Source organism: Bacillus altaicus (assembly GCF_042136375.2).
Lineage (GTDB): Bacteria > Bacillota > Bacilli > Bacillales > Bacillaceae_G > Bacillus_A > Bacillus_A cereus_U.
The window spans coordinates 2646104-3107476 of record NZ_CM143394.1 but is presented as its reverse complement, the minus strand read 5'-3'; the positions used below and the strand labels follow the sequence as shown (position 1 = coordinate 3107476).

Genomic DNA, 461373 nt, shown 5'->3' with positions numbered 1-461373 from the left:
ACAACTTTCCATATATACGCCTCCTTTCTAGTGATCTACTACAGTATATGAACGAAACTGTAATACGCTATAGTCGGATTTATGAATTTTGTAAAAATAATAGATTTACCCTATGTTTACGAAACAAATGGAGTTTCATAGTGTTAATAATTTAATTGTTAGACAAGGAAGCATCTATAATAAGATGTTTTTTATTATATTTACGTTTCAGCGTGACAATAAATAAAGTTAATCAATGACGAATTGAGAGGGAAATATATTGATAAATATTTGTATGAGGTAAACTAAGAAGGTTTTAGAAAAACGAAAAGGAATTTTTATACTTGTAACATAAAAATTCTAGGGGGATGTTAATATGGAAAAAACTATGATGGTAGAAACAACAAACATGATGATGTCTATGGAAAAAATGATGTGTGAAATGAAGTGTATGAAAATGATGATGAATAACATGATGCAAATGGATGTAGAAATGGATAAGGCAATGATGGTGAAAATGAATGAATGTGATGAAATGATGAAGACTACTATGTCTATGATGAAAGCGATGAAAGAGAAATGTTGTTGAAGTAGCAAAGTATAGCGTAAAATGATGATGATCTTGTAAATTTAAATTAGTAAAGAGCCTGTTTTAGTTGGTAAATTAAAATAGGCTCTTTACTATTGTTCAAAAATAAATTGATTTGACAAAAAAGAACTAAAAGATTATTTTAGTTCTTTTTTCTGTAGTAACACTGTTCAAATCATTTGTTTAATAGCTATAGATGATGGTTAGGCAGTGAGCAAAGACAAGTAAGAGTCTATCTTTCTTCGTTAAATGTGTGCTGAAGTAAATAATGACTCCATTTTTATTTTACTCTTTTCTCTAATTTCAGCATCAGCATGTCGCATAACATATTTATGCGCCACAGCGATTGCTAAAACATCATCTAATAAGCCAATCCCAATAATAGCAGCTATATCTGGAATGAAATCGATTGTTAATACGTAATAGGATAAAGCGGCTAATATAATGAGTTTCGCTTTAGTAGGTAACTCTTTCTTTTTCATTGTGTAAAATAAAATAATACTTTCATATACGCTGGATTTACCGAGGTTTACTGAGCTTTTTTTGAATTTTTTCCAAAGTGTCTGTTTCTCCATATAAACACTCCTTTTACAAAAACATAGATTTTTTAAAAGGATGGACAAAGAAGCGAAAGAATAATCAATTTTATTGTTTTTTCTTATTGTATATTTCGATATTTATAAGCGAATACCTGTTCAAAATAAAACAATGCTTGTTAAGCGGATACGATTATGGAGATGGATGAAGAGAAAATCTGTTTTGGAAAGCAAATAAGTTTCCGATAGAGGTTTCAATGAATTATTTGCGTTCTGCAACGAAGGCAGAAAAAACTTTTGATTTCTTAATACCAGCTATCTTGACAATAATTATTAGATTGTTTATAGCGTATATGAATCCGAATACAACAATAATATTGAAAGGAATTAAGGATATAAATAATCAATCACTTACATTCATTCTAATTTTAGCTGGTTTTAATAGAGCTAATTACCTCGTTCCTTATGATTCTAGTACTTGCTGGTTCATTTGCTACAAGTATTTTTGCTGATAGAACGTTTTTTATCCCTAATTTACCAAAACAATCATATCGTTTTGGCGTAGGTGTTTATGAGGGCGTAGTAGCTCATAGTACAGCGACTTCTGAAATATTCAAAAGTATGAATCTCGTACATGAAGAAACGCATTTGTTCAATATGCTGTTGATTGAGATGAAACAATCCAAATCGCTAATATAAAATACATTGCATATGGCGGTGGACCTGCTGCTAATAAACGATTTGTACATGTAGAGTTATGTGAAACAGCAGACCATACAAAGCTCGAGCGTTCATATGAAAAATACGTAAAACTTTTAGCGGAAATCTTAAAAGATAACAAGTTATCTGTAGGAAAAGGATTGTGGATTCACTACGATGTGATTAAATATCTTGGCGGTACAGATCATGAAGATCAACTTGATTATTTAAAATCTCATGGGCGATCAGGAGCTCAATCCCGTGCTGATGTACAACGCGCATACAATAATTCTAGTGTGGATGTTTCTGTACCTGAAAGCCACCTAAACCAACAGAAGTACCAACAGCTGTAACCGATGGTATAGCTTATATTGAAGGCTACAACGTTAATTTACGTAAAGGACCAGACACAAGCTATTCTAAGATTCGTCAACTAAATAAATCAGAAGCTTATGTTGAATGGGGCGAAAAGCCTGGTTGGTTAAACCTTGGTGGAGAGCAATGGATTAAGAACAATCCATCCTATGTGAAGTTTAGTAAGAAAAGTACAGTAGATTCTTCTATTGTAGGAAAGCGTGTTGTTTCTAAAGTTAACATTCTACGTTTCTATGATGCTCGATCTTGGCAGGATAAAGACGTGGATGGTTTTGTAGATGTAGGTGAGGTATTTACAATTTTTTAGGAAGTTAAATATGGAAGGTTCAGTACAATTTAAGGTGCACAATAGTATAGGGAAAACATATTATATTACGATCAATGAAGTTTATGTATATGTAACTGTATTACTACAGTATAGTACACTCATAGGAGGTAGTTATGTGTTTGATAAAAATGAAATACAAAAGATAAATGGGATACTTCAAGCTAATGCATTAAATCCAAATTTAATTGGCCCTACACTTCCCCCAATCCCACCATTTACTTTACCCACAGGTCCAACAGGAGGGACAGGCCCAACGGGAGTAACGGGTCCAACAGGAGTAACGGGTCCAACAGGAGTAACGGGTCCAACAGGAGTAACGGGTCCAACAGGAGTAACGGGTCCAACGGGGGGAACGGGTCCAACAGGAGTAACGGGTCCAACAGGAGAGACAGGCCCAACAGGAGGAACTGAAGGTTGTCTTTGTGATTGCTGTGTTTTACCTATGCAAAGCGTTTTACAACAACTTATTGGAGAAACTGTTATTCTTGGCACTATTGCAGACACACCCAACACGCCCCCGCTTTTCTTTCTATTTACTATCACTTCTGTGAATGATTTTTTAGTTACAGTTACAGATGGCACCACAACCTTTGTGGTCAATATATCTGATGTAACAGGGGTAGGTTTTTTACCACCAGGACCACCTATTACATTACTTCCACCTACCGATGTAGGATGCGAGTGTGAATGTCGTGAACGACCAATTAGACAATTACTGGATGCGTTTATCGGATCTACAGTAAGTCTTTTAGCAAGTAATGGTTCTATTGCAGCAGATTTTAGCGTGGAACAAACAGGACTTGGGATAGTACTAGGGACATTACCTATAAATCCAACTACAACCGTTAGGTTTGCAATTTCAACTTGTAAAATTACAGCTGTGAATATAACCCCTATTACGATGTAGTCTATTTCTTTCAGAAGTATCTGTTGCTACTCGATAAGAAAAGCACAGTTTATTTGTCCACCTTGAAAACGTATTGTTTTCAAAGTGGACAATCTACGTTTCTAGGATGCTCCATCTTGGAAATATAAAGATGGAGCTGGTTCTGTAGATGCAGGGATTTATGATTGATGCAAAAGTGAGTGTCAATGGTTCGCCACAGTACAAAGCACACAGCAGTAAAGGGAAAACATACTATGTTATTGCAAATGAAGCCTATTTATTCATCTAACGCACTATACCTTCATGAGTAATTAACCATGCCCCCTTACTCTTTCTATATCCTTCATTTGTAAATTTCTTACTACTATATTATTGGCGTACAATATATGGCTAAATGTATCTAAATGGTTTTCTAAACGCACAAAATCCCCAAATTGATATGGTAAGGCTATAAAAATTATAATGAAAAATAATAAATATCTCTAATGCACTATTAGGATTTTTCCATTTTATATTGCAAACCATCTTTCTGAAAGATAAGCTCATATGATAAATCAAAATGAAGGTTATATAATGCTTTCGTATTACATATTAAATTGTAGAACTTAGTTCCTTGATGTACATATTGGTGTGATTTATTTTGAATTGGTGAAACAATGATTTTTAAAATTACGTTAATATCTTCATTAAAGAAGTTATAGGAGGGAATAACTTGGGCTCATTATTTGATGTAATAGCAGATGTTATTTTATTTTATCCTCGAAATGACATGAAATTAAAACATTATATCGCAAAATTAAGTGAATTAGAGTGGTTTCGAAATCTACATGAAGATCCGAAGTATACAAGTTTAATTTGGAGTAATAGAAAAATTAAAAAGTATATTTTGACTTCTGTAAATATGGAAGCATTAATAAAATCCGAGAAAAAACAAAAAGAATTTGTTCATCTAGTACAGGATGAATATAAAAAAAGAAGATAAGAATTTTTTTATTTTTCATATTTGGCGAAACAAATGGTACAATGAAAGCTAATGTGAAAAATAAGGAAAAGAAGTGGTCTATTTGAAAAACTTTTTAGAATTAGGAATTAGTGAAACTTTTAATCATACATTACGTGAAAATGGAATCACAGAAGCAACACCAATTCAAGAGAAAGCAATTCCTGTTATTATGTCAGGAAAAGATGTTATTGGACAGGCGAAAACAGGAACGGGTAAAACGTTAGCATTCGTGTTACCGATTTTAGAAAAAATCGATCCAGAGTCTAGTGATGTTCAGGCTTTAATTGTTGCACCAACAAGGGAACTAGCACTGCAAATTACAACTGAAATTAAAAAAATGCTTGTTCAAAGAGAAGATATTAATGTACTAGCGATATATGGCGGACAAGATGTAGCACAACAATTAAGAAAATTAAAAGGTAATACACATATTGTTGTTGCGACCCCAGGACGATTATTAGATCATATACGACGTGAAACAATTGATTTAAGTAATCTTTCAACGATTGTACTAGATGAAGCAGATCAAATGCTTTATTTCGGATTCTTATATGATATTGAAGATATTTTAGATGAGACACCTGATAGTAAACAAACGATGTTATTCTCAGCAACGATGCCAAAAGATATTAAAAAATTGGCGAAACGTTATATGGAAGAGCCGCAAATGATTCAAGTACAAAGTGAAGAAGTAACGGTAGATACAATTGAGCAGCGTGTCATTGAGACGACAGATCGTGCAAAGCCAGATGCACTTCGTTTTGTTATGGATCGTGATCAGCCATTTTTAGCAGTTATTTTCTGTCGTACAAAGGTTAGAGTAAGTAAGCTGTATGATAATTTAAAAGGACTAGGTTATAATTGTGCTGAACTTCATGGTGATATACCTCAAGCGAAACGTGAAAGAGTCATGAAGAGTTTCCGCGAAGCTAAAATTCAGTACTTAATTGCGACTGATGTAGCAGCTCGTGGACTTGATGTAGATGGTGTAACGCACGTATTTAACTTTGATATCCCTGAAGATGTAGAAAGTTATATTCACCGCATTGGCCGAACAGGACGTGCAGGTGGATCAGGTCTTGCAATTACGTTCGTTGCAGCGAAAGATGAAAAACATTTAGAAGAAATTGAAAAAACGCTTGGTGCACCAATACAAAGACAAATAATCGAACAACCGATGATAAAAAATGTAGATGAAAATGGAAAACCGGTACAAAAGCCGGCTCCAAAGAAATCAGGACAATATCGTCAAAGAGATAGCCGTGAAGGTTCAAGAAATAGTTCGAGAAATGATAACAACCGATCATTTAATAAGCCAAGTAATAAGAACAATAGTGCAAAGCAAGGTCAACAAAGACGTGGCCGTTAAAGTCTAAAATAGTAATCGGGATAAAGAGGGTTGTTATTATTTGTCGATAAGTTGATAAATAATAACAATCACCGATAAAATTTCAGATATGATTGTAAATCATTTTATTTATTAGATAGACAAAAAAGAGTCGCAAAAAAATTGCGGCTCTTTTTTGTTCTTTATTTTGAAATGAGTATATACACGATAAGTTCGATTTATCCCGCTATTTGAGGGCTGCCCGTAAACGTCCCACTGATTAAAGTTTCACTCTATGAAGCAGTATAATTTCATTCACCGTAATAAAAATAATTTTAAACATTGATTAAGAAAATAAAAAATGTTTGCGGAGCACCTTTATTAATGGGGAGCTTTTCTTTTGTTTAAACTCTCTGATGTGTTATTGTAAAATTATTCCAAATTTTTAACAGGAGGCGTTTTGATGAAAAGTGAAACGTTATATACACAAGAAGATATTTTGAAGATGATGGATTCTTTATTAAGACCCGCAGTATCATTTTGGAATGAATTTTACACGAATAGAGAAAAGGATGTTCCTTTTTTTGCAAATGTTCCAGATGAGAATTTAGTTTCATATATACAAAAAGAATGGATTTCAAAAGGGAAAGTGTTAGAGCTTGGATGTGGTCCAGGAAGAAATGCAATTTATTTAGCGAAACAAGGGTTTGATGTAACAGCCGTAGATTTGTCTATAGAAGGAATTAATTGGGCTAAAGAGAGGGCATTAGAAAACGGAATAGACATACAATTTGTTTGTGAATCGATTTTTAATTTGGATTTGCAAGATGAATATGATTTTGTATATGATTCCGGTTGCTTGCATCACATTCCACCACATAGAAGAATGAATTATGTGGATATAATTAAAAACTCATTAAAATCGGGTGGTTATTTCGGATTAACATGTTTTGCAGCAGGTGATTTGAATGAGCGAAATGGATCGGAAATAACGGACTGGGATGTGTATAGAGGATGGAGTTTGCAAGGTGGTCTTGCATATTCAGAAGAAAAGTTAAGAGAGATATTTAAAGAATTTGAAGTAATTGAAATTAGAAAAATGAAGCAAATTGAACAACCAAATAATATGTTTGGAGAATCATTTCTTTGGACAGCATTATTTAAGAAGAAATAAAACATAGATAATTGACAAACTCATCGTTTTTATAGACAATACACTTATAAGAATGTACGTTCGGTTTTATTGTCCGATGTATGTTTTGCATAAATACATAACAAGGGGATGTCTCTAAATGGGTAACACAAATCAAAAAATCACTACGTTTTTAATGTTTGAGGGCAAAGCTGAGGAAGCGATGAATTTTTACACATCGCTATTTAATCAATCAGAAATTGTAAGTATCTCTCGTTATGATGAGAATGGACCAGGTAAAGAGGGAACTGTAATTCATGCAACTTTTACGCTAAATGGACAAGAGTTCATGTGTATTGATAGTTATGTAAAGCATGATTTTACATTCACTCCAGCTATGTCTCTTTATGTAACTTGTGATACGGAAGAGGAAATCGAAACAGTTTTTAATAAACTAGCACAAGATGGAAAAGTTCTTATGCCTTTAGGTTCATATCCGTTTAGTAAAAAGTTTGGCTGGTTAAATGATAAGTATGGTGTGTCTTGGCAGTTAACTCTTGCTGGAGATGAATAATTAAAATAATATGGTGATATTAATGTTATAAAAAATAAAAGGGATGATACAAGATAAATATGTATCATCCCTTTTATTTTTTGTTTTACAACCGTCATCGGTTGTATTTATAACGACTTTAGGGGTGCTTTTTAAGTTTTTTATATAATATAAAACTGCTAATTTAATTTTTCAGCTTATCTAGTAATTGAATTCATTAACTGGAAGAAGTATTCAGGCTTATAAGTCTTATTTAGGTTATACCATGAATGTAACGTATCTGGTGCAAATACATCAATTTTTTTCAATACTTCCATTGCAAATTCCAGAGGAGCTACTCCTGATGCAGTAATCAAATTTTCATCACATACTGCAGGTTCCATCTTATAAAGTTGTTCTCCTTTATAATTAGGACAAACCATTTTAATATATTCTAAATCATTGCTTGTATGTTTTCTAGAATCTAGGTATCCAAAATTCGCTAACCCCTCAGTTGCACCACAAATGGCAGCAACAATAGTGCCGAGTTTTAACGCTTCACCAATTTTTTTTAAGATAGGGTGATGAATGCTTTCCTCCCAAGTAGTCCCTCCAGGTAAAACTAAAAGATCGTTACTCTCAAGAGTACATTCATCCAGGGAAATATCTGGCTTTATGCTCAGTCCTCCCATCGTAGTAATAATTTCATTATTAGCTCCTACTGTAACTACCTTTAAAGGGGCTAACTCTTTTTTGAAATATCTTCCTGAGTTTAGTTCTGCAATTAAATGTCCATATTCCCAGTCTGACATCGTATTAAATACATAAAGATAAACTTTTTTTGTTTGCATAAAATAACACTCCAATCACAATTGATTTTTTTAAAAAATATTAATAAGTAAATTTTACAATATTTATCATTTGAATTTAACCTATTTCCTTAAGAAGTTTTTAAAAAGTAATTTGGAAACTTTATTTGAATGTATAGTTTGCGAATTAAACAACCTTCAAAAAATACAATAGTTGAAATTTGTTGGTTTTAGAATGAAGAAATTAGGCTCAATATCCCAACTAAATTATTCATAAGTGAACTGTGGTATAATTTACATGTAGGGGGAAAGTAGATGACACAACATAAAGAAGAACAAATGAATGAGGCATTAGCATTATTTTACTTTGCATATAAAACTTTTACAGAAAAACCAGATGAAATTATAAAAGAGTACGGTATACAGCGTGTACATCATAGAATTCTGTTTTTTATTGCTCGTTTTCCAGGGCTTAGTGTAAATGCGCTGCTATCACTTTTAGAAATAAGTAAACAAGCTCTTCACGGACCGTTGCGCCAACTGTTAGATAAAGGACTTATTGAGAGTAATGAAGCTGCACATGATCGTCGTGTGAAACAGCTGTCTTTAACAGAAGAAGGAACAGACTTAGAGAAAAAACTGAGCGATGTTCAAAGAGAACAAATGGGAGCTATTTTCTCACAGTTTGGCGAATCATGTGAAGAAAATTGGCATCAAGTTATGAATGAAATGGCAAATAGCCGTTCAGGATTTGATGCATGGACGTCTAAGCGTGAAATACCAGTAGAATAAAAGATAGAAACAGTATCTTGTTTTGTAGTTTGAAAAATCATAAATTTTTATCTGTATATTTGGCAACTATGGATAAAAAATTCACATTGCCAAAAACTTTATATGTGTACGTATTGAAATTTTAAAATTCATATTTCCGAGAGGGGAATTATAATGATAAAACTTGTACTCATTCGTCACGGACAAAGTTTGTGGAATCTTGAAAATCGATTTACAGGATGGACAGATGTGGATTTATCAAAGAATGGATTAAGTGAAGCGAGAGAAGCAGGAACAATATTAAAAAAGAATGGATATACATTTGATGTTGCGTATACCTCGGTACTAAAACGAGCAATTCGTACATTATGGATTGTACTGCATGAAATGGATCTCACTTGGGTCCCTATACATAACTCATGGAAGTTGAATGAACGCCATTATGGTGCACTACAAGGATTGAATAAAGACGAAACTGCAAAAAAATATGGAGATGAACAAGTTCATATTTGGAGAAGAAGTATAGATGTGAGACCGCCTGCACTTACTGAAGATGATCCTCGATATGAGGCGAACAATCCAAGATATAAAACGTTAAAAAAAGATGAATTCCCATTGACTGAATGTTTAGAGGATACGGAGAAAAGAGTAGTTGATTATTGGCATTCAGAAATTGCACCGTCATTAAAAAGTGGTGAGAAAGTAATTATTTCATCGCACGGTAATACAATTCGTTCGCTAGTGAAATACTTAGACAACCTTTCAAGTGATGGTGTGGTTTCATTAAATATTCCAACTAGCATTCCGCTTGTTTATGAGTTAGATGAAAAATTACGTCCGATTCGTCATTATTACTTAAGTATGGACGGAGAAGTACCTGAAGGGGAAATTCCGAAACATATTTCTTTTTAACATGAAAATTTGAAACGCATGCTTGTCTACATATACAATGTAGATTCATGATAAAGTGAAACTTTAATCAGTGGAGGGTGTTCATCCCGCACTGATTATTAGTTGAACCAATCGGGCTTTTATGGGCAGTTGATCCCTCACCTAACGTCTTTGCTTTCGCTGAATTTTGAGGTGGGGGGGTCTTACTGCCCGTTAATGCGGGATAAAAGACGTGGCCTGCTTCTAATGTATATGCGATGTTGCTAACTTTAGAAGGTTGTCCACGTCTTTTGTCATAAAGAGAGCTGTTTGTGCATGTAATGATATCGTGAAGAGTTTTTGAATGGAGGGTGATGTGATTGACGATCTCTAACATTCGAATCGGTTTATTTATTCTAGCAATGGCCTTTGTAGTTCTTGTTTTCTTTTATTGGAGAAATGAAGAGTTGTACGAGGAGAAGAAACAACGAATTCGAAAAACTTGGTATGGTTTGTTTATAATATCAGTCGCAGTTTATTTCATGATAAAAGGAATAGATTTAACCCTCTGGAAAAATCTTTTAATGTTCACTGCGATGGTAATTTTCGTTGATATTGCATTTATTTTGACACCTAATATTTCAGAAATATGGGGCGCAAAATTCAGCGATATTGGAAAGACGGTCCAATCAATTAAAAGGTCATTAATTGCTTCAAAAGCAAGAGGAGAAATGTATACGACAATTATTCAAAATGTGAATCCAGCAGCCTTTGGGACAATGGAATGGCATATGGAAGAGGAGTATACAAAAAGCTTAAACGCATTTTTAGATTCATATGGGGAAAAGATTGGTGCGAAAATTGTTGTATTTGAAGCGGTGAAGGAATTAAATACAAACTTTCGTGGTATCCGCTCTCAATTTAGTATTATTGTTCCATTAGAACACATCGAGCAATTGAATGAGCAGAAAGCGGTGCAAGTAGAAAATGTCGGAATTATACCAGCGAAAATAGTTAGTGATGTTTTCATTGTTATTGATGGGAAGAAAAATAACCTTCAAGATCGAGATTTTGAAAATGTATATAATTTAACAATTCATCATAGTTATTTTAGTAAATAAGGACAGAATCTTTTTCTGTCCTTTTCACCTATACATAAAGGGAGAACAAATTCAGACAAGCTTGTATAAAATTGGACAATCATTCCTACACTAGCACGTAGAGGTGATTGTAGTGATAAAAGATTATGACAATGATTTTTTTAAAGAAGATAATGAAGATACAACAGATTTCTCTTTAATAAAAGGAGATACTTTGCAGCAAGTAGAAGAGTTAGAAGAAGAATTAAAAAGAAAATGATACGTGTACACTCTGTCTGCATTTGCTATATAATATAAATAAAAGGTTGTATCTTTTTGAAAAGGGGGAGAAGAGATGGCTGAAATAAATGTACAAAATTCTTCGTTTTTTAAAGAAAAAAAAGAAGAAGAAGCAAATACAGATTTCTCTCTTGTGAAGGGTGCATTAACGGAAAATATAAATCGTTTAGAAAAGCTTATGAATAGTAATAGTCCGAAATATATACAGGTGAAAAAAATAAAAGAAAATGCATAGAGCATTTTCTTTTATTTTTTTTGTTATTTGTGGATTAATAAGTAGTAGAGTATGAAAAGACTTGTTAATTAAAATAACAAATTTTAAAAATGTTAAAAGAAAGGTAAAATAATGAATCATGGTATAATGATAAAGGACTTACATATTATTTCGTCATTTTGAGAGGAGCTTGAAAAATGTATTCTACTTTAGAACAATTAACAAAGCACCCTGTATTTTATCATTTTGCAGAAATTTCAAAGATTCCTAGAGGATCAGGTAATGAAAAAGAAATTAGTGATTACTTAGTGAGTTTCGCAAAGGAACGTAATTTAGAAGTTATTCAAGATGAAGCGTTAAATGTCATTATAAAAAAAGAAGCTACTTCTGGTTATGATAATGTTCCAACTATTATTATTCAGGGACATTCTGATATGGTTTGTGAAAAGAATCAAGCGACAGTTCATGATTTTGAGAAAGATCCAATTGAACTTAGAGTTATCGGAGATATGTTATATGCAAATGAAACAACTTTAGGTGCGGATAATGGTATTGCCGTTGCATATGCATTAGCATTATTAGATTCAACAGACATCCCGCATCCAGCTTTAGAAGTTGTTATTACAACTGAAGAAGAAACGACAATGGGCGGTGCATTCGCTGTTGATTCAAATCATTTTGACGGAAAAATATTTATTAATATTGATTCTGAAGAAGATCATAAATTACTAGTGAGTAGCGCAGGTGGTGCGAAAGCAGTTGAAACGATTTCAGTGATTTGGGATGAAGCGCCAGTAGATATGGACACATACCGACTATATGTTGGTGGACTTAAAGGTGGACATTCTGGTTTGGAAATTGATAAACAACGCGGTAATGCGAATAAAGTATTAGGACGAGTTTTACGTGATTTATCAATTCACATTCAATTTAATATGAGTGAAGTTCATGGCGGCTTAAAAACAAATGCAATTCCGCGTGAAAGTGTAGCTACAATTTTATTACGTGCAGAAGATGTACAGCAAGTAGAAGAAAAACTAAAATCATGGACACGTATTTTACAAGAAGAGCTGCGTGCTGTTGATCCGGATGTTCATGTTTCACTTACAAAAATAGAAGAAAAGGCGGGAAAAGTCTTTTCTAAAGAAACACAAAAACAGCTTATTTCTTCATTATTCTTAATTCCAAATGGTATACAAAGTATGAGCATGGATATTAAAGGTCTTGTAGAAAGCTCAACTAATTTAGGAGTTATTCAAACACTGCAAGATGAGATTAAATTACGAAGCGAAGTGAGAAGTTCTGTAAGTAGCTTAAAACAACATATTGTAGATGAAATTAAGTATATTGCGGAATTAGTAGGGGCAACATTTGAAAAAGAGTCTGAATATCCAGAGTGGCCATATAATCCTAATTCGCCTATCCGTAATTTATTCGAAAAAGTGCACCAAGAAAAATACAGCAAAGATGCTGAAATCTTCGCTGTACATGCAGGAATTGAGTGCAGTGTATTTGTTCAAAAAATGCCTGAGTTAGATGCTATTTCATTCGGTCCAGATATCTTTAATGTTCACACTCCAGATGAACATATTAGTATTTCTTCTGTTGTGAATAACTGGGGATTTTTCGTTGATGTAATGCAGGGAACGAAAGAATTAGCTAAGTAATAATGATGAAATGAAAAGTAGCCTATAAAAATTTATAGGCTACTTTTTTTGTATAGAGTTTTATTAGAAATTCATTTTTATGTTAGTATTTAATTTTTGCTCTTATGTCTAGAGGAGATTGTACCAAAGATTGCTCCAGATATTGCCCCGATTAAAGTCATAAAAATCGCACTCCATGCTGCAAATGACATAATTACACCTCCAAATAATAAATTGTTATAACTATTTATTATTATTGTTTCTTAGCCCTTTGAATAGAAATGATAATCGCAACAACTATTAAGAAAATAAGAGGAGACCAAGAAAAGAAAGACATTTAGTATTCTCCTTTCAATATTAATTTTAAATCCTTATATAAACAAATTATCGCATGTTTAAAAATTGAAAATATGGAATATGCAATATTGCATATCGAATTGGAGAACATAAAAAAGTGAAAACGGTTATTGAATAAAAATGCTAATTTATAAAGAAAGCAAGGATTTCTCCTAGCCTTAAAAAGGGGCAACGGTAAAAAAAGCCCCTCTTATATAAGATAGAGGAGCTTTAAAATGGTTTTTGTCTAATAAAAATAGTATCCAATATTTATTTACTGGTGAGATTAATGTTAATTATTTTGAGATTTTAAAGCTGCCCCCATAATAATAATTTTCTCCAATTTTCATAACAGCCACATATGTTCCCGGATTATAAACCTTAGTAATAGACGTTACAAATCTACCATAATTATGTGATATACCTGAGTCGTAAATGGTTTTATATCTATGCAAGTTTATTTCATCATTTTCATTTTCACTCAATCGATATATTTTTACAATGCCAGTATCTTTACCACCAGTGTATATATTAACATCGAATGTATCTCCATGCTTCAAGTCACCAATTGCTAACTCTTCTAAAAAATCTGCATTATGATGTAATAAAAAATAGTTTTGCCACTGCCAAGCATCTAAAAATGGTGATTCTTTTTGTGTAAGTTGCGATTCAGCAGACACAGGTGTGATTGTACTAATTGTATCCGAAAATAAAAATCCTCCAACAGTCAATGCTCCAATAATTGCTGATTGCCTTAAAAGTTTCATCTTCTAAACCTCCTAATTAATAAAGGATTCAGAAATCATTTCTGTGAAAAACTAGCTGTGCGGCGAAATGGATGATGATATCTCCTTTAATTATATTAACATTTATTAATTTGTCAGACAAATTAATAAATAATAAAATTATATCGAGGAAGTTAAGACTAATATAAGAAAGAAGTTAGATGTATAGCTAAGAAATCTTTATTATATGTAATTGAGATCTATTATTTGAAAACTCGATTATTTTAACGCTAAAAGTTCAGTTCACACCATTAGTTTGAGTACATAATTTTACAATTTGACTTATTTAATTTATCACGTTATGATTTTTTATTATAACTGAAAGGCTTGAAGATAATGATTCGTCGTTTGAAAAAGTTTAAAAATGTCGCTGTCGTATTAAGCTTCTAAGTAAGTTGCAAAAATCTACAATACTTAGAAGCGAGGAATATAGTTATGAAGCATCCATTATTTAATCATTGGTCTGAAACAAAGTATTTAAAAGATATAGTAACAAATCCACTCATTGAAGTAGGAGAGTACTCCTATTATTCAGGGTATTATGGAAATCAAAATTTTGAAGATGGTTGTGTAAGGTATTTATGGGGCGATGCTAAGTCCCAAGCACTTTTCAATCCAATTGAACAGATGGGTTGGCATCTTGATAAACTTATTATTGGAAATTATGTTTGTATTGCAAGTGGCGTTATCATTTTAATGGGTGGTAATCATAATCATCACTCAGAATGGATTACAGTGTATCCATTCGCTGAGCAAATCGGACAATCTTATGAACCGAAGGGTGATACAGTCATTAAAAGTGATGCCTGGATTGGTATGAATGCTACAATAATGCCTGGCGTTACAATCGGTGAAGGTGCAATCGTTGCGGCAGGATCTGTCGTATGTAAAGATGTTCCGCCATATACAATAGTGGGCGGTAATCCTGCTAAGGAAATAAAAAAACGGTTCACTGATACAGAAATTAATATGCTAATGGAAATGCGTTGGTTTGATTGGGATAGAGAATTGATTGAGAAGGCAATTCCTCTTTTATCTAGTCCAGCCATTGAACCATTATTTACTTTTTATAAAAATGAAGTGAAAAATAAATAAATCAGCTAGAAAAACTACATTCTATATGGGATGTAGTTTTTTTACTACAAAAAAACTAATAGTTTAGATGAAGAAGAATTCATATTTGGTATGAGTCTAGCAAATAGTTGGATTTAATAATTGAAATTCTTAATATCCAATAAACTAACGCTAGTAGTAAAGTCTGTATAAAATAGTTGGCAATTTTAATATCTGATTAATATAGCACTTACAATATATTTTTTGTGAAATTGAAATGAAGTAGCAAGTTATGTTAAATTAAACATTATTCCAAAGTCACGAAGATAAAAGTCATTAAAATATTGTGTTATGGTTTCTTATATCAACGCACTAAGTATTAAAATTTTTTGAAAAAAACAACAAATATATGCTTTGTTTTATATTAATTGCATGTAAGGATGCATGTAATATATCAACTCTATTAAATAAATTAAATATAAAAAGCCAAACGAACTTTAAAAATCACACTGCCATTAGAGGAGAGAAAGATATGAATACAATCATGATTGTAGAAGATGATATAAAAATCGCTGAATTACTGGGAACGCATATTGAAAAATATGGATACCAAAGTGTTATGATAGAGGATTTTGAAAATGTTTTAGATACATTTCAAAAGATTAAACCAGATTTAGTGCTATTAGATGTAAATTTACCCAATTTTGACGGTTATTATTGGTGTCGCCAAATACGAGCTATTTCTACTTGTCCAATTGTATTTCTATCTGCAAGGAGTGGAGAGATGGATCAAGTTATGGCTTTAGAAAATGGTGGTGATGACTATATTACGAAACCTTTTTATTATGAAGTTGTAATGTCTAAAATCCGTAGTCAACTCAGAAGAGCATACGGTGAATATGCTCCTAAAGTAAAAGAACGAATAGTTGAGCAATCAGGACTATTCCTGTTCCCAGAAAGAATGGAACTTCAACTAGAAGATAAGACAATTATACTTACTAAAAAAGAAACAACTTTATTGGAAATATTGATAACAAAGTCTCCACTACTTGTAAAACGTGAAGTGATTTTGGAACAACTATGGGATAGTTCATATATAGACGAGAATACATTGAGTGTAAATATAGGGAGAATTAGAAGGAAGTTGCAAGATTTAGGTATTGAAAACGCACTGGAGACAGTTCGTGGTGCTGGATATCGTTTGCATGCTACTTGGGAGAAGGAAGGAAAGGAATAATGAAATTATTTTTACAAGAACATATTCCACTCATTTGTTATACATTTGCTCAATTGCTTATCATTCTTTTTATATATTGGTTTGATGGTTATCCACATATTTTGACAGCAGTATATTCTGTATTTTTGGGTGTTTTTTTATTAATGGGTTATCTAATATATCGTTATTATAGTCATCGTTCATTCTACAAGCGTCTATCAACACCAATAGAAACTTTAAATGAGTCAATAAAAGATAGTGATTTGACTCCATTATCAATGGCCTTAGATAAATTACTACAAACTCAATATCAATATTATCAAAACCAATTAAAAAAATGGGAACGAAAACAACAAGAACAAATGATTTTTATGAATCAATGGGTTCATCAAATGAAAACACCTCTTTCTGTTATTGAGTTAATTACACAAGATGCAGATGACTCTCGATTTGACAGTATTAATGAAGAAACGGAAAGAATAAAAAAAGGATTAGAAATGGTCTTATATGTTGCTCGTTTAGAAACATTTGAACAAGATTTTCATGTAGATAGATTGCAATTATTGGGAATGATTGATTCTGTTATTCATGAAAATAAATGTCTGTTTATACGTAGTTATGTGTATCCACAGGTAAAAGTAGATCCGAGTCTTATTGTAGAAACAGATAAGAAGTGGTTTCGATTTATACTCAATCAAGTGCTGTCAAATGCAATTAAATATTCATCAAGTAAGAAAGAGAAAGTAATAGTATCGGCGTATTCCAAAGGACGAGCAATTATTTTGGAAGTAAGAGATTATGGAGTGGGTATCCCTACTGCGGATTTACCACGTGTTTTCCATCCATTTTATACTGGAGAAAACGGTAGAAAATTTAAAGAGTCTACTGGCATGGGATTATATCTTGTTAAAGAAGTATGTGGAAAATTAAATCATAAGATTGAGCTAGAATCTGAGGTAGATAAGGGAACAATAGTTAGAATAATATTCCCGTATGCATCTCGTTAACCGATGAAAGGTAAACTTTTCATCGGTTTTTTCTTTTGAATCTTACAAACTTGTTAGATAAATGTTAGGGAAATCGATATGAGACATACTATATATAGGTTACACTTCATGTATCGAAAAGAGAAATGGAAGGTGAAATACTTGTGGAGATACTACATGTTTCAGATTTAGGGAAAGTTTATCCTGGGAAAATTTCATATACAGCATTATCCCATATTGATTTAAAAATAAACAAAGGTGAATTTGTAGGAATTATGGGGCCATCTGGGAGTGGTAAAACAACGCTATTAAATATGGTGTCTACTATAGATGCTCCAACATCAGGAGAAGTAATAATTCATGGAGAAAATCCATATCTGTTATCTCCAGATCAGTTGTCTTTATTTCGGAGACGTGAATTAGGGTTTGTTTTTCAATCATTTAATCTCCTTAATACATTGACAGTGAAAGAAAATATTGTTCTTCCACTTACGCTTGATGGTGTAAATCCTAGAGAAATGGAAAGGAAAGTGGAAGCTATTGCTGAAAAACTTGGGATAACTGAAATATTAGATAAACGTACGTATGAAATTTCTGGGGGACAAGCACAAAGAACCGCAATCGCGCGTGCTACTATTCATAATCCAAAATTATTACTTGCAGATGAACCTACAGGAAATCTGGATTCAAAATCAGCGCGTGATGTGATGGAACTATTGACAAGGCTTAATAAAGAAAATAGCACAACGATGATGTTAGTGACACATGATGCAATGGCTGCAAGTTATTGTGATCGAATTGTGTTTATCAAAGATGGACAGTTATACAATGAGATTTATTGTGGAGATAATCGCAAAGTATTCTATCAAAAAATTCTAGAGGTTTTAGCATTGTTAGGAGGAAATGCAAATGACTTTTCGACAGTTCGCGTTTAATAACGTCATTCGAAGTAAACGAACATATTTGGCTCATTTTTTAAGTAGTACGTTTGCTATTATGATTTTCTTTACTTATGCATTACTTGCATTTCATCCTAATTTACAAGGCGATCTTGCTACCAGTGTAACAATCAATACAGTTGCAAAGTCAGGACTACAGATATCGCAGGGGTTAATATTTTTCTTCTCATTCTTCTTTATCCTATATTCTGTAAGTGCATTTTTAAAAACAAGAAAAAAAGATTTTGGAATTCTAATGCTACATGGGATGTCACGTTCACAGTTGAATAAATTAGTATTTATTGAAAATATAATAATTGGTATCGCTTCTATTTTAACAGGAATTACAATTGGAATGGCGTTCTCTAAGTTTATCTTAATTATGAGCAACAATCTGTTAATAATTGATAAAGGACTCCCATTTTACATGCCCTTTAAAGCAATTGGAATAACATTTGGAGCTTTCTTCTTACTATTTTTATTTATTTCACTTTTCACTACTCGACTAGTAAATGTAGAGCAATTAGTAGAATTAATAAAAGCAGAGGAAAAGCCAAAGCCTGAACCAAAAGCATCCTTTTGGCTATCTTTATTCGCACTTATTTGTATGGGATTAGGATATACGGCTGTTTTCCATAGTATTAACGCAATTCAGTACAAGGGTTCGAATTATGTATTATTCATGATGGGGGCAGGGGTGAGCTTTGTTGTACTTGGAACGTACTTCTTATTTACCCAGCTCAGTGTGTATGTGTTACGTGCATTAAAGAAAAGGGAAAATATTTTCTTTAAGAAAACAAACATACTAACCATCTCAGATTTAGTGTATCAATTAAAAGATAATGCAAAAATGTTTTTTATGGTCACTATTATTTCTACCGTTGCCTTCACTGCAGTGGGGACTTGTATGGGATTAGGCAACTCATCCATGGCTGAATCGGAAAGTCCTTTTGCATTTTCTTATCAGTCTTATAATAATAACCATTTAGAAAAAGAACATTTAAAAAAAATAGAAAGCGAACTCCATGATGGTGAGTTTAATTTCAAACAGGTGACTTATTCAATAAAACAAATTCGAGATACTCTCTATAACAGTAATTTATTATCAACCGTTATAAAATTAAGTGATTATAATAAGTTAGCTAAGGCATTTGGTTTTGAAAAAGAAAGCTTAAAAGATGAAAATGATAGTGTTGTCATACCTTCAAGAAAAGTTGCTAATACAAAATCTAATCAAAATAACTTTCAATTGTTGTATAGAGATATAAAAAAAGATATGCATGTAAATAAAATACTTACTCCGAAAGAATTACAAGATACAAGAGTAACGATAATTATTGTACCAGACGCTGTATATAATCAAATGATACCGGATCCAGAGAATTACTATTTCGAAAACACTATTAATGGTTTTATTGTGAAAGATTGGGAGAAAACAAAAAAAGTTGCGGAAAATATTGTAGCTGCTTTTCAGAAGGATAATAAAGGTATAAATGAGCATATAGTAGACAGCGAAAAATATACATTTTCGGCTTTAATTCTTACATGGATAGAGATGAGGCAAGGGTTTGGACTTGCATCTATCATGAGTGTATTAATAGGCATTGTTTTCTTTACGTTTGCCGCAAGCTTTTTATATTTCCGGTTATACACAGACTTAGAACGAAATCAGCAGCAATATAAAATGATAGCAAAGGTCGGTTTAAGCAAACCGGAATTAAAGAAAGTTGTGTCACGTCAACTTACATTGTTATTCTTTTTACCAATTTCAATAGCGATTACACATAGTACGGTTGCTTTTATGGCCTTACAAAAGTTAGCCAATTTTTCAGTCTTGGGTAGTTCAGTTATGGTATTAATTTGTTTCTTAGTTTTGCAAATTATATACTTTTACTTTGTTCGTTCTCAATACTTGAAAAAAATGTATAAAACGATTTTTTAATTCAAAAATAATTAAAAGAAGGAGAATATAGGTTGAAAAAAAGACTAAGATTATTAATAGTAGCAGGTATTTCTATTACCATGTTAGGAGCATGTTCATTATTTGGTGCAAAAGATTCTCCAGCAAATGGACTTGCAATAGAGGTTGGCGAGATAGACGAACAAACTAGAAATTCTATAATAGATTTATACAAAGATATAACTATATCAAAAGACTTATATGCAATAAAAAAAGGGACCATAGAAAATAAAAAACACAACATAAAGCTCCCAGCGGATTTTGGGGATTCTAATAATAGTGAAGTGCTATTTATAAGTAAAACAACTGCTGAAAAAATGAATAAAAAAGGGCTTATACGTGAGAGAGATAATAATAGTGGACTCACATCTTCAATTCCCCTGGATTCTTTACACAAAATAAAAAAAGATGAAATTATTTTATTTGCAAATAAAGAATATAAAGACTTGAAAGAACTAACATTTGATGAGAAAAAAATGAATGTTCAATATAAAGGGGATGTATGGCTATCTCCATATCGTGGTGGATCCAACGTGATCCTATTAATTGTAGATGATACATTATTTAAAGAAATAAATGGGAAAGAAAAAACAAGACAATTTCTATCTTTTAATAAATCTTTTGGGAATCTTAATTTAGTCAATCAAGGGAAAGCACCCGAATTAAGAAAGGAAATAGATAAAGTGAATACGGCTTTAGGCACTGAGGACAAGAGAGCCGTCAATTTTGTAAATATTACAGAAAAGTAAAAAATTACGTCTATATGGATAGAACCAGCACCTTCTATATTTATTGATATTTTGTAATATTGAAAAATATAGAAGGTGCTTATTTACCTTGGAGCTGAAATGAAATTCGTTTTACTTAATTTTAAATTTTGCAATAGAATTATTCTAGCAAATAACTTTTTATGATTTACTACTTTATACGGAATTACATCGTTAAGATGTATCTCACAAATAATTTTTCCAACAGATCATGGATGTGGTGTTTAATATTTCTGTTGGTATAACAAATAATATTATTTAATATTGTTCATCGGAATATAAAACGAAATTTTAAAGAGTATCTAAATATATCAAAATAGAACGAATTCAAAATTTTATACTCAATCAAAAAAATTTATAATACACGATATTCGAAACGCTCAATGGATACGGATTTAATTTGGGGACAAGCGAGATACGTGTAAAAATATGTTATAGACTTACTTTTATTATGAATTAGATTTTATACTTTTAGAGAGCGCCATATATGCTCACTTAATGAAAATATCCTTTGTAAACTACGTATTTCCCTCTATTCCTGCAATATGTTTTTTTATTACACCTTCTATATTGCAATTTAAAAAGCAGAATGTATGTCTCGATCTACATATCAGGTGATTGGCATGGAATAACTGCTTTAGAGTTGATTCCAATAGAAATCAATATCTAATTTTGTTTTTTATTATTTGTACTAGAATCAATTATGAAATAATCTCCCCATTATGGTTTGGTTTTTATAGATTATCTTAAGAAAAATTAAGAAATATAATCAGTAGTTCTTAATATGTTTTATTTATAATTCAAATGATTACACAAAATTGTTTCTTCATTCTAAAACCGTAAATTTCTAAGTGTACAAGGGTGTTTTTAGCTTATGGGACTAAAATAATTTGAATAATATTTTATATTCTAACATGGAGGAGACCCAGGAAATTGATTTTAATGTAAAAGTTCACTTTATTACATAAGGTAAATGCAAAGTAATTAAATAGCAGTTTATTTTAAAGAAATGTAAAACGGATAATGAAAAAACAAACGTAGGAGGATATATATGATAAAACCAGTTGTAGATGTAAAAAACATTCAAAAAGTGTACGGTAAATAAGGTGAGAATCAATCACATGTGTTAAAAGTTGTATCATTCTCAATTCAAGAGGGCGAGTTTGTAAGAATTATGGGGCCATCTGGTTCTGGTAAAACAACAATATTAAATGTAATTTCGACACTTGATAAAGCAGCGTTATTAAAATTGGAGGAACGGATATTACGAAAATGAAGCAAGGTGAGCTTTCAGATTTCCGTACGTAAAAGTTAGGATTCATTTTCTAAGACTTTAGAGAATTTATCTATTTACGAAAACATTGTACTTCCACTTTCCCTTAAAGGTGTTCCATCACGAAATATTGGGCTGAAAGTAGAAAAGGTAGCTGATATGTTAGGAATTTTAGCAATACTCCAAAAGTATCCACCTGAAGTATCTAGTGGGCAGCAACATGTATACTTGTGCATGAGCCGGCCATTATACAGTTTATAAAATCTGCAGCAATGATTCTTTTTTTGAGATAGCGAAAATGGATTTTTTTATGCAATTCATTTTGTTTTCTTAACAAAACACCTAGTGCTTTCTTATCTTAACGGGGAACAAATTTATTACTTAGATGGTCTATTACGTGTATTCCTAAAAATGGATGTCCAAATTGAATACAATATATCCCGTTTGATATCTATTTTTATGTATTGCAAAAATATGAAAGGACTTATTATTTTGAAAAATAAAAGGATATATATTGGTGGGGTACAAGTTTAATACTTTTACAGATGAGGCATTGCAAGTGGAAACGAAAAAGAAACAACTCAAACAGTAGCTTATCAATCATACAAACGTAGGAGGATATATATGATAAAACCAGTTGTAGACGTAAAAAACATTCAAAAAGTGTACGGTAAAAAAGGTGAGAATCAATCACACGCATTAAAAGGTGTTTCATTCTCGATTCAAGAGGGGGAGTTTGTAGGAATTATGGGGCCATCTGGTTCTGGCAAAACAACATTATTAAATGTAATTTCGACTCTTGATAAAGCGACGGGTGGCGTTATTGAAATTGCAGGAACGGATATTACGAAAATGAAGCAAGGTGAGCTTTCTGATTTCCGTTCGCAAAAGTTAGGATTCATTTTCCAAGACTTTAATTTATTAGAGAATTTATCTATTTACGAAAACATTGCACTTCCATTATCCCTTCAAGGTGTCCCATCACGAAAAATTGGGCCGAAAGTAGAAAAGGTAGCTGATATGTTAGGGATTGTAACAATACTTCAAAAGTACCCATCTGAAGTATCTGGTGGACAGAAACAGCGTTCAGCAGCAGCACGTGCGTTAGTGCATGAGCCTGCAATTATTTTAGGGGACGAGCCAACAGGAGCTCTTGATTCTAAAAATGCAACTAGTTTACTTAATGCGATGACAAATTTAAATAAAGAACAAGGCGTATCGATTATGATGGTTACGCATGATCCATACAGTGCAAGTTACTGTCAGCGTATTTTATTCATTCAAGATGGTGAGTTATATAAAGAAATTCACCGTAATGGTACACGTGAAGAGTTTTACAAAGAAATTTTAGACGTACTTGCAGATTTAGGCACACAAAAAGCGTAAGAAAAGGGGTTTGGGCATGTTATTTAAACTTTCCATGTCAGGGTTAAAAAGTAAGTTACAAGATTATATTGTCTTACTTGTTGGTCTTATTGTATCTATTTCAATTTTCTATATGTTTCAAACGCTAGCACTAAATAAAGGGTTCCTTGAATCTAATGCACATGTGGGTCCTATTGTATATATATTCCACATTGGTTCCTTTTTATTAGCAATTGTAACATTTTTTTATATTTTATATGCAAACTCTTTCTTATTATCTCTTCGCCAAAAAGAGTTTGGCATGTACATGATGTTAGGAGCAAAAAAGCATAAAGTTACCTTACTTATGTTTATCGAAACAATCGTATTAGGTGCCGCATCTCTTGTAATCGGAATTGTAGTTGGTGTAGGACTTGCAGAGGGTATCGGTCGGTTATTAATGAAACAATTGGAGTTAACTGGAGAAGGTTACAAAGCTTTGTACATTCCATCTATGGTTGTTACTTGCATCTTCTTCTTTGCATTATTTGTACTATCAGCAAGTATGAATAGTATTAAATTATCACGTATTTCTGTATTACAACTTGTACATGCAGATGCACAAACAGAGCATGTCGCGGTAAAAGGAAAAATGGCAGCTGTAGTTGCATTCCTTGGTCTGATTTTGCTAGGTATTGGTTATGCATCACTGATCTATATACCACATGAAAAAGATCTAGGAACCGTTCCTAAATTAATGGCTCTTGGATTAATCACAGCAACAGTTAGTACTTACATGTTATTTGGATCACTTCTCCCAGTTATGATTAGAAAGTTAAAGAGTAATAAAAAACGTAGTGAAAAAGGGCTTAATGCTTTTACTTTTGCTCAATTAAACTTCCGTATTAATGGCCTAACAAATGTGCTTGCAACGGTAGCAATTCTAGTGGCTCTTGGCGCTGGTGGAATTGCGTGTGGTCTGGCATTTAAAAACGACGTTCTAAAGCAGACTGATAAAGGAACAATTTACGATTCGGTAGTTCATAATCCAACAGCGGAAGAAAAGGACATTTTGAGTGGTATCTTATTCCAAGAGAATCTTGAATATCGCTACAAAGTAGATGATAAGTATGTTTATTATATAAAAGAAGATTTAGAGAAAAATCGTCCTTTAGTAAAAGATAGAAAAAATGGGAAGACGCTGAAAGTTTCAGAGAAAATTCCCATGGATGCATTTGCATTGTCAAGACAATGGGGTAAAGATGATGGGAAACCAAAACAATGGAGCGACGCTTTCCAAACAATCCAGCCAATGTATATGTATCCTGATCATGAAGTGAAAATTGTCGATCAAAACATATACGATAGTATGAAAGGTACAAAAAATACGGTGTTTATTGGGAAGACAGATGATTTTGGATCATACATAAAAGAATGGAAAAAACTTGATGAATTACAGGTAGCGAAATATAAAAATGTGAAAGCGGAAGAACTGGATAGTAAGTATCAAACATATAATATGAATCATGGTTTTGCCAGCGGACTAATGTTTATGGGTTTCTTCGTTGGAATTGCGTTCTTAGCAATGATGGCGAGTTGCTTAATGTTTAAAATTCTATCTGGTGCATCCAAAGATAATACACGTTATCAAATGCTTCGTAAAATCGGTGTTCGCCGGGAGTTATTAATACAATCGATTTATAAGGAGTTATTCTTCGTATTCTTAGTCCCAGAAATTGTGGGTATTGTTCACATATTAGTTGGTATGAACATGTTTGGCCCTCTTTTAATTGATCCGTATTTTCGGATTTGGTTACCAATTGTTATTTTCATAGTGATTTACTCGATTTACTACTTGATTACAGTTCAATTGTATAAAAGAATTGTACTTCCGAAAGAAGATTAATGTAATAATATTATGTATACTAAGTATTGACAGAATGGGCCCCCGTTATGTTGAAATGAAAAAATACTATGTAAGCAAAATAGAAAGTGAATTTGAGATACAAATATGCAGCAATGAGCGGCAGAAAGTGTTAGAAGAAAAGTAAATACAAGTAGGGGTCGCATTTCATGTATAACTTATAAGAAGTTATGTATGAGCAATTAAAAGAGAAAAATACTATTCTTTCTATATCTTAATAATGAAGGGAAATGAAGAGGCAAGATAGCATCGTTCCTACATTGAGTACTACTTTAACCTCATTTGTAGGAACTCTTGCACTATCCCATTACAATAAAATTGAATAATCATCCAATATTAATTGTTAACTATAATCAAAATTTTACAATTATTTTTTTATTAAAAGCTAAATTTAATGAAGAAGAAAACTTATTAATTGTAAATGGATCTAAAGAAAATTTCGAACAATATTTAAGACATTATCTTTTATACCGATTATGTTATTTTGGCGCTTTTAATTGCAAGTATATACTAAAGAGAGGATAGAAATGTACCACCTGCTTTTGCCTTTAGTTGTTCAATACGAGAAAAATGTGGAGGAATATGATGGAGTCAAAAATTCTTATTGTTGATGATGATAAAGAGATTAGAAATCTTATCTCTGTTTATTTGGAAAATGAAGGTCTGAAAACTCAAAAGGCAGAAGATGCTATTGAAGCTTTAAAATTGTTAGAAGAAAAGAAGTTCGATCTTATTATTTTGGATATTATGATGCCTAATATGGATGGTATTGAAGCATGTATGAAAATTAGGGAAGAACGAAATATGCCTATTATCATGCTATCTGCAAAATCAGAGGATATAGACAAAATTCAGGGGCTAGCGTCTGGTGCCGATGATTATTTATCAAAACCGTTTAACCCGTTGGAGTTAATCGCTAGAGTAAAATCCCAATTAAGAAGGTTTAAAAAATACAATACGCATACAGATAATAATAAAAGCATCTTAGAAATTGGTGATTTAACCGTGAATACAGATACACGTCAAGTATGGGTAAGAGGAACGGAAGTAAGGCTAACTCCAAAAGAGTTCGATATACTCAAACTACTTGCTCGTAACAAAGGAATTGTTCTCAGTGTTGCAAAAATATATGAAGCAGTTTGGAAAGATGCTTTTTATAAATCGGATAATACTGTCATGGTGCATATTACAAAAATAAGAGACAAAATTGAAGAGGATTCTAAACATCCAATTTATATTAAAACTGTTTGGGGAATTGGGTACAAAATATGAAGAAGGTTAGTTTTAGAAATAAGATAATTATAAAACTTCTTGGTGCTGTTGCAGTTAGTTTTTTTATTTCGTTTGGTTTAACAATCCTCACTTTTCTATATGTCATAATACCATTAAATCTAAATCACTATCTTGATGATCTTAGTACATTTGAAAATAATATGCTTACATTTCTTATATTCGCGTTAGCAATCTTTACTTTTATAATCATTTTTTTGATATTGGTTCGAAAGAAAATAATATATTTAAAGCTCATTTCTGATAGTGTTAATGATATTGCCAATGGAAAGCTGGGTTTGACAATTGGGATTGAGGGAAAGGATGAATTGACTCATCTTGCTCAAAATATTAATTATATGTCCAAGGAATTGGAGAATACATTTGAACAGGAAAGACAATTGGAACGTACAAAAAATGAACTCATAACCAACGTATCTCATGACTTACGCACACCGTTGACATCTATTATCGGCTATGTAGATTTATTAAAAAGAGGGCAATACGACAGTAAAGCACAATTACAGGAGTATCTCGAAACCACTTATTTAAAATCACAGAGATTGAAATATCTAATTGATGAACTATTTGAGTACACCCGTTTATCAGACATCGATGCTAAGTTAAACATTAACGAAGTTGATTTATCAGGCTTGTTGGAGCAAATAGTTGGAGAATATATTCCTATATTTGAAAAGGCAGGTTTAAGTGTTCAAAAATCAATAACGGAAGAAACAATACCTATTTTCATGGATGTAGAAAAAATGGTACGTGTTTATGAAAATCTGTTTATGAATGCGATAAAGTACAGCATGAAACCATCCGAATTATCAATATGTCTTGAACTAATAGGTAACAAAGCAATTTTGAAAGTATCAAATAAAGTCGAGAAGCCGCCTGTTAGCGATCCTAATAAATTATTTGAAAGGTTTTTCAGGGGTGATAAGGCAAGAAAAGATGATCAAGGAAATGGGCTGGGACTCGCTATCTCAAAAAGAATTGTTGAACTTCATAATGGTAATATACATGCAGAATATAAAGTAGGCTGGATGTCCTTTATTGTTGAACATCCAATTAAATAGAATGGCTTATGGAATGAAAGGTTCCATAAGCTTTTTTTTAAACTTAAGAAACTTCTTAAGTTAATAATTCAAGTAGGCCATTCATAGTAGACATGATACTGATAAGTTAATTTGATTTATCATTATAAAGTGATTAATCGAATAAAGGGGAAGTTCATTGATATGAATAATGTAAGAGACGATAGTAAATTTAGCAACCAGTGTGTTTTGGTATTCAACCGGGGCACACTGGTTTTATTTTTTTATAAATGTGGAACAAATGTATTACTTAGATTGTCTATTAAGTGTAATCCTAAAAGATATGAAAGTACAGATCATTTCGAAAAATACAAAGGTATTAAAAAGAGGGATATGTGTGGGAACACTAAGTGTCAGTGTGCCTAAAAGGGTGGGATGAGATGGTCTATATGAAAGTGGTTCTAATGTCTTATATGTATATAGAATTTGATAACGCTGTCTATTTTTTGGAGGATTATGTTAAAATAACGTTTTTTTGAGTACAAAGATATTGGAGGTAACAGAAGTGAAAAGTATGTTTTGCAAGAGATTTATTACAATAGTAACAGTGCTTACACTATTTTGTAGCATGGCCGTTACATTTGGAAGAGCATCAGCGGAAACAGTTCCTGCTATAGACGTAGAAGCAGGATCAGCAATTTTAGTAGAAGCAAATTCCGGGAAAATTTTATATCAAAAAAATGCAGATGAATCATTAGCAATTGCTAGTATGACAAAAATGATGAGTGAATACTTAGTTCATGAAGCGGTGGATAAAGGAAAACTTAAATGGGATCAAAAAGTTAAAATTTCTGAATATGCATATAAGATTTCGCAAGATCGCTCATTATCAAACGTTCCATTAGAAAATGGTGGCTCTTATACGGTCAAAGAGTTATATGAGGCAATGGTAATCTACTCTGCAAACGGTGCAACAATTGCTTTAGCTGAAGAGATTGCTGGAAAAGAAGTCAATTTCGTGAAAATGATGAACGATAAATCAAAAGAGTTTGGAATGAAAAATTATAAATTTGTAAACTCTACAGGTTTAACAAACCATGATTTAAAAGGACATCACCCAGAAGGGACAACTCCAGACGAGAAAAATAAAATGTCCGCAAGAGATTGTGCGATTTTAGCACAACGTCTTATTCAAGATTTCCCGAAAATATTAGATACAGCAAAAATCCCTAAAAAAACATTCCAAAAGGGTGGCAAGTATCCGATTGATATGACGAACTTTAACTGGATGTTAAAAGGCTTAATTAAGCAATACGAAGGTGTAGATGGGTTAAAAACAGGAACTACTCCAGAAGCCGGAGATTGTTTTACTGGTACAGTAGAAAAAAACGGTATGCGTCTAATCTCTGTAGTTATAAAAGCAAACTCTCATACAGCACGTTTTGATGAAACAAAGAAATTATATGATTATGGATTTGCAAATTTTGAAGTGAAGAAGGTCTATGGAAAAGATTCAGTAGTAAAAGGTCATGAAACAGTGCGAGTAGCAAATGCAAAGGACAAAGATATAGTTGTTCAAACGAAGCAAGCTGTTTCACTTCCAATGCCAAAGGGCAACAAAGACGTTTATAAAAAAGAATTTAAAGTATCGAATAAAGAACAAGAAGCGCCTATTAAAAAAGGTGTAACAATTAGTCAAATGATTATATCGCCTAAAGATATTACAGATCCTGGGTTCTTATCAGGTAAATCATTACAAGTAGACCTTGTAACAAAATCTGAAGTAGAACAAGCAAATTGGTTTACACGTTTTATGCGCGAAATAGGATCTTTCTTTAGCGGTATGTGGAATAGTGCGGTTGATATAGTAAAAGGCTAACTTTGTAGGATAAAACTAAATATTAGCCTGAAATAAAAGGTTTCAAAGTATTATAGATTCTTATGTGGATGGCTTGGAATGGAAGATTGCATTAATTCTCAAATCTGGTTCTTCGGAACTTTCGGTATTGAAGCTAAGATAAATTTGTATCCATATAATCAAAAAACGCTATTCTTTTTGTAGAAATATACAGAAAGGATGGCGTTTATTATGAATTGTTCGATTCAAAGGGTTCTGGTGCAAGGCTAGTTTAATAAAGTTACATGATGAAAACACATTCATTATTCCATCAAGTTACAATAAAAATAAATACCTGGTACTTATTCCTGTTATTAAATTTTATAAAAATTTAATAAAATCTTTTCTTTCTATTAAATATTTTGTTTTAAATTATTTATATAAAGAAATGGAGGCCAGAAAATGAGTTTTTTAAAGAAATTTAAGTATCTCTTTATAGCGTGTATCCCTATGTATATAGTTATTCTTTAATTTCAATCGAATAAAAAAGCAAGGTATTCGAGAAAAAAGTACGGTACCATACAGAGAAAACGCTCTCCCATACAAAAGTAAATTGTACCGAAAGTGATAAAAGCGAATGTTATATGGAGGGAACCCCCTAATAATTTCACCTGAAAATCGGTAATTAATGAAACAAACAATAACAAAATGATACATGATTACGAGTTAATATCCCCAAAAGATAGGATTACTAGTGACAATCTTTGATACTGACAAGTGAGGTGACGTCGATGAGAGGGACATTAATAAAAAGTGGAGTATTTATTTTAGTTTTAACAGGAGGGCTATATCTTACAAAATACGCATATGACCATCATACTAACCGAGTTAAAGTAAGAGACACGATTCAACAAATATCAATAGAGCATGGTATACCACCATGGATTCCTTTATCTATTGCATTCCATGAAAGTAAGTTTGATCAAAATGCAGTCGGAGATCAGGGCACATCATTTGGACTGTTTCAGCTCCATCGAGGTGGACTAGCACCTAAAGATTTAACGAACGAAGATTTGAAAAATGCAGAAACCAATACTCGAATAGCAATATCTAATATGATAAATGCATATAACCGTGGTTTACAACAAAATTTAAAAGGACCAGAGCTATTAAAATATGTTGCTAATACCTCAGGGTGGCCTGGGAATAAGGGTGTTCAATGGACAAATAAGCAGACAGACTATAACGAGGGTTTAGAAAACAGTTTTAAAATGTTTTCTAAACGACAATACGATTTTATAGAATGAAATTTCTTTTTTCTTTCTATTATTATATAACTTATGCCTAAATACGAAAGTTCCCTAAAACAGATACATAGATTGACTTTGTATTGCTTATATTAGGAATTTAAAGAAACAATATGTATAATTCTCCCACTACAATAGTATAGTGGCCTTTATTAACAGCAAAATCTACAATTTACAAGGAGAACATTTTATGAGTAAGAGAATAAAAGAATTAGATTCCATACGAGGGTTAGCGGCACTTACAGTGGTATTTGGACATTTTTGTTTAATGCTACCATCGTTTCCTAATTCTATTAAATTTTCCCCGCTTAGGTTTTTATGGGCGGGTGGAGAAGCTGTAATCGTTTTTTATGTACTCAGTGGTTTTGTGTTATCTATGGCACTTTATCATTCAAAAACAAATTATTGGGGATATTTAATTAAGCGATTTGTACGAATCTATATCCCTTATTATTTTTGGATAATCATTACCTTTGCTTTATTTATTTTGTTCTCGCCGTATGAAGTGGCTGGACTACGGGATTGGTTCTATGATAGGTGGCAAGGGTCTATAACAAAAATAGATATTATAAACCACTTTGTGCTTCTTAATAACTTTTTTACGGAAAATTATAATCCAGTTATCTGGTCATTGGCTCAAGAAATGCGTATATCTATTGTGTTTCCTTTGTTATTCCTTCTTTTTTATAAACTGAGTTGGAAGAAAACGATACTATTTGCTTTGAGCTTTTCTTTAATTAGTGTTTTCCTTAATATGTTGCATATAGGGAAAGCAGAGGGATTTTATAATGGTTATGCCGATACACTGCATTTCACATCGATGTTTATGGTTGGAATGTTACTTTTTAAGCATCAGGAAAAGCTTATCTACTTATATAGGAATATGAAAAAATTTAATAAAGGATTTCTTATTGCATTAGGGGTTATTCTATATTTATATTCCATTTTAATTTATGGTTTTTCCCGTAATGATACTACTTTCTTATTAAAAGATTGGGGTGTCGTAATCGGTGTTAGTATATTTATAATAATAGCCATGAGTAACCTAAAAGTGAAAGCATTTTTAAATAAGAGTGTATTTGTATACTTAGGAGAAATTTCATACAGTATCTATTTGTGTCATTTTCCAATCATGATGGTACTATTTAAACTTTTGTATACAAAGATACCTATCTTTTTCCTTCTTGCTTTGTGTATTTCAATGACAATACTTTTTTCTATAGTTTCGTATCATTTAATTGAAAAGAAATGTATCAACTGGGCAAAACAAAGAACAACAAATTCCCCCAAAAAGGTGTAATATTTAAAGGGATATTATTTCTTTATTAAATATACGAATATTACAGATTCCTAAGTATATTAGGAATCGGTAAATTATGGATTCTATATAAATATACTAAAATTGAACAAATTTTTAATTTTATACTTAACTCCAAAAACCCTCTTACTAAAGAGAATCTTCGTAACGTTTATCCAAACATAGCCGAAAGTACAATTAGTAAAACGCTAGTTTCCTTGTAGCTGCTTGGTCAAATAAAGTTGGTTTCAAGAGGAAGAAATGCTCAATGGATACAGGTTTAATTCTATATTGATAATTATTAGGGGTAACAACACATCGCTATCTATATCTAGAAAGTTATATAAAATTATTGAATATTTTATTCGTAAAAACAGAGGTGTAAAATGAATTTTATTTCCGAACTACTCGTTACCGTTGCAATTCCTACAATACAACTCACATTCTTGTTACTACTCATTTTTGTTTTTAGCTACTTCATTTGGTCGTCCAGATGATATAACTTTTGCAAGAACAATTGACTTTGATATACTTAGTGTTTATAAAAAAGCATGGAATACCTTTTCATTTTCTTCTTTTTTCCATATCATTGTGAATATAGGTATGCTTTTTCCGTTAGGAATTTTATTACCTTTATTTAGTAATGTTTTTCAAAAAACAAAATGGATGTTAATCAGCTCAATTATAGCAAGTTTATTGATTGAAATCCTTGAATTTATAATGCAACGTGGAAGTATGGAACTAGCCGATTTACTTCATAATACTTTAGGAATGATGCTAGGATATTCTATGTTAAATATAGTTCTTATATTGTTGAAGAAAAAAGAAACAGATACACAAATGACCAAATATTTATTTCTTCCGATTACAGTAAGTTTTGTTGCACTTGGAATAATGATTTCGTATCAAATGAAGGAATTTGGGAATATGCCTTTAGATCCCATTACAAAAACAGACATGACTGATGTCACTATAAAAACATCAATAGAGTTAAAAGACGAAGGTAATAAAATGCCTGTTTACAAAGAGGAAATTACAAAAATGCCTAATGACAATGAGCCAGTTACAAAAAAATCACATATTCGAGATGTCGAAATTCTGTCTCCCAAAGAAGTATTTCAAAAACTAAAACAAGGAGACTTTGATCCTATAATATCTTTCAAAGCAGGTGATACATTAGTCATTACAGATTATAATATAGATTACTACGCTGATACACAAGACTTTTCTCAACCTATATATGTTTTTCAAGTACGCTTAAATGATAATGGGAAAGATAGTTGGTCTCAACCTATTTCTGCGAGAAGATAACGTAGATTTTCATGTTTTTGGTCATGTGAAATAGTTTAATCGAGTTGTCTTGCTCATTTGAAAAATCTCCTATGGAATTTAATTGAAATTGAAAAACATTTAAGAAGAACAATTACGCTGTGGGCTATTGTATAGTGTAGATATGAATAACAAAAAAGGGGGACTATATATGTGGAAGCGATTTGTAGCGATTGGTGATAGTTTTACAGAGGGGATAGGGGATGAAGTTGAGGGAATAGCATTAAAAAGCTGGGTAGATCATTTTGTTCAACTGTGTGTAGATGATTTAAAATATGCTAATTTTGCAAAGCGTGGGTTAGTAACTAAAGAAATTCGCTCGCAGCAATTGGAAAAGGCATTAACTTTTAATCCAGATTTGGTTAGTCTAATTGCAGGTGCAAACGATGTTTTAAAAGGACGTTGGAATCATCATACATATAAGAACGATATGGAATTTATGATAGATACATTAAGTAAAACAGATGCTGATATTATTATAGCAAACCTTCCAGATTTTACAGTTCGGCTTCCTTTTTCTTCTGAAAAAAAACAAGTATTAAAAGAACAATTATTAGAGGCAAATGAAGTTATACTTTCGCTGAGTAGAGAGTATGAGCTTCATCATGTTGACTTTTGGAATCATCATTTAGTTAATGACAATACGCTTTGGTCTACAGATTTAATTCATCCAAACTCAAAAGGATATGTAAAAGTTGCTGAATTGATTTTTAGTAGTTTGCCTGTACAAAAGTCAGAATAATAGTTCACGATTTAACAAATATGATATAATTTGTATTAAGAGATGTTTTTTAAGGAATTCCATCAAGTTCTATATTGGTATCTTTTAGACAAGAAATCGAAAAAAACCTCAAGTATATAATTCATGCTTGAGGTTTTTTATAATAAACAAGAAAAGACACCCTAGGGTGCCTTCCTCTGACTTGAACCATCTTAATTTTAATAATATTGGGCTCCCATCCAATATTATTTTATCACGTTAAATAATATTGTTCATTGAGAAATATGATTCAAATCTATATTTTGTTGTAATCCAAAGTAGACTTCTGAATCTTAAGCATCATTGCTACGTCTTTGCCAATTTATACGGATTGAGAGCTGTCGGTTTTATATGTCATAACATGATTTTTTGATTTCAGTAAACTCTTGTATTCCCACCTTTTTTGGGTAGTTGTCTAGAATCTATATTATAAAATTGAGCACATTAATTAAGGATTGTAAAAAAGAGGTCATCCATCCTATGCCTAAATTGCGGTTAATACCTTCTGATTTGAAACATATTTCTAGAAGAGAATATGAAATCCCTGAAGGTGTAAAAATGATTAAGGCGCCAAATATTTGGGAGCATGGGAGTGAAGTTAGAGCAAATTTGAACTTTGTACAAAGGTGGGAAAGAAGAATCTCACTAATTGATGTTAAAAGAGAAGAGCTAAATGGCATATAAAAACGGGCCATAACCTAGATTTATCATCCATAAAATGTCCCGTTTAACTGTTTGTCCAAATAGTTAGTTAAGAATTAAGGTTCTGGTGCAAAGATAAAATAATAGAGAATATAGCGCATATATTTCGAGCGGAATTGTATTTTATGCTGTTAGCCCAAACACTTGAATAGGTTTTGCTTTTCCATACTGATCACGTCCTTTTTTAGAGTACTAGTATTAGTATGTCCAAGTTTCAGAGATTAGTTACAAATGAATAGCATAGTTAAAACATTCTAGTACAAAAAAGGTTGAGGAATATTGGATATAAAATATGATAAATACGAGTTATTAGAAATATTCGAGAATGAACCAGAAGATAATTATATTCCAGGTGCGGGTGCGTATAGATATAGTAAAATCGATAAACTTGGATTTGAATTGGTAATGATTATGTTCTATTATGATGCAACTGTTGAATTAAAAATGCTTTATGAAGACAAACGTATCATTGAAACCAAGATGGAGTCGGTGAAACAAATTTATACGCGTAATGACTCGCTATACATTCAAGGGGCAGAAGCAAAGAAAAGAATCGAAGTGAAATTCAAGCCACATTTTACAGTTGAAATAGAAGAATTCTAAAAGCTGAAATATAAGAAAACACCTTATACAAAAAGCGCCTACATGGGCGCCTTTTGTATTTCTTAAAATGACTTAAGATGCGTTTACTTGAGTTCATTAGGTAGTTAGAGCTTGATAGACTAACTTAAACGAAAAATGTTGAGCAGTTCAATTTCATTATACATCAATATATTTAAATGAAATATGAAATTGTGCATCTCAATTTCTGTATCATGATTTCCAAACTTGACTCACGAATAGAAAAACAGTGAGCATAATAATAATGATGCTTATCCGATACATCCATGGATGTTCTTCTTTTTTCCCGTTTCTTTTCTTTCTTCGTTTTGCTAATAGCCATAGTCATTGAGATAGAGGAAAAACAACCAGTTATTGAAGAGCAGCCAATAAGTATACTAAATCAAGAAATCCTAAATAGTATTGAGTTTTATATTCAAAAGATGAACACCTATAAAGAGAAGAATAATAAAAGTATAAGTGAGTTAGCAAAAGAAATAGAGATTTCATATTCAACACTTTCAAGGATGTTATGTGGTAAAAGAAAACGATTAAATGATGATATCAAGATTAAACTCGATAAGTGGATAGAGAGACAAGAGGTAGTGAATTTATTATAAATTTACTACCTCTTGTAACATCATATATTTTCACCATATCTTGATATAATTACGTGAGAAAGAAATATACTTTTGTTATGTTAACAAGGAATACTAATAGAAAAGCGTGTTCCTTTTCCTTCTTTACTCTCTATGTCTATATCTCCGTTTAATTCTTTAATAGTACTGTAGGCAATCACGGTACCAAGTCCAGTGCCTTTTTCAGTTGTTGAATAAAATGGTAAGGCAATTCGTTTTAGTTGTTCGGAGGACATTCCAATTCCTGAATCAATAATATCAATAACAACATTCCCTTTAATTTTTTGTATATTAATTTGCAATACTCCACCATCTATCATAGCCTCGATACCGTTTTGTATGATGTTAGTTAAACACAGTTTTAATTTTTCAGGATCAGCATTTATAAAAAGGGAGTCTGTAATATTCAGTTTTAATTTAACATTGTACGATAGAGCGATTGGTGAAATAGCATCTTTCACCTGATTTAAAATGTGATTAATATCTAGTTTCTCTTTTATAATGTTTTGTGGTTTGGTTAAAGATAAATAGTTATTTATAGTAGATTGTATTTGTTGCATTTCAAGTAACATAATTTCTAAGTACTTATCTTGAGACATCTTAGTGTTCTCATTTTCATTTAATAATTGAGTGAATCCATGTACCGTGGTCAGTGGATTATGAATTTCATGCGCAATAGATGCAGCTAGTTCACTAGCTATATAAAATTTTTCTGCTCTTTGCATTCTTTCTTTCATTTTAAATTTCTCAATCATTCCCTCTATTAAATAAACGGATAATAATACTGTAAAAATATTAATGACTATATAATTTAATAAAAATTCAATGAGAGTAGAGCCAATTTTACCACCTGTGTTTATTTGAGTTATAATACCAAAGATAGAAAGTGAAGTTGTACATATCAAAACAAGTAGTATGCTTAATAATATCTTTTTTTCCTTGAAATAAATGGGTAACAAGTAACGAAACATTATTGTAATACCAGTAATAATAGTAAAGATAATAAATGATGGGAAAACTCCGCTTCCGCCTAAGTAAAATCTATAAGAAAGATATAAAATTCCTATAGAAATAACGCTCTTTGTATTTCCATATAGAAAAACTAATATTATTGGAATAAAACGTAAATCATAAATAAACCCAGCATGTAAATGAAAAGGAAAAGTCATACAAAAAATAATTGCAATGGAGGAAAGAACAGAAATTAATATATTATTACATGCTATTTTTTCTTTATGTTCTAGCCAAAATACTTGATAGCTAAGGATACAAATAATAATAATAATAATAAAGGTATTTAATAATAGTGTAGAAATTCCCATAGTTTATGCCTCTCTGTTAGTTTGTATGTAGTATTATGAATGAATTTAATTTAGATTTTCTATCTTTAAAAAGAAAGGGAAGGGTATTTGAAAAGTGATCTTTTACTATGTATATTAGAACCGATGAGGAAGATAGAAAAATTATCTATTAAAAAAGCTATTTTTAGTTATGTGCATTACAAATTGAAAGTAGCCCTTGTATAGGTAACAGATGATGTAATTTTTAGAATAACCTTTCTTTTGAAGGAGTGAATATTCTGGAAAATAAGTATGGATGGCGACAGATATTTCATAGCCTTCGCTATATTAACATGAAAATTATCGAATTACAAAGTGAAAATTAAAAATTTTTATTAGTTTATTTTATTTAAAAACGAAAAAGTATTCAACAGAATGTCACGATTTCATTGTAATATTGCTTTCTTACTTTAGTTTCCATAACTATGATCAGTGCTATGACTTACATAATAGGAAATGAATAACAGCTGATGAAAATCCCTTAAGGAAGTTCATATTTTTTCAAAATGTATTATGCTACAAGACAGATTAGTTTTAACGATTAAAAAACTGTTGGGGTATTCCAGCAGTTTTTTGTTTTTGTGAAAGAATTGGATCCGTTATATTAGAAAGTTGTAGTATGCAAGATTGTATGAGAAAGATGGTTGATATTTTATTAACAAAACTTGGAGAGTCACTACGTCCAATTATCCTATTAGTGAAGGAATGGGCGACTAATAATATGGAGAAGGTTTTGGAAAACAGAAATAACACTCAATAATATTTTAAACCTGTAATTGGTCATTACAAACAGCCTAAAAAGAAAAAACGATTGCCTCTTAGGATCCAAGCAATCGTTTTTTTTATTTTTTTCGGAGATGAAATTTGTATTTTTGTACCCTTTCTCCATCAAGTTAAAAAAATGTTTGTTCCCCAGTAATGAAAAAAATGAATTTAATTCTCATAAATAACTGTAAAGTGGTAAAAATTTCGTTTTGGGGGTAATTCAAAATCTTAAGTTAATGGGCATGGGTTGGAACCCTTTCTTTGTTTAGACCGGATATCCGCCTGTTGGCGGTGGCCAAGCACTAAATAATCTGCGAATCAGCACAATTTCTCCTAAATGGTAGGAGTTGTGAGATGCAATATTGCGTAGAACACCGCCCGGGGTTTCACCAGGCCATTCCTCCAATGTTTTGTCCAATTGAACGGTTTGGGCAATCGCGCATGCCTGTTCAATCCCCTGAAGAAAATACTGAATAATCTGTTGCCACTCTTCCTCACTGCCAGGACATTTTTCTTCAGGCCAGCTCTCTTTTACATGGGCAGGCAATGCAGGCTTCTTCCCCTGAGCGGATAATAAGAGAAAATCTTGCCAGTAGGTCATGTGTTTCACTAATTGATAAATAGAATAAGGCAGTTCCTCTCTGCGTTTTCCCGCAAGCGCCACGTCTATATCCGACAAAGCATTCTTGATGGGAAGATGTCCTCGTTCTCCTCTTAACGATTTTACTAATGCCTCGCTAAACGCTTTATTTGATTGTTCCATAATAACTGACTCCCATCCTGTTTTATTTTCTAATTTGCCGATTTTATGGTTCCGTCTCTTTTATATGCACTAAATATATTATAGAAGATTTATGACTATTAAGAGAAAACAAAATAAGGAAAAAATAACAAGAATTACTGACTTCTTAACGTACAATTGTAGTAACAGATAAATCGAAAGTTCGAATAACAACATCCAGGTCTGCGTTAATGTCAGCCACTTTTGATTTTAGCTTTTCCGATCCCTCCTGAATTTTATCCAATTGATTTTATCGTGAATGAACTATGAGTCGATTATAATGGTTAGAGTGAACTCTAAGTCAAGAAAAAAATAATAAAAGGATAGTTAGTCCATTATGAGGGCTAACTATCCTTTTCATTTACTAAAGCAAACCTTGATGAATGAAATAAATCTCGATGTAAACTATTAAATATCAGTTCACATTTGAAACCTTTATATTATTGAATTTATCGCAATTTACCCATTTTCTTCGAAAGCTTAAATTGTACCGCAGGTACCATCTTACTGTTAATAAGATTAGTCCAGGCTGATAATGTACTTGATTACGTCCTTTTTTAGAGTACTAGTATCAGTATGTCCAAGTTTAGAAGGTTACTTACAAACGTTGTGGAGTGTTTGTACCAGAACCCTTTTTTCTGTGAAAATACTTTGGATGAGATCGAACCATTACCATTATGATCAAAAATACTATCTCTTTCAACTAAAGAAGTAGTAATAGTAACTGAAATAAAATTGTCAAAACAACACTAATAATGATAACGATTGCTAAATATATTTGCTTCTTTTGTTTTGTAAGAATCTTAAAATTCTCCCTCTTCGAATGCCATTTAATCATAAATTTAATTTTTTTTGTAAATGTGGAACTATTTCATTACTTACACTGTCTATTAAGCGTTAAAACATTTTTTATTAAATACATTAAGAAAGGAATAATCATTTTTAACTAAGGGAGAAGATTGAATTGAAAAAATTATGGATGCTGTTTTTCTTTTGTTTTGGAGTTATGTTGGTAGGATGTAATAAAAACGAACCGCCAAAACAAGCATTTGAAGAATATATCAATTTATGGAATGATCAAAAATTTGCAGATATGTATGATCATTTATCAGAACATGCAAAAAAAACGATTTCTAAAAACGATTTCACAGAGAAATATCAAAAAATCTATGAGGGTATAGGAGTTAAGAATTTAAAAATTAAAACAAAAGGAGAGAATACTAAAGATAAAGAACGTTTTCTTTTTGAAGTTAAAATGGATACGGATGGAGGAACAGTTTCATTCATCCATGAAGCAAAACTCGTGAAAGATAAGGAATCTTGGAAAATAGATTGGACACCAGACTTCATTTTCCCAGGTATGAAAAAAGATTACAAAGTACGTATGCAAACAGAGCAAGGAAAACGTGGAGAAATATATGATCGAAATGGAAAAGGGCTTGCAACGAATGGTAAAGCGACTGAGGTTGGAATTATTCCAGAGAAACTAGGTGAAACGGCAGCGCAAACGAAAGAAACAGTAGCACAACTACTTGATATGTCTACAGAAGAGGTCGATCAGAAGCTCGCAGCGAAATGGATAAAACCAGATTCCCTTGTACCAATTGGTATTTTAAAAGAGGGAACCAGACAGAATGATTATATTGAATTAGAAGGAGTTTCATCTCGCCCAGTAAATATTCGTACGTATCCATTAGGAGAAGCAGCGGCACACTTAACGGGATATATAGGAAAGGTAAATGCAGAGGAGTTAAAATCGCTTCAAAAAAAAGGTTATCAAGCAGATGATTTAGTAGGTAAGACAGGTTTAGAGAAAGTATTAGAGAATAAATTGCGTGGTGAAAAGGGTGGACGCGTATTTATGGAAGATGAGAACGGGAAAGAGATTAAAAACGTAGCAAAAAAAGAAGCAAAAGAAGGGGAAGATGTTACGTTAACAATTGATGCCGCAATTCAAGAAAAAATCTTTAATGAGATGAAAAATGAAGCAGGATCTAGTGCAGCGGTCAACCCTAAAACGGGTGAAACAATCGCACTTGTAAGTAGCCCTGCTTATAATCCAAATACAATAGTTAGAGGAGCATCAAAAGCTCAACGAGAAGCATGGAATAACGACTCGAAAATGCCAATGATGAATCGCTTCACAAAAGCATTTGTACCAGGTTCTGTATTTAAAACGATTACAGGTGCAATTGGTTTGGAAACAAAAACAATAAATCCTAAGGAAGAATTTAAAATCCAAGGATTAAAGTGGACAAAAGATTCATCGTGGGGAAATTATTATGTAACACGTGTGAAGGATGCTAGTCCAATTGATTTTGATAAGGCAATGAAGTACTCTGATAATATTTATTTTGCTCAACAAGCTTTGAAAATGGGGAAAGATCAGTATGTAAGTGAATTTAAGAAGTACGGGTTTGATGAAAAATTACCAATCGAATACGAATTTCCTATTTCAATAATTGCAAAAGATGGGATAAAAAATGATATTCAACTAGCAGACACAGGATATGGACAAGGACAAGTATTAATGACACCACTTCATTTAGCATTAACATATGCACCGATTGTAAATGAAGGGAATATTCCGTCGCCTCATCTTTTAAAAGAAGCCAAAGTAGCGGGGAATTGGAAAGAAAATGTGGTTTCTAAAAAGAATCAAGAGATATTAAAGAGTGCATTAATAAAAGTCATTAATGACCCTGATGGAGCGGGGAGAATTGCTAAGGTTGATGGTGTAACTCTTGCTGGTAAAACTGGTACAGCAGAGCTGAAAGAGTCGAAAGAAGCAGACGGAAAAGAACTTGGATGGTTTGCAGCTTTTGATGCAAATGCGCCAGACATGATTGTTACCATGATGATCGAAGATGTAAAAGGAAGAGGGGGGAGCAATGTTCCAGGCGAAAAAGTAAAACATGTTTTTCAGAAACAACACTAAATTATAAGGTGAAATCTTTTACTAAATTTATTATATGTATGCTTAACTCAATGGTATAAATTGGGCAAAAAAAAGAACAATTAAGTTTTAAAAAAGCATTCTCCCTAATTGAGAATGCTTTTTCTATGTTATTGTGGCTCTAGAAAGTTGATATGGCATCATTTTCATTATTTAAATCAAATTCTATGGTTTCGAATGTAATTTTCGAAATAGTATTTGCAAGTACGGGCTGATTAGTAGTTTGAATAGTCCTAAATGCTGATTTAAAACCAGAGAGTTCAGTCGGAAGTGTAGAACTGATTGGGCCAGGGGCTAATGCAGCTGATGATAAAAAACTTGTTCATATTTATTTCCATATCTGAAATCTTGGCATTTCTAATAGTAAAAATAAGAGTAGAACAAATTGAAATGAATAAGTGAGGGTAATTTTAAACTTTAACAAAACAGCTATTTAGTAAAAAATAAATAGAGCACACAAATAAGTATGCTCTTAGAAAAAATAGGTGATATAAGTGGAGTGTTTCATGAAATCCAAAAAATCGTAATCAGATTTTTATGAGTAAATTTTTAATATTGTATGCTTTACTTGTTTTTTAGGAGCCTGTCACTGAAGAGAATGTATAGATGAAATATCTAACAACATTTATTTCCCACCTTTACATTTTTAAAGAAGGAGTCTTCTATCGAAAAAAAAGATAAACAATGGAACAAATGAAACTTGTATCATGTCTATATATTGAAACCATATTAAAAGTGAGGGCAGTTTTATGTTTATTCAAATAAGTTTGAGGTGTGGAAATGGAACAGAAGTTTATTGAAAAATGTAATCATGATGAGCTTGACTATGTTATTAAAGACTATTGGCAAGATGTATGGAATTATTCATTTATTATTACGAAAGATCCGCACTTATCAGATGACATCACACAAGATGTATTTATTAAGGTTTTTAAACATTGGAATTCGTTTCGAAAGGAGTCATCTATTAAAACGTGGATATTAAAAATTACAAGAAATACGGCAATAAACTATTTGAAATCCTCTTATTTTAAAAGGATATCTTTAGTGGGATTTTTTAGTGACGATAAGCAATCTCCATCGGCAGAACAAGAATTTTTTAAGCAAGAGGAAATGAATGATGTATGGGATGTTGTATTAAAACTACCTAAAAAACACCGCGAAATACTAATATTGGACGCGAAATATGAATTGTCTTATGAAGAAATGGCTGAAACATTAGATGTATCAATTGGAACAGTCAAATCTAGATTAAGCCGAGCGAGAAGTAAGGTTTCAAAACTAATAGGGGAGGGTAGAAGTGATGAACAGTAAAAAAAATCCTGACTGGTATAGCAAATTAAAAAATGGACCAATGGAGCGTCGTAAAGATGAAGAAGCATTTATTTATAAAATAAAGCAATCGATATACCAAAATAGTGAGATAGATTCTCCAAAACATAAAAGACCATTTCGTAAAAAAGCATTGCCTATTGTAGTTGTTTTGGTTTGTACAATATTATTTTTTATTGTTCAACAACCTTGGCTTGATGATAATAAATCACCGGTACAAAGTAGTACTCAAATTAAGCCTAAAACAAAAGATGAGTCTGCTCAAGATCCATCATTAAAACAATTTATGAATGAGTTATATCGAAGTACAAATTCAAAAAATGAAAATGACTTGTATAGAGCGTTAAATGATGAAGTTCTATTTAAAGGGGAATTTTATAGGAAGGATGAATTGAAGTTTGATGAGGATATTTTTCATGAGTTGCAAGTCGCTCTTACAATGGGGGGGGAATTTGCAGATGACACAAAGAAAGTATACAAAGTACCAAGTGGATTGACAGAAAGTAACCAACCAAAGCAATCGCATTTTATATATGCAACTGTTACTGGAAATAAAACGAAAATTTTAGCTGAACCAAAACGAGAATCACAAGTTTTATATGAAGTATCTAATGAAATGGTAAAAGCTTGGATTCCAGAAAAAGTACAGAATGATGGATATATAAAAATATCGACAATTAACGGTAATACTGGATATGTACAAAAAGAGTATGTTTTAACTGATATTAAGTATTCATTTATGTTCGAAAAGAATGATGAAGGTGAATGGAACATAATAAATATAGATTCTATATGGTAAAAGAGGAAGGTTCACTTTAATGAACCTTCCTCTTTGTTTTTATTTTCTTTTTGAAGTGTATTCCAGGACTCTAAAATTTCTGATGTAACGAGAGCAGCGATGTTTTTTTCTGAATTACTACCAGGAATAACGACAGAAATGGCGATTTGTGGATCTTCGGTAGGAGCATATGCAATGAAAAGAGAATGATTTATCATTCTTTCTTGCTCGTTCGGAGAACCAGTAATACCCGTTTTACCTGCGACATCAAAAGGTAAGTTTTTAATCTCCTGTATATTTTGACTCATCCCACCTTGCACGACACTCCAAAATTTCACAGGATAACGATTTGAACTTTCTAAGATTGATTTAAACTTGTTTATTTCTTTACCGTTTTGACCAATAATAGCACTTAAGATTTGAGGTTTATATTTATCACCTTTGCTTGCCAAAGTTGCTGCATATTGAGCAAGTTGAAGAGGGGTGTGTACTTCATTTCCTCCCCAAGATGCATTTAATAAAGCAGAGATTCCATTTTCAAACTTATTAGATGGATGAAATTCATATTCTCCGTCTTCTTCAAAGGGTAAATCAATACCAGTTTTAGAGCGGAGGCCAAATTGCTTTAAATAATCTGTCCATATATTTGCTACTTTTTCTATATTCCCATTATTTCGGTTGAATAAGGGGAGAGCTACTTTTGCTGTCATAAATGTATTTGATGAATTAATGATAGCTTGACTCGGTGTAATTTCACCTGTTGGTGTTCCAGGAGCATTGGTGATGTTATTTTGATTATCATACTGAAAACTACCATTATCCAAATATGTATCCTCAGGTTGAAAAAGCTTTTCGTTTAATCCGATTAAAATAGTAAGTGGCTTTATAGTAGAGGCCATATTTACATAAGATTCACCATACTTTAATTTTTGAATTGCTTTATTTTGCGAAAGGGATTTAATGTTTTCTTTTTTAGATGATACATGTGTATTTAATATATTTGGATCAAAAACTGCCGAATTGGCCATAGTTAAAATTGCACCAGTTTTCACATCGGTTACTACTGCATAACCAGCATTAGCATCACGTATTTTCTTAATTTGAGATCGTAATGCTTCCTCTGTTTTTTGCTGCAACTTAGAGTCTAAAGCTAGCCTGACATCTTTTCCTTTTTGTACTTTTTGAATGTTCCATAAGAACTTTTTATTATTCATTTTAAAAATAAGAGTTTTTCCTGGTTTTCCTTTTAAATCATTTTCATATTGAAGCTCAATCCCACTTTTTCCAACAGGTCCATACTTAGAATTACGGTCATTTTCTACATACCCAATTACCTGTGAACCAATTTCGTGTTTGGGATAATATCGAATCAATTCATCTTTAATTATTACATTATTGGGTTTGTTCTTGTTTATGAATGTAAGTTCATTCTCATTTATGTCAGAGTATAACGGTATATCATTCATAGTCTGCTTTTTACAAGATTGTTGTAATTGCGATTTTATGCCCTCTGCAGAAATGTCATGTTGAAACTCGCTTGAAAATTGATTGAAAAAAGCTAATGTGTTTGATGTATCTTGATTCGATAGCTTTTCATCATTAGAAGTACAATATAGAGACTCAACTTTCTTATTTGTAGCTAGTATTATACCATTTTGATCAAAAATTTCTCCTCTTTCAGCTGAAGAAGTTGCGATAGTAATTGAAATGAAGTTGATTTTTAATAAAATTATTAAAATCAAACCTACAATAGAAAGAACCGCAAAAAATCTCCATCTTTTTGTATGTAACATATAACCCTCCCTTATGTAGCCTATTTCATCTTATAGTTAATTATTTTTTTTGTAAATGTGGAACAACTTTATTACTTAGGTTGTCTATTAAGTATTACAGCATGAAGAAAGGAACAATCAGTATGAAAAGTTACTAGCAAGTCTATGTGTAAGTTTAATATGAGTCAGTATACAGTTTAGCATTTCTAATGCAAGTGACAAAAAAATAGAGAGAAAAACAGGAAGGGAGATTTATCAATTACGTGGCTAAACCAAAAGGAATTGGTGCTTACAAGGATTTAGAAAAAAGATAAGACCCTATTTATAACTGAATGGTGGTTTCTAATATATAGGGAACGTATTTAGTATATTTCTTTACTAAGTATTAGTGAGGAGTTCCGGAAGAATTATATGGAGGATTTATGAAAAAACAAAAAGGAAAGAAGCAACAGACATATATATCTATTCGATTAAATATAATGTTCCTTTGCATATTTTTACTATTTTCAGCAATTATTATTCAACTAGGAAAAGTACAAATCGTTGAGGGAGAGGCTTATAAAAACCAAGTGGAAAGTGGTCAAAATGCAACAACTAGTATTCCAGTTCCACGTGGACAAATTTTAGATCGAGAAGGGAAAATGGTTGTTAATAATCGATCTCTTCGTACGATTACGTATACAAGGGTGAAGGGCATAACTGGTGAAGCTATTTTAAAAACAGCAAAAGACTTGGCGAAAGTACTTGAAATGCCTGAGCAAGATATAAATAAGTTAACCGATATCGATAAAAAAGATTTCTGGATGCAATTGAATACGAAACGTGCGGAATCAAAGATTACTAAAAAAGACATAGGAAAGTTTAAAGAAAAGGGAATAGAGGGAAAAGAACTAGACAAAAAAATTCAAGACTTAAGACGAAGTCGCGTTACAGAAGTAGAATTGGCAGAATTAACAGCACAAGATCTAAAGGTGTTAGCTATTAAAAGTAAAATGAGTTCAGGTTATCAACTGACACCACAAATTATTAAAAAAGATGTGGCAGATCAAGAATATGCGCGGATAAGTGAAAACCTTGCGGAGTTTCCAGGAGTAGATACAACAGTTGATTGGGAACGTAATTATGTAAATGGTAATTTATTTCGTTCCGTGTTAGGTAATATTACAAGTAGTGAAGAAGGATTACCGAAAGAAAACTTAGATTCTTATTTGGTACGTGGATATAACCGTAATGATCGTGTAGGAAAAAGTTATATTGAACAACGATATGAAGATGTATTACACGGCACAAAAGAAGAAGTGAAAAACATTACTGATAAATCAGGAAACATTATAAACACAGAAATAATCTCTAAAGGAAAAAGTGGTAGTAGTTTAACATTAACGATTGATATGGAATTACAAAAGAAAGTGGAAGAAAGTATAGAGAAAAATTTGAGAGCTTTTAAGAGTTCAGAGCCATTGTTGGACCGAGCGTTTGTCGTCATGACAAATCCAAATAACGGACAGATTTTATCTATGGCAGGCAAAAAGATTGTAGAAAAAGAAGGGAAAATAGAGATTGAGGATTTGGCATTAGGTAACATGACAACTTCGTATGAGCTAGGATCCGCTGTAAAAGGCGCAACGTTATTAACTGGATATGAGACAGGGGCAATACAGCCAGGAGATCAATTTTATGATGCACCGATGAAATTTAAAGGTACACAAGCCAAGAAATCATGGAATGTATCCGGATTTGGTAATATTAATGATTTACGAGCTTTACAAGTATCTTCGAATGTATACATGTTCCAGACAGCTTTAAAAATTGCGGGAGTTAATTACGTACCGAATGGTTCATTGGATATTAAACAAGAAGCATTTGATAAAATGCGTTATTATTTTAAACAATTTGGTTTAGGGGTACCAACAGGTATTGATTTACCGAATGAAATAATTGGGCAAACGAGAAAAGTAGATAGTCAACCTGGGTTTTTACTAGATTTTTCTATCGGTCAGTATGATACGTATACGCCATTGCAATTGGCACAATATATTTCAACTATTGCAAATGGTGGATATAGAATGCAACCCCAAATTGTACAAGAAATACGAGAGCAATCAATAAAAGAAGAAGAGGTCGGTAAAGTTATACGCTCTATAGAGCCTGTCGTATTAAATCGAGTTGATATGAAGAAAGAACATATTGATCGGATAAAAGAAGGCTTTAGATGGGTATTCCAAGAAGGTGATGGAACTGGCGTGAAGTATTTCAAAAATGCGCCATATAAACCAGCAGGAAAGACAGGGACAGCTCAAACTGTATATGGTGGAGATGATCCAATTGGTAGAAATGCAAAAGGAGAACGTATGGAATGTTATAACTTAACATTAGTTGGATATGCTCCATATGATAATCCAGAAGTAGCATTTTCTGTAGTAGTCCCATGGCTTCATGATGATAAAAATGGTATTAATTCTATAATTGGAAGGGAAGTTTTAGATGTATACTTTGATTTAAAAAAGCAACGTATACAAGGTGAAGCTGCTAGTACAGATAGTTCGAATCAAAATTAGTAAAATTTGTGTGATTTTCTTAAGGAAAGAACCTGTTTATATAAAAGATTTTTTAAGTTAAAGAAATAGTTAGATTTGAAAAGAGAAATAGCAACTATCATAGTTGCTATTTCTCTTTTTGTTAATACCTCTGTTACTAGTTAAAAAGTTTTTTAAGTTTATGGAACAAACTTGTTTCGTTGATTGTCTGTTATGTGTACGTATAAAAACAAGTGTTCAAATAGGATACAGTGTATTGAATTTACTACTTGTTTTCAGTATTGAAAATTTGAAAGGAATGATGATTTTGAAAAACAAGAGGATGCTAAAATTAGGAATATGCGTTGGTATATTAGGCTTAAGTTTTACAATCCTAGAAATTTTCACAGAAGGGTCACTGCAAGTTGAAGCGAAAGAAAAGACCGGGCCAGTTAAACATAAAAATCATGCGATGTATAAAGAATTCTCTCAACTTGAGAAAAAATTTGATGCTCGATTAGGTGTATATGCTATTGATACTGGTACAAATCGAACAATTGCTTATCGACCTAACGAAAGATTTGCCTTTGCATCAACCTACAAGGCATTAGCGGCAGGAGTATTGCTACAGCAAAACTCAATTGAGAAATTAAATGAAGTTATCACTTATACGAAAGACGACTTAGTGGAATATTCACCTGTTACTGAGAAACATGTAGATACCGGAATGGCACTAGGAGAAATTGCTGAGGCTGCTGTTCGTTCCAGTGATAATACTGCAGGGAACCTTTTGTTTAATAAAATAGGCGGACCTAAAGGATATGAAAAAGCGCTTAGACAGATGGGTGATCGGGTTACTATGGCTGATCGCTTTGAGACAGATTTAAACGAAGCTATTCCAGGAGACATTCGTGATACTAGTACAGCAAAAGCAATTGCTACGAATCTTAAGGCTTTTACGGTCGGAAAAGCACTTCCAGCTGATAAACGTAAAATTCTTACAGAGTGGATGAAAGGAAATGCTACAGGAGACAAACTTATTCGTGCAGGTGTACCAACTGACTGGGTAGTTGGAGATAAATCAGGAGCTGGAAGTTATGGGACACGAAATGATATTGCTATCGTTTGGCCGCCTAATAGAGCACCCATTATCATCGCAATTTTATCTAGTAAAGATGAGAAAGAGGCTACCTATGATAATCAACTAATTGCAGAGGCAGCTGAAGTTATAGTTAAGGCTCTTAGGTGATAATTTCTCAATTCTTTATGTAATGTAATTGAAAATAGGAACCTAGAAAGCGATTCTTTTTACTGTGAAAAGAATCGCTTTTTTGTATTCCTATAATAATAGTAAGTATATAAGCAAAAATTATTATTTCATGGATAATTTATCCTCTAAAGTGCATGAGGGGAGTTTTCTCCTGTGGTGTTCGTAGTAACATGATTATTATATATACGATAATAATATTTTGGCGTATGTATGCTAGTTACTCCTATATGGATATGTAATTTTACATATCCATATAAAAGACACATATGCGTCAATCACTATTAAATTATATTGAAATCATTTTTAGGTAAGGGATTCATATAGATTTAAGGGAATCAAAGAATTTTTATGCTTAATTATCATAGTATAATTATTTCACTTTATGAAATGAAATTTGTATTTAACTTAAAGATTTTTCTTTGAGTTAGCATCTTTTACATAATAATTATTGAGGAGGGAAAATTTTACTGAGAAATGCTATCAAATACAAGAATAGGCTAGTCTAATTTCTAATGGTCCCAGTATCTTTTATTTTGACGTGTGTCTTTACATTTATTTTAGCCTCTGCTAACGCTTGCAACCAATTTCCTTTTAGTTTTTTCCACTCTTTATATTGAAAAGCTCTAGCATATAGGGATAATCCGATTGGATCAATTTTATTCTGCTGTATTTCATCCAACATGTTTTGTAATTTCTTATTAATTTCTTTTTGGATAGCGCTTTCTAAATTATTTATGTTTTTTTTATTATCATAATGCTCCTTAAGCAAATTCACATTGGTTTTTTCTACTAAGGCTACATTAGCGTTTATATCGAAATTAAATACAAACTTTCCGTTTTGAAAATTAACATCTACCTTCCTTGTCGCATTCTGTACCAAGATAGAAGTGTTTGGTTTTTTATTGGATTTTTTAGGAGGCAGCGCAAGGTGTAGTATCATCCGACCTTTATTTTTGGGCTTATTTATAAGATTGAAGAATTTAACATCTTTTTTAGGGATACGAGTTAAAAATTTTCCTTGTTGATCTAAAAGTGCAATTCCTATCGTGTCAATTTCATTTTTTGTTTTTTTGATAACTGGAACAGCTTGTGTCATTCCTTCTTCATTTTTTTCTCTCATTAATTGTTGAATAGTGGAAGAAACGGATTGATTATTTTGAATGGAGGATTCGATTACACTACTTATATAAGATGGTAGTGATGGTTTATCGGGCTTATTAATTGTGAAAATTTCTTCTACAGGTCCATCAACAAGTACTACTTTAGCATTAATGGTAGCGTAAGGATCACGGTAAGAAGAATCAAGCTCCTGCATCCAATTTGCTTCTTGTGCTAATTTTTTTCCAATTAAAATGATTTCGGCTTTTGAGGCTGTCATATAACCCGTTAACTTCGTATCTATCTTACTGAATCCATTATATACAGTTGATGCCTGCGTCCAATGCTCTATAGTACTTTTTTGCTGTTTATGATGAAAGAGTGGTATGCTTGTGCCCACTTTTATGTCTCCATTAGAAGTTCTATCTAAGGCGATTAACAGGATTAATGAAACCTTCTCAAGAGGAATTCTCTGACTACAACCAATTAAACATACACAACAGATTACAATCCATATCCATTTTCGAATCAAAGCTGTTTCCTCCTAGTAAACCAAGTAAAAAGAATGCTGTAAGCGAAAAAGAAGATTGGTAATAGAATAAAGAAAATGATATTTAAGATATCCATAAGAGAATATATAAATAAATATTGATCCACATCGGGATTTAGAAAAACGAATAAGCCGACTATTAATAGCATAAAACCAACTAGCACCCAATTGTGAACGGTTTTTTGAAATAAAATGGTCACAGATTCGAAACTGAAAAATAAATACGGATATATTGTAGTGGAAAATACAATCAAATAGTAAGCGATATATATAATTTCTAATCGTTCTACGAAAGAAAAACGAACCCCTTTTAACAGATGAAATACTGGCCAAATTACGTCTTTTATCCCCTCCGGACTAAAGTATATATAAGAAAGAATAGTCACATATATATAGAAAAACATGGTTCCAGTATTCGCTATTAGTATTCCTTTTATGGCTTTTTGTTTTTTTTGTAAGAACGGATAAATAAAATATGCAATTTCTAAGCCTGCATAAGGAGTAATGGTTTCTTTTGTTGCCTTTACAATAGGGTATATGCCATCTTTAAAAATAGGTAGTAGATGTAAAGGATTGTAGTTACTTTTTAATGAAAAAAGAAGAAATAGTGGCATCCAAGTAGTGAAGAAGAAAACAAGCATAGAATAACTAGTAAGAGCCCTTAACCCACTCAGGGCTAAAATGATAAAAGGCAATAGTAATAATATGGCGATTTGATAAGTAGGAGTGGAAGGGAATATCCACACTTTTACAATATCAGTTGCCTTTAATAAAGTATTAAAACCAGCAAAAAATAGATAAAAGGCATATAAAAGAAGAAAAATTGTCCCTAGCCATTTACCAAAGTATGTATTTAAGATCTGAGAGAAATTTTTGTTAGGATTTTTTTGTAACATTAATATAATAATTACGCCAATTATAGAAGTAATTATCCATCCCAGAATGATAGAAATCCAGCCGTCTGTACCAGCAGTAGTGGCAAGAGGGCTTGGCATAATTAACATACCTGATGCAAGTTGCAGTGAATGAATGAAAACAATATATTCGAATAAAGTTATGTTTTGGAATTTAAGATTCACCATGTGAGCCACCTTCTTTTTTCTTTCTTTGTTTCGGCTGTCCTGTACTCGAGCGGGTGGTGATCATAGAAATAGGAAATCTTACAAAAGAATCTTTTAACTCTTGGAGACGAAATGGTGCTATTGGCAATCCATATGGTGAACCATAGGAAGTTAGTGAAACAAAATGAGCAAATAAGAGCATTAATCCACTAACAATACCTACAATCCCATAAAAATATGCCAATAACATCATTGGAAAACGAATAAGCCGAATACAACTTGATAAATCATAATTAGAAACAATAAATGATGCAATGGCGGTAATAGATACGATAATAACCATAACGTTACTCACAAGACCAGCTTGAACAGCCGCCTGCCCAATTACAATCCCTCCAACAATTCCAATTGTTTGTCCAATTGGCTGTGGTAAGCGAATACCAGCTTCACGTAGCATTTCTAGTGTGATTTCCATTATAAAAGCTTCCAATAAAGGAGAGAAAGGGACTTTGACTCTTGACGTTGCAATAGAAGTGTATAGATCTAAAGGAATGATTTCAAAGTGAAAAGAGACTATAGCAATATAAATTGCGGGTAAAAAAATAGCTATAATAAATCCTGCAAATCGTAATAAGCGAAAAAATGATGCAATGAGCCAATGTATATTATAATCATCTGGAGTCTGAAAAAATCCAATTAAATTCATTGGGACAATCATCGCACCAGGAGATCTATCAATTAACACTGCTACTTTTCCATCAAGTATATGATTAGAAATGGCATCTGGGCGTTCACTTAAATAAGCCTGTGGAAAAGGAGTCCAATTTTGATCCTTTGTAAAATTAGATAGTTCTCCAATGCTCAATATCGCATCCGTTTTAATTTTACAGATTCTAGTTTCTATTTCTTGGACCACATCTGCGTTTGCTACATCCCCTAAGTAAATTAAATAGACTAAAGAAGTGGCGCGTTCTCCAATTGTCATTTTTTTAATTTTCAATTCAGTAGAAGGAATATATCGACGAATTAAGCCTATGTTTTTTGTGGCATTCTCAATAAACCCATCATGTGAGCCTTTAATAGTAACTTCTGAAATGGGTTCTTGAATTGCTCTTTCTGCCCAGCCTTTTGTATTTATTAGAAGGGACCTCTTTTCTCCTTCCATAAACAGTACACATTGTCCCTCAAGTAATCCTTCTTTAATTTCATTCCACGTATATACTATTTTGGTATGAGTAGCAATAATATTAGAATTAAATATTTGACTGTCTTCATTCACTTCTTGTAATAATGGTGTAACAACATTTCCTTTTAATGCAACACCATCTGTAAGGCCTTCAAAATAATATAGTAAAATATTCGTGTTTGTTTTTAATTGCAAAGGATGTTCAATCAAATCTGCACTAATATCAAAGATGTTATCTAATGTATTTTTAAGTTCTTTTAAGTTACTTGTTTGGATTTTTTCAATGGTTTTATCTGTCTTTGTTTCTAGGGTCTTTTCATTTAAGGACAAAATTGACACCTCTTTAATATATAACGATTAGTTGTAGTTATTATTTTTATATGTTTGAATTTTATTCATTAATTTAAACGGATTGAGATCAAGAATAACTAAAATTGAAGTACTATATTATAAATTCAATAATTGAGAGTAAAAAAGTAGATGTAATTTGTGTAGAAATCTAAGTATCAAGATAGAAGTGAAATTTGAATGATTATAATAAAAAAGAACCCTTGATAGGTTCTTTTTAATAGTTGGTAAATATGTTGTCAGCAATAGATGGCGATAAAGGTAGTAATTTAGATGTCTTTATGTTACTCAGCTGAATTTTGTAGGAAGAATTATTTTTTCATACCTCAATGCTCAATAAAAAAGGACATTTCATTTATTTGGGTGTTTTAGTGTATTTGAATTTTGCACGCTAACAAATTTTGTTTAGGGACAAAATGTGAAGTTTTATTCTGAAATAACAGAAAGTTAATGCGGCAAAATTCCTATTGGTAATTTGGATAGGTATCAAATATTTCTTTGGCCTTATTTTCTTGATATGACCGTACGTTTATATGTTTCTAAGGGAAAGAAATATTTTCATTTTTATTACCATCTATTGTTTGATTAAGATGGTAACACGAAAATGAAACGTTTACAACCAGAAAATAAAGAAAAAATATTAAAATGCGACTTTTTTCGACAAACATTTCTATAAAACGTTTTGTAGGAATTAGAAATAACTAAATTAGTAATAATAGCTTAATATATTAAAGTGAAATTCAATGAATAAGAGTCCAAAGGCATGAATTTAAATGATAAAGTTATAATTTTCTTTTTTGAACTGTAAGTGTTTTACAAGTATAGTTAAACTTTAATCCAACTAGCATTTCTTCCTTTTGTCACTAGCTTAATATGGCCAAACAATTGCAAGGAATTTAAAGCCTTACTGATTGTACTCTCTGCTATGTCTGGATATGTGTTACGAATACACTCCTTAGTAAAGGGTTGTTTTTGTTTAAGGATAAAATCCTGAATTCTCTCCACTTTAGTATGCTTACATATAGAATCTAGAACTGTATTATGAAGATCTTTGTACGCCTCTAATATAATAGTTAAAAACGTTTTTAACCAAAAGCTACTATTATGTTCCTCGCAGTACCAATTTACCGAAGATTTATAAATCGAATTGTAATATTCAGATTCATTTTTCTTAATGTATTTATCCAGACATACATATTTTACAAATGTATTTCCACTCTTAATTAATAGCAATTGCATTAACATAAGTGCCAATCTGCCGTTACCCTGATTAAAAGGGACTATGCAATAAAAATTAAATATAAAACGAGCTATTAATAAAAGTGAATGATGGCCCTTACTAGAATTTAATGAGTTATATTGATCACATAATTGTTCCATTACTTGTGGAATAAGCTCATGTGGAAGAATGCGGTAACTATTTAAGTGCATTCCGTTTTCAGGAATACCTGGAATAGTAAACGGTTTTTCGCGCCATTTGGCACTGTCAGAGGTAATGTAATGTATTAATTGAAAATGTAATTCCTGTATAGTCTCTGGATTGATTAATAAATCACAGGAATTCTTATGTACAAAAGTAAGTGTTTGATAAAAACAAAAGATAGCATCTTCCGAAATATTTTGAGGTACTATATCATCTAAAATAAGTTCTTTTAATCTTTTATTTGGGACTTTTATATCTTCATAGGTAGTAGTAAAGTTTTTTATGTAATGAAGTGGTATGGTTTTTTCTAAGCTAGTAAATATATCAGGATTTTGTTCCTGATAAGCAGCTAATTTTCCTTTTAATTCACTAATTTCACTGATTATATTTAATAGTCTCCTTTTTAATTCAATATTTTTATACTTGTCATCGAAAAAATTTCTCATTTTTATTCCCCCTGTAACCCCTTAACATGCTGTTACATAAATCTTTCCATTCTAAAGATAGTTTACAACATTATTTTGAAATAACAATATATTTATTTTGATTTTGAACTTATTTTAGAATCAAAATTGTTATTTAAATTTGATTAACGAGTTAGAACTTATGATTAATCATGTTTGAATAAAGAATGAATATACACAGATAGAAAATATAGTTTGACTTAAATTCCTTTTTATGAATTTACGAGATGAAAATATAATTTTAGAATTATTATTAGTGTAGTTTGCTGTATTATTGCTGGGAATTTACTAGAAAGTAACTAATTTTCACAAATAAAATAAAGAAATCTTAAAGAGGAATCAATAGGATCTAATTTGAATAGGCATAATCCTAACATTAAATGTGCAAATGTACAATAATTAAATGAAAAAAATATGAAAATATCGACTTTTTTCGACAAAATAAATTAAATAGAAAAACAATCTAATGTAAGAAAATTGTTGCTTTAGATGGTCTCTACATTTCATAAATTAATATTGAAGGAATTATCAAATGATTTTTACGAGTAATAAAAGAGTAGATATATATATTAAATTGTGACAATTATAAAGTTAGTATTCTCCATTTTCATTATTTAATTTAACAAATTTAATAATAGTAAGGTGACTTTTCTATATTTAATATAAGTATTTGATGGGGTATGGTGATAAAAAGTGTCATTTTCTATATATCCATGTAGCATTTAGCACTTGTATTGCGAAATATTTTGACATAAGTTAATTTAAATATTAGGTACAGAAACATTTTAAGGAAAAGAGTCAGTATAAAAGTACCCTGGAAAACGTTTCACCCTAAAAATGTTTTTCCTCAAGAGATTTTCTCAGGAGCACTAAAGTTTTTTAATTTGTTTCTGTGCCTTATTAGATAAAAATAATATAATAAGTTGTTTAGAAAGGGTGAAAATTTCCCCCATTATAAAATGAACTCATATCACTTAACGTCCGTATGGTCTAGTTAAAGTAGGAATTTAAAGAAAAGGAAAGGGCTAGCTCTAGTTATAATTAGTGCAATAAATAGGGGGCTACTCAAATTTTTTTGTTAGATTTGGTAGGAGTAATATTTACGTTTGTTGGACTAGGTGTATTAAAGTGCATACCCTTTTTGATTCAACCGATGAGGCGCTAATCAAGGATTTAATCATCTAGAATTTAGAAAGGTTAAATATAAAACTGAATTTTCTGCTAAATTAGTAGAGACTAAAACAATCCCCTTAAATTGAACTATTCACTACTTAACGTCCTGATAGATTGTTTGAATTGTTAGTAGGAAAATATAAAAATAAAAAAGGATATTCTACTCTTCTTTTATGTATATAAAACAAAGTGTAAGGTAAGTTCCAGATCCAAAGTGTTTTATTTAATATTCATTCAATCTCATGCGTACTACTTTTATTTTCTTAAGAGCATGTATTTGCGTGGATGCTCTTAAGAGAATAAAATGCCTAAAAAAATAAGTATAAGCATACATTTTAAAAATTGATATATCGTATATTATAAAAAACTCCTTGTTCTTCAAATAACGAACAATACAATGTGAATGAAACTCTCAGAAGAATTTACATATAGAATTCACCTTAACTCAAAAACCCACATTTTATGCAAAATTATATTTGCTGCTATAGAAGGGTGGGGGTTAACATGACCAAAACTTGGTGTAGGTTCGTATTCCTTGTAAAATAAGTGATTCTTTACTGTTTTCTCTAGTTGTATCTATTAATGATTCATCAGGTTTCCTTCCAGTGGAAGGGACATAAGTTGTTACTACCCTTGGAAATATATTAATAAACACCCATTCAAATTTGTCGATATTTCTATTTCCAAATTCTAATGTTTCAATTGGCTTAATTGTATTTTCTCTATCAAAAAATTTTATTATGTAAAACCTTTTTGAGAGGTCACTACTATGTTCAATAGTCCAAATTAAATTTTCCATTTTCTTGATTTGCAACAAGTCCATTTCCAAAAATCCTTTCATACATAAATATAGCGAATGTTCCTATTCTATACTATATATTTTGAAATTTAAATAGTTATCTTATACGATAGGATAAAAAGAAGTTAATACTCTAAAATTTATCTTAGAAAAGGACACACCTACGCATACATATGCTATAGGTGTGTCCTTTTTTAGTTGTTTATAAGTTTCCTACAGAGTTATTGAAGTAAAGTTTCAACAGTGTTTCCATAGTGAAGTGAGATTCATTATATAAGATTCATTTAAACCGTATATTAAGTCCATATGAATCGCATATTGGAATTGTACAATATGAGTGTAAGGCGTTTCTGGAATTATATTATTTTAAAAATATAAACTTCAATATACCAAAAAATAAGAATATTAAACCGTAATAATTTTAGAATATACTTCTAATTAAAAGACGTGCGGAAATGCACGGATAATAAAGGAGAATTTCTTATGACAATGTATAAAAATGAAATGAAAAAGAGTGTAATAACTGAAGAGGATGTAGATATGTTAAAAATAATGGCACATCCAATTCGATTGCAAATTATAAACGAGTTAATTCAGTATAAAAAATGTAATGTTACACAATTGACGAAGCTTTTAAAAATTCCACAATCCACTGTTTCCCAACATTTATCGAAAATGAGGGGTAAGGTGCTAAAGGCTGAAAAAAAGGGTTTAGAGATGTACTATTATATTACTAATCTAAAGGCGAGTCAGATTGTTGGAATTTTAAGTTTGTAAATAAACAAAACTTCATACATTTCATTATAAGTAAAACGCAGAATAATCCCCCACAAATACGTGGGGGATTTCTTTTATGAAAATAATATCAGTCTTTTTGAGGAGTGACACGATGGTCACTATGAACACTATAAGAAGGGCAAGAGTGTCACCATGTTCTAATGTGCTAATAAAAGAAAAATTTTGAAAGTGCTAAAACGCTTCATATTTCTCAATATAATTCATGTCGCAAAAATCTTTTAATTTCATCAAAAGCTAAGTGACGATGACCAGCCTGACAATGTTGTTCACCACCAGTTTTCTTAGTGAAAACTACAGAAGTGATGGAGGCTGCATTACATAGCTCCGATTCGATTTGCGGTAATCGGCCAATTGGAACGTACTGATCGTCTTCACCAGCCAGGAGCAATACTTCTTGATTTATGAACTGACCGATTCCTGCCATCGTATGTTTTTCAAAGTTTTTAAGTAAGTTAAATGGCGTTTTTTCACCTGTATTTTCCATACCTTTTTTAACTTTCCAGTTCAGGTCGATGCTGGTGGCCATCATTTGTTTAAACATGGTATTAATTTTGTCAGCTTCATTAGTAGCCAGAAGCGTGGTCAATTTATTCCAGATATTATCCGGCATGCGCATCTTGAGTGCATCAAGGCCACTATAAAAAATATTAAAGGCGATGACTTTGTCGATTCGTTTTTCAAAAGCGGCGGCACGCATTGCCAAGTAGCCGCCCCAAGAAGCTCCGAGAATACTAACACGGTCAAGTTTGAAATAGTCAATGACTGTGGAAACGGGATTCTCCCAGTTGTGGATGAATTTTAAGCCGTTTTTCAGTGCTGTTCCTTGTCCAGGTCCATCAAAAACTATAATATTATAATTGATTCCTATGAGGTAGTTCATCATCTTCATCATTTCCTCCATGTAGGAATCGTAGCCTCCAAAGAAAAGTAGTGTATTACATGCGCCTGGTGTCATGAATTTGATTGCAGGAAGATAGGAATCTTCATAAGGAATTTGATAGGTTTCATACTCAAAGTCATGAAAGCCCTTATAAAAAGTTTCACGGTATTTTTGGTACACTTTTTCTTTTTTTGGATCGGATGATTCCATATAAAACTCGGCAGCCTGATAATAAACCGAAGCCAGATCGAAGTCTTTCTGATGCTCCCGCATTGCTGCATATTCTATCCAAGTGTTATACCAGCTGTCCGTGTCTGTAAGTCTTGGGATGATGGCTTGCAAATCCTGATTTGCCCGCTCATCGTCTTGATAGAAATCGTTGAAAAAACGGTTAATTTGCAAATTGAACTGTTCGTTGTTTACATACTGTTTAAACATAAAATCCCTCCTTATATTTGACTACAAGGTAAGGATAAGAGAAGTATATTAAAGAAACAACAAGCAGGAAAGGGTAAGAAGTACGAAATCGAACCATAAGGATATAAATGGTTTGATAAGCAACTTTGGGAAGGAGATTGATTATTAATGGGAGAGGATGTTCGCGTTTATAAAACGAAGAAAAATATTTCTAATACACTTATTACCCTCTTGAACGAAAAAGAGTTTGGGCGAATTACAACTAAAGATATTTGCATACATGCTATGGTGAGTAAGTCCACATTTTACAGCCATTTTGCAGATAAATATGATCTTTTGGAAAAATTAGTGCAAAATTATGTCTGCTGGTTCAAGGAAGAAATTGAATTTCGTTTCGCATTAATAGAGAATGGAAATGTGGCTCAAGCTATTAATATGATAACCGATAAGATCTCAGCGCGAAAAAAAGAGGTTGCAACTTTACTCCATGTACGTGTTCCCTCAGCGGATTTACGTTTAGAATTAGAATCCATTTTATATAATGCCTGCTATTCCTATTTGAAAGAGCAGCAGGTTGAAGTAAGTGTGCCGATTGACTTTGTAGCTCAGTTGTATACAGCAAACGCAATGGTGTCAATCAATTGGTCGCTGAGCAACGATAAAAATCCAGATGTGGTTGAACTAATCGATAATATGCAGGGATATGTTTTTGATCTGATTTTGTCAGGTGGCGAGAGAATGTAATAAATCATGAAACCTGCTTAATAATGTAGTTATCGTGTGGGGTGTGGTTGTAAAAAATTAAGTAATCGATATTTGGATTTTTTGTGAATCTTTATTGGTTTTTTATAAACTCTTTACTACATAATGTTACAAAATAGAATTAATTTGCTTAATTTAGCCCCATATCAGGTTAATAAATAAACTAAATGTGTTTATGTTATTGAACTATTAATATATTAGTAGGTGATTTGTTCGTTTATCCCTATATTGCTATTATATTAGCATAAACAATATATTGGGGGGACAAGTATGAATTTGAAATTAACATCTAAGTTAGAAAGATTAAGAAAAAGTAAAAAAGGAATTGGTGCTTGTGTTTTAGCTGCAGGGGTGACGGCAATTACAATGATTCCTCAAAGTGCATATGCACATGGGTTTGTTGAAAAGCCGAGTAGTCGTGCTGCTTTATGTAGTCAGAATTATGGAGCATTAAATTTAAATTGTGGAAATGTAATGTACGAACCTCAAAGTCTAGAAGCACCTAAAGGATTCCCAGATGGTGGACCGATTGATGGGAAAATCGCTTCGGCAGGAGGACTGTTTGGAGGGATTCTTGACCAACAAACATCAAATCGCTGGTTCAAAAATACAATAAAGGGGGGAGCAAATACATTTACATGGAAATACACAGCGGCACATTCTACAAGTAAATGGCATTATTACATTACCAAAAAGGGATGGGATCCTAATAAACCATTAACACGTGCTGAATTAGAACCAATTGGAACTGTGAAACATGACGGTTCGGCAGCATCAAATAATTTAACACATACAATTAATGTACCAACTGATCGCAATGGTTATCATGTTATTTTAGCTGTATGGGATGTAGCAGATACGTCAAATGCGTTTTATAATGTAATTGATGTAAATCTAGTAAATAATGAAGCTCCCGATACAGTAGCTCCAAGTCAACCAACTGGATTAAATGCGTCTAAAGTTTCTGCCAATAGTGTTGAACTAACATGGAAGGCCTCAAATGATAATATAGGCGTAAAAGAATATCAAGTGTTACGTAATGGAGAAGTAATTGGTACGGTACCAGGTACAACTTTTACTGATAAAAAACTAAAAGCAAATACGGAATATACCTATACAATAAAGGCATTAGACGCTGCTGGAAACATATCAAAAGAAAGTGAAAAACTAAAGGTTAAGACAACAAATGAAACTCCAGATAAAGAGGCTCCGACTCAACCAAAAGGATTACATAGTATGGGTACAACAGCGACAACTGTTGATTTGATGTGGAGTGCGTCTGAAGATAATGTAGGTGTTGATCATTATGTTGTATATAGAGAAAGCACTGGGGTTATGAATAAAATTGGGACAGCGGATAATACATCCTTTATGGATAAAGATTTAAAAACTAATACATCGTATAAATATGTAGTGACGGCGGTTGATTTAGCTGGAAATGAGTCTAGTAGAAGTGATGTTTTAACTGTAGCAACAAAACTAGAGGACTCTACTTATGAAAAATGGGATGCAAGAAAAGCATACAATAAAGGTGATAAAGTAGTACATGAGGGAAAAGTGTATGAAGCGGTTCAAAGTTATCAAGGGAACGGCGATCCAAATTGGATTTTTGCACTATCGCTTTGGAAGCCAGTTTTAAATAAATGATAAGTGGAAAAGGGTAGTTATCACTTATTCTATGTGCAATACCGGAACAGGGGTGCAATTTTTACTCTTCATCCCAATATATACGAAATGAAATTATTAAAGAACCCCAGTGGTATTCCATCAAAAAGGAATTCCATTGGGATTCTTTATTTTTTAATTTGTAATAGCGTATATTTTCACTGTAAATTTGTTAGTGGCACCAAGTGGGCTTGCAATATAATATTTAGTATTCGTATAAGCTTCAGTCCTAGATCCATGTGAAATATTTTTCCAACGAGTAGAATCTGTACCTAGGGAAACGTCAATCATTACATTGAAAGAGATAGAAGAAGGATGATCTTTTTCTGAAGGCTCAATAATCCATTTTAATTCCTTAGTACCTACAGGTAAACTATCAATTTTAAAGTTTTGACTGGATCGATTTTGTTGTCCGGATAAAGGGCTAGATTCGGATGGAATTTGCGAAATTAATATTTCTTTTTCATTCGAATGTATACCATTTAATTTAATGATACTATCAATTAAACCTGGACCAGGAAAATCAGCTGCGATAATACCAGAATGTTTAATTCCACCTTGTTGCAAGAGTTCGGTCACAAGTGTATTCATACCACCATAATATACTTGCCCATTTCTATCGCGGGGGAAATCACTCCACGCATTAGTGAAATTCGTTTGAATCAACTTAGGACTACTATCAGTATTTCTGTTCTCTTTTCCACTTGCAACAAACCAAGGATATACATTATTTAAAAATGCGGCTGCACCACCTGTACCGCTAAAATGGTTGAGATATATTTTTCCATTATTAAAGTTAGTATTTGCATTTTGCAGATGGGTTTTTACCGCATTCCATTTTCCATATATTTCGTCTGGACCGCTTCCGATTTCAAATTTATCTTGTATATTCAAACTTTCGTAATCAATACCGTACAATTGAGAGGATGTAAAGTTTTGTAAGATTACAATTTTCCCCCGGATATCTCCTAAAGTAGGGTTGTTTCTATCTGAAGTTGGTACGGAATTAGGATTCCAAAAATATGAAGCATTAACTTTTTTATATTTTAAAAATATCTCCTCAAATGATAGTGATCCACTTTCAGGAGTAGTTTCTTCTTTTAAGCGCATTAAAATTGTTTCTGTCGGATAATCTTTTAAAAATTGAATTGCCTCTTTTAATACATCTTCAAACATTGCTTTTTGATTTGCAATACCATGGTACATTGCAAAAGAATCTTTTACACGTTTAACACGCATATCTACATATCGAATTCCAGAATTTAATTGTTGGGGTAGACTCATAGTTTGATTTCTTGTCAAATTTTCATCAAGAAAACTTGCTCCATGTAAAGCCATTGTACCGTGAGTCCCTGGAATAGATAATTCACTTAATTTTATTGAATCTGCTACTTTCGACATCCAAGCTGGATTTTGATAGCCTATATTGGATTCATAGGAATAACCGGGATGACTATCAGCAAAAATAGTAGATGGTGTACTTAAACTTACTAGTGTAAAACAAGTGAGGATGCTAATTTTTAATAACATTCTCATTTTTATTTTGTGCATTTTATCTCTCCTGACTTTTAAACAATAGATATAATAAAATAAAGTGATTTTTAACTATATCTATTGTTTTTATTCTTAAAGTAATGAATGTTTGTGTTTGAAAATAATATAAAATAGGGGTGGTAAGTTACTTGAGATTTTAATAGATTGTTGTAATAAATTTTATCTAATAGCCAAACGGATTCTTAAAGAATGGAAGCATAGATAAGTAAAAAAACAAACTTTTCGCTGTACTGTATACAAACAAAATAGAAGTCTTAAAAAAGACTTCTATTTTGTGACATATAATGAATGATAAGGTGGTTAACAAATCAAGATAATGTGACTGAGTGGTATAAATCTATTTATAGCTGTTTCAGAATTTCTTATAATAAGGTTACCTACGAAAAACGGGCCGATGCAAGGCTTATAAAAATCAAAAAATTCTACTCATTAAAACTTAAACTAACTACAGTTGCGATAGATTGGGCTGCGTGTTCCCAGCTTCCATCTATAACTTTCCCAATTTGTTGACCAAGTGCATTTAAATCATTTGGATTAACTGGAATCCCATTATACGCAGCAAGAATTGATAAAAGTGGAGCGGCAAAAGGTGTCCAACCACCTCTATCAATATTAAATACAGGCTTATCTATTACCTTTCCATCTTGCACTGTAAACTCATAATAAAATTGATCATCTGGACGAAAACTTAAATGATGAGAAATTTGTCCCTTAACATATGTTTTACCGCCACCTAAATTTACTACTTCAATTGGTTTTACATTAAATTCATGCTCAAATACTTTAATTTTTTTAACTTCTGGACCATTTAAGGCAGCTTTAACTGCTGTTTCCAAATTATTTTGTGCAAATGGTTGAATACTCATCTGTGTCTCTTCTTGTTGGATAGGAGCCTCTTTTTCAGCAGCAAACACCGATGTACTTGGTAGTGCACCTGTAGCCAATGTAGCTGCAAGTGCTGTCGTCATCATGATTTTTCTTTTCATCTTCATAGTTTTCTTCCTCCCTTAAAGTTATGATATATAATTTTTTAAAGACTGACATGGGGCAATATTTTATTTCATAATGCACGCAAAAAACTAGTTTAAGAATTATGTGAAATTATGTCAGAAAATTAAAGTTAATTATATATGCACTTACAATGATAGCTATCTACACATGTTTTTTCAATTTTCTAACAAATAATACAGTAATACCTTTTCATAAGGCAATTTAGTGTTTCAATTCTCTCTTTGTACGTTTTAAACAAATTAAAATCGTAGTGGTAATAATATATTTGTAATCAAATGTCGTATATACTTCGAGAAAAGTACACAATATTTTTATAAAAAACTATAGGAATTATCATGATATAGTTATCAAACTAAGTAAGATAAATGTTAATATTATGAAGAGATTCCAGTAATGTGCTATAAAATTACTTAAAAATGAGCATGACATCATACACGCATGCGATTGAAAAATTTTATAAGTGGCGTATAAAACTATAACAAATACTACAAATCAATTAAAAAATTTCAGTTATTCTGAATGCGAAGGGCACGTAATATTTATTGTGAACTGTAGTAATGATCAAGATTTTAGGAGGAAATATGAACAAGAAGACTAAAAGAATCATATTAATTATTGGTATATTAGTAGGCATTAGTATCTTTTTATATTTACAAAACAATTTAATAAGTATAACTGAGGTTAAAATAACCTCTAGTAAAATTCCCTCTTCTTTTAAAGGATATAAAATACTACAAATTTCAGATTTACATAATAAAAAATTTGGTGATAATCAAGACGTTTTAATTCAAAAAGTAAAAAGCATAAATCCAGATATTATTGCTATTACGGGTGATTTAATAGACAGTAAATCGTACGATGCAGAAATTAGTATGCAAGTAATACGAGAACTTGTAAAGGAATATCCGGTATATTTTGTGACAGGAAATCATGAAAAATGGTCAGGAAAATATAACAGTTTAGAAAAAAAATTAAAGAAACAGCATGTCACTGTTTTAAGAAATGAACATGTAATAATACAAAAGGGAGGACACGAAATAAACTTGTTAGGAATTGATGATCCGGAATTTAATACTGGAGATATTGATGAAGGAAGTATTGTAAAAGATGCAATTGTAAAAGCAAAAATTGAAACGCAGCCAGATAGGTATAATGTATTATTATCCCATAGGCCTGAATTTCTAGAAGAGTATGCTGAGGAGAAAGTAGATTTAGTTTTATCGGGTCATGCACATGGGGGACAAGTTCGGTTACCTTTTATCGGGGGATTAGTTGCTCCTAATCAAGGAATACTGCCCAAATATACAGCGGGTTTATATGAACAACAAAATACGTCTATGATAGTTAGTAGAGGATTAGGCAATAGTATCATTCCGCAAAGAGTTTTTAATAGACCTGAGATTGTAGTCGTGCAGTTAAATTAATCTGTACGGCTTTTTTGTTCAGGGGAATAATTTAAAGGTAGTTTTTTTTCAGTACAAGTTTCCATTACAATTTTGTTAAAATTTTTCAACGTTACATAAAGTAACAAAATTTGACCTATTGAGTTTGTTATAGTGTAAATAATCAAAAAACTTAAAAATTAGTCGAGTTAAAATAGTTATTATTAAACGATATTAAAAATATAAAGGGGTGTACAAATGCATAAAGAATTTGAAATTGAAGAATATACGGCGATCGAGGAACAAATTCATTATTATAGTACGTCTTTATTAGTAAGTCATCCTGAGCAAATTGTAAAGTATTTAGAACAACGGTTGGAAAAGTATGCAGAAACGTTACAATATGCACATTTATATCCGGAAACGGTTATATTACCAATACAGCAAATAGTTATCGAATATTCTTTAGATATTGCTAGAATTAGAAGGTATTTAAATTTAAAAACATAACAAAAATCGAATAATTTACAATGAAACAGAGTCGACTTTAAGAAAAAATATTCTAATGTCGACTCTGTTTCATTGTTTTAGTAAATAACAGAAAAAATATTTATTTGTAAAGTTTGACATATAATAATTCGAGAGTAAAAAAAGTGAGTACTCACTCATTTTAAAGAAAAGGGGGATTTTTAGTGCAACAATCTTCAATTATTTTACGAGATGTATCAAAAAAATTTGGAAAAAAAGAAGTTTTGCATAACCTTTCGTTGCAAATAGAAAAAGCAGAAATTTTTGGATTGGTTGGACCTTCCGGGTCAGGGAAAACAACACTCATTAAAATGATTGCAGGTATTAATGAGTCAACTACAGGGGATGTAATTGTTTTTAATACAAACATGCCTAATCTAAATGAAATGAAAAGAATTGGTTATATGGCTCAGGCTGATGCATTATACGAAGAACTATCAGCATATGAAAATGCAGATTTTATTGCAACGATGTATGGGTTAAAAGGTAAGCGTAAGAAAGAGAGAATTGAAGAAGTTTTTGAACTTGTACAATTATCAGAGCATATGAAAAAGCAAGTACAGCACTTTTCAGGTGGAATGAAAAAACGTTTATCATTAGCGATAGCACTCCTTCATGAACCAGAAATATTAATTTTAGATGAGCCAACAGTTGGGATAGATCCTCTTCTTCGAAAATCGATTTGGGAGAAGTTTTATGATCTTAAAAAGAAAGGTACTACTATTATTGTAACAACGCACATTATGGATGAAGCTGAGTTTTGCGAACGTCTAGGGCTAATTAGAGAAGGAAATTTAGTTGCGATTGGCACACCAGAGGAATTGAAAAAACAAACGTCATCCGGACGAATTGAAGATGTCTTTATGTTAGAAGGAGTGATTGAATCATGAGAGTTAATGGTGTAGTTATCCGTATCATTCGTCAATTTTTTCGAGATAAGCGTTCTTTAGCAATGATGTTTGGGGCACCAATGTTATTACTTTGGTTATTGTCGCTAGTATTTACACAAAAAGACTATATACCGCATATTGCTGTAGTCGATGTGCCTGCTCCTATAGTAAAAGCAATGAAAAATCAAGAAGCATCAATTTATGAATATAGTAAAGACAAAGCAATTTCGGAGTTAGAAAAGCAAAAGGTAGATGCAGTAATTCATTTAGAAAATGGAAAAATGAATCTTCTATTAGAAGGCAGTGATTCATCAAAAAACCGTGCGGTACTTCAAGTATTGCAAAAGAGTACAGAGAAGAATAATGTATCAATGATGAAGCCTGAAGTGGATTATTTACATGGCTCTAAAGACATTACGATGTTTGATGGGCTTGGTCCCGTATTAATTGGTTTCTTTACATTTTTCTTTGTATTTATATTGTCCGGAGTATCTTTTGTAAGAGAACGTTTAAGTGGTACATTAGAGAGATTATTGTCCACACCAGTGAGAAGATGGGAAATAGTTGTAGGATATATTATTGGTTTTGGAATCTTTGCATTTATACAATCTATTATAATTGTAAGTTTTTCAGTTTATATTTTAGATTTATATGTAGCTGGCTCAATATGGCTAACGCTACTTATAACATGTATGCTTTCTTTAACTGCACTAACATTAGGCACATTTTTATCGGCATACGCAAATAATGAATTTCAAATGATTCAGTTTATACCGCTTGTTATCGTACCACAAGTTTTCTTTTCTGGGTTGTTTCCAATGGAATCCATGAATACATGGTTACAAATGTTAGGTAAATTATTTCCACTCACATATGGTGCTGACGCTATGAGACAAGTAATGATTCGGAATCAAGGGTTTGCAGAAATTGCTTTAGATCTTACTGTATTACTACTTTTTTCACTATTATTTGCAGTAGGAAATGTATTTGCATTAAAGAAACATCGCAAAATATAATGATGATAAAAAGGAGCACAATAAATGAAGAAGGATTGGCTGGAAGAATTAGTTGCCGCAACGAATACTGATAAACGTAATGAACGTCAAATGCGTATATTAGAGGCAGCTGTTGATATGTTTGGAGAAAAAGGGTACGCCTCAACTTCAACGAGTGAAATTGCAAAGCGAGCTGGTGTAGCGGAAGGAACAATCTTCCGCTACTATAAAACGAAAAAAGATTTATTGTTTGCAGTCGTGATGCCGACCTTAACAAAGTTTGCTGCACCATTTTTCGTACAAGCCTTTGCAAAAGAAATATTTAAAACAGAGTATGAATCGTATGAAGTGCTTTTAAGAGTAATAATTCAAAATAGATTTGAATTTGCTAAAAAGCACTTTCCAATGATAAAAATATTAATTCAAGAAGTACCATTTCAGCCGGAACTAAAAAGTGAAATACAACAATTAATAGAAACAGAACTGCTTGTACATTTTAAAAAGCTGATTGCAAAGTTTCAAGAAGAAGGGGAAATTATTGAACTTCCACCATCTTCCGTATTACGTCTTACTTTATCAGCTGTACTAGGGTTACTCTTAACGAGGTTTTTATTATTGCCAGAAGAGAAATGGGACGATGAAGTGGAAATTGAAAATACGATTCAATTTATATTGTATGGACTAACGCCACGGAGGTAATGTGATGCGAAAATTTGCTAAACCGATAATTGTTGTAAGTAAATGTTTAGAATTTGATGCCTGTCGTTACAATGGAGAGATGGTTCCAGATATAACAATTCGAAACTTGCAGCCATTTGTTACATTTATACCTGTATGTCCTGAAGTAGAAATTGGTTTAGGGACTCCTCGTGAAACGATACGTATTGTAGAAAAAAATGGTGCGAATAGGCTTGTACAACCGTCAATACGAGAAGATGTAACTGGAAAAATGGAGCAATTTTCAAATGCGTTTTTACAAACATTACCTGAAGTTGACGGTTTTATTTTGAAGAATCGTTCGCCAAGTTGCGGAACTCGTGATGTGAAAATCTATTCTGGTTTTGAAAAAGGATCAGTAAAAGGAAAAGGAACTGGATTATTTGGCGGAGCAGTAATAAAAAAATTTTCGCATCTTCCAATTGAAGAAGAAGGTAGATTGTCGAATTTTATTATTAGAGAGCATTTCTTTACAAGAGTGTTTACAATCGCGCATTACAAAATGATTAAACATACTAAAAACATAAAAGAACTCGTAGCGTTTCAATCAGATTATAAATATTTATTAATGGCATATAATCAGATGAAACAAAAAGAATTAGGGCGTATTATTGCAAATCAAAAAAATGAAACGATTGAAGTAGTATTTGATAACTATGAGAAGAATTTATATGAATTATTTATGCGCGCGCCCCGCTATACATCGAATGTAAATGTATGTGAGCACATTTTCGGATATTTTAAAACAAAGCTAAAAAAACAAGAAAAAGCTCATTTTTTAGAGCTGCTACAGAAGTATTCTGAAAAGAAAATCCCACTTAGTAGTTTACTTGTAATTTTAAAAACATGGGCCATTCGATTTGATGAAAAGTATTTATTAAGACAAACATATTTCGAACCATACCCTGAAGCTTTAGTAGAAATTTCTGATTCGGGAAAAGGTAGAGATTATTAAACGATAAATTACATAATTCGACACAAAACCTCCTATGTTGTTGTAGAACAATGTAGGAATTTTTTTGTGCATTGGTACAGAATCTGTTTTAAAATTAAGTTATGACAGAATTATAGCAATTGTCTAACTAATATTCGTGTCTTTTAAGAAGTAATGTTTGTAGTAGAAACTCGCACGCTGTCGAAACTCAATATTCGATAAGGGGTGTGTAGCGGAATGGAATTTACTCTAACTCGCGAAAAACAAATGATTAAAGAAATGGTACGTGACTTTGCTGAAAAGGAAATCGCACCGAAAGCTGTGTATTATGACAAAACTGCAGAGTTTCCATATGAAACATTTCAAAAAATGGGCGAACTAGGATTATTAGGCATCCCATTCCCAGAAGAGTATGGAGGTTCAGGTGGCGATACATTATCGTACGCGTTAGCAGTTGAAGAAATTGGTCGTGCTTGTGGTGGTACTGGTTTAAGCTATGCTGCAACAATTTCATTAGGTGCTTCTCCAATTTATTATTTCGGTACAGAAGAACAAAAACAAAAGTATTTAGTTCCAATGGCGTCAGGTAAAACATTAGGTGCCTTCGGATTAACAGAGCCGAACGCTGGATCTGATGCAGGGGGCACACAAACGAAAGCTATTTTAGATGGCGATGAATATGTAATTAGTGGCGAAAAGTGTTGGATCACAAATGCAGAGTATGCAAATACAATTATTGTAACCGCTATCAACGGTTTTGAAGACAATGGTAAGAAACGTATTTCTGCATTTATCGTACCGACTACTAGTGAAGGGTTAACGATTTCAAGCCCTTACGATAAGATGGGTGTTCGTGCTTCTAACACTTGTGAAATCGTACTTGATGGTGTACGTGTACCGAAAGAAAATATTCTTGGTGATGTAAATAAAGGATTTAAACAATTCTTATATACACTTGATGGAGGACGTATTTCAATCGCAGCATTAGCAGTAGGTATTGCACAATCTGCATTTGAACGTGCATTGCAATATGCGAAAGAACGTCAACAATTTGGAAAAACGATTTCTAATTTCCAAGCGATTCAATTTAAATTGGCTGATATGGCGACTGAAGTGGAATTAGCTCGTAATTTAGTACATAAAGCAGCTTGGTTAAAAGATAACGATAAACCTTTCGGTAAAGAAGCAGCTATGGCAAAATTATTTGCATCTGAAGCAGCTAGTCGTATTGCGAATCATGCAGTACAAATTCATGGTGGATATGGCTATATGCGTGAATATGAAGTTGAACGATATATTCGTGATGCAAAACTTTTAGAAATTGGTGAAGGAACTTCTGAAATTCAACGTCTCGTAATTGCAAGACATTTAGGATGTAGATAAAAAGGAGGAGTCACTATGTTTCAAAAAATATTAATTGCTAATCGCGGGGAAATCGCAGTTCGCATTATGAAAACTTGTCAAAAACTTGGCATTCGTACCGTTGCTATTTATTCTGAGGCTGATGAAAATGCCCTTCATGTAAAATTGGCAAATGAAGCTTACTTAGTAGGCGGCCCACGTGTCCAAGAAAGCTATTTAAACCTTGAAAAAATTATAGAAATAGCTAAGAAGACAAATGCTGAAGCAATTCATCCAGGGTACGGATTATTATCAGAGAATCCATCTTTTCCGATTCGCTGTAAAGAAGAAGGAATCGTATTTATTGGTCCTTCAGAAGAAATCATTACTAAGATGGGAAGTAAAATTGAATCACGTATAGCAATGCAAGCAGCAGATGTACCAGTAGTTCCAGGCATTACTACAAATATAGAAACTGCTGAAGAAGCAATTGAAATTGCAAAACAAATTGGTTATCCATTAATGCTTAAGGCATCCGCGGGCGGCGGAGGCATTGGAATGCAGTTGATGGAAACTGAGCAAACGCTCACCAAAGCATTTGAAAGTAATAAAACAAGAGCGCAAAATTTCTTTGGTAACGGAGAAATGTACTTAGAACGCTATATAGCAGATGCACATCATATTGAAATTCAACTTTTAGCAGATACACATGGTAACACAGTGTATTTATGGGAACGCGAATGTTCAGTGCAGCGCCGAAACCAAAAAGTGATTGAAGAAGCGCCTTCACCATTTTTAGATGAAGGTACACGAAAGGCTATGGGAGAAGTTGCTGTACAAGCTGCTAAAGCTCTTGGTTATACAAATGCTGGCACAGTGGAGTTTCTTGTAGATGATCAAAAGAACTTTTATTTCTTAGAGATGAATACGAGATTACAAGTAGAACATCCAGTTACAGAAGAAATTACTGGGTTAGATCTAGTTGAACAACAACTACTTATCGCATATGGTGAGAAGCTATCATTTACACAAGATGATGTAAAACGTAGTGGTCATGCCATCGAGGCTCGTATTTATGCAGAAGATCCGAAAACTTTCTTCCCCTCACCTGGGAAAATTACAGATTTAACGTTACCGACAAATGTACGTATTGATCACTTTTTGGAGAATCAAGTAACGATTACACCTTTCTATGATCCAATGATTGCGAAAGTAATCGCTCATGGTGAAACTCGTGAAGAAGCGATTTCAAAATTACAGGCTGCGCTGCAAGAGTTAAAAGTAGAAGGTATTAAAACGAATACACCAATGCTACTACAAGTATTGGAAGACGATGTGTTCAAAAGTGGTATTTATACAACAGGTTTTGTAACGAAACAACTTGTTAAAAAATAAGATTTATGAATATTAAGGGGGAAAAAATGATGACGAAAGTATATGCATCGATGGCAGGAAATGTTTGGAAGATTGTTGTAGGAGTAGGGGACACAGTAGAGGAAGAGCAGGATGTCGTCATTTTGGAATCTATGAAAATGGAAATTCCAATCGTTTCAGAAGAAGCCGGAACTGTTATGAAAATTAACGTACAAGAAGGCGATTTTGTAAATGAAGGAGATGTATTACTAGAAATTGAATAGGGAGATATAGGGGGAAGCGAATTGAAACTACCTAATTTTGCTGTCATTAAAGAAGTCGGGCCACGTGATGGCTTACAGAATGAAAAAAAGATTGTTGGCACAAAAGATAAAGTAAAATGGATTCAACTACTTACAGAAGCGGGATTGTCGTACGTTGAAGTTTCCTCATTCGTTCACCCTAAATGGGTTCCTGCATTAGCAGATGCAAGTGATGTATTTTCTCAGCTAAAAAGGGATCCAAATGTTACATATGCAGCGCTTGTTCCAAATCAAAATGGTTTGGAACGAGCTTTTTTGCAAAATGTAGATGAGGTGAATGTTTTTTTATCAGCAAGTGAATCTCATAATAAAAGTAATATTAATAAATCAATTAAAGAAGCATTAGCTGTAATTGAAGATATAACAAAACAAGCAACGTTCGAAGGGAAAAAGGTAAGGGGGTATGTTTCTACTGTATTTGGATGTCCTTATGAAGGAGATATAAGTGCTCTGGCGGTTGACGAAATATGTAATCAACTATTTTCATACGGCATTTATGAAATCTCACTTGGTGACACGATTGGTGTAGCGAATCCGTTACAAGTAGAGCAAGTATTAGAACATTTATTAAAGAAGTATGATGCTTCGCAGTTTGCGATGCATTTTCATAATACGTATGGAATGGCACTGGCAAATGTAGTTAAGTCTTTAGAACATGGTATTACAACGTTTGATAGTTCTTGTGGTGGACTGGGAGGATGTCCTTATGCACCAGGAGCATCGGGTAATATTGCTACCGATGACTTAGTACATATGCTCCATAAGTTGGGTGTCCAAACAAATATAGACGAAGAAAAGTTATTGAGAGCTAGTCAATTTATTCAAAGTAAGTTAAATATCCAATTACCGAGTCATGTGTATAGAGCGCTTCAACATAAAACGATAAGTAGGTGAGAAGATGCTACAATTACAAAACATTTCCGTTGACTATGTTACACCGCACGTTGTAAAGATTTCATTAAATCGTGAAAGGCAAGCAAACTCATTATCTTTGGCATTATTAGAAGAATTACAAACTATATTAACTCAAATAAACGAAGAATCAAATACGCGCGTTGTTATATTAACAGGTGCTGGCGAAAAAGCGTTTTGCGCTGGTGCTGATTTAAAAGAACGTGCAAACATGAATGAAGAACAAGTTCGTCATGCTGTGGGTATGATTCGTTCTACTATGGAGATGGTTGAACAATTACCACAACCAGTTATTGCTGCTATTAACGGAATCGCACTTGGTGGAGGTACTGAATTAAGCTTAGCTTGTGATTTTAGAATTGCTTCTGACACTGCAAGTCTAGGTCTCACTGAAACTTCCCTTGCAATTATACCTGGAGCGGGTGGTACTCAGCGCTTACCTAGATTAATTGGAGTTGGTAGAGCGAAAGAATTAATTTATACAGGAAGACGTATTTCGGCGCAAGAAGCGAAAGAGTATGGTTTAGTAGAATTCGTAGTACCAGCTGATTTACTAGAAGAGAAAGCGATTGAAATTGCAGATCGAATTGCTAATAATGGTCCAATTGCCGTTCGATTAACAAAAGAAGCAATTTCAAATGGCATTCAAGTAGATTTACATACCGGCTTACAAATGGAAAAACAGGCGTATGAGGGCGTAATCCATACGAAAGATAGATTAGAAGGATTACAGGCATTCAAGGAAAAACGCAAACCAATGTATAAGGGGGAGTAAATATGTTAGATCAAAAACAACAATCTAATTCATTTGAAGAACGAGTTGAAACAATTAAGCAAGGCGGGGCACCGAAATATCATGAACAAAACAAAGCAAAAGGAAAACTTTTTGTTCGAGATCGTTTAGCTCTTTTATTCGATAATGGTGAATATGTGGAAGATGCATTATTTGCAAATTGTGAACAAACTGGATTACCAGCTGATGGTGTTGTAACTGCAACTGGTAAAATACATGGTCGTACTGCTTGTGTAATGGCAAATGATTCAACAGTTAAGGCTGGATCCTGGGGAGCACGTACAGTTGAAAAGATTTTACGTATTCAAGAAACGGCTGAGAAATTACGTGTACCGTTATTTTATTTAGTTGACTCTGCTGGGGCACGTATTACAGATCAAGTTGAAATGTTCCCTGGACGCCGCGGTGCAGGAAGGATCTTTTATAACCAAGTGAAATTATCTGGTAAAGTGCCACAAATTTGTTTATTATTTGGACCTTCAGCGGCTGGTGGTGCGTATATTCCAGCATTTTGTGACGTTGTTATGATGGTTGAAGGAAATGCTTCTATGTATTTAGGGTCTCCGCGTATGGCTGAAATGGTTATCGGTGAGAAGGTAACTTTAGAAGAAATGGGCGGAGCACGTATGCATTGCTCAGTATCAGGATGCGGAGATGTTTTATGTAAAACAGAAGAAGATGCAATTACGCAAGCAAGACAATATATTTCTTATTTTCCAAGTAACTATTTAGAAAAGACTCCTTTGATTACACCTCAAGAACCGAAACAGTTCGATAAAACGTTAGAAGAAATCATTCCAGAAAATCAAAATGCTCCTTTCAATATGAAAGATCTCATTAACAGAATTATTGATGAAGGTTCTTTCTTTGAAGTGAAAAAATTATTTGCTCAAGAACTAATTACAGGTTTAGCGCGTATTGATGGTAAGCCAATTGGCATTATTGCAAATCAGCCGCGTATGAAGGGCGGCGTTTTATTCCACGATTCAGCTGATAAAGCAGCGAAGTTTATAAATTTATGCGATGCATACCATATCCCATTATTATTCCTTGCAGATGTACCTGGATTTATGATTGGTACAAAAGTAGAACGTGCCGGAATTATTCGTCACGGTGCAAAAATGATCTCTGCAATGAGTGAAGCAACTGTACCGAAAATTTCTATCGTCGTTCGAAAAGCATATGGAGCTGGCTTATATGCAATGGCAGGTCCAGCGTTTGAACCAGATTGCTGCTTAGCATTACCAACAGCTTCTATTGCGGTAATGGGTCCAGAAGCAGCGGTTAATGCTGTATATGCAAATAAGATTGCAGCTTTACCAGAAGAAGAGCGTGCAAGCTTTATTGCTGAAAAACGAGAAGAGTATAAGAAAGATATTGATATTTACCGTTTAGCATCAGAGATGGTGATTGATGGTATTGTTCATCCAAATAATTTACGTGAAGAGTTAAAAGGACGATTCGAAATGTATATGAGCAAATATCAAGTATTCACGGATCGTAAACATCCTGTATATCCAGTTTAAAAGCCCTATTTAGGGCTTTCTTGCTCAAAAAGTCAAGGAGGGGAAAACATTGAAACAAGCAGTTTGGTTTCCAACAGAAGAATATAAAGAAAAAACGCGTTTATTTGGTTGGATGAAATCATTAGGCTATGAAGATTACGAAGCTTTTTATAATAAGTCAATTGAAGAAACAGCATGGTTTTGGGGAGAAGCTGAGAGAGCAGTTGGCTATCAGTGGATGAAACCATATACAGAAGTGTTAGATTTAGAAAATGGTACACCGTTTGCACAGTGGTATACTGAGGGAACTTGTAACGTTGTAGAATCTGCTTTATCTCGCTGGCTTGCAGACGATAAAATGAAAACACAAGCAGCACTTATGTATGAAGGGGAAAACGGAACTTCAAAATCATTTACATATGAAGAGCTTGACAGCTGGGTAAGCCGTGTTGCCAACGGTTTGAAACATGCTGGTATTGAAAAAGGTGATCGTGTAACAATTTACATGCCAATGATTCCTGAAACAGTTGTTGCTATGTTAGCGGTAATGAAAATTGGAGCGATTATTTCACCAATATTCTCAGGTTTTGCTGCTGATGCAGTAATGACACGTGTACAAGCAGCTGGTTCAAAAATGGTTATTACCGCAGATGGCTTTTCACGCCGTGGGAAAATTGTTTCATTAAAAGATGAAGTCGATAAAGCTTGTGAACATTGTCCAACTGTTGAAAAGGTGGTAATTGTTCGTCATGCAGGAAATGATTTTACACCGCATAATTATGATTTTTCATGGAGTACGTTAGAAAAAGAAAAACCATTTATACATGCTGAAGAAATGAACAGTGATGATCCATTAATGCTTATATATACATCAGGAACGACTGGTAAGCCGAAGGGGACAGTACACACACATGCTGGTTTCCCGCTAAAATCTGCATTTGATGCAGGGTTTGGAATGAATATAAAACAAGGCGACCGCGTATTATGGGTAACTGATATGGGCTGGATGATGGGACCATTTTTACTATTCGGCTCTTTAATTAATGGCGCAACAATGGTTATGTACGAAGGTGTCCCAGACTTTCCAGAAGCAGACCGCTTATGGGAGACAGTCGATAAATATGAAATTACTCATCTCGGTATTTCACCAACATTAATCCGTGCATTAATGGCAAAAGGTGATGAATATGTAAATAAACACTCGTTAAAGAGTTTAGAAGTATTCGCATCAACAGGAGAACCTTGGAATCCAGACCCATGGATGTGGTTATTTAATACAGTTGGTAAAGGTAAAGTACCAATTTGTAACTATTCAGGTGGAACTGAAATTTCAGGTGGGATTTTCGGGAATGTCCTAATTAAGCCGATCGCACCGATTAGTTTTAACGCATCTTTACCAGGAATGGCAGCGGTTGTACTCGATGACAAAGGTAAGCCAATCCGAGATGAAGTTGGAGAGTTATGCTTAGAGAAACCTTGGGTTGGAATGACGAAAAGTTTCTGGGAAGACGATGAGCGTTATGTAAACACTTACTGGTCACGTTTTGAAAATAAGTGGGTTCATGGTGACTGGGTCATTTATGACGGTGAACAATATATCATTACAGGCCGTTCAGATGATACGTTAAACATTGCTGGAAAACGTATTGGACCTGCTGAATATGAATCTATTCTTGTGAAACATAATAATGTAATAGAAGCAGCGGCGGTTGGTGTACCGGATGATGTAAAAGGAGAAGTTTGTCATTGTTTTGTTGTATTACGAGACGGTGTAATATTCTCTGGAGAGTTAAAGAAAGAATTAATGAGTTTAGTAAACTCTCATATTGGTAAAGCTTTATGTCCAAAAGACATCCACGTTGTAGAAGATTTACCAAAAACACGAAATTCTAAAGTAATGCGACGTGTTATTAAAGCAGCTTACTTAGGAAAAGAGTTAGGAGATTTATCGTCACTTGTAAATCCTGAAGTAGTTCCGTTTATTCAGGGGTTACAGTCTAGCAAACTATAAAATTACGAATGAGCTCTATGTAAATAGAGCTCATTTTTAATGTTTACAAAAAGATAAGAGAGAAAAAGTAAATTTGAAGTTAAAAAATCCACTATTAGTGTTAAGTATGTCTGTTTGTTTTTAGTTTTTATCAAAATAGGATACTGTGGCTGTCTATTCAATGGAGTGATTGAATTTTGTTAAGAATGAAAATTTAGTGAAGAAAAAAGTAATGAATAAAAGGAGAAATCCCTGGGGGACAGGGATTCAATAAGGGAGATATCATTGTCGTTCAATGTCGAAATTTGGCGTATTCGACAAATTAATATTATCACGAATTTTCAGGAGATTGCGATAGTGAATGTGTCAAAAATGTGTACGGATTTCATATTAAAGTGTTATTTAGATAGGAAAAGGGGGAAAATTACGTTCACTCGTTCTTAAGATTTTCCCCCTTAATATTTACTATTTGTTCGTTGTCCTATATACGTCTTAATTTGGTAAATCTTCAACATGTAAAGATTGGGTACTGTCCTTTTTGTTTGAATTATGTGCCTCCTGAGATGTTTCTTGCAGTTGTTCTTGGGCCTTACTAGGAGTATTCAGCGCATCTAATGACACAGGATCAAGTTGTTGACTTAATAAATCTTTTTTATCCATGTTATGTAGCTCCTTTTTGAACTTAGATATAAAAACGAAGTGCTTTTAAATAGTTACGTGGGTATTATGTATCTTTGAATGGAATTATATACACAAACTATATTGAGAATTTAACTAATTATAAAAATTACTTGTGATGACAAGCTTAAGAAATATAAAGATCATTAGTTCTTAATAAAAGCGTTATTTTAGTAGGGTGTTACGAAATTTCATTTAAAAGGAACATCCCAATGATAAAAAAGAGCACTGTAAATCAGTGCTCATCTTATTAGATATTGCTTAGTCCTTAAAAATAAAACCATTACGGACAATTCACAATGGTAATAGTGACGCTAGCCATTGTTCCAGGAGAATCAAGAAGTGAAGCAGTAACGGTTACTGTTCCAGGCCCATTAGCGGCTAGAAATACAGCGGTAAAGTTACCTGAAGCATTGGTAATGACCGCAAGAGGAACCATGAAAGCAAGAGAAGGGTTACTAAATGAAAAACTGACCACTACTCCTGGAGTAGGACTACCGTTTACTAATACTTGACCCGAAAAAAATAAAGTATTATTTCCTTGAGTGGATACACATGCTGTGGTTTCGTTAGAAGTCAAGGTAATAGATGCAGGCCCAGCAGGAAGATTAAATCCAGTTGGTCCGGTTGGTCCGGTTGGTCCGGTTGGTCCGGTTGGTCCGGTTGGTCCGGTTGGTCCGGTTGGTCCGGTTGGTCCAGTTGGTCCAGTTGGTCCGGTTGGTCCGGTTGGTCCGGTTGGTCCGGTTGGTCCGGTTGGTCCGGTTGGTCCAGTTGGTCCAGTTGGTCCGGTTGGTCCGGTTGGTCCGGTTGGTCCGGTTGGTCCGGTTGGTCCAGTTGGTCCAGTTGGTCCGGTTGGTCCGGTTGGTCCGGTTGGTCCGGTAGCACCAGTAGCTCCTGTAGAACCGGTGGGACCAGTAGGGAATTGAAAGGGTTGAACAGGTGGAAGTGTAGGTCCAATAGAACCCGGATTAAGTGCAACAAAAGATAAAAACTCGTCCATTATTTATCACCTCTAAAAATCGTATTAATAATAGTAAATGTAATGACAGAGCAAAGTGAAATGGACAAGCGGTTGTATTTTAACAAATTAAATAAAATAGTTATATGATAGAAAGAGAGATTAGTATGATTTCTTTAGAAATTAAATATAAAAAGGCGATTATCTTCAAATCGCCTTTTGGGTAATGCAGTGTAATTTTATTCAGTTATTTGAAATATAGTTTCATTCGGTTTAGAAAATCCATACAGTTTCCTTGCGAATTTTAAAATTTCTTCTTCACTACCTGTTAAAACTTTAACATCATTCTTAAGGGAATGACCATCCTTCTTTACAGAAGATAATTTTTGTTGCTCCGTATTCAGCGTGATTTGTTTTTCTTTAATCATTTCTTGTTGGTTATTCAGAGAATATTGAAGGACAAAAATTATAGGTAATATAATAGCCAAAGTAGTTATAATACGGCGTCTTGTTTTTTTAATATTACCTTGTTGGGTATTAGGGTTCACTTGCTGTGAGGGTATATTAGGATTTGATTGGTGTGATGATACTTTTGGGATGTTTCCCATTAAAATGCCTCCATTACTAATTGTAGAATTTAAACCGTTTAAAAGTATTATAAATGTTCAATGGGAATTTTAGAAGATATTTTAATATAGGTGAGTTTTGTAAAGTTTAAACAAAATCCTTATTTAAATAAAAGGAACCCCGATTGTCTGCGGGGCTCCTAAGGGTAATCGTCAAGTAATGACGTACTCGACTAGTTAACGATATCATGAATTTTTTGGTAAATATACTGGTAAATGCGTCCAAATTAATGAGAGCATTATTTGAAACAAAAACGCTATTTTAATAGGGAGGGGAATAATGATGATTCCATGGGACAAGCGAGTATACATTGTATCAAGGTGATCATTTTATTACAGAGGGGAGAATTTTAGAGGTTAGTGAAAAGGCGAATAAATCATTATATTGGCTTTGGTGCATGTTAGCTCCAAGCTATGAAAAAGTGTGCGGTAATAGTACAAAGCGACGTCGGTTGATTCGGATAGATGATGATGAAGAATGATATAAAAATTTCATTTTGTAGAGAAATGAGGTGATTAAGGATGGGCATAGAATATGCCATGTTTGTATTAAAAAAGAGCAGAATTTAGCCTATATATAAAGATGTTGGAATTGTTCTAAAGGGGGGAATATCTGAAATATAAATAATTGAGGGGAGTGAACTAATAATGGAAACTAGTACTTTTTTAGGATTGTTTTGGGGATGGATAACGGTTATCGTATCGGGAATACTTTTCTTACGTCCATCGGTACTACGTGAATTGAAAAAATTAGTGGTTGAAGACAGAGGATTTGGTATTATGTATGGTTTTCTATCGATTTTCCTAGGGTTAGGTAGTGTAATCCTACATAATGTATGGGTATTCAACTGGCAGGGGTTCCTAACGGTTATTGCATGGCTTGCATTATTAAAGGGAATCTACATAATTGCATATCCTGAACCCTCCAAGAAAACAGACTTTGAATTAAGGGTACTATCTACACGTATAGCGCTCGCTATCATTGGCGCCTTGGCTTTATGGATGCTTATAGTAATCTATATAAAATAATCCTTTTCTAATAAGAACTATATTAAAATAAATCTCTACGTGTTCATTGACAAAAAGCTGACTATACTTAGTCAGCTTTTTGTATATTACATTCTAGTATTTATCGGTCACAAAAGATATGTTCTCTCTTTTAAGTCGATATTGAAAATATTACCAATTTTTTCTTTTACAATGACAACAAATAAAGAAACATTTACAACGACACTTATTTCTTTTAGAACTCCAATCATTATCACAATGATTCTTTTCTTTAGATTTCCACCAATCATCATTACAATGCTTTTCCTTAGAACTCCAATCATCATCACAATGATTCTTTTCTTTAGATTTCCACCAGTCATCACAACAATGCTTTTTCTTAGAACTCCAGCAATCATTTTTCCAGGACATTCTTTTATACCTCCCTTCAATAGGATTCATACTATTCTATGTTTTAGTAAAAGAATGGCTTGTTTATTAACCTATTATTTTACCTTTATATGATAGAGTGCTTTCTACTAGATATAGAATTCATACAAACTATGCTAATTTTCAAGAGATAGTTGAGAGAACTACTGGTTATGATATTAATCAACAAACACTTGTTGAAGGAAGCGTTAAGATTTTAAATAATATCTTATTTTGGAGTAAGCTTTTCTGAATGTATATTTCACAATGGTAAAGGAAAAATACACCATATCACTGCAAACAAAGCCTATGTATATGTGAAGTAATAGGAAAAGGTGGTCCCTATTCAAGGAGCCGGCTTATTAAAAGTATAAATAAGAAGGTTTAGTACAAGTGTTTGTTTTTTTGTTTCTATGCTTTTGTCTCGTACACTTTTAAGCTATTGGACATACTTTACTAGTAGAAAGGATTAGGGGGTGAGGTTTTGGGTTCTCGATTTAATAATTGTAGAAAGAAATGTACGTGTAAGCATAATGATTGTTGGGACATTTTTGAAGAGTGTAAAAAGGAAAAGAATGAGAAATGTGACAGCTCTTGTGTACAAGGAATTAGAGATGAGCTTAAAAAATTAATTAATAAAACAGTGCGAATTAACACTGAAGGACGTACTTATATAGGTACTGTTTCTTCGGTAACTTGCGATGTTGTTAAGCTAGCTGCTATTCCTGGTTCAGTTGCAGCAATTATATCTCTTTGTAAAATTGAAGCAATTTTACCACCTGCTACAACTGTTACTGATGAGTTTGATTTTAACGGTGTTGACGTAGCAAATAAAGATTAATTATGCTTTATTGATGCTAAGCCATTCTTATGAATGGCTTTTTATTTTGTTTAAAAGGGAATATATTTTTCATATAGAAATAAATTTGAAGGTGTATAAAAGGTTGTGTGAAAGGAGAATGAGAGTGATCAAGCTGAAACAATTTACAAGAACTGATTTCAAACAATTAATTAATTGGGTCGATTCCGAAGGATTTTTAATACAATGGTCAGGAAATGCATTTACATATCCTTTAAATGAACAGCAATTAGAGAAATATATAGAAAGTGCAAATACACTCGCTTTCAAAGTAATAGATGAAGAGACTGAAGCAGTTATTGGTCATATTTCGCTTGGACAAATAGATAATATAAATAAATCTGCAAGAATTGGAAAAGTGCTAGTTGGTGATACGGAAATGAGAGGACATTCAATAGGGAAATATATGATGAAAGCAGTACTTCAGGTTGCTTTTGAAGAATTGAAACTGCATAGAGTTACTCTTGGTGTTTATGATTTTAATACGTCAGCCATTTCATGTTACGAAAAAATAGGATTTGTAAAAGAAGGATTATTAAGAGAGTCAAGAAAAGTAGGAGCTAAGTATTGGAACTTATGGGAAATGAGCATGTTAGAATATGAATGGAAACAATAAAGAGTATAAATATTTTTTAAGATGCCAAGCGTTCCTTTTTTTACGATTACAAAATACAGAGAAAAGAAACTGGAGGACTTAGCAGCAAAGTACGATGTATTTATGAAGGTGTATGTAATAGAAGCAATATAAAAAGTACTAACACCTATACGGAATAGATATAAAATATCGCTGATATGCCATTCATAAAAATAGACTTTTTTTAGCAGAAATCACTAATTATAAATACTTATAAAATTAGCTCTGATATAGCAGATATTGAAGCGAAGAAAAATAAAGATGGGAGTGCATATTGGAAATACGAAGATGACCAAACAAAATTATGGAATATACGACTATAGAACTAGAAAATGATGACATAAATCTAAATGTTATTGTTTAAATTCATATTTTATAATTTCCATTTATAAAAATGAGCCCATAGTAAAAATAACCTAAAAATAGGCATATGAACAAGGTGCATCATCTAGTGATAGGTCATATTTTGTTGGTGTACGTATTGAACCTAGTTTATAGCGCTATTTCTACTTAGATTTAACGAACAGAAATATAGGAAAGCATCGATGGGGTTGTAGTTTATAAACGGAGGTCATGAAGATGAATAAGTTTCAACAAGAACTACAAGCGTTAAGCCTTAATGATTATCAGTCTGGAAATATTGTGTATTGGGACCAGCAAAACCAATATCCATATTACTATATTAAAGATGATGCTCGTCGCTGTGGCGGTTGCGGTCGTTGTGGCGGTTGCGGTGGTGGTCGTTGTGGCGGTTGTGGCGGTGGTGGTCGTTGTGGTGGATTTCGTTGTTTTGGTTGCTTCGGTTGCTTTAGTTGTTTTGGTTGTGGTGGTTGCTCTAATTGTTTTGATGGTTTTAATGGTTTTAATGGTACTACTGTAACATTTGAATATTGATAAGAGACAAAAGGAATCCATTTTGAAAAAAGATTGATCAAAACGGATTCCTACTTTGTAAAGCATTATACAATTTTTATAAAAAAGTGCTAACAAGTTTGCAAACGAACTTGCTAACACCTATACGGAATAGACATAAAATATCGCTGATATGTCATCTTTAAAAATAGCGGTAATCAATTAAATCCAACTAATACGGAATACCTATAAAAATAATTATGATATAGACTATATTCTTGTAGATTATCCGTTTGCTTACTTAAATAGTAGCATGCGGGATTTAATTGATGTATCTATTTATGTTGACACTCCTTTAGATATTGCGATGGCTAGACGGATTATAAGGGATTTTAAAGATAAATCAATTATTGAACTGCATAAAGATTTGAATCATTATATAACACCTGCGAGAAAAGCTTATGTAGAGGCAAGTAAGAGATGATTGGTTTAAGTGGTGTGAACAGCTTACAGAGGAAGAATTGCTTCGCAAACGTGTTGGCGGGGAGTTGGGAGTATTTTAGAACCACTCTTCCATATTGTAGATGTAGAGTACAGCTGGATTAGTGCGCTTCAAGAAAAAGAAGATAATGAACCACATTTTAAAGATTATCAATCAATCAAAAAAGTGAAAGCGTTATCTGATTTATATAGGCGAGAATTAGAAAGTTTTTTACAATTATGGTCTGACGGACTTCGAATCAAAAATATTAAAGGCTTCATGGACAGATAAAACATATAAATACGGTGAAGTTTTAAGGCATGTAATTGCATATGAAATTCATCATATTGGTCAGATAGCTATATGGGCGAGAGAGTTAAATCTTCAGCCCGTTTCAGCGAATTTAATTGGAAGGGGATTATAGATTTAGAAACCGACTTGCATTTAGCAAGTCGGCTTTTTATATAAAAGAGAACTTTTAGTTAAAATCCTCTGATTTTTTCTGACGTATATGTAAAAACATTAAGGTGGTAATGATTAAAAAGATCATAATCGTTTGTATAATTAAATTTTTAAACTGAAGTAAAATGGTCCAAGATGTAATAGCGTCTTTGAAAGCTTGGAGTGCAGAATATGAGGTAGGTTCAAAACCGTATTGAAGTAACTTTTTTGTTTCAACAAAAGCCGTGTTTTCTTCATTGGCGTCTAACACTACAGAAATAAACCTTGTATCTCCTTGTTTTGCTGTACCAACAAAACTATAATTACCGTTAGTTGACAAACTAGTTTGCAAGCCATCAACACCTTTTAGCTTAATGTTTTTATCAAGAGAATAAATCATTTTATTTGTGTTGAGAACTTGAAAATCTTTGAAGGTAAATGGGTAAGAGGTTAGTTTAGTTATATTTAATACATCTGGATAGTCTTTTATTAATTGTGCAGCTATTTCGGCTGCGTCTATTGCTGTTGTAATCGATTGTTTATTCTTCTCACTATTTATTCCAGTGGAATTCAAAAATAGAGATTGTTGTGATAACTTTAGTTGTTTTGCTTTTTCATTCATTAACGATGTGAAATTATCTTCATTTCCAGCAATGTGTTCTGCTAGTTCAAGTGCAGAACGATTATTTCCGGTTAAAAGCAATGTATTTAGTAAATCACGAACGGTTGTTTTATCATTCGATGTTACATGTATAGGACTCGTTTCGGTTTGAAAAACGTCGTTACTTATTTGTACAGATTCATCTAATTGTATTTTGCCATCATGAAGTTGTTCCATCACAATATACTCAGTCATTAATTTAGATAAAGTGGCCGACTGAATGGGAGTACTTTCATTTTTTTTATAAACAATCTCACCAGAATTAGTATCTATTAAAATAGCTGATTTAGCTTGAATAATTGGACCATTCACATAAAGGTAAAAATATAAAACGATAAGTGCAGTAATGAGAAAAGATAATAATAAAACTGTTATTTTTTTCAAGAATTGCATAAGCGATCCTCCTACTATTACATCAATAATATTATTGTAAAAAGGAATGCTTAATTAGAAAGAAAGAAAAGGTAAAGAATTTCTAAAGAATTATAAAGGATTATTAAATTTTGGATATTGATGGAATATAAAAGGTTCAATTTCTTATATGATAAAAAATTGAACCTATAAATATGTGGTATTAAGCTTTATAAGGGAGTAGTTTTACAGTGAAAGTTGTTTTTTTATCATCGCTATATACTTCAATTGTTCCTTTATGCAATTCAACAATACTTTTTGCAATTGCTAATCCGAGCCCAGATCCACCAGTGTTTGTTGAACGTGATTTTTCAACACGATAAAAACGTTCAAAAATATGAGGTAAATCAGTACTAGGGATAGGTTGTCCGTAATTTGTTATATCAATTGTAATCATGTTATTGCTTTCGTAAGCGGTAATATCAATATGATCTCCATCATTTCCATAAGTAATAGCGTTTATGATTAGATTTTCAAACACACGTACTAATTTATCCCCATCAGCTAGTACCATTAGCTTTTGAGATGGGAAAGAAGGGCGACATTCAATATTAGCTTCTTGAAGCTGTATCCGAAATTGGACAGTTAATTGTCCAATCAATTCTACAATATCAATGGGAGCAGAATATAAACTTAACTCTTTATTTTGAACGCGTGTATATTCAAACAAGTCATTCATTAATGCATTAAGACGAGTTACTTTATCGTAAATGACTTGAATATAGTATCGTAATTCTACTTCATCTCTATAATTATCATGATGGATTAAATTTACGTATCCAACTATAGATGTAAGAGGGGTTCGTAAGTCATGTGATACATTTGTAATAAGTTCGCTTTTTGCTTGTTCTGCCTGTCTTTCTTCATCAATCGAAACTTTTAATTGCTCAATAATTTGATTGACCCCAGTTGCCAGTTCTTCTAAATAATTATGGTGTACGATGGAAACTTTATGATTAAAGTTTCCACTTGCAATATACCGAATCTCTTCAATCATTTTTTTTATACAAGTTTCATAGTAAACCTTTCTTTCATGACGATAAAAAATGTATAAATAGGATGAGAAAATAGAAAATAAAAACAAATAAGATACAATCATCATCCATAAAGACTCTTTTAATCCAATATATTTTTCATGGCCAAAAATTCTAATGAATTCTTTTCCTAGTTCGCTTAAAGTAAGTGAACTCTCAATTACACTAGTAACGAGGCGATAAATAATTAATTCAGTAATAGGGGTTAGTGTGATAGCTAATAAGAGCCAAAAAATAATTTTCCATTTTGGGATATCTTTTAATATGTCAAAAGCTTCATTTCTCAATTTTATAGCCTACTCCCCAAACAGTATGAATAAACTTTTCTCCATTCATTACTGTTTCAAGTTTATCCCGCAAATTACTAATATGAACCATCACAGTTTTATTTGAACCATAACCATCTTCATTCCAAACGCGTTCAAAAATTTCTTCGGAACTAAAAACTCTTCCTGTATTACTCGCAAGTAAATATAAAATATCAAATTCAATAGATGTGAGTTTAATATATTCTCCATTTACTTTAACAGTATGATTATGTTTATGTATTTCAACAGAACGAATACGAATAATACCATCTTCATTCTTTTGGGAAGTAGCATTTTGGAAAGAGGATCTTCGTAATAAAGCTTTCACTCTAGCAACTAATTCTAGTGGATTAAACGGTTTAATCATATAATCATCTGCGCCTGTCATAAGTCCTAAAATTTTATCCATATCTTCAGCCTTTGCACTAAGCATAAGGATAGGTACAGTATTATTTTCACGCACTTCTTGACAAACTTCTAATCCGTTTCGTTTGGGCATCATAATATCCAAAATCATAAGGTCAACTTCATATGTAGATATCATTTGTAATGCTTCATCACCATCATAAGCTTTATAAATGTTATAGCCTTCATTTCGTAAATAAACAGCGAGTAATTCTACAATATCTTTATCATCATCAATAATTAATATGTTTTTATTCATTATATAGTTAGTTCCTTTCCTTACAATTAATCAACATTACTATAATATCAAATATTTATGTATTTTGTAGTAATGTTTCTACATAAAATTTCATGTATCGTATTAAAAAGGAATTAAAACATTCATAACGAATACAAAATAATAAGGATATTTTAACTCCACATTATACTGAAAGATAGTTATAAGGGGGACTTGCTATGTTATATAATGATATATATTCATTTACTACAACTGGAAAAATAGAAAATGATATTAAAGCTTTTCTATTAAAATACAATAAAGAAGTTACATATAAACATTCAATTCGTGTGGCAAATGAGGCGAGAAAAATTGCGGAAATATTTTATGAAGATGAAGAAAAAGCAGCGATTGCAGGATGTTTACATGATATTAGTGCGATCTTTCCGAACGAGGAGCGGATTGCAGTTGCTGAAAAATTCGGAATAGAAATATTACAAGAAGAACGAGAGTTTCCAATGATTATTCATCAAAAATTATCGAGTGTAATTGCAAAAGAGATATTTAAAATAGAAGACGAAGAAGTTTTAAATGCAATCAGTTGCCACACTACTTTGCGTAAACATGCAACGAAGATGGATTTAGTATTATTTATTGCTGATAAATTAGAATGGGATCAAATAGGGACACCATCATATTTAATTGAGGTAAAAAAAGGATTGGAAAAATCTTTGGAACATGCTGCTTTTGTATATATTTCATATTTGTGGGAAAGAAAAGATACATTAAAAGTCATACATCCGTGGCTAGAAGAAGCATATTGGCATTTAAAAGAAATTGTAGAGTAGGAAGGGTATAAAAATGCAATTAAAAGAATATATGAATCAAACATTTCCAGGAGTTACGTTAGTACCGTACATATACTTTCAGTGGGAAAACCATCTACATTTTGATTTTGGTAAAGATAAATATCAAAATGTAGAAGGAACCGACGATTTAAACATGGAATACTTCTCTCAAATATATACATGTAATAAATACTTATTTGAAGATATATTTTCAAAAGAAGATACCGTCTTTTTAGTCACAAATGTTTATCGATTTAAACAGGAAAATATAAAAAATCCGCAGAAAATAAATGTATATAATAGATTTATTAAAAAGAGGGATTTAAAGTTTCATATAAGACAAGAAACATTACCTTTTCTATTTGAAGATGAAGAAGCTGATTTATATTGTACATATCAATTTTCCTTAAAATGTTTTGTGGAAGATATTAAATATGAACCGCTTATTCAAGCAGCTAATCATGAAGATTTCCCTGACCTACGTCCACGTCTAGGACGAAAAAAGAAATTTCATATCCAGATGTATTTTTTATAAATGTAACAAAGGATATTATCATGTTTATTTATGATGATAGAGGATGTGAAGTAATCGCGAAGAATAAAGGAATGATACGGAATTTATATGAGAAGTATAAAGAGTGGATACCAGATTATGAACGGAAAAGTATAGATGACTTATTTAAATAAAAATAGGAGGAAGTGAAGTGTGTAATGAAAAGGATTGCAATTGTATCTGCATGGGAACCAGAGCTTACGTATTTGCATCAACATTATCCAAGTGAGCGTGTAGAAAAAAGAGCAGCTTGGGAATTTCATTTTCATTCTATTAATGAATTAGAAGTTATTTCAGTCGTAACTGGTGTCGGTAAAGTAAGTTCTGCTAGTTGTGTACAACTATTAATAAGTGAATTCCAACCAGACCAGTTATTTATGACAGGAATTTGCGGGAGCCTATCAGATAAAGTGAAAAATGGACACATCGTTGTAGCTCTTAATACTTTACAGCATGATGTTACAGCGGCTGGCTCAGGAGAAAATAGTTTTAATCTATATGATGGTAGAACAGCACCCATTGAAACAACTAAATCACTTGTAAAACGGATGAAGAAATTGCGTTCGTATGACCCGGTCCATTTTGGTACATTTCTATCTGGAGATCAACGTATTCGAAGTTCAGAAATGAGATATTTACTGCATACTGTATATGGTGCTTTAGCCGTTGATCAAGAAGTGGCAGCATTCGCTTACGTGTGTCATGTAAATAAAAAGCCCTTTTTATGTTTAAAAGCTGCTTCAGATCAAGCGAATGATAAAACGAAAGAAGAACAAAAGATTTTTAAAATGTTAGCATGTGAACGAGCATGTGAGCATTTAATTACTTTTTTACGTGTTTATGAGATTACTGTAGTTAACAATAGATAACAAGAGGGGGAATATCCCACTCATTTCAAATTAAGAGGTGAATTACAATTGCATACGTATTATGGAGAACTTTGTACAAAGATGTATGAAAGTGATAAATCAATTGCAGCCGGAAAAGAATTGGATTTTTATCTTTCTTTTGCAAAAGATAAAAATATACAAGTGCTAGAACCAATGTGTGGAAATGGTAGAATGTTAATTCCCTTTATGCAAAATGGTGTGAATATAGAAGGGTTCGATATTTCGAAAGATATGCTTAAAGTTTGTAAAGATAAAGCAGAAAAATTAAACTTAAAACCGCTTGTGTCACAAGGAAGAATAGAAAAATACTATAGTGATAAAAAATACGATCTTATTATGATTCCTATAGGTTCATTTTCACTTTTACCAAATAATTTAGTAGACACTAGTCTTAAAAATATGAAAAACAACTTAAAGGAAAATGGAAAATTACTTCTTACTGTTGTACAAGGCGGAAGTGAAACAGAACAAATTCTAGATTGGATAGAGACAAATAGAAAAGAAATTAACAATGAATTAATTGTTGAGTATAAAAAAGTATCATCTGATGAGGCGCAAAAGCTTTTAAATATTAAATTAAAATATGAAATCATTCATGATGAAAAAATAGTAGAAACTGAGATTATGGATTTTCCTATAAGACTATATAATTTAAAAGAATTTGAAAATATACTTATTGCTAATGGATTTAGTCAAATTGTTGTTCATGAAATAAAAGATGGATATGGTGGAGGGAATTCATTTCATGTGTTTGAATGTAGTATATAACAAGTTATAGCGGAGGAGTATACTTATATGATTCAATACAAAAGATGTAGTGAACTAAGTATAGATTTAGTGTATGAAGCGTTTAAGGATGGATTTTCAGATTACATTATTAAAATGGAAGTTTCAAAAGAAGATTTTATTAAAAGATTTTTTGGACCAGAAGGGAATATGCTAGAACACTCCTTTCTTGCTTTAGATGGCAATCAATCTGTTGGTGTAATACTTGGTGGTATAAAGGTCTATGAAAGTATAAAAACAATGCGCTGTGGAACTTTAGCTGTTCATCCGGATTATCGCGGCATTGGTGTAAGTCAAAAGTTATTTGGGCTGCATAAAGAAGAGGCGATTCAAAATGGATGCAAGCAACTCTTTCTTGAAGTAATTGTAGGTAATGACCGAGCGATTCATTTTTATAATAAATTTGGTTATGAAAAAGTATATGAACTTTCTTATTATAATTTAAATGATTTAACTAAAATAATTAATAAGGATATAAAAGGTATTGAAGTAAAACAAATAGAATTTCAATCATTTAAATTCGAAATTCAGAAATGGCTTAACTTCCATATAAATTGGCAAAATGATATGGATTATATCGAAAAAACAAATAATACAGTTTACGGTGCATATGTTGATAATGATTTAAAAGGCTCTATATGTGTAAATGAACAAGGTAAAATTAGCTTTATTTTCATAGACAAAGACTATAGAAATATTGGTGTTGCGTCGCAATTATTACAAGTAGTAAGTAAAGAATTGAAATTATCAAGATTATCAATTGGGTTTCCTAATAATAGTTTACTTGAGGGATTTTTAAAGAAATCTGGGTTTGAAAAGAATGCATTAGAACAATATGAAATGTACATTTTATTATAAAAGCAGAAGATATCATTCTTCCTGCTTTTTATTTTTGTAATGAAAATAAGGAGGAAATAATTAGTTTGTGCATAAAATGGGGGCTAAATAGTCAATATTCCCCCGTCGTACAACACCCGAAAATTGCCATTTTCTTTTTGTCCTTGGCAAGAACCCACCGCATTTTAGCGATTATGATTGTCTTATCCATACTAACGTCAAGGCTTGGTTTTCGCTCTTTTAGTATGTTGGCGAGTGATTGAAGATTTTACGGAACGAATCTTTTCTCGTACCAACCTCATATCTTCAGTTTTCAAAGAACAATCTGTATGAAATAATCATAGCGAATATTTAGATAATAACAAAGCCCTTTATTGTAAAAACACCGTAAAAATTATGTAATTGAGATTTATTTTTTTTGTAAAATCAAGTAAAATAATAAAAGAGAACATATATTCTATTTAAGGTAGAAGGAGGGTTATGAATAATGATAGCTATAATAGAGAAGCAAAATAATGAATACTTAGTACAATTTGATCGTCATCTTCCATTTACGATAGAAGAAGTTTGGTCTGTGTTAACAGATAATAACAAACTAAAAAAGTGGATGTCTAACTTACAAATAGAAGACCTTAAGACAGGTGGAATTATAAAGTTTGATATGATGGATGGTACATTTATAAGTATTGATATTTTAGAATGTCAAATGAATTCAGTTTTAGAATTCACATGGGATAAAGATCGTGTCCGATTTGAAATACATAAAAAAGAAAATGGATCCCTATTATTACTTAAAGAATTCATTCATGAATTCACAGATCATACTCCGAAAGATATAGCAGGTTGGCATATTTGTTTAGATCTTTTTTCTTCAGTTTTAGAAGGAGAAGAGAAAGAATTTTCAAAAGATGAGTGGGAGTATTGGTTTGACAAATATAAGGTTAAGATAAGACCGATGAGTTGAAAGGATATTAATTATATAATTGATATTCATTGTGTAATTATTATCTTATAAAAACGTTTTTTAAAAACAATAAGAATAGAGGTTACTATGAAAGTAAATCAATTAATTGCGAACAATATAAATAAATTAGACAAAGAAATACCGGTAAATCAATCATTTGGAATTGCTGGATTGTCTGGATCTGGTAAAACAACTTTTTGTCAAACAATTGGTGAAGAATCCAAGAAGCGCATTGTTTCCTTATTACCAAAGGCTGAGTATCAGTATTTATTTCCTAATATTATGGAAACTAATTTCAGTGCTATTAAGATGGAAGAAATGCCTTTAGTACTTTTTCTAGGGAAATCGTCTATTTCTTCTAATCCACGTTCAACGATTGGTACTCATACAGGTGTTTTTAAAGAGATACGTGAAAAGCTTGCTGAAAAATATAATCTTTCTCCTGAGGTCTTTTCATTTAATAACCAGTTAGGTTGGTGTCCTGGTTGTAAAGGACGCGGCACTACTAAAAATATTGAGTGTAAAAAATGCGAAGGAAGAAGATATAGTAAAGAAATTGAACAATATACAATTGAATTATTTGATAAACCACATACAATTTCAGATATTAATGATTTAAGTGTAGAATCTATTCTTTCGTTAGCCGCAGTTTTGAATATTAGTGAAGCGAAACAACATATTCTTCAAAACATTGTTAATATGAATATTGGTTATTTAACATTAAATCGGATCATGGGTACATTGTCAGGTGGAGAAATCACACGACTGTACTTGGCAGAATTTATGGCAGTAAGTGAAAATACTGTAATTATTATTGATGAAATTTCAGTAGGGCTTGATCATAAAACACTATTGAAAATTTTGGAAGAGATTAAACAATTAGGGTGTAAGAATCAAATTTGGCTTATTGATCATTCAGACACAGTACTTGATACAACTGATGAGCAATTGTTCTTTGGGCCAGGTAGCGGGAAATATGGCGGAACAATTGTTGAAGAATCACCAAGGCCAGAGCCAATAATTTGGGAAATAAATCATGAAATACCAACAGAATATTATGCATTCCATGATTTATATTGCCGTAACATCCAAATGATTGAATTTCAGATTCCTAAGAATAGACTTGTAACTGTTACAGGTGAATCTGGATGTGGTAAATCAACACTTGTTAATGAATGCATATCCAAATATTTCCTGAAACGATATCCAAAAGATAAACTAGTTATGGTAGGACAAGATCGAAATCAATCAATTACAAGTCGTTCAACCGTTGCGACTTTTCTTGATATTAAAAAGAAACTTACAAAATATAGTGAAGATATAGATGATATTTTTGAACGTTCGATTGAGGATATCATTGATGAACTTCCTAATGAAGATATCGCTTATAAACGTTTGAGTCTATTAATCAAACTTGGACTTGGTTATTTGACATTAGAACGAAAAACACAAACATTATCAACTGGTGAGTTTCAATGTGTTCATTTAGTTTCGGAGCTATTTGCAAAATCAAGAAACCCACATACACTATTTATTTTTGACGAGCCTTCAAAAGGTTTATCACAAAATATATTAAATCAATTTATCGATAGTGTCAGGGGGATTTTACAAGATGAATCAGTCTCTATCGTAATGATTGAACATAATGCCTATATGTTAGAAAGCTCTGATTTTATCGTTGATTTTGGTAAAAGACAACATGCATCTGTAGAACATCTTGATGTTGTGAGTCATGATGAGTATTATCGTCAAAAAAATGATATAGATAAAGTTACTCCATTACAAATCTCTTCAACACTGAATCAACAAAATGGAATTAACTACTTAGAAGAAAATCATATTTCTTATTTTAAAAATGCAGAAAACATCTACAAGGGTGGCATATTAAAAAGCTTATCATCAATGGCTCGTTTAATTTACGGTGAATATGAATCTGATACAATAGCACCTGTTGTTGCTATTGATCTCGAAAGACATTTGTATAGTCAATATAGTTTCTTATATGAAATTGGTGGATTGATCAATCATATTGTAGCTGCTCATCCGACTAATAAAGATACGAGAAGTTTCGATTTTTATTCTCAGGATAATCATTGCCCATCATGTTCAGGACGTCTTAAGATAGAAATCTTTGATAAGGAAATTGTAATTCAAGATAAAAACATTCCATTTTGGGATGGTCTATTCTATCCGGAAATCATGAAAATATTAAAGTTTTATCAATATGAGAAAATAGAATTTCTATTTGAAGAAATTAAAAATGAGCTAGGTCACGATTTGACGAAGAGCTATGATGATATGTCTGAGGAAGAGAAACATACATTTTGGTACGGCTATTTTGATAAGTCCTTTTATGATAAGAAAGGAAAGACACGTAGAACATGGGTAGGATTTAATACGATTATTGGCGGGTATATTGTTATTTCAAAAGCAGCTATTAAAGAAGATATTAAGGCTTCTAAAGAAATGATGACATGTCCAATTTGTGAGGGGACTGTATTAAATCACCATAAATCGCTTAAGTTCGGAGATACAGATATTCGTGATATTATTAACCAGCCACTAAACGAAGTATTAAAAATTGTAGGAGATTTACCTGTACTCATCAAATTGAAATCTATCGTAGGTGACGATATGATTATGACAGAAGATCTCTCTTTGCTGTCTAGGAAAACACAAGTCGCACTGAAAATGTTTGAATTAGAACAAGTAAGCTTTTCAAACTATGAAATGGTTTTCCAAAATGTATTACCATTCTGGGGCGAAATTAAAGGTAATATTGAATCCATCAGCAATAATAATAAGGTGACTATTTGTGATTTCCAAAATGTCAATGAAACAAGAGAAACTATCATAGATAAGTATTTCACAAATGGAAAATATAAAAAACTAACATATGTGTATGAAGCATTTGGTTACAAAAAGTTAGTTACCCAAATTAATAAAATTAAAAAAAGCAATCCATGTCCATTCTGTAACGGAAAGAAAGTAATAACAGAAGATAACCTGCATGACGGTGTGTTTAAATTAACAATTCCGTGTGTAACTTGTAATGCAAGTGGTATTAACGATGAAGGACGTAAAGAAATCGTCGATGACATAAACGTAGAAACATGGTTAACTGGAAAAGTTAGTAATGTTGTAGATGAAAGCTTACGAACTGAGGATGTTGCAGACATTCTAATATTTAATCGAATTCGTGAGTTGAATAAGCGAGAAATGATGGCAGTTTATGAATGTCTTGAGAAAAATAATTAAACTAAGAAGAATAAAAAATATTGGTCAGTTAGGGATTAAAAACTCATTTGCAATAATTTGCAAGTGAGTTTTTGTTTGGAGAAGAACTTGTTGGTTTTAAAATTTAAATTTAGTTTGACAAAAGATTTAAAAAAAGTCACTTGTAATACTTAAATAATTTATTTGTAAATTATAAGTTGAAAGATATAGCAGGTGGGCAAACATGATTAAATATGTTTTTACTAAGTTTTAGTAGGAACTACATCGGTGAGATGGAGTGTTAACGCTTTAATAATAATAATTTATTATATAATTATTATTGTATAAAAATTATTTTTTCAGGATGATAAATAAAACTCTGGATTCTATATCGGATTAGATGAAAAGAATCTGAGGTTTTTCTGATTTTTTAAATTTAACAGAAATATATACTTGAATGAAGTATATATTTCTGTTAAATTTATCCTATGGATAGAACAAGTTTAATTAAAGGGAATTTAGAAATGTGTGTATTGTCTATTTTGTCTACAAAGAAAAGTTATGGTTATGAAATTATGAAAGAACTCGAAGTACATAATTTAAAATTGAAAGGAGTAGGAAGTATTTATCCCATTTTAACTAAACTGAAAAATCAAGAGTGGGTTAATACTTATCAAGAGGTGACGGATAGTGGTAAAGTTAGGATTTATTACGAAATTAATGAAAATGGAAAATTACGTCTTGAGAAGAAAGTTAATGAATGGTTAGAGTTGCAATCTGATATTAAAATATTATTAAAGAGTGGTTTGAAAGGAGACCTTCTGAAATGAGGAATGAATTAAAAGATAAAGAACAGCAATTTTTAACTGGCGTACTTAAGGAATTAAAGCAATACGATATAAGTTTAGAAGAAAGGGAAAATATTAAACAACAAATTTTAGAGCATATCCAAGAATGTCGTGAACATGGTGAGGAAAGTATAAATGACCTAGGAACGCCTCAATTATTTGTTCAAGACTTTTTGGAGATAAATGAAATTGATCTGCGAGTGAAAATGAAACAACTTCAAAATGTAAATAAAAAATCTAATACATTAATCATAATTGGCATATTCGTCGCATTTATTACGTACCTCATTTCACAAACTACACTTTCAATATTTTTAACTGAATCCCTTAATCCAACCAACAGTGAAAATAACTTTAATTTTAATCTTTTATATCGAATAGCAGAAAATCAATGGTGGAACTCTATATTAATAATGATTAGTTTTACGTTCTCTGTAGTAGTATTTATTAGCTTAGTAAGTTATAAAAAAAGAAAGTTATCTAAAGTATAATGAAGAAAACTATCTATAAAGTATTTCTAATTTGCATACTTTGTAATGTATTAATGTTATGTATTGTACATTCAAAAGTTTACGCTCAGCAAAATATTAGAGTTACTTTAGATATTTATATTGAAAAATTTTTAAAGGAACATAAAATCCCAGGAGCTTCAGTAGCTATTGTACATAATAGAGATGTATTTTACACAAAATTATGGGGGGTTACTGGAGAATCTGAAAAAAAGATAACTAGTAAAACACCATTTGCAATTGGATCAATAAGTAAATCTTTAACTGGTCTAGCTATAGTGAAGTTAATAGAAAATAAAAAAATAAATTTAGAGGATTCAGTTCAACAACATCTTCCTTGGTTTAAAGTAAAAGATAATCAATCGGCCTCAAATATAACAATCCAACATCTACTAACACATTCAAGTGGAATGAGTACCTATGAAGGTTTAGCATTATCAGATAAGCAATCAAAGACTACTACGGCTATAAAAGAAAATGTAATGAAACTGTCGAATGTAACATTAACTGCTCCCCCAGGACAAAAATATCAATATAGTAATGCAAATTATCTCGTTCTTGGTGCACTTATTGAGGAAGTTTCAAAAGAGACATACTCTACTTATATGGAGAAGCAAATTTTCCAGCCATTAAGAATGAATGGTGCAGCAGCAAATAGTGAAGATTCTTATAAAAAGGGTTATTTAACAGGTTATCAATCATGGTTTGGAATACCAAGAAAAAGTGCGGTGTCGTATGATAATGGTGGGTCACCATATGGCTATATTACAGCAAATCTAGAAGATATGATTCAATTCATTAAGTTTTTGAATCACCAAGAGCATACACAATTTTTAAATAAAGATAGTATGGATCTTTATTTATCTTCATTATACAAAATAGATTCAGCGAAATATTATGGTTTTGGACTGAGGACAACAAATGTAAATGGAAACGAAAAGATGGTTTGGCATTCAGGCTCAACTCCTGATTCACATGCAGAAATATTTATTTTAAATGAAACTGGCTGGGGTGTTGTGATTTTAACGAATAAAAATCATGTTTTAGAAGAAGCATCACTACCAGAATTTAAAAAAGGGATTATTAATATTTTGAATGGTGAAGAACCGGTTGATATACCAAAAAATATACCAATAGTTCAAATTGTTATGTCAATATTAATATTCGCACTTTTCATTACAGCAATTATGCTAATAATAAAGTATAAACGTAAGAAAATCCGTAAAAAAATGATCTGGTTTTTTCTAGGGAGTTTGTTTCTAATATTATCTATTATTTTAATTCCACTTCTTATTTATAGTACAAATTCACCGTGGCAGACAATTAAAATGTTTGCTGCAGATGTAGCTTTACTCACTAGTATTATAGTTATGTTATTGACCGTAAATGGATTAATATCAATATGTATTGCATTGAAAAGTAAATTGGTAAATGAATCATAAGGGTTTTTAATTATGTAAATATAATATATTAAATAATCACTTAAACCGTTATAAATAGTTGACTCTCACACTATGTCATTGTTTAAGCTTAAGTTGAGCTTCGAATAATTGTAATAAATAGGAGGAGCTAATGTTCAAAATAGGGGATTTTTCAAAACTTTCTTTCATTAGCATACGTATGTTGAGACATTACGATAAAGTGGAATTATTGCAGCCAGAAAAAGTAGATGAACAAAATGGCTATCGCTATTATTCCGCTGCACAATTAAAGAAAGTAAATCAAATTCAAACGTTAAAAGATATGGGATTTAATATTGCTGCTATTAAAGAAATAGTAGAGAGTGAAAATATTGAAGTAATAAAATCGCAATTTGTAAATCGTAGTGCTCAAATAAAGGAAGACATGCACAATCTCCAAAAACAATTACGTTTCCTCGAAGACTTACTGAAAACGATGAGAGAGGATTTTGTTGAGATGAACTATCATGTTTCGTTAAAAGAAATTCCAGAAAGAAAAGTAGCAAGCGTTAGAAAGGTTATTCCATCTTATAATTGCGAAGGAGATTTATGGAGTATTTTAATGCAAGAAATTAATGTTAAAAATATTAGTATAGCTAATCCAAGTTATAGTATTGCTGTCTTCCATGATCAAGAATACAAGGGAAATGATGTAGATGTAGAAATACAGCTAAATATTTTAGGGAAGTACGAAAATACAAAAGATGTTCATTTTAAAAAGATAGAGCCAATCAAGGTAGCATCTATAATAGTAAACGGAAGTTATGAACAAATGACAGACGTAAATGAAGCAGCGGCAAAATGGATTGAAGCGGAAGGTTATGAATTAACGGGATCGATGTTTAATATTTATCATGTTAGCCCCGCGATGGAATCGAATCCTAATAAGTGGGTTACTGAGGTTTGTTATCCAATTAAATAATGATAAAGAAAAATGGCATTATTGATATGCCTTTTTTCTTTAGGCTCTTTTCGTAAATAATGTTGCTTTATTGCGTAAGAATTTTATCCTTATTGATTTCATGAGATTTTTACGCATAATTATAACTAAGGGAGATGATTCCAAGTTGAGTAAACAGAATATCAGCACAACAGTTTCAGGAGATTTAATTGTTACCCATCTAATTGGCAAGATTAAAACAGATGATGTTTATGAATGGTTTAATGGCTTCGAGCAGGTTTGTCAGCAATTTATTTCTGAGGGTCGGAAATTCAAATTGTTGGTGGATAGAAAAGGATACACACCAGATCATTTTTCTGTTCAAAAAGTATGGAAAGATAAGTTCTTCAATGAAACCATTTTGAATCACAGTAAGGCAATTGCGTTTCTCCTTGAAGAAGGGGAGATAATGAATTATTTACAACAATCCAATACAAAAGAATCTGTGAAATTCTTTGATGATTATGAACAAGCATTAATTTGGTTGAATGAATATCCAATATAAAACCTTTATTGAACCAGTTGCTCTCAATCAATTGGTTTTTTATGCCCGTAATGTTGCCGTTGTCATAAAATTCACTTGCTTACAAGCTTCCAACACTATTGTTTTTCTTCGCAGATTGAAGATCCTACATTATTAGATCACTTTCTAAATTAATAATACTAGCCTCCTCAATACTAGTTAATCTAAGGAGGCGTTAAATTTTTACAAATTAATGATATGTGTATCCTCCATCAGGAAACAATACGTTTCCAGTAGTAAAACTATTTTGCATTAAATACAGGACGGTATGTGCAATTTCGTCATTATATCCAGCTCGCTGTACAAGAGAAAGAGATTTATAATCTTGGCTAGTCTTTTTTCGTTTTGTTCATTCTCTCTTCGTATCGTTCCAGGAGAAACAACATTAACTCTAATTGGAGCTAATTCAACAGCTAAAGCTTTCCCTAAACTTTCAATAGCGCCATTACAAGCTCCGTAAGCAGGCGCTCCTTTAAGTGGCCTTTGACTAAATGCACCGGACATTAATACTATAGATCCAGAGTTTGAGAGAAAAGGAATTGCATATTTTACGGCATAATATTGTGGCCAAAACTTTCCGTTAAAGCTGCTTTCGGGGATATCATCCGTAGCAGTTATTGACCCAAGTGTATAAGAGGCACCTGGTGTGAACAAATGATCAAAATTACCAACTTTCTTGAAAAAATCTTGTAACTGTTTCTTATTTTGATTATCCACTATATAAGTTTGAAGGTTGTTGTTATTTATTAATTCTCGAGCAGCCTTTAACTTTACTTCTGAGCGCCCTGCAATAATAACATGTGCTCCTTGTTCAATTGCTTGTTTCGCCGTAGCTAATCCAATACCAGAACTCCCACCAATGATAACGATATGTTTATCTTTTAATACAGTAATGGACATGATTAAACATCTCCCTTAATATAAGATTTAAAATGAAATTGTGTTGTTTTTATTATTCGTTAAAAAATGACTATTGAAAAGTACGCACTTTATATGTAATTAGTCGCAACTTTCGTACTAATCGCTTGTTATACGGATACATAATATAAAAAATTACTCATTATAATTTATGATTTGAGGGGAGTGGTGAGGAAAATGAATTTAGAGGAACCGAAATTAAAAGGAGTAATAGCGACATTACAAATAATCGGGGGGAAATGGAAACCACTTATTTTATTTATATTATTAACAGATGGAACAAAACGGTTTGGTGAATTAAAGCGATTAATACCAGACATATCTCAAGGAACATTAGCGAAGCAGCTTCGTGAATTAGAGCAAGATCAACTAATAAAACGTGAAATTTATCAAGAAATACCACCTAAAGTTGAATATAGCTTATCTGAACATGGAAAAACAGTCAGTATTGTTTTAGATAGTATGTGTGGTTGGGGAAGGGCACATTTAAAATATATCGATAAAAACAAACTGTAATATTATTATGTAAACTGAATGCGATGTGTGGATATATATATTATCTTAATAATTCGTATTTTATAATATATAATTAAATAATGTTACAAGTTATTATACATATAATCTTCCAAATGAGGTGGGATAGATGGAATGGCGTATTGTTCGAAGTAACTAGTTGTTTGGGGCTGAAAAAATGCGTAGCAGATATAAAAGAAGACGTAAGCCCTTTCACGATAATATCAACTATGATTCTATTTCGAGAATCATCTAAACAGTTAATGCATTTTTACAAAGGGGAAATAATAAAATGAATGAATTAGAGTATAAAAGTTTTTATGATAAAGTGGGACGATTAAATGGGTGGGACTTTAGTAAGCTAAAGTGTGAAACTGTAGGTGACACTTGGGACTTTTATGGCGAAGTGCAAGAAAGATGTAAACCATCAGATATTCTACTTGATGTTGGCACAGGTGGAGGAGAGAATATATTAAAAATAGCATCTTCAGCTGCATTACTGATTGGAATAGATAATTCTAATGGAATGATCAAAACAGCACATTCCAACTTGAAAAAATCAGGTATAGAAAACGTTGAGTTTCTTCAAATGGATTCTGAATCTTTAACGTTTCCGCATGATCATTTTGATATTGCTTCAAGTTGTCATGCACCGTTTGTAGCATCTGAATTAGCAAAAGTAATGAAAAAAGGTGCTTTTTTCTTAACACAACAAGTTAGTGAGCATGATAAATTAAATTTAAAAGAAGCATTTGGAAGAGGGCAATGTTTAGGTGAAAGAGATGGTACGTTAAAAGATAAATATATGGGTGAACTCATTAGTGCAGGATTTGAACTCGTACAAGTACGTGAATATGATGTTACTGATTATTATAGTACGCCTGAAGATCTCATTTTTTTATTAAAACATACGCCTATTATTCCTAGATTTGGAGAAGTGGAAGAGGATTTTAATATTTTACAAAAGTTCATTGACACTAATAGTTCTGAAAAAGGTATTCGTACGAATTCAAAAAGGTTTATGATTATTGCTGTTAAATCATAGTGTATTATTGTATTACTTCGAGCTACAGTTCCGCATATATGGGATGAATATAGAGATGCAACAGTGAAAATTTTCAAATTAAAAACTGGCGCGAAAGTAAAATTAATCCCTGACACTACACATTTGTTGCATTGGGATAAACCAGAAGTTGTTATAGCGGAAATAAAAAGTAATTGGAGCTAACATATTCATACTAAAGTTGTAGTTTTTATATAAAAAATCCATCCTTCGGTTTGATTTTATCTATTTATAAGTGTAATACAATAAGAATAGATAATAAGAAACAAGGGGGAATGTAAAGTGATTACAGATATAAAACTACAAACGGTTTCTATAGAAGGGGTAAAACAAGTTTATAAAGACATATTATCTTTTCCAATAAAAAAAGAAACCGCATCATTTATTCAATTTGAAGTAACACCGTATACAACAATTAGTTTTCAAGAAGTATATGAACCAATTGCACCTGCGCATTTCGCCTTTGAGATTCCATATTCAAAATTTCATGAAACAGTAAGATGGCTTGAAGGTTCTGGATTACTCATTGTGAAATGGAAAGATGGAAATACAATTGGTGAGGAGAGCGGTCTATTCAATTTATACTTTAAAGATAGTGATGGAAATCTTCTCGAAATTATCGCACATAGTTATGTTAAAGAAGAGGTATTAGTCCCGAATTCACCGTTAAACATTTTATACGTAAGGGAAATTGGTCTTCCGGTTAAAAGTGTGCCTGTATTTACGGAATGGTTGAAATCAAATCTAGACATGAAAACGAAGGAAGATGGGGATATTTTCAACTTTGTTATAGGTGGCACTGCATATATCGTTGCAACCTGGTGGCAGCGACCGTGGATTCCCATTGCGATGAAAGCTTTACCACCGAAAGTACATGTTTCATTCGGAACACCGGATCATGCATTTTTACAAAAAATCCAAAATAAATTTAAGAAAAATAATGTTCCATTTGAAAGTAAACAAAATGAAATATCATTTATTCAGCAAGGGTATTCATTTTCTATTTTGCATACACAGGAGTTTCATTCCGATATTCCTAGAAAATTAAACTTACCCCTTTCTATATAATTATAGGAAGGGGTAAGTTTAATTTGTTTTAAGGAATAAGCTTAGTTATTATGCTGATTTAACATTTGAGCTATTCCTTGACCAAATGACCAAATCTCTATAGGTGTCTCATGTAAAGTAATGAAAACATCAGCAGTAGAGATATGTAAAATATTAGCCGTACTAGCGGCTATAGCTTTATACAAATCTTTTTTTTGATTAATTGTTCTTCCTGGTCCACATGTAATAGAAACATAAATCATATTATGGGATCTTTTTGTTGGATCTTCTAATAGATAAGATGAATCATAAAAAAGCTGATGAGGCGGATAAGGTAAAAACATTTGGAAATAATCATTTTCAGGGATATTAAAATGTTTAATTAACGAATGATGAATTTGAATACTTACATTTTTTAATAACTTATTATCGGATAATTTTTCAGGGTGATAAACGGTTACAAATGGCATATTAGAGCACTTCCTTTCTTGTGGTTTTAGTTTACTTCCAATACTTCCATTTGTATAATTGAAAATATATTAAATTATTATCAATTAAACCGATGAAGATGGTGTATCAAATGGAAATGAAAGAATTACTTACCTTTAAAAAAATTATTGAAGAAGGAACATTTTCACAAGCGGCTAAACAATTAAACTATGCACAATCAACAGTAACAACACATATAAAAAAGCTGGAAAATGAAATTGGTTTTCTTTTGTTTGAAAGAGGATGGGATGCAAGATTAACAGAAGAGGGCAAACTTTTTGCAGAGGAGGTAGAAAACTTATTAACACACTGGGAGTATTCCATATCTCAAGCACAACGTATTAGTAATGAAGAGAGAGGGAGTTTAAGAATTGGCCTATTAGAATCTGTTGCTAAAAGGTTAATGCCGATAATTTTAAAGTTTTTAAACGCTGAAAAACCATATATACATTGTGATTTTGTAGTGGGAAATACAGCGCTTTTATCAGAAATGATAAAACATAATAAGATTGATTTTGCGGTGTGCGGAAATAATAAAAATATATCAAATGTAAAATTCACTCCAATATGTGATGAACAGATTGAATTTATAGTAAATCATCCGAAGCATCCTTTATTACAAAAAGAATTTGTTGAAGTATTTGATATTATAGATTACCCCATAATTGTAGGTGAAAATAGTTGTTATTCCTATCAATCTGTAAGTTCTTTCTTAGCGGAAAATAATTTATCTTTTAAAAGAGTATACAATTGTAGTGCGTTAAACCTTATTCCGCAAATGCTCTTTGGGAATGCCATAGGAATTATCCCGAAAGGTACAATTTTAAATGAAGAAGTTCTATCCTTTAAGATTAAAAATTTTAATTCTAAAATTCCGATTGGTATATTAATTTCTACTAAAAATAAAAATTATTTAAGTCAAACGAAACGAAAAATTGTTAATCTCATTAAAGAATCTTTATAACTGTGTAAAAAATAAAATATATGTTATTTCCGATACGTATATAATCTTTGTAATTTCAAAGATTGTTGCAATAACAGCATTTATATGAGCAGAAGGATTTCCTACCGTATATAGTGAATTTAAAACAAGGGTGTCAGGAATAATACTATGTGTTTTAAGGAGGGAAAACTTGAATTTAGGTGAGCCGATAGCTAAAGGAAATAACTCGAAGATATATCTTTATGAAAATAAAATCATTAAATTATTTGAGGAATATCTTCCGGATACAGAGTCTATTAATGAAGCAAAAAAACAAAAATACGCATATTCATGTGGACTACCAGTTCCAAATGTATTTGATGTGACAAAGGTGCAAGATAGACAAGCTATTATTATGGAATATGTAAAAGGGGACAATATTGGTGATCTCCTGCTTAATAATCTAAATGAGGCAGAGCATTACATCAGTATTTGTGTTAATGAACAAAAAAAGATTCATGCTATATGTGTGAATACAGATGAAATGGAATCAATGAGAGAAAGGTTAGAGCGTCAAATTAAATCTGTACATAAATTGGATGAAAACCAAAAGGAAAATATATTAAAAAAGTTAAATTCGATTGTATTTGATTCTAGACTATGCCACGGAGATTTCCATCCGTTTAATTTAATTTTGGGTATTGAGAACGTGAAAATAATAGATTGGGTAGATGCTAGTTCAGGTGATATTCAGGCAGATGTGTTTCGAACATACTTATTATACTCACAATCTTCAATAGAGTTAGCTGAAATGTATTTACATATATATTGCAGAAATACTGGCTTATCAAGAGATGAGATTTTTCAATGGGCTCCTATTATTATTGCAGCTAGATTGTCTGAGAAAGTATCTCCGCAAAACGCAGTATATTTAAATAGATTACTAGATCAGTATGTTTAATTAAAAAAATAAATACGATCTAGTAAGCAATTAACTTACTTATATAGGATGTTGTTCAACTATAGTTATAATGTAGTTAAACAATATCTGCTTTACATATTGATTAAGGAATTTTCATTAGATGAATTATCTCGTTATATGGGGTATTCTCCTTACTATTGTTCTTTTAAGTTTCATCAAGTAACAGGTATAAGTATTAGGCGTTATATTCTTCTTAGAAGGCTGTATTTATCTACTGAGGATTTAAAGAAACATAGAAAAATAATTGATGTTGTTTTTGACTACGAATATTCTTCGCAAGAAGCATATAGCCGAGCTTTCAAGAATGTTTTTGGAATTAACCCAAGAGAATTTCAACTTAACAAAATGCCTATTCAATCATTTGTTAAACTCAATATAAATATAGAAGGAGAGTTTAAAATGAATATTTCTAGAAAAATACAGGTTGATCAGTTACGAAATGCGAAGAGTGAGCTATTTGATAAAGATGTACTAAACATATTAAATGGTCAATTTATGTATGAAGAATTTAAAAGTGAAAAACTAATGGGAGAGTCTGATTACGTTCCATTTAATGAAGCCATGTGTGTAAATGCGACTACTACACAGGTTTTTGATGATGAGTTTATTAAAACAAGAGCAGAAGGACACCAAGGTACTGTAGAAAATTATATGAAAAAGGTTATTCATCCTTTAGAGAATCTTTTTAAGAAAGAGTATAAATGTATCGTTTTATGGTTTGGTGAAGATATGTTTTGCCAAATGAATCTACTTACCGTACTTTTTTACCTTGAACAGTCTGGTTATAAAGGCAAAGTATACTTAAATAGCTTCAGAGAGGATGAATTTAAAGTAAGTCAAATTGAACTTGAATTAGGGAACTATTTTTCAGTTTATAATGAAGTTCTAGTAAATCATAAAAAGCCATCTCATGAGATACTACCTGTAATGCATCAGGCGATAGATTTATATTTAGAGATGCTAAAAGAAAATAATGTAGTAGTAAAGTATATCTCCAAAAATAAAGATTTACCAACACAAGAGTTATTAAAAAGGTTGTTTAATCTTTTTCCAACAATAGGATATGGGGACCTGCAATATATAGAGCTTATTAATAAAGCGAGATAAAGATTCAATTTGATGTGAATAAAAAAACAATAAAAAATGCACCTATAAGGATAGATGCATTTTTTTATTTATATTTGTTCAAGTAATTCCAATTCCTCCTCTACAAATGCCATTAATTCTTTTATTGTCTCACTAGAGAAATCAAAACGAATTCCAGCTGCTTCATATACTTCTTTTAAGGATTTAGAGCTACCTAGAGATAATGCTTTTTTGTAATTTTGTAGTGCTTGTTTAGGATTCTCTTTATATTGTTTATACATTTGCAATGCACCAAGTTGCGCGATTGCATATTCGATATAATAGAATGGTATTTCGAATATGTGTAGTACAGGTAACCAGCCAGTTGCTATCCAGTTTTCATAACCTTCAATATTTACCACATTCGATTGGTAAGTGTTATGTAATTCTAAATATTTTTCATTTCTTTCTTTAGCAGTATGATTTGGATTTTCATACATCCAATGTTGGAATTGATCAACGATAAGCATTTGTGGTAAATACTTAACAATATCTTTAAAGAAATCTAATTTTGCTTTTATAAATTCTTCTGTATTCTCATAAAATGTATCCCAATACTCCATCGAAAACAATTCCATTGTCATGCTGGCTAGCTCAGCTGATTCTGAAGGGATTTCTAAATATTTTTGTAGCTCTAGCTGCTTCATACATTCATTATGAATACTATGGCCCATTTCATGGAGGAAAGTAGTAACATCATAATGTGTATGATTGAGATTCATAAAAATAAAAGATAATTGAGAAGCAGGTAAGTGTTCGCAAAATCCTCCAGGTGCTTTTCCTTTACGACTTTCTAAATCTAAGCAATCATTTTTATGCATACGACTCAATAATGCAGAAAATTCAGGGTCTAGTTTTTGTAAAATATGAGAACTTTTTTCGATTAAATCACTCTCGTCTTCAATAGGTTTTAACACTTTTTGATTTGGTGCGGCTGCTTTTAGATCCCACGGACGAAGTGTATCTACTTGAAGTTCAGCTTTTTTCTCATTAAATATATTATCAATAAGTGGCACAACGTATTTACGAACGGATTCTGCAAGTTCATAGCAATCATCAGCCGTATAATCAAAACGCTCATATTTTTTAAACATATAATCACGATAATTATTTAATTGAATGTTTTTTGCCTTTTGGTGACGGATTGTGATTAATTCATTTAAAATGGTTTGTAGTTCCTTTTCAACAGATAAGTACTGTTCAGAGATAAGTGTTTTTGCTTTTTTTCGTATATCACGATTCGGATCTTGTAAGTAAGATTGTAGTTCAGTAATTGTTTTTTCTTGGCCATCCCAAAGTGCAGTCAAACTGCCTGTAATTTCGAAGTACTCGGTTACTAATCTGTCTTCTTTTACTTCTAAATCAATGTTCTGTTCACAAAATAATGTTTGTGCATTCTTTATTTTTTTATCTAGTATGCTATAAGTTTTTGGATCAAGTAGCATTCGAAATGGTGATTCTAAATATTTATTATCAAATGAATTTTGATAACGTTTTAAAAGTGGTCTTACATATTGTTGATCAAATTCAAACGTATCTTTTATTTCTTTGTTATCTGTATTACATTGAAAAGCAATATGGTGTAATCTTAATTGTTCTTCGATTTTAAATATTAATTTTGACTGAGCTTTTAGCCAGTTCTCTAAATCTTCTCCAGAAGAAATAGGCTTACTTAATAAAGTGGACAATTCTTTTTCAAGCTCATGTAGATTGCGAATATCAATCGTATTAGAGTTCTGCAACATTTACCCCTCACTTTCTATTTACTCAAGGAGGTATTCTTCTTTTTCGCTATAATTCCTTTTTTGCCCAAAAAGTTTGTACCTATTACACCAAGAACAATCATAAGTGTACCGATAATATGATAATAGGCAATTTGCTCGTGTAAGAATACAACGCCTGCAATTATAGTAATAAGTGTAGATAAGTTACTAAAAACACTTATTTTAGCTGCTTCAATATAAGATAATGAATAGTTTAATAACAATGCTGTCAGTAAGGATGATAGTAATCCTAAATATAAAATGGCGATAAGAAATGTGCTGTTCGTAAATGGCTTAAAGTATACAGTTATTGTGCCTTTGTTTATATGGCTGGCGATAGCGATTAAATTAAAACTAATAAAACCAATCGCTGTCATTGTGTAGGTTAAATCCATTAACTTGAATTTCTTTGTCATTTTTCGGGCTAATACATTGTAGCAAGCAGATGATAATGCCGATAATAAAATGAGAATAACGCCGATGAAGTTCGTTTCATGAGCCCCTATACCATTCATGATAAATATATATATGACACCGACGACAGAAATAAATACAGACGTTTTTTGCCATGTATTCGTATACTCTTTTAAAAAATAGGAAGCGAGTATCATTGTAAATATAGGGATAGCAGCCTGTATAATTCCAGCTTCAGATGAACTTGTATATACTAGACCAAATGCTTGGAAAGCAAAAAACAGTGCTGGATAAAATATTGCAAGTGGTAAAAGTGCAAGTATGTTTTTGAATGATATATTTAACTTTACGAAACCGAAAATAACCGGAATGTTTGCTGCTATGAAAGCAACTGTAAAACGGTGAGCAAGAGTATCAAGAGGGCTTGTAATGGTTAGTGCTAGTTTCACAAACATAAATGAAAATCCAATAATAAATGAATAGAGTAATGCTGATATATATGCTTTTGTTGTATTTTTCATAATTTCACCTCATAGTAGTTGATTTCTTACTGGCCAGTATACGTATATAGTAATCTTTCTGATCTAGTGCTACAATGTGAACAAATGCAAACTGTGCCGGTACAAATTAAATGTTGGGGTGGTAATGATGTATAAGTATTTACATGTTTTAAACGATTTAGAAAGTATGATTCAAAATGGAGAGATAAAAGAAGGAAAGAAATTACCGTCTATACGGTCACTCGTCACGCAATATGAATGTAATAAGGCCACAGTGATACGAGCGCTGCATGAATTAGAAAAGCGCCATATTATTTATTCTGTACCTCAAAGTGGATACTATGTTGTTAAAAAATCTGGGAGTTACATAGAAAATAACGAGATGATTGATTTTGCTTCCTCAGCACCAGATCCAGATGTTTTTCCGTACTTAGATTTTCAACACTGTATTAATAAGGCAATTGATACATATAAAAATGATTTGTTTGTATACGGAACACCGAAAGGTTTACCATCATTAATTCCAGTCATTCAAAAACAACTGGCAAACTATCAAGTCTTTACAAAAGAAGAAAATATCTTTATTACGTCAGGCGTGCAGCAAGCACTTGTTATATTGACTTCTATACCGTTTCCGAATGGACATAGCACGATTCTAATTGAACAGCCAAGTTACCATTTATATATTGAATATGTAGAAACAAATAACATTCCTGTAATCGGAATTAAGCGTACGCATGAAGGGATAGATTTAAATGAACTAGAGAGGATATTCAGAACAGAAAAAATTAAATTCTTTTATACAACTCCAAGATTTCATCATCCACTTGGAACTTCGTATTCTAAAGAAAAGAGAGAAAAGATTATTCAACTTGCGAAGAAATATAATGTGTTTATAGTGGAAGACGACTATTTAGCAGATTTAGAAACTGATTCAAAAGTGGATCCGTTTTACAGCCAAGATAATTGTAATCATGTTATATATTTAAAAAGCTATTCGAAGATCATCTTTCCTGGTTTGCGAGTCGGTGTTGCAGTCATCCCGCAATCCATTGCAGATGCCTTTTATAAGTATAAGAAAATATTAGATATCGATAGTCCTATGATTTCGCAAGCTGCTTTAGAAATTTACATAAAGAGCGGAATGTTTGATCGGCATAAACATAAAATAAAAGCATCTTACTACAATAGGTCAAAAAAACTAGCGGAAGTAGTAGAAGGTGTTCAAAATGAAAATCCCCATTTGTTTACTTATAGAGCAGTAGATCCAATTGGGATACACACATGTTTACAGTTGAAAAGAAATATAGTCACGGATACATTTATTAAAAATTTAAGCAAGAGTCAAATAAGCATAGATTCTATTGATAAAAATTATTTAAGTAACTTTCATAAAGAGAGATTGTTAAAGTTAAATGTATCTAATGTAAAAGAAGAAAGGATTGAAGAAGGGGTGGGCAAAGTAATTGAGGAAATAGAACGAGTGAACCGTGTGGATTTTCAGTTTAAAAAAGAATGATACTTATGAGGGGGCTTGTTTTGAATAGAATAGCCTTGTTTGTATGTACCGCTCTTGTTGATTCACAATATTATTGTTTAATTACAAAAAATCGTTACGTTCATGATATGCCATTAAAAGGGTATTTCTTGAATATGAATAAGAGAATGGGTTATTTATATGTGAATTAAAGGTAATTCAGAAGGTGTTATTTCGTTTAGTATGTGGAAGTATTACTCAACATTATGGAGGAGATCGATTATGAGCAATACACAGACATTACGAGGGCTAACCACAGTTAGCTTTTGGACAGATAATCTAGCAGCTGCGAAGAAATGGTACGCTGACCTATTAGGAAGCGAACCATACTTTGAACGTCCAGGATATGCCGAATTTCGCATTGGCGACTACCAACACGAGCTAGGTTTAATCGATAGCCGTTATGCGCCAGCTGGTTCAGTGACCGGCCCAGCTGGCTCTATAGTGTACTGGCATGTTGATGATGTAACAGCAACTTTCAATAAGCTACTGTCTATGGGAGCAAAAGAGTATGAGGCACCTACAGAGCGCGGCGTGGGATTCAGCACAGCTTCCGTAGTTGATCCCTTCGGAAACATATTAGGCATTATGTACAATCAGCACTATTTAGATGTGCTGATTTCGAACAAAAAAGCGTGAACATCGCTGTTGCACAACGAGGCATAGGGTGCAATACTAATCAAATTTAATTAATATTATTTTAACCCCTTCTTAAAATCAGAACGGGGTACCGAAAATAATTATACTTGATTATAAAGAGTAAGGAGAATCACATGAAACCATTACAAGGTAAAGTAGCAGTTGTGGCCGGAGCAACACGAGGCGCCGGAAGAGGTATTGCGATGATGCTTGGTGAAGCCGGTGCAACTGTATATGTAACAGGAAGAAGTACAAAAGGGAATTTATCCTGTATGGGAAGAACTGAAACGATTGAAGAAACGGCAGAGCTTGTTACAAAGCAAGGCGGAAAAGGAATCGCAGTTCGTGTTGATCATACGGTAGAAGAAGATATTAAAGCATTATTTACAAAGATTCAAGACGAACAAAATGGACAGCTTGATATTTTAGTAAACGATGTTTGGGGCGGCGATCCTTTAACGGAATGGGAGAAACCTTTCTGGGAACACAATCTACATAACGGACTACTTATGCAACAAAGAGCTGTTCATTCTCATATAATGACAAGCCATTACGGTGTACCATTAATGGTGAAAAATAAAATGGGACTTGTTATTGAAATTACAGATGGAGTCGATTATCAATATCGAGGTAATTTGTACTATAGTTTAGCAAAAATCTCAACAATTCATTTAGCAGAAGCTATGGCGAAAGATTTAGAACAACACAATATTACAGCTGTCGCAGTTAGTCCAGGATTCCTTCGTTCAGAAGCGATGTTAGATATATTTGGTGTAACAGAGGAGAATTGGCGAGAAGGAGCTAAACAAGACCCTCATTTTATCGCATCAGAAACTCCTTTCTTTGTTGGAAGAGCAGTAGCAGCTTTAGCAAGTGATCCAAATGTTCATGAAAAAATGGGACGAGCGTTAAGTTCATGGGAATTAGGAAGAGAGTATGGATTTACAGATATGGATGGAAGACGACCAGACTGGGGGAAATATTTTGAGGAGAATGTTTTGAATCAAAATTAATGTTTTTAGAGCACTCAATAGCTGAGTGCTCTTTTTCTTTATACTGTACATAAATAATAAAGTCCTCTTAAAAATAAAGTGAAACTTTAATCAGTGTGGAGGTGTCCATTCTCCACTGATTATTAGCCTTCACCAATTGGGCGTTTACTGCCCACAAATAGAGGGATAAAATAGTTATTTAAAAAGCATTGGTACAAATGAAATACAGTCAAAAATAAAGTGACAAATCCAACTTACCCAAATACTTTTTGAATTTTTCCATATATAATTTAGTGCTAATCTAATTGGGATTATAGTTATTAATAACTGCATTGGCACAAAACCATAAGCTGGAATATGCCACAAAGCGAACAACAAACTACATATTAATGATGCCGTGCCAAATTTTAATCCTAATTTTTGTAATGCGATAATTATATTAGTGCAAATCAACTCTTCACCCATTAACATAAAGGGTACACGGAATAAAATCATAGAAATACTTATTACTTCAGCAACGGAATTTTTAGTTGCAGGTTCAAAAATGTAACTGAATATTAAGTTGGAAGCCATACCTACGATAATTGTTAAAGGCAAACCCCAAAGTAATGTCTTAATATTAAAATGTTTAAATTGCTCTAATGATATTTTCCCTAAAAAATAGTATCCTATAATTCCACATAATACAAGATTCCATAAAGCTTCAAGAATCATTCCCAATACTTCAGGTATATTATCTCCTAACACTGCGAAAAGTTGATATACAATCCCGGAAATAATTAATAATCCCAAAGCCAAAAGGGATTTTGAATCAATTTTCTTCTCTGTTTCTATAATCTTTGTTTCCACAACAACCCCTTCTTTCTTATTATTTCATTGATTACGAATATATAATAGCACATTTTTCTCCAAAATAATGGTAATTGAGATGATCATAATAATTTTATTTTTCCAAATCAGTAAGTCCAAGATTAGGAGATTCCTTGCAAGAATCATTTAGACCAAAACCTATTATTAATGTCGTGATTGAAATAAAGCATATTGCAAATGGTGTGAAATAAAGCAATTATTAAACAAAAATAATAATCGCCCATCAAATTTATGAGTAGGCGATTAATGTATTTCTAAGAACAAAATTAAACAACTTTATTATCTTTACACATATATCGCATAAAACATTTTTTAACTTCATTAAATATATAGGGAATCATTACCAAAAAAATGATATCCTTAAAAGTATAGTCTATATTTTGTATAGGAGGGTGATGGAGTCTATGGCGGTACGTATAGTCGATGATTTACAACAATTCTCTTTATTACTTATGTTTTTGAGTACATTAATATTTTACAGATACTTAAAGAAAATTAAACGAGAGAGAAAACTGACTTCTTTTGAATGGACAATGTATTTTGTCACTCAATTCGCGACTTCCATTTGGGCAATTACTTATTTTATTAAATTCTTGTCTGAATCGTAAGTTACATTAAACCATTTTAGTTTACTGGGTTATTGTTATCTATTAGGGATATAAATATAGTCCGTATCTAAGTCAATGACGACATCACTCTTAATGTCTTCTTGTAATGACTTTGGAATGTTTTCAAAATGATAACGTACACAAAATAAATTTATAAGCTCCTCATTAGATAACTCTTCATTTTTTACGTTAAAATACATTTTTTTTAACTTACTGATAGAACAGCTATGACCAATAACATACTCATTAATTCCATATCCATCAAATTCAATTATCATGTTATCACTATTGGTTGCTAGCCAACATTATAGCTTTAATTTTGGATGAATCTTTCATATTGATTATTATACATAGCTTATATATGTCTCGTCTCAATTATGATATTCAAAATAAGAAGAAACACATTTGGAAATTTTTGTAGCAGGTGCAACAGCACGTTCTTTAATACCAATGCTAATAAAAGAAGGTCATACTGTGTATGCAATGATTCGTAACGAATCACAAGTAGAAGCAATGAAGAAAGTTGATGCTTTACCAGTACTAGCTGGGAGAGAGGTGCTTCAAAGAATAAGGCACGTAAAGAGAATGGATACTTTAAAACATCATAAAAATCCTTTAATGGGAATACTAGTAACATTCACTATTAAAGGATTGGGCTGTAATGAATATACTTTTTGAAAGCATTATTTTAATCCTCACTGGAATTATTTTTTTGAAATTGACAGGTAGTAAATCTGTTAGCCAAATGACTAGAGCTGAAATTATTATTGTTGTTTCTATAGGTCGTATTATTGTAGAACCTGTATTAAGTAGGAAAGTAGTCCCATCTATTTTTGCTGCGTTTATTTTTGCGGGTGTTTTACTTATCATTCATTTTTTTGAATTGAAATCACGAAAAGTAGAAAAGTTTCTAAATGGAAATAGCATTATTGTTATAGAAAACGGAGAAGTTTTAAAAAAGAATTTATTACGTGCAAAAATGTCAGAACAACAATTATTTATGCATCTGAGAGAAAAAGGTATACATGAAATCAAGAATTTACAACAAGCAACTGTAGAAACGAACGGACGTATTGGGTATCAACTAACTACCACGGCACAGCCAGTTACTTTAGAAATGTTTGAAAAGCTATTAGAGCAATACAATCTTAAAAAATAGTTGTAGATTGAAAAACGCTTCTTGTACATGAAGACATTTTTCACAAATATGTAAAAGTCCCTTCAGTAATCCTGAAGGGACTTTCGTGTTATTTAATGTATCTATCAATTTAATTTGTGTCTATTAAGATTGGAAGGTATGATTTTTAACGGTCTCATCATATCATGGTCTTCATGCTCTAAACGATGACAGTGCCATACATAATCTCCAGAATAGGGCTCAAACTTCATTATGATTCGGACGGTCTGTTCACCTGCTACAAGCACGGTATCTTTTAAACCGAAATCAGCTGGGAGAGGATCTAATAAGTTTCCATTCAAATCATGACGATCAAGAACTTGAAAATTAACTAGATGTATATGAATTGGATGAATCCCAACGGTCAAATTTACTAACTCCCATATTTCAAAAGAATTTAATAAAGGTGTTTCTGTCACTGGATCGTCCCATTCTTTATCATCTAATAAAAGCATTAGTCGTCCAAATTCATCCTCTGAGTCATTTAATGTTAATCGTCGTACTTTCTTTACTTTTTCTACGGGGATAAAGTCAATGTTACTTAATTTGCATGGGATTTTACTTTTATCTGGGCAGGGTAATCTTTTCGTTATTTGGAACTCCATTATCTCACCAGTTGGATTATCTAAATCAATTCCATTTTGTAAAACTACTTTTTTCCCTTCAAACCTTGAAAAATCAATAATAATGTCAATACGCTCTGCTGGTGAAACATCTAAACTTTGTACTTTAATCGGCCGTTTAAGAAGGCCTCCATCAGTCCCTATTAAAAAGAATGAGCTAAGGTCACTTAATTGGAACTTGTATGTGCGAGTATTAGAAGCGTTTAATAAACGAAATCTATATTTGCGGGGCTCCACTTTTAAAAATGGCCATACTTTCCCGTTGACTGCAATTGTATTTCCTAAAAATAGAGGAACAATAGAAGGGTATGGTAAACCTGGTGATGGATCTTCAGGTTGAGCAGGATAAAATAGGGAACCGTCCGGATTAAAAGATTTATCTTGAACGATAAGTGGTATCTCGTATTTCCCTTTAGGTAGGGGTAGTGATTTTTCTTCTTTATCACGAATCAAGTAAAGTCCTGCGAGACCCGCATATACATTTAAACGAGTAATCCCAAGTGCATGATCATGATACCAAAGGGCAGTTGCTCGTTCTCGATTCGAATAATGATAAATCTCTTTTACGAAACTAGGTCCTGTTTGTTGAAAGTTTTTCGTAAACCATGCTTCAGGATGACCATCGCTATCTGGTTCACTGGGGCTTCCATGTAAATGTACAACAGTTCGTACTTCTGGGTTATCATGCGCCCCGTGAACAGTTGTATCAACAGGTAAGAAGTGTTTTTTAGGTAAATCGTTTGACCATCTCACATATACAGGATGATCTTTTTTTACCTCAAACGTTGGACCAGGTACCATTCCATTATAACCCCATACTTTCGTCTTTGGTAAATCACTATGAAACTTGTGTAGCGTTTCAATCATACGTACATCATAAAACGGCTTACCTTTATATGTTCCTATAGGTTTTATTGCAGAGGGAATCGGAAGGGGATCAATAAATTTTTTTAATTCCAAATATCGCTATCTCCTTTCGTGTAATATAGTATATTCTATTACGTGAATGTTATATTGTTTGTATACTTGACCAACAAAATCATTGTTATATCGCTTGCACATGTGTAGCTAATATAACTTGAAATAATATACATAAAAATTTAGTGATTTAACTGAATATTAAATGCGAATATTGTATGTTTTTAGGAAATATAGAAGGTGTTTATTGAAAAGAATGTGGAGATACTTAATAAAAATAGAGTGTATATGAAAAATATTACGGTTCAGTCAATTGGTGTATTAAAAAATGCACAAATAAAAAGGACAAGGATATACTATTGATATCCAATTAACTATTTTAACGTGAATTTTCGTTAGTAGAGAACCTCAAAATTCATAAAATTCTAGTTTGTCCAATCCTTTCTAAATCGAAATAATATTATATATTATTACATTTATTTAGAAAGGGAGATTTCATTGTATTATTACTGCAAATATTGCGATAGCTATGAAGAGAAAAATCACAAGTGCTGTAAAGGAAAAAGTAAGTATTATAATGGAAACAAAAAAGATGAAGGATGCAATACTGATTGTGATAGTAACAAGAAAAAAAGCAGACTAGTAGGATTCGCTTATGATACATCTTCTTCAATCATCAACTTACCATTAAGTAATAATATTGTCGTTTCAGAAGAATTAACTACAGTTGCAGAAGTAAATTTACAACATGTTAAATCTGGGGATTTAGTGTGGTTGAATGGTCTCTTCCACATAAATAATAATAGTTTAACACCAAGTGATCTTATAACTGCAATTTATCGTGTAAGTGGTTTCAATAGAAAGCTTATATATCAATCTATTATTGAAATTGATGCCGAATTTCATGATGACGTAACACAAGTAGTGGCACAACACGTTGATCAAATCGGCTCTTCACAAGATGAAGTATCATATATTTTAACAGTGCGCACTAACTCTCCAACTGCAGAACTTTTTGTAAATGGCCCAATTACTTTCACAGCAGCAGAAATTAGTTTGTAAATAAATAAAAAACCAACACTTTTGAAAGTGTTGGTTTTTATTGTGTGAATAAGAAGTTATTCGTTGTTGTTTTGAAGTTTAAATCATTGATTTAAACTTGGCAATTGTATCATGTAATCTTTCTAATCCAATCAACATATCTTTTTCATTTAACATTGAATAACTAATTCGCAAATGATTATATTGATTTTCATGGTTTATCAGACAAGCTGTGCCGGGTAAAAAAGAAACATCTACTTCATTCGCTTTTTGTAATAATGTAAAAGGATCGATTGACTGAGGGAGTGTAACCCATAAGTTAAATCCTCCATTAGGTATTTCAAATTCTAATTCTTTTAATGGAGATAATATATCAATTGTTAAATCGCGTCTAATTTGTAAAGCAGTCCGTAATTTTTCTAAATGATTTTTCATTCGTTCCGCTCGTAAAAAAGGAAGTAGTGCTTTTTGTGTCAATAAGGGACTACCAATATCCATCGAAGCCTTCACGGCGTATAACCATTCAAAGATAGGACCTTCAGCTGCAAGTGCCGCGATGCGAAGACCTGGTGCTAACGTTTTACTAAATCCTTTTAAATATATAACATGACCATTTGTATCAAAGCTTTTTATTGGAGGGGGAATTTTAAAATCCTCAAAATATATCTCTCCGAAAGAATCATCCTCTAAAATGAAAAATTGATAAAGCTCTGCTAGTTCTACAAGTTCCATTCTTCTTTCTTTACTCATTACTGTGCCCGTTGGATTTTGAAAAGTAGGATTCACATATAACAAAACAGGATTCTTTCTTTGACAAATATCATCGATTAAATCTGAGCGAATGCCGTTGTTATCAAGACTAACAGGGATAATTTGAACTCCTTTATTAACAAATACATCAAGCGCCGCTCCATAACACGGACTTTCTACTAACACTATGTCTCCAGGCTTTAATAATGTTTGGGCGATTAAATCGATTCCTTGCTGGGCACCACTTGTAATTAATAATTGAGATGGATCTGTAACTACTTGTTGGTGTTCTTTTAAGTAGTTTGTTATTTCCACTCTAAGTTCTTTGTCACCTTGAACAGGTCCGTATGTTGCCAGTATCATTTGATCCTTATTAAGTAATTTGTGCATTTCATCTGAAAGAAACGGATTTGGTAATAAACGTGGATAAAGGACAGCCTGTGAAAAATCAAAATATTTACGATGTTGGTTCATTACATATTGAGAACGCATAACATTAATGGATTTCGTTTGTTGCCATTGATATGGAATTGGTTTGAAATCTTTGTTCACACGTTTATGTATATAGGCACCTTTTCCTTGTTCAATTCGTATATAACCTTTCGTTTCTAACTGTTTATAAGCTTTACGAACAGTTAATAAACTAATTTGCAAATCATCGGCCATAGAACGTAAAGAAGGGAGGTAATCGCCATGTGAAAGCATCCCGCTTTGAATTCTCTCAACAATTTGCATATATATTTGTTGGTAATATGGTATGTTGGATTCTTTACGTAGTACTATCTTCATAGAATCACCTGTTTTTCTTTTTAATTTAATTAAAGCGAAAAATAGTCTGACAATCAACTATATTTTTATTCAACTGTTATATGCTCGGATACACTGTTATACACCATATCCTCTATACTCATTTCAAGAGTAAAAAGGAGGAAGGAAAATGGTCATTTTAAATTATATTTTAGTATGTATCATCTTTGGAACAACATTTTTAACGATAAAAATCGGAATTGAGGCAGGTGCACCGCCGTTATTTTCAGCTGGAATTCGCTTCTTTTTGGCCGGTCTTATTCTCATTACTATTTTTAAGTTAAAGAAAAAGCGTGTTATGCCTTATTTATTATCAAAGCGTATTATGTGCGCTGGCTTTTGTTTAACATTTATGACATTCGCAACGTTATATTGGGCAGAACAGCACATTTCCTCTGGATTAGCAGCAGTGCTTTCTGCAACAGCCCCAATGATGATTTTATTGCTACAATCAAAGAGAAATAAAATAAAATTGCAACGAGAACAGTTTTTGGCTTTATTCATAGCACTTACAGGAGTTTTATTTATATCTTTACCTGGCATGCATCAAGAACTTACTTTCATATGGAGTATTGCATGCCTTGTCATAATAGTTGGGCAACTATTTTACGGAATAGGTTCTATTTATTCAAAAGAAATACTTTCAAATTCGCCTGACGTATCACCTTTTCTGATTAACGGTATTCAAATGTTTTATGGAGGAATCTTGTTATTAATTGTATCTATTGTAATGGAACAGCCTAATCTAACAGTCTTAACATCTTGGAATGTACAATGGCCAATTTTATATCTCATATTTGTAGGATCAATCGGTGGGCACGGTTTATATTATTGGCTCTTATCAAAAACAAATCCAATATTTCCATCAACATGGTTGTATGTATCCCCATTAATCGCTGTTATTGTAGGTTATTTTGTATTAGGAGAACCATTAAATCCTGCAATGGGAATTGGAGCTTGTTTAATCTTGATTGGTGTATTTTTAGCGAATCGTTCTACACTTGGAGTTTATTTTAAGCAAGGAAGGTTGTTAAAAAAAGAGAGGTAGTTAAAGTTTAATGATGTAGAAAACAGCGAAAAACGTATTCAAACTTTAGAAGGAAAAATAGTTAATTTAGAGAAAGTGATTAACACATTAGAATATAGATTAGGGATAGTAGAATCAAAAACACAGTTGGAGAAATAACCAACTGTGTTTTTATATAGGGTGTATTTTATTTTACACTTAACTAAATCGGTCGCATATTGTTTGGTGGATAAGTGTTATTTTTTTATTACGGTATTGCCCATTGCGATAGAAATTCGATTCCAATTGTTTATTTGATTAATGATTAACACAAGGTCAACATATTGTTTTTCGTCAAAGTGTTCACGTACTCGGTTATATAGATTTTCAGGAACTCTTTTAGTAGGAATGAGAGTAATATGCTCCGATAGTTCCAGAGCAACTTTTTCTTCAGGAGTATAAAAATCACAATCATCCCAAGCGCTTAAGCAGTAAATTCTTTGCTCGGCTTCACCCAATTTTCGGGCGTCAGAAGTATGCATATCGATACAATAAGCACAGCCGTTAATTTGAGAGACTCTAATTTTTATAAGCTCTCTAACAGCACGATTAATTGAGGATTTCTTCGTGTATTTCTCCATATCCATCATAATTTTCATACCATCAGGCGAAATATCATAATAAGACATTCTTTGACTCATAAGACAAAACCTCCGTTATTATAAGTTTTTATAATAAAAACACACTAGGTCGCTATTGTGACTTCTAGTGTGTTTTTGTAATTAATTCACTTTTTTTATAAAACCTTTATAATGACGCTTCACAAGTTGACTTTCTAACGTCTTCATCGTTTCTAATGCAACACCTACGATGATTAGTAAACTTGTACCACCGATTTGAGCAGATGGTGGTAATGTAGCGATTTTTGTAAATACAAGTGGTAATATTGAAATTGCTCCTAAGAAAATCGCACCGATAAATGTTAAACGGTATAAAATTTTTGTTACATACTGTTCTGTAGATTTACCTGGGCGAATACCCGGGACATATCCGTTTTGCTTTTTCAAATTCTCAGCCATTTGTTCAGGATTTACTTGAATAAACGCGTAGAAATATGTGAAGGCAACGATAAGACCCACATATAGTGTCATTCCAAATGGATGTGCAAAATCAAGATTCGCAATTATCCATTTAGATACGCTTGAATCAGGGAAGAGCTGCGCAATTGTACGCGGCGTCATTAAAAAGGCTGAAGCAAAGATAACAGGAATTACACCTGCACTATTTACTTTAAGAGGTAAATGAGTATTTTTTGCTCCTTGATATTGATTGTTTCCTGAAACAGCTTTTGCATATTGAATCGGTATTTTTCGAACAGCTTGTTGAATGTAAATAACACCAACAACTATCGCTAAAATTACGAGTCCAATTAAAACCATTTTTATTATGTGCATAAATAACTGATCGCCTGCGTTTTGGAATTGTTGTAAATAAATTTGATTAGCGACATTCGGAATCGCCGCAACAAGTCCTGCGAAGATAATCATTGAGATTCCATTACCAACGCCATTAGCGGTAATTTGTTCACCTAACCAAAGTAAAAATGCAGTACCAGCAGTTAAAACTGTCGCAATAAATAAGTATGTAGTCCAGCTTTGATCTGTAATTAATTGTCCACCTGCTATATTATTAAAACCATAAGACATCCCAATGGATTGTATGAATGCGAGAATGATTGTAAAGTAGCGAGTAAATTGAGCTGATTTCTTACGGCCCATTTCTCCTTGCTTTGCCCATTCTGTAAATTTAGGTACAACGTCCATTTGTAGTAATTGTACAATGATAGAAGCTGTAATATATGGTGTGATACCTACAGCAAAGATTGAGAAGTGTTGCAGTGCTCCTCCGCCAAATACGTTTAGCATACCTAAAACGTTGGCTTGATCTTGTACTTTTAATACCTCTGCGTTAGTATGAGGAACTGGAATAAACGTGCCAATTCGAAAAACAATTAGCATCGCTAGTGTAAAAAGAATTTTGTTTCTTATCTCAGCTACTCTCATGAAATTTGAAATCGTACGAAACATTATGTCGCCTCCTATATTTTTATCAGTTCAAAACTGATTATTATATCCCGATGAAGTAACCACAAACCTCCTTCCGCATTAAATTCATTTGACAAATGGAATTTTATACATTTTGTAGTTTTCACGGATATAAAAAAATATAAGGTGTTATACAAGCGATTTATTAACTTTTCGTAATCATTCAATACCCATAATATAACTAATAAATTAACAAATGTACATACATAAGCATTAAAAATGAATGAATAGAGTGATTTTTTACATATATTTAATGCTAGATTGATAATTAGGAACGTTTTATGTAGTTATATTGAAAGGATTCCGTTGAAAGTATTATGATGTAGCTGTAGCGCATAATAACCTCAAGGAAATCTTCAAGGATGTTGAGAGAACTCATACATTTCAGCATGAATTAGAGAACCTACTAAAGAAAGAAAAGATTGGATTGGAATAATAGTGAAGGAAAATCTTTTTTCCATAGAGAATATTTCTAGCGTAGGAATTTAAGTATGTAGGTTCTAGCGAAAGGAGAATTCACATGAATACATTTGTAAATGACAAGTTTTATGAAACTAGAAATCAATTATTTGAGGAAATTACTTTGTTAAGTGATGCTCAATTTAATAGGAAACCAGATAAGGATAAATGGAGTATAGCACAAGTTTGTCATCACTTAGTTTTATTAGATGAGAGAGTTATAACAGTTATTTCATCGGGATTAAAAAAGATGGATAGTATCTTAAATGAGCGTAAAGAAATTCACACTATTTTATTAGATAGATCGATAAAATTTATAGCCCCAGAAATGATTGAACCAAGTATAGAACCATTTGAAGTGCAGCAAATGGTTGATTTGTTAAACGACTCTAGAAAAGAATTGATGCGTTTCCTGAGTACAATAGAAGATGAATCTATATTAGCGAAAAAATCAGTGACGCATCCAGTTCTTGGAGAATTACTTCTTGATCAGTGGATAGAACTGATCTATTTGCATGAACAGCGTCATATAGAACAAATTAAAGAGATAAAATTGCTTTGTGGAGTTGAAAAGTAAAAATCATTATCTATTTATTGAGCGATTTGGGATAGCATCAAGGTTTCGAGTGATAAAATAGAAATCCTGATTAAAATTATGATGAATTTAGTTGAAAGCAACCAATAAGCAGAAAAAAATACGAAACTAGCAGATTTTACTCCTGAAGAGGAAACGAACATTTGAAAAAAATCTGAATCCGATTTGCTGTATAAGTGTAACCCCGTCTTAAATGAAGAGCGGGGTTATTATTTTTGGAAGTGATCTCAGTATTTTCATATAGAAGGAAAAAATTAGAAATAAAATCCAAAAATGAGTTGTATGTCCAAAATTTTGAAAGTACGTATACATCTACCGTGGGTTTAGCGCTCTTCACACGTTGGAGGAAGAAGTATTTTATTAGAAAACGATAAAATACTATTCTGTTAGGGGATATATGCATTTTATTCTCTATATTTTCACAGCAAAACCACCTCCAAAATTATCTTTTGTAGTTGAATTTCTTTGAATAATAAGTTACATTTTTAAAGTTCAAGCAACTTTATGACAGTACAAAAAGGGGAGAAATATTGTTATTATGCAAAAAATGAAATGGAAGAACTATGTATGCAATTTTATTATTCTTATGCTTCTTGTAACAGCAGTAACAGTCAAACCAGCTATTTCTAAGGCTGAGGAATCTAATGTTAATATTACATTGTTAGGTACTGCAGATATTCATGGTAGATTTATGCCTTGGGATTATGCGCTTGATGGAGCAAATATGAGTGGAAGTTTGACGCAGCTTTATACGGTTATAAAGAAGGTACGTCAAGAAAATCCAAATACCATATTAGTAGATACCGGGGATACAATTCAAGGAAACTCAGTAGAATTATTCAACGATAAGCCACAATCGCCAATGATGGTAGCAATGAATACAATGGGATATGACGCCTGGGCATTTGGAAATCATGAATTCAACTTTGGATTAGATACATTGAAAAAAGTTAGTGAGCAATACAAGGGAAAGACGTTAGCAGGAAATATTTATAAGGAAAATGGAGAGCGTTTTCTTCCTGCATATACGATTGTTGAAAAAGGTGGAATTAAAGTCGGGATTATTGGTATGAATACACCAATGATTAGTGATTTTGAAAAAGGGACAGATCATTTGGATGGTTTAGTAGTGAAAAATCCAGTAGAAGAGACAAAAAAGGCTATTAAAGAATTAGAAGATAAAGTAGATGTAATGGTAGGGGTTATGCATATGGGACTAGAAAATGAGAATGGAATCCCAGGTACTGGTGTTCAAGATATTGCGAATGCTTGTCCGGAACTAAGCGCTATTTTTGCGGCTCATATGCATAAACTTGTAAAAAAAGAAGTTGTAAATGGCGTAATTATTACAGAACCAGATAAATACGGAACGCATATTTCACGTATTGACCTTACTTTTACAAAGCAAGATGGGAAGCTTGTTTTAAAAGATAAAACAGCTACCGCTATACCTGTAAAAAATGCTGATGGAACTACAGTATTATCTGATTCTACACTTGAAGAAACACTAACACCTTTTCATGAGTATGCGAGAGGAGATGCAAATGTTGTAGTCGCCCGATTAAAGGGTAGAAACCTTGTTCCTGAAAATGAAATAAAGGGTATTCCAAGTGTGCAGATTCAAGAGACACCTTTATCAGATTTCTTTCATGAAGTCATGCTCCATTACAGTAAGGCGGATGTAGTAGCCCATCAAATTGATAATGATTATGCCCGTTTGGATATAGGTCCTATAAAGAAGAAAGATATTGCTTATAATTATCAATATGCTTTGGGAGAAATTACAGTATATAAGATAACTGGAAAAGATTTAAAAGACTATATGGAATGGGCAGCAGGATATTTTAACTCATCTCGTGCCGGAGATGTAACAGTTAGCTTTGATAAAAACCGTCGTGCGTCTAAATACAGTACGAACGATTTCTTTGGAGGCGTAAAATACGAAATTGACTTAACAAAACCATATGGTAGTAGAATTACAAATTTACGCTCTATTCGTACAAATAAACCAATCAAAATGAGCGATGTTATGACGCTAGGAATGAATGCGTATAGAATGGAGGCTCTTCAGGCAAAAGGGGGAGCTTTAGAGGGACGTAAATTTGAACAAACTTGGTCATCTAAACAAGAGAATGCATTCGGAGAAACAGGTGGAACCATTCGTAACCTTGCTATTACATATTTAAAAGAGGTAAAGAACGGTGTATACACGCCAAAAGTTATGCATAATTGGAAAATTACTGGTGTAGATACACATTCTTCAGAGCATAAGGCTGTAGTTGATCTTGTAAATAAAGGGGTTTTAGAAATCCCAAAAACAGAAGATGGAAAATATACAAATATAGCATCTATAAATACTAAAGATTCAATTACAAAAGAAGAGATTGTAGCACTCTCACAAAAAGCTAATATTAATCCAAATCAGTTTAATCATGTAAAAAGAAAAGGTGAATTTTACAAAAAACTTAGTAGGATAATTAAATAAATATAAAAAAGATGGCTCTCGTGCAAAAAACTATTAAACTTGGACATACCATTATCCTAAAAAAGTTTGTGATCGGTATGGAAATATAGAGAATCATCGGTAAAAAATCCCCTGAATCGCTTTAAAAATTTAGGGGATTTTTCATTTGAATAATTATTGTTTCATTTCTCACTATGTATATTTATAATATGCTTTAAAAGAACATACCTTAAGTTAATAACATGCAATAGATATGTCCTTTTCTATATTTAAATGGGGAGACAAATTTATTTTTGAAAGATATTTTTGACAAGATAAAAAAGCCTGAAACTCATATAAGACTTCAGCAGTCTCAAAACGTTACAATCCATGCAGATATAGACATAAATAACAAAATTATATTGAAAAATCTAACTTGTATATGCGTTGCCTCACTAAAGTATTTATCTACTATTCTTAAAATAGTAAAGAGTGGTTTTTTATGTTGTTAATAAGATATAAGTGTACTTTGATTAGAATGAATATAGATAATTAACGACTAACCAATTGGATGAGCACCTAAAAGGGCTCATTTTTTATTTTATCGACCACATATATGTAATTTTGCATAATATTACATAAATTTTGTATTTTCTCTTTTTTTCGACATAAATAGACAGTATACTTTGTACAAGCTTTCTATTTCAAAATTATACGAGGTGAAAAAATGAAAAACACAAAGACATTAACTAAAGTAGCATTAACAACAGGATTAGCTTTAACAGCTGTGGCACCATACGGAATAGGTCATGCAGAGGAAACAGATCAACTTCAAGTTCAAATTCAGGAGGACTCATTCCGTTCAGGTGAACTTACACAACCGTCACAAAAAACACCAGAGAATGTAGTAAAAGATGCTCTTAAGGAGAAAACAGAACAAGCTCTTTCTTCAAAGCAAGTCAATGGAGAAACAGGAGTAGATTATAAAGTTCTTCAAAAACGTGGTTCGTATGATGGAACAACACTTGTGCGTATGCAGCAAACATACGAAGGAAAAGAAGTATATGGCCATCAATTAACTGCACACGTAGATAATAAGGGTGTTATTAAAAGTGTTTCAGGCGATAGCGCGCAAAATTTAAAACAAGAAGAATTGAAAAAGCCTATTAATCTATCAAAAGATGAAGCGAAACAATATATTTATACGAAATACGGGAACGATATCAAGTTTATTTCTGAGCCAGAAGTTAAGGAAGTTATTTTTGTTGATGAAAATAATGGACAAGCTTCAAATGCATATCAAGTTACATTTGAAGCGGCAACACCAAACTATGTTTCTGGAACTTATTTAGTAAATGCACAAAATGGTGATATGTTAAAAAATATGGTACAAGAATCTAACTTAAAAGCAAGTGAAAAACTAGTTGGAGCTTTAAAGGAAAGTAAAAAAAGTAGTCTTACATCATTAACTGGAACAGGAAATGATGATTTAGGTATATCTCGTTCATTTGGTATTTCTAAACAAAGTAATGGCAAATATGCACTTGCTGATTATACAAGAGGGCAAGGAATTGAAACATATGATGTGAATTACAGAGATATTACTAAAGAAGAAAGCTATTATCCTGGTACACTAGCAACCAGCACTTCAACAACATTTAACAATCCAAAAGCAGTAAGTGCTCATTATTTAGCAACAAAGGTATTTGATTTTTATAAAGATAAATATAAGCGTAATAGTTTTGATAATAAGGGACAAAAGGTAGTTTCAGTTGTACATGCTTGGGATTCTGAAGATACGAACGATCCGAAAAATTGGCAAAATGCATTAAGTGCTAATAATGGAAGTATGCTTGTATATGGCGATCCTATTGTCAAGGCATATGACGTAGCTGGACATGAATTTACACATGCTGTTACTTCTAGCGAATCTAATCTTGAATATTACGGTGAATCTGGTGCGATTAATGAGGCGCTATCTGATATTATGGGAACATCTATTGAGAAATACGTAAATAATGGAAGCTTTAACTGGACAATGGGCGAACAAACTGGATCTGTTTTCCGTGATATGGAAAACCCAGCTTCTGTTCCATCTTCACTTGGAGTACCGTATCCAGATGATTACAGTGAATTTAACGATTTTAATGGATGGGATCAAGGTGGCGTTCATTTTAATTCAAGTATTATTAATAAAGTTGCGTATCTCATTGCAAAAGGCGGAACTCATAACGGAGTAACTGTTAAAGGAATTGGTGAAGATAAAATGTTTGATATTTTCTATTATGCAAATACAGATGAGTTAAACATGACATCTAATTTCAAAGAATTGAAATCAGCATGTATTCGAGTGGCAACTAATAAATATGGGGCGAATACAGCTGAAGTTCAAGCAGTGCAAAAAGCATTTGATGCAGCAAAAATTAAGTAAGTTAGAAATATAGTTTCCATTCATATATTAATACATTATGAAAATCAGCTAATGTCATTTTAAGTATATTAGCTGATTTTTTACGTAGCAATGTATTAGTGAAAATAAAATTACTAAGCAATAATCAGGCATCTATCTTCAATAAGTTACGACAAATATATAAGATTTCAAGGATATAAAAACAGAAAATTAATAATATATTGACCTCTTAATAGTAAGTGCTATAAAATGAAAGCGATAACAAACGATTGCTTTAAAATGATTTCCCTGATCTTTTAGTATTTACAACTATATGAAGGCAAAAAAAATCTATTTTTTTAAGCATTAATGCAAACGTTTTCGTACTAAAAGATCATTGAAATACATACGTGAAAATAGTCAATATGGGGGTGAAGTAAAAGAGATTTCTACATTAATTTAAGCAGTGTAATTTAGTATGAGCATAATAAATAGCTCGTACTATATAAAGAAAGGGTGTATGTGGTGCAAATGACAAAAAGATTAATTAACAAATCATTTTTATTACTTGCCATAATCGTTATGTTATCATCTGTTTTCTCTTTTCAGAGTGTGAAGGCAGTTTCAAATTCGAAAACAACTGAAGTTATCATTCATTACAAAGAGAAATCTGGAAATACAAAAGACTGGAATCTTTGGGTATGGGGAGAAAATGCAAACGGTAAATCTTATGAATTTACTGGTGAAGATGAATTTGGAAAATACGCTAAGATAAAAATAGATGGTGACTATAATCGTGTAGGATTTATAGTTCGTACCAATGAATGGGAAAAAGATGGAGGTGATCACTGGGTTGAAAATATAAGGGATGGTCGTGCTGAAGTATGGATCCTTTCAGGTGACGAAAAAGTATATAACTCTAAGCCTTCTTCTGATCTCTCTATTCAAAAAGCGACTATTGATAGTTTCAATGAAATTACTGTAACGACTAATGTCCCGTTTAATAGTAAGGAACAGAAAATTGAAATTGAGGGCATTAAAATTAAGGAAATTAATCCTTTTGATAAAAATAGTGGAGATATTACTAATAAGGTTAAAATAATTACGGAACAGAAAATTGATTTAAAACAAACATACAAAGTTAAAATAGCAAACTTAGCTGATGCGAATACTGAAATCGGTAAAGTCATTCGTAGCGAGGAATTTGATAATTTATTTTATTATGGTGGTAATGATTTAGGGAATATATATACTCCGCAACATACAAAGTTCCGTTTATGGGCTCCTACTGCGAGTGAAGCGAAGTTAGTTACATATAAAAAATGGAGCGATAAAATAGGTACTGAAATAAACATGCAACAAGGTGAAAAGGGAACTTGGAAAGCAGAACTTAAAGGGGACCAAAAGGGACTCTTTTATACGTATAAGGTGAAAATTGGCGATAAGTGGACAGAAGCCGTTGATCCGTATGTGCGTGCTGCTTCTGTAAATGGAGATAAAGGTGTAGTCGTTAATTTAAAAGAAACAAATCCGAAAAACTGGAAAGTAAACAAAAAACCGAAATTTAAAAACCCGGAAGATGCTATTATTTATGAATTGCATGTACGCGATCTTTCCATCCAACCTGAAAGTGGTATTAAGCATAAAGGGAAATATTTAGGTGTAACAGAAAAAGGAACAAAAGGGCCTGAAGGTGTAAAAACAGGACTTGATCATATGAAAGATCTTGGTGTTACTCACGTTCAGTTTTTACCGATATTTGATTATGCTTCAGTAAATGAAGAGGCTTTAAATGAACCACAATATAACTGGGGATATGACCCGAAAAATTTCAACGTCCCAGAGGGCTCCTATTCTACAAATCCTTATGAGCCGACTGTTCGAATAACTGAATTAAAACAAATGATTCAAACATTGCATGATAATAATCTTCGTGTTGTGATGGATGTAGTATATAACCATATGTATAATGCCGCTGAATCTAATTTTCATAAGTTAGTTCCAGGTTACTATTATCGTTACAATGAAGATGGAACACTTGCAAATGGAACTGGTGTAGGAAATGATACCGCTTCGGAACGAAAAATGATGAGGAAATTTATGGTGGATTCCGTCACATACTGGGCAAAAGAATATAATTTAGATGGATTTCGTTTTGACTTAATGGGTATTCATGATTATGAAACGATGAATGAGATACGTAAAGGTGTTAATCAAATTGATCCTTCTATTATTCTGCATGGAGAAGGCTGGGATTTAAATACACCTCTAGCAGCTGAATTAAAAGCAAATCAAAAAAATGCGGAGAAAATGAATGGAATTGCTCATTTTAACGATAATATACGTGATGGATTGAAAGGGAGTGTATTTGAGGAGAAAGAAAATGGCTTTGTAAATGGAAAGGAAAACATGGAAGACCGTATTAAAAAAGGCGTTACAGCCGGTATTGACTATGATACAAATTCGTCTACTTATCAAGATCCGGAGCAGGTGCTAACTTATGTGGAAGCACATGACAATCATACTTTATGGGATAAACTTGAGTTGACTAATTCAGGTGACAGTGAAGAAATGCGAAAACAAATGCATAAATTATCTTCTTCTATTTTATTAACATCACAAGGTATTCCATTCTTACATGCAGGACAAGAGTTTATGCGCACAAAATATGGTGATCATAATAGTTACAAATCTCCTGATTCTATTAACCAGATGGATTGGTTACGCCGTGCAGCATTTAATAATGAAGTAGAGTATATGAAGGGCTTAATAGATTTACGCAAAAAATACCCAGCTTTTCGTATGACTTCTGCAGAGCAAATTAAAAAGTATGTAGCTTTTATCGATGTTCCCAAAAATGTTGTAGCTTATACAATAGATGGAAAGGGAAGTGGGAATAAAAGCGAATACTTTATGGTGGCTCACAATGCAAATAGGGAAGCCGTTGACATAACACTTCCATCGAAAGGTCCATGGAAAGTGCTAGTAAACGAGAATCAGGCGGGAAGTAAAACACTTTACGTTGTCCATGAAAATAAAATTAAAGTTCCTGCATTAAGTTCACTAGTTTTAAAAACAGAGAAACCGATTAAATAAAAGCAAATAATGTGAAAGTATATACTGAATTAAGCAAATTGAATAGGGATTGCAAATGAAAAAAGCGAAGTGAAGGTTGTTTTCACTTCGCTTTTAAAGTTAAAGTAATATAATTTCACATACTGTAATTATATTACAATTTAATAACGGAAATAGACAAGAGATTATTGCTATTGTAACAGTAGGAGGAGAAGATATCTTTGTATTTATTTATAAAATTATCTGAAGCACATTCTTAATTTATATAATTTTTATTAGATATTCGAACATCTAACGGGCTAGATGTTCGAGTTGTATTAATTCCTACAAATCGTTTAAAAAATAGCAAAGATGCAAAAGTATATGGAATTAAAATAGAGAAAAGACACCTTAAATGGTGTCTTTTCTCTATTTTAATTACGATATGTTAGTAACTCACTTGTATGTAATAGTATGTGCATTTTTACACTAACTTCTAAAGAAAAATTTCAAATTCTTTTCTTAATCTATTTGTAATAAATCTCATTAGAAAATTTTATCGCTATAACAAATAAAACTTTCTCAATATTATTTTGTTTAATAACTATTTCCATCTGCTTTCCAATCCATTACAATAATTTCACATTGGAAATACATGAAAATTCTCAATGTTCTAAATGGTTTATACCTTATAGGATTACTATGGGAAAGGATGTGAAATGTCTAATAAAAAATCATTTTTTATGATGAAATAAAAAAATTTAATGAAGCAAAAGTTATTTTATTATTCTCAAGCTTCGTTGAAGTACATGTATTTATAATCACTATGAGACAAGGGGCAGAATCTAAAGATTATTTTTGTAGATTAGAAAATTGTATTTTGAAAATAAGTAAAACATTTATGGAGGGTTATATGAGCGAGCAAATTTATTACTGGTCTCCTATTAAGCATTGGGAGAAGTTGCATAATGAAATTTTGATAGGAGAAACAAGATTTGCAGGCGTTCTGTCTGAATGGTTTCCTGAGTTTTATTTTTTGACTCAAAAAGGTGTGAAAATTAGTGAACTAGTAGAGCGCTTTTCGTTAGGAAATGTAGAAGAGACACAAAAAACAATAGAGCTTATGATAAAAAATCGTGTGTTAGTAAGTAACATATTACCCCCAAGAGAAGTATTTTCCACACAAGAAAAGATTTTTCCGAATCCATATAGCAACCAGATTCGCTTTTCTAAAGAAGATTTAGATAAGTATATGAGTGAACAATTGAATCGAACACACCATGCTGTGCGGTCAACCGAAATTCAACTTGAAACAACAAATGAGTTACCCACTATAATCAAGGAACGTAGGTCTTGTCGCCAATTTGATATGAAAAAACATATTAGTTTTTTAGAATTTTCCCAATTCATATCAACTCTAAAACAGGTTAGGAAAGAAAATATATACTATCATTACGCAAGTGCAGGCGGACTCTACCCTATTGATATCTTTATTTATATAAAACCAAAACGTATAGAAGGTATGAAAGCTGGGTTTTATTATTATAACCCATCAAAAAACTGTCTTGTTATTGTAAATAATATTGATCAAGTAATCAAAAGTGATCATGAGTCAATTAACCAAGATTTATTTACTCAGTCTGCCTTTTCAGTTTATTTGGTTTATAATGCGAACGCTTCCATCCCGAAATACGGTTCAGATGGATATTTATTTGCTTGTATTGAGTCTGGTATTATCACTGCTACCTTAAATATGGTGGCTGAGACATTGAATTTAGGCGTTTGTTCAGTTGGTCATATGAAATTTGAAGAGATTCAGCAATTTTTATGTTTGGATAACCATCAAGTATTTCTCCATGGGCTTGAAGTTGGCTTGAAAATTAACGAATAGATGAAATGAATATTAGGGGGATAAAGATAAAAATGCACATTAAAGATCGAAGTTCGATTCATGAGAATAAAGGGATAGAGGCGTTTTGGAAGGAGCAATTATCTTCCGAGGTTCTCGATTTTTCTGTATTCAATAGCGGTTACCAACTAAATAAAGAAAATCGTAGCGAGCATGTTCAAGTCATAATGAATGTAGAGTTTAGTAAAAGTATACAAAAAGTAAGTAAGTCTCAAGATTTATTATTATTTAGCTGGTTACAGGCCGCATCAAGGATTTGTTTGGCACACTATACAGATCAAGAAAGAATTACTATTGGTATTCCTGTAATCGAAAAAAATCTTGAACAAAGCGAGAATCTTAATAAATTGATTCCTTTAGGAAGTGAAATCCATCCGCATCACAGCTTTAAACAAGTAGTAAATCAGATTGAACAAACAACTTTATTCGGGTATGACAATCAAGAGTATCCACTCTCTGAATTATTAGCGAAACATCATTTAACTCCTTTTCAAATTGTTATTGGGATGGAAGGATTACATAATAAAAATTCGATAGAAGAATATGCAGAGAATAATTTAGCCATCTGGATACAAAGAAAATGGAATGAAATACATAATGAATTTGAAATTCAAATTTCTTTCAAGTCTCATTCATTCTCTTCTTTGCAACAGTTTGCAAATTCATATCTTTATGTTTTAAAGCAAGTGTCAACAAATTCGAATTTGGCTGTGAAAGATATTTGTATCATTTCAGAAGAAGAGAAAGAGTTGCTAGAAGAATTGAATCAAGGTCAGGCGGACATAGAATTGTCTCAATCATTTCAAGATTTGTTTGAGGAGCAAGTGTTAAAAACCCCAGATCAAATTGCTGTTGTTTGTAATGATCAATCTTTGACATATAGAGAATTGAATAAGAAAGCAAATCAATTGGCTTCTATTCTTCAAAGTAAAGGTGTTTCGAAAGAAAGTATTATTGGGGTTATGGTAGATCGGTCATTGGAAATGATCATTGGCATGGTGGGGATTTTAAAAGCAGGAGCAGCGTATTTACCAATCGATCCTAACTATCCAAATGAACGAATTGAATATATGTTACAAGATAGTCAAGCGAAATGTTTACTGAGCAAGCGAACAGAAGTAGAATTGCCGCAATTTGCGGGTGAAGTGCTGTATCTTGATGAGGAATATCTCTTCCAAGGTGAGGAAAGTAATTTAGTTCGAGAAAGTTATCCTAATGATTTAGCTTATGTTATTTACACATCGGGATCGACAGGGAATCCAAAAGGGGTAATGGTAGAACAGAAATCTCTTGTCCATTTTTTAAGTGTAATGAGAGAAAAAGTAAAAGATAATCAGTCATTCTTGTTTCTTGCTAGTGTATCTTTTGATATCTCCTTGTTAGAAATATGTCTGCCTTTAACACAAGGTTCGAAAGTAGTTATTGCTACAGAGGATCAGTTCGCAACAAAAGAATTAGCTTATTTGGTCAAAGAACATAAGGTGGATTTATGGGAATCAACGCCATCGCGAATGGAAGTGATTTTGAGTGATCCAGAAGGGGCAAATTTTCTAAAAGATTTAAAATCTATTTTGTTAGCAGGAGAAGCATTTTCCATTGATTTGGTTGAAAAAATTCGATGCATCAGTGAAGCGACAATTTTAAATATTTATGGTCCTACAGAAACAACCATTTGTGCAACAGTAAAGGATTTGAGCTCTGCCAAAGAAGTTACGATTGGAAGTCCCAACCCGAATTATCATTCCTATATATTGAATAAGTATGGTCAATTAAAACCATTTGGAATTCCGGGTGAACTCTGCATTGGTGGCGTGGCGGTAGCACGAGGGTATCTTGGGAAATCTAAACTGACAGATGAAAAGTTTGTACCGAGTCTTTTTACGGCAGGAGAAATGATGTATCATACGGGTGATCTCGTTCGTTGGTTGCCTAATGGAGAACTTGAATATCTAGGTCGAATGGATCATCAAGTAAAAATTCGGGGATATCGGATTGAATTAAGAGAAATCGAAAGCCAGTTAAGGGAATATCCAGAAATAAACCAAGCTATCGTTGTTGATCAAGTATATGGAAATAGGAAATTATTAGCTGCGTACTATGTATCGGATAATAAGGTCTCTTTTGATGAAATCAGAAAATATTTAAGTGATAAATTACCTGAGTTTATGATTCCTGAAAAAATGATTCAGGTGGAAGAGATTCCGTTGAATCCAAATGGGAAAGTAGATAGGAAAAGGTTATTAGATATAACACAAACAGATTATGTATCAATTCCATACGTTGCCCCGCGCAATGAAATTGAACAAAAATTGGTGCATGCATGGGAAAAAGTTATGGAGATTGAGGGAATCGGTATTCATGATAATTTTTTTGCTTTAAAAGGAGAATCGATTAAAGCACTTCAGGTAATTAATTTATTAAGAAAAGACTGCTTAAAAATAAGTACAACAGATTTTTTTAAGCATCCCACGATTGCTCAACTTAGTACTTGTGTAAAGTTAGAGCATAAAACGGAAAACTTTGAAAATAGACCAACCCATGTTAAAGATTTGTCTAAGCCATTTCCCTTAACAGAGGTTCAGACAGCGTACATGTTAGGACGGAATTCACAGTTTGAATTAAGTGGTATTTCACCTCAAACTTATTTTGAATATGAAACAGAATTGAATATCAATCGTCTTTCAAAAAGTTTTCAAAAGGTAATTCAACGTCATCCGATGTTACGAGCTGTAATTTTACCAGAGGGAGAACAGCAAATATTACAAAGCGTTCCTGATTACGAGATTGAAATAGTAAGTCTCATAGATTTAGATGATAGGAATCAAAATGCTCGCTTACAAGAAGAACGTTCTCGAATGACTAATCATGTATTTCCTTTAGGGCAATGGCCTTTGTTTGAATTAAAAGCCTTTCTTTTAAAAGAAGACACGTATTTATTATGTTTTCGATACGATGCTTTATTAATGGACGGAGCAAGCATGAACATCGTTGGACAGGATTTGTTTCATTATTATTATAAACCAGAGCAAAGGTTAGAACCTCTATCTTTTGATTTTCAAGATTACATGTTTATCTATGATGAACTGGAACAAAGTACAGAATATAAAACAGCAAAAGATTATTGGACAAGTAAGCTTCCTGACTTTCCGTTTGCGCCTTCTTTGCTGTTAAAAAAGGATCCGGCAGAGATTGCTACTCCTAAGTTCCAATCACTTAATAAGATCCTGGACAATGAAATATGGACAAAGCTACGAAAGTTAGCACAAGAGAAAGAAGTAACTCCTTCGGCTCTGCTTTGTACAATATATGGTGATGTATTGGCATATTGGAGTAATCAACGTCGATTGGCAATTAATTTGACTGTATTTAACCGTTATCCTGTTCATGAAGAAGTAGAGAAAATTGTGGGAGATTTCACTTCACTCATCTTGTTGGATGTTGATGTGAATCCAGATCAATCTTTCTTTACTAGAGTAAAAGAAACGCAATCTACTTTATTAGATGGTCTCGAACATCGCCATTACGATGGAGTTAATTTCATTCGAGATTTTACTCGATATCATCAAATGACGCCAAAAGCAGTTATGCCAATTGTTTTCACCTCGATGCTAGCAGGTGCGGGGGCTTTTGCTTGGGAACAACTTGGTTCACTTCGCCATATTCATGCTCGGACTCCACAAGTGTATTTGGATAATGTGGTAATTGAAAAAAATGGAGAGTTATTAATTAGCTGGAACTATGTTGAAGAATTGTTTGATGTTGATGTGATAGAAGCGATGTTTCACCAATTTGTTGACTTATTGGAACAATTAGTGAAACAAAGTGACGTAACATCTTTGCAGATGAAAGAGTCAGACCATGCTTTAATTGAGCAATACAATGAGACAACAGAAAAAATACCGTCGACTACTTTATATCAATTATTTACAGACCAAGTAAAACGTACACCGGATGAAGTAGCAGTAGTTTTTGAACAAGACTACTTAACATACTCGGAACTTCATAAGCGCTCCAATCAAGTTGCGCACTTTTTAAAAGAACAAGGAATTGGTCTAGGTGACAAAGTTGGTCTTTTAGCACAAAGACGAGTTGACACAATTGCTAATATGATAGGTATTTTAAAAGCAGGTGCCGCTTATGTTCCGATTGATCCCGACCATCCTTCAGATCGCCAAACATATATTTTAGAAAATAGCTCATGCAAACTTTTATTAGAACCTAGTCTTTATGCAGAAAACCACTTGTCATTATACACAACAGAAGATATGCCTGCTATTGCTGGTCCGGAAGATCTTGCCTATATTATCTACACTTCAGGAAGTACAGGAAAACCGAAAGGAGTAATTATTACTCACCAAGCGGTTGCAAATACCATTCAAGATATTAATCAAAAATATCAGGTAAATGAAGATGATCGTATTATTGGTATTTCTTCTATGTGTTTTGACTTATCTGTATACGATATTTTCGGAACGTTAAGCACAGGTGCAATGTTGGTAATGATTCGTGATCCAAGAGACATGCAAGAATTAATCCGTACTGTCGAACGTAGAGGAATTACAATTTGGAATACAGTACCTGCAATTATGGATTTGGCATTAGATCAAGTAGGTTCTCATTTTGAACATTCTTCCTTGCGTTTAGTTTTACATAGTGGAGATTGGATTCCACTTTCTTTACCAGAAAAAATAAAACGACATTTTCCGATTGCGGAAGTAGTTTCACTCGGAGGAGCAACAGAAGCATCGATTTGGTCAATTTATTATCCGGTCAAACAGGTGGAATCGCATTGGAAGAGTATTCCATACGGGATACCTTTGGCAAACCAAACGTATTATGTGTTGAACTATGAAAAGAAAATGTGCCCTGTTGGTGTAATTGGAGATTTATATATCGGGGGAGTGGGCCTTGCTAAAGGATATTTAAATGATGAACAGAAAACAAATGAAGCATTTGTATCACATCCTGATTTTGGTCTTATTTACAAGACAGGAGACTGTGGAAAAATGCATCCTGAGGGATATATTGAATTTTTAGGCCGCCAAGATTATCAAGTCAAAATTCAAGGATATCGAGTAGAGTTAGAAGAAATCGCCCATTGTCTTCTCACTTACAAACAAGTCGAACATGCAGTAGTGATTGATCAGACAGATGAGTATGGTATAAAATTTTTAGTCGCATATGTGGTAACTGAGAAAAATATTAGCACAACAGAACTTCGAAAGCATTTGCGAGATCACTTGCCAGATTACATGATTCCTTCTTATTTTGTTTATTTGGAACAATTGCCCTTGACTCCAAACGGGAAATTAGATAGAAAAGCGCTCCCTACTCCGGAGAAACAAACAAATGAAGTATTTATTGCTCCAAAAACGGAAATGGAAAAAATATTAACTAGTGTTTGGCAAGAAGTACTCAAAGTAAATCGGATTGGAGTAAATGATCATTTCTTTGCCTTAGGTGGAGATTCGATAAAAGCGATTCAAGTTTCCGTCAGACTGTATAGACAAGGATTTGAGCTGGAGCCAAAAAATTTATTTTCATTTCCTATATTAGGAGACATGGTTCAATTTGTTAAAAAGCTTGATCATCTTCCAAATTCGCAAACAAGTGATGTAAACAAAATGAACGATAATAAAGTTACATTACTAAATGTTAAAGATAAACAACTTAATCAACATACACTTATCAAAATACAAGAAAAAATGCCAGAAATAAAAATAGAACGTATTTACCCATTGGCACCTTTCCAGGAAGTTATTTATGAACATGCTGCGACTGAACCTGATACAAATGCATATTTCGAACAAACAATTTGGGCACTTGAGGGGGAGCTGGATATTAATCTCTTTATTCAGTGTTTCCAACAATTAGTTGATCGTCATGATTCTTTAAGAACGATAATTGTGCAAGATGAACAAGCACAACCTTGGCAAGCTGTTCTACATGATGTTCAAATGATTTCAGAGATAAAAAACTTGATTGAGATGACGAAACAAGAACAGCAAGAATTCCTAGACCAGTGGATGAATGAAAATTTAAGTCAAGGATTCAAAAATGATGAACTCATGACCCGTCTCTGTATATTCCAACTAGGAAATAACGAGCATAAGGTAGTTTGGAGTTCCCATCATCTATTATGTGATGGTTGGAGCGTCAGCATTTTGATAGACGAATTATTCCAGCTCTATGAAACAATAAATGCGGGAACTACGGCAGAGTTACCTATGGTGAAACCTTTTGAGACATTCATAGATTGGACTGTAGCACGAGATCATGAGAAAGCACGTCATTTTTGGCGGGATTATTTATCAGGATACAATCGGAAAATTAGTATTCCTAAAAAGAAAGTACCAACTCAAAGTGAAGGGTTAAATTTCACATTTATGGATTTAACATTAGATAAGGATTTGACTAATCAGTTACAGATATTTGTAACTAAAAACAATATAACTATGAATTCGGCATTACTAGCTGTATGGGGAATATTGCTTGGCAAATACAACGGAATGAGAGAAGTAGTATTACCTAATCTAGTATCAGTCAGACCTCCCGAAGTAGAAGGGATTGAAAATATGTTCGGTCTGTTCACAAATGTTTTGCCTATCCGACTAGCATGGACAGAAACGCAATCTTTTGTGGACTTCCTGCAAAAAGTACAACTAGAAACATTGAAATGTAATGAGTATGCATACTATTCATTTGTTGATATACAAAAACAAAGTGAATTAAAAACTGAGTTGACTGACCATCTTTGGGTTTTTGAAAACTATCCGACTAACTCAGCTATCTTTTCTTCAAATGAAAACAGAAATTTTGCCATCACAGATTACGAAGTTGTTGATGAGCCTCATGTAAAGTATGGAATTATGTGCTTCCCTGAAGAGAAACTTACAATAAAGTTTGGATATGATCAAACCGTATATGAAGCGGAGAAAATACAGGAAATATTGAATCACATCCATCAGTTAATCAACATGATTCTTCAAAATCCAATACAGGCAATCGGTGATTACAAATTATAAAAAATGAAAAGGCGAGCAAGAACTCGCCTTTTTAAATAGAATAGGAGTAAACCAAATGACAAAAAACTTGCAGTTATCAGCCGAAGAGATGCGTCAGTTAGGATATCAAGCGGTGGACTTGATTGTTGATCATATGAATCATTTAAAAAGTAAACCAGTTTCGGAAACGATTGATAGTAATATTTTTAGAGACAAGCTAATTGAAACGATTCCAGAAAACGGATCCAATCCAAAAGAGTTACTTCATTTTCTTAATAACAATGTGTTTAATCAAATTACTCATGTGGATCATCCTCATTTTATGGCTTTTGTGCCAGGTCCTAATAATTATGTTGGTGTAATAGCAGATTTTTTAGCAAGTGGGTTTAATGTATTTCCTACAGCTTGGATAGTAGGTGCAGGTGCTGAACAAATTGAATTAACGACAATCAACTGGTTAAAATCAATGCTAGGATTCCCTGATTCAGCTGAAGGGCTATTTGTCAGTGGCGGTTCCATGGCTAATTTGACTGCACTTACTGTAGCGAGACAGGTCAAGCTGAATAATGACATAGAAAATGCGGTTGTGTATTTTTCTAACCAAACTCATTTTTCTGTAGATCGAGCACTTAAAGTATTAGGTTTTAAACATCATCAAATTTGCCGAATTGAAACAGATGAAGATTTAAGAATTTCAGTTAGTACTTTAAGAAAGCAAATAAAAGAAGATCGATTAAAAGGGAAAAAACCATTTTGTGTTATTGCTAATGCGGGGACAACGAATTGCGGAGCGGTGGACTCCCTCGATGAATTGGCTGATCTATGTGGTGATGAAGATGTATGGCTACACGCGGATGGTGCTTATGGGGCTGCAGCAATTCTCAGTGAAAAAGGAAGGGAGGTGTTAAGAGGAATTCATCGTGCTGATTCTTTGACGTTAGACCCGCATAAATGGCTTTTTCAGCCTTATGATGTTGGTTGTGTACTCATTCGCAATAGCCAATATTTAAGTAAAACGTTCCGTATGATCCCAGAGTATATTAAGGATACGGAAACTAATATAGAAGAAAAAGTGAATTTTGGGGAGCGTGGAATTGAACTTTCTCGTAGATTTAGGGCATTAAAGGTATGGCTTTCTTTTAAAGCATTTGGAGTCACAGCTTTTCGTGAGGCAATAGATCATGGCATTATGTTGGCTGAACAAGTTGAAGAGTTTTTAAGGAAAGAAAAAGATTGGGAAGTAGTAACACCTGCCCAATTAGGAATTGTTACTTTTCGTTATATTCCTTGTAAGCGAACGTCTACAGAAACAATTCATGAAATAAACAAAAAACTGGTGGAAGAAATTAATCAAAGAGGATTTGCTATGCTAAGTACGACTAAATTAAAAGAAAAAGTAGTAATTCGACTTTGCTCTATCAACCCGAGGACAACATTAGAAGAAATACTTCAAATCATGATGAGCATTAAGGCGTTGGCAGAGGAAATAAACACATCGCCTAAACATCTTATATCTGTTTCTCAACCTTGATATATTAGGTGAATTTTACATATTAATAGCCGATTCTAAATGAGAATCGGCTATTATACTATTTACGAGTGTTTTTCTTGTAAAGGGATTAAGCCTCAACCTTAGAGACTCTTTTGAAACCAGTCTTTACTGCTTGTACCATTTCGTTTACAGCGTAAATAGATACATCGGCATTTGGATTTAACCCTTCAAACCAGTGATAGGCATTTGGATATAAATGAAACTCGACATCAACACCAGCTTGCGCTAGTTTGCTTACATAGGTTAATGTTTCACTGCGGAATGGATCTAATTGACCAACAAATGTGTAAGTATATGGTAAATCACTATAATCCTCTGCTCGAGAAGGCGCTGCATAGGCAGGGATTTGATCTGTTCCATACATTTCTCCTAAATACATTTTCCAACCAGCTTCATTTGCCTTTTGATTCCAAACAAATCCTTCTTTAATTTCATTCGCTGAAGGTGTATTATTTCGGTCATCAATCATTGGATAGAGTGGCATCTGTAAACAAATTGAAGGATATTTTCGATCTCGGGCTAATAATGATAATGCTGCCGTTAGTCCACCTCCAGCGCTTACTCCTGCAACCCCAATTCGATTCGAATCAATGTTTAATGACTTCGCATTATCAGCAATCCATTTTAAAGCTGAATAACAATCCTCAATTGGTGCTGGGTAAGGATGTTCAGGAGCTAAGCGGTAGTCTACAGACACAACCACACAGCCAACTTCTTTTGCAAACCTCATACAAGTATCATCGTTATCATCTATAGACCCTAAGATATAACCACCACCATGTATCCATAATAAGACAGGTAAAGGTTCATTATTTGATTTTGGACGATAAATTCTTAATGGTAACGGATTATCATCAGGTCCAACAATGACTTCATCTGTTAACGAAAGGGATTCATCAACAACGGTAGGTGGTCTCATTTGAGCTATTCCTTCTCTGATTGATTGCAAGTTTTCCGGGTGTAAATCGAGATTTGGAAACATCTCTAACCCTTGTAATAACTCTGGATTTACTCTTGTTTTCATTTTAGCACCTCTATTTGTAATTGTTTTCGAATAAATGAAGTGTATTCTAAGTAGTTTAATTGTGAAAAAATATCACAATTAAATTGTAAATTGGATATGCGATAACAGTCAACAGAATATTCGGAAATTAAAGCCTTTCTCAAGAAGGAGTTTCACGCAACCAATAATACAAGTAGTAGATTTAGGAGCAAAGTGTTTTCATGTCGTTGTATTTATGTACACTTAGTTTTCTAATTAAACCAAGTGATAATCCTTTTTATTTTAATGACATATTGCAAGTGATACCTATTCGAATTCATACTCGGAAAGAATTAATACATTTTCATTCCTTAATATATAATTCAGGGAAATACTCATGGGCAGGCATTAATATAGGAGAACAGTACAAATTAAAATAACTGTTTAAAAAAATTCCTTTTATTTGGCTAGAAAAGGAGTAGATTCTTTTTTCTTATCTAGACTCATGAAGAAGTATGAAAATCAGAATTTATAATTCAAAAGCCAGCTTAAAGTAATTGCAATAATTACTTTGGATAGTAATCTTAAAAAAATATAAAAAAGAGAAGAACTCACCAAGGTTCTTCTCTTTTTTATATGTAATTAGGGTTTCCATAACTGTAGATATGGATGGTGTAAATTAATGGATGAATAATTTACTCTTAAAATTATAACAGAACAATTAAAGATTTTTATATGTAATATTGCATATAAAGGGTAAACAACAATAATTTCTTTTTATAAAAATAAGCCCCTGGTGAAAATGATGAGTAACCCTTTTCCATATGAAATGAACTTGGTATAAAATGAAAGATTACAAGTATAAGATTCTATACTTAGTAATCCCTCACTTTAAGGCATGTCTTTGGGGAAGTGTGAGGAGTTCAATCGATTCTGAATAAAATTGATAGTATCAGTTGCAATTTTTTTACGTTTAAGAACAATCCCGGCATGTCCACATGTATAAATATATCGCGTAGGTCTTTCCCAGGATTCCCACAAATAGTCCGTATCCTCAGAGTGCACATATAGATCGTGCTTACCTGAAATTAATAAAATATTTTCTTTTTTTACTTTTGGTAACGCTTGACTCGGTTCAGTGATTTTCCAATAAGCTATTAAATCATCATACGTAACACCATGATGTTCCAAATCTTCTCTAATAAATTTACCTGGATTTGTCTTCCAAATTGAATATGAGAGTCGATCCGCGTAGAAAATGGATGCTAACACATCAATTTCTGGTTCAACAAGAGATGTTAAGTTAGTAATAACTCCACCTAAACTGATTCCTATTAAAATCAAGGGACCATTTTTATTTTCTTTAATCCATTTGATCAAAGTTCGTAAATCAGCTACCGCTTGTCTAGTTGCTTCTACAGTTCGTTCAACATTGGCACTTACCATGTACTCTCCACTGTATAGGGATTGGTTCGGTTTTCTGTCAAAATGATATGGTAAAGTGAAATAATACATATTCCACTTCAAGTTGGTCATATGGTCGTGGAATATTTTTTTTACACGTTCGTTAGAATCCATTCTCCAACCGTGAACAAAGATGACATGAGGTGCATCTTCATTTTTATGTAAAAATAATTCCACAGTGACAGAATCGTTGCGTGAATCACCAGATTGAACCGAGCTTTTATATTTGAATTGTCCAACCATGTATTCCTTTTCTTGTTTTAAATGCTTAATGTTAAAATGAATATGAGATGGTTTTACTTTATAAAAAAATTCTATGTCCTTTATATATAGTGAGGTGTTAGAAAGAGAAGTATACTGAAACTTTACACTTCTTTTTTTGTGCAAATCATACAAGGCGTATCGATCAATGAGTTTTGAAAAAATCAAATTAACCTCCTCCCAAATACATATCGTCTAAAAGATGGACAAAATTTATGCTGTAAATTAATTGTAAAATATTCTCTTTTCCTAATAGTAGATGCTTGAATTATAAAGCAGGTGGGGAATTTGTATATTATATTATAAAGCTATCAATAAAATAAAACTATAAATATCTTTTACAAAAACCTAAAAAGCAAGTTAATATTCCTCATTCATAAAAGAGAACATTAACTTGCTTATTTTCGTATCAAAAGGTACACTTTTTGAAGTGACGTAATTTATATGAAAGACAATGTGTCAATTTGTATATTTAATACAGTGATAGTTACCATAATTTTCGAAGCCTATAGTTAATTAACCTTACAATATACGTCTTTTTGGTATATAAATAGCTATATTCATTAGAGAAAGAGTTTTAATCCTTCATGAGAATCTTTAAAACCTAATTTCTTATAAAAGTGTAAAGCTTCTTGTCGTTCTTTATCTGTTGTTAACTGTACTAAATGACATCCCCGTAATTTAGCACGTTGAATAGCCCATTTAATAAGTTTACTTCCTATACCTTTACCACGTTTTGATGAGGCTGTCCGTACACCCTCAATTGTAGCTCTCCAACCCCCTTGACGTACAATGTAAGGCGTAAATGTAATTTGTTGAATACCGACAATCTCCGTCCCATCACACGCTACAATCAACTCGTTATTTGGATCACAATCAATAGCATGAAATGCTCTTATATAACTATCAGGGAGTGGTGTTTCATAGCACTCTCTTTTATTTCCTAAAACATCATCAGCAAGCATTTTTACAATTGTATCTAAATCATCTGCCGTTGCAATCCTAAATGTTATAGTTTCTGTCACTATCAAAAAACCTCCTTAATGTATGCACTTGTTACTTTTATTTTACTTGTTTAAATACAAAAGGTTAAATTATAAAATATTATGAGTCTCTATAACTTTTTCTTATAGATAGCATAAAAGCCTAACTTATAAAATTATAAGTTAGGCTTTTTAACACCATATTATTATTAGAAAATCCGACCAACTTCAATAAAATTCCATATTCTTTAATGAATTTTCATATTTAACAAGCACACATATAACCATCCAAATAGGGTGGTTTTTATTTGTTGTATAGAAATTACGTGATAAGCATGGATTTATATGCTCTCATTCAATGAATCTTAACCTAACTAAGGACTGCCTCTTTATCAATATTCAAAAACGATTACGTTTTTGGATTTGTGTTCCGGTCTTTCTTGACCAGGTCAATGAATAACTACACATAAACTCCTTATATCTCTAGATAAACTACCGATTAGCTCCATATAGACTCTAGATAACCTATATAGAATACAAGTTATCAAGGAGGTAAGAAAAAATGAACTTTATGAAACGAGCAATTCTCAGTATGAAAAAAAGAGTAGGAACATCATTAATTTTGATGGCAGTTTTCCTAATTGTTACAAATTTAGTGTTGGCAGGATTCACAATCCAAAATGCATCAAAAAAAGCTGCTGATGCAGCAAGAAAAAAACTCGGTGCAGATGTTACTTTAAGTCTTGATTTTGACAAATTAGGTCAACAAGCTAGGGAAACTGGAGAGATGCCTAATCCACCGAAGCTTAATACAAAAGAAGCAGATCAATTAGCGAAGTCAAAGTATGTAAAAGACTATAATTACATAACTAGCACTCTCGGAATTTCTGACGGACTTAAACTAGTAGGAGCTTCAGAAGGAGAAGAAGAAGGAAAAGGTAAGGCGGGAATGGCGGCTGTACGAGGCGGTTCAGGCTCCGGTACAGAAATAGATATGAATTCTTCTTTTATGATTGAGGGAGTTCGCAAAACTGCATTACAAGAAAGCTTTAAGAATGGAAAAAGTAAAATCATTGATGGGAAACCAATTACAGAACAGATGAAAGATCAGAATGTAGCTTTAATGGAAAAACGATTAGCGGAATTAAACAACTTGAAAGTAGGAGACAAAGTTAAAGTGCAATCAGGGGATAAGAAGGAAACCCTGGAGGTTGAAATTATCGGTATTTACGAAACGAATGAGCAAGCAATGGGGCAACAAGCTCCTCCTATAATGGATCCAGCTAATAAACTATATATGCCGCATTCAACTATGAAAAAATTAGAAATAGATCAAGGTATAAGTAGCATTCAAGTCGTGTATTTCTTGAAAGATCCACAAAACATTGAAGCATTTAAAGAAGAAGCAAAAAAATCTGATATTGATTTTAATTATTATAAATTAGATGCACATGATTCGTTGTACAAACAAATGATTGGGCCTATCGAAAATATCTCATCTACTTCTCAAATGATTATTTATATTGTATCAATTGCAGGTGCGATTATTTTAGGGTTAATCATTATGTTATCGATTAAAGCACGTCGTAAGGAAATGGGGATTCTATTGTCCATTGGAGAGAAAAAGTGGAAACTGATGGCGCAGTTCGTAGTAGAAGTAGTATGTATCGCTATTTTAGCATTTGGATTATCCATAACAACAGGAGCAAAAATTTCTCAATTCATAGGGAATAATTTACTTTCGAGTGAAATTGCTACAGCAGGAGAAGAAACAAACACCCCACAAAATGGAACTGTAATGGTAGCTGGACCTGGTGGAACTGTACAAAATCAAAAAGAGGATCCAATTGATAAAATTAATGTAAGTGTAACAGGAGAAGATGTAGGGAAAATGGGAGGGATTGGACTAGCTATTGCTATATTAGCAACGCTTCTTCCAGCATTATCTATTCTACGCCTGAATCCAAAACAAATTCTTTTAAAAGATGAATAAGGAGGCTCGATATGGAGACGATTTTACAATTTAAAAACTTAGATTATTATTATGAAAGTAACGGAAAAAAAGTAGCGATACTAGACAATGTTAACTTTTCTTTTCAAAAAGGACATTTTTACACGATTCTAGGACCATCCGGATCTGGTAAAACCACTACTCTTAGCTTAGGTTGTGGGCTAGATATACCTAAAAATGGTTATGTACTGTTTAATGGAAAGGATATTCGAAAAATTGGTTTGGATCGGTACCGTAATCAAAATGTATCGGTAATTTTCCAATCTTATAATTTGATTACCTATATGACTGCTCTTCAAAATGTCTTAACAGCAATGGAAATTACAGGTGTTAAAGTGCAAAATAAAACGGCAAGGGCGTTAGAATTATTAGAGAAAGTAGGACTTACAGAAGTAGAAGCGAAACGAAATGTTCTGCAACTAAGTGGCGGGCAACAGCAGCGTGTAGCAATCGCTCGAGCGTTATCTTGTAATGTTGATTTACTGATTGCGGATGAGCCGACAGGAAACCTCGACGAAGAAACGGCAATGGATATAATAGAACTGTTTCAAGAACTTGCACATAAAGAAAATAAATGTATTATTGTTGTGACGCACTCACAGGAAGTTGCTAAAAAATCAGATCGTGCAGTCTATTTAAGTAAGAAGAAGTTGGTAGTAAACGAAATTTAATATAAACACCCTAGTTTTTTAATTCACATAATTTTCGAAATCAGTTTCTTCAAATATTTATATTTGATATACAATATAACAAAGCCATAATCAAAATGGTCTCCCTGTATTGAATGTTAAGATAGTTTGTTATTCCCTTTTTAACAATTTTTGAAAAAGAACTTGTAGTATATTCTACAGGTTCTTTTTTGTACTCTTTCAATATCAACGGTCTTCAAATGAAATATGAATTTTAACTAAGTCATTCTTTGGAGTAATTATTTATTCGTTACTTTTAAATCGTCTAACACTATTTTAGTTGCATCTGCAATAAGTTTATCATCGTATTTCGCATCTTCTTTCGCATGATTAGAAAGTATCGCAAGCATAATTGGCTTTTTATTTGGTGGCCAAATGATTGCAATATCATTCCTTGTTCCATAAGAGCCAGAGCCAGTCTTATCGGCTACTTCCCATTCTCCTGGAACTCCAGCACGAATTAAGTTGTCCCCCGTTGTATTTCTTTTCATCAAATCTATTAAAAAGTTCCGTTTCTCAACTGAAAGTATATCGCCTAGCGCGTATGCTTGAAGACTAGTAGCTAATGCCTTTGGGGTACTAGTATCACGAGTGTCTCCTGGCTGCACTTCGTTTAATTCTGGTTCAAAACGTTCAGGATTTGTGACAGTATCTCCTATTTCTCTCAGTGATTTTTTGAATTCACTTGGCCCACCTAATTGTTTAAGAATAAGATTTTGTGCAGTATTATCGCTATATCGAATGGAAGCATCCGCAAGCTCTTTCAGAGTCATACCTGTATCTACATATTTTTCAGTAATTGGATTGTAATTCACAAGATCTTTGCTAGTATACTTAATTCTTTGATCTAAATCTTCTATTGATTTCTTTTGTAACAGTGCTCCCACAGCAAGGGCTTTGTGGGTAGATGCGTATGCAAACCATTCATCTGAACGATAAGTAACGGTTTGATTCGTACCTGTGTCCAATGCATAAATACCAAGCTTAGCATCATATTCTTTTTCCAGCTTTACAAAAGAATGATTACTTGTATTTTCTTGTTTGGTTTGTTTCGGTGGTGCGGATTGAATATTACTATTGGAACAGCCTATAAGCGTTACACATGAAAGTAATACTACAGGTAACATCTTTTTATAATGCGAAATGTGAAAAAACTTCTTTGAAACTATCATACATTTTCAACCTCTTTCAAGAATTTATGGATTTTGTATAGGTATTTTACATACCGATACAATTAATAAATGTACCAGATAGCACTCATCTTGTGTTTCTTGCATTACAAAATGAGAGAACTACCAAAAGCACCTTTTTTATACGTAATAGACAATCTAAGTAACACATTTGTTCCATTTATGATTAAGGTTTTGAATATATCCATTAATTTTATTTATAAGAATCACAAAATCTACCTTTTTTGCACGCCACTTAATTTAATGTGGATTTAGATTGAGTTTACCTCGTAATGGGAATTTCAATTGGATTGCGCATATATAACAACCTCATTTCGGACAGAATAAGTAATAACAACTACTGATTTCATTTTAAGTGAGGTGTTATACGATACATACGACAAAGCAAAAAAGACTTGTGGTGCAAAGTATAACTACATTTAGTCTACTAATAACGACTATCTTTACACCCATGCTTATTTACATTGTTTATGGATTACAGATTTCGAAAGGCTTTGAGGGATACTGGCCATCAATCTTGTTTTATACAACTTATATGACGGGTGTGTTTATCTGGATACCTATTGTGAATAAGGCTGGGATTCACCGCTCCTTATATTGGACTGTTTCTATTCTGATAGTATCATTACTTAGTGTTACTTTCTTTGGATGGAGTTCAAGATGGCTAGAAATAAGTGCGTTATTTTCTGGTTTTGCAGTTAGTACAATTTCTACCATGACGAGTACTTTATTGTTTCTACATGTGGAAGGCGGGGGAAAGGTTTATACTAAAAATCAACAAGCGATTATTATTGGTATCGTTTTTCTTTTACTAATAATCGTATTGTTAGCGATTAGTTTTTTATCGCCGCCGCTGATAACATGCATATATGGGATTTGTTTAATCAGTATCCTTTTTGCTATAAAAAAAATGCCGAAAATAGAGTTAGCCAAAGGGCTTTTACCTATCTCCATCGTATCGGTTGTAGGAAAGTTTCTTTTTGTCTCAATGCTTATTCTTTTGATACGAACAAGTCGTAACATAAATAATGAACAATATATTTTTTATTTTTTTCTACTTTCTATAGCGCTTATTTGTTTCATGTTTTTGAGTTTGTTGAAAGGAAAGTTCTTTCATAAACTTTCATCTTCTTTACCAATTCGCTTAAAGGCAGAATCATTTTTACTTGGATTAGGAAATGGATATTTATTTTTGATGGGTATTTTTTATAGTTTTACTTTCTATAACATGTTAACCTGTATTTTCATTGTAGTTGGACCATACCTATTAGGGATTTTGATGTCCATATTTTTAGATATCAAAGCTGCTAAGAAAGTTAATCCAATCCATTTGTTTTTAGTAAGTACTTTAATCATGATATTCGGGTTTTATTCTCCAATATTTATAGTCCTTAGCGTTACATTTGGGAGCTATGCCATTAATAGTATTTCTTCTCAAAATAATATGAAAGTATATATGGTGAATGCTACACATAGAGAGCTTTCTTTACTCATTTACACAACATGGAGAAATATGGGGAATATATTTTTACAATTTTTTATATTGATTGTGATTGTGGGAGTAGGGGTGTTTTACGATGTCGAATGGTCGCAACTTTTCCAAACAATTGTTGGGAAGGGTCAAATGCAGATTGAAGGGTTATCCGTACAACGATTGATGTTTATGTTAGCAATTTGCTGTTGGCTTGGCATGGTGGGCTTAGGTATGTGGATTGGTAAAAAAACTAATCCCAATATTGCTTAAAAAGTAACTCGAAAAATAACAATACTAAAACTACAAAAAACAAACAAACTCGTCCTACTAAGAGGGGAGTTTGTTTGTTTTTTGTTTAGATAATGGAATGTTCATGCTAAATTGTACACTACGTCCCATATTCTTTATAGAATACTTTATATCTAGCGTTTCAAGAATTTGTTTAACAATATATAGCCCCAAACCACTTCCTCCAGTATTTCGATTCCTTGATTTTTCAATTCGATAAAATGGTTTGAAAATTTGTTGTATATCCTCTTCTTTAATATTGACACCTGTATTCATAATTTGCATTTTGATTTGACCTTGTTTAGAATCCTCACTTAACTTTATATAGACTTTTTCATTATGTGGTGAATACATAACCGCATTATGGATAATATTTTTACATGCTTTTTCAAAAAGAACACGATCTGTATAAACAGAAAGATCAGAATCAATTTCTTTTATTATTTGGATGCTTTTTTGAGAAGCAAAAAATTCGAGATCTTTTGTGATTGTATCTATTAACTTCGAAAGATTAACTTCTTCTACTTTTAGTTTAAAGGTGTGTTGTTCTAATTTCGACATGCTTAAAATTTCACGAACTAATTGTTCCATAATTTCAATAATTTGATGATTTTTCTTTAAATATTGATCACGATTTTGATAAGGGCCAATATTGTATATCATCCCTTCTAAGTATCCTTTCATTACAGTAAGAGGGGTCTTTAATTCATGTGCTACAATCGCAAAAAACTCTCTGCGTTTTGTTTCTATTTCTCGTTCTTTTTCAATATCATTTTTTAATTGTTGATTTGCTTTTTTTAAATCAAACATAGCTTGTTGTAAGTTAATAGACATGTCATTCAAACTATTAGATAATTCTCCTAACTCATCTGTAGAGCGAACCTCAATTTTTTCGGAGAAATCTAAATTTGCCATCTTTTGTGCACCCTCATTAATATAAATAAGTGGTTTTGTAATAAACCTGGAATAGAAATAAGCACTCCCTACACCAATTATGAGTACAATGATACTAATATAGGGGAGAAAGCGTACTAAAACCTGTGAAGCTTCATCAATTGGTTGAAATGTAGCAAAGACTATAAGCGTTAAACTACCATCTTGAAATTGAATTGGTTTCGTAACGTTATATGAATTGCTAAGGGTACCTGCATTCTCGAACCGTGTCGCTCTAGTAACTACTGTTGTTTGCGAACCATTTTGAGTAAAAGAAAATGAAGGAGAGTATTTAATTATTCCCTCATTATTTTGAAGATAAAGCATCGCATTATTTTTTTTGGCATATTCATCAAAAAGTGGTATCGCATCTTGAAACGTAAGATCTTTAGACTTATCAATGATTTCTTTTATCCCTGTTTGAAGTTGATCTGTTTTGTATTGTTCATAAAACGTAGGGAGAAAGAAGTATAAAGTTAAATAAATCAATACTGCAAAGGATAACAAAATGAGAGAGGTAGTCATAAAGAGTTTATAAGTAATTTGCTTCATCTTCATAATTTTTATAATGCTACTCATCAATTTTATAACCAATACCCTTTACTGTTTTAATGTAAGGAATAGCTAATTTTTTACGTAGGTTTTTAATGTGTGTATCAATTATTCGTGTTTCTCCAAAATAATCGTACCCCCAAACTTTTTCTACGATATTTTCTCTTGTGAGTACTTTTCTCTCATTTTGAAATAGTAGTTGTAGAATTTCAAACTCTTTTGTCGTTAATAAAATTTCAACGTCATTTACATATACTCTATATGCATCAACATCGATACGCACTTCTTTAAATACCAAATGATTATTTACATTTTTATCATAACTTCTTCTAAGTACAGCTTCGACTCGTCTAATCAAAACATGAAACGAAAAGGGTTTTGTTATATAATCATCGATTCCAAGATCGAACCCTTTCATTTGATCTTCCTCTTCTTCCAATGCAGTTAGCATAATAATTGGTACGTTTGACTGACTTCGAATCATCTTGGATACTTCAAATCCATTAAGATTGGGCATCATTATATCTAGAAGAATTAAATCAAAGGATTGCTTATTAAATTGTGTCATACCCTCTAATCCATCTGATGCAACTACAACTGTATACTGTTGTGTCATTAAAAATTGTTTAATTAATTCCTGAATTTCTTGATCGTCTTCTACCACGAGAATATGATAGTTTTTCATAATATCACCTCTGGTAGTCATTATAGCCTTACTATCTGGAGTTTATGTGGAGATAAATTAGGAGATTTCACAAGACGATTATTGTGTTAGCTCCACGTTCAATAAAATGAATGATTAATATTTAAGTAAAACTAATGTATAATAATGTAAATTGCGTGTAATTTCTTAAAACTGTATGAAAATATACTTTTGCTTCTTTACCAGAAGGGGAAAAGGAAATGAATTTCAATATAAAAGAAGCTACCGAAATACTAGAGCGCGTGCCACAAACTTTGGAGTTTTTTTTATCTAGTTTATCCGGCGAATGGCTACATTGTAATAAAGAGGAAGGAACTTGAAATACATTCGAAGTAGTTGAGCATTTAATTGATCCGGAGAAAAACAACTGAATTTTAAGGCTAAAATTAATTCTCTGGGAAGGTGAAAATAAATCCTTTACTCTGTTTGATCGTTATTCTCACATAAATAACAACTCTTTTGATAAACCCAAAGTTTAAAGGTACGAACTAGGGATTATTTATATAATGCGAGAAAGGTTGTGAAATTATTTGAGGGGTTATAAAGCAATGCTATTTGATTTAGATGATACGTTACTTGATAGGGATAAGGCAGTAGATAAACTGTTTTCCATTATTTTAGAGGAGTTTTATGGGGATGTTGAACAACATGCAGTAAAAAACGCAATGTTACAGAAATTCAAGGAATATGATAAAAAAAGCTATGGTCATAGTGATAAAGTAAAGGTTTTGGAATCGTTTTTTGATGAATTCCCACCGAAATATAGATTACCACGCAATTGCATTCAAGACTTCTGGAATAATAATTTCCCGAAATGTTTTTCTATAAACCAAAATACTATTAATATCATAATTACTATAAAGTCACATATTAAAGTTGGAATTATAACAAATGGCTCAACTCAGAGGCAAAAAGCAAAAATAATTAACACGAATTTGAATCGTTATTTTGATACAATCATTATTTCTGAAGAAGCGGGATTTAGTAAACCTGACAAACGCATATTTGAATTAGCATTAAATAAGCTAAATGTACAATCAGAAGATGTACTATTTGTTGGAGATGACTTAGAAAAGGATATTGCTGGTTGTCAAAATGCAAATATAAGGGGCATATGGTTCAATCCTAATATGATTAAGAATAATACCGACACTAAACCATATGCCGAGATTACTTCTTTTGATAATTTATTAAGTTATTGTGAGAGATAAATTTTCAAAAATAGTAAAAAGATAGATTACCCTTAATTTCATTGACCGTATGAGAAGTTTTAAAACAATATTTATTTACGATGAAATAGAGGTTATTGAGCCAGGGGCAAATCATTTATGTGTGTTCATGAAGATCTACACAGCATGTTTAATATATACTTTATAAAGTATATAGGAGTGAGACTATGAAAATAAAGAAAGTAGTAATTGGCGGAATAAATATTGCCGTCGTCAGAAACGATACAGTATTAATATCTGACGTTCAATCTGCATTAGATCTCATGGCAACAGTTCAATATGAAGCGGATTCAAAGCGGATTGTTATCAATAGATCATTAATAAGTGAAAGTTTCTTTGACTTAAAAACACGTCTTGCGGGTGATATTCTTCAAAAGTTTATTAATTACAGCGTGAAAATTGCTATCGTCGGGGATTTTTCTATGTACACTGGTAAAAGCTTAAAAGATTTCATTTATGAATGTAATAAAGGTAAGGATATTTTTTTCTTAGCAACTGAGCAACAAGCAATTGAAAAATTAAGCTCATTGAAATAAAGATATAAAATGTAATTCGAAAGAGGCATCCGTGATGGTGCCTCTTATTTGTATTTTTATATAAAAATGTTTTTCAAATTTAAATTTTGTACCGGTACAGTAACTGCAAATGTACATTGTTACAATATCCCTTCAAATTTACAATCAGCATATATTATTTTAACTTATAACTTATTAAGGGGTGCTGAATATGACAAAGTTACAAGATCAACTCTTTACAAGATTAAACCTTGAAAAACGTACTGAAATAAAATTTGAAGAATTAAGTACAATACTCTTTGCATTTGCCCACACAATCCCGTTTGAGAATTTAAATGTAATAGCAAGTAATGCGAATACAATTTCTATGAAAAACTTACAAGAGAAAATTTTAACTAGTTCTCGAGGTGGGCTTTGTTATGAATTAAATACTCTTTTTTACTATTTTTTAAAAGATAGTGGTTATGATGTACAACTCGCACTAGGTACCGTATATAAAAATGATATAAACGCTTGGGCACTTGAAGATGGGCATATAACAATTATTTTAAATTACGAAAACGTAAGGTACTTAATTGATGTAGGTATTGCTTCATTAGTACCTCTTGTGCCAGTACCGTTTACTGGCGAACTTGTTTCTTCTAAAAACGGTTCGTATCGAGTAAGACAAAAAGATACGAGTAAAGGAAACTATGTTCTAGAAAGAATAGATGTTGATGGAGAATGGAAAGTTTGTCATGCTTTTTATAAACATATTATTGATGAGACAGTAGTAAACGATGTTCAAAGAAGAGTGATAGAAGATGAGAAATCTATTTTCAATAAAGGACCCATTGCAGTAAAGTTGACGGGTTCTGGTCATGTTTCCTTAACGAATACTAGTTTAACTGAAATCATTTACGGAGAAAAAAGTAAGCGTGAAATTACAGGGAATCAATATAGAGAACTATTACATTCACTTTTTAATATTGAACCATGAAAAAGTGAATAGCCGACTCCTATTTGGAATCGGCTATTTTGTTATTTCGAGCCAAGTAGATTCCGTTCTCAATTTAAAGTTTGATTTTCTTAATAGATATAATACACTAGAACAGTATAAAAAGTATGTACAATGAATTTTTAATGTAAAGGAAGATTATTATGTCAGTTATCGATAAATTGAAACTTAATAAGTATACAAATATGGTCGTTATTAACGAACCAAGTGATTATGACATTTTTACGGGTAAAGAAACTGCATTTTCAAAAGAACACGATGCCATTTTTATTTTTGTAGAAACACTTGATGAAATGGTGAAACAAACGAATTTTATTATTAGTAATGAAGAATTACTAATTGAAAAAGGTTACGTGTTTTTCGCATATCCGAAAAAAGGTAATGCTCGTTATAGTACGTTTATTCACCGTGATGAGATGTTTCCGGCATTAAACGTTGGAGATGATGGATATGTGGGGGAAAGCGAAATTAAATTTGCGCGAATGGTAAGTATGGATGATGTCTTTACAGTTGTAGGTTTAAAACGTGAAAAGAAAAAAGCGAAGAAAACACCTGTAGCGAGTCAATGTGTTGCTGATTATGCTGATCGAATTCAAGATGTGGAAACACTATTGACTGACCATCCGACTGAGTTGAAATTCTATCAAAGTTTAACACCTGGATATCAAAAAGATTGGGCACGTAATTTATTTTCTGTAAAACAAGAAAAAACACGCGATAAACGTCTTGAGAAAATGATTGAAATCCTTTCACAAGGCTATAAAACAATTGAATTATTCCGTAAGAAGAAAAAATAATGATTAGGAACGTCACAATGATGCAACAATTAATTACGTTGAGCACATTGAAAAAAGGATTCCTTTCAGTATACTAAAGTATGGTCTTATATTTAAATAATTAGCAAAAGAGAAAAGGTGTTTGAAATGAAATCGTATATTGTAGTTGGAGCTGGAATTTTAGGGGCATCTACTGCCTATCATCTGGCTAAGGCCGGTGCAAATGTAACAATTGTTGATCGTCAAGAGTTAGGTCAAGCAACTGATGCAGCAGCGGGTATTGTATGCCCATGGCTTTCACAACGTCGTAATAAAGCATGGTATAAAATCGTTAAAGGCGGTGCACGTTACTATTCTTCGTTAATTCAGCAATTAGAAGAAGACGGTGAAACGGATACAGGTTACAACCGTGTAGGTGCAATTAGTTTACATACTGATGAGAAAAAACTAGATCAAATGGAAGAGCGAGCGTATAAACGCCGTGAAGATGCACCGGAGATTGGTGAAATCACTCGCTTATCAGCTGAAGAAACGAAAAAATTATTCCCAGCATTATCGGAAGAATATAGTTCTGTTCATATTAGTGGCGCTGCACGAGTAAATGGAAGATTATTACGCAACGCATTAATAAGCGCTGCGAAAAAACATGGTGCAACTTTCATAAAAGGTGATGCAGTATTAGTCCGTGAAGGGAATCATATTATGGGAGTTAAAGTAAATGACGAAACAATTGTAGCGGAAAAGGTAATGGTAACTGCAGGCGCATGGGCGAACGAAATCTTGAACCCATTAGGAATTAATTTCTTAGTTACGTTCCAAAAAGGACAAATTGTTCATTTACAAATGGAAAATACAGCAACAGAAAATATGCCAGTTGTTATGCCGCCGAACGATCAATATATTTTAACATTTGACAATGGCCATGTCGTAATTGGTGCAACGCATGAGAATGATACTGGTTTCGATCACCGTGTAACAGCTGGTGGTTTACATGAAGTATTCCATAAAGCGTTAACAGTAGCGCCTGGTTTAGAAGATGGTACAATGATTGAAACAAGAGTGGGCTTTAGACCGTTTACACCAGGGTTCTTACCTGTTATTGGACCACTACCTAAATTTGAAGGGATTCTCGTTGCAAACGGATTAGGCGCTTCGGGTTTAACTGCGGGACCATACTTAGGATCTGAACTTGCTAAACTTGCGTTAGGACAACTGATTGAATTAGATTTAAACGATTATGACGTTGCTGGGGCAATTGAATAGTAATAAACAAAAAAGATTAGGAGTGATTTCCTAATCTTTTTGTTATGTTGTTTGGGCGTAACTAAGTATTTTGAGAGGTAGGAGTTCTTTTAAACAAGGGGTACCACCACATCGCAATCAAGCTAAGAAAATAGATAACCCACAAAACGAAAATTTTTTGCCCTTTATAGCAACGAAGTGCATTTTTATCGTTTGAAGTATTAGAGAAGAAAGGTTGATTCGTTCAATATAGAGGCGAATATCCTTTCTTTTTATACATATCAAAAATATAAACAATAGCCTCAAAAACTGGAGGCTATTCAATTTCACAATCTATTATGAGTAATTACAATAGGTAAGCTCTTTAAAGTCTGTCCCATCGCTGTATTCGTAAAATGATGAATAACATCAAAACCCTCAACTTGATTTCACAAATGAAATTAAAGCGATAGGCCGGATCCAAATTAAAGTTTTTTAAACCTAATTGGACTTACCATTAAGAGAGCGAGGAGCAATGTAATCCATGCATTGCTATATGAAAACAAGCTCATACCAGCCAATGGTAATCCAGCAGCTGGAATAGGTAATCCCTTAAAATATCCAATGGTTGGTTTTACACTAAATTTAGCTAATCTTAAAGCACCCATCGTTGGGAAAAGGATAAATGCCAAAGAAGTTAAAATAGATGGTGTTGCTATCGAATGAAATAAAAGTGCAGGAGCAACTCCGAAACTAACAATATCAGCTAAGGAATCCAATTGTACACCAAACTCACTGTTCACTTTTAATTTTCTCGCAATTCTTCCATCAAGGAGATCTGAAATAGCTGAAAAGAAAATAAAAATGGAGGCTACTTCCAAATATTCACTCATATTCATGGTAATTGAAAAAACACCGCACAATAAATTTCCAATCGTAAATAAATTGGGTACAGCTTTTACTATCTGATTGAACAAGGTTGTCCCCCCCTAAGTTGATCAAACTTCACATTTATGTAGCATTTTCTATATATTCTTCCGTTATTCTTGAAAATATATGACTACTGTATGCTAAGTAAATATCGGCAAGAGAAAAGCCGATTTCCTGTACGTTATGTTGGTTTATAAACATGTTTGATCAAAGGTAAGTCTATTACTGCTGATTTACCTAATTTTAAAAGCCAGTTTTTGAAAAAAAGAGTTATCAAAATAGGCTCTAAACATATTTTATAGAATCACTTTTTATAAAATATGTTTGATTATTTTCGGTACGCGTTGTTGAACATTAGCACCCGATAGTTGAAGTGCCGAGTAGTCAAGCATTTCCCTCCGGTTGGTGGATAAGACCAACCACTTCTATTTTGGGATTTAAGTCCTATAAAACAACATCTACACGCTAAAAATTGCATCATATCTTCATATAGTCATAAAATTAATCTGTAGTCGAAAATGCGTAAAGAGCTGCTGAAATGAATTACTGAGAATACGAAGAATAAAGGAGAGAAACGGAGTAAAAACTAAAAAAATTAGACAAGGAAAATGGAGAGATGAATTAAATGTTAAAAATCATCAGACATTTAAAGCCATTTGTTGCTTCCATCATTGCAGTTGTATGTCTTTTAACTGTGCAGGCAGTATGCGATCTATCGCTGCCAGACTACATGTCTAACATTGTCAATGTAGGGATTCAACAAAAAGGTGTAGAAAATGCAGTACCTGAGGTTATTCGTAAAAGTGAAATGGATAAAGTTACGCTCTTTATGAATGAAAATGAGAAGAAAAAAGTAGCTGACAACTATGCGCTTTTAGATAAGAACAGCCTCTCTCAAAGTGAACTAGAAAATGATTTAAAAGATTACCCACAGCTTGATAAAGAACCACTTTATAAGCTACATACAGAAGATAAAAATACAATTAACGAACTTAACGATATCTTTGGGAAACCAATGTTAATTACACAAGGAATTGAAAAAGGCGGATTATCTGCTTTCCCTCCTGCTGCGACAGGTGACAACAAAACACCAGCGAAGCTTCCTCCAAATACAGATCCTTTTGCAGTCATTGCGAAACTTCCTCAAGATCAAATCAATGCAATGAAAGAAAAGGCAGATGAAAAGTTTAAGAATATGCCAGGCAGCATGGTAACACAATCAGCCGTTTCATTCATTGAGAATGAGTATAAAAAGATCGGTATCAATATAGATAAGCTTCAATCTAATTTTATTCTTACTTCCGGCGGGAAAATGCTGCTTTTATCCTTAGTAAGTATGGCAGCTACCGTTATCGTGAGTTTACTTGCTGCAAAAGTAGCTGCAGGACTCGGCAGAGACCTTAGAAAGAAAGTATTCCGGAAAGTTACAAACTTCTCGAATGCGGAGTTTGATAAGTTTTCCACTGCATCTCTAATCACAAGAAGTACAAATGATGTCCAGCAAGTTCAAACACTTATGGTTATGATGCTTCGCATTGTATTCTATGCACCAATTTTAGGTATAGGCGGCATTATTAAAGTACTTACTACAGACCTTTCAATGGGATGGATTATCGCAGTTGCGGTAATCGCGATTTTAAGCTTAGTCATTGGTTTATTTAGCATCGCGATTCCTAAGTTTAAGAGTATCCAAAAGTTAGTAGATAAAATTAACTTAATCACTCGTGAATCTTTAACAGGTATGCTCGTTATTCGTGCTTTTAATAATCAAAAACATGAAGAAAAGAAATTTGAAAAAGGAAATCAAGATTTAACAAAAACAAATTTATTTGTAAGCCGTTTAATGTCATTTATGATGCCAATGATGATGTTTATCATGAATGCTGTTACTGTACTTATTATTTGGGTTGGATCACACCAAGTGGATATGGGACATATGCAAGTTGGTGATTTGATGGCATTTATGCAATATACAATGCAAATCATCATGGCCTTCTTAATGATTTCAATGGTATCTATTATGGTTCCACGTGCTTCAGTTTCCGCACAACGTATCGCAGAAGTTTTAGATACTGACGTTACCATTAGTGATGTAAAAGAGCCGAAAACATTTGCTTCAGACAAGAAAGGTTACGTTGAATTTAAAAATGTTAGTTTTAGATATCCAGGTGCAGAAGAAGATGCGCTTTCCAATATCACCTTTACTGCAAAACCTGGTGAAACGACAGCTTTCATCGGAAGTACAGGTAGTGGTAAATCAACATTAATCAACTTAATTCCACGCTTTTACGATGTCACAAGCGGCCTAATATTAATAGATGGCACGGATATTAGAGAAGTATCTCAGAAGGAATTAAGAGAGAAAATTGGTTATGTACCGCAAAAAGGAGTTCTATTCTCAGGTACAATCGAGAGTAATTTGAAATACGGTAAGAAAGAAGCAACTGAAGAAGAACTCGCAAAAGCGGCAGAAATCGCGCAAGCTATGGAGTTTATTAAAGCGAAACCTGAAAGCTTCCGTACAGAAATATCACAAGGTGGTACGAACGTTTCCGGTGGTCAAAAACAAAGACTTTCTATTGCACGTGCTCTTACGAAAAAATCAGAAATCTTCATATTCGATGATAGTTTCTCAGCTCTTGACTTTAAGACAGACGCAGCATTGCGGAGGGCATTAAACAATGAGATTACAGGAAGTACTGTTGTACTTATTGCCCAAAGAATCAGTACAATCATGACTGCCGATAAGATAATTGTACTTGACGAAGGAAAAATAATTGGAACTGGTACTCATGAAGAGCTTATGGAAAACTGTGAAGTTTATAAGCAAATTGCTTTATCACAACTTTCAAGAGAGGAGTTGTCATCATGAGTGATAGAAAAATAGAAAATAGCAGACAAGGCGGCCCTGGTCCTGGTGGTGGCGGTCCTATGGGCGGCGGCATGAGAAAGATTGAGAAGGCAAAAAACTTCAAAGGAACGATGAATAAACTCCTTCAATACTTGAAGCCCTATAAATTATCAATCTTAGTCGTTATCCTTTTCGCAATCGGTAGTGCAGCCTTTACAATCGTTGGTCCAAAAATTTTAGGAAATGCGACAACAAAACTTTTCGAAGGACTCGTAAGCAAAGTATCAGGAGCACCCGGTGCGGCCATTGACTTTACCTATATCGGAAACACTGTTATTTTACTCCTTGGATTATATTTACTGAGCACTGTGTTTGGTATTATCCAGGGGTACATTATTTCTGGAGTAGCTCAAAAAGTATCTTATAACTTCAGAAAAGAAATCGACGAAAAAATTAACCGTATGCCGCTGAATTACTTTGATAAAACAACGCACGGCGAAGTATTGTCGAGAATTACAAATGACGTAGATACGGTGAGCCAAACGTTAAACCAAAGTATGTCGCAAATCATTACATCTGTTATTACGATCATCGGTGTACTCATCATGATGTTATCAATCAGTTGGCAAATGACATTAGTGGCGCTTTTAATATTGCCAGTATCGATGATTCTCATCATGGCAGTCGTAAAACGATCACAAAAATACTTCAAATCCCAGCAAGAATATTTAGGACACGTAAACGGTCAGGTCGAAGAAATTTATAGTGGTCACAATATCGTAAAAGCCTTTAACAAAGAAGAAGAAGAAGTAAAGAAATTCGAAAAGGTAAATGATACCCTTTACCACTCCGCTTGGAAATCTCAATTTTTATCTGGAATGATGATGCCGATTATGACATTTATCGGTAATATCGGTTACGTCGCTGTATCTATTTTAGGCGGATGGCTTGCGGTAAAGAGAACCATTGCTGTTGGAGATATTTTAGCCTTCGTACAATATGTAAGAAGCTTTACACAACCAATCGCTCAAGTAGCGCAAATCGCGAACGTACTTCAATCCACTGCAGCTGCTGCAGAAAGAGTTTTCGAATTTTTAGAAGAAGAAGAGGAAGTGCCAGAAGCAGAAAATCCAGTGAAACTGCAAAAAGTTCAAGGAGAAGTTACCTTCCAAGATGTTCAATTTGGATACAATCCAGATAAGATCATCATCAATAATTTCTCAGCTAACATTAAGCCTGGACAAAAAGTAGCAATCGTCGGACCAACCGGAGCTGGTAAAACAACGATCGTAAAACTGTTAATGCGTTTCTATGACATAAACAGCGGTGCGATATGTATAGATGGTCACGATATAAAAGACTTCACGCGAGAAGACCTACGCAGCATGTTTGGTATGGTACTGCAAGACACTTGGCTATTTAACGGACCAATCATGGAAAATATCCGTTACGGTAGACTCGATGCTACAGACGAAGAAGTAATTGAAGCAGCAAAAGCAGCTCACGTTCACAGCTTCGTAAAAACATTACCAAATAAATATCAAATGGAACTAAACGAAGAAGCAAGCAATGTATCCCAAGGACAAAAGCAACTACTAACAATTGCCCGCGCCCTTCTAGCGGATCCGAAAATATTAATACTCGATGAAGCAACAAGCTCCATTGACACTCGTACAGAAGTACTGATTCAAAAAGCGATGGAAAACCTTATGGAAGGTAGAACAAGCTTCATTATCGCTCATAGATTATCAACAATACGTGATGCAGATTTAATCCTTGTCATGAAAGATGGGGATATTGTAGAACAAGGTAATCATGAAGAGCTATTGAAAGCTGATGGTTTCTATGCTTCGCTTTATAATAGTCAATTTGAAGGTGCGGATGCTTCTTGAGTTAGGTGTCCCGAAAGTCCATTTAAATAACTAAAACCCACGGTGAAAATTCATTTTCTTCGTGGGTTTTTATCATTATGTTTTAGTGTTTCTCCACCTTCTCCTGTTTTATGACTTTCTCCAGAGATAAGGAGCATTTCTTCCCCATTAATTGTTGCCCAACGGATAACCGGTTTAATTAAAGGGAATTATCAAAAAGGGTACTATAAAACAGAACAAGCCCAAGAAGTAGATAAGGAGTGAACAAGCGATGGACAATATGATTAATACGGGCAACTTTGGTTTACAAAGGGGACCTGCTCAAAAAACGGTTGGCCAGTATTTGTTCGATTGCCTGAAACTCGAGGGCATTACCGAAATTTTCGGCGTCGCAGGGGATTATAATTTTACACTTCTTGATACTTTGGAGTGTTATAACGGCATCCGTTTTATAGAAGGACGAAACGAACTAAACTCGGGCTACGCTGCAGATGGTTATGCAAGAATCAAAGGAATATCGGCTCTTATTACGACATTTGGGGTCGGGGAGCTCAGCGCCTGCAATGCGATAGCGGGAGCTAATAGCGAGCATGTACCAATAATACACATTGTGGGTGCGCCTCCTGAGAAGGATCAAAAAGAGCATAAGCTGATGCATCACACCTTAATGGATGGGAATTTTGACGTTTTTCGCAAGGTGTATGAGCAGATTACGGCATATACCGCGGTACTTACGCCGGAAAATGCCAAGATTGAAATTCAGACTGCGATTCGCATTGCTAAGGAAAAGAAAAAGCCGGTATACCTGGTTATAGCTAATGATTTAGTGACCAAGCCGATTAAAGTCTGGGCAGAGCCAATACCACCACGTCCAGCATCCAACCCGAATACCCTTCAGGCTGCAGTGAATCATATCCGTCCGCTTTTGGAACGTGCCCAACGACCGGTTATCCTGGTGGATGTAAAAACGATGCGTTTCGGACTTCAGACAGCAACTCGGCAGCTAGCCGATGCAATGAATGTCCCTGTTGTAACGATGCTGTACGGGAAGGGGGCATTCGACGAGACCCATCCAAATTATATCGGAATGTATCTAGGCTCTTTCGGGAGGGCTGAAGTCCAAAGTACGGTGGAGAATGCAGATTGTATCATTGCGATTGGCATGGTATGGGCGGACACAAACACTGCAAAATTTACCGCAAAACTGAACCCACTGATAACTGTCAATATTCAACCAGACATGGTTAAAATCGCTGAGGCGGAATATCCGAATGTTCTTGCAGCCGACATGCTACTTGCCGTGCAGAAGGTGGGTTATAAGGGAAAAGGTTTGACAGAAAAAATTTCATTCCCTTACGATCAATTAACAACTACTGCTGACGGACCTCTAATGGCTGACGGCTATTATCCGCGTTTTCAGCGTATGCTGAAAGAGGGTGATATTGTAATCGCCGAGACCGGAACGTTTTATAATGGAATGGGAGAGGTAAGACTGCCGGGCAATGTAACATATATTGGGCAAGGTGGATGGCAGTCCATCGGTTACGCAATCCCTTCGGCGTTCGGTGCTATTATGGCGGCGCCAGCACGCCGAGTATTGCTGTTTACAGGTGACGGCGCCCTGCAGCTAACAGCACAGGAAATCAGTTCTATGCTCTATTACGGCTGCAAGCCCATAATCTTTGTCTTGAACAACGATGGTTATACAATTGAGAAATATTTAAATGTCAAAACAGAGGATCAAAAGTACAACCAAATCCCTCGATGGTCTTACACCAAGCTGGCTGAAGCTTTTGGAGGTAACGCGTTTACCGTTACGGTCCGGACCTACGGAGAGCTTGATCAAGCTATAATCCATGCTGAAAAGGAAAGCGCCGAAAGACTCTGTATAATTGAAATGATCGCAGGGAATTCGATGGACGCACCTGAATATATGCGACGGATGCGTAGTTATATGGAGAATCAGGAAATGCAGCGCGGTCAGAAATAGTATCCAATTCCCTAGTCCCTAATTGAATACTAATCGAACAGTTCTAATCATACTCTTTTAATAAAACGCAATTAAAGGGGTGTAAAGTAAGTTGACAAAAGTTAAGGTTAGTTTACGACCCATTGCAAGTAAGTTCAATTTACCTACTGTTTTGAAAACAACTATACTACCAGGTGACTCAATTGAAAGGTTATTTATTGCAACCCAGGTAGGAGAAATCTTTTACATAGGAGACGGAGTTATAAGGACTTTTTTAGATATTCGCCCGCGAATTATCAAATTAGGCACGTTTGAAGAAGGTGTCTCTAGTAGCGGTTATGATGAACGCGGATTGCTAGGACTAGCGTTTCATCCACAATTTTATCAAAACGGTTTATTTTACCTTCATTATTCAGTAGCTGGCACTCAAGGTCCGGGTGCCCTTTCTGAACCTTTTAAACCTAATCCGTGTGATCCGAAAACTTTAAACTTAAAGTGGGTAAATAGAGATACTCAATATGATCATATTGATACGGTTGAGGAATGGATTTTACAATCACATAGTCAACCTCAAAAACGACGGACATTACTTAACATAAGAAGGCCCTTTTTTAATCATAACGGAGTCAATAGTTTAAACTTTTCACCTGAGAGTGGAAAACTTGTTTTTACAAATGGAGATGGTGGATCGGGTTATGATCCATTTAATTTAAGCCAGGATGATTTAGAAATAGCGGGTAAAATAATTGAAATTGATGTAAGTAAAAATACATTCATAAATAACCCTCCAGTAGTTACACGCTTTAATGAGTTTCCTTTATCTATACAAGAAACACTTACAGTAATTGCGAAAGGAGTTCGGAATATAACAGGTATTTCATTTCAAAGGTTTTATAATCAGTATATCAAATATGCTGGAAATGTCGGGCAGGATATTGTAGAGTCTATTTTTTCGTTTGTTCATTATAAACCCATACCGGTTACCGAACTTGTTCAAACGCATTTAATGAGATCCACTCCCAATCAAGATGGATTTATTAATTTTGGTTGGCGAGGATGGGAAGGAGAATTTCCTACTTCTTTTATAAGGCACTGTTCTGAGAATCCTACTTTGGATGAGAGAACAATGGCTTATTATAATGAAACAATAGAAACATCAGTGAGGCGCATACAGCCCCTAATTAGTTATTTTCATAAAGATTCCAGAGCAGATAAGTTTGGAGGAACCTCACTTACAGGAGTACAACCATATATGGGAACTACAATTCCTAGTTTAACTGGTAGTATCGTGTTTACTGATCTTGCCAAGAAAGAAGAATCTCAATCTCCAGTAAAAGGAGTGTTAGCTTATACTAGAGCAAGTATAGACGATAAACGTAATGATTTTCATGTTATTGAAACCAATTATGATTTTGGTGCTCAATCAGCTTATTATGTTAGTTTAGGAACAAACTTAGATCAAACTAGATTATATTTAGGAGTTTACGGTTCTATGAAAGTAACTGATTTTAACAAAGGTACTATTTATGAAATTGTTCCTTGATACGATATAAACTCTAAGTCTAAAAATATAAGGAATTCATTCTTCTTTAAAACGCACAACCTGTTGTCCCCTTAAAAAACTTCTATGTATAAACGATTAGTAGAAAGTAACTCATAAACCATAAGTGTATGAATACTATAGTAAGTGATGAATTGGGTATCTTTAGGAGGTATTTTGATGAATCGCTTTAGGTGCTATTGGTATCAATGGATGATAGAGCAGGATGCGAATTTTGTTCATAAAAGAAAGGTGACTCCTGCAAGTAGGTTAGTCATTACAGCGTTACTCGGTTCATTTGCTGCTATTTTTCAATCTGCGGGGAACTTAATCCCTGGAATTGGGTTATTTATTAGTCCTTTCGCGACGCTACCGATTTTTCTGGCTATTTGTTATTCTATTCGTGAGGGAGTACTTTCTTATATTCTTACTATTTTCCTATTATTCATTATTGAGCCAAGTGAACTAATTGTCTTTCCCTTTACTACAGGATTATTAGGTATAGCGTTAGGAGTATCCTTTTTACAATTCAAGAGGAGGATTTGGGTAATTTCCTTTTCAGCGATATGTCTACTTATAGGAATTATGATCATTCTCGATATCTTCCGTTTTCCTGTACTTGGTCCTACTATTCATACAACTATGGATATGAAAATTATTACATTAATATTTATACTGAGTTTTCTATACTGCTGGATCTATGCAGAGCTGTGTAGAATAATAATGAATAGAGTATATAAAGTATGGTCTTAACAATTGTATAAAATCTTTTTGAATGAATACACTTTCTCATATATTTTCAAAGATTGGAGATTTAAATCATGTATAACGTTGAAATTAGAAGGCCGAATTCGGATGATATTGATGAACTAAATTTATTTTTCCGTCTAGTTATTACGAATACTTATAAAAACGAAGGGTTATCACAATTATTAGATGACATAGAAAATGAAATTAACTCGAAAAAACAATATTTGAAAAATGATTTTGATAGTAATGGAGAAAGTCGTTACTTTTTATTAGCAATAGATACAAATAACGATAAAATCATTGGAACGATTGAAATCGGTCCAGCAAGTACATTAATTAATAGTTGTACAGATGGTGTACTTAAGGATTTGTATGAAATAGGAACTGTATTTATACTTCCGGAGTATCAAAGAAAAGGTATAGGGAGTTTGCTGTTAAATGCAATGTTTCTTACTTTACTAGGTAAAGGAATAACAGAATTTTGTTTGGATAGTGGATATAAAAACGCACAAAAAATATGGAAGAAGAAATTCGGAGAGCCTATTTATGTACTGAAGGATTATTGGGGCGAATCAAGTGATCATATGATTTGGAAAAAAAGTTTACATGATATACCTATAATATTTGAATTATAAAATGAAATATGTCTCTGAACATAGCTTTTCTTACCTACTTATGCTATTATTTATCTTTATAATAAAAGAGGACGTGAATGAACTTGATTAAAATTAATATTCCTGAAGCTGATGTTTCAATTACTGAACGTAACCAAGTTATTAAAGGAGACGAGCCATTAATTACTCCAATTAACGGTTTTATCGATTTCCACTTGTTCCCTAGAGATAAAGGCGGCATTTTTATGTTTTACAATATTAATGACGAACTTCTTTTCGTAGGTAAAGCTCGTAAAATTAGACAACGTATTAAAAAGCATTTTGAAGATAATGTTTCACCAATCAAAAATAATCGTGATGAAGTATACCGTATCGATGCATGTATCGTAGAAGATCCAACAGAAAGAGAAATTTACGAAACTTACATCATTAATGAATACAAAGCGAAATATAACGTTGATAAAGTGTTTTATAAATAAACAACATTAGCGAAATGAAACAATCCTAGTACATACACTAGGATTGTTTTTATTTATATAGCTTTGTAATTTTTATCCGTAATGATTTCCTTCGCATTTGTTCCTCCTTATAAGGGAATATATTATTTAATCGACAGAATTTTTTCGTATTTTAAAGTAATGAGCGGCAATTAAAGAAATTACCCCGATTAATAACATAATAATTCCAAGAGTTTTATGCTTTCCTTCGAAGAAAGGTATGTCTGTAATTACATTTGTCATACATAATCCTAAGAACACAAGAATAGGTCCAATCCAAAGTAATATGTTGCCTAACTTTGTGTGTTTCTCCATGTAAACCCTCCTTTGTTTTAACATATATATCCATCGTCATTGCAATCCATAACTTCTAAATAAAGGTTAAAGTAAATCCCCAAGAGAAATATACTTTTTTTCATAACAAAAAATAAAGCATCATATATTGGTACAAGCAAATGAGAAAGGAGATCATCATGAATTGGCTAGAAGCTTTTATTTTAGGAATTATTCAAGGGCTGACAGAGTTTTTACCTATAAGCAGTACAGGTCACCTATATTTAGGGAGGCATATTTTTCAGTTAGATGAGGCAGGTTTGTTTTTAGATACGATGCTGCATATCGGAACTTTGCTTGCAGTGTTTATTTATTATAGAAAAGAATTCATTTATTTAATAAAAAATCCGTTTTCAAAGCTTATGTTTTTACTTATTGTCGGGACGATCCCTGCGGTTGTAATCGGCTTATTATTTAAAGACTTTTTTGAAGATATTTCAAAAACAGGTATAACAATAGGTTGGGAGTTTTTAGTGACGGGTTTATTTCTTTATATGGCCGATAAACAAAAGAACGGTCGTAAAAAAATGAATGATATTACATATAAAGATGCATTCATAATTGGTTCATTTCAAGCAGTAGCTATATTTCCAGCAATTTCTCGTTCTGGAATGACAATTGTCGCTGCATTATGGAGAAAGTTAGACCGCGAAACAGCGGCGTACTTTTCATTTTTATTATCAACACCGGCTATTGTCGGAGCTATCATCTTGCAATTTACAGATGTTTTTCAAGGGAAAGCAGAATCTATTTCTAGTACATCATTAATTGTCGGAACGTTATCAGCAGCGTTCTTTGGTTACATAGCAGTTTCATGGATGATTCAATATTTAAAACGTCATTCTTTAAAAGTATTCGCGTATTACGTATGGGGATTAGGTATTTTAATTTTAACGTTGCAATTCACACAGGTGTTTTAAATATAATTATCAAGAAATTAATTAGTTAAGATCCTGTTTCATTCATACACGACAGGATCTCTTTTCATTAAGGGGGAAAAAATGTTTACTAGGGCTATCGTTATCGGTGGAAGTATAGCAGGGAAACTCGCCGCAAAGGCTTTATCAAATACTTTTGAAGAAGTACTCATTTTAGAAGCCGGAGAAAGATGGGATGGGAAAGGTCCGCGAAAAAGAGTTCCGCAAAGTAATCATCCGCATGTGTTATTAAAAGGCGGCGAAGAAGCACTTGAGGAGTTGTTTCCTAACATTACTAATGAATTAATTGAAGCAGGTAGCATCGTAAATAACTTTACTCGAGATTTAAAATGGCATCAGTTCGGCCTATGGAAGCAGCCTTTCAAGGGCGAAATAAATATGATTCAGCAAAGTCGTCTTCTGTTAGAATCCCATATTCAAAAACGAATTGAACAAGTTTCAAATTTTACTACGAAGTATGAAATGTTGGTTGAAGGATTACTAGTAGATAACAAACTTAATAAAGTCTATGGAATAAGAGCTAAATGTTTGAAAACAGGAATGAAAGAAGAATTTCATGCAGATCTTGTTGTTGATGCAAGTGGATTTGGTTCAAAAAGTATAGATTGGTTACAAGAATACAATTTTGAAGTACAAGAAGAGAAAGTAAGAATTGATTTGTTTTACGCAACTAGAGTGTTTAGGCTCAAAGAAAAAGAGAAATTAGACTGCTGTAATATGCTTATGTCTCCAAGTTTTCCTGAGAATCCGTATGGTGTTTTAATTCAAACGATTGAAGATGATCGTTATTTTGTTACTTTTAGTGGATATGCAAATGAAAAAGCACCGCAAACAGATGAAGAATTTTATGATTTTGCTGAAAATCTATCAACCCCTAATGTTACAGAGTTTCTAAACAAATCTGAGGCGATTACCGATATAAAAACGTACAAAATTCCATATCAAGTACGCAGGCGATTTGATCTAGTTAATAATTTACCTGAAGGATTGTTAGTAGTTGGAGATGCGCATTGTCGTTTTGATCCAGTTTTCGGACAAGGTGTTTCAGTTGCAGCTATGGAAGCTCACCAATTGCAATTAATTCTTCAAGGGAGAAAAAGGCTTGATAAAACATTAACTCGAGAGTTTTATATGAAGTCTGCTATGATTATCAAAACACCTTGGGAAATGACCACAACGGAGATAGCACGTCATCCTAAGTTACAGAAAGAATTAACTACGAAACAAAAATTTCAGCAATGGTATACGAAACAAATATATCAACTTTCTGCAAGAGATTCTGATATTTATATTCGGTTAGTCAGAGTTATGAACTTAATTCGTAGTCCATTTCATCTTTTTCACCCTAGAGTATTACTTACTGTATTACTCAGACGAAAGAAATAGCAGGAAAATTATCGTTTGAAAAAGAATGTATAACAGTTAGTAAATCAAGAAGGGATAAACGGGATGGAAATATACATAGAACAATTAAAGAATCAAGACGCTGAAGATTTATTTAATTTTGAACTCACGAACAAATCATTTTTTGAAACAATGGTACCAAGTCGTGGCTCTAATTATTACGTGTATGAATACTTTCAAAAGCAACTTGACGAACTATTAAAAGAACAAACTGAGGGGATTTCTTATTTTCATCTCATACGTAATACAGAAAAAGAAATTGTAGGACGTATCAATTTAGTTGATGTAGATAAGGAAAAACGAATTGGGTCGTTAGGCTACCGAGTTGGAGAGAAGTTTACAAAAAAAGGAGTTGCAGCAGCATCTGTAAAATTGATTTTGGCTCAAGCAAGAGTCTATGAAATTAATGAAATACATGCTATGACAACAACAAATAACATAGCTTCACAAATTGTATTAGAAAAGAGCGGATTTTCTCGTGAAAAGGAAGCAGATACAACTACTGTAGATTTAAACGGAGAAAACGCAAATATCGTACATTATATTTGGAGGGCTACTAAGGATTAAAAATAATAGGGGGGGACATGTACATGAAGGATTTACGTTATCCAATAGGTCAATTTACTTATGTAGGCACTATTACAGAAGAAATAATTGATAAATGGATTCAAGAAATAGAGGATTTACCTAATGAACTAGCAAGAGCGATAAAAGATTTAGATCAGAAGCAGTTAGATACACCGTACCGCGTTGGTGGATGGACTGTTCGTCAAGTCGTTCACCATGTTGTTGATAGTCATATGAATAGCTACATACGCTTTAAATTAGCACTGACAGAAAAGAATCCAACTATTAAACCGTACAAAGAAGAAAAATGGGCAGAGCTACCTGACTCAAAATTACCAGTAGATGTTTCACTTGTCATGCTAGATTCATTACATAAAAGGTGGGTTAACTTATTATATTCTTTAGAACCAGCAGATTTAGAAAAGACATTTAATCATCCTGAATCAGGAGAAACAAAACTTGCTGCTGCAATTGGACTATATGCATGGCACGGTCGGCATCATACAGCTCATATTACTTCTTTAAGAGAGCGTTTAAATTGGTAACATTAGAGAAGGCGACAGAAATTGATGCAGAGATTATATTTCAAATGCAAGTAGAATCATTTAGCTCATTACTAGAAAAGTATAAGGACTATGAAACAAGTCCGGCAAATGAACTTATTGAAAGAACGATTTCAAGAATAAATAATCCGGACGGTGGATTTTATAAAATTTTCGTAAATACGAATCTTGTCGGAGCAATATGTATATCACGTAAAGAAGAGGTATCCAAATTTGGGATAAGCCCGATGTTTATTATTCCAAACTATCAAGGAAACGGAATTGCTCAAAAAGTATTAATTTTAATTGAGGAGATGTTTCCGGAAATAACGACTTGGGAGCTTGCTACAATTTTAGAGGAAAAACGAAATTGTTTTCTATATGAAAAGATGGGATATATAAGAGCGGAATTTAAAAAGAAATTAAATGATAAAGCAACTTTAATTTATTATAAAAAAGAAAGGTAAAGCACATTTTAAATGCTTTACCTTTTTGTATCACTTTAGATTAAATATACAAATTTTATGTATATTCTTCCAAAAAGTTCGGGTTAGTAATTTTAAATTCGAATAAATATACAAAAATGAACTATTTTGTCGTATATGTTACTAACGCTTTTTGAATACTTAATATGCTATCATCGCCTTTAAATTCTTTCGTAATTGGCGCGCTCAAACTAGATACCCATATTTTAAGTTCTGCATCTAAATCAAAATGCCCAGCTGTTTCAATACTAAATTGTGTAATACTTTTATAAGGGATAGAATGGTATTCTGTTTTTTTACCAGTTACTCCTTGTTTGTCTACTAAAATAAGACGGCGATTTGTAAATACGATTAAATCACGAATTAATTTATAAGCATGCTCAACTTTCTCATCATCTAGCATAATCTTTTCTAAATCACGTTCAACGTTTTCTGTACTCGCACTTGATGCATTTCCTAAAATACCACTAAATAAACCCATATGAAATTCCTCCTTTATAATATGTGGAATGAGTTTCTTATATTGTACCATGCTATTGGATAAGACATTATGACATAAGTTCAATAGTTTTTCGTTATTGTTGCAATTAATTTATATAACCTCATCCTAAAATCTTGTGCTAACATGTAATTAAGAAAATAGAAGCAGAGGGATTAAGCATGAAGAGTATCGGTTTAGTATTAGAAGGCGGCGGAATGAAAGGGTTATATACTGCAGGAGTACTCGAATATTTTATGGAAAGGGACTTATTCTTTCCGTATGTAGTCGGTGTATCCGCTGGAGCGTGTATGGGAGCAACATATTTGTCACGTCAAAAAGGAAGAAATAAGCAAGTAAACACAGAGCTAGTAGCAGATCACAGGTATATATCTTATCGAAACTTAATTCGAAAACGTGAATTATTTGGAATGGACTTTTTATTTGATGAAGTACCAAACAAAATTGTACCGTTTGATTTTCAAACATTTCTAAATTCAAATGAACAGTTTGTAATCGGAACGACTGATTGCGAATCAGGACAGGCAGTTTATTATAATAAAACAGAACATGGAAATGATATTTTGAAAATTATTCGTGCATCAAGCTCTGTGCCGTTTATAGCACCTGCTGTAGAATATGATAATCGAAAATTATTAGATGGAGGGATTATAGATCCTATACCAGTTTTTAAAGCTCAAAATGATGGTTATCAAAAGAATGTTGTTATTATGACAAAGCCAGAGGGATACGAGAAGCAGCGTAATAAATTTTCTGGACTAGCTAAGATTTTGTATAGAAGATATCCAAAAATCGCAGAGCATTTAGTAGAACATTATCGTTTTTATAATGAAACTGTATCTTATATGAATCACAACGAACAAAAAGATAATTTTTATGTAATTCAGCCAAGCTCACAGCTTCCTATAAGTGGAATAGAAAGAAATAAAGAAAAGCTCGTTAATTTATATAACCTTGGCTATAAGGATGCTCATAATCATTATGAAAACTTATTGAATTGGATGGAGAAATAAAGGGGTGGAAAGTTGATATTAGGAAAAGAAGTTATTTTTAATGAATTGCAGAAAATGCATAGTCCTCTATATAAACCATTTCCGAATTGTGACATTCGAAAAATACGGAAAGATTATAAAAATATGTTTACAGAAGATGACTGTATTAATGCCGATTTAAATTATTATTGGATGCATACAGCAGGAACTTTAAGTTATGTACTGAATAAAAACGAAGAGGAGATTTCGTTTGAGCAAATAAAATGGTTACGAATATCGTTTTTTGAATGGTTTCCGCAATATCATTTTCTTGAAACAGAAATTGTACAGTATCCCATTTTACATAGAGACTTCATGAATTATGAGAAGACTCGGAAACTGTTACTTTACTACCTTACTGAATAAAGACGAAAACGCACAGGTTAAATAGCTTGTGCGTTTTTTGGTTCATAAAATATACAATATTTCCAACTTGTTTATATAGGAATTCTAATGAGAAGAAAGAAGTACTTATAAAATACTGCAGAGGAGGGAAGAGGATTTTAGTTTTGCGGTCGTTTTCCTTTAAATCATTATTCATCATGTAAATATTAAGTGCCAAAAAAGGTTTTTAATTCTTATTGGACTATCAGGCAGGTTAGTTAACTTGTGTTCAACAATTGTGTCGGATTCTTGAGAATTACTTTCAAATATTGTTAGTTATTTATGTTAAAATATTCCGAGTGAAATCAGGTTCTTATCGATGTTATAAAGTATCAAGCAAAATAATTCAGAAACGAAGAAGGGACAGCACTAAAATGGAAAACGTATCAAATGTAGATAAATTGGAATCAATAAAATCTTTACAATCAACAATCAATAAACTAGAAAATGCTTTGTCGCAGATGACTCAAAAAGGCGCAAATACTACTTTAGTAAAGAAACGACTGAAAGCTGTTTGCATCGGCTTAGCAATGCTAGAAAACGTTTGGAATCAAAGAACCCATCATTACACCCTGGAAGAGTTAGCAGAAGCTCGTAATGTCATTACTGGTTTGTTGCCATCAATCAAGAAATTTTATGATAAGTCAAAGGCTGGTAGTCCCCAAAGAACACTTTTAGAAAGAAGAATAAAAGCGTTGGAACAAGCTATTCAAGCAATTGATAATTTTTCTAATAAATAACCGATTTAAAAGGATGCGTTAGTGCAATAAGAATTAAACAAATTTAAAGAGCCTTATTACAAATAAAATGTAGCTAGGCTCTTATATTCTTCATATCAAAATTAAATAGCTATCACTTTACAGCAAGCTTAAACATATTCTTTCTATAGTTCAATTTTAAATAATACACGTAAGATTCATCTTTATACACCACATGATTATTCTCGCACTTCACACCTTCAAGAAATTCTTATTACATCGGCTAACCAGTATACATTTCATCTTCAATTTCATACGAAATCAGGAAAACTTGAAAATGAACCTCTTTTAACGGTGAATAGACGTCTCTATAAAGATTTAAAAGAAAAAAGATACAAAACCATTTATGAAGAGTTTAAAGGCGGTCACGATGGCATTTGGTGGCGTAAAAAGCTACCTGGTGGATTGAGGACATTAAAGTATTCAAAAACAACACTATAAAATGAAAAGAGGAATGAATCTATGAATCAAGATGAGTTAGATAAAAAGCTAAAAAAACAAGAAATTCTAGTGAAAGATGAGAAAGTTTGGTCATTCACGTATGAGGATCATATTAGTTCTATTGTTAAACAGGCAGAAAAGAAAGGAGCTTTTAATGATTTACCTGGTAAAGGGAAACCTCTTAATCTTGATAAAGACCTTTCGTACAATCCTGAAAAGCAACTGTATAGAACTTTGGCAAATAATCATGTTTTACCTAGGTGGATTGAGCTTTCAAAAGAAATTGACGATTTAAAAGAAAGACTAAAAGAAAATACAAATACAGCAGAAGCAGCGGATTTAATTCGAACTATAAATAAAAAAGTTATAGAACATAATTTACTTTGTCCGCCAAGTGCGCAAAAAATGAGAGTGAAAACGGATTTTTAACAATTTTCAATCAAGCTATCTCTTGCTATATAATTAAGTTAGGTGTTTTCAATTCGTTACTAAAGGGAGGTAAAAGCTGTGAAAAATACGTATCACCTTCAAATTCCGAAAGAACTAGAACAGTATCGTAGTATTTTAGAAGAAAGTGTGAAACCGTATATTAAAGTGTCTGGAACGCAAGCAGAGACAACCCTTTTTGAAAGTAAGTTTGGTGGATATCCGTATTTACCTATAAATCAGGAACATCCTAAAGACTCTAATGGCCAACCTATGATGTTACTTGCGCAGTTAAACCTTGAAGAAATTCCACATATTGAATATATGCCTCAAAAGGGCATGTTACAATTTTTCGTAAGTGCTGATGATGAGCTTTTTGGAGCAGATTTTGATCATCCAACAAGCCAAAAAGACTTTCGAATTATTTCTCATTCTACAATTACAGAAGATTTAACTAAGGTTATTACGGATTTTAGTTACTTAAACACATTAGAATTAGAGGATTTTATCATACCCGAAGCAGCGAAACTAAAGTTTGAATTGGATTATCAACCAGTAACATCAAGAGATTATCGATTCGAAAAGATTTTTAATGATAACATTGATTGGGAAGAAATTGTTGATAAAGAAAACAATACAGAATTAGGCGAACTGTATGATGATTTATGCGAAGATCAAGGACATAAAATTGGTGGTTATCCATTTTTTACACAGACAGATCCGAGGGAATGGGAAGAAAAATACCAACAACACGATATATTATTGATGCAAATTGATACAGACAATTCATTAAATATTATGTGGGGAGATTCTGGTGTTGCTAATTTCTTTATACGCAAGGAAGATTTATTAAACCTAGATTTTTCCAATGTTATTTACAATTGGGATTGCTATTAAAATAACAATTTAGAGCATTACTTATGTTTAAATAGGGAAAAGGACCCGATTTATTGGTGTATATATGTTTAAGTGCTAAAAAATCATCCTAACAGTTAGGATGATTTTTGTTTTGATAATATTTAATTATGTTAACTAAATTAAAAGATAGCAATCATAATAAAAGTCAAGCGATGATATGAAATAAATAAAAATAATGTAACATGTAGCAAATCATATATGTAGCTAAAAATGATAAATCAATCAGTGGGAAATTTATTAGTAATAAAAACACTTTAATCGATTTTAAATTTTTGTTTTAAATATATTGTTACGTAAAATTTTTTTGTGTTTGTAAATAGAACGACTCATGAATTTTAAGTTCGGATTTGCTATGAACGGATTAAATATAAATTAAGTGATAAAAACGTAAAAAAGCATTTAAGTTCGATTTAGTATAAATCTCATTAAAAATCTCCCTTTCATCTCATTAAGTATAGTTTACTTGGTTTTTGATACAGAGAAACACTCACTCTATACAACTTTGTATAATATATATTATGTTAACTAGAAAAAAGTAATAAACTTATCATATGTTAATTATGATTGTTAGGCTCCCCTTTTTAATTGGGTTAATAATGTGTTATAGATTGTGTGGTTATTTGTTATTTTAAGTTGTTCATGTTGTGTTATTGATAAGAATGTTTCCGTGTATAATTTATATTTTAGTTAATAAAAAACGCAATTCTTTTAAAGTGAACGAATTGCGTTGATATGATTAAGAATAAGTTTTTTAAAATTAGTTTGCTACAGCGATTGCTTCGATTTCGATTAATAATTTATCGTTAATCAATTTGTTAACTTCTATAGCTGAACTTGCTGGTGGATTGTTTGTGTTGATGTATTGATCTCGAATATCTCTAACAATGGCCATTTGAGAAATATCCGTCAAGAAAAATATTAATTTTACTACATCATTAAAATTTAATTCTGAAGCTTCTAATGCTACTTTAATATTTTCAAATACTTGGCGCGTTTGTATACCTAAATCTCCATTCCCGACTATATGACCATCAGCATTAATCGCTACTTGTCCAGATATGTAAATTGTTCGTTTAGCGTTACTAACTTCGACTACATGTGAGCAACCGAAAGTTGCTGGCATAGTTTCCGGATTGATAAATTTCTTTTGCAATGTACTTCTCTCTCTTTTTAATATCGTATTTTCTTTATATATTAATTCTAATTATTTTCTGAACTATTATCTGTTCACAAATGATCTATTTTGTTGTATTCACTTATTTTCCATTGTTCTTGATGGTAATAGATGCTACTGATACAAGCAGTAAAAAGTTTTGTTTTTCCTGAGCCTATTTCATTATTGGATATAAGAGCGAGAATTGTGTTTATGACAGCGCTATGAGTAACTAAAATAATTTTACTATTTGGGTGTTGTTTCTGTATTATATTCAAACCGGTTATAATTCTTGTTTTTAGAAATCTTCTTGGTTCTTGATTTATATAATTACGATTTGGAAACATTTGCGCTCGCTCTTCTGTCGTTAATCCTGAAGCCATACCATAATCGCGTTCTATAAAATTCTCCATTTCAATAAGGTTTACTGGTATTAACATGTATGTATTTATGATTTCAGCTGTTTGCTTTGCTCTTGATAAAGGACTAGAAATAATAATGTCCCATTGTGTTTCACGTAAATATAGACCGCATTTTTCAGCTTGTTGTTTACCATGTTTATTTAGCTTAATGTTCTCGCGACCTTGGAGCTTTCCAATAGCATTCCACTCCGTTTCCCCGTGCCTAACTAAGCATATAACAGCCATACACGTATCCTCCTGCTACAATGTGAAGTTAAATTCTATACATACAGTTTAAAGAGTTATATATGTTTGATTCCCTCGAGAGCTGCTTTTAATTACGTCTTGTTTTATTAATTCATCAGTTACTTTTGTATAGAAAAAGTGATACCACCATATAAAAAATTCTTCATAGGTTATTTCCATTGAGTATCTGCTGCTTACGTAATATTCTTTAAGAGGTTGATCATTTTCCTTTAACAATAAGATTAATTCTTCACTAATTGTGTTAGCGATTTCGCTAAGAATAGATAAGTCGGTTGTTTTAAAAACTGGAATAATAGGCTGTGCATTTTGATTTAAGCCTAGTTTTTCGTAAAATACATTTAAATTTAAGTCTATTTGACTATCTACTGCTACAAAATTTTTTACTAATTGCTTTTTCGCGTAATTAATATCAGTAATAGCATCGTGAAAATGTTCTTCAAGTATTTCCTTATTCGCTGTTATTAAATTTAAGGTTGAATATCGCGTATTTCCATAAAGGCCAATTTGAATTTCTCCTAAATCAAAATACGTATTACCATACATCCCGAATGCCCCTATGTCTGTTTGTGCCTGTTCTTGGATCGCATAATAATATATTTTCTCATTTCTCAAAGGTCGTTCCGTTTCTAAATAGTTTTCTTCAATATTATCTATTTGTCCAAAATCTAGTAACACACCACTATAAAGTAATAGACTATACGATTCTTTAGGTAAATGATTAAATGTTTCAATTCTTTTAGAAATAATATCAATTTGATTAGAATATTTCTCAATCATTTTAAGTGTAGGCTTAATTAGAGGTTTACATAGGTTATACAATTTATCCCCTTCATAAGCTGTTATAACCATACACGTCGGATAGTAGCCTTCTCCTGTCCTTTTCAATAAGCCTTCTAATTCTAATAAATAAATGTGCTTTTCAAATTCTTCATTAGTCCAATTTAGTACTGTCTTTATAGTATTTGATTCAATTCTAAGATGAAGCATAACAAGTAAATATTGACGATTTGTTTCACTTATTTTTATAGTTGGAGAATTATCTCCAGATGAAATCATTTTAGTCTCATAAGCTGTTTGTAGTATTTTCTCTGGGGTATTATTAGCAAGCATCATTACAGCCCTTCTTTTTAAATAAGTTAATTGTAAAATCTATGTATTTACTATGTTCTATAAATAAAAATAAGTACCCTTTAATAATCTCAAATTAAAAACCTTAGTATGCTCCTTTTGGATAATTAGTTACCTACCTGCTTCTATAACATATAACGAAACGTACGTTCTTTGTTGTGTATGAGAACAAATTTACTTAAATAAAACAATTTACAAATACATAATATTAGTTTTAGCTGCTGCTAAATGAATTCTATTTTATATATATAAATAATAAATTTGAAGAATTTATGAAATGTATTGTATTAAAGATGAAAGGTAAAACGATATAGTTTACACTAATAACAGCTAGAATAACAACATACGTATATTGTTAAACGTAAAAAGGAGAACTAATGAAAAAGAAATATATAAATCAAATTCATACTGATGTAAGTTTTAAACCAAAAGATATTATAGGTTTAATGACTGATTACTTTAAAATAAAAACAAAGTTGCGACCTATAAAGAATTTACCTATTGTTTTATCGAATAAAGATAATGAGTCTTTAGAGAGTGTTACATGGTTTGGACATTCTGCTGCTCTTTTAAAAATAGAAGGTAAAAAGCTGTTATTAGATCCTATGTTTGGCGATGCCTCTTCCCCGTTTCCTATTTTTAATAGTAAACGTTATAGTGGTGCTTTTTCTTTAGAACGTGAAGACCTTCAGGAAATTGATGCGATTATCATTTCGCATAATCACTATGACCATTTAAATTACAAAAGTATTATGCAGTTAAAAGATCGTGCAAAGCACTTTTATGTTCCGACTGGAGTTGCGCGTTATCTTATTAAATGGGGTGTTTCACCTAGTAAAATTAGTGAGCATAATTGGTGGGATGAAATTACGTTTGATAATATTAAATTAGTTTGTACACCTGCAAGGCATTTTTCTGGACGAAGTATGACAGATAGAGATAGTTCGTTATGGTGTTCATGGGTTATCCTTGGTCAAGAAACGAAAGCCTTCTTTAGTGGTGATAGTGGATATGCTCCGCACTTTAAGGAAATTGGTAATAAATACGGTCCATTCGATCTTACTTTAATGGAATGCGGGCAATACGATACGAGATGGTCTGCAATTCATATGTTGCCAGAAGAAACAGTACAAGCTCATATTGACGTTAAAGGAGAATTGCTTGTTCCTATTCATTGGGGTGCTTTTACATTATCATTACATGAATGGAGTGATCCAATTGAGCGAGTTACGAAAGAAGCAAATCGTTTAGGGGTTAATATTGCAACGCCGCAAATAGGTGAATCTATTACGTTGAAAGCTAAAGATTATCCTACTTCAGATTGGTGGCGAGAAGTATAATCATAACAAAAAGCGAACTATATTAAATAGGTTCGCTTTTTGTTAATTCACTTATTTTGGAGTTCTCTTATATCTACTGGAATTGCATTTTCTAACGGTGTTTCTCCTTTTTCTATCTTCCCTCCTACACCGTTCCATAATCCTTTTACAGGATCATATTCTCTATTTAGCATAAGTAGTTCTTCATTTCTTTTTATAAAACATAAAGTGTGCTTGTACATAATTTAATTCCTTACTTTGTTCTTAATAAGTTCTAACAGGTGATATTAAATATATTGCTGCAGATTGTTCACCTGCTTCAATTAATATCGGTCTCATGGAACCACCAAAACTTAAAGTAACTCTATCTTCTTTTATTGCTTTTAAAGTATCGACCATATACCGTCCATCAAAAGATATATTTAATTGCTTTTCACCGTGAATAGCATCTAGTTGTTGTGTCTCGGATATTTTACCAATTTGAGAAGCGTTGGAAGAGATTTGTATTGTGAATTCGTCGATGATTTCTAAGTTAACGTTGTTATTTGCCCATTCACTAGCTAATAAACTTGACCGATCTACACCTTGTAAAATCTTTTTTCTATCTATATTAATAACCGTTTGGGATTCATTTGGAATTAGGCCGGATATATTAGGATATTTCCCTTCAATAAGCCTTGAATACAACGTAATTGTACCGAATTTAAAAATAATGTGACTCTCTGAAAGATATATGTATACTAAATTTGAATTACTGTTCATTAATTTTAGTAGTTCACTAATAGTGGAACTTGGTACAATGCAATTCAATTTCGCATGTGAAGAAATGGTTATTTCACGTAAAGCCAGTCTGTGCGAATCAGTAGCAGCACAAATTAATTTGTTATGATCAATAACGAAATGTACGCCAGTAAGAACTGGTCTAGATTCATTTTTAGCTGCTGCAAAGACAGTTTGTTTAAAGACTTCAATTAATTGTTCCGTCTCTACTTGTATTTCTGCATGTTCGTCTATAAATGGTACATTTGGAAATTCGTTCGCCGAGAATCCATTTAAGTTTAAAGTAATTTCATCGGATTGAATTGTAATCAATTGCTCATTCATACTTTGTATTAAAATATCACTTGGCATTTTCTTAATAATTTCAATGAAATATTTTGCTGGTACAACAATACTTCCTGCTTTTAAAATAGTTGCAATTTGTTCGTCTTCAATTGAAATAGGTATAAATTTTTCAATGAAAATATTCGAATTACTTGCGATTAAAGTAATTCCAGATTGATCTGCTGTTATTTTTATTCCGGATAATATAGGAATTAAAGTTTTTGTTGAGATAGCTTTACTTACTTCTGAAAGAGCTTGTGTAAATTGTTTGTGATTAACGATAAACTCCATTTTTCCCCCGCCTTAAATAAAATAATATCTTTATGAAGATTGATGAATAATAGTTCCATTAAAAATATAAGGAACTGTTTCTTTCTTTTGTAAAAGGCTTTTTAAGTGTTCTGGTATACGTAAATAAGGTTCTGCTGAATCTAATTCCATCCAGGTAATCTCTTCAATCTCTTTTGGCCATGATATACAGATTTCCCCTCCGATTATTTCTCCTAAAAAATTAAAGAAGATTGCATGATGTCCTCTCTCCTCAAAAAAGGCTTCACTAATGGAACAAACCCCTTTTACGGATATATCTAGCCCTGTTTCTTCTTTTACTTCACGAATTGCTGCCTCTTCTAACGTTTCCCCGAATTTAACTGCTCCACCTGGTAAAGTGTAATAAGAACCATTTTTTCCTTTGTTTTTAACCATTAATAGCTTTTCATGAGTTTCATCATATAGAATTGCGTATGTAACATTTACTTTTTTCATATGTAACTCCCTTGAATGGTAAGAATTTTCTGTCTTTGTTTTATTCTATCATTAAATTGTTTGGATTCATAAAAAGTAATTTGAGTAAATAACTAATACGAAACGATATCGTGTTCATAGACACACAAAAGAAAAGAGCATATTTTGAAAAAGATTAATCATAATACACTCTTTAATGATTCATTTATAACCTTTTTTCTAAATAGTAATGATTATGTCCTTTAGGATGATCTTCACTTACCCCTATCACTTTATACCCATGCTTCTTATAAAAATTAGGGGCTTGGAAACTAAAAGTATCTAATTTGATTAGCCTACATTCTTTTTTAATTGCAAATTCTTCAATAAGATTCATTAAATTGCTTCCGTAACCTTCGTGCCTGTATTCTTCAGAAACCCATAGAAAGTCAACATGTACATGGTGCCAAAATGTGATTGCCGTTATCCCTCCTACTATTTCTTCTTTTTCATTTTTCACTATAAAACTAATCTTTTCTGAAGGTGTTTTTTCTTCATTTGAAAGTTGTTTTTGGTTATATTCAATTACTTTTTCTCTTATGTAATCACTATCTTCTTGTACCCATTGCCTTACTATTTGCATTTTAACTATCACGCCCCTTTACATTATTTATTCAATTTAATAATCGGAATGTCCTATCTTCTTTAATGTTAGATTATGAAATAAGTACAAGGATAAAATTAGATTTTTTGAATGTCATCCATTATTTATACATTTTTTTGTAAAGCAAAAGAGCCCTAGTATAAGGACTCTTTCTTAGCATTAAGCTATTTTTCGATTTAACGATTTGATTTCCTTCTCCTTTTCTGCATTTGGAGGGCGGATTACTATAGAGATAACGAAAGATATAACACATAGAACACCGATTGTAATGAAGGTTGGTTGAAATCCACCAAGTAGTGCCCCAATGAATGATCCTGCAAGTGCACCAAATCCGAAACCTTGGTAAACAATCCCGTAGTTTGTACTATGGTTTTTTAATCCGAAGAAGTCTCCCACAATTGCTGGGAAGATGGTGATGTTACCACCAAAGCAAAAGGCAACACTTGCTACACAAGCAAAATAAATCCCGTAATTTAGTGGAATGAAACTTAAAGTGAAGACGGACAATCCAATAATAATAAATGTAGCAGAGACGATTTTTAATCGACCTATTTTATCTGATAACGTTCCAAGAATAATTCTACCTATTGTATTAAAGATTGCAATCATTGCGACGGCATTAGCGGCAGTCGCTGCACTAAGACCAACGAGCTGCACCCCAATGTCTTTTACCATACCGATTAAATATAAACCACCCATACAGGAAGTAAATAGCATGAAAAACAAGAAATATACTTGTTTAGTTCGCATCATTTCACGCGGAGTATAGTCATTGTGTAATGTTTCAGTTGCGGTGTTACTTACAATTGCTTCACGTAAGAAGAACGATCCGATTAATACTAAAAGTAAGACGATAATACCCCAATATAAAAATGCTTGTGATACACCAAGACTATCGATAAGATTTCCGTTTACATATCTAAAAATTAAGCTACCCATTCCATATGCTGAAACAGATATACCAGAAATAAGCCCTTTACGGTTTGGAAACCATTTAATTAAATTAGATAGTGATGTAATATATGCTGTTCCATCAGCATATCCAACGACAACACCGGCTAATAAATAAAGTAATGGTAATGAGGAAACTTGTGAACTAAGTATTAAACCGAGTCCTAAAACAATTCCAGCTGTAGCGATAAGTTTACGAAGTCCAAATTTTTGTTGTAGCTTTCCTGCAAATAGAGTTGAGAATGATAAAGAAAAACTCGTAATTGAGAAAGTAATCGCGACTGAATTGAGGTTCCATCCAAACTTACTTACAAGGGGTTGATTAAATAAACTCCATGTGTAAATTGTTCCTAGGCCAATTTGAACAATGATTGTACCTAGAACAATTAACAACGGATTTATAGATGTTTGTTTCATACTAACTGTCCCCTTCTTTTATCATGACATGAATTTTCACAGTTAGTATATCCATGATAAATTGCAAGATACTGTACGGAAAATGGAAATTAAGTTAGCCTACACAAAAAGACACTTCATCAAGAAGTGTCTTTTTGTAGGTTATATACAGCATTTAAAGAAAGCTTTGTTAAGATAAGACATTTTCGAATGCTTATGTACATATGTTATCAAATAATTTGCTGAAAGTGATGAGACTTAAGACGTATTTTTCTTTCATAAATAAGTCGGAGAGAAAATTAATATTCAATTTCCTCAAAGTCTTTCGGCTGCGGTACAGTTTGCATATTAGCTGCATCTTTCGGATCGCTATAAATCGCGTTTTGTTCTGTGTTTACATCCTTTATATTTTGCTTTTTATTTTTATTCACTTCATTTTTCATTAAAGTTCACTCCTTTTTATTATAGGAGTAGTTATGCCCTAACCATATTATTTTTACTGCTACTAAATGTATCAGCGACTAAATTGCTAAATTCACGTAAATAATATAAATAATTATCCCCACCATAGTTGTATCTTTTATTGTACATTTTAGCAACGACGACATTATATTCTGGAATGACTAATATCGTTGGTCCTGTAATTCCTAATATTTGATAGGAACCTTTAGGAACTCGCTCACCAAGTTCACTAAATAAAGCAGGTTCATTTTGAACGAACCAAAACAACCCGTTTTGAGGTAGTTCTTTATTTGTATACTCTGGACTTTGTAAGCTCGTAGCAAGTGCTATAACTTCTTTTGGGACAATTTGTTTACCATTTAAAAACCCGGTATTTAAATGCAGGTTCCCCCAGTATGCAAATTCTCTCGCAGAGACAAACAAATTTTTCTCGGAGCCGTCATCTACTGTACCAACACTATTTATGGCATCTTCATTTGGATTTACAACAACCTTAACTACATTATCATCTTGCTTTATTCTCCATCCAGTTTCTTTGAAATCAGCAGGTATGAATACACGCTCCTTTAATAGTTCAGGAAAACTCTTATTATACAGCTGATAAATAAGCTGCGTGACCATTCTTACATTAATATCTCTGTACGCCCAAGCTTGTCCCGGCTCAAACTCACGAAAAACTGTCCCATCATTAGTTTCATTTAAACCGTGTGAATGAGTTACTAAATGTCTTATCGTTGTTTTACCGAGTAATGAAGGATCAGGTTTTTCAAAATAATTTACTGCCTCGTCATCAAGTGATTTTATTTTCCCCTCATAAACTGCATAAGCTACCATTAATCCTAAATAGCTTTTTCTTGCGGAAGCGACATTGAACTGTGAAGATATGTTTACTTTTTTACTAGTAGAAATATTTGAATGCGTTCCACTATAATGCTCGAGCACAATCTTATTATCTTTAATAATACAAAGTGCTGCCGCAGAACTTTGATTTGTCTCTTTAATGTTTTCTACCCATGAAATTAATTTTTCATATTTGTACAAATAAATATCCCCCTAAAACATATAAAAATGACAGCATGAAAGAAAAGTTTCAATACATTATAACTTTGCATCGGCACTTTTCTTTCATGTGAAATATTATTGATCTATAGTACTTAAATAATCCACCAGCTCCAGCAATTAGAACAGCTGAAACAACCAACGCAGCCTACACAACCTACACAACCGCCGCAACGTCCGCCGCCACAACCACCACAGCGACCACCACAACCGCCACAACGTCCGCCGCCACCGCATCCGCCACAACGACGTGCATCGTCTTGAATGTAGTAATATGGATATTGATTTTGTTGCTGATCCCAATAAACAACATTACCAGGTTGATAAGCATTAAGGTTTAATGCTTGTAGTTCTTGTTGAAAATCATTCATTATGAAACCCTCCATTTATAAATGTAAATTCCGTCCATATCTTTAAGTTTATTTACTTTTAAAAATAAAGTAGAAATAAGGCTATAGACTAAATGCGTACATCAACAAAATATGACTTTACACTAGGTGATGTACCTTGTTTATGAGCCTATTTTCTTTATATTCTTTTAGTGGACGTAATTAATATAAATAAAGACAATTAAAAGTTACTAATCCAGCAAGTTAATAGTTCATCACTTAATTTTCTTTCTAGTAATTCTTTTACGGAAGGTGTTGGCATTATTGTATAGGAGTTTATATTTTCTTTATTAAAATCAATCCAGTGAAATGCTAAATGGGACTCTTTAGATATTGGAGTAAAATCTGATTTTAACTCATTTGAATCTATTTAAAAAATGTGGTTAATTTCATGGTGAAGGGTTTCTTTGGCTTGCCATTTATTTTCTATGACGCCTAAAAATTGTTTTATACTGCAAGTAACTCCAAGTTCTTCTCGTAACTCTCTTATTAGTGCATTTTCTGCTGATTCCCCAATTTCAACATGGCCACCAGGTAAAAAATAGTGATGTCCTATGTATTCAGCAACTAGTAATTTTTCATCTTTTATCATGATAGCTCGTACAATATGATGGAATTTACTTTTCATTTTGTATTCCTCCTAATCATTCACTTTATACTTGCTCGAAAATTGTCATTTAAAAGCGAGATAATATAAATCATAGGTGTTTCATATGGATGAACATTATTAATAACTGCAAGAGAACATTTTACATGTTTTCGTTTACAATTTAATTAAAACTAATAATTTTGATAAATGATTCTAAAAAAGAGTATGTTTATGAAAAAAATTATCAAAACATACTCTTAATATTTTTAGTTGATTCATTCTTTTACAATAAGGTTTGATTAGCCCTATTCTTTGCGGCCTCAAAATCGAAGCCGTAGCTAAAGTATGCAATCACTACTTTTCCCTAAGCAAATCTATTCTCTATTTCAAATTTACCTGCCTGTACAAATTTTAGACTCTTAACGAACCACGAAAGCCTCTTGCGGCATAGTAAGATTCTGCCCCATTGTGATACACAAAGACGTGTCCAAAGCGATAATCGCAAAAAAGGGCACCGCCAAGTTCTCTAATGTCAGAAGGTGTTTGCACCCAACTCGATGTCTTCAAATCGAAATTTCCGAGATTTTGCAACGTGCGATATTCTTCTTCCGTTAATAGTTCAATGCCCATAGCAGTTGCCATATCAATAGCGTTATTTTCTGGTTTATGTTTCTTTCTTGATTCTAGCGCTTCAAGGTCATAACAAACACTTCTACGACCTTTAGGACTTTCTGCTGAACAATCATAAAAAATGTATTCGCCTTTTTCTTTATCAAAATCAACAACATCAGGTTCGCCACCAGTTCTTTCCATTTCATTGAGTGACCACAATTTTTCAGTATTAGCATCCAGCTTTTCTTGAACATTAGTCCATTCTAGGTCGTTATGGCGGTTCATATGATTCTCAAAACGATCTTTCAATGTTTGTAGTAATTCTTCGCGTTGCTCTAGTGACAACTCCTTTTTATTACTTTCTTTCATATTAGTTCCTCCCATGATGTTTTTATTAATGATAGTTTAAGTATATATAAATACTGTTTTATAATAAAATGTTTAAATAATTGTGTGAATTCTGCTTGCAATAATTTATATAACTTAGTAACACCACTTCTCCGCAATTTGGATCTAAAACAGAACAACTTATTGTTTCTAAGCAGTTTCTTAATCGATCTTTCAATTCTAGATGTTCTTTTCTTTTTCACCATAAATACAAGATATAACTCTATTCAAAACAGTACATCTTTATTTCAACAACAATAAGCGATATATTTCCTCACCGTCGTATACATTTCCTAATGGTTTAAAACCATAATATTTATATAGTTTTTTTGCAGAAATATTATCTTTATGGACAGTTAATCTAATTTCCTCACACTCTTTAAAGTTATTTTTAATTAAGTTAATGATTTCCTTTAATGCTGCTTTTCCATATCCTTTTCCTTGCTCTTTTTCATCAACGATAAATCCGTTAATCCAATACATATCTGTTGATTCTCGTACATAAGCGTGCATAATAAAACCAACTATAAGGTCGCCATCATATATAGCGAATGGAACATATTCGACATTTTCACCATCTGGTTTTATGTATACTTTAGCAAGTGATACTGCCACTGCCGGAACAAATTGCATTTGATTTTCTTTAACTTGTAATTTCAATGCGTCTTCCCAATTTTCTCTCGTAACAATTTTTAATTGGACGTTCACTATTTTAAGCTCCTTTAAAAAAGAATTTATCTTTTATATTCAACGGAGTGAAATGATTCCCTTTTTCGACAGCACCTTATAGCATTATTTTTATAAAGTCTCGAATAAATTCTTTTTCATCTAATTCTAATGCTATTTATTATAGATATTTTCCGCTCTCGATTTGTTTATAATTATCTTTTTTAAATGTTAAATGAGTAATTATAACCCCTAATATAGTAATTACCCCTCCAACTATCGAAACAAAAGTTGGCACCTCACCTAACCATATCCAAGCGATAATACATGCAGCTACTGGTGTTAAATATAAAGAACTTGTTGCTTCAGAAGCACTGGAATGAGATGTAATATATGCTAATGTAATATATGGAAGTACTGTCGGGAACACACCTAAATATATAATACTCAAAGTAACTTCTATATGACTATGGATCAAGTTCTTTATCTCAAAGAGTTGCTGCAGAATGGTTAATCAAAGGTTTTTATGAGGAGCACGTAGCAAACGTAAGGATTCACCTAAAAGAGCGAAGACGAATAATGATACAAGCCTTAAATAAGTATTGTGCAGATATTGCCACGTGGGATATTCTTAGCGGCGGATTTTTTATATGGCTAAGGGTGATACCTAACATTCCGATGAAAAAACTGTTTTCAGAAGCATTATCAAAGGGAATTCTTTTAAATCCGGGACGAATTTATGAAGAGAAATCAGATCAGTACATTCGTTTATCGTATGGCTATGCTTCCCCTGAACAATTTACTCAAGGTATTTATATATTAAGTGAATTGATTAGTGAGTTGATGGAATAACAAAAATCCTCTTTAATGTAAAGAGGATTTTTGTTATATCTTATTTACCACAATCTCATCTCGTGTCCTAATAAAATGAGTTCTTTATAAGAATCACCGTCAATCTTTAGCGCTTGCACAAAAGATACCCTTATTTCAATATATTAAGTCGAACTAACAATGTTATTCAACTTTTCTCCTATACTGCAATACTATAAAAATAAAAAGGAGGAATTATTATGAGCATTTTCAATATTCTTTTGACCATTCACATATTATTTGGAACCATATGTTTAATTACGGGAATTGTAGCTATGCTTGCTCAAAAGAAGAAAGGAAAGCATACAGAATGGGGCGAAATATATCATGCATCCTATGTTGTAATAACTCTTACTGCAATTATATTGTCCATTATAAACTGGGATAAAATCGCATATTTATTTTATGTAGCAATTTTCTCTTATTCATTTGCGATTTATGGCTATCTTGCAGGAAAAAAGCGTTGGAAAAATTGGATTCATCACCATATTAGAGGTATGTTAGGCTCCTATATCGGTGCCGTTACCGCACTTTTAGTAAACATCGGAATTCATATTCCCATTATTAATTTACTGCCGCCTATATGGTTTTGGTTTTTACCGACGTTAATCGGTATTCCTCTCGTAGTCAGTGTATCAAAAAAATATAAAAAACAAAGGAAAAATTAATTGCATTTTGGTTAATTTCTAATTTATTTTGATATTATATGTAGTGAATTGAATATTTTGTTTTTGCACTAAGGACATGGAATGGAAGAAAAATAAAAGGAATCCAAGCTTTTGGATTCCTTTTATTTCTGTTTCTTTAAGGCATAAGTGTATCCAAACGATCTGGATAATTAGTAAACATCCCGTCGACGCCCCAAGAAATTAACTTTTTCATATCTTTTTCATTATCTACTGTAAATGGATGAACTTCTAATCCATAATTCTTTATTTTTTTTACGTAGGCTGCATCAATATATTTGTAATTCATACCAAGACCTATGCAGTATGTTTTATACTTTTCTATTTCTGATTCTGTTAATTGAACTGCTTTTTTATATGATAATAATTGTACTAGCGGTATATTGGCATTTAAATTATGAATCTTTCGCAGACTTTCTTCACTAAATGATTGAATAATAACTTTATCATTTATTTGGTAGTGATTAATAATTTCTAATAGTTTTTCTTCCATTCTAGGATATTCATCTGGCGATTTTGTTTCGATATAATAGTTAGCATTATGTCCAAACGTTTCAATAATTTCTTCTAGTGTTGGAACTTTAGCACCTTCAAATTCTTCCTTTGCTAAATTGGAATTCTTTTTATTGAAAAAAGATCCTGCATTTAGTTTCTTTATTTCTTCTAATGTATGTTCTTTAACTAATCCCATACCGTTTGTTGTACGGTTTAATGTTTCATCATGCATAGCTATTAAATGTCCATCTTTTGTCATTTGGAGATCTACTTCTATATAGTCACCTTTTAATTGTTGTCCTAATGTATAAGCCACTATTGTATGTTCTGGTGCATATGCAGAAGCACCTCTATGCGCAATGTTTTTTATATGATTTGATTGATTAGTAGCTTTTATATAATTATGTTCATTTACTTGTTGAAAAACAAAGATGCTTATTACTGTGAAGAAACAAATGATTGTAATTATAGATGTTTTTTTCATAACGGTATGTTAACTCCTATATTTAAAACAATTTGACTTGGATGATTTACTCAAATAAATGCCGATTTTCAAAAACAGTCATTTGTCCTACAACTTGAAAGCCGGATTTTTTATAAATATTTATTCCATCAGGTGAAGCTTGTAATACGCAATACGTATTTTTTAGTTGTTTAGCTTCTTGCAGTAAGAAATTAAACATAGTAGAGCCGAATCCTTGTCCTCTCATTTCTTCTTTAGTCGCAATATCATAAATACCGACACTATCTTTCGTACATACTAAAGAGCCAACAGATACTACCTCACCTTTATAAAGACCTAAGTATAGTTTCATGTCATCGCTATTCCATAAATCTAAAGAAGAAATTTGATTATAGTATGATCGAACATTAGAGCCTTCCGCTGATGTACCGAATAAAGCCGCTAATGTTTCGCCAAATTTTTGTATTTGTACCGGCGAAGTTGCTTTTTGTATTGTAAAACCTGCTGGTATGTCTATTGTAGGAAGAATTGTTTGTAAATCTGCAACCATTGCAATATTATTTTCTGCTTCTATTAATCTAAGTTTTAGTAACTCGTTCTTAAGTGTATTCTCTCGCTTTGCATCCCAACACCAAACACTCATGGGGAACCCTTTTTGATTAAAGTATTCTATCTCCGCACATAATTCCTCGTTTCCTTCCGTTAAGTTGTTGTTTAATAAAGTAATAATATTAAATGTATCTGTAGGTAAACCACAGTTAACGGCAATATAATCCTTCGTTTTCTTTACACTCATTCCTTGCACATGTCGAGCAACATACGTAGTTTTATATGTAAAATTATCTATAAGTAACTTTTGATAATTCATCAATCGTGCTCCTTTCATAGAAAGTAATAATTTAATAACTCCTATATTAAATATAACATATAAGAAATTTCACTTAATCAATGATATCCCCCTTTTTAACCCCTTTATATCACACGATGTAGCATAATAAGAATTAAAAATGATATAACATTGTCGGAATGAAAAAAGTGGTATATAATAAATATTAACATTACTAGTAATTATTTTAGGTATTCCTAGAATAAAGGAGCGATACATATGAAAATTACTATTTATTTCGGAAGTCATGAAGATCAAGATGTTCGTACTATGGACTGTCATTTAGATGTAGAAGATACAGAAGAGATTGTTTCTGTATCATAATATAAATAATCGGGATGAACCTATTCCCTACAGCGTTTAAGACACCTTTTATAGGTGTCTTTTTTATTGTTTTTTCATCAAAAACCCTTTACTTTAGAGCGTTTTAATAGTAAAATATAAATATACGAACAAACGTTCTTTTTGATTTATTTGTACATGAAGGGATGATTTTAACAATGGCTCAAGCAAAGCGCAGAGGAAGAAAAAAGCAAACACCTATTATTTCAAATACAGGCTTTATCGGCTCTGTCTTTATTGATACATTGGAGTTACAAAAGAAATCCTATTATTTCGCTCGTAAAAAACTTCAAATTGTTCATCACGTACTAGATGGTCTATCTGGGGCAACGAGTGCATTATTTAAAGAACATAATATCTCCGCATACATGTCATGTGTGTATTTACATAAACAAAAGAAAATCGGCTTTGTTCTTTCAACAAAACCGTTTGAACAAAGTGATGGGTTTGCTTACTTTATAAATTATTTAATCGAAAAGAATTTTTACGGTAACGAAGAAGTAGAATATCAAGAAGTATTTAATACAGGTTTTATTGGTGTAGTATTCGCGGATTTATCTAGTATAGATCGCTTTAATTTTGAGTTTGAAATGGGTATGTTAACGAAATTAATGAAAGATATGATTATTCCGGTTAAAGAGCTCTTTTTACGCCACAATGTACCGGCTTACATCTCCACTTCTCATTTAGAGGAGCAAAATAAATTAGGTTTCGTTCTATCTGTAAAACCATATGATGAACGTGCAGAAGCAGATTTATACTTCGAAACATATTTAAAAGAGCGCGGGTTATTTATTGGTGATGAAGAAGATGATATTGATAAGATTGTTATTAGAAAGACAGCTGAATTACGATAGAAAAGCACAGGATAATGATCCTGTGCTTTTTAAACATTTAACAATATCATTTAGTTACGTTAAACACTATAATCTGTTGAATGAATTTCTAAATTCAACTTATTTGAGTAAGCCTTATTCAAAATAAGAAATACTATCCCTCCTGCAATTGGAAGCATGTAGGCTGGAATATAATTTAATAATAGACCTGATAATGCCAGTGCTATTGGCTGCATCATTTTACCTATACTTAATCCAATACTGAGCACTCTTCCCCTATATTCATCGGGAATCTCTTTTTGCATGAAATAAGTTAAAGGAATATCAATTAGTGCTATCATTAGTCCTAAAAAGAACATAATAATGCAATACATAGTAACGTATACAAAATTATCTACTTCAATACTGTTGAATAAAACTGGAATCCCTGAAATTATCATAAAAATTGCCAACATAAAACTTGATTTTTTCAAAAGATAGGAATAAGAAAAACAATCAGTTATCTTTTTTACTAATATTGCACCAACTATCATTCCTACTGGAAAAGTCCCATGAATTATGCCAAATTGCTTCGAACTAAGATTGAGAACTGTGTTTATTATGTACGGTAATGGAACGATTACAGCAAAACCTAGGAAGAAATTAAGTGAAGTTAAAATACGAAACGTATTTTTTAAGCTTTCCCTTTCAATTAAGTAAGAAAACCCCTCTTTTATATCTTTAATAAAATTAATTTCTCTTTTTGAACATTCCTCATTTATGTTGTACTCGAACAATTTAAAGTGAATAAACAATATGGATATGCCCGAAAGAATAAATGAAATACCATTTGTAATTATAAAAGTTTTTATATCTAATACAGCAAAAACGATGCCCCCTAACATAGGACCGAGAATTAAAGATACAGAATCGATAATTTTACTTATAGAGTTAATACTCATTAATCTCTCTTTAGACACGATATTTGGTTTTGCTGCTTCTAACCCTATTCCAAAGAATGTTGTAAATACCGACATAAGAAAGGTAATAGCATAAATAATGAATAAGTTTAATCCATAATTGCTGCTTACTATATAAGTAACAATTAATAAACTTCCACTTAGTAAATCCATGCAAACGACCAGTTTCTTTTTATCAACTTTATCTGCAATTACACCGGCAAATGGATTCATAACAATCATTGGAATCGTTCCTAAAATGAGTGTAATTGCGAAATTTAATGCTGATCCGGTTATTTGTAAAACATATAATCCTAATGCGAAACTATAAATAGAGCTACCAAATATTGATATTGTTTTCCCAATTACATAGAGACAAATATTTTTTAGTTCTTGGTTGCTTTTTTCATTTTGTAACTGTATTCGTAAACTCTCCATAACTTTTCCCTCCCGCTTAACTTTGTATTACGTACAGTGTAAGTTCTCGGGTCAACCCAATATCAATATGCTAGTATTAAAAACTTTTAAAAGAAAAATTAAAAAAGATGGGGTTAACCCCATCTTTTTCCGAAAAATGAATATGTATAAATTTCTTCTCCTTGAACAAAGAAATCCTCGTATTTTCCTCCTCGTTCTATATATTCTGAAGTTCTTTCATCTATGGAATTAAACTGTAGCTTTTGGATTTCTCTCTTCACTTTTGAAGACGTAAAATTATCTCGAAATCTAGTTGTAATTTGGCTATTTATGCTGAAATTTTTAAATAAAATAAATGAACTTAATAAATAACAATCAGGTTTTAAAAGGGAATTTAATTCATGCAGCAAAAAGATTTCATTCTCAAAACTGTAATTACTTGTACCAGACTGATCAATTACAATATCAACAGAATGGTTCTGAATAGGTATACTTAAAAAATCAGCGCAAATAAAAAGAATGTTTCTTGTGGAGTTTCTTCTTTCAATTACATCTTTTAAAAATAGAAGTTTATTCAAATCTCGATCAACAGCAATATATAAGCAATCTTCTGGCAGCTCTTCATAAATATTTCGTAAAAAGAATCCAAAACCCGATCCTATATCAAGCAGTACCTTGTCATTTAAATCTAGTTGTTTTAATTTCTTTTTCGCCCATTCTCCTGCTCTATGTATATTCTCCAAATAAGAAGAATCAGTTTCATGGATATAATCTGAAATAGGATCTTCAAAAGAAGCCCTGTCAGACGTTTCAAACGATTTACCTGCTATTAAAATCCCTGAAGTAATAACATACTCTTCGCCGCAATTACAAGTTAATTTCCCCTCCATAATTTGATTGCTATTAATAATTCCATCTTGAAGAATTAAATTTCCGCTACACTTAAAACATGTAAGAAAATTAAGTACCCTTAAATCTATCCCTAAAATTGAATTAGAAATCTCCGTTGTTATAGATAAATCATTTAACGCTGCCTTCAATTTATCTCTTCTTTCCTTTAAAATTTTTATTTCATGTTCCATCTTTTCATATTTCAATTTAAATAAAGATTGGTAAAAAGTATCTTTTTCGTAATTCATAGATTTTGCTAAACTTTTATAAAGAAAAAGTTCTTTAATTTCATTCAAACTAAATCCTAGCCATTTGTACTCTAATATAAGCTCTATATCTTTTTGACAATACTCATCAAAAAAATAATGGCCCCCCTTCTTTTCGGGGATAATTAGCCCGAGATCCATATAATGTCTAATCGTATCTATACTTAAATTATTTTTTTCTCCAAATTTACCGATTTTCATAATATCACTACCATTTTAATATTTGTTTATAAATACTTCTTTTCTAATCATAGAAAATCCTTTTATCTATCTATATATAATTATCTTTAGTATGGGGTAGATTCAATGAATACTTTATATTTGTTATAGAAAAAAATAAAAAACCCGCGAATTATTCACGGGTTTTACTCTTAATAACTAATTGCTATTGTTCCTTCACCTGCATGTACAGCAAATGAAATTGGCAATGGATAAAGCTTGAAATCCATTTCAGGGAATGCTTGTTTAATATCTGAAATCCATTCTTCAGCTCCATCTTTATCGTTAGCATAGAACATATGAAGTACTTTTGGTAATTCTTTTTCAAGCTCATTTTTAATGTAGTCTCTACATTTTTGGATTTTACGCACTTTCTTTTCAAGTAAAAGTTCTCCGCCTTTTACTTCTAAGATTAAGTTGACACTTAATAAACTTCCAAGTAAAAATTGAACTCCCTTTACACGACCACTTGCATATAAACCTTTTAAGCTTTTTGGAAATACATAAAAGGGCCTTCTTTTTTCATCTACTAATGTTTTATGTATATCTTGTAAAGTCATACCATCATTGTATAACGTTTTAGCTTTTCTCAAAAGTTCATCCATTGGATAACTTGTCGTTTCACTATCTAATACAGTTAAAGGGAAACCTGCCATATCAGCAGCTAGCTTCATATTTTGATAAGTCCCACTTACTTTTCCGCTAATAGCAACTGCAAAGCCTTCTTCATATTCTTCTTTGCATTTAGTAAATAATTCTACCATTTCCCCTATGTTAGGTTGCGAAGTAGTAACTGTTCTTCCATCATTTAACGCTTCATAAAGACGTTTATGAACTCCTTCTTCACAATCCTTATAAGACACTCCATCAATAATAACTTCAATTGGGATAACAAAGTTATCACCATCTGTTGTAAAACTCGCAGTTGTACTATCAGTAAACCAAGCAACACGCTTCATGTTGTTCCTCCCTTATTCTGTTCCTCTTTTCTGACTTTTCTATATATTTATCTTACGAAAAGAGAATATCCCCTGTAATAGTAACAGGACTTTATTATTTTGGCTATAGTAGATGGATAATAAATGTGAATGTTTTTTGTCTATTTATCAAAAAAAAAAAGAAAACCACAAAATTTCCCGGTCTTCTTTTAACATTACATTACTTAAATGTTTCGTTATCTAAAATAACAACATAATCATTCGTCATTCGCCCCGCTTCTTTCGTATAACTGACAAGCCGCTGGATGTTATCACAGCAAATTTTTGCTCCCCATACGAGTAACGGTACACCAATAAAATCAATATGAAATCTTCTAGAAAACAAACCGCCTAAAGTCATTGGCAATGGAACTGTTGGTGATGTATTAGAAAAAATAATCTTATCATTGTTTTGATAATGTTTTTGCAGAATCTCTCCTAAATGCTTCATGGCAGGTACAACGACCTTTGATGCCCCGCAGCCAATTGTATATACAGGATTCCCATATTCATCTTTTCCATGAAAAATAATTTTCCCCATATCTTCTGTTTTCAATTTATTAAAGTACTCTACATTTAAAATTTCTTCTTTCGTTAACTTCCGATCAGTTGGTAATTTATTTAAATGATAAGCTGCAGCTAGCGAGGTTGTATGCGTTCCGCCGAAATCCGTGTAAATGAATATCATATTATCATCCCTTGTTGTAAAAGTTCAATATTATTTAGTATTACCGTTCACAGCGTTGTTAAACAAGGGACGAATGTATTTACGCTGTTTGTGTTAATTCATTATATTTTTTCCAAATATAATAGCGTCTACTAATTACGGTACCTAATGTGATACATAAAAAGGCATTCGTTACAACCATTAATGTGTGGTGAGTACTGCCAGGAAACATACTTTGCTTAATCAAAACCTTTGCACCTAAAATAACAAGGAGAATAATTGTACTTAACCAATTTCCTTTTCGTAATACATGACCTGTTTCACTATCTAATCGAAATGTTAAAGCTTTTCCTCTAATAACTCCAAGACCCAATCCAATTCCGAGCATTGCAACGAATAATAGTACGTGCAATATATTTAATTGTCCCATATGAATAATGGACTGGATTGTTACAAAGCACAGCAAAGCCGGAATGAGCCAAATACGATTAATATTCACTTTGTATTCCTTACCTTGCATTAATACAATTATAAGAATAACAAGTAGAATAACAAATAGAATATCCATTTAGAGTCCTCCTATATACTTGTTTACCTTTGAAAATTATATTCGCCTCTGTTCATACCATACTTGAAATACGATAGCTACTTTAATTTGTAAAATACGGAATGTGATTTCCCATCAGCCTTAAGCATTATTTATAAAAGTAAAAAGACGTACTTTCTACTCGTACGTCTTTAGTAGCTTTATTAGTACATTCCTAAACTGGTTTAAACTTTTATTTATCAATAAATTCTACACCTTTAGAGTTAGTTTTATCTAATACTTGAATGTTAAATGTAGCAGCTAATTTTAAAGTGATTTTATAAATGGAATATCCAATTATAGAACCTAGAACGTTACAGATTACATCATCAATATCGGTAATACGTCCCCATCCACTAACTAATGACTCGATTAATTGTAACAATTCTATACTAACCGATATGATAAAACCTAATAAAATAGTATTTTTAACTTTTTTGAATTTATTCCATATAAGTGGTGCTAAAAACCCTAAAGGCATTAATAATAAAACATTCCCGCCTACATTTCTTACGATTAGACCAATCATAAATAGGACATCACCATCATAAGCACTCCCTATTTGACCGATATTTTTAATAATTGATGCAAAAGGAATAATATTGACTGACCGATTAAGATTTTCAACACTAGAAGGAAACCTGATTGGTAAAGGGAATAAGGTTACTGCAACAACCATACAAATGTATACTGCAAATAGAAAACTAATTAATTCTTTCCACCAATTCACATGCTTTTTATTTTTGAACCCAATTAATATACTTCGGACAAATAAATAACAGATAACCCCAAAAATAATAAATAAACTACCGTTAATCATATGCAAATCGCTAACACATCCCTTTATCTTAATTATTCTATAGGACTTTTCGCAGGATGGTTTTGTCATACGGAATAATGCATCTTTATATTATTGTAAATTCATTAAAGAGAAACCTTCATTTGCGGGATTTTCATATTTTTCTTTCCCTCTAAGTACATTGTCATAATATGCTGTATCTAAAAAAGATAACGAACGGCAACGTACCCAGCCTATTTCGTCTTCTTTTTTATATGCTCTAATTTTTATATCCATGTAATTAAAAAACTCCTTCTATTTCTACCATGAATTTTTCGGGTCCTGTCCCTTTATTTGATGGAATAACTAATGTAATTCCTAAGTCCGGGTATACGGCCGAGCGGAAACTCACGCCTGGATCATATCCCATTACATGATATTTAAAAATATTTCCTTGTCTTTTCTCAATCCATATTCCATAGCCGTAAGACTGGCTATTATTCACCAAAATATGAGGAGTTAAAAGTAACTTCGTATATTCGTGGCTTAATATTTCGTTGTTAAATAGAGCTTCCCAAAATTTCACCATGTCTGGTGCAGTAATATAAGCACCACCATCAGAACCTCCTTTTATGGGTATAGAGTATGCATTTGTTCTCCATTTTTGACTATTTACATCCTTTATATATCCGAGAGCTGTATGTTTTGGTAAATTATCTAAAGAAAAATAGCCTGAATCATTCATGCCAACTGGAACAAATATGTTTCTTTCTATATATTCCGTAAATTCAAGTCCTGTCTGCTGTTCTATAATTAATCCAAGTATAATAAAACCTGCATTGTTATAGTAAAACTTATTTCCTGGTGTAAACATCATATTACTGTTTTGGAATAATGGTAAAAAGTCTTTTAAACTTTTTAAAAGATACATAGGGGTTTGTTTCCAAAGATCTTCAAAGTTATCCATGATACTTTCATCAAAATAATCTGGAATACCCGAACTATGCGTTAAAAGTTGATGTACTGTAATATCTTCATTAAAGTTTGGGAATTTAATATGTAGACAATCTTTTAACTTTGTATGAAAAGTAATTACACCTCTTTCAACAAGTTGACAGATACTGATAGCAGTGAATAATTTACATCCTGAGGCAATTCCAAATCTTGTTTGTAGTGTATTGTTTATACATTCACTTCGGTTAGCATATCCAAATGAATTTTCATAGATAATATCGTCATCTTTTTTTATTAAGACTACCCCAGAAAAATCTATATTCTGATGTATTTCTTTTACAATTTTCTCTATTTGATCTTTTGTTTTTATCATAATAACCACCCTTGTTTATCAGTATTGTTCTTTCCCCTTATTATTTTTCCATATATAGGGGAAAGAAACCTCCTATTCACCCCCCTTAAGTTTTAAATAAAAACCAAGGGAACTATTTCGATTTTATTGATTCAGCGGAATATACCTTAGACTGCGATGGTAATAAAGTAAACACGCATAATAGGATAGTAATAAGTAGCATTACCAATACTCCTACAATGACTGCAATTTGTATAGAAGTGAATTGAGTTGCAATGCCGAACAGAATCGTTATAAAAATTGTTAAAACAGCTATAACGAGCCCGTATATACTCCCGATTCGTCCCATCATATGAACCGGAACGTTATTTTGATAAAATGTGTAAAATCCTGTATTTGCATATGCCATAGAGAAAGATAGAATAAAGAATCCGATAGCAGCTATTAAAAACTCACTTGAAAAAGCATAAATCAAATATCCGATTGCAATGAATAATGATCCTATCCCAATTAGAAATGAAGGTGCTAATTTTTTTGATAAAATTGTATTTGTTATGGCTCCTACAATAAAACCCGCTCCAGCGATACTAACTAGGAAGCCATACTCACTATCTGTTAACAATAAAACTTCTTTTGCAAACGATAGTTCAAGCGAATCAATAGCGGTAGCTAAGACCATCATCCCTTGAAATAAGAAGTAAACACAAACAATATACATAGATTTTTTACTAAAATTTAAAACTATGTTCCAATCTTTCTTTAATACAGTTAGTGACAATTTATCATTGGATGTATTAGAATCGTCTTTCTTATCAAGATTAGGTAAAAATAATGTAATGAACCCTGATAGCAGAAATGCTATAGCATTCATATATATTGCAAACTCTGGTGTGCCAATTATTAATAATATCCCCGCTACCGCTGGACCAATTAAAAATACACCAGATCCTATTAAACTACGTAGTGAGTTGAAACGTTGTCTTTGCTCTACTGGAATTAATTTCGTCATATATGTCATAGCAGTTGGCTCATAAATCGCACTAGCCATGTTAATAAAGAATACTAAAAGATAGATAATCCAAAGAGATGGAAGCAAAGGTAAAATGACGATAAATACTGCGCGGTATATATCAAGGTGAATCATTAACTTCCGTTTGTTTAAACGATCTATCATACTTCCCGACCAAGCGTTTGTAAATAAAGCAGCTAATGGTTTAATCACATATAAAGCAGCAACCGCTAAAGCTGAGCCGCCCATATTATAGACAAGTACATTAAGTGCTATTAAGTAAATCCATGCACCTAAATTTGCAATACCGACTCCGGACAGTAGTAATAAAGGATATTCCCAATCTTTAAGTGATTTTTTCACTTTAGACACCCGCTTTCTAAATTGTTTTAAACCAATAAAAAAAATCCCACCCCCAAGACTTAAAGTCTTAGGGACGAGATTTATCATCGCGGTGCCACCCTAGTTTATTAATATGTCGCCATATTAAACTTATCAAGTACTGCATTTAAAAATGCTTATACCTTAGCTCTATAACGGGAGCTCCCGTCACACCACCCCCTTATTAAAGGTTCCGATGTGCTGCTCAGAGGCTTGATTCAATAAAGAATTTTTGCTCCTTTTCAGCTAAATAGAGCTCTCTGTGAAAAATTCATTTTATTTACTCTTCTCATCATCGCATGTAATTTTATCCATATTATCATATAGGTTGTATATTGTAAATAATTAAAAAGAATAATCAGTTTTTTTAAGAAAGTGAACATCCTTTATAATTTTGTAACTTGATTTTTTATTTATTAAAAGAATACGGTGCGTGAAATTGCTTGTAACTCTAACAAAAAGAGCCTATTATACTATAGGCTCTTACAAAATTCGATATTAATTTGTACTCGCTTCTGCTAATGGTTCTAGAGGCGGTTCCAAATCTAGTTTTAAAGTATCACCTTCTTGTATATATTGTCCCTTTTCAATGCTTTGACTCGTTACATACCCTGTACCTGTTGTTTTTACATCTAATTTCAGCAACTTAGAGAAATACATAACATCACGCATTGACCAACCTTTTAGGTTAGGCATTTTCACATTACTTCCTAATAGAAATATGCGATCTCCTTCACTCATTACCTCGCCAGTTTGTGGATATTGTTTTATTATCTTTCCTTCTCCTAATAATACCGGCTGAAATTTCTCTTTTTCTGCAATGTTTTTTACAGTATCCATCGTTTGATTTACATAATTTTGTACTTTTATTTCAGATTGCTTTGTTGCATCTGCCATTTGTTTTTCTGTATATGGTTTCACTTTTAAATATTCTAGACTATTTTTCATAACTGGTTTAAAAATTTCAGCAAGAGGCTGAGCACCGTATTCATTCCCCTTTAATTTAGGTTGCTTAATGGCTAAATATACGACTAATTGCGGATCATCAATTGGAGCCATTCCCAAGAATGAAAAAATATAATTATCTTTCCCTTCCATATATCGTCCATTTTCAGGATTCGGAATTTGCGCTGTCCCTGTTTTACCACCAATCGGATAACCATCAATTTTATACATCGTTCCCGTTCCTTTTGATGAAGTAATAACCCGCTCCATTAAGTTCCTTACCTTATCTGCAGTTTCTTTTTTAATCGGATTCCCTATTTCTTTAGGTTGATTTTCCATAATAACTTGTTTATTTGTTGGATTTACAACCTTATCAACAATATAAGGTTGCATCATTTTCCCATCATTTGCTATAGCTGTGGCCGCTTGTACGATTTGAATAGGAGTTACAGTTGAGCCTTGGCCGAAAGAAGTAGTAACTTGTTGAATTTGAGTATTTAACAATAATGTATTTTTACTTTCTCCAGGCAAATCTATCCCTGTTTTTTGATTGAAACCAAATTTATTCATATATTGCTTGAATTTATTTGGTTTCAGTAACTGGTCTTCTAAAATAGAAAAAGCAACGTTAGATGACCGTTCAAACCCTTCATCAAATGTAATTGAGCCCCATCCATATCCGCCATTATGATCTTTAATTTCTGCTGAACCAACTGTGTATTTTCCTGATTGGAAATATTCTTTCCCGTTATATATACCTTCATTAATTGCAGCAGCTAATGTAAAAACTTTCATTGTAGACCCTGGTTCGAATGCGTTCGCAATTGGATCATTTAAAAAATATTCAATGTCTCCCTTATTAGGATTATAACTAGGCTTACTAGACATTGCTAAAACTTTACCTGTTTTTGGATCTGCAATGATTCCTACTAACATAGAAGGATCATAGTGTTGCTCCGCTTTGTTCATCGCATCTTCTAAAAAACTATTAATTTGTTTATCAAGCGTAAGATATACGTTATTTCCATTTTTAGCAGGTTCTATTTTTCCTATATCATTTGTAAGTGGGATACCTCTTCGTGAACCTACATATTCTACATTTCCGTTTGTAGAGCGTAAATATTTATCCAAACTTTCTTCAAGCCCAAACTTCCCCTCCGCATTACCTTTATCATCTGGTCTTGCAAAACCAAGTATATACGAGGCGAAGTCTTCATTTGGGTATACTCTAGCTTTTTCTGTTGTAAACGATACACCTGGTATTTTCAAATTATTAATTTCTTCCTTCGCTTCTCTAGATAAGTTACGTCCAATTTTACCAATTTCAACTTGTGTACGTCCTTCATGAAAATTTTTCATGATCTCCTCTTTATCAACTTCAAGCGCATCTGCTAAACGTTGTGCAGTATCTTCTTTATCTTTTAATTTATCTTTTCCTTTTAAGTTTACAACGATGCGATATGTCGTTGAGTCTTGGACTAATACTTTCCCGTTTTGATCATAAATTGTCCCGCGATTTGCCTCTAAAACTCCATTTTTATTTTGTTGTTCCTTCGCAAGATCTTTTACATTAACATTATGCACGACTCCTACTGCTTGAATATAAAATATACGTAAAAGCATAGTAAGAAACAAAACAATAAAAGCAATCATCATATATCGAGCGCCTTTATTCGTTTGAAGTTTATGCATACTTATCTCCTTTCTTTTCCAATGTATTAATGCAAAGATGCGCTACTAAATATGTTCTTTAATATAGTAGATACTATATTTTTCGAAGTTTTTTTACTAATTCCTCTATAACAATAAGAAAACCAGTTCTGTTGCTATTTGTTTTTTATTAATTTTGTATTTTTAATATAAAATACGGTAAGTGAAATTTAAGAATATTCAAAAAAGAACCTACTTTTTGTAAGTTCTTAAGATTAAGCTATATGGTTATATTTCGCTAAAAAAGGAACTCGTTTTGCTACTAGTGCATACATTTTGAAAATAAATTTTGCTAACGGCTCAAATATACGTGCACTTTGCATTACTAATCCACTTGTAATAAATGTTAAGAACGCAGCACCAAGTATATCTAGAGGATAATGAACGCCTACGTACATGCGTGATACACCGACTAATATTGCCCATATTAACGCGATATATTTAAGTTTTTCTCCTCTTAGAATAAATACGAAAGCAATCGAAAATACGAGTACAGAATGATCACTTACAAATGATGAATCTGCTGCATGCGGTACTAATTGATTTACATGATGTGTTATAAAAGGACGCGGATGGTAATATACCGCATGTATAAGAACATTTACTAATAATGCAATACTAACTGAAAGTGTCGTATATAACACTGTATATTGTTTTCTAATTGCATTCTCTTTCTTTCCATTATTGAACCATAGGATAAGCATAAATAGAATAGCTACATATGCAGCACTATTTGTAATAGCGATCATTAGCGTATCTAATAGCTTGGATGATCCAGCAAAGTTATTAATCCATTGAAATACTGTGTAATTCATATTACTCTCTTCTTATTATTACTCATTGTACTTTAAATAAAGATACAAGTGTTCTTGATTTACACAGTATACAACATCAATATGAAAATGGGCTTAAACTTTTCTCATCTAATTCTCATTTTATTACTATTCATTTGACAATCGTGTAACTATTTACAAGAGCTAAGTATGTATAAAGGTTGTAAAACATTTTAAATAGTATGGTAAACACTCTATGCATGAATATAATACTTAACATGTTCATTTAAATATAATTTCTCTGAAATCATATTTTCATTCCATACGAAGGGCAATATTACCGAATTGTTCTCCTTGCTGCATTCGATTTAAAGCTTGAATTGCTTCTTCTAATGGATATACTTTATCAATGATTGGTTTAATATTATGTTCCTCTATAAAATGAATCATCGCATTAAACTCTTCACTGCTCCCCATTGATGTTCCCATAATATCAATTTGATTATAAAATAATGCTCGTAACGGTAATTCAATTTTATCTCCTGAACTTGCACCAAAGTTAACGATTCTTCCATTTGGTTTTAATATATCAAAATATTTTAAGAAAGTCGCCGGACCTATACTATCTATAATTAAATCCACTTTTTCTCCATTTAGGCACTCTTCCCAATTACCAGAACTATTAAAAGAAAAGTCTGCACCATATTTTTCAGCAGCCTTTCTTTTGCCCTCTATCCTTGAAGTAACACTCACCTTTGCTCCAATTGCTTTAGCAAATAACATAGCATAAGTAGCTACACCACCGCCGATTCCCGGAATTAGGACATGTTCTTCAGGTTTTAATCTACCTTTTGTAAAAAGCGCTCTATATGCAGTTAATGCCGATAAAGATAAAACGCCAGCTTCTTCCCACGTAAGATAGGATGGCTTTTTCACTACATTTTCAGCCGGCACAATAACATATTCGGCAAACGTTCCATCTGCTGGTCCACCTAGCACTTCAGGTAACTCTGGTATTTCATGAGTATTATTCCATCCAATACTAGGGTTAATAATAACCTCGGTATGTAGTGAAATATTTGAAACTCCTTCTCCTAGTTCTATAACAATACCTGCACCATCAGACCCTAAAACTAATGGTAGTTCCATTTCTTTTCTATTATTCATTATAAATAAATCACGATGATTTAAACCTGCTGCTTTTAATTTCACTTTAACCTCTCCAATGTTAGGAGTTATCTCAGGTGATAATTTATATTCTAAACCTTCTAATCCTTTTTTATGTTGATGTACAATAGCTTTCATTAATAATCCCCCTTAATAATTTTAATGTACTAAAAATATCGAAATAAATAAAATAATCTGATTGTAACAACTGGAAAATAATAAAAATCATTATGATGAAAAAACAAAATCCTCCCCACACTTTTTTTGTAGGAAGGACTTTAATTGATACTACTTATACTTTGTTAATACTCTTTTTGGCCAATGTTAATATATTTTGAATAAACGGTGCTTTTGCATTTGTATATGAAACACGATCAAAAGGATAGGTAGCAGCAAGCATCTCTTTTAATTTTCTATATTCTTCACGTGCCCACTCATGATTTATTAGAAAGTCTCGAAATAAAAGGTTGTTCCTCCATTCCTCGCTATTATAAATATAAACATGTAAATGGTGGGTACCAGCTCTCCATTTACCTTTTCTAAAAAAACGCCAATTAGGTGTTTTTTTAGGAACATATTCATAGCCAATTTCTTCTAGGGCTTCCCTCCAATTTCCGGTAATTTGTAAATTTGTTACGCCGATCATCATATCAATAAGAGGTTTAGCCCCTAACCCTTCTACAGCTGTGCTTCCGATATGTTCAATAGCAATAATTTCTTCATGGAGTAAAGGCACAATTTTATTTTTTTCATTTAAAAACTCTGTATGCCAATATTGTTGGTACGGTTTAATTATGATTTTTCCATCCATTTGATTTCCTCCTTATAACTGTACATTATTATATTTATAAAATTTAAGTTTATAAATATAGGGATTTCACAAAATATGTCGAATACTGTAATGGACAACTTAATTATATTAAATTTGAGGTGAATTATGAAAGATATTCCAGTTAAAATTCAGTTAGATACTATAACATTCCAACTAAAAAAACATCATAATTTTGATTGGCTTACAAAACTAGGTACAGTATTTGCGGTTTTTGACCAACAAGATTCCGGTAATATAAGTTTTGGTGTTGAAAAGAATGAGAAAAAGAACTTTATAAAATATGCAGGGGCACAAACACTCGCATATAATGCTTCTACAAATGAAGCTATACAAAGATTAAAAAGCTCAGTTACTATATACAATGAATTAAAACACGTTTCTCTTATAAATTTAATTGATCACTACCCTGTACAGCATGGATATGTTTTAATTTTCGATTGGTTTGACGGTGAATGTCTTCACTCGCACTGGAGTTTCCCACCCCCAGCAAAATACAATGATCCTAACTCACCATTTTATAAATATAAGAAATTATCCGTTAAAAATAGGCTAATTTCATTAAATTCTATTTTAAATTTCCATACTTACGTTGAACACAAAAACTATGTAGCTATTGATTTTTATGACGGTAGTATTTTATACAACTTTAAAACTAATGAAACAAAAATTTGTGATATTGATTTATATAGTGAAACACCGTATGTAAATAAGATGGGCCGACTGTGGGGATCATCTCGTTTTATGTCACCGGAGGAGCTTCAACTTAACTCTATAATAGACGGAAAAACAAACGTATTTAATATGGGGGCTATAGCTTTTGCACTTTTAGGTGGTGGGCAAGATCGTTCCTTTATAAAATGGGAAGCTAGCGAAGGATTATATGAAGTAGCATACCGTGCTGTAAATGAAATTCGTAGTGAGCGCTATGCGTCAATGGAAGAGTTTAATAATGCATGGTTAAAAGTCTATAACACTGAAAAGCTATAAAAACTACATACATTGTAAAAGTACATGTAAAACTTGTACTTTTATAATGTATAATACATATGGGATTGAAATTCAGGATAACGGGGCATGTATTATGAACTTTGTTTATATTAATCAAAATGTTTTAAATAATCTTCTTTATATTTTAAGCAGTATATTTGTTTTTTATTTTATTTATGATAGTGGGTACTTCGGGAAGAAATATAAGAAACTACTTATCATTCTTTGTACGAGTATCCCACTAATTTTATGTATGCGGTATCCCATCTATATGGATGAAAATTATATTCATGATTTAAGACAAATCCCCTTTTTAATTGGTACACTTTATGGTGGATTTCCTGTCGGTATTGCATTACTCATGATTTTATTAATAATACGTTTTATGTTTTATGGTTTTAGCCTGTTAACAATCATTGTTTATGGAACGATGTTAATAATTACAGCATTCGCAGCATCAAAATTTAATACATACAATAGGAAAATGAAAGTAGCTTCATCTATGTTTTTAACTTTTTTCCTTGCAATATTTACAACAGTACTTGTTTTAACTCTATCAGATTTTGAAGTGAATAATTTGTACATTATTTATTTCATTCTATTACCAACTATTTTAATATTATTTATGGTCTATTTTAATGAGGTCTTAAAAGATGCAATATTCATGCGATCAAAATTAATAAAAGTTGAAAAAATGGAGATTGTCAGCCAACTCGCTGCAAGTATTTCACATGAAGTAAGGAATCCATTGACTGTTGTAAAAGGATTTACACAACTTTTAAAAACACCCAATATAACTCAACAATCCAAAGATGAGTATATTGAACATATTCTTGAAGAGTTAAATCGAGCACAAGCAATTATTGATGATTACTTAACTTTTGCCAAACCGGCTTCAGAAAGACTAGATCATATTTCAGTGGAGCACGAGTTAAATCGAGTTATTAATATGATGTTGCCTTTTTGTAACATGAATAATATTAATATTACAAAAGAGTTCTCAGAGGGAACAATTATTGGTAATACACAGCACTTCCATCAATGTTTTTTAAACTTAATTAAAAACAGTATTGAAGCAATGCCGAATGGCGGTGATCTTATTATTTCTGCATCTGTTAGTAATAATAAAGTTATAATACGGATTCAAGATAGTGGAGTTGGAATGTCGCAAGAGCAAATTAATCGATTTGGCGAACCATATTTTAGTACAAAAACGAAAGGTACTGGTTTAGGAACGATGGTTGCTGTAAAAATTATCGAAACGATGCGAGGCACATTGAAAATCCGAAGTGTTATAAATAAAGGAACTACTTTAACTATCACATTACCTAAATACAGTAATGAGGAGATTTCGTATAATAAATGAAAAAGGAGCTATTAAGCTCCTTTTTCATTTATTTCGATACAAAAAGTATCTGCTATGTTTTTTAAAGTTTACATTTTGGAGAGACTAATTAGAAATTAGTACCCTTAGCTCCAACAGCTACATCCAACAATAATTAATAAAATAAATAACACAACTAATAATGCGAAACCTCCACCAAAACCACAAGAACCGCCGAAACTCATATTTTTTCCTCCTTTTGGTTTGAAAACTAATAGGTAGTTGATTATTTTAACTGGTTCGTATTATACAGTATGTGTATCTCCCTTTTTTGAGCATGTCTTCATAAAATTAGTAAAAGCACTCCATTGAGAGTACCTTAAAATGGATACCAGAAACTTTGGAATACATTCAGCTTTAAGTAAACTGCAATAATCAAAATGATAATACCAACAAAAAGTGTGATGTAATCCTCCTTTTGTACGTCCTTTGCATAGTACCACGTTCGTTTATCCTTTTTTCCAAACCCTCTTAAATCCATTGCATTTGAAACAGTATCAATCCTTTCTAATGAATGAATAATAAGTGGCCAAAAAATTAAAACACGGTTTTTCATACGAATCCACAAGCTCGCTTCTCCTTTTTCAAAAGGTACGCCTCTTGCTTCTTGCGCGTGTCTAATGATGATATATTCAGATTGAATGCTTGGTATATAACGTAGTGCAATATTTATTGCATATGTAATTTTATAAGGAACAGCAAATTTATTTAAGCTGCTCACAAATTCACTTGGATGAGTTGTATAAATAAAAAGAAGTGTAAATGGTAATAACGTAAAATATTTCACTGAAAGTGTAGCTGCATAAAATAAAGTTTCATATGTAATTGTTGCATAACCTATATAAAAAAAAGAGGTATACAATCCCGTTAATTCCGATCCATGGGTGGGCGTAATGAAAAGAATCATAGCGGAATTTAATAAACTAAATGTAAATATAACGCTGAAAATAACTATAATTTTACGCAATTGAATTTTTGCAATTAAGAGGCCGATACATCCAACAATAAATAAAATTAGCAATATACGAAAATCAAAAAATAAAAAAGTAAGTGTCATACAAAATATAAATAAAGATAATTTAACTGCACCATCCATACGATAAAAATACGTATTATGCATATTCCTCCCTCCTATTAGCCTCAATATAAAGTTTCACAAACGTTTCTGGAGTTGGAATTTCGCTTAATTTAGCTAGTTTTATTAATGAAATCTCCCGTAGATTAGCTCTTTGTAGCGTTCCTTGATCCCCTAAAACAGCAGATACAGTATTGTCCGCAATAATTTTCCCTTCATGCAGAACTACCGCCCGATCTGTATATTCAAAAGCAAGATTCATATCGTGTGTGATAATAATAAAGGATATGCCCCTTTCAGCCAGTTTTCTAATAAACGACATAAACTGTTTGTAATGGTAATAATCTTGTCCAGCTGTCGGCTCATCTAAAATAATAAGTTTTGGGTTTGTTATAAGTACAGATGCAATAGTAAGCCTCTTTTTTTGTCCATAGCTTAATGCCTGAATTGGCCAGTTACGAAATGGGTATAATCCACAAATTCTTAAAGCTTTTTCGATTCTTGTCTCAATCTCATCTTTAGAAACCTTTTTTAATTTTAATGAATATGAAACCTCTTCTAAAACAGTAGGCTGTGTAATCATTTGATTTGGGTTTTGCATAACGTAAGAAATAACTTCCCCGCGTTTACGAATAGACCAAGAATTTATATTTTCTCCATCGAATGTTATTCTCCCATTCTTTGTTTTATTTATTCCTATAAGAGTATGAGCTAATGTCGATTTCCCTGCTCCATTATGACCCAATAACGCTACTATTTCTCCCTCTCCTATTGAAAGGTTGATATCTTCTAAGGCTGTATGTTTGTTATTGTACGTAAATGATAAATTTTCTATCTTCCATAAAGCTTTTTTAATATATGTGTTTTTTGATGAAACTTGCTTCTGCATCCAGTTCTTTAATAAGCTATGAACGCCTGCATTACGAAGATTTTCAATTGGAAATACCCTAACATTATTACTGTCAAAATTTAATTTCTTTAGCGCCTCTATATAAATAGGTTCTCTTAGTCCGATATTTGGTAATATATTAGAATTTAAAATACTATCCGGTGAACCAATGGCAATAACTTCTCCCTCATCTATTAAAATAATTTTATCTAAATCAAGGTTTAAAATTTCTTCTATTCGATGTTCAATAATTACAATTGTTTTATTATATTTCTCATGTATATTTTTAATGAGTTCTATTGTATTCAAGCTACATGCAGGATCTAAATTAGCTAACGGTTCATCAAATAATAATATATCTGCATTTATCGTTAGCAGACCTGCAAGAGAGACTGTCTGTTTTTGACCTCCTGATAATTCATGTGGACTTTGTGTATGAAAGTCCTGCATGTTTACCTTTTTTAAAGAATCCGTAACAAGCTTTTTCATTTTTATTTGATTTACACAATCATTTTCTAATGCAAATGCTACATCCTCTTCGACAGTAAGGCCTATAAATTGTGAATCTTGATCTTGTAATATTGTCCCTACGTGTTTACTCTGTTCAAAAACACTACCTTTTCTCGGATCCTTTCCAGCTATTAAAATGTTACCGGTACTTATCCCTTCGTAAGAAAATGGGATTAGCCCATTTATACAATGAGCTAATGTTGACTTACCTGAACCACTTCGTCCAGCGATAAGTACCTTTTCCCCAGGATATATTTGAAATGTAATATCTTTTAAAGTAGGCTGCGTGGCATGCCTATATTGAAAGGTAAATTGTTCAAAAGAAATAATTGGTTGCATGTATTCATCCCTACTTTTCAATTTTTAAATGTGTATGTTTCTTATTTGATTTCGCTAGACCGATCGTGATTGGTAAGCCAAGAACTAAAAATACGATAACGTCTGCAATTGTTGCGCCTAGTACCTGTATAACTATTTTGTCAAACGGTTCTCCCATCACAATAATATCGAATGCTCCAGCAAATATAATAGCAATGACAATACCAATTAACCCTGCAATTGCAAAACAAGAAATATCACGGTTATTATACGTTCCATGTTTTACACTAAAACCAACTCTTTTTTGTATGAGTCCCATTGCAAAACCAATAATACCTGAACTAATAACCCATCCCCACCAAATACCCCAACCAGCGATCGTATCTGTAACGGTATGACCGATGAGTCCTATTAAAAGTCCTGCTACCGGACCAAATAACGCTCCAAAAACTGTTAAAATAGCCAATGCGGGTTTAATAAATGTATTCGGTGCGATTGAAAATCCCCAAAGCCCTAATACCCCGTATAAAGCTGCTCCAATTCCAATAGCTACTACTAGCTTTGTCGTTAATTTGTTCATTACAATTCCCCTCTCGTATTATTCAACTTTTAATACTCTATATTTATTTTGAAAATGAATTATGCATCGACACTTCCTTTCTATACAACAAAAAATGACCTCTTAAATAAGAGGTCATTTTCTTTCACGTACAAGAATCCCCTTATCTTTCAAAAGACACATAGTGTCCTCTGCGGAATTAGCACCTTCCTATGTGATTACATAGGGGTTGCTGAGGTTTCATAGGGCCGTTCCCTCTACCTCTCTGGATAAGTATGTATTTGTAATCTGTATTATGGCACTAACAATAAATAATTTCAATACTTTTCTTACTATTTTTATTTTTCGATAAATAGTTCATTTAAATCATTGTATTCTTATCGGAATTATGAAATAATAAATTCAAAATTGTTACGGGAGGAATGCATGATGAAAGTAATTGGCTTAATTGGCGGACTAAGTTGGGAATCAACATCGTTGTACTATAAACACATTAATACACTTACTCTCTCTAAATATGATCAAAATGCGAAGCTTGTTTTATATAGCATGGACTTTGGGGAGGTAACTACATTATTGCAAAACCATCAATATGAAGAAGTGAAAAATGAATTAGTCACAGTAGCAAAAAAGGTGGAAGGCTCTGGAGCTGAATGTTTACTGATGTGTTCCAATACTGTACATCTATTTGCTGAAGAAGTAGAAAAGGCAATATCAATACCGCTCCTCCATATTGGAGATGTAAGTGCTAAAAAAGTAATAGAATATAATATTAATTGTATCGGACTTTTAGGAACAAAACAAACGATGGAACAAGACTTCTATAAATCAAGACTAGCAAATTACAACATTGAGACAATTATCCCAAATGAAGAAGATAGAACTTTCATCCATCATGTCATTTTACAAGAACTCAGTAGAGGGATTATTTTAGAAACATCAAAAGAAAGGCTATTACAAATCACAAATAAATTAATAAAAAACGGCGCTGAAGGAATACTACTTGGCTGTACAGAAATTCCTTTGCTCATTTCACAAAGAGATCTATCGGTTCCTGTTTTTGATACTGCTTATATACATGCGAATACAGCTGTACAATTTGCGGATAACAATTTAAAAGTGAAACTTTAATCAGCCCTCACCAATCGGATTTTCACGAGCAGTTGATCTCCCACCTAACTTCTTTGCTTTACAGCTGAATTTTGAGGCGGGAGTTTTACTGCCCCAAATAGCGGGATAAATAATTATCAAGCATCAAAATAAAAAAAGGCATCTACAAAAGTAGATGCCTAGCTGTGATAAGGAGTGTTCAGTGAGGTAAGGTACAAGCTTTTTTGCTTGTCCTATGCTATCAATATATGCATTTATATATAAAAGGTGAATACTTAATAGAATACTCTTGAACTAAATTACTTTATTCTTTTTATTTGATCAAATGGATAATAAACTATTTCTACTTTACCATTCATCCATAAGTTCGGGGTGTATTTAAAAACGTCTCTATTCCATTTAAATACTAGAGATGTTTCATGTGTTTTAACCCTCTGTTGAATTATCTACTATTGTAGCCTCACCATTTAATCGCTTATTTTTCAATTCGAAATAGGCATCTAAAACATCTTTTCCAATATCAGAGTTAATACCCGACTTATCATTTATAACCCATGGCACAACAACTGAAAATGCTACTTCTGGATCATCATATGGCGCATATCCTGCTAATGTTAAATTATAGCATTCTCTACGATCACCTTTTTCATTTCTCCCAATATCACTTTCTCCACCGTATACGGTCTGTGCAGTTCCAGTTTTGCCAGCTGGTTTATATGGTGCTTTTTGGAACGCCCTTACCCCCGTTCCATCACCTTCTTGGAATACTCTTCTAAATCCTTCTTTTACTTGATTGATATATTCTTCTTTCATATCAATTCTATTTAAAACAACGGGTTCTATGGCATGCACCACTTTACCGATTTCATCCTTTTGAACGGTTTGTTCTCTAATCTCTTGAACAATTTGTGGTTTCATTCGATAACCGCCGTTTGCGATAGTCGAAATATACTGTACAAGCTGAAGTGGTGTATACGTATCATACTGACCAATCGAATAGTCTAGTAAGAAACCAGGTTGATTATCTTTTTTACCAATTTGTCCAGCTGTTTCATTCGGTAAATCGATGCCTGTTGGAACACCTAATCCAAATTGCCTGAAATAATACCTCATTTTATCAAAGTATTCCTGTTTAATATTTAATGAACTATTTTTCACATAATCCACACCTGCAATTTTTAATGCTGTATTAAACATATAAACGTTAGAAGAAACTTGTAAAGCTCTTAGATCATCAATATTCCCGAAATCTTTCCAAGACTTTTTCTCCTTAGTTCCTTTAAACTTCATAGGCGCATCATAAAAGTAAGTACCTGGTGTTATAGCTTTCGTTTCAAAACCAGTTAATACTGTTGCACCTTTAACAGTTGATCCAAGCTCATATGAACTTGTCATCGTACCTAAAGCGTAATCTTCAACTTCTGTTTTCCCGTCTTTTTCTACTAACTTTTTCCCTGCCATTGATAATACTTGACCGTTTTTCGGATTTATCATTACAACGAAAGCACGGTCCAACATCGGTTCTGAACCTTTATAGGCCTTTAATATTTTTTCTATGCTCTCTTCAACTTTTTTTTGTAATTCCATATCTATTGTTAAAGTTAAATTCTTGCCGCTTTTCCCTTCCGAAACTGTTTCCGTTCTCATTGTATTGCCTTGTTTATCAGCGATGCTTCTTACTTCTTTTTTTGTACCATGAAGTGCATCCTCGTATTGCTGTTCAATGTAACTTTTGCCGATTCTATCATTTCGACTATAATCACGCACTAAATAATAATCTAATCGTTCACGTGGCAATCCTTCATCAGCATTTGAAACATTACCAAGGACAGAGCGGAATAGGCCATCATTTACATAAATTCTCTCCCAATCAACTGATGCATCTACCCCTGGAAGATTTGCTAAATTTTCACTAATCACCGTATATTCCTTTTCACTAACATCTTTTTTAATAATTTGAGGTGCCATTTGATAACCAGAAGTCATTTTACTTTTAATAGCCAACACTTTTATATCTTTATCTGTTAATTCTTGAAGATTTTTATCTGTAATTCGTTTTCTTTTTAACTCTTCTATTTTTTTATCTAGCTTCTTTCCGCTAATATCCTTCTCTCTAAATGTATTTATTTCTTTTTTAGATACTAGGTTTTCGGTAAGTTTTGGATTTAATTGCATCCAAAAATCTTTCTTATCCGTCTCAGTTAATTTATCTATATCTTCTTGTGGCATTTCAATTATTTCTGCAAGTTGTCTTGCAGTTTTTAGTATATCTTCTGATTTTACGCCTTTCATCTTTGTATACGTAATCGTGCGTAAAGACTTATTATCAACAACTGGATTCCCTTCCCGATCAAATATTTTCCCACGCGGAACGGAAAGACTTACAGTTGCATTTTCTCTCTTCTCTACTTCATTTTTATACGTCTCTCCATCGACAATTTGCACTTTACCTAACTGTATAATCATGGCAGAAAACAATAAAAATACACAAAAGAATAAAATATTTAACCGCATCGGTATTGCTCTACCACTTTTTCCCTCTTTCTTTTTCACCTTGTCATAATCTCCTCCTTACAACATTTTAAAAGATTTTTAACTTTCTATATTAAAAGTAATGTACAACTTCCACACATTACTTTGTACACATATTAATATAACGTTTAAAACTTAATAGAAATTAAAACAAACATAAAGAAAAGGTAAAGTTTAATAAATTAAATATAAAAATACCCAATAACAAAAGCTTAACTTTGTTATTGGGTATTACGTATTTTAGGAGTTAGTATTAGAACGTATTGAAATACATCTATCATCACAATTTGATAAAGATTGTTTAATCTGATTTTTCGGCAAATAAATAGTTACAGTTGTCCCGACGCCAACCTCACTCATTATACTTATTGTTCCTTGATGACTTTCAATAATTTTATAACTTAACATCAATCCAATACCAGTACCTTTTTCTTTCGTACTATAAAAAGGTTCACCTAATCTTTTAATTCTTTCTTCAGGTATTCCTATTCCTTCATCTATTACACTAATAATGACACCATTTTCATGTATTTCTTTTATGTGGATTGAAATTCTCCCACCATCGGGCATTGCTTCAATTGAATTTTGCAAAATATTAATAAATACTTGTTTCAATTGATTTTCTGAGCATTCAATAATGATCTCTTCGGAATCTGTAAATAGTTCAACTTGAATATTTGTCATAATTGCTTTTGTATTAATTAGCGATACAACACTTTTAAAAATTTGATAAATATTTTTCTTTTCTGTATTTATTTCATCTGTTTTAGCGATCGACAAAAACTCTTGGAGGATTGCTTCTATTCTTTCTATTTCGGAAAGCATAAGGTCAAAATATTTTTCTTGATCTTCTTTATTAATTTGGAATAACTGTATAAACCCTTTAATTACAGTTAATGGGTTTCTAACCTCATGAGCTACACCAGCTGCTAATTGACCAATTGCTGCAAGTGTATCTGATTTATTTAGCAATTCTTCTGCCTTTTTTCGCTCTGTAATATCGCGTACAATGATCATAATTTTATCTTGTAATAATGGTAAACATCTAGCTTCAAAGAAATCGATGCTTCCATTAAGTGTTAGAGGATATTCTACAATTACATTCTTTCCTTCTTCTTTCAATTGGCGAATTGCTTCTTGAAATTGCTGTGCTACTGGAGACGGTAATATTTCGTAAAACTTTTTCCCCATAAAAACTTCTGCGGGTACGTAAAATTTTGTAGGGGACCCTGCTTTATAATCTATAATTGTCCCGTCATCTTCTGTTAAAAAACATAAATCTGGTAAAGCTTTAAAAATTAATTCTAATTCAGAGGTTTGTTGTTTCAATTGCTCTTCTATCGCTTTTAAATGTGTAATATCTACACCAACAGCCCAGTAACTAAATCCTGTTACAGGAAACTGCTCTGATATATTGGACCACATTATCGTTTTAATTTCACCATTTTTACATGTTAAACGCATTTCCCAATCTCTAAAATTTTTTCCATGAGTCAAAAATTTATTTTGTATTTGATAGCGATAATTATGGTCAGGATACAGTAATCGAAGTGCGTTTGGATTCCCAATTATTTCTTCAGCAGTATAACCTGTTACAATCTCGCATTCTCGATTCCACAAAACAAAATCTCCATTATAGTCAAGCGCATCAACCATAACAGGCATGTTTTGTAAGATTGTATGCAGTTCTTCCTCTTTTCGAGAAAGTAACGATGTATTTTTACTTTGAACTACTTTTTTCACCCCATCTATAATGAGGTTAGAAAGCATTTCAAAATATTTCTGGCAATTTAAGATTTCGCTTCTTTTGGACCATACAACAAAAGATCCTAAATATTGATTGTATAAGAAAAGGGGGATTTCAATTTTTGGAAGTTTACATACTTTCATTTCATTAATTCCAAATGAAAATATACATTCGTTTTCAGCATCAAGAAGTTGATGTGATATGTTGGTTAATTTATAAAATTGTTCTGCCATGGTTTCTATTGTACTCACATCAATAAGTTCCATTAGCCGCGCATTCATTCCTTTTTCACCTCGATATGTAAAATTTATACAAATTCAAAATTCATACTTCTTCATTATACGAAGAAAGTGCCCCTAGGTATATAGCTGTAGAATAATTATTCAAACAAATTCTATTTTTCAATTAAAAACAGAAAATAATATGGGATTGTTACGCGCTGCTAGTAGCAGTATAAAAATACAATAACCGTAAAATTCACAAAAGCTTCACAACTTCCATGAAAAATATAAACATTTATTCCAATATATTCTATATAATGAGTTGTAATAAGGCTTCTATGAATCTCATAGAATACCTTACCCCTAATAAAAAGAAAAAAAGAATCTATTTGGATTCTTTTTTTCTTTTTATTACATTACATATTTATATAAAGCATGTGCGACACCATGTGCTTCATTTGTTAACGTTTCGTATTGACACATCGCTTTTATTTCTTCAACTGCATTTCCCATTGCAATTGATATATTTGCTTTCTCCATCATAGAAACATCGTTTAAGCCATCGCCTATTGCTACAGTGTTTTCAACTGGAATATTAAGATGTTTTGCTAAAGTATATAATCCATTTCCTTTTTGAGCATCTCGATGATTAATCTCTAAATTATGCCAATAGGAAGATGTAATAGCTAAATCTGTATTATGCAGAAACGTTTCTTTTAATTTTTTTAATTTCTCTATGTCATAAGAAAACGGTAAAAGTTTATGCACATGTATATCCATTTCTACAATTGGTTTACAACTTTCTGTACTATGAAATGCTGTATGCTCAAGGTATAATGCAGCAATCGTTTCTAACTCTTTCAAATCGAAATTTTCTTTTGCATTCTTCACATACTCGATTTCATTACGTACACTCTCTACTCCGTAATCCGGTACATACACACCTTTATTAGTATACAGCTGATAATACAAGCCATTCTCTTCAAGATATTCTACAATCTCAAGTGCCTGCATATTTTGAATTGGATATCTTTTCATCATTTTCTTATCTTTATAAATAAGGGCACCATTTTCCGCAATAATTGGACACTCTAAATTAACTTCTAACAATAATCGTTCAATATCAACGATAGAACGCCCTGTACAAATAGCTACAACATGGCCTGCTTCCTGACATTTTCGAATTGCTTCTGCATTTTCTTTACTTATCATTTTATTACCGGAAAGAAGGGTTCCATCTAAGTCAATTGCGATTAATTTCATTATTTCTTCACCACTTTCTATAAATACACGAGTTTTTATGAAATATAAGGTATCGTTTTCATACGAATCTCGTGAAGTACTCCTTATTTATAATTTATGAAAAGCGTTTCAGGTCAAGAAATAATTAAAAATAAAATCCAAAGCTGTTCTTTTTAAAGAAAAGCTTTGGATTTTAAGCTATGAATTATAACTAATATATTTTGTCTCACACATGTATACATTTTTTTCTTCTGTTGGGATATATACTTTAAACTTTTCTAAACGTTTTCCGTATATATGAATAGTGATTGCGCTTTCATTTTCAGCTATTTCAAGAATATGACAATCAGCTGGTGGAATTACTTTATCGGTTTCGCCTTCTCCCAAATAAAGATTTCCTATGTGTGTTAAATAAGAAAGTGAATTTCCAAGCTGCTTCGTTTGTACAAAGTTCTGCACCATTATCCTTCCTGAAAAAACGCCTTCTACTCCCCATGTGCCATCATGATCATGTAATGGTGTAGATTGTCCATCTTTCCATACGAGAGCTAATACTTCAAAACGTTTTAACGGATCTTCATACAGTAAGTGTCGTGCATATTGAGCCGAATTCGCCTTCTGTTTATCTAACGGAAGCCATGTTTTCTTTTCTAAAAGTTCTTCTAGTAATGTTTCAATTTCACACACGATTTGTTCTTCTAATAAATCACCATCTATTAAATCAGTTACAGCTTTAATAAACGTTTGAAACGTTTTACTCCCATTGCACGTTAACATAAGCATCCTCCTCTACTCTTTTTCTACACACTTCCATACTATAAAACACACTAAAATTTTACAATTGAGAAATAAAAAACAAGGTACAGTAATTTTGTACCTTGCTGAACAGTTTATTGAGTTTTTAAGCGAATAGGTAAGAATTTCAAAGTTTGTTCATTTTCCAATATACATTTTTCTAAATTGAAAGATGAAGATAGCTCTATTTTTTCAAAAGCATTTATAAAGGTAGTTAATGCAATCTCGGCTTCTAAACGTGCAAGTGGTGCCCCTAAGCAAAAATGAGGACCTTTACCAAAGGTTAAATGCTTTTCATTTCCTATTCGGTGTATATTAAATTTAGAGGCTTGTGAAAACTTTTTCTCATCTAAATTTGCTGCACTTGCCCATGCAACAATCATTTGATCCTTTTTCATAAAAGGTCCAAATATATTTGTGTCCTCTGTAATCCTCCTAGCTAATGTAACGGGAAAGCGATAGCGTAAAACTTCCTCAATCGCTTTTGAAATTAATGTAGGTTCTTTTCTTAACTCTTCATAAATTCCAGGGGAATCCACTAAAAAGCAATAAAAGCTATTAATAATTAAATTTGTAGTAGTTTCATTACCTGCCGCTAATAACCCTAAAGAAAAAGTTACAATTTCTTCATCGGTTAATCTTTCGCCTTCATATTCAGCTCGTATTAAATCTGAAATAATATCGTCGGTTAAATGATATCTTTTATCTTGAACAATTGGAAGAAGGTATGCTTTAAATTCATTTAACGCAATTCCTTTTTCTACATCCAAATCGTTAAATTTATCTTTACTATACGGCATAAATAAAATATCAGACCATTCTTTAATTTTTTTACGGTCAGTTGTTGGTACTCCTAATAAATCGGATATGACGGTAACAGGTAAAGGTGCAGCAAACTCTTCAACGATATTAACCTCACTATATTTTCCAATATGTTGTACAAGTTCGTTTGCGATAGCCTGTATTCGGGGTTTCCATTGCTCTAAACTTCTTGGAGTAAATGCTTTAGAAACAATAGAACGTACATTGCGATGTTCTGGTGGATCAGTAGAATTTATATTTATTCTAGTTTCTAAAGGAGGGATTGCGAATTGTCTTCGCTCCCTTCTACTTGAAAACAAGCGATAATCCGATAAAACTCGATTTACATCATCGTATAAAAAAACATTCCATACATCCTGCTCCTCATCATAATGAACCGGATGATTCTCCCTCATAAATTGATACCACTCATACGGATTCCACAATTCTTCTTTTGTTTTCAGCTTTGAAATTTCATGAACTAAAATCACATTTTCAGGCGAAGCCATAGTTCTTTCCTCCCTTTTCTTTTACAATAAAAGTGTTAGGTCGGTAGTTCAAAGTTGTATAATCTAACATATGTTATTTTAACATATGTTAAAGGAGATTTTTCATTGGAGAACTTGAGAAATATATAAGGGGGATTTTTATGTACGTTGACATTTTATTACTAGCAGAATTAACGACTGGACCAAAACATGGATATGAAATAAAGAAAAATGTTCAAAATCGGTTAGGTGAGAATTTCGAATTAAATCATAATACACTTTATCCCGCTCTTCGGCGCTTCGAAAATATGGGGGCTATAACGAAAGAAATACATAAACAAGTCGGAAAGCCAAACCGAAATATGTACGACATAACTGAAACAGGTGAAGAAATTTTTTCTGAAATGTTAAGAGAGTTTCCCGAAAAAATTGCGACAAATAACGCTGAGTTCCTTGTACGTATCGCGCTATTTGAGAAACTTGATTACGAAGCTAGAAAAGAAATTTTAACAATACGCCAAGACGTACTACATAAACAGCATACTGCTATTCAATCTTTAGATGTTAGCTCATCTTTTATTACAGAAGTCATTGAATTTAGTAAATCACGTATTGAACATGAATTGCTCTGGATTACATCACTTATGAAGAAAATATGAAAAAATAAAAAGAAAAGTTAAAAACAATGAATGAAAATGAGATTTATTATCAATACTATAATTAATAAAAGGGCAACCACGATTTGGCTACCCTTCAAAAATTTATACTTCTGGATCAAAAGTTTTGCAATCTGTTTCTTCAGTTGTAGATGCATGTTTACCTTTATGACTTACTACATAAATTGCATCTGCACTACATTTATTGCCGTTAGCCCAAAATTTACAGTTGTTTACTTCACATAAAACGTCTTGTGCCATAGTATCACACCTCCTTGTTCTATTATCATTAACAAAATTCGGAGGTATGATACTCTTTGTCATGCATTTTTTATTACCTTTTTAACTTTCTTAATGGTTCAATATCTCCTTGTACAATAGCATCTATATTTTCGGTTATTTTTTCAATGTCAAAATGCCACCATTGAATTTGCAATAATTCTTCTATTATTGTATTTGTGAATCGTTCCTTTATTTTATTTGCAGGGTTTCCGCCAACAATTGTATATGGTACGACATCTCTAGTCACAACAGATTTAGCTGCAATGATTGCACCATCCCCTATTTTTATTCCTGGCATAATAGTTGTATCCATACCAATCCAAACGTCATTTCCTATAACTGTATCACCTTTGTAAGGTAAATCAGACAAACTAGGTGTATACTTCTCCCACCCATTTCCAAATATATTAAATGGATATGCCGAAAATCCATCCATCCGGTGATTCGCTCCGTTCATAATAAAGGTAACTCCATTTGCAATACAACAAAACTTTCCAATGGTAAGCCGATCTCCAATAAATTCATAATGATATAATACTCGATCTTCAAATGTTTCTCCATCTTTCGCATCATAATAAGAATAGTCACCAACAAATATATTAGATTTCGTTATTGTATTTTTTATAAAATGAACGTTTTGATTTCCTTCAATAGGGTATTTAACATTTGGATTAGGATTCATGTTGCACAGCACTTCCTTTACCATTCATTTCACTTTCTACTGCTATTACTGGCTTTAAATTGTATATAGGCAAAATAAACAATAATCCAATAACAAATAGTAGAGCCGTCCCCTCATACATCGTACCTAATGAAAACATCTCCTTTAATGAACCAGCTATACTCATCGTTACTACCATTGAACCGGTGAATAGTGGACTTAAAATGCCATTTACTCTACCAATAAAATCCGTATCACTATTTTGTATAATAAGTGTATTTATCCCTATTTGAATACAAGGTAGGGCTAAACCACTGAAAAGTTGTGCTGTAAGTGTCACCCATAAATTTGTAGAGTAGCCTATAATAGCAATTCCAATTGCCTGACCAAGCATACCTACAATTAACATTTTTTGCGGAGCAACGTTTTTCGCAAATACCATCGCTAGAGCTCCGCCAACAATCATCCCCGCACCATTTACTGTTAGTAACCATTGTAAACTCTCTTTTGATAACCCTAACTGCTCAGTCACAATAAAGATGCCTAGTGGCTGAATTAAACCTATACCTAGTCCTGCTGCCATAAAACAAAACCCTAGCAAAGTTAATGCTTTTTTCTTTTTTACATATTTAATACCATCCAGCATTTCCTGTAACAGCGTAATTTCTTTCTTCTCATTATCATTCTCAAGATCTTTCGGAAGAAATAACAACACAGCTGCTGCAAGTAAAAAAGCGATCCCTGTTATGATGATTGAAATATAAATGCCAAAACTATGAAAAATAAATGTTCCAAGAATCGGTCCTAACACCATAAAAATCGCAAATATTGTTTGATATATAGACATCGCTAATTGAATTTGTTCCGTTGATAAATGCTGTTTAAACAACTTCATACCAGATGGTTGAGAAAACTGCGAAAGGATTGCAGAAATAAGCGTCACAAAAAACACGATTTTCCACGTTCCAAACATAAGAGTAATTAATACAGCGAATACGGAAATAGAACTTAACGTCTCACACCATATCATTGTCTTCTTTGGCTTCCACCTATCAGCAAAAGTTCCACCAATGAATGAGAAAATAAAAATGGGAGCAAATTCAGCAACCGAAATCATTGAAATAGCAAAAGCATCACCTTTCGTCATTTCCATTACATACAGTAATACCGCAAAGTTTCGAACCCATATTCCAATTTGTAAAAATAATGCTGATGCTAGAATCCCTTGCACAAATCGATTTTTTAATACTTGTGATACCCCATGATTTTGTTTCGTTTCTGCAGTCGTCGACATAAAAAAGCCTCCTATTTCGTGTTCTGAACAGGAGGCAGCACAAATCATATGAAAAGACTATATATTCGCAGTGCGAAACACATCCCTTTTCTATACATGCACATACTAATCCTATTCAGAAGAATATTTCGTTTTTTAACGAAGATCTCTTACAAATAGAATTAGTTGATCATTGGGATGTTTTCACCCTTCCGTTTCGAATTTAAATAACACATACATACTCTATGTAAATCATTTTCTATGTATGCATGTCTAAAAATAAATATTCTAGAATGTTAATGGTAATTCCTCTAAAGAACGCATTAAATAATTACCTTGCCATTTAATGTCTTGACGATTGCCTTTTATTTGTAGTTCAGGCATGCGTTTTAACAGCGTAGTAATAGCTATCTTTGCTTCTAACCTAGCAAGTGGAGCGCCTAAGCAGAAATGGCTACCATGCCCAAAGGCAATATGACGATTATTCTCCCGAGTAATATCAAATACTTCTGGGTTTTCAAATACTGTTTCATCGCGGTTTGCCGAAGCTAATGCAATGACAATCATATCCCCTTTTTGGATTGTTTGTTCGTGAATTTGAAAAGGCTCAGCTGCCCATCTTGCAGTTGTAACCTCAACTGGAGAATAATAACGCAATCCTTCTTCAATTGCAGAATCAATTAATTTTGGATTATCTTTTAATAACTGTAATTGATTTGGATTTTCAAGAAGTGCTAATACCGTATTCGTAATTAAATTCACTGTTGTCTCATGTCCTGCTACGATTAGTAACATTATCATTGAATATAGCTCTGGAGCACTAAGTTTATGCCCTTCATTTTCCGCAAGGATTAGCGCACTAACCAAATCTTCTTTTGGATCTTTTCGTTTTACATCAACTATATATTGAAGATATGTAATAAACTCAGATAGTTGTTTTTCGGTTTCTTTTATTTCTTCATGTGTTTCTGGCGATGCAATGACAGCATGAGACCAAATTCTAAATTTTGCTTGATCCTCTTTTGGAATGCCAAGCATATCACTTATTACAATGATTGGTAATGGGAATGAATAATCATCCACAAGATTTAATGTACCTTTTCGCTCTATCTCACTTATTAAATCATCCGCTATTCTCTGAATTCTTCCGTCTAATTGTGTAATCATCTTCGGTGTAAAAGCTTTTTGAACTAAAGATCGTAAACGACTGTGATTAGGTGGATCTGAATTTAACATGTGCGTTGTTAAATGATCACTATTGTCAACAGAAAGATACATGTTCTTTGTATCTTGAGAAAACACATTTGCCATATCTTTTTTTAAACGATTATCTTTTAAAAGTGGCAGAGCATCTTCATATCTTGTAATGAGCCATTCTTTACCGATTTCAACTTCATTTACAAATAATATAGGTTGCATTTTTCGTGACTCTTTATAAATTTCATATGCATCTTCTTTAAACTGAGCAGAAGCTAAATTAATGCCATCTTCTATTTTTCGGCCAACCTTATTTTTAATTGACATTACATTCCCTCACTCTCAATTATTTTTAAAAATCAACCCAATATTTGAATTATACTTCAATAAGAACTGGAAAATTGTAAATTTTCAATTAAAATCTTACTTCTAATATTGAAAAATAAAAAAGTGAGAGAGTAAAATCATTCTACCCTCTCACTTCCCATTATGCAAAGCACATAAAATTACTAATTTGTTGATATCGATAACTTACTTTACGGCGGCGACCAGCTTGCCAAGTGTAGCCGGATACCCCACTTCTTCTTACTTCTGTCGGAAAAAACCATAAGTCTCTTCCGAAAGGTCCAGGACGATGCAAACGTAAATAGCCCCATCTTCCTAGACAGTTACACATCCATGATTTCATATTCCCTGCTTGTGCTGGAGAAGCAAATGTGGATGGTAAAGACGGAGCTTGTGACGGTGGTGGTGACGTTGGAGCATCTTCCGCATCATCTGGTCTATAATCTTCTAGTTCAACCTCTCTAACTTCGATATCAGGTTCATATCCGTATTGTTGTGGATTATAATACATCGTTTGATCATATGGATAATTTTGTTCGTTATACATATTAACAAATCACCTTCTTTTCATTCATTACCTTTAACATTCATATGTGATATGACACCTATCGGAAGCTTATGTATAGCCCAAATTAAACTAAAAAAATAAAGCTCGTATCTTTTTTTCAAAAATACGAGCTTTTTTATAAACGGAATATATTATTATTTTTTCAACTTCACACTATAAAAACGCATTTCTTCTAATAAACCTTCAAATTCAAATACCTCTTGTTTAATTAATACTTTCAAGCGATACTCTAAGAAAGTATCCCCAACTAATTGCTCTACAAGGCCAAGCGCTTCACCAATTACTCTCGGAGCTTTAAGGAAGTCTTTATCAGCACCTACTTTTTTCGCACACTCAATAATGAATTGGTCAAAATATTCTTCTTGTACAGAATGCACTTCATTGTCTTTCCAAACTCTTAAAAATTCCATGCTATTCGATAAACTATCCCACTCGTGTTCAAGATTCACTCTGCTTTTTTTAGTTAAAAACGGTGATTCTGCAAAACTATTTTGGAAAGTAGCTAAACTTTCGGGCGATAATTCTCCCGTTCCACGTATATCATACTCTTGGTTTAATATTTCTCTACTCATTTCAGATGTATTAATGATTCGAATATTTTTCTTACCTTTTAATTGCGCCATTACAAAACAAAGGCCTACATGTTCATGTGCGTTATCTGCCTTCCAAATGGTAATCGGTGTTTCATTAGGAATAGAATGTAGCTCTTCTAAAGTTTCCATAAATTTTGGTAAATATTCTTCTTCAAAATAACTATCATAAGAAGTTAAGTTGTTTAATAACCATTGCTGTCTTGCGAGTTGCCCTTTATTCGTATGTAATTGATTAATCGGTCCAATTGAAAAGAATTCAGAGAATGCAACAACACTCTCCTCAAATAGTTCTTCTTGACTTAACATATATTTTAAACATCCGCCTGTTGATTCATCAAAAGTGATATGAATATGTGTACTTTCTTTTACATTCTTTTTATAAGATGTATTACTCGTTAGTTGCTTAGGTATACTTATCAAGTGTTTAATCGTATCTTCACTATAGTTCTCTTCTAATAAATCTAATTGTATAAGAATGCTTTGCAGTAAATGTTTTGCTTCATCTTCGTACATATCCTCTACAACATTTTTGATTTTATCTATCATGTACATCCCTCTATTCATTACTAAAATAACGTAGATTATAGTGTATCATATATGTTCACTTTATTATTACTAATAGGAATGTGAGAGTTAAAAAAAGACAAAGGGGAATATATAAAATAGTATCCATTCTAGCAAAATGAGTATCTTTTTTTCGTTTAAAGATACCAAAATAATAAAACTCACCAATTACCCTTATGAAAAACACAATCATACAAATCCAGGAACCCGTTTGAATAATTAAATGAGGAACTGCAAAATGAACAATATTTGCTTGTTGTAATAAAATTATTGCTGCCATACTTAATAGTAACGCAATGAATAATGTCATTCCTCCCCGAGGCGTAAACACTTTTTTTCCAGATTTAGTTGGAATAACACTATCTGTCCCCCACTTACCTCCAAAAGCCCAATAAACATGTAAAAAGCTAACTAAGAATAATATACAAGTAGATGTATATATAATAATAAGCATTTTATCCTCCCATTATTTTATTGAAGTCCCCACCTTTAACATATGCTATGAATCCTTCATTAGCAATCTAAATTTAATTACATAAAAAACCTCTTAATGATTAATCATTAAGAGGTTACTACATTTCATTCTGCATTATACCTACTTCTTCGGCGTTCCATCCTTGTTTGCCCTTGAACAGTGCCTTCATTGTATTGATCTATTTGCTCTGTCATTTCATATTTTGCAACTGGTTCTTCGTAATTATGCTCATGGACTCTTTCTGGTGTTTTATGTTCAGATGCTTTTCCACGAAACTTGAATAATTTCATTTTAAGTTTCGGTAATCTTGGAAGGCGAATCTTAAAGGATAGCCTTTTACGTTTCTTTTTTTGTTTAAATAAATTAGTATTTTCTTTATCAGTGTCTTTCTCTTTACGGTGTAATAACATCGCAAGTAATCCACCTAATATAAGTCCTCCAACTAAAAGGAGAATATATAAGTAATGGCTTGTCATTAAACTAGTCATACGCTCAAGTATGACTAACGACTGTACTTCTTTTATATCCCATAGTAAAGCGGCCCATAATGAGAATAAGCCCAAAGTAAGCCCGTATGTACGAAACCGGAATAAACACGGAATTAACGCAATGCAAGCGGCGATTTTCGCGTTCGCAATTATTGAACTTGTTGAAATATCCTGATTCCAAATGACTAACAGTAATGTTATAAATGGCGCATATGCTATCCAGCTACATATACGTGAATATAGCTTTTTCGCAAAGTAACTACCGAAACTAGTAAAAAATAAAAGTCCTCCAATAAATAAAGATTGTTCTAGAGGTATTTGCTTCATAATACCCGCAACTGGAAAGAGGCCGCTCAGTACCATTAATAGCACATCTAATTTCTTCACAATTCCCCATTCCTTTCAAATTCTTTTTTCAGTTTCACAAAATATACATTTCATATTAATTGAAAAATCTTTGTGATGTAGTTGTGATATTTCTAAAAAACATCTTAATCCCAAAAGTAAATAAAGTAAATATGAAAACGAAAATATACATGACAAATCATATCTATATTTACAATGAAAAATGACAAATCCCGCTCATTATGACTAGCAGGATTTGTATACTATTATTTATATTAATATCAATGCATCTTCTTTTTCTAAAATTATTACATCTTCATCTAATTCGTCACTGAATTCTTTAAACTCCCTTGAATCAATATCTGTAGTATAATTTTTAATTAATTTAACCATATGCATTACATGCGTATTATGAATATTTTGTTCCGAGAGCAAGGTTGATTTACAGCACATGTAATGTATCATTTTGGCGATTTCTTCTCTTTCCTCAGATTTTACACCAAACGGGATAACTTCGAGTATGTGCTGCTGTACTATCTCATTGCAATTTAATTCGTATGCAGCCGTGCTATAGTAAATTCCCATGTGATCTACAAATAATCTCGTTTCATCCATAACATATTCTTGGTCTCTAATAATATAGTTCGGTACATCTGAGTTAGTATTAATTCTAATTATGTTTATATCCTCTTTAAAATTTGGGATTATTCCAGGTGAAACCTCGATATTAACGCTTTCATTTCGCAATTCCTCTATCCAATATTTCCTCATATTTGCATCTACAATAAAATAAACTTCTTTATTTTGTTTATGTGCATCTTGTGAAATTTCAACTAATGTTTCTGACATAAATTGTTTAAAACTGACTCCTATATCATTCCTTTTTGATGGTTGTGGTAAAAACACTTTATTATTACCTATATTTAATAAAGTATGATCAATTGTGCCCCATTCTTCTTGACCATATAATTTATATAATATTTCTCTCCCATTTATTTTTGAAAAAATAGGTAAGAAATCATATTTAGACATTTTCTCAATTGATAAATTCACAATTATTCCCGGTAATTTTATCTTATTCCAACTACGCTTTAAGAACCCCTTTTGTTCTAACAAACTAAGAATGGCATTAATAATTTCTTTTTTAGATACACTTTGTCCAATAAATAAATTAATAAATGCTGAAATACGTTCCGTTCGAGCAAATCCTTCCCGAATGATTTGCTTTGGATTAATTTTTTCGCGACCATCACAATTTTTCATTGCAATTAATGCTAATTTCATTTCATTTTGCTCACCTGCCGTAACATGTACAGCTTTTACGACATCGTCTACAAGTTTCTTTTTATTTTTATGGCTATATTGCATTCTATATGGATTTTGTAATAATTTTTCAATGTTGTATCTTTCAATTTTTAACAACACCGGATTATCTGCATTTAATACATAGGATGAATCTTCATTTTGAGCTAAAACTATTTTGCTATCTAATAACGCTTGTTCTATCTCTATTATTATATCATCTGACCATACTTCTAACGTAATTGCGTCTAATCCCTTTGGAGCAAATAAAGGTAATAACTCATTCTCATTATTAGTTAATACTTTTTCACATTCTGGAAGTGATGTGAAATATGGGAATATTCGTTGGAATTCATTAAAAAGCTCCTCTTTTTCTCTTACTTTTATACCAAATTTTATTTTTGTTCCTTGAACTTTATATATATTTTCGTTATATGGAAGAAGCACCCTTACATTAGTTCCTCTAATATACTCTTTCGGACATTGGAGAATGTCCTCTAATTTAACTTCTCCACCTATCCTATACTCATCTTTTAAATTTCTAAAACGTTTAATCCATTTTATTCCTTTTTCAGCTTGTTGCACTTTTAACTTTATAAACCTTTGCTTTTTCTTATTTAATTCAAATTCAGGAGTTGAGATCAGTATTTGGCTCCGTTTTCGCCCTGAAAGTATAGAAATATCTTTATGATTATATTGTTGATAAAACCGCCTAATCCCTACGGATACTTTTAATAGCGGAATATTCTCACCTCCACGAGTTACGTATTCAAACCGATATACATAAGCGAAATAATCATGTGTTTCTTCATCTTTAATTGGCTCAGACATCGCTTCAAAAACATCTTGTGATCGCAGTGGCGAAAAATATATTTCTTCCTCATTTTTATTTTCCATACGTAAAGGCTGTTCGCAAAAGATATGAGTAATTAAAGCTGGTACCCATTTAGAAAACGTTTTTTTATCATGTAATACTGGTAAATTACTAATTAAATCATACTGCCATTCTAAATGTGGTGGATCTAGTAATTTATTCGGTTTCCAATCATGAATAACCTCATACCAGCTTTGGAAAATATAGTCTAACTGTTCTTGTCTCATTGGTTCTTTTGCTACAATCCAAGGTGTCTCTTCCTTTAGTACATATGGATCATGCTGAATGAACAATATATCAGAAAACATATCATACAATCTTTCATTTACAAGTTTTAATTTGCTCATTAATAAAAATGTTCTATAATGTATCTCTACAATCTCAAGCCATTCAATAGGAAAGTAAATATACGATACTTTCTCATTATAGAGGGGTTCTACTATATTTTTAAATGTTAATAACCGTAATTTTTCCATATTATTAATACTTCCTCTCTTAATATATATTGATCATAAATAATACTAGAAAAGATACCAATTTTTTTAAGCATAAACGAATCAAATTTAAACCAAGCACATTAAAGGAAATAGTTAAATCTAATTTGAATATATGAATAATATATTATTAAAACCAAATTAATAAAAAGTTACTATTAACATATAACTACCTCCTTATGTCACTCTCAATATCATAAAATCATTATAATGCATTATTTTATTTTTTATCTATGATTTACAAAAAAATTACAGAAACTAAATATAATAAAAGGTATCACCTCTTTATATAGCGATACCTTTTATATACTCTTTATTAAATAACACCTTTAACTTCTGCATTCACCGGCCATTTTTCTAATGTATATGCCATTTCCCAAAATGAATATTCATATTGACTACTAAAAATAAAATGTTGTCTCATACGATTACGGTCTGCCTCTGTTACTTTTTCAGCAATCGTATCTAATCGTGTGATTTGCTCTTCTACTAGAGTGCGGAACCAATCCGAACCATATGCAGAAATCCATTCTTGATAAATTGGTTCTTCTGGTTGACATTCTTTTAATCGTTCACCGATTTCATAATATAACCAATAACAAGGTAAAATAGCCGCAATAATATCTCCTAAATGCCCTTCATAAGCTGCACGATACATATGAGATGTATATGCATATGCAGTTGGCGCAGGAATAAAATTATCTTTTTCTTCTTTCGTAATCCCTAATTTCTTTGCGAAATTCTCATGTAAAGACAACTCAGCTTCATACGTATTTTGTGCATGATGCGCCATACGAGCCGTCGTTTCTAATTCAAGAGCCTTTGCAGCACCTAACGTTTGTACTCTAGCAAAATGACTTAAATAATATGAATCTTGAAGCACATAATAACGGAAACTAGCTAAATCTAACGTTCCTTCGCCAAGCTTTTTTAAAAAAGGATGATTGAAACTCGCTTCCCAAATTGAATCTACTTCTTTACGTAATGATTGTGAAAAAGTCATTTAAATCCCTCCAATAATTTATAAAATATAAGTATTTATCCCCTTTATTAAAGCTGTAAAATAAAAAAACTTTCTTTACAGGCGTAAAGAAAGTGAAATAGACAATATTAATTTATGCATTAAATACCATGTCTTCCCCACTTTCCTACGCTGGCATTAACCAGATCAGGTACTAAGAGTCTCAAAATTACATTTGATCTCAGCCTATAAAAGGCCCCTCTAGTGGATAAATATTTAGTTGTCGTATTGTAATTATCATAGCATACTTCGTGGAACTATCAAAAGTTTTAATTGTACAATTATCTTAAAAACCTTCTTCTTTCCTTACTTTTAATGAAGTTTCAATGATCATATCTAATAGCTTACTATAGCTAATTCCCGCTGCATCTGCACTTTTCGGCAGTAAACTTGATTGTGTCATCCCTGGTAATGTATTAACCTCCATTACATATGGAATTCCGTCCTTCACCATCATATCAACCCTTGCATAAACACTACATTTTAATGCTTTATAACAAGCCATTGACGCTTTATTTACACGTTCCTTAATTTCAGTTGGAAGTTCAATAACTTCTTCAATTGTACTAACATCATCGTATTTTGCATTGTAGTCAAAAAACTCAGCTGCATGTCGAATCGAAATGATAGGTAACTGTTGGCCATCAAAAATTGAACATGTAATCTCGTCACCTTTTATATACTTCTCAATTACTACTTCAGAATCCCATTCGAATACAGTTTCCAGCATTGAGATTAATTCGTTTTTATCATTAACGATCTTTACTCCAACACTTGAGCCACCAGAGTTAGGTTTTACCACTAACGGAAATCCTATCTTATCTAACTCTTCAAGCTTTAGATCATCCATTTTTGTAAGTTCAATCCATTCTGGTGTTTCTACTCCTTCATAACGCAAAATCTTTTTCGAAATATTTTTATCCATACATATACCGCTAGATAACATATTGCTACCGCTATAAGGAATACCTAAACTCTCAAGCGTCCCTTGAACTGTACCATCTTCTCCGTATTTTCCGTGTAATGCTAGCAAAGCAAAATCAATGTCTTTCGCTTTTTCAATTAAATCCATTTTTTCATTTAACGTAATTGGAACTATTTCATACTTACTCTTATCTAAATGTGCAATCATTTCATTCCCAGTCATAATTGATACTTGTTTTTCAGAGGATACTCCTCCCATAATAACGCCAATTCTCATTTTCTCAACTCCAAGTTTCATTTTTTAATGTTTCACCAATTATTTGAATCCCGCTAACTATTTCCTTTTCTTTCAAACGCGAAAATCCTAATCGGAAAGTGTTCGCTCCTCCTCCATCAGAGTAAAAAACATCTCCAGGAGAAAACGTAACGCCTTTCTCATAACACTTTTGTAAAAGTATGCGGGCTTGAATTTCTTCTTCCAACTCTATAAACAAATGAAGTCCACCATCTCCAGTCATTCTTTTAAACGGAATGTACTGATTACACGCCCCAACAGCTAACTCATATTTTTTCTTATAAACAGATCTTGCTTTTTTTAAATATTTTTCAAAATATCCTTCATGTAAATATTGAAACAGAACAGCTTGATCTAACGTAGAAGTGTGAATCGTTCTTGCTCTTTTAACACTTTCTAAATAATGTATCAGTTCTTTATCTGCAATGATCCAACCTACACGTAAACCGGGGAAAAGTACCTTTGAAAAACTACTAATATAAATCACATTATTACCGGCCCCAGAAAAAGTTAATAAGGGGGCTAAATGTGAACCTGAATAACGTAATTCTTCATTAAAACCATCTTCTATAATAGGAATCTTATATTTTGAAAATAATCCCATCAATTCCGTTCTTTTCTCCGAACTCGTAACAATACCAGTTGGATTATGATAAGAAGGGATTAAATACGCGAAATCAAAATCCTTTTCACGCAAACTTTTTTCTACTTCAATCGTATCAATACCATCATCATTCATATTAATTCCATGAACTTCAAGTCCATGTAAACGAAAAAGCTTCAATGCAGCATGATGAGTTGGGTTCTCACAAATAACACGTCCTGATTTCTTCGATAAAGAAGATAATACAATATCTAATCCTTCTGTAAATCCATTTGTAATTAGAATATCTTTGTTCGAAATATCTACACCTTTCATTTCCATGTAATGAAGTAAATAATTCATTAACGGTTTATAACCTTTTGCATATCCGTAGTTCAATACGATATCCCCTTCAATGGACATGCGAGTAAGAAAAGCTCTTTTGAAATTTTCAACATCAAATAGCTTTTCATCCGGGGCTATACTATTAAAAACAATCATTCCTTTTTCCCAGCGAACACCATGTTTCATTAAATCTAATTCATCCGCTAATGCGGTAACTGTATTGAGTTTATTTTTCCAATCTATTTCAACAGACGAAGTGTTAGAAATATCCACCTTCGCAACAAAATTTCCTTTTCCTTTAACTGCATAAATTAATCCTTCTTGTTCTAAATCCGCATATGCAGAGAGCACTGTATTTCTACTCACAGATAGTAATTCACTCAGTTCCCTTGTTGATGGGATTTTTTGATTCCCTAACAAATGCCCTTTCATAATCATCTTTTTCAAATAATCCTTTAATTGAATATAAACGGGACGATCTTTTACAACTTTAAAATCTTTAAACAATGCCTTACCCCCTGCAATTATTTTTGCATATTTATTTCATTCTCAAAAGGTCCACTACATATGTGTTTTTTATGAATAGCGGTACGGTTATAAAGCCTATAAATCCTTTCGATATAAATTGATTACATCTTTTAAAGCAGCGGCCGCTGCCCCTTGTGGATTAGAAGCTCCACCAATTGTAGTAACTTGCCCCATTGTATCTGTAAAGAACGTGATTCCTTTTTCCGTGCCATTTATATTTGCTAACGGGTGCGCTCTCTCTATATCACATGGTTGTACTTGTAAGTTTATCTTTCTATCATCATCTTTATATGCTAATGCAATTAATTTAATAGATTTATTTTGTTCCTTTGCATTTTGAATTTGTTGCGTTGTAACATGCTCTATTCCGTTTATTTGTATATCTTTAAGTGAATAATCTGTTCCCATTAAACTATTCGTCAAAAGTAATAATTTACAAGCGCTATCCATCCCGCTTATATCTAATAACGGGTTAGTCTCCGCAATTCCTTTATTTTGCGCTTCTTGCAATGCTTCTTCAAACGTCTTATCTTCTTCATACATCTTTGTAAGAATATAATTTGTTGTCCCGTTCAATATTCCTTCTATTTTTTCAATATGACAACCTGCTAAACTTAGTTGTCCAATGTCTAATGTTGGTAACGCAGCCGCAGTTGCGCCGCTATACCGAATACGTGAGCCTGAAATACGTGCTGCCTCATTTAGTTCACTCCAAGCTGTAACAAGTGCACCTTTTGAAATAGCTACTATATCCATTTGATTTTCAATAGCTTGTTTCATATACTGTTTCCCTGGATTTCCATTTTTAAGATTTGTAGCAGTTGATTCAACCAATACAGTACCATTTATATTAATCGTTCCGTGGTCCTCTGGATAATGTTCGATATATTTTTCAATTGCCGCAGAACCATCACCATACGTCAATAAATCATTAATCTGCAAACCTTTCCCGTTATGTATTGCAATATTTCTTCCTATCACTCCACTAACAACTAACTCAATTCCATATGTTTCATTTATATATAAATATTTTTCGTTTAATAATTTAATAAATTCTTTACCAACTGTCCCATACCCTGATAATACCACTTGAATTTTCATAATATCCCCCCATATTTTTCTACCAAATCCCTCTTTCAATATAATATAAAGCGCCCTCGAATTCCATCGAGAGCGCTTTATTATTATCTATTTCGGTAACCGTGATAATTTTTCTGCAATTGTTCTATAAAACTCTTGAATGTTAGAAAAACCTAACGTGTCTGAAACACTAAGCCCTACCATATCAAGATGATCCCAATTTGCTTTCGTTTCGATATGATTCCATTTTCCAACCTGTAATGACTCATTATTATTTACAGCAGCATTAGAAGATGGTGCAATCATAGAATTTGTATTTACTACACCGTCATTTTGCCACCAAGAAGTATCTATTAATGGTCGATTTTCTTCATATCTTGCATAAGAACCTAAGAAGAATGCATTCCCCATTAGCACTTTATTCATCGTTATATGAGGTAGATGTAAGCCTGTTATAGGTGCCACTTGCGATGCATGTCCACTATACGATAAGTAATACACATCTGATTGCGTCTTTACCCAATTATTTAACTCCTTTGCTCCATCAGTACTTAGATCCCATTGACTTATATCTTTTGTATTTTCCCAAATTGAACTATTTAAAATACGATCAGTATATTGGAAAAAGGACTCTCCAGCATTCTTTTTTATATCCCATTGATCCAATTTAAAATCATATAATGATAAATTATTGTTTCCACCTAAACTTGCAGCTGTAATGAGTAAATCTTTAACGAACGGCAACAGGAGACTTCCATCCGCGAGTGTTGTACCGTTGTGAGGAGTTGCTAATGTTGTAACACTATGAACATACGATTTACCACCTTCAAATAGTGGTGATATATTTGTGCTCGGATGTTTTTTTTCATAATTTTTTTCTTCATAACTTCCTTCTTTTAATAGCTGCACTAATGTTCTTGTCGTTTGTCCACCCATGCTATGTCCGACTAAATGGACTTTATTTGTTTCACTCCAGTCCGGTGCAAAACCACTATAAGTTCTACCAAAACGATTATGTCCATGTTTCTCAGCATGCGCCGCACCATAATCTACTGTTCCACCGTTAATTTGCGCATATAATTCACACGCACGGTCCCAATTACTAGAAACAGGTCCAACAGCTGCAGTATGTACTGTATAACCATTTCTTTTTAAATCTTCCTGTATATCATGAACACCACCCCAATATTTTACCCCTAGCATTTCCTCTCTACCCCATCCAGCAAATCCATTCACTAAAATGATAGGATAATTGTTTTCTTGTCGCTCTTCAGCGTAAGTTGTTTTCGCTGCGAATGAACAAACACTTACTAATGCGAAAAAACATACTTTTAAAAATAATTTCCCCATACTTTCTCCCCCTCAATAAAACGTTTACATTTATCTTTTAAAAAAAAACACAAAATTAGTTTGCAACTTAAACATAATGTAAAGTATTTTATATACGTTGTATATATTGAAAACATATACAAATGTTGATAAATATTAATTCTAGTAAGCATTTACTTTTTATAACACAACTTGTAAATCTGGTTATTTGAATTTATGATTGAATATAGTTTCTTCATGTTAAATAGATTTAAAAATCATAAGAAAACTAATTTCATTGCTTGAAAAGGAGGAAAAAAGCATGCAAATCGGATTAAACATTCATACATTATCTCAACCTTCTAAAATAACCCCATCTAATCTTGAGCATAATACTATTTCTTCTACTAAGCTTGAAGATACGAAATCAAATGATCCAATCAAATTTGATATTCGTTCATCTGAAAAAAAAATGAAACAACCTGAGCATAAATTTAACGAATTAGATTTATGGAAGATGTTGAAAGATAAAGGTGTTCCTTTATGGATGATTTTAGAAATGTTGCAGAAATTTCGTAAAGAAAAGGAATCTCAAAATAGTTCGGTTCAACATTTAAATGTGGTTGAAGGAGCGAGCGAGACTCGATTAAATGAAGTAATGTAAATGGCATATAAACAAAAAGAGTTCAAGATTGATAAAATTTCTATCAACCTTGAACTCTTTTTAAGATTTTTCTCCCATCGTTACAAATTGAATTGATACTTCTCCCTCAAAACCTTTAATTAGCTTTCTTACTTTTACATTTTCGTTAACCAACGTATTATCTGTCGACATTTTAGGTTTTTCATCACCTAAAGATTTTTTCAGATAAAGAAGCTGCATTTTCGTTTCATTTGCATTTATTTCTTTATACACACTATTTTTTGCTACTATCACATACCATTGTGTTGGATAAATACGAGTGTTACCTATCCAAGCGTCACTATCGTATTTAACAGGAATCTCTCTTCCTTCTAATTCAATACTTTTCATAGTCTTTTCGTCTTCATGTGTAAACAATAGTGAGCCTTCTTCTGGGAAATTCGGTAAAGTATCTATAGGTCTAGAAGGTCCATTATCTCGTTTACGAAAAACCTTTGCTTTAATCAATGCTTGTGCTGTAGATTCATTTAAAATTAATACCTGGCCTTTTCCAAATTTACCTTTTTTCACAGAAAACACTTCATTTTCTTTCGTAATTTCCTGATAACGATCAATAATTGGTGAAGTATTATTTTCATCTCCAATGATTAATACACCGTTTGCTGGAAATCTGTTTTCATTTTTAGAGCATGCACTAAAGCTTATTAAAAGTATTATAGTTAACATAAAAATAGTTAAAGTTCTTTTCATCACGGTTCCTTTCATAATTCAATTCATTTTTTATATACTTTTGTGTAATCTTACTAGCTGATATACTCTATTGCTCCATAGTTTTATAAAGCTTTTGTAGGTAACGCCAACGGGTTATAAAGAAGTATAAAACTTGTATACATATAAATGAAATTAAAATAACGATAGAGCTATTTATAATAGAAAAATCGACTAATTGTTGTAATGCCGTATAAGCGACTACAGTATGAATCACTGCAACGACAATCGGTAAGAAGAACATTAATAATAACTGTCTCGTTACAACTTTTTTTAACTCTCGTTTACTTAATCCCATTTTCGAAATCATTTTATATTGCTGTTGATCGCGGTCCAAATCAGTATATAATCGAAAATAAATAAAACTAGCAGCAAATGTGAAGAAGACGATTCCGACTAAAACACTTGCCATAAGTAATAATCCATTCGTTTGCTTTGCACTTAACAAATCTAATGTTAAAGCTTGAAAGTAGAAATTATCTTTGCTAACATCTTTTTCAAATATACTATTTAATTGGTTTGAAATCTCTTTCGTTTTCATCCAATCATCTACAACAAATCCGTAAGTACGATTTTGATCATCTATATCATCTTGGTCAGGAGAAAAAGGAATTCCATCATACACATGATCTTGAACAGCAATATAAATACTTCTAGTATCATGCGGTAAAACTAAATTTTCTACAGCTTTTTTCACACGAAATGTCTTTGTCCAATCTCCTTGAATGACTTCAACATTCTTTTTATAGTCACCATTTTTAAATTCTTGTTTTTGGGATACGATTCCAGGAATTAGTAAAATTTCATCTTCTTTTTCAATCGTTTCTTGTTGATACCCGAGTGCTCTCGCAAGTTCGTTATATTCACTTAACTTCATTACATATACGTTACTTTCTGTATATTTATTTGAAGACGAAGCCATTCGATAAGGAATATTAGCATCAGCAAGATGTTTTTTTATAGTAGAGAGATTTTTATCTACCTCTTTGTCTTTTTCAAAACTTACATACAGAAATGTATACGGATTTGTCATTCTTACCAAATCCCTATTACCGAGAGCAGCTGTCGTACCAATTGCTGTAAATGCAACTGCTGAAATAATAGATACTATAAAAAACATGGTTGCATTATCTTTCATACGGTAAATCAATTCTGAAAATGTTAATATATTTGTTCTCTTTAAAAAGAAAGATTCACTCCTTTTCGCAAGATGCAATATATAAACGCTACATTGTGTATATAAAAAGTACGTTCCTATAATTACAAGGATTACACCCATTCCAAGCATAATAAAACTGTGATTTGAGATAAATCGAAATACTGAAATATATCCACACCCTATACTAATTAAAGAAAGTAGCGATAATAAAATTGAAGATTTCGGTTCAGGCTTTGGTTTTTCTTCTGCTTGAATGAGTTCTACAAGTTCTGTTACTTTTACCATTTTAAAAGTAACAAGCGAAACAATTAAAAATAAGAAAAAAAACGTGATGACTGTTAATAGTACCGCCTGCACTGGTATATAGAAGGGCAAACCATTATTGATCATTAATACACTTGCACTTATCAATAAAACTAATTTAGAAAATATGAGACCAATGATAATTCCAATACAAATTGATCCAATTCCAATTAACATATTTTCAATCAACAATAATTTCTTAAGTTGCCTCATTGACATACCTTGCATCATTAAAATGCCAAATTCTTTCTTACGTGTTTTTAAAAACGAACTAACTGAATATAGAATAAAGAAAAATGAAAATACGAATATCAAACCTTGCGAAATTCTAAATCCCATTGTACCGAATGCACTTATAGTTGCACTTGTCGATTTTAACTCACCTTGTAAATCAGGATGAAATAATAAAAGAGCATACGTAAAGAAAATCATAATAGAAAATGCACTACTTAAAAAATGAGCAGCATATGTACGCTTATTACGAAAAATATTATTAAATGCGAACTGACGAAAATTCATGCCTTTTCCCTCCTAACAAAGAAAGGACATCCATAATCTTTTGATAAAATGCTTGCCTGCTTTCACCACAATAAATTTCGTTATATAGTTGACCATCTTTAATAAATATGACTCTGCTGCAAAAACTCGCTGCATACGGATCATGTGTAACTAACATCATCGTTGCCTTTTCTTCCCTATTAAGAGTATCTAGCATCTCCATTACATCATTTGAAGATTTAGAGTCTAAGTTCCCTGTTGGTTCATCTGCAAGTAATAATTGCGGCTTATGAACGATAGCACGAGCGATTGCTGTTCTTTGAGCTTGCCCCCCTGAAATTTCAAACGTTCTTTTACTCAATATATCTGTAATATTTAATTTCTCTGCAATTTCCTCCACTCGTTTGTTCATTTCTTGTACAGAAACACCATCTAATGTCATCGGCAATACGATATTTTCCTTTACTGTTAGTGTGCTAAGTAGATTAAATGATTGAAAAACAAATCCTAATTGTTTCCTACGGAATAGAGCTAAATTATCTGATGTTAACTGGAAAGGATTTGTGCCATTTATTAATATTTCTCCTGATGTTGGAGAATCGATAGTAGATACCATATTTAATAACGTTGTTTTCCCACTTCCTGACGGCCCCATAATCCCTATAAATTCACCTTCTTGAATTGATAAATCAATATCTACCAATGCTTTAAAAGGTATTTTCCCTTTATATACTTTACTAATACTTTTTGCATGTAAAATTTCCATTTATATTCTCCCTTCATTTGCACTTCTCACTATAAAGTGTAAATGAATTTTCTTATAGCTCATATTGATTCATCTTTCATTTATCTTACACGCTTGTAAGATTTCTAAAAAAACTGATAACGATTCTAGTTTCAAACTATAACCGACGTATATCCATCTTATAATATTTGCATAGTGGTATGAAATACAATGCTATTTATTTCTAATCTTTATTATATTAATGAAAAAAGACCGATTGCTTTATCGGTCTTTTTTCATTAATATAATATATTTTTAACTAATGCCTTTAGTTGAAGCATTTTTGGGTTACCCTTGTTATACTATTTCACTTTAAAATAACCTCTACAAAAAACTGAGTCCTTCGGTTTAATGGCAATTAAAAATGAATTGTAGATATCTGAGGAGGAAATTATTGCGTTTATCCAACATACAAATAATATGATTGACTTGATATTTCCTGATACATAGAACGACATAACAGCAGGGATTACCGATAATACAATAATGGGCAAGCTCATAAAGATCCAAAATCTCGTTTTGGATAGGATTGCATTTGTGTTTAGCCAAAAAAATATTCCACTACATGTTAAGCTAATATCACCTTTGTTATTTATGACAAAAATGTGTAGACATTCATGAATGATGAAAACAAAAATACCTATTATGATGAGATACAATATATTAATATGAGTGAAACCTACTCCAAAGTAATTTGGTATCAGAAAAATGATTATTTGAAGTAGATATACAAACTTCATATAATGTTTTCGATGCCAATTATTCTGTATAAAAGGAGTCCATTCTGAAAAATCCATACTTATCTGTGGCAAGTGGCGAAACCAAATTATGATATGCGTTCCCCTCCCTCATTTAAACTATTTCATAGCTTAAAACATTTAATCCACTAACACTCAACCGTTAGTTTTATATACAAACCTTCGCTCGCCTTCACTTTTCCCGTGTGTTCTTCTACTTGAGTTTGAAGTGATTCAATTGTAGGGTTATTCGAGTGAGAAAGTGGTGTTTTTATAGATAAATGCATTCGACAAAATCATCCAAATTCCTTTATATATATGATTTTTATAAAGGGGGTTCTCGCATGCGCAGCTTGATGCCCTGTTTTTGGTGAAAAGTAAATTCATCAAGCAACCATCCCAATTGTCGCTTTGATATGGTAAGTGGTACACTTGAATGTAAAAAAGCTCAGAGTTTTAGCTCTAAGCTTTTTTGTAATCATTTCATTATAGCTCCTTTTAAAGAGCTATATTTTTTATCCATTCTGATTTACTCAATAGATAATGATTATATAGTTGGTTTTCTATCGTTTGTTGACTCAGATAAGTAAACCCACAATTTTTAATTACTTTATTTGATGGTATGTTGTTGATTAAAGCAATTGCATTTAGGACATCTAAAGTTGTATTTTTGAACAAATAGTCAATCAACCCTTTAGTCGCTTTCTTAGCGTAACCATTATTTTGATACTCACTGGAAATAGCATACATAATTTCTCTGTTCGGTGAAGAGAGTTCTTCTTTAATGCCTGTACAGCACCATCCAATAAATTCATTTGTGGCTTTCTTAAATATTCCTAGCTTTAATATATAATCATCTATGTTAGACGTATTTGTCACTGCATCAAGAAATGCTTTGTTTGCTGGTATTTCATAATTTGCAACCCAATCACCCCTTTGTTCTTTCGTTGATTTCCAGTCGGGCAAAAACTTTTCTATTTCCGGTTGCTTTGCTATTTTATAAATACTCTCTGCATCTTTGATGGTAAACTCTTGTAGGTATATATCTCCACAATCTATTCTAAATAACTTAGTCGAACTCTCTTCTCCCATGTTAATCCCCCCTTACTTACGTTAAAGCGCCTTAATCTGCTTCGTAAGTTCTATAAATCGTTCGTCAAGTTCTTTATATCCTTTATCCTTAGAAGTTAAAAAGCTTAATTTACCTAATACTTCTTGTCTCTCTGTTTCTAACGTTAAACGTAGCTCTTCAATAGCATCTCTTGTTTTAGTAGGTTCTTCTAACTGCTTTTGTATCGTATTATTTGAAAACACGAGTTTCGTGTTAGTTGTTTGCTCTAGGAAATATCGATCGTGAGAAACTATAACTAATGTTCCATTATATTCAGCCAATGTATTTTCAAGCTGTTCCCTTGAAGGTAAGTCTAGATGATTTGTCGGCTCATCTAAAATAAGTACATCTTTTTCCTCTAAAATATACGTCATTAGCTTACACTTCACTCGTTCTCCCATGCTCATTTGCTCAATCGGCTCTTTCCATTGAGAAGCTTGGAACCCTAAATGTTTCATTAAATTTTGGACTTTTCCTCTTTCTTCAAATGTCTCTTTAAAAAATAAATCTTCTGGTGTTTTATCAAGTGGTAAATCAAATACTTCTTGTTTTAAATAACCGATGTTTGCAGATGGTGAAATCCATACTTCTCCTTGAACAGTCTCCGTGCCCATAATCATCTTCAGTAATGTTGTTTTCCCGCTTCCGTTTGGTCCAATAATTGCAACCTTCTCACCGTGTTGGATTGTAAAATTAACGTTTTCGAATAATGTTCGTCCATCAAATTCTTTCCTCAATTGTTTCACTTCTAAAAAGCGTTTTCCTACTTTTTTATTCGCTTGAATAGAGAACTCAACTAAATACTCTTCTTTAACACGTTCTACTTTCGTTTTCTCAAGCTCTTTTTCGAGACGTTTCCGTTTCGACTTCACTTGCGCATCCATTCGCTTCGCTTTCACACGATAAAATTCTTTAACGCCTTCTTGTTTTGTAGACTGTGCATGTGCCTTTTGTGACCATGAACTTAATTCGTTCATTTGTGATTCTACTTGTTCTATCTTTTTTTGCTGTTTTTCATATTCACGCTGCTGCGTCATTCTTTTTTGCTCACGTACTTTCATATAACTCGTATAATTACCGCTATGGTCAATTAATTTCTTATCCTCAATTGACCATATTTTTGTTGCGACAACATCTAAAAAATATCGATCATGCGATACGACGATAGTTGTACCTCTCATATTTTTTATTTGTTTAATAAGAAATTCCGTACTCGTCTCATCTAAATGGTTTGTCGGTTCGTCTAATATTAATAAATTAGGATTTTCGGCAAATCCTTTTGCTAGTCGAACTTTCAGCTTTTCACCACCACTTAAAGTAAGAAAATCGTTCGTTGGCACGCCCCATTTCGCAAGAATTTCTGCTTCTTTTGCAATCACATCATTACTAATAAAGGATTCTGTTTCTTGTTCAACATATGCCATTGTCACATTCATTTGCTGCCATTCAACAGTACCTTTTGATGGCTCAATCTTCCCATTTATTAATTGAAGTAACGTTGATTTACCAGCACCATTTTTACCAATTAATCCGATAACATCCCCTTGTTTTACTGTAACATTCATTTTCTCTAATAAAGTATTTTCCATTATTTCAACATAAACATCATTTAATTTTAAAAGTTCTTTCATATTACCGATCCCTTTCATTAAGGGAGAACAAAAAAATCCTCCCAAATTAATTTGGCAGGATTAGTCATTAAAATATTTATACCCAAATAAGCTATTAAGCAAAATAAATAGCAATACTATTGTATGGAAATCGGGCAGACTAATCCTATTTTTTATAAATTGAAATTTATTTAATTTCAACATTTAAAAATAAGATTAGTTAATCATCGTCCACCCATCATTCCTTTCCGTCGTTAGTAACCAAATTGTACCATAGTAGTACTGTATGAGTAAATGTAATTATATGTGCTACTGCTTTAGATTTTACTATTATGTAAACTTCTACGCGCTCCCACTTATATATTTTTTATATAAATCTTCAATAAATTATATATTATACATATTAAATTTCAGTTCTTATAATGAAGATATCATTTTAAAAGGAGGATACTACAATGGAGTTTAGCAAACTAGGAAACAGTGGATTAACAGTAAGTAAGATTGCATACGGGAACTGGATTAACCATGGCGGAAAGGTAAATGAAGATACTGCAAATAATTGTGTGAAAGCCGCACTAGATGTCGGAATTACAACGTTCGATACTGCCGATGTTTATTCAGACACTATAGCCGAGGAAGTACTTGGCCGCTCTTTGCAAGGTATACGCCGAGAAAGTATAGAACTATGTACAAAAGTATGCCATCCGACTGGACCTGGAAAAAATGATAGAGGCTTATCACGAAAACATATTTTAGAAAATTGTAATGCATCTTTACGCAGGTTACAGACAGACTACATTGATGTCTATTATGCACATAGATTTGATACAACAACTCCCCTTGAGGAAACGATGTTAGCTTTTGCTGATCTTGTAAGACAAGGTAAAGTCCTTTACTTAGGCGTAAGTGAATGGACATCAGAACAAATTACCCGCGGTGCAGCACTTGCACGAGAATTGAACATTCCACTTATCGCTAGCCAACCTCAATATTCGATGTTGTGGCGAGTTATTGAAACTGATGTAATACCAACATGTCAACGTGAGGGACTTGGTCAAGTTGTATGGTCTCCCCTCGCACAAGGCATTCTCACTGGAAAATATCAACCAGGTAAACCAATACCGACTCAATCACGTGCTAATTCAGATGCTGGCAAACCATTTTTCCACAAACTCGTGCAACGTTGGATGAGTGATGATGTACTCACTGCAATTCAGAAACTCAATCCCATCGCACAAGAAACTAATCTTACCCTATCTCAACTCGCAGTCGCTTGGGTACTACAAAATCCAGCTGTTTCCTCTGCAATTATCGGTGCTTCAAATCCGGAGCAAATAAGAGAAAACGTAATTGCTTCTAGTGTTAAATTGCAACCTGAAATTATGGATCAGATTGATAATGTACTAAAAGGTTTCGCTGAGTACGATCCGAGTAAAACAGGTTGAATCTTCAGTGACTTTAAAATAAAAATAGAAGTTTTCCTATCCAACTTTCCCACTGCCCATCCCATCAAGATGGGCCTTTACTTTTCAAATTCAAATTGTGAAGTCGCATAAAGTGAAACTTTAATCAGTGGGGGTTTTGTTCACCCCCCACTGATTATCAGCCCGCACCAATCGGGCGTTTACGGGCAGTTGATCTCCCACCTAACTTCTTTGCTCCAGCTGAATTTTGAGTTGGGAGTTTTACTGACCGTTAATGCGGGATAAACCTCTCTAACAACTGTTAAGAAGTTCTCTAATACGACAGACTTTTCATCTTGTCTCCATCCAACATACAAATTGATTTTCGGTGTATTTTCTTGAATGTCTTTATACATGACACCCGATTTTTTATAACTTTCCACCGATGATGGAACAACAGAAATCCCCATCCCTGCTGCAACTAAATTCACAATCGTTTGCATTTGAATCGCTTCTTGAACAATATTTAAACTTACTCCATGTTCCCAAAAGTAACTAATAATTAAATCGTAAAAGTTTGTACCAAAATGACGAGGAAATAAAATGAATGGTTCATCAACTAATAATTTGATTGAAATGTTAGGTAACGAAACTAAAGGATGATTTTCATGCAAAACCAATTTTAAACATTCCTCAGAACAAACTTCGGAAGATAATATTTCATTATTTTGCTTGGAACGAATAAATCCAATATGAATTTGTTTTTCATAGAGCGCTTTTATTTGCTGGTCTGTTGTCATCTCGCGTAATATGAGCTGTATTTTAGGAAACCGTTCTCGAAATGTTTTTAATATGCCAATAACGGTTTCTGTAGAATCGACAAAACCAATTATTAAATGTCCTATCTTCCCTTCATCCGCAAGCTGTGTTTCTTTAATGGTTCTATCTACTTGAAGCAACGTTTGCCGTGCACCTTCTAAAAATATTTTCCCAGCATCGGTAAGTTCAACCATTCTTTTTGTTCGATGAAAAAGTTGAACCCCTAATTCTTCTTCTAATTTACGAATTTCTTGGCTTAAAGGAGGTTGCGCCATCATAAGACGTTCTGCTGCACGACTAAAGTTTAATTCTTCTGCCACTGTTATAAAATATCTCATTTTTCGAATATCCATTTCATGCCTCCTATCATTTACAACTAAAAAAGATCTCTCTTTTATTACTTAAAAACGTTTATAAGTCTACTATTTCGTTTAACTTTATTAGGTTCTTTTTAATTCTCTTAGGTAAATAATCTTTTATTTTCAAATGGTACAAAATAAGGCTAAAAAACTTATCTCCAAAGTTCTTTAGCCTAGATTACTTTTTTTACACATTAAAAAATTTAATTCGTACAACTGCACCTTTACCAACTTCTGAATGAATCTCTACATTATGTCCTAATTGTTTCGTAATTTCATAAACAAGATATAGTCCCATTCCTGTTGATTCTTTAAAATCTCTACCGTTTTCTCCTGTAAAGAAAGGTTTAAATACTCTTGGTAAATCTTGCTTCGGTATCCCTACGCCACTATCGATAATTTCAAGTACAACTGTATTACCTTCCTTACATGCTTTCACTTTAATCTTTTCTCTACTACCTGATGAATATTTAATCGCATTCGATATAATTTGTCCAATTAAAAATTGTAACCATTTCGTATCACTTTCTACAGTAATACCCTTATCAATTTCAAGCTCTGGATATACAAAATTCCGGATAAAAAAGCGTTTATGTTCATGCACGGAATCATTCACTATTTTATGTAGTTGTACTCTTTCTACATAAAAATCTTGTGTAAATGCTTCTAAACGCGCGACATACAAAGCCATCTCTAATCCCTTTTTCAACCTATCTGTTTCCTCATTAATACTTTCAAAACGTGAATCCACTTCATCCTGTGTAATTAATTCTATTACAGATAAAGGTGTTTTCATTTGATGAATCCACTGATTCATAAAGGTTAAATGATCATTATTTTTCCTCTCTTGTAATTGGAGCTGATTTTGATAATGGCGATATTGCACTTCGAGCAAATCTTGAAGTGCAGTAGATAAAACTGCAAAATCAGATTTTTGAACAGATTCATCCAAAGATTGCAACGGATTTGCTAAACGCTCATAAAAAGAACGATGTGTAAAATAACGAAATACTAAATAACTTACCATAAAAAAAGCACCTAAAAACATTGCATATAATGCCGTTGAAATATGATTATGCCCATCAAACCAATAAACTAGGAATATGGCTAGTAGTTGGATCGCTGTAAAACAAATAAGTGGTATATGATCACGTATAAACAGCCTTATCATTTTTCCATACCATTATCCCAAGTAATATGTAATCTATATCCAACACTACGAATTGTTTCAATTGCTCCTTCAATATGTAACGTTTTTAACTTTTTACGCACACGCGTTGTATTTACACTTAATGTATTGTCATCAACATAGGATTCACTATCCCATAATTTATTTAATAACACTTCTCTGCTTACAACACGCGGATAGTTTTTCATTAACATCTCTAATAAAATGGCTTCGTTTCTCGTAATATCAATCTCTTGGTTCCTAAGTTTTAATACAAGTCTTTCGGGATATAAACAAAGACCTTGTTGCTCAACCATTCGTTCTTCTAGTTTCGGTGCATAATCTCCATAAGCACGTCTTAAATGGCTACGAATTTTCGCCATTACAACTTCATAGTGAAAAGGCTTCGGAATAAAATCATCGCCACCATTTTCTAATGCCATAACTTGATCCATCGTACCTTCGCGGGCCGAAATAAATAAAATCGGACATGTAGAAACCCCGCGAATTTGACGACACCAATAGTAACCATCAAAACTTGGTAAATTAATATCTAATAAAACTAACTCTGGTTGTTCCTCCAAAAATAAATCTAATACATTTTGGAAATCCGATACAATAATTCCTTGATATCCGTATTTTGAAACATAAGTTGATAATAGTTCCGCAATTTTCATATCATCTTCAACAATCATAATTTTAACCATTGTTTTACTCCTTTTCGATCCACAATCTAATATACTTATACAAAATAAATACTACCTCTTTTCACTATATACGTAAATTAAAAAAGAACACTTTTATACAAAAGTATCCTTTTTCGATCTTTATCTATTTAATATGAAATTCACTCAGAGTAAATCCTAGCTTCTCCACATAATCCATCCCTAGTTCCATCCGCGCCGTTTTCAGTGGATCCACAACTTGACAAATTTTCAAATTACCTGCTGCTGATAATAAAAGAGTTGCATCAGCTTTAGACATTTCTAATTCTTCATGTAAAAATGTCACCATATTATGTACAGCACGATTCGCAGCATCATCTAACAATTTCTCTGAAGCAATAGTCATCATTTTTTCTTTTTGGATAGCCATCGGTAATGGCCATTGCTTTCCTTTTATAGTTTGAACTGTTACAGTTACTTCCCCAGCGACTTCTACTCCACTAACACCAATTTCACCGTCACCCATCGCAGCGTGTAAATCACCTAACGCTAATAGTGCCCCAGGGACATTGACTGGTAATAGTAATGTTGTTCCTTCTTTTATCTCTTTACAATCCATATTCCCGCCATGATCATGCGGCGTACCACATGAAATACTGTCTTCTTTAGGGGCGGTGCCAATGACACCAATCATCGGATTAATTGGTATTTGGAGTTCATCCGAAAATATTACATACTCATTTTGGATTGGAACAATTTTCACTGTATTTTCATTTAGCTCATTACCCATTACACCAAGATTCGCTCCTGTAGTTAAAACACCCTGCTCGGCAATTTTAATCTTTTCAATCGTTACTACTAAAATATCGCCAGGTTCTGCGCCTTTAATATATACAGGTCCAGTCGCTGGATTAATTCGATTCCAATCTAACTCTTGAAACACAACATCTTCAGAATCAATTTGATTTTCAAAGCAATCATATGTTTCAAATACAAGACGGCTCCCAATTTCTACTTCAATACATGGATTATTTTCTGGTGACATTGCGTAAATGATATGTTCTTTATGAATACGATGCATAGTACCTCTCCTTTTTCGTTTTTTATCTTCTATATAATAATTAGCTTTTTTCCGTATAAGCTCCTTTTTAAAATTAGTAGTTATTTTCAAGAAAAATGCACTTAGCTCATTTTGAAACATACACTCTTTACTATAACAGGTAAAGAAAGGTGGTATTACAATGCCCCTTATTCCATACAACGAAAGTGACGTTGATTTACTAGCACGTTTAATCCGTGCTGAAGCTGAGGGCGAAGGACGACAAGGTGAACAACTTGTTGGCTGTGTCGTAGTAAATCGTGTATTTTGTGATTGCTTAGATTTTAAACAACTTCGATCTGTGCGTGATGCAGTATATCAAAGCCCTGGCGGATTCGAAGCGGTTCAATACGGATACTTTTATCAACGTGCCCGTGAATCTGAAAAAGAAATCGCAAGAAAAGTGTTACAAGGTGAATGGCGCTGGCCAGCCAGATGGGCTCTTTGGTATTTTCGTCCAGTTGGAGCTTGTCCACCCGAATGGTATAATCAGCCGTTTGCAGGACAATTTAAAAGTCATTGCTTTTACGAACCAAGTGGTGATGAATGTCCAAAAATGTATTCAAGATAGTAAAAATTAAGTAAGCAACGCACGTACTTATTCTATTGAGTACTTGCGTTGCTTTTAACTGTATTTTAGAAATCTAATAACGTGATGAACCTTCTGGTACCTACCACATGTATTAATAACGGTATACGTGGACCACTTGATTGATTCATAATGAGCCTATATATAATGGTAAATAATTGTTTTTGATTTTCTTTCATTTTTTTTTATTTTCATGATGACAAATCGTATACAATTGCTCCATTAGTTTAGAATGATCGTTATTAGAACGAAGTATTGTACAAACTTCTACTAGCCATTTTTTTTGCCTTTCATCTAATGTGTTATAAAACTCCGTATTTTTCTCTTGATTTACCGCAATTAATTTTTCAGATTGAAAGTTTCTTATCCAATACTCTGCACGATTACTTATCGCCTTCATTTCAGATAATGCATAGCTCCTATCTATTTTTTCTAGTATCTCTTGTAAAATAGATGAATCAAAATTTAATAACGGTAAAGTTCCTGCTACTTGATTAAATTTTGGATACTCTTTAAATTGGCTATCAAGTCTAGAAAGTTTAATTGCATCAAATAAATCTTCATTCTTGAGTGTTTTATTTTCATAACTGTCCTTCAATCTCTCATACTCTGTATAATTGCGAATCACATCTTCATCCAGTCCAATATGAAAAGCTGCATCAGGCTTATATTTTGCAAACGTAAAAAGAATTACTTCTGGTAAATACACTTTTAATACGTCGCTAGGTGTAATACTATTCCCTGAAGAACTGGACATTTTTTCATGATTCCCTTTAATTCCAATGAAATCATAAGCGACGTAATGAGGAGCTTCACGATTGAATATTTCCCTTGCAATTTCTTTTGATACATTGTAACTACCCGTTTCCGATGAATGATCTCTTCCGCCCGGTTCGAAAATAACATCCTCTATCATCCATCTCATCGGCCAATCAATTTTCCAATTCAGTTTCATTTTATTTGTATTTAATACGGATAACTCATTTTCATTTCCACATTCACAGTCATACCGAACCGTTTTTAATACTTCATCAAAATGTGTAATAGTTGTTGCATCTTTCCCGCAGCTCTCACAATATAACGTAACTGGATAAAAGTTATCTCTATCTTCTTCTCGGTGTACCCCTGTTTTAAAATCCATTAAAATATCATATATTTCTTTTCTTTTATACAAAGACTCTAATATGTTTTCGTTATACCTTCCGCTTCTATATTCAGCATGTTGATAAATAAATTCTACTTCAATTCCAAATGCTTGGAGCGATTTCTCAAACTCTTTTTCAAAATGCTCTGCGTACGAGTTATGAAACCCATACGGATCAGGAATATCACAGTATGGCATACCAATATATTTCGCAAAAGAAGGATCAATATTTTTGGGAACTTTTCTAAACCTGTCATAATCATCCCATGAAAATATAAAACGAGTCTTTTTCCCTAAATCTTGAAGCGCCCTTACAACGAAATAAGTCGTTATTATTTCACGAAAGTTTCCAATGTGAACAGAACCAGATGGACTTATTCCAGATGCGCAAACAAAAGTTTCTTTGTTTGGATGTTTTCTAATTAATTCATGTGCTACTTCATACGCCCAATGCATATGTTACTCACCTCAATTGTATTTTTGTTTTCACATTTTCAGTTTTATGCAATAAAAAAACTCCCACCCCCAAGATTATTCATCTTGAGGACGAGAGTTATTAGCTTCGCGGTACCACCTCAGTTTGTTAATACGTCACCATATTAACCTCTTTAGGTACGGCAAAATATGCTTATACCCTATCTCTATAACGGGAGAACCCGTCGCACCATCCCTAAACAAATTAGTTCCTTGCGCAGCTCCAAGTCTTTTTTCATTAAGATGTATACCGCTCTTTCTCAGCTACCAGAGCTCTCTGTATGTATTCATTCTTAACTACTCTTCTCTTCAATGCCAATTTATATTAGTTTTTTACATATGATAATTTATAACGTATATATTGTCAAATTTTTCTGAACAGAAATTAATAACACATATTTTCCCTATCTAAAAAATGTATTCATTCAAGTTGAATGTTGTGACTACACCATCACAACATTATGTCACTTTCGGTTTCTCTTTAAATCGCTTATACTTTGCACTCCTTTTATATACTCGGAATACATTTTCACATGAAACATCCTATACTTCTTCCTCCTCATAGTTATATGCTATTTTCGAGCAATGTGAGAAGGCTTTCGTTTTTCCACAGTACATCTTTTTCATTCCAATCCAGCAAAAGGTTTACCTACATTTTTATCGAACTTTATATGTATCTTTAATGAATTGAGGTCAAACACTATGAACAGAATCGATTACATAAGACAAGAAGAGAAAAAGTATCACGATCTTTGCTATGAACAATATAAATTATTCGAAGCGGGATCTTGGCTTTATAAACCTGTTAAAACAGTTATGGACATGCTGAACTATTTTGAAGGACAGAAAGACCTACAAATACTTGACCTTGGCTCTGGTGTCGGTAGAAACAGTATTCCGATTGCACAAAAAATTATGAATAGTGGTGGCACTGTTACTTGTGTTGATCTACTTGATTCGGCTTTAACGAAGTTACAAGTTTATAGTAAAGAACATGGTGTATTTGAATTCATAAAAACGGAACAATCAGCAATTGAAGACTACTATATTCCCTCTAATACTTATAATTACATCATTGCAGTTTCAAGTTTAGAGCATGTCAAATCGATAGAAGATTTTAAAAAAGTGCTTCACTCTATGAAAAACGGAACAAAGAGTAACGGTATCAACTGTTTAATAGTCAACTCTAACATTCAAGAAATTGACTTGGAAACGAATCAAGAATTAGATACTTTAATTGAAATTAACATTTCTATGGAAGAAATGATACGTATACTAAAAGACGTTTATTCCGAATGGCAAGAAGTAAAAGTTGAAATGAAAAATTTAACGTATGATATTGTACGAAACGGTACACACATTCAATTAAATACGAATGCAATTACTTTTGTCGTGCAAAAATTATAGTTTATATGAGTGGTGACAATTTTTATTTTTTATAGTCACCACTCGTATATTTATGTAAATAGCATTCCATCGTAATTACAATTTTCCCTCTAGTATGCTGACTTTCACTCAAAATATGAGCTTCTCTAACTCCTTTTTCATTAAACGGAACAATTTTACTAATGATTGGTTTAATTTTTTCAGCTTGGATCAAACTAGTTAATTCGTCCAATTGCTTTCCGCTTGGTTTCAACCATAAAAAACCTGATTTTATACCCTTTACTTCATGAAGTGGTTCATGAACGATAGAAACTAGAACACCACCAGATTTAATAACTTGAAAACTTTTTTCTTGTACTTCTCCGCCGATTGTATCTAACACAATATCATAATCTGATAGTAGCCCTTCAAATTTATCTTTTTTATAATCAATAACAAGGTCAGCTCCTAAACACTTTAAAAACTCTTCATTTTTACTACTTGCAGTTGTTGCGACAAAGGCCCCAAATGATTTTGCGATTTGAATTGCAAAACTCCCTACTCCGCCCGCTCCAGCATGAATTAATACTCGGTCATTTTCTTTTATTTGTGCATAATCGACAAGACTTTGCCAAGCTGTAAGCCCTGCAAGAGGTATAGATGCTGCTTCTTCAAAATTAAGATTCTTAGGCATTTGCGCTACTAAATTTGATTTCACTGTAATGTATTCAGCATAAGAACCTTTCCCTATATTTTCAGGTTTCGTAAACACTTTATCTCCTATTTTAAAATGATTCACATCTTCTCCAACTTCTTCAACTATTCCAGCAACATCTAAACCTAATGTAATTGGAAATGAAAATTGCAGCTTTTCTTGTAAGTCTCCCTTTCTTATTTTCCAATCAACAGGATTGACAGATGTTGCGTGTATACGTATTAATACTTCATTACATTTAACAACCGGCTTTGGAACTTGTCTTTCTTGTAATTCTTCAACACTACCATATTGATTAATAACAATTGCTTTCATTTCCTCTCCTCCTTGTTGTTTATTTTAATAAATTATAATTTTTTTCAAAATATTTTGTTTTAAATAAAAATAAATATATTTGGAGGTGATATTTATGCTACTCTACTAATTAAGCATCTTGAGTGCAAAAAACATTTATCTTACTTTATCTAGTATAAGTTTAAGAAACACCCAAAGTTATATTTCTCTTTATTTGTTAATGACCTTTAAATGAAACGGAGAGTGTACTATGAGTGAACAAGTTTTCAAAGTAAACGGTATTGATATATGTACAGAAAGCTTTGGCAATCCTAACAATCCAGCAATTTTATTAATTATGGGAGCTACGTGTTCAATGGTTTATTGGGATGAAGAATTTTGTGAAAGGTTGGCTAGCACAGGAAGATTTGTCATTCGCTATGATAATCGTGATGTTGGGCGCTCTGTTACATATGAGCCTGGGACTTCCAATTACACTGTAGCAGACATGGCTGAAGATGCAATCGGGGTATTCGATGCGTATCATATTGACAAGGCACATCTTCTGGGCATGTCATTAGGAGGTATGATTGCTCAAATTGCTGCAGTAAAGCACCCAGAAAGAATTTTGACCTTAACATTACTAGCAACAAGCGTTATTGGATCTGATAACAATACTCGGGATTTGCCTCCAATGGATGAAAGAATTTTGACACATCATGCTAATGGTGCGAATTTAGATTGGACAAATAAAGATACTATAGCGAAATATTTAGTTACAGGATCACGTCTACTCTGTGGATCAAAGCGTATATTTGATGAAGCAAGAACTTTGAAACAAGTAAAGCAAGAAATAGAACGTGCTAACAATCTATTAAGCATGTTTAATCACGCCCTCCTTACAGGTGATGATTCTTATGAAGGTATACTAAAGTCGTTACTAGTACCTACTTTAGTAATTCATGGTACGGACGATACAGCTCTTCCACTTGAACATGGACTCGCACTTATTGATGAAATTCCGAACTCAAAGCTATTAGCCCTTGAAGGTACAGGACACGAGAATCATCCCGATGACTGGGATAAAATTATTAAAGCAGTTTCAGAACATATATCCCATATAAGATAAGAACAACTATTAGAAGGGGCACAAATTGTTTTGTCCCTTCTATTATCCCGCTATTTGTGGGCAGTAAAACTCCCACCTCAAAATTCAGCTGAAGCAAAGAAGTTAGGTGGGAGGTAAACTGCCCGTAAAAGCCCGATTGGTGCGGGCTGATTATCAGTTTCACTTTATAAAGATGACGATACAATAATAAAAACCCATCACTGTATTCGTATGTATAGTGATGGGCTCTACCTATATTTTTCTATGCTCAAAAGAATGGACAATCTAACTGATCAACAGATTCCCACGATTTTTTTTTTACATTTTCGGTGGATTTACTATTTTCTAGTGGTACATTTTTAAATGGATTCACTTCAACTTTTAGTAGAGATGGCGGTTCTACATATAAAGAAAAAACATGACTACTTGGCAAGGCTTTCGATACATCAATATCTCCTACTTGTTTAAATAATTGCTGCGCTGCAAAGAAAAAGAAATTAGTTGGATTAGTTTGTTTATTAAGCCATGCAATCATTTCAGGTGATACCGATTTATTAATATTTATTTTCACTCGATCACCACGTTTAAATCGCCTAGATCGCATACTTCCACCAACTAACTTATCGTTAAGTTTGTGAATCCTAACTCTTTTTGCTTATGCTCTCTATATTTTGGCGAACATGTATATACTAAAAGACCACGAGCATTGGTGAATAACGGGTTATCTACAAAAATTACATTTTTCAAGCGTCCTTTTTGTTTCAAAATCATTTTTAAGCTATTTTTAATAATAACTGCGCCCCCACCATAAATAAATACGTATGGATCGTCTTTCATATCATCAATTTTGTTAATAATATCCGTTGCGACACGTGCTGCTAAACCTAAAAACGCTGGTTGCGATTCCTCAACTAACAATGCATTTCTTGGGTGCTTTTCATTTAAATAAATTTGGTTAAATTCTGTAATACTATCAATTGTTTTCGTAGGATATTTCCGATTCCACCTCGTAATAATTTGTAATAACGTTTCTTTTACACCGTACGATAATCCTTTACTTAATTGCGGGCGGAAATTTACCCCTAATGAAACAACTTCTTCCGTTGTCCCCGCGCCAATATCAAAAGACAATAAAGTTTTATCTACAAAATCAATTTCTGAAACTTGATTTTGTTCACATTCTATTTTATGTTTCACAACATTTCCGTCCTCATCATATACAATCCCCCACGTCCCAGAAGCGCCTTCAGGTAGACATTTACAAAACTCAATAGAAACATTAATCGTAACATCGCGTCCATTTGGATAATGGAATATGACCTTGTGATTACCCATATACCGTTTCGAATTTTCAGCAGCGATTTCCTGTGTAATAAGTTGCATTGGAAGAGCAACAGATAAATCATAACGAATATTAATATGACTTGAAGTTGGACTTTGACGCATAGCACTTATCGCTAAACCTGAAAGGATTGTAATAACCATTAACTCATCAGTAGATTTATTTGATTTCTTCTCCACTTCTGTACCTTTTAATTGATCTTGAATCACTTTTTCTCCAACGATGTATCGTACATTATTTAACATTAGCGATGGAGAACTAATGGTCACATCAATGTGATTCTCTAATTCTGACGATGAAACTTCACCCTCATCTAACAACCCCGTAGGCTCACCTATATATAAGGAATAAATACTCGGAATAAAAATGGGTTCCTGCCCTTTCACCATTAACTTCAAACCATTATTTCCTGCATCTGCACCAGCTTTTAAAAGAATAGACATAACTACCCCCTAATTTAATCTGACATCCCTTCCAAATATATGCGAGCCCATTCTTTTACATTCAAATGTAATTTAATTTTTTATTTATCTCAAAAACAAAATATCGTAAACATTTACTTCTTATGTAAAAAACGTTTGACATAAAACTTTTCCAATTTTATACTATGGATGTAAAGAGTTTTTTACAAAGATGGAGGTGCAATTATATATTGAATACTAAAAAAATTATTTTTATAATCATAACTTTATCTTTAATCGCTATACTTGTACATGGCACATACAAATACATAACTGAAGGTTCAATTTTGGGCGGGACTATTTTCGCTGCCTCTTTAATACTTAGTAATTTAATTAATCATATTACATGGGGAGATCCAAACGGAGTATCGGAAGAAAGTCAAGATGAGATGGGACAACAAATTACCTATAAAAGCTTTAAAATTTCTTATTTTGTACTTATGTGTGTGATGTTTCTTATTTTAATATTTTCTGAAGGATTTTCATCCCTATTACTCGATGAAATAAAGAACCTACCTTTATTTATGGCACTTTGTTCTTCATTCTTTATTTATCCTATCGTTGAACTCATTATCGCCAAACAATATAAATAAAAAAAGTGGTTTTCTGTAAATAGAAAACCACTTTTTTATTTAAATCTCTTCTGCTATTGCTTTCAGCTTATTCACAGTCCGCCAGTTCCTTACTGTAGCTGGCGTATGTAATTTTTGAAACTGGTTCATTAGTTTAGAATTCCGAATGCTTTTTTTGAAAAATAAATACACTACTCTTCCTTCGATATGACAATCTTCTATGTCACTATTAAGCCTAAGTAACTGATTGCACTCCCCTTCAGAAAGGGTATTAGCCAAAAAGGCCACATGTACACTTTCTCCTTCTAACAATGAATTGGTCTCGTAAGGACATTTTTTAATAATATTAATAAATTCATCATTTGTTCTTAACATGACCGGAACATCGAAATCAAAAACATTCTTAATTTCACATTCAATTCGTTCCTTTAAAAAACTTATCTCTTCTTCTGACTCAAACACTACATTTCCACTTTGAATATATGTTTTCACTTTTTTTAACCCTATTGATTCAAAGACTTTTTTCAAATCCGCCATTTTGATTACTTTATGCCCACCTACATTTATTCCCCGTAGTAATGCAATATAAATTGTCATATGATTACCCCTCGCGTATTTACATGCTTAGCAATCGAATTGTTTTGCACCTTCATACTTCTCGAATACTTACTTTAATGCCTCTAACATATCATGTTTGGAAAATATCTCAAATGAAAAAACTTACTACATGATTTTTTTCAAGAGTAAGCTTTATTATCTTATTATCTCGTTATAGGTAAATGTAATATGAATTGTTGTCCAATTGGTCCCATTCTTCTAAATCCTCTATCTTGAAATCCAACTTTCTCATATAACTGTTGTGCCGGAATATTTTTTTCATTTACAGCAAGAATTACTTCATTTTTTATTGGATAATAATATTTTACAAAGTCTTGTAATAACGCCAATGATTTTTTAGCATATCCTTTTCCTTGTTTATTATGATTAACAGAAAAAGAAGTTAAAAGTATGGCATCCTTATTTTCTGTAAACTCCTGTACTCTATCACCTGTTTGTAATATAAATACACCGACAGGTACTCCGTTATAGTCTAAAATAACAACTACATTTTTCGTTCGATCATTTTTCGCTTTCTCCAGTAATTCACCTGGATTCGCCGTAAATTGAACTTGTTCACTTGGTAAAGTAAATGATTGTATTATCTCTTTATACTGCTCCTTATACGGAACTAATTGTATTTCCCCTGTATGTATGTTCATGCTTAACTCTCCCACTCCTTCAAGTTATTAACTTAAACCTTGCTGTGTTTTAGAATGCACTTTTCCATCCAAAAATGTAATTTCAGCAAATGATTTTGGATCGTTGCCTTTCCAAGCAAAAATTTGTTTAATTCGTGTAGAATGTTCTTCCCCTTCTTCTATGAGTAAATCCCCTTCAAAACCGATTAAATCTTTCACTTCTAAATATGTCATTCCCTCATTAATATTTGAGAAATGATTTACATTAATGGATTTTTGATTTTTATTTTCCGTTATAGTAGAAGATGTAGCAGTTTTCTTCTTCACTTCTTTCTTCTGGTCACACGCTGTCATACTAAAACCTATGCATAAACTACACAATATGAGTGTGCTTTTTTTTATCATAACGGTTGTCCCTCCCCTCACTATTAAACCATATTTTCCCTTAAAAATAAACTGAATATTTAATTTTAAAACAAAACCCCGTACAATTTAGTACGGGATTTTCACTATTTTTTCAAATGATTATTGGACTGATCATCTTGTTCTTTTCGAAGTTCTTGTTCTTCATCTTTTGGTAATTGTTTATCATTATCTTTAATCGGGTTTGTTTCTCTATTTTCAATCATATCATTTGGAACTTGCGGCATTACACGGCCAACAATTGCTGCTAATTCATCAAGTATACCTTCACCCGTTTTACCATTCTTAATTTGCTTACCTATTTGTTTTAATCTTTCATACGTATCAACATCTGCTACAACGACTGCATTCGCACCATTTGGGTCATTCTTCAAACTTTCTGCAACAGAATACTTAATTGACTCAACGCGAGTTCGATCAAGTTTCGCTTTTACATCAATACCTACCACAGCATATTTCCCAACTACTACTGCTGTCGCATCGTTTACACCAGGTATACTTGCAGCTAAAGATGCCAGATGATCAGCTGCCTTTTCATTTGGTTTATTTGATTTATTTGTATACGTAACATTTTTCATCGAGACATTTTTTTGTTCTGGCTTTTCATTAGGATTGTCTTTTTTTCCAATACTACATCCAGTAATAACGAAACAAAACATTAACATATATATAATGATTTTCATTATTTTCACCACTTTATCATTGATGTTTAATCATAAATTTTTTCAACCGCTTGCATCTTCTTCACTTTTTCTTCTGCCCCGCTATTTGCGTTAATGAAAATTTGGTACGTATCTTTCCCTAAAGTACCAATATATTCATAACAAAGTACTTCATTATGCAAGTCATTTACTACTACAGCTTTACGTTCTTCCATAACTTTTACATCGGGATTAATTTTCTTTCTCGCCTCAGCAGCAGTTAGCTTCGCACTCGGAATTGTTCGTTTTTGATGCGATGCTAAATATTCTTTCGCAGAAAAACCAACAATCGATCCATCATCTAAAGCAATTTTCATTTGAATTGCTTCTGGATAAATACGCACTCCATTTTCATTTACAACGTACGTAAACACACCGATATTATCATATTGAGAACTATCAAATAGCTCCATATTTGTAAACTTGTGATCCTTTAAAAACGTTAATCCTTTACTTCCTGCATCATTTAAACTAATTTTTTGTTCTTTAATTTCTCGATTATTCATTACCCAAATTGGGTATCCACCTTTTCCGGTAATATCCATGTAATATTCGTTGTTTGTTGCTGGATCTTTAATTTTCACACTGTAGAAAGATTCTTTTGCGCCTTTTCCGCTTTTCTCAACTTCTACTTTTTCATTTCCTTTTAAATTTAAAAATGATTTTGCGATCTTTGCAGCCTCATCTTTAGAAATCGCTTTACCCTCTGCTTCAAATCCGCCCTTTTTATTTTTTTGTGCGCTTGTAAAAGTAGGTCCGAAATTAGTAGACGAGTACGACGTTACATTCTTTTCAACTGTTTTTAATCCATCAATAATTGTGTTATCTGCTGGATCTCGGTTTGATGCAAGTGCCATTTCAACGTCCATCCAGCGTAAGTTGTTTTTCAACACAAGGTGTTGCACTTTTCTTAGTTCATCTTGTATATTTCCTGCATTTGAATATAACGTTTGCAATGTTTTATATTCTTGCTCATTTAATGGTTCTTTTTCTAAATCACGAATTGCTGCACGATAGCTAAAATCACCGATATTTGCTAAAAACTCTTCCGTTTTATTAAACGGCATTAATGTTAATGGTAGTTGACCTACATCAGAACGAGCTTCAGATGTTAAACGCCAAACATCTGCTAATGCAGGTGATAAAGATGTGCGTGAATTCATAGCAAGCGTTGTGCCAATTTTATCGTGTAACAAATCAACCTCGTATGCTAAATCATGGAATGCTCGTTGATAACTATTTTCCGCTCGAATTAAAACCGCATTTTTCTCTTGGTGTTCTTTATAGCCCCAATATCCTGTTCCAACTACACCGATTGTTAATAACACAATGATAATACCTCTTAACATAATTCCACCTCCGCTCTATTTACAGAAAATATGTTTACCGATTTTTTTAATTTGTGGACGAGTCCAAATCCATTTGCTTGTCGCAGTATCTGGATTGAAATAATATAGTGCATTCCCTGTTGGATCCCATCCATTGATTGCATCTAATACGGCTTTTTTCGCATTTTCATTTGGCGTTAAATATATTTGTCCATCTGCTACTGCTGTAAAGGCTCTCGGTTCAAAGATTACACCTGAAACGGTATTTGGAAACGATGCACTTGTGACACGATTTAAAATTACCGCAGCCACTGCAACTTGTCCTAAATAAGGCTCACCACGTGACTCTCCATATACAGCGTTTGCCATTAGCTGAATGTCATTTTGAGAATAACCATTTGGAACATTTGTCCCTTTACTTTGTGGTGGTTTATTTTCTTGCGCAGTACCACCGCTGTTCCCTTTATTAGTTGTTGTACCTTTATTAGCGGTCGACTTATCATACTTTGTTGCCTTTACAAGCATTTGCTTCGTTTTAGCACCCGCTAAACCATCAACCGGCAATCCAAATTTTTGCTGAAAGTTTCGAAGAGCCCAATATGTACCCCATCCGAAAACACCATCGACTTTCCCCGTATAAAATCCGTTATATTTCAAACGAGTTTGCAGTTCAATGACATCTTCTCCAGATGCCCCTCTTTGAATCACTTGATTAGAAAAGGCTTCTACATTTTTGGTTTGTATACTACTTACCATTAAAGATAGCCCGATAAAGACAAGCAAGATCGCTATCTTAAAAACAGCTTTTTGACGCATGTATTTCCCTCCTTAATTACGGAAATGATTTCATGGTTATGTTTTGTAAAACCCTCGCTTTTATGTAAAGAAGACAAAAAAATCCAAACTTATATGCTTGAAGAAATATGTAAACAATATACAAAAAGAATAAAAGGAGCTTATTATGAAGCGATTCTTCGTACGTACAGCATTTATATTTTTTTTAATAACAACATGTTCAAATATACATACCGACCCATCTATTGTTCACGCACAGCCGCCCTATGCAAAATGGGGTAAACTAGCCGTTGAAAAAACGAAAGAACAATATCCGAAAGCTGAGATTATCGATTACCTTCATATAGGTAGACAACCAAAAACTGTTCAAATAACAGTTGAAAAGTTTAAATTATGGCTACGTGAGGGTGGAAAAGAGTATGGTGTTTTTGTGGATGTAGAGTTTGATACGAAAACAGAGGAATTTTTAAAGATGTCCTTTCAGAAGACAAGTCGGTAAAATAAAAAAACCTCCGTCTTTACATACAGACAGAGGTTTCTTTATGTACTTCTTCCTTAATAAGGAGGATTATTTTTTATATGTTCTATAAATAACTTTAATGGTACGAGGCCACGTTTTGGCATGTGACTACTAATTACAGCTACGAGCTCTAACTGCGGAATGATAATAATATATTGCCCTCCGTATCCCATAGCAAAATACATACAATACGGTATGTGAAATCTTTCGTTATTTAATACCCACCAGTGATATCCATATGCCCCGACATGTTCATACGTTTCAAATAGAGTCTCACCTGATTCTTCTAACCATTTTGATGATACAATTTCATTACCCTTCCAATATCCATTGTGCAAACATACTTTTCCTAAATTTAATAAATCTATAGATTTCATTTTCATACCAAATCCGCCAACATATATACCTTGTGGGTCTTGTTGCCACTCATACTCCGTAATGTTTAACGGCTCAAATAAATACTTTTTCGCGAACTGTTCTGTCGACATTTCAGTTGCTTCTTGAATGATGTAACTAAGTAAATGAGAAGAACCTGAGTTATAATTCATTTTCGTACCCATTTCTTCAATGAGCGTCTTTTCTAAAATGTATTGCACCCAATTGTCTGATTCCACAAAATCATTTGGGAAAACAACCCCATTTCCGAACTCTTGCCAATCTTCTCCTGTTGTCATCGTTAATAAATGATACAGCGTTAATTCCCTCTTATTCTCCGGTACATTTGGAATCCATGTTGTGATTTGTGTATGTATATTATTTATAAATCCTTTATCAATTGCGATACCAATTAATATAGATACGATACTTTTTGTAATCGAATTAATTTTAAATAAGTCATTTGCACAGTCTATCGTTTTATAGTACTCAGTCGTTAATTCCCCCTTTTGATAAACAAGAAATGTATTAACTTTTTTCTTTTCAAATTTATTTTGTAATTGCTCGAAATTCAAGAAATCTTCCTCCATCTAAATGTTTATGTAATATTTGTTGTTCATCTCGTTCTCTCTATTAAATCATATTTGTTTTTAAAACAAAAAAATAAACTTGCCAGCATTTATTAGCTGACAAGTTTATTTTTATAATTTCGTTCGAACGTTCCAAAGCTCTGGGAAGAAGCATTGATCAAGCACTCGCTTTAAATAAGATACGCCAGACGAGCCACCTGTTCCCATTTTATGACCAATAATTCGTTCTACCGTTTTCATATGACGGAAACGCCATTGTTGTAGCCAGTCTTCAATATCGATTAATTTCTCTGCAAGCTGATATAAATCCCAATATTTCTGCACGTCCGCATATACTTCTATCCAAGCCGCTTCTACAGTTGCATCCTCTTCGTAAGGCTGCGTAATATCACGGTTTAACACATCTTCATGAATTGGGAATCCTTCTTTAACAAGCGCTTGTATCGCCACATCATACAAACTTGGTGCATGAAGTGCTTTATGAAGACGAGCATGTAATTCTGGGTCCTTTTCATAAATCTTTAATGCATGTGGTGTTTTATAACCAAGTGCATACTCAATCATTCGATATTGATACGATTGAAAACCGGAAGCCTGACCAAGTGAATCACGGAACTCAATATATTCTGATGGCGTTAATGTCGCAAGAATATCCCAAGATTGAATAATTTGCGACTGAATTTTTGATACACGTGCTAACATTTTAAAAGCTGGTGGTAATTTATCTTGTTTAATAGATTCAATTGCTGCATTCAGTTCGTGTAAAATTAGTTTCATCCAAAGCTCACTTGCTTGGTGAATAACGATAAATAACATTTCATCATGATGATCTGATAATCTTTGTTGACTAGATAATAAGCTATCTAGCTGTAAATACTCTCCGTACGTCATATTCTCCTTAAAATCAGTGTGAATCCCTTTTTCCATAATTACCTTTTCGTTTTCTTTCATATTAATCAAACGCCCCTTTTAACATTTCTATTTATATTGGTCTAATAACAGCGCGAACTGGGCTCCCATCTGCATCTGTTAATGCAAGTGGTAAGGCAATAAGTTCGTAATCGCCGTCTGCTACGTGATCGAGTACGACATTTTCTAAAATGTGAATTCCGTGTTTAAATAATTGATGATGTGCTGCTAGTTCTTTATCATCTAAAGGATCAACAGAAGGTACATCTACCCCAATTAAACGAATGCCCTTACTTGATAGAAAACCTGCAATATCAGCACGTAAATACGGGATTTCTTCTGGGAATTCTTGCGCTTTACCATGTGAAGATGTACGTAATAATAATCGCTCTACACCTTCTAATTTAAAACATTCTAATTCCTTTTTACCGATACTCTCCAGCCCTGACACATCGATAACTCGTGCTGCGCCTACATATACGTGTATATCTAAATCTAACACCTTCTTACCATCATTATCGAAATGAAATGGTGCATCAATATGAGTACCTGTATGGATACTCATCGTTAACTTTCCGACATTTACTGAACCACTGTCTTTTTTTGTCCATGAAACTTCATACGAGAACGGTGTATCCCCTGGCCACGTTGCGATATCATTATTTAGCGGTTGTGAAATATCAATCCACTGCGATGTTTTCATGCTTACGCCACAACCTCTCGCTTATTTTCAAAGCTTTTATATTCTTCATTTTTCATAATTTCCTTTAAGATTTGTACAGAGTTCCATACTTCCTCATACGTATTGTATAAAGCAACTGGCGCAAGTCTAACTCCATTTGGAGCTCTAAAGTCTGGAATCACTCCATTTGCTTTTAACGCTTTACATATACGTGCCGCCTCAGCATGTTCTAAATAAATATGTCCGCCTCGTTTTTCATCCTCTAGCGGATTTCCGATTGTAAATCCCATATCATTTAACTCCAATTGAATTAAATCGAGCATATATCTTGTTATATGTAATGACTTTTCACGTAATCTCTCAATACGGGCATCTTTAAAAATTTCAAGAGAACCGATTAATGGTGCAATACTTAATACGTGAGGTGTCCCTATTTGATAGGCTCCAGCATGATCAGCCGCAGTTAATGAATGTTCCATATCAAACTGCTTATCCTTTCTAGAGCTAAACCAACCAGATAATCCTGGAAGTCTATCTAAATGTTTTTTATTCACATATAAACCTGCAACACCACCAGGACCTGCATTTAAATATTTATAATTACACCATACAGCGAAATCTACATCCCATTCGTTAAAATGATGCGGAATAGAACCGATTGAATGACATAAGTCAAAACCGATATGAATACCACGTTTATGAGCTTCAGCTGTTAATCGCTTCATATCAAGAATTTGGCCGCTTCTATATAGTACAGAAGGTAATAAAATTAAAGCGATATCATCTGTCATTGCCTGAATAATATCATCTTCAGAAAGTGTTCTTCCATCTCGGCTCTTCACTCGTACTAAATGCTCATCTGGATCTAAGCCTTTTAAACGAATTTGACTTTGAAGCGCATAAATATCTGACGGAAATGTTAATTCATCCGCAAGAATTTTTGTACGTATTCCTTTCGGCTCATAAAACGTCGCAATAACTTGATGTATATTCGCAGTGGTGGAACCGGTTACAATTGTTTCTTCCGGCAAAGCTCCAATAAGAGGTGCTGTCAATTCACCTAATTTCTCCGAAAGGAAAAACCACGGATGCTCACCTTCAGTCCATCCATCAATTCCAAACTCTTTCCATGAATCTAGCAAAGTAAGTAACGATTTCTCTGCTCTTTTTGAAAGCAAACCTAAAGAGTTACCATCTAAATATATTGTTCCTTCTTTTTTATAAAATTCAGTTTGAAAATCTTTCAGTTCATCATGTTTATCACATTCAAGCGCATACTCATAAGTTGGTTGAAATGGTTCTTTATACATGGTGTCACCTTCTTTTAATTTTCTTTTTATTCTAACTAATTGAAATATATCACTTAAATTGATATGACGTCAATGATATTATGTCAGTTGACTTTATATACGAACTTCTTTTACAATACAATTATATTTTCAGATATTTCAGTATAAAGAGGTGATTCTTTGAAAAACTCTACTCTTTCAACAAGAAAACACCGCTCCTTAGAAACGAAAAAGAAACTATTACATTCCGGTTATACTATTTTTATAAAAAACGGATTTCAGAAAACTACAATCACGCAAATTATTAAACATGCAGAAACTGGCTATGGAACAGCATATGTATACTTTAAAAACAAAGATGCTCTCCTCGTCGTTTTGATGGAAGGTGTGATGAATCGCTTTTATGATATTGCTGATCGCTCTTTTTCCCCTCAAACAAAGGTCGAAGCACGAGATATGATTCAGAATCAAGTGCGCGCTTTTTTACAGTTAGCACAAGAAGAAAGAGCTATATTACAAGTTGTTGAAGAAGCAATAAGAACCTCAAAAGAAATACGTCAAAAATGGGATGAGATTCGCGAACGCTTTGTAACACGGATTATACAAGACATTACTCATTCCCTGGAAAATGAATTAGTACGAACTGAGTTAAATAAGGAGATTGTCGCATGCGGCTGGTTCTCTATGAATGAAATGTTCCTTTGGACAATCGTTCAAAATGATAAAAAAATTGATGTAGAAGAAATAGTGTATACATTGACGGAAATGTATACGACGGGGTTATATAAATAGCACATTATAACCTCAAAAAACCGTTACTCAATATGCTTAGTAACGGTTTATTTAAAATATTTTATTAACGATACAATGATACAAAATAGCGATGTAAGTAAAAGCAACAACCCCATATTCTTATTCTCTTTTTCATCCTTCTTAACGTTTTGTATCCCCATACCGGCAAGCATAAAACCTAAAAGTAATTGTAAAAGGAGCATACTTTGCTTCGAATCATCATTCCAACTGTAAATAGAATAGCCCATTATAATAAAAGCGAGTATGAATGTGATAATTCTAATCATAAAAACACCCCCTGTTTGATTCTATTGTTTTAACCTACTCACCATTCCAACAATAAACTTATACTCAGCTCTACTTTTTCTTACTTTCTTAAAGCCCTCTTTCGTATCAAAAATAAAACACGTTTTCCGAAACCAAATCCGTACATATAAAGACTCAAAATAAATAGGTTTAATAATTCCTCGTTCCTCGAATTCAGTTCCATCTTTATTTTCGGTTTCCGTTCGAATGAACCACCTATTCCCGATTCCAATTTCAATATACTTCACATGCTAACCCCCTTCAGGAAATCTTCTTTCTAATTATTCTATTATTTCCCTGGCAAGCGCACATTCCGACAGAACATGAGCCCATAAAGAAAAAGTAGATTACAAAAATCTACTTTTATAGCCTAAATTTTTGCATTCGTTTATAAAACGTACTGCGCGGCACAGCTAATAAAACATTTCCATTCGTCTTTTACAACGCTTCAATCATGCTATCGCGCTGTACTTTTTCACGGGCATTTAGCTTATGTTTTTCTTTATTTCCATTTTGCAACTCAATTTGTTTTTGATTTCCCATCACCGTCTGTAATAGAATCAGATTTATGTTTCGCATATTTCCCGTCCATTTATATTTTGAAAATTGATTACAAATAACAACTTGTCCATCACTATCAATTACATCTAAAAAACGGTGAATGAAATGTAGTTCGTTTTGATGTATTTGAATGCTACATTCACGTTCAATCACATGAGCAATTGAAGTTAACATACCGAGCATATACCGATGTGAAAACTCAATCGAACAGGAAAAATAGCGTTTTCAACACAATTAGAAAGGCGACACAAATATGTTGAAAATTTGAATATTTTAATGCGCTTCTTTATTCTTTTTTAGTAGCACTATATTTTGTATAATGGATCCAAAAAAAATACATAACCAAAACCACTTTTGCGGATTGTTATTTATAAAGAAAACTATCATCGCTATTGCGAATAAAATAGTGGATGCTAAGCTAATATATAATTTCGTTCTAATCTCCATTAGGCTTCACTCCCTATCATTTTACAGTACATAGTAACTCTTCATTTTTCATCTCTATTATGTACTCTCGTAAAACATATTCTTTCCCGCCATGCTTTTCATACCAATCATGTATTCTTCTAACATGCATCTTATCACTTCTAACTTTAGTTTCAATTTCTTCATAATCTTCATAACTATCATATTCCCATATTGCAAATACTTCAGTTGTACCATCATTATTATCTTTCATCCAGCGTCCTATTAAACGCGAACCATGTTTTAATTGATTAGGTAAATTAGTATCATTGAAATGCTCATTAAATATTTTTATGAATTCATTTTTTACTACATAGTACTTCCTTCTGTAAAACATACTTCTTCACCTCTTTTATGAAAAGTACTATTCACCCTACCCATTACAAACGTATTGTAATACTTACCGTCCGACAGCCTCTTATCATTTTTCAGAACGCCTTCTACTTCGAAGCCTAATCTTTTATAAAGCTGAATTGCTTTTGCATTTGTTTCTAACACTTGTAACGATATCTTTTTCACTTCATTTGCATCAGCCCAATTAATAGATTGTTGTAATAGGCTCTTACCCATTCCATATCCCCAAAACTCTTTTAAAATACAAATGCCAAGTTCTACTTTATGAGACAATCTCTTTAAGTCCGATCCTTCACATCTCGAAAATCCAACGATACGGTTATGAACTTCCGCAACTAAAAAGAGATTTCTTGTTTTTTTACTATCCGTTTTTATTATTTCCTGGAATCCTTTCGTATCTATAAATCCCTCTCCAACTTCTCTATCCATATTTTCAGTTTCCCCATCGATTTGTACTCTTATTTTCGATAGCTGCTCTGCATCTGTCTCAGCTGCAGAACGAATTGTATAAGTTAATCCATTTATATGAAACTCTTGTCCTTTTATAATCATTTCAAACTCCTTTTAAATGCAGTCTATTGGCGCTATTACTATTTGTTTACCTTGTTTCTCAAATCCTTGAATAGTTTCTTTACTAGCCTCTTCATCTGTTATTATAAGGTCAATTTCTTTTAAGGACTCTCCTTTAATAAAGCAATCTATTCCGAGTTTATTATGGGGAGCTAAACAAATATTTTTTCTAGCAATTTCACTTACCCTTTTGCTAAAATAAGCAACTTCAGGTGTTGCAGTACTTATACCGTGTAATGAAATACCACCACCTGTAGAAAAATAAAGATCAATAGTAAAACTACTAATCGATTCAGAGGCAAGTGTATCCGTCATATTTCCTGATGGTTTCACCTTGCCACCAATTAAGTACGTATCAATGTTCTCATATTCCCGTAACTTACTAGCTATTTCTATAGAATTCGTAATAACTGTAAATGATGTTTCAGGTAAATATTTTAACATTGCATAATGAATAGAAGCGCCCCCAATAAAAATTGAATAACCTTCTTGTATGTAAGAAGCTGCGATTTTTGCAATTGCATCCTCATATTTAGAGCCATTACTATAACGTTTAGATGGATCTGCGGCTAAGTTCCTCACCCGGGCAAACTCTATTGCACCTCCATGAGTTCTTTTTAAAAAACCATCCTTTTCCATAATAGATAGATCTCTTCTTATAGAATCAATAGACATATCAAATATTTCTGCAAGATCTTTTGCGATTACTCTTCCGTCTTTTTTTAGTAGCTCTAAAATTTTCTCTCTACGCTCTTCAGTAAACATGTTATCACCACCATTATTGAAGATTCTGAAATTTAAACTTCATGTTAATTATATGCACGTTTCTTCCGTTTTACAATATTTTCAATTCTTATTTCCCCAGCTTTATGCGGGTTCTTTCTCTCTTTCTATTTCATTAATTTTAATACCAAATACATGCATATTTGCATATTCCACAAAAAAACTTCCATTTATTTTCCTTCTGATGTAAAATTATTCCTATGTTTCACTTTTCAATACAGAAAGGAATTACTATGAAATCTTTAATTAAGGTAACTTGTACAGCATTAATATTTACAGGAATCATGGCAGGATGTAATAGCAGTGCTACACCAAAACAAGAAAAGAGCGCTCTCGAAAAGAATGCAATGCATTATGGGGAAATATTTAAAAACGGATACTATAGAGCAACAGTTGAAAATGCAAAATTTGAAAAAATAGACAAAGAGTGGCGTCTTACAGCTCGTGTTACAATTAATAATGCTCGTGCTGACGGACAAACAATAGATCTTACAGAAATAAAATATTTCATAAAAGATGAAAAAACTGGTGAAAAATATGAAGGTGAATTTATACAAAATGAGAATGCTGAAAAGGTTCCATCTGATTTCTCTTTAACTACTGACATTGTATTTAATATGAAAAATTCACCAAAAGATTTAAATAATATGTATTTGTACATAGATAGTAAAGTTGCTCCATTAATAAATACATATTGGAAGCTTGATAATCTAGTATCTAAATAAAAAGACCAGTCTTAAATGACTGGTCTTTTTACATTCAAGTATTCAACTTCCAATAACATTTATATTGATTTTCTAATAACAACTTGAATAACATGAGCTAAGCCAGTATGTCCTTTCCCTTCAATTCGCTCTTGTTCTCCATTAAAGAAATGAATAACCTCATGCCCTTCACACCAAGTAAGAATATCAATTGGATCATACAGCATATCAATATCTTTTGGCCCACCAGTACCATAATTTAATTGTTTTTTCGAATAAACTTCAAACATTATTAATCCACCAGGCCTAATCGTATAAATCATTTTATTCAATACCATTTTTTGATTGTCAGCATGAAAATGTCCAAATACCATAATTGCCGCATCGAATTCATTATCTGGCAAACTATCAGTTAATAAATCTACCTTTTTTGTATGCACGTTTACGTCATACTTCTCGGCTAACTTTTTTGTTTTTTCTAATCCACTCTCAGAGTAGTCAATAGCAGTCACTTCGTGGCCTTTTCTTGCTAGAAAAACAGCATTTCTACCTTCTCCCTCTGCGAAAGCTATTACTTTATTATAATTTGCCAAACGAAATGCTTGTTCTTGAATAAACGTATTAGGTTCTTCCCCATAATAATATTCATCCGATTTAAATTGATCATCCCACATGTTATTCATCTTCTTCTCCTCCTTCTAAATGCTAGTTAGAACCGCTCATCTGTAATATCACTATTAATAGCAATCGCCGCTTTATTTCCCTGTGATGCAGCAATAATTAATGACGATGGCCCTTGAGTCGTTGTTTCTCCTGCTACGTAAATATTTTTTTCTGAAGTACGACCAAAATCATCTATTACAAAAGTTTCATTACTTTGCAGTTCACAACTAAGTTGTTCTAAAAGTTGATTTGGCCTAAAAAAAGTAGGTACTATAAATCCACCGGCTCTTTCAATGTGCAAACCTGAATGAAACTCTACTCGCTTTAAATAACCCTCTTCACCTTGTAGTGAACGAATAGGCTCTGTAATAACTCTTATATTTTTATTACACAGTTCATCCATGAAAGGCTTACTTAACTCATTACCATTTGTTGCGATTACTAAATCCGTAGACCAGTTATAAACTAATTTTGTCATATGCAACGTATAATCTTCGTTTTCAGAAATAATAATAAGAGGTTGGTCTTTTAATTCCCATCCATCACAATACGGACAACTAAATAAACTTTTTCCATAGAATTCCCGTACTTCAGGAATGGATGGAAATTCTTCCTGTATACCCGTTGCTAATAAAACTCTTTCCGCCAAATATTTTGTATGATCCGATGTCACAATCTCAAATAAACCAGTGGATTGCTTCGTTATCGTTAAAACTGTTTTTTCATAATAATGAATCGATGAATACTTCTTCAAATCATTTAATCCTAATTCCTTAAACTCTTCTGGTTTAATCCCGTCACGTGTAATAAATCCGTGAGACTTTTGCGTTACACGATTCCTATTCGTTTTATTATCAAATAACGCTATTTGTTTACGAGCTCTCCCTAAAACTAAACTTGCATTAAGCCCTGCTGGACCAGCACCTATAACAGCACAATCAATAAATTTCATAAATAAAAACCCTCCAATAATTAACATTTATATTAAAGGTATTAAAGAGCTCTATTATCTTTAATGCCTTTAAAAAATAAAAGCAGATCAAAAATCCACCGTTATTTTCTTCGTAAGATCTGCTATTTTTTGATTTTTTAGCTCTTCTTCCATTTTCCCCTCTGCTTCAAGCATTACTTCATTTATTACACATCCAGGTTCATGATGCAAACAACATTCAAATAATGATGTTTTCCCTTCAATAGCATGTATAATATCTAAAAAAGAGATATCTTCCCAATTACTGCTAAGTGAATAACCACCTTTAGGTCCTGAGGATGAATGAATCATGCCTTCCTTAGTCAACTTTGTTAATATTTTTGACAAGTACGTAGGTGAAACTTTTTGCATTTCTGCTAATTGATGAACACTAACGAGTTTATTTGGTGTAGCCTTTGCAAGAAAAAGCATTGTATGAAGAGCATAATTTGTAGCTTTAGAATATTTCATATTGTAGACTCCTATTGTAGACTTCGTGTATCTACAATAACTTTATTTTTTTATCGTGTCAAACATTTGTGATGCACCTACAGGGTTATCCCTTTTCGATTTGTACATCCTCTGCACAAATTATCACCTCTTTAAATGGACAATCAAATAAAACACCCAATTCAAAACCATCTTCAGTAAGCTCTATTTCATGATAAAGCCACCAAGCACCTTCAAAATTCTCCGGCATAGAACATTTCGTCACACCTGTAAAAGTTACTTGAAGTTTATCGAAATCACTAAAAGTACCACTACAATCCAAAAATATAGTTAGTGTATCTTTTGATGTTCTCTCTGTTGAGAGAACCACACTATCATGTAGAGAGAACTCATGAAGTTGAATGACATTTGACGGAAGATTTTTCTTAATAAAATTAAAGTGTTCTATATAGGATTGATCTAAATGAGTTATTCTTTTCTCGTAATCCTCGTTCCACTCCAGCAAAAATTTCTTTAATTTATCGGGCGGACATTCTGAATTAATTGTGTTGTTATGAATATACGGATGCAGTGACTCAGGAAGAAACTTTAATAATTCTTCTTTCCTTTCTTCCACCTCTTCTTTCAAACTTTGTTTATACTCTTTCTCCATCTCTTCCCATTCTTCTATCGACTCTATGAATTTTACAAATCCTGAAATTTGCATTTCTTTATACCAATCTCTTGTGAAATATTTCAATGACATCTCTCCTAAAATATTTTAACATCCAAGAAAAGCAATATATTTATTTATTATATCATTCCAATAACCATTTTTTCTAAAGAAAAAATGTAAAACTGCAAATATTCCGCCTATTATTTCTAAAACTTCAGAATATTTACAAAACTATAAAACTAGATTAAATTTTACTTGTACAAGATTTTCCTGTACAAAAATCTAAACAAAAAAAGGGATGGTTATATGTTGAAGAAATTAGTAGCAGGGACATTAGTAGCAGGTTTTGCATTAACTGGAGGATTAGGAGTAGTAAGTGCTGCAGAAAAAGATAATACAATTAAATCATTTGATTATTTAAAAGTTGATGAAAAGAATGTTAGTTCATTTGCAAAATTAAGCGATCAATCAAAAAAAGACATCCAAATTACAATGGTACTACCTAAGCAAAATGAAAATGGAGATTGGTTAGCTTATGGCTTTACTAGCAGAGAAACATTGAATGCTTTTATTGAAAAGGATAAAAAGGCACTTAAAAATCAAATTAACCCTTTAGGTAGTGGTGCTGGTAGTACCGATTTCTATGAGCATCAAAATAAAGGTGGACAGTATATTTATTGGAGCAGCGGCTTTAAAAACCTACCTTCTAGCTGGAACGACAGAATTTCTTCTGTAAGTACAGCTTCACCTTCTGCAAGTTATTCAACAACGCTATGGGAACATTCTTCAACTCAAGGATATGGAAAAGGTGTCTCCTTTAGACACTCTGATTGGTATGGTCAAACTGCTAATTTAGCTGCGGATTGGAACGATATTACTTCAGCAATTGAAATCAAATAGTAACAGGGCATTTCAATTGAATAGTTGGAACTACATTTTTATATAGTTTCACACAAATTGCTACTTAAATATTATTAGATAGTAGAAAGACCAGTCATTTTAGACTGGTCTTTCTACCTTCAAGCGTGCACAGCATGTCTTACGGCCTACAATAATGCTTCATGAATTGCTTCAGATAAATTAGAGAACCATTACACTATTCACTATCAAAACTCTTCTGTAATTTCCGAATGTAAATAATTTGACCAATATGATACGCATTATGAGTTGTTACATTAGCTAATACTTCCCACCACTTCGCAGATACAGGAAATCCAATTACATCACTTTCAACCTTGTCTTCATTTATGAGATTTTGCCATTGTAACAGTTTCTCTAATAGTTTTTCTCTTAACTCTTCAAATGTTTGATTATCTGATAGCATAAAACTTTTGTTATTATCACCAATAGCGGGCACGGCATTAACATTTGATTCTTTATACCTTGTTTGCCACGTCGAGTTCCAATACAGTAAATGTTGTACAATTTCAGCTATACTATTACTCTCTTCATTCGGTTTCCAGAAAGCTTCTCTCTCAGATAAATCCTTAACTGCATCTGAAAACGGAATATACCAACTAGGATCATTCGCATTTGCTAATAACTGATCTGCTAAAACATCTTTAACATGGAACATTTTACTTCCCCCCGTTAAAAAGATTCATTTCAAGACAATACTCACTTCTCTATATACGCTGAGTTTGCAAAATCCCCTCTTTTTAGCCTCAATCCCAAACATATGCACATAAAGAAACCGAAAGCACCTAATCCATAAGCTGTTGTATAACCACTTTCCCCGATAATCCATCCTGCAAGTCCTGGTCCAATCATTTGACCAACTGCATAGAAAACGGATATAAAACTAATTGCCATTGAGACATATTTCGGAGATACTTGCTTTGAGGCAGCAACTTGAATTAATAAAAGGATACCTCCGAGGCTGGAACCCCAAATAATTGCCGACATGATAAAGCCAATGATATGTCCAAATATAATTGGAATCATATCACCTATTACAGCTAATAAAAGTGAAATACATAACGTCTTCTTTATACCAATCCGATCCGAAATCAATCCCCAGACAGGAGCTCCTACGATTGAAAACATACCTGCAATCGCATAAACAGTTCCCGAAATTGATGCCGAAATACCATTATCAATCATAAAACTAGTTTGATATAAATTTGGAATTAAATAAACAACTCCAACAATAAAATACATCCATGCAATGATGTATAGCTCTTTCGTTTTCCATAAAAACGACTTATTATTCCTTTCCCCCTCATCTTCAGTAACTTCTGGATTTTTCAAAACAATTGAGGAAACGAATACAACAATACATGTAATAACGCCAAACAAAAGCCATGAACCACGCCAACTATACTCTGGAAATGTACGTACTATATAAGGAACAATTATTCCACTAAATAGCATGCCTATGCCAGCACCGCTTAATAACAGCCCCATTGCAGTTCCTCTTTTTTCTGGAAACCATCCTACTGTTATTGACATGAGTGGTGTATATACAAGAGCACTTCCAGCTCCAGCACATAGCATAAAAATAGCAGCTATCCAAACTGAAGGAACAAATGCTAATCCTATTAAACTTACAACGACGAGCCAACTCCCTATTAATAAAACTGATTTTGCTCCAAAATGAATGGTGAGTATTCCAGATGTTCCGACTGTTAATAAATAGCCTAAAAAGAGTATCGTTCCTAGCATACCTGATTGAGCTGTAGATAAATGGAGTCCTTCTTGCATAAACGGCAATATAATTCCATATGCCATACGTGCAAAACCCGTCGTTGTTATAATAAGAAACATTCCTGTTAATACAAATATCCAAAAATGACGCTCCTTCTGCTCTTTCATTTAAATCCCTCCATAAAAAGTTATTTCCAATTGGATGTTGATTGTAATTATAATGACCATTACAAAAAACAACTACCAAATGACGGAGGAGTTTACGGTATAGCGGATTATTCCTGGTTTACGTTAATAAATACGTAAAAATTTTGATGGATTCATTCCATACTTTTTACGAAATAACTCTGAAAAATGACTGACATTATTGTATCCAACTGCAAATGCCGTTTCGGTCACATTACTATTTCCCGAACGCAGTAAATCTATCGCATGTTCCATACGTTTTTCTCGTAAATATGCAAATGTGGACATCCCAAATAATTCTTTAAACCCAATTTTTAATTTATAATCATTTAATTCTACTATTTTAGCCAATTCTAATAATGATGGGGGTGATTCCATTCGTTGAAGTAAAATTTCTTCAGCTTGTTTTATTTTATTCAAATCCTTTTTTGATAATTGACTCCTTTTATTGGCGTCACAATCATTAAGCAACACTCTCCCAAAATGTATAGAAAGCAATTCGAGCGCTTTACTTTCTATTTCTAGTTGATTAATACGATCCTTTTGGGGATGCTCTATCATTCTCTTAATAATATTAGATGTTATAGAATCAATTGGATTTTGAAACTTTTTAAAAGGTTGATTTCCTAATATAGAATGAAAATCAAGACTTTTTTCAATAGCATTATTCGTCATGAAATGATTAAACAATTGTACAGGAATACCAATCGCTAATGAATATAGAGTCGTTTCTTTTTCATATTCAAATAATACATCAAAATCATTCATAAAATATAAATAGCTATTTCCAGTCATTAATTCATACGAGGAATGACCAACTTGCACTTCTCCGAACCCTTGTAAACAAAAATTAAGCTCCACCATTGCTGCATCAGATGCAAACTGGATGCGATGATTTTTATGAAATTGATAATTTGATAACACAATTTCCATTCCTGAAAACGAAGTCCATCTTCGTATTTCACCCTTACCTATTGTTTTGGGCATATTCATATGTCTTTCCTCTGCAACTTGTAAACCATGAAAATATTTATGAAAAATATCATGAAAACCGTTAGTCTCCATGAGATCCACCCTCCTTTTATGTAAAAACTAAAATTAATTGATAATCATTTTCAATTATAACAAATATCTTTATACAATAAATAGATTTTATCCCCATAACTCGTTATGATAAAAGAAAAAGAAAGCGAGCGACCAATGAATAAAAAAATCGCGGTTATTACAGGGGCATCAAGTGGATTCGGACTATTAACGACACTTGAACTTGCGAAAAAAGACTATTTAGTCATTGCTACAATGCGAAATCTTGAAAAACAAGTAGACTTAATATCTCAAGCTACTAAACTCAACTTACAGCAAAACATAAAAGTTCAACAATTAGATGTAACAGATCAAAGTTCTATACATAACTTTCAATTATTTTTAAAAGACATGAATAGAGTAGACCTTCTCATTAATAATGCAGGATATGCAACTGGAGGCTTTGTAGAAGAAATTCCAGTAGAGGAATACCGTAAACAATTTGAAACGAACCTTTTTGGAGCTATTTCAATCACTCAACTTGTCTTACCATATATGAGAAAGCAGAAAAGTGGAAAAATCATTAATATAAGCAGTATTAGTGGCCAAGTTGGATTTCCTGGTTTATCCCCTTATGTATCTTCAAAATATGCATTAGAAGGCTGGAGTGAATCGCTTCGCTTAGAAGTAAAACCTTTCGGAATAGACGTTGCCTTACTTGAACCTGGTTCTTATAACACGAACATATGGGAAGTTGGTAAACAATTAGCTGAAAACCAATCTGATACAACCTCTCCTTACAAAGAATATATGGATAAAATACAAAAACATATTAATAGCGGCAGCAATACATTTGGTAATCCGATAGATGTTGCCAATAAAATCGTTGAAATTGCTGAAGCAAAACGTACTACATTACGATATCCGATTGGAAAAGGTGTTAAATTTATGATCTTTGCGAAGAAAATTCTTCCATGGAGATTGTGGGAGTTTCTTGTTTTGAGGAGTTTTAAGAAAATGTAAGTAACTTTATTGAAAAAATATGTAAGGGGTGCTAATTAAATGCTAGGTTTACCCTATGGTAAAGTGTTTTTAGTTCTGTGGTCCGAAGAGTGGGAATTTGAGTTTTCAAAAGAAAAACAATTAATTGAGGAACAAATTGGAACATATATTTTAGCGATACACCATATTGGAAGTACTTCCATCCCGCATTTAAGCGCAAAACCTATTATTGATATTGCGATTGAATTAAGAGATTTCAAAAGTGGTCTAAAATGTATTACAAACCTAGAACAATTAAATTATAAATATAGAAAAAATGTATTACCCGAAAGGTATTATTTCAATAAAGGTGAGCCAAGAACTCATCAAATTCATATGTATGAACAAGGGAATAAATATTTAATGGAACAATTAAAATTCAGAGATTACTTAATAGACAATAAAACCTCTCGTATTCAGTATGAACAGTTAAAGATTCAATTTTCAAAAGCTAACCCAAATGATAAGCATAAATATGCAGAGGATAAAACAAATTTCATTAAATCCATCTTGACTAAAATAAATGATTAAATTGCGAAGACCGAACTTCGTACACATAATAAGAAACCATTCATGTATAGATAAATGGTTTCTTATTAATTAGTTATTTCATTATTTATACCTTCAATAATCATTTTATTATGCAGCAGATGGAAAGAAGTAAAATAGTATTGAAGTCATAAAAATAAACGTAAATATCCCAATTATCGAAAATATATATTCTTTCGATTCTCTATCATACTTCCATTCCATCAATGCTCTTAAGATTATCGTCCCCCCTAAATAAGTAAAAATGACATAAGCAATATTTACACTTTCGAATTTAAAGATAAATATAAAGCTAGTTATTAAATAAATAAAAAGTAGTCCTATTTCCAATTTTTTATGTAAACTATTTACATGTTTCTTATATCCCCAAAAACCAACCTTGGGCATATTCAATTTTTTTCTTAAAAACTTATCAAAGAAATAGACAGCTATACAAAAAACAATAGTTATAATCCAAAAAGTAGAAGTTCCCATTTTCATCCCTCCTATTACTTCATTTAATTATTTGAAATAAATTGGACTATATTACGGTTATCCTCTTCTAAGTAACTTATGATCCCTTCAGGATATGTTGGTTTCTTCTTTAATTCCTCTAGACTTTTCCAAATTAATATAATATCCTCATGTTCTTTATGCCTTAATTCATTTATAACTACCTCTTGAGCAGTCCCCCAATGTATCAATGTACAATGATGACCTTTTTCGTTGTCCCACTCAAAAATGTGTTCATTTACAATTGCTAACTCTTGAACATCAACTTTCAAATCGTATTCTTCTATTAACTCTCGAATTATTGCTTCTTTTGACGTTTCACCAAATTCAATAGAGCCACCTGGAAAACGATAAAATGATTCGTTCTCATCACATTGTACTAGTACTTTTGAATGTTCGTCGTTTACAATCATTACTTCTGCCCGTAAACGTGGTCTTATCATTTTCTCACCCTTTATTTGTATGACCATTCATCACCAATACGTATTATAGAATACATTCAAAATAATACCTGTAATTATTAATAACGGAACAACTCCAAACGAAATAATATATTCTTTTGTTTGCCTATCATATTTCCACTGCATATACCCTTGGAAAATGTACAATGTTATAAAAAAGAAAATTGGTATATAAGTCATGTATATTGGATTCAAAATTGAAACTATCATCATAAGTACTACATAAGAAATAATGATAATCCAGTGCCCCCATTTATGTGATTGACTGACATATTTACTATTCCATCCTGTTTGTCTCGGTATATTTAACTTTTTTCTCACGATTTTTTCTAAAAAAATTAAAATTATAATCCATAACAATAAGACAATTAGTTTCAAGAAAAACAGAAAGGCCTCCTCCTTTACCTTTTCTCCGGCTGATCACTCGGATACGTAGCATTCCTTTTATTTTCAACATCCCAACTAATAATTGTTGCACTATCTCGTCCCAATTGAAGATGCACGTGTTCTAAAACATTGTGAACATTTTCTTTAAGCTCTATATTATTTTCATTCATATCGTTATATAGATTTAATGGTGTTTCATAACGGCGTTCCCCACATTCTAATACCCCATCTGTCACCATCACAATTCGATTCTTTCCAGTACGTAGTTCACGAATCCCTGAAGAATAGCAAGGTACAGGTAATTCAAATGTATTTACATTACCAATCCATTCGTAAAAGTGGCGTTGATTCAATGCATATTGTCCTAATTTATGTAACTCTTCATGAAATACATAAACTAGGCAATCGCCAATAGATAGCCACCATATGTAATTTTCTTTTCTTACGCATATTAAGCAAGCAGTTTCACCTTTTATTTTTTCGCACTTTTCTTTAAATGAGAGGGATTGAAAAATCGTAAGTATATAATTTTCAACAGATCGAAATATGGTTTCAATTGATTCTTTCATAATCGCTTTTATATTTTCATATTCTTTTTGGATTGTATTTACTACTAAATCAACGCTTTCTGCACTATGATGTCCGTCTAATATAACGGTGAATTCCCAATCACCATTCGACCAAACTAATGCACCGTCTTCATTCTTTTTTGCTCCGGCACTTATATTCCCGCCGTATTTACCAAGTAAGATATCACCATATTGCTTTACTGAAACTTCGTCTAAACACATTTCCCTACTTCCAACCCATGAATATTGTGTATTATTTGTTGTATGCATACTCATTTACCATATACTTTCGTATTCTTTCGCATAGTTTTTTAATTTTCTCTGAATCTCCATAGGGTGCACCAGTCCAATTTGCTACTTCAGTCGGTGACCAAAACTCTTTTGGTGTATTTGGATAACGCGGAATAATGTGCATATGCAAATGTGGTACACCATTACCAGAAACGAAACTGTAAATATGTTCTGCACCTTCGCTTTCTTTAAGCGCTTTACTTACTCTACTTGTTATCAGTCCGAATGCCTTTGCCTCATCTTCAGTTAATTCAGCGAGACCAGGTACATGTCTCTTTATATCAATCATTACATAACCAAGATATGTTTCTTCTGCATCCCAATGGACATGTCCAACGTAAATGAGTTCATCTTCGTAAATAGCTCCACCTGGAACTGTAATGTTCCCTTTATGTTTTTCACAAATGAAGCAGTTTTGTTCTGCTTGATTGTTTATTGGCATATCCATCACCATCCTTTCCATATATAATATCATAAAAAAAGGAAAAACAGGATTTGCATTCCGAAAATTCAATCTATTGAAATGAGAATTTTCACATTAAAATAATTTACAACTCATTATTTCTTCAAAAGCGTAATCCCCATTCCAACTGCAATCCCAATCGCTATTCCGATTGCTATATTATCAGTAAATACACCAGGAATTACACCGATTACAACACCTATAGCGACACCAATTGTCATAGCATCATTTCTTTTTTTATGTTTAGACAAAATTGCATCTCCTCTCATCATTTCTCCCTATATAATATCTATTTACATGAACGTTGCTGTTTCCTAATATATTTACTATTCCGCTTGAAAATTTCCAAAAAATGTACTTTATTACTTTTCCATTCCCCCTACATAATCCTCTTCGTTTGAAAGAATTTTTAAGTCACCATTACATATACATAGGCATTTACTATAAGAAAGATCAGTAATTTATTGAAGGAGGAACGATTCAAATGTATCCTCATTGGAATCCAAATATAAATCAACAATATGCTTACTCCCCCCATCCAGTAAGGAATACACTGCATTATGATTGGCAATACATGATGCAGCGCATCGCAAGCCTTGAAAGCCAATTAGCTAAATTAATCTCATTAATCGAAGAAAATAATCAATTAATAAAATCAATGGAACAACAGCAAAACCAAGTTTGTGCACCAGCTGGAGGTTCTGTTATTGTTCGGATGTAATTCGAATTCAAAAAAACACACTTTGTTGTATAAAGTGTGTTTTTTGAATTATTTTCTTTTTGTATGAAACCCTTGCGTAATTCGGTCTAATATAATCGCAATCACGACGATAGCTAGTCCCGCTTCAAATCCCATTCCGATATTTACTTGTGTTACAGAGCGATATACATCAACGCCGAGACCTGGCGCTCCTACAAGTGAAGCTGTTACAACCATCGATAACGAAAGCATAATACTTTGATTCACTCCAGCCATGATCGTTCCGGTTGCGAGTGGTAATTGGACTTTAAATAATTTTTGTGATGTGGTAGAGCCAAACGCATTCGCAGCCTCAATTAAATCTTCTGGAACTTGTCTAATTCCTAAGTCTGTAAATCTGATTGTCGGTGGCATAGCAAAAATAACGGAAGCAATAATGCCTGGCACGACGCCTACTCCAAAAAATGTTATCGCGGGAATGAGATATACGAATGCGGGCATTGTTTGCATAAAATCTAATGTCGGTTTTAAAAATTTTGAGAAACGTTCATTTTGCGATGCTAATATACCAATTGGAATTCCGACAATGATTGAAATAATAACGGAAGTAAGTACGAGTGCTAATGTTTGCATCGTTTGTGCCCAGTAGTTAATATTTAAAATAAATAATAATCCGATGAGCGTAAAAATGACTAAAGATAATTTTCTCGTTGTGTACCAAATGAGGAAACATAGGATAATAATCATCAATATAGCTGGTATTATTATTAAAAAATTAGTGAGTAAATCAACGAATCCACCGATAATATAAGAAAATCCTCGGAACAAGCCTTCAAAGTTCTCATATAAACTCGCAACAAATGAATCGACCCATTCACCTAACGGAATGCGCGGAATATTATTCATCGTCTTTCACCTCTTCCTCGATGTTTCCTGCAAGAGCTTGAATGACACTTTCACGTTTAATAATTCCTCTTAACCTTTTCTTTTCATCAATTACGGGTAATGGATATTTCATCTCCGCCATTTTTGCATACGTTTCTTCCAGTAATGTATCTAAATATACGTGCGGAATATCGTTAAGTAATAAATCAGCAATTGGCCACTGTTTTTGTACTGCTTTACTTGCATCATCCGCAGTTAATATACCTAAAAACTCATACTTTTTGTTTACAACATATACGGTAGAAACACCTGCATTCCTCATAATTTGAAGTGCTACACGTGGTCCACGATCAATTAATAAAGTCTCCGGTCGTTTTAATATAGATTCCGCCGTAATTACTTTTCCTAAATTCACGTCCGCCACGAATTTCTCTACAAATTCATTGGCAGGACTCATCATAATTTCTTCCGGCGTTCCAATTTGAACGATTTCTCCATCTTTCATTAATGCGATACGATCTCCAATGCGAAGCGCTTCATCTAAATCGTGTGTAATAAATATAATTGTTTTTTCCATTTTATCTTGTAACTCTAACAATTCATCTTGCATTTCTTTTCGAATTAGTGGATCTAATGCACTAAATGACTCGTCCATTAGTAATACATCTGGATTATTCGTTAGTGCCCTTGCGATTCCAACACGCTGCTGCATACCACCACTAAGTTGACTTGGGTAATTATCTTTATGATGATCTAGCCCTACTAACTGTAGCGATTCTAACGCCTTATTTTCTCTTTCCTCTACTGGAACTCCTTGAATTTCTAACCCGTACGCAACGTTTTGTATCACTGTACGGTGCGGAAATAAAGCGAACTTTTGAAACACCATGCTCATCTTCGTTCTTCTTACTCTTCGCAACTCTTCTTTTCCCATCGTTGCGATATCTTCACCATCTATGTATATATGCCCCGCTGTCGGTTTAATTAATTGATTTAGCATTCGAACCAATGTAGATTTCCCACTACCAGATAAACCCATAATAACGAAAATTTCTCCAGTGTATACTTCAAACGTTGCCTTTTTCACACCAACGTTCATTCCTGTCTCCTTTAAAATTTCGGATTTGCTTTTTCCTTCTTTTAATAAGGTAAGCGCTCGTTGCGGATGTTTCCCAAATACTTTTGTTACATTTTCAACACGTACCTTTGTATTATCCATGTCACTACTCCTTTTCTGCCCATCTATTTACATAGTGTTGCGATTTTGCAAAGAAATATTACATAAAAATGACATTCATAAGCTTTCTTTAAAATTCTCGTTTCCGTTCATAATAAGAATGCTTACTTATACATTTATTTAAAAAGGCAAACGTTTCTTAGGAGGGTTTCGATGAAAAAGAAAATATGGCTTATATGCCTTGCATTATTTATTACTATGATTTTCACTTCATGTAATGCAACAAATGCAAATTCGAAAGGGAAAATTAAAATAGGTGTAACAAGTTGGAAAGAAAATATTGCAACTGCAAACATGTGGAAAGTTTTATTAGAAGAAAAAGGCTACAAAGTTGAGCTCATGTATTTAGAAAAAGCTGCGATTTGGACTGGAGTCGCACGTGGTGATGTCGATGCAAATTTAGAAGTATGGCTTCCAGTTACTGATCAACCATTAAATGATCGTTATAAAGATGACATTGTCTTAAAATCAAAATGGTATGAAGGCACTGGACTTGGTTTAGTCGTCCCTTCTTATGTGAAAAACATAAACAGCATCGAAGATTTAAACGCTCATAAAGATGAGCTAGATAATAAAATCGTCGGGATTGAACCTGGCAGTAGCCTTATGAATTTAACGAATAAAGCAATGAAAGAATATGATATAAAACTCAAACTTGTCCAATCTTCAGAAGCTGCGATGATGAGCGAACTAAAGAAGGCATATACGAAAAAGAAACCAATCGCTGTTACGCTTTGGAATCCGCATTGGGGCTTTTCAGAATTTGACTTAAAATATTTAAAAGACCCTAAGAAAGTATATGGTGAAAAAGATGACATTTATTACTCAGTTCGCAAAGGTTTTGAAAAAGATCATCCGGATATTGTGAAATACTTTGATCAATGGAAAATGAATGATGAACAGCTTGGTACGTTAATGGTCATGTTAAATAAAACGAAAGATCCAGAAGAAGCTGCTCGAAAATGGATAAAAAAGAATCAATCGTTAGTCGATGAATGGATAAAAGATTAAAAAAGTAGGCTAGAGAATAAAATATAATCTCTAGCCTACTTTATGTTATTTTTTCGTAACAACATCATCTACAATCCCATATTCCTTCGCTTCTTCTGCAGTCATAAAATAATCTCTTTCTGTATCATGAGCTACCTTTTCTACTGGTTGCCCTGTTCGATCAGATATGATTTTGTTAATATCATGTTTTAACTTTAATATTCTTTTTGCTGTAATTTCAATCTCCGTTGCTTGCCCTTTTACACCACCGAGCGGTTGATGAATCATGATTTCACTGTTAGGGAGCGCAAATCTTTTTCCCTTTGCGCCAGCTAATAGTAAAAGCGCACCAAATGATGCCGCAAAGCCCATACAAAGTGTTTGCACATCTGGTTTAATAAGGTTCATCGTATCTAATATTGCAAATCCCGCTGTCGTTGAACCGCCCGGACTATTGATATACAGGAATATATCTTTTTCTGCATCTTCCGCTTCTAAAAATAATAATTGTGCTACTACACTGCTTGCAACTTGATCGTTAATTTCTGAACCAATCATAATAATTCGGTCTTTTAATAATCTTGAATATATATCATAGGAGCGTTCTCCTAATTTCGTTTGTTCTACTACGTAAGGAATTGCATTCATATTAAATCCCTCCATCTATTTTATGCCGCACTAAGCATACAACTGTAAGAAGAAGGTTTTTTCATACTGAAGAATAACACCGGTTGTATTGATGGTAACTTAGTGAAATCTATTGTTGGGAGAAGTTTCGTCAACAATTCAGGTCTTTCTTCACGAATAGAAGTTACAACGATTTCAACATCATCCGTGTACTCCACTATTTCAATCCCTTCTTCATTTACCGTTTTCAGCCTATTTCTACTCCTAAATAACGATGCTTTCACTGCACCTTCTGATACCGAACATACTTTAGCAATATCCGCGATACTATATTGAAAAACATCCTTTAATAATAAAATTACGGATTGTTGCACATTTAACGAAGATAATACTTTCCCTACCATTTCATGCAAATCTGCAATTTTTTCATGTGGTTCTTCAAATGTAATTTGTTCCTCTATTTTCTCTTGAACTGATTTTGACTTCATTTGGTCTAGCCACCGGTTTCTTGCTATTTTATATAGTAGCGTCATACAAATATCTTTTTCACTATATTTTTGAAGAACTTTACATACTGTTTCTTGGGTGAGATCTTCCCCATCCCATTTATTTTTCGTTAAAAATGTACAGTACCTTTTTAACTCCGCATAATGTTCAATTAATAAATTTATATTTGAACGATTCATATCGATATGATTCTTTAAAACCTGAGTTACTTTTGTGCACAAAATAACCACTCCTTTTCAGCGCTTACTTATTAAACGATTGAACAAATAAAAAAGTTACGGGGCTTATAATAAATTTTATGTTTATGTTCATGAATACGGGTCATAAATATGTTATATAGCATTTTACATGAGGAGGAATCAATTTGCCAAAATTAACAGTTGAAGGTACCGGAACTTTTGATGTTGAGGAAGGAACGAAATTAGTATTAGCACTTGAAGATAACGGTGTACACATTCTTCATCGTTGCGGTGGCAAAGCAAGATGTACAACTTGCCGAGTTGAAGTCATTGCAGGTGATTTTTGTGAGGCTACAAATGATGAAAAACAAGCTATTACGGAAAAAGGAATTGAAGACCACTTACGATTATCGTGCCAAATGCGTGTACATAAAGATATTACTGTTCGCCCTATACTTACAGTTGAAAATTCCGGTTTAGATGCTGGACCACGTCCGGCGGAGTAAAATGATGAATTTAAAACAGCTAGCCGGTGAATATGCTGCTGGCTTTGTAAAAGATGGTATGAAGGTTGGACTTGGTACGGGTTCAACTGTATATTGGACAATACAAAAGTTAGGTCAACATGTAAAAGAAGGGTTATCTATTCAAGCTGTACCGACATCAAAAGAAACTGAAGTATTAGCAAAGCAACTATCTATTCCGTTAATCTCTTTAAATGAAGCCGATATACTCGATCTCACAATCGATGGAGCAGATGAAATCAATAATGATTTACAATTAATAAAAGGTGGCGGTGGTGCATTACTTCGCGAAAAAATTGTTGCCACCTCCTCTAAAGAACTTATTATTATTGCAGATGAATCCAAACTCGTTTCACACTTAGGTTCCTTTCCACTTCCTATTGAAATCATCCCCTTCTCTTGGAAGCAAACTGAAAAGAGAGTTCAATCTTTAGGATGTGAAACACGTTTACGTATGAAAGATGGCGGACCATTTATAACTGATAACGACAATTTAATTATTGATTGTATTTTTCCAAACAAAATACTGAATCCAAATGACACACATACAGAGTTAAAGATGATTACCGGTGTAGTTGAAACAGGATTATTTATCAATATGACGAACAAAGCGATCATCGGAACAAAAAACGGGATAAAAGAATATTAACCATTTTAAAGGCTGACTTTTGCAAGTCAGTTTTTTATTTTTCATAGTATAACATTACAGTATGATATACTATGAAAACACATTCATATCACACTGGAAAGGGCTGAACAAATTGCAATCCAAACTCATAACAGAACTTACTGATTTAGAAACTGCCTTTTACATTCGAAAAGAAGTATTCGTAAAAGAGCAAGGTGTCCCTCTTGAGGATGAATTCGATACATATGACCAAATTGGCGAGACATGCAAACATATATTAGTTTATTATAATGAACTTCCTGTAGGAACTGGCCGTATACGATTCATTGACGGAATGGGTAAACTAGAACGAATTTGTATTTTAAAAGACTATCGCAAATACGGATTAGGAAAAGTAATAATCCAGGCACTAGAAGAGATTGCTCGTAACAAAGAAGCAAATAAAGTGAAACTACACGGTCAAACACAAGCTGAAGGATTTTATGAAAAATTAGGCTATCAAACTTCTTCTGATGTATTTATGGAAGATGGAATTCCGCACGTTCTTATGACGAAAGTATTAGCGTAATAAAGTGAAACTTTAATCAGCGGGGGTTTTACGGGCAGTTGATCTCCGCTTTAACAGCCGATTTTTGAAGTTGGAGTCTTACTGCCCGCAAATAGCGGGATAAAAAGGGTATTATATGAACCCATACTGCAGGTTCATATAATACCCTTTTGTGTCCTATTCGTTTGTTTCATGAAACTTATCATATTCTTCACTGTAATGGATTTTTAATTTCCCTATTAAATTTGCATCAATTTTTAAATTATTGTCTTTCAAATTGTTGTTTAATAGCTCTTTGATAATACTCATGATTACTTAATAACTCATCATGAGTTCCAAAACCTGTAATTCTACCACCTTCTAATACAATAATTTGATCAGCATTTATAATGGTAGACAACCTATGTGCTATTACAAAAGTTGTTTGTTTATGAATTAATGTATTTATTGCCTTTTGTACTTGTTTTTCTGAATCAGAATCGAGATTTGCTGTAGCCTCATCTAATAATAGAAAATCTGTACCACGCATTAAGGCTCTAGCTAATGCAATACGTTGTTTTTGTCCACCTGAAAGTTGATTACCTCTTTCTCCTACTTGCGTATTATAACCATCCGATAAACCGCCAATAAATTCATGTGCATTTGCAAATGTTGCAATTTCTATCAATTTATCATCTGTAACCTTTTCATTTTGTCCATATAAAATGTTATCTCTAATTGTACCTGAAAAAATTGGAGTATCTTGCGAAACATAACTGAATTTCTGTCTCCATTCTTCTACATGTATATTTTTATAAGATACATCATCTAATAAAATATCTCCGTTAGTTGGATCATAAAATCTTTCTATTAACGAAAATACCGTACTTTTTCCAGAACCACTTGGTCCAACTAGTGCTGTTAACGTTCCTTTTTTAATTTTAAAAGAAATGTCTTCAATAACATTCTCTTTTTCATCATATTTAAAAGAAACATTTTTAAACTCTAATTGTGTTGGAGATCCAATACCTATTTTAGTAACAACTTGAACTTCCTCTTCTTCTTCTAAAATTTCAAATAATCTTTTCATAGATCCTTTTGCTTCTTGAAAACTCGTTAAAAAATGATTCATTTGTATAAAAGGAGACATAATTTGAAACAAATACAATAAAAATGCTACTAACTCACCAGAACTAATTAGACCTTGATCTACCCTCCAGGCACCAAAACCTATTACACCAATTAAAACAATAGTAGTAAATGTCCCTAAAACTGGAGTTAATATAGAATTAATTTTAGCCCTCTTTATTCCATTCATATAAAGAAAATCGAAATGTTTTTTTCCATTTTCCGCTTCTTTCAATTCAGTATTATAAGATTTTACAAGCTTAATTTCAGAAAGAGTCTGTGATAAATAAGCTGTCAACTGAGACATTTTATTTTGTTCTTGAAAAGAAAGATCATATACCTTCTCTCCCAAAGGAATTACAACAAAAAGAGTTATCGGTACTACTAAAATCAAAACCAATGTCATTGGAATATCTAAAGTAAATAATATAATTAAAGAGAGTACTAATGTTATACAACTAGTGATTAAATCAACAATTTCAGATGAAATAATATTTACTATTGCTGTTGTATCACTAGTTATTCTACTTACCATTTCACCAGATTTATTATCATTGTAATATTTTACAGGTAATTTTAATAACTTATCCCAGAGTTTGTCACGCAAGTTTTTCACTATTTCTTCCCCAACTTTAGATAATAAATAAAGAGAAAAAGCTGAAAAAATTATTTCCAAAATTAACAAAATAGAAATTTGACTTATTAAACTAAAAGATATGCCTTTTGAAAGTTCATCCATTATATCTTTTATTAATAAAGGTATTATCAATGAAATTGCACTTGAAACAATAGATAATACTAATCCTGAGATAAAATGAATTTTAGAAGGGTTAGTTATCTTCCACATTTTCTTAATTGAAAAATTATTTTTCTCTTCCATATTCTAATTACTCCTTTATATCGATTAATTTAAATAACTTTTTAATAGGGTGATACGATTTAAATAACCACAAAATACCATTTTATCATTATAAAGCGAAATATGGAACAAACACAAAAAATTAACTTCATATATTAATATTAGGGACATTCGTTTTATGTTTTTAAAAAGGGGTAATATAAATGGATAGCACCACCCACCCATCAACTTAAGGATGGGTGGAATTCCCCACTTTATATGACACGAAACTGTTAATATGTATACTAACAAAAAAAGCCTATATCATGTAATATAGACGCTTTTTTATACAACTAGGTTTTTAATTAGATGTTGTATTGACTTTTATTTTTAAAAATCTCATCAACAGCTTTCTCATACCCACCTGATTTTCGGAAAGACTCCTTCATATTCAAAGCGGTTTCTTTGAATGAAGAGTTATTTAATAATAGATCTACACTTTCACGTAGTTGATCCTCAGTTAATTCTTTCATATGTAACTTAATTCCTGCCCCAAGATTCTCCACTTGCTTTGCGATTACTGGCTGATCCTCACTTTGCGGAATTACAATTAGTGGCACTCCATTATAAAGTCCTTCATGCGTACTGTTCATCCCGCCGTGTGTAATAAATAGTTTCGTATATGTAAGAAGTTCAGTTTGTGGTACATAGTTTTTCACAATGAAGTTTTTAGGAATATCACCTAAATCACTTATTTTAGTCTTTTCACCGATAGACATAACAATAGTATAATTGGTATTCTCAAACGCTTTAAAACAAAGTTTATAGAAAGTAATGGACTCGTTAAAAACCGTACCTAGTGAAATATAAATGAGACTTTTCCCTTCGATTGTAGTAAAATCGAAGTTTTCTTTTCTTAATTGTGTAGAAATAGATGGTCCTACAAATTTATATGATTCATCAAAAGTGTCTCCAAAAGGTTGGAACTCCCTCGTTGTATAAACAATTGTAAGTGGTGCAGGATTACAGAAAACTTCATAAGGTGATTTAATTTCAACACCATATTTTTCTTTAATTCCTATTGTTAAGTTTTGATAATCATTTTTAATTTTTTCAATAGATTCATCTCGGATATTTTTCGAAAGATGTTCTAACATTATTGTGAATGATTTTTCATCCTGCGCAAAAGATGTACATGAATTAATTGCTGGCAGCTTAAGAATTTGAGCAATTAGATGTCCACAGCCAAACATAGAATCGTGAATGATGTAATCAAAATGTTCTCCTTCAATTTGTTCAAGAACACTCGGTATAATAACATCTGCTGTATGTAAAAGACCATTTATTCTTTCTGGTAAATAATTTCGACCACCGGAAAGAAAAGCTTTTATAAACTTTTGGTCGTCAATTGTTCGTACAGTAGCCCCTGTTTTTTCAATACGCTCCTTGTAAGCTTCTATTGAAAAATAAACTACCTCTTCCCCGCGCGAAATAAGTTCTTCTACAACTTTAATGGTTGGATTAATATGACCTTCTGATCCAGCATTAATGAATAAAATACGTGCCACTTTAAACACTCCTTAAGTTAAATGATTTCTATGTTGTCATTAGGAGTACAGACACTTCCCGTACTCCTATCTTTTATTCTCCTTCTAAATGGACCTAGCGAGCCTAAATCCAAGATCATCTATATGAAATGTAGGATGGCTACGGCGGCGACAAGTAGCACCGCATCCTCTCGCTCCTTCAGCCCAGCTACCACCCCGGAAAATTCGGTACGATCCATACACCTTTTCATCATACAAATCATAACACCATTCCCAAACGTTCCCTAACATATCATATAATCCCCATGCATTCGGTTCTTTTTTACCGACCTCATGAATATGTCCATCTGAATTTTCATTATACCAAGCAATCTCTTTAAGCTCTCCATATATGTATCCAGTAGTTCCTGCCTTACACGCATATTGCCACTCTGCTTCAGAAGGTAATCGGTAGCCATTTGAATCTAAATTACAACTAACAATTTGACCGCTATCACTAATAGAATAATACTCTTTTAATCCCGCTTTTTTTGAAATTAAATTACAAAACACAATCGCATCATTCCATGAGATACTTACAACTGGTTTATTATTATCTTTGAATATATTTGGTGTATTATTCGTAATAGCATCATATAATTCCATCGTTACAGCATATTTCGCAAGAAGAAACGGTTTAACTTGAATTTTCCATTCTTTTTTTATTCGATCATCTCTTAATACTACCTCTCCTGTTGGAACTTTTACCATATAAGAATCAGTCGAGCGAATGATTTCATTCAATATTACCCCTCCATTCAAAATGGAACATAATTTAATTCTTTTAATGCACCAATTTATACTTACCGTACTTCCTTTAAGAATCGTTGAACCTCACTTGGTGTTTTTAAAATAATAACTCTTTTATCCTTATTTAATTGATCGAGTCTTTTTACAATTGCAGGTCTTTTCGTCTTAGGATATTCCCATATCCATTTAAAAAATTGCAAGTCAAACCTTTCTTCACATCCAGTGCCCATATCCGGTCTTGTTTTATTCCGATATTGCACAATTCTTTTAAAAGCACGATAAACACATATCGTTCTATGAATATCAAGAAAGATAATTGTGTCAGCTGCATTCAGTCTTATATCCATTGTCCCGCCATAATTCCCATCAATAATCCACTTCTCATCTTGAATTAAGTTATTTTGAACTGTTATTTGTTCCTCTCTCGGAACCCCTACCCAATTCGGTTTCCAAAATAACGCATCAAGATGATACACCTGTATTTTTAGTTTATTTCCTAACTGCTTTGCTAATGTAGATTTTCCTGAACCACCAGAACCAATCAATATTATTTTTTTCATATTAGTATGACTCTTTCTATAGATTCTTCAATAGCTTCTTTATTAGCAAAAATCCATAAAAACATCTCTTCATTTAACTTTAGTAAATCTTTTAACTGAACAAAATAAGTAATAAAAATAATTTGTATAGAAAGCATAACATACCATATAGACTGTATTTCCTCTCTTGTTAAAGGATTTTGCTTATTATATCCTTCAAAGATCTTTCCAACTATACGTAGCCATTCCCCTCTTAATATTTCATCAGTATATAACTCACTCAAAATGCTCGTACAACAATAGCATAAATCGAATACTCTAACGTTTTCTTCTAAAAGTTCAAAATCTATAAACCCTTGAAATTCATTCCCTTTAAAGATTACATTCGATAAGTGCATATCGCGATGAATAATTTGTTTTGGTAATGAGTGAACCGTTTCCTTGAAAGCTGTATGTATTTGACCCATTTTTTGAATTACATTCCGATGAACATGCTCATTCTTTTCTAAAATTGGTAAAGCCCATCTGTATACTACTTTATACAAATCTCTTTTTATTAACCCGCTTGTACTGTTCACTGAATCTAGTGCTTGATGTAGATTCGCTATTTCATCTCCAATAGTGCTCCCTAGCTTTATCAGCTTTTCTGTATCTTTTATTTCTAGCACACTTCCAGTAACATATTCGTACAAACAATAATACTTCTCTTTATAAAATACGTACCTTTCATCATTTCTCGTTTTTACTAATTTTTGTACTTTAATACCTTTCTCATCAAGCTGTTCTAATACATTTAATTCATTTAGAAGCTGCTTCATCGATCCCTTTCCCTTTAAAATATACACTTTATTATTACAATGAATTTTCGTTACGTTTGGTTGAATTTCAGTAGCTGCAACATCTTTATATTGAAACCAAAACTTTGCAATTTCTAATATATCCTCCATATACAAATACCCCTTTTAAAATTCACTTATTTCTTCCGTAGCATAAACTCACCAAGCATTCCTACTCCAACACCAATTGTGTAAGCCACTAAATCACTCCATAAAAATCCGTACCCTAATACGAGTCCACCTAAAGTCGTTGCGCGAATGCTATCTATCCAAGTCTCATGGTACAATTGGCTAATTTCAATCCCGTAGCAAAATATCAAACTAATAAAAGCTAATTTCCTCGTTTCTATTTTAGGAAACAAAAATCCAAATCCAGTGAAAATCATTAATGCCCATAATGCATCACCTAAGTAGTCATTTAATAGATCTGGCAATACAAAAGCAAACTTTCTGGAACTAAGACCTAAAATAACAACAACTATAGTAAACAGTGCATATAGTAATCTGTTTCGTTTCGTATTCATTTCAAAATCTCCTAATATATAATCTAAAACTGCAAATAGCTAGTAAAATATAATCATTTTACTAGCTATTTATGGTCGACTTCACTTTGTATTTAATCCAATAACTCTTGCTGCTTTTTCTTTGAAAATGATTGTAGTACTAAATCATACGACCAATCAATCATTTTATTAATTTGTTCTTGTTCTACACCCTTATGTATATAAACTGTATTCCAATGTTTTTTATTCATATGATATCCAGGAATAATTGTTTCCGGATAATCTTCTCTTATTCGCAAGGCAAGTTCTGGATCACATTTTAATGTAATCGCAGCTTTTTCACCTTCTTCATGATTCACTATCGCAAATATTTTATTATTGATCCTCATACATGTTGCACTCCAGCCATCTGGAGAATCTGCTGTCGCTTTTCTTTTCGATAAACAATATGCTCTTGTTGCATTCATTCTAATTGGCACCTCTTATTCTTTCACTATTTGATTACGATGCATCACAATTTGCTTCGTCGCTTGAAACTGCTGTTCACCATAAAACTTTATTAGTTTCTCTCCGCAAAATAGACTAACAATATCAATATGAGATATCTCTTTCAGTAACATTGTTAGCATCTTCTCACCAATACCTTTATTTCTTACACTTTCATGTACGACAACATCTTCAATATACGCCCGAAAAACACCGTCAGTAACAACTCTAGCAAATCCAATTAATTCGTTTTCTTCCCATACTCCAATTGCTATACTATTCTTTAACATTTTTTCAATATCAATTACTTTTCTTTCTGGCCACCAGCCAACAGAATCGTAAAGTTTCTTTATTTTTTCTACACAGATTGGTTGTTCATGTTGTAATTTATACGTGTACATTTTTTTCTCCCATCAACTAGTATACATAATATTATTATAATCTCTTTTCTAAAAAGTGTTGACTATGCCCTTTAGGATGATTTTCAACAACACCATATTCTCGGTATCCGTGCTTTTTATAAAATTCTGGTGCTTGGAAACTAAATGAATCTAGTAAAATGAGTCTACATCCTTTTTCCTTCGCAATTTCTTCTATTGTATGTAACAATTGACTACCATAACCATCATGGCGAACTGATTCATCAACCCATAAAAAATCGATGTGTAGATGATAAAAATACATCATTCCTGTTACCCCACCAAAGATTTTCCCTTCCTCATCTTTCACTACGAAACTTACTTGTTCCATTGGCTGTTTTACTTCATCTGACAGCGCAGACATGTTATATTGAATTAATTTATTTTTAATGTATTCTCCTTCAGTGCGTGTACCGTTCTCTATACGTTTCATATATATTTCATCCTTTCAATTCTTATAATATTTACATATTTTTATTGCATCATTTCAATAGACTAATCAATACAAATCTACCATATGTAACAAAACATGAAAAACCAATTAATCCCGGCATTGATACATGCCCTGTTCTTGCATAACTTATGACGATAAAACTAGTAATTAATAATAAAATAGATGGCCAAAAAATAAGTGCTGTTTGGAGTAAAGCCATGTTCCTTATATATTATAGAATAGGTTTATATCTGTGACATAAGGGCATATGCTTATTTTTATTTTTAAAGGCTTTTTCCTTATACTTGCGTGTTAGCTAGTTCATACACTATAAAGTGTAAGTGGGTGAATGATAAGGATGGTGTAAAAATGAGTAAATTTAAAAAGAAATTTCATATTCCATGCGAATGTTTTGGTCCCCCTTTACCTCCACCTGAAATTGGTCCAACGGGCCCAACAGGTCCAACGGGTCCAACGGGCCCAACAGGTCCAACAGGTCCAACAAGTCCAACAGGTCCAACAAGTCCAACTGGCCCAACAGGTCCAACAGGCGTAACTGGCCCAACGGGTCCAACAGCAGTAGGATGTTGTCCATGTAATAATATTCTTGACAACCCTGGATTTGACGAGCCGGCAGTAGTAGGAGATCCAGTTCCAGGTTGGAATCAAGCAGGTTCCGTTTCAGAAGTAGGGTTTCCAAACGTTCATAGTGGCCGGTTTCTGTCAAATGGTTCATTTAGTCTCTTAGCTGCATCAATTAATCCAGGTGGAAGTATTAATCAAACAGTTGATGTTGACGCAGGTTGTTGTTATACGTTTTCTTTTGCTGCAGATGTAAGGGATGGTGCATTTCTTATAGCTTCAGTATCTTTCCCAGAACTTGGGCAAGCATGTCCTCCTGCCCCTGTAACTCTTGGTCCATTAAACATTCCACATATTGTACCAGTTATGAATCAACCACAATCTCTTTTCCAACATTATATTCTTGTTGTGTGTATACCTGCTACTGTAACTACAGCATGTATTTCTTTCCAAAATACTGCTACAGGGGGAGAAGGCGCAACAGCTTTTGTTGACAATGTTGTATTTCAGCCGACTGGTGGACCTTGTACTTCATGTTCACAAAATTTCTAATGTATTGAAGTACTTGAATCTTTTCGTTTTGCTGGCGAATCACAAAACCATTAAGGAGAGCCTTTGTGCTCTCTTTTTATGTTAGAAATCACCAGACACTCCCATATGCTGAGCGCATTCCTTTATAGTCCCGATACATATGAGCGATTCACTTTTGTAAACGGTATACTCCTTTAGGTGCACTATTCCCCTCCCTGCTATTAAAATAACGTTTTCATTCAATTATCGGTTACAACGTTTGTTTGACTTGTCATCTTATATTCTTTATATAAGCACTTCAAAGCTTCTAGAATTGTTTCATCAACCTCTTTATTATCAAATCGATTAGGTAAATCTCTTCCCCCAATTACATAAAGAAACGGAAATTCATGAAACATCCCTATTATACCAATATTTATTGTAGCGGTGGATAAACCACCTGTCACATGCGCTAAATGATAATACGGTATCCCTTCATAATTACCTTGTTGCCTTACCATTCCACTAATAATGGGTTCCCATAATTCTGGTTCTGCTTTATACCCTTGAAAAATATGTACTAAAAGTGAAAGAACTTGATTTAACTCTCCAACATTTTGCTCATCTCTAGGGTTTTCCTGTATATGAATCTTTGAAAAGTACGTTAAAACATTTTCTCTGACAGTTTCCCATCCTCCGTAGTGCATTACAACCGAGTGAGCAATATAACTGTCGTGGCAAGCTATCATTACTTCAACCGCTTTACTAAGTGTTAATGTAGTTCTTCCTTGTAAATGAGGATATAACTGCACACTATCCTCATTTGGATTAAACTTAATGTGATGAAGTGTATCATTCCAATTAATTTGTTTGTCCTTTACCATCCTCGCTACTGCAAATCCAATTGCCACTTTTGCTGCTGATGCTAATGGAATATAAAGATTATTATTATAGGAGGCAACTATATTTTCATATTTTGAAGAGTAAACAGCTACTCCAACTTGACCAGATTGTATTTCTTTTATTTTTCGTATGACAGTTTCCATATTCATCCCTCTTTTTATATTGTTATATCACCCTCTGAAAATTCGATATAAAATGTCAAAACCCTCCTTTGTTAAATTATATTGGTGAATACAAAAAAGATAGCATGAGATTTCTTCATACTATCTTTTGAAATATACACAATTTCTTTTTAAAATTATTTTTACAGTAATAGATACAGCTATTCTTCAGTAGGATTTTTAGGACCATTAAGCTCCAATTGATAAAAAGCTAAATCTAGCCATCGATTGAACTTATAACCGGCTTTTTTTATTGTCCCTGCATGAACAAATCCATAGTTTTGATGCAGGGCAATACTCTTTTCATTTTCCGCATCAATTCCAGCAATTAACGTCACATATTCTCTGTCCTGTGCAATAGCTATTAGTTCTTTCATTAAAGACGTCCCAATTCCATTTTTTCTATATTCCTTATCAACATATATCGAATGTTCAACTGAATATTTATAAGCAGGCCATGCCCTAAATGGACCGAATGTTGCAAATCCCACTACTTTATTATCTAGTTCGTATACTAAAATTGGATAACCGTCAGTCTTTTTTTGTTCATACCAATCTATTCTATTTTCAAGGGTTACAGGTTTATAAGCATATACAGCTGTTGTATAAACTATCGCATCATTATAAATATCTAAAATACATGCTAAATCTTTTTTCGTTGCTTCCCTTATCATTGTTTTCTTCCTTTCATAATGGTTATCTTCTAAATGGTTTCATATTATCGGAATTTCTGATTCATTTCCACATACGAATACTAGCTTTTCGGAAACCATCAAATATATTTATTGCAGCAGACAGCGTGTAAATAAAAATTCCACCGCCGATTAACCACGTTTTAAATTCCTCTGGGGAAATAGTAAACACATTTGCCACATACGTAATAAATCCTTCGTTAAATAAATGCGGATTTACTACAATTACAATGAATACTATTGTTCCAGCTACTTGAAGAATAGCATTCCCAATTGCCAATCTTTGCGTCCATTGTCCTTGTACTAATTTATAAAGTGATATACCTATTTCGAAAACGATCATAATTACAACGATTGGCCAGTACTGGAGTAAAACATCTTGATTAAAAGTTGGCGCGACAAACTTCAGTCCATTTGCTGTGCCATTATATACGCCAACAAGATGATTCGCATAAAAGTAAAGTGTAGCCCAAACTGCTGTCCACATCAAACCTCCAAAAACTTCAAACTTTGAGATCGACTTTTTCTTTGGAACATACGAGATATTTTTCAAATCATCAGGAGTCCATTTTTTTAAACTTGTCGTCAACGGTTGGGTACCTTTGTCTTTATCTGTTCTTTCTAAAATAGCAAATACAAGTGTCAACCAGAAAAATACATGGAGGCCTACTTCGACAATTTCCCCAATGCCTTCACCTATCATTTTTAAAATTACATTTAATACCGCCTGATCACCACTATAGCCAATAAAATTTTCTGCAACCATTGAAATAAGCGCAATAACAACCGCAATCGGTATAATCATTTTTAATAAAGTCATATACACATCAAAATAACGTGGTCCAATTAAATGCATCGGTCTATCCAAGTACCCATTAGCCAATGAGACTGGACTCCCTAATTTTTCAAGAACACTTTTTTCATCGTCTTCATTATAATCATCAGGTAACATATCCTCGATTGTTGACCGTAGTTCAAGTATAATATCTTCACGATTTTTTTCAGGTAATCTCTTCGCAACTTCCTCGACGTAGATATCAATCAAACTCATTCTTGTCCTCCTCCTTTAATAAGTTATAAAGTTCTTTCGAATCCTTTATCCATTCCTTTTTCAACTGCAAAAATATATCTAACCCATATTCACTTAAAACATAATACTTACGAGGTCTACTCTCAGTTTTATCCCAACTACTCGTCACTAGCTCCTGCTTTTCTAATCGGCGAAGTAGTGGATATAAAGTACTTTGATCTATCATGATTCCTGATTGCTCCAATAATTGGACAAGCGAATATCCATACTGCGGCGTTCTTAATTGACTTAACACCGCTAATGTCAATGTCCCTCTCCTTAGCTCAGTAATTAATGAATTTAATAAAGTATCCATTCATCCACCTCATTTCCATTACTATATGTCATACAGTATGTGTTTTATACTATGTATCGTACAGTATTAGTGTGACAAAAACAATGATTTTTCAAAAAAATATACAATAAAAAGCACAAACGATATGATTTGTGCTTTTCTAGCTAACTTAAATGCCTATATAACACGCTTAACTTTGTACCTCTGGTAATATAAACTCTCCTTTTTCTTTTGGAAATGGGACAACATCTACAATTGCATCTACGTTGATTACTCCGTATACATGCGGATATTTTTGACCGTTAGAAGCAGGTTCATATTTTATTTCTGCTTTTACTAAGGATGGATCAATTGTGAGTAATAAAACATCTTCTTCATGACTGAAATGTGTTTCCGCAACTTTTAAAGCTTGGTCTAATAATGAACAATGAATGAACCCCTCTTCTTTAAGTGAGGCTTCATTAATCTCTCTAGTTGTTTTTGCGATTTCCCAATTTCTTTTTGTTATTACTTTTGTAATCATAGTTACTCTCCTTTTTTAATATATGTAATGATATAATAATACTAAAATTTTCAACACATGATTAATAGATTGGAGACTTTTAATGGATAAAAAATTAGAAGAGATCATTGTAAAATCATTTTTTACTAAGCGACTTCAAGATAGAGTCCTGTTTGAGCTTTCTTCTACTAAGAAACGTAAAGATGCGATCGGTCGACTTTGCCATAATTACAGAACTACGTTACGTGAAGAATATATGATTGAAATTCCTAAACCTAATTCCTGTCCAATTGCTATAGATCGTCTGCTAAAAGAACATGGGGCCGGCGATTCTTGCTACGCCATATCATGGGACACAAAAATTGATGGGAAAACACTCCCCTTGCTGGATGCATTAGAGGCTGCTGTTGGAATGGGAATGCCTTCTATTCTATACTCAATTACAAAACAAGTTGCGTATTTTGAAGCAGAACAAGAAACACTTCCATCACCAAGATTTATACTTAAACGCACATATTAAATCATATAACTCCAGTGAATTTTTTCTATATGCTTACGTTATTCAATTAAAATAGCATTTTATCGGGATGGAGATACATAACTAATGAGTAAAAATCACACTGCATTATAAACCATTATTATACATATGAGTACAAATGAGAACTGGCATGATTTCATTTCTTACTGCCAGCAGCTCGAAGCAGGACTTCGAAAAATAGCTTTTAAACATTTAGATACATTTATTACAAATGCAAAGAAATGGGAATCCAAAGATTAACAAGAGTTTGCTATTATGCTTTTTACTATTTTAGATACATCCAACGAGAAAAATGAGGTATTAACTTTCCCGTTAAATTGTTTTCTAATAGACATTCTATATCAATGGTTAGAAAAGGATCCATCTGATTCAAGACCTTTTAGATGGATGGGACTTTATATGGGTTCCGGAAATACTGATGAGGATTTGGAACAACTTCTCCAAAAAGCCATTGAATTAGGTGGCGATACCGAACAAGAGGCAATGATACGTCTTGTTTCTTACTATATTGATTGCTTAGAGTTTGGGACACATGAATTCCCATCAGGGTATTGCGGAGATTTAAACGAATGTATTGAAAAACTTCCCTATATGGTTCAATTAATTGATAGAATTTGGGATGATAACATAAAAGAACAAAAAATTGGGCAAATACAAGAACAACTAGAATTAGTTCTAGATTGGCTAAAGCATACACAAAATCCGGTAGATGCTATTCGTCTATGGGAAAAAGAACAAATTAAGGAATTAGAGAATATGATATTACATTATTTAAACAACAGCCTAGGTCGTTAATTCATATACCTTTTAAATATAAAAAAGAGGATTTTTATGCACTACTAAAAAATCCTCTTTTTACGTTTATTTTAATTCCTTAATTAAAGGTGACGCTTCCCCACTATGGAAAATCCATAAATCATGAAGCGATCTCGTACATCCGACATACAATAATTTCGCATCATGTTTTGTATTTTTGTAATGTTCCTCATCAACGTCGATTAGAAGTACGGCATCAAATTCTAATCCTTTCGCCAAATATACAGGTACTACCGAAATACCACCTTCATATTTGCTTTGATCTGCTTCAATGACATTAACATTCAACCCTGCATTTGTTAACTTCTCATATATATCACGGCATTCATCGTCTGTTCTTCCAATTACCGCGATTGTTTTCACATCTTCAGTTTGCAAATACTGTAATGTCTTTAAAACTTCAGTAAATTGGTCCTCTGCCCGGATTACTTTCACGTCTTCACCGCTACGGAAAACTGGTTTTGCGAGTCCTACTGGAATCTCTGCATTTTTAATTATTTCATTCGCGAATTCAATAATTTCTTTTGTAGAACGATAACTTCTCGTCAGTTCATAATAACCTGTTTCTTGGAAAACTTCCTTAAAAGCACCCCAGTCTTCAATTCCTTGATAATCATAAATCGCTTGAGATAAATCACCTAATATAGTGAAAGAATTACCAAGTGTAATTTCTTTTAATACATAAACTTGGAAAGGAGAGAAATCTTGCGCTTCATCAATAACGACGTGATGGAACTTCTGTCCGATTTCAATTCCTGTTATGCGATGATGTATGTAAATTAAAGCTGGTAAGTCTTCTACATACACTTCTTTTTTACGACTATTCTTTTCTGTTTCTTGAACAAGCTCTTCAGGTAATAATTCGAGTATTTCTTTACTCTTCAACATTGAACTATACAGTGAAAGCGGGCTCATTTTTGGCCAAAAATTCATATATGTGTTCAATCTCTTTGTCGCTTCTTTTTTTAGTAACTTTTTCTCGTTTGTTTCTCCAAACTTTTTAAGTTCAATTTCAATCCAGCGCTTCATTCGGCCAACTAAACGTTCTCTTCTTTTCTTTAATGGATAATGTTTATATTCAACTTGCATCCACTTTTTAACGTCTTCCACTGGAATAACTGCTTTATCCCATGCCTCAAAATCTTTTGTTGGCACTAACTCTTTTTCAAATTGAATCATTCTTTCTTCAATAAACGACTTAAATTCCAGCGTGCCTTTTAATTTACCGAGCATAACCTTTTTTTCGTCGCGATTAATTGAAAAAGCTTCTTTCAATTTTTCTTCTGTTTGCTTTAGTTTCACCGAACCATCTAACGTACGTAATGCCCAATCTGAAAACGTTGTTTGACTAATATTTCCTACCCCTAACTCAGGAAGTACACTCGAAATATAGTCTAAAAACAAACTATTTGGAGCGAATACGATCATTCTCTCCGCTTCAAGTTGTTCACGATACTCATAAATTAAAAAAGCAAGGCGATGTAAAGCGATCGTTGTTTTTCCACTCCCTGCAACCCCTTGAATTAATAATGGTAAGTTTCTTTCCGCACGTATAATATCATTTTGCTCCGATTGTATAGTCGAAACGATATCTTTTAATTTATTATCTTTATTCTCACCTAATCGATATAGAAGAAAATCATCAGCATGCGAGACATCTTCATTTCCTTTCACATATGTATCAACAACACGTTCTAGTTCTCTTTTTCGAATGGAAATGTTTCGCTTTAAATAAACATCGCCTTCTACTAATCCGTCTGGTGAATGATAAAATGCTAATTCTTCACCACCGGTAAATGAATAAAACATACTTGCGACAGGTGCACGCCAATCAATTACAATTGGTTTCATCGTATCTTTATCTGAAACACCTACTTTACCAATGTAAATCGGCATAACTTCTTCCTTGCCATCCTCCTGAAAGTCTAATCTTCCAAAATACGGCTCATGTACACCAATACGTAAGCTTTGTCTATTAGACTCCCTCATACTTTCAAGAATTTGCTCTTTAAAATCTTCTCCATAATAAACCGGAATTTTTTCAAGCTGTTCTAATTGATCATCCATCGTACTTAAAGTATCTTTCATTTTTTTTAACTCTTCTTCAAAAGTGTTGTTCATTTGATGATTCCCTCCTGTCCGTTCCAATTTTTTTAGTCAAGACATAATTGTATTAAAAATCCATTCATAAAGTCAATAGCTAGATTTATAATTTTCTGAAATATAGAAAAGCATGCCTCTTTATCTAAGATTTTGAAGTATCCTTAGAACAAAATTTTCTCTCTCTTTATTTTTTTCACTTCATAGGTTGCTTACAAAAAATCTAGATGGCACTGTATGTGAAAATAATCATTCTAGTTATCCGAAGCATTCCACTGACGACTTATTTCTAGGCCATAATCCATATCGTAAACTTCTTTTATAGCTTTAACTTTTTCAAGACTTGCATCGCTAAATACAGGTTTATTTTCAAAAGAATGTAGAACGATTCTTTCAAGAAGAACGCCTAGCGAAATATCATGATATTCTGCCATCGCTTTCAAAACTTTTACCATTCTTTTTTCCATCCTAATACCAGTTTGCACACGTTCAACTTTAATTTTTGTATTTTTTTCATTTATTTGTTTCATAATTTCACATCCTTAATGTAAAAAACGATATTTTGTTACCTTGATAACAATGTATCATTATAACACCGATGTATGTTTTGTCAATTGTGTCATTTTATTATTGGTTAAACATAATAGATTCTCGCCCTATTACTATTATCAAGATAATGTAAATTTGTATCCGTATAACGAAAAAAACGCTATTCTTTTTATAGAAATATACAAAAAGGATGGCGTTTTTAATATGAATTCATCGAAATAATAAGAATTTTAAAAGTATAAATTCAAAAAGCAGATAATGGATTATTCCACTATCTGCTTTCACATCATTCTATAGCTGCTTTTATTTTTCTTTTTGATACTCCACCCAATCACCAGAAATGATAACTTTCTTTAACATTTCTCTATCTTGAGCAACATACACATATGCATGTATTTCTATATCCCCAAAATAAATAGTTTGAGTAATCCGGTCATATAAATCCCTCTCTGCATTACCTGTATATTCTTCAAGTTCATCTAATTTTTGCAGAACATCACTATTTACTTCATAAACTTCCCCATATACTTTTTCCTCGATTGAACAAATCATTGCAGGATACCCTTCGTTTGTATCAAATAATTTGCCATATGTCCATGCTCCGTCTGCGATGCATGTTGCACCTTGCATATAATGAGCATTCGTTTGCTCTTTTCTTAACGTGCCATACACGAAAACATGATGCATATGTCCCTATCCCCTTTTTATTGCTCTCTACTTTCTAATTTGTAAATATGCACGAATCATAAAGTAACTCACTTCACCTGGAAGCTGTTCTTTAATAGATTTCAAACCACCTTCTGCATTTTGTACGGCAGTTTCAATAAGAGCTTCATACTCTGTTGGAACAAAGCTTTGCCACTCTACTTCCATACCATCTTCAAAAGAGCGGATTAAATGGTTTTCAATTGTTTGTCTTGATAGACCTCTATCTTTCGCAATCTCATTTAAATCAATGCCTTGTTTATACATTTCATATGTTTCTATATGAGAATTCGCTGACGCTTTTCCTGATTTTTTACTCTCTGAAACAACTTCAGTCTTAATTGATTCAGCATAGTTTGGATTATCTTCAATAAAGTGCTGAACTGCTTGTAAGAAGTGAGACCCGTACTTCACAAGTTTGTGTTCTCCGATTCCTTTTACAGTTAGGAGTTCGGAGTCACTTTGTGGCATTTTCGCACACATATCTTTTAACGTTTGGTCAGAGAAAATAACGAACGGCGGTACACCTTCTCCTTGCGCAATTTCTTTACGCACTTCACGAAGCACTTCAAATAAAGGATGGTCTTGAACAATTTGTCTCGTTTCTACTCGTTCTTTGCGTAAAACATTCTCTTTACCAAGTAATATTTCTTTTCCTTTTTCCGTTACTTTTAATGTCGGATACGTACCATGTTCAACTGCGATTAACTCTTCTGAAATTAAAAACTCAATAAACTCACTGACTTCTTTCACACTACGGTTTGATAAAAGTCCGTACGTTGGTAAAGTATGAAAATTAAATTCAATGACTTTCTTATTTTTAGATCCAGTTAATACTTGTGCAATCATTTGCTTTCCGAATCGTTGGTTCGTCCTAATCATACAAGATAGTACCATTTGTGATTCTCTCGTCACATCGATACTTTCACGGTCGTCCGTACAATTACCGCAGCGGCCACAATCTTCTTTCGGCTCTTCTCCGAAGTATTGCAAAATAAATGATTGTAAACATTGTTCTGTATGACAGTAATCGGTCATATTTTGGAGTTTTTCAAGTTCGTTTGAAAAACGTGATTCTCCAGTTGATTGATCGATTAAAAAGCGTTGTACTTGCACATCTTGAGAAGAATATAACAAAATACATTCACTATCTAATCCGTCACGACCAGCACGCCCTGCTTCTTGATAGTAACTTTCCATATTTTTTGGAAGTTGATAATGAATAACGTAACGAATATTCGATTTATCAATCCCCATTCCAAACGCTGATGTCGCTACCATAACGCTGATTTCATCTCGTAAAAAGAGTTCTTGCTGTTCATTTCGATCGTGATCACTCATACCAGCATGATATTTTGATACCGAAACTCCTGCTTTCCCTAAATCTTCATATAACTGATCGACTACTTTTCTTGTAGCTGCATAAATAATCCCAGATTCTTTCTGATTTTGACGAATATAATCTGCTAAATACGCATTACGATCCTGTCCTTTAATTACTGAAAACGATAAGTTCTCGCGCTCGAACGTTGTCATAATTGTATTTTCTTGATTAATTTCAAGCGTATTGCAAATATCATCACGTACTTGTGGTGTTGCTGTTGCTGTTAATGCTAAAACGAGCGGTTTTTCTGGAAGATAATCTAATATGCGATGTATATGTAAATAACTAGGACGAAAATCATGACCCCACTGTGAAATACAGTGTGCCTCATCAATTGCTATCATCGGGATTTTCATATCGATAAGTTGATCAACAAACTCCATAGAATCAAGACGCTCAGGCGCCACGTAAAGCAACTTGTAATGCCCTTGTTTCGCCAATTGAATTCGTTGATTCGCTTCTGTAATAGAAATAGAACTATTAATATATGTAGCGGAAATACCGTTTTGTATTAATGTATCTACTTGATCTTTCATAAGTGAAATCAAAGGTGAGATAACTAATGTCGTTCCTTCGAATACTAATGCGGGAATTTGATAACAAATTGACTTACCACCGCCCGTAGGCATAATACAAACTGTATCTTTCCCATCTAATACATTTTTAATTGTTTCATCTTGTCCTCTTCGGAATGACGAATAACCGAAATAAGACGCTAAAAGTTCTTGTGCTTTTGTAAACAAAAAAGAGTCACCTGCTTTTCTATATCTTTCATCTATTCCTATTATATCATCACTTATGCATCATGAAAGTACTGATTCACGCCATCCTTTTGCATTATTCTAAGTTTCTCTTCGTGTTGGATATTAATTAGTATCAGTGTTTTAGTTGTTTTCTACGTTTTACAACATGTAAAACACAAATCTAAGTATACAAGAAGAAAAAATTTCAACATAAATATTCATTTTATTCGCCTTCCTAGAATACTACTAATCGTATACATGTGAATTTGAGGAGGTTAAATTATGAAACGTAGTTACAATAGTTCTATCAAGCCTAAAGAGTCAAATAAACAACTCCAATTCTCTAATAATGATGCGTGGAAATATGAATCATTTTATAAGTATCAGCCCTTATTTTCTTATAGCAAGCTTATGAATTTCCTTTTTCAACTTTTTAAACGTTAATACATGTGCCAAATATATATTATTCAAACAAATTTTCTCAACATATAAGTTATAGACTTACTACAATACAGTTGTTACCATATATAATAATCTGTTAGATAAACCCCTTATGTTGACCTGCTTAAATTAGCAGGTCTTTTTTATACTTACATATTGCAATGTATCGTAGCCTGGCTGAAAAGTCTCTTCTCCATTTTAGAACCCTATTCCACTCTCCACAAATGATTATAATTCCAAAAAGCAAAATATAAATCTGCTACATTCATACAAGCAATTCATTTTTTCTCAATACACAAAGTGAATTTCATTTGTTACTATGAAGGTACTCTAGATGAGTTTTTGCTCATCAACATTATCTAGTTAAGGGGATCTGCTGCGGGAAGCAGATCCCTTTAACTTTATTAAAAATTATCCTTTTCATTTGGACGCATTTACCAGGTTATTTTTTAAAATTTTTATGCTAATATTACGTAGTCGAGTCCGACATCTCGGCAATACCCTTTTGAGGTCCTGCAATTTCCCTTGCAGGACCTCTATTATTTTAAAATTCTTTTGATTCGTATATATCATAAGTATGTTTTTATTCCCTTTCAACTTTCTCCTTTTCCAACTCTCAAAAAAACTCTTGGACACGTAACTTAAAAATAACGTTTATCATATTGTGAGATATACATGTTCAAAGGAGTGTAACTATTTATGTATACTTATTGGCAATCGTATTACTCCCCTTATCATATCACTAATGGAAACTTCGATTCATTTGTACGAAATTACCGAGTTAGTAAAAACGAAAACTTTTTAAAAGGATATATGCGTTCTTTATGGGAACAACACGTCACTTGGACGCGATTAGCCATTATAGGCATCATCTTTAACTTGCCAGACGTAAACGTTACTGTTGGACGTCTTCTACAAAATGCAACACACATGGGCCTATCACTTGAACCATTCTACGGTGAAGATGCAGTAAAAAAATATAGTGCATTAATTAAAGACCACTTAACAATCGCTGCTGATCTTGTTAAAGCCGCAAAAGCTGGTGATCAAAACGCAGCGGCCGCTATAGAAAAGAAGTGGTACGCTAATGGAGATGAAATTGTTGAGTTTCTAACCAGTATCAACCCCTATATAGAAAAAGAAGCATTTAGAAAAATGTTTTATGAGCATTTAGCGTTAACGAAAGCGGAAGCACTCGCCTTCCTAAATAAGGATTATGATGCCAGTGTAAAACTATACGATAAAATTGAAAAAGAAGCATTAGAAATGGCCGACATGATAACAGATGCAATCGTAAAACAATTTCCGCAAGTATTTCAATAAAAATAAGCCGATTTGAAAAAACAAATCGGCTTATTTAGTTTTCTATCAATGATATTTCCCCACTCCTCTTTACATTTAACGTATATCGATATATTTTATTAATATCCGTTTTTTATAGGAGGACATAGTTTGATTAACGCAATTGGTCTCGTATTTATCCTTACAAATAAGCACGAGAAAAAGAAGAAAGTTTATCTGAATGAAAAATTCGCATTAATAGACATTATTGATTCTAAAGAAGTATTTGATGATGAAGGTAACTCATTAGTAGAACTAACATGTAAATACAGCATATACTTAGATGAAAAGTACTACTGTAAATCTCTCGATGATTACACTGGACAAGTATTCCCCTTCTTAAGCGCTAAAATAGGAAAAGGACTTCTTAGAAACTTGAATTATTTCTTTTCTTACGTTGATGCCTATGATAAAAAACCACCTGTTAAGGAAATAAGACCTCTTATGAAACAAGTAACTAACAGATAGCGCTAATTGCCAAAAAGAAAGTATCTAACTTCGGATGCTTTCTTTTTTGAATCACTTGATCGCTAACTTTCATCCTCTTCTAAATATATGTATCCAAGCATACTTTAAAATAAAAACATTGGAGGATTAAGCTGAATGAAATATTCAGAAACAATCGTAAGTAAACGGCTTCGAAAACTTAAAACAGCTGGTATGTTTTTTATACTATTTTTAATCGCATGGCTTGGATATACAAAATTCCTTTATGGAAATGGTTTTCTTTTAGAAAAGAAAAATTCAGTTGAAGTAATGAATATTAACGTTACTGGAGAAATAGAAAAGAATTTCGATGTAAACTTACAAGGTTTTCGTAAAACGAACCTTGATACTCTAATAAATGCTAGTAAAACTGATCCGAGTGAATTATCATTAATTGAAATTATTAACACATCTTGTTCTAAAGATTGCATTGGCGAACCTTTAACTTACGTTAAATCAAACCACGGATATATCTTTTATAAGGAATCTAATGGTACTAATGTAGCTTTAAAGATTATAAAACAAGATTCATGGGAAATTGAAAAAAAATCTGTTCAAGATGGAATTTAAAAGGTTTATACACAAAAAGAGTACTTACTTCAAAGTACTCTTTTTAAAATATTACCACTTACGACATTTATCATCATCGTCGTCACGTTTACGATTGCGACGGCAATCATCACAATCACAGTCACGTTTACGTCTACAACCACAATCATCACAATCTCTGCGTCTACATCTTCCAAACATTAAATCATCCCAAAATCTATTACAATCTCTGCGTCTACAACCACAATTATTACACATGAATATGACTCTCCCCTCAATAGCGTTCATCATATTCTATGTTTAAAAACGAAAAAGGCTTGTTTACTAGTCTATTTTAAATGTATTAATTTGGTATAATTTGAATCTATATTACTAATTTATTTCTATACTTCCTTTTGCGCCTCCACTGCCCCTTTCAACCTCTGCAACATATACCCAATCCCTTTACACCCTTCTAACGGATATGTAATGATTTCTTCTGGATATAATTTTGTCACTACTTTCTTATGCTTCTTCCCTGCAAGTAAGACTATTTCATCAAACTGAAGTAAGCCTTTATCAATCATCTGTTGTTTTAATTGTTCAATGCTGATAATCTCATCACTCTTTGAATCAAATGCAAGATCATAGTTTTCTTTTACAATATCATTTGGTCTTAAAAATCCATGCTTCGCTGATAATATAACCCAGTTCTCGAAAAACTCAGTTGCATATGCCTGACATGCTTTTCCGAATGGACTAATATATACATCTTTTGCCTCTGCCTCTCCGTAATCTGGGTACTTATCCCAAATTTTCTTTTTTCCGCATGGAATTATACATAACCTTTTCATCGTTATTTCTTACCTCACTTCTAACTTTCTTATAAAATATAAATTTTTCAGTACATTTTTTTACAGAATACTATATAATAATCTCGAAAGATAAAATTACATTATTTTCTATAAATGGTTTGATTTATTTTAGAACATTCAATTAAACCATTTATATTATTACATAAACACACCGTACTAAAGTCACTTTCATACAGCATGCATACCCCTCACTCTTTAGTGGATTTGTGAAGATTTCGTAAAATCAAGTATACTTAATCGCCTAATCACTATTCAATAATATAATATGTAAATATAGTATGAAAAGGAGGTGAACAACTATGAAAAATATACTCCCAGCATTATTAGCTTATATTATTGTTTGTATCATCGCGATTATCATTCCAGCATCTGAGGGTTATAATACTGTAGGTTGGAAATTCTTTGTTGGGCAAGCGTACGCAATACCTATTTTCATTATTACTGCTATTATTACATTTTATATAAATAAGAAACGATCTTATGAATGAACGATAAGAAGGATAGCAACTGCTATCCTTTTTTATTTCCCATCTGTAATTTTATAATAAAAAAAGACAAGCAGCCAATCCGACTACTTGTCCTTTCTGTTTATCCATACTCAATAATATTAAGCTTGGAATGTTTCTGTTAATACAGGAACGATTTGTTTTTTACGAGATACAACACCTTTTAAAGTAGCTGTGTTGTTTTGTAATGTTACGTTGTATGCTTTCTCAACAACGTCTGTTGCTTTACCGATCGCAAGACCAACAGAATCGTTAGTTAAGATGTCAGTTACAACGAATAAGAATAGGTCTAAACCTTTTTCTTCCACTACTGCAGAGATAACTTTTTCAAGTTCCGCTTGGTGTACAAGAACGTCGTTTGTATCAACAGCGTTTACTTGTGCAATTTCAACTTTCGCGTTACCCATTTGGAATTCTTTAGCGTCAAGGGAGATTAATTGCTCCATTGTTTTTCCGCTTAAGTCAGCACCAGCTTTTAACATTTCTAAGCCGTAGCTATCTGCATCTACACCAGCGATTTCCGCTAATTCACGAGCTGCTGCTACGTCTTGTTCTGTGCAAGTTGGAGATTTGAACAGTAAAGAATCTGAAATAATTGCAGATAACATTAAACCTGCAACTTCTTTACGAATTGCAACACCATTTTCTTTGTACATTTTGTTTAAGATTGTAGCTGTACAACCAACTGGCTCACAACGGTAGTATATAGGATCGCTTGTCTCAAAGTTAGCAATACGGTGATGGTCAATAACTTCTAACACACGAACAGATTCGATATCGTTAGCACTTTGTTGGCGTTCGTTATGGTCAACTAAAATAACATTGTCCACTTCGTTTGCTACTGTCTCAACAAAACGCGGTCCTTCTACTTTAAAAGAGTCTAACGCAAATTGAGTTTCACCACTGATTTCACCTAAACGTACAGGCTCAGCATTCATTCCTAATTCTTTTTTCAATTCTGCATAAGCAATCGCAGAACAAATTGCATCTGTATCTGGGTTTTTATGCCCGAAAACTAGTACTTTTTCCATGTTTTCCACCTCTTCATGAAAAGGATATCTTAAAGAAGCAAATATGACAATATTTAAAGCGTATTTTTTTATAAATTATTGCAGTTTCTTCTATATTTTTCATCGTTTTCACAAAAAAAGACCATCTAAAATATTTTAGGTGGTCAAAGGTTATCTTTTCGTTAAAATAAAGATGGAACTTGCACTACGTTATTAACTGCGAAATTGGCAAAGGCAGTCTAATTATCGAATAGCCCTCTTCCTCTCAGATTTGCGGAAACAGGCTCCTTTCCTATTTCACGTGCCCATATAGATAACTGGCCGATATGGTGGATTTCGTGGACAATGACATGACGTATTATCTCTCCGTGTGTACATTCAATGACTCGGCGCCTAATTGGTGCGTCTCTAGAGCTAATCGGTTCTTCATTGAAATCAGTTTCTGAAAGTTTTCGAGAATTCATTTCATTTGTCCAAGATGTCACAAATTGCTTCACTTTCTCATGGTATTGAGCTGAAAGATTTTTCACTTTTTGCAAGCTGGCATACTCTTCAAACAACGGCTCCTCAAGCACTGGTTCACCTCGCAAACCTAAGATCCACATATATTCCACATCTACAATGTGAAATAAGGTATATAGGATACTGTCGAACCCACCGACCCGTTTCTTTAATAGTTCTTCATCCGGCATGTCTTCGCACAATGTAAACCAATCATCACGAACTTGCCAATTATATTGAAACAGTTTCAACATCACAGCAACCTCCATCTTTTAGATTAACATTTAATATTCACCAAAAGACTTCAAAATCCCTATTTAAATAATAACTCTAAAAAACCTATTAAAACCCTCTGCAAACTGGCTCTTTAATTGAACATTCCAGATGAAGTTACAGGGGTTTATCAAACATTGTTTTAAATTATCAATCTTTTTTATAAATCCACACACAGACATAATAACAAATATGTCGTTTGAAATTATCTCCCTTTCAAATAAAAAACTAAATCACTTTATAATAAATTACCGTTGCATCTAACTCACCATTCGGAGAAATTGCATATTCCGGTATTTTTCCAACTTCTTGATAGTCTAATGATTTGTACAATCTATTCGAAGGATCTCCTTCTCTAGTATCTAACACTAAAAGAGACCTGTTTTCTTGCTTTGCTCGTTCCTCTGCTTTTTGCATAAGTGAACGTCCAATACCGTTACGTCTAAAGTTTGGATGAGTCATTAACTTGCAAATTTCTACTCTATGTATCCCGTTAGGCTTTGTAACTAGATGTAATTGAACACTGCCTGCCACTTCATTGTTTATTTTGGCAACATATAATATCACTTCTGGTGCTAATACCGTTTGCCAATACTTCGCTGCTTCTTTTCCTTCTAGTGGAGGTAAAAAACCTATTGACGCTCCATCATCTACTACAGTTTTCAACAGTTCAGAAAGCACTTCAATATCTTCATCAAGTCGGTTAATTTCTTCTATTACTATACTTTGCATTCCTTTTCCCCCTTTTGTTTCATTGTAACAACTTTTAAAGAAGGAATAATGAAATTCTAAGATGAAATTATTTAAAATACGATTTTTTAGAGAAAGGATAACTATATGAAATATATTTTAGACAGGACATACGCAAAAGAATTACTCGAGTGGGCATATGAACAAAACCCAGGTCCGTGGTTCGAACATTCACGTAATGTTGCCCTTGCAACTGAAAAGATAGTTGTAGAACTTATTAATAATGGGTACGACCTAGATGCTGACATAGCATACAATGCTGCCCTCCTGCATGATATAGGAAGATACAAAGGTTTTACTAAATCTGTTATTCATTCCTATGATGGTTATATGTATATGAATGATTTAGGGTATACAGGGAACGCCATTATTTGTGTGACGCATTCATTTCCTTGCAAAAATGAGCATATAGATATCGCAGCGGAGTGGAGCCTTGTTCCCGATTATATGGAAAGCCGGTTAATTGAAATATTGAATAGAAATAGTGACTACGACTTATACAATAAGGTCATTACCCTCTGTGACGCACTTGCTGATGCGGAAGGCTTTACTACTCTTGAAAAAAGATTGATTTCAGTTGGTTTACGACACGGAACAACCTCTCATACCGCTTTACATTGGAAGGGATTCTACACAATTAAGAATGAATTAGAATCTTTAATCGGTAAGAGTATATACACACTTCTCCCTGATGTAGAGAAATCGATTTACGGAAATATAGAATATTAAAATAGGTACATATTAAAAACAATATAATTTGACTGTATGATTCTACAAAACTTTTTCAAAAGTGGAGGGATAAATTATTAGTAAAATGGAATTTGACTTGATAGAACATAAAGATAACTTTGATTTTGGATATGAAGATATTGTAGGTATATCTCGGAGATGTAAATTTTCTAACTGTTCGCATACAAATGAACCACACTGTGCAGTTAAAAAGGCTGTCTCTGACGGAATTCTTTCTGAAGAAATATTTAATAATTATTATAGAGATATAAACGAGGCACAATATGTTTCTACACAAAGGAATAAAACAAAAGCTATCGATTATATGAAACAATTGAAACTCTTTCAAAAAAATTAGGCTAAACTAGAAAGTCCCCCTTAAAAGAATATTTTAAGGAGGGCTTTTTCTTGTTTAATGACTTTGATGTTTCAATTCCACCAGACACTCTTGTACTAAGGTTACTGCCTGACTCATTGCAGCTCCCCCAGCAAATGCTGCTGAAACACCACACGCTTCTAAAATTTCTTTATCAGAACATCCTTGGTCAATACAGCCCTTCGTATGATAAATCGTACAATATTCGTCTTGTGTTGCTAAACTAATCCCTAATGCAATGAGCTGCTTTTCTCTTTTAGTTAATGTACCCTCCTGAAAACATGCTTGTGTAAAAGCGTTATATGTTTCTGCAATTTCAGGGATTTGTTGCGTAAAATTCCCTATACCTTCTTTGTAATCAAGTAATACATCATTTATAGAGCCATATTGTTGATTTTCCATCGTATATCCTCCATTCATTTTATTCACACTTACTTTAGTATGAGATAAAATGAAGGACATATACAAATATTTACTTTAAAAATATAATGAATTTTCAGTTTATTTTACTTTTAAATTTGCACGTCTACAGTTTCAGCCCATTATCTACTGACACTTTTTCTTTTGAACTTTTCCTTTCAACCTCTTTACTCCGCTCTTCCCAAATCGTTAAACCTTCAATTCCTACTTTTTTAGGATCGAAAACCGGATCTTTCCCTTCTTTTTTCTGCGTTTCATAGTCTTTTAACACTTTTAATGCAGTTTTGCTTAACAATAGGATTGCTATAAGGTTTAACCATGCCATACTACCAATTCCTAAATCTCCAAGGTTCCATAAGAACGAAGCTGATTCTACACTACCGATGTATACCATAATTAAAAATCCAATTTTTAATACTGGTTTTAACCAACTATATTTGAGCCCACCATCTAAATAAGTAAGCGTCGTTTCAGCGATATAGTAGTAAGCGAGTAAAGTTGTAAATGCGAAGAAGAAGATTGCGATTGAAATAAATATCGGACCAAATCCAGTCATAACAGTTTCAACTGCTTGTTGTGTATAAATTGGACCTGCTTCCACATTTCCTATATTCTGTACAATAGCGCTTTTCCCTTCAGGTATAACATTATACATACCTGTTATTAAAATCATGAGAGCTGTCGCTGTACATACTACAATTGTATCGATATATACAGAAAACGCTTGAACTAACCCTTGTTTTGCAGGATGCGATACTTCAGCAGCTGCAGAACTATATGTTGCTTCTCCTACACCCGCAACGTTTGAAAATACTGCACGCTTTACTCCCCATGCAATAGCTGCCCCAACGATTCCTCCAAACATTTCATTTACACCAAATGCACTTGAGAAAATTAAAGCAAACATACTTGGAATTTCCGTTACATTCGCAATTAATACGATACATGTAACAATTACATACCCAATTGCCATAAATGGAACTAACATTTGTGAAACGCCTGCAATTCTCTTTACTCCACCAAAAATAATCGCTGCCAATAATACAACTAAAAATATACCAGTTATATATTTACTAATGCCAGAAGAGTTTTCAAATCCAACCGCGATACTACTTGATTGAATCCCTGGTAATAAAACGCCATATGAAAGTGTTACAACCACTGCTACAACGACCGCAAACCATTTCATTTTCAAACCTTTTTCAATGAAATATGGTGTACCACCGCGGTATTCATTTCCTACTTTACTTTTATATACTTGTGCTAATGTTGATTCAACAAATGCACTAGCCGCTCCTAATAGAGCCATCATCCACATCCAAAATACAGCTCCAGGTCCGCCAAAAGCGATAGCTGTCGCGACCCCTGCGATATTCCCTATTCCAACCCTACCTGATAACGCCAAACAAAATGCTTGAAAGGATGATATCCCAGTCTCTGAGCTCTTTCCTTCAAATAATAGTTTAATCATCTCTTTAAAATAACGAATTTGTAAAAAACGAGTTGCAATTGTAAAATACACTCCTGCTCCTAATGCAAAAACAACTAAACCAATACTCCATACTTGCCCTACTAACCATTCTACTAATTTCTCCATCCAAATCCCCCTTATAATTCTTTTGAAAAAGCAATTTTATATATAAGAAAAAGGACAACCTTTATCCTACCTACCAGTTGTCCGCATCTCTTACTATATTTCATCATTCTTTTATCCCGCTATTTGTGGGTAGTATGATTCCCACCTCATGCGTTGAACACAAAGGAAGTAAGGTGGAAAATCACCTACCCGTAAATGCCTGATTGGTTCAACTACTATTCAGCAGGGATGAAAAGACTCCCGACTGAATAGAGTATCACTTAATATTTACCCAAACACTTTTCACTTCTGTATAGTTATCAAGGGCGTATGAACCTAATTCCCGTCCAACACCAGATTGCTTATATCCACCAAATGGTGCAGCAGCATTTTCTAAGTTATAATCATTAATCCACACTGTTCCTGCCTTTAATTTATTGGCAACTTGATGTCCTGTTTTAATATTTTGTGTCCATACACCCGCAGCAAGCCCATATGAAGAGCGATTCGCTCTTTCAATTACTTCTTCTGTCGAGTCAAATGGAAGTACAACGACAACTGGTCCAAAGATTTCTTCCTTAACAATTGTCATATCATCAGTAACATTTGTGAATACGGTTGGCTGTACAAAATAACCTTTTTCAAATGCACGTTCACCGCCAGCTGCAACAGTAGCACCTTCAGCTTTTCCTTGTTCAATGTAATTTAGCACACGCTCTTGTTGTTTTTTAGATACGAGCGGTCCCATTTCAGTTTCCGCCTCCATACCTGCCCCAAGCTTCACTTCATTTGCCATTTTTACAAGTTCATTTACGACTGTTTCATAGTGCTTTCGATGAACGAAAACTCGAGATCCTGCGCTACAATTTTGACCATGATTATACATAATTCCTTGGAACGCACCGTTAATCGCTTCTTCTAAGTCAGCATCTTCTAAAATGATGTTTGGTGACTTACCACCAAGTTCTAGTGTTACATGTTTAATTGTTTCTGCAGATTGAAGCATAATATATTTCCCTGTAACTGTTGAACCTGTGAAAGCTACTTTATCAATATCATGATGGTTTACAATTGCAGCTCCTGCTTCTTGGCCGAAACCTGGTACAAAGTTTACAACACCGTTTGGAAAACCAGCTTCTTTAAAAAGCTTCGCTGTATATAGTAAAGATAAAGGTGTTTGCTCTGCTGGTTTTAATACAATCGTACAACCTGTCGCAAGAGCGGCTCCCATTTTCCAAGAAGACATAACGAGCGGAAAATTCCATGGAATAATTTGACCTACAACACCAACCGGTTCATGGCGTGTGTAATTTAAATAATCTTTTGAAATCGGAATTGTTTGCCCGATAATTTTTGTAGCCCATCCGGCGTAATAACGATAATTTTCTACAGTTGCTGAAATATCATCATCCAGTGCTACTTGATATGGTTTTCCATTGTCTAAAGCTTCTAGCTGTGCTAATTCTTCTCTATGCTCTTCAATTAAATCTGCTAATTTATAAATAAGATGTGCTCTTTCAGCAGTAGTCATCTCTGCCCACGGGCCTGATTCAAAAGCAAATCTCGCCGCTTTTACTGCGATATCAATATCTTCTTCTTGTGCTTCACATACGACGGCTAGCACATCTTCTGTCGCTGGATTGTATGTTTCAAATGTCTTTCCACTAATAGAAGGAACAAATTCGCCATTAATAAACATTTTAATTTCTTCATTTAAAAACGCTTTCACTTTTGGTTTCAACTCAATGTTTGTCGTTAACATATATGCTCTCCTCCTTGTTTAAACAGCTGCATGAGCTGCAATTTTTGATAAAATCGTTTGAAGCTTTTGATCTTCCTCTTCAGTTAATCCGAGTCTCGGATAACGAGAAGGTCCGCCAACTTGCCCGTGTAGTTCCATTGAACGTTTAACGATTTGTACATATTTCCCTGATCCTTCAAGAAACTCGCAAAGTGGTAAAATAGCATCGTTCATTTCCCACGCTTTTTCTAATTCACCATTTTGAAAATGCTCATACATTTTCGTAACGAGACCTGGAACGATATTTCCTGCTACCGAAACCCATCCCGAGGCACCAACTAAATAAGATTCCATAACTAAATCTTCAGACCCACAGAAGACTTGAAAAGCACCTTCGCCTTGTCTTACTAAATCTCTCGCTTTTCGAATATCTCCGCTAGATTCTTTAATATGTGTAACATTTTCACATTCTTTTCCAATACGGAGCATTAGCTCTGTACTCATATCAACACCAGAAGTAAATGGGTTATTATATAGCATAATTGGTATATTTACAGCGTTTGAGATTTCTTTAAAATGAAAATAGATTTCCTCTTCTTTCGGTTTACAATAATACGAGTTTATAATTAATGCACAATCTGCTCCGTGCGCTTCTGCATGTTTCGTATATTCAATCGTTTCTTTCGTCGTCTCCGCAGCAGTTCCAACAATAACTGGAATACGGCCATCAACTTCTTTTAATACTGTTTCTACCATGTTAAATCGTTCTTCTTTTGATAAACTAACAAATTCCCCCGTACTTCCATTAATAATAATTCCAGCTACCTTTTGCTCAATAAAGTAGTTTACGTTTTGTTTTACGCCTTTCCAATCAATCTCTTGAAATTCATCCATCGGTGTTATTAATACTGGAAATGCCCCTTTAATTTTTTGCATCTTTATCTCTCCCTTTAACATATTATTTTAATAAGAAACCTGTTGGAAACGGATCAGTAGGATCTAATATAAATATTTGCATACCTGTAATAAACCCTCTACTTTCAAATCGAAAAATGTATCCGAGTTCTTCTTTCTTCACTTTTTCTACTGTTATAAAGCTATTAAAAATACTTTCATTTCTAAAAGGTTTATCCGCTATATAATCATTTTTAAATAATGTATGAACATAAGACACAATAGTAGAAACAAAACCCGGCGAACGTACTATAAAGTTATCTTCATGAAATGTAATCGACTTTATATGGTTCTTTTCTTTTTGCATAGAATCTACTAAAATAAGTCTTTTTATTAATGACTGTTTTTGTATAGATTGAAGTGTAGCTTCACCCCATTTTTTTAATTTAGAGATGTTTTCAATACTGATTTCTGGCGAATACGTATCCTTTTCTACAACTGCATATACTTTATCTGCCTGTATGAGAGAGTAACTTATATTACCAACCTTTAAATTTTTCTCAATCATATAACATAGTTTGCTTTCAAACGAAACAGATACAACTTCATCATTCTCTACATATGCATCCACTGAAAATATTCCAGATAGCGTTTCGATTTTGTATTGATTAGACTCTCTCTTTTTTAAATACCCGCTTTCTAGTAACATCGTTATTACTGCGACAATACCTCCGTAATGAAGAGGAATAGATCCTTCATGATTAAAAAACAATACAGCTGCATCCACTTCATTATGAATAGAAGGAACGACAATACATCCATTTAAACCGATAAAACCACGTGGTTCATTTAATAAAAGTTTCATTTCTTCTGCTAATTCACCTGAAAATTGTTCGTTTAATTGCTCCAAACTGTAGTAGTATTTGCATGGTACGTCTTTCATTACACGAAATGCCTCGCCATTTACGTGTACGTCTACTGCTGTATACATTTTTTGAATGTTCATTTTACATCCTCCGTTTCATGTTCCATCGGCGGAATTAGCAAAAATCCTTCTTTAAGTGGATCCTTTTCATTGTAAAAAAATCTATGCATACCCATAAGCCAAGCGGATCCCGTAATTTTCGTTACTACAGCTTCAATATTTTCGACATATGTTGTATTCATGACACACCCTTTAAATAGAGAACCTACAATACTCTCATGAACGAATTCTTCATCAATGTCGATTTTTTTATGAGCGTATAATACAGCTAACTTCGCTGATGTTCCTGTACCACATGGAGATCGATCAATTCCCCCTGGTGGAACAACAACTGTATTTTTCACATGCGCACTTTCATGAGTAGGATCTGTGTAAAATTCAATATGTGTTAATCCTCTTATAAACGAATACTCTGGATGAATGATTTCAAACTTCTCATTAATTGTATTTCTAATATGAATCGCCTTATCAATGATTGTAGATGCGTTTTCTGGTACTAACTCTAGACCTACTGACTTCGCATCGATAATGGCATAAAAATTCCCTCCATACGCAATATCAGCCTCTACAGTTCCAACTTCTTCGACGTGTACAGAAATATTTTTCAGTAAAAAAGCTGGTATGTTACAGAAGGAGACTTCTTTCGCTTTCCCATCTTGAACAGAAATATCTACTTCAACTAAGCCAGCTGGCGTGTCTAACTTTAAAGAAGTGACCGGTTCAACTACCGGAATTAAACCTGATTCAACTAAAGCTGTACATACACCAATTGTATCGTGGCCACACATCGGCAAGTATCCACCTGTCTCTATGTATATAACACCTATATCAGCTTCAGGATGACACGGATCTGTTAATAGCGCTCCTGACATTACATCATGACCACGTGGCTCATTCATTAACAATTTCCGAATCCAGTCATACTCCTTTTTCATATGTAACATCTTCTCTGCCATCGTCTCTCCAATTAACTTAGGAAGTCCGCTAATTAATGTCCTCGTTGGATTCCCGCCCGTATGTGTATCAATCGTCGTAAAGACTCTTTGTGACCTCATCCGTTTAACACCCTTTCTGTAAAACGACTCAAACGAAGTTGTTCAATAGGAATGATTGTTTCTTTGTCATTTAATAACTCTTCAATTACTTTCCCGGTTACTGCTGCAAGACTAATCCCATCACCTTCATGTCCTGCTGCAATAAAATAATTCGGAATATGTTCCACTCGTGAAATGATTGGCAAATGATCTTCTGTCCACGGGCGTAATCCAGCATATGAGCGAATCACCATCATATCTGCCATTTTCGGATAAAAACGAATCGCTCTGTTCGCAATACATTTAATAACCTCGTTATTTATCCTCGTATGAAAGCCTACAAACTCTCTACTACTACCAATTAAAAAATTTTGGCTTTCTGTCGGTTCAAATACAAGTGCCACCCCGTACTTTTCAGTTAAAGCATCCACTTTTCGTTTTCCACCAAATTTAGAAATCAAATAACCAAATTCCATTACTTTACGGTAACCTACGTGTTGTTGCCTTGAAGCTACAATAATATGCCCTTTTCTCGGTTCGATTGGTATATTCACATCTAACATCTGTCCGATTTTAGGAGCCCACACACCGGCTGCGTTCACAACTTGTTTCGCAGTAAACGTTCCATTTGTCGTTTCTACAATAAAGGAACCGTCTATATCTCTTTTTATTTCTTTCACTTCTGTATGATTAAAAGCTTTTGTACCAAATTTCTTCGATTCTGCAAGAAGTGAAAAAGCAAGAAGATATGGATTTACAGTCGAATCAGTTGCGCATTCTAAACCACCCAATAAATCATCTGCAAAAAATGGTGATTCTTCTTTTATATCTTGCCTATCAAGCATTCGAAACGGTAATCCAGCTTCTTTTTGACGATTTACCCATTGCTGTGCTGCCTCCATTTCTTCGTCTGATTCACAAACGAGAATGCTTCCTGGCGCCCTATATTCAAATGAGTGCTCCAACTCTTCACTTAGTTCTGTTACTAATTTTTGACTTACTAACGACATTTGGCTATCAAACCCTGGGTCTTTATCAATCGCTAAAATATTCCCGTCACACCGTGAAGACGTTCCACTGACAAATTCTCCTTTTTCAATGATCGTTACGTCTCTTCCGTATTTTGAAGTGTAATAAGCGATAGAACATCCTATAATTCCACCGCCTATTATTAAAACGTCACAGTGCCTCATATATAGCACTCCTCCTTTCTCCTAAATCTCTCACTTTTTATTTATGCAATTGGTGTGCCAACTCTACATACAGAACTATTTATATGAAATAATTTTTATTTGTAAAAATATTTTAAATTTATCGTAAATAGGTGTATTATTTCTTTATCACTGTCTAAATTTTTATACATACCAGGAGGACGCTATGACATTTTCATTTCCAACAATAAAAGAGTTTATAAAAATTTTATCAATTGATCGTACAAGCACCATTCAGCACATGAAACAGGAAGGTAAAAATTTTTATTACCTTCCTTCATCTACTGAAGAATGTAGTTGCGCAGTTATTTATGAAGAGGACTCTTTCACTACGTTAATCGAAGCTTTTTCTAACAATTCGGCAGTTGTAATTGTGAACGAAAATCTAGATCCTATATGCTGTGTAACTGCTCAACAAATGATTCCATTTCTTTATAAGTCTTACAATGATCTGCTAGCTTTTTATAACACTGTCATTCAAACGACTGATTCTTCTGTTACCGTCATTGATGAGAAAGAATGCGTTCGTACGTGGACAGATGGCGCTGAAAAAATCTTTTCAGTCAAACATAACGAAATTATCGGACAACCGATTACACATTTTTTTGATTATAAAGATTTGGAAATTTTACAATCATTACATGACGGAAAAAGCATAATCGCCCAGTTCCATCAGCCTCGTCCGGATTTGTTCGTATTAATTAATTCAAATCCAGTTTATTGTAACAATGAAATTATAGGAGCAGTCGTTTCTGAAACTGATGTTACAAATCAAGTCGCTTTGAATGAAAAACTATTTAATATGTCGCATGAAATGCACCGATTAGAACAAGAAGTAGCAAAATATAAAGATACATCCGATCCTTTCCTTGCGATGAATGGAAAAAGCCCTGTTATACAACGAACGATTCAATTAGCTAGAAAGGTTTGTTCAGTGAAATCCACGGTTTTAATACTCGGCGAAAGCGGAGTTGGAAAAGAAGTGTTTGCGAAAGCAATTCATGAAGCAAGTGAGACAGCGAATGCCCCGTTTATTTCAATTAACTGCGGTGCAATTCCTGAAGCGTTATTTGAAAGTGAATTATTTGGTTACGAACGTGGAGCCTTTTCTGGTGCAAATAGTAAAGGGAAGAAAGGGAAAATAGAGCTCGCGCAAGGCGGTACTTTATTCCTTGATGAGATTGGAGAAATGCCTCTCGATATGCAAGTGAAACTTTTGCGTGTACTGCAAGAACGAAAGTATTACCGAGTTGGTGGAGAAAAAGAAATTAATATCGATTTCCGCATTATCGCTGCTACAAATCGTGATTTACAAGAAGAAATGAGAAAAGGAACTTTCCGGGAAGATTTATACTATCGCTTAAATGTAGTTAGCTTGCACATTCCGCCACTGCGCGAAAGACGAGAGGATATTATCGAATTAACCTACTCCTTCTTAAACGATTTTTCAATAAACTATAACAGGCCTATTCGTGACTTACCTTCAAGCATTATGCATGAACTGCTTCATTACAATTGGCCCGGTAATATTCGCGAGCTCCGCAACGTAGTTGAAAGACTCGTCGTATTTGCGACAGACGGCATTATAAAACAAGAATATTTACCGTTTCATACAAATGATACTTTAGAGAACAAAACATCTCATTCCCTATTACTCAGCAATAATAATATGATTCTTTCTTTACAAGAAGAAATGGATGAGCACGAGAAAAAGGTAATTGAAAGAGCTTTACGCATTTTAGATGGTAATAAATTAGAATGTGCGAAACAACTCGGGGTAACGAGGGCCACTTTATATAACCGCTTAAAAAGACTGGGGTTACAATAAAGTGAAACTTTAATCAGTGGGGGTTTTGTTCATCCCCACTTGATTATCAGCCCTCACCAATCGGGCTTTTACGGGCAGCCCCTTCTCCTCCTCTATGTTGGCATAGTTATTGCATAATAATTTGTGTAAACCGAACTAGAGGAGGAATACATATGACGAATAAAGAGAATTTAATTGTTTGTCGTTGTGAAGAAGTTACATATGGACAACTTCAATCGACAATTGCTGAATATAATTGCTCAGCTCGTGAGTTAAAACTAAGAACACGTGCTGGTATGGGTTTTTGCGGCGGCAGAACATGTAGAATGACGATAGAACGAATGGTAGAAAATGCGAATCCTAACATATCCCAAAATGAAATTCCATTAAAATATCAACCACCAGTGCGTGCAGTTACTTTTGGGGCGGTAGGTGAAAATAAATGAATAGAATTATAAATCACCCTATTTTAGGTAGTTTAAATAGTAGTCAGCGTATCAATTTTCAATTTAATGGTCAACAATATGAAGCCTATGAACATGAAACGATAGCGGCCGCTCTACTTGCAAACAGAATAAGAACGTTAAGAGTGCATGAAGATAGCGGGACGCCGCGAGGTATTTATTGTAATATCGGGCATTGTTCTGAATGCCGCGTGACTGTAAACAATCAAACGAACGTACGAGCTTGCTTAACTGTAGTGGAAAACAATATGGTTGTTGAAAGCGGCAAACAGCATCCAAATATCGTGAGAGAGATGGTGAAAAAGCGATGATCGATGTAATTATTATTGGTGCAGGACCAGCAGGATTATCAGCTTCCATCTCTTGTGCACGTTTTGGACTTAACGTACTTGTTATTGATGAATTTATGAAGCCCGGCGGGAGATTGTTAGGACAGTTGCATCAAGAGCCTACTGGGGAATGGTGGAACGGAATAGAAGAATCCAAACGCCTTCACGAAGAAGCAAAATCCCTTTCAGTCGATATTCGGTGCGGTGTTTCCGTCTATAATTTAGATAAAGATGAAAGTTCTTGGTTCGTGCATACAAATATCGGTACGTTAGAAGCACCGTTCGTACTAATTGCTACTGGGGCTGCTGAGTATTCTATTCCCCTTCCTGGCTGGACACTTCCAGGAGTTATGTCAATTGGAGCAGCTCAAGTTATGACAAATGTTCACCGGGTTCAAGTTGGGAAAAAAGGAATCATTATTGGCGCTAATATTTTGTCTTTCGCCATTTTAAATGAACTGCAATTAGCTGGAATTACAGTGGATCATATTGTACTCCCTGAAAAAAGTGAGTTAAGCCAAAGAGCTGGTGAACCAGAAGAAGTTTTGAACTCACTATTAAATGCGGCTCACCTCGCTCCTTCTGCTTTTTTGCGTATAGGTAGCCGTTTTATGAAATATGATTGGATTCGAAAAGCTGGATTAACCTTCTATCCAAATAGCGGAATGAAAATAAACGGGACGCCGCTTCATCTTCGTAAAGCTGCGCTTGAAATTATCGGAACGGATCAAGTTGAAGGTGTCCGTGTGGCTAATATTGATTCTAAAGGAAATATTATTAATGGATCAGAAAAGATATATGAGGCTGACTTCGTTTGTATTGCCGGAGGTTTATACCCTCTTGCTGAGCTTGCCGCTGTAGCTGGTTGTCCGTTCCATTACATTCCTGAACTTGGCGGGCATGTCCCGCTTCATTCAGAAGAAATGGAAACCCCTCTTCCAGGTTTATTTGTAGCTGGAAATATTACTGGAATTGAAAGCGGAAAAATCGCAATGGCGCAAGGAGCTGTCGCGGGTCTATCTATTGCTAAACATGCAAGTGAGAAACGTGACGTAGTCGACCAACAATTACAACAAGCAATGCAAAACGTTCACTCTGTTCGTCAAAAAGCAGCGATTCAATTTAATCCAATGATTGATGTTGGTAGACGGAAGATGAATGAACTTTGGTATGATTATTCTTCTACATATGCACATACTAAAAAGAGCTGCTGAGATTACTCTCAACAGCTCTTTTCACTACTCATCTGAGTTATTAAATTTCGCTAATGCGTAAATACCTTCTTCATCATCTAATTCAAGTTGCAATCTTGCTGCAAATGAATTGACGTTGTATTCTCGATCAAGTAGTAAGCGTAGTGCTTCGATTAAGTTCGCTTGAATTAATATTTGCTGGCGACCATTTACCTCTACTTCTGCAGAGAAACCGTAGTCATCATCATACATTAGTTCAACTGAAACTTCTTCTGGACCAACTTGTCTTTTTTCAGCGATATATATACAAAGCGCATTTATAAGCTCTTGTTCAGAAATTTTTATTGTTTCCATGCTACTTCATCTGCCTTTTTCTTACGTTGATCCTTGAAGTATTTAAATGCACGAACTGCTAACATTACAATACCAGCCATTACTAACATATTTACCATAAACGCTAATACAGAACCAAGAGCTCCCATATTTGCAAATAAGCTACCCATTAGTAAACCACCAAGACCACCTAGTAATAAGCCTTTCATAAAGCCACCTTTATTACTTTTTGGTGCTGTGTTTGTTGCTTTTGTTTTTGAATCTGTTGTCGTTTTTTGTGAATTTACATTAGAATCTTTTTTGTTTAAATCAACTTTTGAATTTTGACCAGAACTTGGTGTATATGATTTTTTACCAGATTTGTAACTTTTCGCTTCCGCGTGATTTACGAACATAAAGCTACTAGCCCCAAAGATAACCATGAATGCTGTCATTACTGCTACAAGTTTTTTCAACATATTATATCCATTCTCCTTTTATATAGATATATGTGAAATCTACCTTTCTTTTAAAACAAGAATGATAGATTTATTTTAAAACCTTTTTAAAGGTTCTTATGAACTTATTATATGAACTTTTGTCGAAATATGCAAGTATTATTTACTTACGACAATAATTCCATAACAAAGGAAAAATTAAGAAAAACGGAATTGACTTTAAATGAAACAAAACATATTATAAGTTCATAAGAACTTTTTATAATTTTGGAGGTGAAAAGATGGAAACATTTCATCTCACACGAAACGAAATGGCAACGCTCCTTCTATCACTTAGAGGATGGAATCCGAAAAAGCCTCTTAGCATTTTACAAGAAGCTTGGGCAAAGTCACATAAAAAAGATATTGAAAGCGGACAAAGCGTTACAGCTTTTATTACAACCGCACTTTCACCTATTTTTGAAAAATTAATTAAAATCGATGATACGGATGTCGGTTTTTCTTTAAATGAAATAGTTGCGCTTGGTAATCAGATTGAAAACACAAGTTTCTCTGTAACTGCAATGCAAAACTGGGTGAAACGAGATATAAAAGAAATGATTGGCTCCCCTCAAAAAGGGAAGAAATACTCAATCGAACAAGCAGCATTACTATTCATTGTCGAAGATTTAAAAACAGCGCTTGATTTTGAATCCATTCGCAAACTATTACGACTCATCGTAAATGACCCGGCCGATCGAAGTGATGATTTAATTAACCCTGTTCATTTATATGTAGCTTATTCTTCTTTATTTGAAGAACTGAATCAAGGGAACTGCTTACAACTAAATGCAACAGATACCATTCATACGATCGAAAATATTGTAAAAGAAAAAGCTGATAAAATCGCAAGCAAGTTTGATCAAATCAATAACGAACAACGCGAAGCAATTCGTAACGCTATTATTATCGCTACCCTATCTGTTCATACCGCATATGTACAAATGTTAGCGAAGCGCTACGTTTCAGCAACGTTATTTTTACAAAATTTAGATGTGAAGCCGTAAAAAATAGAAGCAGAATTGCTTCTATTTTTTTATAACAAAAAGGTATTTAATTTTAAAGACGAAAACAAGCATAACCCTGTCGTATATTGAGAACAGGGTTATGCTTGTTTTCCCTCGATGTAAGATACTTAACAATTTAACAAGAAAGTCGTTTTTAGAGTGCTAGTATCAGTATGTCCAAATTTGATAGACCATTTTCATATACTTCATAGTTTTTGCACCAGAACCGCCAAGGCAAATAATTATTTGCTGGACAGCACAGGAAATATTAATGCATAGCTTCTGCCGAAATCGTCTCACACCCATTGAATAACGCGAACTTTCGGAAACAACTGTTCAAGGCTGTTCGCAATTGTATTGTTTGCTTCACACCGTCCTCGTACCAGATGTTTTTAATAACGAGCGTTCCAGTTTTTCGCTCCGCGATTATCTCGGCTCGTCCAATGAAGTTCTCTCCATATAGTAGAGGCAGTACGTAATAGCCAAATTTTCGTTTGTTTGCAGGCGTGTAAATCTCCCAGGTGTAATCGAAGTCAAACAATTCGCTTATAAGTTTTCTATCCCATATGAAATTATCAAGAGGGGCAATAAGTTCACAACGTAATTTCGGATCTTGATTTTGCAGAACTGCTTCAATAAGCGGTAAATCCTCTGTGAGGCAGTACAACTTATCCTTCGTTTGTTCAACAGCGACAGCAACAATGCGAGATTCGTACAATAGCTGGCGGAAAGCTTCGTTTCGCTGTGTTGCTTTCAACCCCCATATGTTCAACCATGCATCTGATGCACGATTCCATAAGAGACCTACAGAACCAATTCGACGCAGTATCCGCCACTTAAGGTGCTCAAGCTCGTCATCCAGCGGATCTGGTGCATTCAGCAAATCTGGCTGGATGTACCTTTTGGCGATATCGTAATATTTACGCGTTCCTTTTTTATGATGGATAATTAACTCACCCGTTGAATACATCTGTTCCAATACCGAACGAGATGTATTGTTTCCGCCGCTCCAATGGATGGCCGATTGCCAAGAGAAGTCTCCATTCAATTTTAAATCACTTGAACTTAGCACACCGTGATTTTGGATATGATCCCGTACATGCGTTGTCAATACTTCCATTTCGGGATAGTGTTCGGCATGCTGACGGGCGGCTTTCCTGTATCGCTCAAAATACGGCCAATCCTCGACAGGGATAATGGCTAGGTTTTTGTCGGGATAATCTACAAGGCTTCTATCATCATACAACAACTCAGCAAGCATGCCCTTAGTAAATCCCTTGATTCGCGATTGTAGCACTAATTCGGCGTTTTTTCCGCAAACATCGATGGGATCGTATTGAATACAGCTAGCCTGCCGAACAAAGTCCAATACGCCCTGCTTCCCGCTAAATTTATAGTCACCTAAAAGTCCATGTTTTAACAAAAGAAATTGTCGTGCCTGGCGGTTTGTTAATTGAATCATGTGCGTACCTACCTCTAGTTTAGTTTTTTTATTATAGTACAGTGGAAGATGAAGGGGAAAAGCAAAGGAGCAAGAGAAGTTTGTGTACGTCCTCGATGGGGGACTTGGACTTTTTGTTGGTTGGTTTGAGCTCAGTACAATACCGAACTCAACCCAACCAAGCAGTCCCATAATAAAAGTCTAACTTTAAATAATACTACCACCAGGAGAGAACCCTGCCATTATTATATTTCTTTTGTTGGATCCATTACAGGCGGTACTGATAAGCCGGCTTGACGTAATAGTAACATCATCTGGCCGCGGTGATGTGTTTGGTGATCAATTAAGAAACGTAGTACTGCGCCTTTTGTTGGGAGACTCGCAATACCTGTTTCTGTTAGCAAGTCCTCATCTGATAGCTTGGCTACCTCTTGCTTGACTGCCTCTGCTACTTTTTCGTAAGCTACTGTAATTTCTCTTGCTGTCGCTGGAACTGGTTCATTATGATCAATCATTGGTACAGTTAAGCCAGCTAAATGACTAAAATAACCTGCTGTTTCTACCAAATGCCAGCCTAACCAGCCAAGTGCACTATGTCCCTCCACAATACTTTGTCCTAATTTTTCATCTGTTACGGCCTGCAATACTTTAACTGTCCCTTTTACAGATACTGTCCATTCTTTTAAAAAATCCTCCACTTGTCGATACATCCAAACGCCTCCTCTAAAAATCACTTCTTTTTTTAGCATACAAAATATTCATTTTAAAAACAAGAACTAACGTTCTTGTTTTTGTAATCTATCATTTATTCGCACCAGAACCAAAAATATGTATGTCCTTGTTGTTTAATATAGGCCAACCTTCGAAATGCTTTAGTATCGATCAATCGTATGATATCTCTATTGTGAATAGTAATTGGTCCGTAAATAGGATCTGTAAAACGCATAACTTCTCCCCCTTTGTAAATTCAACACTTACATAATTACACAAAATTTTCAGTCTTCTAGTCCTTTCCTTCTCTTTAAATATGAGAAATTTTTAATACTCCTTTCATTCTCTCTTCATGAAAACTCAATTTATATCGTTTACTATAAATACTAGGAAAACTAATACAAGACATACAAAGTATTAAAATGGAAATACATTCATTAAATAAGGTATAATTTGCATATAGTGAACTTTTTATGTTGTTAAATAAAAAGAACTTTTACTTGAAAAAACTTATGAACTAGAAGGTGCAACAATGTTAAGTAGTTTTATTCATTCCGTATTAACATTTTTTGAAGGATTAGGTTATTGGGGCATAATGCTTGGACTTATGATTGAGATTATCCCGAGTGAGATTGTCCTAGCTTATGCAGGTTACTTAGTATCAAATGGAAGTATCTCATTTGTAGGCGCAGTTATATTTGGTACAATTGGCGGCGTTATTGCCCAAGTTTTTGTTTATTGGATTGGGCGATATGGTGGTCGCCCTGTATTAGAACGTTACGGAAAGTATATTTTCATTCATAAAAAACAAATTGATGCTGCTGAAGATTGGTTTAGTCGTTACGGAACTGGCGTAATTTTCACTGCACGTTTCATTCCTGTCGTTCGTCATGCGATATCAATTCCTGCCGGGATTACAAAAATGCCAATTTCACGTTTCATTACATTAACAGGACTTGCGATTATTCCTTGGTCTATCATTTTCATTTATTTAGGTGAAAAACTAGGTGAAAACTGGGAGAATATTAATGAAATTGCTGGACCGTATGTGCAATCTTTCGCTATTAGCGGGGTTGTTCTTATTATTTTATATTTCGTAATAAAAAAGCGGGCAAAAAAACGTAAAAAGCTTGCTTAAATTTTTAATAAAACCGCTATAAATTCATTTAGAATTATAGCGGTTTTTATTAATTCATTCATATTAATGACTTCTAGACATTTTATTAAAACCCTCCAGTTTAAGATTTACATGGATAAATTACAATTCATTTGTAAATTCGTATAGTAACTCAAAAGGAGTGTTTCCCCTATGCATTGGCAGCAAAAAGTACCATACTTAATCGGATACCCTGTTGGTGTTTCTCTCATAAATGGACAAGGAACTTCCGGCGTTTTATGCGGTGTACAAAATAATCAATTATTTGTTTACGAATACCTTTACCAAGCTCAATTTGCAATGAAACATTATGATTTTAGACAAATTCAAGATATACACGCCTTTCCAAATTGCCCGCACCAAAATCCTCTATACTAAAAAACAGACTGTCACATACGTGAAGTCTGTTTTTCCTCTTTCTTTACTTTTGTATGTCTACCCATTTCAAGCTTGTTCCTGGGCCAAATTGATGTACGTATAAATCTTTCACGTATGGTTTTTGTAAGTAAGATAATCCACGCTGGAATACTGGTGCGATTACTGCATCATCAAGGAGCATTTTTTCCGCATCTTGCAATGCCTTCCAACGAGCTTTTTCATCATTACCTAATTCTGTTTTAATCTTTTTAATTAACGCATCATATTCTGGATTTGCATATCCTGTATTATTGACAGTACTTCCCGAAAGGAATACTTCTAAGTAAGTCATTGGATCTGGATAATCAGGTAACCAGCGTGATAACGACATTTCATATTCTTTTTTCTTCTCTAGCGCTAGTTTTTGAGTATGGGGTTGTAATTTCACATTTACTTTTAGCCCTGGTAAGTTTTTCTCAAGCTCTTCTTTAATATACTCTCCTACTTTTTTAAAGTTTTCTAAGTCATAGTTTAAGAATTCTAACGTTACTTCATTTGTTCCCGTCTCTTGCTTTGCTTTTTCCCAATATTCCTTCGCCTGTTTTACGTTCGTCTTATTAAACTCTCCAGCCGTATCTCTAAAATCTTTCTTATCTGGGCCCTTTAAAAATCCTTTCGGAACGTAGTAGTTCGCAGCTACCGATCCATCATTTAAAAACGAAGTCGCAAGTCCCTTCTTATCAAAAACTGTGCTAAGTGCAAGACGTGCGTTTTTATTTTTAAGAATCGGTACATTTTCATTGAAACGGAAGAAATACATAACTGGATCTGTATATTGTTTCAGTTCTTTATTATTTTTATATTTATCTACGAATTCTGTAGAAATGACAGCTCTATCTACTTTATCTGTTTCATATAAATTTACCGCTGTTGAAATTTCTTTAACAATTTGATAGTTTACTTCATCTAACTTCACTTCTTTTTTATCCCAATATTTATCGTTTTTCTTCATTGTAAAACTTGCTTCGTGCTTCCACTCTGATAGTGTAAACGGCCCATTATACACCGCTTTATTTGCCTCTAAACCGTATTTATCACCTTGCTCTTTCGCAAAATTTTCATTAATTGGATAGAACGACGGTAAAATAAGTAGTTTTGTAAAATACGGTACTGGATGTTCTAATTCCACAACAAACGTTTTATCATCTTTTGCTTTCACACCTAATTCTTCTAATCCTAATTGTTTCTTATTTATCTTTTCCGCATTTTTCACATCGTACGCAATATATGCATATTGAGAGGCAGTATCTGGATTAATAAGTTGCTTCCAAGCATATACGTAATCATGAGCTGTTACTGGATCGCCGTTAGACCATTTCGCATCACGTAAGTGGAATGTATAAGTCTTTCCGTCTTTACTCACTTCATATTTCTGTGCCCCAGCCTGGATCACTTCATCATTTTTCGATAAACGGAATAACCCTTCCATTACGTTATTCAAAACGTTAAACGATACGGCGTCTGTTACTTTCCCTGAATTTAATGATGGAATTTCACCCGTTTCTAGTAGCTGTAATACTTTCTTCTCATCTTTCGGCTTTGTAGTTGTTTTTTCTTTTGCACAGCCAACTAAAAATGAAGAAACTAATAGAGTACTAACTAATGAATAGCGAACTACCTTTTCCATTTCAAAACCCCCTCTATTTTTTAAGGTAAGTAACGACGAGAACCAGCGTATTCTTCTATATATCCTGGTGTATTTAGCGGTATAATTTCTACCGATCTTTCAGCTTTTGGAGAGTGAATCATATTTCCATCACCAATATACATTCCAACGTGATGAACACTACCTTTTCCTTGATTATGTGCAAAGAATATTAAATCGCCCTTTTGTAGGTTTTCTTTATCAACCGCAATTCCTGCTTTTGATTGTGGCCCAGAATCCCGCGGTATGGTAATGCCATGTGATTTATAAATCGTATGTGTAAATCCAGAGCAATCAAATCCAAAACCACTTGTACCAGCCCATATATATGGTAATCCTAAAAACATTTTTCCGGTGTTTATTAAATCATCAGCGGTTGGAGTCGGAATATCATTTTGAGAATGGTAAACAGTTCCATCATTTTTCCGTAGCCACGCCTTCTGACCATTTGGCAACAATACGCGGTATGAGATCGTATCTTCACTTAATAGCGGTAAACGCGTATTATAGCTGACTTCAAGCGATTTATGTTTTTCAGAAGGGTTAATATATACAATTGCTGTCGGTTTCGTTACTAATACAAAAGGTTCGTTTGTTTTATCTGCAAATTCCTGATTATACGTTAATTGTTTTTCGGGCATCCACCCCGGGTAACCTACTTCGTTTCGTGGTGTTGGCTGACCATGGACTAACACTTTCACCCAGTCACCTTTCTTATCAACAACCGTTACTTCTTGACCGAGTAGCGCTTGTGTTTCTAATTTATTTGCGTTTGTTAACCAAAGCTTCTCATCAAGCGTCATTGATTTCGTCCACTTCCACAAATCAACTGGATTTGTGGCGCTCGGTGCATCAATTGGTCGTAATGAATCAGGCGCAGTCCAAAGCGTTGCTGCAGATACATCTATAAATGCTTTATTATCCTTCATCTCTTCAGCATTTGCCGATGTAAACGATGAAAAAATAAATAAAGTTGTTAAAAATGCAGTTCCTACTTTTTTCATATATATCCCCCTTAAAAGATAGTTTACTAGGTACTACTTCTAAGATTGTATATTCACTACAGAATGCAGGTTTACCTTTGGGCCAGTGTAAGTCATTCCTTCTGGCTCTTCTACTAACCATAACGGTGCATCAAGATCAAAGTAATGAATGTTCGGATGAGCCGCAGCTAAATGTGCAACAGCACTAACTGAAAGTGAAGATTCCATCATACTTCCAACCATACATTTCACACCTGCTGCTTCTGCTATATCTGCAATACGCCAGGCTTCTCGAATACCACCGCATTTCATTAACTTAATATTAAGTAGGTCTGCATATCCTCCTTGGACAATCTTTAATGCGTCGCTTGCCGAAAACATACTTTCATCTGCCATAATAGGCGTTTGTACATTGTCCTTCACGTACTTTAATCCTTCCCAATCTTTCGCATGAACTGGTTGTTCTACAAATTCTATATTTAAATTTCTATTCTCCATTTCTCTAATAATAGAAACAGCCTCTTTCGGTTTCCATCCTTGATTTGCATCTAAACGTAACGTCGTATTCTTTGGCACTACATTTCGAATTGCCTCTATGCGTTCCAAATCTAAATGTGCCTCTTTACCCACCTTAATTTTTAATGTTTGGAATCCCTTTTCAATATGCTTTTTCGCTTCTTTTGCCATTAATAAAGGTTCATCCACACTTACTGTAATATCAGTATAAATCTCTTTCTTTCCACCTAGTAATGCGTATAACGGTATGTTGTGAAATTGACAATACACATCGTATAAAGCCATATCTACCGCCGCTTTTGCACTTGTATTTCCTATACAACTCATTTGAATGTGTAACAATAACGTTTGAAATTGCAGTACATCTTTTTCAACTAATACAGAACGAATTGGTCCTAATATTGCTTCCTCCATCCCGTTGGCAAAATCACCTGTAATAACCGGCGTTGCTGCAGCAGCTCCTCTTCCAACAATTCCTTCATCTGTATGAATAAACACATCTATACTTTCGATTTCCGTTACAGTACGAAGCGCTGTTTTAAACGGTGTATGAAGCTTTACATGTCGGCGGTTTACCTTCACATCGGTAATTTTCATTTTGTTCATCCTTTCGTTGTTTATAGAGTGATACTTTAATACACGGGAGACTTTATTCTGCCCGTTAATGCGAAACAAAAAAATCCAGCCATAAGAAGATTCTTACGGCTGGATTTTGTCTATGAATGGGTAGACAAAGCAGCAATCTGATTATATTTTTTCTGTGCATCCTTTAGCGCTACAAGTAGCGCCTTTTGAGACGAACCGAAGTATCGATTTTTTATTTCTGTTACTAATGCTGGGTCATTAATATTTTTATGTAGAAACAAATATTTAACAAATTGAGATGTTAATGCAATTGTCGCTGAGCAATCTGCATCTACAATTTCCCCTGTATCCTTCTCAAGTACAAATGCTACAAAATAACTTTTGAACTTTTCGGTAATGGGATTATTTTGAGGTGCTTTCGCATCCCCTACGACGTAAATTGTATTTGAAGCGTACACAGCTATCTTCCTTTCTTATACGAGGATAACGGTTTTCTTAACAGACGTATAAGCTGTTAACTCAACGTTGATCAAAAAATGTATCCGCTTACCTTGTATTATATACAATTGACAGAATTTTAACAATATTTATTTTGACATATATTCCATAATTATGGAAATCTCTTAAAACAATTAAAAATGGCTCAAACTTCTCATTTTTACAATATGTCATTGCTCCTTGTACCATGACATTCACACTACAAACACCTTTTCCCTCATACATCAAAAAACAGTTAGCTATCGCTAACTGTTCCACCACTTCACTTTGGCAATACGAATATTGTTTCGTTTGACTTAGAAAATTGATACTCTTTTCTCGCAAACTTTAAAATTTCTTCTTCATTATCGGCTAAATTCTCAATGTTAGTCTTTAAAGAACCTTGATCTTTCTTTAAAGAAACTAATTGTTTCTTTTGATTTGTTATTGTATTTTTTTTGCCATTAATTACTTCTTGTTGTTTCGTTAAAATATATTGAACGTACAAAGTAGTTACAGCAATAAAAATGAACATGAAAATAAAACGCCTTAACTTCTTCTTATTTATAGTTCGATTGTCGTTAGGCTGTGATAGTTGCTCTGGTATATTAGGAACATTGATTCTTTTGAGTTTCCTCATTTTCAAATCCCCCTAACCCATATTTTTTCACTACCATCGGCACGATCTCTTACTAACATAAATTCTATTTCTATAAAATAAGCTCCTTCACAAAAAAATCTCACAAATTAACCAATTAGAGATAGCGTTCGACGACATCTCTGTATTTAAAATGAGAATTTTTATTTATGCTGCTATAAAATAGTAGTTTATGTTATTATTTTCCCCCAATTGTAGAAAACATTTTTACACATATAAATTCTAGTTTTGCATACCGATGTTATAACATGCTTACAAGGAGGAAAAATGATGCACTACCGCACATTGGGTAAAACTGGAATTACTGTTTCTGAAATTGGCTTTGGAGCGTGGGCGATTGGCGGCGATGAATGGGGTCCTGTTAACGACAAACAATCTATAACCGCTATGAAGAAAGCAATTGAATGCGGCGTAAACTTTATTGATACTGCTGATGTATACGGATTAGGACATAGTGAAAGGTTAGTAACTCAAGCGATAAGAGAGCACCGTAATAATATCGTTTTATCAACGAAAGGTGGTTTAATTGGACATCACTATGATCCAAGTGGAAAGCCTGTTTATAATACTGCCGAAAAAGTGATCGCAGTATTTGAAACTAGCTTACTGCGCCTAGAAACAGATTATATTGATGTTTATTTCTGTCACATTTGGTGGGATAAACAAGAAGAAACAGAAGCATTTTTACGCGCATTTGAAATATTAAAACGGGACGGAAAAGTAAGAGCTGTTGGTGTTTCAACTCACGACCTACAATATATAAAACACTTCAATAAAAACGATGAAATTGATGTTGTGCAACTTGATTACAACATATTAAACCGAAAACCAGAAAACGACATACTGCCCTACCTACAAGAGAACAATTTAGGAGCTGTTATACGCGGACCTTTAAAAATGGGGATATTAACTGGAAAGTTTACAAATAAAACAACTTTTCCTGATGGAGATTTACGCAAAGAATGGCCAAAAGAAAAGTGGTTTCAAGAAGATTTACAAAAAGTAGAAAAATTAAGGTTACTCTCAAATAAAAATCAGACATTAGGACAACTTGCACTTCGCTACGTCCTCTCCCATCCAGCAGTATCGGTCGCAATTCCTGGCGCAAAAACAGAAACACAAGCGAAAGAAAATGCAGATGCAACTACCCGTCCGATCCTTACAGATGAGGAATTAGCGTATATTCAGTCAATATAAAACAAGACCAGCAGTTGGATTTTTCCAACTGCTGGTCTTGTTTTACTTTTAATATTGTAAATCAATATCATATTCCATTCTCTTCGCTGTTTCTTCAGCAACCCGAGCACCTAACAAATTTTTCACAATATGAAATGACATATTAATTCCGGCTGAAATTCCACCAGACGTAATAATATGCCCCTCATCTACAAACTTTACATTTTCTAATACTTCAATATTCGGAAAATCATTTCTAAAACTTTCAATACTTGCCCAATGTGTTGTCGCTTTGAAGCCATCGAGTAATCCAGCTTTCGCAAGTAAAAGCGCACCGGTACAAACAGAAGTCATTAACTTTACTTCTTTCATTTGCTCGCGGATCCAATTTGTTATTATTTCATTTTTCATTTCGTTTTCTCTAACACCTAACCCACCAGGAATAATTAAAATATCAACTGGAGGCAAGTTTTCGATACTATAGTCCGGTTGTACCTTTAATCCATTTCTCGCTGTAATCATTTCTCCATCTTGACTAACAGTATGAACTGTAAATGGTTGACCTTCACTTGTTGCTGTAACGGAAAAGACTTCAAATGGGCCCGCAAAATCTAACACTTCCACTTCCTTAAAAAGAAAAATCCCTACATTCCAGTGGCTAATCAAAAGCTCACTTCCTCTTGCAAATGATGTAATAGGGATTCATGCCCTTTTTCTAAAGCAATATCATATGCGGTTTTCCCATCATTTTTCTTAATCATTTTATTAGCACCATTTTCAAGAAGTAATATAATGATTTCTTCATCTCCTAATAACGCTGCTTCATGAAGTCCTGTCCAGCCACCACTTTGCACAGCATTCACATCTGATCCCTTTTCAATTAAGAAAGCTACAAGCTCGCTTTGCTTATTCGCAATTGCTGCTTGAAGAGGTGTATTTTCATTTTCGTTTTTTGCTCTAATATGTATTTCTGCTCCCTGTTCTAAAAAGAAACTTGCAATTTCTTTCTGTCCAAAATAAGCAGCTAAGTGAAGCGGTGTCCATCCATCTTCACTAAATGAGTTAACAACACTTGGATCCGTATTAATGATTTCTACTACCTTTTCTTTTTCCCCGCTTATGACCGCTTGTAATATTGATATGATTTGTTCCATAATGAACCTCCATGTATACAAATATTAAATACCCCTTAATAAATTCCATTAATAATCATATGTTCCTTTCTAAATAATCAAGTTTACATAATAATATTATTTTTATAATTCGTTATTCTAATAAAAAAACAACCCACTCTTGAGTAGATTGTTTTTGAATTTCATTTTTATAATTGTTTTAAAAAATTATCATTTTCACTTGCAACTAATTAACATTAATAAAAATGAAATGAAATTATATATTTAGCAGCCATGAACTCTTAACATATCGAAACCGGCTATTTACTTAAATCAATAGTTTTTTATCATTTGAAAACCAAAATGAATTTTATCCTTACATTTGAAAAATACATATGTAGCAAGCGTCTATAACGGTACTCTTATCATACTAATCTATAACAATTCTGCCTTCTTCCCTTACCTGTATCCTTTAAAACATAAGACTTTAAAACGAGTGCTGTTAGTGAATCTGTTAATGTTTTATATGATAAATTTGAAAGAGCTAATAGATCGTTCGTATATAACATTCTATGCTTCTCTAATAATAATAGTACTAATCGTTCTGACGGTTTTAATGTTTCATCACTTTCTAGTATAAAATCTATATTTTTCATATTCCCTACTTCTTACTCCTTATATAAAAAAATGATTTTAGTAGTTGTTTAATATAAAAATACTACATAACAAATTTGAAGATATATCGAAATAACATAACGCCCAAACGCTTTTATACTATAACATAAAAAAGACATTTCCCCAAATTGAAAATGCCTTTTTATATCTACTTCTCTTTTTTATATAATTGATATGATTGTTCTAGCCCTTTATTATATTTCGTATTATTATCTGTCCATTCTCCCCCCAAGTTTCCTGGCCACCCTGATGTATTAGCAACATATTTAAGCAACTCCCAATCCTGCAGTCCTTTTTTCACACCACGCTCATACGATTTGACCATACTTGAAATTGCTATCGTTGTATTTATACGTGAATCTACTAAACTCTCTTCCGATAATTGTGCTGGTGCTAATCCACCACGATGTAATTGGAATAATCCGAAAGATGTTCCGTTATCTCCTATTGCTTTTCGGTTAAATTTTGTTTCATGATCCGCAATTGATAATGGTATCCAATCTGGAATATCATACCTCTTTGCAACTTCACTAATTACTTGTTTATTATTTTTAATTTCTTTCTGCTTTTCATAGTTGGTATGAATTACATAACTTAAGGTAAATAACGTAAGTAATATAAATATATATTGTAACGCTTTTTTCATCATTTCATCTCCTGATTTGTGTATGTTTCACTTTCTATATACACTATAAGACTTTTATGTGACATTCATTTGACAAAATGATATTAATGATACATAAGCTGTTACAATTTTAACTATCAATCTAAAAACTACAATTCTTCTAAAAGACTCCTTCAACACATAAAAACAATCAGTCTTTCATGTATAGTACATGAAAGGCTGATTGTTTTTCACTACACTTTTTTATGTATACAGTATATCCCTGCTATAATAAAACAAATTGAAATTACCGATAAAATTGTACCCTGGATTTCATAAAATGCAGTAAAGAATTTTCCGCTTGGTCTATCCCAAATTTCTAATGAACCGGCGTAAATTGCGGAAGTTATATATGTAAGACCGAATAGGAGAACTCCCGAAAGAACATAGGTTACTCCACTATTTTTCATTATTAGCTCACCTCCATTAATTTTATTTGTGAATAAAACAAAAAAGACCTTTATACGTTAAAGATCTTTTCATCTTATTTTTGTTACAAAAAACGCCAGAATCTAAAACAAAAACTTACTTTATGATAGATATTTCTATATATAAATTAAAGACTACAAGCATCTTCTCGATTAACATTTTTCACATTAAATATCTCTTGCAATATGAGGTTTACTATAATGGCTTGTTCCACCACCGCCTACTATTACTTTACCGCCTTTTTCAAAGATTAATAATTTTCTTGAACCATCAGAAAGTAAAACTACTACTTCCGCATTGTCACTTGTAGCCGTATATATTACATATCCACTTTTCGAAATACAAGTTGCCCAATTCTCATCAAATTCCGATCTTAATACTCGATTAGAATACACTTGATTTTCAATTCTTCCTGGCTGTTCGTTTTCCAAATTCTTCTTACCTTCCTTCTGAAGTTGTCATTTATATATAAATGACGGTTTCTCAATAAATTAGTGACCGTCCTTAATATAAATAGTATATGTGTTTATTAAGAAAAAGCTTGGACAATGAAAACGTAACAGCATTTAAGTATTTTATAATCGAAATTTCTCCTTAATCATTACAGCTACTTCTTTAGCACTCAAATGAGTATTATTAATTTTTATGTACTCTTCTTTTTCGATTTCACCATGAAGAGAGTTTAATCTATGTTTTTTCATCGTTTCTTTTAAATTTTTTTCGGACCATTTAATATCTCTTTTTTTCGGTTTATGTTCTAATCTATGGGGACTTTTATTACGCTCTAATCTTTCAGCAATTTCTGCTTCAAGTTCTACAAAATATACTGCTGCGCCTTTTGATTCAAAAATGCTTACTACATGATTTATATACTCCCAATCAGATTGAAGGTCAAATGCCCATACATATGTAAAAATCATTCCGTATAAATCACTTTTAGACACTTCTTCAAGTATTTCATTACGAAACAAACTTACTAATCTTTTTGCTTCCTTTGTACTGTAATCAAAAAATGGACTTATTAAATCAATGGTCATGTGATTATGAAAAATTTTCAAATCTGTTAGTTTCGCTAATTCTTGTCCAACTGTCATTTTCCCGACTGCTTGTGGGCCAAATATTAAGATGAATTTCATTTGTTTTCCTCCGATCTTTCTCTATAAACAATTAAATAAAACATATCCTAAAATTGAAAATAAGGCAGTCGATGTTGTGTCGATTGCCTTATTTTCATGAATAGTTCCTATATTATTCTTTTCGTACAGCTTCAAAAGTAATAATTTGGTCTGCATTTGACGGTTGCTTTTCATAAACATAGTCAGCAGAGCAAGTAATGTCAGTGAAACCTATACTTTCTAAAAGAAGTTTAAACTCTTCTATTCCATACCACCGCATTGCAAAACGTTGTAGTTCAGTTTGTACTAACTTTCCTTTACTCCATTTTTCATATTTTAAATATGATACAGTTACTTGGTTAAGCCAATCTATTTCAATTGATTTATTTTCTAATGTAATCCCGTCTCCGCTTGGTAAGGAAAAAGTCGATGTATGAATCTCACCTGTCTTCCAATCATACGGAAGCCCAAGGTCTACAATTAAACGCCCACCTGGATTAAGATGTTCATAAAAACATTTCAAAGCGTTTATAGAATCATCACGATTTTCAATTAAACAAAAGGATCCAGTAGGAATGATAATTGCCTCATATTTATGCGGCAGTGAAAATTGTTGTAAGCTTCCTTCATATAAATTAGGATGTATGCCTCTCTCTTTACACCGCTTTCGGCAAGAATCTAGCATTTCAGGCGAATAATCTATCCCATCAACTTTAAAACCAGCTTCAAGAAATGGAATAATGACACGTCCCGATCCTACTGCTGCTTCGAGAATTCTTCCTTTACAACTCTTTAAACGATCTTGATAATATTCAATATCACCATTCAAAGAATAACCGACAGGTTTTGTGTAATCATAAAGTTCTGTACAAAGTGTACTATAAAAACTAAACATTTATTTTCTCCTCCGTTTTATGTGTACGGAAGATTCTAATTTACTTAATCTTTCCGTACCTCAAATTTTAATAAAAATTCGAAAGAGCTGACTGTCATAATATATCACTCGCTTTCCATAGAATATAATCATATTGTATAATATTCTCTTCAAAATTAATATATAAATTAAAAATTCAGACTAATTTCAAAAGGAGGATATGATGAATTCATTAATTGGAGTTCTTTTTCTCCTTATCGCTATTAATGTTCTAATTTTCTTTATAGCAAAAAATTATAAACGAATATGGAAAATAGCCAGTGGTATTTTCATTCTTTCTTCCCCCATTGTTTTCTTTGCCACTATGCACGTAATTGGAGAAAAAGTAGGAGATGGATTAGCTGGAGGTTTTGCCGCTTTTACCTTTAGTGGACTTTTAATCATTAATGCAATTTTTTTATTTGTTGTAAGCATTTTTATATCTACCAATAGAACTTCATAATAAACTCCCCATATTTGTAGGCATTTATATTTCAAAATTTAAAGAGCTTACTATAGTAAGCTCTTCATCAAAAACCATTTATTTCACAATCGGCAATGTTACATCACTTAATTTTACCTTAAGCTTCGTACCCGCTTTCGGTCTAATTGTATAATCGTAGTCACTTGCGATTAATACCACTCCAATTTGATGCCCTGCTTTAAATACGTAATCATCCGGCTGCATGTCCCATGTAAATGTATAATCTTTACCAGGTTGAATCGCTGTTGAATTTTCTATACTATTTAAGTTTTGCGGATCCATCCAACCTCTCGTTACAATTTCAGGCTTCGCTCCGCCGTAATCAACGAGTAAAGCTGTTAAATTTGAAACAGACCGATCAATATTTCCTATTATTGAAATCTTAGGCGTACCACTTATTCGCATATCTTTTTGCAATACAGGCATTGTATATACTAATCGATTCGCTATTTCTAACTCAGGGTTTTCTACTAGTTGATTTGACTTTATTTTAGCATCATCTACTAAGGAGAAAACATTGTTTACTGATCCCATACTTAATGGTAGATTGACTGCTTTATTACTTAAATACATACGGACTTTTGATGGTACAGCCGCTGGATCTGGCCAATTTTTTATTTTTTGCCACGATTTATTTTCACGTTGTACATCTACCATCGGTTCAGCCATAATTCCATTTTCAATTCCATATAACCAATAATCGAACCATTTATTTTGCGTTTGTTGCCAGTTATTACTTGATGTTCCGCCGTGTCCACCTTGATGTAACCACATTTTACGAGGAACATTATTTTCGCCAAGAGCTTCCCACCACTGTGAAAACTGCTTCGTTTTTACATTCCAATCATTTAGCCCATGAACAACAAACACACTAGCCTTCACATTCTTAACATTTTTTACATAGTTACGCTTATCCCAAAAGTCGTTATAATCACCTGTTTTACGATCTTGTCCAGCTGTTAGTTCTTTAATGATCTGACCGCAAACTTCTGGGTTCTTTCTTGTTAGTACTGCTTCAGCCATATTATCTGTATCTTCTCCTTGATAACCACCCGGCGCAATAACCGCCCCATTTGCACGATAATAATCATACCAACTACTAATCGCTGCGATTGGAATAATTGTTTTTAACCCTTCCACTCCAGTCGTTGCGACAGCATTTGGTAACGTACCATTATAAGAAACTCCTGTCATTCCTACATTTCCCGTAGACCAATTTGCATTTACTTCCTTACCATCCTCTGTATATGCTTTTGCACGACCATTCACCCAATCAATGACAGACTTCGTCCCAAGTATTTCTTGCTCATCTCCAGTTGTCGGACATCCATCTGATTTTCCAGTTCCGATACTTTCACCTAAAATAACTGCATATCCTCTCGGAACATAATAATTACCATACGATCCAAGATTAGCTGCCCCATACGGTTTTCCTTCATACGCATACAATTCTTCATCAACATTATACACAGGAACATCTTTTAAACCCGATCGATATGGACTCATTTCATAAATAACAGGAACTTTCACATCTGGATTCGTTTTTGGACGCATAACCTTTACTGATACACGATCTTTTTTACCATCTCGATCACTATCAACTTCTGTCTCTACAAATAGATTTTCTACAATGGCTTCATCAAGTGAATAGATTGGTTTCGTCATCCCATTTTCTAATTCAATTTTCGTGTTTGACATTAAAGCTTCTGAAACTTGACCATTTAACTTAACATTATTCTCCTTTGCGGAGATCCCTTCCTTATTTTCTGCATGTGCAGTCATACTAGAAACTCCTGAAGTAATTGTTAAAGATAATATAGTCGATAATGTAATTGCTAATTTCTTTTTCTTCATGCCCTTCCCCTCCCCATATGTTCCTTCTCTTACTATACATCAAAAATGCAGAAAATTCAGTTTATATTTTATAAAAAGTTGAGAAATTTGTAGAACTATCAAATCTTTTTATATAAAAGAAAAGGAACTAATAACAATTAGTTCCTTTCTATATACATATAAAATTGTATTTCCCCATCTACTACCGAAACCCCGTATTCAAATCCATGTCTTTCTAAAATACTTTTTACAATCGCTAGTCCTAATCCAGTACCTGATTTTTCTTTACTACGAGAAGATTCTAATACGTAAAAAGGTTCCCAAATTTCATCTATCTCTTTACTGCCCTCAGCAGCACTACCATTTTGAATTTGAAAATACACAACGTCATTTTTCTCTTCTAATGTGATTTTTATATTTTGATTCGTTGTATATTTTATCGCATTAGAGATTAAATTTTGAAAGACCATTCTCATTTTATTTAAATCAGCATAAACAATCGCGTCACCAGCATTATAGTTTACTTGCAACTTGATTTCTTTCGAATCCAGTTCAATTTTATGCTTATCTATTATACTTTGTACTAGTGATTCAATAGGGAATTCTTCTTTTTGTAAAATATCTCTTTCTAATTTAGAAAATCGTAATAACTCTTCAATTAAATTTGAAATTTGATCTGTTTGTCTAATGATTGTATCAACATATGTACCGTCATCTAAACCATCTTTTATTCCTATAGAATATGCTTTTACTAATGCGATTGGTGTTTTTAATTCATGAGTTACATCGCCCATAAATCGTTTTAAGTGGTCATTTCGATCTGTTAAATCTTGATGTGCTTCATGTAATTTATCACTCATGATGTTAATACTATTTGCTAAACCACCTATTTCATCATTCGTTTTAACTTTCGTCCGTTTAAATTTCAGACGTGAAATATCTTCTGCGACATCACTCAATTCTTTCAGTGGAGTAGTGATTGTTTTTGAAAGAATCCAAACAAGCACGATAATAAGAAATAGTGAGAATCCCAAAATGTATAAATAAAATGAGTTAAGCGTTTTAATTACTTCATTGGAATGTGCGATAGAAACCCCTACTAAAATCAACATATCATCTTTCGCAATGTATTTCGCAAAAAAACTAGATTTTATCTTTTCTTGATCATATATTTTATTCGATTGTCCGAGGTTCTTCACTTTCGTAATTTCTTCTTTTGTAATCCAAAGTTTATTCAATGCAACTCTCTTTTTTGTAAGTTGCATGCGTAATTCTTCATTAATAGCATCTTCTGAATTATTTATTGATGTATATGCAATCGTAACATTACCTTCATTTTCAATGCGATTTATAGCATCATCCAGTTCTTCACGCGGTATCGACTGTATTTCCGCTGTAATGCCTTCTAAGCTTTCACGTGTTTTGTGCACATTATATTTTGGTAAAAAATAGTTAATTAATAATAAAGAGATGACAAAAATAAGGATGACTGTTAAAGAAATGCTGAAAAATAACTTTTTACCGAGCTTATTCACACTCTTCCTCCAAACTGTATCCTAAACCACGATGTGTCTTTATAATATTTTCTCCTATTTTTTTACGTAATCTTCTTACATGCGTATCAACCGTTCGCTCTTCCCCAAAATAATCAAATCCCCAGACGATATCTAACAACTTTTTCCGTGTTAAAATCGTGCCTTTATGATTTAAAAAGCACTTTATTAATTGTAATTCTGTCTTTGTAATGTCTAATTCTTTCTCATTTTTATATACTTTATTTTTGGTGAAATCTATTTTTAAATCTTGAACTTGAATAACATCTTCATGCTGCACAAGCTTTTTCGCTCGCGTAATTAGTACTCCTGGATGGAATGGTTTTTTCACGTACTCATCTGCCCCACTTTGAAGTGCTGCTAATTCATCTTCACTTTCACTTTTCGCAGTAAGCATTAACACTTTCACACTTGAATTCTTTTTTATTTCCTGACAGACAGTAATACCACTATTCTTCGGCATCATCCAATCTAAAATAGCTAAGTCAATTTTCTCATCGTAAAATATTTGAAGTGCTTCCTCTCCATCCTTCGCTAATAAAACTTCGAAGCCTTCTTTTTCAAAATATGCTTTTAAAATTTTCAGCATATCTTGTTCATCATCTGCGATTAATACTTTCATTACATTTCCTCCATAACCTATAAACAAATATCAATTTTATCATACAACTTCTTTGTTACATGAATGTGACAGAAAAATATTTACAACATTTGAGGGTATAGTAAGTGTGAGGTGTTGTTTTATGTTTAAAAAAATAGGAGTCATTACTCTGCTTTTCTTTTTATTATCAACAAATGCGTTCGCAAATACAAATAAACAAATTGAAGTATTTGATTGCAAAAAAGAAATGGTAATCCAAAAACAATCTTTAGATGCGGCTATTCAAAAAGAAGCAGTTCAATTTGCAAAATCAATTACTGGTCCATTTAAAAACTTAAATGTCGTTCCGAAAGATGGACATATGATAAAAATCCCTTTATCTAAACCTGTTTCTATTACAAATCAATGGTTACATACAACAATTGATGAAGTACTCATCCTTCTTCCACTTAATGAAAAACCTTATATTATGCTTTACGATGATGAGAATAATCCGCATTTTTATTATGTAAAAGGTGATCCGAAGGTTTTATTGAAACAAATGAATGTTAAAATTAATTAAAGAAAGATCCCACAAGTATCATTTGTGGAATCTTTCTTTATCAGTTAACAAGTTGATTTTTTAATATGATTTTCGTTTAAAAAATTCAAAATCTGCTTTTTGTGATGGTTATCGTGATCTACGAATTCCTTAATAATATATATAAGAGAATACGGCGTTCCAGTATGAGGACAATACGATACTCCATTGGCAGTTAAATGTTCCCTTAGCTTTCCAATAGACATTCGATGCAGCTCTTGAACAAGTAAATTTCTTTTTTCTTTTGCTTCTTCAAGAAGCTTTATCTTAGATATACCTGATTTTGCATAATTAGAGGCTAGTTTATTATATGTATCAAAGTCAGGGAACTCCATTCCCTGTCCATCTCTCACTGATGATAATGTCTCACGTAAAAGATAGTCATCCCAGTTCATAATATGAGATACGATCTCACCAACAGTCCATTTCCCCTCTGATATTGGTGTCGTCCACAATTCTTCTTTCATATCTTTCAATGCATTTATCCAAATTGAATATTCATTGAAATCATTAATAATTTTATTTTCTCCCATCATCTAATTCCCCATTCTAATAATAGATTTAGATAATTTATACCATAAATCTACATACAAAAGAACAAACGTTCTTATCAAAGAATAAATAATAATTCACTGCATCCTTTTATCTAAGTTTAGATAATGGCTCGTTCCTACATACATTGCCCCTTTCAAAAATCCATTCGAAGTATAAAATTGGTTCCCCTGTTCTGTATCTGTGTGTAAGACAACGATAGTAAAATAGATTTTTGCATCGCCTAAGATTCTCCCTAACAGTAACTTTCCTAATCCTTTTCGCCGGTAATCTTTTGCAATATAAAATCTCCTTAACCTACCAATCTTATTGTCTTCTGTATACAGATTTTCATTTATACCTCCAATCCCAATTAGCCTTTCCCCTTGAAAAATGCCATATAACACATCCATCAACTTAAGAAAAGTAAACACCCCAAAAACAAAAAAATGAGCTGATTTCTCAAAATAACTAACTGTAGAGAAAGAAAAATTTCATTTAGTGGGTACTTCAAAACCTTAGCTTGATGGCGATGGGGTCACCATATCAAAAAAAGAAAATTGTTCGTTTAGACATATTTTTCAACCGCTTCCTGTACGTTAAGGGACTCGTTATTTTTTTTACAGTTTTTTATTATGAAATTCTAAATAGCTAATTATAATAGGTGAAAAAAAAGATCAATAGTTGGGGTACGGAAAGGATTTTGATTTACATTATTTCTCAATACATATTATGGATAAATAATGTAAAATATGGGTTGGGTTTATGTCTCATGTTGTGTTAATCCTAACAATAACTAAGGATACATAATATGCTTTCATACCTTTGAATAATTTTGTTATAGAAGGGATGGAGATTTAAATGGCTCAAATTGTTGGTATTGATAGATACCTTTGTACTGGGGCTTTAATCTATATGAGTGAGGGCCTTTCCCTAAGTCTTGTCAGGAAGTAAGGAACAGTAAGCAAACACTTATACAATATGAATAGAGGAGAGAAATGCCTTATGAAAATACGTAGTCAAATTACATGTGCAAGTCTGGCCCTTTTAATAGCTGGAAGTTCCCTGTTATATACAACGCCAGCCTCAATTGTAAAAGCAGAGCCCACTCAAAATGTATCTAGTTCGTTACAAACAAGCACTCAACGAGATCGTAATTCCGTCAAGCAAGCAATGCGGGATACATTGCAACTTGGATACCCGGGGATACTTGCTAAAACTTCCGAGGGTGGAAAAACGTGGGGTTATGCCGCTGGGGTAGCGAATCTGAGCACCAAGCAACCAATGAAAACAGATTATCGCTTTCGCATTGGAAGCGTGACGAAAACGTTCACCGCAACGGTTGTACTTCAATTAGCTGGAGAAAACCGCTTGAATCTAGACGACTACATCGAAAAATGGTTGCCTGGTGTCATTCAAGGAAACGGATATGATGGTAACCAGATTACTATCCGACAGATATTGAACCATACAAGTGGTATCGCTGAATACTCAAGGTCAAAAGACGCTGATTTTATGGATACAAAAAAATCGTATACGGCTGAAGAGTTAGTGAAGATGGGGATTTCTCTGCCCCCAGACTTTGCCCCAGGAAAGGGTTGGTCTTATTCAAACACAGGATACGTATTACTGGGTATTCTTATTGAAAAAGTAACCGAAAACAGCTATGCGGAAGAGATTGAAAATCGGATTATTGAACCGCTTGAATTATCGAATACATTCCTACCTGGCAATTCAAGCGTTATTCCAGGCACCAAGCATGCCCGTGGATATGTCCAACCAGACGGAACAAGTGAGCTAAAAGACGTTACTTATTATAATCCAAGTGTAGCTAGCTCAGCTGGAGATATGATTTCTACTGCTGACGACTTAAATAAATTCTTCTCTTACTTGCTCGGTGGCAAATTACTGAAAGAACAGCAACTAAAACAAATGCTTACTACAGTTCCTACAGGAAAAGAAGGAATCGATGGATATGGTCTTGGAATCTATGAAACTAAGCTTCCAAGCGGTGTCTCGATATGGGGACACACAGGTGGCATTCTAGGGTTTACTACTCTTGTTGGAGGTAAACTTGGAGGCAATCATACGTTGGTCGTCAATTGGAATAGTTTGGGTAGAACTGACAGTCCTAATCCCTTTAAAAATATTTTACTTGCTGAATTTAGCAAGTAGGAAAAAAGGAAAAATTTATCGTAGTTTTCATAGTTAAAAATATACTTTTCTGGTTCAAAAGCCCCAACTTATTTTCAAGAAAAATTTGGGGCTTTTTTTGTTTTGGTGGCGTTTATTCTTCTTAAGTTGATGTGTGAGTGTGCTATGTTGGTTAAAATTAGTATCCGAAACACCTCGGATAATTCCTACATCGTATAGGGCTTGTACATCATAATGCCGGCTGCGAACGTATTTACACCGAGAAGATGAGTGGGGCAAAAGATGATTGCCCAGAACTGGTATGCTAGCTGTTCTTGCAGAGTTTGAGCGTGATATTATTCGTGGAAAGCCTCTTCATAAAGATCATACGTAAATACAAACAAAACCAGCAAAACACCTCTTCTGTGTCGTACTGGTTTTGTTGAAGTCCATCTAGAATTGTAGCTAGTTCAACGTGATTGCAAATTCCGAGTTCGGCGCGCCAGCAAATACAACCGTTCCGTTCTTCGGCAGTTTTACTTTGTTATTACCGCTCACAACGGTAAAATTGACACATACTCCCTTCTCATCATACACCGCGAACGAACTCTTCGATGGCAACGCCACGGTCATCGTTTTCCCCGCTGCCGCTTGTGGGATCGTAAACCATTTCGCATACCCATTTGCTTGCAGCGTAACTTTGGATGATTGGCCTGCATCAAGCGGTTTTACGCTGGATCCACTTACGTATAACAATCCGGCCATCTCCATATATTCACTGCCGCCTTCTGTATAGAAATGAGTTTCCGTCGTATCACGGCCATTCATCACGGGGATCTGGAGCTGATGCGCCGCGGTGTTCGGACCTGTAATTTTTCTGCCGTCCCAATAGCCCGCCAGGCCTTCCTTGCGAGTAATTTCTGTGGTAATAAGTTTCGGTTGAACGAGATATTCAATAGAACTAAATTTCTCGTTCACGAGATAGAACTTGACGCCTTCCCGCTTCGCCCATGCGGCAGCGGTTTTCTTCGATAGCACGTTGTCTTCTAGTTTCTCGGCTAAATAGTGAGTCATCACATTTTGCCCTAAGCCTGGCGTCGATTTATATGTGCTCTCCTTCAAATAAGTTCTTCCATTCTTCTCAGTGACGAAGTTGAGCTTGGAAGTACCCTTCTCATTAATAAAGCTTCCATTCGCAGTATATACATATTTTTCTTCTCGATTAGATGGTAAGAACAGTTCTCCATTCTTCGTAATTTCTATTTTGAAATGACTGTCGCTATTGCCGTAAAAGCCCGCTTTCTTCGCCACGTCTTGAGGCATCTTGGCCTTGACCGGCTTGCCAAAGGATTTGTTTGGCTTAATTTCCTTAATTGTGCCCTTCTCTTTAAGCGCGGCGAGCAGTAATTCAGTTGCCAGTAGTTGATTTGTAGAGCTTTGCCCGCCGGATGACAACACAGCCACTGCCATCTTCTGTTCCGGAAGCACGACCAGTATAGCATGTTGCAGTGACGTGTCGCCGCCCTTAGCCAAGCCTTTTATCCCATATTCACTGAATGGGTATAGTTTCACACTATCCCAGCCAAGACCATAGTTGAAAATATTATCTCCATCCCCCGGCCACATTCCTTTTTTATATTCCTCTTGCTCCATCGCCTTGACTGCCTTATCAGAGAGGATCCCTTTTCCCTGTCCCATAAATAATTGTGAGAATCGTACCATATCTTCTGCCGTGGAAGAGATCCCTCCCGAACCAATCACATTCACCGATTCAATGGGAAGTTGCCCTTGGTACGCCGGAAAATAAAGTTCAGCCCGCTTTTCGCCTTCCCATTTGTCCTGCGGCGTTTTCGTATGATTCAGCTTTAAGGGTTCTGTAAACCGTTGATGTAGAAATTCGGTAAAGCTCATACCGCTGACTCTTTCCACCAAAATCTCAGCCAGCGTAAAGCCGTCGTTGCAGTATACCGAGAGCGCGCCAGGATCCGCCTTCAAGCTTTGGTTGGACAATTGCCGCAACAAGACATCATGGGCATAGGTATCATTATCGTTAAATAAAAATGCATTACTTAACGTGGAACCTTGCAAGCCGGAGGAGTGGTTTAACAGCATACGCGGCGTAATGCGTTTGTACCGCTCGTCTTTCATCTTGAAATCAGGAACATAGTGGACGACAGGAGCATCCAAATCGACTTTTCCTTCGTCGACCAATTTCATTACAGCCGTTGCTGCATACATTTTACTGACTGAACCAATCCCGTATAGAGTATCTTTAGTCAGCGACTGTTTCCTTTTCATATCGTTCTTGTCTGTCTGACCCGACAAAATAAGTTTGCCATTATCAATCAGCGCATACTGCACGCTAGTCGTCCCATGGGACTTCGTGAGTAGGGCAGCCTTATCTGCCGCAATCTTCTCCAGTTCTTGGCTAGCAACTTCTTGGCTAGCTACAACCGGAGTCTTACTGCTAGAAGACGCCATCGCGCCTGTTGGTAGGGTCATCGTTAGCGCCAATGTAGTGGCTAATACCCCAGATAGTTTATTTTTCATGAGAGAATTGCCTCCTTAGATAAGTGATCGATTTAATCACTTATTTGTTTAACTATAAAAAATATGACAAAATCTATCCGTTTTTCCTCTTTGCCTACTTGCTAAATTCAGCAAGTAAAATATTTTTATAAAAATCAGGACTGTCAGATTTACCCAAGCCGTTCAAATTGACGGCTAACGTATGCTTACCTCCAAGTGTTCCTCCAGCAAAAGTAAGAAACCCTGGAATGGCGTCTCCGTGTCCCCCATATCGAGACACCGTTTGGAAGCTTAATTTCATAGATTGCAAGACTCTACCCATCGATCCCTTTTCTTCCTGTAGGAACTGTAGTAAGCATTTGTTTTAGTTGCTGTTCCTTCAGTCATTTGCCACTGAATAAGTAAGAGAAGAATTTGTTTAAGTCGTCAGCAGTAGAAATCATATATCTGTTCCGCCTTTCATGCTTATTTATATTTTGATCATACACAATGAAAATCTCTTTTTCCTTACCTATTCCTTACAAATCCCTTACGTTCAAAATAGCTTCTATAATAGGGGTCACCATACATGCCCATAAACTTAAGAGATTTTAATACTCTTAGGTACTAAAAAACGTTATTCTTTCTAAACAAGCTAGATTAGAAAGGATGACGTTTTCTTATGAATCTCTCGATTCAAGATGAACTACAACCTGGAGGAACATTGGAATTAAAAAATGCTTATATTGGTGATAAACAACAACTGTTCGCACGTGTAATTTTTAATCGATTAACAGAAAAACAACTTCAAAAACGACGAGCGAAAATTTCGGAAAAAGAAAAATCCCAAAATAGATCGTACTCGGAGAAAAGTAAAATGGTAGCGGGATTAAACGTGTACGTGACGAATACACCTTGGGAATGGGTTCCGATGGAACAGGTACATGAGTTATATACTTTGCGTTGGCAAATAGAGATTGTCTTTAAAACGTGGAAATCACTCTTCAAAATAGACCATTATCGTAATGTAAAACAGGAACGATTAGAGTGCCAACTATATGGAAAGCTAATCGCTATTTTCCTTTGCTCCTCTACTATGTTTAAAATGCGCCAACTTCTTTTGCAAAAGAAGAAAAGAGAATTAAGCGAATATAAAGCGATAGGAATGATCCAAGATTATCTATATCTTTTGTATCAAGCTATACAGAAAGACACCCAAGAAATAACAAAGATTCTAATCCGTCTATTCCACCTATTACAGAAAAATGGGCGGAAATCTCATCGATATGAGAAGAAAACAGTTTTTGATATTATGGGTGTTGTCTATGAGTATAGTGGACTTAGAAAACAAAAGAAAGCTGCATAATCTTTAAAAATGATACCTACCTAGGTTTATTTGGCATGCTCATCTTTAAGAATAAAAAGTGTTTTAAGAGTGTTGTAGTTTATTTGAACGAAAGTTCATTTTGTTTCCGTTCTTAAGTTGATGGGTATGATGCCATATAAACATTCACTAGTTTTATTAAATGTGTTTATTTTATTTTCATATTCACTTATTAGTTTTATTAGGAAATTAAATCCTTCTTCTTTGCTTTCTTGAACAAGATAATCGTGTTCGTATATCATTAAATCTTCAATTTGTTAAATATGTATATCTTTCAAGTAAATTCCTCCTTAATATGAAAATACATAAAAATGCTCAAGAATCATTTATTCTGAGCATTTTTATGATTGTTACTTTATTCAATTCGTAGTATGCGTATTCTTCACTTCAGATGTAAATCGATAATATAATTGTTTAATTTCTATACATTTAAAGGTATGTGTACTCAAAAATCATTAATAAAGTTGTTTAATTCTTATTGAACTAAAGCACTTGTTTGTTTAAGTGAATACATTCACATTTATAATGTCTCTCAAGTATAATATCAGTTTATATATTCACCATTCTTCTCTAACAGGTTCAAGAAAAATTGTAATTTGTTAATCGATATGTTTGTGTAACCACTGTCCAAATATCTTTAACTGTTTTTCAATATGAAAGTAATGTTCACCTGTCTCCATGACCTCTAATTCACAACGATGTTTTTTTGTAAAATAGTTAATAGTTTCAAATTCGCACAGTTCATCCTTGGCTCCGTACATAATATATGTATCTGTATTCCATGTATTAATAGGATGTTCTTTTACATAGCATAAATAATCCCAATATAACTTTTGACCAATAGGTGTCTCTATAGTCATTTCTTTTTGCAAAAGCTCTGGTGTTACATTAAACCATTTCATCATATTTTCGATAATTCGTTCCATATTAACTACTGGTGATAAAAATAATGCCTTTTCTATCACATCATTTTGAAAGGCTAAAAGGCTAAAATAAGCTCCCATATTACATGCAAACACGCTTACTTCTTTCCAATGTTGTTTTGCGTAATTCATAATTATAGATAATTCACTAACACAAAACTGTACTTTGCAAGGAGTATTATCATTTTTTCTTTCTCCATGCTCAGGTAAATCAAAGCTTAATACTTGATAACCTTTTTGATTGGCTTCTTCAGCTAATATTTGAATAACTGCATCTTCCTTATTTGATATATTTCCATGTACTGCAATAAAAATTTTTTCACTCTTATTTCCCCATAAAACCGTGGGAATATTACTAATTTTAAAATTATCTTTAAGCATATTCCCTCCGTGGAATAAGACATATAGGAATTGGCAAAAAACTGCACACACTTTATAACCCTCTACTCAGTTTTAAAACAAATCAAACTATTACTAATTCATCACAAATGAATTATAATCTCTCTACCTCTATATAACAGAGGCTATTTTGAATTTAAAATCTTTCTTTTTTTCCATTTCTTCAGAAGCTACAAGTTCTTATTTTGATTCCTTATTGAGTTAATCTACTCCGTTAGTAGAAGAAGGATTTTTAAACAATTATATTATTTTTTAAATGACTTTATTATAAATTAAACACCTTTATTATCTCTGCACAGCAGGCAATATTCCCTTTAACTCCATTAAATCATCTATTACTATATCTGCATGAGCAAGCTCATCTTCTTGTGCAAAATCAAAATTACATCCAACCGCAATCAAACCATTCTCTTTAGCTGCATTTATATCAGATAAACGATCACCAACTACCGCTGCCTCTTTTATATCATATTTCATCAAAATGCTTTTTACTAAGTCACTTTTATTAAGCGATTGTATTTGCTCAATACTAAACGTTTCCGTAACCCATTGGTCTAAATCATAATAAGATACGATCGCTTGTAAATATTCCGTTAAACCGTTACTAGCTATGTAAATGGAACAGTTATTTTTTTTTATAAAACTAAAAATTCCCTTTACATTCGGATATAAAGCACCTTTCCCACTCTTTATGTTTTCAATTAATCTTTCTAAAAAATAAGCATCTGTTTGCTTTCTTACTTCATTTGAATGATCAGGTAACAGCGCTTCCCAAACTTTAGGTAAAGGAACACCCATAATTTCACGGTATTTATCAATAGGTGTTTCCGCATCCCATAATTGTAGTGAACGTAAATGATTAAATGTATCATCTAGTGATAATTCTAAAATTTTGTCTGTTTGAAATAAAGTTCCATCCATATCAAAAATTAGTGCTTGTAACATGACGTTCTCTCCTATTCTCTACATTTAAACTATAAAACAGTTTTATAAGATTTATTTTTAAGCATCTCAACAATAATTTTTGAAGAATAATTCGCTGCGGTTTTCGCAAAGTCATCATATGAAACTTGTGCTGAATCATCTGCACTGTCAGAAATGCATCTCAAAACGAGAAACGGTATGTCATTTATATGAGCAACATGTCCAATTGCCGCTCCTTCCATTTCTGTACAATGAGGTGCATATTCAGTGACTAATTGCTCCTTTAATTTTGAATCCTCGACGAAGCATTCTCCGCTGACGATTCTTCCTTCATGAACAGTAATATTTAAACTACTACTATTAACAGCTTTTCGGGCTAAAGCTCTTAATTCCTCGCTTGCATGAAACTCTTCTTGAAACGGAAATAGATTCTTCATTTGATTTTTATTAACATCATGATGCGTAACATTTGTAGAAATAACTAGATCGCCAACTTTCACATCCGAATGTAATCCACCCGCAACACCTGTATTAATGATAGAGTCTACATCAAACTTACTAATTAATATTTGTGTACATGCAGCTGCATTTACCTTCCCTACACCACAGCGAGTAATAATAACTTCTGTATCCATGAAATTCCCTTTATAAAAAGGCATTCCTGCAATAGTTTGTTCCTCATCTATATGTAGTTTTTCTAAAAGTAAGTCTATTTCAATTTGCATTGCTCCGATAATACCGATTCTGTTCATAATGTATTCCCCTTTATCTATTTGTGTGCCCCCTACATAAGCTCCAAATGTTCATCAATATCTTTATTTATTTGTATAAAAGCTTTATTCCAAAACTCATAATTTGTTAAATCAATTTCAAAATGTATTTTCATAAGTTCTTCAACTGGAGCTTTTCCCGTTTCTCGCAAAAATTCTTTATACCTGAAGTGAAATTCACTTTTATTTTCTTTCGCTAATTCTAATAAACTAAAACTTACTAAATAACCAAATGTGTATGGATAATTATAAAAAGGAACATCTGCTATATAAAACTGAACGTATTTCATCCAAACAAACGGCTGATATTCTGTTAGTGCATTTCCGTATGCCTTTTCTTGCGCGGCTATAGATAATTTCTCAATTTCATCAGCACTTATAGGACCTTCTTTACTTTTTTCATAAAAACTCTTTTCGAACTGAAACGATGCACGAATTGCCATAACATAATTAAAGCTATTTCTAATTTTCCAGCTAAGCAATGACTTTTTCATTTCTGTACATTCTGCTGTTTTTATTAAGTGATCTACAAGTACCATTTCAAAGAAAATAGACGCTGATTCAGCTGTACTCATTGGCAAATAATCATCTAAAAATGAAGTGGATTGTTCAAAACTCATAACATAAAAATGCCAAGCATGTCCTAATTCATGAGCAAGTACTCTTACACTATCAATACTCCCGTCATAACGCATTGAAATACGGGATTCTTTTTCACTGAAAAAAGGAGCACAAAATCCCCCCGGCGGTTTATTATCTCTCGGTTCAGCATCGATCCACCCATTCGCTAGCGCATTACGTGCAAATTCTGCTAATTCTTCATCTATATTTTTAAATGCATCATATATGTTTTGTACTCCTACTGAAAAATGAATAACGGTCTCATTACTTTCTTTTAATGTCATAAGTTCATGCCATGTAATCGAGTTCTTTTCCCTTTTAAAAGCGTTTAAAGCACTTACTAGCTTATCAAGTTTTGTTTCTGTTACATCCCACATTTGTGATAATACAGTTTCAGAGATGCCATTCATTTGAAGGGATTGAGTTAAAACTTCTCTCCTTTCTAATTCATTACTCCGCGTATTACGTAATCTTCCTATTTGATTCAATACAGTAGCAAAGATTTCTTTTTCCTTATTCAAAGTATTTGTAAGAGAATCGAATACTTTTGACCTTTCATTATGATCATCACTATTCATCGCAATGTAATTTGCTTGTCCAAAGGATAAAGTCTCTTTATCGTGTATTACTTCTATCTTATTCCGTAATTATATGTACATATCTTCCCAAGCTTTTAATTCATCTTCTATTAGCTTAATACTTGAATTATTACCATTAATATTTTGTTCCTTACTAGATTCTATTAAAAGTTGAGCTTCTTTCTTTAATTGATTTATTTTTACACTTAGTAAAGTATTTTCAGGGTGTGCATCATCTTCAATAGATCGGCAATATAAATAGTACTCTGCTTTTTCGATAGCCTGTATAAGTTGTGAAAGGATTGCTTTATCTTTTGTTGCTTTATATTCAATTTTTAATCTTTCTATCGTTTCTATAGAAAACTTGAAGTTTTGTTCTCGAGGATATAGCCTGTCCAAATCCCATTGAGATTGGGCTTGTATTATTTTATTCATTTTGCACCCTCCCTTTTTTACAAATAGTTACAAAAAACCACTATCTTCACTATTATATATGAATCATCTAAATTTTAACATCTTGAAATATTCGAAGTTATATGAATATAATTTGATACTTCATTTTCTATTTCTTCCTATTTATACAAGTTGTAAGTATTACTACTTCTTCTAGGAAATTTCTAGGTTCGTATAGACTACTCTGTTTATTTACTCTTTCTTTTGTTTGAAGTTTATAACTTTTACTCCACTTAGATTAATGTTATAAGTAATTGTTACAACATGATTTGGTGGGTTATGGGCGTTTGTATAAGTTCGATACTTTGCTATAACAATGAAGTTAAAAGTGTATTTCGGGGATCGGTCAATTTTTATAACCTTCGCATCAGTTAAACTATACTGATGATACGGTCCAAGTTTGCTTTGAATCGTTCGACTTGCATACGGAGCCAATAAAGTGTTATAGGAATCATAAAAATCTTTATCAGATATGTTAGCTGCGTTTCCTTCTTTCGGAGATGCAAATATGACCATTATTAAAATCCCGTAAATTATTAGGGATAGTTTACTCTTTAGCATGAGATTCACTCCAGGCTTATTAGATGATAAACTTTAGGATGCTCTAAAAAATAATGACTATTCTCTTTATGTTATTCTTAGCTTATTAAGCATCAAATAAATCAGAGCTTTTACTTGCGAGTCAATATTTTTAATAACATTTATGCTAGCTCGAATGACTGGAACTGATTTTTAAATATATTTCAATCAGTTCGAAAAAAATACCACCCTAACGATCTAAAGATGCTGGCTTTTACTGAGTATATATAGAATTTAAACATAGTAGAAAGTGAGAGAATAACTTATGACAACTAATATTGTGCAATCAACCGACTATAATCAAGCATCTGATACATTACGACGCGAAATTGCTGTAATGCTACAGCGGGTTTGGCCAGATTTCGATTCCACGCCTAAGGAAACTATTTCAGAAACTCACCTTAAAGAATTTAATGTACGCTCATTTTATTCCTACATGGATGGAAAATTAGTCAGCTATGCAGGTGTAGTGCGCAAAACGATCAAGCATAATGGACAACCATTTAATATAGCCGGACTGAGTTGTGTAGCGACTGATCCAGATTATCATGGTCAAGGTTTAGGTTTACATACAGTTACTGCCGCTACTGAATGGATTGAAAAACAAAGCGATATAGATTTCGGTATATTTACATGTAAACCGTCTTTAGCTCCCTTTTATAATCGTGCTGGTTCTTGGCCTGTTATACCGGATGTAGTACTTATTGGTAGAAAAGATGAAAATGCTTTATCTAGTGAATCATTAGAATTTGTTGTTTTAATGCGTTTGTTTTCTAAGAAAGCGAAATCTCATAAATCACTGTTTCGCCACACCACTATTAATCTTGATTTTCCAGTAGGCCAGTTTCTATAATATAAATAAACAAAAGCCAATTTCTATACGATAAGGACATTGGCTTTTGTTTTTTATTTTGCTTAACATACGCAATTCACATTAGCGGTTCTTCCCATACAGAATCGCTAATGCGGGATTAAAAAAGGGTCTCCCTAAGAGCGTTAAAACACGTACTCTTTAGGATAACCTCTAATAATTTATAAACTAAGAAAACATATTACTGAAACCCTGTTTTAATCCATTTTATTTTCAGCTGATATTTTAAAATACTTCGCAGATAATTTATATGAACGATTCTCATAATAATAATCCCCAAATTTAAAAGCTAATTCAGCTACCAAGCTATATTGCTGCTTTTCTATCCCCATCTCAATTGCTTGTTTCATATTCTTCTCATATCCATTATAATCTGCCCATATTTTATACTTTTCTGCTTTAAACCCATAAAGTTGAACATGTGCATAAGGTACATCGAAAATTGATAAAATTTCAAATGCCTCATCTATAAATTTAGTTACTTTTTTCCAATCTTTTAATTCCATATAAATCTCTATTAAATTCCGGATTGTATATACTTTATCTACTTTTTTTGGTAAATACTCACAAATAATCAAGTTTTCTTCGTAACATTTTATTGCATTTTTATAATCTTTTAATGCTTGATAAATTTTTCCGTAATTATATTTTACATAACATAAGTTTAATGAATCATTTTCCACCTTTGATTCATTTTCTACTCGTTTCAAAGTTTCAAATGCTTGTTCATACTGTTTATCTTTGTTATATTGCATCACAAGAAGTATTAACGCATAAATTTTATGTTGCTCTATATTAAACTTTTTATACAATTCATATGCTTTTTTTGCGTATATGCGACTGACACTTAGGTCTTTATTAAGATGCTGACCAACCATACTTATATTGTAATACGTATCCGCATGCAACTCGGTCTCTTCTGGTTCCAGCATATTTTCTATCTTTTTGTAAACTCCATATGCTGTGAAATATTCCCCTTTATTAGAAAAATAAAGACCTCGAGCTCTTAAGTAATAAATATAATCCTCATTATCTTGTATTTCGACCTGACTTGGTATCATTTGCAAAGCTTGATCTACTAACGGCTTCACATATAATAAGTTTTTTTGTCGGGCATGATAGTATATAAGTACACCATATACCTTTAGTAATAAAGGTATTGAATCTACTTCACGAACATATAATTCTAACAAAGATAAATCAGCGCTGTATACTTTAATTACGATAAACTTAATAAAAAGGATTTTAATCAAATGTAAACTATCATTCTTAATTTGGATAGTATGGTTGGTTAAACTTGCCTAGTATATAGAAGGCACCGATTGTAAACCGAAAATAAATTAAATAAACTTAATAGATGAATTATAAATACCATATCCTATAAGTTAGTTTATCGAATATTTTACAAAAAAAGAAAGGATGATAACCATGATTGTAAGACTTAAAAATGATTCAGCACGAAAAATAGTAAGATATGTTGGAGGAGCCGTTTTACTTTTAATAATCGCATCTTTCCTGTATCAATGGAAAAATGACCTTGTAATTGATCATACTGAAAGAGTCAGCTTTGCACTAGCTAGCACTACTTTTCTATCTACCTTCTTACCTTTTAAAGAGAAAGTTAATGAATAGACTCAATAGGTGAATTATCTATATCACATCCTATAAGTTAGTTTATCGAATTATTTAGTAAATATGAAAGGGCAATAAATATGATTGTAAAACCTAAAAACGATTCAACACGAAAAATAGTAAGATATGTTGGAGGATTCGCTACTCTTTTAATACTAGCATCCTTCCTTTATCAGTGGAACAATGGTTTAGTAGTTGATGATACTGAAACATTTGGTTTCATGCTAGCCTTCACCGGTGTCCTATCTACCTTCTTACCTATTAAAAAGAAAGCTACTAACTAATAAAACATTACATATTTTTCATTCGCATAAAACAATTATATTAGAATTAAAAAAGGATTGATCAAAAGATCAATCCTTTACTCTACTTCATTTAAGAAGAACAACGTTAACGCACCAGGTCCTGTATGCGCTCCGATTGCTGCTCCAATTGTATTTACGATAAATACTTCACAACCAAATCTTTCAGTAATTAATGCTTTTAATGCTTCGGCAGTTTCTAAATCATCACCGTGAGTCATACCGATTGTTTGACCTTTAAGGTCTTTCCCGCGCTCTTCCATAATATCAACAATGCGGCTTAATACTTTCTTTTTCCCTCGTACCTTTTCAAGTGGTACAAGTTTTCCTTCATCCACATTTAAGATTGGCTTAATGTTTAGCAAACCACCGATGAAACCAGCTACTTTACTTAAACGGCCACCTCTTACAAGGTACTGTAAATCAGCTACAGTGAATATATGCTCCATATGCTCCATTAGAAAAGCGACACGGTTTAAGATTTCTTCTTTTGACGCGCCCTCTTTTGCCATTTTGGCAGCTTCTAATACGACAATACCTTGACCGAGTGAGGCACATTTTGTATCAATAATTTCTAAATCTAAATCCGTGTATGTTTCTTTCACTTCTTCTTTAATGAGAACTGACGATTGATATGTACCAGACAATTCAGATGAAAAGGCTAAATATATACAAGGGTTACCTTCTTTTGCATAGGAAACAAATTTTTCTTGGAATGTTTCAAGTGAAGGCAATGACGTTTTATAAACTGCGCCTTCTCTCATTTTTTGCAGTAATATAACTGATTTTAATGTAACCCCATCTAAATACTCTGTTTCTGCTTCATCATATACACGGAGTGGAATTAAATCTATATCATATGCTTGCAGCAATTCTACCGGTAAATCCGCCGCACTATCCGTAATGATTTTAACACTCATTTTTAAACCTCTATTCTGTTATAAATATATAAGAAAATAAAATAAAAAATATTACTTTTAAATTATATACGTAAAACAAGAATGAAGAAAGGGAAAGTACTTTATATTGTATGCACTCTTCCTCAAAACTTGAACTGTTAAGAAAAATGATTTTGATTTATCCTTTTTTCACTAGTTATTGAGCTATATATAATGAGAATATTAATACTTTTCTAAAGGAGGTTACTTATGAGTATACAACTAGCTACTTCTAAAGATTTAGAATGGGTTAATAATCAATACGAATCAATAGGATTTGTACCAAGTGATTTAAAGCGGGATAAAGTTGCGATTATTACATACAACGGCGAGTATGCAGGTGTAGGTCATTTAGTTCAAATTGATAAAGATACTATTGAAATGGGTGGTATTTTCATACTTCCTCAATTTAGAGGATTACAATTAGCGGGAGAACTCGTTTTATTTTTAGTACAAACAGCGAAGGAATTACATATTCAAAATGTATTTTGTCTCCCTTTCGAGGAATTAAAAAACTTTTATAAAAAATACGGTTTTATTGAAGTCGATACTACGCAAGAGGTTGTCCATCCAATTATTCTAAAAAAATATAATTGGTGTTTAAAAACTTATGATAAACATGTATTACTATTTAAGTTGTGAATTTTCTATAATTAGAGGGGATACACATTTTATTACACCTCATGTTTTAACAAAGATTTATCCGTTTCATCTATCTTAATAACTGGTATTTTCAATCTACCCATCAGTTATAGTTCACATCTTTTCCCACCCCTTATTAGCTAACTCGTTTGCAAATTTGCTAGCACTATTTTTAAGTTTCTCTATTACATACTCCTGAAAAAAATTTCAGCTGATTGATGGAGATATGATCATTTATGTAATCCGCACACGAACTTCCTGTTCTTGTAATAATTGAATAGTCAATTCCAATACAATATTTTGCACTAACTGATAGAGCTTATCATGAGATGTACTTTGTTCTGAAATAAATTCAATACATTGAAATATATAGCCCTCTACAAGTAAGCTCCCTTTTTCAATTATAGATGGATTATGTCCTTTCTTTATTATTTTTGGCAATAAGAATTCTTTTTTGGTCAAAATAATTTCCTGTGATACCTCTTTTATTCCTATAACTTTTTCTTTAAATACCACCTTTTCTTGTAAACTAATTTCACCTTTATATCTCCCTATTTCTATTGGTAGTTTCCCAGTTATATAATTATTTACGTCTGCTTCATCTTCCTTCTCTAATATTATACCGTGGATAGGAATCCATGAAGATGTGTCTACCCAATTCTCTTCCATATTCCCTTTTACTTTTTGATTAGATAATTCTAAAAGCACTCTCTTTTCATGAAGGTTTGAAGAAACTAAATTACAATTAACTTCTCCATGATAGTGTTGCACTGTAGTTAATAACTTAGCATCTAGTTCACGACCCCTAGCATCTTTTTCATTACGAAATACAAATGCTTCTTGTTTTTTTACATTAATATTAGGAAATTTTATAAAACTAGTCACATCCGAAATAATAGAAAATGGAGTTTTCAGTACTATTGAACGCACTGAAGTCTCTACTTTTGATCCTGAATCTATACTTTCTTTCTTTGATTCATTTGCTATATCTTCTTTTTCTAATTCAGTTTCTACTTCTTCTTTCTCTGATTCAATTGCTACATCTTCTTTCTCTAATTCAATTACTACATCTTCTTTCTCTGATTCAATTGCTACTTCTTCTTTCTCTGATTCAATTGCTATACCTGCTTTCTTTGATTCAATTGCTATACCTGCTTTCTCTGATTCAATTGCTACTTCTTCTTTCTCTAATTCAATTACTACATCTTCTTTCTCTAATTCAATTGCTACTTCTTCTTTCTCTAATTCAATTGCTACTTCTTCTTTCTCTAATTCAATTGCTACATTTTCTTTCTCTGATTCAATTACTACATTTTCTTTCTCTAATTCAATTACTACATCTTCTTTCTCTAATTCAATTACTACATCTTCTTTCTCTAATTCAATTGCTACATTTTCTTTCTCTAATTCAATTGCTACATTTTCTTTCTCTGATTCAATTGCTATACTTTCTTTCTCTGATTCAGTTTCTAGGCTTTCCTTTTTTTCTCTTATTTCGCGCGAATCATCTTGAACATTCAGCATTTTCCATTTGTAAACTTTGTTCCATATTTCCTTACCAACCCATGGCTTATTCATCACCATCCCCCCATCTGATGAAATTCATAAAAATATGCTTTTTGTACGCGACCATTCCATCATTATATATGTTTTATAATAATAAAAAAGACATTGTCTTTTTATTAAAGACAATGCTTTTTTAGTTTTATACTTGTACTTGTTGTACTTGTAAAACTTTTAAAGTAAGATCTAGTACAATTTTTTCACGAAGAGTATCAAATGGTTCGTTTAGGTCTGTTGGACAAGGTGAAAAGTCTAATTCGAAAAATTGAGCGCTTACTAATTCACAATATGGTTGTTCATTATAAAAAACTGTATTTTCGAAGAAGTATTTGTCTAAACGTGGTAAATCACCATTTTTAGGATTAATAAAGTGAGATGTAGTATCTGAGGAAGAAGCTATTATAGCTTGTGATAGAAAATCTGCTGCTGTTAAATCTGCAAAACCAGAAAATGGAACATTTGCAATACGATCATATAGCACTCCATTACACTCATCATTTGCATATTCAATATTTTTACGAATATATCCTTGTACAAATAATTTTGCTCTTGTAACTCGGCGGTAATTTGTACCTGGTACTGGAGTAAATGCTACAGGAACTAATTTACATTGTGTTAAAAATACATTTTTTAAGATACGTTTAATTTCAACTGCTGGAGGATCTAATGAAATATCAGATTCTACAACAATTTGAATTGTTCTTTCTGCTAATACAACTGGTATTTTTACAATCGGTGCTCCTGGAGTAAGAATTGGTGTTGCAGCTGCATCACTTAATGGTGTTTGAGTTTGTCCTTCTACCTGACATGGTACATTAATCGGGCATTGTTCACTCATATTTTATAATCTCCTTTATACAAGATTTTAGAGTTTTTTTAACTCTCTATACTGTATATGTATCTCTTCTATTAATGCGTGGGTTTGTATCATAGTCACTTTTATCATTTACAAAAAAATAGAAATTTTTTTGCTAGTTAAACAAATACAACTAAATATATTGAGCCTTTATGTTTATCTACCTATATAAAAAGAGAATTTCTGAACCCTCATCGTGGAAGTAGGAACTGATGTATTAATTGTATTCAATAGTAATAGAAGCAAAATCAAATTTATTGAGACAGATAAATTTGATTTTTTCATTTAATACTATCCATACAACAGCAAATCAATATTGATAGCACCCTATTGTTGAAAAAAATGAAAATCAATCTAAGCGTCACCCCTCCTAAATGTAATTAATTAACATGTTCAATACCTTTAGCCTCGGTAAAATTATCTTCGGATAGTTGATGTTTGTAATTATAGAAAATACAACTAATAAACGTTGATTTAATAGAGTTAGTTAGCCGTAAGACGTTGTATACTTTGTAAGCGTTCTCTTTCATTCATCTATTATTTATAAAATAAGTATCATACGCCTTATCAAAAACATATCCTAGCTTTTCTGCTAGTTTAGCAGAAGTACTATTCGCTGCGTCCCAGTTTGGATACTTCCCCTTTTCTAAACAATCCAATATTAAGCCCGCACAAACTACAGTTGCCAATCCCTTTCTTCTATGATCAAGATCAGTAGCAACTTCAATTTCAATACCATTATCATAAATACTATAGGATGATGCACCACATACGACTTTTCCATTATACAAAATACAATAACCTATACCTCGATTTACATAATCATCTATTGAACGGAATTGGCTTATAAAATCTTCAGAAACCTTGTGTAATGATGGGTTATTCGCGATATGCTCATCTATCTTTCTTAATTCATATCCTTTTGGAAGTGCCGATATAAAAGATTGTAATTTTGTATGATTAAACAATTCTGGATTCCGTTTGAATTTATATCGTAAAAACTTATCTATTTTTATTTCGTGGAATGTTTCTAAACGCTTTTTCCATTCATCACTATTTACGATTACTAAAATTCTTTCAGGGATGTTACGTAATAACGCTTCTGTCTCTTTCGCATTTGGATCCCCAGCGTAAAATGTAAAAATTCCTACCGTAATTTGTACTACTGTCGGATTTTCAAGATCGTTCACCCAAGCAGTTCCCATATGTCCTTGCAAATAAGAAAGAAGAACAACATTATTAAAATCCTCAAACATAGAAACTAGCTTTTTTCTTGTATGCATATTTGCTTCATATATCATTTACATTCCCGCTTTCTTTAAAATCAACTAGGCTTAACATTTTCATGAGTTAACTTTTATTAGTATTCTTATACACACTTATTTATTATCTAAGTAAATGTCTATGAAACTCAACCTTCAAATATCAAATAATTATAAATTATACGTAAATGCAAATTTATTATAACATCTAATTACATTGAAATGATTTACCAATCAAGAATTGCTATTTTCAGATTCATTTTAATCCTCATATCTCATTTCCTATTTACAGGTAAAAACATTACTATTCACTCAATAAATAAATACATTGTTCACCAAAACGAAAAATTTGTAATTCCTCAACATAAAATAAAAGCATCTTAATATTCTAATGAAACCTATTTATTGATAAATTTTTGCATGTATACAAAATCAAGATAAATAACTGTAAGATTGATTTGTAAATAAGCTTATTAAGGGGGATTATTAAATGTCTGATTTGTATTCTCGTCTTTCAAAAAGTGATGCCGCCGTTCTTCTAGTGGATCATCAAACAGGTCTTATTTCCAGTCTAGTGCGCGACTATGGTGTTGATGAATTCAAAAACAATGTTTTAGCTCTTGCTAATACCGCTAAGTTTTTTGATTTACCAGTTATTTTAACAACAAGCTTTGAAGACGGCCCTAATGGCCCACTCATGCAGGAGTTAATTGAACTATTTCCGAATGCACCTAGAATAGCTCGGCCTGGACAAATTAACGCATGGGACAATGAAGAATTCGTTAAAGCCATTGAGGCAACAGGTAATAAACAACTAATTATCGCAGGGGTAGTCACTGATGTTTGTGTTGCGTTCCCAGCACTATCCGCTGTAAACGCAGGATATGAGGTTTTTGTTGTAACCGATGCATCAGGAACTGTTAGTAAACAAGTAGCAGATGCTGCTCTTTTGCGTATGGCTCATGGAGGGGTCCAACTAATGAATTGGTTTAGCGTTGCAGCAGAATTACAGCGTGACTGGCGAAATGATATTGAAGGCTTTGGAACTTTACTTGCTAAACATCTTCCAAGTTATCAAAATATCATTGGTAGCTATATGGGAGCCCAAAGAGAGCTTAGCAAGTAAAATCTTAATAAAAAATCAAGTCTGTCTAAAATCAGAATTGGTATTGTATTTTCGTTAACTTGATGGCGATGTATGGTAACTATGATGACTAATTATCCCTAATAAAATTCACTCCATAAAAAAATAACAGCAGGTATTTACATAATTAAAAAAAGGGCTGTCGTAGCAGCCCTTTTTAAATTATTTTACTACTATTGTATAAGCTCCTACTCCACCGCTACATTTATTTACACTTAAATAAAAATCCCGCTGCAATTGATTTCTTTCATATTTTGTTGTGCATAATTGAAAATACGAACCAGCTTATTACACGCTACTACGGCATATCCAGTATAGAAAACAATAATAACCTTTACTTTCATTAATGTATATAAAGGAAAAAGAAATACTTTCCGCTTCCACATAATAAACAGCCAAATATTAATGTAGCAATATTTTATTTAATCATTTAAAAACCCTCATTATAATGTACGAGGGATAATTGTAATAGATACGTTATATCTCATTCTTAGAAATATAAGATTCTGTTTCACCATTTTTAAATATTTTAGTTACCTTAATAATTGACTTGTACGTATTATTATCATTGATTATTATTTTTTTCATCTCTTCTATTTCGGCATTTCCAGTTCCACTCTCTATTTTTAAACAGTTTGAAATGTTGAGGTATCCACTTGATGCGAAAAGAATGATAAATGTAATATCAGGAAAATTAATAAACAGTAATCCAAATTTCAATGGATTTCCAGTTATATCCGATAAGATTAATCGAAAATCTAACAGTTCAGGTACCGGAACGAAATCTTTAGAAACAATCGCTTCACCTACTATAGTAATTTGCTTTACTACATTCCCAAGCTCATCTACAAATTCAATACATCTAGGTGGATCAATCGTTGTTGCCTGTAAAGATAAACTTAATTCAGGATTATTAAAATCGAAGAATAGTGTACTTCCCTCAGTTAAACAATGTGGACAAACATTTCCAAGTAAACTGAATTCCTCTTCAATAAATTTAACTTTCGTTTTACAACTACAAACTTTCCCTATTCGAATCGCATCAATTCTTGAACAATCTACAAATATTACCTCACTGTCTTCTTGTGCAAACGACACTATTCCTTTTATCTCATTAAATGAAATAAAATAGGATACAACTATTTCGTTTCCGTCTATTACGATACTCTCAACCCTAGAATAAGGATCTAAGCTTTTCAAAAATTCACATATACTATTTTGACAACATTGACAATCACGTTTCGGCTCACAATCCACTGATTCTCCATTCCTTTCCTATATGTTTTACCTAATAAATATAATATGAAAGGTATGTAAGAAAAGCTTGGACAATATAACTCTAATATTAGTCTAGATAAGTATACAGACATATGCCTGTCAAATTAAAAAACTAATCGTTCCTCAAATAAGTAATAAAATATATTTTTCACTATAAATGCATATAACAATTTCATCTTTCAACAAAAAAGCGTTATAATAAAGTGAAACTTCTATTAGGGGGGAACTTTATCTCCTACTAATGGTTAGCCCTCACCAATCGGGCTCTTACGGGCAGTTATCTTCCGCCGTCCTCATCATTTGCTTCTTCATCTTGAGGTGGGAGTCTACTGCTCGTTATTGCGGGATGAATTGCAGCCTCTACGATTACGTTATAAAGGAGATTAAAACAATGACTAAAATTAAAGTATATCAAGTAAAAGAAGAAAATATGGAAGCAGTAAAAACCATTATTGATGTTGAGGAACAAAACCCAACTGCTGAAAACTTACAAAATCTATATACATGTGTATTAGATACTGAAGATATGGCATTGCCTGAATCATACATTGAAGAAGATATCTTAATTGATTCGATGGAAGTTATGGTTAACGCTTCTCAAAGCAAGCTAAGAGACTTAGGTACATATGATGTAATCGAAGTTCAAAACAAAGGTAAGAAAACACAAGTTTTATTATTAGCAGACGAAGAATACGAAATTATTGAAGGCTAATCTAAATTTGCACATCAGAAAAAACTCCTTTCAAAATTGAAAGGAGTTTTTTCTTTACGTTTTTGATGTTTCACTTTTCACCTTGTTTTGTTCTTTCTTATATACCATGCGCTCATTTCCCATAAAGAAAATGAATATGAACGCTAAACTTGCTGGGACTAACGCCCACATAAATGTCTGAACGATTGAACTAGAGAGAGCTTCAATGATTTTATCTAATATTTGCGGCGGAATTTGAGATCTTGCCGATTCTGATAGAATAGCTCTTGAATCTCCTAAAGCGTTTGTATTCATTCCCCCGCTCATACCTTTAAACGCTTCTTCTAATTGATCCTGGAAACCAGTTCTTTGAATCATTCCGAAGATTGTAATACCAAGTGTCATACCTAATGAACGAATGAAGTTACTCGTTGAAGTCGCAGAACCGCGTTGCTCCATACCGAAGTTATGAATAGCAGCCATACTTAGTACAGAGAATGAGAAACCAACTCCAAAACCGATAATAGTCATATAAATTGTTAATAATATACGACTTGTTTCTGGCGTTAATGTACTTAATAAGAATAATCCGATTAGCATAATTACAGCAGAAATAATCATAATGTTTCGGTAGCTAAGTTTCGATGTTAAAAATCCACCTAATTGCGCTGTAACTACTGATCCTAACATCATTGGTAATAACAATAATCCTGAGTTTGTTGCCGTACCACCGTATACACCTTGAATAAATAACGGAATGTACACAGTTGCTGACATAAATGCCGCCCCGTAACATAAGGCAATAATTGTACTCATTCCAAACAGACGTTGTTTAAACATCTCAAATGAAATGATTGGCTCTTCTACTTTTCGTTCAATAACAATAAAAGCAATTACTAAAATAGCGAACCCAGCAAATAAACTTAAAATAAAGCTAGAATCCCAGTCATACTTTTGTCCGCCTAATTCTAAGGCGAACATTAAACAAACTACTGCACCAACTAAAGTAATTGCCCCAAACCAATCAATCTTTTGTTCTCTATGAACTCGTGACTCTTTATAAAATAATGTAATAAAAATAAGTGCTAAAATGCCAAGTGGTAAGTTAATATAAAACACCCAGTGCCAGCTAATATAATCCGTAATATATGCGCCAAGTAATGGCCCAAAAATACTTGATAAACCAAATACTGCTCCGAATAAACCACCCATTTTCCCGCGCTTTTCTGGAGGGAAAATATCAAAAACGATAGTAAATGCGATCGGCACTAGTGCCCCGCCGCCAATACCTTGAATGGCACGATAAATACCTAACTGTGTAATATTTTCAGCAGTCCCACAAAGTGCCGAACCAATCATAAAGACGATTAAACCGAAAATAAAAAATCTCTTTCTACCATACATATCTGATAGCTTACCGAAAATCGGCATACCTGCCATTTCTGCGACCATATAGGCAGAAACAACCCATACAAAGTTTTCAAGACCTCCTAAGTCACCAACAATCGTTCCCATTGCTGTAACGACAATGGTATTATCCATTGATGCCATTAAAATCCCTAGCAATAAACCGGCAACAACGAAGCCGAGTTTATTATTCTTCTCAACCATATTTCTTGCTCTCCCTCATACTACTTATATTTGTTTATGTTCTTTTACGACTGAATCGCCTTTCTGATTAAAACTAGTATGATATTCTACAATACTAATTTCACAACCAGGGCCAATTATAACATGATTTCCTCTTACTACGTCTGCTATTGTATACTCTAAATAAATATCATCCCCCTCAATAATTGATGTTTGAAGGCTTCCTGCATGACTTGTAAAAGGAATAAATCTCGCTTTTTTACGTACTGTAATCTTTTTCCCACCGATTTCTCTCACTTTACTTCCTTCATAACGAAGTGAGATTTCAATATTTTCAGCATTAAGCAAACCATCACTTTCAAGACCACCAGTTAGTAATAATTCCTCTACTTCTATATCTCCCTTCACATTTAAAGCGCCTTTCACATCTACAAAATCACCGGATAGCTTCCCTTTAAATTCTATCATACCTCTAACTTTTGTTTTATGAATGTGTCCATCGCCTTGTACTTGGGCATTACCGTATATTTTTACATATTCCGCCTCCATATTCCCTTGTACTTCACTATCTCCATACACGACATAATTTTTCGCTTTCATATTGCCACGTACTTCACTCGTACCATACGTTTTAAAATCATTACAACTCATATGATTAGAGATTGTTCCTTCGCCGCGAATCTTCACTTTATTATAATCTCCACCTGCCGAGCTACCTGATCCATTTACAGTAAGACTATGTTGATTTTCCATATCGATTGCTCCCTTCCTTTAAACCTGCTTAATTTCTTTCACACTTGCGTTTTTATCAACATTAAGTACACCTGTATATTCAATAAGATCAATCTCACAGTTCGGTCCTACTGTAACATTGTTTCCTCTTACCGTTTTAATGTGAGCATAATCAATATCAACATTGTCACCTTCTAACAATTCAGCCTCTAACTGCAGGCCAAATACTGTTTTAAAAAGTTTACTAAAAGTACTCAATCTATGTCTTACTTTAATCGTTTGTCCACCAATTTCTTTCGCTCTACATGTACCGTGAATATTAATATTAATTTCATCTGCGCTTAATAACCCACCAACTGTAAATTGTCCTTCAGAAGAAAAAACATCAACCTCACAATTACCATCAATCGTCGCTTGACCATTGATTTTAAATTCTTCACCGGTGACATTTCCACCTATCGTACCTTTTCCTGCAATTTTTAAACTGTTCGCCTTTACATCTTGTGTAATTGTCGCTTTTCCATCGATTCGCATCTTTTCTGTGATAACTGTACCATCAACTTTACCCGATCCGCTAATTCTTGCATTACTACTTTTCAAATCACCAGTAACTGCACCGTAACCATTACATTCAAATTGCTCACATTCAACGTTTCCATTAACAGTTCCTTTTCCGTTTAGCTGCACTTTATGAAACTCACCACCATTCGATGAACCGTAACCATTTATAATTAAATTTTCTGTACGCATGACTTCTCCTCCACTACAACAGTTTAGTTTTTAATGCTTCGGTATATTTCGTAATTGCTTCACGTAACACAATTTTTGTTCCCTTTTCAAAAATTAAATCGTCCACATTTGATACTAAGAAACATGTAGAAATCCCTAACTTCCGAACGATAACTAAGTCACAATTTTTATGCTTAATCGCTTCGTAATTTTCACTTAATACTTGTAAGACCATTTTCCCCTCTTCTAAACTAACGTCTCCTGATTGAAGAAGTTCTTCTAACATATACACGTAAAGAATATCTGCAAATTGAAACTCTGCCGTTTTATTCGTTTGTTCTATAAAGAATTGTAAAACTGGTTCTGATGCAATACCCTTACGTAACAAATCATCCTTTGTTAAAAGAATTTCTGTCACGCTCGGTGAAAACATATTTGCTAATTCATCAAGTGATAAATCCTCTTTCATCGTTTGGATTTTATCAATACGTTCTAATATCTTTTCTTTCGGAAAAAATGTTTCCTGGCCTGTGAACGTTGACTTCCGTACAAACCAATCTTCCGGTATTAAATTTTTTCTCTTCCACCTATATAACTGTCCGTATGAAATACCAGTTAGTTCTAATAAATCTTTTTTTGAAATTAAATCTGTACTCAACTGTATAACACTCCTTCCTGATAATAATGTAACATAACACTGTTACGCTGTAAATGGACTTTTATAATAAGTAGCGTAACAACGCGTAAAACAAACCTCCCTTTTATACGAAAAAAGGTTCTTACACATTTCATTAAAATGCATAAGAACCTTTATATATCAAGCTTTAAACCATATATCATAATAATCAATCCAGCCTTGTGAATTAATCATTATATTTTGTATTTTTTCGTGTGAACTTACTCGCTGTTTATTACGATATAAAGGAATGATATGTATTTCACGTAACAGTGTGTCCTCAATATCGCGCAACAGTGTCACCCGTTTCTCTAATTGATTTTCTGTAAAATAAGGCTGCAATACTTCGTTAAAATTTATATTGCTATGCTGATGAATAAAGCTGTTTTTTGTAAGAAACATATATAGTAAACTATCTTCTATCCGTTCGCTAATTGTCGCACTATCGTGCATTATATCAGCCTTTTGTATCGTACTCATTTGTAATAACTCTTCTTGTTCAAGAAACTCAATATCAATTTTAATTCCGTATTTTGCACATTCTTTTTGTATCCAATTCGCATCTTCAACGTGATCTTCTCCTGTAAATGTATATAGTCGCAGTGTTTCATTACGGTAAGAGCTGCATTTAATAAGTGTATGTATATCCCTGTTAATTTGAATTGTACCGTTCTTTGTGAGTACTAATTCATCCGCTACTTCTCCGCGCTCTCCCTGTAATTCTTCAACAATTTTATTACCATAAATAATTTTATATAAAGCTCTCCGAAACATCACATTTTGCATAGGTCCTTCTTTTGCAGCATTTAACGTAATGTAAGTTACATTCGACTCCAGTCTAGATACTTCTTTATGTTGCTTTTCTATATTTTTATAACGTGCTTTCGCTAATATATCGCACGTTTGAACTCTGTGCTCTACATTCCATAATTCAATTCGGTCGAGAAAAGGTCGTTCGCGAAAATATAAATCATTTGCTTCTAATACGAATACATCCTCATTCTTTTCACATAACCGAAACGGTCCAGTACCGATTAACTTCCCGTCTTCATCTTCATTTACAATAGAACATTGTTCTGTACTTAAAGCATGCAAAAACAGCTTATTATCTGTAGATAAGCGAATCTGCACAATGTAGTCATCAAGAATATGTAAACTTTCAACGTGCTGTAACATCCAAGCATGCGGATTCTTTTTCGCTTTCATAAATCGTTTAAATGTCTGTTCAACATCATAAGCGGTTAGTTCTTTTCTATTATGAAAGTGAACACCTTTTCGTAAGTAGAATGTCCATATATATTTCTGGTCATCATATTCCCAATAAAACGCAAGTCTTGGCTCTACACTGTTTGTATTTCCGTCTACATACACTAATGTGTCGTATATATGTTTTACCATATGACATTCCGAACGCATCGTAGCGTAAACAGGATCTACTGCAATATCTAGATTCATTTGGACTTGCAAACGAAGCACATCTTTTCTTCCTTGAGACGTCCTTTCGACTTGATACCCGAATATCGAATCTATCCAAGTTTGAAATTGAGTTTGAAGCGATGGAAAATATGAGCTATACCTTTCAATAAATGCACTTCCGCTTTTTACATCCCCTCGTTTCGTTATTTCTTTTCCTCTTTCTAAAATTAAAGAAAGTGGATATTTTTGAAATAACAATTTTGAACGATTCCCTCTCCCTCGGCCCGGAAACCACATAATCCAATTTAATTCTTCTAATTTTTTTATGATTAATTTACTATTTCGCTCTGTACAAAATAATGTTTCGGATATATTTTGTATAGTTATTTCTAATTGTTCTCCCTCTGATCTCCCTTTTCCATACTGGAGCCACAGGTGCATATATTGCTCCAAAATAGTCATAAAACGCCCCCTAAAAGATGAAAAATCTTCCTCTTTCATTCTACCCTTTTTCATTTCTAGCTTCCATCTTATCATTTCAATATAGAAAGGAGGAATTAAAAATGAATCACCTTTTAAAACGTTATAATAAGCCCATCCTCATTCGGTTGTTCGGTGAATTGTTAGTCCGAACGACTGAAGCGATGTTAGCTATCATTTTTATTGTTCATGTTAATAAAGCTTTAAATGGGAATATCATAGTTACAATGCTTCTTTTCGGATTACAGCCGCTCGCTGATATTTTATTTACATTAATCGCTGGAGGTGTAACAGATAGATACGGCCGAAAGAAAATCATGTTAATCGGATTACTTTTACAAGCTTTTGCCGTAAGCGGATTCGTTTTTGCTGAAACGGTCGCCTTTTTCGCCTTATTGTATGTGGTTAATGGTATTGGCCGCTCTTTATATATTCCGGCACAGCGCGCTCAAATCGCTGACTTAACAAGGGCAGAACAACAGGCAGAAATATTTGCTGTTCTGCATACTACGGGAGCGATTGGCTCTGTAATCGGACCATTAATTGGTGCTTTTTTCTATACTAGTCACCCTGAATATTTATTTATTTTGCAAGGTGTAGCCCTTACGCTATATGCTATTCTCGTTTGGACGCAGCTTCCTGAAACGGTCCCACCCAGACAAAGCGTTAATAAAACTAAAGAAGTATATTCGCCAAAACAATTTATTTCAAAGCATTATGCTGTGTTTGGACTTATGGTTTCTACGCTACCTATTAGTTTTTTCTACGCTCAAACCGAATCGAATTATCGTATATTCGCCGAAAGTGTATTTCCAAATTTTTTATTCATACTCGTATTTATCTCAACTTGCAAAGCAGTCATGGAAGTTATTCTCCAAATTTTCCTTGTGAAATGGTCTGAACGATTTTCTATGCCTAAAATCATTGTTATTTCCTATACTTGCTATACGTTAGCTGCGATTGGCTACGGCTATTCCACAACAATATGGTCATTATTCTTCACCTTGCTCTTTTTAGTAATTGGGGAAAGTATCGCTTTGAATCACTTACTACGATTCGTTTCACAAATAGCTCCAAGTCATAGACGCGGATTATATTTTTCTATATATGGTATACATTGGGATATTTCAAGAACTTGCGGGCCTTTTGTAGGAGCATTGTTATTAAGCAAATTAAGCGGTAGTACTCTATTTTATATTTGTGCATTCTTATTAATAATTGGCGGTATTATTCAAGCTTTTGTTGTTCAATCGTTAGAAAAAAACAAAGTAAAAGAGCTGTCCCTATAGGAACAGCTCTTTTATTTAACCTGCCATTTTATTAATACTATCCTCCGGTGAGAACACAGAAATATGATGTACTTTACCGGTCGATTTCGGAATTATAAATTTCAATTCAAATTGTTCATTTACTTTATAAACATAAATTTTATCATTACCATTTACTTTAACTGACGCTGGTTTTCCTAAAGCCTTTTCGATTTCTTGTAACGTAATCGATTTGAGTTCTGAATGATATGAGCGAACGTCAAAGACTTGAGATCCTTTGTTAAAGCCAAATGCTACATTTTTACTTGTAAAAGTTGCATACGTCCCGTTGCCTGCTTGATCAGTTTTATCTGCTTTTCCCCACGCCTTTTCTATTTCCTCGATGTCACCTGTATGTGCTGCATATGGTACGTTAGGTACTTTACCTTCTTTCGCTTGCTCAAATAAATCTTTTACATGGTTAATTGATTTTTGATTAAGCACTGTATTTTTCGTATTAGACTCCGTTGAAGGTTTTACCGAATCTTGACCTTTTGGTTTTTCCACAGACTCTTTCTCTGTTTTTTGAGCGGTGTCCTCATTCTTTTTACCCGTTTCTGGCGTATCGCTCTTTTTTTCTGTACTATTTTCTGACGTTGAATTAGTTTGTTTCTTTTCCTCAGCGTTATTACACGCGGTTAAAGCCGCTACACACGTTAAAGTTAGGAATACTATAAGCACTTTCATATATACTTTCATCATTTTCAGCCTCCCTCTTCAACATATTCACTTTTGCAACCATTCCATAACACTGTCCCTTAAATTATTTTTGGTCCATAAAGGAAGTACTTCGGTTTACGAAAGTTTTAAAAAGCTTGGAATTGTATTATTAATCCTCTTATTGTTCTCCTTGTATACACTTTCTCACCTTAATTGTTATATCCTTCTTTTATTACTTGACATGCGCTGTCACAAAAGCTCATTTCAAGTAATAAAACGACAGTTAGTGGTGTTGCAACTGAAACATAGCAGGAATAAACAGCCCCCCCGTAACGATTGAATTTCCACTCTCAACTTGTTTAACCTATAAGGCTTGAGGGAATGGCACTTGAAATAATATCTTAATAAAATTAAAAAAGCTGCCCTATTAAAGGACAGCTTCAAATATGTATTTTTACACTTCGATTGATTTACCATCTTCAACAATATGGTAAAGTAAGTGCGCTAAATGATGAATTGGACCATTTTCTTCCTCTTCTTCATTTGTCTCACCTTGGAATTCAAGATCATTTAAGTATAGTGCTAAAAATTGATAGAACAATTTCAAATCAAATCCGTAGCAAGCACTTGGTTCTTCATGATCTCCTTCATATTGTAACATTAAGTATTGCTCGTTTTCTTCTGCATCTTCAGCATCAAAGAATACGAAGAAACCAACGTTTGTATCTAAATCAAATAGATGACGAGTACCTTTTTCTGTTGCTTTCTCGAAGTCCTCTTCACTTAATTTATGTACTGTTGTTGCCTTTGCATTATCCTCTTGATGAAAATTTACTGTAAATGATTTCAATGCTGACACCTCCTGATTGTATAAAAGTAGCATAACAGATTAAACAACATAATACAAAGGGACTGCTCACAAATGTAAACAGTCCCTTTGTATTTATTTCCGTATAGCTCGTAATAAGAAGCTCACGATGAAAATTAATATGACCGCACCTATTAAAGCTGGAATAATTGCAAATCCGCCAATAACAGGACCGAATTTACCAAGTAACAACGAACCAAGCCAAGAACCGATAATACCAGCAATAATATTACCAATTACACCGCCCGGTACATCCTTTCCAGTGATCAGACTTGCAAACCATCCTAAAATACCACCGACGATTAAATACCAAATCATATATTTACCTCCTTTATTTTTGAACAATAAAATTATAATCAGAAACAATTGCTTACCATTAGTTATGTTACATTTTTCGTAAGTTATTCGTCTTATTAAAATCATTCAAATCTGCTCAACATATTAAGGACAATCTGGCTTCAATATTGTTCTCATAAATTCGTCTTTAAACGCTTGATAATTAAATTCAACGGCAATTCTTTGTATAGGACGATTATCAAACGTCGTTGGCTCAGCTATTTTTCTAAAATCTGCAACACTTTGACCTCTCGTTACATCATTTGTCGTACTTATCCAAACTGCTGATTTTTTATATTCAAAAATATCATCATTTATAAATGAAATGAACGGGAGTAAATCGTGAATCGGACTCCCAGCAATATCTGGATATTCTTTTTTGTAAAAGTTTTCGTAATAAAAATCGATCATTGGCTTAATAAGTTTCGCCTGCCCTGTTCCTTCTTTATCAATAATATCGACCATTTCAGGAGTAATAAGTGCTTCTTGCGTTACATTTAACGGGTATATAGTAGCATTTTGCGCATATTTCATAACGATATTCGCGGCAATTGGATCGCCGTAAAAATTAGCTTCTGATACAGGTGTAACATTACCCGGAAATAGAAAAGCACCGCCCATTATATAATAAGAACATACTCGATTCATTAAATTGGGGTACAATAAAAATAATGTTGCAAGTGTTGTTAATCGTCCCGTCGCCACTATAATAATATCTTCTGGACAAGGCTCAATTAATTTGATCAATTCACAAAAATTTTCTCTTTCACAAATTCTCATTTTCGGTGGAATAATTGGACCTAAACCGTGATCCCCATGAATTTCAGGAAAAAATAAAGGTTCTTCAGCTGTCATCGGTCTACTGGCACCTTCAATAATTTTCACTTTTGTAGCATAGTATCTTTCTAAAAAACAAACATTTTCCGTTACAATTTCTCTTGATACATTTCCATACTCTGCAACGATACCTATAATATCTAATTTGCATGTTTTATTCGCATAAATTAACGTTACTGCATCATCAATACCAAAATCTCCGAAAAAGATTATTTTTTTATTAACTTTTCTCACCCCTCTCCAGCATAATCTACTATCATTATTATGCGAAAAAGACAAGGCGGTGAAACGGAGATAATTAAAAAAGCCGCCTATTTATTGGCGACTTCAATTTTCTTATAAGATAAATATGCTAGTACACTTTTGCTTGAATCATATTTCGGATTATTCCCTTTTCTCGGTTCTCTCATATGTGTTTTTTCAAACCCAGGAATGTCAGGCATTTCCTCTAAAAATTCAAGCATCTCTTCCTCAGTTCCCTCAATACGTACACGAATCATTATTGCTATTCCTCAATTCTCATTTTCTCTGTACTAAGTATATCGTACATCAGAAAGACTGCAAGAAATTTATCTTTTTAATGTTGAACTTTTTTTACATACGAACAGTGCCATTTCAGTATAGAACGATTCAATTTTATTGTTTTCAAATTGAATTTTGAAAAACCCCTGCATTTCATTTGATGTTTTCATCATACACTCTGTTAACTTTACACGTTTTTGCATAGGTACATCCATCATATCGCACCACCAATCAAAATCGAACTTCTTGTCAAAAGTATGACATGACTGCATTTGCAAACCTTGTTTTTCTAATAAAGTAATCCATTCTGTTTTTTTCAAAGCTCGTTCATGGCTTGGATCTCGCTTCTTTTCGATAAAGTTATAAAATGTATCAAATTCATTATTTTCTGGTGAAACATTATCAATTAATATAAATAATCCATTATCTTCTAACGTTCGATGTACTTCAGAAATAAATTGCAAAGGATCAACAAAGTGATGTGCTGCAATTCGGCATGTAATTGTATCAAAGGATTCTTCAGCAAATGGTAAATTTTCTGCATTTCCTGCTACAAATGATACATTTTCATGCCCGTTCCCTTCTATAAAACCTTTTGCTTTTTCTAACATTTTTTCTGTTAAATCAAGAGCGACTACCTCTTTAAACATTGGGGCTAACAAATTTGCAACATGTCCACCACCAGTAGCAATATCAAGAAGACGAGTATTATGACGAGTTTCAACTTGCTGAACTACATATTGTAAATCCGGTCCATTTGCATGAATTTTACTTTTCACATACTTCTCTGCATTACTACCAAATTGTTGTTTCACAAGTTCTTCTTTACTCATTTTTATCATCTTCTTTCTATAAAGTATTATATTTAATTTATAAGTTCTCTTTATATAATTTCAAATCCTCTTTTAGGCTTATCTCTTGTATTAGAGTCTTTCTATCAAAATCATTTAACTCTTTTATTTTTAAGTATAAAACAAAAAAGGTTATGGGAACTTATCCCACAACCTCACAAAGTATCTCTTATATTTGAGGATCTTCTTACACGTCTAAATAACTTAATCCCCCTGTAACTTCACAAAAACTTCTACTTCGCTATTAGTAGCCTCTCTTGCATGGAATCCATATTGATCCATGCCAATCCATATCCACCCAGGACTATCATAAAGAATATCTATGTTGAAATGCTCCAACTTAGTAAGTTCTGACCTAATAAATTTATTCCTACTAGCGATTTGCTTATCAAGCAAACCATATTCTTTCCCATTTTCAAATAGCGCTATAATCTTTCCTGCAAGTGGATGTATACGAACAATAAAGTGATATTCCTTTTCATTTATATTCGCCACAATCTTACTAGACTCAGGCATATTCATATCAATCAGCTCCTTTATTGGTTTCATTAACATCATAACAGGTGAATATTTAAATATTATTAATATAATGTAAAAAATATAAAAGCTGACTTCCCTTTAGAAATCAGCTTTTATACATTGTTTATCTTTAAACTTTTTACAAATTTTATAACGTTTCTTTCTCTTCCTCATTTCCGGAAACTAAATCTCCTAAAACATCCACCGTAACTTCAACTACAAATTCACAAATCCCTGCTACAACTTCTCCAATTACTTCCTCCATCTTTCTACCCCCTTGTTTTATGAAACTTATTTTCAGTATAGAAGATACTGGTTAATTTTAACTATCGGAAAAGATGACATTAAGCTTACAAATTTGTAAGCTATTTCATTGTATTCTTAAATATGTACTCCTATCCTTTGAAACTTTAAGTATTATTAACAGTCAGATCGGCCATCATAATATAAGGTACGTCATAATCCAAAATTTGAGGAGGCGTGTAAAATATACTACGTAAAACTAATTAAAGGTCAATCTTTCTATGCTTTTGATCATCGTTTCTTAATATCCGAGGAAAAAGAGGTTTCAGAGAAAATTTTTAATTACTTACGCCGGAATGAATTCTTTGAAGTACGTAAAGAGGAGTTTTCTGCCTAATGTACTAACAGCATCAAGAAACAACTCACAGTATTGTGACTCTTTCTTGATGCTTTTATGTTATCGCCCTATATTCAGGCTTATTCTCAATTCTATTAACATCTTCTAGTATATGTCCAAACTAATTCATCGTTACTTTCATATTTTAGTGAGGTGACGAACATGACTCATATCATCGATTACCAAGCTACTCAACCAATAAATAAAACGGGTGAAACAACTTTTGCAATTCCCCATTCCCCAAATAAAGCAATTCTAGCAAATATTAAATTGAAAATTTCAAGAAGCGATTCACGTAATAATCGAGTAGAATTAATCGCTACAGTTGGAGTTAAAGGTATAACTGATATATCCCAAATATTATTTAGAATTTTCCATGATAACACTGAAATTTTCAACACACAAGTAGGTATTGAATCTACAGATTCAGAGCAATTCTACGCACAAACATTTCAAGCTATAGATCAAAATGTTAGCTGCGGGACTCACGAATATTCTTTAACTGTGGAAAACCTTACAAGTGCTGCTAGTGCAGACGTTGTTGGTCCTCTGTCTTTTAGCGGTTTAGCTATTGGACAAGATCATAAGTGTTGCTAAAGGAATCTATTGTTTTATTTTGCATTTGAGAAAAGTGAGACGTAGTACCTACGTTCTTGCTTTTTTTATTTTCTCCTTGTTTTTCATTACTTTAAATTTGTATTTAATCATACGTTTTTTCATTTTGAATTACTTATTTCATCACTTAATAAATCAAATTTTCCACAAATCAAAAAGATTGAAATCCACTAATGAAACACGTAATATAGACTCTGACTCTAAAAAAATCACGTTAAAAAATAATGAATAAATTAGGAGGTTTTATATACGAGTTGTTAATTTTAAAAGACTGAGAGGTTTAAATTATGTGGCGTAATAAAAATGTTTGGATCGTATTAATTGGGGAGTTTATTGCTGGTCTTGGGTTATGGCTTGGTATTCTTGGTAACCTTGAATTTATGCAAAAATACGTCCCTTCTGATTTTATGAAATCCGTTATATTATTTATCGGACTGTTAGCTGGTGTTCTAGTTGGTCCAATGGCTGGTCGTGTCATTGACCAGTATGAAAAAAAGAAAGTTCTTCTTTACGCTGGATTTGGTCGTGTTATTAGTGTTATTTTCATGTTTTTCGCTATTCAATATGAAAGTATCGCTTTCATGATTGCATTTATGATTGCACTTCAAATTTCAGCAGCATTTTATTTCCCTGCATTACAATCTGTAATTCCACTCATCGTTCGTGAACATGAACTATTACAGTTGAACGGTGTACATATGAATGTTGGTACAATCGCTCGTATTGCAGGTACTTCGCTAGGTGGAATTCTTTTAGTTGTAATGAGTTTACAGTATATGTATGCCTTCTCAATGGCAGCATACGCTTTATTATTCCTCTCAACTTTCTTCCTACAATTTGAAGATAAAAAATCAGCTACATTAAGTAAACAATCCGCTAAAGATAATAGTTTTATGGAAGTATTTCGTATTTTAAAAGGAATCCCTATTGCTTTTAAAGCACTTATATTAAGTATTATCCCTCTTTTATTTATAGCTGGATTCAATTTAATGGTTATTAACATTAGCGAAATACAACATGACCCAACAATTAAAGGATTCATATATACAATTGAAGGTGTAGCGTTTATGTTAGGTGCATTCGTTATTAAACGTTTATCTGATCATTTCAAACCTGAAAAGTTACTATACTTCTTCGCATTTTGTACCGCTTTTGCACACCTTTCGTTGTTCTTTAGCGATATTAAATGGATGGCACTTGCCTCATTTGGTTTGTTTGGATTTAGTGTTGGCTGCTTCTTCCCTATTATGTCGACAATTTTCCAAACGAAAGTCGAAAAAAGCTATCACGGACGTCTCTTCTCATTCCGTAATATGTTTGAAAGAGTTATGTTCCAAATTGTCTTACTCGGCACAGGCTTCTTCTTAGATACGATTGGATTACAGTATATGGTTCTAATTTTCGGAGTCATTTCATTGTTGATTATATTTATTTCCCTATCTAAGCAGAAACAATTTGAAAAACAAACGTCGCAATCTACTAATTTATAAAGTTCAACTAATACTTCTTAAGAATGGATCCAGTATTTTACTTGATCCATTCTTTTTCAATTTCTAAGATTAAACTTTATATCCTTTGTATAGTCCAAATATTTAAAGGTGTATCGCCTACTGTTTTCGAATACAATAAACAATAGATTTTTCAAAAAGGAGCTGTGGAAATGTCTGTTGATATGCAATTATTAATTACCCTTCTTTTTTCATTCATTATGTTTGGCGTCCTTAATTTTTTAGCCATTTCCCTATCTCAAAATAACTTTAAAAGAAGGATTGTTGCAGGTTTCTTATTTTTACTGTTAACTCCCATTATCTTTTTGACTATTACAGCATTTGCTTCTATATTCGATAAAGGTGGTTTTGGAGCAGCTAACCTAGCCTTTGTTATTGTAAATGTATATATTGTAAATGGAATTGTCATTCTTCTTTCCGCTTCATTTATCCTCAAAAAACATAACATAAGATAGAGCACTAGGCATGAATCTGGCATTACACTAGATTCATGCCTTTTTATTTTGAAATCCCACCCTTCTCCAAATTTTTATGTGAAATTTATTAATTCTTTATAAAAATTTAAACTTTATTCATTACAATATTCTTATTGTATTCGCACGTTTATAAAAAATAAGAAGAAAGGAGTACACAATGAAAAAGCTTCTACTTATTTTCCCTATATTAATCGTTCTACTTAGTGGATGTAGCAATAATGATATATACGGCTCTTGGGAAATCATTGATAATAAAAAAGGTGAATGCCCTGTGTATTATAAATTTGAAACAGTTGTAAAAGAAGAAAAGAAAGAAAAGATTGTTCACAATTTAGTGGAAATGCAAACGACAAATAAAAAAGAGGATTTATTTAAAGGATCATTTGTTAAAAATTCTAACGTGTATCGTATTGATTATGGTAACTCGTTTACATCGGATCAATCTTTAAAAGTTGTCGATAATAAATTAAATGTATACTTTTTTACAACTGAAAAAACATGTACATATAAAAAAACAAATAATTAATCTTCATTTATAACGTAGAAAATATTTTCTGCGTTATTTTTATATTTCTCCTGATTATCCTCCCTCTAAATTTGTCAATCGTTTTAATTTTCATAAAAAAATGATAAAATGTAAACATGTGTTTTCAGAATAATTAAAAATACAGAAAGAAAACACTGTTTTTAGGAGGGGTTTTGATGACTTACACTTTAGCAACTAGAATGAAAGCATTCCAATCTTCTATATTTAGTGAATTAGGGGCCTATAAAAAAGAGAAAATTGCAGCAGGTCATAAAATGATCGATTTAAGTATCGGGAATCCTGATATGCCTCCTGCTGATTTTGTAAGAGAAGAAATGGTACATACAGCAAGTGCAAAAGAAAGTTACGGATATACGTTATCTGGTATTCAAGAATTTCACGAAGCTGTAACTGAATATTACAACAACACTCATAATGTTATATTAAATGCTGAAAAAGAAGTTTTATTATTAATGGGTTCACAAGACGGACTCGTTCATTTACCTATGGTTTTTGCAAATCCGGGAGATATAATACTAGTTCCTGATCCAGGATATACTGCTTATGAAACAGGAATTCAAATGGCCGGTGCAACATCTTACTACATGCCATTAAAGAAAGAAAATGATTTCTTACCTAACTTAGAAGTTATCCCTGAAGAAATTGCCGATAAAGCGAAGATGATGATTTTGAACTTCCCAGGGAATCCAGTTCCAGCAATGGCTCATGAAGATTTCTTTAAAGAGGTAATTGCATTCGCGAAAAAGCATAATATTATCGTTGTCCATGATTTTGCTTATGCTGAATTTTATTTTGATGGTCAAAAGCCAATTAGCTTCTTATCTGTACCTGGTGCAAAAGAAGTTGGCGTTGAAATTAATTCTTTATCTAAAAGTTATAGTTTAGCTGGTAGCCGTATTGGTTATATGATTGGTAATAAAGAAATTGTCGGTGCGCTTACGCAATTTAAGTCTAATACAGATTACGGCGTGTTTTTACCAATTCAAAAAGCTGCATCCGCTGCATTACGACACGGCGCTGCATTTTGCGAGAAAAACCGTGGAATTTACCAAGAACGTAGAGATACTTTAGTGGACGGATTCCGCAAATTCGGTTGGAATGTCGATAAACCCGCTGGAAGTATGTTCGTTTGGGCTGAAATTCCGAAAGGATGGACTTCGCTAGAGTTCGCTTATGCACTTATGGATCGTGCAAATGTCGTTGTCACACCAGGCCATGCATTTGGTCCTCACGGCGAAGGCTTTGTGCGTATTGCACTTGTTCAAGATAAAGTAGTATTACAAGAAGCAGTTGAAAACATTAAAAATAGCGGTATTTTCTCTATTGAAAAAGTAGTGGAATTAGTTGAAAATTAATAATAACTCCCCTGCTTAACTTTAGCAGGGGTATTATTATTCCTGGAGGTACGATATGAATATTAAAGATACTCTTCCCCATCGCTATCCATTTTTAATGATCGATAAAATTACAAACGTTAAAGAATCTCAATCAGCTACAGGTTACAAACTGATCACAAATAATGAGTGGTTTATTAATAACAATCAAAACTATATGCCTCATATACTAATTGTAGAAGCACTTGCTCAACTTAGTGCTTTTGTAAGTACAGGTGAATCTGAAGAACTTGGTTTCCTCTCCTCTTTAGATGGGGTGGAATTTCATGAAAATGCGTATCCCGGTGATAAACTTGACTTACATTATGAATTAACACGTAACAGACGAGGTTTTATTCTTGGGAAAGGAATTGCCTCTGTAAACGGTCAATCAATCGTTACCATTGAAAAGCTATTAATATATCAAGCTGATTAAACAGATTACATAGTAAGGAGTAGAAAAATGCGGAATGTTGTTGGTATTGATGCTGGGGGAACATTAACAAAGATTGCTTACTTTAACCTAGAGAAAAAATTATGTTTCGAAAAATTTTATTCATATGAACAAGAAAGAATTAAAGAATGCCTTTATGATAATAATTCAATTACACAATTATGTATTACAGGTGGTAAAGCTAAACAGTTAGAACAACTACTTTCAGGTTCATATAAAATAGTAGAGTTAAACGAGTTTGAAGCTACTTTAGCAGGAGTACGATACATACTAAAAGAAGAGAAACGTGCTATAAACAACTTTGTATTAACAAATATCGGTACAGGTACTTCCATTCACTACGTTCACGACAAGCAATATGTTCGCGCTGGTGGAACTGGAGTTGGCGGTGGTACTATTATGGGTCTTTCAAAACTATTAACAAATATAGATCATTTTGAAGATGTGATTCCGCTTACGAAAATTGGTTCAAGAAACAGTCTAGACATTACAGTTGGAGATATTTATGGCGGGATTCTCTCCCCTATTGATAACAACTTAACTGCTAGCAATTTCGGAAAAGCGACCATTACAGATTCAAATTATAATAGTTCAGATATACTTGCTACTGTGCAAGGACTTGTCGGTGAAGTCGTCACAGCATTAAGCCTTCAATTCGCCGAAGCGAAAAATATTGACCATATCATTTACATCGGTTCTACTCTATGTAATAACGCACATCTTCAAAGTATTATAAGTAGCTATACAGAATATCAAAATAAAATACCAGTCTTTTTACAAGACGGCGGTTATAGTGGTGCGATTGGTGCTTTACTTCATGGTACGAAATAAAAAAGCTGACTTTTGTCAGCTTTTTTGCAATGGTACTTCAAATTCAATAATGGATTCTCCATTCTCTCCAATACGTTCCACACTAATTCTATCAATTACACAATTTAACTTCTCATGAAAACTAGGAATATCCTTTACTACTTTAGCTGCTAACTCTGTGCTATATTTTCTCCCCACTGTTACATGTGGTATGTATGGAATATCCGTTCTAAAAAATTGTAGTAAAGGACCTGTATACAATCTATCGTGCCATTCTTCTATTTTTTCTTTCCCTCTTTCCACTTCCAAAAATAAATACTCTCCCTCGCTGCTTATCCGCCTAGCAAACTTAATTTCAATTTCCCCTACCCCTTTTGACAAATTTAAAATATGGGATTTTAATTCATCATTTGAAATATTGCTCTCAAATGGAAATATAATTGTTATATGCGGTGGAATTAATCCAAATAAAGGATCGTGTTTTTGTCTAATGTTCTCTATTTTATCAATGGACATGTTATGTAAAAACAGTAGAATTGTACGCACTTTTATATCACCTACTTCCCCTCAATTTTTTTATATTTATCACATTGTATGGTAGCGTGAACCTCAACAATTTTTTTGCTTGCATATAGCATGGTTATTATTTTCTCGCCAAACTTTCCTAAATTTTATATAACAAGCAATTCTCCACGGAATAATATACGATACTGCAACGACGTAAAATAATAAACCAATTGTTTGTTGATCTAAATCAACAATATATTGTCTTGAACCATATCTTAAAATAACAATTCCAATAAAGGTAATTAAAAAGGCTGCACTTTTTTTCGTATAAATGTTCCCATCTTCTCTTCGCTCATAATTTGTTAGAAATATAAGTGGTACGGCGAAAAGACCCCCAATGAATACTGCTATAGTCACTTGTAATATAGCTGGGTGTACTGGACCAAAAAACAATATAATACCTGGTGTTAAAAATAGTAATGGCCACAAAATACGTTTTCCCTTTCCCTTTATCGGCTTATACATAGAACGATATCGTCGCCAAAAAATCAGTAGTGCTACGCATAAAAAGACGGTTATTAGTGAAGAAGTATCTCCCATACAGTCTTCCTTCTCTCTTAAAGTAATTGTGCTTAAATCGTATCCTCAAAAGAAACTTTACGAATAAATAGAGCGCTAATTATAAAGTATATTAAAATAAGCACTATCGAAATTGATATAAAATTAGGTATATCAAGTAACGATTTACTATCAATAAATACCAATTCTTTCAAACCTACCTTACCATAAATTGTACTCGTCAACCCCAAGAAAAAAATCACACTAAAAGCAAAGCCTATCCAATTAAATCTTTTCTGAAAAATAGTTGTTAATTGAAATAAGCTAGCTAATAAAAGATAGAACACGAACTGTGCAAAGAATTGTTCGATTGTATGTGCTCCTAAATTTATATGTTTCGTTTCATAAAATGTACCTTGTAAAAGTAAAACCTGAAGAAATGAAAAAATTACTGATTGTAATATGATAAAACATACTGAACCAATAAAGAATTGTAATCTAGTAACGCCAAATGAGACAACTGTACGAAATATGTCATCTTGAACAAGAAAAACACTTGCCACAATAAATATTGCAATTGCAATAGATGAATTATTGAAGATATCATGTAAAAATGCTACCTTTAGTCCCTTTATATCAGTTGCAGTTGTTGTCCATTTTATAAGTAATGCCACACACCAAAAGATAAGAACAGCCTTATAATGAAATTTCATATGTAACTTTAATTGTTTTAAAAGCATTTTCATTTCACCTCATTATCTGTTAGATAAATAAATAGTTTTTGCAGTGTTACTCTGTCTATTTCTAACCCTTCAGTTTCTAACAGCTCATAATCTCTAGCAGAAAGATCTTCCCATATCGCAGAAATCTCTTTATTCCCATACAACTCTTGTTTTACAACATTTTTCCCCATTAAAAAATTTGTCACTTTATCTTTATGTCCTGATATTATGTGTCCTTTTTCTAAAAAATCTTCCACAGAGGATTGAACAGCTAATGATCCTTCTTTTAATATGATTACATTTTCTATAACATGGGACACTTCCTCAACTAAATGTGTTGATAAGATGATTGTTCGTGGATATTCACTATAATCTTCCAATAGTAATTCGTAAAACAACTCTCGATGTGCTGCATCTAAACCGGTAGTCGGCTCATCAAAAATAGTAATTGGTGCTCTACTAGCTAAACCTTTAATAATACCAACAATTGTTTGCATACCATGGGATAAATCATAATATTTTTCTTTTGCATTCAATTGAAATTTTTTAATAAGTTCCTCAGCATATTCTTGATCCCAATTTTCATAAAACATGTTACACAAATAAAAAACATCTTTTACCTTACTACTTAAATTAATGTTTTCTTTCACCTTTACGAAACAAATATTTCGCATCGCTTTACTATTTTCAAAAATATTTTCGCCAAATATAGATACACTTCCACTACTTGAAATAATTTGTCCAGCAAGAAGGTTTAATAATGTTGTTTTCCCCGCTCCGTTTCTTCCAAGCAAACCATATATTTTATGTTCTTCCAATGAAATTGTTACTTCATTTACAGCTAGTGTCTTTTTATATTTTTTCGTTAAATCTTTCGTTTCAAGTGCAAACATTACTCTTTCCCCTCCTTCGTAATTTTTTGTATCATGTCCATCAATTCGTCTTTTGATATTTCTAGTACTTTTGCTTCTTCCCACACTTTAGGTAAATACTCGGTCATAAAAGTGTTTTGTCTTTTTTTTAGTACGACTTCTTTTGCTCCCTTTGCAACAAACATCCCGATCCCTCTCTTTTTATATAAAATCCCCTCATCCACTAGTAGATTTACTCCTTTTGCAGCTGTAGCCGGATTAATTTGTAACATCTTCGCAAATTGATTTGTCGATGGAACTTGTTCTTCTTCCAGCAATATGTCTTTTAAAATATCAGATTCAATGGTTTCTGCAATTTGTATGTATATTAACTTATTTTGTTCTAGAGTAGGTTTCACGATTTCACCACCTTAGGTTCCTAGGTTCATTACTTATGTAATTAACCATAGCACATCGTTTTAATTTTTTCCATAATTTTCAACAAAAAAAGAGTCATTCGATAATGAATGACTCCCTTTAAAAAATGTTCGTATTTTCAATCGTGAAATAACCCCATCTTCCTCCATATCACTTAGAGTCCCGCACAGGATGTCCATCAAAAAATTGCTTTCGAAAATCTTTATTATTAACTAGCTTTTCTATTTTTTCTTGATTACCGTAAAAGAAGTTCATTACGATTCCCTTATTCCATATAAGATCATCCTTTGGCAAATCATTAAATTCTTTATAAATTATGGGTAAAAGTTCTTCTCTTTTCAATGCAAAACTTTGATTTTTAACCTGAAACTCATACCCTTTCGCATTTGGTACTAAAATTGCAAGATAAATAGCATTAAAGAGAAAGTTCTTTTTCATCGTATCCTTTTCGTCAAACCAATACGTCTCAATGATATCTTCTGTTAAGTTACCGTTCTTTTTCTCACCGTATTTCACCGCGATCTTCTCATTTTTCAAACTTATACTTTGAACTGTTTCACCACCAGGTAAATTTTTAACAATCGCAAGCACATCGGAATTATTTCCAACATATGTCCCCGTATATTTTTTAAAAGCCCCAGGTTCAATATGTGATATTTCTTTTATTTGTTCCCCATTAGAACAAGCAGTAACAAATAAAAAAATTGTTAGCATAACACCTGCTATTCTATTCATATACTTCATTAGACACCCCCAAGTTCTATTTATTATCGAATCTATACAATGTATCCATTAAAAACCCTTTAAAATATACGCATTTTAATCAAAATTAAAAATTTTCAATTTTTATGTTTACAATTATCCATTAATTGTATATACTTACTAACGTAAGAAAAATATTCTAAAAGGAGGTCGAATGAAATGATGAAATTACAATTTGATACTTTATCATTAGCGTTAGCTGCACCTGTATCTTTTTCACAATTTAATAGAAGTTCGACCACCCTAATGGAGAATTAAAATCGTACTTTATTTCTTTTAATTCATAAATTCGCCACAGGAGGTCGTATAATTTCCTGTGGCTTTTTCACGCCCAGCCATAGGAGAACGATATCTTCCTGTGGCTTTTTTGTGCGATTTTTTAGTCTCATACATTATTTTTTAAAGAAAGGAGCAACATTCGATGACTATTAGCGTATTGTTTTTAAGTATTACGATTCAAAGAAATACACTTTCCAAAGCTGAAATTCTTCATAATGAGCAAATTACAAAAGCTATGAATGATGTTAAGGAGCGCCAAGTGCTTTATTGTGATCACCTGTAATTCCTTTTCGAAAGGAGGAATTCGTCTATGACTTTTCATATTTTCTTTTTTACGACAGCACTTCAGAAAAAAACGTTATCTGAAGCTGAAATCTTTCGTAAACAACAATTAAAACAAACTATGGATAAAATAACGGACATTAAAAGTTCGTATTATACACAAATGTATTAAAAATATTTTTTAAAGGGGTAATAATCTAATGAAATTTAAAGCTTTCTTTTTAACGATTACCATTCAAAAACGCAAACTTTCAAAAGATGAAATTTCTCGTGAACAACAAATTAAAAATATTATGGATGATGTGAAAGAGCGCCAGTCCTCTTATTACAATCGTCTTTACTAAATAAATTATAAAGGGGTAAAAATCCTAATGAAATTCAAAGCTTTCTTTTTAACGATTACCATTCAAAAACGCAAACTCTCAAAAGATGAAATTTCTCGTGAACAACAAATTAAAAATATTATGGACGGAGTAAAAGAGCGCCAGTCCTCTTATTACAATCGTCTTTACTAAATAAATTATAAATGGGTAATATCCTAATGAAATTCAAAGCTTTCTTTTTAACGATTACCATTCAAAAACGCAAACTCTCAAAAGATGAAATTTCTCGTGAACAACAAATTAAAAATATTATGGACGGAGTAAAAGAGCGTCAGTCCTCTTATTACAATCGTCTTTACTAAATAAATTATAAAGGGGTAATATCCAATGAAATTCAGAGTATTATTTTTAACGATTACCATTCAAAAAAACAAACTGTCTGAGTCTGATATGCTTCATGACCGACAAATTGAGCAGGCTATGTACAACGTAAAAGAACGACAAAGTCATTATTGTAGTCACCTGTAATTCCTATTCGAAAGGAGGAATTCATGTATGAAGTTTCACCTTTTCTTTTTAACCATTACGATTCAAAAAGAAACTATATCTGCAAATGAAGCAAAACAAGAGAAACAGTATAAAAAGATTATAGATGAAATTCGTGATCGTAGAAGCAAGTACTACACTCACCTATAATTGTTTGAACTTATATTAGAAATGAAAGGAGTCGATTATAATGTTAATGACGCGGTGTAAAGAAATGATTTGGATAGTTCAGAGGGATTCCACATAGTTTATTTAACAAAAAATTTCCGCCTGATTTGATGTGTAAAAAATATATAATAATAAGTATTTCATACACTCTAAAAAAATAAAAGATACACCACTTTGCGGTGTATCTTTCTCAACATATTCTATTTCCGTTTACTTCGTTTCGTCTTAAACAGTCTCACTAAGTTCGAAACAACTGTTTTCGTTACCGCATAAGCAGGCACTGCTAAAATCATTCCGATAATTCCCGCGAAATTACCTACCCCTAAAATAAGGATGATAATTGTTAACGGATGGATGTTTAATTTTGAACTCATAATACGTGGCGATATAATGTTACTTTCAAACTGTTGTACGATTGTTACTATAATAATTACGTACAAAGCTTGCATCGGAGATACGAACAGACCTATAATGACAGCTGGTGCTGCTCCGATAAATGGACCTAAGTTCGGAATTATATTTGTAAATGCTGCGATAATTCCTAAAACGAAAGCATACGGTAAACCGATAATTAAATAACCAGTAAATGTAAAGGCACCTATAAATAAACAAACGAGCGCTTGACCTTGAATATATGCAGATAATGTTTCGTTCGTTTCCTTTATGATACGAAGTCCTTCTTCACGGTAAGACTCTGGTAATACACTAACAGCTTTTCCTGGAAATGCATGTCCATCTTTAAACATATAAAATAAAATGAACGGTACTGTAAAGATAACTAACGCCACGTTCGTGATAATACCAAATAAAGCCGTTGCACTCGACGTAATTGTGTTTGGTATACCCTTTAAGTATTCAATCGCATTTTTCTCAATTGTTTCAATGGAAACGTAGTTTTGTGTAGATAACCATTCAAATAACCTATGATGGGATAGATCTTGTATGTATACTTTTCCCTCTTTGATATAAGTCGGCATATTTTTCACTAAATCCATTAGCTGTTGTGAGATGGTTGGAACAACTACTCCAATAGCAACTCCAGTTAATGTGATGATAAAAAGATACAGTAGTAAAATCGCTAAACCTCTAGGTACTTTTTTATTCTCCAAAAAGACTAACAATGGGTTAAATATGAAGTATAAAAATAACGCGATTAAAATTGGGAAAAATAATGTTGATATGAAGATACCAATCGGTTGAAATAGAAACGATATTTTTGTGCAAATAAATATAATTCCTACAACCATCAGCACTTCTAATGTCCAAAAGTGCACTTTCGATTTCAAAAAAACGTCCTCCTTTAAACTAGCACTCCTCTTCATTGTACCAAATTAAACTTAGATTTCACATAATATTTTCCTTTACAATATTCCAAAATCCCATTAAATACACTACAATGAGATTACAGACAAATTTGCAGGTAAAGGTGATAAATATGACACAATGCATCATTTGCAGAAAAGATACGAAAGAACTTAGTGAACAATATGTCATTCCAGAGATATTATGTGGATATTATTTCACAAACTCAATTTGTGATTCCTGTCATGAACATATGACAACAAATATTGACCGTCCTTTAATTAGACATAAATTAAGTCAATATAAGATTGAGCAAATGAAAAAACAAATCGACTCCCCTCTCTATACGAATGAACATGGTGAGGAGCTGGCGGCCGCTGAAACGGATGTTGTCGAAGTAAGTGATGAGATACTTTATTCCAATGCATTAATTATGAAACTATGTAAAAAGCACGATATTTCATTACATAATGAAATTTGGAAAGAAGAACGCGTAACAAAAGTAGCTAGTTCTATTCAACGTGAATTGCTTTTAGATAACCGTAAATATAAGATGAGTGTATTAAAAATGGCTTATACTTTTGCTGTACAAACAATTGATGGCTACTTTGACGATCCAGATGCGATTGATATTTCTACCATTCTATTAAATGCCGATTTCATGGAATTAAAGGAAAAGAGTATCGTTCGTGACTTAAGAAAAAGTTCTTTATGGAATACATTAAATACAACGAGTGAAAACCATTACTTTATTTTACTTAGTGATAAAGACGGTCTGTTCTGCTTCGTTCGCCTATTTGATATTTTTGATGTTGTTGTTCATTTATCAGAAAAAAGATACAATCTTCCATCACCAATTGTCGGCGTAAATAATGTAGACAAAAAAGGATTTTTTGTGGAAAGTTTAAAACAGTATATGGATGGGCTATTTAAAGAAACTACACGTTCTATTTAATCCACATAAGAACATACGGTCTCCTTTCTTCATGAAAAGACACTGTGTTATAATGAGTGTGAAAAGAACAATACAATCACATAAATCAATTAACAACTGTATATAAATAAAAAAGACTAGTGTGCGGCTACACACTAGTCCACGTAACTTAGCAGATTGGATTGTTCATTTATCCTATTTGTTTCGTACAAACACAACAACCCACATTCTATAGGCATAGGTGGGTTGTTATTTTTTGAGCTTGTCAATTAAGACGACAATAAACGTTAACAATGCAATGAGAAACAGTCCACCTTGCAGTAACAACGCAATTTCACTCACTTATTATCACCCCCCTCCTATTCGGAGAAGTGATAATTGAACAACCAACCGTACCATAAGTTACCTTTTAATTTTATCATATTTTTTAATTGTTTACGACGAAAACCCGCAAGCTATTAAGTTGCGAGTTTTTTATTTTTCACTATTTTTACTCCTATTTCAACTTCTCCATAACCGCATCATAAAATTTCCGTTCATCGTCTACATTTAAGTGAACACAACTTACTGTTTTAGAAAATCCATATAACAACTGCGCTTTAATTGGCTCTTTTAACGTTATTTCAAAAGTTGCAGGTTCCTTTATAAATTCCATAACAGTTGCATCAAGAACCGCTTTCTCTTCTTCTTTCGTTAAAGATTCGCCTTTATAAAACGCAATGTTATCAATTTGTGTAAATGGTATAACGATTTTCTTTCCTAATCCAATTTGAATGATCACTTTTTCTTCCGTAACGATAATTGGATTTTTACGCATCGCTTGTATTTCTGCTAAAAAATAAAACATCGCATATATGTTTAAGATGAGTAAAATCCAAGCTATTACTGGATTCCATTGATGAAGTAAATAATGAAAACCGATACTTTCAATTAATGTTGCATGAATAATCATGATATAAACACCTATTGCACCGGTTTTTTTATGATATGAGTATGTGGATTCACTTTCTAATACTTTTTCACGCCACGATAAAAAAGCATAATAGAGTAATTTACACTCTGTTAGAATGATATTTACTGTCTTACTTCTCTTCATATTAGCATCAAATGCTGCATCAATCGCATAAGAAAATGAAGAATACTCACTTCTATATTCTTTATATCGTTTTATTATTTTAGGAAGTACTCTTATAATTTTATATATAAGAAACAGTTCAAAACATACGAACGCAATTTCTCCAGCAACTATTACATACGAAACAAATGAAAAAGCTTGTAAATAATCACTAGGAATTATAAACCTTGCGAACACGTATCCAGCTATAACTACAGGAAAGATATACGTTAACGAATATCTTTTCCGTATAATAAAGAAATATGTGATGACTGGAATTACAAACATAAAATCTAATAATGAGCCGAGGACTACTTCTTTCGGGGCAGCTGGCACTATTGGAAGGGTATACAATAAATAGTTTGATAACATAATTAAAGATACGAGTCCAACCCAAATGCCTTTTCTCCTTCGTGAAATTGATGGATTCATTCCTTCTCTCCTCTATTCAAAAACCTCATTTAAATGGTCTTTATAAAATGAAATAGCGCGTTCAAATTCTTTTACTTCCTCTACTTTTACGACCGTTTCAAGTAGTAATTTCATCGCGGATTCATGTTCGTTTACGTTATATTTCGCTAATGATAAAAACACTTTCATCACGTCATTTTCTGGGAACTTCTTTATCCCTGCTTCTAATACAGTAATCGCTTTATCATATTCCCCTATACAACGATACGTACTGCCAAGACCGATATACGCACCGCGAAGTGATTCACCATCAAGTCCGTTCGCAATCGCCTGTTCATAATACGGAACCGCCTCCGTTTCAAGACCCATTACATCATGTATCCAAGCGCATTGATATAGCACTTCTGCATCCCGCGTAAAGTTTGTTAATCCTATAAGTATCTCTCTAGACTGCGCATATTTCTTTTCATTTCTAAGTTTAATAGCTTGCTTTAATAAATGTTCCATACAATCCGCTCCTCACAAAATGTTCATTATGCATATATCATGTATTACACATTTACGAGCAGCTAATGGCCTATTCAATTTAATAATTAGTGAGGGATACGTTCCCCCACTAATTTAATATTAACTCCATTATATACTATGCGACTACAGCTCTTTCTAAAAGCTTAAATTTCCATCGCAGTAGTACGATTGCATAAATGCTCTAACATATTGACAATTTCTTTTGCAGTTTCATCTTTCCCATTACATAACTTCACATTACCATCTTGTCCAATGACGTGATGCACGGCGCCGCGAGAATATAAAGAATGCGGTGAGTTCGCTACCATTATACTCGCTTTTGCATCTTCCATCCTTTTGCTTGCTCTTTCAATAAGTTCTGCTTCATTTACGTCACTTTCCAGTTTAAAACCAACGAGTATCGTTTCTGGATCCCAACTCTTTATTTGTTTTAATACTTTTGGCGCTTTTTGAAAATGAATAATTGGTGCGATATCACTTGAAATCTTTCCGTTCATATTAAGAACAGTTCCATCTTGGTCACAAATCTTTTCGACAACCCAATCTGAGCCAGCAGCAGCCATAATAACTGCATCTACTTTTTCATGTGTAATAATACTTTTCATCTTATCTTGTAAATCAATAATCCCCTCAAATGGGTGCAATTCTAATTGGTTATTTACATCCATTGGCTTCTCAGCAAAGTAGCCATGCAAATATATTACATTTGCTCCTTTTGTCATTAGCTCTTCTGCAATGATTCTTCCAATCGTACCTTTTGCTAAATTTGTATGTCCACGTACTTGATCCCATTTTTCTAGGCAACCGCCGCTCGTAATTAATACTTTTTTCCCCTGCATAATAACCATCCCTTACTGATTTTTCGCACGAAACCACTCTGTTCCAAAGTCAACTGCATCACGTTGCCTCATAAAACGGCACGTCGCATTCCCTATCTTCCCACGCGTAACTGTTCCTTTACGCTCATATTCAACTCCGATTTCTACAAACGTGTCAGAATCGTAATCCATTTCAACGAATTCTTTCCATACTCTTACACCTTCTTCTATAATAGGCGCTCCTACCTTTATTAACTCGCGTGCACCTGTACGTACCTCAGATAAATGTATGGACGTATTGGAATCATAACCGACACCAAGTAATAATATGTATCCATCTAAATCGTATATTTTTCGTAATGGCGATTCTTCACCAAAACTTATAGAAAGTGAATGATTCGCTGTAATTTCTTCTGCGTGTTTCCCCCATGCTGCAAAACTACTGAGTGGATGATTACTGCGCAATACATTCGGATATGTACGAAAACATTCAACTACTTCTCCCATTGCCCTTGTTGGTGTTATACGTGGGTCAAATGCTGGGACGTTATCCCGAATAATTTGCCACCAGTCTTCTGGTACAGGTGGTCTTGACCAATGTTTTGGGTCGGATAAATCTGAAGATTGAGTTGGCATAATTATCGTTCCTTCTTCTGTAACAACTTTCATTAACGCTTCTACTACGGCAACTGCACCGCCTGATATCCAACCAATCGAACTTAATGAAGAATGAACAATAACTGTCATTCCTTTTTCTATCCCTAATGCTTTTAAATCATTTGTAATTGTTTCGATTGTATTTGGAAATTGTGTATTCGCCACTATGTCATTCATTTTCACGATTGTTCCCCCATTTTGCTTTAAACTAATACATACATATATTATCATATTTTTCTTAATTTTTAACATAATCATTTTCAAACAAATCATAAAAATAGCTGTTCCAATTCTTTCTCTGCCAACAGTTCCTTTTTCCTTGCAAATTAAATTTATCTTAATGTTTAATCCTTTGTGAAATTTCATACGTCGTATGTAAATTTATTTATTTTCATATTCTAATTTTATAAGAATGATGATAAGATTACTTCGACTTATCTTACTACTTTAAGGAGGTATTTTTATGAAAAAAATTGTCGGGTTGTCTCTAGCTTTTGTTTCTGTCATATCTATTACCATTCCTTCTTCGACATTTGCAGCAAATCATTATGACACATTCGGAGGAAAGTTAACGGGTGGTGTAGGAGATTGGGGGAAGTCCACACAATATTATTGGATTGATAGTTCAGCTTCTGGAGAATCCTCTAGAATTAATAGTTCTATGAGCGCTTGGGTTCACACAGGTAAAATTGTATCGACGCCTATTTCTTTTAGAAATACTTCAAACAAGCCTTCTAGTTTAATAGATATTTACAAAGGCAATTATTATCCACGTTCAAGTGGTATTCTTGGTGAAACAAAATTTTATAGAAGTGGTAGTCAAATTGATCCGTCTTCTAACTATTCTTGGACAAAAATTCAACTCAATTCATCATCATTCGATTCTCTAAATACTTATCATAAGTCAGGAACCATTGCTCATGAAATGGGACATGCATTTGGCCTTGCTCATAACAATTATGAAGGTGACTCTATTATGTGTCAGCTTGGCTCAGGTAGAACTGTAAATACACCAGATACAGGTTCACTTTACGGAATTAACTCATTGTATTAATTAGTATTCTATATTAGGAATGGAGTGAAGTATATGAAAAAGAAATTTATTGCGAGTGGACTTATATGTATCATATTAACTTCAAGTGTTGCATTTTATATTTATAGTGATTCACAAGAAGTAGAAATGAAGCAAAGCTCTCCCGTATCTTTGCTAAAAGTATCATCAAAAAAATCTGTTTTCAAAACAAACGATATTACACAAGTAATTCATAAGGCCGACTTTGAAAAAACATATAATGATGTAAAAGAATTAGCTTTAAATGCTGATATTATAGTAGAGGGGACAATTATTGAATCTCAGTATTTTGATTTTAATACAAATACATTTACGCGTTCAAAAATTCAAGTTTCAAAAAGCTTTAACAATGCAGTTAACCCCGGTGATATAATTCAATTTATTGAAATTGGTGGTGTCACAACAAAAGGTAAATTACAAGAGTATGATCCAGAAAAAATTAAAATACAAAAAAATGAATTAAACGAACCGATTGAAGTTTTACTAGATGGTGCTCCAACTTCTAAAAAGAATGAAAATGTTCTTCTATTTGCCAAAGAAGATATGGAGGATTTTTTTAAACTTAAAGAAAAATTGTTCATTTCTTTAAATTCTTATCAAGGTAAATTTACAATTGATAAGAATAATAAAGTAAAACGGTATACTGAAAAGTCTGATCACAAACTAAACAAACCTGCTTCTCATTCTACTAATAAATATAATTCAGGCGAAGCAAATTTATTAAATGATACTTCCTTAGAAACTACATTACCTGATATGGAAAATCAAATTACTAGTAGTTTGAAAAATAATTAAGAACATAATAGTGTTTTCATAAGATATGTAAAAATAAAAAAGAAGCCGTCCAAAAGTATTCTGGGACGGCTTTTTTTAGTAATAGGTTTTGTCACATTTTGTCGTTAAGTCGATATAATTTCATTTACTATCGCTATCTTAACAAAAAGATTAAATTTTGGGACAGCCCCTTTTTACGCTACGCCGTTATTTTTTCTTCTTTTTTCACGACTACAGCTACATAACTATGAAGTATCATTCCGACAATTACAAGGCTCATTCCAATCCAAGATAAAGAAGACGGAATTGGAGCCGATAGCCAAATGAGCTCTCCTACTAGCGCGAATAAAACTTCGCCTGACTGTGTCGCTTCGACTGTTGCTAATTTTTGCGGATTATCTTTTACAAGATCTGTCGCATAGAAGAATAATACTGTTGCAATTAAACCTGAACTAATCGCAACGATAAAACATTGAAAAACTTGGTTACTTGACGGTAATCCGCTTGTAGATACTTCATAACCAGAAAGTAAAAACCAAAATGGTAAACTTGCTAATGTCATACCGAGAACTCGTTGGAAGACATCTAATTCGCCCTTACATACTTGCATCATTTTTCTATTTCCAAGTGGATACGCAAACGCTGCAATGAGTACAGGAACTACACATAAAACAGTTTCACGAATCCCTAAAGAAGAAGCGTGTTCTACTTGCATGAGAACAACACCGAATAAAATAATACCTGACATTACTAATTCCTTTATCGGAAGTTTTTTATGTAATGGGTCTACCGCGAAAAATGGTGTTAATAAAATCCCTGCGACTATCGTAATTTGCCAAGTTGAAGCAACGAGCCACCCCGGTCCAAACGCACCCGCGAAACTAAGCGGTGCATAAAAGAGACCAAATCCAACGATACTCCATAACAACCATTCTTTTGGATTATTTTTCATATATTGAAAGAGTTGTTTTAAGTTCCCTCTATACATGACAATAAGTAATAGCATTGGAACCATAAAGTAATACCGTAATGATGCACTCCAAATCCAACTTCCACCTTCTAAGTCCATCGACCGGTTTAACACAAAGGTAAAGGCAAAGAAAAACGATGCCAATATCCCTATTGCAATAGCTTTCATCGTAAAACCCCTTATATAATTTTTCTTCTACTATATAACGTAATGAATATAATTAAAATTCTTAATTTTCGTTATACATGTAATCTTTAAAGAAACAACACCATATATTCGTCATCACTATATACACCATTCATCTTTAAAGCTCTTTTTTCAATTCCATAAGTTTTAAAGCCCATTGATCCGTATAATTTTTTTGCTGGTTCGTTTGTGGATACAACACCTAAGTTCAATTGCTCTAGTTCTATTTCTCTCGCTCTTTGAGTTGCATTTGCAATTAACTCACGTGCCAGTCCGTTACGTCTATTTTGTGCATCTACATACATCGCAACGATATGACCTTTATGCTTATACGCCTCTTTCTCTTCTGTTAGTAAAGTGACAACTCCAATTAATTGATTTTTCTCATTAAAAGCACCGAATGTACAACTAGTAGTAGCTGTTAGATTACTTTCCACTCGCTTAATAGGATTTTCCTGGCGAATCGCCTCTTCATAAGTTGTTACAAATGCCTCTGGATTTACTTGTAAGGCTTGTAAACGTAAGTTCCAATATTGCTCCGCATCTTCTTTCGTAAGTAATCGAATCATTTTCCTCATCCCCTTTAAGTTTACATAATATTTTTATAGACTATTGAATAAAGATTGATATTCTTCTTTTAACATACTATAACGATGGCGATGAATGAACTTACCTTGACGTAATCGATCATTTCTCATTATTCCTTCACAAACAAATCCAGCTTTTTCATAACTCTTTCTAGCCTGTAAATTATCTTCATCTACTCGTAGCCAAACTTTTTCTAATTTGAATTCAGAAAAGCCGATTTGTAACATACTGTATAGAGCTGCCATTCCATACCCTTTACCCCAATATTCTTTATTTCCAATTGCAATCCCTAGTTCAGCATTTTTATTTGTATTATCAAAGTTTTTTAGGTCTACCCATCCAATGTGTATACCTTCCTTTGTAACGATAGCTCGTTGTTCATAACCATTCTCTCGACTTATGCATGCTTCAATCCACCTTCTCGTATCGTCACGAGTGAACGGTGGATATTGATCTGGTACAACTAAATGTTTTGTTACTTCTGTATCTAATGACCATTGATATCGATCTTCTACATCGTCTTGTGTCAATTCTCTTAATTGAACGAATGGTACATTCATTTTGCTATCCCCTTTTTATTTCCCGATAGAAAACCCTTCAAAAACTCTTCCTCCATACTGCTCTAACGTATTTTCTATAAAACTAATTAATTCATTTTTCTCCTCTGTTTTATAAAAATGGTCAAAAGCCGCTACAAAATGTTCTGCATATTGCTCGTCATACCTTCTTAACACTCTAATAAACCATTTTGAATTTCCAAGCCACTGACCATTTGCCCTTAAAACATATTCATGTACTAAATCAGCTAATAAATTGGCGATGAACAATTCTTCTTCTCTTTTTGATGCACCAATAAAATCATCCAAAGTATCCGTAATAAAATACCGCTTCTGCTTCATCATTTCTTCAGTCCATTTAGCTGGTCCTTTATTTAGTAAATCATTTGCTTCTCTTTTTAATTTCTCAACAATTTCATTTTCCCCTTTTAATACAATACCCTCTGAAACTAATTGTGGTAACGAAGGTCTCCCGCGATCACAATCACTTTTGAAAAAGGTTTTATACGTTTCAAAATTATGTACGAATACTTCAACAGGCCAACCATTACTATAGAAAGATTCTCTATAACAAGATGACAAACTTTGGTCAAATATTACAATATCAAGGTCAGATGTTTTCGTAGCCTCTCCCCTAGCAACACTTCCCCCTAGTAAAGCAACATCACAATTCGAAAATTGTGATGTAATAATACTTCGTGCTGCTTCAATTGGTTTCATAGCCTTTCTCCTTCTCTTATTTTACTTTCTTCTTTTCAGCTCTTTCTCGCGTCTTTTTAATATAGGATTCTGCATCTGGTGTTTTGCATGACGTTTCACCGTGATCAACTTCTACTTTTCCAATTTCACGTGAGATTTCAATTGCTTGTTGCTCTAAAGCTTCATTTCGAACTCCTATCGCAATTAAAGCTCTATTCATCGCTTCTCTTTTACGATTTTTTTCATTATGTATATGAACTTTAATCTCTTCTAAATACGGTAAGAAAAAGTCATCGTCTAACGTTTTATTTTTCATTGCGATATTTGCTAATAATGACCAACCAGCTCTTCCAATCCATTCATCATCAGACTTCGTCCATTCTTCCATTCTTTCTATCGCGATTGGCGACGTACATATAGCCGTCATAAGAACGTCCATTAAACAATAATACTCAACATCCTGAACCCATCTATTTAGTTGTTCTGACGTTAGTTTCTTCGGATCTAAAACCATCGTCGCTAAAGTCATTGCATCCATATTTTTCGTTTCCCATAATGAGATTGCTAAATCATGATCTTTTTTTATCTTCTTTTTTAACAATTTTAAATTTGCAAAACTAACTCCAAATAACGGCTCTTTCGCCCCATGATTTTTAAAGGTTTTACGGTTTTGTTCTGTTCCATATTCTTCTAGTTGCTGCATTACTTCTTCAAGTAACATAGGTCCACCTCTTTTATATATTTTGTTGACTTCACATATGCATGTACGATATATTCTACATTACTTTTTGGTTTTCCTATATTTATTTTTTAAATACGGTATGTGAAATTTTAAAATTGGCCTCAAAAAATCTTTTCATCTATTTTAGCCCCTAACCATTTCCCTTCCTAAGCAATGCAGTATAAGTTGGCCCAATCTATATCGTTGGACCGATGAATACAATAAAATCTATTAATAAGAATGGCCTTTCTAAAGGAATGTTTAAAACGTATAAAAGCCACTTTCCTTAAATGAAGAGAAAAGGGCTTTTATAATTTAAAGTTACTTACTTCTATTTTTCATTTTTATGCTGTAAATTTTACTAATCCGCAATTACTCATTTTCTTTTTTCTCTTTTCTTTCTTCGGAAGGTTCTTCAGTTGGATCTGGCTCCTGTTCATCCTTTTTATTTAACTCATTATTTTTTTCTTTAGAAGGATCTTGCTGTTTATTCTTATCTTGTTGTCTTTGCTCAGAAGGTTCCTCCGTTGGATCTGGTTCCTGTTCATCCTTTTTAGCTGTATTACACCCAAATAGCAGTCCTAATGTAAATATGCTTGTCATACATATAGAAAGTATTTTTTTATACTTCAATTAAAGCCCCTCCTAAAATTAATATCCCTTGTAGTGTTTCCTATTAAAGATTAAGATTATCCATTTTTTTATCCCATTTATTCAAAACGCAATTATTATAAAATCTTGCATACTTTTGGACAAACTTTTTTGCGCTTGTAAAAAAGTTTTTTTGCATTTCCCCCTCTAAAATTGCTAATATAGTAGAGTAGAACTTTTATAGAGAGTAGGAAAATTATGCACAATGGAATTCGGATGACAACTTTAGTGAAAAGGGCTCTGTTGATTTGCGCTGGGGTATTATTTACATACGAAGCTGCTTACGGATCAACACATATCGCTCTAGCAAGTACAGAGGATGACGCTAAATCTGTTCAACTTGTAAGTGAAATTCAAACATCCCTTGCTCCGAAAGAAGCTCCAAAGCACTATAATGGGCAAGTTAGAAAAGTCGCTTACTTAACATTTGACGACGGTCCTGGAAAATACACAGCTGAGCTTTTAGATATGTTAAAGAGCGAAAATGCAAAAGCAACATTCTTCCTAATTGGTTCAAACGTGAAAGCTTTCCCTGATCTTGTAAAACGTGAAGATGCTGAAGGCCACTATGTTGGGATGCACAGTATGACTCATAACTACAAGAAACTGTATACAGAAGGTCACTACGTTGATGAAATGAAGGAAGACCAAGGCTTAATCGCTGGAGTTCTAGGCAAATCACCAGTATTAACTCGTCCATCTTACGGCTCAATGCCAGGATTAAATGAAGCTCTTCGCAATAAAGTTGTTGAGAATGGTTTAAAAGTATGGGATTGGACAATTGATTCATTAGACTGGAAATACAACAAAATGCCAGTTGACGCTGCATCTGCTAAAATCGTAGAAAACGTTCTAGCTGGTGCTACAAATCCAACAGAAGTTATTCTTATGCACGATATTCATCCACAATCCGTTAAAGCAGTACCTGGAATTATTAAAGGGCTGAAAGAAAGAGGATATGAATTAGAAAGCTATCATGAGAACGAACACTTCCCATTAAACTTCTGGCATGATAATCGTATTTAATGAAAAAGACTTGATTTCCTCTAGTAGGTTATCAAGTCTTTTTATTATCGTTTTGGGAATTTCCTTTGTTGCTCTTCAATAGAACGAATAATATTCTCTCTATCATCTTGAGTAATACCGATAGAAAATTCGTACTCCTCTTCCTTACACCATGAAGGATTAAGTTCCTGTGATAAGCGAATAACAAGGTGAAACTCCCCTTCTTTTTCTCCCATAAATTCAAACTCTAAATTTGGTTCCATGAAAGCTAGTTCGTTATATGTAGGGTTTGGTAATGCTTGAAACCATTTTATCATGTACTGTAAGTCGGAAGTTTGTAAAAAAGGATCCATCGTTTCAAAAACTTTACTTTCTTCTAATAGTTTCGCTTTTACCGTTAGCCAATTTCTATCACACTCGTCTTTTGCATCTTTATATTGGTATTTCACAACCTCTAAATGTAATGCTACTTTTTCATTTTTAAAATTCATGAATATCCCCCTTCTATCTCTGGATCTTTTGTTTTATAAATTTTTATTAATCCCGATACTTTAAATTATACTAGGTTATTCTAATCGTTTTTTAATACGAATAAATTGTTTAAATTTATTATCCTTTATACATAAAATAAATTTGATTTGCAATATAATCTGAACTAAAGTGAAGTCCATTCCTTATCCACCACATGATAATACCTACCAATGAAGCTGTTTTAATATCAACCGCAACATAATCATCAGGCAGATCCTTTTTCGTATTCTCTCTTCTCGTTTCTATTAACTCTTTTAAAAATAAAAATAGTTGCTCCTCAAATTGATTCATTTTAAATAATATAAATAAATAATTTCGGTGGATATATAAATAATCAAGCAATTGTGTTAGCTTTTGTTTTTCTGATAAATCTTTTGCATGTATCAAATCAACAATTTTATCAGAAAGCTCATTTAAAATCTCATTCGTGATTTGGTCTAGTAAATCTTGAATATCTTGATAATGTAAGTAAAAGGTTGTTCGATTTAATCCTGCCGTTGTTGCTACTTTCTGAACCGTTAAGCTTGAAATACTAGGATTCTCACATAGGAGAGAAAAAACAGCATTTTTAAACATTTCTCTTGAACGAACTGTACGTGGATCTTCTTTTTTAGGTGTAGACATTTTGAAACTCCTTTATAGATTTTCTCTTTACTTACTCGACAGTTCATACCTTCTATGTCGAGTAGTGAACATTTTCAACAAAACTGTTCATGGTCAAAGAAAATTTATTTTGTTACCATTAATTTTATCGACACATTGTCGATAAATCAAGAAAACAATGAAGGAGTTTACCAATGCAAAAGGAATTATCAGAAAGAAATAAAAAAATTATATTAGTTGTGCTCATTGCCGGCTGTTTTTTATCAACATTAAATCAGACACTATTAAATGTAGCGATGAGTAATTTAATGGAAGTATTTGATGTTACGGCTGCTACAGTGCAATGGCTATCAACAGGCTTTATGCTCATAAATGGCGTTCTAGTTCCAATTACTGCATTTTTAATGAAACGATTTACTACAAGGCAGCTATTTATTAGCTCGATGCTCTCTTTGTTTATTGGTACTGTTCTCTGTGCATGTGCCATGAATTTTGGCACTTTGTTAACAGGAAGAATGATTCAAGCAGTTGGCGCAGGAATTATTATGCCACTAATGATGACCGTTATTTTATATTTATACCCTAGTGAAAAGCGTGGCAGTATTATGGGAACCATCGGTTTCGCCATAATTTTTGCGCCAGCCATCGCTCCAACATTATCTGGCTTTATTATTGAATATGTATCATGGAGATGGTTATTTATTGGATTGGCTCCCTTTGTATTAATCGTTATTATTCTCGCACTAAAATATTTAATGAATGTTGCTGAGACAACAAAAGCAAAATTGGACATCGTAAGTGTCATTTTATCAACGATTGGCTTTGGTTGTATTATATTCGGATTTAGTAGTGCAGGAAGCAAAGGATGGGATCATCCAGTTGTTATTACTACAATTATCATCGGAATAATCGTTACAACTCTATTCTGTTTACGTCAAATAAAGTCTAGCGATCCACTATTAAATTTATCCGTATTTAAATATAAAATTTTCACTCTTACATCAGTCATTAACATACTCATTACGATGATTATGTATGCTGATTTAATTCTTTTACCGATTTACTTGCAAAATGGACGAGGTTTTACTGCTTTTGAATCAGGTTTACTTCTATTACCTGGCGCTGTAATTAATGCCTTCTTATCACCTATCACAGGTAAAATGTTTGATAAATACGGGGCAAAACCACTCTTTATTACAGGTTTAATATGTATCATTATATCAATGTGGGGTGTAATTGATTTGACCGAATCCACCACTTATATGTATTTAATGGTTCGTACCATTATTCTACGCATTGGACTAAGTTTCATTTCGATGCCTTTAAATACAGCAGGTTTAAACGCTTTACCAAGAGAACTTGGTTCACATGGTTCCGCAGTGAATAATACCGTACGACAATTAGCAGGTGCTATTGGAACAGCAGTTATTATCACTGTGTATACGATTCAATCCACTTCACATACTTCACAGTTATCTAGTGAGAATGGAAGCATATCAGCTATGCAAGTAACGAAATTAGCTTCTATCTTCAGCTCAAGTGATGCCTACGTATTTATGTTAGTCTTATCCTTTGTAGCTTTGATTATTGCATGTTTTATGCCTAAAAAAGTAGCACTCCAAAAATCCGAAAGTAAATCTTAAAACAAAAAATCCTACTCGTTTTCTATACGAGTAGGATTTTTTATTATTTATTTCGTTTCCCCGTCTTCAGTCGTCTTCACCTTCGTTTTATCTTTATCACGATTGTTATAGTTATATTTAGAAGGTTCTACCGGTGTAAATCCTTCTGGTGTGTAGAATCGTAATAAGTCACCGTTAACAACTTGGTCGGAGTATTTTAGTGATTTTTGAACCATTTGTTCATTTTGTTTTATTTCATCTGTAAATTCTACAGGTTTCCCAGTCGTTGTATCATAATATTTGCCATTAAGTGCAGTAACTGTTGGACTTACGTAGTTACCGTTACGGAACGGAACGACTTGTTTATGCTCTGGTGATAATAAATCTGATCCGAATTGGACATAATTTTTCGTATCTGTACCTAGTAAGTGTAATAAAGTTGGTAGAACGTCAATTTCTCCGCCGTATTGATGTTGTACGCCGCCTTCCATTCCTGGTACGCGAATGATTAATGGTACACGTTGTAATTGAGCATTTTCAAATGAGTTCATTTCTTTACCCATTATTTGAGACATTGCTGCACTATGATTATCTGAAATACCGTAATGGTCACCGTACATAACGATAATTGAGTTATCGTATAAACCAGATTGTTTCAAGTAATCAATGAATCCTTTTACAGATTCATCTAAATAGCGTGCTGTTTGGAAGTACGTATCTACTGATGAATCACCTGTTTTCGCTGGTTCAATCGTTGCTTCTGCCTTATCGATAGGATAAGGGAAATGGTTCGATAACGTAATGAACTTCGAATAGAACGGTTGTTTTAACGTTTGTAATAACGGAATTGATTCATTAAAGAACGGTTTATCTTTTAAGCCATAGTTTACTACATCTTTTTCGTTCATATCATAGTATGACGCATCAAAGAATTTATTAAAACCAAATGATTTATAAATTTCATCACGGTTCCAGAACGTTTTATAGTTACCGTGGAACACTGCTGATGTGTATCCTTGTTGACCTAAAATAGCTGGTGCTGATTGATACGTGTTATGAGCTTTATTTGTAAAAACAGATCCTTGTGGTAATCCAAACATTGAATTCTCTAACATGAACTCCGCATCAGATGTTTTACCCTGTCCTGTTTGATGGAAGAAGTTATCAAAGTATAACGTATTCGCATCTTTTGTAAATGAGTTTAAGAATGGTGTAACTTCTTGGCCATTTAGCTTGTAGTTTAGTAAAAAGTTTTGGAATGACTCTAAATGAATATAAATTACGTTCATTCCTTTTCCTTTACCGAAATACTCAGGATTTGGACTTGCATAAGTTGATGTAAGATAGTTTCTAACTTCTGTCATATTATCTCCATCCGCTAATGCTCGTTCTGTTGATGCTTTCGCACTTTGAATACCATCATAAATCGTAAAGTTGTAGGCCCCTAAATATTTCACGATATAATTGCGGTCAAATGTTCTTGTTAACAATTCAGGACGGTCAGATTCTGCCAGACCTAAGTTAACGCTAAAGAATAAAATACCTGCTACAAATACTAGAGATAATTTATGCTTCGCAACACGGATTGGTTTAGGATTTACAAATTTCGTTGCGACTAAAACAATTAAAATGATTGTATCTAAGAAATATAGTGGATCATATAAGTGTAGCAATGCAAAAATACTACCACCTAAATCTCCAAAGTTATTCGATTGTGTTAATGTCGGGAACGTAATAAAGTCACTGAAAAAGCGATAATATACTACGTTTGCGTATAAAAGTATAGACATTAGCAAATTAATAATAATTAACCAAATGTAAGCTCGTTTCCCTTTTGCGAATAATGCGAGTCCTAAAAATAGAACTGCTGAGCTTAACGGGTTGAAAAACAGTAAGAACTTTTGGATTGTGTTCGATATCCCTAAATTAAATTCTGTCACATATGCTGCATATGTTTTTAACCAAAGTAAAATAACCGCAAATACGAAAAATCCAAAATGATTACTTAATACTCGTTTACTCTTTAATAAAAATTGTTGCATCTCTCCACCTCTTTTGATCATCCAAGGCTTATTTTATATAAGTCTGTCTCTCTATTTGATTTTTCTTCTTCAGATAGATTTTATTTGTTTAACTATATGAAGAATATTAGTAATTATAATTTGTAGCTTTTATTTATTCAACTATTTCTTTTTAAACATTTTGACCTTGGTTTCTATTTAACAAAATACATTTGTAACATTTCCTGTTTTTTCCCAAGGCTCATCCACTAATTATGACTCCACAAACTATAATCCTTTAGTTCCTCATTTGCAAACTAATCTATCTCCAATTTTGGTACATATTTCACATAAGAAAAAGAGTAGTTTGAAGTAATTTCTCAAACTACTCTTTTCCTACAATCTATCCTTTGTAACTAACTTCCCCAGTTTCAACTAATTCCTTTAACCCGATAAACATTAAATTCCAACCATGCTCAGACCCGTCATGATGCTCTTTAAGCGCTTTTTCAATATGAAGTTCTGTCCAATCTTCTTCATGAGGAACGATAATATTTTGTGAAAATATCATTTCAGATCCTTGTTGACGATCTTTTATCTCAACTGTAATTATATCTTCTAATTCGCTAAATTGTGGCATTTTGAAAGTAAACACCAATTTTTTAGGTTGGTCAATTTCAATGTATTCTCCTATAGCTCGATAATCATTCCCATCGCGATGGTCAACAATTTCCCAACTTCCTCCTACTTCAAGCGTATTTTTCGCTACTTTATTTGTTCCTTCCAATGTAAAAAACCATTTCTTCATCATTTCAGGGTTTATCCATGCTTCAAAAATTTCTTCAGGAGCAACATCAAAATCCCTTACCATCGTTAATATTATTTTTGAATAATTATTCATTTGCATACTCCCCACTTCAAATAAAAATGAAGATTTTTTTATTTGAAGTAAAATACACAAAACCCTCGCTCTCATAAAAGAAAGCGAGGGTTTTAATCATTTATTATTGACCTTTGTACATTGCATCGACTTGTTTTTGAAGTTCTCCACTTTCTAAGAACTCATCATACGTTGCTACCTTATCAACTACACCGTTTGGCGTTACTTCGATAATACGGTTTGCAATTGTTTGTACGAACTGATGGTCATGAGAAGTGAATAGTAATGTTCCTTTAAATGTGATTAAACCGTTGTTTAATGCTGTAATAGACTCAAGGTCTAAATGGTTCGTCGGATCATCAAGTGTTAATACGTTTGCACCGCTTAACATCATTTTAGATAACATACAGCGAACTTTTTCTCCTCCAGATAAAACAGAAACGTTTTTCTTTACTTCTTCACCAGAGAATAGCATACGGCCTAAGAAACCACGTAAGAAACTTTCTGATTCATCTTGTGGAGAGAACTGACGTAACCAATCAATTAAAGTGTAATCACTGTTCTCGAAGTACTCAGAGTTATCTCTTGGGAAATGAGCTTGAGATGTTGTTACACCCCATTTGAATGAACCGCTATCTGGCTCCATTTCACCCATAAGAATTTTAAATAATGTTGTCATCGCAATATCGTTACGTCCGATAAATGCAACTTTATCACCTTTATTTAAAGTGAAGTTCACATTATCTAATATTTTTTCGCCATCAATCGTTTTCGAAATACCTTCAACTGTTAATAGGTCATTTCCTACTTCACGTTCTGGTGTGAAACCAACGAACGGATAACGACGTGATGATGGTCTAATATCATCTAATGTAATTTTATCTAACAATTTTTTACGAGAAGTTGCCTGTTTCGCTTTAGATGCATTTGAGCTAAAGCGTGCAATAAAGTTTTGTAACTCTTTTACTTTCTCTTCTTTTTTCTTGTTAGAATCTTGCGTTAGTTTTAATGCTAATTGGCTTGACTCATACCAAAAGTCATAGTTACCAACGTATAATTGAATTTTACCGAAATCAAGGTCAGCCATGTGCGTACATACTTTATTTAAGAAGTGACGGTCATGGGATACAACGATAACTGTATTTTCAAAGTTCATTAAGAAGTTTTCTAACCATTGAATCGCTTTTAAGTCCAAATGGTTGGTAGGCTCATCTAGTAATAGAATGTCAGGTTGACCGAATAAAGCTTGAGCAAGTAATACTTTTACTTTCTCTGCCCCAGTTAATTCAGACATCTTTTTATCATGAACATCTTCGCCGATACCTAATCCTTTTAGAAGGATTGCTGCTTCAGACTCTGCTTCCCAACCGTTTAGCTCAGCGAACTCACCTTCAAGTTCTGCAGCACGCATGCCATCTTCATCACTAAAGTCTTCTTTCATGTAAATTGCATTTTTCTCTTGCATTACTTTATAAAGACGTGTGTGACCCATCATTACTGTTTCTAGTGCCGGGAACTCTTCATATTCGAAGTGATTCTGTTTTAATACAGCTAGACGCTCACCTGGCGTAATATGTATGTCACCTGTTGATTGGTCAATTTCTCCAGATAAAATCTTTAGAAATGTTGATTTACCAGCACCGTTTGCTCCGATTAAACCGTAGCAATTACCTGGCGTGAATTTTATGTTAACATCTTCAAATAATTTGCGATCTGCGAAACGCAAACTAACGTTACTTACTGTAATCATTTGTGTCCTCCTACTAATACCGCTTATTTCAGCGTTTTCTCACCGATTGTCCTAAAAAATCGCATATTACGACTCAATTATTGTAGACTATAGCTATTATATAGTAGAAGCTGGATGAATAGCAACGATTGATTACTTTTATAGTGTGGTTATTATATTGATTTACTAGCTAATACAGCGTTTTAAAGAAATGGTATTTACCTAATACTAGTTAAATTCCATACACAGTGAATAAAAATTGGTGCTAGTAATGAATTTTTTTCGGTATACATAACTAGTAACAATACTCGAAACAAACGGAAACACACGATATTCCATTAGGATATTATGTATTTAAAAAAAGAGAATATAAATGAATCGGTCATTTCGTTATACAAATTAATATCAAAAAGATATTCACACAACCTCAAGAATATAATTGCCCCAACAAAACTTAAAATACCATACAATAAACGAATGATCTGGTTGTTACCCATAAACCCCTCCTACTGCAAAAAAAGAGCGTGGATATTTTCCGCATCTCCCTAACTATATTTCACCATATATTAGAAAGTGTTTTTCCGTTTATTCGCAAACGTTCTTCACTCTGTTTTTTTATTACTTCGTATCAATTATTTTCTTTTTATAACTTTGTATTTTACTCGTTAACCCTATTAAAGCTGGTAATAAAATTGGCATAACAATTAAAGCTAGTAGTATAAGGGCAATGCCAACAACTAATGCCACTTGTATTAGCGTTAATACACCTGAAGGAATTAACGCTGCAAATGTCCCGCCTAAAATAAGTGCCGCTGATAATACGACTCCTCCTATGTGACGAGATGCATTTACAATTTTCGTTACTGAATCCCCTTCTAGCTCATTGTATCGCATCATTACGAAAATGCTATAATCCACGCCTAAAGCGACAATCATTATAAAGCTAAAGAATGGAACATTCCAGCTTAATGACTCTACGTTTAATAAGTGTGCACTAATTTGTTCACTTATACCAAGTGAAGCAAAGTAAGCTAATAGTAATGATCCAATAATAAAGATTGAATGTAAAAATGAACGTGTAATAACGAGTAATACAATCGCAATTCCAATTAACATTATTGTCGCAGTACGTAAGAAATCTTGCCCGGTTACTTCTTTTAAATCAACGTTTCTAGCTGTTGTCCCGCCAATCGCTTTTTTCACCGATTTTAATTCTGTACCATTTAACGTACCATCTATCGTTTTATTAATCTCTTGTATGATTGGCATCGCTTCTTTTGAATACGGATTTACGTCTAAAATAATTGTCATTTTAGCAATTTTTCTATCATGTGACATGTACGTATTCAATGCTTTTTGGAAATCTTCTCCCGCTAAAACTTCTTTTGGAATATAAAATTTCTCAGAGCTTTTTGATTCATTAAGCTCGCCTAAATATTTCTGAGCATCCCCTAGGCCGTTACTTACCTTTCCAAGCCCTTCTGTACTTTTAGATAAGCCTGATTGTAATTGTCCCATCTTTTCTTGCAGTTCTTTCAGTCCAGTTAATAACTGTCCTTGCCCATCGTTTATTTTCGTTAATCCGGATTGTAACTCAGTTGATTTGTTCGCAATTTGTTTTGAACCTGTAGCCCCTTCGCTCAATCCTTTGTTCAGCTCAGCAGCTCCTTTTTGTAACTTGGTAACTCCATTGTTCATTTCTTTTAAACCGTTATCTACTTTCAGTAACGATTGATTCGCTTCTTTAAATGAATTCATCGCTGCTTTATGCTGCACCGCCAATTGATTTAATTCTTTTGAAAGTCCAGTTAATTGTTTTTGGGCTTCTTTAGCAATTCCTAATGTTTGCTGTATGTTCGGGTCATTTGCTAATTCTGGTTTCGTTTGAATGAAATTGGTCATTAACGTTTCAATTTGTTCGTATCCTTTCTTCGCACCATCAATCGCTTGATTAATATTTCCGAAGTATTGATCGTAAGAACTTAAACCTTTTTCTAGCTGTGCATAGCCAGCATGAAGCTGTGAAGTTGCATTGGATAACACATTAACATTTTCGTTTAATGAAACTAACCCACTCTCAATTTGTTGCGCGCCTTGCGCTCCATCATTTATCCCATTCGATAATTGATTTAAGGCCGTTCCTAATGCTGATACTCCATTTTTCGCCTCGTTCGTTCCATCAATTAACTTTTGAACATTTGCGAGACTATTTGAGTCATTACTACCCATTTTGTCTTTCGCATCAGTTAATCCTTCATTAATTTCCTTTATACCACCATTGGCATCACCTAAGCCTGTATTTAACTCTCCCGCTTGTTTATTTAAATACAATTCTTTTATCTTATCACCAGTTGGACGCGTCGGTGAATATACTTCTGAAACTCCTTTAACTTTTGAAATTTTATCAGTTAGTTCATCTAAAGTTTGAAGAGAAGTCGCCTCATCTAATTTATTATCCGATTGAATGACTAACGTACTTGGTGAAGAAAAACCAGGTGGAAAATGTTCTTCTATTACGTTAATTCCCATCTTTGATTCATATTTATTATCCACTTCAAATAAATCATTGTAATTCAGCGTGTTAGAGTATTTTAATACAAAGGGAATCGATATCACAAATACAATGATTAAAGCTATAAATGGTCTTGCTACTGAGTTTTTCGCAAAGAACCCCCATAAACGACTATCCTCATGACCTTTAAATGTTTTTACTGGATAAAACATTCCTTTTCCTAATAACACCATGAAAAATGGATTTAAAGTGATTAATACGAGTAGTAATACTGCGACGCCAATCGCTACTGCTGAAGTAGATTGATATAAATTAAAACTCGCTAAAGCAAGTGATGCAAAACCAATGAGCACTGCTATCCCGCTATATAAAATGGTTTTCCCTGCCGATTTAAATGTCTCTTTCGTAGCTAAATATGCATTTTCTTGTTGACTTAATTCTTCTTTAAATCTCGTATATAATAAAATATTATAGTCTGTTCCCACCCCAAACAGTACGACAACTACAAATACTTGCGTAAAGTTAGAAAACGGAAAATTAAATTGATCTACAAGATGAGAAATAATCCCCATTGAGACTAAATACGATACACCAACTGTAAGAAGAGAAACAATCGGAACAACTGGTGAACGGAATACAATGATTAATACTACAAGAATGAAAATGATTGAAATAACTTCTGTCTTTTTCACTCCCTCTTGAGAGGATGTAAGAAAATCACCCGCTATTAAATCACTTCCTGTTAAGTACGTTTTAACTCCTTTCGGTTTAATTTTATTATGAAGTACATTTGCAACTTTTGATATTTCACCATGTTTTTTGTCTACCGATATTTGCGTTAAAATAGTCGTATTATCTTGAGAAACTAATTGTTTCTCAAGATCTTTATTATCTAAATGTGAAACTACTTCCTTAATTCCCAATTGCTCTTTTTCATTTTGTAAAGCGTTGATTGTTTTTGTTATTTCCTCTTTTTGTTCCTTCGTTAAAGCGTTTTTATCTCCACTATTAAAAACGGCTATAATTTCATACTTTTGAGCCCCTTCTTTATCCATCTCTTTTATCATTTTGTCAGCAATACTGCTTTGTTCTGTATTAGGAATCGTAATTCGCCCTTTTTCTTTCACTAATTTATCCATATTAGGCATCGTTACGACCATTGTAATAGTAATAACTATCCATAATAGAAAAGATAAACTTCTCCAATTTTTTAACTTACTCATATTAATCATCTCCCACTTTTAGAGGTTTATGTTTCCTTCGGAATGAATATTCATTCCTATTATTTGAAAACTATCATTTTGGAATGAACGTTCATTCCTATTAAATTATTTTATAAACGCTATTAAACTACTCTTACCAGAATGAATATTCATTCCTTTAGCTATACAAACATATCATCTCCTATTTTCATATCCATTTAGGAATGAATGTTCATTCCTATCCTTATAAAGCTATAGAATCAAATGATTCTAATAGCATTCCAAGAGCTTTCTTCCAATTCTTTTACTAATTCTTTTGAGTATTCTAATTGCCCTGTCGCCATTACTTTTGTTAATTTTTCAAGCGGCTGATATACAATAATAATTAAAGCAACTGGAGGTAATGGACGAAGAAGGCCTTTTTCAATCCCACCCTCTATAATATTCATAAAGAATCCTATAAAGTCGTCAAATATTTTCTTACTCTGTTCATCAAGAAAATAACTATCACAGTGAGAATTTGTAAAAAGAAAAGCATCCACATTGTTTCTCGCAAATTCAAATAAACGATTATACGTATGACTAAATTGTTCACGAATATTTGCTTCAACAGGAAAATCTGTTTTTATTGTTTCAGATAGTTGTAACATACTTTCTGAAAATAATGAGTTAACGAGTGCCTCTTTATTTTCAAAATAGCGATAAATAGTACCAGCGCCGACATTAGCTTTTTCAGCGATCATCGGAATCGTCGTACCATCGTAACCTCGCTCTGCGAAAAGTTGCATCGCAGCATCAAAAATATCCTCTTGTTTATTTTTAGCCACTTTTCCCACCTCAATTTCCAGGAATGAAAATTCATTCCGTTTTTAATTATAAATTACATGGGTTAAAAGTCAAGTGTGCGACAAAGTAATGTAGCATTTTTATATCCCATGATTGTGAATACAATTATATCAGCGATTTTCAAGATATATCGACTCACCGACAAAAACTGACAACGATTAGAGAAAGCTGTACCAAAATTTCTTTTGGAGACAGCTCGATTTCATATTTCCAAATTAAAAGAAATCATATATAAATGCTTCACGCACCGGTACTACATTTTCAAATACTCGTATCTCCTCTTCGCTTCCACTAATTAATTCCAGTTCATTTAGTTCTAATGGGCGCTTGTAGCCAAACATTATTGTAGATAGCGCATTAATATCCAGCCTAATTCCTTTATCTATTGTTTCTTCTTTCATAATTGTTATTTCATGATTTGCAAGTCTCACTGATACGTTATTCCACGGAGCAAATGAATCTGTAATATGTAAAATCACTTCTTGCTCTTCGTTGTTCCTATTCCATTCATATTGTTTGAAGAACTGTTCTACATCTACAATTCTTCCCATGAAATATGGAGTTACTTCTGCTTTTACTCGTGGTTCTTGTAATGTGTAAAGAAGTGGCTCTGTTTCACTTAGTATCATTTCAAGATCTTTTATCATAGAATCATGTTGGCAAATGAAATTCCAAAGGCCATTTCTCGCTTCATTATGCAGTGGAACAAATTCTTCTACTGTCATTTTAGAGTTCTCAATTTTATATAAAATGTAACCCGCCGCATTTTTATTTTCATCATAGTAAACAGCCAATGTTAATTCATGATATACCGCTTGTAGCCACCATTTAGACCCTCGAACTAACATACCAGAAAAACGTTCTGCAAATGTTTCATAGATCTTCTCGACCTCTTCTGGGTGATTTTCTTTATTAAATCGTTTCACAGTACCATTCACTTGTTTTTTCATAACTAAATCGCTCTTCGTCATATGACATGTAAGGCGATTCGCACAAAGTTCCCAGCCGTATTTGCGGTAAAATGAAACGGCAAATGGATGTAACATCGATACACTATATCCATCTTTTTTCATCGTTAGAAGTGAGTGCTGAAGCAACTCTTTTACATATCCGCTTCTTCTAAATTCTGGATACGTCGCTACCCCTGCAACACCGCCCATTTTAAACTTTTCTTTTCCTATGTAAATATGAAACGGAATGAGATGTAATTTAGCTGCTAATTCTTCCCCCTCCATAATGCCGTATATTTGATGACTTTCCTTCATTCGTGTAATTTTCTGCTCTACCGATTCTTCATTTACTTTATATTGAAAAGCATATTCTGATAAACGTAATGCTTCTCGGAACTTATCTTCTTTTAATTGTATAACGTTCATATATTTCTCCTCCATTCCTTGTTTGAATTGTACCATAATTCTTAATATTTCAGTGCGGTGAATGAAATTATATAGACGCTTCGACAAAGAATATCGACCTATCTTATATAAAAAAGCAGATACATTACGCATCTGCTTCTCATCAATTTATTTAGCTAACGTTTGAAGCTCTTCAAAAAATGTAGGATACGATACACCTACTGCTTCTGCATCTTCAATTGTTGTTTCTCCTTCAGCAATGCAGCCAGCAATCGCAAGCATCATTCCAATGCGGTGATCACCGTGACTATGTACTGTAGTTCCTTTTAGCTTACATTTACCGTAAATAATCATTCCATCGTCGGTCGCTTCTATGCGAGCTCCTAGTTTCGTTAGTTCAGCAACGACTGTATCGATACGATTCGTTTCTTTCACTTTTAGCTCGTGTGCATCTTTAATGACTGTAATTCCGTCTGCTTGTGTTGCTGCTAAAGCGATAATTGGAATTTCATCGATTAGTCTCGGAATAATATCCCCGCCGATTTCGATTCCTTTCAGTGACGATGTTTCAATTGTAATGTTTGCAGCAGGTTCTGATGTACCTTCGTTAATTGGCTCTCCAGTAAACGTAGCCCCCATTTTCTCAAGAACATCAATAATACCTGTACGAGTTGGGTTCATACCTACATTTTGTAATAGTAGTTTACTATTTGGAATAATTGCACCTGCTACTAAGAAAAATGCCGCAGATGATACATCACCCGGAACTTGAACGTCTGTTCCTTTTAGATTTTGTCCACCAGCTAGTTTTACAGTTCTCCCTTCGCGAGTTACTGTAACGCCAAACGCCTCAAGCATTCTTTCTGTATGATCACGCGAAACGTGAGGTTCTGTAACAGTTGTTACACCTTCAGCACGAAGACCTGCAAGTAAAATAGCTGATTTCACCTGCGCGCTTGCGACAGGTGAAGCATATTGGATCGCTTTTAAATCTCCTCCGCGTATTGTTAGCGGCGTAAACGTTCCTTCTTCTCGGCCATCAATTTTTGCGCCCATTTGCTTTAATGGATTTGTTACACGTTTCATTGGTCTTTTTGCAATAGACTCATCGCCCTGTACACAAGAAAAGAATGGTGTGTTTGCAAGTATTCCTGACATTAATCGGATCGTTGTACCAGAATTACCAACATCTAATACAGCTTTTGGTTCTTGCAAACCTTCTAAGCCTTTTCCAATTACCGTAACTTCGTCTTCATTTTGCGTAATCTCTACGCCCATTTCTTTAAAACAAGAAATCGTACTTAAACAATCCGCACCAGGAAGAAATCCTTTAATTGTTGTTTTTCCATCTGCAATTGCGCCAAACATGACAGCGCGATGCGAAATTGATTTATCACCTGGGATTGTAATTGCGCCATTCAATCCGCTAGTTACAGGTTGTATTGTAGTTACTTTCACATTTTCACCCTCTTTTTAAATTGTTTCATACGTTTGGTATTCTTCTTTTCCTAGCGCCAGCTTTGCCTTCATGCGATCTTCTTCTCTTTGGAAGCTAATTCTAAGCACCCCAAGTAATCCTTCGCGTGCTTCTAATATTTGCAGGTTTGTAATGCTAATTTCTTCTTCTGCTAAAATACTCGTAATATGAGCTAATGCCCCTACTTTATCTAAAACATCGACGTATAAGTCGTGATAGGCAGGAATTGCGCCCCTCTTTCGCACTGGTAAAGAATCACGGTATTCTTTTGCATCAGCAAAATAGTTTTGTATTTCACCTGCATCTCCTTTAGAAACCGTCTTATATAACTCTTCCATTTCTGAGATCCATTCTTCTAATAGTTCCAATAAATGTCCGCGATTTTGCTTTACGATATCACTCCACATTTTCGGACTACTTGATGCGATACGCGTTATATCTTTAAATCCGCCTGCCGCTAGTTGGTGAATAAGCGGGTTATCCCCTGCATGTTTCTCAACTTGTTTTACTAATCCTGCTGCGATAAGATGAGGAAAATGACTAACAATGCCTGTTACATAATCGTGTTCTTTAGTATTTAAAACGAGAAAATGTGATCCTGTTCCTTTTAACCATACTTTGAGCTCTTCCACTTGTTCATTTGGCACATGATTCATTGGTGTTAAAATGTAAAATGCATTTTCGAATAAATGTGCCTTTGCACTTTCAACGCCAGTTTTATGAGAACCTGCCATCGGATGTCCGCCGATAAAAGAAACTTCCTTTGAAAATAAAGCTTCCGCTTCATTCATGATTGTCCCTTTCGTACTTCCTACATCGGTAACAATAACATCTTCTCGTAAATGAAATGATGCAAGTTTGTGCAATAACTTTTTCGTTTCTTCAACTGGAGAGGCAAAAACAATTAAATTTGCCTCCTCACATGCACGCTGTAAATCTACTGCTACTTCATCAACTACATGTAATTCTTTTGCCCGCTCTACTTGCTCTTTAAATATGTCATAGCCGGTAATCGTTACATCGTGCTCTTTTTTTATCGCTAATGCAAGTGAGCCTCCTATTAATCCTGTTCCAATTAATACTACCTTTTTACACATTTGCCTCATCTCGAGACTTACCTTTTTTATTTTCAAAGTGTTGTTTTAACACTGAAATCACTCCCTCATTTTGTTCCCTTGTTCCAATTGTAATGCGCACGCCATTTGGAAACGGACGAATAATAAAACCAGCGTGCGCGCAAGATTCATAAATTTCTCCAGCATCATCTACTGGTAAGAAGATAAAGTTCGTTTGCGACGGATAAAACGGGATTTCATTTTCTGTACAAAAACTTTCGTACTGTTGTAATCCCTCTTTATTAACACGTACTATTTCCTCAATAAACGCTTCATCACTAAAGGCAATCGTTGCCGCTTTTTGCGCTAATGAAGATACGTTAAATGGCAAACGGACAACATTTAATTTCTCAATTAACTCTTCCTGTCCAATTGCATATCCGACGCGGAAAGAAGCTAATCCGTACGCTTTAGAAAATGTTCTAAGTACAAGAATGTTTTTATGCTTTTCCAGAAGTGGTAATATCTCTGGAAAATCTTTTGCTGTTACGTATTCATAGTACGCTTCATCAATGACAATTAACGTATTTTCACTAATACCTTCAATAAATTGAGTCAATTTTCGCTCATTAACATATGTGCCTGTCGGATTATTCGGATTACAAATCCAAACGATTTTTGTATGTTCATCAACTGCTGAAGAAATTTCGTCTAGATCATATACACCGTTATTTAAAGCAACTTCTTTCACTTCACAGTCTTCAATAATTGCATGATGACGGTACTGAGGGAATGTCGCGCCAGCAGTTACGATATTATCTCCTTTACAGAGCACTGCACGGCTTATAATTTGAATAACTTCATCGAGCCCGCTACCGCAAAGTATTTGTTCCATTTGCACTTGTAATTTCTCTGCAATCGTTTGACGGAGCGTTGTAGCTCCGCCATCTGGATACAATGCATGTTCCTGCCACGATTTTTGTAATTCTCCTAAAACACGAGGTGAACAGCCAAACGGATTTTCATTCGATGCTAATTTCACAAACGAATGATCTCCATACACTTCTTTCATTTGTTCTGGTGATTTACCTGGCTTATATGGTTGTAATGATGATAATTGATCCTTTACTTGCATGTTAAATCCACCTTTTCATTAAAATTCTTTTGCGTATTTGTTATGTTGCGAAATGTTTTGCTTTAGTAATTCCATGCGATCTTTTCCGAATTGTTCGACTAGTGCATCTGCAAGTTCCCACGCAACAACAGCTTCAGCTACAACACCTGCTGCAGGTACTGCGCAGCTATCAGATCTTTCAATACTCGCTTGGAACGCTTCTTTCGTATCAATATCTACGCTTGCTAACGGTTTATATAATGTAGGAATTGGCTTCATTACACCTCTTACTACAATTGGCATACCTGTTGTCATACCGCCTTCTAAACCGCCCGCATTATTCGTTTTTCTCGTGTATCCTTTTTCTTCATCCCACATAATTTCATCGTGCACTTTACTTCCCGGCTGTCTTGCCGCTTCAAAACCAATTCCGATTTCAGCACCTTTAAACGCATTCACGCTCATAATAGCCCCGGCAAGTTTTGCATCTAATTTACGGTCGTAATGAACATAGCTACCAACTCCAATTGGCATACCTTCTGCAATTACTTCAACAATACCACCGATTGAATCTCCACTACTTTTCGCATCATCAATCGCATCCATCATCTCTTGTTCTACTTCTTTATCTAAACATCGAACAGGTGAGTTTTCAGTAATCGTTTGAATTTCTTCAATTGGTAAGTTTGAAATACGCTTCGCTTGTACCCCACCAATTTCAAGAACATGCCCTGCAATTTCCACGCCTAATTCTTTCAAAATTTGTTTCGCAACTGCACCAGCAGCTACACGAACTGTCGTTTCTCTTGCAGAAGAGCGTTCTAATACGTTTCTTATATCACGATGACCGTATTTAATGGCCCCGTTTAAATCCGCATGTCCTGGACGTGGTTTTGTAATCGTACGCTTCATTTCTTTACTTTCTTGCTCTGAAATTGGATCTGCGCCCATTACTTTCGTCCAATGTTTGAAATCATCATTTTTTACGATTAACGTAATCGGTGAGCCAAGTGTCATCCCGTGACGTACACCACTTACAATTTCAACTGTATCTGTTTCAATTTGCATGCGTCTTCCGCGCCCATGCCCTTTTTGTCTTCTTAATAATTCTTTATTAATATGTTCCGCTGTTAATGTTAAACCTGCTGGTATACCTTCTAAAATAACTGTTAACTGCGGACCATGTGATTCTCCAGCTGTAATGTATCTCATTTCTCTTACCCCTTTATTATTTTTTTGTACAAAAAAGTCCCTACTGAGCGCTCAGTAGGGACGATGTTTATCGCGGTACCACCCTAGTTGTAGACTTCTTTCGTCTACCTCTCTTCTTCTTTAACGATCGTTTGACCGTCCTTCCCTTCAAAAGTTGGCGGGAAAGATGCTCCAAGGCTGTAATTCATGCTTACCTTTGTACTGATTCACACCGACCATCAGCTCTCTTTAACAGTGAGATAAGCACTACTGTTTCCTCTTCAGCGCATATATGATATGGAATTAAGCTAATTTATTTTTGAAACCTTTTAACTCATCCATGAATCTATGGAATTCTGGAATATCCATTTGTTGCGCAGAATCTGATAACGCAACTGCTGGGTCCGGATGTACTTCTGCCATTACTGCATCTGCTCCAATTGCAAGTGCCGCTTTCGCTGTTGGTAATAATAAATCTCTACGTCCTGTTGAATGTGTTACGTCAACGATAACTGGTAAATGTGTTTCTTTCTTTAAAATCGGTACTGCTGAAATGTCTAATGTGTTACGTGTCGCTCTTTCGTATGTGCGAATACCGCGCTCACAAAGAATAATTTGGTCATTTCCTTGTGCAATAATGTATTCCGCTGCGTTAATGAACTCATCAATTGTTGCTGCTAATCCACGTTTTAGTAATACTGGCTTATTAACCTTACCTACAGCTCGTAGTAAATCGAAGTTTTGCATGTTACGTGCTCCAACTTGAATTACATCAACGTATTCTAATGCCATTTCCACATCATTCGGATTTAAAATTTCACTAATAATCGCTAAGTCGAACTCATCTGCTACTTGTCGTAAAATTTGTAAACCTTCTACTCCTAGACCTTGGAAATCGTATGGAGATGTTCTCGGTTTAAAAGCACCACCGCGCATTAATTTAAGTCCTTGATCTTTCATTGCTTGCCCTACTTGGCGAACTTGCTCTAAACTTTCTACCGCACAAGGCCCCATAATGAACGTTTGTGTTCCGTTTCCAATCAATTCACCTTTAACATTAACAATTGTATTTTCTTTTTTCTTTTTACGTGAAACTAGTAATGCTTTACGGTTATCATCTTCTTGTAATTCTAAGCTTGCTTTGAAAATCGTTTTGAAAATATGTTGAATCGTTGACGTTTCGAATGGTCCTTCGTTATGCTCTGCGATCATATCAAGCACTTCACGCTCACGTACTGGATCGAAGCGTTTCGTACCTTGTACTTGTTTTTGCTCTCCAATTTTTTGAACGATTTCACCGCGTTTGTTTAAAAGGTGTAATAGTTGTAAGTTAATTTCATCTACCTGTTTACGTAATTGATCTAATTCATGATTTGCCATTTGGAAATCCTCCTCTAATGTTTTAAAAGTATAGTAAGAGAATGAAAAATTCTCTATTTTCTGAACTGGGTAATTATACAAACTTAAAGTGGAATCGATACCTCTTCTTATTTTAAACTAATAATTACCATAAAGACACTATCTACTAGTTAAAAAACCACTTTTTTTGTACAAAAAAGCCCTACTGAATAAATCAGTAGGGACGATATTTATCGCGGTACCACCCTAGTTGTAGACTTCTTTCGTCTACCTCTCTTCATTGTTAACGATCAATATGACCGTCTTTCCCTTCATAAAGACAATACTATCTTTACTACGAAAAAGATGCTCCAGGACTGTAATTCGCTCTTGTTTTTGTACTGGTTCGCACCAACCACCAGCTCTCTGTTACAGGGAAACAACAACTACTGCTTTTCCTTTCAACGCATGACTATTTTATTTTCAAGTTGGACCACTAAAATACAAAAAGTCCCTACTGAATAAATCAGTAGGGACGATATTTATCGCGGTACCACCCTAGTTGTAGACTAACTTTCCGTCTACCTCTCTTCACTGTTAACGATCAATTGACCGCTTTTTCTTCATAAAGACAATACTATCTTTACTATGAAAAAGATGCTCCAAGACTGTAATTCATGATTATCCCTGTACTGGTTCACACCAACCACCAGCTCTCTGTTACAGTAAGACTAACCACTACTGTGATCTCTTCATTGCACTTTGTTTATTCAAATGTTTTTGAAATTGAATAAGTATGATTCGTATTATAGAACGTTTTTCAAAACACTGTCAACAATTTTTTATTTATTTTTTAAAATTCCATTTCTGCCCTATGATTCCTCTTGTAAATTCTCCGTTACGATTCCGATGCGAATTATTTCATTTTCTATTAAATTTAATACATGTCTTTCTACTCCATACTTGGTTAATAGTTCTTTTATTTGTATGATCTCACTTTCAAGTAAATCGGCTTCTTGACACGTCTGAAGTAAAGTGAAAAACACATTTGCATACAATTCTTTATACGCTTTCATACTCTCTTTCTTTTCAAGTATCTCTATAAACAACTGTTTCATTTCTTCTTGATTACATTGTCCTTCCACACCTTGAAATTTACTCGAAATAATATTTAATCCTTTTTCTAAAACCTCATCCATGCATAAAACAATACGTAAAAGCATCATATATTCTCTCGTTGTTATTACGCCCATTTTCGGACGTTCTCTTAAAAATACACTAAGCCACGCTGTCCAAAATTTTTGTTGTTCCTTACCACTTAACGTTTTTACGTAGTAGCATACATACTGCATAAATTTAATTTTATTCTCTTCGTTTTCTTGCATCAAAAGTGGATATAACCAATCTGTTTTTTGCTCCCAATATAATACGCATTTAATAAATACAAAGCTAAGCCATTTTAAAAATGCTTCTCTCGTATATGGATGTAGTGCATCTAAATGTTCTACCGCATACTTAATATATCTCCTTATTTCTGTAAACAAAGGTACATTAATTTGCGTATAACATAATCCCGCCCACGCATATTTCGTAAGCTCACTTTCTTTCTTTAAATCTAAGTAAGGTAATACATTTTTTCGACACCATTGCTTCTCAATATGGTATAAAAACGTAATATCTGCTGTTAAACGAGCAAACATGAAGTTCGTTCTTTCCGAAGTAACCCTTACCTGCTCCTCAAATAAAAATAAATATTCATACACGTTGCGATCGTATAAATGATCATATGCTAACAGTTTTAGTAATACAGCAGTCATCTTCCCAACAGGATGCTGAATAGATTCATTGTAAAACTCTTGTTTTCCAATCTTGAAATCCGATTCCCCTCTCATAACTTGTGGAAGTACAGAAAAAGCAAAGCGTTTTACAATCCGTATACTATTTTCATCTAACTCTTCTAATCGATTACTAATTTCATATAGAAAACTACTAATTAACCAATGAAAAGCAGTATTTCTAACAAACTTCTGCAATAACGGTATAATCTTTTGAATTTGTTCATTCGTCAAATTTCTGTTATTTCGCCACTCTCTAATACAAACAAACCATACTTCATTACTAATTTCGTGCACGCCTACTAGTTGGTAAGCAAACGAAATACTCCACTCTACATTCAATTTACACGCTTTTGATAACATCTCTAAAAAATGGCGTTGCTCAAAAACACCGTCTCTTGAAAATTGCCGAACTTGCTCCATTATTTCATCGTCTTTCAGCTGCAGTAATCCATCAGCTGTTACATTGCATGTAATACGTTGTTCATTTGCCTCTTTCTTCGGAACACTGTATAGATCTGAAGAAAAATGAGGGTGTTTCTGTTTCATTAGCTCGTATCCTTCCGCCGTACACTTATTATTCGAATCACACGTGAATAGTAAGTCTAATACAAGACAAGCATCAAACGCCCTCTCTTCTGCAAGATACTCTAATACATGTTGAATTACTTCTTCTTTAGTTTCCTCTAAAGCATCTGCGTAATAATTCTTTAAAAGTTGAAACACTTCATGTTTACATGTGAAATCTAACAGAACATCTGCATGTAACAACCACTTCAGTTTGTCATCCGCTGTAACGAATACATTATTAATCATTGCTTCAATCGCAATTCGCTTTTGAAGTACACTATCAGTTTCTATCATTTCTGTAATATAATAATTTGCTTTTTTCTCATTGTTTTCACATAAATATGTAAGACACTCTTTTACAATTTGAATTAAAAATGTAAAATCATTTTGCTGTAACTCCTGCTCTGAAATTTCTCTATCTCTTTTTTTCAGTGCATGTTGTCTTAATGACAATAGTTGTATTTTTTCTAACCCCGTAACCATAATCGGATTTGCGTAGTAAGTAATATGTGGTCTCATTTTCTCTTTCCAAATTCGCTCCACATGAGAAAAAACAGGCATCGGTATACGACTCGATTCCTCGAGTTCAATCGACTCTTGCGTATCATTTCCCCATCTTCTTACACGCTTCAGTTTAAGTTTCCCGTCTAAAATAAATGTTAATAGCAACAAGCCAATTTCTTTATGCTCAGGGAAAGAACATTTTTGCAATAAATATGTGATCATTTCAATAGAGCTACTATCTTTCTCTGCTGTTTCTAATAAAAGCAATGTCCATCTTGCAAACAACAAAGGGTCCATCGCTTCTTTCGTTTCGTTTAAGTAAGTACAAATTGTTCGCCACAATAACGGGGATATTTTAGAATGATTTTTAAAAATCAATTGAAATAATTCTTTTTGATGACTAAATAAAAATTGCTCCACTAACCATTCCGCAAGCAATTCATCTACTTCATCATAATTTGCTGTAAGCAGAAATAAATTTCTTAGTTTCCCTTCTGCTTCAAGCCATTCCACCCATTCATAATCACGAGCAAATTCAACGAAGTACCGAACGGTTTCAATTTTTTTTATTGACTGTTTTATATAGGATAATTGCTCCTGCTCTACTGATGGAGGTACGGTTACAATATCACGAATACGCATTCTTTTCGTAATATAATTATCCCCCATTAATTCCGCCCACCGCTTCACCGCTTTCACAAGTGCCTGATGATTATTTGCCTTATTCGGATACACAATCGGTCTTATCCCTAAATGCTCCCAATGATATGTATTATCACCTTGTGCGACGAAAGCATAACGCCTTGTACTCGGTGGTAAGCCTGTTGCTAAATATTTCATTACAGGATCATTATGACTATACCCAACGAATAAAACAGTGTAATTTGAAAATAAATCAACTAAAAATCGTCTCGCCCACCCTTCTGTTAAGTAAGCCCTTCCAAAATCACCATCCGTTAAAATTAAAGCTTCTTTCTCTTGTTCTATATTCCCATGTATGTAAGCCAGCCCTTTAAACGCTCTCCCTGTCGGTAAAGCAGGTGCATAATAAATATTCAGCTCTCTATTCATTTCTGTAATTACAGACGTAAAATGTTGATCAAAGTTTGTCGTTACAATTCGAACATCCGTATCTAACGGAAACAGCCTTGGAATCGCATAGTGTAATGGATTTGGTTTTGATTTTTCTATATTAACGAGGTCTCTTGCAACTTGATGCACATCTTTCGTTTTCGCAATTTTACCGAGATAATAATCGTGGGGTTCTGTCATCTCACGATTTTCGACATATAAAGCTTTCGAAATTTCATCAACTAAATCATCGAAATTCGGTAAGTTTGATTTTCCCTTCATAGAAACTCCTGCTCCAACGAATAATACTAACTTCCCTTGTTCAAGGTGATCGATTAACTCATCTGGAATTTCTACTTCTGAAGTTATCCACATCCCGGATTCCCCCTTACCTAAAAATGTCATACGCTCTCATTTCACTATAACATTTTTTGATTGTTTTTTTAATATTTAGATAAAATTTCAGCGTGATAAAGTTTTATATAAATTAAACCGTTCCAATGTATGAACTCCTGAATTTATTGTAAAACTATGTATAAATGGGAGGTGTAAATATTGAGTGATATTACTGTAATACTTATCAAATTTATATCATGCATCATCGCTTTTAGTATCGGACTAGCTCTATTTTTCCCAGCAACGCTCGTCCAAATCATTTCTTTTAGTCTCTTCGTCACAATCGTTTCTTATATGTTTGTTGATAAAATTATTTTAAATCGAATTGGCAATTCCGCTGCCATTATGACGGATTTCTTACTTACGTATTTAAGCGTTTGGATTTTCGGTAATATTTTATTAGACAACTACATGCAAATTGCATGGGGCAGTATCCTTTCTGCCATCGTCTTTACATTATCAGAAGTAATCGTCCATCGCTTTTCTAATTCCCACACAAGGCACACCAATGATAACATTCGAATTAATCGCCGGTTTGCATATGGTACGGAGTTTGCTGAAGAACAGAATGTGTTTGATAAAGATAAGAAAAAGTAACACGATAATTACTGGTGCAAAAAAGGAGCTGTCTCATCAGTCGAATTTTTGACGATGTGGCGCTCCTTTTTGTTTTTTGTAATATCAATACGGTGAATGAAATTATATTAACGATTTTTGAAATATATCTATCGTAACTCTAATTTTATCAACGATTCGACAAGGAACATCAATTTATCGACAATGTTTGACGGCCTATCCTCAAATAAAAAAGCTGCCCCCCATTAAGAGACAGCAACTTCAATACTTATGCTTCTACTTTTAGATCTTTCAATGCAACAACATCTGCAAATGATCCAAATACAACATTATGATGTTTTACAATATCTTCCGCACGCAATACATCTGTATCAAACGTACTATGCGCATCACTCACTAATGTTACTTTATATCCTTCACTAAACGCTCTGCGCGTTGTCGTATCAACACAGTACTCTGTTTGCATACCTGAAATAATAACATACTCAATCCCTTTTTCTTGTAACACTTCGTTTAAGTTCGTCTTATGGAATGAATCTGGCGTCGTCTTTTCAACGATATTGTCCCCTTCTTGCGGAGCAATCGCCGCATGCACTTTCCAGCCAGCTGTACCTTTTTCTAACGGATGATCTTTTGGCCCGTTATGTTGTACATAAATAACCGGAATATCATTTGTACGACATTCTCCAATAAGCTCTTGTAATGTTTCTAAAAACTTTTCCCCATTATGTACTGGCATTCCTGCTGTATACATACCCGCTTGCACATCAATAACTAGTAATGCTTTTTTCATTTCACACAGCTCCCTTTATTTTTATAAGCCCCTGCATTTTTATTATAATTGTTTATATTCTACCATCCAACAATCTTCTAATTTCCCCTCATGCAGTTCATGTTTCTTTAATATCTTCACCTTTTTAAATCCGCATTTTTCATAACAGCTTATCGCACGTTCATTATTTACTCTAGGATCCATCGCTATCGCTTCTGCTCCTAAACTCTCTATACTGTATGTAATGGCTGCTTGAACGAGATTTGTTCCAATTCCTTTTCCCCAATACGCTGGTTCACCGATAAATTGGTCCATTCCCCATACATTTTTCATTTCTCCATATCCATATAACGCTTTCCATTCAGCATCAACAGGATACATTTGTATGTAACCAATCGGTATTTCATCAAATTCTACTAGGCATCTTTTCTCATTACTGTTTGGATTATGTATAAAATGATCAAGTACCTTTTCTACAGATTGCGGATTATCTCGTCCTTCGTAATACTGTAAAACTTCTGGGTCTGTTAACCATTTTGAAATGATAGGTGCATCGTCTTTTGTTACGTATCTAACTAATAATTGTCCATTTTGGAATAACATAGGTCCCCTCCTTATTAGTTACTCTTATAATAATTTTTCTATATGCAGATAGTAATTTTTTAAAACAGGTTTACTTGCATAATCCCACAATAAGAAATTATTCTGTTCAACTTATACTGAGTATCATAAACTATTATTTAACTAACTAAAAGAATGTTTCCCATAATGAAGTTCTTTTGTAACAGGACCTAAAAAACTAATACAATTTGGAGATGAGACTTTGAAATCAACATTAATCATCCTTCGGGGAAACTCCGCAAGTGGCAAAACAACAATCGCAAAAGAACTGCAAGAGCATTTTGGCCAAGGGACACTTCTAGTCTCTCAAGATGTTGTGCGTAGAGATATGTTAAAAGTTCACGACACAATGGGCAATCTATCTCATGATTTACTATTTGAAATTACGAAGTACGGAAAAGGAAAATGTGAATTTGTTATTTTAGAAGGAATACTAAACAGTCGTAGGTACGGTGAAATGTTAAGAGAATTAATACATTATTTCGAAGGAAACGCTTATACATATTATTTTGACTTATCACTTGAAGAAACGATTAGACGGCATAATACTAGAGAAAAACGACTTGAATTTGGAAAAGATTTATTGAGTAAATGGTATAACCCACACGATACAATTGAGGTTAATAGAGAGACTGTTTTTACAGATGATTTCACGCAAAGAGATATATTTCATGCGATTATTACTGATGTTACGATACAAAAATAAGACTGACTCTTTTTGTCAGTCTTATTTTATTATGTTCCTTGTATTTCAGTTTTCATAACGGAACAATCTTTACATACATAATAATATATATTCATTTCCCCAAACTGGAAATCAACTACTGAAATAAGTTCCCGTTCCTCAAGATTTTGTGTAATTGCAGCAACATATTTCATCTCTTTCGAACAAGTTGGACATCCTAAATCTTCTGGAACATCATCGTATAGGGGCGCTCCTAACAATCTACATACATATTCCGAACCGAATAAGTCAAAAGCTTCCCAGTAACTATCTTCATCAGTAGGTATATCTTCATTTTTCATATTCGTTAGCTTTACATTAGTTTTTGGAAGATTGACCGGTAGCTTATACTCAGCTTCCATAATCCACTCTTCCGTATTGTCTTGTTTTATTATTTGTACCGTTTTGCCCCCATTACTTAATTGAAAATATTGCGGCTCCCACACCATCGCACAATTCAAGCAAGAGATGAATGGTAATACAATCAATTCATCATTTTTAAGTTCAGCAAGTTTCTCATCTTTCAAATCAAAACAAAAAATTTGATGCATTTTCTCACCGCATAACTTACACAATGGTAATTCACAATCTTGACCACCGAAATAATGATTATATGAATCTTTCCCTTCCATTACTCTATACCCTATTCCATCCCAATGTTCGCCATATAATTCCATTGTCATATTCTATCCTCTTCTCGCTTATAAAGGTAATCCTCGATACTAATCTTTTAATAACTTTCGGTACATAAAACATTTTTTATTGTTGCTAATCATCATTTTTCTCATTCTTATCACCGTTATCTTTTTGGTATGAATACGATAATAACAATTTACAAGAAGACTGAGTTCTGTATCCATTCTGACACTATAGGGATTTGGAACGTTATAAACCCTAGTATAAGACTAAATAAAACAATTACTATTTTATGAATATTTTTCTCCTATTTATCTAATTGTATTTTAATAGTGATAGAAGAACAATATGGTTGTCAGAAATACAAATAAGGATTATATAATTCAATAGGGTTACTTTTACTGCTCACGGTACTCAGCAGCAAAAGTAAGGTTTTATTCTTTTACATATCCTTCAAATTTTTTCAATGAATCACATTAAGGTAAAAAATAAAAGCCAGTCTCAATAAAGAGAGCTGACTTCTATTTGGATAACCATTATTATAAAACTTTTACTTTAACAGTTTGTCTTCCCCAGTTCATAGCTTTACTTTTTGAACCCATTAAAACATCAATACGATTTCCTTTAATAGCACTACCAGTATCACCAGCGATTGCTTCTCCATAACCTTCTACCCATACTTTAGATCCTAATGGGATTACCTTCGGATCTACTGCGATAATTCTCATATTAGGATTTGCCGTTAAATCATGACCCATCGCAGTTAAAACGCGTCCACCATATGTACCATTTTCACTTGGATCAGCAGTATATGCTGTCGCTACTACCGTTAATTCACGTTTAGCAGACTGTGTGTTATTTTTAGATACTTCTTGTGTCTTTGTTGCTTCTTTTGCTTTCGCTTCTTCTTTCGCTTTTTCTATTTCTCGTGCTTGCGCTTCTTTCTTAGCCTTTGCTATTTTCTGCGCTTTTGCTTCTTCTTTTGCTTTTTCTATTTCTCGTGCTTTTGCTTCTTCCTTAGCCTTTGCTATTTCTTGTGCTTTTGTTTCTTCCTTAGCCTTTGCTATTTCTTGTGCTTTTATTTCTTCCTTTTCTTTTTCCTTAGCTTTTGCTATTTCTTGTGCTCTTGCTTCTTCCTTTTCTTTTTCCATTTCTCGTACTTTTGCTTCTTCCTTAGCCCTTGCTATTTCTTGCGCTTTCGCTTCTTCTTTTACTTTTTCTATTTCTTGTACTTTTGCTTCTTCCTTGGTCTTTGCTATTTCTTCTGCTTTCATTTCTTCCTTAACTTTTACTCTCTCTGTTACTTTCGCTTCTTCTTTAGGCTTTACTATTTCTTCTGCTTTCGTTTCTTCCTTAACTTTTACTCTCTCTGTTACTTTTGCTTCTTCCTTGGTCTTTGCTATTTCTTCTGCTTTCATTTCTTCCTTAACTTTTACTCTCTCTGTTACTTTCGCTTCTTCTTTAGGCTTTACTATTTCTTCTGCTTTCGTTTCTTCCTTAACTTTTACTCTCTCTGTTACTTTCGCTTCTTCTTTAGGCTTTGCTATTTCTTTTACCTTCACTTCTTTCTGCTCTTTTGTTGTTTCTTTCGCTTTTGCTATTTCTTGTACTTTTGCTTCTTTCTGCGTTTTTACTTCTTCCTTTGCTTTAACTGCTTTTTGTACTTTCGCTACTCGCTTCGTTTTCTCTTCAGCTTTCTTTTCAATTGGTGCTGTACTTGATAGGAAAGAAACATTTGCATAGGCTGTTTTTCCTTTATACTCAAATTGCAGCCATCCATCTTTTACTTGATGTGTTGATTCAATTACATCATCTTGTTTCAGTCTGCCAAGAATTTCTGATTCTGTGTTTGCTTCAGTACGTACATTTAATAGGTTTGCTGTTACATGATAAATATCTTTTGTATACTCCGAACTTACAAACAATTCTTTACCATTTAAATCAATTTTTGACCATCCTTCTTCAGTATGTATGACCTTTAACTTTTGTCCTTCTTTTACTTTTTCGACAACTTTTGATTCCGTAGTTGGCTTTTCACGTACGTTGAGTACATCCGCTGTTACGATAGTTTCTGCGATAGCAGATGTGGTAAAAGCCCCCAATCCAAGAACTGTTGCTGTTGCTGCGCCAATTATTTTTTTCATAATAGCCTCCATTGCGTTTTTTGAGTTCTATCAAATGCTTCCATAAAATCAGGTGATTTCACGGAATATCAAAACATTTGCAACCATATATCGATATTGCTTAATATGATGTTATTAGAACCCTTTACTTCAATAGTATCAAATTCTCATTTATAATTCTATAAATTATAAATCTCCTTACCTTGTATAAACGTTTCCTATCCTTCTTCTTTATACTAAATAGTCGTCGCAATTCCTGCCAGAAATAAACTTACGATTGCTAAAAAAGGAATACCCACTATCGCTCCGCTTAAATGAAACTTATAATCTTTATAGCCCTTCATCCCTTCCGTACTAGGAATAACAACAAATCTCGGAGTAATCCAGCAAAATATAAGCCAATCGATTATTAATAAATCTACTAAATTGAAAATCATTAAAATACTAAAACTATGTAAATAGGCCTCAATATACAATAGTTTTTCATGTTGATGTAGTATATATGTTGAAACGAAAGGAGTACCGAAGAGAATCACATTGTATGCAATACTAAAGTAAATCGTTTGCTTTTTTTCATGAATCGATTTCGGAAAAACTACCTTTTGAATATCTTTCGGATAATCATTTAACGAAAGACGAGGATTATAATATAAAGACCCCAAAATCATTACGGATAGTACAATAGACATGATGACACCAACGTACATCATTTGCTCTAATTGACTCATAAGCCTCATTCCCCCTTTTCTGTAATTCCTATGTAAGTCATTCACTTAATTACATAATTGTATGTACGTAAACAAGCAAAAATTAACAATTACCTTTTTTCACCAAATCAAATTTCTTGCAATGTACATGCAACTTTTATACAGTGGAAGCCTAATTAGTACAGATAGGATTGGTGAAACCTATGAAAATTGAACATATTGCAATTTGGGTAAATGATTTAGATTTAATGCGTGATTTTTATATGAAATACTTTAACGGCAAAGCAAACTCCTTATATCATAATGAAGCAAAACAATTTGAATCTTATTTTATTACGTTCGAATCTGGGGCAAGGCTTGAACTTATGCGTAAAAAAGGTATAGAAAATGAGCCTAACCTTAATATTACTGGTTATGCACATATGGCATTCTCCGTTGGAAGTGAAGAACGTGTGAATGAACTAACAAAAAGGTTAAAAGACTCAGGTTATCCTTTATTAAATGGACCACGTTTCACTGGAGATGGCTATTACGAAAGTGTAATAGGTGATCCAGAAGGCAATCAAATAGAAATCACTATTTAACGATCGTTTATCTTTTCTGAAGAACAAATGAAAATTAGTTTGGAGGAATACTATGCATAAGCTATATTTTAATAAATTTGAAGCGACAGATTTTAATCTATACTTCCAGCTTGTATCGAAAAAAAAAGTCATGGCACAAATTACAGAGCGTGCTATTCCGTTAGAAGAAGCGCAAAACGACTATGAAAAATTGTTAAGGCGCAATGAAAAACATAAACTGTATGGATCTTATAAAGTTTATAACAGTGCAACAAATGAATTTATCGGACTTGGACATATAACAGTAAATGAGGATGATTTTAAAGAAGCTGAACTTGGTTATATGATATTGCCGGAGCACTGGGGAAAAAGATATGGTAGTTGTATTGCAAGAGAATTAATTGAAATAGCGAAGCAGACAGATGTAAACGTACTAAAGGCAATTATCGATCCAAACAATATCCCCTCTCGAAAAATTTTATTAAACGCTGGTTTTACATCAGATATAGTTTGCGAGATTGATGGATTACCTGGGGAGATATTGAGTAAATATATTTAACTATATAAAAAGCAATGCTACATTTGAACTAACAGTAGCATTGCTTTTATCTTTTATTATTATAAAAGTCCATTTTCACTTTAATACGAACTAAATCATTATTTCTTTATCTCGTCTACTACACTTTGAACTAAAGAGATAAGAGCTTTCTTTGTATCCTCATCTGTTATTTTTGCATCATCACTAAATTTAGTTCGCACAGATGGGATTAATAGTGAGCCATTTTGAACGCCAATTGTATCTAGCATACCTAGTGTAAGTAATAAAGATTCATGGGCTTTATCCCCTCCCGCAATTGATGGTGAAGCTGTTATAATAGCCACTGGCTTTTTATAAAGTTCCGCTGATGAAACAAGCCATTCTAAAGCATTCTTCAAAACTCCTGGAATACTTTTTGCGTACTCTGGTGTACAAATAATAAGTGCATGTGCTTCACTTAATGTCTTTCGAAATTCTTCAACAACAACCGGTGCTCCAACTCGATCTACATCCGGATTAAAATGAGGTAGTTCCTCTATCCCATTATAAATAGTGTAATCTATACCTTCTGGAATAAATGCTGCTAAAGTTTTTAATATGTTTGTGTTGGATGATCCTTCCCTAATACTTCCTGAAATCGCTATGATTTTTTTGTGTATACTCATATGATCCCCTCCTACAAACATCATACTTATGCAGCCATAGAAAAATCAAAAATATTGAACTATTTAACAAGCTGTACATTCATCAATTTTGTTTACATAATAATATTATGGTTTATTTTTAACCTTTTATAAAATAGGTAAGGAAACTCCATATTTGTTATCCTATTTGAGAACGGACAAATCATGTTTGTAAATGGTTTTCACGACTATTATGAATGTTGGCCAGCTGGGGTCCAATGTGAGGATTTGCTTGTAGTTGCTGCACCTGTTATCAAAGGTGAAAAATGGGTCGTGACGCAATGGATGAGAAGAAGAGCATTGTTGTAACAATTAAATTTGCCGACTTTATCATTTTAACCGAGAAGACCCCTCCTCTAAACCAAGTGGATAGTTCAATTCCAATCTACAATTGAAGTTTTTTTGTGAAATTCATTGAAAACATACAAACAGCCATCATTTCATGGAATGATGGCTGTTTCTGTTTACCATTATACATAATCTTAACTTGATGACTGCGTTATTTATAACAGCCAAGCAACCTCCCTACTATACAATAGAAAACATCATATACACTCCAACAACGAAGAAAACGGCTAATGTCTTAATTATCGTAATACCAAAAATCTCTTTATAAGCTTCCCGGTGCGTTAATCCTGTAACCGCAAGTAAGGTTATAACTGCCCCGTTATGAGGTAAAGTATCCATACCTCCTGCTGCCATTGCAATTACACGATGCAGCACATCTAACGGAATATCAAAGTTCGCTGCCGCTTCAATATATTTATCTGCCATTAAACCTAATGTAATACTCATTCCACCCGAACCTGATCCCGTCAGACCGCACAAAATATTCGTCATGACCGCTCCGCTAATTAAAGGGTTTGAAAATGTACCTGTCAAAGAATTTTGAATCATGACAAATCCGGGTAAAGCTGCTATAACGGCACCAAATCCATACTCGGCTGCAGTGTTCATGGCAGCTAAGATTGAACCACTTACGCCCACGCTTGTAATAGATTGAAACTGTTCTTTTACCGCTTGGAAGTTTAATAATATAGCAGCAAGTATTCCGATAAGAAGTGCCATTTCCACTGACCAAATACCTACGACTTGTCCCATATCAATCGTTCCGTACTCCTTCAAACCTATAGATGCAAAATCAAATCCCTTTGTATACCAAACCGGGATGAATTCTGTAAAGACTTTATTCATCACTCCGACCAGTACAAGCGGAAGAAAAGCTACCCAATAACTAGCTGGAATAACATCGCTGGAAACAATAGGCGCTTGCACCAATTGTGCGCTAGTTGTGGCAGCCAGTTCAGAAGTGGCACCGCTTTTTCCGAAGTACCCCTCTCCCTTAGCAGCAGCCTTCTTCCTACACCTTTCCAAATACAGCATGCCACATATAAAGATAAACAGTGCTCCGATAATCCCTAATGTAGGAGCTGCATAAATATCTGTTTTAAAGAACGTAGTTGGAATAACATTTTGGATTTGAGGTGATCCAGGAAGTGAATCCATCGAAAACGTGAATGCACTGAATGCAATTGTCGCTGGAATGAGACGTTTCGGAATATCCGCCTCGCGAAATAATTGCGCCGCAAACGGATAAATCGCAAATACTGCGACAAATAAACTGACACCACTGTATGTAAGAATCGCTCCCATTAACACGATGGAAAGAATAGCTCTTTTCACGCCTATAAAATGGATGATAATTTTCGCGATTTTTTCTGCTATTCCAGTGATTTCTACCACTTTACCGAATATCGCTCCAAGCAAAAATACAGGAAAATATAATTTTATGAATCCGACCATCTTCGCCATAAAAACATTAGAAAAGAATGGTAAAACATTCGCCGGTTCCGTTAAAAATACAGCCAACAAAGCACATAACGGAGCGAATAAAATGACTGAGAATCCTCGGTAAGCTACAAATATAAGCAAGCCAAGCGATAGCAATACAATCAATAAATCCATAACCGCATTCCCCCTCAATAAAATAGATTCTCTTAAATTTACTTTACACCCTTTTATATTTATATATATTATTGCAACACCTGCCAGAGGCAGGCATTACTTTTTGTTATTTTATTTATGATGAAAAAGCGGTACCCTCTTTTCTATAAAAGCCTCCACTCCCTCTCTTACATCACTCGTTTGAAATACATGGCCGAAATTCTCAGCTTCTATTTTTAGCCCGTCCTCAAGAGAAGAAGATAATCCCTTATTGATAGATTGCTTCATCAAAGATAAAGCAGGAAGGGAAAATTGAGCCATCTTCGCGGCTAGTTCCTTCGCCTTATTCAGCGCTTCGCCACGCGGAACAACATGATTCACCAAACCAACTCGCCAAGCTACCTCGGCAGTGAACGGTTCACCAGTGAACATCATTTCTTTCGCACTTGCAGTTCCTATTAATCGAGGCAAACGTTGCGTGCCTCCCGCACCTGGAAACAATCCTAACTTCACCTCTGGAAGTCCGATTTGGGCATGTTCTTCTATAATCCGTAAATCACATGATAAGGCTAATTCACACCCGCCCCCAAGCGCTAATCCGTTAATAGCAGCGATTACAGGCTTCGACAATCTTTCTATTTTATTTAATGGATTCTGAAGCCACAATGATTTTCCCTCTGCATATTCATTCCCTTTCCCAATCCAGTCCGGAAATGACTTGATGTCTCCTCCTGCAACGAAGGCCTTTTCTCCAGCGCCAGTTAGAAGTACAGCAATTACTTCATCATCCCGTTCGATTTCATCGACCACCGCCGTCAGTTGCTCAACCACAGCACCGCTCAATACATTCACAGGAGGATTATCAATGATGATTGTCGCGATTCCTTTTTCTTTGGACCATGTAACAACCCGCTTATTTTCCAATTCAATCCCTTCTTTCCAATATGTAATGAGATAAAAAGCAAACTGTTTTACTCCCCTTCAGCACATCAACTCGTTCTTTTAATTACATAGCCGACCTTTTCACTATCCCAAGCAGTACCGATTCCTTCCTCCTTCAGCTTGAACTTCTGAATCCGTTCCGTCGCGGTTTTTGGAAAAGTTTCACTGAACTGAACATATCGCGGCACCATGAAGTAAGCCATACGTTCTTGACACCAATCTATAATCTCTTCATGGGACATCGTTTCTCCTTTCTTTACAATCACATATAATTTGACATCCTCTTCTCCCACTTCCGATGGAACACCGATGGCCGCTGATTCAAGTACTTTCGGGTGATTATTCACTACCTTTTCGATTTCCCAAGAGGAGATATTTTCTCCACGCCTCCGGATACACTGTTTGATTCGATCGCAAAAATATAAGTAACCTTCCTCGTCTAGATAACCACGATCTCCTGTATGGAACCATCCCTCCTTCATCGACTCTTCTGTTTTATCCCGCATTTTATAGTAGCCTTCCATGAATGCTTGTCCCTGTAAGGAACGTATAAAAATCTCTCCAATTTCACCAGTCCGCGCTTCATTTCCATCCTCATTGACAATCTTCGTCTCTACGTAAGAATAAGGCTTTCCAATAGAAGGCGGCTTATTGGCATTCAATGGATTCGTTACACAAAAACCCGTCGTTTCCGTTAATCCGTAACCCTCTACAATCTGGACGCCAAACCTCTCCTCAAACGGCTTCCAAAATTCCTTAGGCGTAGCAGCACAAGCCGTCACCCTTACAAAATTTTCATTATCGTTTTCCTTTTCTGGTTGCTTGCAGAGAATAGGAATCATAGATCCTAAAGAATTAAAAATGGTTGCGCCATGACCACGAATTTCATCCCAAAATCTAGAAGCACTAAACCGCTTGCCAAGAGCAATCGTCGCATTGGAAGAAATAGCACCGAGTACTGTATGGGCCTGGGCGTTAATATGAAATAACGGCAACGCTGTATATAAGATATCTTTCGAACTTGCGCCAACCATATAGGCGGCAAATGACTGCGCAGAATTTACATAGGCTGAATGACTTAACATGACCCCTTTAGGTAATCCAGTCGTTCCAGAGGTATAAAGGATACTGTTAATAGAAGAGGAGGAAACAAATTCAGTTGGAAGGTGATGATTATTTGTATTCAGTACATCTTTCAATTCGATTACGAGCCGTTCTTTACCATCACTCGTAATGACTACGCTTTCATTATTTCTGTAAGCAACAATTTGAATGTCCCTTTGTATAAGAGACAAACAAGAAGCAATTTGAGGAACAAATTCCTTCTCAACGATAATTAGCTTACAATCAGAGTGAGATAAAATATACTGTAGGCCCTCTCCTTTTAAATGCACATTCAGAGGCACTGCAATTGCTCCCATAAAAGATAAAGCAAACCATACATCCAGATATTCAGGAGTGTTATGAAGCATAATACAAACCTTATCCCCTTTTTGAATACCGAGTTCACAAAATCCCGCTGCAGCTTTTGTAATTCGATGATAGAGCTCCTCATACGTAACTCTTTGTTCTTCAAATTGTAAATACACTTTACTTGGTGTTTTTTCAATACTTTGCATAATAAAATGCGGCAAACTGTGATTTTCCAGCATTGAATTCCATCCCTTCTTGCTATAATCTTTTTTATTTATATAGCAAGAAACATGCCAAAAATCGACTCATTCTCTATTCTCTTATTCCTTCAGGGATATACCCCGTTCTCCCTTACATGTCCACCTTCACATGTCGCATTTGCGCTACAAATGATTACGATCATGTCGCATCTATAAGAAAGTGTCGCAAAAAAGAGACAGTATGTATTACTACAAACCAAACAAAAAAAGGGCCTGTTTGCCCTTTTTTTCCCTTCATGATATTCCATATTTTTCTATTTTTCGATATAAGCTAGCCCGATGAATCCCTAAAAGCTTGGCTGCCTCTTTTATATTTCCAGCTGTCTTTTCCAAAGCCCTTGTAATCGCCCGTTTTTCAGCCGATTCCACTTCCCCCTGCAGTGAATAACTCATCTCATTCTTCTCTTGATCCACCGCAAATATTTCATGATATAACTCTTCTTCCAAATCTTTTTTCCGCAAATAGACAGGAAGATGATGCACTTGAATAATTATTCCTTCTATAACATTCATCGCTCGTTCTAACACATTCTCTAGCTCCCTAATATTCCCTGGCCAATCATGCTCCATGAATATATCCCTTACTCTCTCATCCAATGAAAGAACGCTACTACCCAGCTCTCCATTCAATTTCTGAATTAAAAATTCCATTATATGTATCATATCTTCCTTTCTCTCTCGTAACGGAGGAATATCGATCGCAAACACATTCAACCTATAATATAAATCCTCCCTAAATTCCCCTCTTTGCACCATTTCACGAAGATTTCGATGTGTCGCCGCAATGAAACGGACATCAATCTTTTGAATTTTCGTACCACCAATTCTTTCAATCTCTTTCTCTTGCAACACACGCAGCAACTTCACCTGCATGTCCAAAGACATATCACCGATCTCATCTAAAAACAACGTTCCCTTATGGGCCAACTCAATCTTCCCAGGCTTACCACCTTTTTTCGCTCCTGTAAAAGCCCCCTCTTCGTATCCAAATAATTCAGCCTCCAAAAGATCCCTCGGAATCGCTGCACAATTCAAACGAATAAATGAACCCCTAGCACGCGGACTTGCACGATGTACCGCATGCGCAAAGAGCTCCTTCCCTGTACCGCTCTCTCCTCTTATCAAAACGGTAGACCGACTTTTAGAAACCTTCAAGGCCATCGTTTTAACTTCTTTCATTTTCGCACTCTCTCCTATAATACTTTGAAAGGACAACCTACCTTCTTGCAACCGCTGTAATTCAGTTTGATAGTAAGATAACTTTGATTCCATTGCACTAATCTGATCCCCCAAAGCTTTAAACTGCTGTATATCATGAAACATAATTTTACCAATCGCACCAATAACCTCACCGTCCTTAACAATAGGTATGCGAGTTGCGATAATATTCCGATTATTTATACGCTGTATATGCCCAATTTCCACCTGTCCCGTCTTCACGATAATATGCATCCTCGTATTCTCAACAACCTCCGTACAATGCTTACCTATCGCTTCCTTTGGATCATCAATCCCTAAAAATTGTGCATAAGAACCACTTAAAAAATTGACAATCCCTTGTTCATTTACCCCTAGAATACACTCCGACAGTAAATTCAAGGCATTTTCATACCGACTGATGATACTTTCCAAGGACTTTATACTTTTTTCCTTGTTTTCCAAAATGGCAATTGATCCATCTTCTTTCCCGCTCTGATATACACGGGATTCATTCATAATCAATACTTGGTTGCCCACCTTACACTCGTACTTGTACAAACTATCATTTTGATTCACTACTAGCTTTTTACGATCAGGAATAATCGTTGATATATGCTTACCTATTATTTCATTTTCTTTTTTATGTAACATGCTGCAGAATGGTTGGTTGCTGAATGTGATGATTCCATCATGACTTATGACAGCAATTCCGTTATTCATTACCTGAAGAGCCTGGCTTGTTAACTGCAAATTCATTCTTTCATCCATATGCATTTGGAAGCCCCCCTATCAAATTGTGCTCTTTCTCGCATGTATTATATATTCATTTTAAACATTTACTTTCCTTCGGCTCTTCCGTTTGAAATAATAATTTCTTGAACCAGTAATATAGCTGATTAACCGGTAGGTTCTTTTTTGACACCTGTCAGGTTTTAATAATCCAATTTCTTTAAATCCTTAGATGTAAGAAGATGAATCTCATGGGCTATTTACAACTTGTAGGTGAGGAATATTTGACGCTTACCTTAGATACCTAATGAGTTTTATGAAAAGTTAAAAACAGTTGATGGAGTGTCTTCCATCAGCTATTTTTATTACGAATTTTGGTGATGAAACCCATAATTATTAGGTTTACTCTAGCATAAAGTCTTATCCCCCAATCCCCAACTAAACCATCTCCCATGCCCTTCCGTTTCCCCAACAGTTTCACAATATTCGTTTCCGTTAATATAATAATCAATATGAAGGTCCCGGTCCCACATGTTGTTATATAGGTGACATACATCACGATTTGCACCGATTTCTTGAATTCGTTTCTCAAGCGTACGTTTCACATCTTCTGGTATTTGATTCGCTACATGTGTATGGAAAATACAAATAACAGCATCTTCCCTTATTTGCTCTGCAATGGCCGGAAGAAGTACTACACCGTCTCCTTCTATTAATCTTACTGATTTTTCTTTTACAAGTGTTGCTGCTTGATCGAATAGTTCAAGTCTTTCTTTATGTTCTGCCCAAATAAGCGCGCGTAACCATAAATAACCTTCTTCATCATTTAAATCGTTCACATGCAAATCTAATCCGATTCTTTCTACGACAGGTGGACTTTGTTTTAAAAAAGATGGCTTCTTTTTCCCTTTTATTACTGATTGTAAATAAACATTAGACTGTGTGTTTCCAAATACTTCTTCCGTTCCATATGAATAACGATATTGATCCCAAAATAGTTGTAATCCCGCACTTGTACCAATTTCTATTAATGCCAATGGTTTGTTCACTTTATTAAATATGTAACAGAAACTTGGATATAAATAGGCACATCGTCTTACTTCATTCGTTTGAACAAGTTTCGTTTGTAATAAAGAGATAATTTCTTCTCGATATACATGACAAAAATTTTTAAATTGCTGAAAGGCATTCTCAAAATTTGTATCAGCATTTTCAACTAAACTATGATAATACCTTTTTAAAGTATGTTCTTTTCCTTTTAACAATAAATAGTGTACTGCACCTAATAATAAGTTTGGGACTGGTTGACCAGGTTGTGCGTAGGAAGCTAACGTAAGAACTTCCTCATCTTCAGAAATTTTTATTGATAAGTATTCGTATAAAGGACTCGATCCTTTACATTCATTTACAGAAAAATCCCGAAATAAGTTTGCGACTTGTTCTTTTGTAAGCATCGGTATCCCTCCCATTTTATTTCCAGAATAATCTTATCATTTATTCGTTATTTACTCTATTTTTTCAAATTAGATGTTACAAAAATAGAATTTTACTAGTTTTCAAAGATAAAACATAAAAATAGAAGTTTTTTTGGGATAACATCAAAATGGAATTCTTCTCCTAATTCCGCTTTACTACTATGCTTTTTACCCTTATGACAGAAGAATTCTATGAAATAAAACGTTAAATAGTTTAAAATTATCAGATAACACTAGATATTTTAGTCTATTAATTATTATAATAGACTATGAGATGGTTATACAATTGAGACAAAAAAGGTAAGTACCTAGGTGGGGCCTAGGCGGTGTTTTCTTTTTACGGCTTAGATATAAAAACACCTACTCTTTTTTGCCAATATAGGGGATGGAGAGATTATCATGAGCAACATGCAGCAAAAAACAGACGTTATCTTAATTGGCGCTGGAATTATGAGCGCAACGTTAGGATCATTACTTAAAGAATTGGCACCTGAATGGGAAATTAAAGTATTTGAAAAACTCGCTAATGCCGGAGAAGAAAGTTCTAACGAATGGAATAATGCTGGTACAGGACATTCTGCGCTATGTGAGCTTAACTATACATCCGAAAAATCTGACGGGTCTATAGATATTGGTAAAGCTGTAAAAGTAAATGAGCAATTTCAACTTTCAAGACAATTTTGGGCGTATCTTGTAAAGAGAAACTTAATTCGTAATCCACAAGATTTTATTATGCCACTACCTCATATGAGTTTGGTGCAAGGAGAAAAAAATGTGGAGTTTCTAAAAAATCGTTTTGAAGCGCTTTCAAAAAACGCTCTATTCCAAGGAATGGAATTTTCTGATGCTCCTGATACATTAAAAAAATGGCTTCCACTCATTATGGAAGGCCGTACCTCTAATGAACCGGTGGCTGCAACGAAAATTGATTCTGGAACAGATGTTAACTTTGGTGCGTTAACACGCATGTTGTTTGATTACTTAAAAACTAAAAATGTCGAACTAAACTACAAACACAGTGTTGAAAATATTAAACGTGCGAAGAACGGTTTGTGGGAAGTGAAAGTACACGATATGAATAGTGGTAAAATCGAACACCATACTGCAAAGTTCGTCTTTATCGGCGGCGGTGGTGGTAGTCTACCTCTACTTCAGAAGACTGGTATTCCTGAATCAAAACATATTGGAGGATTCCCAGTAAGTGGACTATTTATGGTATGTAAAAACCAAAAAGTTGTAGAGCAGCATCACGCAAAAGTATACGGAAAAGCTAAAGTTGGCGCTCCGCCAATGTCTGTACCTCACCTTGATACAAGATATATAGACAACAAAAAAGCTTTACTGTTTGGACCATTTGCAGGATTCTCACCTAAATTCTTAAAAACTGGCTCAAACCTTGATTTAATTGGATCTGTAAAACCGAATAACGTCTTAACGATGTTAGCAGCCGGTGTAAAAGAAATGGGATTAACAAAATACTTAATCCAACAAGTTATGTTATCACACGAAAAGCGTATGGAAGAATTACGTGAGTTTATTCCGAACGCTAAAAGTGAAGATTGGGATACTGTCGTTGCTGGACAACGTGTGCAAGTAATTAAAGATACTGATGCAGGTGGTAAAGGCACACTTCAATTTGGTACAGAAGTTGTTAGTGCAAATGACGGATCAATCGCTGCGTTACTTGGCGCTTCTCCAGGAGCTTCTACTGCGGTTCACGTTATGCTTGAAGTATTAGAAAAATGCTTCCCAGAACGTATACTAGCATGGGAGCCAAAAATAAAAGAAATGATCCCTTCATATGGTATATCACTTACGGAAAATCCAAGACTGTTCCAAGAACTTCACGCTTCAACAGGACGCACACTTGGGTTAAATGAAAAAGAAGCTGTTCACAATTAATGAATAGATTAAAAGAACGACATAATAAAAACGTCCGATATATTCGGACGTTTTTATTATGTCTGACGAAGAAATATAGTGACTAAAATTATATCTGCGATTCGACAAGAAATGATAAATCCCCGTTAACTCTCAACTAGAAATTATACTTATCGATATTATCCTTCGTAAATACAACTCGTTCAGGAAGTACGATAATACCGTTTCCTTCTGCCTCATAATCATACCCTTGAATTGAGTTTGGCTCGACTTGTTTTGTAGCATTCTATATTTCTTTTTTCATATCTAGAACACTTTTTTCACCGGACTATTTATCCCTTCAACTGGAATAAACAAAATAACGAACACATATGTTTAAGCAGTGGTCAATTGTTGAAAGGGATGAAGAGCATGTCACAGCTGAACTTTGAAGACAATTTGTTAACAAAAGTAGCTTGGTACTATTATAAAGATCAATTAACCCAGCAAGAAATTGCTTCACTTCTTCACATTTCACGCAATAAAGTCGTTCGGTTGTTAGATAAAGCACGGACGGAAGGTGTCGTCACCTTTCACGTAAAAGGTACTGGTTTGCACTGTTTAAGTATTGAACGTGACCTTATGAAAAAGTTCCATCTAAAAGATGCTTTCGTTATTCCAACGCCAACAGAAGATTATGCATCTTCACTCGGAAAAGCTGCCGCACAATATTTAGAAACTCACCTGCAACAAGGCAATTTACTCGGCATTGGCTGGGGAGAGACGATCAGTAACATGTTAGAAAACATCCACTTTGAAAGTTCTATGAATCTTTCAATCGTTACTCTTACAGGCGGTGTTAACCACTATATTCCGAGGAAACAAAACTATTTGAACTACATGCAAGGAGATCTTCACATTATCCCTACCCCTTTTCTAGCATCCACAACCGAAATGGCACAAAGTATTCTATCAGAACCGAGCGTGAAAGATATGCTTCACGTCGCTTCACTTGCTCATACAGCAGTAGTCGGCATTGGAGGTTTATCTCAAGATGCCACAATTGTAAAAGAAGAAAAATTAACGCTACATGAAATGACATATATACGTAGTCAGAACGGAGCCGGAGATATTTTAGGTCAATTTTATAATACTGATGGAAAACAATTAGAGCTTCCCCATCATAACCGTCTCATCGGCACACCACTCTCTGTTCTTCAAAATATGAAACATGTAGTTGGTGTAGCTTGCGGCATGGAAAAGTTAGATGCAATTTACGGCGCCTTAAAAGGAAAATTCATTCATACATTAATTACCGATGAAGAAACTGCTCTCTCCTTATTAAGAAAGGAAGGTGACTCTTAATGTCTACTCTATTAGCTTACGATGCTGGTACAGGAAGTATTCGAGCAGTCCTTTTTGATTTACAAGGAAATCAGCTTGCAGTCAGTCAAAAAGAATGGATTCATAAATCCGATAGTCGTTATCCTGGTTCTATGAATTTTGATGTAAAAGAAAATTGGCAGCTCGTCCAAGAATGTACAAAGGATGTGCTGCAAAAAAGTAATACGTCCCCCTCTTATATTAAAGGCATAAGTGCAACGAGCATGCGCGAAGGCTTTGTTTTATACGATAAAAACGGGCAAGAAATATGGGCTTGTGCAAATGTTGATGGCCGCGCATCAGCGGAAGTTAGTGAACTAAAACAAATACGTTCCGAAATTGAAGAAGATTTATATAGAAAATCCGGTCAAACTTTTTCGTTAGGTGCTTTACCTCGCTTACTTTGGATTAAAAAACATGAACCAGACGTGTACAAAAACATTCATTCCTTTACGATGTTAAACGATTGGATTTTATATAAATTGTGCGGTGTACTGCAAATTGATTCTTCAAATGGATGTACGTCCGGTATATTCGATTTACAAAATAGAGCTTGGGATAACTCCATTGCTGAGCAATGCGGTCTTACTCTAGCCTTTTCTCCAAAAGTAAATGAAGCTGGTACAACTATTGGGAATGTCACAAAACGAAGTGCTGAATTAACAGGATTACATGAAGGAACTCCTGTCGTTGCTGGCGGCGGGGATGCACAAATGGCATCACTCGGAACTGGAGTTGTTAAGCAAAATCAAACATTAATATGCGGGGGTAGCTTTTGGCAGCAAGAAGTTAACATTACTGAACCAATAACGGATCCGCATGCTGCGATTCGCGTAAATTGCCATGTCGTTCCTAACCTTTGGCAATATGAAACGATCGCCTTTTTCCCAGGCCTCGTTATGCGCTGGTTTCGAGATGCTTTTTGCCAAGAAGAAAAGAAACTCGCTGAAAAACTCGGTGTAGATGCATATGAATTGTTAGAAGAACAAGCGAAAGACGTACCTGTCGGCTCACATGGCATTATCCCTACTTTCTCAAACGTCATGAACTATATCTCTTGGCGTCATGCCGCACCTTCTTTTTTAAATTTAAGCTTAGATGCTGACAAATGTGGGAAGAAAGAAATGTTCCGCGCTATTGAAGAAAATGCCGCCTTCGTTACACTTGGAAACTTAAAACGAATTGAAAATCTCACAGGTACATTCCCTTCTGAAGTTGTTTTTGCTGGCGGTGGTGCTAAAGGAAAACTATGGCCTCAAATTCTATCAGACGTACTCGGCATTCCTGTAAAAGTACCCGTTGTGAAAGAAGCAGCTGCTTTAGGAACTGCAATTGCTGCTGGTGTTGGCACTGGAATATATTCATCTATGGAAGAGACTGCCAAACAGTTTGTACAGTGGGAAAACACATTCGAGCCAGTCACTGAAAATCATGAACTCTATAAGGAATTCTATGAAACATGGAAAACCGTATATGACAGTCAGCTCGCTTTAGCCGATAAAGGGCTCACCTCACATATGTGGATTGCGCCAGGTGCGCTGTAACACATTACATAAAGGAGTGATTTCTATGCTTAAAGTGAATGAAGATGATTTCACCTATCGCTTCGGTGATAACGGGCCTAAATATTTAATACAAGGTCCAAATATCGATCTTGGCCTAGTCGTTATTCAGCCTGGGCAAGAGTTTCAAAATCACTATCATACAACGTGCGAAGAAGTCTTCTATGCGTTAGAAGGCGAAATAGATTTCTATGTAAATAACGAAAGAATTCCAATAAAACAAGGAGATGTCTTGCAAGTTCGCCCTCATGAATCTCACTATCTTATTAACCATTCCGATAAGCCTTTTAAAGCTGTTTTTATAAAATCACCAAATTTACCAAATAAAGATACAGTACAAACTGAAAATCCAACATTAACAAAGGAGTGATTCCTAATGACTTGGGGATTTAAAAATCGATTAAACACAATTTTACCTGACGGCAGAGCGGTTATGTTAGCAATTGATCACGGCTACTTTTTAGGACCGATTCACGGACTAGAACAACCGTTAGAAACAGTTAAAAACTTGCTTCCATATACAGACTCCCTCTTTTTAACACGAGGTGTACTCAGCTCGTGCATTCCTGAAGACTGCAGCACGCCGATGGTTATGCGTGTATCAGGCGGAGCAACTGTAGTCGGTAAAGATTTAGCGAATGAAACAATTGTTACACCTGTGAAAGAAGCCGTAAAACAAAATGCAATTGGCGTCGGCGTTTCTGTTTTCGTTGGATCAGACTATGAAACACAAACCGTTTCAAATCTCGCAAACGTAGTCTCTGAAGCTCACGATTATGGCCTGCCAGTACTCGGTATTACCGCCGTTGCGAAAGAGCTACAAAAACGTGAAGCTCGCTTTCTAGCACTCGCCTCCCGCGTATGTGTTGAAATGGGAGCTGACATTATTAAAACTTACTACTGCGAAGGATTCGAAAAAATCACAAGCACATGCCCTGCTCCAGTAGTAATCGCAGGCGGCCCAAAACTAGATTCAATCGAAGACGCATTAAACATTACGTACAATGCGCTGCAAGAAGGCGCAATCGGAGTAGACATGGGTCGAAACATATGGCAATCCGAACATCCAACTGCGATGATTCAAGCGATTCATGGCATTGTAAAAAATAGATTGAATGTGAAAGAGGCGCTGGAACTATATGATGATGTGAAAAATTAATGGGAAAATGACAGACTATTTATTATAACCGGTTCGGTTAAAAGGTGTAAAACTTGTTTTGACAATCAAACTACACAAGGAAAAGGATGGCAAGTGCCATCCTTTTTGACATACATTGAACTTTTACTGTTTTCAAGTTTCCTTCTTCGACTAACGAGCCAAAATTTTAATCAACCTTTAACTTTATAGCTTTTGTAGCAATAAAAGTTTTAATATACTTATCTAATATCCTTGTTCCACCAAAATCATCCTCATAAAAACCCATTATAACAAAACCAGATTCAATTTGACCTTGGATTTGATCTTCTAGAGTATGTGCGTATTCTATTGTTTGATTTAAATTAATGTAATCTTGAACTTCATCCTCTGGTAAATAATCCAATGTTGATGAAGGGATTGAATGTTTAACATCCAAAATACCTTTTTGTTCTTGGTTGTCATCAAAAATCCATAGTAAAGGATTTATAAATCCAGAAATAAGAATACCTTTATTCTTTAAAACCCTTGAAATCTCATTCCATACAAGATGAACATCTTTTACAAACAAATTAGAAACAGGATTTACGACAATATCAAAATATTCATCTTCAAAATTACTAAGGTCTGACATATCTCCTTGTACTGTTTTTAAATTTAATCCATCCCGTTCCGCTACCTTTTCATCTTGTTCCAATTGCTTCTTAGATATATCAGTAACTGTGACATCTGCTCCAGCAGCAGCCAGTACTGGTGCTTGTTGCCCTCCACCTGATGCTAAACAAAGTATCTTTAATCCCTCTAATGACTTTGGAAACCAATCTCTAGGAACTGATTTTTCTGTGGTGACTGTGATTTCCCATTCACCTGATTTACTTTTTTCAATAACCTCACTACTTACAGGTTGAGTGTATCTAGAACCTTCTTCAACCTTCTTATCCCATGCATTACTGTTTTGTTGTGTAGTATCCATTATAATGATTCCTCCTAACTATCTAGTTGCATTTTAATTGTGACATTATTAACTATTTACACCCTTTTTCTATTAACCTGCCGATAGTTAATAAATGGTTTTCTATATTTATTTTAGCACATAAAAACCACACTTTTCGTAATATTTCAATTAGTTTAGTATATTGTAAAAAATGAGAATTGTTTCCGTTATAATAAAATATGAAAACAAAAATAAAGGAAAAGAGGAATGATTATGCAACGAATGTCTTTTGAACGCCCTACTGATCATTACGATGAACGCTTATACTGTATTGATGAAAAAATTTGCGCCCTATTAAAAGAAAGAAAAGAACTTTCGAATGGGAATCCAGGATTTCCGCCTGATGAGGCTATTTCTAATTGGGCAAAGCAGCACGGATTTTATCCAGACTATTTAAATTCATTGTTCTCCACTATGATGGATGAAGAAGAATTTAAACCTCACGTCGAACCGACTAAGTTTAAAAAACATATACCTGTTTTAAAAACCTATGAGCATAAAGGAATAGTGTATACTCTAACCTTTATTCGTCAATATTCTAACGCTAGTGTAATTTACTTATATAAAGAATGGGATTCGAAAAGCAAAAAACTTAATGAGAATAATACACATAGCCTTGTTGAATTATCTATAAATACTACATACGATTGCTGGGCAGAAGGATGGACTGGAACAGATGGACATGTGAGCTACCAATTTGTTGTTTCTCCTGCTCTTCCTAATACTCCGTCTGGAATTAGCTTTTTATTTACAGAACGTAGTATGCCTTTTTCAGACAAGCATGAACGGCTTGAATTTGAAATTAAATTAGATTAGATTAAAATAACGGACATATTATACGGTTAATATGTCCGTTATTTTTTGTTCTCTAGATTCACTAAAGCCCACTCAATCACGATAATTGCTGAATGAATACGTTCCTTCGTATCCCCTAAAAACACATTATTAAGTAAACCATCAAAATTAGTCGGTCTAATAGGTAATGCTTGAATATACCTTAAAGCAGATCCAGCTGGAGGTGTCGGCTTGTTATTAATAGCCCATATCCCCTCTAGCAATGTCCACATTGATGTGTGAACTATATATGAAGCTTTTAACTCATCTTTTGCTTTCAAAGCAGCCTGGATTTTAATAAGCGAACTATTTAACCAATGAGAAATGCCTTTTACTTTATCACTAGAAACAGAATAATTTTCATATTTATGTTGAGCTACTTCCTTTAACCTTTTCAACTCACCGTTACTATCAAATAAAATTTCTCCTTCTAGAAAAGAGTATAATTCCATTGGATTATTTTTAAAGTTTAATTGAATTCTATTAACATCTGCATACTTATATTCAATTAAAATACCTTCTCTCATTTCAGAATGAAAATCTTTCTTTTGTCCATTCTCTAAAAGAACATATAAATCTATATCGGATTCGGGGTATGCGTCACCTCTTGCGATAGATCCGATGAGCATTAACCCACTCACTTCATTCCTAGCGATATATTCATTTAGAATTTTATGTACTAACTCTTTATGGTTTTCATATGTAATAAATGAAAGATTTTCTATCATTTCTATCCTCCAAGTTATTGAGCGCGTAATATACTTCCTATAAGAATATATCGATATTTCTCAGCTTCTAAAATACGCAAACACCTTTTAAACGATATTGAATTATATTTTTTCTCATACATTTCCATTATAAACACTGCTAATTTTTACATACCGAGCTCTATTTTATTTTCACATACTTGTGAAATGCTTAGTCGCATTGCTTTCTATTCATTCTTTGTGCAATTGGGTGATCATCTTTTAGTTGCAGCAGGTCCCATAAATTCCCGTATAAATCCTTAAATACTGCAACAATTCCATATGATTGCTCTTTCGGTTCTCTCACAAATTCTATTCCTCTTGAAATCATTTCATTATAATCTCTCCAAAAATCGTCAGTATTTAAGAAAAGAAATACTCTACCGCCTGATTGGTTACCAATAAAGGGCTCTTGCTCAGGTTTAGATGCCCTAGCTAGTAATATTGTGGTGCCGACTGAACCTGGAGGAGATACCACTACCCAACGTTTGTTTTCTTCTGGCTGATAAATATCTTCAACTAATGTGAAATTTAGTTTC

The 461373-nt window shown here is 33.3% G+C and carries 451 protein-coding genes, 33 pseudogenes, 2 riboswitches and 5 other annotated features (2 of these 491 only partly in view); of the genes and pseudogenes, 209 read left to right on the top strand and 275 right to left on the bottom strand.

The features are described from left to right. A protein-coding gene (locus ACE38F_RS16200) for a DUF3956 domain-containing protein (RefSeq protein WP_002127410.1) crosses the window boundary here: on the bottom strand, positions 1-12 show its start. It extends 126 nt beyond the left edge of the window; only the first 12 of its 138 coding nucleotides appear in the window; it begins with the start codon at positions 10-12; the stop codon falls past the left edge of the window. 343 nt (positions 13-355) lie between these two features. Here ACE38F_RS16200 and ACE38F_RS16195 point away from each other — a divergent pair, with 343 nt between their 5' ends. Then, positions 356-568 carry a hypothetical protein gene (locus ACE38F_RS16195; protein WP_000416118.1) on the top strand — a complete coding sequence of 71 codons (213 nt, stop codon included), beginning with the start codon at positions 356-358 and terminating at the stop codon, positions 566-568. 245 nt (positions 569-813) lie between these two features. Here ACE38F_RS16195 and ACE38F_RS16190 read toward each other — a convergent pair whose 3' ends face one another. Continuing rightward, positions 814-1143, bottom strand: coding sequence for a YkvA family protein (locus ACE38F_RS16190; RefSeq protein WP_002035120.1), 330 nt, complete (start codon positions 1141-1143; stop codon positions 814-816). A gap of 218 nt (positions 1144-1361) precedes the next feature. Here ACE38F_RS16190 and ACE38F_RS16185 point away from each other — a divergent pair, with 218 nt between their 5' ends. The 4 genes and pseudogenes from ACE38F_RS16185 to ACE38F_RS16170 form a co-directional block, all read left to right on the top strand. Beyond that, a complete protein-coding gene (locus tag ACE38F_RS16185) occupies positions 1362-1616 on the top strand; it encodes a hypothetical protein (protein WP_375369175.1) in 255 nt (84 codons plus the stop codon). Then, positions 1570-2579: pseudogene (locus ACE38F_RS16180) on the top strand (N-acetylmuramoyl-L-alanine amidase); the annotation flags it as partial. The gene ACE38F_RS16185 and the pseudogene ACE38F_RS16180, both read left to right, overlap by 47 nt. Before the next feature lie 42 nt (positions 2580-2621). Then, on the top strand, positions 2622-3413 hold the full coding sequence (locus tag ACE38F_RS16175; protein WP_375369351.1) for an exosporium leader peptide-containing protein: 792 nt from the start codon (positions 2622-2624) through the stop codon (positions 3411-3413). A 66-nt stretch (positions 3414-3479) separates the two neighbouring features. After that, positions 3480-3681, top strand: a pseudogene (locus ACE38F_RS16170) (N-acetylmuramoyl-L-alanine amidase); the annotation flags it as partial. A 216-nt stretch (positions 3682-3897) separates the two neighbouring features. On the opposite strand, the pseudogene ACE38F_RS16165 reads toward ACE38F_RS16170, so the two are convergent. Further along, positions 3898-4086 (bottom strand): annotated as a pseudogene (locus ACE38F_RS16165) (hypothetical protein); the annotation flags it as partial. A gap of 18 nt (positions 4087-4104) precedes the next feature. Between ACE38F_RS16165 and ACE38F_RS16160 the strand changes: the two are divergent. From ACE38F_RS16160 to ACE38F_RS16145, 4 genes are all read left to right on the top strand, one after another. After that, positions 4105-4374: a hypothetical protein gene (locus ACE38F_RS16160; protein WP_375369174.1), complete on the top strand. Its 270-nt coding sequence runs from the start codon at positions 4105-4107 to the stop codon at positions 4372-4374. A gap of 73 nt (positions 4375-4447) precedes the next feature. Next, on the top strand, positions 4448-5764 hold the full coding sequence (locus tag ACE38F_RS16155) for a DEAD/DEAH box helicase (RefSeq protein WP_375369173.1): 1317 nt from the start codon (positions 4448-4450) through the stop codon (positions 5762-5764). A 421-nt stretch (positions 5765-6185) separates the two neighbouring features. Continuing rightward, positions 6186-6896 carry a class I SAM-dependent methyltransferase gene (locus ACE38F_RS16150; RefSeq protein WP_375369171.1) on the top strand — a complete coding sequence of 237 codons (711 nt, stop codon included), beginning with the start codon at positions 6186-6188 and terminating at the stop codon, positions 6894-6896. Positions 6897-7014: 118 nt separating this feature from the next. Further along, positions 7015-7428, top strand: coding sequence for a VOC family protein (locus ACE38F_RS16145; protein WP_002012925.1), 414 nt, complete (start codon positions 7015-7017; stop codon positions 7426-7428). A 176-nt stretch (positions 7429-7604) separates the two neighbouring features. On the opposite strand, the gene ACE38F_RS16140 is transcribed toward ACE38F_RS16145, so the two are convergent. Further along, on the bottom strand, positions 7605-8237 hold the full coding sequence (locus ACE38F_RS16140) for a type 1 glutamine amidotransferase family protein (protein ID WP_375369169.1): 633 nt from the start codon (positions 8235-8237) through the stop codon (positions 7605-7607). Positions 8238-8510: 273 nt separating this feature from the next. Between ACE38F_RS16140 and ACE38F_RS16135 the strand changes: the two genes are divergently transcribed. From ACE38F_RS16135 to ACE38F_RS16110, 6 genes are all read left to right on the top strand, one after another. Next, a complete protein-coding gene (locus ACE38F_RS16135) occupies positions 8511-8987 on the top strand; it encodes a MarR family winged helix-turn-helix transcriptional regulator (RefSeq protein ID WP_215556360.1) in 477 nt (158 codons plus the stop codon). Positions 8988-9140: 153 nt separating this feature from the next. Next, positions 9141-9878, top strand: a complete 738-nt coding sequence (gene gpmA / locus ACE38F_RS16130; RefSeq protein ID WP_002032137.1) for a 2,3-diphosphoglycerate-dependent phosphoglycerate mutase — start codon at positions 9141-9143, stop codon at positions 9876-9878. A gap of 380 nt (positions 9879-10258) precedes the next feature. Next, complete coding sequence (locus ACE38F_RS16125; protein ID WP_375369350.1) at positions 10259-10957, top strand: type II toxin-antitoxin system SpoIISA family toxin; 699 nt, start codon at positions 10259-10261, stop codon at positions 10955-10957. 112 nt (positions 10958-11069) lie between these two features. Then, complete coding sequence (locus ACE38F_RS16120) at positions 11070-11195, top strand: hypothetical protein (protein WP_000588712.1); 126 nt, start codon at positions 11070-11072, stop codon at positions 11193-11195. 75 nt (positions 11196-11270) lie between these two features. Further along, positions 11271-11450, top strand: a complete 180-nt coding sequence (spoIISB, locus tag ACE38F_RS16115; protein ID WP_215556362.1) for a stage II sporulation protein SB — start codon at positions 11271-11273, stop codon at positions 11448-11450. Positions 11451-11626: 176 nt separating this feature from the next. After that, on the top strand, positions 11627-13096 hold the full coding sequence (locus tag ACE38F_RS16110; RefSeq protein ID WP_375369168.1) for an aminoacyl-histidine dipeptidase: 1470 nt from the start codon (positions 11627-11629) through the stop codon (positions 13094-13096). 89 nt (positions 13097-13185) lie between these two features. On the opposite strand, the pseudogene ACE38F_RS16105 reads toward ACE38F_RS16110, so the two are convergent. Both ACE38F_RS16105 and ACE38F_RS16100 read right to left on the bottom strand, forming a co-directional pair. Continuing rightward, a pseudogene (locus tag ACE38F_RS16105) lies at positions 13186-13369 on the bottom strand (hypothetical protein). 338 nt (positions 13370-13707) lie between these two features. Further along, complete coding sequence (locus ACE38F_RS16100) at positions 13708-14178, bottom strand: DUF5065 family protein (RefSeq protein ID WP_215556364.1); 471 nt, start codon at positions 14176-14178, stop codon at positions 13708-13710. A gap of 453 nt (positions 14179-14631) precedes the next feature. Between ACE38F_RS16100 and ACE38F_RS16095 the strand changes: the two genes are divergently transcribed. The 20 genes and pseudogenes from ACE38F_RS16095 to ACE38F_RS16000 all read left to right on the top strand — a co-directional run. Further along, entirely contained in the window at positions 14632-15291 is a 660-nt protein-coding gene (locus tag ACE38F_RS16095; protein ID WP_375369166.1) for a CatB-related O-acetyltransferase, read from the top strand. A 490-nt stretch (positions 15292-15781) separates the two neighbouring features. Then, positions 15782-16486 carry a response regulator transcription factor gene (locus tag ACE38F_RS16090; RefSeq protein ID WP_002085517.1) on the top strand — a complete coding sequence of 235 codons (705 nt, stop codon included), beginning with the start codon at positions 15782-15784 and terminating at the stop codon, positions 16484-16486. Then, entirely contained in the window at positions 16486-17472 is a 987-nt protein-coding gene (locus ACE38F_RS16085) for a sensor histidine kinase (protein ID WP_375369165.1), read from the top strand. The genes ACE38F_RS16090 and ACE38F_RS16085 overlap by 1 nt, the downstream gene beginning before the upstream one ends. Positions 17473-17615: 143 nt before the next feature. Then, positions 17616-18386: an ABC transporter ATP-binding protein gene (locus ACE38F_RS16080; protein ID WP_113709451.1), complete on the top strand. Its 771-nt coding sequence runs from the start codon at positions 17616-17618 to the stop codon at positions 18384-18386. Beyond that, positions 18361-20331 (top strand): FtsX-like permease family protein, encoded by a 1971-nt coding sequence (locus ACE38F_RS16075; protein WP_002185856.1) that lies wholly within the window; start codon positions 18361-18363, stop codon positions 20329-20331. The genes ACE38F_RS16080 and ACE38F_RS16075 overlap by 26 nt, the downstream gene beginning before the upstream one ends. A gap of 32 nt (positions 20332-20363) precedes the next feature. Further along, the gene (locus ACE38F_RS16070) at positions 20364-21098 is read left to right on the top strand and encodes a lipoprotein BA_5634 family protein (protein ID WP_002127435.1); all 735 of its coding nucleotides are present in this window, start codon (positions 20364-20366) and stop codon (positions 21096-21098) included. A 1141-nt stretch (positions 21099-22239) separates the two neighbouring features. Beyond that, the gene (locus ACE38F_RS16065; protein WP_002017044.1) at positions 22240-22392 is read left to right on the top strand and encodes an ATP-binding cassette domain-containing protein; all 153 of its coding nucleotides are present in this window, start codon (positions 22240-22242) and stop codon (positions 22390-22392) included. Positions 22393-23013: 621 nt separating this feature from the next. Then, on the top strand, positions 23014-23775 hold the full coding sequence (locus ACE38F_RS16060) for an ABC transporter ATP-binding protein (RefSeq protein WP_002127436.1): 762 nt from the start codon (positions 23014-23016) through the stop codon (positions 23773-23775). Positions 23776-23791: 16 nt separating this feature from the next. Further along, positions 23792-25639 carry an FtsX-like permease family protein gene (locus tag ACE38F_RS16055; RefSeq protein WP_375369164.1) on the top strand — a complete coding sequence of 616 codons (1848 nt, stop codon included), beginning with the start codon at positions 23792-23794 and terminating at the stop codon, positions 25637-25639. Positions 25640-26242: 603 nt separating this feature from the next. Continuing rightward, positions 26243-26929 (top strand): response regulator transcription factor, encoded by a 687-nt coding sequence (locus ACE38F_RS16050; RefSeq protein WP_002085507.1) that lies wholly within the window; start codon positions 26243-26245, stop codon positions 26927-26929. Continuing rightward, positions 26926-28008, top strand: coding sequence for a sensor histidine kinase (locus ACE38F_RS16045; protein ID WP_375369162.1), 1083 nt, complete (start codon positions 26926-26928; stop codon positions 28006-28008). The genes ACE38F_RS16050 and ACE38F_RS16045 overlap by 4 nt, the downstream gene beginning before the upstream one ends. A gap of 523 nt (positions 28009-28531) precedes the next feature. Next, positions 28532-29845, top strand: a complete 1314-nt coding sequence (locus ACE38F_RS16040) for a D-alanyl-D-alanine carboxypeptidase family protein (RefSeq protein WP_002185854.1) — start codon at positions 28532-28534, stop codon at positions 29843-29845. Between the two features lie 749 nt (positions 29846-30594). Beyond that, positions 30595-31110, top strand: coding sequence for a transglycosylase SLT domain-containing protein (locus ACE38F_RS16035; RefSeq protein ID WP_078176211.1), 516 nt, complete (start codon positions 30595-30597; stop codon positions 31108-31110). A gap of 142 nt (positions 31111-31252) precedes the next feature. Then, complete coding sequence (locus tag ACE38F_RS16030; protein WP_375369161.1) at positions 31253-32410, top strand: acyltransferase family protein; 1158 nt, start codon at positions 31253-31255, stop codon at positions 32408-32410. Positions 32411-32499: 89 nt separating this feature from the next. Beyond that, positions 32500-32631, top strand: a pseudogene (locus tag ACE38F_RS16025) (Fic family protein); the annotation flags it as partial. A 162-nt stretch (positions 32632-32793) separates the two neighbouring features. After that, positions 32794-33718, top strand: a pseudogene (locus tag ACE38F_RS16020) (VanZ family protein). A gap of 142 nt (positions 33719-33860) precedes the next feature. Beyond that, complete coding sequence (locus ACE38F_RS16015; protein WP_375369160.1) at positions 33861-34478, top strand: SGNH/GDSL hydrolase family protein; 618 nt, start codon at positions 33861-33863, stop codon at positions 34476-34478. Positions 34479-34976: 498 nt separating this feature from the next. Next, positions 34977-35180, top strand: a complete 204-nt coding sequence (locus ACE38F_RS16010; protein WP_375369158.1) for a hypothetical protein — start codon at positions 34977-34979, stop codon at positions 35178-35180. A gap of 297 nt (positions 35181-35477) precedes the next feature. Further along, on the top strand, positions 35478-35801 hold the full coding sequence (locus ACE38F_RS16005; RefSeq protein WP_341306748.1) for a hypothetical protein: 324 nt from the start codon (positions 35478-35480) through the stop codon (positions 35799-35801). Positions 35802-36139: 338 nt separating this feature from the next. Next, positions 36140-36418 (top strand): annotated as a pseudogene (locus ACE38F_RS16000) (hypothetical protein); the annotation flags it as partial. Positions 36419-36498: 80 nt separating this feature from the next. Here ACE38F_RS16000 and ACE38F_RS15995 read toward each other — a convergent pair. From ACE38F_RS15995 to ACE38F_RS15985, 3 genes and pseudogenes are all read right to left on the bottom strand, one after another. Beyond that, complete coding sequence (locus ACE38F_RS15995; protein ID WP_375369157.1) at positions 36499-37758, bottom strand: ATP-binding protein; 1260 nt, start codon at positions 37756-37758, stop codon at positions 36499-36501. Between the two features lie 1048 nt (positions 37759-38806). Beyond that, positions 38807-39304, bottom strand: coding sequence for a DinB family protein (locus tag ACE38F_RS15990; RefSeq protein ID WP_002109976.1), 498 nt, complete (start codon positions 39302-39304; stop codon positions 38807-38809). A 151-nt stretch (positions 39305-39455) separates the two neighbouring features. Further along, positions 39456-39551 (bottom strand): annotated as a pseudogene (locus tag ACE38F_RS15985) (SDR family NAD(P)-dependent oxidoreductase); the annotation flags it as partial. A gap of 735 nt (positions 39552-40286) precedes the next feature. On the opposite strand from ACE38F_RS15985, the gene ACE38F_RS15980 reads away from it, so the two are divergent. From ACE38F_RS15980 to ACE38F_RS15970, 3 genes are all read left to right on the top strand, one after another. Continuing rightward, positions 40287-42260, top strand: coding sequence for a penicillin-binding transpeptidase domain-containing protein (locus ACE38F_RS15980; RefSeq protein WP_375369156.1), 1974 nt, complete (start codon positions 40287-40289; stop codon positions 42258-42260). A 798-nt stretch (positions 42261-43058) separates the two neighbouring features. Next, complete coding sequence (locus ACE38F_RS15975) at positions 43059-43592, top strand: RNA polymerase sigma factor (RefSeq protein WP_375369155.1); 534 nt, start codon at positions 43059-43061, stop codon at positions 43590-43592. After that, the gene (locus ACE38F_RS15970) at positions 43582-44409 is read left to right on the top strand and encodes an SH3 domain-containing protein (RefSeq protein WP_375369153.1); all 828 of its coding nucleotides are present in this window, start codon (positions 43582-43584) and stop codon (positions 44407-44409) included. Before ACE38F_RS15975 ends, ACE38F_RS15970 begins: the two co-directional genes overlap by 11 nt. 11 nt (positions 44410-44420) lie before the next feature. Here ACE38F_RS15970 and ACE38F_RS15965 read toward each other — a convergent pair whose 3' ends face one another. Continuing rightward, a complete protein-coding gene (locus ACE38F_RS15965; RefSeq protein WP_375369151.1) occupies positions 44421-46181 on the bottom strand; it encodes a peptidoglycan D,D-transpeptidase FtsI family protein in 1761 nt (586 codons plus the stop codon). Between the two features lie 401 nt (positions 46182-46582). Between ACE38F_RS15965 and ACE38F_RS15960 the strand changes: the two genes are divergently transcribed. Both ACE38F_RS15960 and bla (ACE38F_RS15955) read left to right on the top strand, forming a co-directional pair. Beyond that, complete coding sequence (locus ACE38F_RS15960) at positions 46583-48718, top strand: peptidoglycan D,D-transpeptidase FtsI family protein (protein ID WP_375369150.1); 2136 nt, start codon at positions 46583-46585, stop codon at positions 48716-48718. A gap of 280 nt (positions 48719-48998) precedes the next feature. After that, positions 48999-49925 (top strand): class A beta-lactamase Bla1, encoded by a 927-nt coding sequence (bla, locus tag ACE38F_RS15955; RefSeq protein WP_375369349.1) that lies wholly within the window; start codon positions 48999-49001, stop codon positions 49923-49925. Between the two features lie 7 nt (positions 49926-49932). On the opposite strand, the pseudogene ACE38F_RS15950 reads toward bla (ACE38F_RS15955), so the two are convergent. From ACE38F_RS15950 to ACE38F_RS15925, 6 genes and pseudogenes are all read right to left on the bottom strand, one after another. Further along, positions 49933-50022, bottom strand: a pseudogene (locus ACE38F_RS15950) (undecaprenyl-diphosphatase); the annotation flags it as partial. Positions 50023-50448: 426 nt separating this feature from the next. After that, positions 50449-51576, bottom strand: coding sequence for a Ger(x)C family spore germination protein (locus ACE38F_RS15945; protein WP_375369148.1), 1128 nt, complete (start codon positions 51574-51576; stop codon positions 50449-50451). After that, positions 51573-52676, bottom strand: coding sequence for a GerAB/ArcD/ProY family transporter (locus ACE38F_RS15940; protein ID WP_375369146.1), 1104 nt, complete (start codon positions 52674-52676; stop codon positions 51573-51575). Before ACE38F_RS15940 ends, ACE38F_RS15945 begins: the two co-directional genes overlap by 4 nt. Beyond that, the gene (locus tag ACE38F_RS15935) at positions 52663-54171 is read right to left on the bottom strand and encodes a spore germination protein (protein ID WP_375369145.1); all 1509 of its coding nucleotides are present in this window, start codon (positions 54169-54171) and stop codon (positions 52663-52665) included. The genes ACE38F_RS15940 and ACE38F_RS15935 overlap by 14 nt, the downstream gene beginning before the upstream one ends. Positions 54172-55014: 843 nt before the next feature. Continuing rightward, positions 55015-56058: a Fic family protein gene (locus ACE38F_RS15930; RefSeq protein ID WP_002016992.1), complete on the bottom strand. Its 1044-nt coding sequence runs from the start codon at positions 56056-56058 to the stop codon at positions 55015-55017. 1690 nt (positions 56059-57748) lie between these two features. Beyond that, a complete protein-coding gene (locus ACE38F_RS15925) occupies positions 57749-58072 on the bottom strand; it encodes a hypothetical protein (protein WP_002127477.1) in 324 nt (107 codons plus the stop codon). 459 nt (positions 58073-58531) lie between these two features. Here ACE38F_RS15925 and ACE38F_RS15920 point away from each other — a divergent pair, with 459 nt between their 5' ends. After that, entirely contained in the window at positions 58532-58825 is a 294-nt protein-coding gene (locus tag ACE38F_RS15920) for an ArsR/SmtB family transcription factor (RefSeq protein WP_375369143.1), read from the top strand. 211 nt (positions 58826-59036) lie between these two features. On the opposite strand, the gene ACE38F_RS15915 is transcribed toward ACE38F_RS15920, so the two are convergent. Then, positions 59037-60164 carry an alpha/beta fold hydrolase gene (locus ACE38F_RS15915; protein ID WP_375369142.1) on the bottom strand — a complete coding sequence of 376 codons (1128 nt, stop codon included), beginning with the start codon at positions 60162-60164 and terminating at the stop codon, positions 59037-59039. Positions 60165-60311: 147 nt separating this feature from the next. On the opposite strand from ACE38F_RS15915, the gene ACE38F_RS15910 reads away from it, so the two are divergent. Together ACE38F_RS15910 and ACE38F_RS15905 are read left to right on the top strand one after the other, a co-directional pair. Then, positions 60312-60887, top strand: a complete 576-nt coding sequence (locus ACE38F_RS15910; RefSeq protein WP_002085457.1) for a TetR/AcrR family transcriptional regulator — start codon at positions 60312-60314, stop codon at positions 60885-60887. 288 nt (positions 60888-61175) lie between these two features. Then, positions 61176-62552, top strand: coding sequence for a lytic polysaccharide monooxygenase (locus ACE38F_RS15905; protein WP_375369140.1), 1377 nt, complete (start codon positions 61176-61178; stop codon positions 62550-62552). Positions 62553-62705: 153 nt separating this feature from the next. Here ACE38F_RS15905 and ACE38F_RS15900 read toward each other — a convergent pair whose 3' ends face one another. Next, entirely contained in the window at positions 62706-64121 is a 1416-nt protein-coding gene (locus ACE38F_RS15900) for a phosphatidylinositol-specific phospholipase C (protein ID WP_375369139.1), read from the bottom strand. A gap of 425 nt (positions 64122-64546) precedes the next feature. Next, a complete protein-coding gene (locus ACE38F_RS15895; protein WP_002016999.1) occupies positions 64547-65116 on the bottom strand; it encodes a hypothetical protein in 570 nt (189 codons plus the stop codon). A 600-nt stretch (positions 65117-65716) separates the two neighbouring features. Between ACE38F_RS15895 and ACE38F_RS15890 the strand changes: the two genes are divergently transcribed. The 13 genes from ACE38F_RS15890 (at position 65717) to ACE38F_RS15830 (ending at position 78819) form a co-directional block, all read left to right on the top strand. After that, positions 65717-66559 (top strand): metallophosphoesterase, encoded by an 843-nt coding sequence (locus ACE38F_RS15890; protein WP_340866905.1) that lies wholly within the window; start codon positions 65717-65719, stop codon positions 66557-66559. A 216-nt stretch (positions 66560-66775) separates the two neighbouring features. Then, positions 66776-67027 carry a hypothetical protein gene (locus ACE38F_RS15885; RefSeq protein WP_215556393.1) on the top strand — a complete coding sequence of 84 codons (252 nt, stop codon included), beginning with the start codon at positions 66776-66778 and terminating at the stop codon, positions 67025-67027. A gap of 182 nt (positions 67028-67209) precedes the next feature. Further along, positions 67210-67935, top strand: a complete 726-nt coding sequence (locus ACE38F_RS15880) for an ABC transporter ATP-binding protein (protein ID WP_002065516.1) — start codon at positions 67210-67212, stop codon at positions 67933-67935. Further along, complete coding sequence (locus tag ACE38F_RS15875) at positions 67932-68951, top strand: ABC transporter permease (protein WP_215556394.1); 1020 nt, start codon at positions 67932-67934, stop codon at positions 68949-68951. The genes ACE38F_RS15880 and ACE38F_RS15875 overlap by 4 nt, the downstream gene beginning before the upstream one ends. A gap of 24 nt (positions 68952-68975) precedes the next feature. Then, positions 68976-69629: a TetR/AcrR family transcriptional regulator gene (locus tag ACE38F_RS15870; protein ID WP_002065518.1), complete on the top strand. Its 654-nt coding sequence runs from the start codon at positions 68976-68978 to the stop codon at positions 69627-69629. 4 nt (positions 69630-69633) lie between these two features. Continuing rightward, the gene (locus ACE38F_RS15865; protein WP_375369138.1) at positions 69634-70602 is read left to right on the top strand and encodes a YbgA family protein; all 969 of its coding nucleotides are present in this window, start codon (positions 69634-69636) and stop codon (positions 70600-70602) included. Positions 70603-70818: 216 nt separating this feature from the next. Continuing rightward, a complete protein-coding gene (locus ACE38F_RS15860; protein WP_105587023.1) occupies positions 70819-71964 on the top strand; it encodes an acyl-CoA dehydrogenase in 1146 nt (381 codons plus the stop codon). Positions 71965-71979: 15 nt separating this feature from the next. Continuing rightward, on the top strand, positions 71980-73317 hold the full coding sequence (locus ACE38F_RS15855; RefSeq protein ID WP_341306728.1) for an acetyl-CoA carboxylase biotin carboxylase subunit: 1338 nt from the start codon (positions 71980-71982) through the stop codon (positions 73315-73317). Between the two features lie 26 nt (positions 73318-73343). Further along, on the top strand, positions 73344-73559 hold the full coding sequence (locus ACE38F_RS15850) for an acetyl-CoA carboxylase biotin carboxyl carrier protein subunit (RefSeq protein ID WP_001985297.1): 216 nt from the start codon (positions 73344-73346) through the stop codon (positions 73557-73559). Positions 73560-73580: 21 nt separating this feature from the next. After that, the gene (gene mvaB / locus ACE38F_RS15845; RefSeq protein ID WP_215556398.1) at positions 73581-74492 is read left to right on the top strand and encodes a hydroxymethylglutaryl-CoA lyase; all 912 of its coding nucleotides are present in this window, start codon (positions 73581-73583) and stop codon (positions 74490-74492) included. A gap of 4 nt (positions 74493-74496) precedes the next feature. Continuing rightward, positions 74497-75285 (top strand): enoyl-CoA hydratase, encoded by a 789-nt coding sequence (locus ACE38F_RS15840; RefSeq protein WP_375369137.1) that lies wholly within the window; start codon positions 74497-74499, stop codon positions 75283-75285. Positions 75286-75287: 2 nt separating this feature from the next. Continuing rightward, a complete protein-coding gene (locus ACE38F_RS15835) occupies positions 75288-76829 on the top strand; it encodes an acyl-CoA carboxylase subunit beta (RefSeq protein ID WP_002017014.1) in 1542 nt (513 codons plus the stop codon). Positions 76830-76878: 49 nt separating this feature from the next. Continuing rightward, positions 76879-78819 carry an AMP-binding protein gene (locus ACE38F_RS15830; RefSeq protein WP_375369135.1) on the top strand — a complete coding sequence of 647 codons (1941 nt, stop codon included), beginning with the start codon at positions 76879-76881 and terminating at the stop codon, positions 78817-78819. 471 nt (positions 78820-79290) lie between these two features. Here the strand turns inward: ACE38F_RS15830 and ACE38F_RS15825 are convergent, their stop codons facing one another. Then, positions 79291-79458: a hypothetical protein gene (locus ACE38F_RS15825; RefSeq protein WP_002065527.1), complete on the bottom strand. Its 168-nt coding sequence runs from the start codon at positions 79456-79458 to the stop codon at positions 79291-79293. 317 nt (positions 79459-79775) lie between these two features. Between ACE38F_RS15825 and ACE38F_RS15820 the strand changes: the two genes are divergently transcribed. Next, on the top strand, positions 79776-79991 hold the full coding sequence (locus ACE38F_RS15820) for a hypothetical protein (protein ID WP_002085442.1): 216 nt from the start codon (positions 79776-79778) through the stop codon (positions 79989-79991). 428 nt (positions 79992-80419) lie between these two features. On the opposite strand, the pseudogene ACE38F_RS15815 reads toward ACE38F_RS15820, so the two are convergent. Together ACE38F_RS15815 and ACE38F_RS15810 are read right to left on the bottom strand one after the other, a co-directional pair. Further along, positions 80420-80476 (bottom strand): annotated as a pseudogene (locus tag ACE38F_RS15815) (exosporium leader peptide-containing protein); the annotation flags it as partial. Between the two features lie 197 nt (positions 80477-80673). Then, complete coding sequence (locus ACE38F_RS15810; protein WP_341306722.1) at positions 80674-81042, bottom strand: FtsB family cell division protein; 369 nt, start codon at positions 81040-81042, stop codon at positions 80674-80676. 329 nt (positions 81043-81371) lie between these two features. On the opposite strand from ACE38F_RS15810, the gene ACE38F_RS15805 reads away from it, so the two are divergent. Together ACE38F_RS15805 and ACE38F_RS15800 are read left to right on the top strand one after the other, a co-directional pair. Continuing rightward, positions 81372-81542, top strand: coding sequence for a hypothetical protein (locus tag ACE38F_RS15805; RefSeq protein ID WP_375369132.1), 171 nt, complete (start codon positions 81372-81374; stop codon positions 81540-81542). Positions 81543-81708: 166 nt separating this feature from the next. Next, positions 81709-82089: a hypothetical protein gene (locus ACE38F_RS15800; RefSeq protein ID WP_375369131.1), complete on the top strand. Its 381-nt coding sequence runs from the start codon at positions 81709-81711 to the stop codon at positions 82087-82089. Between the two features lie 107 nt (positions 82090-82196). Here ACE38F_RS15800 and ACE38F_RS15795 read toward each other — a convergent pair whose 3' ends face one another. Next, positions 82197-82499: a hypothetical protein gene (locus ACE38F_RS15795; RefSeq protein WP_375369130.1), complete on the bottom strand. Its 303-nt coding sequence runs from the start codon at positions 82497-82499 to the stop codon at positions 82197-82199. 461 nt (positions 82500-82960) lie between these two features. Between ACE38F_RS15795 and ACE38F_RS15790 the strand changes: the two genes are divergently transcribed. The 6 genes and pseudogenes from ACE38F_RS15790 to ACE38F_RS15765 form a co-directional block, all read left to right on the top strand. After that, positions 82961-83317 carry a hypothetical protein gene (locus tag ACE38F_RS15790; protein ID WP_375369129.1) on the top strand — a complete coding sequence of 119 codons (357 nt, stop codon included), beginning with the start codon at positions 82961-82963 and terminating at the stop codon, positions 83315-83317. 124 nt (positions 83318-83441) lie between these two features. Next, a complete protein-coding gene (locus tag ACE38F_RS15785) occupies positions 83442-83951 on the top strand; it encodes a GNAT family N-acetyltransferase (RefSeq protein ID WP_215556407.1) in 510 nt (169 codons plus the stop codon). 18 nt (positions 83952-83969) lie between these two features. Continuing rightward, positions 83970-84083: pseudogene (locus ACE38F_RS15780) on the top strand (replication-relaxation family protein); the annotation flags it as partial. A 465-nt stretch (positions 84084-84548) separates the two neighbouring features. Further along, a complete protein-coding gene (locus ACE38F_RS15775; RefSeq protein ID WP_375369127.1) occupies positions 84549-84863 on the top strand; it encodes a heterocycloanthracin/sonorensin family bacteriocin in 315 nt (104 codons plus the stop codon). A gap of 214 nt (positions 84864-85077) precedes the next feature. Then, positions 85078-85293, top strand: a pseudogene (locus ACE38F_RS15770) (nucleoside/nucleotide kinase family protein); the annotation flags it as partial. After that, positions 85292-85726 (top strand): annotated as a pseudogene (locus tag ACE38F_RS15765) (DinB family protein); the annotation flags it as partial. The pseudogenes ACE38F_RS15770 and ACE38F_RS15765, both read left to right, overlap by 2 nt. Before the next feature lie 54 nt (positions 85727-85780). Here ACE38F_RS15765 and ACE38F_RS15760 read toward each other — a convergent pair. The 3 genes from ACE38F_RS15760 to ACE38F_RS15750 form a co-directional block, all read right to left on the bottom strand. Beyond that, positions 85781-86797 (bottom strand): D-alanyl-D-alanine carboxypeptidase family protein, encoded by a 1017-nt coding sequence (locus ACE38F_RS15760; protein ID WP_375369126.1) that lies wholly within the window; start codon positions 86795-86797, stop codon positions 85781-85783. Between the two features lie 181 nt (positions 86798-86978). Then, positions 86979-88136 (bottom strand): sensor histidine kinase, encoded by a 1158-nt coding sequence (locus ACE38F_RS15755; protein WP_002110024.1) that lies wholly within the window; start codon positions 88134-88136, stop codon positions 86979-86981. After that, positions 88126-88821: a response regulator transcription factor gene (locus tag ACE38F_RS15750; protein ID WP_002110025.1), complete on the bottom strand. Its 696-nt coding sequence runs from the start codon at positions 88819-88821 to the stop codon at positions 88126-88128. The genes ACE38F_RS15755 and ACE38F_RS15750 overlap by 11 nt, the downstream gene beginning before the upstream one ends. Positions 88822-89018: 197 nt before the next feature. Here ACE38F_RS15750 and yqeK point away from each other — a divergent pair, with 197 nt between their 5' ends. The 12 genes and pseudogenes from yqeK (at position 89019) to ACE38F_RS15690 (ending at position 101135) form a co-directional block, all read left to right on the top strand. Continuing rightward, on the top strand, positions 89019-89627 hold the full coding sequence (gene yqeK / locus ACE38F_RS15745; RefSeq protein WP_375369124.1) for a bis(5'-nucleosyl)-tetraphosphatase (symmetrical) YqeK: 609 nt from the start codon (positions 89019-89021) through the stop codon (positions 89625-89627). Positions 89628-89640: 13 nt separating this feature from the next. Next, positions 89641-90314 (top strand): annotated as a pseudogene (locus tag ACE38F_RS15740) (DUF3885 domain-containing protein). A 24-nt stretch (positions 90315-90338) separates the two neighbouring features. Continuing rightward, the gene (gene mtnN, locus ACE38F_RS15735) at positions 90339-91049 is read left to right on the top strand and encodes a 5'-methylthioadenosine/S-adenosylhomocysteine nucleosidase (protein WP_375369123.1); all 711 of its coding nucleotides are present in this window, start codon (positions 90339-90341) and stop codon (positions 91047-91049) included. 48 nt (positions 91050-91097) lie between these two features. Next, entirely contained in the window at positions 91098-91838 is a 741-nt protein-coding gene (locus ACE38F_RS15730; RefSeq protein WP_375369122.1) for a class I SAM-dependent methyltransferase, read from the top strand. 27 nt (positions 91839-91865) lie between these two features. Then, positions 91866-92714 carry a GNAT family N-acetyltransferase gene (locus ACE38F_RS15725; protein WP_375369121.1) on the top strand — a complete coding sequence of 283 codons (849 nt, stop codon included), beginning with the start codon at positions 91866-91868 and terminating at the stop codon, positions 92712-92714. Positions 92715-93180: 466 nt separating this feature from the next. After that, a complete protein-coding gene (locus ACE38F_RS15720) occupies positions 93181-93657 on the top strand; it encodes an SRPBCC family protein (RefSeq protein ID WP_375369120.1) in 477 nt (158 codons plus the stop codon). 87 nt (positions 93658-93744) lie between these two features. Then, positions 93745-96915 carry an ATP-binding cassette domain-containing protein gene (locus tag ACE38F_RS15715; RefSeq protein ID WP_375369119.1) on the top strand — a complete coding sequence of 1057 codons (3171 nt, stop codon included), beginning with the start codon at positions 93745-93747 and terminating at the stop codon, positions 96913-96915. A 446-nt stretch (positions 96916-97361) separates the two neighbouring features. Continuing rightward, positions 97362-97703, top strand: coding sequence for a PadR family transcriptional regulator (locus ACE38F_RS15710; RefSeq protein WP_002085418.1), 342 nt, complete (start codon positions 97362-97364; stop codon positions 97701-97703). Continuing rightward, positions 97700-98212, top strand: coding sequence for a DUF1129 domain-containing protein (locus tag ACE38F_RS15705; protein ID WP_375369118.1), 513 nt, complete (start codon positions 97700-97702; stop codon positions 98210-98212). The genes ACE38F_RS15710 and ACE38F_RS15705 overlap by 4 nt, the downstream gene beginning before the upstream one ends. Beyond that, a complete protein-coding gene (locus ACE38F_RS15700; RefSeq protein ID WP_375369117.1) occupies positions 98212-99672 on the top strand; it encodes a serine hydrolase domain-containing protein in 1461 nt (486 codons plus the stop codon). The genes ACE38F_RS15705 and ACE38F_RS15700 overlap by 1 nt, the downstream gene beginning before the upstream one ends. Before the next feature lie 130 nt (positions 99673-99802). Continuing rightward, positions 99803-100612 carry a MerR family transcriptional regulator gene (locus ACE38F_RS15695; RefSeq protein ID WP_375369115.1) on the top strand — a complete coding sequence of 270 codons (810 nt, stop codon included), beginning with the start codon at positions 99803-99805 and terminating at the stop codon, positions 100610-100612. A 100-nt stretch (positions 100613-100712) separates the two neighbouring features. Next, positions 100713-101135, top strand: coding sequence for an STAS/SEC14 domain-containing protein (locus ACE38F_RS15690; RefSeq protein ID WP_375369348.1), 423 nt, complete (start codon positions 100713-100715; stop codon positions 101133-101135). Between the two features lie 208 nt (positions 101136-101343). Here ACE38F_RS15690 and ACE38F_RS15685 read toward each other — a convergent pair. Then, positions 101344-102053: pseudogene (locus ACE38F_RS15685) on the bottom strand (SDR family oxidoreductase). A 195-nt stretch (positions 102054-102248) separates the two neighbouring features. On the opposite strand from ACE38F_RS15685, the gene ACE38F_RS15680 reads away from it, so the two are divergent. From ACE38F_RS15680 to ACE38F_RS15665, 4 genes and pseudogenes are all read left to right on the top strand, one after another. After that, positions 102249-102587, top strand: a complete 339-nt coding sequence (locus ACE38F_RS15680; protein ID WP_375369114.1) for a winged helix-turn-helix transcriptional regulator — start codon at positions 102249-102251, stop codon at positions 102585-102587. 289 nt (positions 102588-102876) lie between these two features. Further along, positions 102877-103629 (top strand): class I SAM-dependent methyltransferase, encoded by a 753-nt coding sequence (locus ACE38F_RS15675; protein WP_375369113.1) that lies wholly within the window; start codon positions 102877-102879, stop codon positions 103627-103629. 6 nt (positions 103630-103635) lie between these two features. Beyond that, positions 103636-103812: pseudogene (locus tag ACE38F_RS15670) on the top strand (alpha/beta hydrolase); the annotation flags it as partial. A gap of 117 nt (positions 103813-103929) precedes the next feature. Then, a complete protein-coding gene (locus ACE38F_RS15665; RefSeq protein WP_375369111.1) occupies positions 103930-104715 on the top strand; it encodes a VOC family protein in 786 nt (261 codons plus the stop codon). A gap of 41 nt (positions 104716-104756) precedes the next feature. Here the strand turns inward: ACE38F_RS15665 and ACE38F_RS15660 are convergent, their stop codons facing one another. Then, the gene (locus ACE38F_RS15660; RefSeq protein WP_375369110.1) at positions 104757-105164 is read right to left on the bottom strand and encodes a tautomerase family protein; all 408 of its coding nucleotides are present in this window, start codon (positions 105162-105164) and stop codon (positions 104757-104759) included. 110 nt (positions 105165-105274) lie between these two features. Between ACE38F_RS15660 and ACE38F_RS15655 the strand changes: the two genes are divergently transcribed. The 3 genes from ACE38F_RS15655 to ACE38F_RS15645 all read left to right on the top strand — a co-directional run bounded on the left by ACE38F_RS15655 (position 105275) and on the right by ACE38F_RS15645 (position 108194). After that, positions 105275-106147, top strand: coding sequence for a LysR family transcriptional regulator (locus ACE38F_RS15655; RefSeq protein ID WP_375369108.1), 873 nt, complete (start codon positions 105275-105277; stop codon positions 106145-106147). A 169-nt stretch (positions 106148-106316) separates the two neighbouring features. Continuing rightward, complete coding sequence (locus tag ACE38F_RS15650; protein WP_375369107.1) at positions 106317-107066, top strand: aminoglycoside phosphotransferase family protein; 750 nt, start codon at positions 106317-106319, stop codon at positions 107064-107066. 48 nt (positions 107067-107114) lie between these two features. Then, positions 107115-108194 (top strand): helix-turn-helix domain-containing protein, encoded by a 1080-nt coding sequence (locus ACE38F_RS15645; protein WP_375369106.1) that lies wholly within the window; start codon positions 107115-107117, stop codon positions 108192-108194. 68 nt (positions 108195-108262) lie between these two features. Here the strand turns inward: ACE38F_RS15645 and ACE38F_RS15640 are convergent, their stop codons facing one another. Beyond that, positions 108263-109954, bottom strand: coding sequence for a M3 family oligoendopeptidase (locus tag ACE38F_RS15640; RefSeq protein WP_375369105.1), 1692 nt, complete (start codon positions 109952-109954; stop codon positions 108263-108265). A 17-nt stretch (positions 109955-109971) separates the two neighbouring features. After that, positions 109972-110910, bottom strand: a complete 939-nt coding sequence (locus ACE38F_RS15635; RefSeq protein WP_375369104.1) for a DMT family transporter — start codon at positions 110908-110910, stop codon at positions 109972-109974. A 127-nt stretch (positions 110911-111037) separates the two neighbouring features. Between ACE38F_RS15635 and ACE38F_RS15630 the strand changes: the two genes are divergently transcribed. From ACE38F_RS15630 to ACE38F_RS15615, 4 genes are all read left to right on the top strand, one after another. Continuing rightward, complete coding sequence (locus ACE38F_RS15630) at positions 111038-112408, top strand: aminotransferase-like domain-containing protein (protein ID WP_375369103.1); 1371 nt, start codon at positions 111038-111040, stop codon at positions 112406-112408. Positions 112409-112428: 20 nt separating this feature from the next. After that, a complete protein-coding gene (locus ACE38F_RS15625; protein ID WP_375369101.1) occupies positions 112429-112578 on the top strand; it encodes a hypothetical protein in 150 nt (49 codons plus the stop codon). A 70-nt stretch (positions 112579-112648) separates the two neighbouring features. Continuing rightward, entirely contained in the window at positions 112649-113065 is a 417-nt protein-coding gene (locus ACE38F_RS15620; RefSeq protein ID WP_375369100.1) for a VOC family protein, read from the top strand. Between the two features lie 134 nt (positions 113066-113199). Then, on the top strand, positions 113200-114078 hold the full coding sequence (locus ACE38F_RS15615; protein ID WP_375369099.1) for an SDR family oxidoreductase: 879 nt from the start codon (positions 113200-113202) through the stop codon (positions 114076-114078). Between the two features lie 174 nt (positions 114079-114252). Here the strand turns inward: ACE38F_RS15615 and ACE38F_RS15610 are convergent, their stop codons facing one another. Continuing rightward, entirely contained in the window at positions 114253-114906 is a 654-nt protein-coding gene (locus ACE38F_RS15610; protein ID WP_002013319.1) for a CPBP family intramembrane glutamic endopeptidase, read from the bottom strand. Between the two features lie 425 nt (positions 114907-115331). Here ACE38F_RS15610 and ACE38F_RS15605 point away from each other — a divergent pair, with 425 nt between their 5' ends. Continuing rightward, positions 115332-115535, top strand: a complete 204-nt coding sequence (locus ACE38F_RS15605; protein WP_000290880.1) for a hypothetical protein — start codon at positions 115332-115334, stop codon at positions 115533-115535. Positions 115536-115570: 35 nt separating this feature from the next. On the opposite strand, the gene ACE38F_RS15600 is transcribed toward ACE38F_RS15605, so the two are convergent. After that, a complete protein-coding gene (locus ACE38F_RS15600; RefSeq protein ID WP_375369098.1) occupies positions 115571-115813 on the bottom strand; it encodes a hypothetical protein in 243 nt (80 codons plus the stop codon). Between the two features lie 127 nt (positions 115814-115940). On the opposite strand from ACE38F_RS15600, the gene ACE38F_RS15595 reads away from it, so the two are divergent. Together ACE38F_RS15595 and ACE38F_RS15590 are read left to right on the top strand one after the other, a co-directional pair. Next, complete coding sequence (locus ACE38F_RS15595) at positions 115941-116213, top strand: Rossmann-fold NAD(P)-binding domain-containing protein (protein WP_375369097.1); 273 nt, start codon at positions 115941-115943, stop codon at positions 116211-116213. Beyond that, positions 116197-116694 (top strand): DUF421 domain-containing protein, encoded by a 498-nt coding sequence (locus ACE38F_RS15590; protein WP_375369095.1) that lies wholly within the window; start codon positions 116197-116199, stop codon positions 116692-116694. The genes ACE38F_RS15595 and ACE38F_RS15590 overlap by 17 nt, the downstream gene beginning before the upstream one ends. Positions 116695-116798: 104 nt before the next feature. Here ACE38F_RS15590 and ACE38F_RS15585 read toward each other — a convergent pair whose 3' ends face one another. Next, positions 116799-118295 (bottom strand): multicopper oxidase family protein, encoded by a 1497-nt coding sequence (locus ACE38F_RS15585; RefSeq protein WP_375369094.1) that lies wholly within the window; start codon positions 118293-118295, stop codon positions 116799-116801. Between the two features lie 456 nt (positions 118296-118751). Here ACE38F_RS15585 and ACE38F_RS15580 point away from each other — a divergent pair, with 456 nt between their 5' ends. Continuing rightward, a complete protein-coding gene (locus ACE38F_RS15580) occupies positions 118752-119315 on the top strand; it encodes a hypothetical protein (RefSeq protein ID WP_375369093.1) in 564 nt (187 codons plus the stop codon). A 78-nt stretch (positions 119316-119393) separates the two neighbouring features. On the opposite strand, the gene pdxR (ACE38F_RS15575) is transcribed toward ACE38F_RS15580, so the two are convergent. Further along, positions 119394-120833 (bottom strand): MocR-like pyridoxine biosynthesis transcription factor PdxR, encoded by a 1440-nt coding sequence (pdxR, locus tag ACE38F_RS15575; protein WP_215591247.1) that lies wholly within the window; start codon positions 120831-120833, stop codon positions 119394-119396. 148 nt (positions 120834-120981) lie between these two features. Between pdxR (ACE38F_RS15575) and ACE38F_RS15570 the strand changes: the two genes are divergently transcribed. Further along, positions 120982-121899 carry a DMT family transporter gene (locus tag ACE38F_RS15570; protein WP_375369092.1) on the top strand — a complete coding sequence of 306 codons (918 nt, stop codon included), beginning with the start codon at positions 120982-120984 and terminating at the stop codon, positions 121897-121899. A 215-nt stretch (positions 121900-122114) separates the two neighbouring features. Here the strand turns inward: ACE38F_RS15570 and ACE38F_RS15565 are convergent, their stop codons facing one another. Together ACE38F_RS15565 and secY are read right to left on the bottom strand one after the other, a co-directional pair. Continuing rightward, positions 122115-122558 carry a carboxymuconolactone decarboxylase family protein gene (locus ACE38F_RS15565; RefSeq protein ID WP_193653764.1) on the bottom strand — a complete coding sequence of 148 codons (444 nt, stop codon included), beginning with the start codon at positions 122556-122558 and terminating at the stop codon, positions 122115-122117. An 81-nt stretch (positions 122559-122639) separates the two neighbouring features. Then, entirely contained in the window at positions 122640-123944 is a 1305-nt protein-coding gene (secY, locus tag ACE38F_RS15560) for a preprotein translocase subunit SecY (protein ID WP_002069884.1), read from the bottom strand. A gap of 538 nt (positions 123945-124482) precedes the next feature. On the opposite strand from secY, the gene ACE38F_RS15555 reads away from it, so the two are divergent. The 8 genes and pseudogenes from ACE38F_RS15555 (at position 124483) to ACE38F_RS15520 (ending at position 143346) form a co-directional block, all read left to right on the top strand. Further along, a complete protein-coding gene (locus ACE38F_RS15555) occupies positions 124483-124998 on the top strand; it encodes a DinB family protein (RefSeq protein ID WP_033729406.1) in 516 nt (171 codons plus the stop codon). Positions 124999-125554: 556 nt separating this feature from the next. Beyond that, positions 125555-127501 carry a bifunctional metallophosphatase/5'-nucleotidase gene (locus ACE38F_RS15550; protein WP_375369090.1) on the top strand — a complete coding sequence of 649 codons (1947 nt, stop codon included), beginning with the start codon at positions 125555-125557 and terminating at the stop codon, positions 127499-127501. 685 nt (positions 127502-128186) lie between these two features. Further along, the gene (locus ACE38F_RS15545) at positions 128187-129890 is read left to right on the top strand and encodes a M4 family metallopeptidase (protein WP_375369088.1); all 1704 of its coding nucleotides are present in this window, start codon (positions 128187-128189) and stop codon (positions 129888-129890) included. A 483-nt stretch (positions 129891-130373) separates the two neighbouring features. Further along, positions 130374-132944, top strand: a complete 2571-nt coding sequence (gene pulA / locus ACE38F_RS15540; protein WP_375369087.1) for a type I pullulanase — start codon at positions 130374-130376, stop codon at positions 132942-132944. Positions 132945-133195: 251 nt separating this feature from the next. Next, positions 133196-133288, top strand: a pseudogene (locus ACE38F_RS15535) (DM13 domain-containing protein); the annotation flags it as partial. 527 nt (positions 133289-133815) lie between these two features. Then, complete coding sequence (locus ACE38F_RS15530; RefSeq protein WP_375369085.1) at positions 133816-134793, top strand: SagB/ThcOx family dehydrogenase; 978 nt, start codon at positions 133816-133818, stop codon at positions 134791-134793. Between the two features lie 32 nt (positions 134794-134825). Next, on the top strand, positions 134826-141836 hold the full coding sequence (locus tag ACE38F_RS15525) for an amino acid adenylation domain-containing protein (protein WP_375369084.1): 7011 nt from the start codon (positions 134826-134828) through the stop codon (positions 141834-141836). Between the two features lie 55 nt (positions 141837-141891). Next, the gene (locus ACE38F_RS15520) at positions 141892-143346 is read left to right on the top strand and encodes a pyridoxal phosphate-dependent decarboxylase family protein (protein ID WP_002127563.1); all 1455 of its coding nucleotides are present in this window, start codon (positions 141892-141894) and stop codon (positions 143344-143346) included. A gap of 88 nt (positions 143347-143434) precedes the next feature. Here the strand turns inward: ACE38F_RS15520 and ACE38F_RS15515 are convergent, their stop codons facing one another. The 3 genes from ACE38F_RS15515 to ACE38F_RS15505 all read right to left on the bottom strand — a co-directional run bounded on the left by ACE38F_RS15515 (position 143435) and on the right by ACE38F_RS15505 (position 147099). Then, positions 143435-144391, bottom strand: coding sequence for an alpha/beta hydrolase (locus ACE38F_RS15515; protein ID WP_375369082.1), 957 nt, complete (start codon positions 144389-144391; stop codon positions 143435-143437). An 849-nt stretch (positions 144392-145240) separates the two neighbouring features. Further along, a complete protein-coding gene (locus ACE38F_RS15510) occupies positions 145241-146242 on the bottom strand; it encodes an alpha/beta hydrolase (protein WP_375369081.1) in 1002 nt (333 codons plus the stop codon). Between the two features lie 395 nt (positions 146243-146637). Beyond that, positions 146638-147099 carry a GNAT family N-acetyltransferase gene (locus tag ACE38F_RS15505; RefSeq protein WP_375369080.1) on the bottom strand — a complete coding sequence of 154 codons (462 nt, stop codon included), beginning with the start codon at positions 147097-147099 and terminating at the stop codon, positions 146638-146640. 520 nt (positions 147100-147619) lie between these two features. On the opposite strand from ACE38F_RS15505, the gene ACE38F_RS15500 reads away from it, so the two are divergent. Both ACE38F_RS15500 and ACE38F_RS15495 read left to right on the top strand, forming a co-directional pair. Beyond that, complete coding sequence (locus tag ACE38F_RS15500) at positions 147620-149050, top strand: ABC transporter permease (protein ID WP_002085363.1); 1431 nt, start codon at positions 147620-147622, stop codon at positions 149048-149050. An 11-nt stretch (positions 149051-149061) separates the two neighbouring features. Continuing rightward, on the top strand, positions 149062-149739 hold the full coding sequence (locus ACE38F_RS15495) for an ABC transporter ATP-binding protein (RefSeq protein WP_002200387.1): 678 nt from the start codon (positions 149062-149064) through the stop codon (positions 149737-149739). Positions 149740-149996: 257 nt separating this feature from the next. Here ACE38F_RS15495 and bla (ACE38F_RS15490) read toward each other — a convergent pair whose 3' ends face one another. Next, entirely contained in the window at positions 149997-150929 is a 933-nt protein-coding gene (gene bla, locus ACE38F_RS15490) for a class A beta-lactamase (protein WP_375369078.1), read from the bottom strand. A 469-nt stretch (positions 150930-151398) separates the two neighbouring features. Between bla (ACE38F_RS15490) and ACE38F_RS15485 the strand changes: the two genes are divergently transcribed. Then, entirely contained in the window at positions 151399-152691 is a 1293-nt protein-coding gene (locus ACE38F_RS15485) for a hypothetical protein (RefSeq protein WP_375369347.1), read from the top strand. 57 nt (positions 152692-152748) lie between these two features. Here ACE38F_RS15485 and ACE38F_RS15480 read toward each other — a convergent pair whose 3' ends face one another. Both ACE38F_RS15480 and ACE38F_RS15475 read right to left on the bottom strand, forming a co-directional pair. Next, entirely contained in the window at positions 152749-154221 is a 1473-nt protein-coding gene (locus ACE38F_RS15480) for a sensor histidine kinase (protein WP_375369077.1), read from the bottom strand. Further along, the gene (locus tag ACE38F_RS15475; protein WP_375369075.1) at positions 154214-154879 is read right to left on the bottom strand and encodes a response regulator transcription factor; all 666 of its coding nucleotides are present in this window, start codon (positions 154877-154879) and stop codon (positions 154214-154216) included. Before ACE38F_RS15475 ends, ACE38F_RS15480 begins: the two co-directional genes overlap by 8 nt. Before the next feature lie 566 nt (positions 154880-155445). Here ACE38F_RS15475 and ACE38F_RS15470 point away from each other — a divergent pair. From ACE38F_RS15470 to ACE38F_RS15450, 5 genes and pseudogenes are all read left to right on the top strand, one after another. Then, positions 155446-156122, top strand: a pseudogene (locus ACE38F_RS15470) (HAD-IA family hydrolase). Between the two features lie 171 nt (positions 156123-156293). Then, positions 156294-156662 carry a DUF4180 domain-containing protein gene (locus tag ACE38F_RS15465; protein ID WP_215556449.1) on the top strand — a complete coding sequence of 123 codons (369 nt, stop codon included), beginning with the start codon at positions 156294-156296 and terminating at the stop codon, positions 156660-156662. 190 nt (positions 156663-156852) lie between these two features. Continuing rightward, positions 156853-157620, top strand: a complete 768-nt coding sequence (locus ACE38F_RS15460) for an arylamine N-acetyltransferase family protein (protein WP_215556450.1) — start codon at positions 156853-156855, stop codon at positions 157618-157620. A gap of 161 nt (positions 157621-157781) precedes the next feature. Beyond that, positions 157782-158435 carry a YdeI/OmpD-associated family protein gene (locus ACE38F_RS15455; RefSeq protein ID WP_375369074.1) on the top strand — a complete coding sequence of 218 codons (654 nt, stop codon included), beginning with the start codon at positions 157782-157784 and terminating at the stop codon, positions 158433-158435. A gap of 126 nt (positions 158436-158561) precedes the next feature. Next, positions 158562-159677, top strand: a complete 1116-nt coding sequence (locus ACE38F_RS15450) for an NAD(P)/FAD-dependent oxidoreductase (protein WP_375369073.1) — start codon at positions 158562-158564, stop codon at positions 159675-159677. Positions 159678-160120: 443 nt separating this feature from the next. Here ACE38F_RS15450 and pssA read toward each other — a convergent pair whose 3' ends face one another. Then, a complete protein-coding gene (pssA, locus tag ACE38F_RS15445; protein ID WP_375369072.1) occupies positions 160121-160612 on the bottom strand; it encodes a CDP-diacylglycerol--serine O-phosphatidyltransferase in 492 nt (163 codons plus the stop codon). A gap of 578 nt (positions 160613-161190) precedes the next feature. Here pssA and ACE38F_RS15440 point away from each other — a divergent pair. From ACE38F_RS15440 to ACE38F_RS15410, 7 genes are all read left to right on the top strand, one after another. After that, positions 161191-163437 carry an ABC transporter ATP-binding protein gene (locus ACE38F_RS15440; RefSeq protein ID WP_375369071.1) on the top strand — a complete coding sequence of 749 codons (2247 nt, stop codon included), beginning with the start codon at positions 161191-161193 and terminating at the stop codon, positions 163435-163437. Next, positions 163434-165308, top strand: coding sequence for an ABC transporter ATP-binding protein (locus ACE38F_RS15435; protein WP_375369070.1), 1875 nt, complete (start codon positions 163434-163436; stop codon positions 165306-165308). Before ACE38F_RS15440 ends, ACE38F_RS15435 begins: the two co-directional genes overlap by 4 nt. A gap of 250 nt (positions 165309-165558) precedes the next feature. Then, a complete protein-coding gene (locus ACE38F_RS15430; RefSeq protein WP_375369069.1) occupies positions 165559-167277 on the top strand; it encodes an alpha-keto acid decarboxylase family protein in 1719 nt (572 codons plus the stop codon). Between the two features lie 91 nt (positions 167278-167368). Further along, the gene (locus ACE38F_RS15425) at positions 167369-168799 is read left to right on the top strand and encodes a PQQ-dependent sugar dehydrogenase (protein WP_375369068.1); all 1431 of its coding nucleotides are present in this window, start codon (positions 167369-167371) and stop codon (positions 168797-168799) included. Between the two features lie 177 nt (positions 168800-168976). Next, positions 168977-169549, top strand: coding sequence for a YybS family protein (locus ACE38F_RS15420; RefSeq protein WP_215556459.1), 573 nt, complete (start codon positions 168977-168979; stop codon positions 169547-169549). A 68-nt stretch (positions 169550-169617) separates the two neighbouring features. After that, positions 169618-170181, top strand: coding sequence for a GNAT family N-acetyltransferase (locus ACE38F_RS15415; RefSeq protein ID WP_215556460.1), 564 nt, complete (start codon positions 169618-169620; stop codon positions 170179-170181). 77 nt (positions 170182-170258) lie between these two features. Continuing rightward, positions 170259-170639, top strand: coding sequence for a nucleotide excision repair endonuclease (locus ACE38F_RS15410; protein WP_002136542.1), 381 nt, complete (start codon positions 170259-170261; stop codon positions 170637-170639). Positions 170640-170765: 126 nt separating this feature from the next. Here ACE38F_RS15410 and ACE38F_RS15405 read toward each other — a convergent pair whose 3' ends face one another. Then, positions 170766-170972, bottom strand: coding sequence for a hypothetical protein (locus ACE38F_RS15405; protein WP_215556461.1), 207 nt, complete (start codon positions 170970-170972; stop codon positions 170766-170768). Between the two features lie 158 nt (positions 170973-171130). Between ACE38F_RS15405 and ACE38F_RS15400 the strand changes: the two genes are divergently transcribed. From ACE38F_RS15400 to ACE38F_RS15380, 5 genes are all read left to right on the top strand, one after another. Continuing rightward, the gene (locus ACE38F_RS15400; protein WP_215556462.1) at positions 171131-171910 is read left to right on the top strand and encodes an undecaprenyl-diphosphate phosphatase; all 780 of its coding nucleotides are present in this window, start codon (positions 171131-171133) and stop codon (positions 171908-171910) included. 81 nt (positions 171911-171991) lie between these two features. Further along, positions 171992-173314, top strand: coding sequence for an FAD-dependent oxidoreductase (locus ACE38F_RS15395; RefSeq protein ID WP_375369066.1), 1323 nt, complete (start codon positions 171992-171994; stop codon positions 173312-173314). A gap of 63 nt (positions 173315-173377) precedes the next feature. Beyond that, a complete protein-coding gene (locus ACE38F_RS15390; RefSeq protein ID WP_375369064.1) occupies positions 173378-173899 on the top strand; it encodes a GNAT family N-acetyltransferase in 522 nt (173 codons plus the stop codon). 23 nt (positions 173900-173922) lie between these two features. After that, on the top strand, positions 173923-174444 hold the full coding sequence (locus tag ACE38F_RS15385) for a YfiT family bacillithiol transferase (RefSeq protein ID WP_002065716.1): 522 nt from the start codon (positions 173923-173925) through the stop codon (positions 174442-174444). Continuing rightward, positions 174384-174908 carry a GNAT family N-acetyltransferase gene (locus ACE38F_RS15380; RefSeq protein WP_375369063.1) on the top strand — a complete coding sequence of 175 codons (525 nt, stop codon included), beginning with the start codon at positions 174384-174386 and terminating at the stop codon, positions 174906-174908. Before ACE38F_RS15385 ends, ACE38F_RS15380 begins: the two co-directional genes overlap by 61 nt. Positions 174909-175029: 121 nt before the next feature. Here ACE38F_RS15380 and ACE38F_RS15375 read toward each other — a convergent pair whose 3' ends face one another. Next, positions 175030-175407 carry a PH domain-containing protein gene (locus ACE38F_RS15375; protein WP_283747204.1) on the bottom strand — a complete coding sequence of 126 codons (378 nt, stop codon included), beginning with the start codon at positions 175405-175407 and terminating at the stop codon, positions 175030-175032. A gap of 179 nt (positions 175408-175586) precedes the next feature. Here ACE38F_RS15375 and ACE38F_RS15370 point away from each other — a divergent pair, with 179 nt between their 5' ends. From ACE38F_RS15370 to ACE38F_RS15350, 5 genes and pseudogenes are all read left to right on the top strand, one after another. After that, on the top strand, positions 175587-176438 hold the full coding sequence (locus ACE38F_RS15370; protein ID WP_375369061.1) for a patatin-like phospholipase family protein: 852 nt from the start codon (positions 175587-175589) through the stop codon (positions 176436-176438). A 12-nt stretch (positions 176439-176450) separates the two neighbouring features. Next, complete coding sequence (locus ACE38F_RS15365) at positions 176451-176822, top strand: YxiJ-like family protein (protein WP_375369060.1); 372 nt, start codon at positions 176451-176453, stop codon at positions 176820-176822. A gap of 392 nt (positions 176823-177214) precedes the next feature. Then, on the top strand, positions 177215-177580 hold the full coding sequence (locus ACE38F_RS15360) for a hypothetical protein (RefSeq protein WP_375369058.1): 366 nt from the start codon (positions 177215-177217) through the stop codon (positions 177578-177580). A 195-nt stretch (positions 177581-177775) separates the two neighbouring features. Further along, positions 177776-178468: pseudogene (locus ACE38F_RS15355) on the top strand (DnaJ family domain-containing protein); the annotation flags it as partial. Positions 178469-178546: 78 nt separating this feature from the next. Continuing rightward, positions 178547-179362: a YwqG family protein gene (locus ACE38F_RS15350; protein WP_375369056.1), complete on the top strand. Its 816-nt coding sequence runs from the start codon at positions 178547-178549 to the stop codon at positions 179360-179362. 778 nt (positions 179363-180140) lie between these two features. Here the strand turns inward: ACE38F_RS15350 and ACE38F_RS15345 are convergent. The 3 genes from ACE38F_RS15345 to ACE38F_RS15335 all read right to left on the bottom strand — a co-directional run bounded on the left by ACE38F_RS15345 (position 180141) and on the right by ACE38F_RS15335 (position 182314). After that, a complete protein-coding gene (locus tag ACE38F_RS15345; protein ID WP_375369054.1) occupies positions 180141-180536 on the bottom strand; it encodes a RidA family protein in 396 nt (131 codons plus the stop codon). A 74-nt stretch (positions 180537-180610) separates the two neighbouring features. Continuing rightward, entirely contained in the window at positions 180611-181183 is a 573-nt protein-coding gene (locus ACE38F_RS15340) for a histidine phosphatase family protein (RefSeq protein ID WP_375369052.1), read from the bottom strand. A gap of 48 nt (positions 181184-181231) precedes the next feature. Beyond that, entirely contained in the window at positions 181232-182314 is a 1083-nt protein-coding gene (locus tag ACE38F_RS15335) for a hypothetical protein (protein WP_375369346.1), read from the bottom strand. A 395-nt stretch (positions 182315-182709) separates the two neighbouring features. Here ACE38F_RS15335 and ACE38F_RS15330 point away from each other — a divergent pair, with 395 nt between their 5' ends. Further along, on the top strand, positions 182710-183672 hold the full coding sequence (locus ACE38F_RS15330) for an MBL fold metallo-hydrolase (protein WP_375369050.1): 963 nt from the start codon (positions 182710-182712) through the stop codon (positions 183670-183672). Positions 183673-183725: 53 nt separating this feature from the next. Here the strand turns inward: ACE38F_RS15330 and ACE38F_RS15325 are convergent. From ACE38F_RS15325 to ACE38F_RS15270, 12 genes and pseudogenes are all read right to left on the bottom strand, one after another. After that, positions 183726-183893 (bottom strand): annotated as a pseudogene (locus tag ACE38F_RS15325) (NUDIX domain-containing protein); the annotation flags it as partial. Positions 183894-183915: 22 nt separating this feature from the next. Further along, positions 183916-185046, bottom strand: coding sequence for a DNA polymerase III subunit beta (gene dnaN, locus ACE38F_RS15320; protein WP_375369048.1), 1131 nt, complete (start codon positions 185044-185046; stop codon positions 183916-183918). Positions 185047-185076: 30 nt separating this feature from the next. Next, positions 185077-185520: an NUDIX hydrolase gene (locus ACE38F_RS15315; protein WP_375369047.1), complete on the bottom strand. Its 444-nt coding sequence runs from the start codon at positions 185518-185520 to the stop codon at positions 185077-185079. Between the two features lie 184 nt (positions 185521-185704). Then, positions 185705-186121 (bottom strand): GNAT family N-acetyltransferase, encoded by a 417-nt coding sequence (locus ACE38F_RS15310; RefSeq protein WP_002161622.1) that lies wholly within the window; start codon positions 186119-186121, stop codon positions 185705-185707. 180 nt (positions 186122-186301) lie between these two features. Continuing rightward, entirely contained in the window at positions 186302-187510 is a 1209-nt protein-coding gene (locus ACE38F_RS15305; RefSeq protein WP_002161621.1) for an L-lactate MFS transporter, read from the bottom strand. Positions 187511-187788: 278 nt separating this feature from the next. Further along, complete coding sequence (locus tag ACE38F_RS15300; protein WP_002013225.1) at positions 187789-187932, bottom strand: hypothetical protein; 144 nt, start codon at positions 187930-187932, stop codon at positions 187789-187791. 31 nt (positions 187933-187963) lie between these two features. Continuing rightward, entirely contained in the window at positions 187964-188992 is a 1029-nt protein-coding gene (locus ACE38F_RS15295) for a serine hydrolase domain-containing protein (RefSeq protein WP_375369046.1), read from the bottom strand. A 113-nt stretch (positions 188993-189105) separates the two neighbouring features. After that, entirely contained in the window at positions 189106-189381 is a 276-nt protein-coding gene (locus ACE38F_RS15290) for a heterocycloanthracin/sonorensin family bacteriocin (RefSeq protein ID WP_002110163.1), read from the bottom strand. A gap of 199 nt (positions 189382-189580) precedes the next feature. Further along, a pseudogene (locus tag ACE38F_RS15285) lies at positions 189581-190027 on the bottom strand (NUDIX domain-containing protein). 372 nt (positions 190028-190399) lie between these two features. Next, positions 190400-190969, bottom strand: coding sequence for a DUF4256 domain-containing protein (locus ACE38F_RS15280; RefSeq protein ID WP_207621875.1), 570 nt, complete (start codon positions 190967-190969; stop codon positions 190400-190402). 261 nt (positions 190970-191230) lie between these two features. Then, positions 191231-191695, bottom strand: a complete 465-nt coding sequence (locus tag ACE38F_RS15275; protein WP_002161616.1) for a GNAT family N-acetyltransferase — start codon at positions 191693-191695, stop codon at positions 191231-191233. A gap of 139 nt (positions 191696-191834) precedes the next feature. After that, a pseudogene (locus ACE38F_RS15270) lies at positions 191835-192116 on the bottom strand (EamA family transporter); the annotation flags it as partial. A 2-nt stretch (positions 192117-192118) separates the two neighbouring features. Here ACE38F_RS15270 and ACE38F_RS15265 point away from each other — a divergent pair. After that, positions 192119-192505, top strand: a pseudogene (locus ACE38F_RS15265) (aminotransferase class I/II-fold pyridoxal phosphate-dependent enzyme); the annotation flags it as partial. 44 nt (positions 192506-192549) lie between these two features. Here the strand turns inward: ACE38F_RS15265 and ACE38F_RS15260 are convergent. After that, positions 192550-192627, bottom strand: a pseudogene (locus tag ACE38F_RS15260) (DUF4269 domain-containing protein); the annotation flags it as partial. Positions 192628-192723: 96 nt separating this feature from the next. Between ACE38F_RS15260 and ACE38F_RS15255 the strand changes: the two are divergent. Further along, positions 192724-193191 carry a DUF2306 domain-containing protein gene (locus ACE38F_RS15255; protein ID WP_002161613.1) on the top strand — a complete coding sequence of 156 codons (468 nt, stop codon included), beginning with the start codon at positions 192724-192726 and terminating at the stop codon, positions 193189-193191. 136 nt (positions 193192-193327) lie between these two features. Here ACE38F_RS15255 and ACE38F_RS15250 read toward each other — a convergent pair whose 3' ends face one another. Next, positions 193328-194188 carry a glycerophosphodiester phosphodiesterase gene (locus tag ACE38F_RS15250; protein WP_375369044.1) on the bottom strand — a complete coding sequence of 287 codons (861 nt, stop codon included), beginning with the start codon at positions 194186-194188 and terminating at the stop codon, positions 193328-193330. A 46-nt stretch (positions 194189-194234) separates the two neighbouring features. Next, entirely contained in the window at positions 194235-195035 is an 801-nt protein-coding gene (locus ACE38F_RS15245) for a GNAT family N-acetyltransferase (protein ID WP_375369043.1), read from the bottom strand. A gap of 518 nt (positions 195036-195553) precedes the next feature. On the opposite strand from ACE38F_RS15245, the gene ACE38F_RS15240 reads away from it, so the two are divergent. Next, the gene (locus ACE38F_RS15240; RefSeq protein ID WP_016104985.1) at positions 195554-196252 is read left to right on the top strand and encodes a hypothetical protein; all 699 of its coding nucleotides are present in this window, start codon (positions 195554-195556) and stop codon (positions 196250-196252) included. Between the two features lie 59 nt (positions 196253-196311). Here ACE38F_RS15240 and ACE38F_RS15235 read toward each other — a convergent pair whose 3' ends face one another. From ACE38F_RS15235 to ACE38F_RS15175, 13 genes are all read right to left on the bottom strand, one after another. Beyond that, entirely contained in the window at positions 196312-197607 is a 1296-nt protein-coding gene (locus tag ACE38F_RS15235; RefSeq protein ID WP_375369042.1) for an MFS transporter, read from the bottom strand. 113 nt (positions 197608-197720) lie between these two features. After that, the gene (locus ACE38F_RS15230; protein WP_375369041.1) at positions 197721-198944 is read right to left on the bottom strand and encodes a methyltransferase domain-containing protein; all 1224 of its coding nucleotides are present in this window, start codon (positions 198942-198944) and stop codon (positions 197721-197723) included. 170 nt (positions 198945-199114) lie between these two features. Beyond that, entirely contained in the window at positions 199115-199921 is an 807-nt protein-coding gene (locus ACE38F_RS15225) for a DegV family protein (RefSeq protein WP_002110177.1), read from the bottom strand. Between the two features lie 199 nt (positions 199922-200120). Beyond that, the gene (locus tag ACE38F_RS15220) at positions 200121-200627 is read right to left on the bottom strand and encodes a DUF3189 family protein (protein WP_375369040.1); all 507 of its coding nucleotides are present in this window, start codon (positions 200625-200627) and stop codon (positions 200121-200123) included. 79 nt (positions 200628-200706) lie between these two features. Then, entirely contained in the window at positions 200707-201174 is a 468-nt protein-coding gene (locus ACE38F_RS15215; RefSeq protein ID WP_131230168.1) for a DUF1453 family protein, read from the bottom strand. A gap of 211 nt (positions 201175-201385) precedes the next feature. Then, a complete protein-coding gene (locus ACE38F_RS15210; protein WP_375369038.1) occupies positions 201386-202018 on the bottom strand; it encodes a VanZ family protein in 633 nt (210 codons plus the stop codon). An 84-nt stretch (positions 202019-202102) separates the two neighbouring features. Next, entirely contained in the window at positions 202103-202267 is a 165-nt protein-coding gene (locus tag ACE38F_RS15205) for a hypothetical protein (protein WP_002161602.1), read from the bottom strand. Between the two features lie 4 nt (positions 202268-202271). Next, positions 202272-203297: a serine hydrolase domain-containing protein gene (locus tag ACE38F_RS15200; protein ID WP_002161601.1), complete on the bottom strand. Its 1026-nt coding sequence runs from the start codon at positions 203295-203297 to the stop codon at positions 202272-202274. Between the two features lie 112 nt (positions 203298-203409). Next, positions 203410-204648 (bottom strand): MFS transporter, encoded by a 1239-nt coding sequence (locus ACE38F_RS15195; protein ID WP_033711063.1) that lies wholly within the window; start codon positions 204646-204648, stop codon positions 203410-203412. A 66-nt stretch (positions 204649-204714) separates the two neighbouring features. After that, positions 204715-204971, bottom strand: a binding site (T-box leader). 193 nt (positions 204972-205164) lie between these two features. Then, positions 205165-207303, bottom strand: coding sequence for a penicillin-binding protein (locus ACE38F_RS15190; RefSeq protein ID WP_375369036.1), 2139 nt, complete (start codon positions 207301-207303; stop codon positions 205165-205167). A 233-nt stretch (positions 207304-207536) separates the two neighbouring features. Beyond that, positions 207537-208136, bottom strand: coding sequence for an undecaprenyl-diphosphatase (locus ACE38F_RS15185; RefSeq protein ID WP_375369035.1), 600 nt, complete (start codon positions 208134-208136; stop codon positions 207537-207539). A 273-nt stretch (positions 208137-208409) separates the two neighbouring features. Continuing rightward, complete coding sequence (locus ACE38F_RS15180; RefSeq protein ID WP_375369034.1) at positions 208410-209399, bottom strand: zinc-binding dehydrogenase; 990 nt, start codon at positions 209397-209399, stop codon at positions 208410-208412. Positions 209400-209553: 154 nt separating this feature from the next. Beyond that, positions 209554-210072: a GrpB family protein gene (locus ACE38F_RS15175; protein WP_375369033.1), complete on the bottom strand. Its 519-nt coding sequence runs from the start codon at positions 210070-210072 to the stop codon at positions 209554-209556. A gap of 126 nt (positions 210073-210198) precedes the next feature. Between ACE38F_RS15175 and ACE38F_RS15170 the strand changes: the two genes are divergently transcribed. Both ACE38F_RS15170 and ACE38F_RS15165 read left to right on the top strand, forming a co-directional pair. Next, a complete protein-coding gene (locus ACE38F_RS15170) occupies positions 210199-211080 on the top strand; it encodes a protein kinase domain-containing protein (RefSeq protein ID WP_375369032.1) in 882 nt (293 codons plus the stop codon). A gap of 46 nt (positions 211081-211126) precedes the next feature. Continuing rightward, positions 211127-212446, top strand: coding sequence for a LytS/YhcK type 5TM receptor domain-containing protein (locus tag ACE38F_RS15165; RefSeq protein WP_375369030.1), 1320 nt, complete (start codon positions 211127-211129; stop codon positions 212444-212446). A 104-nt stretch (positions 212447-212550) separates the two neighbouring features. On the opposite strand, the gene ACE38F_RS15160 is transcribed toward ACE38F_RS15165, so the two are convergent. The 4 genes from ACE38F_RS15160 to ACE38F_RS15145 all read right to left on the bottom strand — a co-directional run bounded on the left by ACE38F_RS15160 (position 212551) and on the right by ACE38F_RS15145 (position 215836). Beyond that, positions 212551-212649, bottom strand: a complete 99-nt coding sequence (locus ACE38F_RS15160; protein ID WP_000007808.1) for a YjcZ family sporulation protein — start codon at positions 212647-212649, stop codon at positions 212551-212553. A 134-nt stretch (positions 212650-212783) separates the two neighbouring features. Then, the gene (locus ACE38F_RS15155; RefSeq protein WP_375369028.1) at positions 212784-213584 is read right to left on the bottom strand and encodes an energy-coupling factor transporter transmembrane component T family protein; all 801 of its coding nucleotides are present in this window, start codon (positions 213582-213584) and stop codon (positions 212784-212786) included. Further along, complete coding sequence (locus tag ACE38F_RS15150) at positions 213577-215277, bottom strand: ABC transporter ATP-binding protein (RefSeq protein WP_375369026.1); 1701 nt, start codon at positions 215275-215277, stop codon at positions 213577-213579. Before ACE38F_RS15150 ends, ACE38F_RS15155 begins: the two co-directional genes overlap by 8 nt. A 10-nt stretch (positions 215278-215287) precedes the next feature. Then, positions 215288-215836, bottom strand: a complete 549-nt coding sequence (locus ACE38F_RS15145) for an ECF-type riboflavin transporter substrate-binding protein (RefSeq protein ID WP_215556506.1) — start codon at positions 215834-215836, stop codon at positions 215288-215290. Positions 215837-215975: 139 nt separating this feature from the next. Next, a riboswitch (SAM riboswitch) is annotated at positions 215976-216091 on the bottom strand. 150 nt (positions 216092-216241) lie between these two features. On the opposite strand from ACE38F_RS15145, the gene ACE38F_RS15140 reads away from it, so the two are divergent. Then, a complete protein-coding gene (locus ACE38F_RS15140; RefSeq protein WP_375369024.1) occupies positions 216242-216946 on the top strand; it encodes an aspartate/glutamate racemase family protein in 705 nt (234 codons plus the stop codon). A gap of 405 nt (positions 216947-217351) precedes the next feature. Here the strand turns inward: ACE38F_RS15140 and ACE38F_RS15135 are convergent, their stop codons facing one another. From ACE38F_RS15135 to ACE38F_RS15115, 5 genes are all read right to left on the bottom strand, one after another. Beyond that, the gene (locus ACE38F_RS15135) at positions 217352-219478 is read right to left on the bottom strand and encodes a peptidoglycan D,D-transpeptidase FtsI family protein (RefSeq protein ID WP_375369023.1); all 2127 of its coding nucleotides are present in this window, start codon (positions 219476-219478) and stop codon (positions 217352-217354) included. A 219-nt stretch (positions 219479-219697) separates the two neighbouring features. Further along, positions 219698-221485, bottom strand: coding sequence for an ATP-binding protein (locus tag ACE38F_RS15130; protein ID WP_341306629.1), 1788 nt, complete (start codon positions 221483-221485; stop codon positions 219698-219700). Positions 221486-221836: 351 nt separating this feature from the next. Continuing rightward, positions 221837-222688, bottom strand: coding sequence for a Cof-type HAD-IIB family hydrolase (locus ACE38F_RS15125; protein WP_375369022.1), 852 nt, complete (start codon positions 222686-222688; stop codon positions 221837-221839). Between the two features lie 177 nt (positions 222689-222865). Further along, the gene (locus ACE38F_RS15120) at positions 222866-223444 is read right to left on the bottom strand and encodes a cysteine dioxygenase family protein (protein ID WP_375369021.1); all 579 of its coding nucleotides are present in this window, start codon (positions 223442-223444) and stop codon (positions 222866-222868) included. Positions 223445-223557: 113 nt separating this feature from the next. Beyond that, the gene (locus ACE38F_RS15115; RefSeq protein WP_375369019.1) at positions 223558-224772 is read right to left on the bottom strand and encodes a cytochrome P450; all 1215 of its coding nucleotides are present in this window, start codon (positions 224770-224772) and stop codon (positions 223558-223560) included. A gap of 140 nt (positions 224773-224912) precedes the next feature. On the opposite strand from ACE38F_RS15115, the gene ACE38F_RS15110 reads away from it, so the two are divergent. After that, positions 224913-225410 (top strand): PadR family transcriptional regulator, encoded by a 498-nt coding sequence (locus ACE38F_RS15110; RefSeq protein ID WP_215556514.1) that lies wholly within the window; start codon positions 224913-224915, stop codon positions 225408-225410. 102 nt (positions 225411-225512) lie between these two features. On the opposite strand, the gene ACE38F_RS15105 is transcribed toward ACE38F_RS15110, so the two are convergent. From ACE38F_RS15105 to ACE38F_RS15040, 14 genes are all read right to left on the bottom strand, one after another. After that, entirely contained in the window at positions 225513-225668 is a 156-nt protein-coding gene (locus ACE38F_RS15105; RefSeq protein ID WP_000046089.1) for a DUF1540 domain-containing protein, read from the bottom strand. A 73-nt stretch (positions 225669-225741) separates the two neighbouring features. Beyond that, positions 225742-226371, bottom strand: a complete 630-nt coding sequence (locus ACE38F_RS15100; protein WP_002127653.1) for a Vat family streptogramin A O-acetyltransferase — start codon at positions 226369-226371, stop codon at positions 225742-225744. After that, positions 226361-227644 (bottom strand): MFS transporter, encoded by a 1284-nt coding sequence (locus ACE38F_RS15095; RefSeq protein ID WP_375369017.1) that lies wholly within the window; start codon positions 227642-227644, stop codon positions 226361-226363. Before ACE38F_RS15095 ends, ACE38F_RS15100 begins: the two co-directional genes overlap by 11 nt. Positions 227645-227911: 267 nt before the next feature. Continuing rightward, a complete protein-coding gene (locus ACE38F_RS15090) occupies positions 227912-229147 on the bottom strand; it encodes a cytochrome P450 family protein (protein ID WP_375369016.1) in 1236 nt (411 codons plus the stop codon). Between the two features lie 160 nt (positions 229148-229307). Beyond that, positions 229308-229712 (bottom strand): hypothetical protein, encoded by a 405-nt coding sequence (locus ACE38F_RS15085; protein WP_002127656.1) that lies wholly within the window; start codon positions 229710-229712, stop codon positions 229308-229310. A 155-nt stretch (positions 229713-229867) separates the two neighbouring features. Beyond that, on the bottom strand, positions 229868-230872 hold the full coding sequence (locus ACE38F_RS15080) for a DUF1835 domain-containing protein (protein ID WP_375369014.1): 1005 nt from the start codon (positions 230870-230872) through the stop codon (positions 229868-229870). Positions 230873-230927: 55 nt separating this feature from the next. Next, positions 230928-231344 carry a DUF3995 domain-containing protein gene (locus tag ACE38F_RS15075; protein ID WP_375369013.1) on the bottom strand — a complete coding sequence of 139 codons (417 nt, stop codon included), beginning with the start codon at positions 231342-231344 and terminating at the stop codon, positions 230928-230930. Positions 231345-231469: 125 nt separating this feature from the next. Further along, the gene (locus ACE38F_RS15070; RefSeq protein ID WP_375369011.1) at positions 231470-232240 is read right to left on the bottom strand and encodes a DUF3959 family protein; all 771 of its coding nucleotides are present in this window, start codon (positions 232238-232240) and stop codon (positions 231470-231472) included. A gap of 228 nt (positions 232241-232468) precedes the next feature. Beyond that, the gene (locus ACE38F_RS15065; protein ID WP_375369010.1) at positions 232469-234850 is read right to left on the bottom strand and encodes a pPIWI_RE module domain-containing protein; all 2382 of its coding nucleotides are present in this window, start codon (positions 234848-234850) and stop codon (positions 232469-232471) included. A gap of 334 nt (positions 234851-235184) precedes the next feature. Beyond that, positions 235185-235871, bottom strand: coding sequence for a thiaminase II (gene tenA / locus ACE38F_RS15060; protein ID WP_375369009.1), 687 nt, complete (start codon positions 235869-235871; stop codon positions 235185-235187). A 125-nt stretch (positions 235872-235996) separates the two neighbouring features. After that, a riboswitch (TPP riboswitch) is annotated at positions 235997-236102 on the bottom strand. A gap of 73 nt (positions 236103-236175) precedes the next feature. Then, positions 236176-237090, bottom strand: a complete 915-nt coding sequence (locus ACE38F_RS15055) for a D-alanine--D-alanine ligase (RefSeq protein ID WP_215556522.1) — start codon at positions 237088-237090, stop codon at positions 236176-236178. Positions 237091-237094: 4 nt separating this feature from the next. Next, positions 237095-238543 (bottom strand): MocR-like pyridoxine biosynthesis transcription factor PdxR, encoded by a 1449-nt coding sequence (pdxR, locus tag ACE38F_RS15050; RefSeq protein ID WP_375369008.1) that lies wholly within the window; start codon positions 238541-238543, stop codon positions 237095-237097. Positions 238544-238639: 96 nt separating this feature from the next. Beyond that, positions 238640-239665: a homoserine dehydrogenase gene (locus ACE38F_RS15045; RefSeq protein WP_375369006.1), complete on the bottom strand. Its 1026-nt coding sequence runs from the start codon at positions 239663-239665 to the stop codon at positions 238640-238642. A gap of 87 nt (positions 239666-239752) precedes the next feature. Next, the gene (locus tag ACE38F_RS15040) at positions 239753-240994 is read right to left on the bottom strand and encodes an esterase/lipase family protein (RefSeq protein WP_215556525.1); all 1242 of its coding nucleotides are present in this window, start codon (positions 240992-240994) and stop codon (positions 239753-239755) included. Positions 240995-241274: 280 nt separating this feature from the next. Between ACE38F_RS15040 and ACE38F_RS15035 the strand changes: the two genes are divergently transcribed. Then, positions 241275-241616, top strand: a complete 342-nt coding sequence (locus ACE38F_RS15035; protein ID WP_375369005.1) for a DUF3914 domain-containing protein — start codon at positions 241275-241277, stop codon at positions 241614-241616. A 60-nt stretch (positions 241617-241676) separates the two neighbouring features. Here ACE38F_RS15035 and ACE38F_RS15030 read toward each other — a convergent pair whose 3' ends face one another. From ACE38F_RS15030 to abc-f, 6 genes are all read right to left on the bottom strand, one after another. Continuing rightward, positions 241677-242360, bottom strand: a complete 684-nt coding sequence (locus tag ACE38F_RS15030) for a lipoprotein BA_5634 family protein (RefSeq protein WP_375369004.1) — start codon at positions 242358-242360, stop codon at positions 241677-241679. A 52-nt stretch (positions 242361-242412) separates the two neighbouring features. After that, a complete protein-coding gene (locus ACE38F_RS15025; protein ID WP_215556528.1) occupies positions 242413-244344 on the bottom strand; it encodes an ABC transporter permease in 1932 nt (643 codons plus the stop codon). After that, positions 244319-245089, bottom strand: coding sequence for an ABC transporter ATP-binding protein (locus ACE38F_RS15020; protein ID WP_375369002.1), 771 nt, complete (start codon positions 245087-245089; stop codon positions 244319-244321). Before ACE38F_RS15020 ends, ACE38F_RS15025 begins: the two co-directional genes overlap by 26 nt. A 320-nt stretch (positions 245090-245409) precedes the next feature. Next, entirely contained in the window at positions 245410-245904 is a 495-nt protein-coding gene (locus ACE38F_RS15015; protein ID WP_375369345.1) for a DUF3267 domain-containing protein, read from the bottom strand. A gap of 438 nt (positions 245905-246342) precedes the next feature. Continuing rightward, complete coding sequence (locus tag ACE38F_RS15010) at positions 246343-246936, bottom strand: GNAT family N-acetyltransferase (RefSeq protein WP_375369001.1); 594 nt, start codon at positions 246934-246936, stop codon at positions 246343-246345. Between the two features lie 21 nt (positions 246937-246957). After that, complete coding sequence (gene abc-f, locus ACE38F_RS15005; protein ID WP_375369000.1) at positions 246958-248586, bottom strand: ribosomal protection-like ABC-F family protein; 1629 nt, start codon at positions 248584-248586, stop codon at positions 246958-246960. Positions 248587-249020: 434 nt separating this feature from the next. Between abc-f and ACE38F_RS15000 the strand changes: the two genes are divergently transcribed. Further along, positions 249021-250010: an aldo/keto reductase family protein gene (locus ACE38F_RS15000; RefSeq protein WP_215556532.1), complete on the top strand. Its 990-nt coding sequence runs from the start codon at positions 249021-249023 to the stop codon at positions 250008-250010. 179 nt (positions 250011-250189) lie between these two features. Here the strand turns inward: ACE38F_RS15000 and ACE38F_RS14995 are convergent, their stop codons facing one another. From ACE38F_RS14995 to ACE38F_RS14980, 4 genes are all read right to left on the bottom strand, one after another. Further along, the gene (locus ACE38F_RS14995) at positions 250190-251140 is read right to left on the bottom strand and encodes a LysR substrate-binding domain-containing protein (protein WP_375368998.1); all 951 of its coding nucleotides are present in this window, start codon (positions 251138-251140) and stop codon (positions 250190-250192) included. A 193-nt stretch (positions 251141-251333) separates the two neighbouring features. Beyond that, positions 251334-252317 carry a sensor histidine kinase gene (locus ACE38F_RS14990; protein ID WP_375368997.1) on the bottom strand — a complete coding sequence of 328 codons (984 nt, stop codon included), beginning with the start codon at positions 252315-252317 and terminating at the stop codon, positions 251334-251336. Further along, on the bottom strand, positions 252314-253021 hold the full coding sequence (locus tag ACE38F_RS14985) for a response regulator transcription factor (RefSeq protein WP_215556534.1): 708 nt from the start codon (positions 253019-253021) through the stop codon (positions 252314-252316). The genes ACE38F_RS14990 and ACE38F_RS14985 overlap by 4 nt, the downstream gene beginning before the upstream one ends. Positions 253022-253145: 124 nt before the next feature. Next, entirely contained in the window at positions 253146-254060 is a 915-nt protein-coding gene (locus ACE38F_RS14980) for an acetamidase/formamidase family protein (RefSeq protein ID WP_375368995.1), read from the bottom strand. Between the two features lie 160 nt (positions 254061-254220). On the opposite strand from ACE38F_RS14980, the gene ACE38F_RS14975 reads away from it, so the two are divergent. Further along, positions 254221-254649, top strand: a complete 429-nt coding sequence (locus ACE38F_RS14975; RefSeq protein WP_002013108.1) for a cell wall hydrolase — start codon at positions 254221-254223, stop codon at positions 254647-254649. A gap of 65 nt (positions 254650-254714) precedes the next feature. On the opposite strand, the pseudogene lysS reads toward ACE38F_RS14975, so the two are convergent. Next, positions 254715-256267 (bottom strand): annotated as a pseudogene (gene lysS / locus ACE38F_RS14970) (lysine--tRNA ligase). 83 nt (positions 256268-256350) lie between these two features. Further along, positions 256351-256607 (bottom strand) — a binding site (T-box leader). A gap of 137 nt (positions 256608-256744) precedes the next feature. Then, positions 256745-256822 (bottom strand): annotated as a pseudogene (locus ACE38F_RS14965) (DUF2197 domain-containing protein); the annotation flags it as partial. 165 nt (positions 256823-256987) lie between these two features. On the opposite strand from ACE38F_RS14965, the gene ACE38F_RS14960 reads away from it, so the two are divergent. Next, positions 256988-257692 (top strand): class I SAM-dependent methyltransferase, encoded by a 705-nt coding sequence (locus ACE38F_RS14960; RefSeq protein ID WP_375368994.1) that lies wholly within the window; start codon positions 256988-256990, stop codon positions 257690-257692. 22 nt (positions 257693-257714) lie between these two features. Here ACE38F_RS14960 and ACE38F_RS14955 read toward each other — a convergent pair whose 3' ends face one another. Further along, positions 257715-258680 carry an NADP-dependent oxidoreductase gene (locus ACE38F_RS14955; RefSeq protein WP_375368993.1) on the bottom strand — a complete coding sequence of 322 codons (966 nt, stop codon included), beginning with the start codon at positions 258678-258680 and terminating at the stop codon, positions 257715-257717. A gap of 229 nt (positions 258681-258909) precedes the next feature. On the opposite strand from ACE38F_RS14955, the gene mle reads away from it, so the two are divergent. Next, entirely contained in the window at positions 258910-259767 is an 858-nt protein-coding gene (mle, locus tag ACE38F_RS14950; protein ID WP_375368992.1) for an alpha/beta fold macrolide esterase, read from the top strand. 247 nt (positions 259768-260014) lie between these two features. On the opposite strand, the gene ACE38F_RS14945 is transcribed toward mle, so the two are convergent. Together ACE38F_RS14945 and ACE38F_RS14940 are read right to left on the bottom strand one after the other, a co-directional pair. After that, entirely contained in the window at positions 260015-260350 is a 336-nt protein-coding gene (locus ACE38F_RS14945) for a hypothetical protein (protein WP_002110237.1), read from the bottom strand. 11 nt (positions 260351-260361) lie between these two features. Then, positions 260362-261531 (bottom strand): ParM/StbA family protein, encoded by a 1170-nt coding sequence (locus ACE38F_RS14940; protein ID WP_078181333.1) that lies wholly within the window; start codon positions 261529-261531, stop codon positions 260362-260364. Positions 261532-261740: 209 nt separating this feature from the next. Here ACE38F_RS14940 and ACE38F_RS14935 point away from each other — a divergent pair, with 209 nt between their 5' ends. Next, the gene (locus ACE38F_RS14935) at positions 261741-262142 is read left to right on the top strand and encodes a hypothetical protein (RefSeq protein WP_375368990.1); all 402 of its coding nucleotides are present in this window, start codon (positions 261741-261743) and stop codon (positions 262140-262142) included. 39 nt (positions 262143-262181) lie between these two features. On the opposite strand, the gene ACE38F_RS14930 is transcribed toward ACE38F_RS14935, so the two are convergent. From ACE38F_RS14930 to sleB, 6 genes are all read right to left on the bottom strand, one after another. Beyond that, on the bottom strand, positions 262182-262718 hold the full coding sequence (locus ACE38F_RS14930; protein ID WP_375368989.1) for a DUF1697 domain-containing protein: 537 nt from the start codon (positions 262716-262718) through the stop codon (positions 262182-262184). 164 nt (positions 262719-262882) lie between these two features. Next, positions 262883-263380 (bottom strand): GNAT family N-acetyltransferase, encoded by a 498-nt coding sequence (locus ACE38F_RS14925; RefSeq protein ID WP_002161545.1) that lies wholly within the window; start codon positions 263378-263380, stop codon positions 262883-262885. Between the two features lie 27 nt (positions 263381-263407). Further along, positions 263408-263764 carry a hypothetical protein gene (locus ACE38F_RS14920; RefSeq protein ID WP_375368987.1) on the bottom strand — a complete coding sequence of 119 codons (357 nt, stop codon included), beginning with the start codon at positions 263762-263764 and terminating at the stop codon, positions 263408-263410. A 104-nt stretch (positions 263765-263868) separates the two neighbouring features. Then, positions 263869-264465, bottom strand: a complete 597-nt coding sequence (locus ACE38F_RS14915; protein ID WP_078181336.1) for a YhcN/YlaJ family sporulation lipoprotein — start codon at positions 264463-264465, stop codon at positions 263869-263871. 26 nt (positions 264466-264491) lie between these two features. Then, positions 264492-265832 carry a germination protein YpeB gene (gene ypeB / locus ACE38F_RS14910; RefSeq protein ID WP_375368985.1) on the bottom strand — a complete coding sequence of 447 codons (1341 nt, stop codon included), beginning with the start codon at positions 265830-265832 and terminating at the stop codon, positions 264492-264494. Positions 265833-265847: 15 nt separating this feature from the next. Then, positions 265848-266627, bottom strand: coding sequence for a spore cortex-lytic enzyme (gene sleB, locus ACE38F_RS14905; RefSeq protein WP_375368984.1), 780 nt, complete (start codon positions 266625-266627; stop codon positions 265848-265850). Positions 266628-266772: 145 nt separating this feature from the next. Here sleB and ACE38F_RS14900 point away from each other — a divergent pair, with 145 nt between their 5' ends. Continuing rightward, on the top strand, positions 266773-267105 hold the full coding sequence (locus tag ACE38F_RS14900; RefSeq protein ID WP_002013085.1) for a DUF3889 domain-containing protein: 333 nt from the start codon (positions 266773-266775) through the stop codon (positions 267103-267105). A 56-nt stretch (positions 267106-267161) separates the two neighbouring features. Here ACE38F_RS14900 and ACE38F_RS14895 read toward each other — a convergent pair whose 3' ends face one another. The 4 genes from ACE38F_RS14895 to kynU form a co-directional block, all read right to left on the bottom strand. After that, entirely contained in the window at positions 267162-268076 is a 915-nt protein-coding gene (locus tag ACE38F_RS14895; protein ID WP_375368983.1) for a serine hydrolase domain-containing protein, read from the bottom strand. A 126-nt stretch (positions 268077-268202) separates the two neighbouring features. Further along, positions 268203-269042: a tryptophan 2,3-dioxygenase gene (kynA, locus tag ACE38F_RS14890; protein WP_002110249.1), complete on the bottom strand. Its 840-nt coding sequence runs from the start codon at positions 269040-269042 to the stop codon at positions 268203-268205. Between the two features lie 31 nt (positions 269043-269073). Further along, positions 269074-269703: an arylformamidase gene (gene kynB, locus ACE38F_RS14885; protein WP_375368982.1), complete on the bottom strand. Its 630-nt coding sequence runs from the start codon at positions 269701-269703 to the stop codon at positions 269074-269076. Between the two features lie 2 nt (positions 269704-269705). After that, positions 269706-270992, bottom strand: coding sequence for a kynureninase (kynU, locus tag ACE38F_RS14880; protein ID WP_375368981.1), 1287 nt, complete (start codon positions 270990-270992; stop codon positions 269706-269708). 159 nt (positions 270993-271151) lie between these two features. Between kynU and ACE38F_RS14875 the strand changes: the two genes are divergently transcribed. Further along, positions 271152-271763 carry a TetR/AcrR family transcriptional regulator gene (locus ACE38F_RS14875; RefSeq protein WP_375368980.1) on the top strand — a complete coding sequence of 204 codons (612 nt, stop codon included), beginning with the start codon at positions 271152-271154 and terminating at the stop codon, positions 271761-271763. A gap of 47 nt (positions 271764-271810) precedes the next feature. Here the strand turns inward: ACE38F_RS14875 and ACE38F_RS14870 are convergent, their stop codons facing one another. The 7 genes from ACE38F_RS14870 to ACE38F_RS14840 all read right to left on the bottom strand — a co-directional run bounded on the left by ACE38F_RS14870 (position 271811) and on the right by ACE38F_RS14840 (position 274784). After that, positions 271811-272050, bottom strand: coding sequence for a DUF3953 domain-containing protein (locus ACE38F_RS14870; protein ID WP_016095560.1), 240 nt, complete (start codon positions 272048-272050; stop codon positions 271811-271813). 21 nt (positions 272051-272071) lie between these two features. Next, positions 272072-272317 carry a DUF3977 family protein gene (locus ACE38F_RS14865; protein ID WP_000873838.1) on the bottom strand — a complete coding sequence of 82 codons (246 nt, stop codon included), beginning with the start codon at positions 272315-272317 and terminating at the stop codon, positions 272072-272074. 190 nt (positions 272318-272507) lie between these two features. After that, a complete protein-coding gene (locus tag ACE38F_RS14860; protein WP_375368977.1) occupies positions 272508-272804 on the bottom strand; it encodes a hypothetical protein in 297 nt (98 codons plus the stop codon). 99 nt (positions 272805-272903) lie between these two features. Beyond that, on the bottom strand, positions 272904-273077 hold the full coding sequence (locus ACE38F_RS14855) for a hypothetical protein (protein ID WP_215553289.1): 174 nt from the start codon (positions 273075-273077) through the stop codon (positions 272904-272906). A gap of 16 nt (positions 273078-273093) precedes the next feature. Beyond that, positions 273094-273432, bottom strand: coding sequence for an NIPSNAP family protein (locus tag ACE38F_RS14850; protein ID WP_375368976.1), 339 nt, complete (start codon positions 273430-273432; stop codon positions 273094-273096). Beyond that, complete coding sequence (locus tag ACE38F_RS14845) at positions 273405-274001, bottom strand: GNAT family N-acetyltransferase (RefSeq protein WP_375368974.1); 597 nt, start codon at positions 273999-274001, stop codon at positions 273405-273407. The genes ACE38F_RS14850 and ACE38F_RS14845 overlap by 28 nt, the downstream gene beginning before the upstream one ends. Positions 274002-274013: 12 nt before the next feature. Beyond that, positions 274014-274784 carry a DeoR/GlpR family DNA-binding transcription regulator gene (locus tag ACE38F_RS14840; RefSeq protein ID WP_341306596.1) on the bottom strand — a complete coding sequence of 257 codons (771 nt, stop codon included), beginning with the start codon at positions 274782-274784 and terminating at the stop codon, positions 274014-274016. A 251-nt stretch (positions 274785-275035) separates the two neighbouring features. Here ACE38F_RS14840 and ACE38F_RS14835 point away from each other — a divergent pair, with 251 nt between their 5' ends. After that, positions 275036-275527, top strand: a complete 492-nt coding sequence (locus ACE38F_RS14835) for a hypothetical protein (protein WP_002032698.1) — start codon at positions 275036-275038, stop codon at positions 275525-275527. Between the two features lie 59 nt (positions 275528-275586). Here the strand turns inward: ACE38F_RS14835 and ACE38F_RS14830 are convergent, their stop codons facing one another. The 4 genes from ACE38F_RS14830 to ACE38F_RS14815 all read right to left on the bottom strand — a co-directional run bounded on the left by ACE38F_RS14830 (position 275587) and on the right by ACE38F_RS14815 (position 278328). Continuing rightward, on the bottom strand, positions 275587-276189 hold the full coding sequence (locus ACE38F_RS14830) for a class I SAM-dependent methyltransferase (protein ID WP_016105051.1): 603 nt from the start codon (positions 276187-276189) through the stop codon (positions 275587-275589). Between the two features lie 26 nt (positions 276190-276215). Next, entirely contained in the window at positions 276216-277121 is a 906-nt protein-coding gene (locus ACE38F_RS14825) for an NAD(P)/FAD-dependent oxidoreductase (protein WP_078174713.1), read from the bottom strand. A gap of 87 nt (positions 277122-277208) precedes the next feature. Then, entirely contained in the window at positions 277209-277610 is a 402-nt protein-coding gene (locus ACE38F_RS14820) for an Rrf2 family transcriptional regulator (RefSeq protein ID WP_078174712.1), read from the bottom strand. 85 nt (positions 277611-277695) lie between these two features. After that, complete coding sequence (locus ACE38F_RS14815; RefSeq protein WP_375368972.1) at positions 277696-278328, bottom strand: DUF4085 family protein; 633 nt, start codon at positions 278326-278328, stop codon at positions 277696-277698. 222 nt (positions 278329-278550) lie between these two features. Between ACE38F_RS14815 and ACE38F_RS14810 the strand changes: the two genes are divergently transcribed. Further along, positions 278551-279144: a hypothetical protein gene (locus ACE38F_RS14810; RefSeq protein WP_070146568.1), complete on the top strand. Its 594-nt coding sequence runs from the start codon at positions 278551-278553 to the stop codon at positions 279142-279144. Between the two features lie 196 nt (positions 279145-279340). Here ACE38F_RS14810 and ACE38F_RS14805 read toward each other — a convergent pair whose 3' ends face one another. From ACE38F_RS14805 to ACE38F_RS14795, 3 genes are all read right to left on the bottom strand, one after another. Continuing rightward, on the bottom strand, positions 279341-279820 hold the full coding sequence (locus ACE38F_RS14805; RefSeq protein WP_002110268.1) for a DinB family protein: 480 nt from the start codon (positions 279818-279820) through the stop codon (positions 279341-279343). A gap of 41 nt (positions 279821-279861) precedes the next feature. Next, positions 279862-281058 (bottom strand): MFS transporter, encoded by a 1197-nt coding sequence (locus tag ACE38F_RS14800; protein ID WP_002161527.1) that lies wholly within the window; start codon positions 281056-281058, stop codon positions 279862-279864. A 123-nt stretch (positions 281059-281181) separates the two neighbouring features. Further along, positions 281182-282141 (bottom strand): helix-turn-helix domain-containing protein, encoded by a 960-nt coding sequence (locus ACE38F_RS14795; RefSeq protein WP_375368970.1) that lies wholly within the window; start codon positions 282139-282141, stop codon positions 281182-281184. Positions 282142-282276: 135 nt separating this feature from the next. On the opposite strand from ACE38F_RS14795, the gene ACE38F_RS14790 reads away from it, so the two are divergent. Both ACE38F_RS14790 and ACE38F_RS14785 read left to right on the top strand, forming a co-directional pair. Next, positions 282277-283122, top strand: coding sequence for an oxidoreductase (locus ACE38F_RS14790; RefSeq protein WP_002110271.1), 846 nt, complete (start codon positions 282277-282279; stop codon positions 283120-283122). A 39-nt stretch (positions 283123-283161) separates the two neighbouring features. Beyond that, positions 283162-283671 carry a GrpB family protein gene (locus ACE38F_RS14785; RefSeq protein ID WP_375368969.1) on the top strand — a complete coding sequence of 170 codons (510 nt, stop codon included), beginning with the start codon at positions 283162-283164 and terminating at the stop codon, positions 283669-283671. Positions 283672-283779: 108 nt separating this feature from the next. Here the strand turns inward: ACE38F_RS14785 and ACE38F_RS14780 are convergent, their stop codons facing one another. The 6 genes from ACE38F_RS14780 to ACE38F_RS14755 all read right to left on the bottom strand — a co-directional run bounded on the left by ACE38F_RS14780 (position 283780) and on the right by ACE38F_RS14755 (position 286621). Next, positions 283780-284163 (bottom strand): DUF4181 domain-containing protein, encoded by a 384-nt coding sequence (locus tag ACE38F_RS14780; protein ID WP_375368968.1) that lies wholly within the window; start codon positions 284161-284163, stop codon positions 283780-283782. A 23-nt stretch (positions 284164-284186) separates the two neighbouring features. Beyond that, positions 284187-284624, bottom strand: coding sequence for an NUDIX domain-containing protein (locus tag ACE38F_RS14775; protein ID WP_375368966.1), 438 nt, complete (start codon positions 284622-284624; stop codon positions 284187-284189). A 30-nt stretch (positions 284625-284654) separates the two neighbouring features. Next, positions 284655-285020, bottom strand: coding sequence for a DUF4181 domain-containing protein (locus tag ACE38F_RS14770; protein WP_375368964.1), 366 nt, complete (start codon positions 285018-285020; stop codon positions 284655-284657). 23 nt (positions 285021-285043) lie between these two features. Continuing rightward, the gene (locus tag ACE38F_RS14765) at positions 285044-285874 is read right to left on the bottom strand and encodes a PP2C family serine/threonine-protein phosphatase (RefSeq protein ID WP_375368962.1); all 831 of its coding nucleotides are present in this window, start codon (positions 285872-285874) and stop codon (positions 285044-285046) included. Beyond that, the gene (locus tag ACE38F_RS14760) at positions 285852-286343 is read right to left on the bottom strand and encodes an HIT family protein (protein WP_080116904.1); all 492 of its coding nucleotides are present in this window, start codon (positions 286341-286343) and stop codon (positions 285852-285854) included. Before ACE38F_RS14760 ends, ACE38F_RS14765 begins: the two co-directional genes overlap by 23 nt. A gap of 104 nt (positions 286344-286447) precedes the next feature. Then, positions 286448-286621, bottom strand: coding sequence for a hypothetical protein (locus tag ACE38F_RS14755; protein ID WP_016095574.1), 174 nt, complete (start codon positions 286619-286621; stop codon positions 286448-286450). 215 nt (positions 286622-286836) lie between these two features. On the opposite strand from ACE38F_RS14755, the gene ACE38F_RS14750 reads away from it, so the two are divergent. Next, positions 286837-287073 (top strand): hypothetical protein, encoded by a 237-nt coding sequence (locus ACE38F_RS14750; protein WP_375368961.1) that lies wholly within the window; start codon positions 286837-286839, stop codon positions 287071-287073. Between the two features lie 48 nt (positions 287074-287121). On the opposite strand, the gene ACE38F_RS14745 is transcribed toward ACE38F_RS14750, so the two are convergent. Together ACE38F_RS14745 and ACE38F_RS14740 are read right to left on the bottom strand one after the other, a co-directional pair. After that, the gene (locus ACE38F_RS14745; protein WP_246907975.1) at positions 287122-287958 is read right to left on the bottom strand and encodes an ABC transporter permease; all 837 of its coding nucleotides are present in this window, start codon (positions 287956-287958) and stop codon (positions 287122-287124) included. Beyond that, entirely contained in the window at positions 287951-289156 is a 1206-nt protein-coding gene (locus ACE38F_RS14740; RefSeq protein WP_000370622.1) for a quaternary amine ABC transporter ATP-binding protein, read from the bottom strand. The genes ACE38F_RS14745 and ACE38F_RS14740 overlap by 8 nt, the downstream gene beginning before the upstream one ends. Positions 289157-289327: 171 nt before the next feature. On the opposite strand from ACE38F_RS14740, the gene ACE38F_RS14735 reads away from it, so the two are divergent. Further along, positions 289328-290185: a glycine betaine ABC transporter substrate-binding protein gene (locus ACE38F_RS14735; protein ID WP_002110276.1), complete on the top strand. Its 858-nt coding sequence runs from the start codon at positions 289328-289330 to the stop codon at positions 290183-290185. Between the two features lie 45 nt (positions 290186-290230). Here ACE38F_RS14735 and clpP read toward each other — a convergent pair whose 3' ends face one another. Both clpP and ACE38F_RS14725 read right to left on the bottom strand, forming a co-directional pair. Next, complete coding sequence (gene clpP, locus ACE38F_RS14730) at positions 290231-290812, bottom strand: ATP-dependent Clp endopeptidase proteolytic subunit ClpP (protein ID WP_002161520.1); 582 nt, start codon at positions 290810-290812, stop codon at positions 290231-290233. A gap of 20 nt (positions 290813-290832) precedes the next feature. Next, positions 290833-291519, bottom strand: coding sequence for an RNA polymerase subunit sigma-70 (locus ACE38F_RS14725; RefSeq protein WP_375368960.1), 687 nt, complete (start codon positions 291517-291519; stop codon positions 290833-290835). A 143-nt stretch (positions 291520-291662) separates the two neighbouring features. Between ACE38F_RS14725 and ACE38F_RS14720 the strand changes: the two genes are divergently transcribed. The 3 genes from ACE38F_RS14720 (at position 291663) to ACE38F_RS14710 (ending at position 293197) form a co-directional block, all read left to right on the top strand. Beyond that, entirely contained in the window at positions 291663-291983 is a 321-nt protein-coding gene (locus tag ACE38F_RS14720) for a 2Fe-2S iron-sulfur cluster-binding protein (RefSeq protein ID WP_002110280.1), read from the top strand. Between the two features lie 4 nt (positions 291984-291987). Beyond that, positions 291988-292650, top strand: a complete 663-nt coding sequence (rpiA, locus tag ACE38F_RS14715) for a ribose 5-phosphate isomerase A (RefSeq protein ID WP_375368959.1) — start codon at positions 291988-291990, stop codon at positions 292648-292650. Between the two features lie 112 nt (positions 292651-292762). Continuing rightward, positions 292763-293197 carry a GNAT family N-acetyltransferase gene (locus ACE38F_RS14710; RefSeq protein ID WP_002200256.1) on the top strand — a complete coding sequence of 145 codons (435 nt, stop codon included), beginning with the start codon at positions 292763-292765 and terminating at the stop codon, positions 293195-293197. Between the two features lie 241 nt (positions 293198-293438). Here ACE38F_RS14710 and ACE38F_RS14705 read toward each other — a convergent pair whose 3' ends face one another. The 9 genes from ACE38F_RS14705 to ACE38F_RS14665 form a co-directional block, all read right to left on the bottom strand. Then, a complete protein-coding gene (locus ACE38F_RS14705; protein ID WP_016105070.1) occupies positions 293439-295163 on the bottom strand; it encodes an ABC transporter ATP-binding protein in 1725 nt (574 codons plus the stop codon). Between the two features lie 323 nt (positions 295164-295486). Further along, complete coding sequence (locus tag ACE38F_RS14700; protein WP_375368957.1) at positions 295487-296689, bottom strand: macrolide family glycosyltransferase; 1203 nt, start codon at positions 296687-296689, stop codon at positions 295487-295489. Positions 296690-296773: 84 nt separating this feature from the next. Further along, entirely contained in the window at positions 296774-297418 is a 645-nt protein-coding gene (locus ACE38F_RS14695) for a formylglycine-generating enzyme family protein (protein WP_375369344.1), read from the bottom strand. 92 nt (positions 297419-297510) lie between these two features. Continuing rightward, entirely contained in the window at positions 297511-298017 is a 507-nt protein-coding gene (locus tag ACE38F_RS14690; protein WP_375368955.1) for a DNA topology modulation protein, read from the bottom strand. Beyond that, on the bottom strand, positions 298014-298943 hold the full coding sequence (locus ACE38F_RS14685; RefSeq protein ID WP_375368954.1) for a phosphotransferase enzyme family protein: 930 nt from the start codon (positions 298941-298943) through the stop codon (positions 298014-298016). The genes ACE38F_RS14690 and ACE38F_RS14685 overlap by 4 nt, the downstream gene beginning before the upstream one ends. Before the next feature lie 26 nt (positions 298944-298969). Continuing rightward, a complete protein-coding gene (locus ACE38F_RS14680; RefSeq protein ID WP_078174699.1) occupies positions 298970-299356 on the bottom strand; it encodes a ribosomal maturation YjgA family protein in 387 nt (128 codons plus the stop codon). 92 nt (positions 299357-299448) lie between these two features. After that, positions 299449-299802 carry an MmcQ/YjbR family DNA-binding protein gene (locus tag ACE38F_RS14675; protein ID WP_002161512.1) on the bottom strand — a complete coding sequence of 118 codons (354 nt, stop codon included), beginning with the start codon at positions 299800-299802 and terminating at the stop codon, positions 299449-299451. Positions 299803-299817: 15 nt separating this feature from the next. Then, the gene (locus ACE38F_RS14670; protein ID WP_016105075.1) at positions 299818-300222 is read right to left on the bottom strand and encodes a GNAT family N-acetyltransferase; all 405 of its coding nucleotides are present in this window, start codon (positions 300220-300222) and stop codon (positions 299818-299820) included. A gap of 34 nt (positions 300223-300256) precedes the next feature. Continuing rightward, positions 300257-300673 carry a GNAT family N-acetyltransferase gene (locus ACE38F_RS14665; protein ID WP_002110291.1) on the bottom strand — a complete coding sequence of 139 codons (417 nt, stop codon included), beginning with the start codon at positions 300671-300673 and terminating at the stop codon, positions 300257-300259. Positions 300674-301042: 369 nt separating this feature from the next. Between ACE38F_RS14665 and ACE38F_RS14660 the strand changes: the two genes are divergently transcribed. Continuing rightward, positions 301043-301807: a collagen-like protein gene (locus ACE38F_RS14660; RefSeq protein WP_375368951.1), complete on the top strand. Its 765-nt coding sequence runs from the start codon at positions 301043-301045 to the stop codon at positions 301805-301807. A gap of 218 nt (positions 301808-302025) precedes the next feature. Here ACE38F_RS14660 and ACE38F_RS14655 read toward each other — a convergent pair whose 3' ends face one another. The 5 genes from ACE38F_RS14655 to ACE38F_RS14635 form a co-directional block, all read right to left on the bottom strand. Continuing rightward, positions 302026-302811, bottom strand: a complete 786-nt coding sequence (locus ACE38F_RS14655) for a serine hydrolase (RefSeq protein ID WP_375368950.1) — start codon at positions 302809-302811, stop codon at positions 302026-302028. 179 nt (positions 302812-302990) lie between these two features. Beyond that, positions 302991-303503 (bottom strand): GNAT family N-acetyltransferase, encoded by a 513-nt coding sequence (locus ACE38F_RS14650; RefSeq protein ID WP_375368948.1) that lies wholly within the window; start codon positions 303501-303503, stop codon positions 302991-302993. Between the two features lie 61 nt (positions 303504-303564). Further along, entirely contained in the window at positions 303565-304572 is a 1008-nt protein-coding gene (locus ACE38F_RS14645) for an HAAS signaling domain-containing protein (protein WP_375368947.1), read from the bottom strand. Next, entirely contained in the window at positions 304559-304906 is a 348-nt protein-coding gene (locus tag ACE38F_RS14640; RefSeq protein WP_002110296.1) for a PadR family transcriptional regulator, read from the bottom strand. The genes ACE38F_RS14645 and ACE38F_RS14640 overlap by 14 nt, the downstream gene beginning before the upstream one ends. A gap of 169 nt (positions 304907-305075) precedes the next feature. Then, positions 305076-305408, bottom strand: a complete 333-nt coding sequence (locus tag ACE38F_RS14635; RefSeq protein WP_375368946.1) for a DUF952 domain-containing protein — start codon at positions 305406-305408, stop codon at positions 305076-305078. A gap of 82 nt (positions 305409-305490) precedes the next feature. Between ACE38F_RS14635 and ACE38F_RS14630 the strand changes: the two genes are divergently transcribed. Beyond that, positions 305491-305907 carry a hypothetical protein gene (locus ACE38F_RS14630; protein WP_061675051.1) on the top strand — a complete coding sequence of 139 codons (417 nt, stop codon included), beginning with the start codon at positions 305491-305493 and terminating at the stop codon, positions 305905-305907. Positions 305908-306033: 126 nt separating this feature from the next. Further along, a pseudogene (locus ACE38F_RS14625) lies at positions 306034-306711 on the top strand (hypothetical protein); the annotation flags it as partial. 75 nt (positions 306712-306786) lie between these two features. On the opposite strand, the gene ACE38F_RS14620 reads toward ACE38F_RS14625, so the two are convergent. The 4 genes from ACE38F_RS14620 to recQ form a co-directional block, all read right to left on the bottom strand. Further along, on the bottom strand, positions 306787-308862 hold the full coding sequence (locus ACE38F_RS14620; RefSeq protein ID WP_375368944.1) for a HelD family protein: 2076 nt from the start codon (positions 308860-308862) through the stop codon (positions 306787-306789). Between the two features lie 233 nt (positions 308863-309095). Next, entirely contained in the window at positions 309096-309371 is a 276-nt protein-coding gene (locus ACE38F_RS14615) for a hypothetical protein (protein WP_375368942.1), read from the bottom strand. Positions 309372-309693: 322 nt separating this feature from the next. Next, positions 309694-310077, bottom strand: a complete 384-nt coding sequence (locus ACE38F_RS14610) for a gamma-glutamylcyclotransferase family protein (RefSeq protein WP_375368941.1) — start codon at positions 310075-310077, stop codon at positions 309694-309696. Between the two features lie 27 nt (positions 310078-310104). Continuing rightward, on the bottom strand, positions 310105-312222 hold the full coding sequence (gene recQ, locus ACE38F_RS14605) for a DNA helicase RecQ (protein ID WP_375368940.1): 2118 nt from the start codon (positions 312220-312222) through the stop codon (positions 310105-310107). 1140 nt (positions 312223-313362) lie between these two features. Here recQ and ACE38F_RS14600 point away from each other — a divergent pair. From ACE38F_RS14600 to ACE38F_RS14590, 3 genes are all read left to right on the top strand, one after another. Then, positions 313363-313986: an acetylglutamate kinase gene (locus tag ACE38F_RS14600; protein ID WP_375368939.1), complete on the top strand. Its 624-nt coding sequence runs from the start codon at positions 313363-313365 to the stop codon at positions 313984-313986. A 129-nt stretch (positions 313987-314115) separates the two neighbouring features. Continuing rightward, complete coding sequence (locus ACE38F_RS14595; RefSeq protein ID WP_375368938.1) at positions 314116-314472, top strand: cytoplasmic protein; 357 nt, start codon at positions 314116-314118, stop codon at positions 314470-314472. A 135-nt stretch (positions 314473-314607) separates the two neighbouring features. After that, positions 314608-315060: a hypothetical protein gene (locus tag ACE38F_RS14590; protein ID WP_375368937.1), complete on the top strand. Its 453-nt coding sequence runs from the start codon at positions 314608-314610 to the stop codon at positions 315058-315060. Between the two features lie 51 nt (positions 315061-315111). Here ACE38F_RS14590 and ACE38F_RS14585 read toward each other — a convergent pair whose 3' ends face one another. Beyond that, complete coding sequence (locus tag ACE38F_RS14585; RefSeq protein ID WP_002085081.1) at positions 315112-315297, bottom strand: hypothetical protein; 186 nt, start codon at positions 315295-315297, stop codon at positions 315112-315114. A gap of 125 nt (positions 315298-315422) precedes the next feature. Further along, a complete protein-coding gene (locus tag ACE38F_RS14580) occupies positions 315423-315872 on the bottom strand; it encodes a DUF6884 domain-containing protein (RefSeq protein WP_375368936.1) in 450 nt (149 codons plus the stop codon). Between the two features lie 320 nt (positions 315873-316192). Here ACE38F_RS14580 and ACE38F_RS14575 point away from each other — a divergent pair, with 320 nt between their 5' ends. Then, positions 316193-316381, top strand: coding sequence for a DUF4017 family protein (locus ACE38F_RS14575; protein ID WP_016127117.1), 189 nt, complete (start codon positions 316193-316195; stop codon positions 316379-316381). A 119-nt stretch (positions 316382-316500) separates the two neighbouring features. Here the strand turns inward: ACE38F_RS14575 and ppaC are convergent, their stop codons facing one another. From ppaC to ACE38F_RS14560, 3 genes are all read right to left on the bottom strand, one after another. After that, positions 316501-317430 carry a manganese-dependent inorganic pyrophosphatase gene (gene ppaC, locus ACE38F_RS14570; RefSeq protein ID WP_002110312.1) on the bottom strand — a complete coding sequence of 310 codons (930 nt, stop codon included), beginning with the start codon at positions 317428-317430 and terminating at the stop codon, positions 316501-316503. A gap of 218 nt (positions 317431-317648) precedes the next feature. Then, entirely contained in the window at positions 317649-318164 is a 516-nt protein-coding gene (locus ACE38F_RS14565) for a DinB family protein (RefSeq protein WP_375368935.1), read from the bottom strand. 247 nt (positions 318165-318411) lie between these two features. Beyond that, positions 318412-318915 (bottom strand): GNAT family N-acetyltransferase, encoded by a 504-nt coding sequence (locus ACE38F_RS14560; protein ID WP_375368934.1) that lies wholly within the window; start codon positions 318913-318915, stop codon positions 318412-318414. Between the two features lie 105 nt (positions 318916-319020). Here ACE38F_RS14560 and ACE38F_RS14555 point away from each other — a divergent pair, with 105 nt between their 5' ends. Beyond that, positions 319021-319662, top strand: coding sequence for an HD domain-containing protein (locus tag ACE38F_RS14555; protein WP_375368933.1), 642 nt, complete (start codon positions 319021-319023; stop codon positions 319660-319662). A gap of 85 nt (positions 319663-319747) precedes the next feature. Beyond that, positions 319748-320020, top strand: coding sequence for a hypothetical protein (locus ACE38F_RS14550; protein ID WP_375368932.1), 273 nt, complete (start codon positions 319748-319750; stop codon positions 320018-320020). A 54-nt stretch (positions 320021-320074) separates the two neighbouring features. On the opposite strand, the gene ACE38F_RS14545 is transcribed toward ACE38F_RS14550, so the two are convergent. The 7 genes from ACE38F_RS14545 to ACE38F_RS14515 all read right to left on the bottom strand — a co-directional run bounded on the left by ACE38F_RS14545 (position 320075) and on the right by ACE38F_RS14515 (position 327881). After that, positions 320075-320440 carry a carboxymuconolactone decarboxylase family protein gene (locus ACE38F_RS14545; RefSeq protein ID WP_002085063.1) on the bottom strand — a complete coding sequence of 122 codons (366 nt, stop codon included), beginning with the start codon at positions 320438-320440 and terminating at the stop codon, positions 320075-320077. Positions 320441-320564: 124 nt separating this feature from the next. Beyond that, a complete protein-coding gene (locus tag ACE38F_RS14540) occupies positions 320565-322055 on the bottom strand; it encodes an alanine/glycine:cation symporter family protein (RefSeq protein ID WP_375368931.1) in 1491 nt (496 codons plus the stop codon). A gap of 256 nt (positions 322056-322311) precedes the next feature. Next, positions 322312-323796 (bottom strand): aldehyde dehydrogenase family protein, encoded by a 1485-nt coding sequence (locus ACE38F_RS14535; RefSeq protein WP_375368930.1) that lies wholly within the window; start codon positions 323794-323796, stop codon positions 322312-322314. Positions 323797-323814: 18 nt separating this feature from the next. Next, on the bottom strand, positions 323815-324711 hold the full coding sequence (dapA, locus tag ACE38F_RS14530) for a 4-hydroxy-tetrahydrodipicolinate synthase (protein ID WP_098498402.1): 897 nt from the start codon (positions 324709-324711) through the stop codon (positions 323815-323817). A gap of 22 nt (positions 324712-324733) precedes the next feature. Further along, complete coding sequence (locus ACE38F_RS14525) at positions 324734-325675, bottom strand: proline racemase family protein (protein WP_375368929.1); 942 nt, start codon at positions 325673-325675, stop codon at positions 324734-324736. Beyond that, positions 325672-326709: a proline racemase family protein gene (locus tag ACE38F_RS14520; protein ID WP_078182060.1), complete on the bottom strand. Its 1038-nt coding sequence runs from the start codon at positions 326707-326709 to the stop codon at positions 325672-325674. The genes ACE38F_RS14525 and ACE38F_RS14520 overlap by 4 nt, the downstream gene beginning before the upstream one ends. Next, positions 326706-327881 carry an NAD(P)/FAD-dependent oxidoreductase gene (locus ACE38F_RS14515; RefSeq protein ID WP_375368928.1) on the bottom strand — a complete coding sequence of 392 codons (1176 nt, stop codon included), beginning with the start codon at positions 327879-327881 and terminating at the stop codon, positions 326706-326708. The genes ACE38F_RS14520 and ACE38F_RS14515 overlap by 4 nt, the downstream gene beginning before the upstream one ends. A 184-nt stretch (positions 327882-328065) precedes the next feature. Here ACE38F_RS14515 and ACE38F_RS14510 point away from each other — a divergent pair, with 184 nt between their 5' ends. The 4 genes from ACE38F_RS14510 (at position 328066) to ACE38F_RS14495 (ending at position 331713) form a co-directional block, all read left to right on the top strand. Further along, on the top strand, positions 328066-329727 hold the full coding sequence (locus ACE38F_RS14510; protein WP_375368927.1) for a sigma-54 interaction domain-containing protein: 1662 nt from the start codon (positions 328066-328068) through the stop codon (positions 329725-329727). A gap of 152 nt (positions 329728-329879) precedes the next feature. Beyond that, a complete protein-coding gene (locus ACE38F_RS14505) occupies positions 329880-330152 on the top strand; it encodes a (2Fe-2S)-binding protein (protein WP_375368926.1) in 273 nt (90 codons plus the stop codon). Continuing rightward, positions 330149-330481, top strand: coding sequence for a (2Fe-2S)-binding protein (locus tag ACE38F_RS14500; RefSeq protein WP_375368925.1), 333 nt, complete (start codon positions 330149-330151; stop codon positions 330479-330481). The genes ACE38F_RS14505 and ACE38F_RS14500 overlap by 4 nt, the downstream gene beginning before the upstream one ends. Further along, a complete protein-coding gene (locus ACE38F_RS14495) occupies positions 330478-331713 on the top strand; it encodes an NAD(P)/FAD-dependent oxidoreductase (RefSeq protein ID WP_375368924.1) in 1236 nt (411 codons plus the stop codon). The genes ACE38F_RS14500 and ACE38F_RS14495 overlap by 4 nt, the downstream gene beginning before the upstream one ends. Before the next feature lie 24 nt (positions 331714-331737). On the opposite strand, the gene ACE38F_RS14490 is transcribed toward ACE38F_RS14495, so the two are convergent. Both ACE38F_RS14490 and ACE38F_RS14485 read right to left on the bottom strand, forming a co-directional pair. Further along, the gene (locus ACE38F_RS14490; protein WP_002110338.1) at positions 331738-332046 is read right to left on the bottom strand and encodes a YxcD family protein; all 309 of its coding nucleotides are present in this window, start codon (positions 332044-332046) and stop codon (positions 331738-331740) included. Further along, positions 332034-332483: a hypothetical protein gene (locus ACE38F_RS14485; protein WP_002012966.1), complete on the bottom strand. Its 450-nt coding sequence runs from the start codon at positions 332481-332483 to the stop codon at positions 332034-332036. The genes ACE38F_RS14490 and ACE38F_RS14485 overlap by 13 nt, the downstream gene beginning before the upstream one ends. A 260-nt stretch (positions 332484-332743) precedes the next feature. Here ACE38F_RS14485 and ACE38F_RS14480 point away from each other — a divergent pair, with 260 nt between their 5' ends. Further along, positions 332744-333508, top strand: a complete 765-nt coding sequence (locus ACE38F_RS14480; RefSeq protein WP_002110340.1) for a DUF1836 domain-containing protein — start codon at positions 332744-332746, stop codon at positions 333506-333508. A gap of 268 nt (positions 333509-333776) precedes the next feature. Here ACE38F_RS14480 and ACE38F_RS14475 read toward each other — a convergent pair whose 3' ends face one another. From ACE38F_RS14475 to ACE38F_RS14465, 3 genes and pseudogenes are all read right to left on the bottom strand, one after another. Beyond that, the gene (locus tag ACE38F_RS14475) at positions 333777-334970 is read right to left on the bottom strand and encodes a winged helix-turn-helix domain-containing protein (protein ID WP_375368923.1); all 1194 of its coding nucleotides are present in this window, start codon (positions 334968-334970) and stop codon (positions 333777-333779) included. A 224-nt stretch (positions 334971-335194) separates the two neighbouring features. After that, on the bottom strand, positions 335195-335659 hold the full coding sequence (locus ACE38F_RS14470) for a DinB family protein (protein WP_375368922.1): 465 nt from the start codon (positions 335657-335659) through the stop codon (positions 335195-335197). Between the two features lie 113 nt (positions 335660-335772). Continuing rightward, positions 335773-335895: pseudogene (locus tag ACE38F_RS14465) on the bottom strand (HD domain-containing protein); the annotation flags it as partial. Between the two features lie 297 nt (positions 335896-336192). On the opposite strand from ACE38F_RS14465, the gene uptA reads away from it, so the two are divergent. Then, positions 336193-336798 carry an undecaprenyl phosphate transporter UptA gene (gene uptA / locus ACE38F_RS14460; RefSeq protein ID WP_215553347.1) on the top strand — a complete coding sequence of 202 codons (606 nt, stop codon included), beginning with the start codon at positions 336193-336195 and terminating at the stop codon, positions 336796-336798. A 171-nt stretch (positions 336799-336969) separates the two neighbouring features. After that, positions 336970-337194, top strand: a complete 225-nt coding sequence (locus ACE38F_RS14455) for a hypothetical protein (protein ID WP_215553348.1) — start codon at positions 336970-336972, stop codon at positions 337192-337194. A gap of 43 nt (positions 337195-337237) precedes the next feature. On the opposite strand, the gene ACE38F_RS14450 is transcribed toward ACE38F_RS14455, so the two are convergent. The 6 genes from ACE38F_RS14450 to ACE38F_RS14425 all read right to left on the bottom strand — a co-directional run bounded on the left by ACE38F_RS14450 (position 337238) and on the right by ACE38F_RS14425 (position 342079). Next, positions 337238-338860 carry a peptide ABC transporter substrate-binding protein gene (locus ACE38F_RS14450; protein WP_375368921.1) on the bottom strand — a complete coding sequence of 541 codons (1623 nt, stop codon included), beginning with the start codon at positions 338858-338860 and terminating at the stop codon, positions 337238-337240. A 20-nt stretch (positions 338861-338880) separates the two neighbouring features. Next, the gene (locus ACE38F_RS14445) at positions 338881-339882 is read right to left on the bottom strand and encodes a C40 family peptidase (RefSeq protein WP_375368920.1); all 1002 of its coding nucleotides are present in this window, start codon (positions 339880-339882) and stop codon (positions 338881-338883) included. Between the two features lie 39 nt (positions 339883-339921). Then, entirely contained in the window at positions 339922-340983 is a 1062-nt protein-coding gene (locus ACE38F_RS14440; RefSeq protein WP_195743350.1) for a dipeptide epimerase, read from the bottom strand. 110 nt (positions 340984-341093) lie between these two features. Then, positions 341094-341420 (bottom strand): DUF3870 domain-containing protein, encoded by a 327-nt coding sequence (locus ACE38F_RS14435; RefSeq protein ID WP_002012954.1) that lies wholly within the window; start codon positions 341418-341420, stop codon positions 341094-341096. Positions 341421-341508: 88 nt separating this feature from the next. Further along, entirely contained in the window at positions 341509-341784 is a 276-nt protein-coding gene (locus ACE38F_RS14430) for a hypothetical protein (protein WP_341306544.1), read from the bottom strand. Continuing rightward, on the bottom strand, positions 341723-342079 hold the full coding sequence (locus ACE38F_RS14425) for an FtsB family cell division protein (RefSeq protein ID WP_215553353.1): 357 nt from the start codon (positions 342077-342079) through the stop codon (positions 341723-341725). The genes ACE38F_RS14430 and ACE38F_RS14425 overlap by 62 nt, the downstream gene beginning before the upstream one ends. Before the next feature lie 288 nt (positions 342080-342367). Between ACE38F_RS14425 and ACE38F_RS14420 the strand changes: the two genes are divergently transcribed. Next, entirely contained in the window at positions 342368-343294 is a 927-nt protein-coding gene (locus ACE38F_RS14420) for an aldo/keto reductase (RefSeq protein WP_375368919.1), read from the top strand. Positions 343295-343342: 48 nt separating this feature from the next. Here ACE38F_RS14420 and ACE38F_RS14415 read toward each other — a convergent pair whose 3' ends face one another. The 8 genes from ACE38F_RS14415 to ACE38F_RS14380 all read right to left on the bottom strand — a co-directional run bounded on the left by ACE38F_RS14415 (position 343343) and on the right by ACE38F_RS14380 (position 348163). Next, entirely contained in the window at positions 343343-343939 is a 597-nt protein-coding gene (locus ACE38F_RS14415; RefSeq protein ID WP_016105111.1) for a DJ-1/PfpI family protein, read from the bottom strand. Then, positions 343936-344427, bottom strand: coding sequence for an ankyrin repeat domain-containing protein (locus ACE38F_RS14410; protein ID WP_002161472.1), 492 nt, complete (start codon positions 344425-344427; stop codon positions 343936-343938). The genes ACE38F_RS14415 and ACE38F_RS14410 overlap by 4 nt, the downstream gene beginning before the upstream one ends. Positions 344428-344810: 383 nt before the next feature. Beyond that, positions 344811-345041 (bottom strand): hypothetical protein, encoded by a 231-nt coding sequence (locus ACE38F_RS14405; protein ID WP_000789035.1) that lies wholly within the window; start codon positions 345039-345041, stop codon positions 344811-344813. Positions 345042-345208: 167 nt separating this feature from the next. After that, positions 345209-345709, bottom strand: coding sequence for a lysozyme family protein (locus ACE38F_RS14400; protein WP_375368918.1), 501 nt, complete (start codon positions 345707-345709; stop codon positions 345209-345211). 209 nt (positions 345710-345918) lie between these two features. Then, positions 345919-346134: a hypothetical protein gene (locus ACE38F_RS14395; protein ID WP_078174664.1), complete on the bottom strand. Its 216-nt coding sequence runs from the start codon at positions 346132-346134 to the stop codon at positions 345919-345921. A gap of 186 nt (positions 346135-346320) precedes the next feature. Continuing rightward, the gene (locus ACE38F_RS14390; RefSeq protein ID WP_002110358.1) at positions 346321-346584 is read right to left on the bottom strand and encodes a hypothetical protein; all 264 of its coding nucleotides are present in this window, start codon (positions 346582-346584) and stop codon (positions 346321-346323) included. A gap of 144 nt (positions 346585-346728) precedes the next feature. Further along, a complete protein-coding gene (locus tag ACE38F_RS14385; protein WP_375368917.1) occupies positions 346729-347289 on the bottom strand; it encodes an AAA family ATPase in 561 nt (186 codons plus the stop codon). A gap of 112 nt (positions 347290-347401) precedes the next feature. Beyond that, positions 347402-348163 (bottom strand): class I SAM-dependent methyltransferase, encoded by a 762-nt coding sequence (locus ACE38F_RS14380; RefSeq protein ID WP_341306539.1) that lies wholly within the window; start codon positions 348161-348163, stop codon positions 347402-347404. A 202-nt stretch (positions 348164-348365) separates the two neighbouring features. Between ACE38F_RS14380 and ACE38F_RS14375 the strand changes: the two genes are divergently transcribed. Beyond that, complete coding sequence (locus ACE38F_RS14375) at positions 348366-348644, top strand: hypothetical protein (protein ID WP_341306538.1); 279 nt, start codon at positions 348366-348368, stop codon at positions 348642-348644. A gap of 78 nt (positions 348645-348722) precedes the next feature. On the opposite strand, the gene ACE38F_RS14370 is transcribed toward ACE38F_RS14375, so the two are convergent. The 3 genes from ACE38F_RS14370 to ACE38F_RS14360 form a co-directional block, all read right to left on the bottom strand. Continuing rightward, complete coding sequence (locus ACE38F_RS14370) at positions 348723-350519, bottom strand: Xaa-Pro dipeptidyl-peptidase (RefSeq protein ID WP_375368916.1); 1797 nt, start codon at positions 350517-350519, stop codon at positions 348723-348725. Between the two features lie 137 nt (positions 350520-350656). After that, a complete protein-coding gene (locus ACE38F_RS14365) occupies positions 350657-352033 on the bottom strand; it encodes a sensor histidine kinase (protein ID WP_375368915.1) in 1377 nt (458 codons plus the stop codon). Further along, positions 352026-352673 (bottom strand): response regulator transcription factor, encoded by a 648-nt coding sequence (locus ACE38F_RS14360; RefSeq protein ID WP_144507089.1) that lies wholly within the window; start codon positions 352671-352673, stop codon positions 352026-352028. Before ACE38F_RS14360 ends, ACE38F_RS14365 begins: the two co-directional genes overlap by 8 nt. 121 nt (positions 352674-352794) lie before the next feature. Here ACE38F_RS14360 and ACE38F_RS14355 point away from each other — a divergent pair, with 121 nt between their 5' ends. Beyond that, complete coding sequence (locus ACE38F_RS14355; protein WP_375368914.1) at positions 352795-353214, top strand: hypothetical protein; 420 nt, start codon at positions 352795-352797, stop codon at positions 353212-353214. 44 nt (positions 353215-353258) lie between these two features. On the opposite strand, the gene ACE38F_RS14350 is transcribed toward ACE38F_RS14355, so the two are convergent. Both ACE38F_RS14350 and ACE38F_RS14345 read right to left on the bottom strand, forming a co-directional pair. After that, the gene (locus tag ACE38F_RS14350) at positions 353259-353765 is read right to left on the bottom strand and encodes a DinB family protein (RefSeq protein ID WP_375368913.1); all 507 of its coding nucleotides are present in this window, start codon (positions 353763-353765) and stop codon (positions 353259-353261) included. 96 nt (positions 353766-353861) lie between these two features. Further along, positions 353862-354176: a GNAT family N-acetyltransferase gene (locus ACE38F_RS14345; protein WP_375369342.1), complete on the bottom strand. Its 315-nt coding sequence runs from the start codon at positions 354174-354176 to the stop codon at positions 353862-353864. Positions 354177-354768: 592 nt separating this feature from the next. Here ACE38F_RS14345 and ACE38F_RS14340 point away from each other — a divergent pair. Continuing rightward, positions 354769-355938, top strand: a complete 1170-nt coding sequence (locus ACE38F_RS14340) for a serine hydrolase domain-containing protein (protein WP_375368912.1) — start codon at positions 354769-354771, stop codon at positions 355936-355938. Between the two features lie 423 nt (positions 355939-356361). Here the strand turns inward: ACE38F_RS14340 and ACE38F_RS14335 are convergent, their stop codons facing one another. Next, positions 356362-358446 carry a serine hydrolase domain-containing protein gene (locus ACE38F_RS14335; protein ID WP_375368911.1) on the bottom strand — a complete coding sequence of 695 codons (2085 nt, stop codon included), beginning with the start codon at positions 358444-358446 and terminating at the stop codon, positions 356362-356364. A 94-nt stretch (positions 358447-358540) separates the two neighbouring features. Continuing rightward, positions 358541-358868 (bottom strand): annotated as a pseudogene (locus ACE38F_RS14330) (serine hydrolase domain-containing protein); the annotation flags it as partial. 236 nt (positions 358869-359104) lie between these two features. Here ACE38F_RS14330 and ACE38F_RS14325 point away from each other — a divergent pair. Then, a pseudogene (locus ACE38F_RS14325) lies at positions 359105-359770 on the top strand (IS4 family transposase); the annotation flags it as partial. 128 nt (positions 359771-359898) lie between these two features. Here ACE38F_RS14325 and ACE38F_RS14320 read toward each other — a convergent pair. The 6 genes and pseudogenes from ACE38F_RS14320 to ACE38F_RS14295 all read right to left on the bottom strand — a co-directional run. Continuing rightward, positions 359899-360030: pseudogene (locus ACE38F_RS14320) on the bottom strand (GNAT family N-acetyltransferase); the annotation flags it as partial. Between the two features lie 357 nt (positions 360031-360387). Beyond that, the gene (locus ACE38F_RS14315; RefSeq protein WP_375368910.1) at positions 360388-361092 is read right to left on the bottom strand and encodes an alpha/beta hydrolase; all 705 of its coding nucleotides are present in this window, start codon (positions 361090-361092) and stop codon (positions 360388-360390) included. A 303-nt stretch (positions 361093-361395) separates the two neighbouring features. Further along, positions 361396-362055: an HAD family hydrolase gene (locus tag ACE38F_RS14310; RefSeq protein WP_375368909.1), complete on the bottom strand. Its 660-nt coding sequence runs from the start codon at positions 362053-362055 to the stop codon at positions 361396-361398. 29 nt (positions 362056-362084) lie between these two features. Continuing rightward, entirely contained in the window at positions 362085-362786 is a 702-nt protein-coding gene (locus tag ACE38F_RS14305) for a 5'-methylthioadenosine/adenosylhomocysteine nucleosidase (protein WP_375368908.1), read from the bottom strand. 32 nt (positions 362787-362818) lie between these two features. Continuing rightward, positions 362819-364438: pseudogene (locus ACE38F_RS14300) on the bottom strand (M3 family metallopeptidase). A gap of 210 nt (positions 364439-364648) precedes the next feature. Then, positions 364649-365017, bottom strand: coding sequence for a DUF3888 domain-containing protein (locus tag ACE38F_RS14295; protein ID WP_375368907.1), 369 nt, complete (start codon positions 365015-365017; stop codon positions 364649-364651). A gap of 283 nt (positions 365018-365300) precedes the next feature. On the opposite strand from ACE38F_RS14295, the gene ACE38F_RS14290 reads away from it, so the two are divergent. After that, a complete protein-coding gene (locus tag ACE38F_RS14290) occupies positions 365301-365888 on the top strand; it encodes a GNAT family N-acetyltransferase (RefSeq protein WP_375368906.1) in 588 nt (195 codons plus the stop codon). A gap of 215 nt (positions 365889-366103) precedes the next feature. Here the strand turns inward: ACE38F_RS14290 and ACE38F_RS14285 are convergent, their stop codons facing one another. Then, on the bottom strand, positions 366104-367159 hold the full coding sequence (locus ACE38F_RS14285; RefSeq protein WP_375368905.1) for a tetratricopeptide repeat protein: 1056 nt from the start codon (positions 367157-367159) through the stop codon (positions 366104-366106). A 175-nt stretch (positions 367160-367334) separates the two neighbouring features. Between ACE38F_RS14285 and ACE38F_RS14280 the strand changes: the two genes are divergently transcribed. Together ACE38F_RS14280 and ACE38F_RS14275 are read left to right on the top strand one after the other, a co-directional pair. Beyond that, complete coding sequence (locus tag ACE38F_RS14280) at positions 367335-367538, top strand: hypothetical protein (RefSeq protein WP_375368904.1); 204 nt, start codon at positions 367335-367337, stop codon at positions 367536-367538. An 80-nt stretch (positions 367539-367618) separates the two neighbouring features. Further along, positions 367619-367822 (top strand): hypothetical protein, encoded by a 204-nt coding sequence (locus ACE38F_RS14275; protein ID WP_375368903.1) that lies wholly within the window; start codon positions 367619-367621, stop codon positions 367820-367822. Positions 367823-367899: 77 nt separating this feature from the next. Here the strand turns inward: ACE38F_RS14275 and ACE38F_RS14270 are convergent, their stop codons facing one another. Beyond that, positions 367900-368760 carry a DegV family protein gene (locus ACE38F_RS14270; RefSeq protein ID WP_375368902.1) on the bottom strand — a complete coding sequence of 287 codons (861 nt, stop codon included), beginning with the start codon at positions 368758-368760 and terminating at the stop codon, positions 367900-367902. 228 nt (positions 368761-368988) lie between these two features. Between ACE38F_RS14270 and ACE38F_RS14265 the strand changes: the two genes are divergently transcribed. Continuing rightward, on the top strand, positions 368989-369420 hold the full coding sequence (locus ACE38F_RS14265) for a GNAT family N-acetyltransferase (RefSeq protein WP_375368901.1): 432 nt from the start codon (positions 368989-368991) through the stop codon (positions 369418-369420). Between the two features lie 234 nt (positions 369421-369654). Here ACE38F_RS14265 and ACE38F_RS14260 read toward each other — a convergent pair whose 3' ends face one another. The 3 genes from ACE38F_RS14260 to ACE38F_RS14250 all read right to left on the bottom strand — a co-directional run bounded on the left by ACE38F_RS14260 (position 369655) and on the right by ACE38F_RS14250 (position 373140). Continuing rightward, a complete protein-coding gene (locus tag ACE38F_RS14260; RefSeq protein ID WP_375368900.1) occupies positions 369655-370998 on the bottom strand; it encodes a BC_2427 family protein in 1344 nt (447 codons plus the stop codon). Positions 370999-371125: 127 nt separating this feature from the next. Further along, positions 371126-371821 carry a CsxC family protein gene (locus ACE38F_RS14255; protein ID WP_375368899.1) on the bottom strand — a complete coding sequence of 232 codons (696 nt, stop codon included), beginning with the start codon at positions 371819-371821 and terminating at the stop codon, positions 371126-371128. A 548-nt stretch (positions 371822-372369) separates the two neighbouring features. Then, positions 372370-373140, bottom strand: coding sequence for a GNAT family N-acetyltransferase (locus ACE38F_RS14250; protein WP_341306527.1), 771 nt, complete (start codon positions 373138-373140; stop codon positions 372370-372372). Positions 373141-373591: 451 nt separating this feature from the next. Here ACE38F_RS14250 and ycaC point away from each other — a divergent pair, with 451 nt between their 5' ends. Next, positions 373592-374227 carry an isochorismate family cysteine hydrolase YcaC gene (gene ycaC, locus ACE38F_RS14245; protein ID WP_375368898.1) on the top strand — a complete coding sequence of 212 codons (636 nt, stop codon included), beginning with the start codon at positions 373592-373594 and terminating at the stop codon, positions 374225-374227. A 495-nt stretch (positions 374228-374722) separates the two neighbouring features. Here the strand turns inward: ycaC and ACE38F_RS14240 are convergent, their stop codons facing one another. Next, a complete protein-coding gene (locus tag ACE38F_RS14240; RefSeq protein WP_375368897.1) occupies positions 374723-375502 on the bottom strand; it encodes a BC_2878 family exosporium-associated protein in 780 nt (259 codons plus the stop codon). A 412-nt stretch (positions 375503-375914) separates the two neighbouring features. Here ACE38F_RS14240 and ACE38F_RS14235 point away from each other — a divergent pair, with 412 nt between their 5' ends. Beyond that, positions 375915-376235 (top strand): hypothetical protein, encoded by a 321-nt coding sequence (locus ACE38F_RS14235; protein WP_341306525.1) that lies wholly within the window; start codon positions 375915-375917, stop codon positions 376233-376235. Between the two features lie 54 nt (positions 376236-376289). On the opposite strand, the gene ACE38F_RS14230 is transcribed toward ACE38F_RS14235, so the two are convergent. From ACE38F_RS14230 to ACE38F_RS14210, 5 genes are all read right to left on the bottom strand, one after another. After that, entirely contained in the window at positions 376290-377825 is a 1536-nt protein-coding gene (locus ACE38F_RS14230) for an MDR family MFS transporter (RefSeq protein WP_341306524.1), read from the bottom strand. Positions 377826-377849: 24 nt separating this feature from the next. Then, positions 377850-378557 (bottom strand): polymer-forming cytoskeletal protein, encoded by a 708-nt coding sequence (locus ACE38F_RS14225; RefSeq protein WP_375368896.1) that lies wholly within the window; start codon positions 378555-378557, stop codon positions 377850-377852. An 18-nt stretch (positions 378558-378575) separates the two neighbouring features. Next, on the bottom strand, positions 378576-379286 hold the full coding sequence (locus ACE38F_RS14220) for a polymer-forming cytoskeletal protein (RefSeq protein ID WP_375368895.1): 711 nt from the start codon (positions 379284-379286) through the stop codon (positions 378576-378578). A gap of 13 nt (positions 379287-379299) precedes the next feature. Further along, positions 379300-379923 (bottom strand): YhbD family protein, encoded by a 624-nt coding sequence (locus tag ACE38F_RS14215; RefSeq protein ID WP_215553375.1) that lies wholly within the window; start codon positions 379921-379923, stop codon positions 379300-379302. A 159-nt stretch (positions 379924-380082) separates the two neighbouring features. Beyond that, positions 380083-381858: an SgrR family transcriptional regulator gene (locus tag ACE38F_RS14210; RefSeq protein WP_375369340.1), complete on the bottom strand. Its 1776-nt coding sequence runs from the start codon at positions 381856-381858 to the stop codon at positions 380083-380085. 62 nt (positions 381859-381920) lie between these two features. Here ACE38F_RS14210 and ACE38F_RS14205 point away from each other — a divergent pair, with 62 nt between their 5' ends. Then, positions 381921-383126, top strand: coding sequence for an MDR family MFS transporter (locus tag ACE38F_RS14205; RefSeq protein ID WP_375368894.1), 1206 nt, complete (start codon positions 381921-381923; stop codon positions 383124-383126). A gap of 15 nt (positions 383127-383141) precedes the next feature. Here ACE38F_RS14205 and ACE38F_RS14200 read toward each other — a convergent pair whose 3' ends face one another. From ACE38F_RS14200 to ACE38F_RS14170, 7 genes are all read right to left on the bottom strand, one after another. Continuing rightward, positions 383142-383846, bottom strand: coding sequence for a YjgB family protein (locus tag ACE38F_RS14200; RefSeq protein ID WP_375368893.1), 705 nt, complete (start codon positions 383844-383846; stop codon positions 383142-383144). A gap of 412 nt (positions 383847-384258) precedes the next feature. Beyond that, complete coding sequence (locus tag ACE38F_RS14195) at positions 384259-384654, bottom strand: cytosolic protein (RefSeq protein WP_375368892.1); 396 nt, start codon at positions 384652-384654, stop codon at positions 384259-384261. Between the two features lie 93 nt (positions 384655-384747). Beyond that, entirely contained in the window at positions 384748-384990 is a 243-nt protein-coding gene (locus ACE38F_RS14190; protein WP_002110405.1) for a GlsB/YeaQ/YmgE family stress response membrane protein, read from the bottom strand. Positions 384991-385113: 123 nt separating this feature from the next. Further along, complete coding sequence (locus ACE38F_RS14185; protein WP_375368891.1) at positions 385114-386079, bottom strand: nucleoside hydrolase; 966 nt, start codon at positions 386077-386079, stop codon at positions 385114-385116. A gap of 77 nt (positions 386080-386156) precedes the next feature. After that, positions 386157-386345, bottom strand: a complete 189-nt coding sequence (locus ACE38F_RS14180) for a DUF3970 family protein (protein ID WP_375368890.1) — start codon at positions 386343-386345, stop codon at positions 386157-386159. A gap of 69 nt (positions 386346-386414) precedes the next feature. Next, positions 386415-387200 carry a class I SAM-dependent methyltransferase gene (locus ACE38F_RS14175; protein ID WP_375368889.1) on the bottom strand — a complete coding sequence of 262 codons (786 nt, stop codon included), beginning with the start codon at positions 387198-387200 and terminating at the stop codon, positions 386415-386417. Between the two features lie 222 nt (positions 387201-387422). After that, positions 387423-387740 (bottom strand): hypothetical protein, encoded by a 318-nt coding sequence (locus ACE38F_RS14170; protein WP_375368888.1) that lies wholly within the window; start codon positions 387738-387740, stop codon positions 387423-387425. A gap of 484 nt (positions 387741-388224) precedes the next feature. Here ACE38F_RS14170 and ACE38F_RS14165 point away from each other — a divergent pair, with 484 nt between their 5' ends. From ACE38F_RS14165 to coaW, 8 genes are all read left to right on the top strand, one after another. Further along, positions 388225-388377 carry a YqbF domain-containing protein gene (locus ACE38F_RS14165; RefSeq protein WP_078174330.1) on the top strand — a complete coding sequence of 51 codons (153 nt, stop codon included), beginning with the start codon at positions 388225-388227 and terminating at the stop codon, positions 388375-388377. 162 nt (positions 388378-388539) lie between these two features. Further along, a complete protein-coding gene (exsC, locus tag ACE38F_RS14160) occupies positions 388540-388974 on the top strand; it encodes an exosporium protein ExsC (protein WP_375368887.1) in 435 nt (144 codons plus the stop codon). 305 nt (positions 388975-389279) lie between these two features. Continuing rightward, positions 389280-390482, top strand: coding sequence for an MFS transporter (locus ACE38F_RS14155; protein WP_375368886.1), 1203 nt, complete (start codon positions 389280-389282; stop codon positions 390480-390482). Between the two features lie 170 nt (positions 390483-390652). Continuing rightward, entirely contained in the window at positions 390653-390955 is a 303-nt protein-coding gene (locus ACE38F_RS14150; RefSeq protein WP_375368885.1) for a hypothetical protein, read from the top strand. Between the two features lie 178 nt (positions 390956-391133). Next, a complete protein-coding gene (locus ACE38F_RS14145; RefSeq protein WP_085311662.1) occupies positions 391134-391502 on the top strand; it encodes a hypothetical protein in 369 nt (122 codons plus the stop codon). 176 nt (positions 391503-391678) lie between these two features. Continuing rightward, positions 391679-392878 (top strand): LL-diaminopimelate aminotransferase, encoded by a 1200-nt coding sequence (locus ACE38F_RS14140; protein WP_375368884.1) that lies wholly within the window; start codon positions 391679-391681, stop codon positions 392876-392878. 55 nt (positions 392879-392933) lie between these two features. After that, entirely contained in the window at positions 392934-393332 is a 399-nt protein-coding gene (locus tag ACE38F_RS14135; RefSeq protein ID WP_375368883.1) for a 3-hydroxyacyl-ACP dehydratase FabZ family protein, read from the top strand. A 27-nt stretch (positions 393333-393359) separates the two neighbouring features. After that, on the top strand, positions 393360-394181 hold the full coding sequence (coaW, locus tag ACE38F_RS14130; RefSeq protein WP_375368882.1) for a type II pantothenate kinase: 822 nt from the start codon (positions 393360-393362) through the stop codon (positions 394179-394181). Positions 394182-394196: 15 nt separating this feature from the next. Here coaW and ACE38F_RS14125 read toward each other — a convergent pair whose 3' ends face one another. The 6 genes from ACE38F_RS14125 to ACE38F_RS14100 form a co-directional block, all read right to left on the bottom strand. Next, positions 394197-394706, bottom strand: coding sequence for a 2'-5' RNA ligase family protein (locus ACE38F_RS14125; protein WP_375368881.1), 510 nt, complete (start codon positions 394704-394706; stop codon positions 394197-394199). A 63-nt stretch (positions 394707-394769) separates the two neighbouring features. Continuing rightward, positions 394770-395267, bottom strand: coding sequence for a CcdC family protein (locus ACE38F_RS14120; protein WP_375368880.1), 498 nt, complete (start codon positions 395265-395267; stop codon positions 394770-394772). A gap of 32 nt (positions 395268-395299) precedes the next feature. Further along, positions 395300-395971 (bottom strand): DUF4052 family protein, encoded by a 672-nt coding sequence (locus tag ACE38F_RS14115; RefSeq protein WP_186320950.1) that lies wholly within the window; start codon positions 395969-395971, stop codon positions 395300-395302. After that, positions 395968-396840 carry an ATP-binding cassette domain-containing protein gene (locus tag ACE38F_RS14110; RefSeq protein WP_375368879.1) on the bottom strand — a complete coding sequence of 291 codons (873 nt, stop codon included), beginning with the start codon at positions 396838-396840 and terminating at the stop codon, positions 395968-395970. The genes ACE38F_RS14115 and ACE38F_RS14110 overlap by 4 nt, the downstream gene beginning before the upstream one ends. Then, positions 396840-397217 carry a GntR family transcriptional regulator gene (locus ACE38F_RS14105; RefSeq protein ID WP_215553388.1) on the bottom strand — a complete coding sequence of 126 codons (378 nt, stop codon included), beginning with the start codon at positions 397215-397217 and terminating at the stop codon, positions 396840-396842. The genes ACE38F_RS14110 and ACE38F_RS14105 overlap by 1 nt, the downstream gene beginning before the upstream one ends. Positions 397218-397386: 169 nt before the next feature. Continuing rightward, positions 397387-397980 (bottom strand): DUF4825 domain-containing protein, encoded by a 594-nt coding sequence (locus ACE38F_RS14100; protein WP_375368878.1) that lies wholly within the window; start codon positions 397978-397980, stop codon positions 397387-397389. A 439-nt stretch (positions 397981-398419) separates the two neighbouring features. On the opposite strand from ACE38F_RS14100, the gene ACE38F_RS14095 reads away from it, so the two are divergent. Genes ACE38F_RS14095 through ACE38F_RS14065 form a run of 7 tightly spaced genes read left to right on the top strand, consistent with a single transcriptional unit; the run spans position 398420 to position 399578 of the window. Next, positions 398420-398560, top strand: coding sequence for a YrzI family small protein (locus ACE38F_RS14095; RefSeq protein ID WP_000156202.1), 141 nt, complete (start codon positions 398420-398422; stop codon positions 398558-398560). A 27-nt stretch (positions 398561-398587) separates the two neighbouring features. Further along, positions 398588-398731, top strand: coding sequence for a YrzI family small protein (locus tag ACE38F_RS14090; protein WP_000142704.1), 144 nt, complete (start codon positions 398588-398590; stop codon positions 398729-398731). A 28-nt stretch (positions 398732-398759) separates the two neighbouring features. After that, positions 398760-398903 (top strand): YrzI family small protein, encoded by a 144-nt coding sequence (locus tag ACE38F_RS14085; protein WP_002013394.1) that lies wholly within the window; start codon positions 398760-398762, stop codon positions 398901-398903. 27 nt (positions 398904-398930) lie between these two features. Then, positions 398931-399074: a YrzI family small protein gene (locus tag ACE38F_RS14080; protein ID WP_016100548.1), complete on the top strand. Its 144-nt coding sequence runs from the start codon at positions 398931-398933 to the stop codon at positions 399072-399074. 26 nt (positions 399075-399100) lie between these two features. Further along, a complete protein-coding gene (locus ACE38F_RS14075; protein ID WP_016100548.1) occupies positions 399101-399244 on the top strand; it encodes a YrzI family small protein in 144 nt (47 codons plus the stop codon). A 25-nt stretch (positions 399245-399269) separates the two neighbouring features. Next, positions 399270-399410: a YrzI family small protein gene (locus ACE38F_RS14070; RefSeq protein ID WP_000672237.1), complete on the top strand. Its 141-nt coding sequence runs from the start codon at positions 399270-399272 to the stop codon at positions 399408-399410. A gap of 27 nt (positions 399411-399437) precedes the next feature. Next, positions 399438-399578: a YrzI family small protein gene (locus ACE38F_RS14065; RefSeq protein ID WP_002142199.1), complete on the top strand. Its 141-nt coding sequence runs from the start codon at positions 399438-399440 to the stop codon at positions 399576-399578. Between the two features lie 218 nt (positions 399579-399796). Here ACE38F_RS14065 and ACE38F_RS14060 read toward each other — a convergent pair whose 3' ends face one another. Beyond that, complete coding sequence (locus ACE38F_RS14060; RefSeq protein ID WP_105585013.1) at positions 399797-400882, bottom strand: AI-2E family transporter; 1086 nt, start codon at positions 400880-400882, stop codon at positions 399797-399799. A gap of 149 nt (positions 400883-401031) precedes the next feature. Here ACE38F_RS14060 and ACE38F_RS14055 point away from each other — a divergent pair, with 149 nt between their 5' ends. After that, positions 401032-401853, top strand: coding sequence for an HNH endonuclease (locus ACE38F_RS14055; protein ID WP_375368877.1), 822 nt, complete (start codon positions 401032-401034; stop codon positions 401851-401853). 228 nt (positions 401854-402081) lie between these two features. Here ACE38F_RS14055 and ACE38F_RS14050 read toward each other — a convergent pair whose 3' ends face one another. The 5 genes from ACE38F_RS14050 to ACE38F_RS14030 all read right to left on the bottom strand — a co-directional run bounded on the left by ACE38F_RS14050 (position 402082) and on the right by ACE38F_RS14030 (position 405537). Next, positions 402082-402174 (bottom strand): putative holin-like toxin, encoded by a 93-nt coding sequence (locus ACE38F_RS14050; protein WP_001289318.1) that lies wholly within the window; start codon positions 402172-402174, stop codon positions 402082-402084. Between the two features lie 154 nt (positions 402175-402328). Then, the gene (locus tag ACE38F_RS14045; protein ID WP_375368876.1) at positions 402329-403378 is read right to left on the bottom strand and encodes a hypothetical protein; all 1050 of its coding nucleotides are present in this window, start codon (positions 403376-403378) and stop codon (positions 402329-402331) included. A 12-nt stretch (positions 403379-403390) separates the two neighbouring features. After that, entirely contained in the window at positions 403391-403864 is a 474-nt protein-coding gene (locus tag ACE38F_RS14040; protein WP_375368875.1) for a tetratricopeptide repeat protein, read from the bottom strand. 164 nt (positions 403865-404028) lie between these two features. Then, entirely contained in the window at positions 404029-404724 is a 696-nt protein-coding gene (locus tag ACE38F_RS14035) for a phosphopantothenoylcysteine decarboxylase domain-containing protein (protein ID WP_375368874.1), read from the bottom strand. Between the two features lie 12 nt (positions 404725-404736). Then, positions 404737-405537, bottom strand: coding sequence for an AAC(3) family N-acetyltransferase (locus ACE38F_RS14030; RefSeq protein WP_341307947.1), 801 nt, complete (start codon positions 405535-405537; stop codon positions 404737-404739). A 286-nt stretch (positions 405538-405823) separates the two neighbouring features. On the opposite strand from ACE38F_RS14030, the gene ACE38F_RS14025 reads away from it, so the two are divergent. Both ACE38F_RS14025 and ACE38F_RS14020 read left to right on the top strand, forming a co-directional pair. After that, a complete protein-coding gene (locus ACE38F_RS14025; RefSeq protein WP_215553395.1) occupies positions 405824-406414 on the top strand; it encodes a M57 family metalloprotease in 591 nt (196 codons plus the stop codon). 33 nt (positions 406415-406447) lie between these two features. After that, positions 406448-407227 carry a hypothetical protein gene (locus ACE38F_RS14020; protein ID WP_375368873.1) on the top strand — a complete coding sequence of 260 codons (780 nt, stop codon included), beginning with the start codon at positions 406448-406450 and terminating at the stop codon, positions 407225-407227. 178 nt (positions 407228-407405) lie between these two features. Here ACE38F_RS14020 and ACE38F_RS14015 read toward each other — a convergent pair whose 3' ends face one another. From ACE38F_RS14015 to ACE38F_RS13990, 6 genes are all read right to left on the bottom strand, one after another. Next, entirely contained in the window at positions 407406-408344 is a 939-nt protein-coding gene (locus ACE38F_RS14015) for a DMT family transporter (protein WP_341306497.1), read from the bottom strand. Positions 408345-408430: 86 nt separating this feature from the next. Then, positions 408431-408931: a GNAT family N-acetyltransferase gene (locus ACE38F_RS14010; protein ID WP_215553398.1), complete on the bottom strand. Its 501-nt coding sequence runs from the start codon at positions 408929-408931 to the stop codon at positions 408431-408433. Positions 408932-408964: 33 nt separating this feature from the next. After that, positions 408965-409510 carry a GNAT family N-acetyltransferase gene (locus tag ACE38F_RS14005; protein ID WP_375368872.1) on the bottom strand — a complete coding sequence of 182 codons (546 nt, stop codon included), beginning with the start codon at positions 409508-409510 and terminating at the stop codon, positions 408965-408967. A 15-nt stretch (positions 409511-409525) separates the two neighbouring features. Beyond that, positions 409526-410227, bottom strand: coding sequence for a nucleotidyltransferase domain-containing protein (locus ACE38F_RS14000; RefSeq protein ID WP_375368871.1), 702 nt, complete (start codon positions 410225-410227; stop codon positions 409526-409528). A gap of 16 nt (positions 410228-410243) precedes the next feature. Next, on the bottom strand, positions 410244-410927 hold the full coding sequence (locus ACE38F_RS13995; RefSeq protein WP_375368870.1) for a DNA alkylation repair protein: 684 nt from the start codon (positions 410925-410927) through the stop codon (positions 410244-410246). 372 nt (positions 410928-411299) lie between these two features. Further along, entirely contained in the window at positions 411300-411560 is a 261-nt protein-coding gene (locus ACE38F_RS13990) for a hypothetical protein (RefSeq protein ID WP_375368869.1), read from the bottom strand. Positions 411561-411776: 216 nt separating this feature from the next. Here ACE38F_RS13990 and ACE38F_RS13985 point away from each other — a divergent pair, with 216 nt between their 5' ends. Next, entirely contained in the window at positions 411777-412604 is an 828-nt protein-coding gene (locus tag ACE38F_RS13985) for a peptidoglycan-N-acetylglucosamine deacetylase (RefSeq protein ID WP_340824376.1), read from the top strand. 44 nt (positions 412605-412648) lie between these two features. On the opposite strand, the gene ACE38F_RS13980 is transcribed toward ACE38F_RS13985, so the two are convergent. Then, a complete protein-coding gene (locus ACE38F_RS13980) occupies positions 412649-413074 on the bottom strand; it encodes a WapI family immunity protein (RefSeq protein WP_375368868.1) in 426 nt (141 codons plus the stop codon). 118 nt (positions 413075-413192) lie between these two features. Further along, positions 413193-413738: a TetR/AcrR family transcriptional regulator gene (locus ACE38F_RS13975; protein WP_375368867.1), complete on the bottom strand. Its 546-nt coding sequence runs from the start codon at positions 413736-413738 to the stop codon at positions 413193-413195. Positions 413739-413911: 173 nt separating this feature from the next. Here ACE38F_RS13975 and ACE38F_RS13970 point away from each other — a divergent pair, with 173 nt between their 5' ends. Beyond that, positions 413912-415360 (top strand): DHA2 family efflux MFS transporter permease subunit, encoded by a 1449-nt coding sequence (locus tag ACE38F_RS13970; RefSeq protein ID WP_375368866.1) that lies wholly within the window; start codon positions 413912-413914, stop codon positions 415358-415360. 47 nt (positions 415361-415407) lie between these two features. Here the strand turns inward: ACE38F_RS13970 and ACE38F_RS13965 are convergent, their stop codons facing one another. From ACE38F_RS13965 to ACE38F_RS13910, 12 genes are all read right to left on the bottom strand, one after another. After that, a complete protein-coding gene (locus ACE38F_RS13965) occupies positions 415408-417381 on the bottom strand; it encodes an LTA synthase family protein (RefSeq protein ID WP_375368865.1) in 1974 nt (657 codons plus the stop codon). A 361-nt stretch (positions 417382-417742) separates the two neighbouring features. Continuing rightward, positions 417743-418240: an SRPBCC family protein gene (locus tag ACE38F_RS13960; RefSeq protein WP_215553406.1), complete on the bottom strand. Its 498-nt coding sequence runs from the start codon at positions 418238-418240 to the stop codon at positions 417743-417745. Between the two features lie 103 nt (positions 418241-418343). Further along, the gene (locus ACE38F_RS13955; protein WP_215553407.1) at positions 418344-419969 is read right to left on the bottom strand and encodes an ABC-F family ATP-binding cassette domain-containing protein; all 1626 of its coding nucleotides are present in this window, start codon (positions 419967-419969) and stop codon (positions 418344-418346) included. Between the two features lie 597 nt (positions 419970-420566). Then, entirely contained in the window at positions 420567-423683 is a 3117-nt protein-coding gene (locus ACE38F_RS13950; RefSeq protein WP_375368864.1) for an MMPL family transporter, read from the bottom strand. Between the two features lie 239 nt (positions 423684-423922). After that, positions 423923-424489, bottom strand: a complete 567-nt coding sequence (locus tag ACE38F_RS13945) for a TetR/AcrR family transcriptional regulator (RefSeq protein ID WP_016105167.1) — start codon at positions 424487-424489, stop codon at positions 423923-423925. A 234-nt stretch (positions 424490-424723) separates the two neighbouring features. After that, positions 424724-425884: a GNAT family N-acetyltransferase gene (locus tag ACE38F_RS13940; protein WP_375368863.1), complete on the bottom strand. Its 1161-nt coding sequence runs from the start codon at positions 425882-425884 to the stop codon at positions 424724-424726. A 147-nt stretch (positions 425885-426031) separates the two neighbouring features. Further along, positions 426032-427321: a 3-phosphoshikimate 1-carboxyvinyltransferase gene (gene aroA / locus ACE38F_RS13935; protein ID WP_375368862.1), complete on the bottom strand. Its 1290-nt coding sequence runs from the start codon at positions 427319-427321 to the stop codon at positions 426032-426034. A gap of 15 nt (positions 427322-427336) precedes the next feature. Beyond that, entirely contained in the window at positions 427337-428437 is a 1101-nt protein-coding gene (gene tyrA, locus ACE38F_RS13930; protein WP_215553411.1) for a prephenate dehydrogenase, read from the bottom strand. Further along, a complete protein-coding gene (hisC, locus tag ACE38F_RS13925; protein WP_375368861.1) occupies positions 428430-429530 on the bottom strand; it encodes a histidinol-phosphate transaminase in 1101 nt (366 codons plus the stop codon). Before hisC ends, tyrA begins: the two co-directional genes overlap by 8 nt. 18 nt (positions 429531-429548) lie before the next feature. Next, positions 429549-430721, bottom strand: coding sequence for a chorismate synthase (aroC, locus tag ACE38F_RS13920; protein ID WP_375368860.1), 1173 nt, complete (start codon positions 430719-430721; stop codon positions 429549-429551). A gap of 53 nt (positions 430722-430774) precedes the next feature. Further along, positions 430775-430994 (bottom strand) — a binding site (T-box leader). Positions 430995-431003: 9 nt separating this feature from the next. Continuing rightward, positions 431004-432080, bottom strand: coding sequence for a bifunctional 3-deoxy-7-phosphoheptulonate synthase/chorismate mutase (locus tag ACE38F_RS13915; protein ID WP_341306484.1), 1077 nt, complete (start codon positions 432078-432080; stop codon positions 431004-431006). 195 nt (positions 432081-432275) lie between these two features. After that, positions 432276-432512: a binding site (T-box leader), on the bottom strand. Between the two features lie 54 nt (positions 432513-432566). Beyond that, positions 432567-432803, bottom strand: a binding site (T-box leader). A gap of 107 nt (positions 432804-432910) precedes the next feature. Next, the gene (locus tag ACE38F_RS13910) at positions 432911-436423 is read right to left on the bottom strand and encodes a DUF4020 domain-containing protein (RefSeq protein WP_375368859.1); all 3513 of its coding nucleotides are present in this window, start codon (positions 436421-436423) and stop codon (positions 432911-432913) included. 150 nt (positions 436424-436573) lie between these two features. On the opposite strand from ACE38F_RS13910, the gene ACE38F_RS13905 reads away from it, so the two are divergent. Further along, positions 436574-437011 carry a YndM family protein gene (locus ACE38F_RS13905; protein ID WP_375368858.1) on the top strand — a complete coding sequence of 146 codons (438 nt, stop codon included), beginning with the start codon at positions 436574-436576 and terminating at the stop codon, positions 437009-437011. A 247-nt stretch (positions 437012-437258) separates the two neighbouring features. Here the strand turns inward: ACE38F_RS13905 and ACE38F_RS13900 are convergent, their stop codons facing one another. Continuing rightward, a complete protein-coding gene (locus ACE38F_RS13900) occupies positions 437259-437783 on the bottom strand; it encodes a cysteine hydrolase family protein (RefSeq protein ID WP_375368857.1) in 525 nt (174 codons plus the stop codon). A gap of 42 nt (positions 437784-437825) precedes the next feature. Then, positions 437826-438365 carry a GNAT family N-acetyltransferase gene (locus ACE38F_RS13895; protein WP_375368856.1) on the bottom strand — a complete coding sequence of 180 codons (540 nt, stop codon included), beginning with the start codon at positions 438363-438365 and terminating at the stop codon, positions 437826-437828. A gap of 220 nt (positions 438366-438585) precedes the next feature. Between ACE38F_RS13895 and ACE38F_RS13890 the strand changes: the two genes are divergently transcribed. Then, a complete protein-coding gene (locus tag ACE38F_RS13890; protein WP_003189952.1) occupies positions 438586-439089 on the top strand; it encodes a kinase in 504 nt (167 codons plus the stop codon). Between the two features lie 29 nt (positions 439090-439118). Here ACE38F_RS13890 and ACE38F_RS13885 read toward each other — a convergent pair whose 3' ends face one another. The 3 genes from ACE38F_RS13885 to ACE38F_RS13875 form a co-directional block, all read right to left on the bottom strand. Beyond that, positions 439119-439790: a hypothetical protein gene (locus tag ACE38F_RS13885; protein WP_375368855.1), complete on the bottom strand. Its 672-nt coding sequence runs from the start codon at positions 439788-439790 to the stop codon at positions 439119-439121. A 492-nt stretch (positions 439791-440282) separates the two neighbouring features. After that, the gene (entB, locus tag ACE38F_RS13880; RefSeq protein ID WP_375368854.1) at positions 440283-441887 is read right to left on the bottom strand and encodes a cell wall-binding protein EntB; all 1605 of its coding nucleotides are present in this window, start codon (positions 441885-441887) and stop codon (positions 440283-440285) included. Between the two features lie 215 nt (positions 441888-442102). Then, on the bottom strand, positions 442103-442594 hold the full coding sequence (locus ACE38F_RS13875; RefSeq protein ID WP_215553420.1) for a nitroreductase: 492 nt from the start codon (positions 442592-442594) through the stop codon (positions 442103-442105). A 182-nt stretch (positions 442595-442776) separates the two neighbouring features. Between ACE38F_RS13875 and ACE38F_RS13870 the strand changes: the two genes are divergently transcribed. Next, positions 442777-443157: a VOC family protein gene (locus ACE38F_RS13870; RefSeq protein WP_215553421.1), complete on the top strand. Its 381-nt coding sequence runs from the start codon at positions 442777-442779 to the stop codon at positions 443155-443157. Positions 443158-443209: 52 nt separating this feature from the next. Next, a complete protein-coding gene (locus ACE38F_RS13865) occupies positions 443210-443695 on the top strand; it encodes a GNAT family N-acetyltransferase (protein WP_375368853.1) in 486 nt (161 codons plus the stop codon). Positions 443696-443793: 98 nt separating this feature from the next. Here ACE38F_RS13865 and ACE38F_RS13860 read toward each other — a convergent pair whose 3' ends face one another. The 6 genes from ACE38F_RS13860 to ACE38F_RS13835 form a co-directional block, all read right to left on the bottom strand. Beyond that, complete coding sequence (locus ACE38F_RS13860; RefSeq protein WP_341306475.1) at positions 443794-444339, bottom strand: NADPH-dependent FMN reductase; 546 nt, start codon at positions 444337-444339, stop codon at positions 443794-443796. Positions 444340-444885: 546 nt separating this feature from the next. Then, positions 444886-446322 carry a GntP family permease gene (locus tag ACE38F_RS13855; protein WP_341306474.1) on the bottom strand — a complete coding sequence of 479 codons (1437 nt, stop codon included), beginning with the start codon at positions 446320-446322 and terminating at the stop codon, positions 444886-444888. A gap of 111 nt (positions 446323-446433) precedes the next feature. Continuing rightward, positions 446434-447225 (bottom strand): enoyl-CoA hydratase, encoded by a 792-nt coding sequence (locus ACE38F_RS13850; RefSeq protein WP_341306473.1) that lies wholly within the window; start codon positions 447223-447225, stop codon positions 446434-446436. 65 nt (positions 447226-447290) lie between these two features. Further along, the gene (locus tag ACE38F_RS13845; protein ID WP_341306472.1) at positions 447291-448895 is read right to left on the bottom strand and encodes an ATP-dependent acyl-CoA ligase; all 1605 of its coding nucleotides are present in this window, start codon (positions 448893-448895) and stop codon (positions 447291-447293) included. A 255-nt stretch (positions 448896-449150) separates the two neighbouring features. Next, positions 449151-450890, bottom strand: a complete 1740-nt coding sequence (locus ACE38F_RS13840) for a sigma 54-interacting transcriptional regulator (RefSeq protein ID WP_375368852.1) — start codon at positions 450888-450890, stop codon at positions 449151-449153. 362 nt (positions 450891-451252) lie between these two features. Next, positions 451253-452299 (bottom strand): DUF2332 domain-containing protein, encoded by a 1047-nt coding sequence (locus ACE38F_RS13835; protein ID WP_375368851.1) that lies wholly within the window; start codon positions 452297-452299, stop codon positions 451253-451255. 420 nt (positions 452300-452719) lie between these two features. Here ACE38F_RS13835 and ACE38F_RS13830 point away from each other — a divergent pair, with 420 nt between their 5' ends. Beyond that, complete coding sequence (locus tag ACE38F_RS13830; protein WP_375368850.1) at positions 452720-454222, top strand: malate:quinone oxidoreductase; 1503 nt, start codon at positions 452720-452722, stop codon at positions 454220-454222. 136 nt (positions 454223-454358) lie between these two features. Here ACE38F_RS13830 and ACE38F_RS13825 read toward each other — a convergent pair. Beyond that, positions 454359-454475 (bottom strand): annotated as a pseudogene (locus tag ACE38F_RS13825) (autoinducer 2 ABC transporter substrate-binding protein LsrB); the annotation flags it as partial. A 137-nt stretch (positions 454476-454612) separates the two neighbouring features. Between ACE38F_RS13825 and ACE38F_RS13820 the strand changes: the two are divergent. Genes ACE38F_RS13820 through lsrF form a run of 4 tightly spaced genes read left to right on the top strand, consistent with a single transcriptional unit; the run spans position 454613 to position 458284 of the window. Further along, on the top strand, positions 454613-455545 hold the full coding sequence (locus ACE38F_RS13820) for a sugar-binding transcriptional regulator (RefSeq protein ID WP_375368849.1): 933 nt from the start codon (positions 454613-454615) through the stop codon (positions 455543-455545). Next, the gene (lsrK, locus tag ACE38F_RS13815; RefSeq protein ID WP_375368848.1) at positions 455545-457107 is read left to right on the top strand and encodes an autoinducer-2 kinase; all 1563 of its coding nucleotides are present in this window, start codon (positions 455545-455547) and stop codon (positions 457105-457107) included. Before ACE38F_RS13820 ends, lsrK begins: the two co-directional genes overlap by 1 nt. Positions 457108-457132: 25 nt before the next feature. Further along, positions 457133-457495, top strand: a complete 363-nt coding sequence (locus ACE38F_RS13810) for a cupin domain-containing protein (RefSeq protein ID WP_375368847.1) — start codon at positions 457133-457135, stop codon at positions 457493-457495. A 6-nt stretch (positions 457496-457501) separates the two neighbouring features. Next, positions 457502-458284 carry a 3-hydroxy-5-phosphonooxypentane-2,4-dione thiolase gene (lsrF, locus tag ACE38F_RS13805; RefSeq protein WP_375368846.1) on the top strand — a complete coding sequence of 261 codons (783 nt, stop codon included), beginning with the start codon at positions 457502-457504 and terminating at the stop codon, positions 458282-458284. Between the two features lie 166 nt (positions 458285-458450). On the opposite strand, the gene ACE38F_RS13800 is transcribed toward lsrF, so the two are convergent. After that, the gene (locus ACE38F_RS13800) at positions 458451-459233 is read right to left on the bottom strand and encodes a class I SAM-dependent methyltransferase (protein WP_375368845.1); all 783 of its coding nucleotides are present in this window, start codon (positions 459231-459233) and stop codon (positions 458451-458453) included. Positions 459234-459467: 234 nt separating this feature from the next. Between ACE38F_RS13800 and ACE38F_RS13795 the strand changes: the two genes are divergently transcribed. Continuing rightward, positions 459468-460070, top strand: a complete 603-nt coding sequence (locus tag ACE38F_RS13795; RefSeq protein WP_375368844.1) for a hypothetical protein — start codon at positions 459468-459470, stop codon at positions 460068-460070. A gap of 38 nt (positions 460071-460108) precedes the next feature. Here ACE38F_RS13795 and ACE38F_RS13790 read toward each other — a convergent pair whose 3' ends face one another. Beyond that, on the bottom strand, positions 460109-460816 hold the full coding sequence (locus ACE38F_RS13790) for a nucleotidyltransferase family protein (protein WP_375368843.1): 708 nt from the start codon (positions 460814-460816) through the stop codon (positions 460109-460111). Positions 460817-461006: 190 nt separating this feature from the next. Next, positions 461007-461373 carry the 3' portion of a VOC family protein gene (locus tag ACE38F_RS13785; protein ID WP_375368842.1) on the bottom strand. The gene runs 71 nt beyond the window's last position, so only the last 367 of its 438 coding nucleotides appear in the window; the start codon falls outside the window, past its right edge — the gene reads right to left on this strand; the stop codon is at positions 461007-461009.

Excerpts from the sequence above, each read along its gene's own strand:
- ACE38F_RS15255 (WP_002161613.1), top strand. The coding sequence starts at position 192,724 with ATGAGCATTTTCAATATTCTTTTGACCATTCACATATTATTTGGAACC.
- ACE38F_RS15045 (WP_375369006.1), bottom strand. The coding sequence starts at position 239,665 with ATGAAAATTCAAGTGGTATTATCAGGGTATGGGACAGTTGGTAAAGAA.
- ACE38F_RS15970 (WP_375369153.1), top strand. The coding sequence starts at position 43,582 with ATGAACAGTAAAAAAAATCCTGACTGGTATAGCAAATTAAAAAATGGA.
- ACE38F_RS15080 (WP_375369014.1), bottom strand. The coding sequence starts at position 230,872 with ATGATAGATAAAATCAAAAATGTTGTAGAGGATATGTACGAAGATGAA.
- kynB (WP_375368982.1), bottom strand. The coding sequence starts at position 269,703 with ATGAAAACATCGCAGTGGATTGATATTTCACAACCGCTAAATAATGAT.
- ACE38F_RS16060 (WP_002127436.1), top strand. The coding sequence starts at position 23,014 with ATGATAAAACCAGTTGTAGACGTAAAAAACATTCAAAAAGTGTACGGT.
- ACE38F_RS14305 (WP_375368908.1), bottom strand. The coding sequence starts at position 362,786 with ATGAACAGAATCGGTATTATCGGAGCAATGCAAATTGAAATAGACTTA.
- ACE38F_RS13915 (WP_341306484.1), bottom strand. The coding sequence starts at position 432,080 with ATGGCAAATCATGAATTAGATCAATTACGTAAACAGGTAGATGAAATT.
- ACE38F_RS14410 (WP_002161472.1), bottom strand. The coding sequence starts at position 344,427 with ATGGAACAAATCATATCAATATTACAAGCGGTCATAAGCGGGGAAAAA.
- ACE38F_RS14940 (WP_078181333.1), bottom strand. The coding sequence starts at position 261,531 with ATGTCTATTCTTTTAAAAGCTGGTGCAGATGCAGGAAATAATGGTTTG.
- ACE38F_RS15555 (WP_033729406.1), top strand. The coding sequence starts at position 124,483 with ATGAATACATTTGTAAATGACAAGTTTTATGAAACTAGAAATCAATTA.
- ACE38F_RS13985 (WP_340824376.1), top strand. The coding sequence starts at position 411,777 with ATGCACAATGGAATTCGGATGACAACTTTAGTGAAAAGGGCTCTGTTG.
- ACE38F_RS14205 (WP_375368894.1), top strand. The coding sequence starts at position 381,921 with ATGAATCACCTTTTAAAACGTTATAATAAGCCCATCCTCATTCGGTTG.
- tyrA (WP_215553411.1), bottom strand. The coding sequence starts at position 428,437 with ATGTGTAAAAAGGTAGTATTAATTGGAACAGGATTAATAGGAGGCTCA.
- ACE38F_RS14855 (WP_215553289.1), bottom strand. The coding sequence starts at position 273,077 with ATGGAGATTAGAACGAAATTATATATTAGCTTAGCATCCACTATTTTA.
- ACE38F_RS16150 (WP_375369171.1), top strand. The coding sequence starts at position 6,186 with ATGAAAAGTGAAACGTTATATACACAAGAAGATATTTTGAAGATGATG.
- ACE38F_RS15875 (WP_215556394.1), top strand. The coding sequence starts at position 67,932 with ATGAGAGTTAATGGTGTAGTTATCCGTATCATTCGTCAATTTTTTCGA.
- ACE38F_RS14535 (WP_375368930.1), bottom strand. The coding sequence starts at position 323,796 with ATGTTAACGACAAACATTGAGTTGAAACCAAAAGTGAAAGCGTTTTTA.
- ACE38F_RS14235 (WP_341306525.1), top strand. The coding sequence starts at position 375,915 with ATGACTAAAATTAAAGTATATCAAGTAAAAGAAGAAAATATGGAAGCA.
- ACE38F_RS15145 (WP_215556506.1), bottom strand. The coding sequence starts at position 215,836 with ATGAACAAATTAACGACAAAGCTAGTAGTAGCTATTGGAATTGGAGCA.
- ACE38F_RS15525 (WP_375369084.1), top strand. The coding sequence starts at position 134,826 with ATGCACATTAAAGATCGAAGTTCGATTCATGAGAATAAAGGGATAGAG.
- ACE38F_RS13970 (WP_375368866.1), top strand. The coding sequence starts at position 413,912 with ATGCAAAAGGAATTATCAGAAAGAAATAAAAAAATTATATTAGTTGTG.
- ACE38F_RS15430 (WP_375369069.1), top strand. The coding sequence starts at position 165,559 with ATGGACAATATGATTAATACGGGCAACTTTGGTTTACAAAGGGGACCT.
- ACE38F_RS16190 (WP_002035120.1), bottom strand. The coding sequence starts at position 1,143 with ATGGAGAAACAGACACTTTGGAAAAAATTCAAAAAAAGCTCAGTAAAC.
- ACE38F_RS14200 (WP_375368893.1), bottom strand. The coding sequence starts at position 383,846 with ATGATGAAAGTATATATGAAAGTGCTTATAGTATTCCTAACTTTAACG.
- ACE38F_RS14085 (WP_002013394.1), top strand. The coding sequence starts at position 398,760 with ATGAAATTTAAAGCTTTCTTTTTAACGATTACCATTCAAAAACGCAAA.
- ACE38F_RS14620 (WP_375368944.1), bottom strand. The coding sequence starts at position 308,862 with ATGAACAACACTTTTGAAGAAGAGTTAAAAAAAATGAAAGATACTTTA.
- ACE38F_RS14540 (WP_375368931.1), bottom strand. The coding sequence starts at position 322,055 with ATGGAGAAATTAGTAGAATGGTTAGTAGGGCAAGTATGGAGTATTGGT.
- ACE38F_RS15940 (WP_375369146.1), bottom strand. The coding sequence starts at position 52,676 with ATGGTGAATCTTAAATTCCAAAACATAACTTTATTCGAATATATTGTT.
- ACE38F_RS15140 (WP_375369024.1), top strand. The coding sequence starts at position 216,242 with ATGATGAAAGTAATTGGCTTAATTGGCGGACTAAGTTGGGAATCAACA.
- coaW (WP_375368882.1), top strand. The coding sequence starts at position 393,360 with ATGCGGAATGTTGTTGGTATTGATGCTGGGGGAACATTAACAAAGATT.
- ACE38F_RS14870 (WP_016095560.1), bottom strand. The coding sequence starts at position 272,050 with ATGATTAGAATTATCACATTCATACTCGCTTTTATTATAATGGGCTAT.
- ACE38F_RS14210 (WP_375369340.1), bottom strand. The coding sequence starts at position 381,858 with ATGAAAGAGGAAGATTTTTCATCTTTTAGGGGGCGTTTTATGACTATT.
- ACE38F_RS14860 (WP_375368977.1), bottom strand. The coding sequence starts at position 272,804 with ATGTTAACTTCAATTGCTCATGTGATTGAACGTGAATGTAGCATTCAA.
- lsrK (WP_375368848.1), top strand. The coding sequence starts at position 455,545 with ATGTCTACTCTATTAGCTTACGATGCTGGTACAGGAAGTATTCGAGCA.
- ACE38F_RS15405 (WP_215556461.1), bottom strand. The coding sequence starts at position 170,972 with ATGGAGAAACACACAAAGTTAGGCAACATATTACTTTGGATTGGACCT.
- ACE38F_RS16195 (WP_000416118.1), top strand. The coding sequence starts at position 356 with ATGGAAAAAACTATGATGGTAGAAACAACAAACATGATGATGTCTATG.
- ACE38F_RS15850 (WP_001985297.1), top strand. The coding sequence starts at position 73,344 with ATGATGACGAAAGTATATGCATCGATGGCAGGAAATGTTTGGAAGATT.
- ACE38F_RS15120 (WP_375369021.1), bottom strand. The coding sequence starts at position 223,444 with ATGTTAACGTGCAATGGGAGTAAAACGTTTCAAACGTTTATTAAAGCT.
- ACE38F_RS15890 (WP_340866905.1), top strand. The coding sequence starts at position 65,717 with ATGAACAAGAAGACTAAAAGAATCATATTAATTATTGGTATATTAGTA.
- ACE38F_RS14510 (WP_375368927.1), top strand. The coding sequence starts at position 328,066 with ATGACATTTTCATTTCCAACAATAAAAGAGTTTATAAAAATTTTATCA.
- ACE38F_RS15240 (WP_016104985.1), top strand. The coding sequence starts at position 195,554 with ATGGCTCAAGCAAAGCGCAGAGGAAGAAAAAAGCAAACACCTATTATT.
- ACE38F_RS15995 (WP_375369157.1), bottom strand. The coding sequence starts at position 37,758 with ATGGGAATTTCTACACTATTATTAAATACCTTTATTATTATTATTATT.
- ACE38F_RS16035 (WP_078176211.1), top strand. The coding sequence starts at position 30,595 with ATGAGAGGGACATTAATAAAAAGTGGAGTATTTATTTTAGTTTTAACA.
- ACE38F_RS13910 (WP_375368859.1), bottom strand. The coding sequence starts at position 436,423 with ATGACATTTTTAGGTAAGGGGGAATCCGGGATGTGGATAACTTCAGAA.
- ACE38F_RS14630 (WP_061675051.1), top strand. The coding sequence starts at position 305,491 with ATGGATAAAAAATTAGAAGAGATCATTGTAAAATCATTTTTTACTAAG.
- ACE38F_RS15915 (WP_375369142.1), bottom strand. The coding sequence starts at position 60,164 with ATGTTTAAACAGTATGTAAACAACGAACAGTTCAATTTGCAAATTAAC.
- ACE38F_RS14590 (WP_375368937.1), top strand. The coding sequence starts at position 314,608 with ATGAAATATTCAGAAACAATCGTAAGTAAACGGCTTCGAAAACTTAAA.
- ACE38F_RS14600 (WP_375368939.1), top strand. The coding sequence starts at position 313,363 with ATGTATACTTATTGGCAATCGTATTACTCCCCTTATCATATCACTAAT.
- ACE38F_RS15310 (WP_002161622.1), bottom strand. The coding sequence starts at position 186,121 with ATGCAAATAGTAAGGCAATGGGTACAAGAAGATAGTGATTACATAAGA.
- ACE38F_RS15035 (WP_375369005.1), top strand. The coding sequence starts at position 241,275 with ATGCAAATCGGATTAAACATTCATACATTATCTCAACCTTCTAAAATA.
- ACE38F_RS15065 (WP_375369010.1), bottom strand. The coding sequence starts at position 234,850 with ATGGAAAAATTACGGTTATTAACATTTAAAAATATAGTAGAACCCCTC.
- ACE38F_RS14640 (WP_002110296.1), bottom strand. The coding sequence starts at position 304,906 with ATGGATACTTTATTAAATTCATTAATTACTGAGCTAAGGAGAGGGACA.
- ACE38F_RS14310 (WP_375368909.1), bottom strand. The coding sequence starts at position 362,055 with ATGTTACAAGCACTAATTTTTGATATGGATGGAACTTTATTTCAAACA.
- ACE38F_RS15390 (WP_375369064.1), top strand. The coding sequence starts at position 173,378 with ATGGAAATATACATAGAACAATTAAAGAATCAAGACGCTGAAGATTTA.
- ACE38F_RS14065 (WP_002142199.1), top strand. The coding sequence starts at position 399,438 with ATGAAGTTTCACCTTTTCTTTTTAACCATTACGATTCAAAAAGAAACT.
- ACE38F_RS15185 (WP_375369035.1), bottom strand. The coding sequence starts at position 208,136 with ATGAATTACACAGTATTTCAATGGATTAATAACTTTGCTGGATCATCC.
- ACE38F_RS14480 (WP_002110340.1), top strand. The coding sequence starts at position 332,744 with ATGGAAACATTTCATCTCACACGAAACGAAATGGCAACGCTCCTTCTA.
- ACE38F_RS14335 (WP_375368911.1), bottom strand. The coding sequence starts at position 358,446 with ATGAAAAATAAACTATCTGGGGTATTAGCCACTACATTGGCGCTAACG.
- ACE38F_RS14120 (WP_375368880.1), bottom strand. The coding sequence starts at position 395,267 with ATGGGAGATACTTCTTCACTAATAACCGTCTTTTTATGCGTAGCACTA.
- ACE38F_RS14445 (WP_375368920.1), bottom strand. The coding sequence starts at position 339,882 with ATGAAAAAAGTAGGAACTGCATTTTTAACAACTTTATTTATTTTTTCA.
- ACE38F_RS14685 (WP_375368954.1), bottom strand. The coding sequence starts at position 298,943 with ATGGAGGATATATTAGAAATTGCAAAGTTTTGGTTTCAATATAAAGAT.
- ACE38F_RS13865 (WP_375368853.1), top strand. The coding sequence starts at position 443,210 with ATGCATAAGCTATATTTTAATAAATTTGAAGCGACAGATTTTAATCTA.
- sleB (WP_375368984.1), bottom strand. The coding sequence starts at position 266,627 with ATGCGTCAAAAAGCTGTTTTTAAGATAGCGATCTTGCTTGTCTTTATC.
- ACE38F_RS15715 (WP_375369119.1), top strand. The coding sequence starts at position 93,745 with ATGAAAGTAAATCAATTAATTGCGAACAATATAAATAAATTAGACAAA.
- ACE38F_RS14945 (WP_002110237.1), bottom strand. The coding sequence starts at position 260,350 with ATGCGATCTAGGCGATTTAAACGTGGTGATCGAGTGAAAATAAATATT.
- ACE38F_RS14955 (WP_375368993.1), bottom strand. The coding sequence starts at position 258,680 with ATGAAAGCAATTGTTATTAATCAATATGGTAGTGTTGAAGAATTACAA.
- ACE38F_RS15085 (WP_002127656.1), bottom strand. The coding sequence starts at position 229,712 with ATGTATAACGAACAAAATTATCCATATGATCAAACGATGTATTATAAT.
- ACE38F_RS15155 (WP_375369028.1), bottom strand. The coding sequence starts at position 213,584 with ATGCATAATACGTATTTTTATCGTATGGATGGTGCAGTTAAATTATCT.
- ACE38F_RS13840 (WP_375368852.1), bottom strand. The coding sequence starts at position 450,890 with ATGCATATGGATGAAAGAATGAATTTGCAGTTAACAAGCCAGGCTCTT.
- ACE38F_RS14780 (WP_375368968.1), bottom strand. The coding sequence starts at position 284,163 with ATGGGAACTTCTACTTTTTGGATTATAACTATTGTTTTTTGTATAGCT.
- ACE38F_RS14560 (WP_375368934.1), bottom strand. The coding sequence starts at position 318,915 with ATGCAAAGTATAGTAATAGAAGAAATTAACCGACTTGATGAAGATATT.
- ACE38F_RS14190 (WP_002110405.1), bottom strand. The coding sequence starts at position 384,990 with ATGATTTGGTATTTAATCGTCGGTGGTATTTTAGGATGGTTTGCAAGT.
- ACE38F_RS16050 (WP_002085507.1), top strand. The coding sequence starts at position 26,243 with ATGGAGTCAAAAATTCTTATTGTTGATGATGATAAAGAGATTAGAAAT.
- ACE38F_RS16010 (WP_375369158.1), top strand. The coding sequence starts at position 34,977 with ATGCCTAAATTGCGGTTAATACCTTCTGATTTGAAACATATTTCTAGA.
- ACE38F_RS15025 (WP_215556528.1), bottom strand. The coding sequence starts at position 244,344 with ATGAATTTTCGTCAGTTCGCATTTAATAATATTTTTCGTAATAAGCGT.
- ACE38F_RS14990 (WP_375368997.1), bottom strand. The coding sequence starts at position 252,317 with ATGATAAGGCTGTTTATACGTGATCATATACCACTTATTTGTTTTACA.
- ACE38F_RS14455 (WP_215553348.1), top strand. The coding sequence starts at position 336,970 with ATGCATTGGCAGCAAAAAGTACCATACTTAATCGGATACCCTGTTGGT.
- ACE38F_RS15680 (WP_375369114.1), top strand. The coding sequence starts at position 102,249 with ATGAATTTAGAGGAACCGAAATTAAAAGGAGTAATAGCGACATTACAA.
- ACE38F_RS15645 (WP_375369106.1), top strand. The coding sequence starts at position 107,115 with ATGTTGTTCAACTATAGTTATAATGTAGTTAAACAATATCTGCTTTAC.
- ACE38F_RS14645 (WP_375368947.1), bottom strand. The coding sequence starts at position 304,572 with ATGAGTTTGATTGATATCTACGTCGAGGAAGTTGCGAAGAGATTACCT.
- ACE38F_RS14230 (WP_341306524.1), bottom strand. The coding sequence starts at position 377,825 with ATGGTTGAGAAGAATAATAAACTCGGCTTCGTTGTTGCCGGTTTATTG.
- ACE38F_RS14925 (WP_002161545.1), bottom strand. The coding sequence starts at position 263,380 with ATGAACATACATACAGGGGAAATACAATTAGTTCCGTATAAGGAGCAG.
- ACE38F_RS14180 (WP_375368890.1), bottom strand. The coding sequence starts at position 386,345 with ATGATTCGTGTACGTATTGAGGGAACTGAGGAAGAGATGCTTGAATTT.
- ACE38F_RS14555 (WP_375368933.1), top strand. The coding sequence starts at position 319,021 with ATGAAATATATTTTAGACAGGACATACGCAAAAGAATTACTCGAGTGG.
- ACE38F_RS15565 (WP_193653764.1), bottom strand. The coding sequence starts at position 122,558 with ATGAGTCAAAGAATGTCTTATTATGATATTTCGCCTGATGGTATGAAA.
- ACE38F_RS15500 (WP_002085363.1), top strand. The coding sequence starts at position 147,620 with ATGAACTTTATGAAACGAGCAATTCTCAGTATGAAAAAAAGAGTAGGA.
- ACE38F_RS15900 (WP_375369139.1), bottom strand. The coding sequence starts at position 64,121 with ATGCACAAAATAAAAATGAGAATGTTATTAAAAATTAGCATCCTCACT.
- ACE38F_RS14470 (WP_375368922.1), bottom strand. The coding sequence starts at position 335,659 with ATGTATCGACAAGTGGAGGATTTTTTAAAAGAATGGACAGTATCTGTA.
- ACE38F_RS14440 (WP_195743350.1), bottom strand. The coding sequence starts at position 340,983 with ATGAACAAAATGAAAATTACCGATGTGAAGGTAAACCGCCGACATGTA.
- ACE38F_RS15115 (WP_375369019.1), bottom strand. The coding sequence starts at position 224,772 with ATGGCTTCGCCTGAAAATGTGATTTTAGTTCATGAAATTTCAAAGCTG.
- ACE38F_RS15760 (WP_375369126.1), bottom strand. The coding sequence starts at position 86,797 with ATGCAATTCTTGAAAAAAATAACAGTTTTATTATTATCTTTTCTCATT.
- ACE38F_RS15865 (WP_375369138.1), top strand. The coding sequence starts at position 69,634 with ATGCGAAAATTTGCTAAACCGATAATTGTTGTAAGTAAATGTTTAGAA.
- ACE38F_RS14150 (WP_375368885.1), top strand. The coding sequence starts at position 390,653 with ATGTCTGTTGATATGCAATTATTAATTACCCTTCTTTTTTCATTCATT.
- ACE38F_RS15460 (WP_215556450.1), top strand. The coding sequence starts at position 156,853 with ATGACAAAGTTACAAGATCAACTCTTTACAAGATTAAACCTTGAAAAA.
- ACE38F_RS14850 (WP_375368976.1), bottom strand. The coding sequence starts at position 273,432 with ATGTTTTACAGAAGGAAGTACTATGTAGTAAAAAATGAATTCATAAAA.
- ypeB (WP_375368985.1), bottom strand. The coding sequence starts at position 265,832 with ATGTTAAGAGGTATTATCATTGTGTTATTAACAATCGGTGTAGTTGGA.
- ACE38F_RS14575 (WP_016127117.1), top strand. The coding sequence starts at position 316,193 with ATGAAAAATATACTCCCAGCATTATTAGCTTATATTATTGTTTGTATC.
- ACE38F_RS16100 (WP_215556364.1), bottom strand. The coding sequence starts at position 14,178 with ATGAAACTTTTAAGGCAATCAGCAATTATTGGAGCATTGACTGTTGGA.
- ACE38F_RS14225 (WP_375368896.1), bottom strand. The coding sequence starts at position 378,557 with ATGGAAAATCAACATAGTCTTACTGTAAATGGATCAGGTAGCTCGGCA.
- ACE38F_RS15395 (WP_375369066.1), top strand. The coding sequence starts at position 171,992 with ATGTTTACTAGGGCTATCGTTATCGGTGGAAGTATAGCAGGGAAACTC.
- ACE38F_RS15435 (WP_375369070.1), top strand. The coding sequence starts at position 163,434 with ATGAGTGATAGAAAAATAGAAAATAGCAGACAAGGCGGCCCTGGTCCT.
- ACE38F_RS13790 (WP_375368843.1), bottom strand. The coding sequence starts at position 460,816 with ATGATAGAAAATCTTTCATTTATTACATATGAAAACCATAAAGAGTTA.
- ACE38F_RS15380 (WP_375369063.1), top strand. The coding sequence starts at position 174,384 with ATGGCACGGTCGGCATCATACAGCTCATATTACTTCTTTAAGAGAGCG.
- bla (WP_375369349.1), top strand. The coding sequence starts at position 48,999 with ATGATTTTGAAAAACAAGAGGATGCTAAAATTAGGAATATGCGTTGGT.
- ACE38F_RS14500 (WP_375368925.1), top strand. The coding sequence starts at position 330,149 with ATGAATAGAATTATAAATCACCCTATTTTAGGTAGTTTAAATAGTAGT.
- ACE38F_RS14960 (WP_375368994.1), top strand. The coding sequence starts at position 256,988 with ATGAACAGAATCGATTACATAAGACAAGAAGAGAAAAAGTATCACGAT.
- ACE38F_RS15170 (WP_375369032.1), top strand. The coding sequence starts at position 210,199 with ATGAAAGATATTCCAGTTAAAATTCAGTTAGATACTATAACATTCCAA.
- ACE38F_RS15600 (WP_375369098.1), bottom strand. The coding sequence starts at position 115,813 with ATGATAATTGAATTTGATGGATATGGAATTAATGAGTATGTTATTGGT.
- ACE38F_RS15930 (WP_002016992.1), bottom strand. The coding sequence starts at position 56,058 with ATGAGAAATTTTTTCGATGACAAGTATAAAAATATTGAATTAAAAAGG.
- ACE38F_RS14295 (WP_375368907.1), bottom strand. The coding sequence starts at position 365,017 with ATGCTAAAGAGTAAACTATCCCTAATAATTTACGGGATTTTAATAATG.
- ACE38F_RS15895 (WP_002016999.1), bottom strand. The coding sequence starts at position 65,116 with ATGAAGATGAAAAGAAAAATCATGATGACGACAGCACTTGCAGCTACA.
- uptA (WP_215553347.1), top strand. The coding sequence starts at position 336,193 with ATGTTAAGTAGTTTTATTCATTCCGTATTAACATTTTTTGAAGGATTA.
- ACE38F_RS14820 (WP_078174712.1), bottom strand. The coding sequence starts at position 277,610 with ATGAAATATTCTAAAGCTACAAATTATGCTCTTCATACAATGCTTTTT.
- ACE38F_RS15110 (WP_215556514.1), top strand. The coding sequence starts at position 224,913 with ATGTACGTTGACATTTTATTACTAGCAGAATTAACGACTGGACCAAAA.
- ACE38F_RS15225 (WP_002110177.1), bottom strand. The coding sequence starts at position 199,921 with ATGAAGCGTGTTGCTTGGTTTACTGATAGTACAACTGCGAGTTTTACA.
- ACE38F_RS14350 (WP_375368913.1), bottom strand. The coding sequence starts at position 353,765 with ATGGGAGAAAATAAAATTATTAATGATTTCAATGAATATTCAATTTGG.
- ACE38F_RS14845 (WP_375368974.1), bottom strand. The coding sequence starts at position 274,001 with ATGATTATAAAAGGACAAGAGTTTCATATAAATGGATTAACTTATACA.
- ACE38F_RS14680 (WP_078174699.1), bottom strand. The coding sequence starts at position 299,356 with ATGAATACGAAACGAAACAGATTACTATATGCACTGTTTACTATAGTT.
- ACE38F_RS13875 (WP_215553420.1), bottom strand. The coding sequence starts at position 442,594 with ATGAGTCAATTAGAGCAAATGATGTACGTTGGTGTCATCATGTCTATT.
- ACE38F_RS14025 (WP_215553395.1), top strand. The coding sequence starts at position 405,824 with ATGAAAAAAATTGTCGGGTTGTCTCTAGCTTTTGTTTCTGTCATATCT.
- ACE38F_RS15605 (WP_000290880.1), top strand. The coding sequence starts at position 115,332 with ATGGCGGTACGTATAGTCGATGATTTACAACAATTCTCTTTATTACTT.
- ACE38F_RS14655 (WP_375368950.1), bottom strand. The coding sequence starts at position 302,811 with ATGGAAACTGTCATACGAAAAATAAAAGAAATACAATCTGGTCAAGTT.
- ACE38F_RS14735 (WP_002110276.1), top strand. The coding sequence starts at position 289,328 with ATGAAAAAGAAAATATGGCTTATATGCCTTGCATTATTTATTACTATG.
- ACE38F_RS13795 (WP_375368844.1), top strand. The coding sequence starts at position 459,468 with ATGCAACGAATGTCTTTTGAACGCCCTACTGATCATTACGATGAACGC.
- ACE38F_RS15040 (WP_215556525.1), bottom strand. The coding sequence starts at position 240,994 with ATGGGGAAATTATTTTTAAAAGTATGTTTTTTCGCATTAGTAAGTGTT.
- ACE38F_RS15205 (WP_002161602.1), bottom strand. The coding sequence starts at position 202,267 with ATGGATATAAAAATTAGAGCATATAAAAAAGAAGACGAAATAGGCTGG.
- mtnN (WP_375369123.1), top strand. The coding sequence starts at position 90,339 with ATGAAAAGGATTGCAATTGTATCTGCATGGGAACCAGAGCTTACGTAT.
- ACE38F_RS14650 (WP_375368948.1), bottom strand. The coding sequence starts at position 303,503 with ATGATAAGGGAAGCAACGAAAAAAGATTTAGCATGTATTTTAGATATT.
- ACE38F_RS13975 (WP_375368867.1), bottom strand. The coding sequence starts at position 413,738 with ATGTCTACACCTAAAAAAGAAGATCCACGTACAGTTCGTTCAAGAGAA.
- ACE38F_RS14035 (WP_375368874.1), bottom strand. The coding sequence starts at position 404,724 with ATGCAGGGGAAAAAAGTATTAATTACGAGCGGCGGTTGCCTAGAAAAA.
- ACE38F_RS15655 (WP_375369108.1), top strand. The coding sequence starts at position 105,275 with ATGGAAATGAAAGAATTACTTACCTTTAAAAAAATTATTGAAGAAGGA.
- ACE38F_RS14580 (WP_375368936.1), bottom strand. The coding sequence starts at position 315,872 with ATGAAAAGGTTATGTATAATTCCATGCGGAAAAAAGAAAATTTGGGAT.
- ACE38F_RS13980 (WP_375368868.1), bottom strand. The coding sequence starts at position 413,074 with ATGAATTTTAAAAATGAAAAAGTAGCATTACATTTAGAGGTTGTGAAA.
- kynU (WP_375368981.1), bottom strand. The coding sequence starts at position 270,992 with ATGTATAAAGAACCATTTCAACCAACTTATGAGTATGCGCTTGAATGT.
- mle (WP_375368992.1), top strand. The coding sequence starts at position 258,910 with ATGAGTGAACAAGTTTTCAAAGTAAACGGTATTGATATATGTACAGAA.
- ACE38F_RS14115 (WP_186320950.1), bottom strand. The coding sequence starts at position 395,971 with ATGAAAATGCTTTTAAAACAATTAAAGTTACATATGAAATTTCATTAT.
- ACE38F_RS15530 (WP_375369085.1), top strand. The coding sequence starts at position 133,816 with ATGAGCGAGCAAATTTATTACTGGTCTCCTATTAAGCATTGGGAGAAG.
- ACE38F_RS15885 (WP_215556393.1), top strand. The coding sequence starts at position 66,776 with ATGCATAAAGAATTTGAAATTGAAGAATATACGGCGATCGAGGAACAA.
- abc-f (WP_375369000.1), bottom strand. The coding sequence starts at position 248,586 with ATGAAAGAACTTTTAAAATTAAATGATGTTTATGTTGAAATAATGGAA.
- ACE38F_RS15485 (WP_375369347.1), top strand. The coding sequence starts at position 151,399 with ATGCTTATTTACATTGTTTATGGATTACAGATTTCGAAAGGCTTTGAG.
- ACE38F_RS14675 (WP_002161512.1), bottom strand. The coding sequence starts at position 299,802 with ATGAATGCAACAAGAGCATATTGTTTATCGAAAAGAAAAGCGACAGCA.
- entB (WP_375368854.1), bottom strand. The coding sequence starts at position 441,887 with ATGAAAAAAATAATTGGCGCAGCAACAGCAACAGTTCTTGGATTGGGG.
- ACE38F_RS15455 (WP_375369074.1), top strand. The coding sequence starts at position 157,782 with ATGTCAGTTATCGATAAATTGAAACTTAATAAGTATACAAATATGGTC.
- ACE38F_RS16110 (WP_375369168.1), top strand. The coding sequence starts at position 11,627 with ATGTATTCTACTTTAGAACAATTAACAAAGCACCCTGTATTTTATCAT.
- ACE38F_RS14900 (WP_002013085.1), top strand. The coding sequence starts at position 266,773 with ATGAAGCGATTCTTCGTACGTACAGCATTTATATTTTTTTTAATAACA.
- ACE38F_RS13860 (WP_341306475.1), bottom strand. The coding sequence starts at position 444,339 with ATGAGTATACACAAAAAAATCATAGCGATTTCAGGAAGTATTAGGGAA.
- ACE38F_RS15415 (WP_215556460.1), top strand. The coding sequence starts at position 169,618 with ATGTATAACGTTGAAATTAGAAGGCCGAATTCGGATGATATTGATGAA.
- ACE38F_RS14360 (WP_144507089.1), bottom strand. The coding sequence starts at position 352,673 with ATGAAAGTATTAATCGCAGATGATGAACAAGATATGCTGAAAATTTTA.
- ACE38F_RS15820 (WP_002085442.1), top strand. The coding sequence starts at position 79,776 with ATGGTAATAGTGACGCTAGCCATTGTTCCAGGAGAATCAAGAAGTGAA.
- ACE38F_RS13855 (WP_341306474.1), bottom strand. The coding sequence starts at position 446,322 with ATGGATTTATTGATTGTATTGCTATCGCTTGGCTTGCTTATATTTGTA.
- ACE38F_RS14040 (WP_375368875.1), bottom strand. The coding sequence starts at position 403,864 with ATGGAACATTTATTAAAGCAAGCTATTAAACTTAGAAATGAAAAGAAA.
- ACE38F_RS13820 (WP_375368849.1), top strand. The coding sequence starts at position 454,613 with ATGTCACAGCTGAACTTTGAAGACAATTTGTTAACAAAAGTAGCTTGG.
- ACE38F_RS15100 (WP_002127653.1), bottom strand. The coding sequence starts at position 226,371 with ATGAATCCTAATCCAAATGTTAAATACCCTATTGAAGGAAATCAAAAC.
- ACE38F_RS14145 (WP_085311662.1), top strand. The coding sequence starts at position 391,134 with ATGAAAAAGCTTCTACTTATTTTCCCTATATTAATCGTTCTACTTAGT.
- ACE38F_RS14280 (WP_375368904.1), top strand. The coding sequence starts at position 367,335 with ATGATTGTAAGACTTAAAAATGATTCAGCACGAAAAATAGTAAGATAT.
- ACE38F_RS14740 (WP_000370622.1), bottom strand. The coding sequence starts at position 289,156 with ATGGATAATACAAAGGTACGTGTTGAAAATGTAACAAAAGTATTTGGG.
- ACE38F_RS15975 (WP_375369155.1), top strand. The coding sequence starts at position 43,059 with ATGGAACAGAAGTTTATTGAAAAATGTAATCATGATGAGCTTGACTAT.
- ACE38F_RS14020 (WP_375368873.1), top strand. The coding sequence starts at position 406,448 with ATGAAAAAGAAATTTATTGCGAGTGGACTTATATGTATCATATTAACT.
- clpP (WP_002161520.1), bottom strand. The coding sequence starts at position 290,812 with ATGAATGCAATTCCTTACGTAGTAGAACAAACGAAATTAGGAGAACGC.
- ACE38F_RS14080 (WP_016100548.1), top strand. The coding sequence starts at position 398,931 with ATGAAATTCAAAGCTTTCTTTTTAACGATTACCATTCAAAAACGCAAA.
- ACE38F_RS14760 (WP_080116904.1), bottom strand. The coding sequence starts at position 286,343 with ATGGTGATGGATATGCCAATAAACAATCAAGCAGAACAAAACTGCTTC.
- ACE38F_RS14805 (WP_002110268.1), bottom strand. The coding sequence starts at position 279,820 with ATGTTCCATGTTAAAGATGTTTTAGCAGATCAGTTATTAGCAAATGCG.
- ACE38F_RS14665 (WP_002110291.1), bottom strand. The coding sequence starts at position 300,673 with ATGAAACGTATAGAGAACGGTACACGCACTGAAGGAGAATACATTAAA.
- ACE38F_RS14985 (WP_215556534.1), bottom strand. The coding sequence starts at position 253,021 with ATGGTTAAAATTATGATTGTTGAAGATGATATGAAAATTGCGGAACTA.
- ACE38F_RS14030 (WP_341307947.1), bottom strand. The coding sequence starts at position 405,537 with ATGAATGACATAGTGGCGAATACACAATTTCCAAATACAATCGAAACA.
- ACE38F_RS15055 (WP_215556522.1), bottom strand. The coding sequence starts at position 237,090 with ATGAGAATTGGCGTTATTATGGGAGGAGTATCCTCTGAAAAACAAGTA.
- ACE38F_RS13960 (WP_215553406.1), bottom strand. The coding sequence starts at position 418,240 with ATGAATAATTATTCAAAAATAATATTAACGATGGTAAGGGATTTTGAT.
- ACE38F_RS15495 (WP_002200387.1), top strand. The coding sequence starts at position 149,062 with ATGGAGACGATTTTACAATTTAAAAACTTAGATTATTATTATGAAAGT.
- ACE38F_RS14745 (WP_246907975.1), bottom strand. The coding sequence starts at position 287,958 with ATGAATAATATTCCGCGCATTCCGTTAGGTGAATGGGTCGATTCATTT.
- ACE38F_RS15855 (WP_341306728.1), top strand. The coding sequence starts at position 71,980 with ATGTTTCAAAAAATATTAATTGCTAATCGCGGGGAAATCGCAGTTCGC.
- ACE38F_RS13965 (WP_375368865.1), bottom strand. The coding sequence starts at position 417,381 with ATGCAACAATTTTTATTAAAGAGTAAACGAGTATTAAGTAATCATTTT.
- ACE38F_RS15775 (WP_375369127.1), top strand. The coding sequence starts at position 84,549 with ATGAATAAGTTTCAACAAGAACTACAAGCGTTAAGCCTTAATGATTAT.
- ACE38F_RS15620 (WP_375369100.1), top strand. The coding sequence starts at position 112,649 with ATGAGCAATACACAGACATTACGAGGGCTAACCACAGTTAGCTTTTGG.
- ACE38F_RS15335 (WP_375369346.1), bottom strand. The coding sequence starts at position 182,314 with ATGCTTGCTAATAATACCCCAGAGAAAATACTACAAACAGCTTATGAG.
- ACE38F_RS16135 (WP_215556360.1), top strand. The coding sequence starts at position 8,511 with ATGACACAACATAAAGAAGAACAAATGAATGAGGCATTAGCATTATTT.
- ACE38F_RS14790 (WP_002110271.1), top strand. The coding sequence starts at position 282,277 with ATGAATAAAAAAATCGCGGTTATTACAGGGGCATCAAGTGGATTCGGA.
- ACE38F_RS14525 (WP_375368929.1), bottom strand. The coding sequence starts at position 325,675 with ATGAACATTCAAAAAATGTATACAGCAGTAGACGTACACGTAAATGGC.
- ACE38F_RS15965 (WP_375369151.1), bottom strand. The coding sequence starts at position 46,181 with ATGTTACATACAAAAAGATGGAGATTTTTTGCGGTTCTTTCTATTGTA.
- kynA (WP_002110249.1), bottom strand. The coding sequence starts at position 269,042 with ATGAAAGAAAACGAAAAGGTAATTATGGAAAAAGGGATTCACACTGAT.
- ACE38F_RS14315 (WP_375368910.1), bottom strand. The coding sequence starts at position 361,092 with ATGCTTAAAGATAATTTTAAAATTAGTAATATTCCCACGGTTTTATGG.
- ACE38F_RS13885 (WP_375368855.1), bottom strand. The coding sequence starts at position 439,790 with ATGACAATGGAATTATATGGCGAACATTGGGATGGAATAGGGTATAGA.
- ACE38F_RS15545 (WP_375369088.1), top strand. The coding sequence starts at position 128,187 with ATGAAAAACACAAAGACATTAACTAAAGTAGCATTAACAACAGGATTA.
- ACE38F_RS14980 (WP_375368995.1), bottom strand. The coding sequence starts at position 254,060 with ATGCATCGTATTCATAAAGAACATATCATTTACGCAATGTCACCAGAA.
- ACE38F_RS14545 (WP_002085063.1), bottom strand. The coding sequence starts at position 320,440 with ATGGAAAATCAACAATATGGCTCTATAAATGATGTATTACTTGATTAC.
- ACE38F_RS15635 (WP_375369104.1), bottom strand. The coding sequence starts at position 110,910 with ATGAAAAATACAACAAAAGCATATATATCAGCATTACTCTATTCATTT.
- ACE38F_RS13810 (WP_375368847.1), top strand. The coding sequence starts at position 457,133 with ATGCTTAAAGTGAATGAAGATGATTTCACCTATCGCTTCGGTGATAAC.
- ACE38F_RS14095 (WP_000156202.1), top strand. The coding sequence starts at position 398,420 with ATGACTATTAGCGTATTGTTTTTAAGTATTACGATTCAAAGAAATACA.
- ACE38F_RS14975 (WP_002013108.1), top strand. The coding sequence starts at position 254,221 with ATGCCCCTTATTCCATACAACGAAAGTGACGTTGATTTACTAGCACGT.
- ACE38F_RS15750 (WP_002110025.1), bottom strand. The coding sequence starts at position 88,821 with ATGAATAAAAACATATTAATTATTGATGATGATAAAGATATTGTAGAA.
- ACE38F_RS14750 (WP_375368961.1), top strand. The coding sequence starts at position 286,837 with ATGTATCCTCATTGGAATCCAAATATAAATCAACAATATGCTTACTCC.
- ACE38F_RS14400 (WP_375368918.1), bottom strand. The coding sequence starts at position 345,709 with ATGATGAAAAAAGCGTTACAATATATATTTATATTACTTACGTTATTT.
- ACE38F_RS15300 (WP_002013225.1), bottom strand. The coding sequence starts at position 187,932 with ATGAAAAATGAAGTGAATAAAAATAAAAAGCAAAATATAAAGGATGTA.
- ACE38F_RS15810 (WP_341306722.1), bottom strand. The coding sequence starts at position 81,042 with ATGGGAAACATCCCAAAAGTATCATCACACCAATCAAATCCTAATATA.
- ACE38F_RS16085 (WP_375369165.1), top strand. The coding sequence starts at position 16,486 with ATGAAATTATTTTTACAAGAACATATTCCACTCATTTGTTATACATTT.
- ACE38F_RS15030 (WP_375369004.1), bottom strand. The coding sequence starts at position 242,360 with ATGAAAGGAACCGTGATGAAAAGAACTTTAACTATTTTTATGTTAACT.
- ACE38F_RS14135 (WP_375368883.1), top strand. The coding sequence starts at position 392,934 with ATGAATATTAAAGATACTCTTCCCCATCGCTATCCATTTTTAATGATC.
- ACE38F_RS13895 (WP_375368856.1), bottom strand. The coding sequence starts at position 438,365 with ATGTTATTCCAAAATGGACAATTATTAGTTAGATACGTAACAAAAGAC.
- ACE38F_RS16145 (WP_002012925.1), top strand. The coding sequence starts at position 7,015 with ATGGGTAACACAAATCAAAAAATCACTACGTTTTTAATGTTTGAGGGC.
- ACE38F_RS16090 (WP_002085517.1), top strand. The coding sequence starts at position 15,782 with ATGAATACAATCATGATTGTAGAAGATGATATAAAAATCGCTGAATTA.
- ACE38F_RS15690 (WP_375369348.1), top strand. The coding sequence starts at position 100,713 with ATGAGATTTTTACGCATAATTATAACTAAGGGAGATGATTCCAAGTTG.
- ACE38F_RS14485 (WP_002012966.1), bottom strand. The coding sequence starts at position 332,483 with ATGTTGAAAAAACTTGTAGCAGTAATGACAGCATTCATGGTTATCTTT.
- ACE38F_RS14370 (WP_375368916.1), bottom strand. The coding sequence starts at position 350,519 with ATGAAGAAAAAGAAATTAGCAATTACATTATCGACTATATTATCTTTA.
- ACE38F_RS14405 (WP_000789035.1), bottom strand. The coding sequence starts at position 345,041 with ATGAAAAATATAGATTTTATACTAGAAAGTGATGAAACATTAAAACCG.
- ACE38F_RS14175 (WP_375368889.1), bottom strand. The coding sequence starts at position 387,200 with ATGAGTAAAGAAGAACTTGTGAAACAACAATTTGGTAGTAATGCAGAG.
- ycaC (WP_375368898.1), top strand. The coding sequence starts at position 373,592 with ATGTCTGATTTGTATTCTCGTCTTTCAAAAAGTGATGCCGCCGTTCTT.
- ACE38F_RS14255 (WP_375368899.1), bottom strand. The coding sequence starts at position 371,821 with ATGAGTGAACAATGCCCGATTAATGTACCATGTCAGGTAGAAGGACAA.
- ACE38F_RS14010 (WP_215553398.1), bottom strand. The coding sequence starts at position 408,931 with ATGATTCGATTACTTACGAAAGAAGATGCGGAGCAATATTGGAACTTA.
- ACE38F_RS14825 (WP_078174713.1), bottom strand. The coding sequence starts at position 277,121 with ATGAAATTTATTGATTGTGCTGTTATAGGTGCTGGTCCAGCAGGGCTT.
- ACE38F_RS13800 (WP_375368845.1), bottom strand. The coding sequence starts at position 459,233 with ATGGATACTACACAACAAAACAGTAATGCATGGGATAAGAAGGTTGAA.
- ACE38F_RS15280 (WP_207621875.1), bottom strand. The coding sequence starts at position 190,969 with ATGAAAGAAAGTAATAAAAAGGAGTTGTCACTAGAGCAACGCGAAGAA.
- ACE38F_RS14270 (WP_375368902.1), bottom strand. The coding sequence starts at position 368,760 with ATGAGTGTTAAAATCATTACGGATAGTGCGGCGGATTTACCGGTAGAA.
- ACE38F_RS14420 (WP_375368919.1), top strand. The coding sequence starts at position 342,368 with ATGCACTACCGCACATTGGGTAAAACTGGAATTACTGTTTCTGAAATT.
- ACE38F_RS15090 (WP_375369016.1), bottom strand. The coding sequence starts at position 229,147 with ATGTCAATTAAAAATAAGGTTGGCCGAAAAATAGAAGATGGCATTAAT.
- ACE38F_RS14490 (WP_002110338.1), bottom strand. The coding sequence starts at position 332,046 with ATGGAAACAATAAAAATTTCTGAACAAGAGCTTATAAATGCGCTTTGT.
- ACE38F_RS15245 (WP_375369043.1), bottom strand. The coding sequence starts at position 195,035 with ATGAATTATCAAAAGTTACTTATAGATAATTTTACATATAAAACTACG.
- ACE38F_RS14695 (WP_375369344.1), bottom strand. The coding sequence starts at position 297,418 with ATGGTAAAAGTTCCAACAGGAGAGGTAGTATTAAGAGATGATCGAATA.
- ACE38F_RS15160 (WP_000007808.1), bottom strand. The coding sequence starts at position 212,649 with ATGAGTTTCGGCGGTTCTTGTGGTTTTGGTGGAGGTTTCGCATTATTA.
- ACE38F_RS15305 (WP_002161621.1), bottom strand. The coding sequence starts at position 187,510 with ATGAAACAAACATCTATAAATCCGTTGTTAATTGTTCTAGGTACAATC.
- pdxR (WP_215591247.1), bottom strand. The coding sequence starts at position 120,833 with ATGAAGATAGTACTACGTAAAGAATCCAACATACCATATTACCAACAA.
- ACE38F_RS14835 (WP_002032698.1), top strand. The coding sequence starts at position 275,036 with ATGAAATCTTTAATTAAGGTAACTTGTACAGCATTAATATTTACAGGA.
- ACE38F_RS14275 (WP_375368903.1), top strand. The coding sequence starts at position 367,619 with ATGATTGTAAAACCTAAAAACGATTCAACACGAAAAATAGTAAGATAT.
- aroC (WP_375368860.1), bottom strand. The coding sequence starts at position 430,721 with ATGAGATACATTACAGCTGGAGAATCACATGGTCCGCAGTTAACAGTT.
- ACE38F_RS14100 (WP_375368878.1), bottom strand. The coding sequence starts at position 397,980 with ATGAAGTATATGAATAGAATAGCAGGTGTTATGCTAACAATTTTTTTA.
- ACE38F_RS13995 (WP_375368870.1), bottom strand. The coding sequence starts at position 410,927 with ATGTTACTTGAAGAAGTAATGCAGCAACTAGAAGAATATGGAACAGAA.
- ACE38F_RS14930 (WP_375368989.1), bottom strand. The coding sequence starts at position 262,718 with ATGACAATTTATATTGCATTACTACGGGGAATAAATGTAGGTGGGCAT.
- ACE38F_RS15360 (WP_375369058.1), top strand. The coding sequence starts at position 177,215 with ATGGAAAACGTATCAAATGTAGATAAATTGGAATCAATAAAATCTTTA.
- ACE38F_RS15710 (WP_002085418.1), top strand. The coding sequence starts at position 97,362 with ATGGATAGAACAAGTTTAATTAAAGGGAATTTAGAAATGTGTGTATTG.
- ACE38F_RS14075 (WP_016100548.1), top strand. The coding sequence starts at position 399,101 with ATGAAATTCAAAGCTTTCTTTTTAACGATTACCATTCAAAAACGCAAA.
- ACE38F_RS15870 (WP_002065518.1), top strand. The coding sequence starts at position 68,976 with ATGAAGAAGGATTGGCTGGAAGAATTAGTTGCCGCAACGAATACTGAT.
- ACE38F_RS14505 (WP_375368926.1), top strand. The coding sequence starts at position 329,880 with ATGACGAATAAAGAGAATTTAATTGTTTGTCGTTGTGAAGAAGTTACA.
- ACE38F_RS14260 (WP_375368900.1), bottom strand. The coding sequence starts at position 370,998 with ATGAATAAGCCATGGGTTGGTAAGGAAATATGGAACAAAGTTTACAAA.
- ACE38F_RS15200 (WP_002161601.1), bottom strand. The coding sequence starts at position 203,297 with ATGATAAAAACAAAAGATCAAATAGAGAAAATTGTAAAAGAAATACAT.
- ACE38F_RS14090 (WP_000142704.1), top strand. The coding sequence starts at position 398,588 with ATGACTTTTCATATTTTCTTTTTTACGACAGCACTTCAGAAAAAAACG.
- ACE38F_RS15630 (WP_375369103.1), top strand. The coding sequence starts at position 111,038 with ATGTATAAGTATTTACATGTTTTAAACGATTTAGAAAGTATGATTCAA.
- ACE38F_RS14800 (WP_002161527.1), bottom strand. The coding sequence starts at position 281,058 with ATGAAAGAGCAGAAGGAGCGTCATTTTTGGATATTTGTATTAACAGGA.
- ACE38F_RS15330 (WP_375369050.1), top strand. The coding sequence starts at position 182,710 with ATGAAAAAGAAATATATAAATCAAATTCATACTGATGTAAGTTTTAAA.
- ACE38F_RS14395 (WP_078174664.1), bottom strand. The coding sequence starts at position 346,134 with ATGAAAAATAGTGGAGTAACCTATGTTCTTTCGGGAGTTCTCCTATTC.
- ACE38F_RS16015 (WP_375369160.1), top strand. The coding sequence starts at position 33,861 with ATGAATAACAAAAAAGGGGGACTATATATGTGGAAGCGATTTGTAGCG.
- ACE38F_RS14140 (WP_375368884.1), top strand. The coding sequence starts at position 391,679 with ATGACTTACACTTTAGCAACTAGAATGAAAGCATTCCAATCTTCTATA.
- dnaN (WP_375369048.1), bottom strand. The coding sequence starts at position 185,046 with ATGGAGTTTATCGTTAATCACAAACAATTTACACAAGCTCTTTCAGAA.
- ACE38F_RS13835 (WP_375368851.1), bottom strand. The coding sequence starts at position 452,299 with ATGCTTACAAAAGAACAAGTCGCAAACTTATTTCGGGATTTTTCTGTA.
- ACE38F_RS14385 (WP_375368917.1), bottom strand. The coding sequence starts at position 347,289 with ATGAAATTCATCTTAATATTTGGCCCACAAGCAGTCGGGAAAATGACA.
- ACE38F_RS15370 (WP_375369061.1), top strand. The coding sequence starts at position 175,587 with ATGAAGAGTATCGGTTTAGTATTAGAAGGCGGCGGAATGAAAGGGTTA.
- ACE38F_RS15550 (WP_375369090.1), top strand. The coding sequence starts at position 125,555 with ATGCAAAAAATGAAATGGAAGAACTATGTATGCAATTTTATTATTCTT.
- ACE38F_RS15165 (WP_375369030.1), top strand. The coding sequence starts at position 211,127 with ATGTATAATACATATGGGATTGAAATTCAGGATAACGGGGCATGTATT.
- ACE38F_RS14785 (WP_375368969.1), top strand. The coding sequence starts at position 283,162 with ATGCTAGGTTTACCCTATGGTAAAGTGTTTTTAGTTCTGTGGTCCGAA.
- ACE38F_RS14220 (WP_375368895.1), bottom strand. The coding sequence starts at position 379,286 with ATGCGTACAGAAAATTTAATTATAAATGGTTACGGTTCATCGAATGGT.
- ACE38F_RS15835 (WP_002017014.1), top strand. The coding sequence starts at position 75,288 with ATGTTAGATCAAAAACAACAATCTAATTCATTTGAAGAACGAGTTGAA.
- ACE38F_RS13830 (WP_375368850.1), top strand. The coding sequence starts at position 452,720 with ATGAGCAACATGCAGCAAAAAACAGACGTTATCTTAATTGGCGCTGGA.
- ACE38F_RS15520 (WP_002127563.1), top strand. The coding sequence starts at position 141,892 with ATGACAAAAAACTTGCAGTTATCAGCCGAAGAGATGCGTCAGTTAGGA.
- ACE38F_RS15990 (WP_002109976.1), bottom strand. The coding sequence starts at position 39,304 with ATGGAACAATCAAATAAAGCGTTTAGCGAGGCATTAGTAAAATCGTTA.
- ACE38F_RS15475 (WP_375369075.1), bottom strand. The coding sequence starts at position 154,879 with ATGAAAAACTATCATATTCTCGTGGTAGAAGACGATCAAGAAATTCAG.
- hisC (WP_375368861.1), bottom strand. The coding sequence starts at position 429,530 with ATGCAAGTAAAGGATCAATTATCATCATTACAACCATATAAGCCAGGT.
- ACE38F_RS14515 (WP_375368928.1), bottom strand. The coding sequence starts at position 327,881 with ATGAGGCACTGTGACGTTTTAATAATAGGCGGTGGAATTATAGGATGT.
- ACE38F_RS14375 (WP_341306538.1), top strand. The coding sequence starts at position 348,366 with ATGAATTCATTAATTGGAGTTCTTTTTCTCCTTATCGCTATTAATGTT.
- yqeK (WP_375369124.1), top strand. The coding sequence starts at position 89,019 with ATGTTATATAATGATATATATTCATTTACTACAACTGGAAAAATAGAA.
- ACE38F_RS15175 (WP_375369033.1), bottom strand. The coding sequence starts at position 210,072 with ATGGATGGAAAAATCATAATTAAACCGTACCAACAATATTGGCATACA.
- ACE38F_RS16095 (WP_375369166.1), top strand. The coding sequence starts at position 14,632 with ATGAAGCATCCATTATTTAATCATTGGTCTGAAACAAAGTATTTAAAA.
- ACE38F_RS14290 (WP_375368906.1), top strand. The coding sequence starts at position 365,301 with ATGACAACTAATATTGTGCAATCAACCGACTATAATCAAGCATCTGAT.
- ACE38F_RS14690 (WP_375368955.1), bottom strand. The coding sequence starts at position 298,017 with ATGAAAAAAATAATATTGATTGGTTCTGGTGGTTCAGGAAAATCTACA.
- ACE38F_RS15905 (WP_375369140.1), top strand. The coding sequence starts at position 61,176 with ATGAATTTGAAATTAACATCTAAGTTAGAAAGATTAAGAAAAAGTAAA.
- ACE38F_RS16140 (WP_375369169.1), bottom strand. The coding sequence starts at position 8,237 with ATGCAAACAAAAAAAGTTTATCTTTATGTATTTAATACGATGTCAGAC.
- ACE38F_RS15925 (WP_002127477.1), bottom strand. The coding sequence starts at position 58,072 with ATGGACTTGTTGCAAATCAAGAAAATGGAAAATTTAATTTGGACTATT.
- secY (WP_002069884.1), bottom strand. The coding sequence starts at position 123,944 with ATGTTTCGTACGATTTCAAATTTCATGAGAGTAGCTGAGATAAGAAAC.
- ACE38F_RS15615 (WP_375369099.1), top strand. The coding sequence starts at position 113,200 with ATGAAACCATTACAAGGTAAAGTAGCAGTTGTGGCCGGAGCAACACGA.
- ACE38F_RS14550 (WP_375368932.1), top strand. The coding sequence starts at position 319,748 with ATGGAATTTGACTTGATAGAACATAAAGATAACTTTGATTTTGGATAT.
- ACE38F_RS15840 (WP_375369137.1), top strand. The coding sequence starts at position 74,497 with ATGCTACAATTACAAAACATTTCCGTTGACTATGTTACACCGCACGTT.
- ACE38F_RS15190 (WP_375369036.1), bottom strand. The coding sequence starts at position 207,303 with ATGCATAAACTTCAAACGAATAAAGGCGCTCGATATATGATGATTGCT.
- ACE38F_RS15340 (WP_375369052.1), bottom strand. The coding sequence starts at position 181,183 with ATGGCTGTTATATGCTTAGTTAGGCACGGGGAAACGGAGTGGAATGCT.
- ACE38F_RS16055 (WP_375369164.1), top strand. The coding sequence starts at position 23,792 with ATGTTATTTAAACTTTCCATGTCAGGGTTAAAAAGTAAGTTACAAGAT.
- rpiA (WP_375368959.1), top strand. The coding sequence starts at position 291,988 with ATGAATTTAAAACAGCTAGCCGGTGAATATGCTGCTGGCTTTGTAAAA.
- ACE38F_RS14915 (WP_078181336.1), bottom strand. The coding sequence starts at position 264,465 with ATGAAAATCATTATATATATGTTAATGTTTTGTTTCGTTATTACTGGA.
- dapA (WP_098498402.1), bottom strand. The coding sequence starts at position 324,711 with ATGCAAAAAATTAAAGGGGCATTTCCAGTATTAATAACACCGATGGAT.
- ACE38F_RS13950 (WP_375368864.1), bottom strand. The coding sequence starts at position 423,683 with ATGAGTAAGTTAAAAAATTGGAGAAGTTTATCTTTTCTATTATGGATA.
- ACE38F_RS15400 (WP_215556462.1), top strand. The coding sequence starts at position 171,131 with ATGAATTGGCTAGAAGCTTTTATTTTAGGAATTATTCAAGGGCTGACA.
- ACE38F_RS16045 (WP_375369162.1), top strand. The coding sequence starts at position 26,926 with ATGAAGAAGGTTAGTTTTAGAAATAAGATAATTATAAAACTTCTTGGT.
- ACE38F_RS15910 (WP_002085457.1), top strand. The coding sequence starts at position 60,312 with ATGGGAGAGGATGTTCGCGTTTATAAAACGAAGAAAAATATTTCTAAT.
- ACE38F_RS15695 (WP_375369115.1), top strand. The coding sequence starts at position 99,803 with ATGTTCAAAATAGGGGATTTTTCAAAACTTTCTTTCATTAGCATACGT.
- ACE38F_RS14615 (WP_375368942.1), bottom strand. The coding sequence starts at position 309,371 with ATGAAACAAATAAATGAAAAAAATACAAAAATTAAAGTTGAACGTGTG.
- ACE38F_RS16125 (WP_375369350.1), top strand. The coding sequence starts at position 10,259 with ATGGCCTTTGTAGTTCTTGTTTTCTTTTATTGGAGAAATGAAGAGTTG.
- ACE38F_RS14585 (WP_002085081.1), bottom strand. The coding sequence starts at position 315,297 with ATGTGTAATAATTGTGGTTGTAGACGCAGAGATTGTAATAGATTTTGG.
- ACE38F_RS15920 (WP_375369143.1), top strand. The coding sequence starts at position 58,532 with ATGACAATGTATAAAAATGAAATGAAAAAGAGTGTAATAACTGAAGAG.
- ACE38F_RS14005 (WP_375368872.1), bottom strand. The coding sequence starts at position 409,510 with ATGAATGTACCATTCGTTCAATTAAGAGAATTGACACAAGACGATGTA.
- ACE38F_RS13940 (WP_375368863.1), bottom strand. The coding sequence starts at position 425,884 with ATGAACGTTATACAATTAAAAGAAGATAAGTTCCGAGAAGCATTACGT.
- ACE38F_RS14920 (WP_375368987.1), bottom strand. The coding sequence starts at position 263,764 with ATGATAAAAAAAAGCACACTCATATTGTGTAGTTTATGCATAGGTTTT.
- ACE38F_RS14830 (WP_016105051.1), bottom strand. The coding sequence starts at position 276,189 with ATGAATAACATGTGGGATGATCAATTTAAATCGGATGAATATTATTAT.
- ACE38F_RS14520 (WP_078182060.1), bottom strand. The coding sequence starts at position 326,709 with ATGAGGTCACAAAGAGTCTTTACGACGATTGATACACATACGGGCGGG.
- ACE38F_RS15000 (WP_215556532.1), top strand. The coding sequence starts at position 249,021 with ATGGAGTTTAGCAAACTAGGAAACAGTGGATTAACAGTAAGTAAGATT.
- ACE38F_RS15465 (WP_215556449.1), top strand. The coding sequence starts at position 156,294 with ATGAAAATAAAGAAAGTAGTAATTGGCGGAATAAATATTGCCGTCGTC.
- ACE38F_RS15420 (WP_215556459.1), top strand. The coding sequence starts at position 168,977 with ATGAATCGCTTTAGGTGCTATTGGTATCAATGGATGATAGAGCAGGAT.
- ACE38F_RS14170 (WP_375368888.1), bottom strand. The coding sequence starts at position 387,740 with ATGAATATGCCTGAGTCTAGTAAGATTGTGGCGAATATAAATGAAAAG.
- ACE38F_RS15440 (WP_375369071.1), top strand. The coding sequence starts at position 161,191 with ATGTTAAAAATCATCAGACATTTAAAGCCATTTGTTGCTTCCATCATT.
- ACE38F_RS14795 (WP_375368970.1), bottom strand. The coding sequence starts at position 282,141 with ATGGAGACTAACGGTTTTCATGATATTTTTCATAAATATTTTCATGGT.
- ACE38F_RS14495 (WP_375368924.1), top strand. The coding sequence starts at position 330,478 with ATGATCGATGTAATTATTATTGGTGCAGGACCAGCAGGATTATCAGCT.
- ACE38F_RS14660 (WP_375368951.1), top strand. The coding sequence starts at position 301,043 with ATGAGTAAATTTAAAAAGAAATTTCATATTCCATGCGAATGTTTTGGT.
- ACE38F_RS15450 (WP_375369073.1), top strand. The coding sequence starts at position 158,562 with ATGAAATCGTATATTGTAGTTGGAGCTGGAATTTTAGGGGCATCTACT.
- ACE38F_RS15250 (WP_375369044.1), bottom strand. The coding sequence starts at position 194,188 with ATGAAAAAAACATCTATAATTACAATCATTTGTTTCTTCACAGTAATA.
- ACE38F_RS15180 (WP_375369034.1), bottom strand. The coding sequence starts at position 209,399 with ATGAAAGCTATTGTACATCAACATAAAAAAGGATTAGAAGGTTTAGAA.
- ACE38F_RS15725 (WP_375369121.1), top strand. The coding sequence starts at position 91,866 with ATGATTCAATACAAAAGATGTAGTGAACTAAGTATAGATTTAGTGTAT.
- ACE38F_RS15010 (WP_375369001.1), bottom strand. The coding sequence starts at position 246,936 with ATGGGAGAAGAGAGTTCGACTAAGTTATTTAGAATAGATTGTGGAGAT.
- ACE38F_RS14755 (WP_016095574.1), bottom strand. The coding sequence starts at position 286,621 with ATGAGAGGAGATGCAATTTTGTCTAAACATAAAAAAAGAAATGATGCT.
- ACE38F_RS14840 (WP_341306596.1), bottom strand. The coding sequence starts at position 274,784 with ATGTTTACTGAAGAGCGTAGAGAGAAAATTTTAGAGCTACTAAAAAAA.
- ACE38F_RS15375 (WP_283747204.1), bottom strand. The coding sequence starts at position 175,407 with ATGGGTTTATTTAGTGGTATTTTAGGAAATGCATCAAGTGCGAGTACA.
- ACE38F_RS15020 (WP_375369002.1), bottom strand. The coding sequence starts at position 245,089 with ATGGAAATTTTACATGCAAAAAGTATTAGTAAAGTATATAAAGGGAAA.
- exsC (WP_375368887.1), top strand. The coding sequence starts at position 388,540 with ATGACTCATATCATCGATTACCAAGCTACTCAACCAATAAATAAAACG.
- ACE38F_RS14565 (WP_375368935.1), bottom strand. The coding sequence starts at position 318,164 with ATGTTGAAACTGTTTCAATATAATTGGCAAGTTCGTGATGATTGGTTT.
- ACE38F_RS14810 (WP_070146568.1), top strand. The coding sequence starts at position 278,551 with ATGTTGAAGAAATTAGTAGCAGGGACATTAGTAGCAGGTTTTGCATTA.
- ACE38F_RS13955 (WP_215553407.1), bottom strand. The coding sequence starts at position 419,969 with ATGATTACAGTAAGTAACGTTAGTTTGCGTTTCGCAGATCGCAAATTA.
- ACE38F_RS14355 (WP_375368914.1), top strand. The coding sequence starts at position 352,795 with ATGTTTAAAAAAATAGGAGTCATTACTCTGCTTTTCTTTTTATTATCA.
- ACE38F_RS14000 (WP_375368871.1), bottom strand. The coding sequence starts at position 410,227 with ATGAAACCAATTGAAGCAGCACGAAGTATTATTACATCACAATTTTCG.
- ACE38F_RS16075 (WP_002185856.1), top strand. The coding sequence starts at position 18,361 with ATGACTTTTCGACAGTTCGCGTTTAATAACGTCATTCGAAGTAAACGA.
- ACE38F_RS15130 (WP_341306629.1), bottom strand. The coding sequence starts at position 221,485 with ATGAATGCGCGGCTAATGGAACTTATTGATGTGAGTACAATAGAAACC.
- ACE38F_RS14345 (WP_375369342.1), bottom strand. The coding sequence starts at position 354,176 with ATGGATGTGTTATATGGCATTTTTCAAGGGGAAAGGCTAATTGGGATT.
- bla (WP_375369078.1), bottom strand. The coding sequence starts at position 150,929 with ATGATAGTTTCAAAGAAGTTTTTTCACATTTCGCATTATAAAAAGATG.
- ACE38F_RS14425 (WP_215553353.1), bottom strand. The coding sequence starts at position 342,079 with ATGAGGAAACTCAAAAGAATCAATGTTCCTAATATACCAGAGCAACTA.
- lsrF (WP_375368846.1), top strand. The coding sequence starts at position 457,502 with ATGACTTGGGGATTTAAAAATCGATTAAACACAATTTTACCTGACGGC.
- ACE38F_RS14265 (WP_375368901.1), top strand. The coding sequence starts at position 368,989 with ATGAGTATACAACTAGCTACTTCTAAAGATTTAGAATGGGTTAATAAT.
- ACE38F_RS15075 (WP_375369013.1), bottom strand. The coding sequence starts at position 231,344 with ATGCTTATTATTATATATACATCTACTTGTATATTATTCTTAGTTAGC.
- ACE38F_RS15235 (WP_375369042.1), bottom strand. The coding sequence starts at position 197,607 with ATGGAGAGTTTACGAATACAGTTACAAAATGAAAAAAGCAACCAAGAA.
- tenA (WP_375369009.1), bottom strand. The coding sequence starts at position 235,871 with ATGACTTTTTCACAATCATTACGTAAAGAAGTAGATTCAATTTGGGAA.
- ACE38F_RS14380 (WP_341306539.1), bottom strand. The coding sequence starts at position 348,163 with ATGTTTAGTTTTTATAGTACACTTTGTACAGAACTTTATGATTACACA.
- ACE38F_RS15515 (WP_375369082.1), bottom strand. The coding sequence starts at position 144,391 with ATGAAAACAAGAGTAAATCCAGAGTTATTACAAGGGTTAGAGATGTTT.
- ACE38F_RS14995 (WP_375368998.1), bottom strand. The coding sequence starts at position 251,140 with ATGGATATTCGAAAAATGAGATATTTTATAACAGTGGCAGAAGAATTA.
- ACE38F_RS14155 (WP_375368886.1), top strand. The coding sequence starts at position 389,280 with ATGTGGCGTAATAAAAATGTTTGGATCGTATTAATTGGGGAGTTTATT.
- ACE38F_RS14670 (WP_016105075.1), bottom strand. The coding sequence starts at position 300,222 with ATGTACACGTATAAATTACAACATGAACAACCAATCTGTGTAGAAAAA.
- ACE38F_RS15215 (WP_131230168.1), bottom strand. The coding sequence starts at position 201,174 with ATGGATATTCTATTTGTTATTCTACTTGTTATTCTTATAATTGTATTA.
- ACE38F_RS13900 (WP_375368857.1), bottom strand. The coding sequence starts at position 437,783 with ATGAAAAAAGCATTACTAGTTATTGATGTGCAAGCGGGTATGTATACA.
- ACE38F_RS15105 (WP_000046089.1), bottom strand. The coding sequence starts at position 225,668 with ATGGCACAAGACGTTTTATGTGAAGTAAACAACTGTAAATTTTGGGCT.
- ACE38F_RS14055 (WP_375368877.1), top strand. The coding sequence starts at position 401,032 with ATGACACAATGCATCATTTGCAGAAAAGATACGAAAGAACTTAGTGAA.
- ACE38F_RS15095 (WP_375369017.1), bottom strand. The coding sequence starts at position 227,644 with ATGTCGACGACTGCAGAAACGAAACAAAATCATGGGGTATCACAAGTA.
- ppaC (WP_002110312.1), bottom strand. The coding sequence starts at position 317,430 with ATGGAAAAAGTACTAGTTTTCGGGCATAAAAACCCAGATACAGATGCA.
- ACE38F_RS15960 (WP_375369150.1), top strand. The coding sequence starts at position 46,583 with ATGAAAAAACAAAAAGGAAAGAAGCAACAGACATATATATCTATTCGA.
- ACE38F_RS14250 (WP_341306527.1), bottom strand. The coding sequence starts at position 373,140 with ATGATATATGAAGCAAATATGCATACAAGAAAAAAGCTAGTTTCTATG.
- ACE38F_RS15125 (WP_375369022.1), bottom strand. The coding sequence starts at position 222,688 with ATGAAATTAATCGCAATTGACTTAGATGGAACCCTTCTTTCCGGTAAT.
- ACE38F_RS15800 (WP_375369131.1), top strand. The coding sequence starts at position 81,709 with ATGGAAACTAGTACTTTTTTAGGATTGTTTTGGGGATGGATAACGGTT.
- ACE38F_RS16185 (WP_375369175.1), top strand. The coding sequence starts at position 1,362 with ATGAATTATTTGCGTTCTGCAACGAAGGCAGAAAAAACTTTTGATTTC.
- ACE38F_RS15705 (WP_375369118.1), top strand. The coding sequence starts at position 97,700 with ATGAGGAATGAATTAAAAGATAAAGAACAGCAATTTTTAACTGGCGTA.
- spoIISB (WP_215556362.1), top strand. The coding sequence starts at position 11,271 with ATGGCTGAAATAAATGTACAAAATTCTTCGTTTTTTAAAGAAAAAAAA.
- ACE38F_RS13845 (WP_341306472.1), bottom strand. The coding sequence starts at position 448,895 with ATGCTGGAAAATCACAGTTTGCCGCATTTTATTATGCAAAGTATTGAA.
- ACE38F_RS15410 (WP_002136542.1), top strand. The coding sequence starts at position 170,259 with ATGAACTTGATTAAAATTAATATTCCTGAAGCTGATGTTTCAATTACT.
- ACE38F_RS15570 (WP_375369092.1), top strand. The coding sequence starts at position 120,982 with ATGGTCATTTTAAATTATATTTTAGTATGTATCATCTTTGGAACAACA.
- ACE38F_RS15220 (WP_375369040.1), bottom strand. The coding sequence starts at position 200,627 with ATGATATTCATTTACACGGATTTCGGCGGAACGCATACAACCTCGCTA.
- ACE38F_RS15385 (WP_002065716.1), top strand. The coding sequence starts at position 173,923 with ATGAAGGATTTACGTTATCCAATAGGTCAATTTACTTATGTAGGCACT.
- ACE38F_RS15230 (WP_375369041.1), bottom strand. The coding sequence starts at position 198,944 with ATGAAAATCGGTAAATTTGGAGAAAAAAATAATTTAAGTATAGATACG.
- ACE38F_RS15675 (WP_375369113.1), top strand. The coding sequence starts at position 102,877 with ATGAATGAATTAGAGTATAAAAGTTTTTATGATAAAGTGGGACGATTA.
- ACE38F_RS15290 (WP_002110163.1), bottom strand. The coding sequence starts at position 189,381 with ATGAATGATTTTCAACAAGAACTACAAGCATTAAACCTTAATGCTTAT.
- ACE38F_RS15720 (WP_375369120.1), top strand. The coding sequence starts at position 93,181 with ATGATAGCTATAATAGAGAAGCAAAATAATGAATACTTAGTACAATTT.
- ACE38F_RS15015 (WP_375369345.1), bottom strand. The coding sequence starts at position 245,904 with ATGGATTTTTCAGAATGGACTCCTTTTATACAGAATAATTGGCATCGA.
- ACE38F_RS14340 (WP_375368912.1), top strand. The coding sequence starts at position 354,769 with ATGAAAATACGTAGTCAAATTACATGTGCAAGTCTGGCCCTTTTAATA.
- ACE38F_RS15825 (WP_002065527.1), bottom strand. The coding sequence starts at position 79,458 with ATGGATAAAAAAGATTTATTAAGTCAACAACTTGATCCTGTGTCATTA.
- ACE38F_RS14765 (WP_375368962.1), bottom strand. The coding sequence starts at position 285,874 with ATGAGTATGCATACAACAAATAATACACAATATTCATGGGTTGGAAGT.
- ACE38F_RS14070 (WP_000672237.1), top strand. The coding sequence starts at position 399,270 with ATGAAATTCAGAGTATTATTTTTAACGATTACCATTCAAAAAAACAAA.
- ACE38F_RS14110 (WP_375368879.1), bottom strand. The coding sequence starts at position 396,840 with ATGTTTGCACTTGAAACGAAAGATTTAACGAAAAAATATAAAAAGACA.
- ACE38F_RS15660 (WP_375369110.1), bottom strand. The coding sequence starts at position 105,164 with ATGCCATTTGTAACCGTTTATCACCCTGAAAAATTATCCGATAATAAG.
- ACE38F_RS14705 (WP_016105070.1), bottom strand. The coding sequence starts at position 295,163 with ATGGAAGAGAAAAATAATTTTTCAATTAAGAAAATGTGGAAGATAACT.
- ACE38F_RS14475 (WP_375368923.1), bottom strand. The coding sequence starts at position 334,970 with ATGATTCAATTAACAAACCGCCAGGCACGACAATTTCTTTTGTTAAAA.
- ACE38F_RS14635 (WP_375368946.1), bottom strand. The coding sequence starts at position 305,408 with ATGATTACAAAAGTAATAACAAAAAGAAATTGGGAAATCGCAAAAACA.
- ACE38F_RS15700 (WP_375369117.1), top strand. The coding sequence starts at position 98,212 with ATGAAGAAAACTATCTATAAAGTATTTCTAATTTGCATACTTTGTAAT.
- ACE38F_RS15315 (WP_375369047.1), bottom strand. The coding sequence starts at position 185,520 with ATGAAAAAAGTAAATGTTACATACGCAATTCTATATGATGAAACTCAT.
- ACE38F_RS13870 (WP_215553421.1), top strand. The coding sequence starts at position 442,777 with ATGAAAATTGAACATATTGCAATTTGGGTAAATGATTTAGATTTAATG.
- ACE38F_RS14045 (WP_375368876.1), bottom strand. The coding sequence starts at position 403,378 with ATGAATCCATCAATTTCACGAAGGAGAAAAGGCATTTGGGTTGGACTC.
- ACE38F_RS15590 (WP_375369095.1), top strand. The coding sequence starts at position 116,197 with ATGAATATACTTTTTGAAAGCATTATTTTAATCCTCACTGGAATTATT.
- ACE38F_RS15480 (WP_375369077.1), bottom strand. The coding sequence starts at position 154,221 with ATGAGTAGCATTATAAAAATTATGAAGATGAAGCAAATTACTTATAAA.
- gpmA (WP_002032137.1), top strand. The coding sequence starts at position 9,141 with ATGATAAAACTTGTACTCATTCGTCACGGACAAAGTTTGTGGAATCTT.
- ACE38F_RS14775 (WP_375368966.1), bottom strand. The coding sequence starts at position 284,624 with ATGATAAGACCACGTTTACGGGCAGAAGTAATGATTGTAAACGACGAA.
- ACE38F_RS15150 (WP_375369026.1), bottom strand. The coding sequence starts at position 215,277 with ATGCAACCAATTATTTCTTTTGAACAATTTACCTTTCAATATAGGCAT.
- ACE38F_RS14610 (WP_375368941.1), bottom strand. The coding sequence starts at position 310,077 with ATGCATCATGTTTTCGTGTATGGCACGTTAAGAAAAGAGCAAACGAAT.
- ACE38F_RS14015 (WP_341306497.1), bottom strand. The coding sequence starts at position 408,344 with ATGAAAGCTATTGCAATAGGGATATTGGCATCGTTTTTCTTTGCCTTT.
- ACE38F_RS14450 (WP_375368921.1), bottom strand. The coding sequence starts at position 338,860 with ATGGAAAAGGTAGTTCGCTATTCATTAGTTAGTACTCTATTAGTTTCT.
- ACE38F_RS15860 (WP_105587023.1), top strand. The coding sequence starts at position 70,819 with ATGGAATTTACTCTAACTCGCGAAAAACAAATGATTAAAGAAATGGTA.